We start from the raw sequence: 456,146 nt of genomic DNA, 5'->3' as shown, positions 1-456,146 counted from the left end.
GGCAGCGTGTAGGGCACCGTGCCCTCCGGGCGTTTGTCGAAGTCCACGCTCAAAATCTCCGGGATGATCTCCCCCGCCTTCTGCACCAGCACAGTGTCCCCCACGCGGATGTCCTTCTCGGTGATGAAGTCCTGGTTGTGGAGGGTGGCGTTGGTGACGGTGGTGCCCGCCAGCCGCACCGGGGACAGCACCGCCTTGGGCGTCAGCACGCCGGTGCGGCCCACCTGCACCACGATGTCCTGGACCACGGAGAACTTCTTCTCCGGCGGGTACTTGAAGGCCACCGCCCACTTGGGGAACTTGGCGGTGGAGCCCAGCCGCTCCCGGTCCGCCAGGTGGTCGCTCTTGATGACCGCCCCGTCGATGTCGAAGGGGTAGTCCATCCGCTCCTCGTTGATCCGGTCGATCTCCGCCTGAATCTCCGCCGGGTCGGAGAGGGTCTTGTGGGGGATCACCTTGAAGTGCTGGGAGGCCATGTAGTCCAGGGTCTCCGAGTGGTTCTGGAAGGTCTTGCCCTCCGCCAGCTGGAGGTTGAACACCTGGATATCCAGCTTCCGCTCCGCGCAGATCTTGGGGTCCAGCTGCCGCAGGGACCCGGCGGCGGCGTTCCGGGGATTGGCCATGAGGGGCTTGCCCTCCAGCTCCCGGCGGGCATTGATCTCCGCGAACACCGCCCGGGACATATAGACCTCGCCCCGGACGATGAGCCGGGGCAGCTTCTCCGGCAGCTGCATGGGGATGGCGCGGATGGTCTTGAGGTTCTCCGTCACGTCCTCCCCCACCCGGCCGTCGCCCCGGGTGGCGCCCCGGACGAACACGCCGTCCCGATACTCCAGGGCCACGGACAGGCCGTCCACCTTGGGCTCCACGGAGTAGGCGGCGCCGTCCCCCAGGGCCTCCCGCATCCGATCCAGGAACTCCGAGACCTCCTCTGCGTTGAACACGTCCTGCAGGCTCTCCAGGGGTACCGGGTGCTCGTAGGTCTCAAAGCCCTCCAGGATCTTGTCGCCCACCCGCTGGGTGGGGGAGTCCGGGGTGATCTCCTCCGGGTGCTCCGCCTCCAGCTCCTCCAGGCGCCGGTTCAGCCGGTCGTACTCGTAGTCCGGGATCACCGGCGCGTCCAGAACATAGTACAGATAGCTCTGCTGGTTCAAAAAGTCCCGCAGCTGCTTCATTTCCTCGCGGTAGTCCATAGGGTGTGCTCCCTTCTCAGCTGTTGTTCAGAATGTAGTCTTTCAGATCCTCCTCGTACGTATCCGGATCTGTGGAGAAATAGGTGTAGGTGTCCGGCACCGTGCCCACGATCACCGTCTCCGCCACGATGAAGGAATTGGACACCTTGGTGGCGGTGCGGAACCCCGGCAGCAGAACGCTGACGGAGACATCCACCGTCAGGATGATCTGATGCTTGGTCTGGTTGATGCCGGCGGAGGTGAAGGCGTTGCGGAAGTTCGCCTCCGACGACCCCACGGACTCCATCCGCACGGTGATGCGGGGCCCCCGTCCCGCCAGCAGCGTCGAACCCGTCAGGCTGCCGATGGGGATGGACAGGTCCCCGGTGGGCACCTGGCTGATGCGGGTCAGGACCGTGTCCAGAATCTCCGCCTGCAGGTGGTTGAAGGCCGCCATGTTGCTCTGCACAGCGGTGATGTGGCCCTCCGTGTCCTTCTCAAAGGACACCAGGCCGTCGTACTGCAGCTCGCCCTTCTCGATGGCCTCATACACGGCCTCGCTGACGATGCGGGTAACGGTGTTGGACACCCGGGTGGTGGCCATGCTCTCCAGCAGAGGCCGCATCTGGGTGGCGGCGATGAAGAGCACCGTCAGCGCCAGAGCCATCAGCAGAAACGCCAGGGCCCGCAGCACCCGCCGGCGGTCCATCCGCCGGCGGTAGAAGTAAAATCCGCGCCAGATCATGGCCATCACGCCCCCTTCCCGCCATTGTATGCGGGGGCGGCCTGGCCTTATTTCAGAGCGTTCACCAGATCCTTGAAGACCCGGCCCCGCTCCATGAAGTTGGCGAACCGGTCAAAGGAGGTGCTGGCCGGGGACAGCAGCACCACATCCCCCGGCCGCGCCGTCTCACGGGCCAGCGCCACGGCGGACTGGTAGCTGTCCACCTCCGTGATGGGCAGGCCGGTGAAGTTGGCGGCCTTCTCCACGGCGGCCCGGATCACCCCGGCGGTTGCGCCGCAGAGGATCAGGGCCTTCACATGCTCGTTGATCTCCGGACCGATGGCGTCATAGGAGATGCCCTTGTCCTTGCCCCCGGCGATCAAAAGGACCTTTTCCGGAAAGGACCGGAGCCCGGCGATGGTGCGGCTGGGGCTGGAGGCGATGGAGTCGTTGTACCACCGGACGCCGTCCAGCTCCCGGACCAGCTCGATCCGGTGCTCCACGCCGCCGAAGGTGCGGGCGAAGGCCCGGATGGCCTCGTCTGGGACCATCCCGTCCACGGCGGCGACGGCGGCCATGTAGTTCTCGATGTTGTGGACGCCGGGGAGCTTGATGTCGGCGGTGTCCAGCACCACCCGCTCGCCCTGCGGCCCCCGGCAGACAATGGAGGTGCCCCGGAGGAACACGCCGTCCGCCACCTCCTTCCGGCGGGAGAACCACCGCACCCGGCCCGGGGCCTTTTCGGCGCAGCGGACCGTGGTCTCGTTGTCGGCATTAAAGACGGCAATATCCCGGACTGTCTGGTGTGTAAAGATATTTTCCTTGGCAGCGATATACTCCCCGTAGCTCTTGTGGACGTCCAGGTGGTTGGGAGACAGGTTGGTCATAACGGCGATGCGGGGGCTCCGGTCCATGGTCATCAGCTGGAAGGAGCTGAGCTCCAGCACCGCCAGATCCGTTGGCGCGATGTCCGGCGTGTCGCACAGCAGCGGGCGGCCGATGTTGCCCCCCAGGTGGACGGTGCGCCCGGCGGCCTCCAGGAGCTTTGCGATGATCGTGGTGGTCGTGGTCTTGCCGTCGGACCCGGTGACGGCGATCATCTCGCAGGGGCAGACCTGAAAAAAGACCTCCATCTCGCTGGTGAGGGCGCTGCCCCGCGCCACCGCCGCCGCCAGCTCCGGCACGTCGGGCCGCAGGCCGGGGGTGCGGAAGATCACGTCCGCCGTCAGGTCCTTCAGGTAGTCCTCCCCCAGCTGCAGGCGGCAGCCGTGCTGCTCCAGCTCGTCCCCCAGGGGCCCCAGGGCCTCCCGGGATTTTTTGTCGCAGGCGGTGACGGGAATGCCCCGCTCCAGCAGCAGCCGGATCAGGGGCCGGTTGCTGACGCCGATGCCGATGACGGCCACGGACTTGTTCCGCAGAGAGTCCAGATATTCCTCAAACTTCATGGGTACGCTCCTAACGCCGCGCTGGGCGGCAGAGATTGACAGACAAGGAAATTATACCGCAGATCGGAAAAAAATACAACCACGCCCCTCTCCTTCCCAGACTTTTTCTCCCGGGGCTGCGGGGCCATGAAGCCGGGACCTAACTGCGCTCTGCGGGCCATCCGGTATTTTCAGCGGAAGGCCCTGGCGACTTCCGCCGATGTGGAGGCCGCATTGCGGCCAGGCGTTGACAATCCCGTCGGATTCCGCTAAAATAGACAGGCGAGTAAGACAGACAGTCGCGCGGCCAGGCCGAAAGGCCGGTCGTGAGGAAAGTCCGGGCTCCACAGGGCAAGGATAACGGGTAACGCCCGCCGAAGGCGACTTCAGGAAAAGTGCAACAGAGATATACCGCCGACAGAGTTACTCTGTATCGGTCAGGGAACCAGCGACGGCTGAACGCGATGCCCCGCGGAGCGGGGCGAGGGAAACTTCCCCGAACAGCGCAATCGCTTCCGCGCGGAACGGCGCAGGGGTGTTGTGTGAAGAGGGGCGAAGGGTCCCTCTTCCTAATTGCAATCAGCCCGCCGCAGCGGCCGCTCCCGCGGGGAGCGGCAAGCCACCCTTACCGACAGAGAGTAGCTCTGTCGGTAAGGGTGGAAAGGCGAGGTAAGAGCTCACCCATCGGCTGGAGACTGTCCGATGCTGTAAACTCTATCCGGAGCAACACCGGTATGGGAGCAGGGGGTCCGACCCCCAAGGCTGGCCCGGCCGCTCCCGGGGTGGCTGGAGCGTACCGGCGACGGTACGTCGAGATAGATGACTGTTTGATACAGAACCCGGCTTACAGTCTTGCTCGTACAAGAAGAGGTCCTGGCGAAAGCCAGGGCCTCTTTTTGTACCGATTGATGCCGGTACTGCCGCGCGGTGTACTGGTCGATGCAGCGGAGGACCCGCTCCCGGCTGTGAAAGGCCAGATGCTGGCTCCCTGTCTCCGGGTGGAAGGAGACCCCACCCGCCGCTCTCAGAGGGGGGCGCAGGAGATTCCATAGGCAGCACCTCTCATAGCCCTTCCCACGGGGCCCACATCTGTTCCAAAATCTCCTCCGGCAGGGTGTCCGGCCATGACTCCACAATCTCTCCATCCACATAGTCGTAGACGGTGTACGGCTTCTCCGGCCAGCGGGTGCGGACGGCCACCTCCAGCGCTCCGTCCCCATCCACGTCCAGCGCCTCGGCGTTGATGCAGTCCTCCACTTCCAGGATTGCCCGGGTGTTGATGCCGGTGGGGTCCGGCTCCTCCGGATGATAGGGCCAAAACCGGACGTCACATAAAAACACCAGATTTTCGGACTCTGCGTAGGGGTCCGGGTAATACCCGTCCCGGAGATACTGGACGCTGGTATCGCCGAAGAGAAGCGGCACGCTGCCGGAATCCCCCTCATAGGTGACATCCATGACACCTCCCAGAACGGTGACGCCGGTGTCCTCACAGGCAGACACCGTACCAGTGCGGGTCAGCCGGTTCCATTGAAAGTCCATCTGATAGGAAATGGTATCTCCCCGCTCGTCCCGCAGCGTGAGGGCATCAAAGTCCACATCCTCCCCGCACTTCAGCCGGATCAGGTGTCCACGGTCCTCCACATAGACACAGTTCCTGCCATTCACAGTCTCTTTCAGAACGATGCTGTAATACCCCTCCTCCGTCACCACGATCTGCGTATACGCCACCACGGCTGCAGTTACGGCCAGCAGCACCAGCACCGCCGCCAGCCGCTGCCAGGAGCGCCGCCGCTCCTGCCGCACGCTGTCACGGGAGATATCCAACAAGCTCTGCATGGTCTCCTCCGCTCCTTTCGCCGCCTGCCTCCGGCAGGCCATCAGCTCCTCCACCGTCAGGTCCAGGGCTGCCGCCAGGGGCTCCAGCAGCGTCACATCCGGGTAGCTCAGTCCCCGCTCCCACTTGCTGACGGCCTTGTCCGTCACATGCAGCCGCGCCGCCAGATCCCGCTGGGTCAGGCCCAGATTTTTCCGCTCGCTGCCGATGAAATCGCCCAGCCGCTCCTTGTTCACGTGTATCACCTCGCCCTCAGTCTACCCTATGGGTCCGATTTTGGCAACCGACCAGCGGTAGAGACATCCCGCAGGTACTTCCGGATGTCGCTGTAATCCTTGGGCGCGGCCTGTTCCAGGGCCTGCCGGGAGATCGCCCCATCCCCCTGCCGCCGCGCCGCCGCCTCTTGGTAGCGCCGCTGCTTTTCCTTCCACTTCTCTGTATCCCGCCGAATGGTCTCCGCCAGAAACCGGTAGGCCATGCGGGTCTCCTCCCTCAAGCCCGGGTGCTGCCGCAAAACCTCCTCCGGATCCGTGGGAGCCTTGTCCGCCGCCATGGCATAGCGGTACAGCAGAAGCAGCAGTTCCCCCCGCTGCTCCGCGTCCAGGGCCGCCACACAGGGAAAATTATCGAAATACAGCATAAAACTCTTCTTGTGTTCCTCTGCCAACGAAAAACCACTCCTCTCAAGAAAAGGCGTCCCCTCCCCATCTGATGCACGGCTCTATGCAATCTCCGGGAGGATTTTGTAAAATTCTCCCGCTATGGTAAGGGTCAGCGTAAGGGGAATGGTGATGGTTATGCTTATGGTAAGGGGGACCGGTCAGGCCCGCCTCTCCGGCGTTTTTTGCACAAAAGAAAAGTTTTGTTGAATATTCCAGAGGACGAAAAGAGGACGGGTCTCCCCGTCCTCTCTCTATCCAGCGATGCTCAGTCGTTGTCCCAGTTGTGCCAGACGTTCTGCACGTCGTCGTTGTCCTCCAGCATGTCGATGAGCTTCTCCATGTTCTTCACGTCTCCCTCGCCGGTGAGGGTGATGTAGTTCTGGGGCACCATCTCGATCTCCGCGCTGGCGAAGGCGTAGCCCTTCCCCTCCAGGGCCTTCACCACATCGTTGAAAGCGTCGGGGTCGCAGGTGATCTCCAGGGCGGGACCGTCGGCCTCAAAGTCGGCGGCACCGGCCTCCAGAGCGTCCATCATGACGGTGTCTTCGTCCAGCTCGCCCTCCTCGTTGTCAATGACGATGACGCCCTTCTTGTCAAAGGACCAGCTGACGCAGCCCTGGGCACCCAGGTTGCCGTTGCACTTGTCGAACGCGTGGCGGACCTCCGGCGCGGTGCGCTGGCGGTTGTCGGTCAGGGCCTCCACAATGACGGCCACGCCGCCGGGGCCGTAGCCCTCGTAGGTGACGGCCTCGTAGTTGTCGGTGCTGCCGGAGCCCAGGGCCCGGTCGATGGTGCGCTTGATGTTGTCGTTGGGCATGTTGACGGCCTTGGCCTTGGCGATAACCGTGGCCAGACGGGAGTTGTTGTTGGGGTCGCCGGAGCCGCCGCCCTCTTTCACGGCCACGATGATCTCCTTGGCGATCTTGGTGAAGGCGGCGGAGCGCTTGGCGTCGGCCGCGCCCTTGGTCTTTTGGATATTATGCCATTTGGAATGTCCGGACATGGTACATTACTCTCCTTCTACGTAATACTGGATGACCTCCCGGTGGGAGGCGGATTTGGTGACGGTGAGGCCCGGGAACCGGCCGCGCAGGTACTCTGCCAGCACGGTGCACACCGGATTCTCTGTGGGGAAGTGGCCCGCGTCGATCAGACGGATGCCCTTCCCTGCCGCGTCTAAAAACTGGTGGTAGCTGAGGTCCGAGGTCACGAACACGTCGCACCCTGCGGCGATGGCCGCATCCTCATAGTCGCCGCAGGCGCCGCCGCCCACCGCGACCTTCCGCACCGGGCCGCTGTCCCCGGCGTAGCGGACGCCGTTGGCCTGGAGCGCCCGGCAGACGTGCTTTGCAAATTCCTGTAAAGGCATAGGACTTGCCAGTGTTCCCATCCGGCACAGCCCCTCCGGGTCCCCCAGCGGCCCAGGGTCCTCCAGCCCCAGCGCGGCGGCCAGCGCGTCGTTGACGCCGCCGGGGGCCACATCCAGGTTCGTGTGCATACAGATGGCGGACAGGCCGCTCCTCAGGATTTTCAGCAGCAGGTGCCCCTGGGGCGTGTCCTGCCGGACGGTCTGCACCGGCAGCCATTTGCAGTTCATCACCGGATGGTGGCTGACAATCAGCTGGCAGTTTTCCGCGATGGCCTCGTCCGCCACGGCCTCCGTGATGTCCAGGGCCACCAGGACCCGCCGGACCTCCGCCTCCGGGTCCCCCAGCAGCTGGCCCACGTTGTCCCAGTCCATGGCGCCCTCCTTCGGGGCCAGTCGGAACAGGGCCTGTTCAATTTCCCGGACAGTTGGCATGGCGCCACTCCTCCCTCATTTGCAGAAGCTCCGTGATGACGGCCCTGGCGTAATCGCCCCGTTCCCGGGCCTCTGGCGCCGACGCCCGGTTGGCCCCGGCCGCCGCCGCCTGGAGCTGGATGATCTTCTCGATGATGTAGCGGTCCCCCAGGGGGTCGTAGAGCAGGTCCGCCCCGGCCCACTGCCGGCCCAGCGTGAGATGCATCTCCCCTGCCCCGGCCTCGATCACGGGATAGAGAAAGCCCCGGTCCCGCACCAGCGCCTCCCGCGCTATGGCGTAGCCGTGCTCCGCCAGGAAGCGGCGCAGCGCCTCCGCCCGGCTCTGGGGCTGGAGCAGCAGGGTGTGGCGGCCGTCGGCGGTCCAGGGTGCCCCGGTCAGAATCTGGGCGATGTTCTCGCCCCCCATGCCGGCGATGACGATGGTGTCGCACTCCTCCGGCGCCACGGCGGCCAGACCGTTGCCCAGGCGGAAGGTGATCCGGTCCCCCACACCGTAGCGCCGGCCGGTCTCCTGCGCCCGGTCCAGGGGGCCGCGCCGCAGATCGCTGGCAATGGCAGAGGCCACGCGGCCCTGCAGCGTCAGCCACACGGGCAGATAGGCGTGATCCGTGCCAACATCAGCGAGGTGCGCACCCTGGCGGACCCAGGCGGCGATCTGCCGCAGGCGCGGCGTCAGTTCCAGATGTTTTCCCATGGCGCCCTCCTGTTCCGGCTGTCGGAGGAGGACGCATACGGTCTCCCGTATGCGTCCCGTTCCGGTCATTCCGCTTTCTTGTTGGCTTCCTCGTTCACCAGGGCCAGCAGCTTGTCGCAGTCCACGCCGTGGACCATGCAGGCCTCCTCCACAGTCTCGCCCCGGGAAGAGGGGCAGCCCAGGCAGTGCATGCCGATGGACAGGAAGATGGGCGCGGTCTGAGGCGCCACGTCCAGAATGTCACCGATGATGGTGTCCTTCTTGATCTCGATCATCAGAGGTTCCTCCAATTCTAATCTGAAATTCAGCAGGGGTATTATACTCTAGTTTTCGATGTTTTTCAAGAGAAAATCTTTGAAAAGCCTGGAAATGTGGAGATTCGGCGTCCGCACCGGCACATTTTTCCGGAATGCCTCCCGTTTCCCCGGCGCGGGGCGCGGCGGCCGGCTCCCACGGCAAAAGAAGAAGCGGCGCCCACCGGGCGCCGCCTCTGCAAGAGACCAAAACGGATTGATTCGTTTATCTCTGCTGGTCCCGCATCTTGGCGAAGCACTCGCTGCAGTACACGGGACGGTCAGACTTCGGCTCGAAGGGCACGCGGGCTTCGCCGCCGCAGGCGGCGCAGACAGCGGTGAAATACTCCCGGGGACCGCGGGCCGCGTTCTTGCGGGCGTCACGGCAGGCCTTGCACCGCTGGGGCTCGTTCTGGAAGCCGCGCTCGGCATAGAACTCCTGCTCGCCGGCGGTGAACACGAACTCCTGGCCGCACTCCTTGCAAACTAAGGTCTTGTCTTCGTACATGATGTTACCCTCTCTTTGATAAAGAAAAATATATTGCGTTCAGCTTCCGCTGAGATCGCCGGAAAGAAGCTGCCGTGCCACCTTGCGCCGAATGCGCTGCACGGCGTTGTCCACGGACTTTGGGGGCTTGCCTACCGTCTCGGCAATTTCCCTGCATGAAAGACCGTCTAAATAGTACCCCAAAATCTTTGCTTCAAACTCGGACAACTGTTTCCGGACACCGGATAAGAGGGCAGCGGTATGTTCCCTGTCGATGAGATACGCTTCGGGATCGCGCTGAGTCAGATCGCTGGTACCAGAGGTGTAGGAATTGGCGTCAAAGAAGGGTGTATCCAAGGGGACCGACTGATTGAGAGCCATGTGCTTATCCCGCGCCGCGGCGCGGAGGACGGAATACAGCCGGTTACGAATGCAGATTTCTGCGAAGGTCCGGAAGGATGCCTCCTTGGAGGCGTCATACTCCCGAACGGCTTTGAGGAGGCCCACCATGCCCTCCTGGGTCAGATCCTCGCTGTCGCCGCCCACCAGAAAGAAGGGGCGGGCGCAGGTCCGGACCAGCCGGTTGTACCGCGTCACAAGAGCTTCCTCCGCTTCGCGGCTGCCGCCGGCAACCAGTTGGCACAGCGTTTCATCGCTGCACTGGTCCAGGGGCTGGGGTGTCTTCTCGCTAAATTTGTACATATCGTATTATACCTGTCTATCCAGTGAAATGTCAAGCAATTTGTAAAAAAATCCGAGAAACAGATTTTTATTTTTTTTGCGATTTGATGAAATCTGCCAGCCGGTCCGCCACCGCCTGGGCGATCTGCGTGGTTTTGGCCTCCACCATCACCCGGATCAGGGCCTCCGTGCCGGAGGGGCGCACCAGCACCCGGCCAGCGCCGGCGAGGGCCTCCTCCTCCCGCTTCACGGCCTCCGCCAGCGCGGGGGACGCCATAATGGCCTCCTTCACGCCGCCGCTGTGGGGCACCTCCACGTTCACCAGCACTTGGGGGTAGACGGCGCAGCAGCTGACAAGGGAACTTGCTTTCTCCCCGGACCGGGCCAGCACCTGCAGGAACTGGAGGGCCGTCACTTCACCGTCGCCGGTGGTCTCCACATCGGTGAAGATGGTGTGGCCGGACTGCTCCCCGCCGATGCGGTAGTCCCGCTCCAGCATCTTCTCCAGCACGTTCCGGTCGCCCACATCCGTGCAGAGCAGGTCGATGCCGTTGTTCCGGCAGAACTCGTGGAGGCCCAGGTTGCTCATCACCGTGGCCACCAGGGCGTTGCCGTTGAGCTTTCCCCGGCGCTTCATGTCCAGGGCGCACACCGCCAGGACCTTGTCGCCGTCGATGACGCCGCCGGTCTCGTCCACCAGCAGGCAGCGGTCCGCGTCCCCGTCAAAGGCCACGCCGATGTCATAGCCGCCCCGCACCACGGCGGCGGCCAGGTCCTCCAGGTGGGTGGAGCCGCAGTGGCTGTTGATGTTCACCCCGTCCGGGTCCCGGTGGATGAAGTCCGTCCGGGCCTTGAAGCGGCCGAACAGCTCCGGCGCGGTGGCGCTGGCAGCGCCGTTGGCGCAGTCCGCCAGGATTTTCAGCCCCGCCAGATCGGACTCGATGGTGGAGGCCACGAAGTCGATATAGTCCCGCTTCAGCTGGCGCATACCGTGGTGGCGGCGGCCGATCTCCCCCCGGGTGCGGAGCTTCATGGGCTCCTGGGAGAGGATCTTCTCCTCGATCCGGGCCTCCACGCTGTCGGAGAGCTTGTAGCCCTGTCCGCTGAAGACCTTGATGCCGTTGTGCTCATAGGGGTTGTGACTGGCGGAGATCACGATGCCCGCGTCCGCCTTTTCCTGCACGGTGAGATAGGCCACCGCCGGGGTGGGAATGGTGCCCACCGGCTTCACGTCGCTGCCCACGGAGCAGAGCCCCGCCATCAGGGCGGACTCCAGCATGTCGGAGGAGATGCGGGTGTCCTTGCCGATCACCACGGTGGGGCGGCTGCCCTTGTCCTCCATCAGAACAGTGCCCACGGCCTGCCCCACGCGGAAGGCCATGTCGGCAGTGAGGTTCTCCCCCACCACGCCGCGGATGCCGTCGGTTCCAAATAGTTTGCCCATTGATATTACCTCGTTTGTTTCTTATGATGTGACCGTCCCCATGGGACGGGGATTCAGCCATGCTGATGGCTGGGCGGATGCACCCCCCATTTCTCTTTTGTCGTGCCAAAAGAGAAACGGGCCGTGCACGGTCCAAAGAGAAAAGCGTTGGCGCGCTCCGGTGCAGTGGCCCTCCGCGCGACGGGGGGCGGCGGATCGGTGCAAGCGCCGATTTGGCCCGGCCTTCGGGCACGCTATACTCTTCTGCGATTTCTCCAACTGCCGTCCCGTGGCGGATCGTGCGGAGGTCGTCGGGGTGGTCATCGCATGGAGCTGCTTCTCTTTTCGCTGCCGCTAGCTGTCCCGCGCGGGAGCTGCCGATAAAGGCATCGGCCCCTACGACCGCCAGGGCAGCGCGTAGCGAAGCGGAACGCGCGGAAAGAGGAGCTGGTCAAATGCGTCCTTGCACCCCGTTGACCTCCGCATCCACGCCGCGGGAATCAGCGTTCAAGCCTGTACCGCACCCCGCCGCGCCCGTTGGCCAGTCCTCGCAAACACGCAGGCACCATCTCACGCCAACCCCCGTACAGCAACTTTGCACGCCCGTGCAGAGTTGCGGCCAAAAGCGTTCTTTTCTTTTGGACCGTGCACGGCCCGTTTTCTTTTCGGGCAAGACCGAAAAGAAAATGGGGGGTGCATCCCGCTGGACAAGCCCCTTGCGGGAGCAAAGATTCCCGAGGCCGCCGGACGGCGGCCCTTTACAACTCCCTCCGGTCCGACCGGCCAGCCAGATAATCCAGCGATACGCCGAAATGGTCCGCCAGGGCGATCAACGTGTCCAGGCTGGGCCGGTGCTCGCCGGACTCCAAGTATTGGTAGGGCCGCTCCCCAATCCCGATGGCGGCGGCCACTTGCTTTTGGGTTTCTCCTTGTTCCTTGCGGAGTTCCCGCAATCGCTCGTTTAATTCCATAAATCCCCCTTGACACGCTCTGTAAAGCGTGTTATATTTTTCTCACGCTTTATGAAGCGTGAGAAAGGAGTATTCGCAATGTCTGACTCCAAAAACGGGCCGCACGCCCCTGCAGGAGCGGGTTCCTCTGAACGGCGGGAAACCGCCTCTACATCTCCCTCCGGTCCGACCGGCCGGCTAGATAATCCAGCGACACGCCGAAGTGGTCCGCAATGCCCACGAGATTTTCAAATCCAGGCAGATTGACCCCGGTCTCAAACCGCTGGTACTGCCGATCCGTCACACCGATGGCGTCGGCCACCTGTCTCTGGGTCTCCTTCCGCTCTTTGCGGAGTTCCCGCATTCGCTCTTGCAATGTCATATCGTCACCTCTTGACACGATGTATCCGTTGTATTATACTGCAGCTAAGCACAATGCATCCATTGTATTTTGAAAGGAGCATTCGCAATGTCCGACTTCATGAAATGGCTGTACGCCCACTACATCCGCCCCCAGCTGGACGCTGCCCCACCGGACGACTACGAGATGCCCCTCTCCCTTCTGGAGGGAGAGCTCACCTCTGAGATGGCGGCGGATTACGAAAAGGCCCGGGAATTCACCGCCATCCATGCCTTTCTGCTGGGCCTGCGCACCGGCCGGGGCCTGCCCCTGTGACACCTCAGACGCCCGCCATCCCGGAAAGCTCCGGCAGCCAGGCGCAGAAGGTCTCCAGATACACGCCCCGCAGGGGGTCCTCCCCTGCCTCCGCAGGCGCCGCCAGCGCGCGGGCGATCACTTCCTCCGCGTCCGGCCGGGTCACCAGCTCCGCCAGGGCGCCGTTGCCCGCCAGGGCCGCCCGCTTTCCGAACATCCCCTCCAGGTCGCTGGACACATACATGGAGGCGTTGAACGGATAGTCCAGCGCCGTCTCCAGCAGGGCCTCGGAGGTCATCTGCTCCGCCAGCCCCGCCGGCAGGCGGCAGGCGGCACGGCGGGCGTTGGCGGACAGCTCCACCCACTCCGGCGTGCCGGGCTGGACGGGAAACTGATAGGGCGCCGTCACGGAGCAGGCAGCCCGGCCTGTGACGGCCCAGGCTCCGACGGCCAGCGCCGCCGACAGCATCAGAAATGCGACGCGCTCCGCCAGGGTCCGCTTCATGAAAACCGCCTCCTCACAGCGTCAGCTGGTCCATGTCCGGCGGATCCGCCGTCATGCCGCCGGGGATGGGCTTATGCAGGTGCTGGTATGCCTTCGCCGTCACGCACCGGCCCCGGGGCGTCCGGGTCAGGAAGCCCAGCTGCATCAGGTATGGCTCGTACACGTCCTCCAGGGTCACGGCCTCCTCGCCGATGGTGGCGGCCAGGGTCTCCAGGCCCACAGGACCGCCGCCGTAGTTCTCGATGACGGCCCCCAGCATCCGCCGGTCGATGGGGTCCAGCCCCAGGTGGTCGATCTCCAGCGCGCACAGGGCCTGGTCCGCCACATCCTTGGTGATGACGCCGTCGGCCTTCACCTGGGCGAAGTCCCGGACCCGGCGCAGCATCCGGTTGGCGATCCGGGGCGTGCCCCGGCTGCGGCGGGCGATCTCATAGGCGCCCTCCGGCACGATGTCCACGTTCAAAATGGCGGCGGACCGGGTGATGATCTGAGAGAGCTCCTCCGGCGTGTACAGCTCCAGCCGCAGCGTCACGCCGAACCGGTCCCGCAGGGGCGCGGACAGCTGCCCCGCCCGGGTGGTGGCGCCGATCAGGGTGAACCTGGGCAGGTCCAGCCGGATGGAGTTGGCGCTGGGGCCCTTGCCCACGATGATGTCCAGGGCGTAGTCCTCCATGGCCGGGTACAGGATCTCCTCCACGGACCGGTTCAGCCGGTGGATCTCGTCCACAAAGAGGATGTCCCCCTCGTTGAGGTTCGTCAGCAGCGCCGCCAGATCCCCGGGCTTCTCGATGGCCGGGCCCGAGGTGATGCGGATGCCCGCCCCCATCTCCTGGGCGATGATCCCGGCCAGCGTGGTCTTGCCCAGGCCGGGCGGGCCGTGGAGCAGCACGTGGTCCAGGGCCTCTCCCCGCTTCTGGGCGGCCTGGATGAACACGGCCAGGTTGTCCTTCGCCTTCTCCTGGCCGATATACTCCCGCAGGGTCTTGGGCCGGAGGGACCCCTCCTGGGCGTCCTCCTGCAGGAAGGTCTTGGCCACGATGGGCTCTTCATAGATGTCGTTTCCAAAGTCGATGCTCATGGGTTCACTTCCTCATGTGCTCTGAATGTGCTCCAAAATTCCGGCCGGGGCGGTCAGCCCGCCTGGAACAGATGCACCGCCAGCCAGGCTAGGCCGAACACCGCGCACAGGCACAGGGCGAACACCGCGCCGCTGCGGTTGCGCTGACGCCGCTCTTTTTCCGGCAGGCCGTGGCGCTGCTGGCCCTTATTGAGCAGGGCCGCAAAGCGGGTGCCGAATATCATGGCAAGAAAGGCCATGGCCAGCGCGGCCAGGAGCAGAATCACGGACAGGATCTTCATACTCACTTCACCATCTTTTTCAGGCACTGGCGGATGATCTCCTCCAGAGACAGAGTTTCCACGTCCACGCCCTTCAGCGCCTGGGCCACCTCGGCGCTGGTGTAGCCCAGCACCGCCAGGGCCTGGGCCGCCTCTGTGGCCTTATTTGTAAAGGCCGGGACGCTCACAGCGGCTCCGCCGGAGAAGTCCAGCCCCGTGGCGGCGCTCTCCCGGGCCATCTTGTCCTTCAGCTCCAGGATGATCCGCTGGGCGATCTTCTTGCCCACGCCCGGCGCCGCCGTCAGGCTCTTCTCGTCCCCGGTGACGATGGCCATGGCCAGGGACTCCGGCGTGGCGGCGGAGAGGATAGCCAGCGCCGCCTTGGGCCCCACGCCGCTGACGCCGATCAGCAGCTTGAAGCTGTTCAGCTCGTTGGCCGTGGCGAAGCCGTACAGGCCGAAGGCGTTCTCCCCCACGTCCAGATAGGTGTAGAGCTTCCCCCGCTGGCCCTTTTTCAGCTGGGCCAGGGTGGTGTTGGTGGTCTTGCAGGCGTAGCCCACGCCGCCGCAGTCGATGACCGCCAGATAGGGCAGAATCTCTGCCACGGTGCCGTCCAGATAGTAAAACATGGATAATCACACTTTCTTGGGAGTTCGGAATTCCGGCGTCCGGCGGAGCGGTCCGGTCCCTGACTGTTCAGATGGTCTCCTTGACCCTGCTGTCCTGCAGGGGCAGGCGGGACGTGGCACTCCGGGCATGGCACAGGGCCAGGGCCAGGGCGTCCGCGGCGTCGTCGGGCCGGGGGACGGCTTTCAGGTGCAGCAGGCGGCGGGTCATGTCCATCACCTGGCGCTTTTCCGCCTTGCCGTAGCCCACCACCGCCATCTTCACCTGGGAGGGGGTGTACTCGTGGAGCGGGATCCCGCACTTTTCCGCCGTGTACAGCAGCACGCCGCGGGCGTGGGCCACGGCGATGCCGGTGGTCAGGTTCGTGTTGAAGAACAGCTCCTCGATGGAGATGACATCCGGCTTCAGCTGGCCGATCAGGTCCTCCATATCGGTGCCGATCTGGTACAGCCGCCGGGAGAGCGGCAGCCCCGCCGGGGTGGTGATGGCGCCGTAGGTAAGCATGTTCACTTGTGCCCGCTCCGCCGTGATGAGGCCGAAGCCGATGGTGGCGTAGCCGGGGTCGATGCCCAGGATCCGCATGGCGCTTTCCCTCCAGTATACATACTGTAACAGTATAACAAATTTTCCAGGGAAGCGCAACAGGGAAAACGCGCGGGCTTCTCCCCGGCAGGATCACCCCGGCCGCCGTTCGGCGGGCAAAAAAGCACCCGCCTTGCGGCGGGCGCTCTCTCGTTCGCATGGAAGGCGGGGGATTTGACTCCCCCTCGCCTATTGGATGGGAACCGCCGCATCAACGGCGGCCATCCGGTTGTAGCAGGGGTCCAGATAGGCCGTGTCGCCCGCCAGTCCCGCCAGGGGGAAGTCCTCGGTATACCACCGGTCCTCCCCCACGCGCTCCTGCGCCGTCTCGTCCCAGTAGCCGTAGGAGGAGCCGAACTGCCAGATCTCATAATAGTTCCCGTCCTCGTCCCAGGCCCCTCTGGAGAACACGCTCCCCATGGTCCGGTTCTCCATCAGCGGGGACACCAGGTACACGATCCATCCCTCCGGCAGGCGCTCTGCGCCCTGGAACCAGGTGCCCTCCGGCAGGTTTTCGGCGGTGCCCTCCGCCAGATTCAGCTTCACCGGCGGCGCGTCCTTGTCCTTCCACCGGACGCCGGTGATGTGGAGGGTCAGGTGCTCCCCCTGGCTGAAGAAGGGGCTGTCCAGCCAGAAGGTGCCCATGCCCTCCCCCTCCGGGTCCCCGGATGCGGTGATGCCGCCCAGGCTCTTTTCAAACCGCTCGCCGTGCTCGTTCTCCAGGTACAGGTCCAGGCCCGCCAGCCAGGCGGTGTTGTCCGGGTCCGCCGTCAGGGTCAGCCGCAGATGGGTGGGGTAGATTTCCGCCTCTTGCAGCGTGAAGGTCTGGCCGTCCAGGGCAAAGGTCCGGTTCAGCTCCAGCAGCGTCCCCTGGGCGGTGAAATAGGGGTCGAATTCCAGGTGGAACGTCATCTCCGCCAGATACGCCGGCTGGTCATCGACCGGCTGGTCAAAGTAGCCGTCGCCGGTGTTCTCCGCAGGCGGCCCGCCCCCGTCCTGCTCTGCCGGGTAGACCGACAGGGTCAGATCCAGGATTCCGGGCACGTCCCGGTCCACAAAGTCCCGCTTGATCTCCACCAGCTCCCCCGGCTTCTCCGTCCGGCCGCCGGCGTCTCCCGCGCTGCCGTCGCCGGGGGTGATCCGGCAGTCCGCCCACATGGGCCCCAGGTCCGGGGCATAGTCCAGGGTGTAGAAGATGTTCAGCTGTTTGCGGTCCACGATCACATACTCCACCGTGGCGGTGACGCCGTTCACCGTCTGGGACTGGCCGATGGGCTGGACGTAGTCGTTCTCCACCGCGGCGGAGAGGCTGGGCGACCAGGCCACCGCCTGGGCCAGCTCCCGCAGCACCGGCACTGAGCCGCAGGCCCGCGCGAAGGGCGGGAACAGGTTCACCAGCAGCACAAAGGCGGCGAAGCAGGCCGCCAGGCTCCCCGCCGGGACGCCGAAGAGCCGCAGGCGGCGGTCCCGTTTCCGGCGGCGCAGCGCCCGCTCCACAGCGCCGTCCAGGGCCGCCGGTGTGGTCTCCAGCTCCTGGAGCAGGGCCTGATATTCCTCGTTTCGGGTCATGCGTCTCCCTCCTCTCCCAGTTCCAGGCGCAGCAGCTGCAATGCCCGCCGCTGGCGGGTGGCCGCGGTGCCCTGGGGAATGTTCAATGCCCGGGCGGTCTCCGCCTGGGTGTATCCTGCGAAGTACCGCAGGATCACCACCGCCCGCAATTCCTCCGGCAGGCGGCGGACGGCCTCCTTCAGGGGCAGGGCGTCATAGGCATCCGGACCGGCGCTCTCCGGCAGAGCCTCCTCCCCGGCCAGGCGCCGCCGGCGCCGCAGCTCCCGGTGGCACGCGTTCAGCACGATCCGGGTGAGCCAGGTCTCGAAAAAGTCCGGCTGACGCAGCTGCCGCAAAGCCCGCAGGGCCTGGTATACGCCCTCGTCCACCGCCTCCAGGGCGTCGGCCTCGCTGCCCAGGTACAGGTACGCCGTCCGGTACAGCCGGGCCCGGAGAGCCTCCGCCCGGCGGGCGAATTCGTCGTGATCCATGGCGGTCCTCCTTTCTCTTCTCTTCACCTATTTGAGTCCCAGGCAGCCGGTTTTGTTTGCGGCGGCGGAAAATTTTTTCACAGGCAGGCAGAACGCCGCTGTGCATTTCCGTGGTCTGCCGTGCGTTTGCGCAGAAAAAAGTCCCGGCCAGGGCATGTGCCTGGACGGGACGCCTCTGCCCCTGGCCGCAGTCGGCCGGGGGCCGTCTTTGCCGTGCAAAGGCGAGGGGATCGGCAGAGGCGGGCTCTGCCCGCCGGAGCGTCGGCGGGAGGCGCCGGTGCTCCCCTTGGAATTACGCCCGGGGATGGGCTTTCTGATACACATCCTTCAGCTGGTGCTTCACCACATGGGTGTAGATCTGGGTGGAGGAGATGTCCGCATGGCCCAGCATCTCCTGGATGGACCGCAGGTCCGCGCCGTTTTCCAGCAGGTGGACGGCAAAGGAGTGGCGCAGGGTGTGGGGGGTGATGTCCTTTTCGATCCCCGCCTTCTCCTGATAGTACTTGATGATCTTCCAGAACCCCTGGCGGCTCATGCGCTCGCCGTTCATGTTCACGAACAGGGCCTGCTCGCCGCCGTCGGCGATCAGCTGGGGCCGGATATCCCGCACATAGTCCTGCAGCGCCTTCACGGCCGTGTGGTACAGGGGGATGATCCGCTCCTTGCCCCGGCTGGCACACCGGATGAAGCCCGCGGAGAGATTCAGGTCCTTCAGGTCCAGGGAGATCAGCTCGCTGACCCGGATGCCGGTGGCGTACAGCAGCTCCAGCATGGCATGGTCCCGGTATCCCTTGGCGTCCACGCACCGGGGCTGCTCCAGAAACAGCTCCACCTCTTTGCTGGTGAGGATCTCCGGATACTTCCGCTCTGCCCGGTCCGCGCTGATGCTCTTGGCGGGGTTGGCCTTTACGGCGCCGGCGGAGAGCAGAAAGTTGTAAAACGACTTGACGGAGGCCAGGAACCGGGTCACCGAGGCGGCGGACTTCCCCCGCCCCCGCATCCAGCTCATGTAGTCCTGAATCATCTCTCCGCCGGCCTGCCGCAGCGTGCAGCTCTGGTGCTCCCGCAAATACGCGGAGAACTGGGTCACGTCCCGCAGATAGGAGCAGATGGTGTTCTGGGAGGCGTGACGCTCCTCCGCCAGATAAGTCCCAAAGTCCGCAATGTCGTCTCTTGCCAAGGGTGCTCTCCTCCCTCTCTCTTTCTCTCTACCCCAGGATGCGCTCCAGCATCAGCCGCAGCAGCACCGGGGACAAAAACAGCTCCGCACACACACCCGCCAGCAGCGCCAGACAGCAGGCGCCGAACCGGACCCAGCAGGCCCGGCCGTAGACCACAGGGGCAGTCCGCCGTCCTCTCCCAAAGGACACGGCCGCCAGTCCCGCGGACGTCCCCCAGGAGGCCGCCGCCAGCAGGAAATAGCAGGGCAGGGTCACCATGCACCGCAGGCCGAACACCGCCAGGGCCAGCAGCACGCCGTCCACGCCGAAGGCCGCCGTGAAGCAGCACACGGAAAAGGACAGAAAAAAGCCGTAAGCCGCCGTCACACAGGGCAGCAGCACCACCCCGATGGAGGCGAACCCCAGCAGAAATGCAAACAGCGGATAGCGGAAATAGATCACCAGGGCCGACAGAGCCGTCTGGACAGTGGGCGCTCCCTCGCCCCCCAGGCGGACGTAGTCCTCCAGATACCGCCGCAGCTCGTCCCCCGTGGTGTCCGGCACCCGGCCCGACAGGACCTGTCCCAAAAGGACGCCGGCCAGGAAGAACAGCGCCAGCAGAAGCAGGCGGGGCAGCGTGGGCAGCTGGACCGTGGGCCGCTTCGTCAATGTTCTCGTGTTCAATCCGCCTCACCTCACCGCATCCTATGCGGGGGCAGGCGGATTTATGTAGCGGTTGACGTAAGACCTTGCTTGTTCTAATATAGTTGAATTCGCCGGATTTTGCAAGGAATTTACGGGAATTTTCCGTTTTTTGTGAGTTATGGCAAAATATTATGTAAACAATATTATGTTAACTTTGTAAAATCGGCGTGAGAGATCACCTCCCCCGCCCCGAAAAACGACAATATCTTGTAGACATAAAAGCGGCGGCGCCCCACATTTGCCGCCGCCGTCTCCCCTGCCGCGGGAGACCTCCCGACTGTGGCCGCAGTCTCCGCGGCAGGGCTCAGATCTGTATTTTTGGTGAAATTCACAAGCGGCTCTTTCAGGCCTTGCGGCCCCTGCGGACCGGACGGCGCTTCCGCTTCCTCCGCCGGCCACCCAACAGGCCCGCCAGAAGTCCCCCGCCTGCGCCGCACAGCAGCAGCACGCCCCCGCGGCCCAGCCAGGTGATCTGCTGCCAGCACAGCAGCGCCACAGCCACCACCGCCAGCAGAAAGCCCGCGGCGCTCACCATGGCGCTGGCCAGGCTGCCCCAGGAGGAGCGGCGGACGCTGAGCATGGCCCCGGCGAAGGACGCCAGACAGCACGACGCCGCCACAGCGGGAAAGCTCCCCTCCTCCGGCAGCACCGCCTTCACCACCAGCGCGGACAGCAGCACCGTCAGCAGCAGATAGATCCCCAGAGACAGCGCCGCGCCCTCTACGAACACCAGCCACAGGGCTGTCTGTTTCCGCCCGTTACCCATAAAAATTCCTCCCCTGTCATCGCTCTATCCGAGCTTATGACAAGGGAGGGTGGTTTTATGATGGGTTAGTCCTTCTTTTCCTCTTCAGAGGATGCATCGGTCTCCTCGGCGGGAGCCTCGGGGATCTCCTCGGTCTTCTTGACCTCGTCCTCTTTCTTCTCCTCCTTGGAGGACTTCTCCTCGCCGGAGGACTGGACGCCGGTGGTGGAGACGGCCCACTTGGTCAGCTCCATACGGACCCGGTCGTCGCTGGTCTCGATGACGATGGTGTCCGGCTTGACCATGACGATCTTGCCCACGATGCCGCCGATGGTGGTGATGGTGTCGCCCTTCTTCAGGCTGTCCCGCATCTCCTGGGCCTTTTTCTTCCGCTTGTTCTCCGGGCGGATCAGCATGAAGTAGAACACCGCAATGAGAACAACCAGCATGATGATAGAGGAGGAAGCGCCTTCCATAACAACAAAACTCCTTTTCGTTCCAAAGTCAGAATGACAATATTATAGCAGATATACCAGCTTTTGCAAGGGGGTCATGCGCGTTTTTCCAAATTTCCGCTGTAACGGGCCCGAAAATCCGCGAACGTCCCTTCGTCCAGGGTCCGGCGGATGCGGGCGGCCAGCTCATTGTAGAAGTACAGGTTGTGCAGCACCGCCAGCCGCAGGGCCAGCACCTCATCCGCCTTGAACAGGTGCCGGATGTACGCCCGGGAGAAGCGGCGGCAGGCGGGGCAGCCGCAGCTCTCGCTGATGGGCCGGGGGTCGGTGGCGTACTTCTCGTTGAGGATGTTCACCGTGCCCTCCCAGGTGAAGAGCTTGCCATGGCGGCCGTTGCGGGAGGGCATCACGCAGTCGAAGAAGTCCACGCCCCGGGCCACGCCCTCGATGATGTTGCTGGGAGTGCCCACGCCCATGAGGTACCGGGGCTTGTCCTTGGGCATGTGGGGCTCCACCGCGTCGATGATCTCGTACATCACCTCCGCGGGCTCCCCCACCGCGAGACCCCCGATGGCGTAGCCGTCGCAGTCGATCTTGGCGATCTGCTCCATGTGCCACACCCGCAGGTCCGCAAACGTGGCGCCCTGGTTGATGCCGAAGAGCATCTGCCCCGGGTTCACCGTGTCCGGCAGGGCGTTGAGGCGGTCGTGCTCGACCTTGCACCGCTCCAGCCAGCGGGCGGTGCGCTCACAGCTGGCCTTGGCGTATTCGTAGGTCGCGGGGTTCTCCACGCACTCGTCAAAGGCCATGGCGATGTCGCTGCCCAGGTTGGACTGGATCTGCATGGACTCCTCCGGCCCCATGAAGATCCTGTGCCCGTCGATGTGGGAGGCGAAGGTGACCCCCTCCTCCCGGATCTTCCGCAAAGAGGCCAGGGAGAACACCTGGAACCCGCCGGAGTCCGTCAGGATGGGGCCGTCCCAGTCCATGAACTTGTGGAGCCCCCCCATCTGCCGGACGATATGGTCGCCCGGCCGCAGGTGCAGGTGGTAGGTGTTGCTGAGCTCGATCTGGCAGCCCACCTCCTTCAGATCATGGGCGGAGACGCCGCCCTTGATGGCCCCCTGTGTGCCTACGTTCATGAACACCGGCGTCTGGACCACGCCGCCGTGGGCGCAGGAGAATTCGCCGCGCCGGGCGCGGCCCTCGGTTTTCAGCACTTTGAACATCCAGTGATCTCCTTAATATCGAATCTGTTCCATATTTTGTAGGGCGCATCCCGTTGGACGGGAGGAACCGGCTCCCGCCGGGGATGCCTCACAGCATCTCCTTGATCTCCTCGCAGAAGCTGGCCGCGGACTCCGTGTCCCGCATCACCAGAAAGGCCGTGTCGTCTCCCGCCAGGGACCCCACCATGTAGGCGACGCCCATGTCGTCCAGCGCGGCGCAGGCGGCGCTGGCCAGGCCCGGCATGGTCTTGATGACCACGATGTTCTGTGCGCTGTCGATGCTGGTGATGCTCTCCCGGAAGATGGTCCGCAGCTTCTCCGCGAAGTTCAGCCGGGTCCGGTTGCCGGACACGGCGTACTTGTACACTCCATGGCCCACCGGCTCCTTGATGAGGTGCATCTGCTTGATGTCCCGGGAGATGGTGGCCTGGGTGCTGGTGATCCCCCGCTCCTGGAGACGGACGAGCAGCTGCTCCTGGGTCTCGATATTCTCCTGGCTGATGATCTCCAGGATCATGCTCTGCCGGTCATTTTTCATCTTCAAATCCTCCTGGCAGCATTTTTTGTGCAAAGATCTCACAGAAGCTCCGCTCCGACAGCCGCACCAGCCGCACGGTGTGCTTGGACCGGCGGACCTGGATCTTGTCGTCGGCCTTCAGGGAGAAGGCCCGGCTCTCGTCCACGAACAGATACACCGGCTTGCGGCCGTTGCGCTCCAGCTCGATGGTCAGCGTGTGCTCCGGCGAGAGGACATAGGACGAAAAGCGCATGTTGTGGGTGCAGATGGGACAGACCACCATGGTCTGGGCCACCGGCTCCACCACCGGCCCCCCGGCGGACAGGGAGTAGGCCGTGGACCCGGTGGGCGTGGCCACGATGACGCCGTCTCCGGCGATATCCGCCAGGTGCCGCCCGTCGGAGGAGATCTTCAGATGGATCACATGGGAGATGGGACCCTCCCGGATCACCGCGTCGTTCAGGCCCAGATTCGTGTAGATCTGGCGGCCCTCCCGCTGGACGGTCACGTCCAGCATCATCCGCTGTTCCGTCTGGAAGTCCCAGTCCTTCAGCTTCCGCAGGGCCTCCAGCTCCCCGGCCTCCAGCTCCGCGATGAAGCCCAAGCCCCCCATGTTGATGCCCAGCACCGGAATCTTGTTCAGGGCCACCAGCTTGGCGAGATGCAGGATGGTGCCGTCCCCGCCGAAGGTAATCAGCAGGTCGGCGCTTTTCAGCTCCGCCGTCAGGGGCCGGGTCTTGTAGTCCCCATAGGCCCCGTCCTTCTGGTCCTTGAAAGGGGGACACACCACCGTCTGGAAGCCCATCTGCCGCAGAATGGCGTCTGCCCTGCGGGTGGTCTCCATGCCCCGGTCTCGGTTGGGGTTGGGGCAGAGGATGATCTTTTTCATGGGTTGCCTCCCTCTCCGTGCTCCTTCAGGGTCTGGTGAGACTCGTCCACCAGGGCCTTCAAGTCAAATGTACGCTCCTGCCGGGGACCCTTTTCCAGATATCCCAGGTACTCGATGTTCCCCTCCGGGCCCCGGATGGGGGAATAGGTCAGTCCCAGCACTGTGAAGCCCGCGTCCCCGGCGTGGTCCAGAAAGTGCTCCAGCACCTCCAGGTGGACCGCCGGGTCCCGGACCACACCCTTCTTCCCCACCTTCTCGCGCCCGGCCTCGAACTGGGGTTTCACCAGGCAGGCGGCGTGGCCGCCGTCCTTCAGCAGGCCGTTCAGGGGCGGCAGGATCAGCTTCAGGGAGATGAAGCTCACGTCCACGGAGGCGAAGTCCAGCTCGTCCGGCACCTGCTCGTGGGTGAGATACCGGGCGTTGGTCCGCTCCAGGCACACCACCCTGGGGTCGCTGCGGAGCTTCCAGGCCAGCTGGCCGTAGCCCACGTCCACGGCGTAGACCTTCTCCGCGCCGTTTTGCAGCATACAGTCGGTGAAGCCGCCGGTGGAGGCGCCGATGTCGGCGCAGACGGCGCCGTTCAGGTCGATGGGGAAGGCCGCCATGGCCTTCTCCAGCTTCAGCCCGCCCCGGCTGACGTATGCCAGCGTGCCGCCTCGGACCTCGATCCGGGCATCCTCCGCCACGGCGGTGCCGGGCTTGTCCACCCGCTGGCCGTTCACAAAGACCTCGCCGCTCATGATGACCGCCTGGGCCCGCTGGCGGCTCTCCTGAAGGCCCCGCTCCGTCAGCAGGACGTCCAGCCGTTTTTTTTCACTCATGTACGCGCCTCCTGTACCGCCCGGGCGATGCCCGCGGCGTCGATGCCTGCCTGATGCTCCAGCTGGGGCACGGTTCCCTCCGGCAGGAAGGTCTTGCCCAGGTTGATGAGCACCAGCTTCTCCGGCGCCTGGCCGTGCTGGGCCAGGATGGCCGCCGTCCGCTGGCCCACGCACCCGGCGCCGAAGGCATCCTCCGCCACTGCCAGCAGCTTCTTCCCCGCCAGCCAGGGCGCCAGCGTCTCATACTCCAGGGGGGAGATCTGATTCAGCTTCAGCACCTCGGTCCTGACGCCCTGCCGTTCCAGCAGGTCCGCCGCCGCCAGGGCCTGATTCACCAGCACGCCGTAGGTGAGGAGCGTGACGTCCTCCCCCTCCCGGAGCCGGACCACCGGCGCACCGGACCGGTCCTCCCGGTAATCGCCCTCGCCGCCCCGGGGATACCGGACCGCCACAGGCCCGTCGATCTCAAACAATGCCTGCCGCAGCATCCGCCGCAGTTCCGCAAAGCTGGCGGGGCACAGCACCGTAAACCCGGGGATCTCCGACAGGAACAGCGCGTCGAAGCAGCCGTGGTGAGTCTCGCCGTCGGCCCCCACCAGACCCGCCCGGTCCACCCCCAGCACCACATGGAGCCGCTGGAGGGCCACGTCATGGATCAGCATGTCGTAGCCCCGCTGGAGGAACGAGGAGTACACGGCAAACACCGGGAGCATCCCCTGCTTGGCCAGGCCCGCGGCCATGGCGACGCCATGCCCCTCAGCGATGGCGACATCGAAGAACCGGTCCGGGAACTCTTTGGCAAAGGGGGCCAGGCCGGTGCCGTCCGCCATGGCGGCGGTGATGGCGCAGACGCGCCCGTCCTCCGCGGCGCAGGCGGCCAGCGTCCTGCCGAACACGGCAGAGAAGTCGTCTCCCCCGCTCTTCTTCACAAGGCCCGTCTCCGGATCGAATGGCCCCACGCCGTGGAACTTGTCCGGGTTCTGCTCCGCGAAGGAGTAGCCCCTGCCCTTCACGGTCTTCACGTGGACCACCACCGGGCACTGGAGCTCCCGGGCCCAGGCCAGCACGTGGACCAGCCGGTCCAGGTCGTGGCCGTCGATGGGCCCCAGGTAGGTGAAGCCCATGTCCTCAAACAGGGTGCTGCCGGGCCACAGGGCCTTTTTCAGGGACGTCTTGACCTTGTGGTTGAACCGGTACAGCGGGTTCTCCATGGGGTGCTGTCCGAACAGGCCCCGGTACCACTTCTTGAAATGGTAGTAGGCGGGCTTGGAGCGGATCTGGCTCAGATGGCTGTCCACCGCCCCCACGTTGGGGTTGATGGACATGCCGTTGTCGTTGAGAAGGACGATCAGGGGCTCGCCGGAGGCACCGGCGTTGTTGAGGCCCTCATAGGCCAGTCCCCCGGTCAGGGCGCCGTCCCCGATCAGCGCCAGAACACTGTAATCCAAGTGCTGTAAAGTTCTTGCTCTTGCCATCCCAAGGGCCACGGAGACGGAGTTGGAGGCATGTCCGGCGATGAAGGCGTCGTGTTCGCTCTCCCGGGGCTTGGGGAAGCCGGAGAGGCCGCCGAACTGCCGCAGGGTGTCAAACAGCGCCTGCCGGCCGGTGAGGGCCTTGTGGACGTAGCACTGGTGCCCCACGTCGAACACCAGCCGGTCCTTCGATGTGTCGAAGACCCGGTGGATAGCCACCGTCAGCTCCACCGCTCCCAGGTTGGAGGCCAGATGGCCGCCGGTTTTGGACACATGCTCCACCAGGAACTGCCGCAGCTCCCGGCACAGGGGCTCCAGCTGTTCCCGGTCCAGGGCCTTCACGTCCGCCGGGGTATGGATATTCTCTAAGATCAAATGACCCAGCCTCCTCTCAGCGGTGGAACAGGTGCAGAAACCTTCCCACCCAGTAGACCACGCTGGTGCTTTTGTTCAGGGCCACCGTCTTGCCCAGGGCCTTGCCGCCGATGGTGAGGCCGGACACCAGGGCCGTCACCGCCACGCTCAACAGCACGCTCTCCGGCAGGGCAAAGGCCGTCTGGAGCCGCACCACGATCACGGCGGTGGTGGTCCCGCTGACGATGCCGCAGATGTCCCCCACCACGTCGTTGCAGACGCTGGACACCCGCCCGGCGTTCCGCAGCAGGACCAGCGCCTCCTTGGCGCCGGGCTCCTTGTGGGCGGCCATGGAGTGAAAGGGCCTGGGGTCCGCCGCCGTGACCGCCACGCCGATGATGTCGAACAGGATGCCCAGGCCGATGAACACCGCCAGCACCAGCGCGGCAGCCGCCGCGCCCGCGCCGCTGAGACTGGTCTCCGACGCAAGGCTCAATGCCGCAGACAGGACGATGGCAAGAAAAAAGACCTGCACGGCCCACCGGTAGGGGCCCGGCCTCTCCCGCTCCCGTCCGCGCTTTCGCTTTGGGGTATCGCTCAAAAAAAGTCCCTCCACTTGGGAATGAATTCCAGTTGGCTAAGTCGGCGGCGGCGGAAAAGGTAAATCTTACGGCTTAGGTACGGGTTGGATTTCCCCGCGGCACACCTCTCGTTGCCGATGGAGGCGGTTCCCCCTTCGGTGCCGCGGCACAGTGTCGCCAGCCATGCCACCCGATCGCCACTTAGTCCGCACTGCAATCCCTTTTCAGCCCGGTCAGGACAGCCTAGGTGATTTCCACCCCAGTCGATCCGTCCCTTTAGCCTCTTTTGCAAACCGGGTTTCAGGGGGCGATCAAACGGGCCCTCTGGCCAGAGGGCCCCGCCTGTTGTTCCCCCATCCACCCGCCTCACGCAAGGCAGGCTACGTCTGCACACAGCGTTACGGCCCCGCAGGGCCGATGCACCGCGCTGCAGGTTCATCAGCTGCTTCGTACGCGGCCCGGAATACCACACTGGGAGTACGTCCGCGCACAAGAACAGGTCTCCACGGAAACAGGGTCGTCATCACCATGCCATTGGAAAGCGCCCTGAGTCCGCAAGCGCAGGCAAAGCCAGGCTTCCCCCCAGCACCCACCCGAAACTGGGCGTATCAAGCAGGCACCAGAGGTTTCATCGGTGTGCCCTTCAGAGGATTTTTAGCCCCTCCTTCGGAGACGGATGATCTGACTAGAATACTGCGCCGCCGCTTAGCGCCATACAGTATATCACAAATCTAATAAATATACAACATATTCCGTATATGCGTCCGTAAATTTTTTGTGACCGGCCGGGCTGTCCTCCCGATGCGGACAGTCCCCGGCGCCGGACAGAAAAGAGGCCGCCGTCCGGCGGCCCCGCTCTTCACTTGTTCCGCTCCGCCAGGGAGTCCGCCAGGGCGGCCAGGAAGCCGTCCGTGTCCCAGTCCGCCACCGCGGCCTTGGCCGCCTCCGTATGGGCGCGGACCGCCCGGCCGCAGCCCTCCAGCCCCAGCAGGTCCATGAAGGTGACCTTCCCCTCCTCTTTGTCGGAACCGATGGGCTTGCCGAACTCCGCCGCGTCGCCGCACACGTCCAGCATGTCGTCCCGGATCTGGAAGGCCAGCCCCAGCTCCTGGGCGTACGTTTCGGCGGCGGCCATCAGCCCGCCGCTTCCGCCCGCCGCGGCCACGCCCAGACGGCAGGCCCCGGCGATCATGGCCCCGGTCTTGAGCCGGTGGACCTCCGTCACCTCCGCCTCGGTCTTCGGGGCGTGGAGGGTGTCCAGCACCTGGCCCGCCACCATGCCGTCCGCGCCGGAGACCTCCGCCAGGATGCGGCCGCAGGCGGCCCGGCGGCTCTCGTCCAGCCCCGGCGCCGTCAGGATCAGGCGGTAGGCCTCCGGCTGGAGGGCGTCCCCCGCCAGCACGGCCAGCGTCTCGCCGTAGACCTTGTGGTTGGTGGGCTTGCCCCGGCGCAGGTCGTCGTTGTCCATGCAGGGCAGGTCGTCGTGGATCAGGGAGTAGGTGTGGACCAGCTCCAGGGCGCAGGCCATGGGCAGGGCCGTCTTCCAGTCCGCAAGGCCCGCCAGCCGGGCAAACTCCAGGGCCAGCACCGGCCGGATGCGCTTGCCCCCCGCCAGCAGGCTGTACCGCATGGACTCATACAGGTCCCGCCAGTCCGGCCTCCCGGCAAAGAGGGTCTCCAGATACGACTCCACCGCCGTGCGGTAGGTCTCATACCGGGTCTGAAACACCTGTTCGCTCATCCCTGCTCCTCCTCCCCGAAGGGCAGCTCCACCGGCGCGCCGTCAGGTCCCTTCATCAGCTTGACCACCTTCTGCTCCGCCGCGTCCAGCTCCTGGGAGCAGGCGGCAATCAGCTTCGTCCCCTCCTCAAACAACGCCAGAGAGTCCGCCAGGGGGGCATCCCCCTTCTCCAGTGCCGCCACGATCTCCTCCAGCCGGGCGATCTCCTGCTCGAACGTCTGTTTCTTCGCGCTCATGGCTGTTCCTCCTTCGTATAGGGCTTGTCCACCACGGCGGTGAAGCCGCCCTCTCCCAACGTGACGGACACCCGGCTGCCCGGCGCCGTCTCCCGCCAGCTTTTCAAGATCTTCCCTTGCTCATCCCGGGCCACGGCGTAGCCCCGGCCCAGCACCGCCAGTGGGCTCATGGCGTCCAGCGACGCCGCCAGGGCCGCGAATTTCTGCCGGTGCCGCCCCAGCACCGCGCCGGTCACGTCCCCCAGCCGCTGCTGTAAGTGGTCCAGGTCCAGCCGCTTGTCCTGGACGTAGGCCATTCCGTCCGTCATCACCCGCTTGGCCGCCAGGGCGGTGAGCCGCTGCCGGGCGGTCTCCAGCCGCGCCGTCTCGCTTCTCGCCATCCGCTCCCCTGCGCCCCGGAGCCACCGCAGCAGCTCCACCTGGTCCGGCACGGCGATCTCCGCCGCGTTGGAGGGGGTGGACGCCCGCGCATCCGCCACAAAGTCGGCGATGGTCACGTCCGGCTCGTGGCCCACGGCGGAGATGATGGGCGTCTCACAGTCGTAGATGGCCCGGGCCACCCGCTCGTCGTTGAAGGCCCACAGGTCCTCCATGGACCCGCCGCCCCGGCCGGTGATGATGACGTCCCCGATCTTCCACCTGTCCGCGTACCGGATGGCCCCCACGATCTCCGGCGGGGCCTCGGCCCCCTGGACCCGCACCGGCAGCAGGATCACCCTGGCGATGGGATACCGGCGGCGGAGGATGCGGATCATGTCGTGGACCGCCGCCCCGGCGCCGGAGGTGACGATGGCGATTTTCTCCGGATAGGGCGGCAGGGGCTTTTTGTGGGCAGGGTCAAAGAGGCCCTCCTTCCACAGCTTTTCTTTTAACTGCTGGAAGGCCACCGCCAGGTCCCCCACCCCCTCCGGGATCAGGGAGTCGCAGTAGAGCTGATAGGCCCCGTCCCGGGGGAACACGGTGATGCGGCCGGAGGCCACGGCCTTCATGCCGTTCTCCGGCCGGAACCGGAGGCGGGAGGCCTGTCCCCGGAACATGACGCACCGGAGGGCCCCCTCCTGATCTTTCAGGGTGAAATAGTGGTGGCCGGAGGGGTAGATCTTGTAGTTGGACAACTCTCCCCGGACGGCGACGCCCTGTAAAGCCGGGGCACTGTCCAGCAGGCCCTTCACCAGCTGATTCACCTCTGTGACACCATAGATATGTGGTTCCATACGCGTTTGCTCCTTGGTCCCTGCGGGCAGAAAACGAGGAGCCGGACGGCGGCGTCACGCCCCCGTCCCGCTCCGCAGGACTGCCCTTATTCCGCTGTCTCCCGGCGCACGAAGGTGCCCAGGATGCCGTTGATGAACTTCACCGTCTCCGGCGTCTCATACTTCTTGGCGATCTCCACCGCCTCGTTGATGGAGGCGCCGTGGGGGATGTCCGGCATGTACAAAATCTCATACATGGCCACCCGCATGATGGCGGAGGCCACCAGGGGGATCCGGGCAAAATTCCACCCCTTGGCGTATTTGGCGATATACCCGTCCAGCTCCGGAGCGTGGTCGGCCACGCCCCGCACCAGGCGGCGGATGTAGTCCGCCTGCTTGGCGTTGGGCGTCTCCTGATACAGCGGGTCCTCCTCCGCCAGGGCGGCGAAGGACTCCGGTGTCAAGCGCTCGTCCAGCAGCTCCTCCACCGGCTTGTCGGTGAAGCTCAGCTCGTAGGACAGATGAATGGCGATCTCTCGCGCGGTGTTCCGTACCATAACCTCAACTACGTCCTTTTCTCTCTCATTCCCATCCGGGACTCAGGCCAGCGTCACGCCGCCCACGTGGATGTTGACCGCCTCCACAGAGCAGCCGGTCATGGCCTCCACCGCGCCGATGACGGCCTTTTGGGCATTTTCCGCCACCGTGGGGATGGGGTGGCCGTACTCCACCGTCAGATAGATGTCCAGCACCAGGGCGGCGCCGGTCATGTCGATCTTCACACCCTTGGCGCCCTTCTGGGCGTTCTTCTTGTTGTGGACCAGGTCCGTGACGCTGCCGCCCATGGCAGTCACCATGCCGGACACGCCCTCCACATCCCGGACGGCGCCCACGGCGATGGCGGCAATCACTTCCTCGGAAATGTTGATGCTCCCGTTCTCCTCCGGCAGCGTCATATACTCTTTGCTCTCGCCCATCGTAAGCCTCTCCTCACTGTTTGATCCTTGGTAGAGGCGGGGGTCGCCCGCCGCGTCCCAGAAGAATGGTTCCAGGGTGTTATTTTACCATGTTTCCCGGGAAAATACAACAGCTAATTTGAGGCCATGATCTTGATGCCGCTGGCTGGGTATCCGGTCTCCGTCATGGCGATGTCGGTGATCTTGGCCACGTCCTCGGCCGTCAGCTCGCCGGTGCCGGTGTCCACCACCACGCTGATGCTGTCCTCCCCCATGAAGGCCACGCAGTCGGTATAGCCCTTGGCGGTCACCAGGTTTTCGATCTGGGCCTCCTTCATGGTGTAGCCCGCCAGCACCTGGATGCCCTCCGACGCCTCGTTGGCCACCGCCGCGTCGGCCCCGGACTGGTCCGCCGCCTCCTGCAGCAGGGAGATGGCGTTGTCCCTGGCCTGCTGGCGGGTCAGCCGGGCGGAGGCGAAGTAGTCCCCGCCGGTGTAGACCGCCTCCTCATCCGTCCCGGCCTCGCCGCCGTCCTCCTCACCGCTGACCAGCGTGGCTTCCCCCAGGATCTTGGTGCCGGTCTCCTCCACGGCGTCCGCCGCCTGCTCGCCGGTGTACTTCCAGTTCAGGGCCACTGCTGCGCACACCAGCAGCACCATCGTGGCCACCACGGTATTCCGCTTCCATCTCGCGCTCATGGGCTGTCTCCTCCTCCAAATCATCACTGCGATTTTGCCACGGTGATGCGGTCTGCGGAAAGGCCGGTCAGGGCCGCCACCGCCTCCGTCACCGCCAGCTTCACGTCCGCCCGGTCCCCGCCCTGGCACACCACCAGGGCCCCCCGATAAGTGGGATACACCGTCCGGGTCACCACCGGCGCCTCGGCGCTCCCGTCGTCCACCAGCACGGTCTGGGAGGAACGGGAGTAGTCCTCCGGCGCCGCGGTGGAGCCGCTGTAAGAGAGCTCCGAGTCCTGTGCCAGCTGCCGCTCGCCGTCCGATTCCACGGTCAGCAGCACCTGCACCTCCCCCACGCCCTGGATGCGGCCCAGAATGTCCTCCATCTCCTGCTGGAGCTCCGCCTCCACCAGGGCGGCCGCCTGGGGCGAGGCGCGCTCCGCCGTCTTCCCGTCCCCGCCGGGCCACAGCAGCAGCACGGCTCCCGCCAGCGCCACCAGCGCCACGAATTTGTACTTGTCCCATATCCTTCGCACTCCTTCAGTTTTCTGCTTCCCGCTCATGCCAAACCTGCCTCTCCGCCGGGATGCCCAGTTCCGTCTCCAGCGCCGACGCCAGCGCCTGCGACCAGCTGCCCGTCAGCTCCGCGGACCAGGGCACCGGGATGCCGTTTCCCTCCGTCCGCGTCTCCACCCGGACGGTCACCTCCAGCCCCAGCTCGCCCGCTTTGTCCAATATATATGCTTCTGTCTGCTCCGCTATGATAGAAGCCATGGCCTCGGTCTGTGTGTCGGCCAGCTCCTCCTGCCGTTCCTCCACCGCCGCCTGGTAGTGATCGAAATCCAGCTCCAGATGCTCCAGGTCTGCCCCCAGCACCGGCCGCAGCAGCACCAGCAGCAGGATGAGCCCGCCGGTGAAGCCCGCCGCCTTCCGCACGGTGCCCGGCGGGATCAGGCTCTGGGCCGCCGACAGCAGCACAGACACCAGTACCACAGAGGTCAGCCACGCCCGCACCGCCTCCATCATGGCATCACCGCCCCCACGGAGGCCAGCACGGAGATGAGCAGCAGCAGCGCGCAGCCGCCGGTCATGCCCAGGATCAGGCCGAAGGCGCCTCCCAGCCCGTCGATGAGCTTGCACAGCCCCGGCGCCCCCACCACGGAGGCCAGATACGCCGTCAGCTTGTACAGCAGGTACTGGACCCCCAGCTGCAGGAAAGGATAGGCGCAGGCCGCCAGGATGGCCAGCATCCCGAAGACGCCGATGGTGTTCTTCAGCATCCCGGCCCCGGCCAGCACCGTCTCCGACGCGTCGGCGATGATGCCCCCCACCACCGGCACCACGCCGGAGATGGCGGCCTTTGCCACCTTCACCGTGGCGCTGTCGGCGGAGCCGGAGATGATCCGCACGATGGAGAGGTAGATGGTGAACACCAGCAGCGCCGTGGTGAGGATCCAGGTCACCAGCTTTTTCAGCGCCTCGGCAATGGCCCCCAGCCGGTTTTCCGGCAGGCAGGCCGCCGCCGTCAGCAATCCGATGTACAGGTACACCAGCGGCAGCAGCAGCTGCCGGATCAGCCGCAGCAGCAGATCCACGAAGAACACCGTGGACACCTGCTGCACCGTGGCGGTGGTGACGGCCCCGCTGGCCGCCGTGGCCGCCGCCAGGGTGGGCAGCAGCGCCTGGGAGAAGTCCGCCAGCTCCCCGATGGTCCGGCTGCCCAGCCCCATCAGGGAGTCCAGGCTCCCGGCGGAGGCCAGGGTGATGGACAGCGCCCCCGCCATGGGCAGGAACGCCGCCCCCTTCCCCCCGGTCCCCTGGGCGAAGCCCTCCACCACGCCGCACAGCACCACCACCAGCAGCACCGCCGCCGCGCCCCGGGTCCGCTCCCGGACCACGTCCCCCACCTGGTCCGCCAGCCGGTCTAAAATGTTCCCCACCCCCTGGGCAAAGCCTGTCCCGCCGGAGAGGTCCCCGTCCGTGAGATCCTCCGCCGCCTCCGGGGCGGCCCGCTCCAGCTCCACCGGCAGGTCCGCCGCCGCGGCGGAGGTGGTCAGCGCCAGCACCAGCGCCGTCAAACAGATCCACCATTTCATCCCATCAGCTCCAACAGCATGTCCAGCACCGCCCGCAGCAGCGGCAGGGCCGCCAGCAGGGCGCAGAGGGTCCCCGCCGTCTCCACCACGGAGGCCAGGGCGCTCTCCCCCGCGTCCCGGCAGAGGTTGCCTCCCACCTGCACCACCAGGGCGATGCCGATGGTCTTGTACAGGGGCACAAACAGGTCCGCGGACACGCCGCTGGCCGACCCCAGCTCCCCCAGGAAGGCCAGCAGCTCCTTCACCACGCCCGCCAGGGCCAGGGCCACCACCACGGCGGCCCCCACCGCCAGCAGCAGCGCCGTCTCCGGACTGCCCCGCTTCACCACCAGGGCCAGCAGCGCCCCCACCACGCACAGCCCCGTCACCTGGATGACCTGCTCCATGTCAGAAATCGAACAGGGACTTGATGAGGTCGAACAGGTCGCTGATCTCCCGGACCATCAGCATCAGCACGCACACCAGCCCTGCCAGCACCACCATCAGCCCCTGCTCCTCCCGGCCCGAGCGGATCAGCAGCTGGTTCAGCACCGCCACCAGGATGCCGATGGCGGCGATCTTGAAAATCAAATCCACTTCCATGCGTCTATCCTCAAATCAGTAAAATCACCAGCAGCGCCGCGCTGGAAAGCCACAGCGCCGCGGACCGCTTCTCCGTCTCCTGCCTGTGGTCCCGGGCCGCCGCCAGGTTTTTTTCCAGGATCTTTCCGGCAAGGGTCAATGCTTTACATACGCTCTCCTCATCCCCCTGGAGGGAATCTCCCAGGGCGGTCAGGGCGGTCCGGCTCTCTGGACCGAGGGGCAGCGCCTCCGCGGCGGACCGCCAGCTCTGCCCCAGGGGCGCGCCCCGCGCCAGCGACGCCGCCACCGATGTACAAAAGTCCCGGACAGGTCCCGTCCGGTCCCGGCCCAGGGACCCCAGCAGCCGGGGCAGGCTGGTCCGGCGGAGCCGGATCTCCTCCCCCATGCGGTCCAGCAGGGCGGTCAGGTCCGCCAGCGTGTCCAACTCCCGCCTGCGCTCCGCCGCCGACCGCCGCCAGGCCCAGGTCCCGGCCCCCAGGATACACACCGCGCCCACCAGCTTCACCATGGCAGTTCCTCCACTTCGTATGTCCTTCCGGCCTCATCCCGGCGGATGCGCACCGCCAGCCGGAACACCTTCTCCGCCAGCAGCTGCCGGTACAGCGGCCGCTGGGTCAGCTCTGCGGCATCGGCGGCGTGGATGGTGGCCAGCAGCCCCACGCCGCACCCGGCGGCCTGCATGGCGGCCCGGAGGTCCGCCTCCGCCGTGATCTCGTCCACGGCGATGACCTGGGGGTTCATGGCCCGCAGGGCCATGGGGATGCCCAGGGCCTTGGGGCAGGCGTCCAGCACGTCCGTCCGGGGCCCCACGTCCATCTGGGGCCTCCCCCGGACCATCACTGCCACCTCCCCCCGCTCATCGATAAGGGAGACCCGCAGACCCGGCCTGCCGGTGCCGCCGGAGGAGAGGCACCGCACCAGATCCCGCAGCAGCGTGGTCTTGCCGCCGCCGGGGGGCGACAGCAGCAGGGTGTTCTGATACCGCCCGTCCCGAAACAGCCGGGGCGCCACCGCCTCCCCGATCCCCCTCTGCTCCCGGGCGATGCGGACAGCGGCGGAGGACAGGTCCCGCAGGGCGGTGCTCTCCCCGTCCTTCATCACCGCCGTGCCGCACAGCCCCACCCGGAAGCCGCCCCGCACGGAGAGATACCCCTCCCGCAGGGTCTCCTCCGCCGCATAGCGGGAGTAGTCGGTGGCAAGGTCGCAGAGAGTCTCCAGATCCTCCGGCGTCACGGCGGCCCCCAGGGACCGCTCCCCCTCCGGCAGCAGCACCGCCAGCGGCTGCCCCGCCCGGAGGCGGAACTCCTCCGCCATCTGCCGGACCTCCGGCGGCTGGGCCAGAGCCTGTTCCCGCAGGCGGCCCGGCAGCACCCGGGCCGCCTCCTCATAGCGGCGTTCTTCCTCCTTCACGGGCCGCGCCCCCTTTCGTAACACGCTATACTCTATGAGGGGTTGTCCCCGGATATGACTCCCTCAGCGGAAAAATGGGACAAGCCCGGAAAAATGGAAAGCGTACTTGACATGGTACCGGAAGTGTGCTAAGTTGAAGACGGAAAGCAAACTTTCCATCCGTCAGAAGCGGATGGGGCGTATGAAAGGGGGAATCGCCCTTGAAAAACCGCCTGGAGGCGCTGCGCAAGGCCAGGGGGATCAAGCAGGAGGAGCTGGCGGAGGCGCTGGAGGTGTCCCGCCAGACCATCGGGTCGTTGGAAAACGGGCGGTACAACCCCTCCATCCTGCTGGCCTTCAAGCTGGCCCGGTACTTCGGCACCACCATTGAGGACATTTTCATCTATGAGGAGGATGGCACATGAAGAAGCAGGTCATATTGATGTCCCTGGCAATCGCGGGGCTGCTCTGCTGCATCCCGATGTTCGTCCTGAATGCGCCGGGTGCGCCCGGTCTCTCCGGCGGCGCGGCCTCCCTGCTGGGTATGGCCGGGGCGGTGCTGTTCGGCACCTGCGCCGGGACGTTGCTCCAGCTGAAACGGCTCTCCCGGGACCCGGACTACCGGCAGAGGCAGAAGGCCCAATGCGACGAGCGGAACCAGGCCATCCGGGACCGGGCCGGCTGCATCGCCGGATTTTGGACCGTCGGACTGCTGGTGGTCTCCGGCCTGATTTTCCAGAGCTTTGAACGGTTCGGCATTCCCGACTGGGTGGGCTGGGTGTTCATCGGCATCTATCTGTTTTACACTTTGGCGTTCCTGGGGCTTTACAAATGGCTCCAGCGGAAGATGTGAGGAGGCGCTGTCATGAAGCGGAACACACGCTGGTATCTCTCGGCCGCCGCGGCGGGGGCGCTGCTAGCGGGGGCCGCCCTCTGGGCGGCGCGGACGTTTCCCGCCGCTCCCGCCGCTGTGCCGGGGTTTTTTGGCCTTGCAGGCGGCCTCCTGTTCTTCTGCGCCATGGCGGAGCTGCTGTCCACCCGAGACCTGGACCCCGCCCGGCGGGAGCGGGACCGGGAGGACCACGACGAGCGGGGCGCCATGATCCGGGCCATGGCCAGGGCCCGGGCCGGGGACGTGCTGCTGTGGCTGCTGCTGTTCGGCGCTGCCTACCTGTACTTCTTCGGCGTGCCCAAGTGGGTCAACATCACCCTGCTGGGCCTGGCCTGCGTAAAACTGCTTCTGGACTGGATGTTCACCGTCTGGTACCGCCGTCAGTATTGAAGGAGGGACTCTGTATGAACCGCACACAAAAAAAGCGCCTGTTCCAGGGACTTCTGGCCATGGGCATCGTCCTGCTGGTCCTGTCCCTGCTGCTGGACGGCCGGGTGCCCGATTCCCTGGGCGGGATGCTCTGCGGCATAGGCTCCGGCCTGCTGGCCATGGCGGGGTCCACCCTGCTGAACCTCCGCCACGAGGCGAAGCACCCGGAGATGGCCCGGCAGCACGACATCGAACAAAAAGACGAGCGGAATGTGGCTATCCGGAACCGGGCCAAGGCCGTGTCCGGCGAGGTCCTCCAGTGGAACGTTCTGGCGGCGGCATGGCTCTCCATCGGCCTGGATGCGCCCCTGTGGGTCCCCCTGGCTGCCACCGGTGTCTTCGTAGCCAAATCCGTGCTGGAGCTGTATCTCATGATCCGCTACGAGCGGGAGATGTAAGGGGTGCGCCGGGATGAAAAAGCGCTGGTATCTGCTGTTGATCGCGGCGGGGCTTCTGCTGTGCGCGGTCCCGCTCCAATTCCCCCAGCATCTCCCCAAGCCCGTCTTTGCTCTGCTGGCTGCGGGTGGGTCCGTACTGGTGGGCGGTTCCCTCGGCTCCCTGCTGTGTCGGGTCATTCGGATTCGCGACCCGGTACTCGTTCAGGCTTACAAAGAACAGCACGACGAGCGGAACACCATGATCTGCGAAAAGGCGGCGGCCCGGGCCGCCCGGGTCATGCAGGGCGCGGTCCTGTATTTCGGCGCGGCCTATGCCCGCTTTCTGGAGCTGCCCATGTGGATCACCTGGGGGCTGGTTGGGTTCTGCCTCGCCTGGGGGCTTCTGGAATGGGGCCTCACCCTCTGGTACCGGCACAGGATGTAGCAAAACAGGACCCCGGCAAGCAGCCGGGGTCCTGTTGGTCTGCCGCTCACTTGCAGCAGCTCTTGATGTCGTCGCAGCTCTCCGGCCGCTTGACGGTGTTGGGCGGGAAGAACTCGCCCACCGGGAAGGAGATGTTCCGGAACAGAGCGCAGGGGTCCTCGCAGCCGTCGCCGCAGGCGCACTCCTTGTCGGGCATACAGTAGTCGTAGACGGGCACCAGCAGCTGGGTGTCCCGCTCCAGCCGGACGATGGAGAACTGGCCCAGGGTCACATAGATCCGTCGGCTGTCGTCCCCGCTGGACAGCTCCCCGCCGAAGCAGTCGCCCACGAAGGTGGGGATTTCACACAGGTCGCAGTCGCAGTCCCGCTTGCAGCAGCAGTCCATGATGCGGGCGTCCAGCACGATGGGGTCCACGGCCTCCACCACGGCGATGGGCGTGTTGGACCGCTGCATCATCTGGGGATCCGGCTCTCCGGCCCGCATCTCGGAGGAGAAGATCTTGGCGTTCCCCTCGCTGCCGAACAGGATGGCCCGCTTGTCAAAGACGCACAGGCCCTCCACCGTCACCGGCACCGGGCAGCTGAGATAGGCCTGGAGCGTCACATGGTAGAAGAAGCGCATATCCACGGTGTAGAAGCCCCGGTTGAAGCTGACGGGCTCCACATCCACATAGACGTACAGCAGCTTGGCGCTGCCGCCCTTCACGGACAGGGCGCGGTTGATGATGTCCACACACTGCAGCTTGGGGTAAAACCGCAGGTCCTCGATGCAGTCCTTATCGCGGCAGGAATCAAAAATCTTCCTGGTATGGATGCAAACCGCCTCCCGGATGCCGCAGGAGTCCTCCACGGGACCGGGCATAACTTTCTCGGGCATTGCAATACCTCCTAATAAGTAGCTGGATGAAAGAGAAGCTCTTTCAATCCAGTGTATGCGCCCGGCTCCCATTGGTGCGGCGGCGGGGAAATTCGGACTATACAAACCCGGCGGTCCTGCGGTATAATACAATTGTATCCAATCCCATTCCAAGGAGGTGACGCGGATGCCCGGCTTTATCCATGACAAGCTGGAGATCAAGTTTCTGATTCTGTATATCACCGCCCGGGTGATCGAGCCAATTCCCTTTGATACCGTGTGGGATCTGGCCATGTGCGACGAGGGCGTGGACTATTTCGACTTTGCCGAGTGCCTCTCCGATCTGGTGCGGACTGAGCATCTGACGCTGTCTGCGGACGGGCTGTACGCCATCACCGACAAGGGCCTGCGGAACAGCCGGATCTGCGAGTCCAGCCTCCCCTACTCCGTGCGGCTGCGGTGCGACAAGAACCTGGCGGCCTGCAACCGCCACCTGCGGCGCAAGAGCCAGGTGAAGGCCTCCACGGAGAAGCGGCCCAACGGCACCTACACGGTGCGGCTGGAGCTGTCGGACGACATGGGCAGCGTGATGGACCTGCGGCTGGCCATCCCCCGGGAGGACATGGCCGCCATGCTGACGGAGCGGTTCCAGAAATCCCCGGAGCGGCTGTATGGCGAGATCATGCGGACCCTGATGTCCTCCGAGCCGGAGGACGAGGCCCCGTAAGGAGGGGCGGCGAGGGGGCTCCTTCTCCTGGCCGCCGGGTCCCCGCTCCACGGCCTGTCGGCCCGTTTTGGGAGATAAGGAGGGATTCTCTTGCTTCAGATTGTATGGAACTGGATGCTCGTCGCGGTCTTCCCCCTTCTGGCCGGTCTGCTGTTCCGCTGGCTGCTGCGCCGCTGGCGGCGCGGCTGGCTGCTGACAGCGGGAGCGGCAGCTTTGGCCCTGATCCTTTTCCTCTGGGCCAGCACAATCCCCATCCCCGGCAGTGAAGGGCCGGGACTCCGGGCCATCCAGGCCGCCTGCCTGACCCTGGGCGCCGGGGTTGTGGAGCTGGTCTTGAAGCTAAAACGGCGCTTGTGAATGAAAAACGCCCGTGTCCTTTTGGACACGGGCGTTCCGTTCTATTTCACCACCACATTGGCCTCTCCCAACGTCTCCCGGGCCTCCTGCAGCAGGGCCTCGTGGAGGCTTGCATGGGTGCCGTAGACCTTGCGGGTGTCCGCCATCACCATCTTCACAGCGGCGTTGCCGGGAAACATCTGGAACACCAGCTTCATGTGACGCACGCTGGGGTGGTCCAGGCTGGGGAACTTCAGGTACAGCACCTGATCCGGCGCTTTCGCGGCCTGCCCTTCCGCCGCCGGAGCGCCTGCGGCAGAGAGCGGATACGCGCTGTCGCAGAGGATCTGGGGCGCTTTCTCCTCCCGGACGGAGAGCCGCCCCTTCACCACCACTGCCTGGTTCTCCTTCAGGTACGGCCCGCAGGACTCCAGCACCCGGGCGAAGCACAGCAGCTCGATGGAGGCGGTGTCGTCCTCCACCGTCACATAGGCCATCAGGGAGTTGTTGCGGGTGGTCTTCGTCTTGCTGGAGGTGACGATGCCGCAGATGGTGATCCGCTGGTCGTCGGCGAACCGTGTGGGGCCGCCCTCCTGGGCGAAGTCCCCCAGAATGGAGCCGATAGTGGGCGCCCCCAGCCGCCGCACCGCCTCCCGGTACTGGTCCATGGGGTGGCCGGAGAGATAGAGGCCCGTGGTCTCCTTCTCCATCAGCATCCGTTCCTCGGGGGTGTACTCGTCGATGTCCGGCAAGGGGATTTCCTTCACATTCTTTCTCCCGCCGCTGCCGCCGTCCGCCAGGGAGAAGAAATCCATCTGCCCCTCCAAGTTCTGGCGGCGGCTGTCCGCCACCGCGTCCATGACGGACTCGTACACCTGGATCAGCTGGGACCGCCTGGCCCCCAGGGCATCGAAGGCGCCGGAGCGGATCAGGTTCTCCACCGCCCGCTTGTTGATGTCGCTGCCCGCCATTCGGTCGCAGAAGTCGTAGAGGGACGTGAAGGGCGCCTGCTCCCGCTCCCGCATCACCGCCTGGATAAAGCCCCGGCCGATGTTCTTGATGGCCACCAGCCCGAAGCGGATGCCCCCCTCCTCCACAGTAAAGCGGTCGGCGGAGCGGTTGATGTCCGGCGGCAGCAGGGCGATGCCGCAGTCCCGGCACTCGCTGATGTAGCCCGCCACCTTGTCGGAGTTGTCCAGCACGCTGGTCAGCAGCGCCGCCATGTACTCCCGGGTGTAGTGGCACTTGAACCAGGCGGTCTGATAGGCCACCACCGCGTAGGACACGGCGTGGGCCTTGTTGAACGCGTAGTTGGCAAAGTCGTAGATATCCTGATAGATGGCCTGGGCCGTCTCCTCCGGGATGCCGTTTGCCACGCAGCCCGCAATGTTCCGCTCCGGATCGCCGTGGAGGAATGCCTCCCGCTCCTTCTCGATCTGGGCGGCCTTTTTCTTGGAGATGGCCCGGCGCACCATGTCCGCCTGCCCCAGAGAGTATCCCGCCAGCTGCTGGAAGATCTGGATCACCTGCTCCTGGTAGACGATGCACCCGTAGGTGACGGAGAGGATCGGCTCCAGGGACGGGTGGAGGTACTTGATCTTGCTGGAGTCATGCTTGCAGGCGATGAACCGGGGGATGGAGTCCATGGGGCCGGGGCGGTAGAGCGCGATGATGGCGGTGATGTCCTCGATGTTCTGGGGCCGCAGGCCCACGCACACGCCGGTCATGCCCGCGGACTCCATCTGGAACACGCCGGAGGTCTTGCCGGCAGAGATCATCTCAAAGGTCTCCGGGTCGTCCTCCGGGATGTCCGAGAGCTTGAAGTCCGGCAGGCGCTCCTGGACCATCTTCACCGCGTCATCCAGCACCGTCAGGTTCCGCAGCCCCAGGAAGTCCATCTTCAGGAGGCCCAACTCCTCCAGGGTGGTCATGACGTACTGGCACACCACGGCGTCGTCGTTCTTCGCCAGGGGCACGTACTCGTACACCGGCCGCTTGGTGATGACCACGCCGGCGGCGTGGGTGGAGGCGTGGCGGGGCATCCCCTCCAGGGCCTTGGCGGTGTCGATGAGCTTTTTCACCTGCTCATCGGTCTCGTACTGCTCCCGCAGGGGCTTGGACAGGCGCAGGGCGTCGTCCAGGGTGATGTGGAGGGCGCCGGGCCCGGCGGGCACCTGCTTGGCGATCACGTCCACGTCGGCATAGGGCATGTTCATCACCCGGCCCACGTCCCGGATCACGCCCCGGGCGGCCATGGTGCCGAAGGTGACGATCTGGGCCACGTGGTCATCCCCGTACTTCCGGCGGACGTAGTCCACCACCTCGCCCCGGCGGGTGTCGCCGAAGTCCATGTCGATATCCGGCATGCTGACCCGCTCCGGGTTCAGGAACCGCTCGAAGTACAGGTTGTACTTCATGGGGTCGATGTCCGTGATGTGGAGGCAGTAGCTGACCATGCTGCCCGCGGCGCTGCCCCGGCCGGGACCCACGGGGATGCCTGCGCTTCTGGCATAGCGGACGAAGTCGGAGACGATCAGGAAGTAGTCGGTGAAGCCCATCTTCTCGATCATGTCCTGCTCGTACCGGAGCTGGTCCCGGTACTGGTCGTCCGTTCCATACCGCTCCCGATAGCCCTCGTCGCAGAGCTTTTTCAGATAGGAGAAGCTGTCGTACCCCTCCGGCAGCCGGAATTCCGGCAGGTGGTACTTGCCGAAGGAAAAGTCCAGATTGCACATGTCGGCGATCTTCGACGTGTTCTCCAGCGCGCCCTCGTAGCCCGCGAACAGGGCCGCCATCTCCTCCTCGCTGCGGAGGTAGAAGTTCCGGGGCTCATAGCGCATCCGGTTCTCGTCGTCGATGGTCTTGCCGGTCTGGATGCACAGCAGTACATCGTGGGCCTCCGCGTCCTCCTTCCGGAGGTAGTGCGCGTCGTTGGTGCACACCATAGGCAGCCCCGTCTCCCGGTGGATGCGGAGGATGCCCTGGTTCACGATGGCCTGGTCCCGGATGCCGTGGTCCTGGAGCTCCAGATAGAAACGGTCCGGGCCGAAGATGTGGGAGAGCTCCAGGGCATAGGCCTTGGCGTTCTCGTACTCCCCGTTCCGCAGCCGCCGGGGGATCTCCCCGGCGAGGCAGGCCGACAGGGCGATCAGTCCCCCGCTGTACTGCCGCAGCAGCTCCAGGTCGATCCGGGGCTTGATATAGAAGCCCTCTGTCCAGCCCATGGACACCAGGTAGGACAGGTTCCGGTAGCCCTCCTCGTTCTCGCAGAGCAGCACCAGATGGCGGCTCTCCGCGTCCAGCTCGTGGACCTTGTCGAACCGGGTCCGGCCCTGGGGGGTGACGTACACCTCGCAGCCGATGATAGGCTTGACCCCCTCCGCCTTGCAGGCGCGGTAAAAGTCCACGGCACCGTACATGACGCCGTGGTCCGTGACAGCGCAGGCGGTCTGGCCCATGGCCTTCACGATGCCGGGCAGGTCCCGGATGCGGCAGGCGCCGTCCAATAAGCTGAATTCCGTATGAACGTGGAGATGGACAAAAGACATAGCATGTTCCTTTCCAAAATCGCACGCGCCGTCCTTGCAAAGGGCGGGGTGCTCACTCTGCGGGCTTGACCCGCACGGCCAGCAGAGCTTTCACATCCTCCAGCATCTCCGGTGACGTGATGTCCAGCATGAGCCAGCGGCCCATTTTGGATGCAGCGGACCGATGGTAGACCGCCTGTGTCTCTGCCGTGCAGGTGAGCAGGACCATCTGGGCGGCCTCCTCATCCTTGGGCGCGACAGAAACCATGGCCGTCACAAACCCAGGCCGCAGGTAGACCGTGCAGAGAGACTTGCTGCCCCTGCGGAACTTCACATTCCATCCCGGCTCCAGACCGCACCGGCTGTACTCCAGCCGCGGTCCCGCCCCATAGGCCGCCGCCAGATACGCGCGCAGCTGCGGCCAAAGGGGCGTATGCGCATAGGCGTCGATTTCCTCCAGCGTGGGCCGCGCAGCCTCTGAATACAGCTCTGCCCAGGTCATGCGGGCTCCTCCTGCAGCATCTGCTCCAGGATCTCCACAGCCGTGACGATCATGTTGTCGCAGTGGGCGGTGACTCCCAGCCGCTGGGAGGCCGGGTTCCTCTCTGTGACGCCGGGCCGGGCCCGCAGCAGGTCTCCGCACCGGGTCAGGCCGAACACCTCCTGGAACCGGCGGCGGAACTCCTTGGCCTGGGCGTAGAGGCGCACCTTTCCGGCCCTGTCCTCTCCGTCCGTATGGGGGTGCAGCAGACTCAGCACCAGCACGCCGCCGCTGACGGCGCCGCACAGCTCCTCATGGCTGCCGCCCACGCCGCCGCCGAAGCCGCCCATGGCGGCCATCAGCTGCTCCGGCGCCGTGCCCGTCAGGTCCGCAAAGGCCCCGGCCACAGACTGGGCACAGTTATACCCCTGTTTGTGATATGCATAGGCTGCCGCACAGCGATCCATTGTATATTCCTCCAACTTTTCTTTGATAAATTGTAAAGCGCATTTACTTTACAGCCCTTTTGCCAGCTGGGTGATCTTCCGCAGCCGGTGGTTCAGGCAGGACTTGGTCACCGGCGGGTCAAACTCCTCCGCCAGCTCACTGAGGGTCAGCTCCGGATTCTCCAGCCGCAGGGCCGCCGTCAGCTGGAGCTTGTCCGGCAGCTGGTCCAGGAGGCCCGCCCGCTGGAGCTTCCGGATCGATTCCAGCTGTTCCTGGGCCGCCTCCACCGCCTTGTCCAGATTGGCGCTGTCGCAGTTGAGGCGGCGGTTAACGCTGTTGCGCAGGTCCTTTTCCAGCTTGGCGGACATGACGCTCATGGCGGCCACGGGCGCACCGATCAGCGTCAGGAAGTCCTCGATCTGGTCGCTCTGCTTGAAGTAGGTGATGAAGCTGCCGTTGCGGGCCACGCTCTTGGGGGGATAGCCGCACTCCCGCAGCAGCACCTCCAGCTCCCGGCTCACCTGCAGGTGGGAGGTCGCCAGCTCCAGGTGGTACCGCTTGGCCGGGTCCGTGACGCTGCCCCCGGCGAAGAACACCCCCCGCAGGAAGGACGCCCGGCAGCACTCCTCCTCCAGCAGTCCGAAGTTGATGTGCAGGGCCAGGTTCTGCTCCGGGCTGAAGCCCAGCAGGTCCACGATCCGGCGGAGCTTGCCGCCGTCTGTGATCTGGAACACCAGCTTGCCGCTCTCCCCCTCCTCCGGCAGCCGGTCGAACCGCAGGCCGAAGGCCCGGTGAAACAGCTTGGGAAGCCGGGCAGCCAGAGCGGGGTTCCCGGTGATGATCCGCACCTCGCTTGCGCTGAAGGTGTTGCAGTACAGCAGGATGCCGTAGGCCTCCGCCCGGGCGCAGCACAGCTTCTGCACCGGCAGGCGGCACAGCTCGTTTTTGGCTTCAAAGGAAAAGGACATGGGTGGGTCTCCTCCAACTCTGGGTAATTGTGGGGCTCATTTCTGCTCCTCCATCTGGTAGGAGTCCTCCCGGGGGCGGAATCGGGCACCGGCGATCCGGACGCTCCGCTCCGCATGGAGCAGGATCAGCTCCCGGGCCAGGGCCGCGGAGCTGTGGCGGACAAAGCCGCTCTCCACCGTGGCCACCGGCCGCTCCACGACCTCCACGCCCAGGGCCGCGCAGGCGGACTTGTCGCATCGGATGCGCTCGGCCCCCTCCTCCGCGTACCGGGCGGCCACCGCCTTGGGGATGGGCGAGGAGTTGGTGAGGCACAGGCGGAACAGGCCCTGCGCCGAATGGGCGAAGATGGCGGCGATGTGGTCGGATACGGTGTAGCCCTCCGTCTCCCCCTCCTGGGTCATGACGTTGCAGACATAGACCTTCAGGGCGTCGGACTCCCGGATCGCCTTCACGATGCCATCCACCAGCAGATTGGGGATGATGCTGGTGTACAGGCTGCCGGGCCCCAGGACGATCATATCCGCGTCGGCGATGGCGGAGACCGCCTCCGGCAGGGCCTTGGGCCGGGAGGGGATCAGACGCACCTGGCGGATGCGGCAGTCCTCCTGCTTTTTGCAGTAAAAGATCTTGGACTCCCCCACCACCGTGGCGCCGTTCTCAAATTCCGCCTCCAGCTGCACGTCCGCCGTGGTCACCGGCAGCACCCGTCCGGTGATGGCCAGGACCTGGCTCATGCGGCGCACCGCCGCGTCAAAGGACGGGGAGATGCCGTTCAGCGCCGCCAGAAACAGGTTGCCGAAGCTCTGCCCCGCCAGGCTCCCCTCGGTGAAGCGGTAGTGGAGCAGCTCCCGCATCACCGGCTCCGTGTTTGCCAGGGCCTCCATACAGCTGCGGATGTCCCCCGGCGGAGGCATCCCCAGGTCCTGGCGCAGCATGCCGGAGCCGCCGCCATCATCCGCCACCGTGACGATGGCGGAGATATTCTCCGTATATTGCTTCAGTCCCCGCAGCATGTTGGACAGGCCGTGGCCGCCGCCGATGACGGCCACCTTGGGGCCATGGGCCCGGGGGACGCGGTATTCCTGCTCCCTCACGGCTCAGCCTCCCCGGGTCATGTCCCGGTGGTTCTCCAGCACCTGATAGCCCAGGCCGTGGATGAAGCCCGCCAGGGCATGGGTCACCGCCACGGAGCGGTGGTGCCCCCCCGTGCAGCCCACGGCGATGGTGAGAGAGGTCTTTCCCTCCTCCGCGTACAGGGGCAGGGAGAAGGCCAGCAGGTCCTCCAAACGGCGCATGTAGTCCTGGGTCTGTGGGAAGTGGAACACATAGTCCGCCACCGCCTGGTCCAGCCCCGTCCGGGGACGCAGGTCCTCCATATAGAAGGGATTCGGCATGAACCGCACGTCAAACACCAGATCCGCCTCCAGAGGCAGGCCGTACTTGAAGCCGAAGGAGGTGACGCTCACCGTCATCCCCCCCTTCTCCCCCTCCTGGCCGAAGAGGCGCAGCAGCTCTCCCCGCAGTTGGGCGGTGGAGGTGCGGGAGGTGTCGATAACAAAGTCCGCCCGCTCCTTGACGGGGGCCATCATGGCCCTCTCCTTCTTCACCGCCTCCTCCAGGGAGTCGGTGTCTGCCGCCAGGGGATGGCGGCGGCGGGTCTCCTTGTACCGCTTGATGATGACCTCCGGCGCGGCCTCCAGAAACAGCATCCGGCACTGGGCCTCCATGTCCTTCAGCTTATCCAGCACGTCGAACAGCTCCGTGAAGGAGCTGGCCGTCCGCACGTCGTACACCAGGGCCACCCGGTCGTAGCGGCCGTTGCCCCCGGCGCAGAACTCCGCAAATTTCAGGATCATGGCGGCGGGCATATTGTCCACGATATAAAAGCCCATGTCCTCCAAAAAGGAGGCCGCCTTGCTCTTCCCGGCCCCGGAGAGGCCGGAGATGATGAGGATTTCCATGTCCGCACCGCCCCTTTCTCAGTCGATGATCCGGACCTCCGGCTCCAGCCGGACGCCGGCCTGCGCAAAGACCCGCTCCTGGATCTGGCGGATCAGCTCCTTCACGTCGGCGCAGGTGGCGCCGCCCCGGTTGATGACAAAGCCCGCATGCTTCTCGCTGACCTGGGCGCCGCCCACCGTCAGCCCCTTCAGGCCGCATTGGTCGATCAGCGTCCCGGCGTAATAGCCCTCCGGCCGCTTGAAGGTGCTGCCCGCGCTGGGGAACTCCAGCGGCTGGCTGGCCCTGCGCTTTTCCAGCAGCTCCTTCATCCGGCCCCGGATTGCCGCCGGGTCGCCGGGCGTCAGGCAGAACTCCGCCCGCAGCACCACCGCATCCGGGTGATCCGTCAGAAAGCTGCGGCGGTAGCCGAAGGCCATCTCCGCCCCGGTGAGGGTCCGGATGCCCTCCTCCGGCAGCAGCAGGGTTGCCTCCCGCACCACCTGGGCCATCTCCCCGCCGTAGGCGCCGGCATTCATGCACACCGCGCCGCCCACCGTGCCCGGGATGCCGTGGGCGAATTCCAGGCCCGCCAGCCCCTGCCGGCAGGCGAAATCCGCCACCCGGGCCAGGGAGGCCCCCGCCTCCGCCAGAATGGTCCCCGGTGTCCCGCCGGCCTCCACTCGGCTCAGGCCGGCGGAGGTGTCGATCACCAGCCGGTCCAGCCCCTCGTCCGGGGCCAGCAGGTTGGTTCCGTTGCCCATCACCAGGGGACGGGCGCCGCAGCGGGCGGCCATGTCCAGCAGCAGCACCAGCTGCTCTCCCCGCTCCGGAAAAGCCATGCGCCGGGCCGGCCCCCCGATGCGGAAGGAGGTGTGCCGGTCCATGGGCTCCTCCTTCTCGATCCGCAGGTCCGGCAGATAATCCGCCGCCTGCTGGTCAAATGTGATCCACCAGTCCATTTCTGGACCTCCTCATACTTCAGATTACCCGGCCCAGCAGGGCCGCACCGATGACGCCGGCGTCGTTGCCCAGCTCCGCCCGGAGGATGCGGGTGGCCCGCCCGCCGTGGCGGGAGAAGCACAGCGCCCCGACCCGGCGGCGCAGGGGCTCCAGCAGCAGATGCTCCGGCGCCCCGGCCACACCTCCGCCGAAGGCCACCGCCTCCGGCCGGAGGATGTTGATGAGACTGGCCGTGCCCTCCGCCAGCTCCTCCACATAGGCGCGGCAGACGGCAAGGGCCGTCTCGTCCCCCGCCTCTGCCGCCAGAAAGGGCGTCCGGCCGTCCACGCCGCCGGCCTCTTCTGCCAGACGGCAGAGGGCGCTCTCCGGATGGGCGGCCATGGCCGCTTCCGTCCGGCGAATCAGCGCCGTGGCGGAGGCGTACTGCTCCCAGCAGCCCCTGCGTCCGCAGGGGCAGGGCTCTCCTCCGGCATGGAGCACCATGTGCCCCGCCTCGCTGGAGGATTCGCCGCCCCGCAGGCGGCCGTCCAGAATGATTCCGGCCCCCAGGCCGGTGCCCAGGGTCAGCACCACGAAGTCCCGCAGACCCCGGCCCGCGCCCTGGAAATACTCCCCTACGGCAGCACAGTCCGCGTCGTTGCCCAGCAGCACCGGCAGGTCCAGCCGCCGGCGGAACAAGGCCGCCAGATCCGTCCGCTCCAGGGGGATGTTGGTGGTGTACAGCACCTCTCCGCCGGAGACGGCCCCCGGCAGGCCGATGCCCACGCCCTCCGCGTCCCCGGGCGCCGCTCCGGCGGTGGAGAGCACCTCCGCCGCCAGATCCGCCAGGTCCGCCGCAAAGGTCTCCGCCCCCCGGAAGTCCAGGGGGCGGCGCGCCGCCGCCAGAAGGCGGCCCGTCTCGTCCGTCAGGCCCGCCTTCAGGTTGGTGCCGCCCACGTCGATACCGATGAAGAATCCGCTCATTTCTGTTTCCGGCTGCCCTGCTCCGCCCGCAGGTCCACCCGCTGGGCCAGCTCCTGGGCGGCGTTGAAGCCGTAACGCCGGTGGCGGTTGTTCATGGCCGCCACCTCCACGATGCTGGCCAGGTTCCGGCCCGGCCGCACCGGGATGGTGACGCAGGGGATCTCCACGCCCATGATGTCGATGTGGTGATCCTCAATGCCCAGCCGGTCATAAAACTTCGTCTCGTCCCACTGCTCGAACTGGACCACCAGGTCGATCCGGGATTCCTCCATGATGGCGCTCATACCGAAGAGCTGGCGCACGTCGATGACGCCGATACCCCGCAGCTCGATATAATGGCGGATCACCTCCGGCGCGGTGCCGATCAGCTGGTTGGAGATGCGGCGGATCTCCACCGCGTCATCCGCCACCAGCCGGTGGCCCCGCATGATGAGCTCAATGGCGGACTCGCTCTTGCCGATGCCGGAGTCGCCGGTAATCATCACGCCCTCGCCGGAGATGTCCAGCAGTACGCCGTGGCGGGTGACGCAGGGCGCCAGCACCCGGTTCAGATACTCGATGGTGTGGCTGGTGAACTCCACGGTGGTCTCCTCGGTCCGCAGCAGCGTCCGCTCGTGGACCCGGGCGCTCTCCAGGCACTCCGGGAAGCAGTCCAGCCCCCGGGAGATCACCAGGGCCGGGATGTCGTAAAGAAACAGGTCGTCGAAGCACTTGCGCCGCTGCTCCGTCGTCAACCCCTTGAGATAGGTGATCTCCGCCTTGCCCAGCACCTGGAGGCGGCGGGGGTCAAAGTAGTCGTAGAAGCTATGAAACTGGAGGCCGGGACGGTTCACGTCCGTGATAGTGAGCAGCGCCGTGTCATAGTCGCTGCCCCTGTTCAGCACCTCCAGATTGAAGAGTGTGACCAGCTCCGAGATCTTCAGGCCATGTTCTTGCATCGTGTCCTCCCCTTTTCTTGCGGCGCCCGGGACTGGGACGCCGGTTTTCTCCCAGGCCGGGCCCACGCCCGGCGCGGTGGATGGATCGCCGCACCCGCGCTCCGGTGTGCGGAAGTAACTCTATTATATATGAATCTCACCGCTTGCGCAATACCCAGCTGCCGGTTTCCCGGTCGGGCCCTGTGCCCGCGGCCGAATCCGGCCGGTCTGTCGGAGCGGGGCGGGCTCTTGCCTCCGGCCGCCGGTTGTGTTACCATAGGTGCGGCCGGTGGTATTTCCACAGATGACATGAAAAGGAGCGTGGCGTCCATGCTGAACTGTATTGCCGTGGGGCTTAGGGGATTCCTGGGGTCCGTGTGCCGTTATCTGGCTGGGCAGATTCCACTGGGAAGGGACTGGGGCTTTCCCGTCCGGACGCTTGCCATCAACCTGATCGGCTCCTTTCTCATCGGCGCCGTCACGGCGCTGGCCCTGAAGCGGGCCGCCCCCGACCCCAGGCTGGTGCTCTTCCTGAAGGCAGGGGTGTGCGGGGGCTTCACCACCTTCTCCTCTTTTGCCCTGGAAACCGGAGATCTTCTGCAAAGCGGGCGCACGGCGGCGGCCCTGCTCTATGCGGCGGCAAGCCTGATCCTCGGCGTTGCGGCGGTATTTGCCGGGGAAGCGGCGGTGCGCTGACGCCCCCTTGGCGTACAGTTGAAAAAAGCTTGTGTTTTTTTGAAAATTTTACTTGCATTTTCAAAACTTTTCTGTTATGATACCAGTTGTGCCTGCAGATGGCATGGAAGTACGCAACAGCAAGGAGGTGCAACGGATGGCTAAGTGCGAGTTCTGCGATAAGGGCGTTACGTTCGGCATCAAGGTCTCTCACTCTCATCGGCGTTCCAATCGGATGTGGAAGCCCAATGTGAAGCGTGTGAAGGCAATTGTCGACGGCTCTCCCCGCCATGTGTATGTTTGTACCCGGTGTATGCGTTCCGGCAAGGTCACCAGAGCGGTCTGACATGGACAAACGAAATCCCGAACCACCCGGTTCGGGATTTTTTGCTGTATATTCGCAGTCTCAGAAAGGAGCCGTATGGAACAGCCCATTCTCCCCCTGCGGGACGCGCCCGTCCTGGCGGACGCGGCCGCCGTCTGGTTCAGCCGCCGCTGGGGAATCCCGGCGGAGTCCTACCGGGAGAGCATGGAGCAGTGCCTCCGCCGGAAGGCGCCGGTTCCCCAGTGGTACGTGGTCCGGGACGGCGGGCGCCTGCTGGCCGGGGCCGGCGTCATCGCAAACGACTTCCACGACCGGAAGGACCTGACGCCCAATCTCTGCGCCCTGTTTGTGGAGCCCCCCTGGCGGGGCCGCGGGACCGCCGGGCGCCTGCTGGACTTCATCCGGCGGGACCTGGGCGCCATGGGGATCCCCCGGCTCTACCTGGTGACGGACCACACCGCCTTTTACGAGCGGTACGGCTGGACGTTTCTGACCATGGTCACCGGGGACGACCATCTCCCGGAGCGGATGTATACCGCCCCCACCCTGCCCCCCGCGTCCGGCGCCCGTGTGCCGCCGGACACAATCAGCCCTTGACATTCCAAGGGTTTCAGGGGATAATGTACGTTGTTATTTTTTGTAATTTACCCGATATGGAGGTATTTGCATGGCATTGGATCAGAGCTTTTTCCAGGAGATGGAGGCCCGCATCCCCAAGGGGAAGGTCCGCACCCGGTTCGCCCCCTCTCCCACCGGCTATATGCACGTGGGCAATCTGCGGACGGCCCTGTACACCTGGCTCATCGCCCGGCACGCCGGCGGCACGTTCATCCTGCGGATCGAGGACACCGACCAGGGCCGCCTGGTGGAGGGCGCCACGGACGTAATTTACCGCACCATGGCGGAGTGCGGCCTGACCCATGACGAGGGCCCCGACGTAGGCGGCCCCGTGGGCCCCTATATCCAGTCGGAGCGCCGGGACCTGTATCAGCCCTACGCCCACCTGCTGGTGGAAAAGGGCGCCGCCTACTACTGCTTCTGCGAGAAGGCCGCATCCGAGGAGGACGCCGGTGACTTTGACCGCGCCGACGATCCCTGCCGGGATCTGTCCCCGGAGGAGGCCCGACAGCGTGTGGAGGCCGGCGAGCCCTATGTGATCCGCCAGCGGATCCCCCACGAGGGCACCACCACCTTCCACGACGTGTCCTTCGGCGACATCACCGTGGAGAACAAGACCCTGGACGACCAGGTGCTGCTGAAGCGGGACGGCCTGCCCACCTACAACTTCGCCAATGTGGTGGACGACCACCTGATGGGCATCACCCACGTGGTACGGGGCAGCGAGTACCTCAGCTCCGCCCCCAAGTACAATCTGCTGTACGAGGCCTTCGGCTGGGACATCCCCACCTACGTCCACTGCTCCCCCGTTATGCGGGACCAGCACAACAAGATGTCCAAGCGCCACGGGGACCCCTCCTACGAGGACCTGAAGGCCCAGGGCTATCTGACGGAGGCCATTTTGAACTATGTGGCTCTGCTGGGCTGGGCCCCCAAGGGCGAGCGCAGCGAGCAGGAGATCTTCTCCCTCAGCGAGCTGGTGGAGGCCTTCGATATCGCCGGTATCTCCAAGTCCCCCGCCATTTTTGACATCGACAAGCTCACGTACTTCAACGCCACGTATCTCCGCGCCATGGCGCCGGAGGACTTCGCCAAAGCGGCGGAGCCCTATATCCGTGAGGCCGTGAAGAACCCCGCCATTGATGTGTCCGCCGTGGCCGCCCTGCTCCAGGCCCGCTGTGAGAAGCTGACCGAGATCCCGGAGAAGGTGGATTTCTTCGACCAGCTGCCGGACTACGGCGTGGAGTGCTTCACCAACAAGAAATCCAAGACGAATCCCGAGGTCTCCCAGGCCATGCTGGAGGCCGCCATCCCCGCCCTGGAGGGCATCGGCGACTGGACGGCGGACGCAGTCCACGACACCCTGATCGCCCTGGCGGAACACCTGGGCGTGAAGAACGCCACCCTCATGTGGCCGGTGCGGATCGCCGCGGCCGGCAAGCTGGTGACCCCCGGCGGCGCCGTGGAAATCTGCCACATCCTTGGTAAGGATGAGACCCTGCGCCGCCTGCGGCTGGGCCTGGACAAGCTCCGGGCATGAGGCGGTTTCTGGCGGCCCAGTTCGCCCCGGTGCTCCGGGCCTGGCGGAACGGATATGAGGCCGAGGTCCGGCGCGCCGCCATCGCCTTTTTCCTGCTGGTCTTCCTGGCCTTCGGCGTGTGTCTGGCGGTGCCGGAGCTGCGGCTCGGCTTTTCCGCCTATCTCCAGCACCTGTTCCAGGGCATGGACCTGACGGACGGGGCCGGGAACCTCTCCCCGCTTCTGCTGCTGGCCAACAATCTGCGGGCCTGTGCCGTCACCATGCTCTATGGGCTGATCCCTTTTGTGCGTCTCCCGGCCCTGGCGCTGGGCGTGAACGCGGTGCTGCTGGGCGGCCTTGCCGCCTGCTATGCCGCCACGGACACCACCATGCTGCTGTATGCCGCCAGCCTGCTGCCCCACGGGATTTTCGAGCTGCCCGCCTTGATCCTGGCCTTTTCCATGGGGCTGTACATCTGCGGGCACCTGACCCGCCGCTGCCGCCGCGATCCGGCCGCTCTTCCTCTGGGCGCGTGCCTGGGGCTGGCGGCCCGGCTGCTGGTCTTCCTTCTGCTGCCGCTGCTGATCCTGGCGGCGCTGACGGAGGCCTACGTGACGCCCCTCGCCGCGGGGCTGTTCCTCTGAATCACAATCCACAGAAAGGATGCATTTCCGACTATGAGTAAAACCACCATCCCCTCCGGCTACCGGATGCCCCTCAGCAACAACGAGCTCCAGCGGGCCATCGAGCTGATCCACCAGGAGTTTCAGCACAGCCTTTGTGTGCGCCTGAACCTGCACCGGGTCTCCGCCCCCCTGTTCGTGGACGGCCGCACCGGCCTGAACGATGACCTGAACGGCGTGGAGCGCCCTGTCTCCTTTGACATCCCCGATGTGGGCACCGACGGCCAGGTGGTCCACTCCCTGGCCAAATGGAAGCGCCTGGCCCTGAAGCGGTACGAGTTCCCCGAGGGAACGGGCCTCTACACCAACATGAACGCCATCCGGCGGGACGAGGAGGTGGACAACCTCCACTCCATCTATGTGGACCAGTGGGACTGGGAGAAGCATATCTCTCCCAAAGACCGGAACGTGCTGTACCTGAAGGAGACGGTGCGCGACATCGTGGGCGCCATCTGCGACACCTCCGCTGCCCTGCGCAACGCCTTCCCTGCCCTGACCTTCAAGCCGGACCGGGACGTGTACTTCATCACCACCCAGGAGCTGGAGGACCGCTATCCCGACCTGACGCCCAACGAGCGGGAGGTGGAGATCTGCCGCAAGCATCACACCGTGTTTCTGATGCAGATCGGCAAGACCCTGGCCTCCGGCAAGCGCCATGACGGCCGCGCTCCCGACTACGACGATTGGGAGCTGAACGGCGATATCCTCATGTGGAACCCCATTCTGGAGCGGAGCTTCGAACTGTCCTCCATGGGCATCCGGGTGGACGCCGCGGCTCTGGACCGCCAGCTGACCGCCGCGAACTGCAACCAGCGCCGGGAGCTGCCCTTCCACAAGATGCTGCTGAACGGCCAGCTGCCCCAGTCCATCGGCGGCGGCATTGGCCAGTCCCGGCTGTGCATGCTGCTGATCGGCACCTGCCACATTGGCGAGGTTCAGGTGAGCCTGTGGGATGCTGACACCACGAAAACATGTGAAGATGCTGGTATCACGCTGTTGTAAAGTAAAGTTACCATACAGAAAAGCCGCCCGCCGCAGATCACGGCGGGCGGCTTTTTCCGCCCCTTTCGGGCCTTTGAAACGGAAAATGCCCCCACCGGAACTCCGGCAGGGGTATTTTCTCATCCTCTCAGTGGAGCAGCTCGTCGGCAATGGCGTCCGCCAAGGACTCCAGCCCCCGGCGCTGGGCCTCCTTGACAGAGGACTTCAGCGTCACGGTCCCCTCCATCACCCGCATCTCTTTCATCTCCTCCAGGAGCTTGGTCATCAGCATCCCGGAGCGGGCGGCCCAGGTGCCGTTCTCGATCAGGGCCACGGAACGGCCCCGGAGACCGTGGCAGGCCAGATCCCGCAGGAAGTTCTCCATAGGGGTGTAGATCTCCCCGTTATATGTAGCGGAAGCCAGCACCAGATGGCTGCACCGGAAGGCCTCGCTGACAAGGTAGGACACGTCCGTATGGGACACGTCGTACAGGGCGATGTTCTTTACGCCCCTCTCTGCCAGGCGGGCGGCCAGGATCTCCGCGGCGTTCTCCGTGTGGCCGTAGATGGAGCCGCAGAAGATGGCCACGCCCCGATCTTCGGGGGTGTAGGTGCTCCAGCGCTGGTATTTCTCCAGGAACCACTCCAGATTCTCCCGCCAGATGGGACCGTGGAGGGGACAGATCATCTGGATCTCCATCCCGGCGGCCCGCTTCAGCAGGGACTGGACCTGGGCACCGTACTTGCCCACGATGTTGGTGTAGTAGCGGCGGGCATCGTCCAGCCAATCCCGCTCAAAGTCCACCTGATCGGCAAAGATGTTGCCGTTCAGGGCGCCGAAGGTGCCGAAGGCGTCGGCGGAGAACAGCACCTTGTCGGCGGCGTCATAGGTCACCATCACCTCCGGCCAGTGGACCATGGGGGCCATCAGGAAGGTGAAGGTGTGGCGGCCGGTGCAGAGGGTATCCCCCTCCTTCACCACCACAGCCCGGTTGGAGATATCACAGTCAAAAAACTGGCTGACCATGGGGACAGTCTTGGCGTTGGCCACCACCTGGGCGCCCGGCCAGCGGCGCAGCAGCTCGCCCAGGGTGGCGCAGTGGTCCGGCTCCATGTGATTCACCACCACATAGTCCAGGGGCCGGCCGGCCAGGGCAAACTCCAGGTTCTCGAAGAACCGCTCCCCCACGGCCTTGTCCACCGTGTCCAGCAGGACGGTCTTCTCATCCAGCACCAGATAGGCGTTATAGCTGACGCCCCGGGGAATGGGAAACACATTCTCAAACTTCGCCAGCTGCCGGTCAGAGCCTCCCAGCCAGTACAGGTCCTCGTGGATGTTTGTCACGCAATGCATAGTTGCTTTTCTTCCTTTCTAACGCGTTAAACGCAGCAAAGCGGTGTAGCGTTATTATCCTACACCGCTTTGCGTATTTCGTCAAGCCTCCCGGAACCGCTCCAGCACTTCCGCGTCCCGCTGCCGCTGTTCCTCGATGGACTGCTGCAGCAGCATATCCTTCACCTTCATCAAACGGGTGGTGGTGGCCCGGTCGTTCTCGTCCAGCTTCATGGTGATATACCGGATGGCGTCCTGGGTGTTTGGGATCACCACGTACTCCAGAGCGTTCACCCGGCGGCGGGTCTTTTCGATCTCCTCCGCCATCAACTGGGCGGATTTCTCCACTTCCGCCAGCTTCAGCATCTTCCGGAACACCTTTCCCAGGGCGTCCACGGCCGTGTCCAGCTCGCCGGAGGTGGCCGCGAACCCGTAAGGGTAGATGTCCGCGTCAGACCGGGTCTGCGTCTGGAAATCATACACCGGCACGTTAACCGACATGATATTTTTGGTGGTCTGCGTCAGCTTCACACTCTGCTTGGGGTCCAGCAGCGCCTGTTCCAGCGCCTGGGAACTCATGAGCGCGGAGGCCACGGTGAAGGCGCCGTGGACTGTCATCAGCTCCTCCTCCACCTCCTGCCGCAGAGCGCGGACCTCCCGCACCGTGTCCAGAAACTGCTTCATCAGCTCGTCGCGCTTGTCTTTCAGCAGCTTGTGGCCCCGCTGGGCAGTGCGGAGCTTGCCCTTGAGGCGGGTGAGCTCCATCCGGGTGGGGTTGACCGTGATATTGGGCATCTGTCAATCGCCTTCTTTCCATCCTGGCCTGGGGGCCCGCGGTCAGCGGCCCGGCGCCTCCGCGCCGCAGCAGACGCGCGGCAAATCCTCATCATGGGCCGCAGCCAAGAGAGGGCGGCCGCCAAAATCCCGGGGTCCCCGGAAGGGGCTCACAGCTCCTTCTTGGGCCAGTACTTTTCGATATACTCCGGCTTGATCCGCTTCAGCTCGCTCTTGGGCAGGATACTCAGCAGCTCCCAGCCCAGATCCAGCGTCTCCTGGATGGAACGGTTCTCCTCGTAGCCCTGGTTCACATACCGCTTCTCAAACTCGTCGGCGAATTTGGCGTACAGCAGGTCCGTGGGCGTCAGAGCCGCCTCGCCCAGAATGGACATCAATTCCTTGTTGTCCTTGCCGGTGGAGTAGGCCGCGAACAGCTGGTTCATGGTGCCGGAGTGGTCTTCCCGGGTCTTGCCCTCGCCGATGCCCTTGTCCTTCAGACGGCTCAGAGACGGCAGCACGTCCACCGGCGGGTGGATGCCCTTGCGGTACAGCTCCCGGCTGAGGATGATCTGCCCCTCGGTGATATAACCCGTCAGGTCGGGGATCGGGTGGGTCTTGTCATCCTCCGGCATGGTCAGAATGGGGATCAGCGTGATGGAGCCCTTCTTCCCCAGCTGGCGGCCGGCCCGCTCGTAGATGGTGGCCAGGTTCGTGTACAGATACCCGGGGAAGCCGCGGCGGCCGGGGACCTCCTTCTTGGCGGCGGAGACCTCCCGCAATGCCTCGGCGTAGTTGGTGATGTCAGTCATGATGACCAGCACGTGCATATCCTTCTCAAAGGCCAGATACTCCGCGGCGGTCAGGGCCATCCGGGGGGTGGCGATGCGCTCCACCGCCGGGTCGTTGGCCAGGTTCGAAAACATGACCGTCCGGTCGATGGCGCCGGTGCGCTTGAACTCGCTGACGAAGAACTCCGACTCCTCAAAGGTGATGCCGATGGCGGCGAACACCACGGCAAACTTGGAGGTGTCGTCTCCGATCACCTTGGCCTGCCGGGCGATCTGGGCCGCCAGATTGGCGTGGGGCAGACCGGAGCCGGAGAAGATGGGCAGCTTCTGCCCGCGGACCAGGGTGTTCAGCCCGTCGATGGTGCTGACGCCGGTCTGGATGAACTCGTTGGGGTAGTCCCGGGCCGCCGGGTTCATGGGCAGGCCGTTGATGTCCCGGTACTCCTCCGCCAGGATCTCCGGCCCGCCGTCGATGGGCCGGCCCATGCCGTTGAACACCCGTCCCAGCATATCGGCGGACACGCCCAGCTGCAGCGGATGGCCCAGGAAGCGGACCTTGGCGTCCGCCAGATTGATGCCGGCGGCGGACTCGAACAGCTGCACCACCGCGGTGTCGCCGTTGACCTCCAGCACCTGGCCCCGGCGGACGGAGCCGTCGTGGAGCTCCACCTCCACCAGCTCGTCATAGGTGACGCCGTCCACCATGCGGACGATCATCAGAGGACTAGCGATCTCCTCTACCGTTCTGTATTCCCGGATCATGCGTCCTCTCCTCCTTCCTCCGCAATGGCGGTGATCTCCTGCTCCATCTCCGCGGAGATCTGCTGGTAGACCTGCTGGTACTCCTCAGCCGGCACGCTCTTGGCCCGGCCGATCTTCTCACGGGACGGAACGGCGAAGAGCTTCGCCACCGGCGCGCCCTTGGAGATGGCCTCCCGGCACAGCCGGTCGTACCGCAGGACCATGGCCAGCAGCTTTTCCTGCCGGTCGTAGCTGGAGAAGCTGTCCACATCCGCAAAGGCGTTCTGCTGCAGGAAGTCCTCCCGCACCATCCGCGCCACCTCCAGCGTCAGCTGGTCCGCCGGGGACAGGGCGTCCTTGCCCACCAGCTGGACGATCTCGTTCAGGCTGGCCTCACTCTGGAGGATGCTCATGGCGCTGGCCCGGTCCTCCAGGAACTCCGGTCCCAGGTTCTCGTCAAACCAAGGCTTCAGGGAGTCCAGATACAGGGAGTAGGAGTTCAGCCAGTTGATGGCCGGGAAATGGCGCTTGTAGGCCAGGGACGAATCCAGGGCCCAGAAGACCTTGACAATCCGCATGGTGGCCTGCGCCACGGGCTCGGACAGGTCGCCGCCCGGCGGCGACACGGCGCCCACGGCGGTGAGGCTGCCCCGGCGGTCATCGGAGCCGATGCAGGCCACGCTGCCGGCCCGCTCGTAGAACTGGGCCAGGCGGGAGGCAAGGTACGCGGGGTACCCCTCCTCGCCGGGCATCTCCTCCAGCCGGCCGGACATCTCGCGCAGGGCCTCCGCCCAGCGGGAGGTGGAGTCAGCGATGACCGCCACGTCGTAGCCCATGTCCCGGAAGTACTCCGCGATGGTGATGCCCGTGTAGACCGACGCCTCACGGGCGGCCACGGGCATGTCGGAGGTGTTGGCGATCAGCACCGTCCGCTTCATCAGGGACTCCCCGGTGCGGGGGTCCTTCAGCTCCGGGAACTCCCGGAGCACGTCGGTCATCTCGTTGCCCCGCTCGCCGCAGCCGATGTAGACCACGATGTCCACATCCGCCCACTTGGCCAGCTGGTGCTGCACCACAGTCTTGCCGGAGCCGAAGGGCCCGGGCACGGCGGCGGTGCCGCCCTTGGCAATGGGGAACAGGGTGTCAATGACCCGCTGGCCGGAGCACAGCGGCCGCTTGGGGGGATATTTGTGCTTGTAGGGCCGCCCGATCCGGACCGGCCACTTCTGCACCATGGTCAGGGGCACGTCCTCCCCCTTGTCAGTGCGCAGGGTGGCCACGGTCTCCTCCACGGTGAAGGAGCCGCTCCTGATGTCCGTAATGGTGCCGCTCATGTTGGGAGGCACCATGATCTTGTGGAGCACCACCGGCGTCTCCGGCACGGTGCCAATCACGTCGCCGCCCTCCACCTTTGTGCCGGGGGTGACCACGGCGGTGAAGTCCCACTTCTTCTCCCGGTCCAGGGCGGGGACCTCCACGCCCCGGGTGATGTTGGCACCCACCTTCTCCACGATCTTCTCCAGCGGCCGCTGGATACCGTCATAGATGCCCTCGATCATGCCGGGGCCCAGCTCCACGCTCATGGGAGCGCCGGTGGTGACCACCTCCGCCCCCGGTCCCAGGCCGGAGGTCTCCTCGTACACCTGGATGGAGGCGGAGTCCCCCTTCATCGTCAAAATCTCGCCGATCAGCCGCTGGGGGCCGACGCGGACCACGTCGGACATATTGGCGTCCGCCAGGCCCGTGGCCACCACCAGCGGTCCGGATACCTTCACAATCTTACCGCTCAAACTCGCTCAACCTTCTTTCACACCAGTTTCGCCGGAAGGACCTCCGGCGCGAACCGCCGGAGCCAAGAAATAGTGCCCGGAAAAACCCGCGGTTTTTCCAGTTCTCCCACCGTAAGGCAAAAGAAAAATATTCATCATGTCCGCCGCAGCGTGTATGCGGTGAACAATCCCCGACTCAGCCGCCTGGGGCGGCGTCCACCAGTCCGCGCCCAAGCCGCTGGAAGCGGCGCGGAAATCCCCTTGGGTGCAGACCGGCGCGGGAATTCAGCGCAGGCGGGTTCGCCCGCCGGCACATCTCAGGGAAAACAGCCGAAACGCCGCCAGAGGCGGAAAAGCGGGGCTGTTTCGAGGAAGGCCCCCGGTCGGCAGGTGCGGCAACACCTGCTGACCGGCTTGGCCCGACGGTGTGCACACGAGGCGCGATTGCGGCCCAAACAGGGTCGAAAATCGCAATGCCATAGCGGCGTCAGCCTGTTCTCCTCAGAGGATATCCGCGCCCACCGCTCTCTGAATGGACTGCTGGATGTTGTTCATACCGATGCCGAGAGAGCCCTCCCGGCCGGGGATCAGGATGATGGCGGGCCGCAGCTCGTCCTTATACCGGTCCAGCACGTCCGGCAGGTCCTTTGCCAGCTGCTCCGTCAGATAGATGATGCCGCAGTCGCCGCTCTTTGCCAGCTCCCGGATGGTCTCCCGGGCCTCCTCGGGGGCGGTGACGGGATACGTCTCCAGTCCCAGGGCCCGAAAGCCCATGACGGACTCCCAGCTGCCGATCACGGCGATCCGATACGTTGTGGCCATGGCGCCGCCTCCTTACACATAGCTTGCCCGCAGGCGGGTGCGGATCACCGCCGGGTCGATGCCGGCGGCGCGGCCCATCAGCAGGATCCGCAGGTTCGTGTACTCCGTCTCCCGTGCGGCCAGATAGCTTACCAGAGGGGCCTCGCCGAAAGGCACGGACTGAGCGCCCGCCAGATAGTCCCCCACCGCGTCGTCACAGAGCTTTTCAAACGCCGTCAGGGGGCCGCCCTTCAGGGCCTCTGCCCCTGCCTCCGCGGCGTCGCGGAAACGGGTGGCGCCGTAGAGCTCCCGCAGGCCCGCGGCCCCGCTGGAGGCGGCCTTTGCCACCGCATCCGGAGCGAGGTCTCCCCCCTCCAGCAGCGCGCCCAGGAGGAAGTCCGCCCCCTTTCCCATGCGCAGCGTCCGCACCGCCGTCCGCAGGTTCACTGCGTCAACCTGCACCGCCACATAGCCCCGGAGGAACGCGCTGCCGGTCTCCTCTGCCAGGGCCGCCATATCCCGGTAGCACCACCGGTCCAGCACGATGTCGCTGAGCTGGGGATCTCGGGTGGTGTCCAGCACCTCCCGGGCCTCCACCACGGCCGCGGCCAGCGTCTCCGGCAAGCCATCCAGCTCCCGGGATCGGACCGCCTCTGCCAGTTCGGCGGTGCTTACCCGGCCCATGTCCATCAGCATACGGTCCGGGGCGGTGCCCACAGCCTCCGCCTTCAGCAGGGCCTTCACATTATGATAGTCGTATTTCACTTTGAAGAGATCGATATACCGGGCGTCCGGCGTTCCCTCCGCCAAGTCGGCCAAGGTGGCCTCCCGCACGGCGGACAATGCCGCGTCCATGGCCTCCGGCCGCCGGGGATCCAGCTGGGGATACCCCCACTCCTGCAAGAGCTTCCCCGCGTCCTCGCCGCTTTTGGCATCCAGGATCTGCTCCATCCGCTCCGCCGTCAGAAGCCCTGTCTCCAGGGCCTTCACCCGGGCGGAGATCACCAGGTAATCGGTGTCCTTGATGGTCTTTGCCAAACCGACGCCTCCTTCCTCACGCCTCCGGGAACAGCAGCTTCGCCACCTCGCCGGCGGTCTGCTCCCGCTCCGCGCGCACCAGGGCGTCAAAGGTGCAGTTGACCTCGATGCGCCCATCCTTCAGGATGAAGCCGCCCGAGATGTCGCGGGTCTCCTCCGACACGGCCAGCATGGCCGTGCCCTGCGCGAAGGCGCTGACGCCGGCGGCCACCTTGTTCAGAAGATTGGCTACCACGCCGTCCCCGAGGGGCAGCTCCGGCGCGGCCTCCTTGGCCAGCAGCTCGTTGGCCCGGGCCACAGCCGCCTTGCCGGCGCCCTCCCGATCCTCCGTGGAGAAGACAACCTCCTCCCGTCCGGTGGAGGACGCCCGCACCAGCAGCGCCGCCAGCAGCTCCACATACTGTTCCTGCGGCAGGGAACGGAGCTTTTCCAGCGCCCGCTGGTAAGCCCGTTCCACCATCTCCTGCTTGGCGGTCAGAAGCGTCTTCCGGGCCTCCATCTGGGCGGCGCTGACAAGGCGCTCCTCCCGCTCCGCCGCGGTCCTCTCGCTCTTTGCCAGCAGGTCCCGGTCCTCGGCCTCCGCCTGGGTGCGGAACTTGTCGGCCGCGGCCTCCGCCTGGGCGGCGGCGTCCGCCAGGATGCGGTCGATCTCCGCCTGGGTGTCCGCGCCGATCCGCTGTGTGATCTTGTCGATACCGTTCATACTCTGTCCCCTTTCTCCAGGGTCAGCCGCTGATGTTGATAATCATGAGCATGGAGGCCAGCAGGGACAGGATCGCGTAGAACTCCACCGTGATGCACAGCACCATGCCCTTGGACCAGTCGTCGGGCTTCTTGGCCAGCAGGTTGATGGACCCGGCGGCCACGCGGCCCTGGGCGATGGCAGAGAACAGGCCGCCCAACGCCATGGGCAGGCAGGCCACGAAATACCGCAGCCCCTCCTGCACGGTCATATCAAAGGCGGTGCCGTCCAGCAGCCCCATGCGGAACACCGCGAAAAACCACACCACCAGGCCGTACAGACCCTGGGTGCCGGGGATCACCTGGAGGATCATCACCTTGCCGAACTTGCTGGGATCCTGGCACAGAAGCCCCGTGCCCGCCTCGCCTGCGATGCCGGTGCCTTTGGCCGACCCGATGCCCGAGAGGACCGCTGCCAGACCAGCGCCCAGCAGACCCAATGCCAAACCGCCGAATGCCTCAAAGAACTCCATATCTCGATTCCTCCTCAGTCTTTTTGAATATCCACGTATTTTGTATCCACCGCCAGGGGGCGGAAGGGCTTTCCGCCGTCCTGATAGAAGTTTTTAAAGAACTCCAGGCACTGGAGCCGCAGGTCATGGACGTAGCAGCCCAGCAGATTCAGCGCGAAGTTCAGGGCGTTTCCCGCCATGGAGACGATGAAGAACACCACCACGTTGCCGGGGATGGCGCCCAAGGTGTTGAACACCTGAGCGATGACGCTGCCGGACAGCATCAGGGCCATCAGCCGGGAGTAGGACAGGATGTCCCCGAAATAGCCGGTCACGTGGTTGTACAGGGAGCCGAAGATCCCGGTGATCTTCCCGAATCCCTTTCCGTTGATGACAGGCCCGGCCACCACCAGCACGATGCCCGCATACAGCACCAGGTTCGTCACCCCCAGCACTGCCAGCGCGATTCCGGCGAAGACCACCCACCAGGTGATCTCCTCCCAGAACGCGTCCAGGAACTGTCCGCGCTTCAGTTTCCCTACCACGCTGATCACCATGCCGGTGAGGATCTGGACAAAGCCCAGGCACATGGCGCCCACCAGAATCATCAGCGTGTCGTCCAGCGGCGTGAACAGGGCTGGCAGGGCGAACGTGCTCTCCGGGTGGATCAGCTGGGCCAGCTGGGTGAGGAAATCGCCGAAGAAACCGCCTGTCAGGGCGCCCATCACAAAGGTGCTGATGCCGCACAGGCCCAGCAGGCCGAAGAAGTGCTGCATCGTTCCCTTCGGGCGGTATGTCCGCAGGACAAAGACGGAGGCCAGCATCATCAGCAGTCCGTATCCCATATCCGCCATCATCACGCCGTAGAAGAGGATGAAAAACGGCGCCATGAGGGGGTTGGGGTCCACATTGTCATAGGCAGGCAGGGAGTACATCTCCGTCACCATGTTCAGCGGCCGGGTCAGACAGTTGTTCTTCAGCTTCACCGGCACCTCCGGATACTCCTCCGGCGCGGGATCCGCCGCCTCCCAGGCACAGCCCAGGCGCTCCAGCAGGGCGCTCACGTCCGCCATGCGCTCCGCCGGGGCCCATCCCTCGAAGAAGACAATGGTCCCGTCGGTAAGCAGCCGCTCCGCCGCGCTCTCCCGAGCGGTCTCCGCTGTCAGCCGGTCCGCGTAGGTCCGCAGGGTGTCCCGCTCCCGGGCGCTCTCCGCAATGGCCGCCTCGGCCTCCTCCCGCCTGCGCTGGAGCTCCTCCAGCTGCCGGTCGGTCTGCTTCAGATCCGCTGCCGCCGTGCCGGTGACCCCCGGAAAAGCAGCCGCGCTGAAGCCGTGGGCCCGCAGGACCTCCATTACCGGCTCCTCCGCCGCCCGGTGGCAGAGGAGCAGCAGGTATCGCTGCTGCTTGTCGGCGCTGATCTCCAGCAGCTCCGCAGGCAGCGCCTCCAACTCTAGCCGCAGGGCGCCCACGTCCGTTCCCGCGGGGCAGGTCCCCAGGCGGGAGAGCACGTGCTCCGTTCCCTCCGCCTCCAGCGGCAGGTCCAGATCCTGCCAGGGCAGCAGCCCTGCCCGGCGAGCCTGAAGGCGGGACATCTCGGTCTGGATCCCGGAAAGGGTCCGCAGCCGCTCCCCCACGTCTTGGGTGACGGTTTTGGCCTGCGCCTCCAGTCCACCGCCCAGAAACTCCTTCTCTGTGACGAGCCTGCGCTTGACAAACAGCCCGTCCTTCACCTGTCCGTACCGCCGCATGGCGGCCAGGGCGGTGTTCACCTCCGCCAGGGCGCCTTTGGCCTCCGCCAGGCGGGAGCTCTCCCGCTCCAGCAGGCCGGACCAGTCCTCCCCGGCGGTCTCCGGCTCCCGGATCTCCACACAGCCCAGCCGCTGGAGCTGCCCCAGCAGCTCTTCCCGGCAGGCTGCCATGGCGATCACCCGGAGCCTCTTCATCTTTACAATGGCCATGTCAGTCTTTCACAACCCTTCCGACAATGAGATCGGCAGCCATGTCCAGCCGCTTCTCCGCCTCACGGCGCAGGCGCTCCGCCTCCGCCTGGGCTTCTTGCCCGATCTCGTCTCCTCTGGCCGCAGCTCTTGCCTCCGCCTGACGGAGCAGCTCCCGCCCCCGGTCCGCAGCGGCAGCCCGCGTCTGCTGCAAGAGCGCAAGACCGTCCCGCTGTGCATCGGCGACGATCTGTTTCGCCTTTGCTTCTGCGGAGGCCTTGCGCTCCCGGTTATCCGCCTCCACGCGTGTGATGTTCTCGATGACTTCCAGTGGCATCTTCTTCACCTCTTTCCTGTCATGGGGCTTCTCTATGCGAAATGGATGGCTTCAGGGCCTCCCTGCCGCCGCTTGCCGGCGGCAGGAATACCCGGATGGTCGTCTATAGCGCGTCGTTCCTTTCCAGGGCAGTCTCCCCGTTCGTCTTATCTTAGGCAGCTTCGGGGGCAATTATCCGCGGAGTGCGCCCAAGTCTTTGCGGTCGATCTGCGGGCTCAATCCGGCTTTGACCAATGCATGTTTTTCGACCGGCTCACCATTCGAGCGTTCAGATCCGGCGGTGCTCAACCCCGCGGCTCTTTTTCCTCTTTCTTAGTGCTCCGGTCCAGCAGGGCGGCCAGCTCGTTCAGTTCTGTCCCCGCCTGGTCCATCGCCCGGGGCAGCTGAGACAGGTTGACCTCAACTTTCCGCAGCTCCGCCGTCACATGGGAGGCGGTGGACTCGAAGGAGGACATCAGCGTCACATACTGGGCCCGGAACAGCTCCACCGTGCGGCGCAGCCTGGCGGTGGTGGACGCCTCCAGCTCAGCGGCCCGTTTGTGGGCGTCGCACTCGATGTCCCCCACCCGGTCCCGGAACTGGGCGTAGGCCTCCGCCTCCGGCCGGAGCCGCTCCAGCTCAGCGGCCAGCCGTTCAGCCTCCGGCTTGAATGCCTCCAGCCCCTGCCGGGCTGTGCGCTCCTGCTCCAGCTCGGACTGGGCCTGCTCCCGGAGGGCGGTCTCCGTCTCCAGCCGCGTCTGCAGCTCCCGGACCTGGGTCCGCAGGCTGTCCGCCTCTGTCTGCAGGTCCTCGTTCTCCTTCTGCAGCCTCTCCTGGACGGCGGCGGCCTCCTTGGCAGTCTGCTCAATATAGTGGATCACATCCTGCTTGTCGAATCCGCCGAACGCGACGCTTTTGAATGCGTAGTTCTCCATGGTCCGCTTCTCTCTTTCCCGAATGAAAACTTTAACTCCACTTTAGCACAGAACCCCGGCGTTTACAAGGGTTTGAAAATTAACATAAAAAATCCAAAAAAACTCTTGCATTTTGAAATCAGACATGCTATTATAATAAAGCTGTCCGGCAGGACAGGATGTGCGCCCTTAGCTCAGCTGGATAGAGCGTCTGGCTACGGACCAGAAGGCCGGGGGTTCGAATCCCTCAGGGCGTACCAGCAAGAAGCCTGTGTTCTCTAAGAACACAGGCTTCTCTGTTTTTCTCCGGTCCTTCCCCCGCTTCGTCTCTGCCCATATCACGCCACAGGCCGGTGAAATTTCAGGCTACTTCTACCATTACTATCAGTTCCTCGCTGCTGTCAGGATGCCGCTGACCGTGTTTACCGCCTGGATCTGGGTGTCTTTGGTGACGTGGGCGTAGGTGTCCAGCGTGAATCCGGCGCTGTAATGGCCCATCATTCCAGAGACTGTTTTCACGTTTCCCCCGTTCTGCCGGGCGATACGCCGCTGGATACGGAGCGTTTTTCTCTGGAAGTCAATGCCTGTCCATTTTAATCCCAACAGCTCTCCCCGCCGCAGGCCGGTTGTCCAGGTCCATGTAGCAGCGTTCATACACGCCGCTTTTCCCGGCCTTCTGAAAAAACGCTGTCAGCTGATCCGGTGTCAGGTCCTTCACCTCCTGCGCTCCACCTTTCGCAGTGTGCGCAGCTCTTGGCCGGGGTTGTTCGGATGAGCGACTGTTCCGCCTCTACTTCCATGGCGGGGGACGGCATTTGGCGAAGATTCCGCACTGTTTTGCATACAAGTCTTTTTGCTTTACAGCGGTTCTCTTTGCTTTGAACGTCCTCCTTTTTCAGCAGCTCTTTATAGAGCCACTGTATCTCCAGAGAGGAATTGCCCGGGCTTCCGGCCAGAGTTATCAAAGAATTGACAGCTGCGGAGGCGGATTGTGTCGGGACAGCTTTCCATCTTTCGATTCAGTATATCAGGCCGCAGCTGGAGCGTCTGGACTGCCTCCGCTTTCATATCCGCAAGCAGCAGGAAGCACAGCAAAGCTGACCGGCAGCACAAACACAAGACTATTTTTCGGGAAGGAATTTTTATGAGGCTCCAGGACAACGCCGCCTTTGCGCCGCTGCGCTGCGTTTTGGCCGGATTTTTCAAAAGCATCTCCCATGCGCCGTCCAGATCTGTGTCTGCCTGGGGCTGAGTGCTGTTCCTTGCATCTGGAATTTCCGGATGGCGGAAGCGCAAATGACGGCTTTCAATCTGCGGAGTCTTTCCGTCGGTACAGGGTGAGCGTGTACATCGGAGCCGTTGGCTCGCCCTTCCATCCAGAGCCATCGTGTCGAACCTCCACATATTGTTCCCGTGATTTGGAGAACACTATTTCTAAATTACGCATTTGGAGGATCGTATATGGAGTCATTGTGGGAACAGACGTCCGGACATACAGGGTTTTGTCATCTGGAGCAGGATGCAAAGACCGATGTATTGATTATCGGCGGGGGGATAGCGGGGGTTTTATGTGCATATCTGCTGCACCAGGCCGGAGTCCTCTATCTGCTCTTGGAAGCTGAGACGATCGGCGGCGGGATCACCAAAAACACCACCGCCAAAATCACCTCCCAGCACGGCCTGATCTATGACAAGCTGATCCGTAAATTTGGAGCTGGCCAGGCCAAACAGTACCTTGATGCCAATGAAGCGGCCCTTCAGAAGTACCGGGAGCTGTGCCGCGGCATGGACTGCGACTTTGAAGAAAAGACCGCCTATGTGTACTCTCTGAATGACCGCCGGAAAATCGAACGGGAGCTGGATGCCCTGGAAAAACTGGGGGTTCCTGGGGAATTTACAGACCGCCTCCCCCTCCCCTTCCCTGTGGCCGGAGCAGTTCGATATCCAAACCAGGCCCAGTTTCATCCGCTGAAATGGATCGCCGCGATTTCAAAGAGCCTGCACATCTGCGAGCACACGCCGGTGCGGGAGCTGGTCGGAACAACTGCAATTACGGATTATGGAAAAGTCACGGCAAACAAAATAATTGTAGCCACCCACTTTCCCTTTTTGAATAAGCACGGCAGCTTCTTTGCCAAACTGTATCAGCACCGCTCCTATGTGATTGCCCTGGAAAACGCCCCGAATGTAGACGGCATGTATGTGGACGAGGCCCAGACGGGCATGTCCTTTCGCAACTACAAGAATTTGCTGCTGGTAGGTGGCGGAGACCACCGCACCGGAAAACAGGGCGGGGCCTGGCAGGAACTGCGGGATTTCGCCCAGCGGCACTATCCCAAGGCCGCGGAGACATCCCACTGGGCTACCCAGGACTGCATGTCTCTGGACGGCGTTCCCTATATCGGCCCCTATTCCGCCAGCGCATCCGACCTGTATGTGGCCACCGGTTTCAACAAGTGGGGAATGACCTCCGCCATGGTATCGGCCATGGTCCTGTGCGATCTTGTCCAAGGGAAGCAGAGCCCCTATGCCGAGGTGTTTTCCCCCTCCAGAACGATTCTTCGCCCCCAATTGGTGGTCAATGGCTTCGAGGCCGTGGTCAACCTCCTGACCCCTTCCGCCAAGCGTTGTCCCCATCTCGGCTGCGCGTTGAAATGGAACCCGCAGGAGCACACGTGGGATTGCCCCTGCCACGGCTCCCGTTTTACAGAGGAGGGCAGGTTGATCGACAACCCGGCAACGGGGAATCTGAAAAAATAGTGCCGCCGAATGAAACAGCTCCATCTGTGTTTCCTGTCTGAGACGCAGATGGAGTTTGCATAACAAGCATGATCTTTCCCCCAATCCCTAGTCTGTTGCCCCGGCCGCAGAAGATGCACAGAGTCCTTCCGGAAAAGGCAATCGGCCGATCCGGTCTTGCCGCATGGTTCAGGCCCTGCCTCTCATCCCTCTCCGGCGGAATATGGGCAGCAGTTCCGGCTGGTTTTGGAACCATCTGTATATAGGGAGATAGTATCCGCATTGCTCCCTTTTGAACAGCAATCTATATCCGGTATCCGATATATAGGTGCGCCCCTTCTCCATCAGTACGATTCTTGATCCCCTGTTCCGTTGAAGATGTGGTCCGCCTTCGCGCCGTCATATCCCCTACGCCAGAAATGCCGGTTTCCATATTTATCTCATGTTCGCATGCTTTCATAGATCATCAGACTATTTTTCCCCTTTCAACACCCCATAATCTGTGAAACGCTGTACTTGGGCGGGATACCTTCCAATATGTGAACATGATCTTTGTACGCCTCTCCTCTATAATTTCTGTCCCCTTGTACTCACACAATTTCCTCCTTTGGTTCTTGTAGCAGTTGGCAGACCTCCATTGTTCTACCAAAGGAGGATATTTTTTCGGCATGGCTAAAGCTTTTTGGAACCATCGGTTTTGCCGGTGGTTCTCTTTTTCAAAAAAGCAGCAGGGCGGATTTCTCCGCCCTGCTGTCTTATTCTGATTTGTCTCAGGCCACCTGATTCCAGAAGCGATAAAGGATCACCGCGAACTGGGCGCGGGTGGCTGTTCCAGCGGGGTTCAGCGTCCCTGCGCTGGTGCCGCCCACGATGCCGTTGGCCACGGACCACTGCAGGGGTTCCACTGCGTACCCCGCCACGCTGCCGGCATCCGGATAGGCGCTCAGATCGGCCCGCTGGCCGTTGGCATAATTCCGCAGTTCCGCAAAGCGGTACAGCAGGGCCACCAGCTGCTGCCGGGTCACCGCCGCACCGGGGTTGGTGCCGTCGGAGATGCCGTTGTCCATGGCCCAGGTGCGCGCCTCTGCCATGTTGGCGGGAGACTGTCCGCTGAGCCGCGCCAGGATCATCCACACCTGCTGGCGGGTGATGCTGCCGTTGGGGCTGAACGTCGTGGCCGTGGTGCCGTTGACGTAGCCGTTGTCATAGGCCCAGGCGATCTCATCGTAGGCCCAGAAGGTCTCCGGCACATCGGTAAAGAAGGCGCTCTCTCCGGTGCGGGTGAAGGTGACTTCGATGGTCACCCGGCCGCGGGGCTGTTCAAAGGTATAGGTGCCGTCCCGATTGGCGGTGACGTCGATCTCCCGGCCATTCCGGTCGGTGACGATGACCTCGTCCACCCCATAACCGCTGTCGGGATCCGGGGTGATGGTCACCTTGTCGCCCTCCTCGGGAGTCCGGGGATTCACCTTCACGCTGCCGCCGCTGCCGACATCCAGGATGGGGGCGTAACTGGGATCGCTGTCAGAGCCGCCGGAGCCGGTAGATGGGGCAGAATAATAAACCTCATACCCTCCCGAGATCTGCCGCACATAGTAGTTTGCGGCACATTGGATATTTGCCGCACTGAAAGCATGGCCGTTTGTGTAAATAGAGATGTTCTTGGAGACGGAGACCGTTTCACTGATGTCCTTCAGCAGATACACGGCCGAACCCACGGGCGCGGAGGAGATCGCCTCTGCCAGCGTCTCGTAGTACGTCTCCGTGTTTCCGGACACCACGTAAGCGGTATCAGAGGCTGCGGCTTCCTCCACATTTACCTGGTTCAGATACTTGTTCGCACAGTCGATAAAGGTGGATCCTGTGACCGTGATCGGAGCAACCTGCTCTCCTTCCACAGCGCTGGTATTATTGACGCAGTATCCGCCCTCCTGGCTGCAGTTTTTGAATGTGTTGTCCGCAACTGTGATTGTGGAGGTTTCGGTCACCGCGCCGCTGAACATAATTCCGCTGCCGCTGCCGCTCAGATCAAAGGTGTTCCCCGTAATCGTACACTTGTCGATTGTACCATAGGCCACAGAGATCGCACAGGACTGGTTTGTTCCATCAAAGGTGCAGTCTGTCACCGTGAGCTCTTCGCCTGCAACCAGCATTCCCCAGCTGCGCATGTTCCGGAAGGTGCAATGATCGTATGTCACATCATTTGCATGGGGATTATTGAGCGCCATATAGCACGTTTTGACCTCGATGTCATCGAGTCCCTCCACGCCTTCCAGTCCGGTGAAGGTCGTATTGGTATAGGTGGCGTTGTTCCAACGGTCAAACACCGCAAATCCATTGGTACGGATGGTACAGTCTGTTACAACCAGCTTCCACGCTTCGTCGATATTCTCGCCGGTTTGCGCCCAAGCAGCAACGCCGATCACAGAAGGAGACGCACTGTTGATTTCGTCTGCGGTCCCGGCAACAGGGGCGATCAATTCCGTGTTTTTCAGAGTCAGGGTTCCTTCGGCGGCGCCGTAATGAACAATGGCGCCATAGGGAATTGCAGTGCCGGTCATCCGCTGAACAATGCAGTTTTGGATGGTAAGATTTGTTCCCGTTTCCGTGGTTTTTAATTTGCAGGCACCCTGGTCCTTAGAGTCCTCCTCAGAATAGGTCTGCTGGAACCAGATGCCATCCAGTGTGACGCCATCCGCGGCAACACTGACCGTTCCCGTCAGGATCGTGCCGGCTTCGCCCGCGCCGCTGCCAAGCAGCGTGATCTTCTTGCTGATTGTGAGATCCTCGGCATAGGTCCCGGGTTTGATCTGAACCGTGTCGCCGGAGACGGCCGCGTCAATGGCTCCCTGGATCGTGGTGAACTCCCTGTCGCCTATCTGCGCCACAAAGGTCTTGGCGGGATCTTTCCCCACCACAAAGCTGCCGTTCTCATCCTTGACCGCCACATAGCCGTCCTGGCACAAGGCCTCCGGCACTTCAGCGGAGAAGGTGCCGCCGGAGACGGAAACTACCTCGCCGGCAGTGGGCCATGCTTCTTCCGTCTTATCCGCATTATTGAAGGCGTAGGCCTTGACTGCATCAACACTTTCTGCGGATTGGAAGGTTCCGTCCTCAATGGTGACGGTGCCCAGGTCCTGATAGCCCTCCCGCTCCACAATGGAGATGGCAGCGCCGTCGCCGATGACGCCGTCGCTGTCAGTTTTTTGCGTCGGCTCCCCTGTCACTGTGATGGCCGTCTGCGCTCCCCGTACTGCCAGACTGCCGGCGCACATCTGCACACCCACATACTTGGCGTTGATGATGGAGTTTTCGATGGTCACTGTCCCGGTGCTGGGGAAGTAGATGCCGTTCCCATTGGGCACGTTGAGGGTGCTGTTCTTCAGGGCGATGGCGTTCTTCACATTGGTGCCGTTGGTGACGATGCCGTAGATATCTTCTCCCTTAACGTCGACGGTAACACCTTCCAGGGTGAGGGAACTGTTGCTGTACAGCACTTGAGCTCCATCTGCCTCAGGGCTTGTCCCCATCAGGGTGCCGTTCTGGATGGTGAGGCCGACATTCTCATAATTGACATCTACAATCGCGTCTGAGCCTGTGTAAGTATACGTTCTGCCGGCAAGATTCAGCGTGCCGCTGCGGCTGCCGGAATAGATCTTGTCACTTCCGGTATAATCGTGCAGCAGCGTCACGACGGCATTGTCCCCGGCAGCGCTCACCGCATTGGCATAGCTGCCATAAATGCGGTCGACACCGCCGACGCTCACCCGGAAGCCGCCGTTGGCAATATAGTCTGCCGCAGTTTCACTGTATAGGAGATACGCGCTGCTGTCCAGCTTGACAGCATCCGTGCCGCCCTCCAGAACCTCAAGTGTCACGCCGGCGCCGATTTCGGCGGGCAGCGGAATCGTACTGTTCCCGGATTTCACGCTGACAGGCAGCTTCGCCCGAATGGTGCCGCCCTGCCCGGAAACCGAGTTGATGAGCCGCATAGTGGAGTCCACGCCATCAACCGGCTTACTGCTGTAATTCGTCTTCAATGCCACTGCGCCGTCACTGCTGGTAACTGCCGTGCCGTCAATATCATAGCCATTGAGATCAATGGTCACACCATAATTTACAGTACTGATGCCGGAGGTGAGCACGAGACTTTTCTGCAGCTGGACGGTGCTGCCGGCAGGCGCTGCTTTCGCAGCCGCACTCAACGTCAGGTAGTTGGTTCTGCTCCCATCCCGGGCAATCACGACCGCCTCGGCGGACTCGTCTTTCACTCCAACAGAGAGGGAACCGTCGGGATTTTTCACCACGCCGTAGCCATCCCTGAAGGCGTCGGAACTGTTGACAACCCGCGCCGCCTCGGCGCCGGGGAAGCTGCCGCCGGAAATTTCTGCTGTGGCTGTTTCTGCCAGACTGATTACGTACGAAGAGCCGTCGCCCTGCGTCTGGAAGGTACCGCCGGTGAGCGTGAGATCCGCGCCGGCACCCATGGAAATGGCGGTTCCGCTGCTCTCACTGGTGAATGTTCCTTTCGAAATGGTCAGCTTGCCGGTGTTGGCCCCGCCTGCAAAGTAGTCAGAGCCCACAACCGTGCTCTCGGCGGTAAATGTGCCGCCGGAGATCGTTGCCGTGTTGGCATTATATACGGCATAGCGACTCTCGCCGGGCTGCTTGAAGTTGCCGCCGGTGATGGTCAGCTCTCCGTAATCGTCATTCTTTACTGTGATCTGGCCGCCGGTAAAGGTGCCGCCATTGATGGTCAGCTTGGCTTGCTTCCCGCCCGCGTTGGACTTGGGCTCACCATTGGATCCAGCCTCCGCTGCGGAGCTGTTCTGCCAGCCATTGCCGATCAGGCTGGAATAGAGGCCGGAGTTGCTATCAGAAAACTTCACCGTGACGCCGTCTTTGATGGTCATGGTGCCGAAGTTCTTCAACACATACCAGCTGTTGCTGCCGCTTGCGTCGCTGCCGGTACTTGCCTCCTGAGAGCGGGTATAAGAGCCGCCCTGCAGGGTGATGGCCGCATTGATGTTGTTGTACACCGCACCCCTGCCATGGCTGATGTTATCCACCACGCCGGTCTTCTCCGCGGAGGTATCCACAATGGTAATCCGGGTGCTGTTGTTGAAGATCGTATGACTTTCCTTATTGGTCAGGGTGTGGCCGTTCAGGTCGATTTTGATATACCGGCCTTCCGGGATCACCACGTCTTCAGCCAAGTTCTCATTCAGTGTAATGGTGTACAGCCCTTTGTTGGTGTCTTTGTTATACGCTTGCGTAGCGTCGATGGCCGCACTGACGGAGTCATATTCCGTCGTCCCGCCGTTCTGTTCCATGGTAACGGCGGACTCCTCCAGAAGAATGATCTCCTGAAGCGGCACCTCATTCGGCACAGAGGTGCTGCCATTTTCAGGGATTTCCTCCCCGGTGGGGTCCTGTACACCGTCTTCCGGCGTCTGCGGATCCCTTTCATCCTCTCCGTCACCGGCGGGCAGTTCCGGATCCCCGTCACTGGGCTGAAGGTCCTCTTCTCCCTCCTGCTCTTTCTCCGGATCGTCTGGCTCCTTTTCAGGAGTCGAAGGCTCCTTGATCTGCTCTTCCTGCTGTTCTCCGGATTCTTCCGGAGGTGTGAGTTCCTCTGCAAACACTGCCGTAGGAAGCAACGTCAGTATTAGACAGAGCGCCATCAGAACAGACAGCAACTTTCTCTTCATTTTCTCGTTTCCTCCTTTTATAACTTCTTTATAACCCCTGCGCTTCAGGTTCAGAACGCACAATGACACAGCCGCTTTACAGGCGGCTCCCGCTCCGGAGACCGCCTGTAAACACTGCGAACAGGAAAATCACAGAGCATGTCCCATCACCTCCTCCCAACTGACGATAAGCGGTTCATTTAGCGACCGCTCCTGGAAATGCTCCAGCAGCAGACGAAAGCAGACCGCAGATTCGTCCGCTGTGGATTACTGAGTTTTCTTGGACACCGTATCTGTCTAGCGCGCTGTCCGGGTGTCACGGGTCAGCGTCTGTTCGATCCTTTTCTCTTTAGAATATTTTTATGTCAAAATTTATATTTTGACAATATAAAAGCGAAAATAAATATCTTTACTTACTGTATAGATAATAATATTATACCATCTGGCATTTTGAAACACAAGACCCATCCCGTCTTTTGACACACAAAAAAGAGCCGCAAAAATGAGAAAGATTGCGGCTTTTCTTTTCATACCCATCAGTGCCTGGAAGGCGCTGCTGGCGTGGCACTTTTTCTTTCTCACAGTGCAAACTGTGCAGAGCCAGATGTTTTATATGGTCAAAATATAAATTATGTCCTATAAAATCAATCCCAGCCTGTTTAGTTGCTGTGCGTGCTCCGCACCGGAGGTCGTCAGATAAATGCGTGTGGTTTCGATGGAGCTGTGGCCCAGCACATCGGCCAATCGAACAATATCCTTACAGGCCCGGTAGAAGATCGTGGCAAAGAGATGCCGAAAATTGTGCGGGAATACTTTTCCCGGCTCCACTCCTGCGTATCTGCACAGCTGTTTCATCTCCGCCCAGATCTGACGGCGGCTCAAGCTTCTTCCGCTTCTGGTGAGAAAGATCTCACCAGAAGCGGTTTTGTGTTTTTGCGCGTATTTCAGCAGCTTCCGGCAAAGTTTTTCCGGCAGGAGGATGGTTCGGATTTTCCCTTTTAAAAAGATATCCGTCCGGCCCCGTTTTGCTGCCTCCATGGTGATATACTGCACTTCGGAGACACGGATGCCGGTAGCGCAGATCGTCTCCATAAGCAGCGCCAGCCGCTCCTGTCCTCTGGAACGGGCCGTCTCCATCAGACGTTCGTACTCCGGACGTGTCAGCTCCCGGCCCGCGTCCCGGAACAGCCGGCGCTGGACTCTCAGAAATTTTACCCGGCACCCGTCCCAGCCCAGAAAGTGAAACAGGCCGTTGAGCGCCGCCAGCATGGCATTGACCGTTGCCGGCGCATAGTCCTGCGTAAGCAGATGCTCTTTCCAGGCTGCCGCCGTCTCCTTTGTCACCGGAGAGCCGTCCAGCCAGACGGCGAATGCCCGGATGTGGCGCAGGTAATTCTCGATGGTGCCGGGGCTGCGCTCCTCGGCACGCAGGTGCGCAGCAAAGGCTGTGAGTCGTTCACTGGAAATCGTAAGTTCAGACATTTGCAGACCTCCTCAACAAAAGATCCTCCTTATTTTACCTTGCAGACGGCGGTTTATGTGCCGGGGATATTCTCCCGAGCTCTTCGGAAAAAGCCGAAAAAGCGGGAACATCTACATGATGTTCCCGCTTTTTCCATGTCACAATATCTGTTTTTCTGCCGGAGATGTCTCCCGCCCTCCGCCGTATTGCGGCTGTGCTTTGATCAGCCAGTCCCGGGCTTCCTGCAGCTCCCGCCTTCCCGGCGTGATCTGCAGCTGGTAGTTGACCCGGCCCAGGAGCTGAGCCAGGTAGCGGTCCTCCGGTCCGTCGATCCCGGCTCGCGCCATGTGGCCGGAGATGCCAAATTTTTGGCAGAAATGCAGCTCCTGGCGCAGTGCACGGCGCTCTTCGGACGGGACATTGCACTTTTTGTTGACCACAATACCTGTCACAAGCTGCCGGCGGTCTGCCGGGAGCCATTTTGTCTTTCCGGGATTGAGATAGAACCCCAGCGCCCGCAGCCGGGGCTCCACGCACCGGAGCACCTCATCCCGGGCGAAATCGCCGGAGAACGTCATGTCGTCGCAGTACCTGGTGTAAGCGATCTGCCTCTCCCGGCACCAGGCCCCCACCTCGTTGTCAAAGTCCCGCATAAGGATATTGGTGATGCAGGGGGATGTGGGCGCCCCCTGGGGCAGCCGATCCCACCCGTAGCACAGCATAGCCAGCAGAATACGTAAGTTCTCTGCATAAACCTCAGCTGGAAAGGCAGTTTCCTTCACAGCGGAATACAGGATACTGTCAAAAAAATGACGGATGTCCAGCTTCAAAACACAGGGCTTTCCCACATGGGGCGCAGCATTGCACAGAGTGCTGCCGCCGTATCGATAGGCCATGGCGTAGGGGGACACAGGCATGTGGACCAGCAGCACCCGCAGGATCTGGCGCTGGATGTGCTTCAGCAGCGGGTCCGGGACCGACAGCTCCCGCACACCGCCGGAGGACTTGGGGAGCTGCCTGCGGATGTAATGGCGGTCCAGTGTATTGCTGACGGCATACAGCGTCCCGGCGGGGATCCCCAGATCCCGCACAAGGGAGGAGAGCTCCCGATAGACAATCAAGTGCTCTCCTCCCTTCTCATGCCTGCGGAGCGATACAAATTTGTATGGGGAACCGCGCGGCGGTATCTTCCAGCACATCGCAGGTGTGCTCCAATACCGCAAGCGGGCTCGCCTGCGCGAAGCGCATACGCCAGAATCCAGCCAACCGGCCGCGACTCGCGGCCGGCGCCCGAAAGGGGCTGCAGCTATCACCCCTGTCAGCAGGCATGGTGCGAACTTTATCAGAATTATAGCAGATCGCCCGCCGCTGTCAAGAGGCGGACGGCAGCCACAGCTCACAGCGGAAGACCTCGCCGTCGTAGAGCCGGTCAGCAGCTGCACCTTCACCGGCTGGGACACCGCCTTTTCGATCTCCGCCTGGAGCACACATCCGGCTGCACCTTTACGGGCAATCGGTTCCGTTTCAACTGCACCGATGGCACTCCCGGCCACTCCCTATACAACGAAAATACGTTTGAATACAACGGCATCGCCGTCCTGCTGAAATCGGTTCCCTCAGACCCCGCGCCGGACTTTCAGAACAGTGTGTTCCCCGGCAACGACACCGATATCCGGCTGTCCCCCGGCGGGTGGGCCCACCGTGAGTCCCAGGGCGTCCGCCCCGGCATTTTATCAAAATCACGACTGGTTTTTTATGGAACACTGCCAAACTTTTTATAGGGTTGCATCCGATACTTGACAAAAAATATCCAAATTGGTATTCTCCAATTAACAATACGACGCATAAAAGGAGAACGCGGCATTGGTCATTACCCGGGAGACAGATTACGCCCTGCGCATCCTGCGGGCACTGTTGGATGGAAAACTGCATACCGCGGGACAGATCGCACAGGATGAACTCCTCCCCCAGGCCTTTGCCTATAAAATCCTGAAAAAGCTGGAGAAGGCCGGACTGGTGGAGGTGGTCCGCGGAACGGCGGGCGGCTGCCGGCTGTCGGCGGATTTGACCGGCACCAGCCTCTATGACCTGATGAAGGCCATGGGAGAACGCGGGAATCTGAGCTCCTGCATGGATCCGGCGTATCAATGCCCCTGGCGCAGCTGCCACGGCGGCTGCACCGTGCACTGCAAGCTGGCTGAGATTCAGAACAAGCTGGACGAGGAGCTGCGGGCCCACAGCCTGCAGGAGATTTTGACGGACCCCTGATTTGACAGTTTTTCTTTTGCTTGAAAGTTGATAAATTTTATCAAGATTAAAGAGGAGGTACGACTATGCTGTTTCAGACCACACAGGCACACGAGGAACTCCGCGCCAAAGTCCGTGCGTTTGCGGAGGAGGAGATCAAACCCATCGCGTTCATGCTGGACCAGCAGAACGAGTTCCCGGACGAGGCCATCCGGAAGCTGGGCGAGATGGGCCTCATGGGCATCCCCTTCCCCGCGGAGTACGGCGGCGCCGGGCTGGATGCCCTGAGCTACGCCATCGCCGTGGAGGAGCTGGCCCGGGTGGACGGCGGCGCGGGCGTCATCCTGTCCGCCCATGTCTCCTTAGGCTCCTGGCCCATCTTCGCCTACGGCACCGAGGAGCAGAAGCGCAAGTACCTGGTGCCCCTGGCCAAGGGCGAGAAGATCGGCGCCTTCGGCCTGACGGAGCCCAACGCCGGATCCGACGCCGGCGGCACTGAGACCACCGCCGTCCTGAAGGGCGACCACTATGTCCTCAACGGCGGCAAAATCTTCATTACCAACGCCCCCAAGGCGGACACCTATGTGGTCTTTGCCGTCACCACACCGGATATCGGCACCCGGGGCATCAGCGCCTTCATCGTGGAGAAGGGCTGGAAGGGCTTCTACTTCGGCGACCACTACGACAAAATGGGCATCCGCTCCTCCTCCACTGCCGAGCTGATCTTTGACAATGTGGAAGTGCCCAGGGAGAACCTGCTGGGCAAGGAGGGCGACGGCTTCAAGATCGCCATGTCCACCCTGGACGGCGGCCGCATCGGTATCGCAGCCCAGGCGCTGGGCATCGCCCAGGGGGCCTATGACGCCGCCGTGGCCTACTCCAAGGAGCGCATCCAGTTCGGCAAGCCCATCGGCTTCCAGCAGGCCATCTCCTTTAAGATCGCCGACATGGCCACCAAGCTCCGCTGCGCCCGGTTCCTGGTGTACTCCGCCGCCGAGCTGAAGGAGGCGCACGCCCCCTACGGCATGGAGTCCGCCATGGCCAAGATGTACGCCTCCGACATCGCCCTGGAGGTCACCAACGACGCCCTGCAGATCCACGGCGGCGCCGGGTTCATGAAAGGTATGGAGGTGGAGCGGGCCTACCGGGACGCCAAGATCACCACCATCTACGAGGGCACCAACGAGATCCAGCGGGTGGTCATCGCCTCCCATATCCTGGGCAAGGCCCCCAAGAGTTCCGGCGGTTCCTCCAGCCAGCCCAAGAAGCCCGCGCCCGTCACCGGTGTGCGGAAGAAGGTCATCCTGCGGGACGGCTCCCCCGCCGAGCAGGTGGCCGCCCTGGTGGAGCATTTGAAGAAGGACGGCCACGACTTCACTGTGGGCATCCCCCTGGACACCCCCATCGCCCAGGCGGAGCGGGTGGTCTCTGCCGGCAAGGGCATCGGCGGCAAGAAGAACATGAAGCTCATTGAGGATCTGGCCAAGGCCGCCGGCGCGGCCATCGGCTCCTCCCGTCCGGTGGCGGAGACGCTGAAATACGTGCCCCTGAACCGCTATGTGGGCATGTCCGGTCAGAAGTTCACCGGCAACCTGTACATCGCCTGCGGCATCTCCGGCGCGGTGCAGCACCTGAAGGGTATCAAGGACGCCTCTACCATCGTGGCCATCAACACCAACGCCGGCGCCCCCATCTTCAAAAACTGCGACTATGGCATCGTTGGGGATGTGAACGAGATTCTGCCCCTGCTGACCGCTGCTCTGGACACCGGCGAAAAGCAGCCCGCGCCGCCCATGGTGAAGATGAAGCGGCCCCGTCTCCCCAAGCCGGAGCCCATCGGCAAGCGATACGTCTGCGGCGGCTGCGGCTATGAGTACATCCCCGAGCTGGGCGACCCGGACGGTGACATCGCCCCCGGCACGTTGTTTGAAAAGCTGCCGGAGGACTGGGTCTGCCCGGAGTGCGCGGAGCCCAAGGACCAGTTCATTGAGGCGTAACGGCCTGTCATCTGTGAGTAAAGGAGGATTTCTTCATGCATTGTGTGAGAACTGTTACCGAAAATCTCTATTGGGTCGGCGCCAATGACCACCGTCTGGCTCTGTTTGAGAACATCCACCCCATCCCCAAGGGGGTCAGCTACAACGCCTATCTGCTGCTGGACGAAAAGAGCGTCCTGTTTGACACGGTGGACTGGTCCGCCTGCCGCCAGCTGCTGGAGAACCTCGAATACCTGCTGAACGGAACGCCTCTGGACTATCTGGTCATCAACCACATGGAGCCGGACCACGGCGCCTCCATCGAGGAGATCCTGCTGCGCTATCCCAAGGTCCGGATCATCTCCACGGAGAAGGCCTTCATGCTGATGCGCCAGTTCGGCTTCCATGTGGACGGTCACGAGTGCATCCAGGTCAAGGAGGGCGACACCTATTCCTTCGGCGACCACACCGTCACCTTTGTGGGAGCTCCCATGGTCCACTGGCCCGAGGCCATGGTGACCTTTGATACCACCAACGGCGTCCTCTTCTCCGCCGACGCCTTTGGGTCCTTCATCGCCCTGGACGGCAAGCTGTTTGCCGACGAGGTGAACTTCGACCGGGACTGGATCGACGAGGCCCGCCGGTACCTCACCAACATCGTGGGCAAGTATGGCCCCCACATCCAGCTGCTGCTGGGCAAGGCCGGCGGCATCCTGGACCAGATCCGGTATATCTGCCCCCTTCATGGTCCCGTGTGGCGGAAGGATCTGGGCTACTTCATCGACAAGTACGACAAATGGAGCCGCTATGAGCCGGAAGTCAAGGGCGTGCTGATTGTCTACGCCTCCATGTACGGCAACACCGAGGCAGCCGCCCAGGCGCTGGCCGCCAAGCTTTGCGAACGGGGCATCACCGACGTGGCCCTGTACGACGTGTCCAACACCCATGTGTCCTACCTGATTGCCGAAAGCTTCAAGTACAGCCACATCGTCCTGGCCTCCGTTACCTACAATCTGGGCATCTACCCGGTGATGAAGAGCTATCTGGAGGACATGAAGGCCCTGAACCTCCAGAACCGCACCTTCGCCATCATCGAGAACGGCTCCTGGGCCTGCAAGTCCGGAGACCTGATGCAGGCCTTCATCGACGAGGAACTCAAGAACATGACGGTGCTCAACGAGCGGCTGTCCCTGGCCTCCTCCCTTCAGGCGGACAAGGCCGCAGAGCTGGATCAGCTGGCGGACGCCCTGGTGGAATCCCTGCAGGAGGACCTGGAGAACTGACGCCCCGAGCAGCCGGATAGCTCCGTGCACCGGAGGAAATCCCATAAGAAACGCGCACCGGGCGGAAACGGTCTCCCCCGGTGCGCCTTCGCGCAGAGGAGAGCGGCATATCCATAGGGATATGCCGCTCTTTTTTTCTTTCGGGTCAGCCGGTGGACTCCCCCGAGGCGGGCTTTCGGCACAGGCGGGCCGCCTGCCGCCTCGCTGCTGGGGCAGGGCAGGTGGACCTGGCGGGCACTTCGTCCCGTGCTCCGCGTCCCGCTCCCCACCGCTGCTGTCTGCGACCAGCAGCATATTCGATCCGTTTTTCTCAAAAAGCTGGCCAGATATTTCTTCAGACACCTGGCCCCGGAAATGAACCGCGTCCCATTTTCAAAAATCAAATTATGTATCGTTCTCTTCCCGCATAGCGGCCGTTCTGGGGCTATTATAAAAAATTGAGATTTCCGGAGAAGCCTCAAAAGCTATGGGCATATACCTTTCCGTTACAGCCCGTGAAGCGGGATCAAAGGGAAAATACCGCCCTCGCCGCGCTCAGGAACCGTTTGACAGTAACTGCGGACCCGTGGGCGTGGAGCGGGCCGAAGGGGATGGTGTAGTTCCAGTCCACGGGGAGGGCCTTCAGCCGGGAGTTCACATTTCTGTCGGTTGTCAATGGTCATCATGTCCTTGGAGTTTTCACGCGGGTTGAACACCTGGATGCAGAAGAAGTCAAAGCCCACGAACCGGATCTGGGAATCGTCCTGTCACAGCTCCGGTGCCCACTGGTCAATGGGACCGGTCACGCAGCAGGCGGCCGCTGCTGGAAACGGAGGTCTGTTCCCCACACAGGGGGAAATGAAATTCTCCATGATAAATTCACAATCCTGTGCTATACTTTTTCCCGGTGATTGTTGATGAAACGAATTCTGATCGTGGAGGATGAGCCGGAGCTGCAGGAGCTGCTGTGCGCCTATCTGCAGGACGCGGGCTATGCGGCCGCTGTGGCCGGAGACGGCGCGGCGGCCCTGGACCTGTTCCGCGCCCAGTCTTTTGACCTGGTCCTGCTGGACATCATGCTGCCGAAAATCGACGGTTTCGGGGTCTGCGCGCAGATCCGACGCCAGTCCCAGGTGCCCATTCTGATGCTCACGGCTCTGGACGGAGAGACGCAGCAGCTCCGGGGCTTCGGCCTGAATATCGACGACTACGTGACCAAGCCCTTCTCCATGCCGGTCCTGCTGGAGAAAATCCGGGTGATCCTTCGCCGGAGCGGCGAAGCGGCGGAAAGCCGCCTGCATTACCGGGATCTGGTGGTGGACCTGGACACCAGGGAGGCTGCACTGGACGGCCGTCCCCTGGATCTGACGGCCCGGGAATTCGAGCTGCTGCGCACCTTTCTGGCCGCGCCGGGGCGGGTCTTCACCCGGGAGATGCTGCTCTCCAGGCTGTGGGGCTACGACTTCTTCGGGGATGAACGGGTGGTGGACAGCCACATCAAAAACCTCCGCCACAAGCTGGGGCGGGACTATATTGAAACCGTGAGAGGGGTGGGCTACCGTGCTGCGAAGGAAACTCGCTGAAAGCCTGACGGTGCGTATTTTTCTGCTTACCTTCCTGCTGCTGCTGGGGGCAGGGGGACTCACCTTCGCCCTGATTGCCTGGGCCACCCCCATCACCTACACCGCTGTGATCAGCGACCGGCTCCAGGCCCAGGTAGCCGACCTCACCCAGCAGCTGGCGCAGACCAATCTGGCCGACGCGGGGCCCATCCTGGACGCCTTTGTCCGGGAGAGCGGGGCGGAGGTAGCCCTGACGGCCCCCGGCGGGGCGGAGGCGGACACCGGCTCCCTGTTGGTCCTGCCGGAGGAGGACTGGCAGGTGGCCGTCACCATGTCCGGGGCGGACAACTCGGTCCAGACCTATGAGGCCGACACCTATCAGGTGCAGATTGACCGGGCCGACGGTGTGGTGACCGCCACTCAGACGGGGATCCTCACCACCCAGATCACCTTTGCCGACCAGGAGGGGACCTACCAGCTGCTGGTCTCCCCTCAGCTCCGCTTGGCCAACCAGGCGGTGGAGGCCCTGGGGCGGGTGGCCCCCTGGCTGGCTCTGGCGCTGCTGGCCTTCTCCCTGCTGTGTGCGTTCGGGTACTCCCGGTATATCACCCGGCCCATCGTGCGGCTGAACGGCATCGCTGGCAGGATGGCGGAGCTGGACCTCCAGTGGGTGTGCGGGGAGCGGCGCCGGGACGAGATCGGCCAGTTGGGCCGCAGTCTGGACAAAATGGCCCGGCGGCTGTCTGCCGCCCTCACCGACCTGGAGACCGCCAACCAGGCCCTGCGGGGGGAGGTGGCCCGGGAGCGGGAGCTGGACCGACAGCGGATGGCCTTTTTCTCCGCCGCCTCCCACGAGCTGAAGACGCCCGTCACCATTTTGAAGGGACAGCTGGCCGGGATGCTGGAGGGCGTCGGCGTATATCAGGACCGGGACAAGTACCTGCTCCGCTCTCTCCAGACAACCGGCCGGATGGAGCGCCTGATCGGCGAGATGCTGTCCATCTCCCGCATGGAGTCCGGATCTGCCGCCGTCCGGCAGGAGCCCGTGGACCTGTCCGCCCTGATGGCGCAGCAACTGGCTCTGGACCGGGAGCTGCTGGAGCAGCGGGGCCAGCAGCTGGTGTCCGCACTGACCCCGGGGATTACCGTGCCCGCAGACGCCTCCCTGCTGGGGAAGGCCGTGGGCAACCTGCTCTCCAACGCCTCCCGCTACTCGCCGGAGGGGGCGGAAATCCGGGTTTGGTGCGGCCGGTTGGAGGGCCGCCCCGCCCTGAGTGTGGAGAACACTGGAGCGCGGATCAGCGGAGATGCCCTGCCCCACCTGTTTGAAGCCTTTTACCGGGAGGAGAGTTCCCGGAACCGGAGCACTGGCGGCAGCGGACTGGGGCTCTATCTGGTGAAGATGATCCTGGACCGGCACGGCGCGGTGTGTACCATTGAGAATACGGAGGAAGGGGTAAAAGCGACTGTAAGGTTTTAGTTTTCTGCCCATTCCGGACTTTCTTCCGCAGATGTGACCGTTTCAAGTATACGCTGAGACATCGTACAAGCGGAGAAGCTGCATAGATCAGGCCAAGGAGGTTGCGTATGGCGAAAAAAATCCTGGTTCATGGTTCTGGACACAAGGCGGCAAGCTGGAAGGAAACGGTCTCCTGCATGGATGGCAAAGAGGAGCTGCTGTGTCCGGACCTGTGTGCCCTGCTTGCCGGGAAAACAGCAAGCTATCCGAGCCTCTATGGGGCGTTTGCAGAATACTGTGATCACGTCGGCAGAGCGGTCCATCTGTGCGGTCTTTCACTGGGCGGTATCCTGGCGCTGAACTATGCGCTGGACTTCCCCGAAAAGGTAAAAACGCTGGTCCTGATCGGGACGCCTCATAAAATTCCCAAGGCGGCGTTCGGTATCCAAAACCTGATTTTCCGCTTTCTGCCCAGATCCGTTTTTGACACCATGGCCTTTGATAAAGAGAGCACGTTTGTCTTGGGCAATTCCATGAAGAAGCTGGATTTCAGCGGCAGAGTGCGCGGTATGCGGTGTCCCGTCCTCATCATCTGCGGGGAAAAGGACCGTTCGAATATCCGCTCCGCCCAATACCTGTCGCAGAACATCCCTGGCGCGGAATTACAGCTTATCGAACATACCGGCCATGTTGTGAATGAAGAAAACCCAAAGGCGCTGGCCGAGCGTCTGAACAAATTCTATTCCCTGCATCCCTGACTGCTCCGCCAATCTATATGGAAGAAAACGAGTCCGCCGCAAAACAGAAGTGTTCTGCGGCGGACTTTTTGCAAGATATTTCCCGGTGTCCGCTTCTCCACACAAACCACACATAATCTCCAACTCCCCTCCACACAGCCATGGTATCCTTTCCGTATCCCAAGCAGAAAGGATCCCGATCACATGGAAATCAACATTCAAAACGTCAGCATGACCTACCCCAGCGGAAAACAGGCCCTGCAGAACCTGAGTCTGGAGCTCCGGTCTCCCAGCCTCATCGGCCTGCTGGGGCCAAACGGCGCGGGCAAGTCCACTCTGATGAAGCTGCTGGTGGCCGCCCTGCTCCCCACATCCGGCTCCATTCTGGTGGACGGACAGCCCCTTCTCAAGACGGAGCGGCAGCTGAAGGCCCAGCTGGGCTATCTTCCCCAGGACTTCGGGTTGTTCAACGAGCTCACCGTGGCCCAGTTCCTGGACTATATGGCCGCCCTGAAGGGGCTGCGGGACTCCGGAACAGCCGTCCGCGAGGTGATCCGGACGGTCAATCTGGAGGGGCAGGCCCGCGCCCGCATCCGCAGCCTGTCCGGCGGACAGCGCCAGCGGGTGGGCATCGCCCAGGCCCTGCTGGGCGCCCCTCCCCTCCTGATCCTCGATGAGCCGACGGTGGGGCTGGACCCGGAGGAGCGCATCCACTTCCGCAACCTGTTCTCCCGCACGGCCCAGGACCGGCTGGTACTGCTGTCCACCCACATTATCGAGGACGTGCAGTCGGTGTGTGACCGGCTGGTGGTCATCGACCACGGGCAAATCCTGTTCACCGGCACGCCGGAGCAGTTGATTCAGGCGGCAGAGGGCCATGTGGGCGTGTTCTGGGAACGGGAAGCCGGTCAGGAGCAGGGCCTGCACATCACCGCCCGGGTCAACACCAGCCAGGGCGTCCGATGCCGCGCAGTGGCGGACGCGCTGCCCGCCTATGTCCAGCGGTCGGAACCGTCTCTGGAGGACGCCTACCTCTATCTCATCTCACGGGAGGCGGTACAATGAAGCTCCTGCGTCTGTTCCCCCTGGAGCTGGGACGGCTTCTGCACAGCCGCATGACCTGGCTCATCGTTCTTCTGACCGTCATCTCCCCCGCAGTAGGACTCGTCCTCTACAAGCCGGCCATTGCCAGCACCATGCTCTCCATGTACCTGGCCAATCCGGCCCTGGCCGGAGGGGCGGCGGGCGGTATTCTCTTCGGCCTGCTCACAGTATATGAGCTGGACCGGGCCGGCCGCAGCCGTGTGGAGGTGCTTACCAATGCGGTTGTTTCTCCTCTAGCCGCGGCGCTGGTACGCCTGCCGGCCCTGCTGGCGGCAGCCGGACTGGCGCTGGTCCTCACCATGCTGGTGTGGCTTCCCATCAGCTGTGGGCTGATCGGCTCCGTCTTTGACGGGGGCGACTATGTCCTGGCGTACCTGCTGTTCATGGGACTGGCGCTCCCGCTGTCTATTCTGGCTGCCTCTGCCGCCTATCAATATACCCGGCGGGCGGACCTGTCCCTGGTGCTCTTTGCCGCCTTTGCGGCGTTGAGCCTGACTGTCTGGGCGGACAACTGGCAGCTCTGCTGGCTGAACCCCTGCGTGTGGGCGCTGTCGGACGATTTCTCCAATTTCCGCATCTTTCGGTCCGTAGCCTGGATGCGGCTCACCTGGCTGGCGGCCCTGGCGGGGATCTGGACGGTGTCGTATCTCTGCATCCGGCAGTACGGGAAGGGGCTGCCCGGCTCCCTGGCCCGGAGCGTGCGGCGGGCCCACCGGCCTATCATCGCCCTGTCGCTTCTGGCCTGTTCCGGCTTTGCCTATGCCGCCCAGCCCCTGGTGGACCACAGCAACCCCGACCAGACGGTTATGGACTTCTACCAGGTTCCCTATGCGGAGAATGTGGTCTGCACCAGCCGCAGCGCCCAGGTATTCCCGGACACCACCGCTGGGACGGTCTCCGGCACGGCGGCCTACCGGTTCCGGAACACCTCCGGGCAGGTGTGGACAGCGGCCTTCGGCGTCAATCCGGGCTATACCATCTCCAACGTGCGGGTCAACGGCGCCGAAGTGCCCTTCTCTGTGAGCGACTATCAGGAGTACAACGAGGCCATGCTGGAGGTGGCCCTCCCGTCGGACCGGGAGATCGAACTGACTATGGACTACGGTGGCTTTCCCCGGGAAAACCGGAATGTGTCCATCATGCAGGGCGGCACGGAGATCAGCTCTGAATACCTATGCCTGGAAAATGCCGGATTGTCTCCCCGCCTGATAAACGTGCTGCCGGGGGAAAACGGTTATCCCACCACCATCGAGATCACGCTTCCCGCATCCATGTCGGTCATCCCCTTCGGGGCCAGCAAGGCGGAGGTCGTCGCAGAACAGACAGACGGCACAAAAACCTGGCGCTATGACTCCAACAGCGCCGGCGGCATTCTCTATGCCGGGGACTACATCCGCCAGGATATCCAGGCCGGCGGCATGGACATCGAATTCTACTACGGCCGCAAGCATCAGGCCGTCATGGAGGCCGCCGGGGCGGCGGAGGCCGTGAAGTCGGTGGTGGACTACTGTACAGCGCACTACGGCATGTTGTCCTTCGGCAGCGGCGATACCCTGAAGCTCATTCAGAGCCGGGTGACCGGCGGCGGCTACGCCGCAAACGGCGCCAGTCTGCTGGACGAGGCAGACTTCACCGCCGACAATCTGAGCGATACCGGCAAGGGCGGCGGAGCCGGAGAAGTCATGATCCACGAACTGGTCCATCAGTGGTGGGGCCTTGGAAACATGTTTGATGCGTCGGATGAAAGCAGCCCCTGGTCGGCAGAGGGCCTGACGGTCTACACCACCTACCGTATTGTCAAGGAGCGATACGGCCCATCCTACGCACAGGAGCACTATGTGGACCAGTGGCAGCAGGCGGTGGACAACTATTACCTGAACTTCTATGTCCGCAATCCGGACTATTTGGAGGCGCTGCCCGAAGAGGAGCGGCTGGAGATCTCCAATAGCCTCCGCTATGTGCGGCAGTACTGCGAAATGCCCCTGAAGATTTTGAAAGCGGAGCAACTGGTCGGCGGCGAGGAGGCCATGGACCGGATCCTCCGCGGCCTGTTCAACCGGGAGCTGGATCCCATGTATCCCTATCTGACCTACCAAGACTTTTTAAACGCCTGCGGGCTGACAGAGGAGGACCTGAACCTTGCGTAAAATTTTTCTCTATGAGTGCAAGCGCCTGCTGTGGAACAAATTTTTCGCCGGGCTTGTGCTGGTGCTCCTGTTCTACGGCTGGCAGGTGCTGCGGCGCGTGACCATCCTCGGGGTGTCCCACACCGCCCCCTTTTCCCCCTGGAGCTTCGGGGACTTTCTGAGCCGGATGCTCCCGCTGCTCTGGATCGGGGCGCTGTTTTTCCTGACCTTCTTCACCTCGGAAAAAGCCCGACGGGCAGCAGTGCTCACAGACGCGGCTCCCCTTCTGCCCCGCCGGTACGCCCTGGCCCGGTGCGCCGCCGCTCTGACCGGCACCGCCCTGCTGGCGCTGGCCTGCATCTCAGAAGCCGCCTGCTTCTATGGGATCTATTTCGGCTGGTATGGCTGGAGCGGCCTGGTATTTCCCACGCTGGTCACACTGGTCCCTCCGCTGGTGTTCGCACTGGGCAGCGGCTGGCTGTTGGGAATGCTCCGGCCCTGGCTGCTCTATGTCTGGATGCTGGTTTCTCCCGTCTGTCTGGCGCTCCCCCTGCCGGAATCGCTGGGGCTGTGGAACGGGCGCCTCTTCGCCCAGTATCCCCTGACCCTGGGGACACTGGACCCGGCGTTTACGCTGCCGGCGGCCGTTCTTTTCGTCCAGTTCGTCCTGCTGGCGAGCGGCGTGGTCCTGCTGGCGGTTCGGCCCGAGGGCCAGCGGCAGCACTGAACAGGCCGCCTCCGTCCGCGCCGCATCGGAGAAGGGTGAATTTCCTGTAATGTAATTTTACTTTTCACCAATTAAAGCACAGTAATATTTTCGTTTTGATGGAAACAATTGTCCTCCTCTCCGAATCCGGCCTGTGGGATCAGGCGGCTCCGTATCCGGAAAGTGGAAAACCGTTCCAGGCAGGACGGCATGTGTGCAAAGAGCCCGGCACGCCGCAGTGTGCTCCCCTCTTTCCAAAAAGACAGGCATCCGGAGATTCCGGATGCCTGTCCTTCTGCTTTTGAATCAGCTGCGAGCGGTCACTTCACATCGGGCATGGCCCACTCTTTAACGCCCGCAAAGTACGGGCTCTGCTTACGGCGGCGGAAGTCGTCCGCGTCCTTCTGAGACCAGTCGTACAGGCCCTGCCCCGCCGCCTGCCCGGTCTTGCCGGTGGCCAGGCCGTCCAGCACCAGCTGCTGGAGCTCCCGGGTGCCGCACAGGTCCGGATAGACGTTCTTTGCAATGGCGCTCTCCAGTTCGTATCCCACGGCGTCGAAATACTCCAGCAGGCCGATGGATGCATAGCGCATTCCCACGGCGTACTTCACCGCCCGGTCAATGTCCGCCGCGGTGGTGACTCCCTGCTCAATGAGGTAGATGGACTCCCGGAACAGCGCCTGGGCAAAACGGTTCACCAGGAAGCCGGGCACACTGCGGTTCAGCACCACTACCTGCCGGTGCAGCGTCTCCAGCAGCGCCAGCGTACGGGTCACTGTGTCCTCCGCCGTCTTTTCGTGGCGCACCACCTCCACCAGGGGCAGCATGTGCACCGGCTGGAACGGATGCGCGATCAGAAGACGCTCCGGGTGGGAAACCAGCCCCGCCAGGATCTCTGCGTCGATGGAGGACGTGCAGGAGGCGATCACCACGTTGGGCGCAGCGTTCTGCTCGATGGTCTCATAGACGGCCCGCTTCTCCTCAGTGCCCTCCGCCACTGCCTCGAAGACGAAGGTGTGCTCCTGCAGAGCGGCAGGGTCGTTGGTGATGGTGACCAGGGCCATGGCGGCCTGCTTGTTGCCCTCCGTAGCCAGGCCCTCGGCGATCAGGTCATCCCAGTTCTGCTCGATGGACTTCCGGCACCGCTCCAGCCCCCGCTCCGAGTGTCCGATGACCGTGCAGGGCAGGCCGTTGCCGATGATGAGCGTGGCCTGGCAGGAACCGATGGTGCCCGCTCCATAAACCGCAATTCGTTCCATAGCTGCCTCCTTTTATGATTCCTATGATTCTATTACATCATGGCCCAGCCGTGGGTCAGCCGCAGGGACTGGCCCGTCAGAGCGCCCTGATCCTTGGACAGGAATACCAGCGTGTTGGCTACATCCTCCACCGTGGTGAACACCCCGTCCACGGTATCCCGCAGCATGATGTTCTTCACCACTTCCTCCTCCGTAATGCCCAGGGAAGCCGCCTGCTCGGGGATCTGCTTTTCCACCAGCGGCGTCTTGATGAAGCTGGGGCAGATGGTATAGGTGTAGATGCCGTACTCGGCGCCCTCCCGGGCGATGGCTTTTGCCAGTCCGGCCACGCCGTGCTTGGCGAAGTTGTAGGGCTCTTTCAGCTTGGAGCCCACGAAGGACTGTACGGAGCCGGTGAACACGATCCGGCCGCCCTTGCCGGAGGCCTTCATCCGGCGGTAAGCCGCCCGGGACACCAGGAAGGCGCCGTCGGCGTGAATGGCCATCATCTTCCGCCAGTCCGCGAAGGGATACTCCTCAAAGGGGTGGACGATCTGCACACCGGCATTGGACATGACCAGATCGCAGGAGCCGTAGGTCTCCATCATCTTGTCAAAACCAGCCTCCACCTCCTGCTCATCGGCCACATCCATGTGGACGGCGATGGCGGAGAGGCCCTCTGCTGCCAGTTTGGCAGCCAGTTCCTCCGCAGCGGGCAGATTCACATCCGCCACCACGACGCCGTAGCCCTCCTGCGCCATGCGCTCGGCGCAGGCCTTGCCGATACCGGACGCAGCACCGGTAATCAATGCGGATTTCATAGTCATCATGATTTCCTCCTCAATCATTTATCTTGTATCTTGATCTCGTCCGAAGCGTCAGACGATGCCGATGGTACCCAGAATGATGGCAACGATATTGGCCAGGATGGGAATTGCGCCGGCCACTATGAACATATCGAAGTATCCGCGCTTGTGGGAGATCTTGCAGTAGGACAGATAGGTGACCACCGCGCCGTCATGGGGCATGGTGTTCAGTCCGCCGCAGGCGATGGAGCCAACCCGGTGGAACACCGCCAGAGGAATGCCGGAGGTCTGGGACATCTGAATAAAGTTATCCGCCAGAGCGTCCAGGGCGATCTGGAGACCGCCGGAGGCGGAGCCTGTGGCACCAGCCAGGACATTGATGGCAATGGATTCTGCGATCAGGGGACTGCCGCCGATTCCCAAAACCAGCTCGGACAGGAACGCAAAACCCGGGGTAATCTTCACAACGGAGCCGAAGCCTACCGCTGCCGCGGTGTTCATAATGGCGGACACTGCGCTCTGGCAGCCCTTGTTGCAGGTCTCACCTACATTGGTCAGATACACACTGCCCCGCACCTTTCCCATCAGGAACAGGAACACCAGGGAGAGCAGGATCCCCGCCAGCAGGCACACCACGATGTTCATCTTGAACACATTCAGCAGGATCACAATGACCACAAAGGGGATAAAGCAGCACCAGGCCGGGGGCAGCTTATCGTCCGGCACCTCCTCCGGCATCTCATCCGGTTCGTCATACCCCTCGCCCGCGGCACGGAACTTCTTGGCCCGCCAGCTCAGCCACAGGACAGGACCCACGAACATGATGATGGTGCACACAATCCCGATCACAGGCGCCGCCGTGGCGGTGGTTCCGAAATACTCTGTGGGAATCAGGTTCTGGATCGTCGGCGTGCCGGGCATCGCGCTCATGGCAAAGGTAAAAGCGCCGGTCATAATCGTGGCCGGAATCAGGCGCCGGGTAATGTCAGCCTCCTTGAACAGCCCCAGCACAATGGGATACATGGAGAAAATGATGACGAAGCCTGAGATCCCGCCATAAGCCAGCACACCGCCGCACAGGACGGAGGCAAAGATCGCTTTGTCCCGCCCGACCAGCTTTACAACGGCTTTCGTCAAAGAGACCGCGCCGCCGGAATCCTGCATGATCTGGCCAAAAATCGCGCCCAGCATAAACGCCGGGAACCACTCCTTGACGAAGCCGACCATACCCTCCATGTAGTTCTGCGTATAGGCGGTAAACATGTCCAGCCCGCCGGTGAAGGCCACCAGCAGCGCGCAGACAGGAGCGGCCCAAAGCAGGGATTTTCCACGGAATGCCAAAAAGATCAGCAGCGCAAGGCCGACAATAATGCCAACCAAACTTAACATAAAGGCTTTCTTCCTCCCGCTATCAGAATGTAGATCTGGTCCAGGCTACAACTCTGGACGGATCCGGGGTTCACACAGAAAAGCCGCCGGCCGGCAGTGCTTCCAATGTTTATCATAGCGGAAGAATATATAAATTTCAATAATTTAATTTATCAAAAATTATATAGAATTTTTATTGTAAAATTCCAATTCTATAATATTATTCAAAAAATATTATTATAGAAAATAATAGCTCGCTTCAATACCCGTCTTAAAGGTCATCCGGCGGGAGATGGTGCTTGCAGTAATCCAGAAACAGCGCGCAGGCTTTCGGCATATACTTGTCCTTGTTCCAGGCCAGCACGATGTCCCAGTATTTCATGCTGTCGCTCATGGGCACGCAGCACACATTAGGATCCGGATGCTTGTCCAGCACCGGCTTGGGCAGGATGGAAACCGCATGGTTTTTTGACACCAGCTCCACCATGAAATCCCACTGGGAGCTGAGCAGGGCGAATTTCGGCCGGAAACCGGCCGCATGGCAGGCGTCCACGATCTGTTCGTGGAGAATGAAGTCCTGATTGAAGATGGCGAAAGAGTCATCCCGGAGCTGGGAGACCGTGACGGAGGGCTCCTTCGCCAGCGGGTGGCTCTTGTGAAGCAGCGCCACGTTCCTCTGGGTGGAAAAATGACAGTAAGCAAAGGAGGACAGGCGTTTGGAATTGAGCGTGACGGCGATATCCACCTCGCCGCGCTCGATCCGCTGGTCGATGCGGTAGGCGCCGTCCTCAATCATCTTGATCTCAATATTGGGATACTCCATGGAGAAATTGGGGATCAAGTCGCCGAAAAAGCAGGCGCCGAACAGCGGAGAGAGGCCCAGGGTGAATTTGCCGGAGCTGTTTTTGTTGGTGGTCTTCATATCGTCCAGCGTCTCCTGATACAGGTCCAGGATCTGCTTGGCCTTGGTCCACAGGCGCAGACCCTCGTCGGTCAGGTGCTGCTCCCGGTTGAAGGCGTAAAAGAGCTGAACACCCAGCTCCTCCTCCAGTTTTTTGACCGTGACGGACAGCGTGGGCTGCGACACTGCCAGACTCTCTGCTGCCTTGGAGTAGCTGCCCGCCTGTGCCACCGCCGTAAAATAATACAACTGTTTGATATCCATAGGAACGCCTTTCTGCCCTGTGCTGGTATCGGGGCCCATTTTGTTTCATCATAGCCCAATTTTCCCAAAATGGAAACCCCAAAATGCGGAGCCGCAGTCTTTTTCGGTAACATACCGGGGTGGATCATGGCACCCTTCCGGTTTGAGAAACGGTCCCGGGCACCTACAAGGGCGGCCTTCTATGCTTGATTGGAGGCGGGCGCATGGGCCAGCGGGCCGCAGCGTCCGGGTGCTTCCAACCGGCCCTCCAGGATTTCAGCTCCCTTCCCGGCAGCTCCTGTCGGAAAGGCAGCATCCCCACAGTCTTCCGCCGCTTCCACCCAAGAAAAGCAGCCCCGCGCCGGTCCGGCGCAGGGCTGTCATTCAGACAGGAAACGGAACGCCGGGTCCGGCGGACCTCCTCCCTCACATTTGAAATCCCTGCAGCAGCTTGGCGGTAAACGACCGCGTCAGCTCCCGGACAGAAAGCCGGACATAGCCGACGCCCGCCAGCTCCATAGCCGTACGCTGCTGCTCCGTTACTGCGGTATAGGGGTAAATACCGAACATGAACGGGAAAAAAGCATAGAGGAATCCCTGCACGTCCTCATCCGTCATCCGGGGAAAAAACTTCTCCAGGCAGTGGGTCACGGCCAGCAGGGAGCCGCCATACGCCTTCTTGAACGCCACCAGATTTTCGATCCGACTGTTGGCCTCCATATCATAGTGATTCATGGCCATCAGCTTCAGCAGCCGCTCCCGCCGCTCCAGCGTGCGGGCCAGCTCGTCGGAAAAAGCATCCACGGACAACTTCCGGTGTCCACAGCGCAGGGCGTCCAGATCCTCGATCCATGCCTCGTACTCCCGCTGGAACAGAGCCAGAAAGATCTCCTCTTTTGTCTGGAAATAGTTATAGATCGACGTTCTGGTGAAAGAGGTCTTCTCCCCGATCTCCTTCAGCGTGATCTCCTTGAAGCTCCTGGTCTCATAGAGTACGGCACAGGCATTGACAATCTCCGCTTTCCGCGCGTTCGTCAGCTCTTCTGATCCTCTCGGCATGGCAGTTCCCTCTCTTGTTTCCATGGGTTTCCGGCACGCATTCCGCGCCTATGGTCCCAGTGCTGTTCAAACACATGATACCGGTTTCCCATCGCTGTGTCAAATAGAACACGGGGCGTCCGTCCACAGCTCTCACCCAGCCGGATGTGCCGGGTATTGGGAACGCCTGCTCAAGGCCGGTGTCCTGCGGCCCCGGCGCTTCAGCACCCCGAATTCAGCACGCTTTTGGTCCAGGCGGCCGCATCCATGTGGTTGAGCAGCTTGCCCTTCTTCCAGTTGGCCTGGGGACAGTGGGACTTCAGGCTCCGCTCCGCCTTCTCGATCCCGCTGCCGCCGGAGGTGGCGAAGGGAATCACCGTCTTGCCGGAAAAATCAGATCTCTCCAGGAACGTGTCCACGATACGGGGCTCCACATACCACCAGATGGGGAAGCCGACGAACACGGTGTCGTACTGGTCCAGATCCGCCGCCGGTGCCGCGATGGCGGGGCGGCAGGCTGGATCGTTCATCTCCAGCGTGCTGCGGCTCTTCTGGTCCATCCAGTTCAGGTCCGCAGCGGTATAGGGCTCTGCCGGACAAATCTCATACAGATCCGCTCCAGCGGCCTTTGCCATCTCCTTCGCCGTGCGGGCCGTGACGCCGCTGGCGGAAAAATAGGCGATCAATATCTTGCTCATTGCAGGTTGCTCCTTTCAATGCTTACAGTTCGGTCAGATCATACGCCCGGGAGCCGAAGCCCAATTCCGCTGCGGCCTCGATGGTGTGGATGCCGTTGCGGCTGTTCACCCGCTCCATGAAGTGTTCCCTGCCCGGATCATCGGATTGCATTACCAGGTCGATACAGGCCTGGTCGATGGCCACTGGGTCCAGAGAGGCCAGGATGCCGATGTCCTTCATGCAGGGATCCTCGGCCACGGCGCAGCAGTCGCAGTCCACGGACAGGTTCTTCATCACATTGATGAAGGCAATCTTGCCCCGAAAGTGCTCTATCACGCTGGAGGCAGCATCCGCCATGGCCTCTGGAAAGACCACGGAGCTGGCGTGCTGCTCCCAGGTCTTGAAGCGGTCATCGGTTTTCCCGGCGGAGTGGATCAGCGCCTTCCCCGCCCGGGAGGCGCAGCCGATGGCCAGTTGCTTCAGGGCGCCGCCGTAGCCGCCCATGGGGTGGCCCTTGAAGTGGGCCAGCACCAGCATGGAGTCATAATGCAGGATGTGTTTGCCCACGTGGTTCTCCTTCAGGACCTTGCCATTGGGGATGGGCCACACCACGTCGGGGCCCTCGGCGTCCATCAGGTCCACGTCGAAGTACTTGGTCCAGCCATGCTCCTGCAGCAGCTTCCGGTGGGACTCCGTATGATCCCGGACACCGCCGGCCGCATCACCATAGGCGGTATTGCACTCCACGATGGTGCCGTGGACCTCCTCTACCATGGGACACCAGAATTCCGGACGCAGGAAATTCTGGTTGCCCTTCTCCCCGGAGTGGACCTTCACGGCCACCTTGCCGGGCAGCTCCACGCCCAGGGCACGATACAGCTCCACTACTTTTTCAGGCGTGATCTCCCTTGTGAAATAGACATTCGCTCTCATATTGCAGGTCTCCTTATTGACATAGTGTCAGTATCTGCATTATAGCCGTATTCTGACACGATGTCAATAGATTTTCAACAGAAATTCCGCTCTCCACCCAGGTGATTCCCAGGATAGCCTTCTGTGTGTCATCCGTTTCTTGCATTTAAAAAATTTTTGAATAAAATGTTAACTTTTTTCTGTTTGAGGACAGAAAAATTAACCTGTGTTAATGCAATCTTCCCTGCAATTTTGTATAATTGCGGCGAAAGAAAGGAAGATGCGATGCATATTCAGGATTGTTTGGAGGAGATCCTCCACCTTGAGGATACAGATCTGGCCGCCAGTCTCGCAGATGCCTCAAGGCTTTTTTCCTGCAAAAAGAGGCAGCTTGTCGCCAAGCCGGACGCCTGCTCTGACTGGATCCCGTTTCTGGTCAGCGGAGTCATTCGGGGTTACCTGACGGATGAAAAAGGGCGGGATATCACGGATTGCTTCCTCTACCGGCCTGGAGAGGCCGTGCTGAGTCTCAGCATCTTGACAGCTTCCTTCCCGATCAACTTTGAGGCGGTGACGGACTGTGTGCTCTTGTCCATCCCTACCCAGCTCCTTGCGGAGCAGTTCCAGCAGTCCGCAGAGCTGCAGCAGCTGTATAGTTCTTACCTGCTGGAGAAACTGAAGCTGGAACGGGAGCTGAAGCTCCTTCTCGGCATCAGCTCCGCCATGGAGCGGTACCAGTGGTTTCTCCGCCGCTATCCCGAGCTGGCGGACGTGGTCAGCATCAAGCACATCGCATCCTTTTTATGTATGTCCCCAGTGTCTCTGAGCCGCCTGCGCGGGCAGCTGCGCAAGCGCGGCGAGGAGCCTCCGGTCAAGCAGAGCCGACTCTCAGAAAAGAGCGGGCTCTTTTGATGTCCGCCGCCAGAATATGGGCGGCCCAGCTTGTGGAAGATGTTCTCCCGCGCTCCCCGGCGGAACAGCGGGAGCTTCTTGAATACGGCCCTGCGGCCAACGGAAAGAAGGCGATCCCCGGAACTGAGTGACTTCCCCCTGCACCTGTGTGAAATTAGGAAAGACCAAGGAGAAAGCGAAATGAAAAAGAGATTTTTTGCACTGTTCCTGACCATGGCGCTGCTGCTGCCCGCCGTGCTGCTGTCCGGCTGCGCATCTGCCGACAGCGGCATCATGGACACCGCGAATCTGAACGCCACCGCTGCCGGCGGCGACAGCAGCCTGCCTGTCGTGACCTGGAAGATGGGTTCCGTTTGGGGCGCTGGTAACGTCCACTTCACCGTGGACCAGCGCTTCGCGGAGCTGGTGAGCCAGCTGACCGACGGCCGGTTCATCATTACCAATTACTCCGAGGGCGAACTGTGCTCCGCCAGCCAGCTGTTCGACTTTGTCAGCCAGGGCACCGTGGAGTGCGGCGGCGACTGGGGCGGCTACTGGTCCGGCAAGGACACGGCCTTTGAGCTGCTGTCCACTATCATGGACGACTTCACCGCCCTGGACTACTACACCTGGATCTATGAGGCCGGCGGAATGGACTGCTATAAGGAGATGTACGGCCAGTACAACATGGAGTACTTCCCGCTGGTTACCAACCCCTCCGAGTCCGGCATCCGCTCCGTGTCCCCCATCACCTCCATCGAGGATATGCAGCACATGAAGATCCGCCTGGGCGGCGTCATGGCCGGCAAGGCAGCGCAGAAGCTGGGTATCAACATCACCACCGTGGCCGCCTCCGAGCTGTATGAGTCCCTGCAGCGCGGCGTGATCGACGGCGGCGAGTTCTCCGGCCCCAAGGCCGACGACTCCCTGAAGCTGCAGGAGGTCGCCCCCTACTGGTGCGCCCCCGCCTGGTATCAGTCCGCCGGTGTCAACGGCGTCATGGTGAACAAACAGGCCTGGGAAAGCCTGCCTGAGGCCTATCAGGTGGCCTTTGAGAGCGCCGCCCGCCTCTGCTGCGGTGAGCAGCTCTCCCGTTACATCTACAATGATATGACCGTCACCAATCAGATGATCGAGGATCAGGGCGTCACGGTCACCAGCCTGTCCGACGAGGACATGCAGCTTATCCGCGAAACCTGCATCGAGACCTATAAGGAGGAGTGCGAGATCAACCCCAACTTCAAGATGGTCTATGAGTCCATGCAGGCCTACCGTGAGACTGCCAACAACTACCGCGACTGGACCGGCGACTACGGCTTCGGCTTCAACCGCGGCGAATGAACGCCTCTTCAACAACTGATGAGAGAGTTTATGAAAGAGGTGTGAATTTCTGATGAAAGCCATCAAAGCAATCTACAATGGCATCGACAAGTTCAACGACTTCCTGGGCCGGATCTTCTCCGTCCTGTCGCTGGCAATCCTTGCCGTCATCATGTGCGAGGTCATCCTGCGCCGTATTTTCAACCGGCCGCAGATCTGGACTCAGGACCTGATCGTGATGCTGTTCGCCTGCTATATCATTCTGATCAGCGCGTACGGCCTTCAGAAAAAGGCCTTCGTGGCGGTGGACGTGGTCTACGCCATGTTCCCTGTCCGGGTCCAGCACATCCTGCATATCGTCACATACGCGATCTTCCTGGTCCCCTTCCTGATGGGTCTCGTTCCCGCCAGCTGGACCTTCTTCCTGAACGCGTATACCACCGGTGAGCAGACCTACTCCGTGTGGGCCGCGCCCACCTGGCCGGTGAAGCTCTGCCTGTTCGTGGGGCTGGTGCTGCTCGCCATCCAGGCCGTCTCTGAGATCCTCAAGCATGTGGAGGGACTCGTCACGGCTTCCGCGAACGGAAAGGAGGCGCAGGGATGACTGCGATTTTGGAACAACTGCAGGGGCTGGTTGCAGCCGCTGAGATCCCCGCCGGCACGCTTGGCGTGGCGCTGATCCTCGGCCTGTTCGGCCTGATGGTCGTGGGCCTTGTCCTGGGCCAGGAGCTGGCCTTCGTGCTGGGCGGCGCCGGCGTCATCGTCGGCTGGCTGGCCTGGGGTACCCCCGGCGTCACCATCGCCATGACAAAGATCTACGACCAGATGCAAAGCTACTCCATGGTGGCCATCCCTATGTTCGTGCTGATGGCCAACTTCCTGACCCACTCCAAGGTGGCGGACGGCCTGTTTGAGTCCATCCGTTACCTGCTGGGGCCCCTGAAGGGCGGACTGGGTCTGGCCGTGATCCTGGTTTCCACCGTGTTCGCCGCCACCACCGGCATCGTGGGCGCCTCCGTTGTCACCATGGGCATGCTGTCTCTCCCCGTGCTGCTGCGCAGCGGCTACAAACCCTCCCTGGCCTGCGGCATGGTGTGCGCCGGCGGCTCCCTGGGCATTCTGATCCCGCCCTCCATCATGCTGGTCTCCATGGGCTCTTACGCAGAGGTCTCCGTCGGCAAGATCTTCTTCGCCGCCATGGTCCCCGGTCTGAGCCTGTCCCTGGGATACATCATCTACCTGATGGTGGTCTGCCACATCCATCCCGACTGGGGCCCGGCCATGAGTCCCGAGGAGCTGGCGGAGATGCCCCTGAAGAAGCGCATCACCGGCTCCCTGATCAACCTGATCCCGCCGCTGATTCTGATCTTCGGCGTGCTGGGCTCCATCTTCGGCGGCATCGCCACCCCCACGGAGGCCGCGGGCATCGGCGCCCTGTTCTCCCTGATCCTGGCGATCTTCTACAAGCAGTTCAGCTGGAAGATGCTCTATGAGTCTCTGATCGACACCGCTAAAACCACCGCCATGGTGTTCATCATCCTCTTCGGCGCAGCTGCCTTTACCGGCGTGTTCATGTCTCTGGATGGTGACCAGATCATCGCGGACTGGGTCCTGAGCATGGGTATCGGCAAGTGGGGCGCCTTCGCCATCATGATGGTCATCATGTTCCTTCTGGGCATGTTCATCGACTGGCTGGGCATCGTCATGATCGTGTTCCCCATCTTCTTGCCGATCATGGATACCTTCGGCTTCGACCGGCTGTGGCTGGTGGCCGTCAGCGCCACGTTGCTGCAGACCTGCTTCATGACGCCGCCCTTCGGCTTCGCCCTGTTCTATGTGAAGGGCATCCTGCCTCCGAGCATCAAAATCCAGGAGGTCTACAGGGGCGTTATACCGTTCATTATCATCATCTGTATCGTGACCGCGCTCTGCGCGGTGTTCCCGCCGCTGGTCACCTGGCTGCCCAGCATGCTGGCAAGCTGATCCCCATAAGCGAAGAGGTCCGAAGGACGTACGTCCTTCGGACCTCTTTTCTCTTTTGTCCATTTCCAGCGGACGGCCGGTCTGCCGGAGACGTTACGCCCGGGTCTGAAACACCCGGCTGCGGCGGACCAGCCGCTCCACAAAGGACGTGGCCGGGTGCGCCAGGAGGCGGCTGGGCGCGTCATACTGCTGGATCTGCCCGGCGTCCATCACCAGTGTGCGGGTCCCCAGTTTCAGGGCTTCCGCGATGTCGTGGGTCACAAACAGGACGGTGATGCCGCTCTCCCGGTGGATGCGCAGGAGCTCATCCTGCAGCTGGCCCCGGGTGATCTCGTCCACCGCGCCGAAAGGCTCGTCCATCAGCAGAAGCTCCGGACCGGCGGCCAGCGCCCTGGCGATGCCCACCCGCTGGCGCTGTCCGCCGGAGAGGGCGCGGGGATACCGCCCCGCCAGCGCCGGGTCCAGCCCCACCTGCTTCAGCAGGGCAGCGACTTTTTCTCTGCACTGCTTCCCCTTCCATTCCTCCATGCCGGAGATGGCGGGCACATAGGCAATGTTCTTCTCCACGGTCATGTGGGGAAACAGGCCCACGTTCTGGATGGCGTAGCCGATGCGGCGGCGCAGGGCCACCGGGTCGATTCGGGCCACATCCTGCCCCTGGATCAGGACTCGGCCCGTGTCCGGCGACAGCAGGCCGTTTACCAGCTTCAGCACGGTGGTCTTTCCGCAGCCGGACCGGCCGATGATCGACACAAATGCGCCCGGCTCCACATCCAAAGAGAAGTCCCGCAGAACGGTCTGGGTGCCGAAGGCCTTGGAGACGCCTTCAAAGCGAATGATCGGCTGGGTCATATCACGCCTCCAGCAGGCCCTTCTGGAGCAGGAAGTCCCTGGCCGCATCCCGCTCGTCCCGGCCCTCCACCTCCACCTGGTAGTTGAGCGCGGCCATCTCCCCGTCTGAGAGAATACCGTCCATCTGCATCAGCACCTCCTCCAGACCGGGGAATTTTTCCAATGCGTCCCGGCGGACCACCGTGGAGCAAAAGTAGTTCACCTGCAGATGCTTGTCATCCTCCAGCGTCACCAGGTCTGTGTCCGGATTCGCCAGTTGGGCGTCGGTGGTGAAGGCGTTGGTCACGTCGATATCTCCGCCGGCCAGGGCCTGGTATTTCAGGCCGATGTCGATGTCCACCACATTCCGGAAGTCCAGGCCGTAAGTCTTGCACAGGGTTGGAAAGCCGTCCTCCCGCTCCAGATAGTCCGGGTTTCCGCCGAAGGTCAGCTCACCGGCCGCCCCGGCCAGGTCGCTGGTGGTCTCCAGGCCGTACTGCTCCGCCACATCGCCCCGGACGGCGACGGTGAAGGTGTTGTTGAAGCCGTACTTCCCCACCCAGGTCATGTGGAACTTCTCCTCGTACTCCTGCTGAAGCCGGGTGAACATCTCTGCATCATCCACACCCTCGGCCTGGTGGTCCAGCACCAGTACCCAACCGCTGGAGGTATACTCCGGATAGAGGTCGAACTCTCCGCTCTCCATGGCGGGCTGGATGTTGCTGGTGCCGCCGCCCACGCCCTTAGTGATCTCCACGTCATAGCCGGCCTGCTCAATGAGAAGGCCCAGCATCTCTCCCAGGATGTACTGTTCCGTCATGGGCTTGGTGGCGATCCGGACAGGGTCGCCAGAGCCGGTCTCCCCTCCGGAGGCGGCGCCTCCGCCGCAGCCGGTCAGGGTGCCCAGCATCAGGATGGCTAGGACGGCCGCCTGCAGTCGATTCAGGATGTTCATAAGTTCAGCTTCCTCTCTTTTTGAAATAGCGCTCCAGCGCGCCCAGCGCCAGATCGCAGACAATGGCCAGCAGGGCGATCAGGATGCTGCCCGCCGCCGTCATGGCCGGATCGTAAATGGTGATTCCCCGGTAGACGGCCACGCCCAGGCCACCGGCCCCCACAAAGGAGGCAATGCCAGCCACGGAGATGGTCATGACCACCATGTTCCGCACGCCCGCCAGGATGACTCCGGCGGCCATGGGCAGCTTCACCCGAAACAGCGCCTGTGTCCCCGTACTGCCCATGCCCCTGGCTGCCTCCAGAATATCCGGGTCCAGTGTGGTGAGTCCCACGTAGGTGTTGTGCACCATGGGCATGATGCCGTAAACCGTCAGGGCAATAACGGCAGTCTTGTTGCCGATCCCGCTGAAGGGGATCAGGATGCCCAGCAGGGAGATGGCGGGAATGGTGTACAGCACGTTGCAGACGCCCATCACCGGCGGCGCGATACGGGGATGCTCCGCGATCCAGATGCCTGTCAAAAGACCGATCATGCCGGACATGGCGATGGCGGTCAGAGCCAGGCCGATGTGGGCCTGCAGCAATCCCGCGAACCAGTCTGCCCGCTGGGCGTACAGGCCCAAAATCCCTTGCAGCAGTTCCATGAGCCGCTTACGGGTGCAGGCGGCGCACTGCGTCTGCCGGACAGGCCTCCGCGCAGCGGCCGCACTGGAGGCAGTGCGCCCAGTTGATGACATAGGGCGTTCCGGGAGTGATGCACTTCTGGGGACAGGCTGAGGCACAGGCGCCGCAGCCGATGCATGCATCCTGGATCACAAAGCCGTTGTACTCCTCCGTGTCCCCGCCGTAGGCAAATGTCTCCCGGCTGATGGGATAGTGGAGCAGGTCGAACCACTCGCCATGGCCCGCGTAGATGTGGAAGGCGTCCAGGATATAGCGGCTCTCACCGGGGTAGACCTCGTTCATACCGGGATTCTGCGCAAAGACCTTGTCCACCCAGCTTTTGTCCACGACCCGCAGCTTCCCGGTGAATTTCAGGGACTGGCAGTCTGGACACATGGCTGCCAGGGCGATCTCTCCCGTCTCCACCAGCTGCTTGTAGAAGGGCTTGCCTCTGGAGGTGACAATATACATCCCATCGTCCTCTGCCAGCATCACGTTGATGATCCGGGCCTGGGGATGGCCCTCCGCATCCACCGTGGCGGCGGCTGCGATCTTCACCCGGCGGAACAGGTCCACGTATTTTTTTGCTTTTTCGTTCATGGAGAACACCCTTTCGTTTTCTGATCTGTGCCCCCATGGTAGCGCGGCAGGCGGCTTTCGTAAAGTACGCACAATCTTGTGGCATAGGCACCAACAGGTAACGAATGGGCAGCTGCAAGGTATCGCGGCATTTTGAGACCGGGAAAATTTTTCCCAGGATACGGCTTCACAGGGGCGTCTGCCTTGGCGCTTCAGGAGGCTTTCCCCGCCGCAGGCAAAAAGCCAGCCCCGCGCCTGCTGAGCGCGGGGCTGGCTCTCCTGCAAGATCGCATTTGATGCCGGTGTGTTCAATGCCATCCGGAGGCTGGTGAAGATCTCCGCGGGACCTCCGCCCCGCTCAATATCCGGCCTTGCCGCTGCCGGGCTGGCCGTAGGACCTGAATCGCTCCATGACCTCCGCCATCTGCTCATCCGTCAGGATATTGGGCGTGCCGATGCACATGGTCCGGTACTGCAGCTCCGCGACGTACTCCAGATTACAGGCCAGGCCGTAAGCACTTTTGAGGTCCCTGCCGCAGGCCACCAGGCCGTGGTTGCCCAGCAGAACGGCGTCGCTGCCGCCGCAGGCCTCTATGGCGGCCTCTGCCAGCTCCGCTGTGCCGAAGAGGCGGTACGGCGCGCAGGGGACGGTGGCTGCTCCGGTGTCGCCGATTGCATAGTGGACAGCCCGAAGGGGCTGGCCCAGCACGGCAAAGGTGGTGCAGTACATGGAGTGGGTGTGCACCACGGCCCTGGCGTGGGGCTTGTGGCGATAGAACGCGGTGTGCAGCGCCCACTCGCTGGAGGGCTTGCGGACGCCGTCCACAATGTTGGCCTCCAGGTCCGTGATGACCACGTCCTCCGGCGTGGTGGAGAAATAGTCCATGCCGGAGGGGCTGATGGCCATCAGTCCCTTTTCCGCGTTGCAGACGCTGATATTGCCGCTGGTTCCCGTGCTCAGACGGTCGGTGCTCATTTTCCTGCCGTATTCAACAACCAGCTCTCTTTCCTCCTGCATCAGCATAATTTGCTGCCTCCTGTTTTCATTTTCATTTTTAATTTCTGATATAGCTGCCCGTATGATTCCGGTTTTGCGGACACGCCGGAAAAGGCGGGCGGGGCTTCCGTCCCTTGCCTGATATGCAGCAGAGCACATTTCTCCCGGCGGAGAGGACCTACCCAGATTCCTTCCACACAGCCGGATCGGCCTGCCGGGGGTGCTCTTCGGCATCCGACCCAGCGCCGCAACCGGCATACCGTCCCCCTGCGTTTTCCAATTCTTCCGCCCGGCGGCCCTTTGCCGTCAATAGAACGGCTTGACGTCAGAGTCAAAATAGTTTCCCAGCAGATACGGCACATACACGCCCTTGTCCGTCACCACGCCGGAGATCAGATGCGGCGGCACTACGTCGAAGGAGGGGTAGATGGCCTTCACCCCGGGGAGCGTGTTGGGGATCCCCCGATAAGAGAGGACTTGGGCGGGGTCCCGCATCTCGATGACGATGTCGTCCTTCGTCCGCTTCTCCCGGTCCGGGATGCCGGTGACATAGTAGGGCACCCCGAAACACTTGGCCAGGATGGCGATCTGGAAAGTGCCGATCTTGTTGGCGATATGGCCGTCCCAGGCGATGGAGTCCGCCGCTGAGGTGAAGAGGTCGATGCCCTCCCGCTCCATGGCGTAGGCGATCATATTGTCTGTCAGGACCGTGGTATCGATGCCCATCTGGGCAAAGCAGCTGGACGTGAGCCGGGCCCCCTGTAAATAAGGCCGTGTCTCCGCGCAGTAGGCCCGGAAGGTCTTGTTCTGCCGCCTGGCGGCCCGGATCACTGTGCCGATGATGGTTTCGCCGAAGCACTGGGTCAGGATGGCGCCGCCATTGGGGATCAGATTCGCCAGATAATCCCCCACCACCTGCATGGTGCTGTACCGGCGGTTCAGGGACTCCACGGTGGATGCCACGATGGCCTCCACCGGATCCCGGCCCGCAGCCAGGGTCTCCTTCGCCACATCGGCACAGCGGCAGGTGATCTGGCCGTACCGGTTGGCGGTGGTGGGCCGGGCGTGTGCCAGGTCATAGGCCGCCTGCCGCAGGAACTCCTCCTGCTCCCGTGCGCCCTTGTCCCGGACCTGCCAGGCAGCCAGGGCCATGCCCATGCCCACGGCGGTATAGGGGCCCGCGCTCTGGGTCACCATGTCCGCGATGGCCTGTACCACCTCGTGGTAGTCCGTGCACACCACGAACCGGACCTCTGTGGGATAGACCCGGCGGTCCAGAATGCGGACTTTTCCCTTCTCAAACCACGCCACATGCTCATATTGCAGCAGGAACGGCATATCCCGGTCCATACGTTCCATCTTGCCGCCTCCTTTACGCCAGTATCCCGCGGAAAGCTCTGGTCACAGCGGAGCCATTCAGGCCGCTCTCCCGCTCCCGGATTAGGAAGATACCCATTTTAATCAGGGCCCGCTCCATGGGAATCCGGATGTCCGGGTCTGTGACGGAGGTGACCTCCATGACCTTGGAGTCGCCCACCACCCGTCGGATGATCTCCGTGCCCGCATAGCCGTAGGAGTCGGCCATGACGCCGTCCAGATACGCGCGGCAGAACCCCTCCGCCCGGTACAGGGGGAAGGTCACCAGCTCGTCGTACCTGGCGGTCAGCTTCTCCGCCGTCAGGTCGCACACGCCGCGGATGGTATCCTCCAGCGCCCGGGCAGCCGCCGTGTCCTGCGGCGCGGTAAAACAGCGGTTGGCCCAGGAGAAGAACAGGTTCCCGATGACGTTGCCGATATCATATCCCATGGGACCGTAAAAGGCGAATTCCGGATCAATGACCTTTACGCCCTGTTCGTTGGCAAAGATGGAGCCGGTGTGGAGATCCCCGTGGAGCAGCGCCTGGGCGTTGTTCATGAAGCCGTTTCGGAGCCTGCCCACCTCCCTGTGAAGGGCATCATTTTCATAGAGAAAGGTCCTGACAAAGTCCTCGTTCCCGGGGGTAACGATGTTGCGGCCCTTGTAGTTCCAGTAGGGTTCCGTCAGGACCAGATCCTCCGTGATGTCGCACAGCTCCGGATTGGTGAAGAACTGCACCCGGCGCTTTTTCTCCCGGCGGTCCAGCACCAGATCCGTGGTGGGCAGCAGGGACTGGGCCAGGAAGGTGGAGATGTTCTCCGCCAGATGGCCGTATATCCTGCCCGCCAGCAGCTCCTTGCGGAGGTTCCGATAGGCGGAGATATCCTCCATGGACAGAGCCGCCATGGTCTCGTCATAGTGGTAGACCTCCGGGATGTAATCCGGCGCCAGCCGGGACTCCAGCTGCAGGGCCTGCGCCTCGATCCTGCTCCGATAGATGTCCAGCGGCCGCCCGGAGGAGCGCAGCCGCTTGTCCGCCTGCTTGACGATGACCGAGCGGCCATCCCGCAGAGAGCGGACCCGGAAGACGTAGTTGATGTTGCCGTCGCCGATCTCCGTACAGGTGGTCTCCTCATCCGGGTCGAACCGGTGAAGAACCTCTGCCGCATAGCGCTTGACGTCATCCGGCTTCATGAGGAAAAATTCGCTGAATGCAGACATGGATCAAAGGACTCCCTTCTCATTGCGGACCGAAACGGACAGGCGCGGCTTTTACCCTCTCTTTTCAACCCGGGCAGGATTTCCCGCGTGTTTGAAAATGATGGGTAGACCGGGGCAGCGCCGTTTTGCAGCGGCCAGAGCCTGCCCGGCGGCCAGGGATGATCGGCCCTTCCCCGATTGACCATAGATACTTGTTTCTCTTGCCCCGGCCTGCCGGGATATTCCCCAGGCGTTCTGCCGGACAGGCCAAGGAAGCGTGGCATCTCCCTGTCCGTGGGCGATCAACCAAATCATACCATAAGACAGGGCCATTCTCAACAATATGTCCGGTATAACCGCTTAACTTTCAGGATTTCAACCGCCTCAATCATGCACACAAGCAGCTTGCGGCCGTCCCGCCCCGGCTGTCCGGTCCGGGATGCGATGCCGCGCCATTCCCAGGCGAGGATTCTGCTGACGGGGCCGCCTGCTTCCCTCCGGTGCCAACGCACGCTCCGGCAGCCCGGTTCCGCCTGTCATCATTCTGCCGGAACTCCTCCGGCGGAAGTCCGCCAGGACAGAGATTGCCAGGAGAATCCCCGGCCGTTGTCCGTCCATGCGGCGTGGCGCACAGCCATCCGCGAAACGCGAATCGCCGCATGAACGGCAGAAAAGGCATGGCAGCTTGCCATGCCTTTTCCGGCACCGGGTCCGGGGAACCCCAAAAGCGGCATACGGACCGCATCTCCATTCTCCGGCAGAGAGCGTGCCATATCGTGCTTTGTCTCCTCCGCACACGGCCGCAGGTCAGTGTTTGCGTCCTGCCGCAGTGCCTTTCCGCCGCCAGCGGATGAGCCAGCAAAAGCCGATCAACAGCCCGGCAAAGCCGACGGCCAGAATAACGACCGCCAGAGGACCGGCCCGCTCCGTCAGGCAGAAGGTGACCGTCCCGGTCTGGCTCTCCAGCAGCAGATACTGGCCGTCCAACCGGGCATCCGTCTTGGTCCAGCCATCCTCACTCAGCACCCAGAGGTCGTACCGCTTGCCGGGGTCCGGCAGGCGGCAGTGGACCGTGTAGGCCGCCTGTTCCAGGTCCGGGTCCTCCACCGTCACGGTATAGGCGGTGCCCGCATACTCCGCGCCGCCGTCCGTCCAGGCCACCTCTTCCGTGGTGTGGGAGACCTGTGCCCGGCTGCTGAAGCTGCCGTCCACCAGGATCTCCGGCAGCTCCCCGCCATCCGTCAGGGCGGAGGTGTAGGGGGTATACTCCGCCTCCAGGGTCTGGCTGGCGGTGAGGCAGGTGTAGTCCAGATCCGGCCAGGAGGCAGAGCAGCCCTTTTTCGCCGGAATCTCCGGCAGGGCGTCAATCCCCTCTCCGTACTGGAAGGGGACGACCTCTACCACCACGCCGTCCGCCACAAAGGTCAGCTCCAGCCGGGAGAAGGATTCCGGTACGCCGGGCGTGGTGCACAGGGTGTCAAAATCCACCGGTTCAGCATGGCCGGCGTAGCTGATCCCATCCAGAGCCCCCAGTCGTTCACTGGTAAAGGTGTTGTCGGATACGGCGGCATCGGCGTCCACATCTCCCGCCACGGCGCCCAGATAGGCGGAGCCCTCTTCGATTTCCACCAGCGTATGGCAGTTTTCCAGGGTGGCTCCCAGTCCGGCCACGCCGCCGATATAATCGCCGCCGGAGAGATGACACTTGACCCAGCTGTCCCGGATGGTCCCCCAGGAGGCGCCGGCGATACCGCCTACATAACCGCCGTCCGTGCTGGCGATGTCCCCATAGTTCTCGCAGGCGCTCACCCGCCCCAGGTCCATGAGACCCACCACGCCGCCGGCATAGTCCCGTTTTCCGGTGACGCCGCCCCGGTTCATGCAGGCGCGGACCACGGCCTTCGTCTGATAGCGGAAGTCCAGGGAGCGGTCTCCCTCTTCGATCAGGTCATCCTCGGGGTCGAAGTCGTATTCAATGGCCATGGACCCTACGATGCCGGCCACGTTGATGTCTCCCTCCACGGTCCCTGTGTTCCGGGAATTGGCGACACATCCGGTATCCGGTCCACTGGTCTCCTGGTCCGAGATGTCCTCGAAACGGTCCGACAATTCCTCTCCAGTTTGCTCCAGCAGATCCCGCAGCAGATCCGTGATAACCCGGAACTGGTCTCCGATGGCTTCCAGATCGTCCAATAGTGTATCCGTGGCCGCGGACATGGTCTCCCGCAGGGCGTCGCCGTCCTCCAGCAGACCGGCAAAGACGTCCCCCAGGGCGTCCCCCTGCTCCCGAATGGCACTGTCAATGGGACGGATGGTGATGGTGGGCTCCTCGGCCAGCTCCCAAAAGACGTCGGCCAGGTCCTCGCCGAGACGGGATGCCCGGGAAGCCACTTTCTCCAACGTCCTGCCCGGGTCCCGAAACGCTTCCGCCAGGTCTCCGCCCTGTGCCAGAAGCTTTGCCAGCAGCGCTGCCGCGTCGGTGGCGTGTCCGGCGGCGGCCCGCAGGGCCTGAGCCGCCTCTCCCAGTGCCTGCCATGCGGCCGCCGCGTCCTTCCCGGCCTCTTCCAGCTCGCCGCTGTCCATGTGGGCCGCGACGGCGTTCGCCGCCTGTTCCAGCGCATCCCCCGCCCTGGCCAGTGTATCCGCCAGGGCTTGAGCCGCCTCTCCCAGCGCCGCTTCGTCGCCGCCGTTCCACAGAATGCGGGCGATCTCTGCCAGCGTGTCGGACATGTCCCCGAGGGCGGCTGCCAGGTCCCCGGCGGCAGCCCGAACCTCTTCCATGGCCTCCTGGCTCTGGAGGGCGCTGCCCAGGGCCGCGCCCAGATGCTCCAGCGCCGACAGCAGGCGGGCAACGGCCTCTTTTCCACTGGAGGCCGCCCGGCGGAGGGACTGGACTGCCGCCCGCAGCTCCTGTTCCGCCTGATCTCCCAGCCCTGATGCCGCGCCGACTTCATCCAGCGCATTCCCAAGCTCGTCGGCCAGGTCCTCCACCAGGTCCATCACATCGACGGCGTCATCCAGGATCGGCGCCAGCTGGTCGATGAGCCAGGAGATCCGGGCCGTGAGGCTGTTGAGCTCCTCGATATTCTCATTGGTCCAGTCCGCGGCGGAGTCCGCCAGATCGCCCACTGCCTCCCGGGCCTCGTCCGTCCGGGCGGAGATGGCGTCCATCCGGTCCGACAGAGCGTCGGAAGTGCCCCGCAGATCCTGCTGCGTCTGGTCTAGCAGATCCCCCAGACCGTCCAGGGCATCCAGCAGCTCCCCCATCTGCCCCTGGTCATAGAGCAGCCGCACTTCCGGCTCTAACTGACCGGCGATGCCGCCCACGTCCTTCCGACCCAGAATGTCGCCGGAGTTGGCACAGCCGTCCAGATATCCGGACTGCCGCCCCACGATGCCGCCGATGTTGTAGCCCACGTGGTCATAGCCCACGCTGCCGGAATTGGTGCAGCTCTGGATGATACCAGAGGAATACCCGGCGACGCCGCCGATATCGGTGCATACCGGCACGTTTTCCGCCGCGTTCAGCTGTTCCCGGTTGATGGCGTCCAGATCCAGCTCCGCATCCACCTCCGTGGTGTTGATGCTGCCGCTGTTCCGGCACTGGATAACGGCGCCGTAGTTCTGCCCGGCGATGCCCCCGGCATAATGCTCTCCCGTGACGGCTCCGGAGAAAGTGCAGTTGACGATCTGTCCCGAGCTCTCGTTGATCCCCACAAGACCGCCTATGCTGTCCGCTCCCCGCACCGTCCCGTGGAAGGTGCAGCCGGCAAGAAGGCCCCGGTTGCTGCCGGCAATGCCGCCCAGGGTATTCTTCCGGTCAGAGGGATCGACCCGTCCCTCCACCGACAGATCCCGCACTACGCCGGAGGGCTGTATGTACCGGAACAGTCCCCGGACATTGCCGCTGCCCGTGATGGACAGACCGGAAATGGTGTGGCCCTGCCCCTCAAAGGTCCCCCCAAAGGTGGGGATGGGGGTGAAGTCCGTGCCGGACAGGTCGATATCCGCCTCCAGGCGGACAATTCTCCCCTGGGACCAGCTGTCCAGGGTGCAGTTCTCTGCCAGTTGGACCAGGTCCTCCGCCGTGCGGACGAAAACCGTGTCCCCGCCTTCGGCGGCCAGGGCAGCAGGCGCCGCCAGGGACGCCAGCAGCACCGCCGCCAGAAGGAAGCTCAGGCATTTATGAATCTTCCGTCTCATGGGCGGGCTCCTCCTCTTTCTGATAAGCTCCCGTCTCCAGCATTCCGGAGACGTCCCCGTAAATCACGCCCTGGATCTGGGCATCCACTACGCCGGAAATACGGCCCCGAACCCGGCCGTTGACATAGACGGTGCCATGGGCACTCCTGGCAACCTCCGGCACCTTGAGATCGAACCGGGTCCGCTCCACGATCCCGTCGCCCAGGAACAGGATCTGGGGCAGGATGAACATGACCAGGAACATGGAGATCAGCGTCCCCCGACACAGGCACTCGCCGATGCCCACGATGGCAGGCTCTGTGGTGATTTGGGCGATGAGGAATCCGGCAGAGGACAGGATACTCCCCGAGGTCAGTACCGTGGGGAAGGACAGATTCAGCGCCTGGACGATGGCCTCCCGTCGGGACATCCCCGCCTTCAGCTCATTGTACCAGGAGGAGATCACGATGGCGTAGTCGATATTGGCGCCCATCTGGATGGCTGTCACGATCAGATAGCTCAGGAAGAAAATGGGCTTCTGGGCCATGCCGGGGAAGGAAAAATTGATCCAGATGCTGCCCTGGATCACCAAAATCAGCAGGATCGGCAGTCCCACAGACTGGAAGGTGAACAGCAGCACGATGATGACGAACACCACCGACAGGACACTGATCATGATGTTATCCCGGGCAAAGGAGACGGACAGGTCATAGTCGCTGGTGGAATCCCCCACCAGATAGACGCTGTCCGCGTCGTAGTACCGCTCCGCCTCCCGGTGGATGGTCTGGAGGAAAGCAAAGGTCTCCGCCCCCTCCTCCGGCAGGTTCAGATTGATGAGCATACGGGTGTAGTTTTCCCCCAGCATCTGGACCCGGGCGTTGTCGAGCTGTTCATAGAGATCGTCCAGGTCCGCCTGCTGCTCCTCGTCCAGATCCACATAGCCCTCCTCCGCCTTGTCGTAGGCGAAGAAAAACATATCCATCAGAGGGACCGCATAGTCGTCCAGACCGCCCACGATCCGGCCGTAGGCCTCCTCCTCCGCCGCGTAGGCAGTGTACAGCAGGCAGACGAGCTCGTAGTCCAGGTCTGTCATTTCGGAAAACTGCCGGGGCGTCAGGGCATCGGTGAGGGTGTGTCCGTCCATCACCTCGATATTGGAGATGCCCATGGCGTAGTCCACCTGATCGCAGGCCTCCAGCCGTTCCAGCAGGGCTTTCTCGCTGTCATAGTCTCCCCGGGGCACCAGCAGAGCGATCACGTTCTGGGTGCCGAAGGTGTCGCTGACCCGCTGCTCCGCCACCTGGGACTCGTTCTGCCGCGCAGTCTCGATCTGGGTATAGCCGTACACATAGGGGCACCGGTTGGAGAGGAAAAAGCCCCCCACCAGGGCCACAATGAACAGCGGCACTCCCACATGGCGCAGCTTCAGGACAAATCCGCCCCAGCGGTCGATCCTGGGGATGAAGCTGCGGTGGCGGGTCCTCTCCATCGCCTTGGAAAAGAGCATCAGCAGCCCCGGCATCAGGGTGAACACCGACAGCATACTGAACAGAATGGACTTGATCAGCACGATGCCCATGTCGAAGCCGATCTGAAACTGCATGAACATCATGGCCGCCAGGCCGGAGATGGTGGTGAGGCTGCTGGCGGAGATGGAGGGAATGGCGGCGCTGACCGCCGCAATGCACGCCTCCCGGTCTCCGGCGTGCTCCCGCTCCTCCAGGAAGCGGTGCAGCATGATGATGGCATAGTCGATGGCCAGAGCCAGCTGGAGCACCACCGTCACAGAGTTGGAGACAAAGGAGATCTCTCCGAAGATGAAGTTCGTGCCCAGATTCAGCAGGGCCGCCGCGATAAAGGTCAGCAGCAGCACCGGAATCTCCGCATAGGAGCGGGAAGTCAGCAGCAACACCAGCACGATGATAACCGCCGCTACCGCCAGGATGATCCCCATCTCATCGGCCAGGGAGTCCGCCTGGGAATCCCCCACAGAGCTGTCTATATAAAAGTCATAGGGGGCCAGCAGCTCCCGGATGGCCTCCATGGCGGCCAGGGCGGATTCGTCATCCTCCTCCCCCGCAAAGGTCACGGAGATCAGCGCGTCCGCGCCCTTGAAATACGATGCGATGTCCTCCGGCGTCTCGGCCTCCCCGTCCTCCTCTGCGCCGATGCTGTCTCCCAGGGACGCGGAGGAGACGCCCTCGATCTCCCCGATCTGTTCCGCCAGATCCTCCGCGATGCCCCGCGTCACGTGGGACACCATCACCCGGGCGGTACCGAATGTGGTGAACTCCTCCTCCATCAGGGTCAGCCCCTGGCGGGTCTCTGTGGAGTCCGGCAGGTACTCCGTGATGTCGTTGCAGACGCTGACCCAGTTCCGGGAGAACAGGCAGAACAGCAGCGCACACGCGTACAGGAAAAAGATCAGCTTCCGCTTATCCACGATCACCGTGGCCAGCCGCACAAAAAAGGATGGTTTTTCAGTGTCTTTGCGCACAGTTTCAGCTCCTTCCGGCAATCCCGGTCCCATCACGGCTCAGGGGAGATCCGGCTCCCCTCCCATCGCATCCGGCAGACGTCCGCCGTGGTCACTCCAGTAAGGCGTTCCCCATGGAGCTCCAGCGCCGTCTCGCAGAAAAGGGTGCTGACCGCCGTCCGGATAGCATGGGAGAGGCACAGATGCCCATCCTCCGACCGTACGCCATGGACGGGGTTGCGGCGTCCCATCAGTTCCAGGGATCCTGTGACGGCAGAACCCTCGTATTGGAGGACCAGGCGGCCCTCCCTGGGGCCCATCTGGCTGTACAGCGTGACGTGATACTCTTCCCGCATCTTCCTCCGCTCCTTTCCGCATTTCCTCCAGCATACTGGAAACAGGCCCGGAGATGCAAGGTGCAGACCTTGGGCAGATGTCAGAAATCTGACACTTGCCCCCATTCTGCATAGATGCACTCCTCTGGAAAATGTGTTATACTGGGCTGCAATGGACTGGAGTCTGCCGGTCCATGGAGGTCGATATGAAAAAACGGACATACGAGGCCAGCAATGCGGCCAAGCGGCAGATCTGCACTGTACTCAAGGAGCTGATGACCCAGAAACCCCTGAACAGGATCACCGTGGCGGAGATCATGCGGGGCTGCGGCATGGCGCGCCAGCATTTTTACTACCATTTTGACAATGTCTACGACGCGGTGCGCTGGATCTTTGAGGAGGAGGCGGTGGCGCTGCTCCGGGAACACGAGGGCGTCATGCTGTGGCAGGACGGCCTGCTCCAGCTTTTCCAATACCTGCAGGAGAATCGTGCGTTCTGCCTCTGCGCCCTTCGCTCTATGGGTCGGGACCACCTGAAGCGGTTCTTCCAGACGGATATCCGTACTATTATCCAAAGCACGATCCGTCTGATTGCCGCGGAGCTGGGGTATGAGGCTGGGGAGCAGGAGCTCACCATGCTGACCCAGTTCTATGTGGGCGTGCTGGTAAGTATTGTGGAGGACTGGCTCCTGGGCGAGATCCAGGGCACGCCGGAGGAGCTGAGCCGCTTTGTAGACCAAGTGCTGCGGGACCATGTGCGTGGCGCCGGGCTCCGGCTGTCCCAGGCAGGTCCCGGGGCGGCGCCTCTTCTGGAACCGGACCACTGTGCCGGACCTGTTTCCAAATAAAAAGGCTCCGGGTTCCCAGAGAAACCCGGAGCCTTTTTCCGCTGTTCAACTCTCTGTGGGCAGGTCACTCCTGCGCATCGTGAAGCCAGAGATATCGCTCGTCCTCGTTGCGGGTGGTCTGCAGCCAGGGGTTGCCGTCCAGATGGCGGATCATCCAGCAGGTATACATCTGGAAGCCCGGCGCCACTGCCTGGGGATGCAGGCACCCGCCGGGGATGGCGGAGAAGCTGTTGTCCACGCTCTTGAATACCTGGTCCCCCACAAAACTGGCGCCGAAGCCCTCCGGCCGGTCGAACTTGAAGTAATAGCACTCCGGCTGGGGGTGCCGGTGGGGCAGATAGCCGGACCAGTTCCCCCGGTCGTTCAGCACCTCGCCCAGCACCATATTGGACCAGGGGGCGATATCCTTGTCAAAGATGGTGTTTACCCGGCGCTTGGCCACATTGCCGAACTTGCCCACGCAGGAGTAGACCCAGGGGGCGTCCTCCGGCCGGTACAGCCTGCCGGAGAACGCTGTGTCATTCTTCGTGCACTGGACCAGGATCTCCGCGTCTGTCTGCGCCTCCACGGTGATCTCCTCCCCGGCGCAAGCATGGAGGGCATAGGGGCCGTCAGTGAACACGTCTCTGCGGCTGACCGTCTCCGTCCGGCCCTCCCAGCCGAAGGTCACGGTTCCGGACAGAAGCAGCACCGCGGTCTCCTCGCCCCGGCGGCAAAAGTCTCTCTTCCGGCCGGGTTCCATCCGGTAGACCCGGATGTCCATCAGCATATCGCTGTATGCGTTGTCGTAGGTACAGAGGATTTCCTCGCCCTCCGCGTCAAACTCCGGATAGCCGAATACGTTTTTCATGTGTAATTCCTCCCAAATTCCATCATCCGGCGGGCCCGTTCAGGCGCCCGCGTTTGCTCCCTGCCGCTCCAGCAGGCGGCAGAGCATGGCGGCCAGCTCGCCCCGGGTGGCTGTCCGGTCCCCCTGATAGCTTCCCCGGACCATGCCCAGCGCCTGGGCGATGGCCGCATAGCCCAGGTCTGCCTCCGGGATGGCGGCAGCGTCGCTGTATGTGCAGGTGTAGATGCCCTGAAGCCGGGCGGCTGGGCCATAACCTGCGCAGTCCAGCAGACATTTCACTGCCTGCCCGCGGGTGACGGCCCTGCCTTCATCCCGGGTTCCCCGGGGCAGAATACCCATCCGGTAGGCCATGGAATAGACGGTGTCCCGCGTGCTCTCATCCGCTGTCTCCGGGTCGATACAGTATCCCTCCAGGCTGGCCAACAGGGCCACCAGATCCCACTGGGTCAGCTGTTTGTCCGGCCGGAAGCGGCCCCCGTCATAGCCCACGCCATAGCGGGCCAGCTTCTCCACATCGGCTTTCACCCCGGAGCCCGACAGGTCCGTATAGGTGATGGCGGTATCCCCGGACTCCGGCGCCGCCGGTTTGCCGGTGGCGGCGTCAATGCCCAGATACCGCTCCTCCCGCTCCAGAGCGTAGGTCAGCCGCAGCTCGTAGAAGTGGGTAAGCCCCAGCTCCATCAGCCGGGCTTCCGTCTCGTCACCGCTCTCCAGAGGGCGGGGCACCAGACGGTAGGCCAGGACCGTGTCATAGGTCCCCGCCCAGGCGGCCAGGGCCGCCGTCTCACCCACGATACCGGCGGAGCTGGCGAACGTCACATCCTCATCGTACTGATAATCCAGCCGGTACACGGACCCGTCTCCGCTGTCGATGGCCACGGTATAGCGGTTCTCCGGGAAGGGAATGCCGCCTACCTGCTGGACGTATGTGAAGGTGTAGTACGGACGCCGGTCCTCCGTGTTGTCCCGGCCGTCATAGAGTGTCAGGGCACTCCACCGCCCGCCGCAGAGGGCGGACAGGAACGTCTCCGCTTTGACCTGCGCCTCCGCCTGGGTCAGGGCCGGTGTCTCCCCATCCTCCATTCCGGGTGCGTAGGAGAACACCTCCTGGACCGCGCCGGTGCGGGCATCCACTGTGATGGTGCGGGAACAGCTGTCCTCCTCTCCGGGCCGCACATAGGACAGGACGCAGAGGACCTGATCCTCCTTCCCCTCCTGTTCCGCCAGACGGTAGGCGGCGGAGGACAGGGCGTACTCCGTCAGGCCGTAGACCGGCTCTGCCCGCAGGCTCTGGTCCAGGAACGCGGAGGCCCGGACGCCCTCCATCTGGGCGATGCCCGCCTGCTCCGCCGGGCTGAGGCCGCTGCCCCCGCTCTCCGCAGCCGCGGTGTTGTCGGCACTGCCTCCGGCGCCCCAGCCGCCCATCTGGTCCTCCAGCTCCGTCAGATTCAAAAGCGCTCCTGTGGCGGCGTCTACATAAAAGGTGTCCGTATCCACCGGCAGATACCGGAGCACGGCCGACGTGCCGCCCGCCTCCCGCACGTATTCCAGCTTCAGCTCCAGGGTGTCCGTCAGGAGTTTGGCAGCCCGGTCGCGGCGCACCGCAGCGGCGGCAGAGGGGACGTCTCCCAGGAAGGTGTCCTCCGCCGTGGTCCGGTGGAAAGACCGGACCCGGTTGTCCGCCGCATCCACAGTGATGGAATAGGTCAGCGGCGAGGGCAGGCCGTTCAGCAGGATCACTCCGGAGTAGCGGTAGCTGTCCCCGCCCAGAATATCCATGCCGCGGGGCTCTTCCAGCTTCACGCTCTCCCCCTCCCGCAGGACCTTGTCCAAAAAGTCCCCGGCGGCTCGGGCGGCCGCGGCCTCATCCCCCTGGGGAAAGACCGGGAAATCCCCGCTGTTGGAGGCGGTGTACGGCAGACCCAGATCGTAGCTGATTACGGTCCCGTCATCCAGAGCGGAAATGGACAGTTCCTCCTCCAACTCGGTCGACCAGTACAGATCCCAGGCACCGGTCAGACCGTCCTCATACCAGCTGCCCTGAAATTCGTCATAGGCATCCGTGTCCAGATCCAGGGCCGCCTTTACGGCCTGGGTCACCCTGGCCAGGGCCTCGTCTGTGGTCTCCTCTGCGGCGGACGCCGGCAGCATCAGCCCCAGAGCCGTCACCATAGCCAGCGTCAAAGAAAACAGCTTCTTCATCATTCGTCCCTCCATTGTCGGCAGTTTCCGGAATGGTGATTCCATTCTATCCCAACAGACGGAAAAATTCCAGAGATGCTGCGGATTCTCCTTATTTTTTTAAGTTCCTTGAAAGGCAGAACGGCGGGCCGCACGGAGAATCTCCGCGCGGCCCGCCGTTTGACATGGGCTGCGTCCTGGCCGGGCGATTCGGCCGGACCTGCCTGCATCTGTCCTGGGCCCTCTCTGTCACGCCATGGCGCGGTGGAGGAAGGTCATGATCTGCGCCCGGGTGCAGGTCGTGCCGGGCTCAAAGGTAGTGGAAGTGGTGCCCTGGGTCACTCCGCTCTCCACGGCCCAGGCCACCGCGTCCGCATAGTACGCACCTTCCGCCACGTCCCGGAAGTCATGCGTCCCGGATGCCGCGGGAGAGCCCTCGGCCCGCCACAGCAGCACCGCCGCCTGAGCGCGGGTGCAAACCCGGTCCGGGGCAAAGGCAGTCTTGGTGACGCCGGAGGTGATGCCCTGCTCCACAGCCCACAGAACTGCCTTATAGTAGTAGCTGTCGGGGCTCACATCCGTGAAGGGATTCTCCTTTTCGGACGGCTCAGGAGAGCCGTTTGCCCGCCACAGGAAGGTCACAAGCTGGGCCCGTGTGCATCCGCGGCCCGGGGCGAAGGCCGTTCCGGTGACACCGGAGGCGATCCCCTGCTCCACAGCCCACCGGACCGCATCGTAATAGTACGCGCCGCTGTCCACATCTGTGAAGGGTAGCTCCGTCTGCTCCCCGGAACGGACGAAGGACGCGGACACGGTCACCCCGCCGCCGGGCATGACGAAGGTATAGCGTCCCTCCCCCGCGTTCTGGACCCGGACTGCGCCGTCCTGGCTGTCGGTGACAGTCAGCTTCTTCAGCTCGTATCCGTCATCCGGCGCCGCGGTGATGGTCACCGTCTCACCCTCGTCGGCCCGACCGGCACTCACCTCCAGGGAGCCGCCGGTGACCCGGTCCACAGTAATGAGATGCTCGCCGTCCTCGGACTTCTCAGTCCACCGGGCGTACAGGGTTGTGTTTGCGTCGAAGACGGTATCGGCAGTAACTGCAGTGCCGCCGTCGGCGGCGGTGTACCAGCCCGCGAAGGCGTAGCCGCTCCGCTCCGGCGTGGGAAGCGTCCCCACGGCTGCGCCGCTGGTGGCTGCCATGGCGGCCGCGCCGGCGGCGCCCTCGCCGAGCTCCAGGGTCAGGATGATCGTCCGGTCCGGGTCAATGAAATCCTCCAGCTCTGCAGTGGCAAAGCTGCCGCCGGTGACAGAAATGCTGCCGGAGCCGCTGTTGGCCACCTGACCGGTCACAGTGCCGCCGGAGATGGTGATCTCCGCCGCGGTGTCGTTGACTACGCTGCCCACGGTGCCGCCGTTGATGGCGATGGTTCCGCCAGTGGAGCCGCCCTGCGTCTTGATGTTCTGATAGCTGCCGCTCTCCACGGTCAGGCTGCCGGAGGCATCCTGCCCCTCAAAGACAATGGAATCCCCCTCGGCAATAGCAGCGTTCGCAAAGGTGACGCGGCTGCCCCGGTCGATGTTGACGCCCCACTGGTTTCCGGAGGTGGTCAGGCCGTCCACGGACAGCTCCGTGCCATTGACCACCAGGGCGTACCAGCGGCAGTTGGAGATCTCCACGTTCTCCAGGGTCACCATTCCGGCGTGGTAGATGTTCAGGCCGTGCTTGGCGGCACTGCCGCCGTCAAGGGTCACATCCCGCAGCGTCACCTCGGCGCCATCCTGAAGATTGAGGAGGCTGGGGCCGGTGCCATTGTCGCCGGAGACAGAAAATGTGCCCGCCTTCGCCCGGATGGTATGGCCGCTGCCGTCCAGAGTCAAGTCCTTGGACAGCGTCAGCGCTCCCTGGCCGTTGACCAGGCCGGAGGCGTCCAGCTCCACGTCTCGGAGCAGCCGGATGGTGGCGCCCTCTTCCGCCTGGGCCACCGCCTCCGCCAGGGTGGCATACTGGGTGCCGTCGATATCCGCGGTGTTTTCCGTTTGGACGCCGTCCTCCCCGGCCCCCTCCGTCATGGTCTGGACCTGCCCGGCGGCAGACGCACCAAACATCCCCTCCGCCGCCTGGGCATTGGCCGGCAGCATGGAGGCCAGCAGGCTCAGAGTCAGCAGTCCGGTAACAAGTTCTCGCTTCATGTGTGTAGATTCCTCCCGATTGGTTTGTAGGTATCGGCGCTTTGAAGCGGGCACTCTCCGTCCGGTCCGAAAAGGGGCCTTCCCAGATGTAGAAATTCTGCCAAATCATTGCGGATTCTGTCAAAAAGCCAAGCAGGCAGCGGAAAATCCGGCCTCAAAAGCACGGTTCACATCCTAACACAGCGGGGCAGAGCCACGCAAGGGCTTTCCGGATTTTCCAGATGACTGGAAATACCTGGCACATCAGCCGCATCTATTGGGCCGCAGTGCATCCGGCAAAATATGCTGGAACGATCCGGGCGCCGCGCCAGACATTCCCGGCAGCGCAGAGCCGGCTCCCCAGCTTGGAGGGCTCCGGTGAGCCGGCGGGCGGCAAGGCATGTGAAAGCCCCCGGCGGACCGGAACGTGTCCGGTCCGCCGGGGGCCTGCTCTGCCTGCGAAAGAAGCCGCCGATCAGTCAGTTTCCGGCGGCCTGGGTACCGGCCTGCTCCCGGCGGAAGCGGACCATGCCGGTGCGGTCCAGAGCCACCATCAGGACGGGAATGAACACCAGCTGGAGGATGATGCCGGGAATGGCGTTCACCAGCGCCTCGGTCAGGAAGATCTGCCAGGTGAAAGGCACGCTGGCCACGCCGGTCATCACCACCCGCACCGCAGCCCAGACGATCCGGCCGCCCACCATAGCAGCCAGCAGAGCACGGTACAGGGCCACCACACACTGCCAGCGGGACCGATTGTACAAAAAGCCCGCGATGCCACCGTAAGCCGCCAGCTCAAAGGCCATGGCCACAGCGGCCACCAGCGGCGGCATTCCGAAGAGCGCCATCCGCATCAGCGGGGCCACGAATCCCACCACCGCGCCATACCGCCAGCCGCAGATCAGGCCGCAGAGGAACACGGGCAGGTGCATGGGCAGCAGCATCCCGCCGATCTGGGGGATCTGTCCGGTGAGGAAGGGCAGTACCAGCGCCAGGGCCAGGAACATGGCCGCCAGGACCAGGTTATGGACATTTGTTTTGAAATTGCTGTGTTTCATGGGGTTAAACTCCTTCTCAAAAAGTCTTTTCGCGCCGCCTTCTGGCGCCGCACCAGCCTTCTGGCTTTTTTTACGGAGTCTGCAGGGCTGTGAATACCGGCCTTCTGGCCGGGCGCTTTTCAGGGCTTTCCCCTCATCAGGGGAAAAATTCGGTGGTGTCGATCACCAGCTGGCAGCCCTTCTCCGGGCCGCATTGGCGGATATACCGCTCCTCCAGGGGCATCCACCGGCTCTCATAGGCGGCGAAGTGGGCGCCCTCCCGCCGCTCCAGGCGGCGGCGCTGCTCCTCCGGCGCACAGGTGAGAAACATCCGCAGATCATAGCGGGCCGACAGCAGCGGGTGCTGGGAGTAGCTTCCCTCCACCACAGTGAGGGGCCGGGCCGGAAGCGTTGTCCCCTCCCTCAGCGTGCCGCTCCGGCAGTCATACGGGCGGCAGCGGATCTGCGCTCCGGCCCCTGCCGGCACCAGTACCTCCTGCAGGAAGCGGGCCAGGTCCATATTTCCAGCCGGGATCTGCTCCCAGTTCTCTGCCCGGCGGTCCGGTGGGAGATAATAGTCGTCCATGTGGACCACGTTGCAGGGAAGGAGCCGCCCCATCAGGTCTCCCAGGCCGCTCTTGCCGCTGCCGCAGCGGCCGTCAATGGCCACGACGGCTGGTCTGCCGCTCCGCGCCAGCCGGGCCGCCGCCAGCAGTGCCGGGAAGTACCCGCCGTATGCTGTCCGCAGGACCCGGTAGTGGGGGTCATACGCCTCCCGGTAGGCCGGCGAGTGGTGGACGGGCGGACAGCCCTGACGGCGGTACACCGCCAGCCAGTCCGCCATACCGGGCAGGGGCAGCGCCTCCGCCGCGGTCAGGCATTCCTCCAGGTCCGCCGCCGTCCCGTGGTGCTCCGCCGCCGTCAGAAGCAGCAGATCCGCCAGGAGCGGCGCAGCCAGCGTCCAATCCCCCGTCCCCGACAAATGAACGCGGCACAAACCGTTCCCGATCCGCTCCGGCGGCCGGGCCTCCCGGTCTGCGGGAAGGGCGCTGCACTCCCCCAGCAGCTGCCGGAGGACATCTCCCCGTTCCCCCGCTGCATGGGCTGGACCGAACGTACTCTGATAGGCCAGCTTGGCGCAGTCCTGGGGCTCCATCAGCGGATAGCGGGCCAGGTGCTCCCGCAGGACCGTTTGAAATTCCTCATGCATCTCTTCAGCCCCCCGGCAGCCATGGTATTGCGCATCGGTCATCCGACACGTTTATAGGATAGCACCTGGAGTACACTCAAAGTCAAGAGCAAGCGTGAAAAAATCTGAAATTTTTTCGGATGGTATCCGCACGCGGAGCAGAGTGGGAGTTTGCAGCTGGTTTTGCGCACCCGCCTTTCATCGCGCATGCCGATTCGGGATATGCCCGTTCAAATGCGGAATCCATGCTGTGCAGCCCGCGTTCCACATCCGTTCCCTGTCTGATGCCATGCCGGGGCGCCCGTCCCGCAGTACCTTCTGGGCTGAAAAAGCCTGTGTTCCTTCTGAACACAGGCTTTTCTGCACTCCGGCAAAGCAAGGCAGTACGTCAAGTGGTCACCGCCTCCACAGGAACCCGGAGTACAAAGGGCTGCTCCGGGTCCGTGCAGTCGTTCCCCAGCAGCTCCCGGAGCCCGTCGTCATAGGCCCGACCCCGGGCCAGATTGACGGCTGCCGCCACCGCCGCCCGGGCCTGGTCCTCCGGATTCTGGTCCACCGTCATATAGAGCTTGCCGCTCTCCAGGGCGGCGGCCCCCTCCGCCGTGTGGTCCACGCTGACGATGGGCGCCGCGCCCGGATCCCAGCCGGCGGCCTCCAGCGCCTCGATGACTCCCAGGGCCATTTCATCGTTGTCGCAGATGACGCAGTCAAAGTCCACGCCCTGCTCCAGCAGGGCCGCCATGGCTTGGCGGGCCCGCTCCCGGCTGAAGCCGCAGACCTGGTAATCTGCCGCGGCGATGGGGCAGAAGCCGTCGTCCAGCAGGCTCTGCACGGCGGTGCCGGAGCGGGCATCTGTATTCTCCTGGCCGGGCATCCCCTGGAACAGCAGATAGCGGATATCCGTCCCGTGGTCCGTCTCCCAGAAATACTCCGCCAGGGCGTGCCCCTGGAGGGCGCCGCTCCCGGCCTCGTCCATGCCCACAAACACCATCCGCTCGTTCAGGATCGCCGTCCCCGGCGCCCGGTTCAGCAGCACGACCCCTGCGTCGCCCACGATGTCTGCCACCTTTTCGGAGTCCTCCCCGTCTGCAAGGTTCACCAGCAGGGTCTCCACGCCTTCTGCCAGGGCCTCGTGGACCTGGCGCAGCTGGGTCTCCGGGTCGTTGCCCGCATTATAATACTGCACCGCGTAGCCCTGGGCGGCGGCCTCCGCTTCGATGTCCGCCTTCAGCTCCGACAAAAACGTATCCTCCCTAGACAGCAGCAGGCCCAGAGCCCTCGTCTCCCTGGTCCGGGACTCCACAGCCCCGGCGGCGTCCGCGCCGCAGCCGGTGCCCAGCACTGCCACGGCGGCCAGCAGGGCCACAACTGCGCCGATCTTCTTCCTCCATGTCCGTTTCATCTGGATCTCCTCCCTATTCATCCGTCTTCTGCTTAGGATGCTGGACAAAGTATACAAATATACCTGACGGAATGAAATAGACAAACCTGCGGGGGGAACGGCATGGTTCCCTCCGCAGGTCTTTTTTCCGGACTTTTCTGCGGTCTCACGGCCCGATCCGGAATTTCCGGTACTCCGTGGGCGTGAGGCCGACGTATTTTGAAAAGATGCGTGAGAAGTAGCTGGCGTCCGCGAATCCCACCGCCTCGGAGATGGTCTGGACGCTGTCCTGTGCGTTCACCAGCCGCATCTGAGCCTCCCCGATCCGGCGGCGCAGGACATACTGCTTGAGGCTATATCCCGTCTTCTGCCGGAAGATATGGGACAGATGATAGGGACTCAGATAAAACTGGCGGGCCAGCTGCTCGATGGAGAGGTCCTCCGCATAATGGCGGTCGATGTATCTGGCCACACGGCCGAAGGTGGAGTCCTCCCGGGTGACGAGATCCTCCTTCCGCCCCGCCGCCATCCGCCGGACCAGCTCCAGCGACGCCAGCATCAGGTGCTGGCACAGCTCCTGGAAGCCCGGCTCCCGCTCCGCTGCATACCGGTCCATCAGGCAGAAGAGCTCCTTCAGGTCCGCAAACTGCTCCGGCTGGTGAAACAGGGGGCAGCGGTCCGGGGAAAGCAGGCTGTATGGCGGCAGGTCCGCCAGCGCCAAGTTCCCGATGGCCACGCACAGGGTCTGATACGGCTGGTCTGCCTGGGGGAATTCGTCGTGGAGGGCGCCGCCGCTGCACAGCACCACATCTCCGGCTGCCACCTCGTACCGGCGGAGATCGACGGTGTACCGGCCGCTGCCCTTCAGGATCAGCAGCACCTCCGCCAGGCGCTCGTGGCAGTGCATCAGTGTGGCGTGCTCTCCCTCCGCCCAGTCATAGTGGCAGATGTACGCCGCATAGGGCCGGTCCTGAGGCAGGCGCGCCGCCTCCTGCGGTGTGAACACCACCCGCTGCCGATTCAGTTCCGCCTCTCTCATGCCGCCGTCTCCTCCCCGCTGGAAAGTGCGGAGCATCCGGCCATCCGCCGCTCCCCGCCGTGGGGCCGCAGGAAAGTCCGGTCCCGGCCCTTATGATACCGTTCCCAGCGGGCCGTGTCAAGGGCGGCTCCCGCTCACTCCAGCGCCGCCTTCAGGCGCTCCCACAGCTCCACGGCCTTGAATTTCAGCTGGTAGCCGCCATCCTCCTCCGTCATCAGGCTGACCTGGTCTTCCGTCAGGCCAGCGGCCAGGGCCGTCTCCGGCACGCCCGCGGAGGCAGCGGTGCACAGGGGCGGAAACACCACACACCACCAGTTCTGTCCGACGCCCTCCCCAATCAGAATCCGCAGGGCCAGATACTCCCCGGCTGGAAGAGAGAAGCCGTCATATTCCTTGGTGGGAAAGGCCGTGTCCTCCAGCTCCGCCGTCACGGCGTAGTCATAGCCGTTGGCCCGTACCGTCTCCTCGGCGATGGCCTCCAGTTCCGGCAGGCTCTCCCGCAGGCGAATCTCTGCCTCCGCCCGGTCCGCCGACTGCTCCAGAATCTCCGTGGCTCGCTCCAGCACCGCATCCCGGACCAGGAGCTTCAGTGCCTGGTCCTCCTCCGTATCAGAGTTGGCCAGCACATGGAGCCGCACCACCTTGTCCGCCAGGTCCCGCTGGGTGTTCAGCGCCCAGACGCCGGTCATCAGAAACGCCGCCGCACCCAGCAGCAGGGCCAGTTCCACGATCCGCAGAGTCTTTCGCTCACGCTTTGCAGCTGTTTTCATATCCGTTTTCCGTCCTTTGCTATGTAGCCCCATGGGGCCCGTTTCCCCCATCATGGACGGAAATTCCGGATTTTATTCCATCTTTTCCAATATTTTTACCGGCGCGGCCAGATACGTCTGCCGGTAACGTCCCTCCAGTGCCTCCTTTGCCCGGACCGCCTTCTGCCGGTCATCAAACAGGCCGAACACCGTGGGGCCGGAACCGCTCATGGCCGCGCCCAGAGCACTGTGTCGCAGCAGGGCTTCCTTGATGGAGCGGATCTCCTCCCCTTCCTCCTCCGTCAGCACCCGCTCAAAAACATTTCCAAGGCAGGCGGCCGCGGCGGCCAGATCGCCCCGGGCCAACGCCGCTGCCATGGCCGCCGTATCCGGCCGGGGGCCCAGGTCCGCCCCGTCCAGCCGGGCAAACAGCTCCGGTGTGGGCAGGCCGAAGTCCGGCTTGCACAGTACGATGGCACAGTCCGGCAGAGGCGGCAGGTCCGTCAAGATCTCACCCCGTCCCTCTGCAAGACATGTGCCGCCCCGGACGCAGAAGGGCACATCGCTGCCCACTGCCAGCCCGATCTCCTCCAGCGCCTGCCGCGGCAGATCCGGGGCGTACAGGGTCCGCAGGCACCGCAGCACCGCCGCCACATCCGCACTGCCGCCCCCAAGCCCCGCATAAGCCGGGACCCGCTTGGCAAGGCGTACCTCCAGCCCCGGCACCGGGCGGCCCAGCCTGTGGAAAAAGGCATCCGCCGCCCGCTGCTCCAAAGTGACCTTCCCCGCCGGAAGGGAGATGCCCTCTGTCAGCAGGGAAAAGCCGCCCGCCGCCTCTGCCACCGTCACGGTGTCCCCCAGGGACACGGCCTGCATCACCATCCGCATGTCGTGATAGCCGTCTGTACGCCGCCCCAGAATATCCAGAGTCAGGTTGATCTTGGCCGGGGCCTCCAGCGTCAAAGTCTTCATCGCACCACCTCCCGCGGGCCTCCGCCCGCTGTCTGGGTCCAGTATAGCACATCCCTCCCCAAGTAGAAACAACGAATCGCCCGCAACCGGACGGTTGCGGAAAGTTGGTGGACGCAACCGGAAAAACCTGCTATGCTGAGAGCAGCGGAGCGGGAGGCGGTGCGTCATGGACATGAGCAAGGCGATTCGGGAAGGCCGGGATCGCTTGGGCATGAGCCAGGAGGCTCTGGCGGAGCGGCTGGGCGTGAGCCGGCAGGCGGTATCCAAGTGGGAGATGGGAACCTCTGTTCCCTCTCCGGAAAATCGGCGGGCGCTCTCGGAGATTTTGGGGACAGACCTTCAAGTGGAAAGAGAAACAGCGCCGCCCGTCCCTCTGCGGCGGTGGAAGCGGCTGACGCTGGCGGCAGGGCTCCTCTGCCTGGCGCTGCTGGCGGCGCTGGGCTGGATCCTTTACAGCGCGCATCAGGACGGCTGGCCGCCGCCGGAGGATCCGCAGATTACAGGCGTCTATTTCTATGATGCGGCCGGGCAGGAGATCGCCAAAAGCGACTTCGGCTGGTATCTGTTTCCGCCAGACAGCACCGTGAACGTGGCGGTCACCTTTCAGGACGGCCGGGAGCACACGGTGGATCAGGTGGTTTTGTTTCTGTATCCCACCGGCACCGGAGTGGCCGAGGAGCGGCAGCAGATCGGCGTCCGGCGGATCCGGGACGGCCGGACCTTCGCCCTGTTCCGCTGGCAGATCCCCGCCAGCCTTTATTCTCATTTGGAAGTGCAGCTGGAGTGCGGGGATGGTCAAACAATCTCCGTCTCTCAGTGGAACGTGATCGACCGGGATTCTGCCTTTTGAACGAATGCCCGGCGTCATGTAAAATTTCACAAATCTTCTTTCTTTTTTAACACAATGCGGTGCATTTATACGCAGCACAGAGGGGGTGGAATGAATTGTTTGGGCAATCCCCCCAACAGCACCAGAAAGGAGCATCGTATGCTGGACATCCTGTTTTTGAGCAGAAGCTCATTGCTGTACGCAGTCCTGCTCCTGTCGGCCATCACAATTCTGTCCCTCGCCCTGCCCTGTTTCGCGTATGAAGCTACCCAGAAGTTCCGGAGGCGGAGGAGCCTGTTCTAAAAAGACGCTCTCCCCAAAAGCCGCGGCGGTCCCGCGGCTTTTGCCAGGTTTCAGAAGAAACAGCGCCGCAGGCAAAAGCCTGCGGCGCTGTCTGTATCTGTGGAAACGACTTCTTACTTGATCTTCCGGGCCTCCACATAGTACCGCTTATCCTGGGCGTGGCCCATGGAGAAGGTCTTGCGGGGCAGGACGCCGTCGGCCATGACGGTCTTGAACAGCTGCTCCTTGCCCATAGCCGGGAGCTTGAAGCCGATGTTGCCGGACTTGCTGCCCAACTCGTCCGTCACTTCGTCGCCATGGATGTAGTCCACTTCGCCGCCGTGCTCCTTGAGATAGGCGTCCAGGAAGGTCTGGAGCGTGCCCACCGCCAGCTGCATCCTGGGATTGGGCACCGTGATGGTACCGGTATGCCCTGCATAGGTGTAGGCGATGGTGTGGCCCTCGCCCTCCCCTTCGTGGGCGCCGGGATAGGCGGCCTTCATCGCCTCCAGCACCTGTTCGGGCTCCACGCCGAAGAGGACACGGTGGATCGGCTCGAACTGGAGGGCGTCGTCGTGATTATTCACCACTTCCACCAGAGCATAGCGGGCGGGCAAATCGGCCCACTGGTCCTCCGGCGTGACCTTCTTCAGGTTCTCATAGCACTGCTTGGCTGTTGCCAGAGAGTGGTTGCCGTCGCCCACCGCGAACAGCAGAGGTGCCGCGTCCTTCAGGCCGTACTTTTTCTCCATGGCCTCCGGCGTGCACATAGCCGCCAGGGCGTCCGCCACGGCGTCCATCTGGGCGTCCGTCAGCTTCCAGCCCTTCAGGTGCCCGCCGCCCTGCTGCAGGTCAAAGTCATACAGCTGCTCCATCTCCCCGCTGGCGGCGGTCAGGGGCTCAATAACCGTGCGGTCCGGGTCGTCGATCAGCAGCATCACGTGGGGCAGCTCAACGGGGGCGTCCTGCCGTACCCGTACCCGGGGTGGGATGCGGGAGAGCACCGTCCCCTCCGTGGCCCGGATCAGGGCGCCGGAGCCGGGGGTGAAGTCATACTGGTCCAAATCCACCATGCCGATGAGGCCGTGGCGCACCTTGCCGTCGGACTGCGTGCGCTCAATATAGAACAGGGACCCCGGCAGGGTCTGAAAGACGCCCTCCGCCAGATAGCGGTTCATAGCGCCGTTGATGTCCGCGATATGGGCGTCCACATCCGGGTCGTTCAGCTTGGCCTCCGGCAGGATCAGCCGGAGGGTGGAAGGCGCGTCCCCCACAGTCTCCTCCACCGCCTGCCAATACTCCGGCTGGGAGGTGAACTGGTCGCAGGCCACCACGGCCCACTTGGTCATGTCCGCATCCTTGGGCAGCAGGATATCCGCCGGGTAAAAGCCCAGCTTCTGGAATTTCTCGTTCATGTCGCGTCCCCTTTCTTTCCGGAAAACTCTTACAGCGCCGCCTTGATGGCCGCCAGCAGGTCGTCAAACTCCTCAAAGGCCGGAATCTCCGGGTGGTCGGCTTTGATCTGCTCCGTGCTCTTGAAGAGGAAGCCTGCCTTGCTGGCCTGGATCATCCCCAAATCGTTGAAGCTGTCGCCGCTGGCGATGGTGTCATAGCCGATGGACTGCAGGGCCTTCACCGTGGTGAGCTTGGACTTCTCACAGCGCATCTTGTAGCCGGTGATCTCGCCGTTCTCCGCCACCTCCAGGGAGTTGCAGAAGATGGTGGGCCAGCCCAGCTTTTCCATCAGAGGCTTGGCGAATTCCTCAAAGGTATCGCTCAGAATAATCACCTGGGTGGTGGCCCGCAGCTCGTCCAAAAACGCCTTGGCGCCGGGCAGCGGATCAATCTTGGCGATGGTGTCCTGGATCTCCTTGAGCCCCAGGCCGTGCTCCTTCAAGATGCCCAGCCGCCAGGTCATCAGCTTGTCGTAATCCGGCTCATCCCGGGTGGTGCGCCGCAGCTCCGGAATGCCGCTGGCCTCTGAAAATGCGATCCAGATCTCCGGCACCAGGACGCCCTCCATATCCAAGCATACAATATTCATACTGTCTCCCCTTATCAATCGGTCTGCGCGGCTTCGCCGCGGGCGAGATCGGATCCCGCTGTTTCGATTATACAATCCCTATCTTTCCTTTGCAATGCGATTTGCAAATTTTGTCCAGGCTGGAAATTTTCCCCATCCGCATAGTTCCCGCCCCGTTGGATACACTAACGCCAAATCCCTGCTGGAAGGCATAAAGGAGGTTTTTCGCATGGTGATTGATAAGATCGCATTGGCACTGGCTATCATCGGCGCCCTGAACTGGGGCGGGATCGGCCTGTTCGGCTTTGATACGGTGGCTTTCCTCTGCGGCGGCCAGATGGCCATTCTCTCCCGCATCATCTACGCCCTGGTGGGCCTGGCGGGCCTGTGGTGCATCACGCTGTTGTTCCGCTCCTCCGACGAGGAGACGGGCCACGCCCGCCACACCGCCTGACGGCGGATACAGCGCGCTTTTCAAAATACGGGGAGCCGACCAAAAGGCCGGCTCCCCGTATTTGCGGTTCTCAGTCACCGGAGCAGATCAGCCGCGGTCCTTGTCTCCGCCGTGCTCCCCTTCTTTCAGGTATTTCTGGTCCCTGGCCAGAAGCTCTGCGGAGACGATATCCAGCTGCTCCATCTTCTCATAGTGGTCTGCCAGATTGCTGTCCGCCGCGCTCGCCGGCTGTCCGTCGTGCCGGAATACCAGCTTCAGCAGGATGGGTGTGAGGATCGTGCCGCCCACCACGGTGATGATGACCGGTGCCATCAGGGTCCCGGACAGCACTCCCAGCTCCAGGCCCCGGTTGGCTACGATCAGCGCCACCTCGCCGCGGCAGACCATGCCCACGCCCACCTGCAGGCTCTCCTTGCCAGTGAAATGACAGAGCTTTGCGCCCAGGCCGCAGCCGACGATCTTGGTGGCCACAGAAATCAGCAGCAGGAGAATGGAGAACAGCACCAGGCTGCCGGTCATGCCGTCCACCTTCGCCTTGATGCCCACGCTGGCGAAGAACACCGGCGTCAGCAGCAGGAAGCTCAACGGCTCGAACTTGGATTGGATATAGGAGGACTTGGGGGTGCAGGAGATCACCAGGCCCGCCACATAGGCGCCGGTGATGTCCGCCACGCCGAAGAACTCCTCCGCGCAGTAAGCCATCAGAAGGCACAGCACAAAGGCCAGCACCGGATAGCGGCGCCGCTCCCGGCCGGGCCACAGGGCCATCAGCCAGCAGAAGAACTTGTGGGCGAGGAAGGAGACCACAGCGGAGAACACGAAGAACAGCACGATCTTCAGCAGCACCAGGGCGATGCTGTCCTGTCCGCCGGACAGGCTGCTGACGATGGTCAGGGCAATCAGGCCCAGCACGTCGTCGATCAGAGCCGCCGCCAGAATGGTGTTGCCCACCTTGGTATCCAGCTTGCCGATCTCCTTCAGTGTCTCCACTGTGATGCTGACGGAAGTTGCAGTAAGGATGGTGCCGATGAACACATCCTCCAAAAATCCGCTGGTCTCAATCATGCCGGTCCGGTCAGCGAACATCGCCAGCCCCGTACCCAGGACCAGTGGAACGATCACGCCCAGCAGGGCCACCAGGAAGCCTGCCTTGCCACTGTGCTTCAGCTCCTGGATATCGGTGCCCATGCCGGCAGAGAACATCAGTACGATCACGCCCAACTCGCTGAGCTGGGTGAGGAACTCCGTTTCTGATAGTACGTTCAGCATAGCCGGTCCCAGAATCAGTCCGGCCACCAGCGCGCCAACTACCTGTGGCATCTGGATGCGTTTCGTCAGGATGCCCAGCACCTTGGTGCTCAACAGGATCAGCGCCAGGTCCATGAGATAATGATACGTCATTGCCTCTCACTCGCTTTCTGAGGTCTGAATACTGATTGCCTCCCGTTTTCAGGAGAGCTTTATTGTAAACCTTTGCTCCCGTTTTGCAAGAGCCATTCTGCACAAAAAAGATTCCTGTTTTTGGATATTTTGAAATAAAAAGAAGCTGCTTGACCAACAAGCAGCTTCTTTTTAACAACTTTTTTATGACAATTGAAGTTTCTTCACAAGCCCCTCCTCCGGCGCCACGTTCACGGTACGGCAGGTGGAGTAGATCACCATGCCGGGCCGGGCACCGGCGGGCTTCTTCACGTTCTTCACCGGTGTGTAGTCCACGGGGACGTTGGCACCCTCCCGGGCCTGGGAGAACCAGGCCGCCAGCTTGGCCGCCTCCACGATGGTGTCATCGTCCACCTCACGGCCGCCTGTGCAGAGGATCACGTGGGAACCGTGGATCTTCTGGGTATGGAGCCAGATGTCCCGGTGGTCCGCGCTGCGGGTCAGCTTGTCGTTCTGGCGGTTGTTCCGCCCCACCAGCACCCGGAAGCCGGAGGTGGTGCGGAACTCCAGAGGCTTTGCAGGCCGGTTCTGTTCCTTTTTTCCCTGTCGGCGGAGGAAGCCCGCGTCCCGCAGCTCGCCGCGGATGTCCAAAAAGTCCTGTTCCGTCTCTGCCCGGCTCAACTCCTCCAGCACACTCTCCAGATAGTCCAGGTCCCGGCGGGCAAGGGCCATCTGCTCCGCCAGATACTTCTCCGCCGTCTTGGCCTTGGTGTAGCGCTTGTAGTATTTGGCGGCGTTTTGCTGGGGCGTCAGCAGCGGGTCCAGGGGAATGGCGACAGAGCGGCACTCCGGGTCATAGAAATTCTCCGTCTCCAATCTGGCCGCCCCCCGCTCCATGCGGTAGAGGTTGGCGGTGATCAGGTCGCCGTAGATCCGCAGCTGGTCCCGGTTCTGTGTGGCGGCGTAGTCCTTCTCCTGCATGGCCAGTTTCCGCCGGATGCGGTCCCGTGCCGTGGTGGCAGTCCGCAGCAGGTCCGCCCCCCGCTGACGCACCCGCTCCTGCTGCTCCCGCAGGGCGTAGAAGTCATCCATCAGGGTGGAGAACGTGTCATACCGGACGGTCTCCATAACAGGGCCGTACTGGGCGATGGGGCAGTAGGTGAAATCTGCCATCTTCCCATCTTTTTTCAGGCAGATTGGTGTAAAGTGATTTTCCTGTATATCTCTGATGAGCCCGGACAATTCCTTCCAGAGGCGGTCCTCTCCCACCGCTCCCAGGTCAAAGAGATGGGCATCCGTCTCCCCTGCGGAGCGGAAGGCCAGTTCCCGGGCGATCAGGGGGGAGATGCCGAAGTAGTGGTCCAGCAGAAAGGCGTCCACACTCCGCTCCGGGTTTGCGGCGGAGATCTTCTCTCGGAAGCCGTTCTCCGTCTCCTCCGTCACCGGCAGGCGGCCTACGGAGGCAGGCGGCTCATAATACAGCCCCGGCAGCACCTGCCGGGCAGCAGACATGTCCGCGTCCACCCGACGGAGGCAGTCGATGATCCGGCCCTCCCCATCCAGTAGGATCAGGTTGGACCGGCGGCCCATGGCCTCCAGCACCAGGGTCCGCCGCCCCGGCTGACCGAAGTCGTCAGTAACGTCCAGCTCCAGCCGTACCAGCCGCTCCAGGGGCGGCTGGGTGACCGCAGCCACCCGTCCCCCAACCAGATGCTTGCGCAGCAGCATACAGAACATGGGGGGCTCCGCCGGGTTGTCCCTTGTCAGGGCGGTCAGCTGGATGCGGGGAGTGTTGGCCCCGGCGTTCAGCAGCAGCCGCTTATTCCCCCGCAGCAGCAGGATCACCTGGTCCCGGGCGGGCTGCTGGACCTTATCGATCCGCAGGCCCAGCAGCTCCGGTCGCAGCTCCTCCGCCACCGCCTGCATACAGATTCCATCCAATGGCATGGTCTTACTCCTCCATCATCGCGCGGAAAAGCGCATTGATCCGGTCCCGCCGGCCCTTCAGATACAGCCAGCCCAACAGGGCCTCCAGGGCCGTGGCCTCGCCGTACTGGGCCCGGGTGGCATGGCCGGGTACCGACTTCACGTGAGCGTTCCGCCCGCGGCGGAACACAGCGGCCTCCTCCTCCGTCAAAAGGGGCAGGATCCGCTCCGCCTTCTCCGCCTGGCTCTCCGCCCGCACCAGGGCAATGGTGGCCTGGTGCAGCCCCCTTCCCGTGGCCTTGCCATGGGCACAGAGCCAGGTGCGCACCAGCACCTCGAACACGGCGTCCCCCATGTGGGCCAGGCCGATGGAACTGATAGCGCGCAGTTGGTCGTCGGTGAGATTCGGTTCAAAATAGTTTTCCATAAAGGACTCCTTGGGGAACAGAAATTTTCATACCGGAATATTTTACCACACTTCCCCCGGTTTGTCACCTGGGATGCAATGTTGTCTTTTCCGCAGACGCAGCTGGAACTGCGGCCTTCTCCGCTTCTCTTCCGGCCGTATGGCCGCATGATCGTATATTGAAAAAATACTGGAATCTGTTGTAGGATTTGCCGAAAAAAACGTAGTGTACAAAGTGAAACCGGAAAGGAGGTGGAGCAACCATGGATGAGGAACAGATCATCACACTGTTCTTTGCACGTTCCGAACAGGCTATCGAGGCATTGGACGCGAAATATGGAAAACTATTCCACAGTCTCTCCTATCACATCGTGAATGACAGGCAGGACGCAGATGAGTGCGTCAATGATGCGTACCTGGGGGCATGGAATGCCATTCCCCCGGCAAAACCGGACTCTCTGCTGCCCTATATGGCGCGGATCGTCCGCAACATTTCCCTGAAGTGCTATTGGAAAAAGGGCGCTGCCAAGCGAAACAGTCCTTACACCCTTGCTTTGCAGGAAGTCGAGGAGTGTCTTCCAGACCGAAAGAGCGCCGAGGAAGAGGTGGAGGCAAGGGAGCTCGCCCGCGTCATTGCGTGCTTTTTGGATACGCTGTCCGCAGAGAACCGCGTAATCTTCATGCGGCGCTACTGGTTTTCTGACAGCTGCCGGGACATCGCCGGGCTTGTCGGGCTGAGCGAAAAAAATATCTCCGTCCGGCTGACCCGGATCCGAAGGAAGCTGAAACAATATCTGGCAGAAAGAGAGGCGTTTTTATGAATGCAAAGAAGTTTTCTGATGCTCTGAGTGCGCTCGACGGCAGGTATGTGGAAGAGGCCGCCCGGTACAGGCGAAAGCACGGGCAGTCCTTTTGGGTCCGGTGGGGCGCCGCGGCGGCCTGCCTGTGCCTGCTGGCCGCCGGCGGGGCACTGCTGATTCAGGGCAGAGGGCGCGCTGCCCCGGATCCTCAGCAGGTTCAAATCCCGAATCCCATCCTCACAGTCGCGTCCGCCGCAGAGATGGAAGCATATCTGGACTTCAAGGTCCCTGTGCTGGAGAAAGAGGTGGAGGCGTACTCCGTGTTCATCTCAGATGGGTACCCCACCATGGGACAGGTGGACTATGCGGACGGCTCCCAGTTTCGTATCCAGTATGGGAGTGGAGACATCAGCGGAATCTACGGCGGCACACTGGAGGAGAGCAGAGAGATTGCGGGCGTCAGCGTCGCATACTACCAATACGATAGTATGTCGTATGCCATCTGGGAAGTGAACGGCTTTGCCTGCAGCTATTTGTACACCAATGGCGGTGATGCTGAGGTGGATCTGTTGATCCAGCAGGGGCCATAAGTCCTCCGGGAAATGATACGAGAATGGGGCCGCAACCGGGCGCGGCCCCATTCTTGCGTTTTTTCCCTACCGCAGCAGCGGCAGGCTTCCGGTCAGCCGGTCCACCTGATGCCGGGGGCCCAAAAGGGCCATGCCCAGGTATCGCAGCTCCCCCGGCCCGGTGCGGGCCATTTTTTCGATGAACTCGCCGTAGGTACGGCAGCTCTGGGCCAGATCTGTGAAGTCCACAGCCGCCACATCTGCAAATTCCAGCTCGGCCAGCTGCCGCCGCAGGGTCTGAAAAGTCTCCGGCCTGCCGGAGAGCACCGGCACCGGCGTGCGGATGATCCCGGGGTGAATGGCTCCGGCAGCGTCGGTCACGTCCTCCCCTACCAGTTCCGGCCGCAGCCGGCCCCATGTGATGCCCAGGATGGCCGCTGTGTTGGCAGCGAGGCCCCGGGGCATGGCCTCATCAATCACCAGGACGCATTTGTCCAGTTCCTGTTTCATGGTGTGTTCCCTCTTTCCAATGGAGTTTGCCTTCAGAGAGAAGCAGCCCGATCAGGGTCAGTACCGTACCGGCTCCGGTCATCCAGGTGAAGGGTTCCCGCAGGATCAGCACGGAGGCCGCCACTGTGATCACCGGCACCAGATAGATGTACACGCTGGTTTTCACCGCCCCCAGTGCCTTCACCGCGAAGTTCCAGGTGACGAAGCACAGGGCCGAGGCCCCCAGCCCCAGAAACAGCAGATTCCCCAGGTTCACCGGGGCTGTGAGTCGCGTGAGCTCCAGCCGGACGCCAGAGACCATCAGCGCCGGCAGCATGAATGCCAGCCCGTAGAAAAAGGTTCGCCGCGTGGTCAGGACAGTGGGATGGCCCAGGGCGCTGATCTTCCGGGACAAGAGGGCGTAACAGGCCCACACGAAGGCGGCCAGCAGCGCCAGCAAATCCCCCCGGAGGTCCAGCTCCAGGGCAGAGCCGTTGAAGCTGATAAGGCAGATCCCCGCCATGGCCACCGCAAAGCCTGCGAAAAATGTGGGCCGCAGCCGCTCCTCGCCCCGCATCAGAAAATGGGTCAGCAGGGCGGTGAAGCAGGGAGACACGGAGATGATGACCCCCACGTTGGAGGCCATGGTGTACGTCAGGGCGATGTTCTCCAGCAGGTAGTACAGGCACACGCCGCACAGCCCCGCCAGGGCAAACAATCCCTCCTGCCGCCGTGTGACGCCCTGCAGGCGGCGAGGACAGACTGCCAGCAGCGCCAGAAAGCCCATCATGAACCGGATAAACAAGATCTCCACCGGCTGGAAATCCACCAGCAGCACCTTGGTGGAGATGAAGGTGGTCCCCCAGATCACAATGGTCAGCAGGGCCGCCAGGTGGCCCCGTGCAGGATTCGTCTCCACGGCTGTGTCATCCTCTCTCCCATTCCTGCCGGAACAGCTCCCGGCAGGCCCCCGGCGTCAGGCCGGTGAAGGCAGTGAAATAGTTGGTGAAATGGCTCTGATCGGAAAAGCCTGTCTCCACGGCGGCCTCTGCAGAGGAGACACCCCGTTCCAGCAGGCGCCGTGCCTCGCTGATCCGCACCGCCATCAGATAGCGGTAGGGCGTGACGCCCTTGGCCTTGGCAAAGGCCCGGACCAGGGCGGATTTGCTCAGTCCCGCCTGAAGGCTGAGCTCCTCCAGCGTGATATGCCGGGCATAGTGGCTCCGGATGAACGCACAGGTCCGCTCCACCTCCACCCGGCAGGCAGAAACCGTTTCCACCATCCCGGCGTACCCCGGCAGCAGGAGGCCCCAGGCCAGCAGCAGCGCCTCCTCCCTCCGGAGCTCCGGCTCCTCCCCCAGCACCGCCCGGTGCAGGGCCCGGAGGCGGCCTGCCAGTTCTCCGTCCCGAACCACGGCCACGGAAAAGCCGGGCATTGCCCGGCTGCCCATGATCTCCTCCGCCAGGGCCAGCATGGTGCTGCGTGGGATATTCAGTCCCCGGTAGTCCAGAGCCCCGTCCGCCTGGATGCAGGCATGGCTGTCTCCCGGGTTGAACAGCAGCACGTCTCCCGGGCCGATGACCTGCCGTTGGCGGCCGCAGGTGAGGGTCCGGGTCCCCCGCTCCACCACGCCGATCACATAATGGTCGTGAAAGTGGCTGGGAAAGGGCCTGTCCACCGCCCGGAGGCTGTACGCCTCCAGCCCCAGAGCCTGGTCATATCGGGCGGTCCGCGCCGCTTGTCTCATGGTTCTTCCCTCCTGTCGGCACCAGCCAGCATACCACCTGAGCGGAGCCGCCGTCTTGTAACATATCCGCGTTTTCCCCCGTCAGGCGTAATGGTAACGCCGCCGCATCAGCACCAGCAGCACCACCGAGAGCACCACCCCCAGCAGTTCCGCCGCTGCCACGGACCACCAGACGCCATCCACGCCGAAGAACACCGGCATCACCAGCACCAGTCCACCCCGCAGCAGCAGCGTGCGGGTGAAGGCGATCAGGGCCGACAGGGCGCCGTTGCACAGGGCCGTGAAGAAGGCGGATGCGTAGATATTCAGCCCGCAGAAGAGGTAGCACAGGGCAAAGATCCGGAAGCCGTGGGTGGTCAGCTCCAGCAAGTCCGGAGAGTACCCCACGAAGGCAGCAGACAGGGGCCGGCTTAAGAGCTCCGACGCCGCCACCATCGCCACGGAGGTAGCGGCGATGATGACGCCACTGCGGCGGAAGATGTTCTTCAGCTCATCATAGTTCTCCGCCCCGTAGTGATAGCTGACGATGGGGGCGCTGCCCATGGAGAACCCCAGAAAGGCAGCCACAAACACGAAATCCACGTACATCATCACCGAGTGGGCCGCCACGCCCGGCTCTCCCAGAAGGTCCATCAGCCGGATGTTGTAGAGGATGCCCACCACGGAGGCGGAGATGTTGCTCATCAGCTCCGAGGAGCCGTTGATACAGGCGTGAAGCAGTTCCCGGCCGTAAAAGTTCGTCCGCACCAGCCGCAGGCCCTCTCTTCTGGGAAGCAGGAAGTACACCACCGGGATGACACCGCCCACGCAGTAGCCCAGCACTGTGGCCCATGCGGCACCGGTGACACCCATGCCCAGCAGGGCGATGAACACGTAGTCAAAGGTGATGTTGGTGGCTCCGGCAGCCAGGGAGAGCAGTAACCCCAGCTTGGGTTTCTCCGCCACGGAAAAGAAACTCTGAAAGGCGCTCTGGAGCATGAACACGGCACTGCCGGCCAGCAGGATCCGGCCGTAGGCGATGCAGTCTTCCAGCAGCAGGTCGCTAGCCCCGGCAAAACGCATGATGGGTTCGATGAAGGCGATGGTCACAATGGAGAGCACCACGCCCAGCCCCGCCACGCACCAGATGAAGAGCGTGAAATATCGGGAGGCCAGCTCCGGCTTCCCCTCCCCCAGCGTGCGGGCCACGATGGCGCTGCCGCCGGTGCCCAGCATGAAGCCGAAGGCGCCGATGATCATAGTGATGGGGAAGGCGATATTCACCGCCGACAGGGCCAGGTCCCCCACCAAGTTGGATACGAACAGTCCGTCTACCACGCTGTACAGAGAGGTGAAGATAATCATAACGATGGTCGGCAGTGTGTAACGCAGCAGCCGTCCGTAGGTGAAATGGTCAGAAAGTTTGATCTGCATACATCAGTCTCCTATCGCAGCGGTCTGTAAAAAAGCTTCCGTCTCCGCCCGAAAGGCATCCAGCAGCTTCTGGCTCAATGCCACAAGCGCCGACCGCTCCTCCTCGGTCAGGCGGGCGGCCGCGGCGCTCTCTACGCCGAACACGCGGTCCACAGTGCGGCGGAGGAATGCCTCGCCCGCCTCTGTCAGACAGACCCGCTTGTTTTTCAGATTGCCGTCCGCCGCCTCCAAGCGGAGGACTCCCTCCTCCACCAGCTTTTTCAGGGCGGAATTCACCGTCTGCTTGGGTAGGGACAGCTGCTCGCTCAACTGGGTCTGGGTCAGGGGCGCCTCCTCCGACCGCAGGGTGTACAGCAGCCAGAAGGCGCAGTCCGGCAGGCCGCAGGCCCGGGCCAGACGGTGGTACAGCAGGGTATTCTCATTGTAGATTCGGTCATTGGATTTCCAGAAAGCATCCAGAACTTCCTGTCCCATCGAATCCCTCCCGTCTTATTTTGTCCGATTTCGGACTATTCGATTATACAGAAACCGCTCCTTTTTGTCAAGGGCTCCCCTGCGCGGCGCGTTTCGTCAAAATATCCCTTGTGTTTTTTCCAAAAATCGCATATCTTAAAAAGGCGAGAGGAGGCGTTTTATGGATTCGGACAAGCTGTTGAATCTAGCCACATCGCTGGGCTGCCTGCTGGCAGAGAGCGGCGCGGAAATCTCCCGTGTGGAGGAGTCCGTCTACCGGCTGCTGCAGGCCTACCAAGGCAAGGACGCCCAGGTGTTTGCCATCCCCAGCTGTTTGATTGTCAGTTTGATGGCGGAGGATGGCCGTCCGGTGACCCGGATGCGCCGGATCAGTGCCCACGGCACGGATCTGGAGCTACTGGAGAGCTGCAACGCTTTATGCCGCCAGCTCTGCCGTACCGTACCGCCCCTGGACGAGGCCCGGGCCATGGTGGACCGCCTCCCTGCCTCCTGCCGCCGCCACCGCCCCGCCACGGTGCTGCTGGGCTACGGTATCGCCCCCGCTTTCTTCTGTCCCCTGTTCGGCGGCGGGTTTTGGGACAGCTTGAGCGCCTTCTTCTGCGGTCTGGTGGTGGGCACCTGCCTGCTCTTTGGCGGCAGATGGCTGGGCAGCAACAGCTTTCTGCGGACGCTGGTATGCAGCGGCATCGCCTCCCTGCTGTCTCTTCTGCTGGTGCGGGCGGGCCTGGGGAATAATGTGGACCTGGTGACCATCGGCGTCCTGATGCTGCTGGTGCCCGGCGTGGCCCTGACCAACGCCATGCGGGAGATCGTGGCCGGCGACACCTACTCCGGACTCAGCCGGACGGCGGAGGCTATTCTGATCGCCACGGGTATCGCTCTGGGGGCCGCTGTGGGCCTGGGCATCGGGTATATTCTGTAAAGGGGATCTACTTTTATGGATATCTGGTCTCAATATGTTCTGCCCTGCCTGTGTGCTTTCGCCGGCTGTATCGGATTCACTCTGGTGTTCAATATCCATGGCCCCGGCAAGCTGATTGCCTGCTGTGGCGGCGCTCTGGGATGGCTGGTGTATCTGCTGGCCGGCAAGACCATCCTGGCAGGCTTTTTCGCCGCCATGGCCATCAGTCTGTTCTCAGAAGTCATGGCACGTATCCGCCGCTGCCCCGTCACCGGCTATCAGCTGGTGGCCCTGCTGCCCCTGGTGCCCGGCGGCGGCATCTACTACGCCATGGGCTACTGTCTGGAGGGCGACACAGAGCAATTCCTCAGCGCCCTGCTGGGCACTCTGGGCATGGCGGCCGCCCTGGCGGTTGGGGTCATCCTGGCCTCCTCCCTGTTCCGGGCAGTGTTCCCGCGCCTGGCTCGCGTCCCGAAGCGCATGCCCTCCGGCAGGCAAAACCCATAAATGATTTTTTCAGCAGCCCGGCGGAACACGCCGGGCTGCTTTTCTCCGCCTTGCGCTGTCGGATGGAAGAGATTATAATGGAATCGACTTGATTCGACAGAGGAGGACTTCCATGTACATTGCCGACCTCCACATCCACTCCCGCTTTTCCCGGGCCACCAGTAAGGACGGAGATCTCCCCCACCTGGACTGGTGGGCCCGGCGAAAGGGCATCCGAATGGTGGGCACCGGGGACTTCACCCACCCCGCTTGGCGCGCCGAGCTGCGGGAGCAGCTGGTGCCCGCCGGAGAGGGCGTCTATACCCTGCGCCAGGATTTGCGCCTGCCGGATGTCGCCCCGGGCGAGGCGCCCCGGTTCGTTATCACCGGGGAGATCAGCTGCATCTACAAGCGCCACGGCAGAACCCGGAAAGTCCACAACCTGATCCTGCTGCCCTCTCTGGAGGCGGCGGACGAGCTCTCCGCCCGGCTGGAGGCCATCGGCAACATCCACTCCGACGGACGGCCCATTCTGGGGCTGGACAGTCGGGACCTGCTGGAGCTGACCCTGGACACCTGCCCGGACGCGGAATTCATCCCCGCTCACATCTGGACGCCCCACTTCGCTCTGTTTGGCGCCTTCTCCGGCTTCGATACCATGGAGGAGTGCTTCGGGGATCTGACCGGCCACATCCACGCGGTGGAGACGGGCCTCTCCTCTGATCCGCCCATGAACTGGCGGGTCTCTGCCCTGGACGGACTCACCCTGGTCTCCCACTCCGACGCCCATTCCCCCTCCAAGCTGGGCCGGGAGGCGGATCTTCTGGACACCGGCCTCACCTACCCGGAGCTGGTCCGGGCCATCCGCACCGGAGAGGGATTCCAGGGCACGGTGGAGTTCTTCCCCGAGGAGGGCAAGTACCACCTGGATGGCCACCGGAACTGCGGCGTCTGCCTGACCCCGGCGGAGACAGCGGCGCTGGGCGGCGTCTGCCCCGTTTGCGGGAAGAAACTGACCATCGGCGTGGAGCACCGGGTGGAGGCCCTGGCGGACCGTCCTGCAGGGTTTCGTCCCGAGGGTGCCAAACCCTTTGAGAGTTTGGCGCCCCTGCCGGAGGTGATCGCCGCCTCCACCGGAGTCTCCGCCGCTGGGAAGAATACCCAGGCGCTGTACGAGCAGATGCTCCATGCCCTGGGGCCGGAGTTCTCCATCCTGCGGGAGGTGCCTGTGGAGGATATCGCCCACACGGCCGGCCCCTGCGTGGCGGAGGGCATCCGCCGCCTGCGGGCCGGGCAGGTGGAGCGCCGGGCGGGCTTTGACGGGGAGTACGGCGTCATCTCCCTGCTGACCCCCGGTGAGATCGCCCGGTTCAGCGGGCAGATCTCTCTGTTTGGCCTGGACCTGCCTGTGCGCAAATCCAAGCCCCGCCGGGAGCTGCAGCACGTTTTGGCGCCAGAAGCGGCCCCGGCTGCTCCCCAGCCGGAGGCGCTGAATCCCCCGCAGCTGGAGGCTGTCACCTCCACCGCGCCGGTAACCGCTGTGACGGCGGGCCCCGGCACCGGCAAGACCCGCACCCTGGTGGCCCGGATCGCCTGGCTGGTGGAGGAACGGGGCGTCCGCCCCGGAGAGATTACCGCCGTCACTTTCACCAATCAAGCGGCGGCAGAGATGCGCGCCCGGCTGGAACAGCGTCTGGGCGGCAAGCGGGCGGTGGCGGCCATGACCATCGGCACCTTCCACGCCATCTGTCTGAAACTGCTTGGCGACGTGCGGCTCATCAGTCCCGGCGAGGCCCTGACCATCGCGGAGCAGGTGCTGCGGGAGTCCGGCCGAAAGGGCGGCGGAAAAACGCTGCTCCAGTCTGTCTCCCGGGTGAAAAACGGCGTGTCCCCGGAGGATACCGGTCTGGACGCGGAGCTGTACGACGCCTATCAGGCCCGGCTGCGAGACCTGGGCGCCCTGGACTTCGACGACCTGCTGACCGAAGGACTGAAGCGGGATGTCACCGGTCTGCGGTGCTTCCGCCATGTGCTGGTGGACGAGTTTCAGGATATCAACGATATCCAGTACCAGCTGGTCCGGTCCTGGAGCCGGAGCGGGGAGCTGTTCGTCATCGGCGACCCGGACCAGTCCATCTACGGCTTCCGGGGCGCCGACTGCCGGTGCTTCCAGCGGCTTCAAGAGGAGCATCCTGGTGTAAAGGAAATTCACCTAACAGAAAATTACCGCTCTGCTCCGGCCATTCTGGATACGGCCTTGGCAGTGATCGGTCATAATCCCGGCGGGGGCCGAATACTGACTCCCCACTGCCCCGCCGGTCCTGCCGTGCGACTGGTCCAGGCAGCGGACAGCTTCTCCGAGGCCGTATTCATCGCCAAGGAGATCGGCCGTATGACCGGCGGCGTGGACATGCTGGAGGCCCAGGCCCTGGGCCACGAGCGGACGGTGCGGGCCTTTTCCGATATTGCGGTGCTCTGCCGCACCCACCGGCAGCTGGAGCTGGTGGAGAAATGCCTCCGCCACGACGATATTCCCTGTCTTGTCACCGGGCGGGAGGACTTCCTGGATGACCCGGCGGTTCGGGGGGCGCTGGGCTTCCTCCGTTCCCTGGTGGTGCCAGCAGACAACGCGGCGCTGGAGTCCGCCCTCCGGCTGCTGTGGAACTGCCCGGCAGATCTCATCCAGAAGGCCCAGACGCTCTGCCAAAAGATGGGCACGCTGGACTCGGCGGCCCTGCAGGAGGCGGTCCGGGGCCACGGCATTCTGGAAAACTGGCTGGACCGGACAGAGGTCTGGCTCCCTCTGGTCCAGACGGAAACACCCCGGAAGCTGGTGGAACAGTGGGAGGAACAGTACGGCACCTCTCCGGCCCTGGAACGCCTGCGGAACACGGCGGTATTCCACGAGGACTTCGACAGCCTCTGGGATGCTCTGGTCCTGGGCCAGGAGGCAGACCTCCGGCGGGCATCCGGCAAACACTGGGCCTCCGGCGCAGTGCGCCTGATGACGCTCCACGGTGCCAAGGGTTTGGAATTCCCTGCGGTGTTCCTGGCGGGTCTCTCCGCCGGAGCGATGCCCCTGGAGTCCCCCGGCCGCCCGGCGGATGCGGAAGAGGAGCGGCGGCTCTTCTTTGTGGGCCTCACCCGGGCCCGGGAGGAACTGATCCTCACCGCCGCGCCGGAGTTCTCTCCCTTCCTGCGGGAACTGCCGGAGCCGGTGGTCCGGGAGACCACCGGCCGCCGCCGGGTGGCGGAACAGCTGCGCCTGTTCTGAGCGCTTCCCCTTCTCCCAGTTCATACCAAAAGCCCCGGGCACACGTGTGTGTCCGGGGCTTCTCTCTTTTCCGTTGCCTTCAGCTTCGGTGTGCCCGATCCCTGACAGCGGCCAACAGCGCGTGACGCTCGTTGGGCAGGGAGTCATCCAGCACAGCGTTCAGCAGTTCCCGCAAAGTCTGTCCCACCGCGGGGCCGGAGAGTCCCATGGCCAGCAGGTCCCGCCCGTTCACCGCCAGCTGCCGCAGGGATACGCAGGCGCCCTCCACCAGCAGCTGGTCCAGGATGCATTCCGCCCTGTCGATCTCCCCCTGCAGGAAGCGGTACGCCGGGGCCTGAGCCAGATTGTCCGCTCGCTTCACATCCAGCAGACGCCGCAGGTCCCGCTCCCCCAGTGCCCCCAGTGCCCGAGCCACGCCCGGGCGGGTGCGTGGGATGTTGCGGTCATGCCAAGCCACCAGCTGCACCACCGTCTCCCGGAGAACCGTCTCGGCCCGGAGGCGACCCAGCATGGCCTCCGCCATGCGGGCGCTCTCCGCCGGATGGCCGTAAAAGTGTCCGCAGCCCAGCCCATCCACTGTAAAGCAATTTGGCTTTCCAATATCGTGAAGCAGCATGGTCAGCCGCAGCTCCGGCTCCGGTTTTACTTTCTCCATGGCATGGAGAGTGTGCTCCCACACATCGTAACAATGGTGGCCGTTCCGCTGGTCAAACCCCACCATGGGCAGAATCTCCGGCCAGAAGACGCCAGCCACATCCGGATAGGCCCGCAGGACCTCTGCGGCCCATTTTCCGGACACCAGCTTTTTCAGCTCCGCCCAGATCCGCTCCGGAGCAATGGCTCTCAGCAATTCCCGGTTCCGGTGGATGGCCACCGCTGTATCCGGATGGACAGTGACCCCCAGCTCCGCCGCGAACCGCAGTCCCCGCAGGATGCGGAGGGCATCCTCGCCGAACCGGCGGTCCGGCTCTCCCACACACCGCAGGACCTTCGCCGTCAGGTCTGCCCGGCCGCCCAGAGGGTCGTACAGGGTCCCCTGCAGGTCCGCTGCCATCGCGTTGATGGTGAAGTCCCGGCGCCGCAGATCCTCCTCCAGAGAGTCGGTGAACGTCACGGTCTCCGGCCTCCGGTGGTCCCGATAGGCACCATCCCGCCGGAGTGTAGTGATCTCCACGCCACCCTGCTCCGTCTTTACGGTGACGGTGCCGTGGCGCAGACCAGTTGGGACAGCCCGGCCGGCAAACAGGGCCATAGTCTCCTCCGGCCGGGCGGAAGTGGTCACATCCCAGTCCCCCGGCATCCGGTCCAGCAGGGCATCCCGGACGCAGCCGCCCACGCACCATGCACCATACCCCGCCGCCTCCAGTGTTTTCAGGATCTCCCCTACCGGAGCGGGGATCGTTACCGTTGTCATGTGCCCACCTCCCTTATGTCCATTCTCCTTGCGTATCGCGGATCAGCTCTGCGGGCCGTCCCATCGCCACTCCATAAGAAGTTCCGCTTCCCCAGTCTCGGGATCCACGCCCTCCTCCAGGACACGGAACCCCTCCCGCCGGTAGAAGGCTGCCGCCCGGAGGTTTTTCCGGTAGACCTGCAGGCGCAGCTGCCCGCGGCTGGTCTTCACGTGGTCCAACAGCTGCCGACCCACGCCGCCGGACCGGGCCTCCCTCCGGACGAAGATGCCGGCGATGTAGTCTCCCAGAAGTCCGATGAAGCCTGAAATTTCGGCCCGCGCCTCCGTCTCAAAGACCCAGACCTCCGCCCGGGCCAGCGCAGTCCTGACCTCTGCAAAATGTCCCAGCCAATAGGCTGCTGGGATGAAATCGTGGGCTTCCCGGTTGGCGTCCAACCAGATGGCCGCCACAGCATCCAGGTCGCCCTTCCCCATTCTTCGGATCATGGGCCTCCTCCATTCCTCCTGTACCTCGCGCTGCTCTGATGATACCACACCAAGCGACCCGCCGCAAGGCAGGGGCCACCGGATTCTGCCTTTTGAAGTATGATCGTGATTTCACGGAACAAGGAAATCTTCTGTCATTTGGGTGAAACTATGCCTGGATCTCCGCTCCTTCACAGCCGGTCATGTTTCCACCCGTGGGCAAAAGACGTGGGCAGCTGTTTTCCCCGCGGAACACAGCTGCCCATGTTGTCCAGGCGTGGAAGCAATGCCTTCCGCCCCTCAGGCTGGAATTTCGGGAACTGAATTGCACCCCAAAACAGGCCCGCTCTATGCCTTCTTCCGTGTCAGGAAAATCCCAAGGATTGCTCCTATCAAGAGCATCGGCGCAAACCTGACAAACAGCCATTCAAATGCGTGAAAAGCGACTCCAACAACGGCGGTTTCCGGATCGTGATAATTCCACCCCAGATAAGGACTCCCGCAGTAAATGAAAACTGCGGAAATAATTACGATGGCCGTACACAATCCAATAAGCAGGCAGCGAGCTGTTTTTCGCCGCAGCTCCTTCCCCTGTGCCAGCTGCAAATTTATGATCTCCAGCTTTTCGGAAACCGCTTTCAGGTCATCAGCCTTCGCCGCTGTGACAGGTTCTCCGAGCAGCGTGCTCACAGGTGTTTCAAACGCCTCTGACAGGGAGATCAGCATATCAGCATCCGGAACAGACAATCCCTGCTCCCATTTGGAGATGGTCTGCCGCACCACATTCAGCTTGATCGCAAGTTCCTCCTGCGATAGCCCTTTTGATTTTCTGATGGCTTTGATGTTTTCACATAACATAGGGAATGAACTCCTTTCTGGTTAACGCCATTGTACGAGAAACAGCCTGTTTTCGCAAGCAACGTATATTAACATTTGCGTTCAGACTGTGCAGGCGGCTTTTGGCTTCTTTCTTTTGCGGCAGGCAAGATTTGTTGATTCCTGCGGCACGTATCCAAACCGGCAAATTACGCAAAGCTGCCACAGGTATGCGGCAAATTACCTTCCTCTTACGGCTGCGCTCAGTTTGGTGAAGCCGACGGAATTGGGGCCGCCACCGCTGATCTTGAAACGGGGCCCTGGATTTCTCTGGTTGCATTTTCCGTCTTCTCATACTATAATGAAATATTTGGTAAGGAATTGCAGGTTTTTGGGCAACCTCATGGTATTCCCACAGAATCATCAGCGGCGCGCTGGCAGTGCGCTTCAGATAAGGAGTCTTTTCATGATGAACAATCTCCATCCCATCCGCGACTATATCGTCCCCGGCAAGCGGGCCCATCTGGTGGGCATCGGCGGCGTGTCCATGTGCCCCCTGGCGGAGGTGCTGCGGGGCATGGGCCTCCATGTCCAGGGCTCCGACATGACGGAGAGCGACACGGTCCGCCACCTCCGGTCCTTGGGCATCCCCGTGGCCATCGGCCACAACGCCGAAAACCTGGGGGACTGCGATCTGGTGGTCCGCACCGCTGCCGTCCACGACAGCAACCCGGAGATCGCCGGTGCCGTGGCCCGGGGTATCCCCGTGTACGAGCGGGCCCAGGCCTGGGGTGCCATCATGCAGCGGTATCCCAACGCGCTGTGCGTGGCCGGTACCCACGGCAAAACCACCACCACCTCCATGTGCACCCACATCTTCATGGCGGCGGAGGCGGATCCCACGGTGATGATCGGCGGCACCCTGCCCCTGCTCCACGCCGGCTACCGGGTGGGCCAGGGGGACACCATCATCCTGGAGTCCTGTGAGTACTGCAACAGCTTCCTCAGCTTCTTCCCCACCGTGGCAGTGATTTTGAACGTGGAGGAGGACCACCTGGACTTCTTCAAGGATCTGGCCGACATCCAGCACTCCTTCCGCCGGTTTGCGGAGCTGGTGCCCCCGGCGGGGTCCGTCATCGTCAACGCGGACAACGCCAGCGCCATGGAGGCGGTGGCCGGGCTGGAGCATCCCATCTTCACCTTCGGCCTGGACCATGCCGCCGACTGCACCGCCGCCAATCTGACGGAGGTGGACGGCAGGCCGGTATTCGACGTGATGATCCGCGGCGAGAAATACGCCCGCGTAGAGCTCCACGTCTACGGCCACCACAATGTTCTCAACGCCCTGGCGGCAGCCTCTGCGGCCTGGGCACTGGGCCTGCCGGGCCATGCGGTGGAGACGGGCCTGGCCTCCTTCACCGGCGCCGGCCGCCGATTCGAGCACAAGGGTACCTATCATGGGGCGGAGGTCTACGATGACTACGCCCATCACCCCGACGAGCTCCACGCCCTGTTCACCACCGCCAAGGAAATGGGGTATGAACGGCTGGTGGTGGCCTTCCAGCCCCACACCTACTCTCGCACCGCCAAGCTGTTCGAGCGGTTCGTGGAAGAGCTGAAAATCCCGGACGTGGCCATCCTGGCGGAGATCTTCGCCGCCCGGGAGCAGAACACCTTGGGCATCTCCTCGGCGGACCTGTGCCGCAATATCCCCGGCGCTGTGTACTGTTCCACCCTGGACAAGGCGGCGGCGGCTCTGCGGCAGGCGGCCCGGCCCGGCGACTTGATCCTCACCGTAGGCGCCGGTGACATCTACCGGGCCGGGGAAAAGCTGCTGGCGGGGGTGTGAGCCGTGGAGATCTCAGAGATCCGCACCGCCGCCCCGGCAGAGGGCCGCGCCGCCGTGGAGCTGGAGACCTTTGCCCTGCTGGACCGGCTGCACATCCCCTATGCTTGGGTGGCCCACGAGACCGCCGACACCATCGCCGACTGCGATGTGGTCAGCGAGGTGCTGGGCATCTCCATCTGCAAGAACCTGTTTCTCTGCAACCGGCAGAAGACGGCGTTCTACCTGCTGACCATGCCCGGCGGCAAGCCCTTCCAGACCAAGGTCCTCAGCGCCCAACTGGGCACCACCCGCCTCTCCTTCGCCCCGCCGGAGCTGATGGAGTCCATGCTCCGCTGCACCCCCGGCTCTGCCAGCGTGCTGGGCCTGGCCTATGACACGGAGCGCCGGGTCCGGCTGGTGATGGACCGGGCAGTCCATGACGCGGCCTGGTTCGGCTGCCACCCCTGCAAGAACGACGCCAGCCTCCGCCTGCGGACGGAGGACCTGCTGCATGTCTTTCTCCCCCACACGGGCCACGATGTGACGGTGGTGGACCTGTAACGGCATCTATGGAAAAACGAGGACCGGACCGGTCCTCGTTTTCTGTTTTCCCTCAGTGGGAAGAGGTCAGCTTGATGCCGACAATGCCCGTCAGCAGCAACACGGTGAAAAACATCCGGGCGGCGGTCACCGGCTCCTTGAAGATCAGGATGCCCACCGCCACGGAGCCTACGGCCCCGATGCCGGTCCAGACGGCGTAGGCAGTGCCCAGGGGAAGCGTCTTCATGGCCTGGCTCAGCAAATAGAAGCTGGCCAGCATCCCCGCAATGGTCATCACGGACCAGCCCAGCTTCGTGAAGCCATCGGACAGTTTCAGGAACGAGGACCAGAACACCTCCAGAAGTCCCGCGCATGCCAGAAATACCCATGCCATGCAAATCACTCCTCCTCTGACAGCAAAAAATAAAAGGCGCCCGCGCCCCGCATCTCCAATGGCCTACGGATGCAGGGGCAAACGCCTTTGTCCGCCCGGCGGCGGACCTATATTGATGTTTTATTTTACAGATTTCCCGGGAAATGTCAAGTCCTTTCTACCACAGAGCGGTAAAACCGCTCCCGGTCCTCCCGGAGCATCCGCAGCTCCCCGGTGGAGAGCATCTGCCGGATGCGCTCCGCCAGCCAGACGTCGCCGATGCCCGGCTTCTCCCGGCCCAGAACCTCTCCAATGATGTTGGCGATCTTCGTCTGGCCCTCGGGCAGATGGCGTCGGATCATTTCGTCGTAGAAGTCCTCCCCCACGCTGCGGACCCGGCCGTTCACCACCGCCCGGATCGGGGCGTTCTCCTGCCGGAGCACCTCCCACCGATGGGCCATAGCGCCCAGCATCACCGGCGGCAGCGGCTCCTCCCGGGACAGGAAGCGTCCGAACAGCTCCGGCTCCACCTCGCCCCAACCCAGGTAGGTCTCCACGACGCCGTCCGGCCGCTCCCGCCAGGGCGGCAGGAACACCACGCGGACGTCGGCCTTTGTGTCTTTCAGCAGGCTGGCAGCGTGGAGCAGACCGCAGGCGCCGTATGGCGTATGGTCCACCCAAATACGGACGGCGTCCCTAGAGCCGCAGGACCTCAATCGCTCCGCTGCCTCCAAATTCCGCTGCCAGTCCCGGTCCGTGGTCTCATCATCACCATCACACCACCGGCGCAGCAGGTCCCACCGGTCCGCCCCCAGCGGTTCTCGGATATCCCCCATATCCAGTCCCAGGGACAAGACCAGTACATCACTCGGACTGCCGCCCAGGGGGATGGCCTCCCGTTCCAGGGCCGCCTGCCGCCGCTGGGCCCGCTGGATCTGGTGGATCTCTTCTCCCGCGGGCGCTTTTCCGTCATCGAAGCCGATGACCGTAGTAGATGTCACATTTCCGCCGTCCTCTGTGCGGCTGAGAACGAATCCGAAGCCTTTCCGTCCGCTCCCGCCGCAGCGCTGGGCCACCCGCAGGGCACCGCAGGTTGACATATCAAAACACAGTTCCAGCATGGTCTTGCCTCCTGGATGTCACGGCTGCTGATCTTCTCAGGGATCCAGCAATGTTTTCCCAAAGCCAAAGCCCCATTGATAGGCCCAGCCCAAGGACGTGAGCAGAAGCACCGTCAGCCCGTAGCCGAAGAGGAGCCCCGTCGCCAGCCGCCGGAGATTACCGCTCTCATAGGGCGTACAAAGCTGGAGAAGTCCGTCCGCAATCAACGGAACCAGCAGCACAGCCGCCACTCCCGCCGGGGGATGGACCGCCCACCAGGTTGCCAGCCCCGCCAGGATGCCCGCCAGCTCCCCGGTGCACCGGGCGCAGATGGGAAAGGGCGTTCCGTCCCGAAAATGGAAAGAGCGATCCGGCCGGCAGTGGCATCCGAAGAGAATCGGAAGCCACCGCCAAAGCCAGCGCCGCAGCTTAATAGGCATACACCGCTGCGCTGATGCCCAGAGCCGCCGCCGCAACGTACATCAGTACATAGGCGATCACGCACACCAGGGCGCCGATGCCCGCCGCCTTGGCAGTCCGGGGCTTGGTATCCTTCCATACCAGGAACAAGATCAATCCTGCAATGGGAATACAGCAGCCCAGAAGCCCCCACAGGAAGCCGCCGTTGTCCGCTGCCGGTGGAGGATTATTCGGTCCTCCGTTCTGAGGTGTGCCGCATTTCGGGCAGACCGCCGCATAGTCATCGATCAATGCACCACATTTTCTGCAATAAGCCATCGTTTTTCCCTTCAAGACACAGTTTGCTGCGTTCGCCTCCGCGCTGTCCCAAAGCCGCGTGGCGCCCTCCACCTGAGGGAACCAGGCACCTTGATTATATCGGTCCCCGCACCTGCTGTCAAGGCTAATCCGACAGATTCCAACCAAAAGGGACAAGGCAGGCAGCTTTCGCTGCCCGCCTTGTAAAAAGTCCGGGAGATCTTACTTCTTGCTCAACGCCTCGTCGATGGCCTTAGCCGCGGTCTTGCCGGCGCCCATGGCCAGGATGACGGTGGCAGCACCGGTGACGGCGTCGCCGCCGGCATAGACATTCTCGCGGGAGGTGAGACCGTCCTCGTTCACCACGATGCCGCCCTTCTTGTTGATTTCCAGGCCCTTGGTGGTGGACTTGATCAGGGGGTTGGGGCTGGTGCCCAGGGCCATAATAACGCAGTCCACGTCCACGTCGAACTCACTGCCGGGGACCTCGATGGGACGGCGGCGGCCGGAGGCATCGGGCTCGCCCAGTTCCATCCGGATGCAGCGGATTCCCTTCACATCGTCGTTCTCGTCCGCCAGCACCTCCACCGGGTTGCAGAGAGTCTTGAAGATGATGCCTTCCTCCTCGGCGTGCTCCACCTCTTCACGGCGGGCGGGCAGCTCCTCCATGCCGCGGCGGTACACAACATAGACCTCTGCACCCAGGCGCTTGGCGCACCGGGCGGCGTCCATGGCCACGTTGCCGCCGCCTACGACGGCCACCTTCTTGGGATGGATGAGGGGCGTGTCGGAATCGGGCAGGTATGCCTTCATCAGGTTGATGCGGGTCAGGAACTCGTTGGCGGACAGCACGCCCTTGTAGTTGACGCCGGGGATGTTCATGAACATAGGCAGGCCGGCGCCGGAGCCGATGAACACGGCCTCAAAACCCATCTCATCCATCAGCTCGTCCACGGTGATGGTGCGGCCCACCACGGTGTCGGTCATGATCTTCACGCCGAAGTGTTCCAGCCGGGCCACCTCCTTGGCCACAATGGCCTTGGGCAGACGGAACTCCGGGATGCCGTACACCAGCACGCCGCCAACCTGGTGCAGCGCCTCGAACACGGTGACGTCATACCCCTTCCGGGCCAGATCGCCGGCACAGGTCAGGCCCGCAGGGCCGGAGCCTACCACAGCTACCTTGTGGCCGTTGCTCTCCGGCACGGCGGGAGCGCCGCCCTGATGGCCGTGGGCATTGTGATAGTCCGCCACAAACCGCTCCAGACGGCCGATGCCCACGGGCTCACCCTTGATGCCCCGGATGCACTGGCCCTCGCACTGGTTCTCCTGGGGGCAGACACGGCCGCAGATGGCGGGCAGGCTGTTGGTGGAGGTGATGACGCCGAAGGCCTCGTCAAACTTGCCTTCCGCCACCTTGGCGATGAACTCGGGAATATGTACGTTCACGGGGCAGCCGTTCACGCACTTGGGGTTCTTGCAGTTCAGGCAGCGCTTGGCCTCGTCGATGGCCATTTCCTCAGTATAGCCCAGGGCCACCTCGTCGAAGTTCTTGTTGCGGACATCGGGTTCCTGAGAGGGCATGGGATTCTTCTTCAAAGACATATTGGCCATGATTATTCGGCCTCCTTCTTGAACAGGTTGCAGGTCTCCTCATATTTGTGGGCCTCAAAGTCCCGATACATCTGGTTCCGCTTGACCGCCAGATCCCAGTCCACCTTGTGGCCGTCGAAATCCGGGCCGTCCACGCAGGCGAACTTCATCTCGCCGCCCACGCTCAGGCGGCAGCCGCCGCACATGCCGGTGCCGTCAATCATGATGGGGCTCATGGACACGGTGGTGGGGATGCCGTAGGGCTCCGTGGTCTTGGAAACAAATTTCATCATCACCATGGGTCCGATGGCGAACACCTCATCATACTGGTTGCCAGCGTCAATCAGCTCCTTCAGCGCCTCGGTGACAACGCCCTTCTGGCCATAGGAGCCGTCGTCGGTGCAGACCTTCAGTACGCTGCTTGCGGCCCGGAACTCATCCTCCAGGATCACCAGATCCTTATTCTTGAAGCCGATGACGGCGTGGACCTCGGCCCCACAGTCGTGGAACTTCTTCAGCACGGGATACGCGATGGCGCAGCCGACACCGCCGCCCACCACGCAGACCTTCTTCTTGCCCTCGGTCTCGGTGGCCTTGCCCAGGGGGCCCACAAAGTCCTGGAGGCTGTCGCCCTCTTTCATGTGGCTCAGCTTTTCCGTGGTGGCACCCACGGTTTGGACGATGATGGTGACGGTGCCCTTCTCCGGGTTATAGTCGTTGATCGTTATGGGGATTCGCTCGCCGTTCTCATCCACGCGCAGGATGATGAACTGGCCCGGTTGGGCCTTCTTGGCGACCAGGGGTGCCTCGATCTCATACAGGGTGACGGTGGGACGGAGGGCCTCTTTTCTCACGATACGATACATAGTGTTCCTTCTTTCCCGAATGATCGAATTTTGGTATTTGCGGCGATGTATCCTTCGACACGACACATTGTCTATACTTTAACACAACCCCCGAAAGCAGTCAATCCGTTTTTGCGGGGATTCTGCGAAAAAAATAACAAACTTTCCAGCGCCCCTTCTGGCCGGTCAATCATCCTGTACAAAGGGTGATGCGCCGCCCCTCGGACCGGAGGACGCCCTCCTCCTTCAATCGCTTCAGCTCCCGCATCATGGCGCTGCGGTCCGTGGCGATGTAATCCGCCAGCATACTCAGGGAGAAGGGCAGCTGGAAGGTCCGGCTCCCCTCCTTCTCCGCCAGCTGGTTGAAGTAGCACAGGAGCTTTTCCCGGATGGACCGGCGGGAGAGAACGTCCACCCGCTCGGACAGGGCCTGGGCCTTGTCTGAGATCAGCCGCAGCATATTCTGCACCAGCAGGCTGTGATGGGTGCAGGCCCGCTCACACCGCTTCAGAATATGGGGATAGTCGATGAACACCACGTCGCAGGCCGTGCGGCAGACCACTTCCAAGCTGTCCCGGCCGGAGGTGGAAAACGCCAGGCTCTTGCCGAACACACCGCCGGGGCCCAGCTCCTCCAGCACAGTGGCGACTCCCTCCTCATCGATGCGGATCAGGGATGCCTCCCCCCGCTCCACCACGCCTACGGCGTTGCCAGCCGGGCCGGAGAAGTCGTAGATCACCTCGTCCACCCGATAGCTCCGCTGCACCGCCTGAAAGCAGTCCAGCATCTGCTGGTAATTCTCGTACCCGATGTCCTGAAACAAGGGGCTCTTTTTCAGTTCCTGTGGGGTCAACATCGCGGCCGCTCCCTTCTGTTGCATATATCACATTTTATAATAACAGCCTCTGTCGAAAAAGTAAAGACCGTTCTCCGGCAGATTTCATAGATTATTCACCAATTCCCCAGGCATTTCCTGTATACTTTTTTCAGAAGGCCGGAAAGGCCGAATACGGGCGGGCCCCCGCCCTTAGAAATGAGGCAGCAAAGTGAACATAGCTTATTTTCTGCTCCCGAAGCACAGCGTCGCCTATCTGTACGATGACTGCACCTTCCGTCAGGGACTGGAAAAGATGCGGCACCACGGCTATACCGCCATCCCCGTCATCAGCCGGGATGGGAAATATGTCGGTACAGTCAGTGAGGGGGATTTCCTCTGGCAGCTCCTGTCCAAGGACTGCGAGACCTTGACTGCCTACTCCATGAAGGACATGGAGCGGCTGCAGGTCCGGGACATTCTGCGGGGCAACAGCTATCCTCCCGTCCGGATCACCGTCACCATGGAAGAGCTCCTCCACAGCGCCATGAACCAGAACTTCATCCCTGTGGTGGACGACCTGGGGAACTTCACCGGGATCGTCACCCGAAAAGACATCATCCGCTACTTTGCGGAGCAGAAGGATGCGGCGGAGCCGCTGCCTTTGCGGAAGATCGTATAAACCGACCGGGAGACGGCGGGGCACTGCCCCGCCGCCTTTTTTCTCCCCCGCTTTTATCCCATCATCTCATCCAGGGAGTATTTGCGCACCTGGCCTGGCGGGCCCCCGTCCCGGGTGGCCACTCCCGCCACATAGCCCGGAAAGGTGTCCAGAAAATAGAATCGCTCCCCAGGCTGGAGCGGGGTCTCCGACGCCAGCATGGTCCCCACGCCGGCGCCGCTGCGCTTGGCCCGGGCCTCCCGCCGGACCCAGCTCTGGAAGAAGGCCCGTTCCGTGGTCACATCCGCCAGACGCCGCATGGCCCGCTCGCTCACCGGCCGGATGTGCTCGATATCCACCCCCACCGGCTCCCCGGACAGGGCCACCAGCACCGCGCCGGTGGTGTGGCTCAGATTGAAGTGGACCTCCGGGAAATCCGGGAAGTAGGGCTTGCCCAGAGAGGTGAGCCGGATAGGCGGAAGCTCCCGCCAGCGGTACTGCTCCCACAAGGCATGGCGTAGAATGAGATAGGCGCACAGGGGCTCCCGCCGCTTTTCCGACTGCTTGATCCGCAGCAGCCGCTCCTGCCGCTCCGGGGGCAGCAGGGGCAGCATGGCCTCCGTCTCCCGCTCCGTCAGCGGGCGCTCCAACCGGGCCGCCCAAAGCTCGATGGACATCTCACGCCTCCTCTCCGCCGCTTCGACGCTTTTCTACCATTTTACGCAGGCCGCGGCAGTCTGTAAACCCACTGGGCAAAAACTTTTTGAAAAAATCCAGCAAAAAAAGAGGAAATCCCAAAAGAACGGGGTATATCTAAAATGTCTCGTTTTGGGTACGCCCTCGCTTTCGGGTATGACCCTCGGGAAATCTGGCAACACTCACCGAAAGGAGGAGACCTTGACATGCCCTTTCCCCAGAGCTTTCTGGACGAGCTGATGGCCCGGAGTGACATCGTGGACGTGGTGGGCAGCTATGTGCAGCTGACCCGAAAGGGCGCGAATCTCTTTGGTCTGTGTCCCTTCCACAGTGAGAAGACCGGCTCCTTCTCCGTCTCTCCGGACAAACAGATCTACTACTGCTTCGGCTGCAAGCGGGGCGGCGGCGTTATCAACTTCATCATGGAGGAGGAGAATCTCTCCTTCCCGGATGCGGTGCGCTTTCTGGCCAAACGGGCGGGGATGGAGGTACCGGAGGAGGACGGCGACCGGGAGGCGGGCCGCAGGCGCCAGCGTCTGCTGGACCTGAACCGGGACGCGGCCCGGTTCTACTATCAGATGCTCCAACAGCCGGAGGGGCGGGCGGTGCAGGAATATCTGGACCGGCGGAAAATTCGCAGGGCCACGGCAGTGAACTTCGGTCTGGGAGCCTCTCTGGATGCCTGGGACGCGCTGATCCTGGCCATGACGAAGAAGGGCTATACGAAGTCGGAGCTGCTGGAGGCAGGCCTGGCGGTGCAGAACCGGAACGGCGGCCTGTACGACAAGTTCCGCAACCGGCTCATCTTTCCTGTCATCGATGTGCGGGGAGACGTGGTGGCCTTCGGCGGCCGGGTCCTGGACAAGTCTGAGCCCAAGTACATGAACTCCCAGGAGACACCGGTGTACTCCAAACGGCGGGTTCTGTACGGACTGAATCTGGCCAAGAAATCCAAGCGGTCCAACATCATCCTCTGCGAGGGCAACATCGACGTGGTGACGCTCCACCAAGCGGGATTCGACAACGCAGTGGCCTCCATGGGGACGGCTTTGACAGTGGAGCAGACACGGCTCCTCAGCCGGTTCACGAAGGAGCTGGTGCTGTGCTACGACAATGACAACGCCGGCAAGATCGCCACGGAGCGGGCGCTGGAGATCCTGAACAACTCGGAGTTTTCGGTCAAGGTCCTTCAGCTGCCCCGGCGGCGGACGGAGGATGGCGAACTGGTAAAGCAGGACGCCGACGACTTCATCAAGCTCCAGGGAAAAGACGCCTTCGAGGCGCTGCTGACCGGCAGTGAGAACGGCATCGAGTTCCGCATGGCCCAGGCGGCGGGTAAGTACGACCTCTCCAGTGACGAGGCCCGTGTGGCCTACTGTGAGGAGGTCAGCGCCCTGCTGGCCGCACTTGCCAATCCGGTAGAGCGGGAGATCTACACCACCCGGGCCGCAGAGACCGCCAAGATCACGCCGGAGGCCATGAGGCTGGAGGTCCAGCGGGCCTTCAAACGCCGCCTCTCCCGGGAGAAGCGGCAGGAGCTGCGGCGGGACCTGAACCCGGCGGTCCAGCTCCAGCCCAAGGAGCGGGAGCTGCGATACGACAACATCCGCTCCGCCCGGGCGGAGGAGGGCATCCTGCGGCTGCTGATCCGGGACGAGAGCCTGTTCCCGGAGGAGCCGCCCCTGCGGGAGGAGCAGTTCTCCTCCCCACTGCTGGGCCGTGCCTTTACCACGCTGTGGCAGGCCAAGGCGGCAGGACGCGTCCCCTCCCTGGCGGCCCAGGCGGAGTTCTTCTCCCAGGAGGAGATGAACCATCTCACCGGCGTCTGCCAGCAGCCGGAGTCTCTGCGAAACGGACAACAGGCGCTGGCGGACTACATACGCATCGTACAGACGGAGGCCGAGAAGCGGCTGGGGGGCGGGACTGCCGACCCGCTGCTGGCGGCCACAGAAAAATACAAAGACAAAAAGGGTACTGGAGGAAAGCAGCATGGCAAATGAGTTTGAGTTGAGCCCCAAGGAGCTGAAGAGACAGGCAGACGCGCTCCTGGCGGCCGCAGATGCGGCGGAGAAGGCCGCGGAGAGGGAGCCGGCTGCAAGGTCTGCCAAAAAGTCCACCCGGAAAAAGGGGGAGGAGACGGCCCAGGAGGCCCCCGCCGTCATGACGGACGAGGAGGCCCGGAAGGCCGGCATCCTCCGGCTGGACGACAAGCAGGTGGCTGCGCTGCCCGCAGCCTCCTGGCTGATGAACAACGAAAAACTGCGGGAACTGCTGGCCCGCGGTAAGAAGAAGGGCAAGTTGGACTCCGCAGATCTGATGGACGCGGTGGATGACCTGAATCTGGAGAGCGATCAGATGGATCAGCTCTACGACTCCCTGGAGGCGCTGAACATCGACATCAGCGCCGACGATGCCCTGTTGGCGGACCTGCCGGATGACGAGCCCGCCGCAGAGGAGATCGCCGATGTGGAGGAAGAGGAGCTGGTGGATCCCAACACTCTGGTGAACAGCTTCTCCATCGACGATCCTGTCCGTATGTATCTGAAAGAGATCGGCAAGGTGCCCCTGTTGTCCCCGGATGAGGAGATCGACCTGGCCCAGGCCATGGGCGCGGGCAACGAGGCCGACCGGAAGCTGGCGGAGATCGACCGGCTCCGGAAGGAGGGGCAGGAGATCCCCTACTCCCAGGAGGAGATCTCCGCCTGGAAGTCCGCCCACGCCAAGGGTGAGACCGCCAAGCAGAAGCTGGCGGAGGCCAACCTCCGCCTGGTGGTGTCCATCGCCAAGCGGTACGTGGGCAGGGGCATGCTGTTCCTGGATCTGATCCAGGAGGGCAATCTGGGCCTGATCAAGGCGGTGGAGAAGTTCGACTACACCAAGGGCTACAAGTTCTCCACCTACGCTACCTGGTGGATCCGGCAGGCCATCACCCGGGCCATCGCCGACCAGGCTCGCACCATCCGCATCCCTGTCCACATGGTGGAGACCATCAACAAGGTGATTCGGGTCAGCCGCCAGCTCCTGCAGGAGCTGGGCCATGATCCGTCTCCCAATGAGATCAGCGCGGAGATGGGAATGCCGGTGGAGAAGGTCCGGGAGATCCTGAAAATTGCCCAGGAGCCCGTCTCCCTGGAGACCCCCATCGGTGAGGAGGAGGACTCCCACCTGGGCGACTTCATCCCCGACGAGGGGGCCAGCGAGCCCAGCGAAGCCGCCAGCTTCACCCTGCTGAAGGAGCAGCTGATGGATGTTCTCTCCACTCTCACTCCCCGGGAGGAAAAGGTTCTAAAGCTCCGCTTCGGCATCGAGGACGGCCGCACCCGCACCCTGGAGGAAGTGGGCAAGGAATTCAACGTTACCCGGGAGCGCATCCGCCAGATCGAGGCCAAGGCCCTGCGGAAACTGCGCCACCCCAGCCGCAGCAAAAAGCTGAAGGATTTTCTGAACTGAAAAAACACAGACAGGCGCTGTCCCGCATGGGGCAGCGCCTGTTGTCTCTTCTGATCTCCGTCACGACGGAAAGTCCTGGATCACCGTCAGAAAGTCCCGGCCGTACCGCTCCGCCTTGGCGGAGCCCACGCCGCTGACCGCACGCAGCTCCGTCGTGGTCCGGGGGCGGGAAATCGCCATCTCCCGCAGGGTCTTGTCCGAGAACACCACGTAGGCGGGGACTCCCTGCCGCCGGGCCAACTGGGCCCGCAGGGCCCGGAGGCGGCCGAACAGCTCCGCCGCATCCCCCTCCAGCTCCCCGGCCGCCGCCCGGCGGGCCGGGGCGGACCGGTCCTCCCGCAGCGTCTTCATCTGGAGCGTCGATTCGCCGTACATCACGTCCTCCGCCCGCTCCGTCAGCCGCAGCACCGGATACTGCCCCGGACTCAGCTCCAGCACGCCCTGGTCCAGCAGGAAGCGGATGCGCTCCTGGACCTCCTTCTGGGTCAGCTGACCCAAAGCGCCGTAGGTATCCTCCCGGTCCATGTGGTACTTCCGCACCCGCTCCGTGTCCGCACCGCAGAGGGTCTCCGCGATGACACCCACGCCGAAGTGCTGTCCGGTTTTGGCAATGCAGGCCACGATGGCCTTGGCGTCCCGGCTGACATCCACCTCTTCGAAGTTATGGAGGCAGTTGTAGCAGGCGCTGCAAGTGTCCGGCGCGTGCTCGCCGAAGTAGTGCAGGATATACTGCCGCAAACACCGGCGTGTCCGGCAGTAGCCGGTCATCTGCCGCAGCCGCTGCAGGTCCCGCTCCCGCAGCTGCTCGGCCGTCCGGGGATCCAAGTCCTCCCGGGGCTCGCTGTGGGTGATGAGAAACTCATTAGTCCGCACATCCTGGCCACTGTACAACAGGATGCAGCTGGAGGGCGCCCCGTCCCGGCCCGCCCGGCCCGCCTCCTGGTAGTAGCTCTCCATGTCCTTGGGCATATTGTAGTGGATGACATACCGGACATCGGACTTGTCGATGCCCATGCCGAAGGCGTTGGTGGCCACCATCACCTGCACCCGGTCGTAGAGGAAGTCCTCCTGGTTCCTCTGCCGCTCCTCTGGGGCCAGGCCAGCGTGATACCGGGCGGCGGCTACCCCCCGCTGGCGGAGGAAGTCGCACACCTCCTCCACATTCTTCCGGGTGGCACAGTAGACGATGCCGCACTTGCCGGGGCGGCCCTTCACCAGCTCCAGCAGCGCCGCCCGCTTGTCCGCAGGCTGCTGGACCTCAAAATACAGGTTCTCCCGGTCAAAGCCGGTGGTCAGCTCCAGCGGGTCCTGCAGGTCCAGCAGGCGGTGGATGTCCGCCTTCACGTCCGGCGTGGCGGTGGCGGTGAAGGCTCCCACCGGGGGCCGGTGGGGCAGGCTCTCCACAAAGGCGGGGATGTTCAGGTAGGAGGGCCGGAAATCCTGGCCCCACTGGGAGATGCAGTGGGCCTCGTCCACCGCCACCAGGGAGATGTCTGCCTCCCGCACAAAGGCCTGGAAGCCCTCGGTCTCCAGCCGCTCCGGGGCCACGTAGATGATCTTGTACCGCCCCGCCCTGGCCCGGTCCAGGGCCAGCAGATACTGGCGGAAGGTTAGGGAGCTGTTGAGAAACGCCGCCGGGATGCCCATCTGCACCAGCTGCGTCACCTGGTCCCGCATCAGGGACACCAGAGGCGAGACCACCAGGGTGATCCCCGACAGCAGCAAGGCCGGGATTTGGTAGCAGACGGACTTCCCCGCCCCGGTAGGCATGATGGCCAGCGCATCCCGCCCAGAGAGCAGCGCGTCGATGACCGCCTCCTGGCCGCCCCGGAAGACGTCGTAGCCGTAATAGGTTTTCAGTGCTTCTTCCTTGGTCATAGTCCCGTTCCCTCTGGGGCTGTCTTGCCCCTGTTTTCGCTTCCAGCATTGTAGCACATCTGTTCGCATAAGGCAAGGCCCCGGCGGTATACCGCCGGGGCCCGCATCCTGATCTGATTCAACCCAGCCAGCTGAGAAGCCGCCCCGCCTCCAGCGCCGCCAGGGTTCGGACACCGTCGAAATCCACATAGGGGTTGTAGACTGCCTCCAGCTTATCGTGGTTGGCTTTGGCGTCTTTCAGCGCCGCGGCCCCTTCCTCCCGCAGGAGTGCCGCCATCCGGGTCTGGAACCGCAGCCGGGCCTTGCCCTGAGGTTCCGTCATGGCGTCCAGCCGCACCCGGCGGAAGGGCTTCTGCCCGTACTCCATGCCGGGCCGGGAGGTGACGAAGGCCAGCCCCAGTCCGGGGATCAGCAGGTGCTCGATCCGCCCCGGCTCCTCCGGCGCGCAGCAGACGATGGTGTCCCAGCCGTTATCCGCCGCCGCCCGATGCAGCCGGGCAAGCATCTCCCCTGCCAGCTCCCAGCTGTCCGCCAGCTCATAGACCTTGGGGCACAGGGCGTCCACACTGTCAAACCGCCAGATGTACCCCTTGTGGGTAATACTGCCCAGGAAGCGGCGGGTGGTCTTCCCCGCCTCACCGCCCCGGCGGCGCAGCTCCCGTGAGAGAATGCCCGCCGTCCGGCGGTCCGCCTTCTCCCGGTCGAAGGTCTTCCGCACCGCCGCCACTGCATCCAGCTCCACCTGCCGGGCAGCCTTCAGATGGTGATAGGCCCGGATATATGCGGCCTTGTAGGCCCGGGTATGAGCCTTCACCTCCTCTGCCGCGGCCTTGGCGGCGGTGAGGTCGTAAAACCGCCCCAGGTCCACATACCGGTCCACCGCCGCAGGGTACCGGGGCTCCACCACATGAGGCGACGTACCATCCACCACGGCGCAGCGGAGCTCCGGCAGCACCACGCCGTCCAGGGAATCCGGGTCGCCGGAACACCATAAGTACTCCACCGGTGTGCCGGCCTCCTCCATGCTTCGGCCGATCTCCCGCATGAAGGTGGCCTTGCCCACGCCGGGGCCGCCTTTCAAAACCATCAGGTCATAGGTGTCTTCCAGGTCCACGATCTCCGAAAACAGGTTCTGGAAGCCGTCACCGCTGTTAGCGCCTGCGAAAAAATGGGTAACTTGAGCCATACGCTCCCCTCCAAGTGTTGTTCTTACACTCAGGCTATGCAAAAACAACTTGGCCTGACAGCGGTTTTTCACGGGTCAAAAGCCGGATGGATAAAATTCCCTCTGCCAAACCGGAAAATAGGAGATGCATTTTCTTCCATCATCTGTTATAATGAAGAGTACGAGACTGCGGCGGTGCCGGACAGGCCCGCCTTTCAGATAGGAGCGCCGATATGGACGAGGAGTACAAGCCCATTATCACGGACGAGGAGCGGGCCACCCGGCGGGCCCAGCGGGCGGAGGCCCGCCGAAAGAAGCAGCGGGAAAAGCGGCGGCGGCTGCTTCGCCGTCTGGTGCCCTGCGGGCTGCTGGCCGTTCTGTGTGTAGGCCTGGTGACCGTGGGAGCCCAGCTGATTGAAAAGCCTGCGCCGGAGATGGTTAAGGCCGAACGGCCCTTTCAGGTGACATCCGTCGCCAGCGCCCCTGCGCCGGAGCCCTATGCCAGGGCCGTGTCCGGCCCGGACACGATCCAGCTGGGAGAGGACTTTCCCAGCCGCTGCGCGGTCCTGGTTGACCTGGACACCCGGACGGTCCTGGCGGAGAAAAACGCGGATACTGTGATCTCTCCCGCCTCCATGACGAAGGTCCTGACGGTTCTGGTGGCCGCTGAGCACATCACAGAAGCGGAGCTGGACGACACCTTCACCATGACCATCGACATCACCGACTACTGCTATGTCAACGGGTGCAGCGTGGTGGGGCTGATGGTTGACGAAACGGTCCCGGTGCGTGAGTTGTTCTACGGCACCATCCTCTCCTCCGGTGCGGACGCGGCACTGGGGCTGGCCACTTATGTGGCGGGCTCCCAGGAGGCGTTCGTGGCGCTGATGAACGAAAAGCTGGAGGAGCTTGGCATCGCGGACACCGCCCACTTCACCAACTGCGTGGGACTGTATGACGAGGCCCACAAGTGCACGGTCTCCGACATGGCGGTGATCCTGGAGGCGGCCATGGACAACGACCTGTGCCGGGAGGTGCTGGGTGCCCGGACCTATGAGACTCTCCCCACTGCGGACCACCCGGAGGGGCAGATCCTCTCCAATTGGTTCCTGCGGCGGATCGAGGACAAGGATACCGGCGGCATTGAGGTCACCGGCGCCAAGACCGGCTATGTGGTGGAGTCCGGCAACTGCGCCGCCAGCTGCGGCGAAACAGCGGACGGCAGACGCTATATCTGTGTGACGGCAGACGCTTACAGCTCCTGGCGGGCCATCTATGACCATGTGGCGCTGTACAAAACCTATTGTTCCCCCGCAGATGACACCACAGAGGATGGCGGGGCGGCGGATCCCCTTGTGGAACCGGTGGCCCCCACCATAAAAGACACCACGGAACACGAAAGCGGAGCGTCCCTGTGACGCTCCGCTTTTTTCCGCTCAAAAGCCTCTGTTTTTCAGATCCGCTACCAGGGAGACATAGAACTCCCGGACGTCGAAGCCGGGAATGTTCTCCCGATTCAGATCCACCACATCCCCGTGTGAGATGCCCCGGTGCCCCCTTGGCTCCAGCAGGGTGAACTGATCGCCCCATTTGGCGGAGTCCACCGCCACCAGCCCGTCGTTCAATCCATCAAAGTGCTTGACGATGGGATAGGTCATGTTCAGAGGGAACTTGCCGTGCTGGGCCTTTCTGCAATAGGACATGACGCTCTGGTAAAAGACGCCGGGGGCGTCCGGGGTAGCCGCGTTCCTGGCCTCGCAGGCAGAGGCGGTCAGATCTGTCACCGCCGCCAGGAAGTCCGGGGCCTCATCCCCCAGCCGCTTCAGGGCGGCGTTGTAGGTATCTGCGATCTTCTGCCGAGCCGCTGCAGGGATCTTCTTCAGCAGATATTCGGCAAAGATGCAGCCCCGGTGGGGCGTGTTGATGGTGGTGAGGCTGGCCACACAGGGGGCACATCCAGCGTGGGCGATGGCGGCCCGGCTGTCCAGTCCCCCCTTGGAGTGGGCAATGATGTTCACCTTCTCACAGCCGGTCTCCGCCAGGATCTGCCGGATACGGTCCGCCAGCTCCCGCCCGCTGTCCTCCACCGCGGCGGCGGACTGCTGCTGTCCGTAGTACACTGTTGCGCCGTTGCGCTGGAGCTCCTTGGGAATGCGGCCCCAGTAGTTGACATAGCGGAAGTCCCGGAAGAACACCCCGTGGACCAGAAGGATCGGGTATTTCGTCTTACAGATCTCGCTCTCCGCCCGGGCGGTGTCCAGCTCCCACTTCTCCGTCTCGAACTCCGCCTCGTCGGCGGTGATGCGGATAATCTTCCGCAGATACCAGATGTTGAGAATTGGGATCCACCCGCACAGGGCCGCCAGCACCCGGTGCTTCAGCCCCAGCTGGACGGAGGTGAGATACACCCGGATCATGCCGTTCCAGAAGACGATGGCCTCCAGCAAGACAGCCCAGAGAACGCCAAAAGCCGCACCTGCAACAGCTGTTCCAGCGGCAAGGCTGTTCTCCGGCGTTATCATGGAAATCTGGCACCACAGCCATACCATCTGCACAAAGACTGTGACCGTAGCTGTAATCAAAAACAGGCGCAGCAATTCGCAGCCGCTTTTCAAATACCAGATCCGCTTTGTAGGCGCACCGCTCTTCTCAATGGGCCGCAGATTAAAATAGAGGAACTCCCCCAGAAGCAGTATCGTCGTCAAGAGCCAGCTCACCGGGCCAAACGCATAGATCAGAGAAACCCAGTTGGCTGTGACCGCCATCAGAAAGGCAAGAACCCACCGCCTCACAGATACACCTCATTCTCCTTGGGCTCTGTGAAGTTCTGCTCCAGCATGGCCACGTGGGACAAAAAGGCCGGGTCGTCAAAGTACTTGGCGTGCTTCGTGCACTTGCGGACACACCGCTGGCACTTGATGCAGGTGCCGGGCACCTCCGCCACGTTGGAGGGATTGATGGCCCCCATGGGACACAGGCGGGCGCAGGCGCCGCAGTCGGTACACTTGCCCAAATCCGTCTGGGGCTTGGCCTTCAGGAACTTGACGGGCTGGCCGTCCGTGCCCTTGGGCACGTAGTAGGGCGCCGCCGCATCGCCCGGCACGGCCACCGGAGCAGGGATGTCCGTCAGGTCTTTTACCTTGTCCGCAATGCGGGCCGCGAACTCCCCCATCTGCCGCTTGTCATCCCAGTCCGGGCGGCCGTCCGCCAGCGCGTCCGTAAAGGCGTGGCGGCACGCAAAGGCGCCCCCGGCCACGGTGTGGAAGCCGTCCGCCTCCAGCGCGGCACACAGCTCCGCCAGGGAGTTGTCGTAGGACCGGTTGCCGAAGGTGACCACCCCCACCGCCAGGGCGCCGTTCCCGTGGATCTGCTGCTGGACATAGGGCAGCATCTTGTTGGGCAGCTTTCCCGCATAGGTGGGCATACCGAACACCACCAGGTCTCTCCCCGTAAAAGACAGATCCTCCGCCCGGTCTGACGGGCGTGTGAAGTTCCTCCGCTCCAGAGGGACGCCCAGCTTCTCCGCCAGGGTCTCCGCGATGGTGTTCACCGTCTTGTCTGTGTTGCCTGTGGCGCTCCAGTACGCCGCGCAGATCCGCTTGACTTCCATGATGTCTCCTCTCCTTCCCATTTGTGACAGCGCCCGCCCGGGGATTTTCTCCAGGCGGGTGCTGAACGCTGCTTACAGCGAAAAATCTTCCTCTTTCAGCCGTTCAGTCTCCAGCGCTGCCGGCCGGGGCGGCACCCGCTTCAAGGGGTCGTATTTGAATGCCCGGCAGTGGTGCTCCACCGCCACGATGCCCCGCTTGACGCAGGCCACCTCCCGCTCGTTGATCTGCTGGCCCCGCTGGCAGTAGGCACAGCGGGGATCCATATCCTTCCGAAACAGCATGGTCCTCCCTCTCCTCTTCCTCCGGTCACAGGGTGTACAGCCGAATGGCACCGTCCTCCACCGTGGCCTTCACCTGGGTGATGGGATGCTCGTAGCTGTCGATGATCTTTGTGGCCATGGGGTCCTCCAGCTCCTTCTGGATGGTGCGCCGCAGGTTCCGGGCGCCGTAGGTCAGGGAGTAGGACTTCTTCGTCAAAAGCTCCACCAGTGCGTCGTCGTAGGTGAAGGTGATGCCTTTCTCCTTCAGGGAACCCACCAGTTCGTTCAGCATGATACGTGCGATGCCGTGGAAGTTCTCCTCGCTGAGGCGGTTGAAGGTGATGACTGCGTCCACCCGGTTGATGAACTCCGGCCGCAGGAACTGCTGGAGCGCCTTCATGGCCCGGTCGGCGTCCTGCTCGTTCACGGAGCGGCCGAAGCCCACGGTGCCCTCCTTGGTGGCGCTGCCGGCGTTGGAGGTCATGACGATGATGGTATTCTCAAAGTTCACCTTGCGGCCGTGGGCGTCGGTGATCTCGCCGTCATCCAGGATCTGGAGAAGGATGTTCAGCACATCGGGATGGGCCTTCTCAATCTCGTCGAAGAGGACCACGGCGTAGGGCTTGCGGCGGATCTTCTCTGTCAGCTGGCCCGCCTCGTCATACCCCACGTAGCCCGGAGGGGAGCCCACCAGACGGGAGACGGAGTGCTTCTCCATGAACTCCGACATATCCAGCCGGATCAAGGCATCCGGCGTGTTGAAGAGGTCTGTTGCCAGCTGCTTCACCAGCTCTGTCTTGCCCACGCCGGTGGGCCCCACAAAGATGAAGCTGACAGGCTTGTGCTTGGGGGAGATGCCCACCCGGTTCCGCCGCACCGCGGCGGCTACGGCGGACACGGCCTCGTCCTGGCCGATGATATGGCTCTTGAGCCGCACTTCCAGCTGGCTCAGGCGCTGGAACTCCTGCTCCCGGATCTTGGCCGCCGGGATTTTGGTCCACAGCTCGATAACATGGGCCAGATTCTCCATGGAGAGCTGTGGATCGCCCTTTTCCAGCAGACTGTTCAGCTCTGTGTTCAGCTGGAGTTCCTTGCTCTTCAGCTCCGCCATGCGGGCGTAGTCGCCCTCGGCCTTCTCCTCCTGCTCCTCCAGCATGGTGCGCTCTTTCTCATAGTCGTCCAGCTCCCGCTGAATCTCCATGCGGCGGGAGATATCCGGGTCTTTCAGATTCAGGTCGGAACAGGCCTCGTCGATCAGGTCGATGGCCTTGTCCGGCAGGAACCGGTCGGTGATGTACCGCTCACTGAGCAGCACCGCCTGACGCAGGATCCCCTCAGAGATCTTCACCCCGTGGTACTGCTCATACTTGGGGGCCAGGCCCTGGAGAATCTGCACAGAGTCCTCAATGGAGGGCTCGTTCACCGTCACCGGCTGGAACCGCCGCTCCAGAGCGGTGTCCTTCTCGATGGACTTGCGGTACTCGTTGAAGGTGGTGGCGCCAATCACCTGGATCTCGCCCCGGGAGAGGGCGGGTTTCAGGATGTTGGCGGCGTTCATGCTGCCCTCGGCGTCGCCGGCGCCCACAATGTTGTGAACCTCGTCGATCATCAAAATAATGTTCCCCAGGCGCTTCACCTCGTCGATAAGGCCCTTCATCCGGCTCTCGAACTGGCCCCGGAACTGGGTGCCGGCCACCAGAGCTGTCAGATCCAGCAGGTAGACCTCCTTGTTCCGCAGCTTGAAGGGCACGTCGCCCTTGGAGATCCGCTGGGCCAGCCCCTCCGCGATGGCGGTCTTACCCACACCGGGCTCACCGATCAGGCAGGGGTTGTTCTTCTGGCGGCGGTTCAGGATCTGCACCACCCGCTCGATCTCCTGCTCCCGGCCGATCACCGGGTCCAGCTTTCCCTCCTGGGCCCGCTGCGTCAGGGAGATGCAGTAGTTCTCCAGATATTTGCGCTTGCCGTTCTTAGGGTCCTTGCGCTCCTTTTCCCGGCTTCGGGCACCGCTTTCCTCCTGGCCGCCGCTCTCGCCGCCCTTGGCGGCCTCGCCGGAGAACAGGCGGTTCAGGAAGGGGAAGGTGGCGGTCTTGCCCTCTTCCTCCTCTTCCCCGGCGTCCTCGCCGCCGGGCAGGTCCTCGATATTCTCCACGCCGCTCATGGCCTGGAGCATCTCACTGTTGAGCGTGTCCAGATCCTCGTCGGAAATGCCCATGCGCTTCATCATATCGTCCACCTGGGGCAGGCCCAGCTCCTTGGCGCATTTCAGGCACAGGCCCTCGTTGGTGGTCTTGTCCCCCTCCATTTTGGAGATGAAGACAACGGCCACGTTCTTCTTGCATCTTGAACAAAGTGTCGGCTGCATCGTGTAAATCCCTCCAGAAATCGTGACGCCGGCGGGGCAACGGCCCCGTTCGTCATTGCAGAAGCGACAGCGCGCTCAGGGGCGTGTGTGTCGCAAAAAATCGTAAAATATGGGTGGCTGAGACGGTGTCTGTCTCAAAGGAGACGCCGAAGCGCCGCAGAACCCAGATGGCCAGAAACAGCACCAAGGCCCCCTCGATCAGGCCGATCACGGCGCCGCCCAGGGCGTTGACCAGGTGCAGCCCCGGCAGCTGCAGCACCAAGTCCATAGCCCGGATCAGCAGCTTCAGCAGGATCGTCAGTCCCACGAAGGAGACCAGGAACAGCGCCGCATAGAGAATGGACTGGGCCAGACTCTCCACCACGGCCATGACCAAGGAGACGCCGGTGTCCTGGATCTTCTCCTGCGTCTGGCTGGCCAGGGAGTTCCGCACGTCCTCGTCCAGTCCCATCAGGGCCAGCAGGTCCTCGATGGCGAAGCCCTCGTCCACGTCCTCCTCCGGCATCTGGACCTCCTGGGACTGCCGGGCCATAGCCTCGTCCACCTTCGTCTCGATTTGCTCCCGGATCAGGGGCGTCACCAGACGGGCCGCCGGGGCGGCCAGGGTATTTGCGATGATGGCCGCCCCCACCAGGGCCACGATCACCACCGCCAATCCCGCCAGGGCCCGGAAAAGGCCCCTGTGGGCACCGTAGATGACCGCAGCGATCAAAACCACAGCCATAATCACGTCTATTATAACAGGTGTTGTCATGCTTGCCTACCTTTTTGCTCGTAAACGTTTTGTGAATTCCAAGATCAATGTTTCCCACTCAAGGCAGGAACAGGTGGGCGCTCTCTGCCGCCAGCAGCAGGGCAGAGCCATCCTGGCGCATCAGAACCGACCGGGCGTAGTCCGTGCCCTCCAGCTGAGCATAGATCTCCAGCTCCTCTGTGTAGATCACCACGCTGTCCATATACAGCACCGCCAGATACCGTCCGGCAGCGGAGATGCTGAGGATCTCCTCGTTCACGTCCAGGGCGGCGATCTCCTGCCCGTCCGTGTCCACCGTCACCAACCGGCCCACACCGCCGGACTTGTACCGGTTCAGCAGCAGGGCGGTGAAGCCGTCCCCGTGCAAGTCGTATTCCCGCAGATAGCTGCCGGCATAGGAGTAGGTAGCGCGCACCTCCCCGGCCGGGGACGCGTAGGTCAGGCAGGTGTCGGACACCGTCACCAGCTGGCCGTCCTGCTCTCCGACGGCAGCCACCAGACCGTCGGTCACATCGTAGTCGGCCGCCGGGTCTACATTTCCTGCCGTCTCCAGGCTGTAAAGTACCATGTTGCTGACGAACACGCTGTTCTCCTGGCCTAAGGTCACCACCGCCAGAGTGTTATCGTCATCTGTCACCCGGGCGTCGATGACAAACCGGTCCGACGCGGTGAGTGAAAACACCTCCGTCCCCTGGCTGTTATAAGCGGTGACGCCGCCCTTGTAGCCCGGCAGTTCTGTGGTCACAGCCAGCCAACCGTCTTCATTCAGCCGGGCGGAGAAATAGGGGGCGTCCTCCGGTGCGGTGAGCGTGAGGATCTCGCCCCCCTCGTCCACCACATACAGCTCTGTGCCCCCCACGTCGTAAGCCACAGCCCGGCCGCCGCCCGTCTCCAGGGCAGGGGCGCTCATCCGCACGGATGTGGACCAGATCTCCTCTCCGCCCCGCGCCAGGACCTGCAGCTTTGTGTCGGAGAGCACCACCAGGGAATCCCCCAGGACGGCAAAGCGGTTGCTGTCGGAGGCGTCGTAGTCGTACTGGGCCTCAGCAGTGCTCTCCTCTCCGCTGCCGTAGGAACACAGCCGCCGCAGGGCGTCAAAGCCGGTGCCGTCCCGGTACGCGGCCACGAGCACCACGCCCAGCACCGCCGCCAGCACCAGAAAGAAGATCCCAAAGCGGCGCAGCCGTCCGCCCTTCCGGGGAGCCTCGTCCTCTTCCCCGTCGTTGTCGTTCCAGATGTCGTTCGTCGTATCAGCCATTGAGCCGTTCATCCTCATACCAAAGTCTTGTCAGGTACAGTCCCCCCGGCGGCACCGTGGGACCGGCGGCGGTGCGGTCCCCCCGCTCCAGAATGCCGGGGATGTCCTCCGGGGTGAACTTGCCCTCCGCCGCGTACAGCACGGTGCCGGTGATGGCCCGTACCATGTTATACAAAAAGCCGTTGGCGCAGACCTTCAATTCCAGCAGATCTCCGTTCCGGGTCACGTCACAGTAATAGATGGTGCGGACAGTGGACTTCGTCTCCGTGCCCACGGAACGCACCGCCGCGAAGTCGTGGGTGCCCACGAACATCCCCGCTGCCCGGTTCAGGAATTCCTCGTCCAGGTGCTTGGGATAGAAGTAGGCCCGGTTGACGTAAAATGGGTTCTTGAACCGGGAGTTGTAGATGCGGTAGGTGTACTCCTTCTTGATGCAGGAGCCGATGGCGTTGAAGTCCTCCGCCACCTCGAAGGCCTCCTTCACCGCGATGTCCTCCGGCGTGTGGGTGTTGACGGCGAAGGGGAGCCGGTCCACGGGAATGCGGCTCTCCGTGCGGAAGTTGGCGATGTAGTGCTCCGCGTGGACACCGGCGTCGGTGCGTCCGCAGCCGGTGAGGTGTACCGGGCCGCCGCAGATGTCAGCAATGGCCTTCTCCAGGGTCCCGCAGACGGTGACCGCGTTCTTCTGCACCTGCCACCCGTGGTAGGCGGTGCCGTTGTACATGAGTTTCAGGGCAATGTTGCGCATAAGCTCTCCTTTGGCAGTTCCGCCGCCCGGGGTTCCCGGCGGGAACGCTCTTTTTATCCGGCAGGGCAACTCAGCGGTTGACCGCCGGGTTGTCTGTCCGCCCCAGCAGATAATCCACAGAGCAGTCCAGATAGTCGGCGATGCGAGCAAGGGCAATACAGGACATTTGCTTGCCTTTTGCAAATTCTGATATCGCGTTAATTCCCATGTTCAAATCAGACAGCATATCTTTTGTGCGGATGCCTTTTTCTTTGAGGCGCCATTTAATGCGGTCTGCAATGTCTTGTGTAACATACATAAAATTTGCCCCGCCTTTTGTAAAGCTCTAAAATCACGAAAAAACGTGAAAAGCATCTTGATAATCACGCTATTACATGATAAAATCCGTTTAGCGTATAAATAAGAAATACCATACCACAAAAAGGATATCGGAACAACACATATTAAGGAGGAATCCCCATGACAAGCATTTCGGAAACTCTGTTCGACACCTACGGCGACAGCCTGATGCAAGAGTATGCGCCCTATGATGAGGCGGAAATCCTGGCGGCGCTGGACCGGATGTCCATGCCGCAGGACATGCAGATCCAGGTCTGTGATCTCCTCTCCAGCTGCTATCTCCGCTGGGGCACAGCTGCCTTCGCCATCGGCCTGGGGCTGGGCCTCTCGCTGATGCAGGATTGCTCCGGTCGCCGTCTACGGATCTGACGGACTCCCCTGTGCGGCGCCGCAGTTCATGTATCCGGGGATAAGCCTTCCGGGGCGGCCGGAATCTCCTGCCGTCCTGCGCCTCTTCCGCCAGCGCCCCGTCCCGTTTACGGCCAGACCAGCACCGGGGTGTTGGTGACGGGCCAGCCCGGCGCCAGCCGGTCCTCCTTTACCGTCCAGGTCCGGACAGGGAACTCATATCCCAGGCCCAGGCCGTCCACGCAGAAGAACCGCACCTCCAGCTGGTCCCCGGCGGCGCAGGATACCGTCCCGGTGCCCTCCCAGGTGCCGGATTCCTGGCCGGAGGCGGCCGGGATGGTCTCCTCCAACTGACCGTTCCGGTACAGGCGGAATGTCTGCTCGGAGGCTGCGGCCGCCTTTTCACGCAGCCGGACGGCGGCGGTAATCCGGGCTTCTCCTTCCTGCAGGGCCGCCTCTCCGCTGCGGCTGGACAGCGCCATCGGCAACAATCCGGTGGCACGGCCCTCATAGAGCCGCTCTGTGGCCGTATCGCCGCCGGTCCGGACCGTCACCAGAATCTGGAGTGAGGTGCTGTCCGCAGGCACCGCCGCCTGACCGGAGAAGATTCCATCCCCGGACCGGGTCAGCTCCACCTGGGCCAGACGCTTGCGCTCCGCGCCGCCCTGATAGACATTCAGGGTGGCTTCCGCCGACTGGTCCGGCGTAGTCAGGGTCAGGGACACCCCAAGCTCCACCTGATGGGCCGCGGCGTCCAGCCGAAGGGGCGTCAGCTCATAGCGCTCCAGCAGCGACTCCTCCGGCTGCGGGGCGGTTTGGGCGGCCGCTCGTTCCAGCGCCTCCTCCTGCTCCTGGAGGCGGTTTTGTGTGCTTTTCAAGTCCAGGCGGAGTTCTCCCACCTCCTGTTGGAGCGCGGAATACGCCGTCTGAAGTTCCCCCAGCTGTCCTTGCGTCTCCGCCAGGGCTGCTGCCAGCAAAACCACAGCCGCAGTCAGGGCCCAAAGCCAGATGTTCTGCTTCTTCATAGGACTCTCCCCTCTCTGCCAAAACACAGCCGCTCCGAATCAGGCCATGTCCACTATCCATGATTTCCAGTCATGCGTCCGGACGGATCTCGATGATTACCAGCTCCGGGCGATTGAAAATGCGGGGCAGCCGGACGGCAGACTGTCTCCCCTACATTCCCCCCGGAGAAAATCCTCTTCCGGTGAGGCCGGTCAGCGGTTGACCGCCGGGTTGTCTGTCCGCCCCAGCAGATAGTCCACAGAGCAGTCCAGATAGTCAGCGATGCGTTCCAGCTTTTCCGCTGACGGAATCTGTCCGCCTTTTTCCAGGTCATAGATAAAATTCCGGTTGATCTGTGTCTGCTCCAGCAAATTTTTGACTGAAATTTTCTGCGCTTTGCAGCGGGCCTTAATTCTGGCTGAGGTAGTCAAAACATCCAAAGGACCATTCCCTTTCTTAAAATACAGTTTTTTCTGATCGTTCTGTTGACTTACAGAAATTTCTGTATTATACTGGTTTCATCATTCCGAAATGATACCATAAAAAGCTGTATTCGCAAAGGAGTGTCTCCTATGCCATCCGTTTTTGAGCTTCTGTTCGATACCTACGGCGACCATCTGATGCAGGAGCAGGCGCCCTATGATGAGGCGGAAATCCAGGCGGCGCTGGACCGGATGTCCATGCCGCAGGACATGCAGATCCAGGTCTGTGATCTCCTCTCCAGCCGCTATCTCCGCTGGGGCACGGCTGCCTTTGCCATCGGCCTGCGACTGGGCCTCACCCTGGGCAGCCAGTCCGTGGACCGGCAAATCGTTACGTAAATTGCCGCAGGACGATGATCCCCGCGGTGACGGCCAGCCCCAGCGCCAGGGCCAGATAGTCCCGCCCCTCGTACTGCAGCACATGGAGCTTGGTGCGTCCCTCGCCGCCGTGGTAGCAGCGGCACTCCATGGCCACCGCCAGCTCGTCCGCCCGGCGGAAGGCGCTGATGAACAGCGGCACCAGAATGGGGATCAGGGCCTTGGCCTTCTGGATGATATTCCCGCTCTCAAAGTCCGCGCCCCGGGCCTTCTGAGCGGACATGATCTTGTCTGTCTCCTCAATCAGGGTTGGGATGAACCGCAGGGCGATGGACATAATCATGGCCAGCTCATGGACCGGCACATGGATTTTTTTCAATCCGCCCAGCAGGCGCTCCAGCCCGTCGGTGAGGCTGATGGGGCTGGTGGTGTAGGTCATCAGGAACGTGCCCATGATCAACAGCATGATCCGCAGCACCATGAACACGGCGTTCTGCAGACCCTCCGCGGAGATCCGCAGGAAGCCCAGCTCTGCCAGGATGTGCTCTCCCGGCGTGAAGAACAGGTTCAAAATGCCGGTGAACACGATGATGAACACCACCGGCTTCAGCCCCCGCACCAGGGATTTGATCCCTACTCGGGAGATGCGGACACACACTGCCAGCACCGCCGCCAGAATGCCGTAGGCCAGCAGGCTCTTGGCGCAGAACAGCGCCACGATGTAAAGGACCACCAGCAGGATCTTCGTCCGGGGGTCCAGGCGGTGGGCCACGGTGTCGCCGGGGAAAAACTGGCCCAGGGTGATGTCCTTCAGCATCCCGTCTCCCCCCTTCTCAGCGCCAGCAGCTCCCGCTCCAGGGCCTCCACGGTGTAGACCGCAGGGTCGATGGCGAGGCCCTGCTCCCGCAGGCGCATGGCAATACGGGTCACCTGTGGCACGTCCAGCCCGGCAGAGAGCAGCTCCTCCGCCCGGGCGAACACCTCCGCCGGAGTCCCGCTCATCAGCACGTGAGCGGACTTCAGCACCAGGATTCGGTCTACATTCCGGGCGATCTCGTCCATGCTGTGGCTCACCAGGATGATGGTGCGCTTTTTATTGCGGTGGTAGTCCCGGATGTTGGCCATCAGGTTCTCCCGGCCCGCCGGATCCAGTCCGGCGGTGGGCTCGTCCAGCACCAGCACCTGGGGGTCCATAGCCATGACCCCCGCCAGGGCCACCCGGCGCTTCTGGCCGCCGGAGAGCTCAAAGGGGGACTTGTCCAGCTGATCGTCCCGGATGCCCACCAGGCGGGCGGCCTCCCGGACACAGCGGTCCAGCTCCTCCCCGGTCTTGCCCTGGTTGATGGGGCCGAAGGCGATGTCCTTGTACACCGTCTCCTCAAACAGCTGGTACTCCGGGTACTGGAACACCAGCCCCACCTGGAAGCGGACGTCCCGGATCTTCTTCGGCTCCGCCCAGATGTCCTTCCCATGGAGCAGGATCTGCCCCGACGTAGGCCGCAACAGGCCGTTCAGATGCTGAATCAGGGTGGATTTGCCGGAGCCGGTGTGGCCGATGATCCCTAAGAACTCCCCATCGTACACGTCAAAGCTCATGTCCTCCACCGCGCTGCGCTGGAAGGGCGTGCCCACGCTGTACGTGTGGGTCAGATGTTGTACTTGCAGTATCGGTTCCAATGTTCTCTTCCCTTCCGATTACTTGGAAACGGCGGCCAGGATGGCGTCCGCGCACTCCTCCACCGTCAGGGCGGTGAGGGGCACGTCCAGCCCGTCTTTGCGCAGCCGGTCCAGCAGGTCCACCGTGTCCGGCACCGTCAGTCCCATAGACCGCAGCCGCTCCACCTGTGTGAAGACCTGCCGGGGCGCGCCGTCCATAATGACTTTTCCGTCGTCCATGACCACAACCCGGTCGGCGTCCTCCGCCTCATTCATGTGGTGGGTGATGAGCACCACAGTGATGCCCTTCTCCCGGTTCAGCCTGTGAACGGCGGAGAGCACCTCCCGCCGGCCCACCGGGTCCAGCATAGCGGTGGCCTCATCCAGCACGATGCATTCCAGCTCCATAGCCAGCACGCCGGCAATGGCGATCCGCTGCTTCTGGCCGCCGGAGAGCAGATGGGGCGCGTGGCGGGCGAACTCGCCCATGCCCACCGCCGCCAGGGCGTCGTCCACCCGCTGCCGGATCTCCCTGCTGGAAACCCCCAGGTTCTCCGGGGCGAAGGCCACGTCCTCCTCCACCACGTTGGCCACGATCTGGTTGTCCGGGTTCTGGAACACCATGCCCACCGTCCGGCGGATGGCCAGCAGCAGATGTTCGTCCAGGGTGTCCATTCCCTCCACATACACATGGCCCCCGCAGGGCAGCAGAACACCGTTGAGCGTCTTGGCCAGGGTGGACTTGCCGGATCCGTTGTGGCCCAGCACCACCACGAAGGAGCCCTGCTCAATGGTCAGGTCCACGCCCTTCAGGGCCAGAACCGGCTCCGCTCCCTCGTCCGCCGGGTAGGCGTACTGTAAATTCTCCGTTCGGATGATCTCCGCCATAGCTGTCCTCATTTCGTCAGTCTTGTATTTGCCGGACCCTGAACCGCCGGGTCCAGCCGGGGCTGCCCGGTCCAGCAGGCACCAGCTCCAGAAGCCGCAAAAGGCCCCCAGGGTGTTGAGCCACAGGTCGTCGATGTCAAAGGCCCGGCCCACCAGCAGCTGCCAGCACTCAATGAACCCCGTGACACACAGGCCCGCGGCGAGCGCGCGTTTCCACGTGCACCCCCGCCACAGCAGGGCGGGGAAAAAGCCAAAGGGCAGGAACATGATCAGATTCCCCGCCAGGATGTAACCGTCGCCCAGGGTCCGGAAGGGAACCAGATTGACAGTCCCCGGAGCGAAGAAGGGATTCCCCTCCCCGTTCCAGCCGCAGCCCTGAAGCAGGTCCGCCAGGGCCTGGACGACCCATCGGGGCGTCAGGGTCACCAGGGCCATGCCGCCGCAGAACATCCAGAAGAGGGCCATCCCCGCCTCCCGGACCACCGGACTGGCAAGGCCCGCGGCGGCGAGGTGCCGCCGGCGCCGGGGGCTCAGGCACCCAAAGAGCGCCAGGGCAGGCACCGCCCCCGCTGCCAGCGTCAGCAGGTATGCCGCAGTCCGTCCCACGGCCTCACTCGCTGCACCAGCGGCCTGTGGCACCGCAGGGCAGAGCCAGGCCCGTCTCCGTCACCGGCAGGCCCAGCTCGTCCCAGGTGCACTTGCCGCCGTATTTGGCCCCCACCAACAGATGCAGCAGATACCCCAGCACCGACGGGGCCAGGCCCGTGGTGTAGGAGTTGATGAGCACGAACAGGGGCCGCTCCGACAGCACGCCGGCGCAGAGCTTCACGAAGTCGTAGAGGTTGTCCTCCAGCTTCCACACCTCGCCGCCGGGGCCCCGGCCGTAGCTGGGCGGGTCCATGATGATGGCGTCGTAGGTCTTGCCCCGGCGGATCTCCCGCTCCACAAACTTGCCGCAGTCGTCCACGATCCAGCGGATGGGGGCCTCCCCCAAGCCGGAGAGTCTGGCGTTTTCCCTGGCCCAGGCCACCATGCCCTTGGCCGCGTCCACGTGGCAGACGCTGGCCCCCGCCTTGGCGCAGGCCACCGTGGCCCCGCCGGTGTAGGCGAACAGGTTCAGCACCCGGATGGGCCGCCCGGCGTTCCGGATCTTCTCCATGGCGAAATCCCAGTTCACCGCCTGTTCCGGAAACAGGCCCGTGTGCTTGAAGTTCATGGGCTTCACCTGGAAGGTCAGGTCCCGGTAGCGGATCTTCCAGCTCTCCGGCAGGGTCTTCTTCTCCCAGTGGCCGCCGCCGGACTGGCTGCGGAGATACCGGGCGTTGGCCCGCTTCCAGGCGGGGTTCTTCCGGGGGCTGTCCCAGATGGCCTGGGGGTCCGGCCGCACCAGGTACTGCTCTCCCCAGCGCTCCAGCTTCTCTCCCCCGCCGCAGTCCAGCAGCTCATAGTCCTGCCATTGCTCCGCGATCCACATACCAAAATTCCTCCAGACAAACTCTTATCCATTGTAAATCATGTTATTATACCGCCTTGGGACCGTGTCCGTCAACCGTTTGGGGCGGTTTTATCCCGCCCATGCGCAGAAAAAGAGACCGCCGGGCGGCGGTCTCACAGGGGCTGTGCTTCAATGCACGGCATCCCACAGCTCCCGGGCAAAGGCCCGGGTGCGGGCCTCTTTCTCCGCGTCCATGAAGGGGACGTCATACCCCAGGTGCCGCTCCGCGTGGCTGCCCAGAAAACGGAGCTGGGCGTGCTTGCAGTACCGGCGCATCCCCTCCTCGAACAGGTCGCAGCCCCGCTCCGGGCGGTAGCCGCAGGTCAGCAGCAGAGCCAGGGCTTTCCCCGCCCACAGGGCGGGACCTTTTTCCGCCCCGTAATACTTGTCCATGCCGTACACCAGCCGGTCCAGCAATGCCTTCATGGGCGGCGTGCAGTACCAGGAATAGATGGGCGTGGCCAACACGATCAGATCGCACGCCAGCACCTTGTCAAAGATCGTGGGCACGTCGTCCCGCTGAGCGCAACCGAATGCCGTCCAGTCCCGCTGGCAGGCCCGGCAGGCCGTGCAGGGCCTGATCTCCAGAGCATGGAGCCATACAGTTTCCGTCTCCGCCCCCAGCCCTTCCAGCTCCTGCCGGAAGGGGCCCAGCAGGGCGTTGGTATTGCCCTGTTTTCTGGGACTGCCCATCAGAATGCACACCTTCATCGAATCGCTCCCCCTTCTCTGCCGGCCAATCTTGTTGGTTCCATCATACCTGGAACGGGACGGTCCGTCAAGGAGAGGACGCATGCAGGGCCGGGACAGTATGTCCCGGCCCTGCGGCACTCTGTTCAGTTCTTTTCCAGCAGTGTTTCCAGCCGCTGGAGGATCACTGCCGTCTGGGCCCGGGTGGCGGAGCCGGACGGATTCAGCGTGCCGTCGGACCGGCCCTGGAGCAGTCCGGCAGACACCGCCCAGGCCAGGGCCTCCCGGGCATAGTCCGCCACAGCGGCGCTGTCGGAGAAGCGGCTCAGGTCCGTCCGGCCCGCGGTATCCGCTCCCCTGTATTCCGTGTACCGGAACAGGATGGCCGCCAGCTGCTGGCGGGTGATCCGCCCCTCCGGGCGGAAGGTGCCGTCGTCAAAGCCCCGGACGATTCCCTGCTGTTCCGCCCAGGCCACCGCATCGGCGCAGTAGCTGTCCGCCGCCACATCGGTGAAGGGAGGCGTCCCCGCCCTGGGTCTGCCCTCCAGTCGGTAGAGGATGGCGGCGATCATGCCCCGGTTGGATGCCCGGTCAGGGGAAAAGGTGCTGCCGGTGGTCCCCTGCATCAGCCCCGCCTCATACACATATTGGACCGCCTCTTCATACCACGCGCCGGGGGGTACGTCCCGGAAGGGATTATCCCAGGTGCTGCGGAAAGCCCCGCTGGCGGCAGCGATCAGCTCTCCCCCATCGTCCTGGGAGATCTCCCAGAACCCCACGCCGCCCAGACCCAGAGACCGGGCCAGCTGTGCCTTGGCAGCGAGGGACATGGCATCGTCGTAGGAGACGAAGGTGCGGTTCCCGTAGAGCCAGGGCACCTGCGCCTCTTCATGGCGGAACTGGCGGTAGTCCGTGTTGTCCAGATAGCTCTTCTTCAGCATCTTGTAGCTGACGGATTTGGCTGATGTGTAAGTGCTGTACAGGCCGTTGTTCTGGGCCTTGACCCCCTGGTAGGCATAGCCGTACAAAGGCATCCCCAGGACGATCTTTTCCGCCGGGATACCCTTTTTCAGATAGGCCTGTACGCAATCGGAGATGCTGCTTCTGCTCTGGGGCGAGGTGCCGGAGGGCGCATACAGGGGTGCGTTGAAGTCCGCGTAGGTATCCCAGGTGCCGTGGAGGTCATAGCCCATCACGAAGATGTGGTCCACAATGGCGGCCACCTTCACGGCCTCGATCTGGTTTAAGTACCAGCTCCCGGCGGCGCCGGCGATAGTGAGGGCATAGTCCTTCCCGTCCCGGCGGCCCTGCCGATCCAGCTGCTCCCGCAGCTCCTGAAGCAGCAGAGTGAAGTTCTGCTTGTCCGCCGGGCGGTGGATGGTCCCCGCCGCGCCGCCGGATACCGGGTACTCCCAGTCCAGGTCCACCCCGTCCAGGCCCTGCTCCACCACAAAGTCCACACAGCTGGCAGCGAAGCTCTCCCGCCGGGCCGCCGTGGCGGCCGCGTCGGAGAAGTACTGGGAGTCCGACCACCCGCCCACGGAGATCAGCAGCTTGAGATGCTGGTTCTGCTGGCGCAGCTTCCGCAGGGCGGCCAGGTTCTTTTGGTCATGGGCGGGATTCTCCAGAGCAATGGTGAGGGTATCTGGGTCGATCTGGGCAAAGGCGTAGTTGATCTGAGTCAGATGCTCCGCCGGGATTTGGTCAGGGGTGAAGCCCTGGTAGGCCGCCCATCCGGCGTAGTAGCCCACCGCCTCTCCTCCGGCGGAATATGTACGCTCTTCCGCCTCCGTGGGGGTGCCCAGCAGCAGGGCCGCCATACACAGGACGGCCAGCGCGGCGGCGGTTCGTCTGATGAAATTTCGCAAGGGAAAACGCTCCTTTTTCAGATGATCGTCACCAAAATGCGTGTGTCGTCACGCCCTATTTTACCGGAACGGGCTGCGGGCCTCAAGGCACAAATGCTGGGAGCACGGCCAGAAAACAGCAGCGCGGCAGACCCTCTCGGGTCTGCCGCGCCGGCACTTCCAGTTATGGCTTTGTTTATACGGAGACTGTCTGAGGCTCCGCCGCGCTCTGTGGGGTCTCTGCGGGCGCCGGAGTCTCCCGGGCACTCTGGTCGGCAGTCTTCTCCGCCAGCCGCTCCCGGGCCACTGCCAGCATCAGCTTGATGCGGTTCTCCTGATTCACCCGGGTGGCGCTGGGATCGTAGTCGATGGGGGTGATATTGGCCTGGGGGTACAGCTCCCGGATCTTGTTGATCATCCCCTTGCCGCAGATGTGGTTGGGCAGGCAGCCGAATGGCTGGGCGCAGACGATGTTCTCGTACCCGGCCCGCACCAGCTCGATCATCTCGGCGGTGAGGAGCCAGCCCTCACCCATTTTGTTGCCGGTGGAGATGACGCCGTCCGTCAGTTTCACCAGCTCCTGGAAGGGCAGGGGCGCGTGGAAGCCGTTGTCCTTCAGGACCCGGATCATCACCTTCTCCATGCCCTCGATGTAGTCCAGGATTACGCTTGACACATGCTTTTCCAGGAAGGTGCCGCCATACAGCCGGGCGGTTTCGGAGGGGTTGTAGGCGCAGTACTGCACAAAGCCCATCAGGCCCGGCAGGTTCACCTCGCAGTCCTGGGAGGCCAGGAACTTCTCCAGGTCATTGTTGCCCAGGGGGGAGTATTTCACGTAGATCTCCCCTACCACGCCCACCTTCACCTTGGGTACCCGGTGAACGGGAATGGCGGCGAACTCTGCGGCGATCTTGGGCATGGCGGCCTTGATCTCCCGGCCGGACCAGCCCTTGTCCTCCATGACCCAGCCGCAGATGGTGTCCAGCCACTTCTCCTGCAAAGCGGCCGCGTCCCCCTTGTGGGTCTCATAGGGCTCCGTCTGGGCCTTCAGGGCCACCAGCAGGTCGCCGTAGTAGATGCAGGCCAGGAGCTTGCGCATCAGGGGCAGGGTCATGGGGAAGCCGGAGTCCTTCTCCAATCCGGAGAAGTTCAGGCTCACCACCGGAACCTGGCCGTAGCCTGCCTTCACCAGGGCCTTGCGCAGCAGGTGGATGTAGTTGGAGGCCCGGCAGCCGCCGCCAGTCTGGGTGATAATCAGGGCGGTGTGGTCTAGATCGTACTTCCCGGAGCCCAGGGCGTCCAGGAACTGGCCGATGACCAGCAGGGCGGGATAGCAGGTGTCGTTGTGGACGTATTTCAATCCCAGCTCGCTGACCTGGCTGCCGCAGTTCTCCAGCAGCTCGCAGGTGTAGCCGGCCTGCCGCATGACGGCCGCCAGGATGCGGAACTGCACCGGGGCCATGTTGGGAATCAGGATCTTATGGGTCTTTTTCATTTCAGGGGTGAACTTGGGGTAATTCTGGAATTCCAGCTCCATGTCTCACGCCTCCTTTCTGGCAGTTTCCCGGGCCTCGTCCTGCTCATCCAGGGCAGCGAACAGGCTCCGCAGCCGGATGCGGACAGCGCCCAGGTTGGTGATCTCGTCGATCTTCAGCTGGGTGTACAGCTTGCCGCCCGCCTGCAGGATCTCCCGTGTCTCGTCGGAGGTGATGGCGTCCACGCCGCAGCCGAAGGAGACCAACTGCACCAGGTCCATATCCCGCTGGGTGCAGCAGTAGCGGGCTGCCGCGTAGAGACGGGCGTGGTAGGTCCACTGGTTCAGCACCGTGGTGGGGAATTTCTCCACCCGGTTGGAGATGGAGTCCTCCGTGATGACCGCGGCGCCGGCGCGGGTAATCAGAGTGTCGATGCCGTGGTTGACCTCCGGGTCCACGTGATAGGGCCGGCCTGCCAGCACGATGATCCGGCGGCCCTCTGCCCGGGCCTGGTCGATGATCCGTTCCCCCTCCTTGCGGATGAGGGACATGTGGTGGGCGTACTCGGCGTAGGCGGCGTCGGTTGCCTCCTTCACCTCGCCCTTGGTGATGTCCGGGAAGTAGCTGCGCAGGATGGTGAAGATCTTTTTGGTGAAGTCCTTGGGCCGGTGGAGGCCCACATAGTCATAGATGAACTTGGTCTGCTGGACCTCTGGGCAGTTGCCGGCAATGACCTCCGGATAGTAGGCCACCACAGGGCAGTTGTAGTGGTTGTCCCCCAGCCCCTCATCCAGATTGTAGGTCATGCAGGGGTAGAAGATCGCGTCCAGGCCAAGCTTTGCGAGGAACTGAATATGACCGTGGGCCAACTTGGCGGGGAAGCAGGCGGTGTCGCTGGGGATGGTGCCCTGCCCCTTCAGATACAGGTCCCGGCTGGAGAAGGGGCTGTGGTACACCGCGAAGCCCAGCTTGGTGAAGAAGGTGTGCCAGAAGGGCAGCAGCTCCCACATATTCAGGCACAGGGGCAGCCCGATCTTGCCCCGCCTGCCGGGGACGGGCTTGTAGCCCAGGATCAGCTTGCGCTTGTATTCGTAGAGGTTCCGCTCCCCGGTGTCCGCCTTGCCGGTGACGGGCCGGTCGCAGCGGTTGCCGCTGATGAAGGTGGCCCCGTCGGCGAAGGTGTTGATGGTCAGCTGGCAGTTGTTGCCGCACAGGCCGCACACCCGGCTCTCCGTCTCCTGGCGGAAGTCCGCCAGCTCCTGACGGTTCAAAAGCGTACTGGTCTGATCCGCCCGGGCCTTTCCCCGGCCGAACAGGGCGGCGCCGTAGGCGCCCATGAGGCCAGCGATATTGGGCCGGATAACCTCTACGCCCATCTCCTTCTCAAAAGCCCGCAGCACCGCCTCGTTGTAGAAGGTGCCGCCCTGGACCACGATGTTCCGGCCCAGCTCCTCGGGAGATGAGGCCCGGATGACCTTGTAGATGGCGTTGCGCACCACGGACATGGAGAGGCCGGCAGAGATGTTCTCAATGGTGGCGCCGTCCTTCTGGGCCTGCTTCACGCTGGAGTTCATGAACACAGTGCAGCGGCTGCCCAGGTCCACAGGCCGCTCGGCAAACAGGCCCAGCTGGGCAAACTCTTTCACGTCGTACCCCAGCGCCTGGGCGAAGGTCTGCAGGAAGCTGCCGCAGCCGGAGGAGCATGCCTCGTTCAGGAAGATGTTGCTGATGGCGCCGTCCTCGATCTTGAAGCATTTCATGTCCTGGCCGCCGATGTCAATGATGAAGTCCACATTGGGCAGGAAGTGGCGGGCGGCGGTGAAGTGGGCCACCGTCTCCACCACGCCGTAGTCCGCGTGGAAGGCGTTTTTCGCCAGATCCTCTCCGTAGCCGGTGGTGGTGACGGACGCCACATGGAGGGCCGGATGCTCGTCATAGAGCTCCTGCAGCACCTGCCGGATGAGGGGCACCGGGTTGCCCAGGTTGGGCCGGTAGTCGGAGAAGAGGATGCGGGCGTCCTGGTCGATGACCACCAGCTTCACGGTAGTGGAGCCGGAGTCGACGCCGATGTGCACCGGGGCGGCGTAGTCCGCGCCGAAGGGCACCTGGGGCACCGTGGCCTTGGCGTGCCGGGCCCGGAACGCCTCATACTCCTCACGGCTGCTGAACAGGGGCGGCAGGGAGCGGTAGGTCTCCGCCGCGCCGTGCTTCTGCAGGTCGTCCGCCACCTGGTTCAGGTCGAATTCCTGGTCGGAATAGAAGGCTGCGCCCAGGGCCACGTACAGCAGGCTGTTCTCCGGACAGGTGCCCTGGACCCCCAGGGTGTGGTCAAAGCTCTCCCGCAGGACTCGGGAGAAGGTCAGGGGCCCGCCCAGGTACAGGACGTTGCCCTTGATGGGCCGGCCCTGGGCCAGCCCAGCAATGGTCTGGTTCACCACCGCCTGATAGATGCTGGCGGAAATATCCTCCGCCTTGGCGCCCTGGTTGATGAGGGGCTGCACATCGCTCTTGGCGAACACACCGCAGCGGGAGGCGATGGTGTACGTCTTCTCCGCCCGCTGAGCGGCGGCGTCCATCTCGTCGGCGCTCATTTTCAGCAGCGTCGCCATCTGGTCGATGAAGGCGCCGGTGCCGCCGGCGCAGGAGCCGTTCATCCGCACCTCCATGCCGCCGGTGAGGAACAGGATTTTGGCGTCCTCACCGCCCAGCTCGATGATGCAGTCCGTCCCCGGGGCCAGCTTGTTGGCCGCCACGCGGGTGGCAAACACCTCCTGCACGAATGGGACCTGCACGCTCTCCGCCATGCCCATGCCGGCAGAGCCGGAGATGGCCAGATCCGCTTTTGCGCCGTGCTGATCCGCCACCCGGCGCAGCAGCTCCTCCGACTTTTCCAGAATATGGCTGTAATGCCGCTCGTATGTACTGTATACCAGATTATCCGCATCGTCCAGCACCACGCATTTGATGGTGGTGGATCCTACGTCAAGTCCAACTTTCAACTCTGCTTCCTCCTTCTGGGAAAACGGTTGCGTCAGAGTTTTCAACAGCTAACCGCATGATACCACATTAGTTGACATCATACACTTTTTCCATGGGATGTTCAATCGGCAATATTCTGAAAGACTGTTAATTTTTCGTTAAGAAACTTGGCTGGGAAAGGGGCTTGGCCTTTTCTCTCTTCTATGCTATACTGGTTCCATCTCAGAACCAAAGAGAGGCATTTTCGACATGGAACGCGTTTTGCTGCACACCTGCTGCGCCCCTTGTTCCCTCAGCTGCATCGAACCTCTGCGGAGCGAGGGCATCGAGCCGGTGGCGTTTTGGTACAACCCCAACATCCACCCCTGGAAGGAGTATCAGGCCCGGCGGGACTGCCTGCTGGCGTATGCCCCCACCATCGGTATGGAGGTCCGGGTACAGGAGGACTACGGTCTGAAGGACTTTGTCCGCCATGTGGCGGGAGACATCGACCACCGCTGCGCCTACTGCTACGAACACCGGCTGGAGGGCACGGCGAAGTATGCGGCAGAGCACGGCTTTGCCGCCTTCACCTCCACCCTGCTGGCCAGCACCTATCAGAATCACGAGGCCATCGCCGCCGCAGCGGAGATGTATGCCCGGCAGTACGGGGTGGAATTTCTCTACCGGGACTTCCGGTCAAACTTCCGGGCCGGCAACCAGCGGGCCCGGGAGCTGGGGTTCTATATGCAGAAGTACTGCGGCTGCGTCTTTTCCGAGGCGGACCGCTATCAGAAGCAGATCGACCGGGACCGGGCAAAATTTGACGCGGAGGAGGCGGCCCGACAGGGCTGACGAGCTTCCCTTCGATGCGCAAAAAAGACCTGCACGGCAGCTGCCGCGCAGGTCTTTTTTGCCATTTGAGACGCAGGGATTCAGAATTTGCGAATATCGTCCAGCGACACGATGAACACCGCCGCACCGCCGGCCATGACCTCCATGGGTACCGGCGGCACCGCGGACATCTCCCCGTGGGGCATGGTCACGCTCTGGTACACGGTCTCCTTCCGGTGTCCCGCATACTTCTGCAGGACGTCCAGGGCCTCTTCCAGCCGATCCTCCTCCACGCCGATCATCACCGTGGTGCTCTTTTTCTTCAAAAAGCCGCCGGTGGAGCTCAGCACCGTCACCATGAAGCCGCGCTCATTCAGGTTGCGGATGGTGTTGTCGGAATCACTTCCCTGTAAAACGGCCAGCACCAGCTTGCTCTTTTTCTCCATATTGCTCACCTCCCATGTTCCAACGCGTTGGGCACGTCGTTCCTCCTTATTTTACCTCTCGTGCGAAAAATTGCAAGCGTTCTTTTCCACCCGGCGGCAGACTCATGCCTCCCGGCAGAAGATGGGAACGCCATCCTTCCAGGTCTCCAGTACCCGAATATCCCGGAGCTCCTCCTGCGGCACCGCCAGGGGGTCCCGGTCCAGAATCACCAGATCCGCCTGCTTCCCCGGCGCCAGGGTGCCCTTGTCCGTCTCCTCAAAATACTGGTATGCAGCGTGGACCGTCACCGCCTCCAGGGCCGTCCGGACGTCCACCCGCTCTTCCCGGCCCAGGACGCGGCCCTGCCGGGTCACCCGGTTCACGGCACACCACACCGTCTCCAGCATATCGGGCCGGATCACCGGCGCATCCTGATGGAATGTGAAGGGGATCCCCTTCTCCGCCGCCGAGCCTGCGGGACTGATGGCCTCCGCCCGGCCGGGTCCCAGATTTTCCAGATGGACATCCCCCCAGTGGTACACGTGGGCCACGAAGAAAGAGGGGATCACCCCCAGCCGCCTCACCTCCGGCAGTTGGTCCCTGCCCAGCAGCTGGGCGTGGATCATCACCGGCCGCAGTGCCGCCAGATCCACGCCTTCCCGCGCCGCCGCATCCAGCGCCGCCAGATACTGGGCGCAGGCGGCATCCCCGTTGCAGTGGGCCAGCAGCTGCATTCCATCTGTCCCGGCCCGGCGGACCATGTCCAGCACCTCTGCGTCCGTCAGGGTGCCGTAGCCCCGGTATTCCTGCTCCCCCTGATAGGGCCGCCGCAGCCAAGCGGTACGTCCCTGGGGAGATCCATCCAGAAACATCTTGTACCCGCCCAGCTTGAAGCGCCGGTGATATTGCCGGACACTCTCCGGAAATGCCTGCCGGGCCGCCTCCGCTCCCTCCGGATCTCCGTAGGCAACCACATCCAGCTTCAGGGACCCGTCCGCCAGCAGGGCCTGATACAGGGGTACCAGCTCCCGGCGCAGCAGCCCTTCCTGCACGGTGGTGATTCCGTAGGAGGCGTACAGGTCCTGGGCCTTCCGGTAGGCCGCCAGAAACGACTCCAGCGGCCTCATGGGCACCCGCTTCTGGAACTCCAGAAAGGCGTTTTCCTCCATGTAGCCGGTGAGGGTGCCGTTCTCCCGTCCGATGACGCCTCCGGCGGGGGCAGGCGTCTGCGCAGTGACACCCAGCCGCTCCAGCGCCGCGGTGTTGAACACGCCCATGTGGCCGGACTGGTGGCAGATCACCACCGGGTTGTCCGGCGCCGCCGCATCCAGGCAGAGCCGATCCGGGTGGCGCCGCTCCGAGAGCAGGTTGTGGTCGTACCCCTGTGCCGTTACCCACTGCCCGGCAGGGATGCGCTCCCGCCGGATGTAGTCCCGGATCCGGTCCTGCATGTCCGCCCAGGAGGTGCAGCCCTCCAAAGACACCTGCAGAAACTGGTTGGCCACCGCCGTAAAGTGGCTGTGGGCGTCCAGAAACGCCGGCAGCAGCGTCCTGCCTGCCAGATCCACCCGGCGGACGTCGATTCCCGTCTGGTCCTCCACTGCCGTCCTGCCCCCCACGGCGGCGATCCGGCCGTTGCGCACCAACAGGGCCTGGGCATCAGGGCTGTTCCGCTCCAGAGTGCGGATGGTGCCGTTTTCAAAGAGAATGTCCATGCGATTCCTCCTTTTCTCCCAGTTTACCGCGGCAGGGCGCGTCCCATACCCCGGCGTGAAACTCCAAGTATAGGACAGTATGCCGCGAAAAGGCGTGAGCCCTGCTGCACATGAAGCTGCGGCATATCTGAACGCCTTCCCCGCATCTGTATGGCAAAACAGGCCGCCCTTCCGGACGGCCCGCTGGCTCAGTTCTTCAGGCTGTGGAGGGGCGCCGGGATGCGGCCGCCCCGGGCGATAAAGTCCGCGCTGGACTCCGGGTGCACCGGCATCACCGGGGCGCTGCCCAGGAGGCCGCCCATCTCGATCCGGTCCCCCACGGTCTTGCCGGGGGCGGGCAGCAGCCGGACGGCGGTGGTCTTGTTGTTCACCATGCCGATGGCCGCCTCGTCTGCAATGATGGCGGAGATGGTCTCTGCCGGGGTGTCGCCGGGGACGGCGATCATGTCCAGGCCCACGGAGCAGACGCAGGTCATGGCCTCCAGCTTGTCCAGGCAGAGGGTCCCTGCCTCTGCGGCGGCGATCATGCCCTCGTCCTCGCTGACGGGGATGAAGGCGCCGGAGAGGCCGCCCACAGAGGAGGACGCCATGACGCCGCCCTTCTTCACCGCGTCGTTCAACAGGGCCAGCGCCGCCGTAGTGCCGTGGGTGCCGCAGACCTCCAGGCCCATCTCCTCCAGAATGCGGGCCACGCTGTCTCCGATGGCCGGGGTAGGCGCCAGGGAGAGATCCACGATGCCGAAGGGCGTGTCCAGCCGACGGCTGGCCTCCTGGGCCACCAACTGGCCCATGCGGGTCACCCGGAAAGCGGTCTTCTTCACGGTCTCCGCCACCACGTCAAAGGGCTGGCCCTTCGCCGCTTTCAAAGCAGTACACACCACGCCGGGGCCGGAGACGCCCACGTTGATGACCTTCTCCGCCTCTCCCACGCCGTGGAAAGCGCCGGCCATAAAGGGGTTGTCCTCCACGGCATTGCAGAACACCACCAGCTTGGCGCAGCCCAGGCCATCCCGGTCCGCCGTGGCGGCAGCGGTATCCTTGACGATGCGGCCCATCAGGGCCACCGCGTCCATATTGATGCCCGCCCGGGTGGACCCCACGTTGACGGAGGAACAGACCAGTTCTGTCCGGGCCAGAGCCTCCGGAATGGAGCGGATCAGCTTCTCGTCCGCCTCTGTCATGCCCTTCTGCACCAGGGCGGAGTAGCCGCCGATAAAGTTGACGCCGCAGGTCTGGGCCGCCCGGTCCAGGGCCAGGGCAAAGGGCACGCAGTCCTCCGTCTCGCTGGCCCCGGCCACCAGGGCCATGGGAGTGACGGAAATGCGCTTGTTCACGATGGGGATGCCGAACTCCCGCTCGATGTCCTCGCCGGTCTTGACCAGCTTCTCCGCATACCGGGTGATCTTGTCGTAGATCTTCTCACAGGCCCGCTTCGGGTCCGGATCACAGCAGCTCAGCAGGGAGATGCCCATGGTGATGGTGCGGATGTCCAGGTGCTGCTGGTCGATCATCTCAATGGTAGATAAAATTTCCTTCTGGTTCAGCATAACGTATCTCCCAACGTACAAATTCTCTCTCAAAAGGACTCCGGAAACGGGTAAAAGAGGCTAGGGGAAAACCTCCGGTTTTCCTCAGTTCTTTTACCTCCGGCAAAAGAAGAATATTAAATCATTTTCGGCAGGGCGTGTACCTGCCGAAAATTTCTTGACCCAGCCGCCGGGGACGGCGTCCCCAGTGACCAACGTCTCACTGGGGAGGGGGAATCTAAAGGGTGGGCGCAGCTCCCTCTTGAAGTCAGATGCGATGCATGGCATCAAATATCTCCTCCCGCTGGATGCGGATAGAGATCTCCATCTTCTGCCCCAACTGCTCCAGCAGGTCCCGCAGCTCGCCCACGGAGACCTTGGCCGCTCCCACGTCCACGGCCATGACCATGGTGAAGGAGCCCTGGAGGATCGTCTGGGAGATGTCCAGGATATTGACATTGTGCTCAGCCAGCAGGGCGCAGACGGCGGCGATGATGCCTACCTTATCCTGCCCCACGACGGTGACGATGGCGTTCATAGCGAAGTTCCTCCTCATGGCCGCCCGCCGGCAAGCCCGGCGAGGCGGCATTCTCTTGTATACAGCGTCCGTATTGTACCACAGATGGGCGGGAAAGTAAATCCTCTCTCATCCCAGCGGATTGACGAATGGTCCCCAGCCCGGAGGCGTGAAGGTCAGCAGCATGTACAGCCCCGCCAGAAGCAGAGCCAGGGCTGCCCACAGCCCCGGGTGCTTTCTTCCGTCCGGGCAGAAGGCCGTGCCCGCCGCCAGCAGCACCGCCCAGACCGCCAGGCTCGCCGCGCCGTTTCCCCCGGCGGCCGCCAAGCCCCAGCACGCCGCTGTCATAGCCAGGGGCGTCAGCACCGCTGCCGGCAGATCCTGCAGCAGCGTGCGGCGCTCCCTGCCCAGCCGGCCGGTCAGCACCCAGGCGGCAAGCAGCGGCCAGAAGGCCAGCTTGCTCAACTCCCAGGGGCTGGGACACTGGGGCACGAACGCGGCAGGCAGTCCGCTTTGTGCCGTGCTGTGGAGCAGCAGCAGTGCCAGGCCGCACACCACAGCCCCCAGATACCGCAGGGCAAAACGATTGAAGGGATCTCTCATGGTTCGCCTCACCTCGCTCCACTGTATGCAGCGCGGCGGCGGAGCAGACCGGAAAACAGCACAGGGCGCGCCGGTGGGCGCGCCCTGCTGGGCTGATGCTCCAGGCGGAATCAGATCTCGCCGAAGAACTTGTCGTGGATGGCCCGGACCGCCCGGTTCACGTCCTCCTCATCCAGCAGGACGGAGACTCGGATCTCAGAAGTATTGATCATCTGGATGTTGATGCCCGCCTCATAGAGAGCCTCGAACATCCGGGCGGCCACGCCGCAGTTGCTCATGAGGCCCGCGCCCACGATGGAAACCTTGCCGATGCTCTCATCCGTCTCAATGTGGTCGAACCTCAGGGTCTCTTTATGTTCCTCCAGAATCTGCTTGGATTCCTCCAGGTCCTTCTTGTGGACCGTGAAGGTGATGTCCTTGGTGTCCTCCCGGCCAATGGACTGCAGGATGACATCCACGTTGATGTTGTGCTTGCTCAGCAGGTCAAAGACCTGGAAGGCGACGCCTGGGTTGTGCTGCAGACCGATCAGGGCGACGCGGGCGATGCTGGTGTCCTTGGCGACACCGGCGATATTGGTTTTCTCCACTTTGGTGACCTCCTTGACTTTCGTGCCGGGCTTGCGCTCCAGGCTGGACACGACTTCCAAATTCACTCTGAACTTCTTGGCCAGCTCCACGCTGCGGTTGTGGAGCACCTGGGCCCCCTGCGACGCCAGTTCCAGCATCTCGTCGTAGGTGATCTCATCCAGTTTGCGGGCACTGGGGACGATGCGGGGGTCCGTGGTATACACACCGTCCACATCCGTGTAGATCTGGCACAGATCTGCACGGAAGGCCGCCGCCAGCGCCACGGCGCTGGTGTCGGACCCGCCCCGGCCCAGGGTGGTCACGTCCCCGTTGCGGTCCACGCCCTGGAAGCCGGTGACGATCACGATCCGGTGCTGGTCCAGCTCGGACTGGATACGCTCGGTGTCGATCTTCTTGATCCGGGCGTCGGAGTGGACGGAGGTAGACTGTATCCCCACCTGCCAAGCAGCCAGGGATATGCAGGGCAGGCCCATGGCCTCCAGGGCCATGGCGCACAGGGCCACAGAGATTTGCTCTCCCGTGGAGAGCAGCATATCCATCTCCCGCTTGGAGGCGTGGGGGTTGATCTCCTCCGCCTTGGCAATGAGATCGTCTGTAGTGTCTCCCTGGGCGGAGAGGACCACAATCACGTCGTTCCCCGCCAGATAGGTCTCTGCGATGATGCCGGCTACGTTGCGGATGCGCTTGGCATCTCTCACGCTGGTGCCGCCGAATTTCTGTACGATCAAGCTCATGGCATTTCCTTCTTTAAATCAGAATCAAGTCTCAAATCCCGGTTCCCGCCTGTTCCAGTATACACATCTTCCGGCGGTTTGGGGCTTATCCCAGCACCCGCAGACAGGCCAGGACGCGCAGGCCTTCGGCCTGCTTCCCTGCCTCGGCTCCGCTGATGCAGTCGGTGAGGAAGGCGGTCTCACCGCCGTCCTCGCTGAGGATCTCCACCTGGCCGAAGGCCGCGGCAGCGGCGCTGAGGCTGCCGCCGATGCGGAAGTAGTACCGGCTCCGAAGGGCCTGCGGGTCCTCAAAGCCCGCCGGGTCCGCCTCCCAGCCGATCTCCTCCCGGCGGGGGCTGGACTGAAGCGCCTCCATCACGTCCGCCACGCAGGCGGAGGCCGTGGGCAGCTCCCCGGCCCCCTGGCCGTAGAACATCACTTCCCCGGTGGCGTTTCCCCGGACCACCACCGCGTTGAACACATCGTCCACGCTGGCCAGGGGCTGCTCCTCCGGGATCAGATGGGGTGCCACATAGGCGGTACGGCCGCCGGGCAGGCGCACCGCCCGGCCCAGCAGCTTGACGCGGTAGCCCGCCCGCTGGGCGATCTTCACGTCCCGGAGAGACAGCCGGCTGATCCCCTCCATGGGCACATCCGCCGGGTCCACCTGACAGCCGAAGGCCAGATCCGCCAGGATACAGATCTTCCGCCCGGCGTCGACGCCCTCCACGTCTGCGGTGGGGTCTGCCTCCGCATAGCCCTTCTCCTGCGCCTCTTTCAGGGCGTCTGCAAAGGTGGTGCCGGCCCGGACCATCCGGGTAAGGATATAATTGGTGGTGCCGTTTAGGATGCCGTACACCTCGTCGATCCGGTTGGCAGCCATGCACTGGGTCAGGGGATGCAGCACTGGGATACCGCCGCCCACGCTGGCCTCGAACAAATAGTTCACGCCCCGCTTTTTGGCCAGGGCCAGCAGCTCTGCGCCCTTCTCCGCCACCAGCTGCTTGTTGGCGGTGACCACGTGCTTGCCGGCGTTCAGGGCCCGCTTCGTGTACTCGTAGGCCGCCTCCACGCCGCCGATGGTCTCCACCACCACCCGGATAGCATGGTCCTCCTCGATCTTCGTGAAGTCATCCGTCATCAGCTGACGGTAGGGCCCGTCCTTGAAATGCCGCACCAGAATGGTCTTCACCTGCAGGGGCTCGCCCAGCTTTCGCTCGATCTGCCGGGCGTTTTCCGCCACTACCTTGGCCACGCCGGTGCCCACCGTACCAAGGCCCATAATCGCAATCTGTATCATGCGTCCGTTTCCTCTCTCTTTATCCTGCCAGGACTTCCACCCGTACCACGCCGTCCACGGCGGCCACGTCTGCCATCAGCTTCTCCAGGGTCTCCGCCAGTCCGCTGGTCTCTGCGGAAATCGTCACCGCCGCGCAGCCGTTGGTGGGAATGCTCTGGTTGATGGTGAGGATGTTGGCCCCAGAAGTGGCAAACACGGACAGCACGCTGGAGAGCACGCCGGTGTTGTCCTTGAGCATACAGTAAAAGGTGATGATGTGCTCCGCCTTCATATCGTTGAACGGCTGCACCGCATCCTTGTACTTGTAGAACGCGCTGCGGCTGATCCCCACCTGCTTCGTGGCAGCGCCCACGGTGTCCGCCTCGCCGGTCTGCATCATCCGCTTGGCCTCCGCCACCTTCACGAAGATCTCCGGCAGGGCGTTCGCGGCCACAATGTAATACTTGATCTCTCTCGCCATCTCGTCCGCCTCCTATGGCCATTTGTCTTTACACGCAAAGCATCTTACCATATTTCCGTAGGCAATGCAACCAAATTCGCCGAAATTCTTTTGACGAAAACAGGAAAAGTTCCCCCGGTTTTCTCCCCCTCACCTGAGCAGAATGCCGGATAGAAACAGGCGCCCCGGTTTTCACCGGGGCGCCTGTTTCCTGATCTCAGCCGATTCACTTCTCCGCCTGGAATACGGCCTTCATGCCCTTATAGGTCTCGTAGCAGTCCAGCTTGGACACCGTCTCAAAGGGCGCGTGCATGGACAGGACCGGCACGCCCGCGTCCAGCGTGGTGATGTTCCGGTTGGCCATATACATGGCCACAGTGCCGCCGCCGCCGGCGTCCACCTTGCCCAGCTCTGCGATCTGCCAGATGACCCCCGCCTCGTCAAAGAGGTTGCGGATATAGGCCACCGTCTCCGCGTCCGCGTCGGAGGCACCAGACTTGCCCCGGGCGCCGGTGTACTTGCACAGGCCGATGCCGTAGTTCAGATAGGCGGCGTTGCGCTTCTCATACACGTCGGAGAAGTTAGGGTCGTAGGCCGCCGTCACGTCGGCGCTGAGGCAGAAGGACTTCTCGAAACACACCCGCACAGCCGCGCCCTGGCTCTCGCACAGGTCCTCCATAAATGTGTCGAAAGCGGCGGACTGCATGCCCGTCACACCGTCGGAGCCGATCTCCTCCTTATCCGCCAGAACGCACACCGCCGTCTTGGCAGGGGTCCCCTCCAGATCCAGCAGGGCCCGCAGGGCGGCGTAGGCACACACCCGGTCATCATGGCCGTAGGCGCCGATCATGCTGCGATCCAGGCCGATGTCCGTTGCCTTTACCGCCGGCACCGCCTCCAGCTCCGCGGAGGTGAAGTCATCCTCTGTGATGCCGTACTTTTCGTTCAGCAGCTTCATCACCGCCAGCTTCACACGGCCGGACTCCTCCGCGTCCCCGATCGGCTCGCTGCCCAGCAGCAGGTTCAGGGTCTCAGCGGGGATGGCCTCCGCCAGCGGCTTCTTGTTCTGCTCCGCGCCCAGGTGGGGCAGCAGGTCCGTGATCACCAGCCGGGGATCGTCCGCGCCCCCGCCGATGTTCACCTGTACGCTGGCGCCGTCCCGCAGGGCCACCACGCCGTGGAGCTCCAGGGGAATGGTAACCCACTGGTACTTGCGGATGCCGCCGTAGTAGTGGGTCTTGAAATAGGCCAGTTCCCCGTCCTCATACAGGGGGTTGGGCTTCAGGTCCAGCCGGGGGGAGTCTATGTGGGCGGCAGCGATCTGAACACCCTCTGTCAGCGGCTTCTCCCCGATGTGGGCCAGCAGCACGCTCTTGCCCCGGTTGCAGAGATAGACCTTGTCTCCCGGCTTCACCGCCGCGCCCCGGACATAGGGCCGGTAGCCGGCCTGCTCTGCCAGGCGGACGACCTCTCCTGCGCAGAGCCGCTCGGTCTTGCTAGTGTCCAGAAATGCCTTGTAGTCCGTGCAGTACGATTCCATGGCGCTCCGCTCCGCCGCGTCCATCCGGTCGAAGCCGTTGCGGCGGCAGGAGAGCAGCTGCTCCTTCAGCGCCTTAAATTCCTTGCTTTCCATGTGCTTTTTCCTCCTTGATGGTGTCGATCAGCCGCTGGAAAAACTCCCGGGCCTCCATTTCAAAGGCCGCGGCGGTATCGGCGGCGTTATTCAGCTCACAGTCGCACTTGCCCCGGTAGTACTCGTCCGGCTGCTGGGCGGAGATCCGCAGGCGGGCGTACTGCTCTGTGATGTTGTCCCGGGCCATGATCCGCCGGACCCGCAGCTCCAGGGGCGCGGTGACGGCTATCGTCCGGTCGCACAGCTGGTCCAGCCCGCCCTCCAGCAGGTTGATGGCATCGATGGCGAAGATCTTGCTCTCCGACGCTGCCAAGCGCCGCCGCACCTCCGGCACCAGATGGCGGGCCACAATGCCGTTGAGCTGCTCCAGCCGGTCCTTGTGGGAGAAGACCTCCTGTCCCAGCTTGCGCCGGTCCAGTTGGCCGGCTGCGTCAAACGCGCCGGGGAAGGAGACACCGATCTCATCCCGCAGGGGAGCGCAGGTCTCCAACATCTCATGGTACAGGGCGTCGCAGTCGATGACCTCGCCCCCCAGGGAGCGGATGGCCCGCAGGGCGCTGGACTTGCCCGCGCCGGTGCCGCCGGTGAGGCCCAGCACCACCCGCTCACTGTCCGCCTCCACCACATGGAAGCCGGCGGCCTTTTTCAGCCGGTTGCCGATGGCCAGACCCAATCCCCGGTTGTCCGGGCACTGGGCGAAGATCTCCGTCACATCGCTGGTGTCAAAGGTCCGCAGGGCGTCGAACACCCGCTGGGCCTGGACCAGCTTGTCGCCTACAGGCCCCAGGGTGTGGACCTCCTGCTCCCGGAACAGATCCGCAAACTCCTCGAAGCAGATGACGCCGGAGGTGGGCCCCACCCGCCGCAGGATCTCCTGGGCGGACTTCTCCGGCGCGCCGGTGATGACGGTGACCGGCGCCTTGGGGGCGTAGTGGCGGTACTTCATGCCGGGGGCTTTGGGCTTCTCGCCCTCCGCCAGGGCGCCGTTGACGGCCTTATCCACGTCGATCTTGCCGATGAGCCGCTCCAGGTCCTCCAGGGGCAGTCCGCCGGGACGCAGCAGCCTGGGCGGGTCGCAGGTCAGGTCCAGAATCGTGGACTCCACACCCACCGCACAGGGACCGCCGTCCACCACGCCGCTGATCCGGCCGTCCATATCCTCCAGCACGTCCTGGGCAGTCGTGCAGCTGGGCCGGCCGGAGAGGTTGGCGCTGGGGGCCGCGATGGGGATGCCCGCCTCCCGGATGATCGCCAGCGTCACCGGGTGGTTGGGGCAGCGCACCGCCACCGTGTCCAGCCCGGCGGTGGTCTCGTCCGGGATGATGGGCCGCCGCTTCAGGATCATAGTCAGGGGGCCGGGCCAGAATTTCCGGGCCAGCACATAGGCCAGGGGCGGCACGTCGGCGCAGTAGCGGGGCAGCCACTGGGCGCCGGTCACATGGATGATGAGGGGATTGTCCTGGGGCCGGCCCTTGGCCTCAAAGATCCGCTTCACCGCGGTGCCGTCCAGAGCGTTGGCCCCCAGGCCGTACACCGTCTCCGTGGGGATGCCCACCAGGCCGCCGTCCCGCAGGATCTTGGCCGCTGCGCCGATCTTGTCCTCAATCTCCTTCTGCTGACCCTTGGTGTCCCGCAGGTCAAAATATCGTGTCTGCATATCTCTTCGCCTCTATCTCTCTTCGCCGGAGATCTCCCCGGCCTTATTGCTTACTCTTTCTGCGTCTCCAAAGGGCTCCGCGGCGTCCCGGCAGGCTGCCGGAAGTGCAGCCCCTCCACGGCGCCGCTCTATCCGGGCCGCCGTACAGCTCTGTTTTATGGTTCCCCGCCGCCGTTCTTCAGCTTCTCCGCCTGGTCGGCGGTCACCAGGGCGTCGATGAGCTCATCCAGTTCCCCGTCCAGAACTGCGTCGATCCGGTACAGCGTCAGGCCGATCCGGTGATCCGTCACCCGGCCCTGGGGGAAGTTGTAGGTGCGGATCTTCTCGCTGCGGTCGCCGCTGCCCACCTGACTCTTCCGCTCTCTGGCGATGTCGGCATCCTGCTTTTCCCGCTCGATCTCATACAATCTTGACGCCAGAAGGCGCATGGCCTTGTCCCGGTTCTGGAACTGGCTGCGCTCCTGCTGGCATTCCACTACCAGGCCGGTGGGCCGGTGGATCAGCCGCACGGCGGAGGACGTCTTGTTCACATGCTGGCCACCCGCGCCGCTGGCCCGGTAGACCTGCATCTCGATGTCCGCAGGGTCCAGCTTCACGTCCACCCCTTCCGCCTCCGGCAGCACGGCCACCGTGGCGGCGGAGGTCTGGATGCGGCCATTGGACTCCGTCACCGGCACCCGCTGGACCCGGTGGACGCCGCTCTCGAATTTCAGCCGGGACCAGGCGCCCTCGCCCTCGATAAGGACGCTGCACTCCTTCACGCCCCCCAGCTCCGTCTCGTTCAGCTCCACGGTGTCAGTCCTCCAGCCCCGGGCGGCAGCGTACATGGTGTACATCCGCAGCAGCGACGCGGCGAACAGCGCCGCCTCCTCGCCGCCGGTACCCGCCCGGATCTCCAGGATCACGTTCTTCCGGTCATTGGGATCCTTGGGCAGCAGCAGGAGCTTCAGCTCCTGCCGTAGCCGCTCCATCTCTTCCCGTGCGGCGGTCAGCTCCTCCTGGGCCAACTCCCGCATCTCCGGGTCGGAGAGCAGCTCCTCCGCCGCGGCTCGGTCCGCCTCCGCCTGCCGGTATGCCTGGTACGCCTCTGCCACCGGAGTCAGGTCCTTCAGCTCCCGATTCACAGTCTTCAGCCGCTCCGCGTCGCCATAGACAGACGGGTCTGCCAGCTGGGCTTGCAGGTCCTCATACCGCAGGGCCAGCTCCTTCAGTTTTTCCTGCATGGGGCATCTCCTCTCCCGTTGATTTCAGAAAAGGGTCTGCCGCTACTGCCCCTCCAGAAAGGCCCGGACCTGGCGGAGAAACTCCTCCTGCCAGAATGCCCAGCCCACGTCCCCGCTTCGCAGGGACACCGCCGCCAGATGACCGGCGGGCACACAGAGATCCATCTGGCGATAAACCTCCTGGTACTGGGAGCCGCTGCTGCGGGTCAGCACATAGGCCGCGTTGCGGATCTCCCCGCCCCGGTCTTTCAGAAACGACCGCATGACGGCGCTGGATCGCCCGGCCCACACCGGTGTGCCCAGAATCACCAAGCGGTAGTCCCCCAGGGGACGGGCTGTCTCCAACGGGGCCACGGGGCGGGTGTCTTTGCGCATGGCGTCCAGCCCACAGCGCAGCCAGCCCCGCCAGCCGCTCCGGTCCGCGTTGTCCCGCAGCTCCGCCAGCTCCGCGTCCAGGGCGGCGGCAATCTCCTCCATGGCCTTCTTGGTGTTCCCCGTCCGGGAGTAATAGATACATAAGATATCGCTCATTTGGTTCCTCCGTATCCGCTCAGTCAAACAGAAAGGTCTTTACCATGGCAAAGGCCTCCCGCAGGGTGTAATTGATCTCCAAATGAACCCAGGGCAGCGGCGCTGGGATCCCGGCCACGTCTCCGTAGCCCTCCCGGGCGGCGATCAGCTCCGACCGGGCGATGTGAAAGTCGTTGGTGACAACAGCCACCCGTCCCTCCGCTGGGTCGACCCCCGCCTCTGTCAGCAGTTCCCAGGAAAAGGCGAAGTTCTCCGCCGTGTTGGATGCCCGGTCCTCCAGGATCAGGCGGTCTGCCTCCACACCGTACTCCGTGAGATAGTCATACATACACTGGGCCTCGCTGATCTCCTCGCCGTAGCCGGTGCCGCCGGTGAGCACTGCCGGGATGTCCGGCCACCGCTCCAGATAGTCCACGGCCTTGTCCAGCCGGGTCCGCAGGGACAGGGACGGCTCAGTGCCGTTGACCCCCGCCCCCAGGACGATGACCGCGTCTGCCGGCAGGGGCGTCATGTCGCTGCGCCCCCGGTTAATGATAAAGACCTCCAGCCCCAGCAGCGCAGCCAGTCCCACCGTAAGGCAGCCATAAAAGCCCCGGTGGATCAGCCGCCAGCGGTGATTTCCGGCGGCCAGGCGATCCAGCAGCCAGGAAAGCACCAGGAGCGCCGCCAGCCCCAGCAGCAGAAAGCCGGAAAACCGGATGCCCAGGCTCCGGATCAGCACCAGAAGCAGGCCGAAAACGGCGCAGCCCGCCGCCCCGATCAGCCGGGCCTGTCCTCTTCTGCGGCCCCGGTAGACATCGTACCGGTACAGGGGCCGCTGTTTAGCCCTCTGCCTCTTCACTGAGCTGCTCCCACCTTTCGTACAGGGCGTCCAGCTCCGCCTGGGCGGCGTCCTTCTGCCCCACCAGCTCGTTCAGCTTCTCATAGTCGCAGGCCGCGGCCTCCATATCTGCCTCCAGAGCGGCGATGCGCTCCTCCGCCTTGGCGATGTCCCGCTCACAGATGGTCAGCTGCCGTCGGGCCGCCTGCTGAGCCTTGTTGCCCCGCTGGGGCCGCTCCGCAGCGGGCTTTTCCCGCTCCTTCTCCGGCTTGGGAGCGGCGGCCTTCTCCGCCTCCTCCTGAGCCTTCATCTGCCGGTATTGGGCAAAGCCGCAGGGATAATCCGTGATGGTGCCATCCGTCAGCTCCCAGATCCGGGTGGCGAAGCGGTTGATGAAGTACCGGTCATGGCTGACAAACAGCAGCGTGCCGTCGTAGGCCTCCACCGCCTCCTCGATCCACTCCCGGGAGTCGATGTCCAGATGGTTGGTGGGCTCGTCCAGGATCAGGAAGTTGATCTCGTCATCCATCAGCATGCACAGCCGCAGGCGGCTCTGCTCCCCGCCGGAGAGCACCGACACCGGCTTGAACACGTCCTCGCCCCGGAAGTCGTATGCCGCCAGCCGGTTTCGGGCCGACTGGGCCGAGAGGCCCTTTTTCGCCGCCATCATATTCTCCACCAGGTTCCAGTCTGGGTGGTCGAAGCGGACGATCTGGGGCAGGTATGCCTCCTTCACCTGGGGGCCGGTTTTGATGCGGCCGTCGTCCGGATACAGCTCCCCCACGATCATCTTGATAAGGGTGGACTTTCCGGTGCCGTTGTCGCCGATGAGGGCGATGCGCTCGCCCCCCTCCACCTTCAGGCTGATGCCCTCAAAGAGGTGCTTGTCCCCGTAGGACTTGGACACGTTCCGGATGCCCAGCACCTCGTCCCCGTGGAACTCTGCGGAGGAGAACCGGGCGTCCATCTTCCGCGCCTTGGTGGGTTTGGAGGTGGTCCGCATCCGCTCGATGCGCTTTTCCATGGAGATGGCCCGGCGGTAGGTCTTGTCCATGCCCATGAAAGCCCAGACCCGCAATTGCTCCGCCGCCTTCTCCAACTGTGCGATCTTGGCCTGCTCTTTTTCGTACTGCTTCATCCGCTCCTGGTAGCGGCGTTCCTTCTCCACGGCGTAGAAGCTGTAATTCCCGCTGTAAAACTCCGCTTTCCCGTCCTGGATCTCGATGACCCGGGTGACGGTGCGGTCCAGGAAATACCGGTCGTGGGAGATGGTGACCACCGTGCCGTGGAAAGAGCGAATGTACTCCTCCAGCCACTCGGTAGCGTGGAGGTCCAGGTGGTTGGTGGGCTCGTCCAGCAGCAGGATGTCCGTGTCCTCCAGGATGAGGCGGCCCAGGTTCACCCGGGTCTTTTCCCCGCCGGAGAGGCTGTCGAACAGCTGGGACCGCTGGCTGTCCGGAATGGACAGGCCGTTGGCGATCTTATTCACCGCCACATCTGTGTCATAGCCGCCAAATGCCTCAAACCGCTCGCTTAATGTGCCGTACCGCTTCAAAATGGCAGGGTCGCTCTCCCCGGCGGCCATCCGGGCCTCCAGGGCCCGCATCTCCTCCGCCAGGCTCTCCAGCCGGGCGAAGGCGGAGCGCAGCACATCCTCTACTGTGCAGCCGGCGGGGTAGACGGGGATCTGGGAGATCAGGCCCACCCGCCGGCCCTGGCCCACCACGACGGTGCCCTCGTCGTAGTCCAGCTCGCCGGTCAGTATCTTGAACAGGGTGGTCTTGCCCGCGCCGTTGCGGCCCAGCAGCCCCACCCGCTCCCCCTGGTCCACCTGAAAGGTGAGGCCGTCCAGGACGTTCTTCCCCACCTCAAAGGACTTCACCAGGTTGTTCACTTGAATCTCAATCATACGCTTGTTTCAACTGCTCCACGATCCAGCCAAAGTGCATGGCGTGGGACGCCTTCACCAGCATGGCGGTGTCGGTGCCCAGCTGGTCAGTCAATTCGTGGACGGCCTCCTCCTTGGTGGCAAAATGGGTGACGGAGCCGCCGCTCTGGGCGGCGCCGTCGGCGATCTTCTCCGCCTTGGCGCCGATGGCCACCACCTCGTCGATGCCCAGCATGGCGGCCAGGGCGCCCATGTTGTAGTGGGCCTGGTCCGTCAGGTCCCCCAGTTCCCCCATGTCCCCCAGCACGGCCACCTTCCGGCCGCACTCAGTCTTGGCCAGGATCTCCAGGGCCGCAGTGACGGACTGGGGATTGGCGTTGTAGCAGTCATCCAGCACCAGCCGCCCGTCCCGCAGACGAAGCACCCGCATCCGGGATCCGGCGGGTTCATACGAAGCCGCGCCCCGGGTGATCTCCTCCGTGGAAAGGCCCAGCTCCTCTCCCACCGCCACGGCGATGGCGGCAGAGTAGGCCATGTGCTCTCCCGGCGCAGGGATGGTCAGGTGATAGGTGTCCCGGGGGGACACGACGGTGCAGGTAATTCCCGCCACGCCGTGGTCGGCCATGTCCATCACCCGGACGGCGCAGTGCTCCGACCGTCCGCAGCGGACGGTCCGGAAGGGCAGGTCCAGGGTGTTCAGCAGGGCGTCATCCCCGTTAAGGACCGCCAGTCCCTCCGGCTTCAGGTTCTCAAAAATCTCGCTCTTGGCCTTGAGGATCCCCTCCCGGCTGCCCAGATGCTCGATATGGGCGTCACCGATGTTGGAGATGACGGCGATGTCCGGCCGCACCATCTCCCCCAAATAGCGGATCTCCCCGAAGTGGTTCATCCCGGTCTCGATCACCGCCGCCTGATGCTCCGGCCCCAGGCCCAGCAGGGTCAGGGGCGTGCCGATGTCGTTGTTGAAGTTCTCCGGTGTCTTCAGCACCCGGAGCTTCGCCCCCAGCACCGCCGCCAGCATCTCCTTTGTGGTGGTCTTGCCCACGCTGCCGGTGACCTGGACAAAGGGGATGGCGAACCGGTCCCGGTAGGCGGACGCCAGGGCCCGCAGGGCCAGCCGGGTGTCCGCCACCTGGATATAGAACTTGTCTGGCCGCAGCAGCTCCGGCCTCCGGGCGCACAAGCACCCGGCGGCTCCCGCGTCCAGGGCCCTGTCGATGAAGTCATGGCCGTCGAACCGCTCCCCCACCCAGGGCAGGAACAGGCAGCCGGGGGCAATCTTCCGGCTGTCGGTGCACACAGCGGTGACGGGGGCCGCCCCCTTCCGGGGATTCAGCCAGGTGCCGTCCACAGCGGATATGATCTCAGGAATGGTCATTGGCTGCATGCAGTTCACCCTCTTCTCTTCACGTCGCAGGAGAGCCGCACGATCTCCTCGCAGAGCTGGTTGTAGCTCATGCCCACGGCGGCGGCCTCCTTGGGGACAAAGCTGTTGGGGGTCATGCCCGGCAGGGAGTTGGCCTCCAGCACCCACAGATTTCCGTCTTTGTCCAGAATCATGTCCGTGCGGGAGTAGACCTCCAATCCCAACGCCCGGTGGGTCCGCAGGGCCAGCTCACCGGCGGCCTGCATCACCGCGGGCGGCACATCGGCCGGACAGGTCTCCACCGCCGCGCCGGCCTGGTACTTGGCCACGTAGTCAAATTCCTTTCCGGCGGGCACGGTCTCCACCGCCGGCAGCCAGCGGTCCCCCAGGACCGCCACTGTCAGCTCCCGGCCGTAGATCCGCTCCTCCGCCAGGACCTTGGCGCCGTAGCGCAGCACCTCCTCCAGGGCCCGCTTCAGCTCCGTCCGGTCCTCCGGTAAGTACACCCCCAGGGACGAACCGCCCCCGATGGTCTTGATGACGCAGGGCATAGGCAGCGTCTGGGCCAGGGGCTCCGCCTCATCCAGTCCATAGGACAGCAGCCGCCACTTGGGGGTGGGGATGCCGCACGCGTCCAGAATCTGCTTGGAAACCGCCTTGTCCATGGCGACAGCGGAGGCCAGATGACCCGCGCCGGTGTAGGGCACGCCCAGTAAATCCAGGGCGGCCTGGATGCGGCCGTCCTCCCCGTCCATACCGTGGAGGCCCAGGAACACCAGGTCCGCCTTCTGGCAGATGTCCAGCACGTGGGGGCCGATGTGGCTGGGGCCCTGATCCTTCCGGCCGCGCTTCACCGTCTCCAGGTCCGGCGCCTCCACCTCGATCTTCGCGTCGGGGCACAGGCCGTCGGGCGCGTCAAACAGGGTCTCCAGGTCCGCCGGGACCTCCTCCAGCCCCAGGAACAGATCCACCAGGATGGCCCGATGGCCGTTTTCCCGCAGGGCGCGGCACACGCCGGTGCCCGTCACCAGGGAGACCGCCCGCTCTGTGGAGATTCCCCCCGCCAATACAACGATCTTCATGCTCGTTTCCAGTCCCTTCTATCTTGACTGCTCTCCGATGGGTAGTCATAATCATCCTATTTTAATGTTCCATAGTTTAGCACAAACCGCCCCCAAATACAACTGTTAAAACGCCGCAGGCCCTCCGAAAAAGCACGGGCGCTTTTTCGGAGGGCTGTTTGTTCTGCTGGAAATTTCCGGCTCAGAGGAGCCAGTCGAAGAGGCCGGCCGGTTCTCCCTCCAGCAGGGTGCCGGCGGCGGAGAGCATCTGGGCCGCGTCCGCCCGGGTGACGGTCTCTCCCATGGCGGCGCTGCCGAAGCTGCCCGCGGCGAGGACGCTGACCGCCTCCATGTTCCCCACGGCCTGGGCTGCCCAGGAGGGCACTGCCTCCCGGTCTGCGTACCAGCTGGCCAGATCCACATCCTCCACCGCCAGGACGCGGTTGAGCACGGTAGCCGCCTCATTGAAGGTGATGGGCTCATCTCCCTGGAAGGCCACGCCCTCCGCTGTGGAGACGCCCTGAATGATGCCGTCCGCGACGCCGGCCGCGGCGTAGGCCTTGGCCCAGGTGGGGATGGCCGCGTCATCACAGAAGCCGGTCATGGTAACGGCGGTGGGTTCGTCCCCGGCGGTCTCCATTACCAGGGCCAGAAACTCGCTGCGGGAGACGGGCTTATCCGGCTCAAAGTAGTACTGGTCTCCGATCTTGGCACCGGTGAAAATCCCCGCCTCCGCCAGGTCCTGCGCGGCCACCGCGGCGGTGCTGTCCGCCGTGTCCGCATAGGTGACGCCAGACTTGGCCTTCTCAATGGTGACGCTCACCGTAGCGGGTTGAGACACGCGTCCGGCGCTGTCGGTGGCGGTATAGGTGAAGCTGTCGCTTCCGGTGGAATCCCCCTCTGGGGTATAGGTGAAGCTGGCGCCGTCAATCTGGACGGTGCCCTTTTTGGGCTCTTTCTCCACGGTGAAGGTCAGGTCCTCTCCCTCGCCGCCCGCGGCCAGAAACTGGGCGTGATAGGGAATGCCCCGGTAGGTGCGGATCTCCAGCGCCTGGGCCGTGGGGCTCCCCTCTGCCGGCTGGGCCTTCTCCTTGCCGCCGAACAGGGCGGCGGCGTTGACGGACAGGGTCAGGACTACCGCCAGGCACAGGGCGGCGGCGCGTTTCATCAGTTGGGTCTTCAAGGCGATCATACCTCCTGTATTGAATTGGGTGCACCGCTAGTTTCTTCCCGCCCGCCGGAAATATGCAGAAAAACACGGCCGGAGCGCACTCCGGCCGTGTTTGGGAGCTCCTTCCGCTCACCCCAGGGGCCTGCCCGGACGGCGGACCACAGGGGATCGCTTTTTGATGCCGGACACCACGCCCATGGCGGCATACAGCGTCAACAGCGAGGACCCGCCGTAGCTGAAGAACGGCAGGGTCAGACCGATCACGGGCATCACAAACAGGCACATACCGATGTTCACCACAGTCTGGAAGATCAGCATGGCCGCCACACCCACACAGACATAGCAGTGGAAGGGCGTCTCAGCCCGGCGGGCTACCAGCAGCACCCGGATGATGATGGCCGCCAGCAGGGCGATCACAACAAGACAGCCGATCATCCCCAGCTCCTCCCCGCAGACACAGAAGATGAAGTCCGTGTGCCGGGCCGGCAGGGACCCCTCCCCCGCCTGAGTCTGGGTGCCCTGCATGTATCCCTGGCCGAAGAGGCCGCCGGAGCCCAGGGCCAGCAGGCCCCGGGTCTGCTGCCAGCCTGCTCCCAGGGTATCATAGGAGTGGTCAAACAGGACCCGGAAACGGTTGATCATATAGTCCGGCATCAGGCCCAGAGCCACCGAGGCGGCAATGGCTGCCCCGCTGCCGGCGAACAGCAGGACGAACCACCGCAGAGCGAAGCCTGCCACAAAGGCCATGCACAGAAAGATGAAGAAAAATGTCAGGCCGTTGCCCATATCCCCGGAAATCCCCACGTACCACCCCATCAGGGCGATGGTGTGCCCCGCCACCATCAGGGCGGAGGGGAAGGATTTCAGATCCCGCTTCACCTCCCGCAGCCACTCCAACTGCTTGGCCAGCAGCAGGGTGAAGGTGATCTTCACCACCTCCGCCGGGCCGATGCTGAAGGGGAGAAAGGGAAATTTCAGCCATGCGGTGTTGCCCGTGTTGTCCGAGACGCCAAAAGGTGTCAGCAGCAGGGCGATGAACACGACGTTGAAGGCCACAAGCCACTTCCACCGTCGCATCAGCCGCTCCAGGTCCAACATGGACATGAAGATATAGGCGCAGATGCCCAGCACCATGGCCGCCCCCTGGACGCCCACATATCGCACGATGCCGCCGATGTTCAGATACCGGGTGGCGCTGGCGATCAGCGCCATGCCGTACAGGGTGGCGGCGCAGCAGAGCCCCAGCAGCACCAGGTCGGCCTGCTGGATGAAGTCTGCCAGAATGGCTTTCAGTCGGTTCCACATGGGCGTTTCCATTTCCTCCGGCGCAGAATTTGACGAATGCAGTATACCACAAATGAAAAGATGTGTAAACGCCGCAAATTTGTTTTTACAGACTGTTCAAAATATGGTATACTGAATCGGATTTGGAAATATCACTGGAAAGGAGCGCTGCTTCGTGGAGTATATTTCCCACAGCGAGGCGGAGACGGAGGCCTTTGGTGAACGGTTGGCCGCCGCTCTCTCTCCCGGCGCCGTGGTGGCCTACCGGGGCGGTCTGGGCATGGGCAAGACCGCCTTTACCCGTGGCCTTGCCCGTGGCCTGGGATGCCGAGGTCGGGTCACCAGCCCCACCTTCACTATCGTCAACGAATATGAGGGCCCTACCCCTCTGTTCCACTTCGATATGTACCGGCTGAACGGGTCTGAGGACCTGTTCGACATCGGCTGGGAGGACTATCTCTCCCGGGGCGGCGTCTGCGCCGTGGAGTGGAGCGAGCAGGTGGCGGACGCCCTGCCGGAGGGCACGGTCTATGTGACCCTCACCCGCCATCCGGAGCACGACGGCTGGCGGAGCATCACCGTGGAAGGAGGTGCTGCACAATGAGGATCTTGGCACTGGAAACCTCCGCCAAGGCGGTCTCCGCCGCCGTGACGGAGGATGGGAAAGTCCTCTGCTCCGGCTATCAGGACACCGGCCTCACCCACAGCCGCACCCTGATGCCCATTGTGGAGGCCATGCTGAAAAACACCGGCCTGACCGTTCAGGACTGCGACGCCGTCGCTGTGGCGGCAGGCCCGGGGTCCTTCACCGGCATCCGCATCGGCGTCTCGGCTGCCAAGGGACTGGCCTTTGCCGCGGACAAGCCCTGCGCGGCCGTCTCCACCCTGGAGGCCATGGCCCGGAACGTGGCCCACATGGACGCCCTGGTGGTCTGCGCCATGGACGCCCGGCGTAGCCAGATCTACAACGCCCTCTTCACCTCCGAACATGGCCGCCTGACCCGCCGGACGCCGGATCGCGCCATCGGCCTTGCGGAGCTGGCGGAGGAGCTGCGGAGCGAGCCACTGCCCCTGGTGATCGTGGGGGACGGCGCCGTCCTCTGTGAGAAGGCGCTGACAGAGTCGGGACTGCCCTGCCGCCTGGCACCGCCCCAACTGGTGATGCAGAACGCCATGTCCGTGGCCCTGTGCGCCGAGGACCTGGCCCGGGCGGGAAAGCTGGTCTCCGCCCAGGAATTGCTTCCGGTCTATCTCCGCCCTCCCCAGGCCCAGCGTCTGCGGCAGCCGCCCCAGATCTGAGGGAACGGTTTAGATCGTAGGGAACGGTTTACATCAAGGATATCAGAGAAAAGGAGTTTATAAGTATGAGCGGCAAAGTGCATGTGATGGACCACCCCCTGGTGGCCCACAAGCTGACCATCCTACGGGACAAGGACACCAGCGTCAAGGATTTCCGGGAGATCGTCTCCGAGATCGGGATGCTGATCACCTATGAGGCCACCCGGGATCTGCCCCTGACCACCAAGGAGGTGGAGACCCCCATCTGCAGGACCATCGCCCCCACCCTGAAAGGCAAGAAGTTCGCTGTGGTGCCCATCCTCCGGGCGGGCCTGGGGCTGGTGGACGGTGTGCTGCGGATGGTGCCCTCCGCCCGTGTGGGCCACATCGGCATGTTCCGGGATGAGGAGACGCTGGAGCCCCATGTCTACTTCTGCAAGATGCCCAAGGACATTGCGGAGCGGGACATCATGATCGTGGATCCCATGCTGGCCACCGGCGGCAGCGCCGAGGCCGCCATCACCGAGATGAAGAAGCGGGGCTGCAAAAACATCAAGCTGATGGTTCTGCTGGCCGCGCCGGAGGGTGTGGAGCGCATCCAGAAGGCCCACCCGGACGTGGACATCTACTGCGGCGCCGTGGATGACCATCTGAACGAGCACGGCTATATTGTCCCCGGTCTGGGCGATGCCGGTGACCGGATCTTCGGGACAAAATAAGGCGCTCTCCCTTTACGTGTGTGATGCACGGCAGGCCGGTCCCGTCCGGCGGAAAGGAGCATACCATGGCCCCAGAGCAGACGAACGCCAAACGGCACGGCCCCAACCGGGCCACGACGGTGATCTGTCTGGTACTGATTCTCGCTGCCGCACTGGTCATTGCCCGCATGGTGAAATTCCGGTCACAGGTGGACGTGACACTCCCGGCGGTCCTGTGGGAGGATGGCGAGGCCACGGCCGTGAACACCACTCTGCATTTCCACGGGGAGATGGTGAAGCAGTGGGGGCAGGATGACAGCTTCAGCGGCTATCTGGAACTGGAGGAACAGCCCTTCACCTCTGAGGAAGCCAGCAAGGTCTGGCTGACCATGGCCCATGAGGGCGGCGGCCTCAACCGGGGCCTGCTCGAATACGGAAAGTTCCCCGCCCACACGTTTTTCGGGGAACTGTACACAGACCGGGAATATACGCAGTTCTTCCTGTTCCCCTTTGAGCGGGTCCCCGGCGAGGACGACGGAACGTCAACCTACGTAGCCGGCTCCTCCGTCTATGTCGCTCCGGCAGCATCTCTGGACGAGGCAAAAGCTCTGCTGGAGTCGTACGGCTTGATGGAGTCGCACGGCCTTCCGATACCGGATGAAAGCCCGCAATAAACAGCGCCAGTGTTCCAATTGCACAGATTCCAAAAGCAGCCCGGCGGATATTCCGCCGGGCTGCTTTCGTTTTCAGTCAGATTTTTCGCCACTGCGTCACAGCACATACAGATATACCGCCAGATAGTGGAAGAAAGACCCCGCCAGAATCAACAGGTGGAACAGTTCGTGGAAGGTCCACTCTGCAGAGATGTTTGGCTTCTTGACGGCGTAGAACACCGCTCCCACCGAGTAGCAGATCCCGCCCAGAGCCACCAGCGTCAGGCAGGGCTGGCCCAGAGCGGTGAAGTCCTTTGCCACAAACACCACAGACCATCCCATGATGAGATATACTGCCGTGGACAGCATCCGTGGTGCGTTGATCCACAGCATCTTCGCCAGCACCCCCGCCAGGGCCACGCCCCAGAGGATCAGGCAGAATTGTGTTCCCCTGGGCTGGGGCAGCAGCACCACGCAGAAGGGCGTGTAGCTGCCGGCAATCAGCACATAGATCATACTGTGGTCCATTTTCCGCAGCACCCGCTTCACTCCGCCGCTGGCGGCAGTGCCGGGATAGTAGTGATAGATGGCGCTGGCGGCATACAGTGCCGCCATAGACAGACAGAAGCACAGGGCCGCCGCCACCGCCGGTATGGCCGCATCCGTCCAGACGCCCCGAAGCAGATACAGCAGACCGCCCCCCAGGGCGGCCACCGCGCCGAGCGCATGGGTTTCACAGCTGATGGGGTCCTGGGCCTTTGCAAACAGTTTGCGCATGGAATGGTCTCTCCTTCTTGAAATCCGGCATCATGCCGTCCGCATCATATAATATAGTTTTCGATATTATATTAAGCGATTTCGTTTTTTATTTCAAGTAGTTTTTGTAAATTTTCTGTTTCTATTCCATTCTATGCAAAAAAAGCGGACGCCGAAGCGTCCGCTTTCAAAGCCCTGCCGTTTTTATTTCAGTTCCAGTATTCGGTCTTTTCCTTCAGGTCGATGTCCGCGGCCCGGAACACGGGGTTCTTGCCGGCCCTGCGCTGCTCGGTATAGTTCCGCAGGGCTGCCGCCGCCGGACGGGAGAGGACCGCGATCACCGGAATGTTGATGAGCACCATGACGCCCATCAGCACGTCAGACAGGTTCCACACCAGATCCAGCGTGAGGCCGGCGCCCAGGAAAATCAGTCCCATGGCAATCAGGCGGAACACCACCATGAACCGCTTGGAGGGCACGTGCCCCAGCAGATACGCCAGGGCATTGTCCACATAGTAGAGGTTTCCGATCAGAGTTGTGAAGGCAAAGAGCACCATGGCCACGGTGATGAAAACGGGACCCAGGGTGCCGAAGGAGGCGGCCAGGGCCGACTGCACATAGGGGGCGCCCTGCAGCTCCACTGCGGGCTCCACACCGGAGCACAGCAGCATGAAGGCGGTGGCGGAGCAGATCACCAGCGTGTCCAGGAAGACAGACAGCATCTGGACCAGCCCCTGCTTCACCGGATGGCTGACATTGGCAGAGGCGGCAGCGTTGGGGGCGGAGCCCACGCCGGCCTCGTTGGAAAAGAGGCCCCGCTTCACGCCCTGCATCACGGCAGAGCCGGTGAAGCCGGCGAAGATGGCTTGGAAATCGAACGCCTCGGAGAAGATCCGTCCGAACACCTGGGGAATCAGCCCCACGTTCATGACGATGACCACCAGGGCCACCAGCACGTACAGTCCGCCCATGATGGGCACCAGAGTGGAGGCGAAGGCGATGATCCGCTTGCCGCCGCCCATGACGCAGTACCCGGTCAGCAGCGCCACGATGCCGCCGATGATCCAGGGCGTCCACTCCGGGGAATAAAAGCTGTATCCGGAGAAGGTGGACTGGAGGTTGTAGGAGCAGAGCATGTTGAAGCCGCCGGCGTAGGTGGCGATGAGGCTCAGGGCAAACAGCACCGCCAGGGGACGGCTGTGGAGGGCCGCCTCAATATAATAGGCAGGGCCGCCGTAACTCTCGCCGGTCTCCGGGTTCCGGCGCTTGTAAATCTGCGCCAGCGTGGATTCGGTAAAGGCCGTGGCGCCGCCCAGCAGGGCGATGAGCCACATCCAGAACACGGCGCCGTAGCCGCCCATGCAGATGGCCACGGACACGCCGATAATGTTGCCCGTACCTACCCGGGAGGCGGTGGACACCATCAGCGCCTGGAAGGAGGACACGCTTCCCTCCTTCTCCGGCCGCTCCACCACCACGCGGATGGCCTCCCGCAGCAGCCGCAGCTGCGGGAACCGGTTCCGAATGGTGAAAAACAGTCCGGCGGCCACCAGCAGAATCACCAGCAGGTAGGTATACATCCAGTTGCTCAAATCCGCAATGATCTCTCCCAGCATGTGTGCATCTCTCTCCTTTTTAATGTTGGGGAATGGTCGGGAAATCGTTTCAATCAGCCCGAATAGAATATCAGAGCTTTTGTGCCCTTGTCAATGGAAAATCCCAAGATTTTGCAGTATTCTACGGAAAAACCGGCAAACCGCCGGCCCCGCAGTCTCTATTCCGCCGGATAGCCGCAGAGATCGCCGGGATCAGTCAGTTCAGCGTCCGGCACAAAGTCAACCGTCAGCGTGCCGTCCTTCTCCGTTTCATAAGTGATGTGCAGGAGTGCTCCGGATTCCAGCCAGGAAAGGTCCCTCACTGCCGTGGCCCGGTCATCCAGCTCCCGGATGGTCCAGGACCTGCTCCATGTTCCGCTCTCCGGGTCACAGCGTATGACGCTGAATTCTGCAGGGTCCTCCGTCAGGGAAGCAGCCCGCATCCCGTCGCCTGACCAGATCCGATAGCGGGCGGTATTTTCCGCCAGCCGGTCATCTGTCATCGCCTCCGCCGCGGGTACCAGGAAGGATCCGGAGCCGGAGGGCAGCAGAAACGCCTTCTCACTGTCGTACTGTTCTGTGCTCTCCCAGTCTGCGCCGTTGGAGAGGTATACGTCCGTGCCGTCCGTCACGATGTAGGAAAATCGTTTCTCCGTGATCTCTCCGCCGGTCCGCATCCGCCAGAGAAAGCCGCGGCCGTCATAGATGACGTCGATCAGCATGGGCCAGCTCTCATAGTAGTTCTGAAGGGTCCGCAGCTGGCAGGGGATGCCCAGGGAGACCTTCTCCAAAAATATCTCCGCCGCATCCGCATTCTCCGTTCCCGCCTCGGTAAACACCACGGCACCGCCGGCGGAGAGCTCCGCCGGGTCGCCGTACTCCGGCACCTCCTCCATGGGGCCGAAGCCGTAAGGCGTCTCTGCGGAGATGACCGCCCCCTTTGTCAGGGTGAACTCCGCCGCGGCCGTATATTCTCCGATCTCTTTGATGACGCGGAACGTACTGCCGCCGGAGAAGTCGTAGTCAAACAGGGACAGGATGCACGGAAACGCCTGCTTTTCACCGGACGGCAGGGTATACAGCATGGCATCCCATCCGGCGTTCTCAGCCAGGGGCACCTGGGTCCAGCTGCCGTCCGCCTCCCGCACATCCAGCCAATAGGGCGCCCCATACTCCAGAGATTCCCCTTCCCCCTCATAGGACAGGATGCACCACACCGTCTCCACCGACGGGTCGTAAGTCTCCCACTCCGTGGTCAGGGCGGTCCGGGGCGGGTCATCTGTTTCGTATACCGTTGTCACCGCAATGTCGCCGGAATCGCCGCATCCCGTCAGCAGCGCAAAAGCCAGCAGGCAAATCCAAAGCCGTTTCATTCTGACGCCTCCTCTTTCTCTGATTCCATCGCTTTCTTTATTTCATTTCATGTAGACGGACCCGGTTGGGAATAAGTTCCGCCGCTTTCCGGCAAACTACACAAAATCCATCTGAAAATTTTTGAGCTTCCCTGCTTGCATTTTAGGCTGCTGTCCGGTAAAATACAAGTACAAGGGAAGAATGATAGCTGCAACGAAGTGCTGCGCGCACGGGCTGACACCTATCATTCCGGTCTTTTGGTAGGTGTTTCAAACCGACAGCGGTTTGAAGCGCCTTTTCTTTTTATCAGATATGCAAAAGACGGACAAAAGGAGGTCATTTTTATGATTTTACTGGCAAACGGCAAGGTCATCACCCGGGATCCGGAGGGCATCGGCTACCTGCCGGACGGCGGCGTGGTCACCGATGGCGGCAAGATCGTGGAGGTCGGCACCACCGCGGATCTGAAGGCCAAGTACCCCCAGGCGGAATTTGTGGACGCTCGTGGCGGCGTCATCATGCCGGGCCTTATCAATGCCCACACCCACATCTACTCCGCCCTGGCCCGGGGCCTCTCCATCGATGGGTACAACCCCACCAGCTTCTATGAGGTGCTGGACGGCCAGTGGTGGTACATTGACCGGAATCTGGACCTGGAGGCCACCAAGGCCAGCGCCCAGGCCCTGGTGATCGACTCCATCAAGCAGGGCGTCACCACCATTTTCGACCATCACGCCAGCTTCTGTGAGGTCCCCGGCTCCCTGATGCGGATCGCCGAGGTGACGAGGGAATTCGGGATGCGGGCGTGCCTGTGCTATGAGGTCAGCGACCGGGACGGGGAGGAGAAATCCCTTCAGTCCGTGCAGGAGAACAAGGACTTCATCGACTACTGCGAGCAGAACCCCTCCGATATGCTGAAGGCCATGTTCGGCGGACATGCCCTGTTCACCATCTCCGACAAGACCTTTGACCGGATGGCGGCGGCCAACAGCGGCCGGGTGGGCTATCACATCCACGTGTCCGAGGGCATGAACGACGTGTACGACTCCCTCCAGAACTACGGCCGCCGGCCCGTCCAGCGGCTCCAGGACCACGGCATCCTGGGACCCAAGACCATCCTGGGCCACTGCATCCATGTGAACACGGCGGAAATGGATATCATCAAGGCCACGGACACCATGTGCGTCAACAACCCGGAGAGCAACATGGGCAACGCCGTGGGTATCTCTCCGGTGCTGCAGCTCTACAAGAAGGGCATTCTGATCGGTCTGGGTACCGACGCCTACACCAACGACATGCTGGAGTCCATCAAGGTGGCCCTGTGCTCCCAGCGGCACAACGCCTGTATGCCCAACGTGGGCTGGTGCGAGGTGACGGACATGCTGTTCCGCAACAACGCCAAGATGGCGGAGCGCACCGGCTTCCCCACTCTGGGCGTGCTGAAGCCCGGCGCGGCGGCGGACGTGATCGTCATGGACTACAAGCCCTTCACACCGTTCTCTGATGCCAACATCGACGGACACATGCTCTTCGGCATGACGGGGCGGCAGTGCCAGACCACCATGATTAACGGCAGAATCCTGATGAAGGACCGGGTCCTGACGGAGATCGACGAGGAGGCCGTGAATGCCCACATTCTGGAGAGCAGCAAGCGTCTGTGGGGCCGGCTGAACCACAAGGAGTATTGATGACCGGCCGATGTGCCCCTGCGGAAGCAGTGCGCATTCGTATTTCAGGAGTTATTCTGAGGAGGAAAAACTATGTCTGAGTTAATGACCCCCATTCCCTTTCGGGAATTGATGACCTGGATCACCACCGAATACCGCCGGGACGGCGCCGTGTTCGGCGTCCACAAGCCCTACAAGGCCGGCATGAAGAAGCTCCCCATCTTCGGGGAGACCATCGAGACTCCGTTCGGCCCCGCCGCCGGCCCCAACACCCAGCTGGCCCAGAACATCATTGCCGGCTATTTCGCCGGCGCCCGGTTCTTCGAGCTGAAGACCGTCCAGAAGATGGACGGCGCGGATCTGGCCGCCTGCATCAACCGCCCCTGCATCCTGGCGGAGGATGAGTGCTACAACTGCGAGTGGTCCACGGAGCTGTATGTCCAGCAGGCCTTTGAGGAGTATGTGAAGGCCTGGTGCGCCCTGAAGATCATGGCAAAGGTCTATGGTCTGGGCGATCCCAACGGATTCGTGTTCAACATGTCCGTGGGCTATGACCTGGCAGGCATCCAGGGTGAGAAGATCGACACCTTCCTGAACGGCATGGTGGACGCCTCCAAGACGCCCATCTTCCAGGAGTGCATCGCTGTTTTGAAGGAGTTCTTCCCGGGAGAAAGCGATTATATCGACACGATCACTCCCCATGTGTCCGGATCCGTGACGGTGTCCACCCTCCACGGCTGCCCGCCGGACGAGATCGAGCGGATCGCCAGCTACCTGCTGGAGAAGAAGCACCTGCACACCTTCGTCAAGTGCAATCCCACCATCCTGGGGTACGAGACCGCCCGGTCCATTCTGGACTCCATGGGCTATGACTATATCGCCTTCGACGATCACCACTTCAAGGAGGACCTGCAGTACGCCGACGCGGTGCCCATGTTCCACCGCCTCCAGGCCCTGGCAGACAAGGAGGGGCTGGAATTCGGCCTGAAGCTCTCCAACACCTTCCCTGTGGACGTGAAGGCCGGGGAACTGCCCAGCGAGGAGATGTACATGGCGGGCAAGTCCCTCTTCCCCCTGACCACCACCATGGCCGCCATGATGGCCAAGGAGTTTGGCGGGAAGCTGCGCCTCTCTTATGCCGGCGGTGCCGACGCCTTCAACATCGACAAGCTGTTCGCCTGCGGTATCTGGCCCATCACCATGGCCACCACCGAGCTGAAGCCCGGCGGCTACCAGCGGTTCACCCAGATCGGAGACAAGCTGGACGCTCTGGACTTCAAGCCCTTCACCGGCGTGGACGTGGTCGGCATCGAGGCCCTCTCTCTGGCGGCCCGGTCCGACAAGTACCATGTGAAAGCCATCAAGCCCCTGCCCCGCCGCAAGCTGTATGACAAGGTGCCCCTGCTGGACTGCTTCACCGCTCCCTGCAAGGGCGGCTGCCCCATCCACCAGGACATTCCGGAGTATATCGAGCTGTGCCGGAAGGGCGCGTACGCCTCCGCCCTGCGGCTCATCACCGAGAAGAACCCCCTGCCTTTCATCACGGGCACCATCTGCGCCCACAACTGCATGACCAAGTGTATGCGGAATTATTACGACGAGCCCGTGAACATCCGCGCCACCAAGCTGGTGGCGGCCGAAAAGGGCTATGACGCCTACATGTCCAAGATCACGCCTCCCGCGCCGGTGACGGACGGCCGGAAGGTGGCCGTCATCGGCGGCGGTCCCACCGGCATGTCCGCGGCGTACTTCGTGGGCCGGGCGGGCATCCCCGTGACGCTGTTTGAAAAAGCGGACCGCCTGGGCGGCATCGTCCGGCAGGTGATCCCCGCCTTCCGCATCAGCGACGAGGCTATCGACAAGGACGTGGCTCTGATGGAGAAGATGGGCGTGGAGGTAAAGCTGAACACCGAGGCCCCCTCTGTGGCAGAGCTGAAGGCACAGGGCTATACCCACATCTTCTTCGCCGTAGGCGCCTGGAAGGCCGGACGGCTGGACATCCCCGGCAACGTGGTGCCGGTCATCGGCTGGCTGCGCGACATGAAGGCGGGTAAGGACGTCTCCCTGGGCCATGTGGCCGTGGTGGGCGGCGGCAACACCGCCATGGACGCCGCCCGGGCCGCTCTGCGGGCCGGGGCCAAATCCTCTACCCTGGTGTACCGCCGGACGAAGAAGTATATGCCCGCCGATGCGGAGGAGCTGGAGATGGCCATTGCCGACGGCGTGGAGTTCCTGGAGCTGGTAGCCCCTGTGGAGCAGAAGGACGGCAAGCTGATTTGTGAGAAGATGAAGCTGGGCGACCCGGACGACAAGGGCCGCCGCAAGCCCGTCCCCACCGGCGAAATGGTGGAGATCCCCTGCGACACCGTGGTCTCCGCCGTGGGCGAGAAGGTTGAGAGCGAGGTTTTCACCCGGAACGGCATCACCGTGGACGAGAAGGGCATCCCCGCCTTCAAGACCAATCTCGAGGGCGTCTACGCCGGCGGCGACGCCATGCGCGGGCCCGCCACCGTGGTGGAGGGCATTGCCGACGCCCAGTATTTCGCCAATGCCGTCATCGGCGAGGCCCACAAGTTTGCCATCCCCGCCAAGGCCGTAGCCACCCGGGAGGAGGCCGTCGCCAAGAAGGGCGTCCTCTGCGAGAGCGCCAAGTGCGAGGGCAACCGGTGCCTGACCTGCAACGTGGTGTGCCAGGTCTGCGCCGACGTGTGCCCCAACCGGGCCAATGTGGTCATCGAGCTGCCGGACGGCCGCCAGCAGATCCTCCATGTGGACCGGATGTGCAACGAGTGCGGCAACTGCGCCGTGTTCTGCCCCTACGACTCCGCCCCCTACCGGGAGAAGTTCACCCTGTTCCTGACCCGGGAGGGCTTTGACGAGAGTGTAAACAATCAGGGCTTCCTGCCTCTGGGCGGGAAGAAGGTGCTGGTGCGCCTGGACAGCAAGGTGTTCGAGGCAGATCTGGACGCCAAGAACGACCTGCCCGCCGACATCGAGGTGTTCATCTGGACGGTGCTGACCAAGTACGCCTATCTGATGGGATAACCGAACAGACACAAAGGCAGGAGGCCGGGAGACCGGCCTCCTGTTTTTGTGTTTAGTGCTTTCCCCTGCCGGACCGCCTCCAGGTTATGGCTGCAGCGCAGATGAAATACACCCCAATATGGAGCACCAGCGCCACCAGGCCAAAGCCCGCCTCCGCCGTCAGCAGGAGAAGGACTCCCTGTGCGACGGTGTATAGCAGGGCAATGATCCGTTCCTGCCGCCTGCGGGTCTCGTCCGGCTCCCCGCCCAGCCGCCAAAACTGCCGCACCGTGCACCAGACCGCCGCCGCCAGGAAAAGGGCCAGCACAGGCAGGTCTCTCAGCTTGCCCAGCTGGACATACCAGGCGGTCTGACCGACGCCGTACAGCCCTACCGCCACGCCCGCGGCGTACCAGGAGGAAAACTGGGAGGCCGTCTGTTCCCGTCGCCGGATAGGCGGCTGGGCCAGCAGCCAGAGCCCCGCCAGGGCCACCGCCGCCCAAAGGGCAAAGAGCCACTCTACGCCGTGAGCTTTCAGAAAACCAGCCAGGCCGGTGTAGATGCGGACCCACTCCACCCCCGCCGGAGCCTCGGAAACCACGACAGGAAAGACGGCGCTCAGAATCCCCATGGTCACCATACCCAAAGAACCCGCGCCGGTGACGATGCCGCCGGCGATATACCAGGGCCAGTCTCTGTGAACAGAGGGCCTTTCCGTTCCCTGCAGGAACTCCGCCGCCGAAAGCCGATCCTCCCCATCCTGTTCCTCATCCAGCAGCCATTCCACGTCCACGCTGAACAGCCGGGCGCAGGGCAGCAGTTTCGCCGCGTCCGGCAGGGCCGCCCCCTGTTCCCAGCGGCTCACCGCCTGACGGGAGACGCCCAGCTGTTCCGCCAGGGCCTCCTGGCTCAGCCCCTCCCGCTTCCGCAGCCCGGTCAGCTTCTCTCCAAAGGTCATGAGTCTTCCTCCTCCAGTCTCTTTCGCTGGTCCCATCATACCAAGCGCCGCCGGGAAAGTCCACCACAGCCACCTGACACCGCCGCAACCAAACGCAACATTCCCGCCAAAACAAATGTAATGTTTTTTCTCTTTGCAGCAATTCCGCCCTCTGCCGGGTATTCCTTACAGAAGGATGTGATCACATGCCCGATACCGCCGAAGCCGTGGCGCAATACGGCTCCGCAGTCTACCGGCTGGCCTACGCCATGACCCGCTCCCGCAGCGACGCCGACGACGTGTTTCAGGAGGTTTTTCTCCGGCTCCACCGGTCCGCTCCGGATTTTGCGAATGAGGAACACCGACGTGCGTGGCTCCTACGGGTGACGGCCAACTGCGCAAGGAGCCTGCTGGCCTCCCCCTGGCGGATGCGGACCCTCCCGCTGGAGGATGTCTATTCCTACCAAGACTCCGTGGAATCCGCTGTGGACGAGGCTCTGGCCCATCTCCCCGGCAAATACCGGGCCGTCATCCACCTGTTCTACTATGAGGGCTATCAGACGGAGGAGATCGCCCGGATTCTGGGCCGGTCTCCCTCCACCGTCCGGGCACAGCTGACCCGGGCCCGGCAGAAGCTGCGGACATTGCTGAAGGAGGATATATGAACTTTTCCAAAACCTACCGCCGGATGAACGAGCCTGTCGGCCCGTCGCCGGACCTGATCCGCAAGACTCTCTCCCACCCTGACCGACACCGCCTCCCCCTGCGCCGGCTGGCGGCGGCCGCTGCCGTGGCGGCAGTGCTGCTGGCTACCCCAGCCCTGGCGGTCCGGTCGGAGACGGGATATGCGGTTTTATACCGGATTGCCCCCGCCGTAGCCCAGTTCTTCCAGCCGATACAGGAAGCCTGCACGGACAGCGGCATCACCATGGAGGTAGCGGCCGTCCGGGTGGAGGGAGACACTGCCCAGGCGTACATCGTCCTCTCCGGCGGTCCTGTGGACGCCACCACAGACCTGTTTGACAGTTGGTCCTTCCACCTGCCCTTTGACCAGACCGGCCGCTGTGAGCGGGTGGCCTGGGACGAGGCCACCGGGACAGTCACTTTTCTCTGCACTGTGAAAACCATGGACGGCTCCCCCATTCCCACCGGCGGCAAGATGACCTTCTCCGTCCGGCAGCTGCTGACAGGCAAGAAGGCGATGGAGGGCGTGACGGTGGACCTGAAGCTGACGAACTATGCCCAAGAGGCGGAGACCGCCCTCACCTGGGGGGCTGATCCCCCTGCCGCAGGGGTGAGGGAGCCGGAGGTGACCTATTACTCTGCCACCGGTGGAAGCGGCGATCTGGCTTCCGTAATGCTGCAACCCGGTGAAGTCCTGGCGGAGCCCGCGGAGGGCCTGCCCATCACAGCCGCCGGTTACGCAGACGGCCTCTTCCACATCCAGCTGTGCCGGGGAGACGCCTCCAGGACGGACAACCACGCGTTTTTGTGGATGGAAGATGCCGACGGCAGGGAATTCCATTGTACCGGTATCTCTTATTTTACAGGTGAGACGGCTGGCGGCCGGACGGATTATATGGACTTTCTCTTTGCCGTCCCGCCGGAGGAGCTGGCAGGATGCACCCTCCACGGCAACTTCTATACCGCCGCCACCCTGACGGAGGGCCTCTGGCAAGTGACTTTTCCCCTGGAGAATACAGATTGATCCTTTCAGCGCGCCCGGTGAATGTCGGGCGCGCCTTTTTCTCTTGCCATTTTCAGGAATCATGCTATGATAGAGTCAGAAAACACGGGAGGTTCACACTATGTTGGATATGCTGGAATTTCTGCGGGATGAAGGCGTCAGCGCCGACATCACTGCGGAGATCGAAAAATTTCGGGACGCCTATCCGGAGGAGGACGAGACCCTGCGGCGCCGGGTCCCCGATCCCCGGTATCTCTATTATGGAAAGGACATCTGGGAGGAGGCCATCACCGCCATCCTCTGCGGAGAGAACCTGTTGCTGGTAGGCCCCAAGGCCACTGGCAAGAATGTGCTGGCGGAAAACCTGGCCACCGTGTTCGGCCGCCCCAGCTGGAACGTGTCCTTCTACATCAACACAGACGCCGCCACCCTGCTGGGCACGGACACCTTTGAAAACGGCGCCGTACAGCTGCGGAAGGGCCCCATCTACCAGTGTGCGGAGACCGGCGGCTTCGGCGTGTTGGATGAGATCAACATGGCCAAGAACGAGTCTTTGGCGGTGCTCCACGCCACGCTGGACTTCCGCCGCTCCATCGACATGCCTGGCTATGAACGCATTCCCCTTCACGACGCCACCCGCTTCATCGCCACCATGAACTACGGCTACGCCGGCACCCGGGAGCTGAATGAGGCTCTGGCCTCCCGGTTCGTGGTGATCGACATGCCCGCCATCACCACCGAGGGGCTCATCAAGCTCCTGAAGCGGGAGTTCCCCTCTCTGAAAGGCGTGTATGCCGAGCAGTTCGCCGGATTGTTCCAGGACATTCAGAAGAAATGCGACGGCGGAGAGCTTTCTACCAAGCCTCTGGACCTGCGGGGCCTGCTGGCCGCCGTGCGACTGATGCGCACCGGGCTGGAGGGCAACCGGGCGCTGGATCTGGGCCTTGTCAACAAGTCCTTTGATGACTTTGAGCGGCAGCTGGTGCGGGACGTGATCCGCACCCGCCTGCCGGAGACGCTCCGCCGTGAGGATGTGTTTGACTGATGGAGATCCTGGACAGTGAGAAGCGGCGGGCCCGGAACCTGATCTGGAACGCCGCTGCGGATTACTCCTTTGAGCCAGACTTCAAGGCATACGACGAGGATGGCCGTGCAGACCTGTATTGGAACAGCATCATCGGCGCCGTGCGGAAGAATTACGGAGCAGAGACCATAGAAGGGCTGTTTGAATCCCTCCACGGCTGCTCCAAGGAACAGCTCTTTGAGCAGCTGCTGTGGCTGGGGCTGGAAAACGCCGTCTACCAGCGGGAGGCTCCCCGCCGGCCGGCGCTGCCCTCCCTGCGGCGGAGCTATGCCCGCCGGGCCGTGGCTCTGGACCAGCGGGCAGATCCCGGCGACCTGCTGGCCACGCTGGAAAACGCCCACTTCTGCCGGGCCCTGGGGCAGAGCGAACCGCCCCTGCTGCCCAGGGACCGGGAAATGCTGGATGCCCTGGAGTTCCCCGGAGACCTGGACGGCCCTGCCATTGCGGAGCGGGCCCTGGCATTCCTCCACACCTATTTCCATTTCACCCCCGGCGAGACCCAGGCCCAGGAGTCGGAGGAGCGGAAACGGCGCCGCCCCCTCTTCGCCTTCCGCCGCCGGTCCGAGGCGGACCTGCTGCCCGCCGTGCGGGCCTTTGGCCACGGGTTCGGGGAGCATCTGGTGAAGGGCCAGGGCGGCGGAGCCAACGCAGAGCCGGTCCAGCGCCGCCTGACGGACTACAACCTGGCCCAGACGGAGGCCGCCCTGCGAAAATACATGCGGGGCTACTTCGGCGCCCCCCTATACGACCAGTCGCAGCTGGAGAGCCTGGAGCGGGAGCTCTGCGTGGACGAGCACCAGGGCTGCCACCTGTACTACGCCACCGGAGACGACACTCATGAAAAGCTCAAGGGCTATGTGGCCGCCCAGCGGCGCAACGCCCTGCGACAGATGGAGCTGAACCGGGCCGCCTACGAAGCCGACGCCACCCGCCACCGCACCAGCATCCGCCGCCTCACCGCCCGCATCCGCAACGCCATGCTGGCTTATCTCCAGCCCACCCCTGTCCGTGCCGCCTCCGGCGCGCTGGATGCCGGCCGCATCTGGCGGGGCGTGTACTTGGACGACAACAAGGTGTTCACCCGTATTCTCCAGTCGGATCCCGGCGACCTGTCGGTGGACATTCTTCTGGATGCCTCCAGCTCCCAGATCGACCGGCAGGCGGTGGTGGCCGCCCAAGGCTATATGATTGCCGAAAGCCTTACCCGCTGCCACATTCCGGTGCGAGTATCCTCCTTCTGCTCCCTCAGCGGATACACCGTGGTGACCCGCTATCGGGACTACTATGAGACGGGCAAAAACGACCGCATCTTCAATTACTTCACCACCGGCTGCAACCGGGACGGCCTGGCCATCCGGGCCTTGGCCAAGGGACTGGAGGACTCCCCCAGCGAACACAAGCTGGTAATCCTCCTCTCCGACGTGAAACCCAACGACGTGATCCAGATGAACCACAGCGGAAGCTTTGTGGAATACGCCGCGGACAACGGCATCCAGAACACCGCCATGGAGATCCGGTCCCTGACCTACAAGGGCATCAACGTCATGTGCGTTTTCACCGGGAATGACGACGACCTGCACGCCGCCCACACCGTCTATGGCCGGAACTTCGCCCGCATCCGTTCCCTGGACCAGTTCGCCGACACGGTGGGTTCCCTCATCCAAAACCAAATCCGCAGTCTGTAAAGCACGCCGCCCTTTCGGGCGGCGTGCTTTACATTCATTCTTGGGCGGCGCTCAGTTCCGGGAGCACTTCTCCGCGTCGATGGCTAGCACCAGCATCAGTACGCACAGCGCGCTGCCCGGGTCCGCCACGTCGATCACGTAAGTGTCCGTCCAGTGGAGCAGCTCCTTGTGGATGGACGCCACCTGCGCCCCGCAGGCCTCCGTCACCCGGTAATCCCACTCCAGGAAGTCGCCCTCCACACGCCAGCCGTTGCAGTCGATGTCAAATTTCGGCGTGAAAAATGTGAATTCCTTTTGGATGCAGCCCACATACTGATCCTGGACGTACAATTCAAATTTGGGCAGAAAGGTCAGCACCTGCTCCCGCACAGTGCCGATGTGGTCTCCCGCCGCATTCAAAATGTGGAGGCAGTGTCCCCAGGCCAGCTTTCCCTCCACAGTGTAGACGGTGTTCCCCGCCTCGTCGTAGATGTCATAGCTGTCAAACCAGGAGAACAGCCGCTGTCTGAACAATAATCTCATAGAACCTCCTTCTGCAGTGCCGCCGGCTGATATTCCCGGAACCGCTTTGCTGTCCGGTAGAGATAGACCAGCTTCACGATCCCCACCACCAACAGGCCGATGGCGTCCGCCAGTATCGCCAGAAGACCCAGAATTGCCGAAATCAATGCCAGGAAGATGCATCCAAACAACCCCAGCAGCAGGCCGATCCACCATTTCCAAAGCAGCCGCCACTTCCCCGCCAGCTCCGGGTCAAGCTCCTCCAAAACCTCTGCATGGGCATAAAACTCCTGATATGCGGCACAGAGCTCCAGCACCATGACCGGCAGGGAGAGCAGCCACCACAGCCAGTTCCCCTCCGGAATTGCCGGAAGCAGCAGCACACCGCTGATGATGCCGCCAGCCAAATAGCACAGGGCCGCCGTGCGGTACCGGCCTGCCGCCTCCCGCAGCTGCCACAAAAGGACACCATAGGCCAGGGAAATCAGAAATGCCAGCACATTTCCAACGACTCCGGCAGTTGGAAACGCTCCCGCCACAGTATCCATGGTCAGAATGTTGCTGAAAACACTGGGAATCACCAGCCAGAACAGCAGCCACAGCCACTTGGCCAGCACAGGGGCATTCCGGTCCAGCCGCGCCCGGCGCTCCCGCTCTGCCTCCACGGCCCACAGCCGGTTCTGGGGCATATCTCTTCGCCGCAGGGCACAGCCGGTAGAAAAGGTGCAGGTCACACATGCCGTATGCCCCTTCTCCCGGCAGCAGTCCGCAATGGGACAGCCGCCGGAAAACCGGCGCCCCGGCCCATCCTGACAGCCGGGACAGTCCAGCTGCTCTTTCCAGGTACATGCGTCGCACATTCGCCCGCAGATGCCCTCCATCGCCAGTGCCTCCCTTTGTTTTTTTGAGATTATATCATAATCCGCCTTTCCGATGGGTAACAAATCTATGACATTTTTCTCCAAGACGTCCCTGCCAACAAATTTTTCCGCCAGAAAAACCGCATATTCTCCCGTCCCGGAGTCAAACTATGCTCGCGATACCCAGTAACCCACACGCAACAAATGTATGATGAAAAGGAGATTCAATTATGTCTAGCAAGAATAGCAATAAGATCAACGTTCCCGAGGCCCGTGCGGCTATGGATAAGTTCAAGATGGAGGCTGCCGCCGAGGTGGGCGTCAACCTGAAGGAAGGCTACAACGGTGACCTGTCCTCTCGTGAGGCCGGCTCCGTCGGCGGCCAGATGGTCAAGAAGATGATCGAGTCCTACGAGAAGAACCTGTAACTTCCCACTGGACACAGTGAAGCGGCCCGGCAATCGCCGGGCCGCTTTCTCATGTTCCTGTGTTGTCTCCCCAGAAACCGCTCCACCAATCGCCGCCGGCGTCTCCAAAGCCGCCGCTGGGATCGTTGGGATCCGGCTCCGTAGGCTGGTCTCCGCCGCCGGAATCGCCGCCGGAGGGGTCCTCTGTCGGCGTATCCGGATCTATGGGCACATCAGGGTCGTTGGGATCAGGCGGCTGCCAGTTGGGATCGCTGGGATCCAGCCCCCCATTCGGGTCATCGGGGTCCGTAACTGCAGCCGACGTGTGGACGGGACATCCGCCGGGGCTGGTCTCCGTGGGGGCCACTGCCTTTTCCAGGGTGCTGATGAGATAGGCGTCGTCGGAGGCAGTGATGCTCTCGCCGTAATCCTCCCGCACATAGTCCAGATAGCCCTTCTGCACGATGGACTCCGCCGGGCAGAACTCACCGGCCAAGCAGTTACCCTCGGTGCAGATGTCCACCATCTTGTGGAGCGTGCACTCCGTCGTGGGCTCCGTGCCCACAGCCACCTCATAGGATACCGTCCGGTCCCCTCTGGAATCGGCGCGGCAGGCATCCGTCGCCAGCATACCGCTGTCCGCGCAGACACTGACCGTTGTCAGGCCGCTGCTGGGACGGTTGAAGGACTTGTCCGGCAGATCCGCATGGACCTTCTCCATCACCTGCCGCCACAGGGAGGCCGCCGGGTTCACGGAGTAGCTGATCCGCTCGTTGTTCTTGTAGCCCACCCAGACCGCCGCGCAGTAATACGGCGTGTAGCCTGTGAAATAACGGTCATAGTTGTCGTTGGTGGTGCCGGTTTTTCCTGCAATGTGCATCCCGCTGAATCGAGCGCCGCCGCCGGTGCCGCCGGACTCATTCACCGCCCGGCGCAGCATGTCCGTCATCAGATAGGCGGTGGTCTCCTTCATGGCCACCCGCTGCTCCGTCTCCTTTTCCAGCACCACGGTGGAGTTGTCGTTGGCCAGAACCTTTACGTAGGTCTTGGGCTCATTGTACACACCGCTGTTGGCGAAAGCAGCGTAGGCCGCCGCCATCTCCACCGTGCTGAGGCCGTAAGTCAGGCCGCCCAGCCCCAGCGGGCTGACGTTCATATCCTCCGGTGCCAGACTCAGCCCCAGATTTTCGGTGGCGAATTGGTAGGCCGCCGTGACCCCAACCTTTTCCAGTGTCTGCACCGCGATGGTGTTGATGGATGCCTTGACACCGTTGCGCACGGATGTCCAGCCCGTGTAGGTGTTGGGCGAGTTCTTGGGCCATGGATTCCCATTCAGCAGGCGGACCGGGTAGTTGTCAAAGGTGGTTGCCGGGGAGACTGCCCCCGCATCCAGCGCCGGGGCATAAGCCGTCAGCGGCTTGATGGAGGAACCCGGCTGCTGGATATCCGTTGCATAGTTCCACAGCAGGTTTCCGGACTTGGGTCCCATATCGCCCACCATGGCCACGATGTTGCCGGTGGAGGGCTCGATAATGGTAATGCCGGAGTGGATCAGCTGTCCGCTGGCGGAGGTGAGGTTGTTCAGACTCCCCCGGTCCTCGTAGACAGACTCCGCAATCTCCTGAATCTTCGGGTCCAGCGTGGTGTAGATGTTGTAGCCGCTGTTGTAGATCCGGTTCAGGGCCTCTTTTTCGGTGATGCCGTACAGGTCCGCCAGATCCGCGGAGACATCCCGCAGCACCTGGTCCACGAACCAGGAGTTGACATTGGCGCCGCCGGTAGCCTCCGTGACAATGTCCTGAGCGGAAGTGGTGCCGTCCGTGAAATGCAGCTCCTCCGCCTTGGCGGCCTCGGCCTCCTCCTCTGTCAGATAGGTGAGCCCGGTGACGCCCACATCGTCATTGCCGCCGGCCATCCGGGTCAGGATCATCTCCTGGCGCTCCTTGTTCAGCTCCCGGGGCGTGACGGTGCTGCCGTCCTCCCGGGTGATGGTGATGGTGGACATGGGACCATACAGGGAGGGGTTGTTGGTGATGGCGATGAGGCAGGCGCATTCCGCCGGATCCAGCTCCGACACATCCTTGCCGAAGTAGAACTCCGACGCGGTCTGGACGCCGTAGCAGCCCTGTCCCAGATAGATGGTGTTCAGGTACATCTCCAGGATCTCCTGCTTGGTGTAGTTCTTCTCGAACTCCAGGGCCCGGAAAATCTCCCGCACCTTGCGGTTGATGGTGTTGCCGTCGTCGCCGGTCATGTTCTTCAGCACCTGCTGCGTCAGGGTGGAGCCGCCGAAGGTGGCCCGGCTGCCGGTGAAGAAGTTCAGCGTGGCGGAGGCGGTTCGGGTCCAGTCCACGCCGTTGTGCTCAAAGAATCGGTGGTCCTCAATGGCTACGGCCGCCTGCCACAGCGCGTCCGGGATCTGTTCATAGTCCACCCAGATGCGGTTTTCCGTGCCGTAGACGGTCTGGTATTCCACCCAATCTCCGGTGTCCCTGTCCTGGTAATAGATGATGGAGCTGAGATTCATGGTGTAGTCGTCGGCGTTGACCTCCAGCGTAGGGGCCAGTGTGGTCCGGACGTACATCATAAAAAGCCCGGCAAGCATCGCCACTGTGCAGATGCCCACCAGCAGGACCGTCCCCAGGATGAAGACGACCTTGTGTCCCGTTCGTTTGGTGCTTTTCTGCTGTCTGGGTTCCCGGCGGGGGATCATCTCATGGGATCCCTCCCGTCTTCTGCGTTCCAATGCAGAGCACCTCCTTCTTTTGAATTTGAATTTTCTGCAAAAGCAGTCTGCCGCGCCGCCTGTCTGCGGCCGCAGAGGCTCAGAGTCCTCCATAATATGTTCTATTGTACCATCCCATGTCAATATCGAAAATGTCGTATTTTACCGAAAAAAAGTTTCTTATCCGCATGGTTTTTCTGCTTTTGGGCAGGATAAATCCATCCCCAGCGCCCCAGTTTCCCACATTTCCAAAAGTTCACCCCCTTGCAATCTTCTGGAAAGTCAGTTACAATACCCCTAGAGTACAGACAGAAGGAGGACGCCCCATGGCGGATGAGTACGGCCCCACTTTCATCACAGTCACAGACGAGGACGGCCGCGAGATCGTGCTGGAGTTTGTGGACGCGCTGGAATACAACGGCCAGCAGTACCAGGCTTTCTTCCCTGCGGAGACAGAGGGAGAGGATGAGGATCCGGACAATGGACTGGTGATCCTGAAGGTCCTCCACGAGGACGGGGAGGATCTGCTGTCCACGCTGGATTCCGACGAGGAACTGGACGCGGTCTATGACCTGTTCATGGAGTCCCTGTTCGACGAGGACGGAGAGTCCTGACACTCCATACAAAAATTTCTCTCCGGGTCCGCTGGTTTCCTCTTGCATCCCGGGCCGGGATGTGATACGGTGAATATGTGCCCTGCGGGGTTTGTGATAGGTCTTTTTTTAACCCACATTTCGTTATACGGGATGCCGGATCAGCGCGTGGTTCGCAGGCCTCCCGGCTGCTGTCTGCGGCTGGAAGTTGGAAGTGGTAAAGCGCGTTGGAGGCAACCCACCTGGCCGTGAAGGTGCAGGTTATAACGGGCCTACACGGCTCTCGCGGGGCACGTTTTCTGAAGGGGCGGTCTGGCCGCTCCGCTTTTTTTTGCGGATCAGCCAAAAAATCCCCTGTTTTTGCCGATCCTGCCGGATCGCGGCGGGGATTCCGCAAATTTCTCTTGCAGAATCCGGCCATATCCAGTATAATATCAAAGTGCGTAATTTCCGGTTTCTTGCAAACCTTGCACCTGAATACTTGAGAGGACTGAAACACACATGAGCGCATCAAGAGAAAAAAAGACCCGCCAGGACCTGTCCGGCTCCGGCTGGAACGATCCCAAGACCGCCCGGGAGGCCAAGCAACGCCAGAAGGAGCACAGCACCAACCTTCTGTATGGCACCATCGGAGTGGTATTCCTGGTAATCGCCATTGCCGCCGTCATCTGGAAGTCCAACATCATTCCCAAGACGGCTACGGCGGCCACCGTCAACGGTGAGAAGTACACCGCCGCTGAGGTCAACTTCTATTTTGAGAACTACTATCAGAACTTTGTCAACGGCAATTACAGCATTCTGAGCATGATCGGGCTGGACACCGGCACGTCCTTGAAGGACCAGACCATCTCCTCCAGCGCCGTCATGTTCGTCACCGACGCCACCGAGGGCGAGACTTGGTACGACTACTTCGCGGACAAGGCCCTGGAGCAGTTGGCCGGCGTCCAGGCCATGAATGCCGCTGCAGAGGCCGAGGGCTTCACCTGGAACGACGAGATGCAGGCCGACCTGGACGACACCATGGAGTCCCTTGCCTCCGCTGCCAGCACGTACGGCTATACGGAAAAGCAGTATCTGGGTCTCATCTACGGCAGCACCATGACCCGCAGCATCTATGAGGAGCAGACCCGGCGCAGCCTGCTGGCCACCGCCTATCTCCAGTCCTATCAGGACAGTCTGACCTACTCCACCGACGAGCTGGAGGCCGCCTATCAGGAGGACCGGACCGCCTACGATCTGGTGGACTGTGCGTATGTCCGCGTCAACGGCGCCGCAGCTGATACAGATGAAGAGGGCAACTCCATCGAGGTCACCGACGAGATGAAGGCGGAGGCCATGGCCGCTGCCAAGACCACCGCAGATGCCATCTACGCCGCCTACAAGGCGGGCACCTCTCTGGAGGATGCAGCCGCAGAGTATGAGTCCACCGCCACCTATGCCTCTTCTGACAGCTTCTCGTACAGCTCCTCTGTTCTGGGTGAATGGCTGTATGACGATGCCCGGCAGGCCGGCGACTCCGCCGTGCTGGAGGACAGCGACAGCAGCAACTACTATGTGGTGGTCTTTAACGGCCGCTCCCGCAACGAATACAACACGGTGAACGTGCGCCACATCCTGATCCAGCCGGAGGCCTCCGAGCTCTCCGAGGATGACGAGGGCTATGAGGACGATGTGGCCGCCAAGGACGCCGAGGCCGCGCAGAAGGCCCAGGACATCCTGGACGAGTGGAAGGCCGGCGACGCCACCGAGGACTCCTTTGCCGCGCTGGCCAATGAGTACTCCCAGGATCCCGGGTCCAACACCACCGGCGGCCTGTATGAGCAGGTCTATCAGGGCCAGATGGTGACGGAGTTCAACGACTGGTGCTTCGATCCCGCCCGCCAGACCGGCGACACCGGCATCATTCACAACGAGAGCACCGGCTACCACGTCATGTACTTCGTGGGCTATGACCAGCCCTACTGGGAGATCCAGGTGTCCGCAGATCTGGTCAATGACGCCGTGGATACGTTCTACGAGGAGAAGACCGAGGGCTATACTGCGGAGCAGTCCTCCTTCGGCATGAGCTTTGTGGGTTGATTCCCATTCACAACACAAGACGTCCGGCTTTGAAATTTCAAAGCCGGACGTTTTCCACCTGTTTGCAACAAGGAGGTCCGTTATGGAACATCCCTTTCTCCGCAACGAGATGCTGTGGGGCCCGGAGGCCCAGGCCCGGCTTGCTCGGGCCCACGTGCTGCTGCTGGGGCTGGGCGGCGTGGGCAGCTACGCCGCCGAATGCTTGGCCCGGTCCGGAGTCGGCGAGCTGACCCTGGTGGACAGCGACACCATTGCCCTCACCAACCTGAACCGCCAGCTGGAGGCCCTCCACTCCACCCTGGGTCAGCCCAAGGCGGAGGCGGTGGCCGCCCGTCTGCGGGACATCAATCCGGATGCAGAGCTCCATCCTGTCCACGGTCTCTATGACGCCGCTCATCGGGACTGCTTCTTCCCGGAGGGCTGCCGGTACGATTACATCGTGGACGCCATCGATCTGGTGTCCTGCAAGCTGGATCTGGCAGAGACTGCCCTGAAGCTGAACATCCCCCTGATCGCGGCCCTGGGCACAGGCAACAAGCTGGATCCCACCCTCCTCCAGGTAACGGACATCTCCAAGACCTATGGCTGCCCCCTGGCCCGGGTGATGCGCAAGGAACTCCGGACCAGAGGCATTCACCATCTGAAGGTGGTGTTCAGCCCGGAGAAGCCCGTCTCTCCCGCCCAGCCGGAGGCGCCGCCCCCCGGCCGCCGCAGTGTGCCCGCCAGCAATCCCTGGGTTCCCGCCACAGCCGGTCTGCTGCTAGGCAGTGCTGTTGTGCGGGACCTGATTGCCCAGGTCTCTCTGCCCTGATAAAAAGCAGCGGCCCGCAGTTTGCGGGCCGCTGCTTTATGGAAAGCGTTCCTTATACCGCATCTGTCTTCTCCACAGAAACCGCCACAGGCACCGGATCCTCGCTCCCAAGCTCTCCGGTATAGGTAACTGTGACGCTGTCCCCCTCTTCAAGACGCCCCTGATCCACATCCTCGCCAAAGTCGAAAACCTGATAAGTCCCATCGTCAGTAAGCAGAACCAGGAAATCCCCCATACAGTTCACCACACCATTGACCGTTGCGCTGTCCTCTTCCTTCCCGTCGTTGCCGGCGTCCGTCTTTTCAGAGCCGCAGGCCGCCAGCGTCAGCAGTATCAGCGCCGCCAGGATTCCTGTGAGCAATCCTCTCATGTATGTTCCATCCTTTTCCTTGTGATTTTGTACAGCGGAGCCACTGCGGACAGGCACGCCTGTCCGCACCGCCTGTACATCCATATAGATAGGTCCGGCCGCCAAAAGGTTGCCGGCATCCGGCGGCTTCTTTGAAAACATTCTGTGAACAGACCGCTGTCCAGTGCGTTGACTTTTACCGCCGCCCATGTTATGCTGAAAAAAATTGATGCTTACCCAGTGGGCAGGGCGGTGCTCTGCCGCTGGGACTTTTTATCACGGCGGGCGGTGCGCCCGCCGGAGGAGGGATCCGTATGACGGCCGATCAGGAGTCCCGCAGCCCGCTGGAAACCGAGCCGGTTCAAAAGCTGATCGTCCGCTACGCCATCCCCACGGCCCTGACGCTGATGGTCAACTGCCTCTACAACATCGTGGACCAGATCTTTGTGGGCCAGGGCGTGGGGATCACCGCCATGGCGGCCATCAACGTGGCGTTCCCGGTGGTCATTCTGGTGAATGCCGTGGCCCTGCTGCTGGGAGACGGCAGCGCCGCCAACATCAGCCTGTGCCTCGGCCGCCGCCAGCAGCAAGAGGCGGATGACACCATCGGTCACGCCGCCACCCTGATTGCCGCCAGCGGTCTCTGTGCGGCCATCGTCAGCTGGTGCTTCGCCCCCCAGATTGCCCGGCTCTTCGGCGCTACGGACACTGCCTGGCCGGAGGCTGCAGCCTATCTCCGGACCATTGCCTGGGGCCTGCCCTTCCAGCTGATCTGCCCGGCCTTCACCGCCATCATTCGGGCGGACGGCCACCCCCGGTACAGCATGGGCTGCATGATTACCGGTGCCGTCCTCAACCTGATTCTAGACCCCGTCTTCATCTTCCCTCTGGGCATGGGCGTGGTGGGGGCCGGCATTGCCACAGTCATCGGCCAGGTGGCGGCCGGGGTGCTGTTTCTGGCCTACCTGCCCCGGCTGCACACAGTCCGGCTCCGGCGCCAGGCGCTGCGCCCCACCATTAGGCTCACCGGGCGGATTCTGGCCCTGGGGGTTCCCAGCCTGCTGACCCAGATCCTCACTGCCCTGGTACAGATCACCCTGAACAACCTGCTGCGGGTTCACGGAGCGGCCAGCGTGTACGGCAGCGACATCGCTCTCTCTGTCTACGGAATGATGATGAAGGTCTATCAGATTGCCCACTCCATGTTTGTGGGCGTCTCCTCCGCCGTACAGCCTATCAACGGTTACAACTTCGGGGCGAAGCATTTTCTTCGGGTGCGGCAGACCTTCCGCACGGCCGCCGCCATCGCCCTGGTAATTTCGGGGGTGTGGTTCCTCGTGTTCCAGCTGTTTCCCCGGCAGATCGGGATGCTGTTCGTCTCTGACAGCCCCCTCTACCTGGACTGTGCCCAGCACTGCTTCCGGCTGTATATGGCCGCCTTCTTCCTGTACGGCCTGCATCTGGCCACCGCCTCTTTCTTTCAAGGGATCGGCCGGCCGGTACCCTCCCTTGCCATTCCCCTGGCCCGGCAGGGCGTGTTTCTGATTCCCCTGGCTATTCTGCTGTCCGGCCGGTTCGGCCTGGATGGTGCCCTGCTGGCCGCCCCCATTTCCGACATGCTGACCTTCCTCCTGAGCTTGCTGCTGGTCCGGCGGGAGTTTGCCGTCTGGCGGCAGAGGGACTGGATAGAAACGTGAAAGTGACAAAAACGCCCCGCCTGCTTTTGGCGGGGCGCTCTTTGCAAGTCTCACTTAATTCAACGGAATTTCTGCATCGCCAAAGCGGATAGCAACGATATCCGTCACATCCAGCGGCACCGGCCAGTCAAAGCTGACATACCATCCGCCGTCCTCCATTCTGCTTCCACCGCCGCCACGGTTCTCTACTTCGGTCCCGTCGGCCAGGATCACGGTTGCGTGGAGCCGGTCCATCAGTCCGTCGCAGTAGAAGGAGGCACCTGTTGCGGTAATTTGGAGGTTCGTTAGCGTTGCAACAGCCGGGTGAGATTTTCCCCCTGTACCCTCTAAGGCGCCGCCATCTTTGCCGGTAGCCTGATCCCAGACCATGTGATTCGACAGCACTTGAACTCTGTCGATGGTGATGGTAGGAGACAGGCTCTCTGCCGCCAAAGGAATCGAGAAAGACCACTCTCCTTCACACAAGGCCTCATCCTCTGCCCCGCCGGTACGGCGGCGGATCAGGTCGTTCAGATCGATCTCCAGCGCGTAATCTCCTCTGTTCAGCTGGTTACCAGTGGAGATGGTGGCGGAGAACTCCAGCAGCATCCGGGCTGCGCCCTCCCGGGTGATCCCGATACTGTCCAGGCCGTACCCAGCCCCACCATGCTGGCCCCCACTGGGGTCAGGGACGATCTCCGCACGCATCCTGTCAAAGGAATACTGGGCATCTCGGTCAAAGTCCCAGCCCGTCACGTCCAGCAATGCCCAGATCTGACTGCTGCCCACGGTGATACTGTCCACAGTGACGGTCACGTCCCCGCTGGTAACGCTCTCCCCCACTTTTCGGGTCAGGCCGTCGATCACCAGGGATTGGGATTCCGTCATCGAGCTGCCGGTCTCCTCCTCCCACTTCTGCTCAAACCACCACCAGAGGGTGGGACTGGCCACTGCCAGGACCGTGCCCGCCAGCGCCAGCGCCAACGCTGCGGCAATCAGCCCTGCCTTGGAAATATGGTGTCTAAACGCTGCCTTCTCCTGTTTCGGCACATTGGCTACCTCCTTTCGCAGCTGCTCGGAGGCATGGATCTGCTCAAATGTCTCCCGATAGATGTTCTGCATGGCTCACTCCTCCCTCAGCTGTGCTTTCAGTTTCTCTCTGGCCCGGGCAAGCCGGGTCCGAACGGTGGAGGGCCCCAGGCCCAGCAGCTCCCCCACCTCCGCCGCTGTGTACCCTTCATAATAATAGAGATACAGCGGCAAGCGGTACTTGGCCGGCAGGGCCATGACCTCTGCATAGAGATTCTGGTGCTCCGGCGTATTGAACACCGGCTCCCGGCAGTCGTCCAGAGGCACCATCCGCCGTCTCCAGGGCGACCGCAGGGCATCCTTGCAGGCATTCACCGTCACCCGTACCAGCCAATGACGCAGCTGGTTATCATCGGGAAACGCCTGCCCGAAGTCTTTCCTGCTCCGCCTTTACCTGAGTGTATTTGACGGGATTATCCTCCCGGATATTGTATCGCGGCATCTTCCAATATCCTCCTTGCTCAAATATTCATTCTTCATCACAATCGATACGAACGAGCGCATACGGGTCCTTCAAGTCATCTCTGTCCAGCAGATGAAGCCGCTTCATGCGAATGGCTAGGGCAACCCATTGCTTCTGCCACAGCGGCAAAAGCCTCATATTCCTTGGTTGCAAAGATTCTATTCAAAAGACGAAGCCGTTCCCCGAGTCCCGCTGTACGCATTTGATCCATTAACAGCTCCCTGGGCATTGAGAAGCTTCTGTTGGTGTGTTCTACCGGAAAAAGGAAGCTGCTCAAAAATTCGGTAATGGGAAAATTGCCCTCACGACTCGTCTGACTCTGGAAGTTCAAGGTCTGACCTACGACAACATCGAACCATTCAATACATTCATCGCCCAAGCCGGTCTTTATACTGGCGGCACGGGTTCCCGCGTCCGTCCCATCGTGGCCTGCAAAGGCACTGTGTGTATCCATGGCCTGATCGACACTCAAGAACTAGCGCGTGAACTGCACGAAACATTCTACAAGGGCTGGTATGATGTCAAACTTCCCCACAAGTTCAAAATCGGCATCGGCGGCTGCCCAAACAACTGTATTAAGCCAGGTTTGAATGATTTCGGCATTATGGGCCAGCGGGTACCTGCCTATAATCCCGATGACTGCAATGGCTGCAAGAAGTGCTCCGTCGTAGAGGTCTGCCCCATGAAAAATGCCCATCTGGACGAGGATGGCATCATGCAAATCGATTGGGATACCTGCAACAACTGCGGTAAGTGTGTGGATGCCTGTAATTTTGATTGTGTGACAGAAGCAAAAGCAGGATATAAAATTATGGTCGGTGGTATTTGGGGTAAGCGTCAGCGCCTTGGTACCGTGATTGATGAAATCTACACCAAGGAGCAGGTCTTTGAGATGATAGAACGAGCGCTTCTGCTGTATCGGGAGCAAGGCAAGACCGGAGAGCGGTTCGGTGTATTCATTAGAAAGAGCGGGCCCCCAGCTGGGTGTGAAGCGCCTGATAGGAATCCTGTTGTGTATACTATTGATGGTACGCAGGCGTAAATCCATATCTCTTGCCGGTTCTATAATATTGGCCTGCATTGGGTGGGCTTCTAGCTCACGCAATCGGACAGATTCTTCTGCTTTCTGAAATAAGTGAAAAATGCAGAACCTGCGATATTGACTCTATAAATATTTAGTCAGTATGCGAAACAGGCAGAGCATGGTTCCCTCTATATGCCAATGGTCCCCTGGGTTCTCATTGCTGTGACGCTTACTGTCTTTCTTGTGCAAATACAGAGGCGCGCACCAGACCGGGAAGAGTGGCTTTCAATGCGATGCAAGCAAAGTCGGTGCTGCTGATATCATCTAAATTCTTGAAGATCCAGAGATACCTTCAACATAGGCCTGAGAACGAATAAAGCACGCCTGGCTGGCGTGCTTTACCCGGCAATTATATTTTAGTAGCATCAAATAGAAATGTAAGTCTCCATACTTTACGGCCACCCACATAGGAAACAAAAGGATGCTGTCACGTCGGCGATCTTTCGCAGCGTCACTGCTTCAAATCCCTCATCCTGAATCGGATGGGCTTGCAGCCTGCAAGCCCAAAAACCTTTTGTATGTCTTACTAACAGATAGCCACAGGACTGATGACACCTTGCAGTAAAGAGCCAAGGCGAAGAAAACTCTCCGCCTCGGCTCTTTGCTGTCCGGATTTACTTGTCCAATTCAGAAAAATTGCATACACATCACATCCGCTGGCACCCGTTGCCATCTGACAACTATCCCCTTATCTGTGCTTGCCGAGATACGCCTCTTTGATCTTCTCATTGGCCAGCAGCTCCGCGCCGGTGCCGGACATGGTGATGTTCCCCGTCTCCAGCACATAGGCCAGGTCCGCGATCTTCAAGGCCATGTTGGCGTTCTGTTCGATCAGCAGTACCGTCACGCCCTGGCGGTTGATCTCCCGGATGATGGAGAAGATGTCCTGCACCACCAGCGGCGCCAGGCCCAGGGACGGCTCATCCAGCATCATCAGCTTCGGCCGTGACATCAGGGCCCGGCCCACCGCCAGCATCTGCTGTTCGCCGCCGGAGAGGGTGCCGGCGGACTGCCAGTTCCGTTCCTCCAGCCGGGGGAACAGCTCATAGACCCATTTCAGGTCCTTTTCGATCTCCGCTTTGTCCTTGCGGAGGTAGGCTCCCAGCTTCAGGTTCTCCAGCACCGTCAGGTCCGCAAACACCCGCCGCCCCTCCGGGCTCATGGCGATGCCCGCGGAGATGATCTTGTCGATGGGCTTGCCCAGCAGCTCCTCCCCGTTCCACTGGATGGAGCCGGACTCCGCCTTCACCAGGCCGGAGATGGTCCGCAGGGTGGTGGACTTGCCCGCGCCGTTGGCGCCGATCAGGGTGACGATCTTGCCGTCCGGCACCTCCAGGTCGATGCCCCGGAGAGCCTGGATGCCGCCGTAGGACACCCGCAGCTGTTGGATTTTAAGCATCTTCCGCCACCCCCAGGTACGCGTCGATGACGCGCTGATTGTTCTGGATCTCCGCCGGTGTGCCGTCGGCAATCAGCTTGCCGAAGTCCAGCACATAGATCCGGTCGGAGATGTCCATGACCAGGTCCATGTGGTGCTCGATCAGAAACACCGTCAGGCCGAACTTCGTGCGGATCTCCCCGATGAAGGCCGTCAACTCGTCGGTCTCCTGGGGGTTCATGCCCGCAGCCGGTTCGTCCAGCAGCAGCAGCTGCGGATCCGTGGCCAGGGCCCGGGCGATCTCCAGCCGCCGCTGCTTGCCGTAGGGCAGGGAGTTCGCCTTCTCCCCGGAAACGTCGCTGAGGTTCACCTCCGCCAGCAGCTCTTCCACCCGCTGGCGCTGCCGCGCCTCCTCCTGCCGGTTCAGATGGAAGGTCGCAGTGAGGAGGTTGCACGTCGCACGGCAGTGCATGGCCGTCAGCACGTTGTCGAACACCGTCTGGTCCTTCCACAGACGGATATTCTGGAAGGTCCGGGCCATGCCCATCCGGGTGATCTTGTCCGGGGTGGGGGCCAGGGCGTGGGTGTACTCCCCGGCGTGCTCGCCCTTGTAGAGCTTGCGCATCTTGCCCTGGGGGTAGTTTTCCACGATCTTCTCCCCCCGGTACCACACCGCGCCGTTGGTGGGCTGGTACACGCCGGTGATGACGTTGAAGGCCGTAGTCTTGCCCGCGCCGTTGGGGCCGATCAGGGAGACGATCTCCCCCTCGCCTACCTCCAGATTCATGTTGTTCACGGCGATGACGCCGCCGAACTGCATGGTGATATTCTCCAAGCGAAGGATCTTCTCACTCATTTCGCCGCCTCCTTCTTTTTCGATCTTCCGGAGAGGCGGGCCCGCAGGCTCCGGGCCACATCAGAGAGCTCCCGGTCCCCCATGAGGCCACGGCGGAAGAACAGCACCACGATCATGATGATGATGGAGAACACCACCATCCGGAAGCCGGTCCGCAGGAAGGGCACCTTGAAGGCGCCGATATACGTCTCTGTGTCCAGGAATCGCAGCCACCACTCGCTGGCCGCCACGTACAGGAACGAGGCGATGCAGCTGCCGGAGATGGACCCGATGCCGCCGATCACCACGATCAGCAGGATCTCGTAGGTCATGGAGGTGGTGAAGGTCTTGGCTTGGGCCTGGTTGGCGAACATGGCGAACAGGCCGCCGCCCACGCCGGCGAAGAAGGAGCTGATGCAGAAGGCCATCCGCTTGTGCTTGGCCAGGTTGATGCCCATGGCCTCGGCGGCCACCTCATCCTCCCGGATGGCCTTGAAGGCCCGGCCATAGGTGGAGTTGATCAGCAGCACCATGATCCCGATGCACACTGCTACCAGCAGGAAGGGCACAAAGGTGGAAAGGCGCAGCACCACCTCCCCATCGGCGTTCTCGATGTTGAAGCTGGAGAAGGTGGGAAAGCTCTTCAGCGCGTTGGCGCCGTTGGTGACGGGGCCCAGCCGGTCCCACTGGAAGATGGCCCGGATGATCTCCGCAAAGCCCAGGGTGGCGATGGCCAGGTAGTCGCTCTTCAGCCGCAGCACCGGCAGGCCGATAAGCCAGGCGATCACCGCCGCCACACAGCCCGCCAGGATCAGCGCCGCCAGCACACCCAGGATCAGACCCAGGGCGCCGCCGCCGAACAGCTCCGGCAGGGAGAAATTCACCGCCGAGCCGCCGTAGAGGTAGTAGACACCCTCCCGGTCGGCAGAGGGAATGGTCAGAATGGCGTAGGTGTAGGCGCCCAGCAACATGAAGCCCGCCTGCCCCAGGGAGAACAGGCCCGTAAAGCCGTTCAGCAGGTTCAGGGAGGCCGCCACCAGCGCGTACACAGCTCCCTTCTTCAGCACGGTGAACAGCATACTGGTGGGCTGCATGGTGTTCTCCAGCACAATCACCAGGACCAGCAGGGCCGCCACGCAGCCCAGGGCGATCCACGCGCCCCGTTTGCTCTTTTTTTCTTGCAGCATCGTGACGCCCCCTTTACACTTTGTCGGTGGACTTCTCACCGAACAGGCCGGTGGGCTTCACCACCAGGATGATGATGAGCAGCGCGAAGGTGAACGCGTCGGAAAACACACTCCAGTTGGAGCTCTTGATCACCGTCTCGCTGAGACCGATGAGGAATGCCCCCACCACGGCCCCGGGAATGGAGCCGATGCCGCCGAACACTGCCGCCACGAAGGCCCGCAGGCCCGGCAGGGAGCCGGACAGCGGCACGATGGAGGGATAGTTGGTGAAGTACAGCGCAGACCCCACCGCCGCCAGGAAGGAACCGATGACAAAGGTGAAGCTGATGATGTTGTTGATCTTGATACCCATCAGCTGCGCGGTCTCAAAATCCCGGGAGGCGGCCCGCATGGCCATGCCGATCTTGGTGTGGTTGATGAGCTGGGTCAGCACCACTACCAGCGCCACCACCAGGAATGGCGTAATCACCGTCACCATTTTGGTGGAGGTGCCGGCAATGGTGATCTGACTGGACAGGCCGGGCAGGCTGGGGTACATCTGCGGCAGTCCGCCGGTGATATAGGTGGCCAGATTCTGCAGCAGATAGCTGACGCCGATGGCGGAGATCATGACGCTCATCCGGGGCGCGCTGCGCAGCGGCTTGTAGGCTGCCCGTTCGATGACATAGCCCAGCAGCACCGTCAGCAGGATCATCAGCGGCAGCGCCACGCCGATGGGCAGGCTTGCGCTGAGATAGACCATGATCAATCCCGCCGCCATGAACACGTCGCCGTGGGCGAAGTTGATCAGGCGCAGGATGCCGTAAACCATGGTGTATCCGATGGCGATCAGGGCGTACTGCCCGCCCAGCGAGATGCCGGAGAGCAGGATGGAAATTCCGTATTTCACAGGGATACCCCCTTTTCTTTCAGAGTTGGCGAGCGGGAAGGACCGTCTCCAAAAGGGCCGGGCTGCGGCCCCTTTCGAGGCGGTCCCATCTCGCGCAAGAACAAGCCGCCTGGCGGGGGATACCCCGCCAGGCTGGCCGGATGGCAGGCTTATTCCACAGTCTGGACCGTCTCCAGCGTCCAGGCGTTGTTGGCGGTGTCTGCGGTCTTGATATAGGCGGTGTCCCGGATGGCGTCGCCCTGCTCGTCAAAGGCGATGGAGCCGGACACGCCGGTGTAGGTCACGTCAGGCAGCGCGGCCTTCACGGCGGCCTTGTCGGTAGAGCCGGCGGCCTTCAGGGCCTCCAGCGCCACATAGTAGGCGTCATAGCCCATGGCAGTGACAGCGGCGATGGTATCGTTGCCGCCGTTGTTGGTCATGGCGGTGGAATCCTCGCTCAGCCAGGCCTTAAAGCCCTCGTCAAACTCTGGAGAGCCACCCTCCTGGTAGAAGGTGGACACGTACAGCTGCACGTCGCTGCCTGCGGCCGCTTCCAGCACCATATTGCTGTCCAGGGTATCGCCACCGAGGATGGGGATTTCAATTCCCAGAGAAGCAGCCAACTTCACGATCTGAGTAGAATATGTAATGGAAACCGGGCAGAAAATCACATCTGCGTCCTCATTTACGGCCTTATTAAGATATGTGGTGAAGTCGGATGTATTGGTCGGGAAGGAATCCTTTTCCACGGTGCCGTCAAATGCCTGCTCAAAATAATTAATCAGGCCCTGGTCGTACTCGTTGCCCAGCTCACCCAGGCAGTAAGCTTTTTTCGCAGAGAATTTCTCCTGTGCGAAATTTGCCAACACCGTTCCCTGGAACGGATCCAGGAAGCAGATCCGGAAGTAATACCCGTTCCCTGCCGTAATCTGGGGATTGGTGCATCCGACGCCAATGGCGGGGACACCCGCCTCGCCAAAGACGGGGCCGCCAGCCAGAGACACGGTGGAGCCGTAGGAACCCAATACCACAGATACATCCTTGCTCACCAACTCCGCAGCGGCAGTGGGCGCCTTGGCGGGGTCGGAGCCGTTGTCCGCATAAACCAGCTCCACGGTATAGGTGGTGCCGCCGATATCCACAGTGGGGGTCTCCTTATTGGCATACTGCATGCCCAGCATCTCCTGCTTGCCGCCGGCGCCATTGTCGCCAGTGGCCGGCTCAAAAATTCCAATCCTCACCACATTTTCCCCGGATTCACCTCCTCCACTGTTGCAGGCGGCCAACCCTAAAGCTGTAGCCAATGTCAGGACCAGCGCAAAGACTCTCTTCATACTTCTTTTCCTCCCCAAAAAAATTCAAGAACGGCAGCGCCGATTCTAAACAGGAACAAAGCCCCCCCACCTATTTCTGCATTTCTGAAAAGGTATTCATTAAAGTTCCCTGGCAATAGTCACCAAGTCTAAATACATATTTCCGGGTGTGCTGGAAGCCGACGCACCGATGCAGTGGTGCACCTGCCCTCCCTGCGTTCTGGTCTGCATCCAAAGCACCTTATCGCTCCAGTGTGCCCTGGCCAGCGGATGATCTGCCGGAAGCCGTTCCGGTCCGGCAGTCAGTTTCAGGCTGCCATCCGGATTCTGGACAGCCCGGCCAACCATGCACCAAACCTCGCCCCTGGACTTCGCGTCTATCATATCTGCCTGTGTCAGGCCGCAGATACCTTGGATCGCCACATCCGCAAGCGTATATGCCTGGTCCCAATAGGTATTGGCCTGGATAACTGTTTTCATGGCCGTATCCCATCCATCGAGATCCATGGAGGGATCTGGCTCCAAAAATCCGCCTGCCTTCGCCCCCTGCACAGCCATATCAAAGGACTGTCCCTGCCCCATCGCATCAAAAACGTACATACAAGACGCGTTGAAAATCCCGCCGAACTCCAGCAGCTCTCCACAACGTCCCAACAGTTTACCCATCTCCAGAGTAGGCAGTCCTGCGCTGGCCGCTGTTCCATAGCGAATTTGGAGCCCCTGTTGTGCCGCCAAGGAAAACAGTTCTTTCCAATGAAGGGCAAGCGGCGCTTTATTTGCGGTCACCACATGCATTCCCCGTTCCAAAGCCCTTCGGATGTTAGAAGTCCCCGGCTCCCCAGTGGGCAGATATGGCGGCAATCCATCTAAATAGACATCCGCGCTGCACTGCTCGATCATCTCCAATGCCGTAAGGCCCTGAATACCCAAGCCGGGGATATCTGCCAAAGTTCCCCTGTTTTTGGCTTCCGATAACGTCACACTGGAAATTCCATTCGGTGCAATCACTCCACCTCTACTGTCCACTGCGCCAACAATTCGAAAATGGAGCCCGTATACATTCTCCATCCTCTCCCGTTCGCTAGTCAGAAGATCGACCATCGGCCTGGCAGCATTTCCCATTCCGCCAATGAGTATGCGAATTTCTTTCATAGCTGTTTCCCCCACTCTTTTCAATCTCAAATCTATTATAATCCTTGGTCTCTTGAGTGATGCAACACATTCTATTTTCTATTCAAGCAACATAATTCATACCGTTCATTCCATCACGCGCTATTCCCGTGCACGGGAATAGCGCGCTATTTTTATTGCTATCATAGAGAAAACACCATTTAAGGTATTACTCATTGATAGCAGGTAGAGAGATGAAGGACGAATATTCACAAATTATTGTCAAACGGATTTTGGAGCTATGTAGGCAACGTGACTTCACAATATATCAGTTGTCTGCCATGAGTGGTATCAGCTACTCAACACTTGATAATCTCATAAATCACAAGACATTCAATCCAAAAATAAAGACGCTTCACAAGATCGCATCTGCATTCAGTCTTACGTTATCTGAATTTTTTGACTATCCAGAACTGGAAGAATTTTCATTTGAAGATACGCATAGTGATTAAGTGAGCAGCCTGTACAGGTGCTGGCGTTCATATATTTTTGTTAGCATTGTATTATAATATCCGGTAAATGTCAACCTAATTTGACTAATATTTACATATCTTCACATCATATAACAACTATGCTGGAGGATTACAATGCATACAGGGTGACCGTATGTCGGCAGATGGAGTTTTTGATTTTGGATTAAGGTTACGTCGTCTTCGGAAAGATCGCGGGATGTCGCGTGCATCTTTGGCAAAACGGCTCGACGTGAGCAAAGAAACTGTATATCGTTATGAAGACAATTTGCAGGATCCCGCACTAAACCGTATGAAGAGGAACAACGGACTACGCTCAACGAGTTTATACGGGTGTTTGTTCATAACTGATTCAGGTGTTTAAGGAAGAGAATGATGGGCCGGCGTTCCATCGAATGGAACGCCGCTTTTAATAATTTACAGTGGATATTGAAACACAGAAGATAGATCCTCACTTTACCTTCTTGTCCCCCTCCCCTTCGCCTGTGACTTTTCCTCCACTATTTTCTCATACCTGTCTACCTGTTTTTTGTATTTGATGCTTACGTTCAGGCATCTCAACGCACCGCATCCAACCATGCCTTCAGCTCTATCAAGTTCGGAACAAAGCCTTCCAGTCGTTTTTTTCCTGATAAAATGGTAGGCACCATGTGAATACCCAGCAAATCCCGGGACAGGCGGGATTGCCGGCGGACGGTCTCTGTATAAGTCCCTGCCACCAAGGCTGCGCGGAAGTCCTGCCCTGACAGACCGCAGTTCTCTGCCAGTTCCGTCAGCACAGACAAATCTCCAATATCCCGCTCATCTACAAAATAGGCTTGAAACACCGCTTTATAGAAGGACTCTCCTCTGTCCCGTTCCCCAGCAAAGCACCAGCCCTGGAAAGCCAGGTCCGTGTATGGCCGGGGAATCACCCGGGGCGGCAGACACATCTCTACCCCCTGAGCCTGACAGACGGGCCCCAGGGTCTCAGCGTATCGTACTCGTCGGACGGGATCGTTCCATACGTCTATCCGGGGCGCTGGCGGTTCTGTCAATTGGTAGGGCACATGGATAATCTCCAGCTGTTCCCCCAGCCGGTCCAGAAGTGTCTCCAGCCAGTAACAGTAGGGACAGACGAAATCAGAAACGATAATCAGCTTCAGTGCCATGTCTCTCCCTCCTCTCAAAATTGCGGAAAGCCGGTTTGCTTCAGTCCCGGTTCAATACCAGATCCGCCGTGATTTCTGTCACTGCGACCATCTCCTGAACAGAAGTGTATCCCCTGACAGGAGCGGCGACAGTGCATGGCGGAGGGCATCACGATGCCCGTGATACCATTGGCTACCGGCAATCTGTTATCGCTACCGCCGAAGGTGGTGACCGTCCAGGTCTCATACCCCCTGGCCCGGCAGGCCCGGAAGTACCGCTGGTGGGAGCCGCTGCGAATCTCCTCTCGGATCTGGCCCCGGTCCAGGACGATATTGGTGGCTGCAATGGCGCTGGCGCCCGCCTCCGGTGAAAAGCCCGCATAGGAGGCCCGGCCCAAAATCTCCGCCGCGTCGTCCTCTTCCACCATCAGGCCCAGGGCGCAGAGGCGGCTGGTCAGCCATCTGCCGTTCCCCGTAGGAGGGGCTGTCGTCGTCCACCTGGGTCGCAAAGGTCTCCTCCAGGCGGTCCGGCTGAATGCGCACAGCCGTATCCTCCCCCGCCCTCACAGATATTTTCGGATTAGTGCCGGCGTCACCGCCGCGCCAAAGCAGCCCACCGCCGTGGTGGACTTACCCGCGAAGATGTTCCCCAGCCGCACACAGCGGTCCAGGGGCTCCTCCGTCAGCAAGCCGTAAATGATGCCGGTGAGGAAGTTGTCTCCGGCGCCGGTAGTATCCACCGCCCGGAATTCATCGATGGCCGATACATAGCGGATGGAACCGTCGTGCCAGTATGCGCAGCCACCCTTGCCCAGCGTCACCACCGGGTGAGGCGTGTAGCCCGCCAGAAAGCGGACAGCTTCCTCCAGGTCATCTGTGCCGGCCAGCTTCCGTGCCTCCTTGTCATTGGGTGTGTAGACATCGATATAGGGCAGGAACGCCTTGATGCCGTCAATGGACAGGTCATCGCTCCAGCCGCTGTCGTAGACTACCTTCACTCCCTCCTCATGAAGGCGGCGGGTCACCTCCGGCTGCCCCACCGGGGCAAACACCACCTTGGCGTCCCGCAGGAAGCCATAGACGGTCTCCGGATCCAAAATGCTCTCATAGACGCCCTCATTGTGGGCCAGAAATCCCCGGTCGTGTTCCCAAGAGAACACGCTGGTCACTACCACCGGGTCCGGGTTGTCCTGGGCGAACTCGTCGTAGCTGGAGAAGCCCCGCTGGTCCAGCAGGCGGCGGCACAGGTTGCTCACATCGTCCTGCCCCAGAAACGTCCCCAGCCGGACCCGGAAGCCCAGTTGCTCCAGCACGATGGGGCAGACGATGGGGCCTCCCCCCAACTGCATGGTGAATCGCTTTGCAAAGACCTCCTCCCCGGGCTGGGGCATCCGGTCAAAGCCTTGGAAGATCAAGTCCAGATTCATTTGTGCAAAGGTCTTGAAATCGTACATACACTCTCTCCGATCCGTCTTTAAGGCGTCTCGTTCATGTGGATAAATTCCGCGTATTTGTCAAAGAAGATATCCGTCAACGTCTCCGCCAGCTCGAAGTCGTTCACCAGCGGATGCAGGGCCAGGCCTTTGACGGCCGCATCCCGGTCATCTTCCAAGATGGCCTGGATGGTGCACCGCTCAAAGTACTTCAGCCGCTTGATCTGCTGAAGCTGAAACTCGTCGATGGCACCAATGCGGACGGGATGGGCGCCGTCGGAGCGGATATCGCAGGTGATCTCCACCACATCGTCATCCCGCAGACCGTCGATGGCCCCGTTGTTTGGAACGGACAGCACCATCCGGCAGTTCTCCCCATCGGTGATGGCCCGGATGAACCGCAAGGCCACCGCTGCGTAGCCGCCCTCATCCGGGGCGGTGAGGAACTCCTCCACCGTGGGCGGATTCCACACCTTTTCCCGGCAGGCTCCGCTCTCCACAGAGAAATAGGCGTTTTCCCGCTTGCCGTAGGCGGTCATATACAGGCTGAACGCCTGCTCGAAATCCCGGGGCAGCTCCAGTCGGGCCAGCTGTTCCTCCAGCTCGCGGTTGATGAGGTAGATCATCTCTCCCCGGGGATGATCCGCCTTCTGGATCATGGACAGAGACTTCACCCGCCGGTAGTAGAAGTACAGATACTCGTTGAGCATGCAGTCTCCGCTGATCCGGGCCATCTCCCGGGTAAAGAGCCGCATCTCCGAATGCTCATAGGTCCGGGGATTGTCCAGCAGCTCCCGCTGCACGTCCCGGCCGTTGACTTTGGCATTGCGGAACCAGGACAGGTGGTTCAGGCCGTAGCACTCGATATCCAGCGTGCCGTAGGGGATCTCCAGAATCTCCTCCAGCTGCTTGATGAAGCCGCTGGGGGCGTCGCAGATTCCGTACACGTTGTCGAACCCTTTGGACCGCAGGGCTTGGGTGATGATCCCGCTGGGATTGGTAAAGTTGAAAATCAGATGGCCGGGGTTGGCCACCTCCCGGGCCAGGGTGCAGTAGTACACCAGGGTGGGCACGGACCGGATGGCCATGGCGAAGCCTCCGGCACCCGTGGTCTCCTGTCCCAGTACGCCGTGGGCCAGGCAGGTCTGCTCATCAAACAGCCGCCCGGCGTCCTCGCCGGCCCGGATGGTGGTGATGATGTAGTCCACTCCCGTCAGGGCGGCCCGGGCGTCGGAGGTGACCTCAAAGGTCAGGTCCGGGTCCAGCCGACGAGCCAGCTCCCGGGAGATCTCCCCGTAAGTCTTCAGCTTCTGCTGGTCGTTGTCAAGCAGGACAATGTGGTCCACCCGGATGTCCCGGGTGCTCTTCACGAGAGATTTGGTCAAAAACGCGGAGCGGGCACCGGCCCCGCCGATCACACACAGTTTCACGAATAGTCCTCTCTTCTGCCGTTACCGGAATTTGCCGATCTCCGCCTTCAGATAGTCGATGGTGTCGGAGATCATCTGGCGGTTCTCTCCCGCGGGGATGCGGTCATACAGGGTGTCGGCATATTCCAGCACCATGTCCACGTTGATCTTCTTGTCCATCCGGCGGATGAACTTGTGGTAGTTGTTGAAATAGATGTCCCGCAGGGTCTTCTCCGGCAGGTCCAGGCCCACGCAGTTCTCCTCAAAGGCAACGAAGGGCTCGTCAGTCTCCATCACCCGGCGCAGGCAGGTGACGGTCTCCCTCCAGTGGTCGGAGAAGGTGTCCGTGCCGAAGAGGATCTTGTGGGAGTACTCCGAGAAGAAGCTGCGCCAGTACTCCCGGTCCTTGGCAAAGTTCTCAAACATCTCCCATCCCGGAGTGATGTCAAAGAACAGGTTGGGATAGCGGTCCAGCATCTCGCAGCACAGGCCCGGCTGGTCGGAGATGAAGAAGAAGTGCGGGATGCACAGGTTCAGATTCGGATGCTTGCGCAGGAAGCCGAAAGTCTCCTCATCGATCTCGAACTTGTGGGGGAAAGTTCCGTCGCCGTAGAAGAAGTTCTTCTCCACCGCCCACTGGGGCAGCCGATCCCGATACCAGAACTCGATGGGGTCGTTGATGTGATACAGGATAGGGAATTGGGTCCGCTGGGCGTAGTCGAACATTTTGTCGTAGTTGGGGGCGTCCAGCCGCAGATTTTGCCGACGGCGCACGCCGGGCTTGCCATCCAGCATCTTGATACCGTCGAAGCCCGCTTGGTCGAACCACTGGATCTGCCGCAACAGGTCATCCGCGTCCGGCACCACGTCCCCATTGTAGTGGAAGGAACCGAACGCCTGGCAGCGGCCGCCCTCCTTCAGCTTCATCAGGGCGCACAGCAGATTCTGGGCCAGAGCGAAGGGACTGTCGATGACCGTACAGGCCAGGAACGTCCAGTTGGTATATCCGCACTCATCCACCATGGCGATGCACTCGTCGATGTCCTTGGGGTCGAACAGGTGGATGTGGACATCATTGATCGGGTACCGGTAAAACATACGCTCACTTCCCTTTCTTTTTTCGCAGTTTGTCTCAGCCTTTGATGCCGCTGTGGGCAATGCCCTGTACAAACTGCCGCTGGAAAATCACAAACAGTACGATCAGAGGCAGCACAGCGATGACGCCGCCGGCCATGACCTGCTCATAATACGTCGTATGTTCGCCGATCAGCATGGCAAGGCCCGCTGCCAGCGTCATCTTGTCCGCCTGGGAGTTGTTGATCAGGGGCCACATCAGGTCCTTCCAGGTGTTCAGCATGCCCAGGATGGCCAGCGTGGTCAGCCCCGGCTTCACTAGGGGCAGCAGCACATTCCAGTAGGTCCGGAAGTAGCTGCACCCGTCGATGCGGGCCGCCTCGTCCAGCTCCCGCGGCAAAGTGGAGAAAAACTGCCGCATCAGGAACACGCCGAAGATATTGAACAGTCCCGGCAGCACCAGGCCCACCAGGGTGTTGGTCAGGCCCAGATTCACCATCAGCTTGAAGCGGGGGATGATGAAGATCTGACCGGGCACCATCATCAGTGCCAGCATCCCCATAAAGAGGACGTTCTTGCCCGGGAAATTCAGCCGGTCAAAGGCATAGGCGCAGATCGTGACGATCAGGATCTGGCCCACGATCATCATGATCGTCACCAGAATGGTGTTCAGATACAGCTGGGGAAAATTCAGCTTATCGGAGACGATGCTGAAATTCACCCATTGGGGAATCTCTGGCAGGAACTTCATGGGGATCTGAATGGTCTCCTCGTACGTCTTGATGGATGTGAGAAACATCCAGACGAAGGGGCCAAAGGCCAGGAACGACGCAAAGATCAGCACCACATGAGTGGTGAAGCGCGAAAGCCTGCTCTCGTCGTTCAGGCGGTCTCTTTTCTGTTTCATATGGCTGCCTCCCCCGCTCACTCGCCAGATCTGACCCAGTACTTCTTGCCGACCATCTGGATCATGGTGATCACCATGATGATGGCAGCCAGCACCACGGAGATGGCCGCCCCGTATCCCCGCATGCTGCTCTTATTGAAGGCGCACTCGTAGAAGTACGTCACCAGACTCATGCTGTAGGTGTACGACAGCGTCTGCCGGTCCACCATCAGGTAGATGAAATCGAAGATCTGCAGAATGCCGATCGTCACCATGATGACGGAGAAAAAGATCATGGGGGTCAGCATGGGCAGAGTGATCTTAAAAAACACCTGACGGCTGCTGGCGCCGTCCAGACGGGCAGCCTCATAATAGGAGCTGTCAATGCCCTGCATAGCTGCCAGCATGATGATAACATAGTAGCTGACCATGGACCAGACCACCACCAGGATGATTGCCCATCGAACATATTTTACATCACCCAGCCAAGAGATCCGGGAAAAGCCCAGCTTCTCCAAGATCCAGTTGAAGATGCCGTACTGATAGTTGAGAATCCACCGCCACAAGATACCGATCGCTGCCGGGATGGTAATTGCCGGGATAAACAGCAGAGTCCGGTAGATCGTGCGGCCCCGGATCTTCTTGTTGATCTGATGGGCCAGAAAGATGGAGAAGATGATGACCAGCGGCACGCCCACCACGGCATAGAACACCGTGTTCTGCAGCGCCAGCCAGAAGGTGTCGTCCTTCAGCAGGTCCTGATAGTTCTTCAGGCCGATGAAGGTCCCCTCCCCGAAGGTCCCCATCTTCCGAAAGCTGTAGAGGATATTCTGAATGAAGGGAATGATACTGAACAGCAGCAGTCCCGCAAACATGGGCAGGATGAAGATGTACGCAGTGCACATCTCCGCGCGTCTGAGCCTGCCGAAATGCCGTGCCTGATTTTTCATGGGCGTTCCTCCTGTTTCCCCGTATCGTCTCTCGGGAGGCCCTGGGCGCAAAACCGCGTTCTGAATCGGAGCGCGCTTTTGGGCCCACGGACTCCCCCTGTCCGCGGCGGCCCCGGAGGGGGCCGCCGCAAGACGGAAGGTCACGTTTTCGCCGGGTCGTCTCTGTCTCTGCCGGGCTCAGCCAAAGACCTCGTCCAGAATGGCCTGTGCCTCCGCAACCCCCTCATCCATAGCCTCGTCCACAGTCTTCACCTGACCGAATGCCTCCTGCATGGCGTCATCCACGATGGTGGTCCAGTCAAAATTGCCGTTGGAGGGATAGGCAAAGCCGTTGGCGGATGCGTCCATAAATACCTGCGCGTTGATATTTTTAAAGTTGGCCACATACCCCTCCTGTGCGGACAGGTACGCCGGGATGTCGATGCCCTCTTCCGCCTCGTGGCTCATGGCCTCTTCGCCGGTGATGTACTTCATCAACTCCCAGGCGGCTTCCTTGTTCTCGCAGTTGGCAGACATAACATAGCCCAGACCGCCCATGTTGGTCTTGTTGTCCACAGCCATGGAGGGCATCTGGATCAGCTGGACATTGCCGTCTGCCGCCAGAGAGCTGTCCTCCAGCACGCCGGACTTCCAGGAGCCGATGAAGACGATGGCCGCCTGGCCGGAGATGAAGAGGTCGGTGCCCTTGGTCTCCGTCAGCACGGAGTAGGGAGCCATCTGCTCATCGTTCATCAGGTCCACTACCTGTTGGATGGCGTCCTTGGACTCCGGCAGGGCGATGCCGCATGTCTTGCCGTCATCGCTGAGGTAGTTGCCGCCGTTCTGATACAGGAAGTTCATCCAGGACGGCTGGGCGTCCAGCTCCATGACGATGGGGTACTCGCTGCCTCCGGCGGCCGCGATGGCGTCCCGCAGCTGGGTGGCGATGTCCCGCATGTCATCCCAGGTCCAGCCCTCCTGGGGCAGCTCCACACCGTAGCGGTCAAACAGCTCGGTGTTCAGGGCCACCGCCACAGCATCCAGCCCCTTGGGCAGGGCGTACTGCTGGCCGTTCACATTGTAGGCGTTCACACGCCCTTCGGCATAGACGCTCATATCAAAGCTCTCGCCCTCAATGTAGCTGTCCAGAGGCTCCAGAACCCCGGCGTCCACATATTTCTGGACGTAGGTGTTCATCCAGAACACATCCGGGGCCTCATTGGTCTCCAGAGAGGCATCCAGCTTGGTCCAGTAGGTGTCCCAGGGGATCTGCTCGATGTTGACTTTGATCTCTCCCTCGTGAGCAGCGTTAAAAGCGTCCACATTTTCCTGGATCACCGGCAGCTGGGCCTCATCCCACAGGGACAGGGTCAGGCTGACGGGACCGTCGGAGCTTTCGCCGCTGCCGCCGCAACCGGTGAGAGCTGTTGCGGAAAGGAGCAGCGTCAGTGCCAGGAGCAATGCTGTAATCTTCTTTTTCATACCGATTCTCCTTTTGTTGATTCGTTTCCTTAAACACCCCATTCCGAGGGATCAAACAGATTTTGGCACCGGATCGCTGAGCCGGCGGCAGCTCTGCCGCTCCACAATGGAGTGAGGCAGCAGAATCTCCGAGTGGATCGACTTCGGCGGCTGGCGGAACAACTCTAGAGATTTCTCGATGAACACATCGATGGGTTGATGGATGGTGGTCAGCGCCGGACGGATCCGGGTTGCGATGGTCAGGTCGTCATAGCCCAGGACCGATATATCCTCAGGCACCCGCAGCCCCGCGTCGTACAGGGCCGCCATGACGCCCACCGCCAGCTCATCGCTGAAGGCGAATGCCGCGGTGAATTGCTTTTTCTCCCGCAGGGCTGTGGCCATGGCTTGGTAGCCGGCCTCGAAGGTGACGCCGCCCCGGAGTACCAGGGACTCCGGGAATTCCAGTCCCCGCTCCTCCATCGCCTTGCGGCTGCCGGTGATCCGCTGGAACCCAGCGCCGATCTTCTGCTCGTCGTCCGAGAGGAAGAGAATCTCCCGGTGGCCCAGATCCAGCAGGTAATTGGTACCCTCATAGGCGGCGGCGATGTCATTTACATGGACTCGGTCGGACTGGTGGTCCAGGGCCACGCCGCCGCACATCACCGTCCGCAGGCCGCAGCTTTGGAGATACTGCAGGATGCCGCTGTCGATCTCCTCCTCAAAGTAGATCACGCCAACGGGATGCATCCGGCTCACGAAGTTCCGCACTGTCTCCGGCGACTGGGGGTTATAGCGCAGCAGCATGAAGGTGTATTCGCTCTGCGGCTCCTGCTCCAGCAGCTCCGCCAAGGTGCGCCCGTAGAAGTCAAACCGCAGATGGGTTAGCAGGATCAGGATGATCTGCTTGCGGGGCCGCCGGACCACCGGACTTCCGCCCAAGGAGAACAGGGCGCTCTCCACCTTGCTGGCAATCTCAGAGCTGACGTCCTCAGATCCGTTAATATAGCGAGAGACGGAGGCCGGTGACACACCGGCTTCCTCCGCGATTTTCCGGACGGTGATCTTCATAGAGCCCTTCCTCACATTTTATTTCTGAAACAAATTTTTTTGCTAGTACTATCCTGTGATTGGTTTTGTTTTTTATCTGTTTTTTTCCTGTAAAAAGATTATAACTTTTCCTCAAAAGCCTGTCAATATTACGAATCTCCCAGTTTTTTATCTCCGTTTCCGAAATATATTTCTGAAACATTTTTGGTTTATTCCATGTTCAACCGATTTCCTCAAAAAAGCAGTCCACTGTTATCGAAAATTTTACGCAAATTTTATCTGTGCAGTTTTCCGTGCTTTTTTTCAAGATCAGCCTCTCTCTTGACATTTATTTTTCTTTCTGCAATACTTGCAGATGATAAATCAATTCTGAGGGGACTTCTCCCAAAGGGAGGAAACATTTTGAAACAAATCACATACAGTCAGCCGGATCAGTCACCGCTTTTCCGCCCCATCTTACGCTTTTCAATCCCCCTGATGCTCACCGGCCTCTTGCAGCTGGCCTATAACACGGCGGATTCCGTAGTGGTAGGCCGCTATGCCGGCAGCACTTCTCTGGCAGCAGTAGGGGCCACTACCTCTATTATCTTTTTGCTGGTGACGCTGTTCAACGGCGTATCCATCGGCACCAACTATCTCACCGCCCGGTACTACGGTGCCGGGGATCAGGAGGCCATCTCCCAGACGGTCCACTGCTCCGCCGTCCTCAGCGTGATCCTGGGGCTGATGGCCGGTGTCGTGGGGATTCTTTTCTCCACACCGCTGCTGGAGCTGGCCGGGGCTCCAATGGATGTGCTGCCGCTCTCCTCTCTTTATTTGAAGATCTACTTTCTTGGCATCCCCGCCCTGGTAGCCTATAACTTCGGCAGTGCCATCCTGCGGGCAGTGGGGGACACATTGTATCCCCTAATCTTCATGATCGTTTCCGGTGCGATGAACGTGGGACTGAACCTGCTATTCGTTATTGTCTTTCATCTGGGTGTGGCAGGTGTGGCTATCGCCACCTCCGTCTCTCAGCTGCTCTCCGCCGTTCTGGTGATCATCCGGCTGTGCACGATCAATTCCATATGCCGTCTGGACCTGCGGAAGATCCGCCTCTACCCCGACAAAGCCGCGCTCATGTTGAAGATCGGCCTCTCCGCCGGCATCCAGGGCATCATCTTCTCCATCGCCAACGTGATGATCCAGTCTGCCGTAAACTCTTTCGGCTCCGCCGTCATCGCAGGGAACTCCGCCGCCTCCGGGCTGGAGAACTTTATCCACACCGCCCAGAACACCTTCTATCAGGCTACTATCACCTTCACCAGCCAGAGCCTGGGGGCCAAACGGCCTCGGCAGGCGGTCCAGGTCTTTTGGATCTGCATGGGACTGACGGTGGGCCTGGGTCTGGTGATGTGCGTGCTGCTGCGGCTCTTCCAGCCCCAGCTGCTGGGCATCTACGTCAAGCCCGCGGATGACGCCTATGAGGCCGTGATGGCCGCCGGTGTGACCCGGGTCCTGGCTATCAGTCAGTTCCAGTGGATAGGCGGCATGATGGAAACCGCCTGCGGCTCCATCCGCGGCTTGGGCAAAACCATCAACCCCACCGTCACCACACTGATCGGTGCCTGTGGACTGCGGGTCATCTGGCTGTATACCATCTTCAAAGCTGTGGGGACCATCGAGAGCCTGTACTGGTCCTATCCCGTCTCCTGGACGCTAACCTTGGTCATCCACATCGTTTTCCTGCTGATCTACAAGCGCCAGCTGGAAGCCCTACAGAAAGGAGAAAACGCCTGTGCGCCACCTGTTTGATCTGGACTCCCCTGTGATGTCCGCCCTGTCCACCCTGCTGGACTTCTTCGTCCTCAGCATCCTCACTCTGCTCTGCTCCCTGCCAGTGGTCACCGCCGGGGCCTCCTGGTGCGCGCTATATAGCTCCATGGTAGACATGGTGGCCGGTGCCCCGATGCATATCCGGGGGTACTTTTCCCACTTCCGGCAGCTCTTCAAGCCCGCCACGAAATGTTGGGTGGCCATCCTGGCTTTGGCGTATCTGTTCTATCTGGACTTCCAGGCCATCGGCAGTCTGCCCCCTTCTGTCCAGCTCTTCTTCTGGGGAGGCGTGCTGTTTCTGGTGTTCTGCCTGCTGATGGCCTTGGCCTTCCTGCCGCCGGTAATCAACGCCAATCCCTCCCTTCGCTTCCTGCAGCTGTGGAAGGCGGCCCTAGTCCAAGGCATTGGGCGGCTGCCCCGGTCTCTGGCAATTTTGGCAGTGCTGGTCATCCCTGCTGTAGTGCTGTTCTTCTCTCCCCGGTGGTTCTGGCTGCTGATTTTCGTGTGGTCTTTCTTGTGGCCAGCAGCAGCGGGCTACCTGTGGGCCCGACTTACGGTTCGGCTATTCGGGCCTCTGGTCAATTGATCAATAAAGGCCGACGGTTGACCTTCTCCAAAACGCTGAAGCCCGCAAGTCTATGCCAAAATGGCGTAGGCCGCACCCCTATTTCTATTCATTCGTTTTTTGAGCAAGGTGACATTCCCACCTCTTTACCATGCAGGAAGAGAATCGCTGTTGCACCCTTGGCAGCCGCTATCTTCACAAGGAAATAGATGACGTATCTTTTATGCGGCCAGGGAGAGTGTCACTTCGGAACTGCTGGCTGATACTATTTGGACACTGCCGAAGGAAGAATATAACAGAATCCCCCTGTATACGAAGATCCAACATCGAGTCTTATTCTGACGGCCTGTTTCGAGCGGAGGCTGTCATTCTCAAGCATTTCCGATCCCGTGTAGAACGGGCGTATCCCAGTTCATCTCAGGTACAATCCGGTGCTAGGGTGCTGATTCTAGTGAATCGGGGATACTTCGCATTGGAGGAGCACATCGGCATAGCTGCATCGGCAACATAGCAGCTGCCGGAAATAGTCTGTGACATACGACAGGAGGGATTTCATTGAAGATTATTTGTGCGAAAGACTACAGTGACTTGAGTCGCAAGGCCGCCAACATCATCTCCGCCCAAGTTATTCTGAAGCCGGAGAGTGTGCTGGGCCTGGCTACGGGTTCCTCACCGCTGGGGGTCTACCGCCAGTTGATTCTCTGGTACGAAAAAGGAGATCTGGACTTTGCGGAGGCAACCTCGGTGAATCTGGACGAGTACCGGGGGCTGTCGGCAAACAATACGCAGAGCTATCACTACTTCATGCATAAGAACTTCTTCGACTACATCAATATTGCTCCCGACCATATCCATATTCCCGATGGCATGGCTGCGGATCCGGATGCGGAGTGCCGCCGGTACGACCGTCTGATTGCGGATTTGGGCGGTATCGACCTGCAGCTTCTGGGGATTGGCCGTAATGCCCATATCGGTTTCAACGAACCGGACGATCACTTCTCCAAATACACTCACCAGGTTGACCTGACGGAAAGCACCATCGCCGCGAACACCCGCTTCTTCGAGCGGGAGGAGGACGTTCCCCGGCAAGCCATCTCCATGGGGATGCAAGCCATTACCCAAGCCAGAAAGATCCTTCTGATCGCCAGCGGTGCCGATAAGGCCGACGCCATTTACGCCAGCTGTTTTGGACCGGTGACTCCCGGAATACCAGCTTCCATTCTCCAGCTCCATCAGGATGTTACGGTCATTGCCGACAAAGACGCCCTCTCCAAATGCCCGCAGCAAGCTTGGGCGCAGAAAGCCCCGAGCAAAGAAATCCACACTGGGTTTCTTTTCAGATAAGCAGCAAGGTATTTCTCCAAATTGTCTGTCCCTGTCCACCAGCTTCAGCTCTGCTTGTTATCTTCGAACCCTAGTGATTGCCCCAATCCCGATGTTCTTTGCAAGCAGACTCATTGTAGCCATTATGACCGCTATCCTCACAAGGTGTTCGCTATGTGTTCCAAGAGCAGGTCAACACCTATCTGACCACCGGTCCAGTGAAAGGCCGGACACTCTCACGGCACAGACACACCACTCCAGCCTGTACTGTCTCCATTTTTCCGCCACTGCTTTGGAGGCGGCGAGACCAGAGGCGTATGGAATACAACTCTTCCCAAAAGAGAAAGCCGGGTTCTCCCTTTCGTGAGAGCCCGGCTTCAGATTCTTTAGATTGAGAAAGACTCAGAATTCCAAGTTCTTGCCGTCGTTGCCGAACAGGTGACACGTACTGCCGCTGAATGAGAAGTCAATCTCCTTACCAATGGTGAAAGCATCGGAATAGTTGCCGTTAATATCTGTGGTAGGGACAATGATGACCATATCTCGACCGTTCACATTGGCGTGCAGGTGGATCTCACTGCCCATCATCTCAAATACATCCATCCGGGCCTTGACAGAGCCGGACTCACACTGCAGGGAGATATGCTGCGGACGAACGCCTAGTGTGACATGCTGCCCCGCCACGCCCTTAGCAGCCAAACGTTGTTGCTTGTTCTCGGACAGCTCTACAGTCATGCCATCCAAAACGACAGCATAATGGCCGTCCCTTCCAACCAACTCCGCATCAAAGAAATTCATCTGCGGCGTACCGATGAAGCCAGCCACGAACAGATTGGCAGGATGGTCAAAAACCTCCTGAGGCGTACCGATCTGTTGGATGAAGCCATCCTTCATGATAACAATCCGGTCCCCCAGAGTCATAGCCTCTGTTTGATCATGGGTGACATAGAGGAAGGTAGTATTGATCTTCTGGCGCAGTTTGATAATCTCTGCGCGCATCTGATTACGCAGCTTGGCGTCCAAGTTGCTGAGAGGCTCGTCCATCAGCAGGATCTTGGGTTCCCGTACGATAGCGCGGCCAATCGCCACACGCTGCCGCTGCCCACCGGATAAAGCTTTTGGCTTGCGGTCCAGGTACTGCGTAATGTCTAGGATCTCCGCCGCCTCACGCACAGCTTTGTCAATCTCGCTCTTAGGGCGCTTGCGCAGCTTCAGTGGGAACGCCATATTTTCATACACTGTCATATGGGGATAGAGCGCGTAGTTCTGGAACACCATAGCGATGTCCCGGTCTTTAGGGGCTACATCGTTCATCAACTTCCCATCAATGTACAGTTCTCCGCTGGAGATCTCCTCCAGCCCCGCCACCATTCGCAGAGTGGTCGACTTGCCGCAACCAGAGGGGCCGACCAACACGATGAACTCCTTGTCCGCCACATCCAAGTTAAATTCCTGAACAGCCACAACCCCCTCATTGGTCACCTGGAGCTGGGTCTTTTTCTCCTCGCCGCTCTCGTGCTTCTTTTTGGACTTCTTGTGATCGTTCGTTGCGGGATAGATCTTCTTCACATTTACCAAAGACAGTCCTGCCATCTTTTCCGGCTCTGACCGCTCCGCCTCCGCGGATGCGTTCTCACGCGGTACCGCAATGGGCGCCGCGCTTTACAACAGGTCTCCACACTGCCGCACCGTGAGCCGTACCGGTATGTATTTCCTCCTTTTTGGCACCCGCACAGCTGAGAGATGGAGAGCATATGCAGGCTTTTCAATTTTGTTGGGAACTCCAACACCAATAGTTTACGTGTTTTTTTGCCGTCAAGGAAGATCGCAATATCAACAATTTTCCCCTTGAATTTTTGTTTAATATAAGCATTTGATTTTTCATGATCTCTCAATTCATGTGCTCACTCCTCATGGCAGATGATCCATTCCCATCCGGACAGCCTTGAACTGTAGGCGCTACCTTGTTATGACGGCCCCAAGTCTTCAATCCTTTGCTGCACTCCGCATTATCTTTGAAATCAGAGCGGATATGTCCGTGTTTCCGTCTCGAAGCACCTTTATTCTTGAGCCAGGTTGACACCGCAAAATGACGGGAACTCCGAGAAAAAGAAAGCCGCCGAAATCAGCCGGGCCTAAGCTCCTTTGATCATCCGGCGCCTTCTATTGGCAGAGCTATTGATAACTTCTCCACCTTTCACTGCGATAGAAATATCTGCCCCGGCAGGATAGCACAAGCCGCCCAGACAATATCCGTGGACCGCGCAGATCAAAAGGACCCGCAGGTCATACAATGCCTGTGCCCCGTCGTAATAAGTCTCCTGCGTACTAGTTATGTCCTTATCCAGAATACTCTGATAAAATAATTTTATATCTACTCCCACACCGAAAGTCTTCAGTACAGAATGAAGAACAACATACCCAAAGATCGTCCTCGTAGTTGATATAATCACAAATTCGTATGCATTCCAGAACTGGATGACTCCTATCTTTACGCTGATTTGCATTTTAGCAGGCTTCAAAATTGCAAAGCTTGACCCCAATAAAGGCATTACATTGGAGGGGTAGCCTTCTGTATATGCTACAAGTCACCGGACCGCGTCTTTCGATGCGACCTGGTGACTACAATGTGCCCTCAACGCTCTGTCAGTCCACTGCCATAGTCAATTGGGATAGAATCTTGCACCTTTAAGGAAACTGAGAGGGCGATCACCTCAAAGCCCTCCGGTAGTTGGACAGGCGCCATCTGTTGGCGTCCAAGATCCGCCGCGCCTTCCGCCCCGTCTCCCTGCCGCTGCCGCTGTCGATGACGCAGATATCATTGCCCCTCAACTGCGCCATGCCGAGTTGAGGATGGCGCTAGGAGCCATAGGCTGTTTCCCGTCATTCAGCACAGACAGGCTCTCTCGGCCGCCGTGGTAGAGCTGAACAAATATCCTAGCGCCGTGACAGTGGACCCGCTCCGTACTACGTATATGTTTACGGGTGGCGATACAGAGCTGATTTGGATTGCAGGCGCCGCTGGTTTCATCCATCCGAGTAAATTCCGTGAAAATCAGGCCGCAACCGCCTCTTGCTCGATCCTCATAGAATCGGATCAGTTCCAGCGATACCTCGCCGTCCCAGGACGCCAATCCGTTTCCCATAGCCGTCATTGCGACACGGTTGCGGATCTCTACTCCACCGATACATCCCTTTTCGAATAATTTCTGACAGCGCATTTCCTATGGTTCACTCCTTATCAAATTTTCCCCGGAACCGGTTTTGAGATAAGGCATGGTTTTGGCTCCTTCTGCACTCCTGCACGTCCGCTTCCCTTGGTTCTTTTTCTAAATCCGCCAGGATACCATTGATGAAATACTCCCCGCCAGATACCTGAATGAGTCCTTCAAGTCACGATACGCACTGGAGGCGGGGTAATATCCAATCGGGCGGGTGGTGAGTCGTATCTTTACGCCTTCCGAACAGGTCCCTCTGGTAAAAATATTAAAAGACCGCTATATGAGATCCTGATCGAACATACAGGGTTTCCTACATGTGATATTGATTCCCAGAATTTTTCGGATGTGGTCTTCCCGCCCCCCCATTTCACAGCTCGGGCAATCAAAGTTCCCACTACGTTCATTTCGTGTATAGGGCCGTACTTCTTAATTTCTAAAGCAGAATATGAGGGTTATATCCCCTTAAAAAGCAAGTTTATAATCCCCACACTGTATAAATACAGAGGTGAAGCAAATGATTATCTTTCATCGCCTGTGGGCTACTATGGAAAGCCGCGGTATTTCTATGTATCAGCTTAGAGAAAAATGCGGGATTGACAGCAAAACGATCCGCAGACTTAGAGCAAATGAAAATATTGAAACAAAAACTTTGGATAAGTTGTGTTCTGCTCTTCATTGCAATTTGGATGATATTGCTGAATACAAGGAATCCTAAACTGTTTTTGAGCATATAGTCACAAATCCTTTTGCAGTCCCTGCAGGCCAGCGTGCTACCAGAGCCATCAAAATAAATACCTGAGAAAGTATCGAAAGTAATCCGGTATATTTTAAAGCAGACAATGCTGAGTATCTCACAAGAAGTCTGGACCTTACTGTGGAAGTAAGAGAATTTTACGCCAAAAAAGAGTTCGCGCCATACATCACAAAAATTAGAAGAAGGAGAATAGTAACGCCATTCTCCTTCTTTGTTTTAGGCTTCAAAGCACAGGAAATATGGAGCCTATGATCCGAGTTATCAAGGAATATTTTAGATGTCAGATGGAGGGGCCCGCAGCCAAGAGAGCCCCTCCGGAACCATGTGTTGCTTCAACTCGCCGCCAGAAATCCCCAATTATTTTTCTGGTATTTCCACCGGGATCAGTCGATGTTCCAGTACATCCACCAACCCCATATCCGTCAATCCAAGTTCCGGCACTGTGGGAAGCGAGATAAAGCTCAAAGTCATGAAAGGGGCACTCCCGCGGCATCCCAGACTTCGGGCCGCAGCATTTAGCCCGTCCAATTCCCTCATAACCGTGCCAGCATCCTGCTCACTCATCAATCCGCCGATGGGTAAGCGCATTTTTGCCATCACCTCGCCGTTACGGACCACACAGAGTCCGCCCTGCATTTCCTGAATCACCTTAACACTCTGTGCCATATCCAGCTCATTGACACCTACTACCACGATGTTATGGTGATCGTGGGACATGGAGTAGGCCATAGCCCCCTCCCGGAGGCCAAAGCCCCGTACAAATCCCACTCCCACACCGCCAGTTTTTCCGTAGCGCTCTACAATGGCCAGCTTTAAAATATCATGTACCGGATCTGCCAGTATTTCCCCATTAACGCAGGGCAACGTTGCGATTAGCCGTTTATTGATAATCTGCCGGTCAATCAGATCTATAACTGTAACTTGCGTCTGGGGACGATCCGTTCGAGCGGGGACCCGAAAGCTCTTTTCCGTAATCAGCTGTTTCAGCTTTACTGTATTTTTCAACCATTCAGGATATTCCCCAACTTCACATGTCTGGATCAGCTTGCAATCTTTCGCTACCAGGCGCCCCTCAAAATACACCTGGCTAGGCTTCATTTCCCGCAGATCCTCCACCAAAAGAATATCCGCTAGGCGGCCCGGCGTAATAGATCCGATCTCATCTTCCAGCCGGAAATGCCGGGCGGCGTTGAGCGTAGCCAGCTTCACTGCGTCTATCTCTCCCACACCCAATTCCATGGCCCGGGCAACATTATAGTTAATGTGGCCCTCCCGTTGGATCTCTCCAGCATGCTTATCATCTGTACAGAACATCAGATTGTCCAGAGGCAGCTTCTCTCTCAGTACACCGCCGATGAGGGCATCCAAATTGCGTTCGGTGCTGCCCTCCCGAACCAACACACTCATACCCACCCGTAGGCGTTGGAGAAGTTCCTCCTCGGTAACGCACTCGTGGTCATCAGAGATCCCAGCAGAAGCATATACATTGAGTTCCTGCCCCAGGCGACCGATGGCATGACCGTTTACGATTTTTCTCCGCGCCAAGGTATCCGCAATCTTTTCGATGTATTCGTCTTTCACCAGCAGGATTTTAGAGGGATCCAGCTCGCCCAGACTGATGGATTCCTGCCAGTCCATAATAGCGCGTACCTCTTCGGCCCCCATATAGGCTCCGTTAGTCTCTAGGCCCGGCGCTGTAGGTACTCGTGAGGAAACTTCAATAAGCATCCGGTATGGCAGGCGGGAAATAGAATCCAGCATAGCCTTCAATCCATCCGCTCCTGCAACGTTTGCAATCTCCATAAGATCCGCGCACAGTGTAGTAGTCCCTTGAGGCACCACCACTGAAGCCAGAGCTTCTGGTGAAAGCATAGTTGACTCGAAATGCATGTGAGTATCGATGAGCCCCGGCACCGCGAACTGTCCGCAACACTCCACTACTTCCTGGGCCTCCAGATTTGCTTCTGGTGAAATGGAGATAATCCGGCCGTTTTTGATATAGATATCTGTGTTATAAATCTCCGATGAATATACATTCACCAGTCGAACATTCTGTAATTTCAAATCACAAGGGTGCTTCCCAAGCCCCGTCTCAATGGTATCTTTAATTTCTTCAAAAGTGCGCATGGCTTTTTCCTTTCGTTGGATTTCCATTGCGTTAGCCCCAGCCTCCCCGATAGCTCATCATAATCTTTCGTGATAACTCCGGGAAGAGACTTGGTCCCTAGATATTTTATAGCATCTGCCTAGCGTCTTTCAGCAAGGGAAGAAAGAAGTGAATTCTTGGGGATAAGGCCAGTTATGGGTGACAGCAGAGCCTCCTTGATCCCATAAATAGTGATGCTAATGTTTTCCCAGCAGATAATACTCATGGTGCTCAGGCTACAGTGGAATACAGTGTACAGGTCCAGAAGGAATCCCAATCACTGGTGCGGCACATGCGCTGCCAGTATGCGCTCCGCATGGCCCGCAAAAAGTGTTTCTGTGATTTCGATGTTTTCTTACTCTGCCAAGATGTCTCCCCAATGGCGTGTCACTAGTTACCACAACCTGTTCACTATTTTACACAGGTAGACAGAGATATAATTAGGAATTATTCCCACCATTTTACTTTGCATTGACACCGACTACCCGCTCAACGGCGTTAAGAATATTTTCATAACCGGTGCAGCGGCACAGATGACCGGAGATTAACTTACGCAATTCGTCCCGGGTATACTTCTTTCCGGAATTGACGATTTCCACTGCGGTAAGAATGAATCCCGGAGTACAAAAACCACACTGTACTGCAGCTTCGTCCACGAACGCCTGCTGTACAGGGTGCAAGCAACCGTTTTTTGCCCGCAGCCCCTCTACTGTGATAATTTCTCGTCCATCTGCCCACAAGGTCAAATAGATGCAGCTATTAGTTGCCTTTCCGTCCAGAAGAACCGTGCATGCGCCGCACTCCCCAACCCCACAACCTTTTTTGACACTGGTGAGTCCAAGGCGCTGGCGTAATGTGTCCGTCAGGCACTCATCCTCACGGACAGCCAGCTCCACTGGTGTTCCGTTGACTATCATGTGGATCACTTTCATTCAAAATTCCTCCTGCTTGTTTGACCGCCCCTTCCACAGCTCTCTGGCTCAATTCCCGAATCAACTGCATCCGTAGCTCTCGAGATGCCCTCCAGCTATCTCTTGGGAACAATTCCCGCCCTACTGCATCTCCAAGCAGGCGCAGTGTATGTCGGTCCACAGGCAGTCCTTTCACCAGAGCTTCCACTGCCGGACAGCGCATGGGAACTGGCGCCGCCACACCAAAAGCGATCCGCACTTCCCGAAAGGTCTTTTTCCCCGCATCTAGCTCCACATACGCCGCGCAACCCAAAGTGGAAATCTCCAGGGCATTGCGCTTTCCATACTTGATGTAATAGCTGCCGCATCCCGGCCGGATTATAGGAATCCGCACCGCCGTCAGCAGTTCCCTTTTTCGGTCCAAGGCCGTGCGTCCGGGACCAGTATAAAACGCACCGATATCCAGTTGCCGCTTGGTTTGGCTGATATCGGTGAGTTCCAGCCTAGCATTGAGTACCAGCAGCGGCGGCGCACTGTCAGCACTGACTGCGCCATTACAGATATTCCCTCCCAGCGTAGCCACAGTGCGAATCTGGGGGCTCCCCACCTGGTCAGCCGCCTGCCACAAGCAAAAGGCGTGCTCCCGAATCACTCCAGTTTCATGGAGTTGGTCAAAGCAGGTACCCGGCCCTACCACCAGTTCTTCCTTCTCCCGGCGCACACCCTGAAGCTGCGGCAGGCGGTGAATACTCAGCAGAGAGCAGTCTTTCCACTTCCGCTCCCGAACCTTGATTAAAACATCCGTTCCGCCGGAGATAACAATGGCATCCGGATGTTCTGCCAGAAGTGAGAGTGCCTCTCCCAGGTCCTTTGGCTGATAAACTTGTCGAATATCATACATAGCGTATACCTCCCGCTTATGTCTCCGCTATATGCTCGCACGACAGTGGTTGTATCAGTCCAGCTTGTATAAAGGCGTGGATCAGCCGCTCCGGTGTCAGGGGCAGCTCATAGACGGCCACGCCCGTGGCATGGAGCACAGCGTTCCGGATAGCCGGTGCCTGTGGGATCATGGGCGGCTCTCCCAATGCTTTGTTCCCAAAGGGGGCGGAGGGCTCATAGGTCTCCACAAACTCCACATCAATCTGTGGGATGTCCATGGCTGTCGGGATTTTATAGTCCAACAGGTTGTCGTTTCGCATCTTACCAGTCTCGGGGTCAAAAAGCATCTGCTCCGTCAAAGCATATCCAATCCCCATAGCCACACCACCGTGAACCTGAGCTCTAGCAAGCGCCGGATTGAGAATCTGGCCGCTGTCGTGAATCGCTATCACGCGGTTGATTTTAATCTTGCCGATAGGAACATCCACCTCTAAATCAACAAAGCTTGCACCGAAGGCAAATGCGTTATGACGCATGGTGTAGGTGGATTCCGCCGTCAGATGTTCGCTGTTTATCTTTGTGCTGTTGGTGTACTGCATTCGGACTGCCACATCCCTCACCGTCCCCAGGACTGCGCCATCACGGCCTGTAATCCGTCCGCCATCAAGGGCAAGATCTTTGGAATCTGCTTCGTACAAACAGGCAGCCCTGTTCAGGATTTTCTTCCGAAGTATCTCTGCTGTCTGCTTCACCGCACTGCCGGAGACATAAGTCTGGCGAGAAGCGTATGCCCCCGCATCATGGGGAGAAACATCCGTATCCTGGCAGGAGACTACATACACGTTCTCTTCCGGAATTGTGGTAATCTCCGAGGCGATTTGGGCAAATACAGTATCGGAGCCCTGTCCCAGCTCCGTAGCACAGACCTGTATCTGTAGGCTGCCGTCATCATTGAGCAGCATCCGACAGGAAGCTGTCTCCAATTGTATGGGATAGACCCCAGTCTTATAGGCAAACACTGCCATGCCCAATCCTTTCTTGAGATTGGACGATGTATGGTTGAACGCATCATACGCCTGACGCTTCGCTTGCCAGTCCACCAACTCACACCCACGGTCGATGCACCGTTCCAGACCGTTGCTGGCACAGAGAAACCGGTCAAAGGGATCCAAGAAATGCAGGCCCATCATATTCTTTTTTCGAAATTCCACAGGATCCAAATGATACCTCAGTGCCAGATCATCCATCTGGCACTCCATCGCAAAGGCCACCTGTGGAATCCCATAGCCCCGCATAGCTCCCGCCGAGGGCATATTGGTATAGACCGTAGCGGACTCTCCCACCTGCTTGCCCAAAGCAGGATAAAGCTGGAAATAGTTAGTCACCGCATAGGCGGCCACAGCGTGGCCGTTAGAACCGTACGCGCCGCTGTATGCATTCAGGCGAATGCCCTTCTGCGTGATTCGTCCCGTATCATCCACACAGGCCGCCGCCCAGATGTCCATGGCATGACGAGTCCGGCTATTGACAAATGTCTCCTCCCGGCTCATCACAAAGGCCACGCACCGTCCTCCCAGCCGTAAGGTGAATAAAGCCGCCAGCGGCTCATAGAACATATCCTGCTTATTGCCGAATGCTCCGCCCACATAGGGCTTGACCACACGAATCCGGCCTGTGGGGATACCCAGAGCATCGGAAATATGTTTGCGTAGGGTGTGGGGTGCCTGATTGGGCGACACCACTACAATTTTCCGCCCGCTCATATAGGCAAAGCAACAGATGTTTTCAATATGGCAATGTTGCTGGGCCGGTACATGAAATTTTGTTCCTCGTAAATCGACATAGCCGCCGATACATGGATCCATGGAGAACGTTCCCTGATAAAACCGGACATTTTGGCTCTCATCAATGATAAAATCCATGCGCCCCCCCTGATTATCCGGGGATTTTTCATGCAGAGGAATCCCACTGATCACAGCAGCCTCCGGTGTCAGCAGCGGCGGCAGTTCTTCGTACTCTACCCGGATAGCCTCCAGTGCCTTCTGAGCCGCCAGATCGCTTTCTGCTACCACTGCGGCAATCTCATCTCCATAGTAGCGCACTCGTTTGGTCAGTATTCGCTTGTTGGCCACATCGGTATGTGCGGGATCCAGGGAAAGCGGATGTCCACAGGTCGCATACTCCCAGTCCGGCACATCAAAACAAGTTAAAATATCCACTACGCCCGGGATCTTCCACGCCTCGTCCACATCAATAGCGCGTACTGTTCCATTTGCAATGGTGCTGTGAAGAGTCTTTCCCACCAGTGCATTAATAGGAATAAGATCCTCTGTATACTTTGCCGCGCCGGTCACCTTATCCACAGCGTCTAGACGCGGAATGCTATTTTTGATCCCCATGTGCTTTTCTCCAATTCTAGGGCAAAGGACTCCCTCCCACAATCGGATTGGAAGCCCCTGCCCGTTTTTCGGAAACTTGATTGAAATGTACTCCCGATGAATCGTCCTGCCGGGCCTCAGTTAAAAAAGATTTCCAAAAGCAGATACAGTAGGAACACGCCTGTCAGTATCCAAGTGGAAATCGGGAGCTTTCTAGCATTGCCAGCAAAGACCTGTCCGCCAGTGTAAGCCAGCAGTCCGAAGAGGATACCATAGGCGATATTGAAGGTAAACGCCATAAAAGCCACGCAGATGAATACCGGGAAAGCAGTCTTGGTATCACTCAAGTCCACATGCATCAGCGGCTCAATCATAAAGATACCCACCATAACCAGTGCCGGGGCGGTGGCAATACTGGGGATCATCAAAAACAGCGGGGTGAAGAGCAGCGACAGCAGAAAGAACACCCCTGTGGTAATGGCAGTAAGACCTGTTCTTCCGCCCTCAGCAATACCTGTGGTACTCTCTGCACCAAACACCGTGACGGTCTGGGTGCCGAACACAGCTCCTACTGCAGCCCCTGCTGCAGACACAAACAGAGCTTTGCCCGCGCCGGGCAGTTCACCCTTTTCGTTGACAAAACCAGCCTTGATTCCCACACCTACCAGCACGCCGATACTGTCGAACATATCCACAAACAAAAAACTAAAAATGGCAAAGAGAACACCAATGATAGCCGCCACACCGCCCCCAAACAGGCCATCAAATGTCAGTTGTCCAAAGGTAGGTGCTAGCGCCTCAATGGGGTTTTCCAAAGAGACCAGACCCTGCCATTGGGTATAGGTAGCACCTGTAGCCGGGTTTTCAAAAAGCATACCTGCAAAGGTAATAGCCAATATCCCTATGAGGATGGCGCCTTTGACCCTCATAATAACCAGTCCCGCTGTCAGGAGAATCCCCAATAGAGCCAGAATGACACCGGGATCCTGCAAATTGCCCAGGCACAGCAAATTATCAGGGTCATAGGCTATGATACCAGAATTATGCAGCCCCGAGAATGCAATGAAAAAGCCGATAGCCGCAGAAATAGCCTGCTTAACGCACTCTGGAATGCCGTTAACAATGCGCTCCTGTACACCTGCAACGCTGAGGATACTGAAGGTAACACCTTCCACAAACACACAGGCCAGGGCATTTTGCCATGACAGCCCCAGCGTACCGCAGACTGTGTAGGCAAAATATGCGTTGAGTCCCATGGCAGGCGCTAAGGCAAAAGGAAAATTAGTCAAAAGGCCCATTGCGATGCAGGCGATAGCTGCCGAGATAGCCGTCGCCCATAGTACCGCCTTGGAATCCATTCCTGTTGAGGACAGAATCGCCGGATTTACCGCCAAAATATAGGTACAGGTCAAGAACGTAGTCAATCCAGCAATGATCTCAGTTCTCACATTGGTGTGGTTTTCCTTGAGATGGAATCTCTTTTCCAGAAAAGAACCGCTGTTTACAAGCTGTGTTTCTTTTGCCATTTTAGCACCCCCATTTTTGTAGTATCTATTTGTAATACAAATAGATATACATTTATAGTATCAAAGCGGCACCACCAAATCAATGCACTTTTGCGAAAAAAAAGAGAGCCGATTTTCTCGAACTCTCACAAAACTCTGGGGTATTTATATTTTTTTTCGCAGAATTGTGTGCTTGAAGATGCCGTTTGCGTAATACTCCTGAGAATACAAAATGGGTTGACCCACAAAATTGTATCCCAGTTCATCGATGTACAAAAGCGGAGAGCCCTGTGGGATCTGAAACACATCGGCCCGCTCTGCATCCGCAGCCACAGCACTAATTTCAGATAGGTCCATATAAATCTCTGTGCCGCAATATTGTTCCACAAACTCAAATACAGGACTGTCCAAAAGCGAAAGGTCATATTCTTTTGCGACGATACTCCGACGCGCAATGTGGTCTACGCAATAGATTGCTGGCGCACCATCAGCTGTAATTAGGCGGACACTGATTACTACATCCTCCCCCGCTTTAATTCCAAGCTTCTGCGCTGTACGAACATCTGCTTTCCCCATCGCATTACGGACAAATGCCACACCAGGTATATAGCCAGCGGAGCGAATCATATCCAGAAATTCCTCTTCCAGATCCAACCGCACCTTCACATCCAACACATGCTGATTGATAATAGTACCAATCCCATGCTTACGGCTGATAAATCCCTCCCGTTCCAGTGTAGAAAGGCAGTCCCTCACCATGGTCCGGCTGATGCCAAAGTGCTTTGCGATATCTGGTTCCGAGGGAAGACGGTCTGCCCGAGAATATATGCCGGACTTGATCTCTTGGAAAATCTCCTTCGTATATTTCTCCGACAACTGCTGAGGTTTGCTCATTTTGAAAGGTATCCTTTCTGTTTTCTTCACTAAGAACACCTCTCTTTCCTTCCTCTCTCGGAACACACTCGTTTAGAACCGATAAAGCTCCCCAAGAATATGCTGTTGAGGTTGGTGTTTATCATCAAGGTGTCTGTTATATTAGCAATTTTTGTATTTTTCAGTATATCACGAAAAACTCTGCTTCGCAACTTCATTTTGGGAACATGCAAATTGTGTAAAGATATCATGAAATTTTTATAGATAAAGTCTACCATTATCGGATTGATGCCTTCATTTGCATCAAAATAACGGAGTCTTTGGAAGAAAATCTTAGGGTAGGTAACCCTCTGCGTCCTAGAAGTTTTCCCAAGTTTATATTTTTTGATGAGATAGGCCAAAATGTCGCTGCCTCATTAGCTGCATTCTCCGGGAGCCAACTCCAGAAAAGGAAAACCTATTGGGACACAAGTGTTTCAGTGGGATTGCACAATTTTTGCAGTATTTGCAGGCAAGACTCGGAGGCATTGCGATGCAATGCCTCCGGGCCTTTTTACAAATAGTTGTTAAATAGCAGTCAGCAGATTATTCCTTTATACTCTCTGCTAACCCTTTTGCCGTATCCATATAGTCCTGTGCTTCTTCTTCAAAAGGACTCATTCTTCATCGGCTATGCAAACCAGTTCGCCGCACGCTTTAATGTGTTGCACTTTATTCCTGAATGCTGTCTTTTCCCGCTGAGATGGGCGAGCCCTTGCGCTCATTCCTCAAATGTGGTATCATGAAAAAATTTTGAGGAAGGGTGTGATTTGGATGGAACTGTGCAAGAGGGACGAGACTCAAGCAGAAAAGGTCTGCATGGATGTTTTACCGGAGAGCAAGGCCTCTATATCTATGATAACGGAACTGCTGGCCGAAATGCGATTGGACAGATTTGTCTGCTTCCTGAAATAAGTGCCGTTTTAAATCAGTCAGATGCTGTATGTATACCTTTGACGGCTGCCGCGTCAAGCATTCTTTCCATTTCTATATATTGTTAAATTAAGGCCGTCACAGAAATAGTCAAAAATACTCCAAAGAAATAGCGGAGCGTTTGCCATAAAGCGAAAGAAGATTAACCCCAATCGGATTCCAATCAGTCCTAAGAATTATGATCTGGAGAAAATCAGGGAGCAGGAGCTTGTTAAGATCCGGGAGCTGACTGGTGTCTCTTTATCGCTCCAGTGACCCTCCTCTGTGATTCATACCGAGGGAGATTTGACGCATTTTATCCGCACGATAACCACAATTGCTGTCTCTGCGGCATTTGCAACCATCGCAGAGCCAATGATTCGGAAAAGAATTCTTTCTTCGGAGGAACTCCGAATTGTGCTTCAACGGGCGGCTATGAATGAAGAGATCGCGGACGGCGAGATTTCTGTTCAAGACATTCAACAGATATTATTAAATGAATACAGCCTCAAAGTCATAAATGTTAGTGGGCAATGCTCTCTAGGGGGAGTGGAAAATGCAAAACCGACAATGTGGAATCTACAAATGTATATAAAAGTTATAGGATTATCGCAGAGTTCTGCATGAATTTAACCCAAAAGCTCCCCATGCCTTCCAAGGGCATGGGGAGCTTTTGGGTTAAATTCCACGTCCATTGGACAGGGAATTTCTCTCCAGTATTGTGTCTCTCCCTTCAATTCTTGCCGCATTCTCCCTCAAATTTTGACAGGATGGTGTGAAGAGATTTTATTTTGATTTGTTTCGGAAAACGGCTTGAGTACCCATATCTTCTGTTTCAGGGCACAAAAAAGGGCCCAAGGTAACGTAAATTACCTCAGGCCCAATTTCATCATCGGGTCAATATTCCAGGGAGAATCTGCCTAGGATAAAAGGCAGAAGCCCAAGTATGGAAGTTCGATTACTTCAGCTCGACCTTGGCGCCAGCCTCTTCCAGCTGAGCCTTCAGAGCCTCGGCGTCCTCCTTGGAAGCACCCTCCTTCAGGGTCTTGGGAGCGCCCTCGACAGTAGCCTTGGCCTCGGCCAGGCCCTGGCCGGTGATCTCGCGGACAACCTTAATGACCTTGATCTTGGCAGCGGCGTCGAAGCCGGTCAGGACCACGTCGAAGGAGGTCTTCTCCTCAGCGGCGGGAGCGGCAGCGCCGGCAGCGGGAGCAGCCATAGCGGCGGCGGACACGCCGAACTCCTCCTCCAGAGCGTGCACCAGCTCGCTCAGCTCCAGAACGGTCAGGCCCTTGATCTCTTCGATCATAGCGGTAACTTTCTCAGACATTGTAATAGCCTCCTAATTGTAAAATTTAAAAGTAAGAACTTGCCGCCTCAATTACTCAGCGGCGGGGGCAGCTTCCTCGGCAGCGACAGCCACGGGCTCGCCGCCCTTTTCGGCGATCTGCTTCAGGACCACAGCCAGACCGGTAATGGGAGCCAGCATAGTACCCAGGAACTGGGCGCGCAGAACGGGCAGAGCGGGGATGGAAGCCAGAGACTGGATGGTCTCCAGAGAGACGGGCTTGCCGTCCATAAAGCCGCCCTTGATCTCGAACTTGTCGTTCAGCTTCTTGGCATAGTCGCTCATGACGCGGGCGGGAGCGACTACATCCTCCTCACACAGAGCCAGAGACGTGGTGCCGTTGAGCAGATCGTCCAGCTCGTTCAGGCCGGTGTTGTTGAAGGCAAAGCGGAGCAGGGTGTTCTTGACAACGGCGTAATCGACGCCGTTCTCCCGGCACTCTCTGCGCAGCGCGGTGTCCTCCTCAACGGTGATGCCCTTGTAATCCACGAGCACGCCGGCGGAAGCTTTCTGGATCTTCTCAGTCAGCTCGGCCACGATGGCCTGCTTTTCAGATAAGACCTTTGCGTTAGGCATTCTAGTGTTCACCTCCAGGAAAATTGTCGGTGCGTTCAAAAAAAGGAACCGTCCCTGTGCGCAAAGACACAGGGACGGATAGCAAATCAAGTTTGCCGCCCTCGGCAGGATTTATGGCTCATGCCACCTGCTGTCTTTGGAACGCATCTGGTATTATATTTAATTCTCGACGATTTGTCAAGAACTAAATAACAGATTTCCCCAGATCCCACAGGACCGGGAAAAATGCCCGGAAAAACCTCCGGTTTTTTCCGGTTCTTCCGCCTGCAGCGGAAGACGAAAACCGAATCATTTTGCCGCAACATGTGTGCGGCGAAAATTCATCGTCCCGCGCACCGGGGTGCGCACGCCAGTGACCACGTCGGGCCCCAACAAAAGCCCAGCTTTTGTCGGAAAAGGAAAAACAAACGGAGCAGTATCCGGTTTCACCACAGGCAGAAACGGATGAAGCGCAGTTTGTTTTGACGCGGCGATGGGGTGTTCGGAGGAGAGCCAGCTCCCCTCCGAACAGCCTCAGATCATCTTCGCCGTGTTCATCTTCACGCCGGGGCCCATGGTGGACGCGGCTACACAGCTGCGAATATACTGGCCCTTGGCGGAGGCAGGCTTCGCCTTCACGATGGCGCCCATCAGCGCGTTATAGTTCTCAGTCAGCTTCTCGGGGCCGAAGGACACCTTGCCGATGGGGCAGTGGATGATGTTGGTCTTGTCCAGGCGGTACTCGATCTTACCGGCCTTGACCTCCTGCACGGCCTTGGCCACGTCGGGGGTGACGGTGCCGGCCTTGGGGGAGGGCATCAGGCCCTTGGGGCCCAGGACCTTACCGAGGCGGCCCACCAGGCCCATCATGTCGGGGCTGGCAACAACCACGTCGAAGTCGAACCAGTTTTCCTTCTGGATCTTCTCCACCATATCCATCTCGCCCACGTAATCCGCGCCGGCCTCCCGGGCAGCGTCGGCCTTGTCGCCCTTGGCGAACACCAGGACCCGGACGGTCTTGCCGGTGCCGTGGGGCAGCACGATGGCGCCGCGGACCTGCTGGTCAGCGTGACGGGAGTCCACGCCCAGCTTCACATGGAGCTCAACGGTCTCGTCAAACTTGGCGCTGGCAGTCTTGCAGATCAGCGCCATGCCGTCAGCAGCGTCGTACAGCATGGTCTTGTCGATCTGCTTGGCACTTTCCTTATATTTCTTGCCTCTAAACAATGTTACTTCCTCCTCATAGTGGTTCTTCGGAAATGAATCCTCCCACTGTATGGTGCGGCCCCACGGGCCGCTCGCTGTTTGAAACGGTCTGTGAAAGCCGGGCTCAGTCGCCGACGACGACGCCCATGGACCGGCAGGTGCCGGCGATCATGCTCATGGCGGACTCCAGGCTGGCTGCATTCAGGTCCTTCATCTTGATCTCAGCAATCTTCTGGATGGAGGCCTTGGAGATGGTGGCCACCTTGGTCTTGTTGGGCACGCCGGAGCCGGACTCGATGTTGCACTCCTTCTTGATCAGGACGGCCGCGGGGGGCGTCTTGGTGATGAAGGAGAAGGAGCGGTCAGCATACACAGTGATGACCACGGGGATAATCATGCCCATGTCGTTCTTGGTACGCTCGTTGAACTCCTTGGTGAAGGCGGCGATGTTCACGCCGTGCTGGCCCAGAGCGGGACCAACGGGGGGCGCGGGAGTTGCCTTGCCTGCGGGGATCTGCAGTTTCACATAACCAGTAATCTTCTGTGCCACGGAGTAGCACCTCCTAAATCTATGAATGTGGTGGCGGCACGGGGCCGTCTTTGGCGGGGCAGTTCAGCCCCTCCCACTTTTCCGCCGGAATGTCCGGCGGGCCAGCGCCCTCGGGCGCCCGGCAGATATTCGATCAGTCCTGGACCTCGACCTGGTCCAGCTCCAGCTCCACCGGAGTCTCGCGGCCGAACATGGAGACCATCACGCTGACCCGATTCTTCTCGGGCTCGATCTCCTCCACCACGCCGGTAAAGCTGGCCAGTGGGCCGTCCACGATCTTCACATGATCGCCCACATTGTATCTGACCACGATCTCATGCTTTTCCATGCCCATGGCCAGAACCTCCTCCTCCGTGAGGGGGATGGCTTTGTTGGCGGAGCCCACGAAGCCGGTGACGCCGCGGACGTTCCGCACCAGATGCCAGGTATCGTCAGTCATGACCATCTTGATCAGCACGTAGCCGGGGAATACCTTCCGCTCCACTTCTTTGGTGGCGCCGGAGTCCGTGACCTCTGTCACCGTCTCCATGGGGACCTCGATCCGCAGGATCATGTCCTCCATTCCGCGGCCTGTGACGAACTTTTCAATGCTGGTCTTAACGGCGTTCTCGTAGCCGGAATAGGTATGCACCACATACCACTTCGCGCTCTCTGACATGTTTCTACCTCAATCAGGCGAACAGGCTGAGGATCATCTGGACAGCGGTGACCATGACAAAGTCAAAGATCCAGATGCACACGCCGATGGCCAAGGAGCACAGCAGCACGGTGCCGGTGTTTTTCATCACGGTCTTCCGGTCAGGCCAGACGACCTTCTTCAGTTCGCTTTTCATTTCGCGGAACCACTGACCGCGGCTTCTTTTCTTCTTGACTTCTTCTGCCATAACGTTTACACGCCCTTTCTCATCATTCGTGACCGTTTACTTAGTCTCGGTATGGAGCGTGTGCTTCTTGCAGAAGGGGCAGTACTTGTTGAGTTCCAGCTTGTCCGGAGTGTTCTTCTTGTTCTTCATGGTGTTGTAGTTTCTCTGCTTGCACTCGTTGCATCTCAAAGTGACCTTCACGCGCATCTAACGGCACCTCCTTATTATTGGGGCTCTCTCTCCGGCGGACCGGGAGAGTCCCGATTGCCTCCCTGCAGCTTGGCGGGCAGACCTCCATGGCTGAAAAGCGAAAAAAGCGCATGAAAAGAAAACCCTTTTTCACAGGTAAGAATGATTGTAACACAGGTCAAGGCGCTGGTCAACCTCTTTTTGAAAAAAATGTCAGGTTTTTTCCGCCTTGCGCGGCCTGCCCCGATGTGGTATCCTGTGGGCAGGCAAAACGCGCCATACCGGCGTTTATTCTTCCCTGGAAAGGAGACCACCATGCGCATCATGGCCATCGACTACGGCGACGCCCACACCGGCATCGCCATCTCCGACCCCACCGGCCTGCTGGCCGGCTTCACCACCGTCATCAACGCCTACCGCCCGGACCGGGTGACGGAACAGATCGCACTTCTGGCAAAGGAGCACAGGGTGGAACGGCTGGTGCTGGGGCATCCCATCAACATGGACGGCACCCGCGGGCCCCGCTCGGAAAAGGCCCAGGCCATGCGGCAGCTGCTGGAGGAGACCACCGGCCTGCCGGTGGTCCTGTGGGACGAGCGGCGCACCACCATCGACGCTCACCAGATCCTGATGAGCAGCGGCAAGAACGCCAAGAAGCGGAAAAAGGTAGTGGACGCTGTGGCGGCATCGCTGATTCTAGAGGGCTACCTCACCTATTTAAAAACGCACCCGGAGGGATAATGGCAAGCGGTCCCGGACGTACCAGCGTCCGGGACCGCTTGCACATGTCCCTCATTCCGCCGCCTCTTCCGCACAGGCGGGTACAAGCGCCGCGGAGGGCACCAGCAGCCGGAACAGCCGCCGCACCAGCGGACCGCAGAAAAAGATCTGCCAGAAAAACGCCATGGGAAAATTGCAGACCACCGTCTGGAGCCAGGAGGGCACCAACTCGATCCCCGGCTGCTGGAAGATCACCGTAGCCCATAGGCTCATGGCCGGACACATGACGCACACCGTCATGGCGGACCGGGCCAGAACGGCGGTAAAGGGCCACTCCCGGGGCACTGCCAGCCGTGCCGCCAGGCGGGCGGCCAGGGGTTCTCCGACAACTGTGCTGGTCAGGAAGCACAGCGCAAACATCAGCGGCAGCTCCCGCAGGGCGTTCAGGATCCCGGCGTTTGTAAGACCGCCGTTCCGCAGGCCTGTGTTGTACATCTCCATGGCCAGCACCATGAAAAAGGACATCAGCAGACCGAAGATCACTTTCTGTACAGTTGTTTTTGGCATGATGATCGAAACACTCCTTGTCCTGAGCAGAAAAAGAGGGCGCAGCCTATCGCTCCATAGACTACGCCCAGCGGACTTATTTCTATCTCAGTATTTGTTTTTCCACGATGGGATTTCCATTTTATGATAGCATCTCACGGCAGTCCGCATAATAGGCACCTCTGGAGAAAATTCTCCCTGCAAACACCGGGAGATTCCGGCAGGTTGTACAAGTCTGCCCCCGTGCCGCTTCACCCGGCTGAAGCAGCTCAGCGCTTCAGCTTCAGGAGCTTCTGGATCAGTTCGTCCCGCCGGCGGCTGAATTTGTTAAGCAGGTACGCGCCCCTTGCCACAAAAAACAGCGCGGCCAGAAGTCCCGGCTCCTGAAAGCCCAACCGGGCGAACAGGGGAACGCTGAGGGCCGCCACCGCTGCCAGGGCCACCGCCATCACAGCGCCCACCCGCAGCAGAAGTCCGGCGGTGGAGACGGACTGGAAATACTGCTCCCAACGCTCTCCCTCTATATGCCCTAGCTTGTGGGCCAGCCAGAAGATACCCAGCAGCAGCGCCACAAATAACAGTCCGGCGGCCACCGTCAGCACCTGGCACAGCACTGCGTAGCCCAGCAGTCTGGTGAACGACATCCCGGCAGACCAGGCCCGGTGGAAATAGAGTCCCAGCAGCGCCGCCGCTCCGGCGCAGGTCAGCAGGCCCCACACCAAATAGATCCTCTCCTGGTCCTGTCTGAATCGCCAGAAGCCCTTCACGCCCCCCCAGACGAGCGTCAGGGACAGCAGCGCCATCCAGGCCGGATCATCCTGGAGCAGGCAGACGGCGGAGAGCAGCTGGCTCACCAGCACCACCGCGTTTCCCGCCCGGAGTCCGGCGGCCGCCTCCACCTCCCTGTCCCGCTCATCCCGGACCAGATGCAGGTCCCGCACCTGTTTCAAATCTTCGCTTCGATCCATACGTTCTCCTTTTCCAGAGGGCCGGCGGCCTCACATCCGTTTTTCATAGTAGACTTCAGCCCCCTGTAGGGGGGCGGCAAAAGCCCCGATGGTCACAGCGTCCAGCGTGATGGTCACCGCCAGAGCTGCCGGGATCCGGCTGATTCCATAGACCACCAGGGCCGCAAGACTCACGATCCAGCAGCCGTTAGCCACAATCCGGTAGGCCAGCCAGGCGCTTTTCCGGCTGACGGCCTGGTCCCGCTCATCCACCCGCGGGAGCCTGGACTCCCGGGACAGAGACCACCACAGATCGAAGCCGCCAGCGGCCAGCAGGAGCACCAGGGCGATCAGCCATTTCGTCTGGAATCCCGTCACCGCCAGGACCACGCCGCAAGCCACCGCCAGAGCCAGACTGAGGATCCCGGCAGCAAAATTCCGCTTATTATAAATGCGCATCTCATTTTCACCCCTTGAACTCATAGTAGAAATCGCTGGCGATCCGGGTGATCCAGCCCACGATAAACAGCACCATGCAGGGAACAGCCGTCTGGATGTAGACTTCCTGTTCACCTGACCGCCACCAACCGATGAAGCACCCGGCCAGTATGACGAAGTTCAGGCAAAACAGCACCCGGAACGTGAGGGCCCGGCTGCGGTACGTGTTGTACCGGGTGCGCTCGTCCCGGTCCTCGTCCCGGTCCTGCCGGGCCTTCTCCCGGTCCAGGCTCCGGAGAATGCCGCTGATTCCGCTGAGGACCATGAACGTTGTCAGCACGGCGTCCTTCAGGTCGAACCGCTCCCAGCCCACGAACAAACAGGTGCCCGGCAGGGCCAGGCCCAGCAGCAGAGCTCCCACGCCGGCCCAAAATTTCTTTTTGTAATAAATTCTCATTGCACAGTTTCCTCCTTACGCTTCGCCGGAACCGCCGTTGCACCGGTACAGAAGGTCACAAGTCCCGCCGTCACCACCACCGCGGCCACCGCAGCCAGACCAATCCGCTGCCGGTCCGCCAGACAGATGTACAAGATCAGCCCCACGCCCAGCATCAGTTCCAGAATTCCGCAGGCCATACGGCCCTTATGTCCATTCCTCATTTTCCCGGTCCTCCTGTTCCTTGTTCTCCGCCAGGCAGTACAGGTCCTCCACCGTGGTGCGGAACACCAGCGCCAGTCGGTACGCCAGCAGCAGGGACGGGTTGTACTGCCCCTTCTCCAGGGAGATGATGGTGCGGGAGGACACGTGGACCAGATCCGCCAGCTGCTGCTGGGTCATGCCTGCCTCGGTCCGGAGCTCCCGTACACGGTTTTTCATGGTCTCTCTCCCCTTTCCATAAATGTGAAGGTCCCTTCTCGTGAAGCGTCTTTCACATGAAGGATACTTCATATTATACACAGGCTTCCACACTTGTCAAGTCCCTGCTCCGGTTTTCTTTCCGAATGCAAAACACGGACGGAGCCGCAGCTCCGTCCGTGTTATTTCTGCTCCCAGAGATAGGGCTCAAACAGCCGCCCCAGCCGCTTCACCGCCTGGTTGGCGCCGCCGCGGATCACCACGTCTCCGCAGCCCTCCTGCGTCGTCAGCACCACGCTCCGCTCCATGCCCAGATCCTGCTTCAGCCGCTCCAGCATGGCCTCACGTGAGGCGGATCGCTCATAGATCTTCAGGTAGCTGTATCCGGGATACTCCGCCGCAGGGTAGAACCGCACCTTCACCTGTTCCAACAGGCCCGCCTCCCCCAGTGCGTCATACAGCGCCTGCATCCGCTCCGTCAGATCAATGCCCATGAGGTACACAATGGGGCAATCCTTGTAGTAGCTTCTGCTCACATAATTCCGGTAGGGGGATGTCCGCAGCTTCTCAAAGATCGCCCGCTCCGTCTCGTGGTGGAATTCCCCGTAGTAGATCATCAGGTTATCATCCAGTACACCGTTGAGAAAGCAGTGAATGCCCTGGGCCCGGAACACCGCCTCGCACCGCAGGGCCAGCTCCCTGGGCAGGACGCAGGCATGGAGATACCGCTTCTTCTCCATGTCGTACAGCGCCGCGCCGTCCATGACGATGACGGGCAGGCGGAGCCGCAGGTCCCGGGTGGCCTCCCGCACAGAGGCGGGTGTGCGCATGGTGGACAGGGTGAACTGCATCCCGTCGTCCAGCATCCGGTTCAGGCTCACCCGGCTGTACGGTGTCAGCGTCCCCTGCTCCGTCAGCAGCAAGCCGTCCAGGCCGGAGACGAACAGCACGTCCCGCCGCTTCCGGCGGGGCAGCTGGAAGGCGTTGACGGCGATGCCCACCGCGATGCCCACCAGCGTCTCCGACGCCCGGTACCAGGCGAAGATCCAGGGGCTGGCGTCCGTCACATGGGTGACGGTGATGCTGAGGAACACGATGCCTGAGAGGGCCGCCGCATTGGAGGACTTCAGCACCACGGCGATCCACAGGTTGGGCACGGTCACCGCAGCGATGACGATGTAGCCCACCAAAGTCCCCTGGATATCCAGGGCCATCTCCAGCAGCAGCGTGGCGATGCCGAACACAGAGCCGATGGCTGTGCCCACAATCCGCTGGATGGCCATGCGCTTCGTATCTTCCGCATAGGGCTGAACGCACAGCAGCGCCGCGATGGAGGAATAGATGCGCATATCCTCCCGGTCCACGGCCATGGACACCAGCAGGCAGATCAGCACTGCCGCCGCGGTTTTGACCATCCGCATTCCGATGGGCGGTACGGTGTGGTCCGTCATAAACGACCTCCTCTCTATATCAGGGCTGATCCTGCACGGCCTCCTCCGGCGGCTCGTCCAGCTGCCAGGGACCGTGGATCAGATGCTGAAAACTGTGCATGGCGACCGCGAAATAGAATCCGTCCACAATCCACTCGTCCGTGACGAAGCAGCCGTCCACCTACCTCCGCCGGGCCACCGTGCCGTCCCACTGGTACTCAAACGCCTGCCGCTTCCGGCCGAAAGACCAGAATACCGGCACATTGCCGAAATCGTACAGGCGATGGAAAATGGGCGGAATCCCCAGCGATGCCATAAATGTGATGTACAACGACCCGTGGAAGTGCGAGAGATGGGTGATGGATCCGGGCAGGCAGCCGAAGTAGTCGCTGACCTGCAGGGCCCACACCAAGAATTTCAGCAGCAGACCCGGCGCCAGATGGAACGCGCCGGCCAGCGCACCGAAGGAGGTGTCCTCCAAGACGTTCTTCACCTCCTGGACTTTGGCATTGAACCGCTGATAGACCACGTCCGCCGTGTCCGATGGGTCGAACCGGAGCTTGATGACCGTGTCCGGGGACATCTCCTTTTTGACGGTCATGTTCACCTCGATCTCCCGGTCCCGGGCACAGGTCCGTTCGCACATAGACCGCCAGCCGCACGTGCAGCAGGCCGAAGTGCTCCATCCCCGCCGCCCGCTTCTGTGTGATATCCTGTTCTGCTCGGGCGATCTCCACTGCGTCCCGGATATAGTTTTGGGCGATGTTCCGGGTCTTCATCAGATAGGGCGACACAGCGAAGATGCAGAACAGGCTCCGAAGCAGGTGGCCGTCGTCCCGGTCCCCAAAGCGGCGGACGTACTCCCCCCTCCGCCGGATACCGGCGCCGCATAGCCAGCGAACAGTACGGCAGTACCTCCATACAGCACAAGGCGCTGGCCTCCGGCAGCCAGTCATGGACAGGCCAGCCCACTTTCTGCCGGTCCTCCACCACGATGTGGTACAGCATAGGCAGGCTGAACAGAAACCACAGCGGCACCTGGAGGGCACCCGGCCGGTGACGGCGGCGGTGCAGCGCACTGCCGCCGGCGCGTTGACGTGCGGAAGTCAATAGACCACATGCTTCGTTTTCATCGTGCCTTTATTCTACCATTCTTCCAGGATTTTGCAAGCGTATGCGGAAAAAGGCGCGCCGCGAGTCAGCGGCGCGCCCGGTCTCTCTTCACTTCAGTCTTTTACAGTACCGTCTGCATGGAACACCGGCAGCTTTTCCAGAAATTTGATGTCACTGCGCTCTGCGGCCTCACCCTCCGCCAGGACGGCCACCCGGCCGGTGACGGTGCCGCCCGCCAGGGCCACCAGCTGTTCCATGGCGTGAAGGGAACCGCCGGTGGAGATCACATCGTCCATCAGCAGGATCCGCTTGCCCCGGATCAGCTCCGCATCGTCCCGGCCCAGATACAGCCGCTGGGTTCCCGCGGTGGTGATGGAGGTGTCTTCCACGTGGATAGGATCCGGCATATATGCCTTAGGACCCTTTCGTGCGATGAAATACTTCTTCGCACCGGACTGGCGGGCCATCTCATGAATCAGGGGGATGCTCTTGGCCTCCGCCGTCAGCATGTAGTCATAGTCCTCCGCCGGGACCAGCTTCAAAAGCTCCCGGGCGCAGGCCACAGTCAGCTCCGCATCGCCGAACACGATAAACGCGCCGATGTACAGGTCATCCGTCACTTTGCAGATGGGCAGGTCCCGGCGCAGGCCCGCCACGGTCATGGGATACGTCATATCAGGTGCCTCCTCTTTCTCATTCCCTCAGGTGGATGGTGCCCGGGAGGCACCGTACATTATTATATAATCTGCGCGGGAAAAGTCAAGAAGGCTCTGTGCCGCCTGCTGACCGGGCCCAGCAGGCCCTTCCCGGAGGAACGCCCCGCTTCCTCTCCGTATCCGCTACGGTAGTCCCTCTCTTTATGAAAGCTGCTTTCACCTATATCATCGGAAAACGGGAGAGGATCGTTGCGCGGATCAGAAAATTTTTCGAGAAAAAGGGCCGGCGGTCTCCCGCCGGCCCCTTGCCGCTTATTCCACAGTGATGCCTTTTTCTGCAAAGGCCACCAGCAGGCGGTCCATGTCGGAAGGGATGGAGATGGGTTCTCCCGCGGCCTTAATGGCGTTGGCCACGTCCTTGAGGCCGTTGCCGGTGACCACACTGACCACCGTGTCATCCTTGCCGATGACGCCCTGCTCGCAGAGCTTCTTCACGCCGGCGGCGCCAGTGACGCCGGCGGGCTCTCCGAACACGCCGCAGGTCCGGCCCAGCAGCTGCTGGGCGGCCATGATCTCCTGGTCGGAGACATTCACCACGATGCCGTCCGACTCCCGGATCGCCGTCAGGGCCTTGTCCGCATTCCGGGGCACGCCCACGGCGATGGAGTCCGCCAGGGTGTTCTCCTCCATGGGCTCCCAGGGCTTGTTCTCCGCAATGGCCCGGTTGATGGGGCAGCAGCCCTCCGCCTGGGCGGAGATCAGCCGGGGCAGGCGGTCAATGAAGCCAATGGCATACAGGTCTTTCAGGCCCTTCCAGAGGCCGGCGATGGTGCAGCCGTCGCCGACGCTGATGGCGATATAGTCCGGCACCTGCCAGGAGAGCTGCTCCATGATCTCCAGGGCCACGGTCTTCTTGCCCTCGGAGAGGTAGGGGTTGATGGCGGCGTTGCGGTTGTACCAGCCCCAGCGGTCAATGGCTTGCTTGGACAGTTCAAAGGTCTCCTCATAGCTGCCCTGGACGGAGATGACCGTGGCGCCAAAGGTCATCAGCTGGGCCACCTTGCCCTTGGGAGCCCGGGAGGGGACGAAGATGTAGGTCTTGAGGCCTGCCGCTGCGGCGTTGCCCGCGAGAGAGCTGGCGGCATTGCCGGTGGAGGAGCAGGCGATCACCTTCGCCCCCGCCTCCCGGGCCTTGGCCACCGCCATGGCGCTGGCCCGGTCCTTCAGACTGGCGGTGGGGTTCTGGCCGTCGTCCTTTACCCACAGGCGCTTCAGGCCCAGCTGCTCCGCCAGGCGGGGCTCCTCGTACAGGGGACTCCAGCCCACCCGCAGGGGGGTGTTGGGCGTGTCCTCCTCCACAGGCAGCAGCTCCCGGTAGCGCCACATGGTATGGTCCTGTCGGGCCGCCAGCTTTTCCTTCGTCAGCCGGGTCCTGATGTAGTCATAATCGTAGACGATGTCCAGAATGCCGCCGCATTCGCAGTTGGTCAGATCCGGCACAGCGTCGTAGGTCTTGCCGCACTTGACGCATTTGCCGTACAAAACGTGTTTCATAGCGTTACTCCTCTTTTGACGTTTCCTCCTCCAGAAGATTCTCAAGAGCCACCCGGGTAGCTTCGATCACAAAGGCGGAAAACGTACATTCTGTTCCACGAATCGCCTCCTCTACCGCGTCAATAACGCTGTTGGGGAAACGAATCGTTTTGTTCGTTGTTGATTCTGGTTTAGGAATTTTGAATTTCCGCATAGCACACCTCGCCATATTTTTATATGACGAATCGTATTGCGTTATGCGCACGTTTATAATATTGCATATTGCATTACAATTTATAGTGCAATATAATACATATTATGGAGGTGGCGGATATGGAACGCGAAAATTTCCCCCAATATTATACGATTTTGTTCAACGGCATCGCCGACGCTCTGAAGGCCCTGGACCAGCAGGAGACCAGCCGGGCCTGGGATATTCTAGTCCGCATTCAGCAGGAGGCTGAGGATGCCTATATCCGCGCGGAGGAGACATAAATAAGCAGGGCGGGGCGGTTGCCCCGCCCTGCGGCGTTTTACAGGTCTTTCAGCAGCCCGGTGGCCTCGTTGAAAGCGTTGATCAGTTCGTCCAGGTCCTTGGCCTGCGCGTGGACGGTGTCCCAGGTGCCCTCCGTGTCGTACCACAGAGCGTTCAGCTCCTCCACGGTCTTGCCCTGCTGCTCCACCCAGGTGTAATACTTCAGGTTGTGGACCCGCTTGCGGTCCGCATAGGTCAGCTCCTGCATGTTGTCCAGCTTCAGCCCCAGCATGTGGAGTGCATGGTCCATGGCCGCCTCATGGGCATTGTAGGCGCCATACTGGTCGTTCAGCTCCTGGATGCGGCTGCCGTACATGACGGCGGAGTCGGTGAGGACGGTGCCCACCACATCCCGCTCGGTGAACTCATAGTATTTCGCCATCTTGATGCAGCACAGCACGTTGGCGATGCCGGAGATGCCCAGCCAGGTGAGCTTCTCGATCAGCTCGTCGTCCAGGTGCAGCTCGTTCTTCAAATACGCCTGGCCCTCAGGGGTGTTGAACAGGCGCAGCAGCCGCTGGCTGTCCTCATCGTCGATGTCGATGACCATGTCGGTGTTCTTCACGTTGTGGATCCAGGGGATGTGCTTATCGCCGATGCCCTCGATCCGGTGGCCGCCGAAGCCGTTTTCTAGAATGGTAGGGCACTGGAGGGCCTCGCCCACCGCCAGCTTCAGATGGGGATACTTTTCCTTCAGCAGATCACCGGCGCTCATGGTACCGGCGGAGCCGGAGGTGAAAGCCGCGCCGGCGAACCGGTCACCGGGGCGCTTGATGGCCTCGTACACATCCGCCAGGGCGTTGCCGGTGACATTGTAGTGCCACAGGGGGTTGCCCATCTCCTCGAACTGGTTGAAGATCATGTACTGGGGATCCTGCTTCAGCTCGTTGGTCTTGTCGAAGATCTCCTTCACGTTGGACTCGCAACCGGGGGTGGCGATGACCTCGGCGCCGATCTCATGGAGCCAGTCAAACCGCTCCTGGCTCATCTCCGCCGGCAGGATGGCCACGCCCTGGGCGCCCAGCAGCCGGGAGTTGAAGGCGCCGCCGCGGCAGTAGTTGCCGGTGGAGGGCCACACGGCCTTGTGCCTGTTCACGTCGAACTGGCCGGTCACCAGACGGGGGGCCAGGCAGCCGAAGGAGGCGCCCACCTTGTGGCAGCCGGTGGGGAACCACTTGCCCACCATGGCCACGATCCGGCAGGGGACGCCGGTGAGCGCCGGGGGCAGCTCGATGTAGTTGGGCACCGCCTGGAACATTCCGCCGCTCTCCTTGGCCTCATTCTTCCAGGTGATGCGGAACAGGTTCAGGGGATCCACATCCCAGAGGCCCACGGTCTTCAGCCGCTCCCGGATCTTCTCCGGGATGGTCTCCGGGTGCTGCATCTGGGCGATGGTGGGGATGATGATGCGATTTTCCTTCGCCTTGCGGAGATTGTGCTCCAGGCCCGTCTTGTTGATGGTCAGATCAATCATACTTACTTGCCCTCCTGTTGTTTTGTGTCGATATAGGAATACAAAGTGTACTTGGAGATGCCGAAATACTTGGCGATCTTGTCGCCGGACTTGGTCACCAAAAACGCGCCGTTCTGATTCAGGAAGCGGATGGCCCGCACCTTGTCCTCCTTGTTCATCAGGGCCACGGGCTTGCCCACCAGGGACACCGACTGCTGGATCAGCTCCTCCAGCAGATCATTGACGTTGACGATTTTCTCCGGTTCCTCCTGCTGGGGTTCGCCGGTGGAGATCAGATCGTGGACCGCGCTCTCCACCATCAGCAGCTTGGAGATGTCGTAGTTGATGGCCAGAATGGCGGAGACCTTGCCCTTGCTGTTACGGATATAGACTGTGGAGGATTTGAGGATCTTGCCGTCCGGCGTCCGGGTCAGGTAGGCCAAATGGTCCCGAGGCGCCGGGTCATTGGTGGTCAGCTGCTCCACCACGACATAGGAGGCCCCGTCCCCCACCTTGCGGCCTGTGACATGGCCGTTGACAATATAGACAATGGGGTGTTCCGCATTCTGCGCGGACAAATCGTGAATCACAACCTCACAGTTTGGCCCGAACTGGGCCGCCAAGGCATCTGCAATCTGCTTGAGCATCTCCAGCCGGTTGCTCTCCAAGGGGATCACCTTCTCACTTTCCAGAGCGATATTCATATCTGCATCATACCAGCATCCAGCCGAGATTGCAATGTTTTAGCAAATATTTTTTTAGGTCTGCGAAAAAAGTGTTTGATCTCCGCCGGTCCCAAAAATCAGGCGGCATCCACGTCGTTTGCGGATGCCGCCTGATGCTCTGTCCACAGCTTTCTGCGCTTGGAAGCGGCCTGTCAACGCCCAAGCGCCGCCTGACAGTCAATCCTTCCCGACATACTCAAGGGGCTGGGAGACCGGCTTGGTCTTGCTGATGTATTTGCTCTCATAATCCCGGTAAATCCTCATGAACACACCGGACAGGGCCAGCAGTGCGATGGCGTTGGGGATGCACCAGAAGCCCGAGACTATATCCACAATGGTCCAAATCACCTGGGGCGTCTTCCCCAGAGCCAGGAAACCGGGAACCAGCCACAGGATGCGGATGGCGTACTTGAACACCTTGGACTGCTTTCCCTTGGGAAACAAATAGAAGAACGCGGATTCATAATTGATCTCCCACCCCACCATAGTGGAGAATGCGAACAACGCCAGAGGAATGGTGACCAGGAGCTTGCCGACCGTGCTGCCGTACGCTGTGGAAAAGGCGGCCATGGTCAGCGCCTCCGCCTCCAGGCCGGACTGCCAGATTTCAGGGCCCGCGCAGAGAATTCCGAGGGCTGTCATCGTGCATACCACCAGCGTATCCACGAATACCTCAAAGCAGCCGTACATCCCCTCCTTAAAGGGGTGATCGGTGATGGCGGTCGCATGGGTGATGGGCGATGAGCCGCAGCCCGCTTCGTTGGAGAAGGTCCCGCGGGCGGCGCCCTGCCGCAGCGCCAGCGCAACTGTGGAGCCCGCCAAACCGCCCACAGCGGGCATGGGTGCAAACGCATAGCGGAAAATCGCCGCAAAGGCGGCGGGCACATGTTCCAGATTTATGATGATCACGCCCAGCACTCCCACCACATAGATGAGGCACATGGCGGGGGTCAGCTTCTCGCAGAAGCCGCCGATGGACTTGACGCCGCCCAGCAGAACCACGCCGCAGATGACGGCCGCCGCCACGGTGGTAATCCATGCGGGAATTCCCAGGCTGTTCTGCACAGCGGTGGACATGGTATAGGGCTGGGCGAACGCAGCGGTTCCCAGGCCGCCCAAAATGATAGTGACAGAGAAAATGACGGCCAGGGGTTTCCACTTTCTGCCCATTCCCCGCTCAATGTAGTACATGGGGCCGCCATAATAAACGCCGTCCTCTCCCTTGACACGGTAGTACTGGCCCAGCGTAACCTCAACGCATTTCGTCAGCATTCCCAGCAGGGCGACGACCCACATCCAGAACACGGCGCCGGGGCCGCCCACCACCATGGCGGTGGCCACGCCTGCGATGTTCGCCGTTCCTACGCAGCCGGCCAGCGCGGAGCTCACCGCCTGCAGCGGCGTCAGCGTTCCTTCCTTCCCTTTTGCGCCACCGCCTTTTTTAAACATCTCGCCGGCAGTATTCTTTAAAATATAGCCGAACTTGCGAAACTGGAAAAATTTTGTCTTACATCCAAACAGCAGCCCAACGGCGGCCAGGAGGATCAGGACTGGAGCACCCCACAGAAAGCTGGAGATTGATTTCAAGATCTGTTCCATACGGTCCATTCTCCTTATCAATAAGAATCAGATTTGCTCCAACGCTATAACCATTCCTTCTAGATTCGTGATTATTTGTGATTTCTCGTCCGCGCTCTACCGCGTCAACTCCCGAAGGATGCTGGCAAAGCCTCTGCACGCCTTCGTCAGCTGCTCAATTTCAATGTATTCATCCCGCACATGGGCCAGGCTCTCCAAAGAGGGGCCGTAGCCGATGCAGGGAATCCCGGCCTCGCCACAGAAGTGGCTGCCGTTTGTGCAGAAAGAGAAGTGAGAGATCGGCGCCTCGATTCCCGCTTTCTTCAGACCGGCCAGCGCCTTCTGCACATATTCATTGTCCTCATCAATGAGCCACGCCGGGAAATACCGCTTCGCGGCGATGGCCTCCCCGGTCCAGCAGACCTCCTTCCCCTCTGCCAGATAGGTCCGCGCCTTCAAGCCGGGGATCTTTTCCCTGGCGCGGGCGATTGCCTCCTCCACCTGGCCGAGAATCACGGCCTCGTTCTCCCCTGTCAGGGTCCGCCGGTCGAAGGTGGCCCGGCAGAGGGCCGGGACCACCGAGGCGCCCGGATATGGGGACGAGATGATGTCTGTCAGCTCCAGAATTCCTTTTCCCAGAATGGGGTGCTCGTTGGGGATGATCCGGCGGATCTCCTCGATCACCGCCATCATGTGGTAGACCGCATTAACGCCCTTGTCCGGATTCGAGGAATGGCAGCTCACCCCCTCTGTTTCCACAACCACCTCCGCGCGCCCTCTCTGGCCGATCTTGACAGTGGTGGACGTCGCTTCGCCAATGATGACAAAGTCCGGCTTCGCCAGCCGGGTAATCTCCCGGGAGGAGACCCCCTCAAAACACTCCTCATGAACGGTGCAGGACACGCAAATCTCTCCGGCAAAGTCGCGGCCGCTGTCCTCGGCAAAGTGGGCAACCGCAGAGATCATGGCCGTCACGCTGCCCTTCATATCCGATGTGCCCCGGCCGTAAATCCGCCCCTGGTCGATTTCGCCGCCAAAGGGGTCGTGGGTCCACTCGTCGGCGTCGATCACATCCACATTGTCAATGTGGCCATCCAGAAGGATGGTCTTTCCCGGCCGGCAGCCCCGCATCCGGCCCAGTACGCTGCCGTGCCTGTCGATGAGCACCTCGTCGAAACCATACTCTTCCATCTTGCGCTTCATCAGCTGGGCCACTTCCCGTTCCTGCCCGGAGGGACTGGGGATTCGAACAGCCTGTTGGCAAAACGCAATCAGCCGCTGGTCTCTGTCCATGTCTCTGCTCCTTTCTCAACCTCTGTCATACTTTATATGCAATATGTAATATATCGCATATTCATTATGAACCGCACTCTTGTGGAAGTCAACGAAAGCCCGGCCTCTCCAAAGGATTTCTACGGAACGTACCAGAGGCCGGATACAATTTTATGGAATTCGCCTAGAAAACGTTGAGAGGACCCGGATTCTCTCCGCGTCCTCTCTCTTGCTCTCCCTTCCCATCTTTACTTTGTCAGAACATCCTGTCCGGATTCCCCGCCGACTCCATGGATCATGCCCGCAACATCCCGCAGGCTGTTTTCCATGGAGCAGAGCCAGTGGCTCCGCATCAGCTCCTTCGCGCGGGCGCTGTCCCGGGCCTGGATGGTCTGAAGGATTTCCCCATGCTGGGAAACGGAAATCTTTCGCAGCCGGTCACAGTGGAAATAATGGTATTTGATCCGCTGGATATGGAGGATCATGGTGTGGGAAAATTCCTCCACATACTCGTTGTGTGCCCCACGGACAATCGCGTCATGGAAGAGGCTGTCCTGCGTGATCGCATCGGTGCCGTCATTACGGCCGCAGGCATCCACAAAGGCGGCGTGAATCCGCTCCAGCTGCTCCAGTTCCCGGTCCGTGAGGCTGCCGCAGGCCAGCTCTGCCGCCAGACCCTGCAGCTCCGCCAGCGTTCGGTAGCATTTTTCAATATCCGCAGGGTCAATATCCGCCACCACCGTAGCCCGGCCCGGCACCACATAGACGAGCTTCTGTCCCTCCAGGATCTGAATGGCCTCCCGCACCGGGGTCCGGCTGACATTGAATCGCTTCGCAAGCTCGGAATCAACGATCTTTTCTCCCGGCTTCAGCACACCCGTGATGATCCAGCTGCATACCACTTGATAAATGCTGCTCTTTGCGGAAACTCTCCGCAGGTTTTCCACGTTTTCCGGTATCGGCATAAGCTCTCCCCATCCCAAATCTGCTGTTCTTTTTACTCTACCATTATATATCACAAGCCCTTTGGTTTTGCAATCATTTCGGCCGGACGGCGCATTCCGCACCGGAGATTCAAAAAAATTTTTAGGTTTTCTCATTTTTTGTTTGACATCCTGTTTTCTTATGCTATGATAGGGATAGGTAAGCCAATCCGTGATGTGGAAATGACGGGATTCCAAACATTGATATGGAGGTCAGCGATATGGATTTTGAAGCGATCAAAGCGGCGGCCCAAGGCTATCAGGCCGACATGACCCGGTTCCTGCGAGAGATGATCTCTCACCCCAGCGAGAGCTGTGAGGAGAAGGAGGTTGTCCACTGCATCAAGGCGGAGATGGAGAAGCTGGGCTATGACAAGGTGGAGATCGACGGCCTGGGCAACGTCATCGGCTGGATGGGCGACGGCGACAAGATCATCGCCTTCGACTCCCACATCGACACCGTGGGCATCGGCAACATCAACAACTGGGAGGCCGACCCCTATCAGGGCTATGAGGACGACGCCGTCATCTTCGGCCGGGGCGGCAGCGATCAGGAGGGCGGCATGGCCTCCGCCGTGTACGGCGCCAAGATCATGAAGGATCTGGGCCTGATCCCCGCCGGCTACAAGATCATGGTGGTGGGTTCCGTCCAGGAAGAGGACTGCGACGGCATGTGCTGGCAGTACATCGTCAACAAGGACTTCCAGGGCCAGGAGGACGCCCGCAGCAAGATCGAGTTCGTGGTGTCTACCGAACCCACCGACGGCGGCATCTACCGGGGCCACCGGGGCCGCATGGAGATCCGGGTGGACGTCAAGGGTGTCAGCTGCCACGGCAGCGCGCCGGAGCGGGGCGACAACGCCATCTACAAGATGGCCGACATCCTCCAGGATGTCCGGGCCCTGAACGAGAGCGGCGACGGCCCCTCCAACCGGGTGAAGGGCCTGGTGAAGATGCTGAATCCGGAATTCAATCCGGAGCACTACGAGGACGCCCAGTTCCTGGGCCGGGGCACCTGCACCGTCAGCCAGATCTTCTACACCTCTCCCTCCCGCTGCGCTGTGGCGGACAGCTGCGCCATCTCCATCGACCGGCGCATGACCGCCGGCGAGACCTGGGACTCCTGCCTGGAGGAGATCCGGCAGCTGCCCGCCGTCCAGAAGTACGGAGACGATGTGAAGGTCAGCATGTACATGTATGACCGGCCCGCCTGGACCGGCGAGGTCTATGAGACGGAGTGCTTCTTCCCCACCTGGATCAACAAGGAGAGCGCCGCCCATGTCCAGGCGCTGGTGGACGCTCACCATGCCCTGTGGGGCGACAAGCGCATCGGCCATGCCGACGCGGACCAGAAGCGGGACGCCATGCACCTGCGGGAGGGCCGTCCCCTCACCGACAAGTGGACCTTCTCCACCAACTGCGTGTCCATCCAGGGCCGATATGGCATCCCCTGCGTGGGCTTTGGCCCCGGCGCCGAGTCCCAGGCTCATGCCCCCAATGAGATCACCTGGAAGCAGGATCTGGTGACCTGTGCCGCCCTGTACGCCGCAGTACCCGGCCTGTACAAGCCCGAGAACAAGACCGCTGACGTCACCGAGTTCCGGCAGAGCCTCACGGATAACGATATCCGGTGAGCTTCGAAGGGGGGCTGGGTCAAGGCATTTTCGCCACGTACACGCCGCGGCGAAAATGATTCGATTTGCTTGATTTGCCGGAGGCAAATCAACTGGGAAAAACCTGGGTTTTTCCCTAGACCCTTTTCCTGGTTTTTCCTTTCGCTGCGGCGGAGCCGCCATACATCTACAATTTCACATATTACAAGGAGTGCTGAATATGTCCAAGACCATCGAGCTGGCCAAGCATCTGGAAAAGCTGCACATCAACAACATGTACAAGTCCGACTTCTACTGGACCTGGGACAAGACCGACGAGGAGCTGGAGGCCATCTTCACCGTGGCCGACGCCCTGCGGGACCTGCGGGAGCGGAACAAGTCCACCCGGATCTTTGACTCCGGCCTGGGCATCTCCATCTTCCGGGACAACTCCACCCGCACCCGGTTCTCCTTCGCCTCCGCCTGCAACCTGCTGGGTCTGACCGTCCAGGACCTGGACGAGAAGAAGAGCCAGATCGCCCACGGCGAGACCGTCCGCGAGACCGCCAACATGGTCTCCTTCATGGCCGACGTCATCGGTATCCGGGACGACATGTTCATCGGCGAGGGCCACAAGTACCAGAAGACCTTCATGGATGCCGTGAAGGAGGGCTACCGGGACGGCATTCTGGAACAGCAGCCCACCCTGGTGAACCTGCAGTGCGACGTGGACCACCCCACCCAGTGCATGGCGGACATGCTGCACATCATCCATGAGTTCGGCGGTGTGGAGAACCTGAAGGGCAAGAAGATTGCCATGACCTGGGCTTACTCCCCCAGCTACGGCAAGCCCCTGTCCGTGCCCCAGGGCGTCATCGGCCTGATGACCCGGTTCGGCATGGACGTGGTGCTGGCCCATCCCGAGGGCTATGACGTGATGCCCGAGGTGGAGGAGATCGCCAAAAAGAACGCGGCGGCCACCGGCGGCTCCTACAAGAAGGTCTCCACCATGGAGGATGCCTTCGACGGCGCCGACATCGTCTATCCCAAGAGCTGGGCGCCCTTTGCCGCCATGGAACAGCGGACCAAGCTGTATCAGGCCGGTGACCAGGCGGGTATCGACGCTCTGGAGAAGCAGCTGCTGGCCCAGAACGCCCAGCACAAGGACTGGACCTGCTCCGAAGAGATGATGAAGCGGACGAAGAACGGCAAGGCCCTGTACCTGCACTGCCTGCCCGCCGATATCACCGGCCTCAGCTGCCCGGAGGGCGAGGTGGACAACTCCGTGTTCGACCGATACCTGGTGCCCCTGTACAAGGAGGCCAGCTATAAGCCCTACATCATCGCGGCCATGATCCTGATGAGCAAAGTGAAGGACCCGGTCTCCGCGCTGATGGCCCTGGACCAGGGCAGCAAGCGGAAGCTGTTCTGATCGTTCTAAAAATTTCAAGTTTTGGCGGGAATAGCGTGGGCATTCCCGCCAAAACTATCTGATAGGTTCGACCACTATCATTTGTGAAGAAGGGATACACCAACTATGGGCAAACGTATCGTTATCGCCTTGGGCGGCAACGCCCTGGGCAACAACCTGCCGGAGCAGATGGTCGCTGTGAAGCACACCGCCAAGGCCATCGTGGACCTGATTCAGGAGGGCCATCAGGTGGTGGTGGCCCACGGCAACGGCCCCCAGGTAGGCATGATCAACATCGCCATGACCACTCTCTCCCGGGAGGATCACAGCCATCCCATCGCCCCCATGTCCGTCTGCACTGCCATGAGCCAGGGGTATATCGGCTATGACCTGCAGAACTCCCTGCGGGAGGAACTGCTGAACCGCGGCATCCAAAAGCCCGTGGCCACCGTCCTCACCCAGGTGGAGGTAGACCCGGCGGATCCGGCTTTCCAGAATCCCTCCAAGCCCATCGGTACCTTTATGACTGAGGAGGAGGCGGAGGAGATGCGCCGCCGGGGCAACTGCGTCATGGAGGACGCAGGCCGGGGCTGGCGCCGCTGCGTGGCCTCTCCCAAGCCCAAAGCCATTGTGGAGATCGAGACCATCCGTACGCTGATGGAGGCGGGCCAGGTAGTCATTGGCTGCGGCGGAGGCGGTATCCCCGTCTACCGGACGGAGGGCAACCACCTGAAGGGCGCAGGCGCCGTCATCGACAAGGATTTCGCCTCCGAACTGCTGGCGGAGAGCCTGGACGCGGACGCCCTCATCATCCTCACCGCCGTGGAGAAGGTGGCCATCAACTTCGGCAAGCCGGATCAGAAGTGGCTGGATCACCTGACGCCGGAGGAGGCCCGGCAGTACGAGGCGGAAGGCCAGTTCGCCCCCGGCTCCATGCTGCCCAAGGTCCAGGCTGCCGTGAAGTTCGCCGCGTCCAAGCCCGGCCGCACAGCCCTCATCACCCTGCTGGAGAAGGCCAAGGACGGCATCGCCGGAAAAACCGGCACCGCCGTCTCCATGTAAGATCCAAAAAAGGTCAATCTGTCAATTTTCTACAAGGAGAGCGAAAAAAACGCTCTCCTTGTTTGTCTTTTTCGTCTTATTATTGTGCGCACTGCCAAAGGTCGACCTATTTAGGTCGGTATTTTTTTGGTCTATCCGCCTAAAAAAAGTAAAAATCCGGTTGAATTTTTCCGTTTGACCCTGTATGATGGCAATAGAGAGGGGAAACACCCCGCTTTGTCCCTTGCAGTGATCCACCCAATTTTATTTTAAGGAGGAAAGTAGAATGAAGAAGTTCCTTGCACTGCTGCTGACGCTGGTCATGGCGCTCAGCCTGGCGGCCTGCGGCGGCTCCGACGAGGAGAGCACCGGCAGCCCCGCCGAAGACCCCGCCGCCAATGAGGAATCCAGCGGCAGCGCCGCGGATGTCAAGATCGGTTTGATCTGCGTCCACGACATCAACTCCGGTTATGACGCGGCCCATATCGAGGGCCTGACTGCCGCCTGTGAAGAGTTAGGTATTGATGCCAATTCTCAGGTTATTTTCCGCTACAACATCGCGGAGGATGAAAACTGCTATGACGCCGCCGTGGATCTGGCGGAAGAGGGCTGCAATATCATCTTCTCTGACTCCTATGGCCACCAGAGCTACATGCTGGATGCCGCCGAGGATTATCCCGACGTTACCTTCGTCTCCTGCACCGGCGACATGGCCGCCACCTCCGGTCTGGACAACTACAAGAACCTGTTCCCCTATACATATGAGTCCCGCTACGTCTCCGGCGTGGTGGCCGGCATGAAGCTGAAAGAGCTGATGGACGCCGGCACCGTCACCGATCCCAAGGTGGGCTATGTGGGTGCCTATCCCTATGCCGAGGTGGTTTGTGGCTACACCGCTTTCCTGCTGGGCATCCAGACCCAGGTTCCCGAGGCCTACATGGAGGTCCAGTACACCAACTCCTGGTATGATCCCGTGGCTGAGGGCGAGGCCGCCAATGCCTTGATGGCCCGCGGCTGCGTCATCATCGGCCAGCACGCCGACTCCACCGGTGCCCCCTCCGCCGTCCAGGCGCAGAAGGATGCCGGCTCTGTGGTCTACTCTGTGGGCTACAACATTGATATGCTGGAAGTGGCGCCCACCGCCGCTCTGACCTCTTCCCAGAACAACTGGTCCGTCCTGTACCGGGACACCCTGGAGAAGTTCATCGCCGGCGAGGAAGTGCCCGTGGACTATGCCGTGGGCATCAGTGAGGACGCTGTGATGATCTCCAAGCTGGGGCCTGAGTGCGCCGAGGGCACCCAGGAGGCCGTGGACGCCGCTTGGTCCAGCATCAAGGACGGCAGCCTGAAGGTGTTCGACACCTCCAAGTTCACCTGCCAGCCCGCTGCCGACGGGTCCTATCAGGTGGACGCCGACGGTCATGTGACATCTGCGTTCGGTCTGGACAGCGACGGCGACTTTGTCAACGACACCGGCGAGGCCATCGTGGACGGCGCCTTCCAGGAGTCCGTGCTGCGCTCCGCTCCGTACTTCTCCCTGCGGATCGACGGCATCACTGAGCTGAACAACAACTAAATATCCAACGAAAGGGGCTGCCCTTTGGCAGCCCCTTTCTCTCAAATCGCTCCATCCCCTCCGCGGCATCGGCCGCCGGGGTCTTTTTTCCCTTTTCTTTTCCCTCCGGAGGCCCGCGCCGCAGGCATGTGCCTGCGGCCATGGCGCGGAACCGACACTAAAAGAAAGGATGATCTGTTTGGAACATACCACTGCCATTGAACTGCGGCACATCACAAAGCGGTTCGGCAAGGTGGTTGCCAACGACGATATCTCCCTGGAGATCAGGCGGGGCGAAATCCTCTCCCTGCTGGGGGAGAACGGCAGCGGCAAGACCACGCTGATGAATATGCTGGCCGGCATCTACTTCCCGGACGAAGGGAAGATCCTGGTGAACGGCGAGCCCACCACCATTGCCTCCCCCAAGGACGCCTTTGCCTGCGGCATCGGCATGATCCACCAGCACTTCAAGCTGGTGGACGTGTTCTCCGCAGCGGAAAACATCGTCCTGGGGCTGGACGGAGAGCGCAAGCTGGATCTGAAGGCCGCCTCCGCCAAAATCCTGGAGATCAGTGAGAAATATGGTTTTTCCATTGATCCCAACAAGAAGATCTACGACATGTCCGTGTCGGAGAAGCAGACGGTGGAGATCATCAAGGTCCTCTACCGGGGCGCAGACATCCTGATCCTGGATGAGCCCACCGCCGTGCTGACCCCCCAGGAGACGGACCGGCTCTTCGATGTCATGCGGAATATGAAGGCAGACGGCAAGGCCCTGGTCATCATCACCCACAAGCTCCACGAGGTCATGGACGTGTCCGACCGGGTGGCGGTGCTCCGCAAGGGCCGCTATATCGGGGACGTGGCCACCTGCGACACTTCTCCCCAGAAGCTGACGGACATGATGGTGGGCCATGCGGTAACGCTGAACATCGACCGTCCCCTGGTGGAGGACCGCAACCTGCGGCTGGAGGTGAAGGATCTGACGGTCCTGACTCCCGACAGCATCAAGGCTCTGGACCATGTCTCCTTCGACGCCTACGGCGGGGAGATTCTGGGCATTGCCGGCATCTCCGGCAGCGGCCAGAAGGAACTGCTGGAGGCCATCGCCGGCCTGCGGGTTACCCAGCCCGGGTCCCACGTCATCTATCATCCCCCCGCCCCCGACGAACCCATCGCCGGTCAGCATGTGCCGGTGGACAAGGGCGGTGAGGAGCTGCTGGGCAAGAATCCCCGGCAGATCCACGACATCGGCGTGTCCATGGCCTTTGTGCCGGAGGACCGGCTAGGCATGGGACTGGTGGGTTCCATGGGCATGGCGGACAACATGATGCTCAAGACCTACCGTTCCGGCCGGGGACCCCTGCTGGACCGCAAGCCGCCCCGCCAGCTGGCGGAGCGGGTGAAGGAGGAACTGGATGTGCTGACCCCCAGCATCAACACGCCGGTCCGCCGGCTCTCCGGCGGCAACGTGCAGAAGGTGCTGGTGGGACGTGAGATCGCCCAGAATCCCTCGGTGTTGATGACCGCCTACGCGGTGCGGGGCCTGGACATCAACACCTCCTACACCATCTACAACCTGCTGACGGCGCAGAAGCTGAAAGGCGTGGCCGTCATCTATGTGGGCGAGGACCTGGACGTGCTGCTGGAGCTGTGCGACCGGATCCTGGTGCTCTGCGGCGGCCAGGTCAGCGGTATTGTGGACGGCCGCACCACCACCAAAGAGGAAGTGGGCCTGCTGATGACCCGCTTTGTAAAGGAGGCGAAGGAGGCATGACACAGGGTAAGACCCACAGGGAGCCTCTGCTCCGCATCGCCAAGCGGGACGGCATCGCCCGCCCCAAGGCATGGGCCATCCGGATCATCGCGGTGCTGCTGTCCCTGGTCGTGAGCGGCATCTTCATCTTCGCCGTCACCAAGCTGAACCCCTTCCAGGTGTACGAGGGCATCTTCGACGGCGCCTTCGGCACCCCCCGGCGCAGCTGGGTTACTGTCCGGGACGCCATGATGCTGCTGTGCATCGGCGTGGGGCTGGCCCCCGCCTTCAAGATGCGCTTCTGGAACATCGGCGCCGAGGGTCAGATCCTCATCGGCGGCATCGTCACCGCCGGGTTTATGCGGGCCTTCGGCGGCGATATCTCCACCCCCCTGCTGCTGGTCATCATGGCGGTGGTCAGCCTGCTGGCTGGTGCGGCGTGGGGTATGGTGCCCGCCACCTTCAAGGCTGTGTGGAACACCAATGAAACGCTGTTCACCCTGATGATGAACTACGTGGCCATCCAGCTCACCAGCTACTTTGTGGCCCTGTGGGAAAATCCCGTGGGCTCCAATACCGTGGGCGTTATCAACCAGCGAACCAAGGACGGCTGGTTCCCGGAGCTGTTCGGCCAGGAATACGGCCTGAACGTTGTCCTGGTGCTGCTGCTGACGGTGGGGATGTTCCTGTACCTGAAATATTCCAAGCAGGGATATGAGATCTCCGTGGTGGGCGACAGTGAGAACACCGCCCGGTACGCCGGCATCAACGTGAAGAAGGTCACCATCCGCACCATGGCTATCTCCGGCGCCATCTGCGGTCTGGCAGGCTTCATCGCCGTGGCCGGCGCCAGCCACACCATCTCCACCTCCACCGCCGGCGGACGTGGCTTCACCGCCATCATCGTGGCCTGGCTGGCTCAGTTCAACACCTTTGTGATGATCCTGATCTCCTTCCTGCTGGTGTTTCTGCAGAAGGGCGCCATTCAGATCGCCTCCCAGTTCAACCTGAATGACTACGCCTCCAATATCATTACGGGCATCATCCTGTTCTTCATTCTGGGCAGCGAATTCTTCATCAACTACCGCATCATCCTGCGGGGCGGAAAGGAGGGGGCCAAATGAGCGTCGACCAAATTGTTCAGCTGATTCAGTCTGCTATCCAGTTCGGCACCGTCATTCTGTTCGGCGCCATGGGCGAGATCCTGACAGAGAAATCCGGCAACCTGAACCTGGGCGTCCCCGGGATCATGTATCTGGGCGGTATTGCGGGACTGGCGGCCTCCTTCTTCTATGAGTTCAACAATCCCGATCCCTCCGGTTTCGTGTGTCTGGTGATCTCTCTACTGGCGGCGTTCGCCGCCTCCGCCCTGGGCGGTCTGCTGTACAGTTTCCTGACCATCACCCTCCGGGCCAACCAGAACGTCACCGGCCTGACGCTGACCATCTTCGGCGGCGGCGTGGCCAACTTCTTCGGCGGCACCCTGAACTCCATGGCCGGCGGCGTGGGCCAGATCTCCGTAGCCGCCACCAGCGCCGTGTACCGGGCCACCATCCCCGGCCTGTCGGACCTGGGGCTTCCCGGGCGGCTGCTGTTCAGCTATGGCTTCATGGTATATCTGGCCATTGTGCTGGCCGTGGTGCTGCAGCTGTTCCTCAACCGCACCCGGCCGGGCCTGAACCTGCGGTCCGTGGGTGAGAATCCTGCCACGGCCGATGCGGCGGGCATCAACGTCTCCCGCAACAAGTACCTGGCCACCTGCGTGGGCGCCGGTATCTCCGGTCTCGGCGGCCTGTACTACACCATGGACTACATCAAGGGCACTTGGGCCAACGACGGCACCATCGAGTCCCTGGGCTGGCTGGCCGTGGCGCTGGTGATCTTCGCCACCTGGCGGACAGTCAACGCTATCTGGGGCTCCTACCTGTTCGGCCTGCTGTTCTGGGTGTACCTCATCATCCCCGGCCTGGGCCGGCGGGACACGTACCTCTTCAACATGCTGCCGTATCTCGTGACCATCGCGGTGCTGATTTTTGTCTCCCTGCGGAACAAGAAGGAGAATCAGCCCCCCGCCAGCCTGGGTCTGGCGTATTTCCGGGAGGAACGGTAGCTTCTCCCCATACAAATCAAGAGCGCCGCGGCCAAAAGCCGCGGCGCTCTTTTCGTCTGTTCACTTCTCCGCCTGGTGGTTCCGGGCTGCGGTGAGGATATTGCGCATCAGCATGGCCCGGGTCATGGGCCCCACGCCGCCGGGCACCGGAGTGATGTAGGATGCCTTGGGTTCTACCGCGGCGAAGTCTACATCGCCGCAGAGCCTGCCCTCGCTGTTCCGGTTCATGGCCACGTCGATGACCACGGCCCCTTCCTTCACCATATCCGGCGTGACAAGACCCACCCGGCCCACAGCGGACACCAGGATGTCCGCCTCCCGGGTGATGGCCGCCAGTCCCGGCGTCTTGGAGTGGCAGACCGTCACGGTGCCGTCCTGCTGGAGCAGCAGCATGGCCATAGGCTTGCCCACGATGTTGCTGCGGCCCAGCACCACGCACCGCCTGCCCCGGACGGGGATGCCGTATTCCCGCAGCATCTCCATGACGCCGGCAGGGGTGCATGGCAGAAACACCGGATCACCGATCATCAGGCGGCCCACGTTATAGGGGTGGAAGCAATCCACGTCCTTGTCCCGGGCGATGGCGTTCAGCACCGCCTCCTCGTCCAGATGCCCGGGCAAAGGAAGCTGGCACAGGATGCCGTCCACCTGCGGGTCGCGGTTGAGCTCCTGGATCAGGTCCAGCAGCGTCTCCTGTGTGGTGTCCTCCGGCAGGGCGTGCTCAAAGCTCAAAAAACCGCACTCGGCGCAGTCCTTTTCCTTCCCGGTCACATAGACCCGGGAGGCGGGGTCATTCCCCACCAGGATCACCGCAAGGCCCGGCCGCCGGTACAGGGACTTCGCTACCTCTGCCGTCTGCGCCTTGACCTTGGCCGCCAGCGCCTTGCCGTCAATGCGTGTTGCCATCAGTCTCTCCCCCTTCCCCGTTTTGGGTCTCCGGCGGCTGGGGGAGCTCCGGCTCCTCCTGTCCGGCAGGGACACTCTCTCCCGCTTCCGCCGTGGAAATATCCGCCTCTGCCGTCCCCTCGGCGGCTTCCGCCGCCACCTGATTCACCAGCAACTCATCCCGCGAGTGCTTTTTGATCTTGATGTTGTAGAACAGCATCACCGCGGCGGTGACTGCCAGAAGCAGACTCAGCGCCTGAGACACCCGGATGGGCTGCCCCAGGAACGTCCAGTTAAAGAGATACAGGCTGTCCGTCCGCAGCCCCTCGATCCAGAACCGGCCCAGGCCGTACCACAGGAAGTAGAACCAGGTGTTCTCCCCATCGAACCGGCGGGCTTTGGAGACCACGAGCAGGATCAGCAGAAGCCCGATCAGATTCCACAGGCTCTCATAGAAAAACGTGGGATGGACCTCGATATACTCCGTGGCGCTGGTCCACAGGCGCATCCGCCAGGGCAGCGTGGTCTCGGCGCCGAAGGCCTCCCGATTGATGAAGTTGGCCCAGCGGCCGATGCACTGGCCCAGCAGCAGGCCCATCACCGCCAGGTCCGTCATGGCGCCCATCTTGATCTTCTTGTGCCGGGTGTAGAAAAATGCCACGATGGCCCCGGCAATCACCGCGCCGTAGATGGCTAGGCCGCCGTCCCAGACCGCCACCATCTCGCCCCAGTTTAAGCTGCCATCGGCGTTGCGGTAGAGGTCCAGATAGAAGATCACATAGTAAAGGCGGGCGCCGATGATGCAGCTGGGCACCGCCCACAGCACCATATCCAGCACATTGTCCTCTGTCAGGCCGTAGCGCTTGGCCTGCTTCATGCACAGCACCAGGCCCGCCAGCAGGCCGATGGCCAAAATGATGCCGTACCAGTAGATCCCATGGCCGATATGGACGGCGATAGGGTCGGGATTGAAGGACCAGTCCCCGAACAGGCCGGGAAAGCTGATGGGCATATCCTGTAATGCTCTCAAATGGGGTTCCCCCTCTTTCTCTGTCTTGGATTCAGTTCTCCCTGGGCACGATCTCGCTGAGCACAGCCCGCTCCGCGGTCAGATTGCGGCGCAGGAAGGCGGCCACGTCCTCTTTGGTGATGGAGTCGAACACCTGGGGGAAGCGGAAGGGATCATAGCCGTGGAAATACCCCTCCGTCAGGGTCACGGCGATGTTCTCAAAGGAGTTCAGCCCCCGGAGGTTGGAGCCGAAGGACGCCCGGCGCACCCGCTGGTAATAGTCCTCGTCGATGCCCTCCGCTGCCAGACGCTCCGCCTCCCTCTGGATCTCAGCGGCAGCCCGGCGGGCGTCCTTGCTGTCGCCGCCGGCATAGAGGTATGCCACGCCCGGCATCATCTCAAAGGCGCCGCCGAAGCTGGTGTTGATGACCCCCTCCTCATAGAGCCGCTGGTACAGGGGGCTGGAATCCCCCAGCAGGATGTCGCAGGCCATGTCTCCCAGAACGGCGGTACGGAGGTAGTCCTCCCCGTCCGCCGCCGGGGCGCACTTGTAGGCCGTCAGGAACTGAGGGGCAGAGACCTCCATGGCCATGCGGGTCTCCTTTGCCGCCACCTGGGCGGGTTCCTGGCCGTAGTCCCGGGGGATCACAGGCCCGCCCTCCCGGGGTAGGATCCGCCGGGCCAGGTCCGCCACATGGACCGGATCCACGTTGCCCACCACTGTCAAAATCATGTTGGAGGGGGTGTAGAATGCCTTGTGGCAGTCGTACAGCGTCTCCGCTGTGATGTGGGAGATACTCTCCACCGTCCCGGCGATAGAGGTCCGGGCAGTGCTCTTCTGGTACAGGGCCTGCATCATCCGGGTGTAGAGCTGCCAGTCGGGGTTGTCCTCGATCATGCGGATCTCCTGGCCGATGATGCCCTGCTCCTTGGCCACGCTCTCCTCCGTGAAATAGGGGATAGAGACGAAGGACAGCAGGATCTCCAGATTCTCCTCAAAGTGCTCCGTGGAGTCGAAGTAGTAGCCGGTCATGGCGTTGGAGGTGAAGGCATTGGGCTCCGCGCCGTTTTTCGCCAGCTCCTGGAGGGCGTTACCCTCCTTGGTGTCGAACATCTTGTGCTCCAGGTAGTGGGCAATGCCCGCCGGTGTGTCCAGCCACTTACCGTCCAGACAGAAGCGGGTGTCCATCCCGCCGTACCGGGTGGCAAAGAAGGCGTACTTCTTGGCGTGCTCCGGCTTGGGGACCACGCAGACCTGCAATCCGTTGGGCAGCACCTCCCGGTAGACGGACTCGCCGATCCGCTCGTAAAACGTCTGCTTCATTCCGCAGTCTCCTTTCCCTTCAGGAAGTACACCGTATCCAGAGAGACGGTCTGCATGGCGTCAAAGATGCGTTCCGCCGTCACGTGCCGCACCTGCTCCGCCAGCAGCTCCGGCGTGTCCTCCTGTCCGGTGGCCGCCTGGCCCAGGTAGAAGTTCTCCAGCTTCCCCTGGGAATCTCCCATGGAGGCGTAGGCATTCAGCAGCGTACTGCGGGCGCCCTCCAGCTCCCAGTCCTCCAGGCGGCCAGCCTGCACGGCGGCCAGCTGGGCCATGATCTCGTCATAGGCCTTCTGGTAGTTCTGGAACTCAATGCCGGAGGAGACGGTGATGAGCCGCTTCTGCCGGTGGTAGGCGGACGAGGCGTAGTAGCACAGGGACAGCTTCTCCCGCACGTTCAAAAACAGCTTGGAGTTGCTGCTGCCGCCAAACAGGGTATTGCCCATCAGCGCGGCGGCGTAGTCGTCGCTGCCGCAGGCAAAGCCCATACCCAGCTTGCCCTGAGTCACGTCCATGGCCTCCTCCACCCGCTTCACCTCGGTCCGGGCCGGATGGGGCGTGGACGGAGCGATGTCCCGGATCCCATCCCTGGGCAGCGTGGCGAAAGCTGCGGCCAACGCCTCCCGTACCCGCTCCAGGGATGCGCTGCCGCAGTAGAACAGCTCCAGCCTGGCGGTGGCAAGCAGCTCTCCGTACAGGGCGTGGAGCTTTGGCATCTGCAGCTTCTCCGCACCCGCCTCGTCGCCCAGGCGGCTGATGCCGTAGGGCTCCCCGTCGCACATCTCCCGCAGCAATCGGGCGTAGGCATACTCCCGCTTGTCATTCACCTGGCTGCGGATGGCGTCGATCAGGTTGGTCTTCTCCCCCTCAAAATAAGCGGTCACAAAGCGGCCCCGCTCGGTCACGGGATCGCACAGCAGCTCTCCCAACAGCTCCGCCACCGGCTCTAGCAGCTGTTCCCCTCCGGGGATGTAGCTGTCGTCGATAAAGCTGGCCACGAAGCCTACGCACTGATTCTCGCCCTGCTTGCGGACGGTGTAGTCCACAGAGGCACCGTACAGCCGGTCCAGCCGGGCGGACAACGCCCCCAGGTCGGGATAGCGCACCGTGCCCCGGCGCAGGATGGCCGGCAGCAGCGCATAAGCGGAGGCAGTCTCCTGCTGCAGCGGGGTGACGAACTGGGCGGAGAGCAGGCTGGTCTTGAACTTTCTGGCCGGCAGATAGGTGAGATACACCCCGTCGGCCAGTTGGATTCTGGTTCTTTCCAAGGTCTCAACTCCTCTTCTGTGGAATACAACATGGGATTATTATAGTATATCTCTTCCCATAATTCAAATTCTTTCTTGCCGACTTATGCGGTATCTGGTAAAATCAGTCTCAACAAGAGGAAAAGGTGGGATCTTCATGACCACGCCCGGCTTTGGCGGCATGGGGCTTTTAGACTCCTTTATGTTCGGCGGCGGATTCGAAATTTTGTTCTTTCTGATCTTCGCCCTGGTGCTCTGTCTCTTCATTGTGATGATCGTCCGGGGTGTCAGCCAGTGGCACCGGAACAACAACTCCCCCCGGTTGACGGTGGAGGCCACTGTGGTGGCCAAGCGGATCGATGTCTCCCACCATCACCACGGAGGCGAGACCCATCACATGACCACCTCCACCCAGTACTATGTCACCTTTCAGGTGGAGAGCGGTGACCGGATGGAGTTCTCCGTCAGTGGCCGGGAGTATGGTCTCCTGGTGGAAGGGGACACGGGCCGCCTGACCTTTCAGGGCACCCGCTATCTGGGCTTCACACAGCCGTGATGCAGAAAATCAGACAGCTGCTCCGATGGGGAGCAGCTGTCTTTCTCATTGCGGCGGCAGGTCCGGCCCCGCCAGAACCCGCAGGAAATTGCCCCGGGCGATCATTTCCAGCTCCTGCCGGTTCATCCCCAGCTTTTCCAGCCAGTAGAAGAGGTTCCGGATGTGGGCGGCGCTTTCCAGGCCCTCTGCCCCCTCGTTTCCAGGGCCCATAAACTCGCAGAAGTCGAAGCCGCAGCCCACATGCTCCACCCCCATGACCTCCGCCATGTGGACGGCATGGAGGGCCAGGGTCCTGGCGGTCTGCTGCCGGGGCTCGGCGTGGACAAAGCCGTGGAAGGCGTTCAGCCCCACCACGCCGCCGGTGTCCCGGATGCGGCGCAGCTGGTCGTCGGACAGGTTCCGGCGCACATCGCACAGGGCACGGCAGTTGGAGTGGGATGCGATCACCGGCCCGGCGGCCAGGTCCATCACGTCCCAGAAGCCGCCGTCGTTCAGATGGGACACGTCCACCACCATCCCCAGTTCTCCCATCCGGCGCACCGCCCGGCGTCCCGCCTCCGTCAGACCCGCCTGAGGATCGCCTCCGGCTCCGGCGGCCAGGGCATTGGTCTCGTTCCAGGTGAGCATCCCCAGCCGGGCACCCTGGCCGTAGTACCAGTCCACGCCGGCGGGGTTCCCGCCGATGGCCGCCATGCCCTCCACCGCCAGGAAGGCGTAGATTTGGCCCGCTGCCCGGGCAGCCTCTGCCTCCGCTGCGGTGTGGACCGGGCGGATTTGCGGACATTCCGCCAGGTCTGCCCGGGCACAGGCAAATATCTGATGGGTGCGGCCCAAATTGGATGCAGGATCCTTCCAGGCGGTGTCCTTCCAGAACGTCTCCTGGGGCCCGCTGGCCCAGACGGCCAGCACCAGCCCCTCCACGCCGCCCCGCCGCAGCCGGTCCAGATGGTGGTGCTCCAGCACCCGCCGCTCCCCCAGCAGGCGCCGCCGGGTCACATCGTACAGCAGATCCGAATGCGCGTCGAATACCATAAACTCCCTCCGTTCTGTTCAGTCCCTCTCAGTCTATGCCGCAAACGCGGATTTGGCAAGCCGTTCCGGTCTGCCGGAGGGGAATTTTTTCCGGATTTCTTTCGTTTTTCCCCTTGACTTTTCCGGCAAAATCCTGTAAACTATTTCTCGTTGTAAAGGAATACAGCTTTACAGAAATGAGGGAGTTCATGAAAAATCAGACATACCGCATGACCATGCTCTTCGATTTTTACGGCGAACTCCTCACCGAGCGGCAGAAGGAATTCTTTGACCTCTATTACAATGAGGACCTGTCTCTGGCTGAGATCGCGGAAAACGCCGGCATCTCCCGCCAGGGCGTCCGGGACGTGATCGTCCGGGCGGAGGGCGTCATGCAGGAGGTGGAGGACAAGACCGGCCTGATCCGGCGCTTCGAGCAGATGCGGGGCCATTTGCAGGCCATCGAGGATGCAGCCGCCGAGCTGAAGACCATCAACTACCGCCAGTATGAGGACCCCCGTCTGACTGAGCTGGCGGAATTGATTCACGCGGAAGCCACCGCTTTGAAGGAATGATCGCATGGCATTTGAAGGGCTCACCGAAAAACTGAACGCAACATTCAAGAAGCTGCGGGGCAAGGGCCGCCTGACAGAGAACGACGTCCGGGAGGCCATGCGGGAAGTCCGTCTGGCCCTGCTGGAGGCCGACGTAGGCTATAAGGTGGTCAAGGACTTCGTGGCTACCGTGACAGAGCGGGCTGTGGGGTCCGACGTGTTGGACAGCCTCACGCCCGCCCAGCAGGTCATCAAGATCGTCAACGAAGAGCTGACAAAGCTCATGGGCGGCGGCACCGCCCGGCTCTCCATGGCCAACAGCGGTCCCACCGTTGTGATGATGGTGGGCCTGCAGGGCGCCGGCAAGACCACCACCACCGCCAAGCTGGCGGGGCTGATGCGCCGCCAGCTTGGCAAGCGGCCCCTGCTGGCCGCCTGCGACGTGTACCGTCCCGCCGCCATCGAGCAATTGAAGGTGGTGGGTGGCCAGCTGGACCTGCCGGTATTCGAGCAGGGTCAAGGTGACCCGGTGCAGATTGCAGAGAATGCAATCCGCCATGCCCGGGACCACGGCAGTGATATGGTCTTCCTGGACACCGCCGGCCGGCTCCATGTGGATGAGTCCCTGATGGATGAGCTGAAGCGGATGAAGGCTGCCGTCCATCCCAATGAGATCCTGCTGGTGGTGGATGCCATGACCGGCCAGGATGCGGTGAACGCCGCCACTGCCTTTGACGAGGCGCTGGGCATCGACGGCGTGGTGCTGACCAAGCTGGACGGCGACGCCCGCGGCGGCGCTGCCCTCTCTATTCGGGCCTCCACCGGCAAGCCCATCAAGTTCGTGGGCACCGGCGAGAAGCTGGATATGATCGAGCCCTTCCATCCGGACCGGATGGCATCCCGCATTTTGGGTATGGGCGATATGCTGTCCTTCATCGAAAAGGCCCAGCAGACCTACGACGAAAATCAGGCCGCCAAGCTGGAGGAAAAGCTCCGGAAAAACCGCCTGACGCTGCAGGATTACTACGAACAACTCCAGCAGCTGCGGAATATGGGTGACCTGAGCCAGATCGCCAGCATGATGCCCGGTGCTCTGGGCCGCCAGATGGCCGGTGCCACCATCGATGACAAGGCCCTGGCCCACACGGAGGCCATCATCCTCTCCATGACCCCGCTGGAGCGGGAGAATCCCCAGATCCTGAACGCCAGCCGGAAAAAGCGCATCGCTGCCGGCTGCGGCCTGGAGGTGGTGGATGTGAACCGGCTGCTGAAGCAGTTCGATATGATGCAGCAGCTGACCAAGCAGATGACCCGGGGACGGCTTTCCAAAATGGGAGGCGGCGGCCTGGGCAGCCGGATGCACGGCTTTGGTCGCAAGAAGCGGCTGAAATAAAGTGGATATAAGTGCTATGCATTTATAGATAAAAAATTTCGAGTTTACTGTTGGAGGTAACAAATTATGGTGAAAATCAGACTGCGCCGCCTTGGCGCCAAGAAGGCTCCTTTCTACCGCGTTGTGGTAGCGGACTCCCGTTTCCCCCGGGACGGCCGCTTCATCGAGGAGATCGGCACTTACAACCCCTGCGTCTCCCCTGCTGAGATCAAGATCGACACGGAGCGCGCCCAGGCCTGGATCAAGTCCGGCGCCCAGCCCACCGACACCGTCAGAGCTCTGCTGAAAAAAGTAGAAGTCCTCTGATCCGGAGGATCGGGCATGAAAGAGTTGCTGCTCTACATCGCCAGAAACCTTGTGGATGATCCGGAGGCCGTCTCTGTCACTGAGGTGGAGGGTCCCCAGGAGCTGACGCTGGAGCTGCGCGTCGCCCCCGACGACATGGGAAAGGTCATCGGCCGGCAGGGCCGCATCGCCAAGGAGATCCGGACTGTCATCCGGTCCTATGCCCAGCGCACCGGCCAGAAGGTTTCCGTAGATATTGTAGATTGAACCGATCATCCGGCGGGCCGCTTCCGCCAGATCCGAAAGGAGGAGGCCAGGCCTCCTCCTTTTTCGATCATTTCGCTGCCGCTGTCCGGGCTGCGGCCCCGCCGCTTCGGCCAGCCCGTTCCACTGCTTACTTGTACTACACCGCAAGCGTCAGGTGACGCTGCCTGTGGGATTGGAGGCTTTTGGTGTCCACAGAAAAAAAGAAAAAATTCATCATTGATGTGACCTATCTAGCGCTGATTCTGGTGCTGAGTTATCTGTTGCTGCAGTATGCGCTGCCGCTACTGCTGCCGTTCGTCTTGGCGTTTCTGATCGCCTATGTTCTGCGCCGCCCCATCCGCTTCCTCTCCCGGGTGCTCCACGCGCCCAAGGGGTTGGTGGCGGTACTGCTGGTGGTCCTCACATACGGCACCATCGGCCTGCTGCTGGCGCTGGCGGGAATCCGGATCACGGCCACTATCACATCTGTGGTGCAGCAGATTCCCTCGCTCTATTCCGCCTATATTCTCCCGGAGCTCACTGACTTTTTCGCCTGGCTGGAGGAGCTGCTGGCCAAGCTGGACCCCTCCCTCATGTCCGCGTTGCAGGAGCTGCAGTCCCAGCTGCTCAATATGCTGTGGCAGTTGGTCTCCAGTCTCTCCGTCGTATTGGTGGGCGGTGTGTCCATGGCCACCTCTTTCGCCACCTCCCTGCCCGGCTTCCTGATCCGGCTGCTGCTGATGGTGATTTCCACATTCTTCATCGCCGTCGACTACCAGAAGATCGTGCGGTTTTGCCTGGGCTGCCTCCAGGGGAGCACCCGGAATCTGGTACTCCAGGTCAAGGCGTATGTGGTGGGAACGCTGTTCGTCTGCATCCGCTCCTACGCCCTCATCATGTCCATCACCTTTGTGGAACTATCCGTCGGTCTGACCCTCATCGGCGTGAACCGTGCGATTCTGGTGGCGCTGCTGATCGCTATTTTCGACATTCTCCCCGTTCTGGGCACCGGAGGTATCATGATCCCCTGGGTCATTCTCTCCGCGCTGGGCGGAGATCTTCCCCACGCCTTCGCACTGCTGGTTCTGTACGTCATCATCACCGTCATCCGCAACATCATCGAGCCCCGGATCGTGGGGGCACAGATCGGCCTGCATCCTGTGCTGACACTGATGAGCATGTTTGTGGGCAACCACCTGTTTGGCATCGTGGGCCTGTTCGGCCTGCCCATCCTGCTGTCCCTGCTGCGCTATCTCAACGACAACGGGACCATCTCTCTGTTCCCCGCCTCCGCCCTGGGAAGGGCGGACACAGAAACAAGCCAATAAACGTTGTCAGGCAGGAGGGTACGGGGCCCGCCTGCCTCCTGTCCGGGTCGGAGACGGCCCGGCGTGCCATCACTTCCCAAAGGAGCGCTCCTATGAGATTGGAAACCATCAAAATCGGCCGCATCGTCAACGCCCACGGCATCCGGGGCGAGGTGCGGGTACAGCCGGACGGCCAGGACCCTGCCTTCCTGACCCAGTTCCAGACGTTCTATTTGGACGGGGCCCCCGTCACCCCCACCGCCAACCACGTCCACAAGTCCCTGGTGCTGATGAAGTTCCCCGGCGTGGATGATATGAACGCGGCCCTGGCCCTGAAGGGTAAGAACCTGTATATCCGCCGGGCAGACGCCAAGCTGCCGGAGGGCGCCTGCTTTGATGCGGAGCTGCTGGGCATGACCGTCTGTGACGCCGCCACCGGCGAGACGCTGGGCGAGATCACCCGGGTGGACTCCTATCCCGCTCACAAGGTCTACACGGTCAGGGGAGCGCGGGAGTATCTGATCCCCGCCGTGCCGGATGTGTTTATCAAATCGGTGGACCTGGACGCCAACCGGATGGAGGTCCAGGTTTGGGAAGGGATGGCCACGGATGAGAATTGACATCATGACGCTGTTCCCAGACTCAGTGGACGCCATGCTGAACGTGAGCATCCTGGGCCGGGCCCAGCAGCGAGGCTATATCTCCATCCAGAGCCACCAGATCCGCCAATACACCACCAACAGGCAGATGCAGGTGGACGACTATCCCTACGGCGGCGGCCGGGGCGCTGTCATGCAGGCAGATCCCCTGTACCGCTGCTGGAGCCACATCGTGGAGACCTACGGCCCCGGACGGACGATCTTCCTCTCCCCCTGCGGCCGCACCTTCACCCAGGAAGTTGCCAAGGAGCTGAAAGCGCGATATGACCACTTGATCCTGGTCTGCGGCCACTATGAGGGTGTGGACCAGCGGTTCCTGGACGAGTGTGTGGACGAGGAGATCAGCATGGGGGACTTCGTCCTCACCGGTGGAGAGATCCCCGCCATGGCGGTGGCGGACGCGGTGTGCCGCATGGTGCCCGGCGTTCTGCCGGATGCGGAGTGCTTTGAGGAGGAATCCCACTGGAACGGGCTGCTGGAATATCCCCAATACTCCCGCCCGGCTGAATGGCACGGTCGAGCAGTGCCGGAGATCCTGCTCTCCGGTGACCACGGTAAGGTGGCTGCCTGGCGGAAAAAGCAGAGCTACAAGCGCACTATGGAACGGCGGCCGGACCTGTTCGCCAAATTCGATAAATCCCAACTCACCACCAAGGCAGACAAAAAGATCCTGGCGGAGGCTGAGGCGGAGTTTGTCGCAGAGCATCCGGATTGTGCCGCCGAGCGCGCAGAGTCCTGAACTGCCGGTATCCCCCATAGGTGTTCAAACAGAACAGAGCCGCACGGGCTTTGCCCGTGCGGCTCTTGGCTTTTATTCGCTTACTTCGCAGCCTTGGCGGCCTTGATGGCCTCGATCAGCATGGGGGTGACCTTGAACAGGTCGCCGCAGATGCCGTAGTCGGCAATCTCGAAGATGGGCGCAGTGTCGTTCTTGTTCACCGCGATGATGCACTCGGAGTCCTGCATACCGGCCTTGTGCTGGATGGCGCCGGAGATGCCCAGGGCGATGTACACCTTCGGATGCACCGTCTTGCCGGTCTGGCCCACCTGATGGTCGGCAGACAGCCAGCCGGAGTCGATGGTGGCACGGGAGCCGCCCACGACGCCGCCCAGGACGTCCGCCAGCTCCTCAGCCAGCTTGATGCCGCCCTCGACATCCTTGCTGATGCCGCGGCCCACAGACACGATGTAGTCCGCGCCGATCAGGTCCACCAGCTTCTTGGCGGCCTTCACGACCTCCACAACCTCGGTGTTCAGGTCGCTCTCGCTCAGCTGGAAACTGGGCTTCACGATCTCGCACGCATCCGCCTTGGCCTGGTCGAAGACGTTCTTCTTCATCACGCCGGGGCGCACCGTCGCCATGCAGGGACGGAACCGCGGGCAGATGATGGTGGCCATCAGGTGGCCGCCGAAGGCCGGACGGGTCATCTTCAGGTTCCGGTCCTCCATATCCCACTTCTGGCTGTCCACGTCCAGGGTGCTGGACTCACGCAGGAACTGGATGTAGTTCGCCACATCCACGTCCAGGTGGGTGCAGTCCGCGCACAGTCCAGTGTGCAGACGGGCCGCGCAGCGGGGCCCCAGGTCACGGCCGATGTTGGTGGCGCCGATCAGGAACGCCTCGGGCTTCAGCTCCTCGATCACGTCGCAGATCACCTTGGCATAGGCATCGGTGTTGTAGACGGCCAGCAGGGGGCTCTCGCACACCAGCACCTTGTCGGCGCCGTAGCCGCCCAGCTCCTTGGCAGCGGACTCGATGCCCTCGCCTCCCAGCAGCAGGCCGCACAGGTTCACACCCAGCTCGTCGGCCAAGTCGCGGCCCTTGGAGATCAGCTCAAAGTCGGTGGGCATCAGTTTGCCCTCGCGCTGCTCGCAGAAGACCCACACATCCTTGAAAGCAGCGATATCGGCGCTGTTGAAATTAGACATATTCGTTTATCCCCTTTCTCAGATGATGTGCTTCTTCGCCAGAATGTCGGCCAGCTTCTCGCAGGTCGCCTTGTCGGCGCCCTCCAGCATCATGCCGGCGCCCTTCTGGGGCGGGGTGAAGCTCTTGAAGATGTTGGTGGGAGAGCCCTTCAGGCCGATGGTGGTGGCGTCGATCAGGGGATCGTCCTTCAGCGCCTCATAGTCGTAGGTGGTCATGGGCTTGCCGTAAGCCTCGAACACACCGCCCACGCTCATATAGCGGGGCTCGTTCAGCTCCTTGATGCAGGTGATCAGGCAGGGAGTCTTGACCTTGATGGTCATGTAGCCGTCCTCCAGCATCCGCTTGACGGTGATGGTGTCGCCGTCCTTCTGGATGTCGGCGGCGTAGGTCACCTGGGGCAGATGCAGCTTCTCGGCAATCTGGGGACCCACCTGGGCAGTGTCGCCATCGATGGCCTGCCGGCCGCACATGACGATGTCGTCAGCCTCTACGCCGATCTTGTTGATGGCCGCAGCCAGGATCTGAGAGGTGGCGTATGTATCGGAACCGCCGAACTCGCGGGCGGACACCAGCACGGCCTCGTCAGCGCCCATAGCCAGCGCCTCGCGGAGCATACCGGCAGCGGGAGGCGGACCCATGGTCACCACAACAACCTTGCAGCCGGTGGCGTCCTTGATCTTCAGGGCCGCCTCCAGGGCGTTCATATCGTCGGGGTTGGTGATGGTCTGCATGGACGCACGGTTCAGGGTGCCGTCCGGATTCACCGCCACCTTACCGGAGGTGTCGGGAACCTGCTTGATGGAAACAATGATTTTCATGTTAACCTTTACCTCCTATCTTACTTCACGCCCAGGCGGCTGGAAATAACCATCCGCTGGACCTCGCTGGTACCCTCGTAGATCTCGGTGATCTTGGCGTCGCGCATCATGCGCTCCACGGGATACTCGCGGGTGTAGCCGTAGCCGCCGAACAGCTGGACGGCGCGGCGCGTGACATCGGAGGCAGCCTCAGCGGCGAACAGCTTCGCCATGGAGGCGTCCATGGAATAGTCCTCGTGATTCTGCTTCTTCATGGCAGCAGCGTACACCAGGTACTGAGCAGCCTGCATCCGGGTGTGCATGTCGGCCAGCTGGAACTGAGTGTTCTGGAACTGGCTCAGGCGCTTGCCGAACTGGACACGCTCCTGCGTGTACTTGACAGCCTCGTTGACAGCGCCCTCGCCCAGGCCCAGGGCCTGCGCGGCGATGCCGATCCGGCCGCCGTCCAGGGTCTGCATGGCGATCTTGAAGCCCTTGCCCTCTTTGCCCAGCAGATTCTCCTTGGGAACGATGCAGTCCTCAAAGATCAGGTCGCAGGTGGAGGAGCCGCGGATGCCCATCTTCTTCTCGTGCTTGCCGGTGGAGAAGCCGGGGAAGTCCTTCTCCACGATGAAGGCAGAGATGCCGTGGTTGCCCTTGGACTTGTCAGTCATGGCGAACACCACGAAGGTATCGGCCACGTTGCCGTTGGTGATGAAGCACTTGGAACCGTTGAGGACGTAGTGGTCGCCCTCCAGCACCGCCAGGGTCTGCTGGCCGGAGGCGTCTGTGCCGGCGTTGGGCTCGGTCAGGCCGAAGGCACCGATCTTCTTGCCGGAGAGCAGGTCGGGCAGATACTTCCGCTTCTGCTCCTCGGTGCCGTGCTCAAAGATGGGGGCGCAGCACAGGGAAGTGTGGGCAGAAACGATAACAGCAGTGGTGCCGCAGACCTTGGCCAGCTCCTCCACGCACATGGCGTAGGACAGAACGTCGCCGCCGGCGCCGCCGTACTCCTTGGGGAAGTAAATACCCATCATCCCCAGCTTGGCCATCTTCTCGACGGTCTCCATGGGGAACCGCTCCTCTTCGTCGATCTCCTCAGCCAGAGGCTTCACTTCGTTCTCGGCGAATTCACGGTACATCTTCCGGAGCATCTGCTGCTCGTTTGTCAGATGAAAATCCATATACCATTAACTCCTTTTCTTGTTGGTGCTGACTTCAATTACTTGGAATAATCATAGAAGCCCTTGCCGGTCTTCTTGCCCAGCAGGCCGCCGCGAACCATCTTGCGCAGCAGCAGCGCGGGACGGTACTTGGAGTCGCCGGTCTCATTGTACAGGGTCTCCATAATGGCCAGGCACACGTCCAGGCCGATGAAGTCGCCCAGAGCCAGGGGGCCCATGGGATGGTTGGCGCCCAGCTGCATGGCCTTGTCGATGTCGGCCACGGAGGCGACGCCGGTCTCTACCAGGCCGATGGCCTCATTTATCATGGGGATCAGGATCTTGTTGACCACGAAACCGGGGGCCTCAGCCACTTCGACGGGCTCCTTGCCGATCTCCTGGGACAGCTTATAGACGAAATCGAAGGTCTCCTGGGTGGTGTTGGCGCCGCGGATGATCTCCACCAGCTTCATGCTGGGCACGGGATTGAAGAAGTGCATACCGATGACGGGGTGCTTCAGACCGTTGCCCATCTCGGTGATAGACAGAGAAGAGGTGTTGGAGGCGAAGATGGCCTCGGGCTTGCACAGGCCGTCCAGCTCATTCAGCAGCTCCTTCTTGGTAGCCATGTCTTCCTTGACGCACTCGATGATGAGATCCGCGTCGGCGCAGGCGGACTTCTCCTCCACCAGCACGTTGGCCAGCAGGGCGTCCACAGCCTCCTGGGTCATCTTGCCCTTCTCCACCCGCTTCTGCAGGGAAGCAGCCAGCTTATCCTTGTGCTTCTGCGCGGAAGCGACGGAGCTGGCATACATCAGGGCGGTGTGGCCCTTTGCCGCGAAAACCTGCGCAATGCCGCTGCCCATGGTACCTGCGCCAAAAACTGCAACCTTCATGATTTTTCCTCCTGTTATTTTTGAATAAATTGTTTGGTTTCCTTGTTTCATGCCTTTCGGCACTCCAGGGGGCCGGGCTGTGCCGCCCCTCCGGGAGAACACAGAGTCATTCCGATATTGCCAATTTACTCACAAACTTTATTATAGGGTGACTGGCGGCATTTATCAAGTATAATTTGTGCAGTTTGCGAAAAATTTCACGTTTTTTACACTTCATACAAATTGTTCGTTAAACTTTATACAATTTTGTTAATGCATTCACAAGGCCCTTCGTTCCAGTTGTATCTGCCGGAAATCTCACAGCCTCTCGGCCGCCTCGCACCGGAGCCAAAATGCCAGGATCTCCTCCTTAGCCGCCTCCGCCCGGGAAAGAATGGCAGGGTGCCCACCGGATGCAAACAAGCGCACGGCGGCATGGGGCATCTGCGCCGCCATCGCCTTGTATTCCTCTTCCAAATCCTGTCTGCACATGGGGTCCTCCCGGCTCCCCATCAGGAGCACTGGCGGCCGCATCTGCTCCAGCGGGCCGCAGAACAGCGGCCGTCCGGAGGCGGCGCATCGCAACAGGGCATCCGTGTCCCGGTCCACCACCGCCTCCCAGTCCGGTCCCTGGCACCATGCATAAAATTCCCGGGCTGCCTTGTCTCTTTTGGCGCGGTCCCGCTCTGCTGTCAAATCCCGCGCAAACCCCGGGTGAAGGCTCCGCCCGTCAAAGCTGTCCGCCACTACGGCGCCTACTGCGCCGGGTGCCAGCAGGGCCGCGTTCATGGCGGCCCAGGCGCCGCCGCTGGTTCCCAGCAGACAGGGCCTCTCATAGCCCGCCGCCCGGATCAGGGCCAGGGCCTGCCGAGCCTCTTCCTGCCACAGGTCCGCCGGAAACGACTCCACCCGGTCGGAGCGCCCGTTTCCCAGAAAGTCCAGCAGCACACACCGGAAATGAGGCGTATAGAGTGGAAGCAACGGCTCAAACAGCCGGGATGAGGCGGTATTGCCATGGAGAAAGATCAGGACCGGGCCCTCGCCCGCCTCCTGATAAAACATGCTTCTGCCGCAGTAGGGCACCTTGGGCACATCGCTCCCCCCTCCCATTTGGGCTATCATATCATCTCTTTGCTTTCCGCGCAAGCAGGAAATCCACGCCGCCATTTACAGCGCCGGGTCTGTATGGTACAATAGCATTCTGAATGTACGGAGGACTCCCCGGCGGGGTCTTCCTGAAATCGGATCGGGAACCGACCCAGGAGGATGTTGACACATGCGGATGCGAAAGAAAAAGAATCTGATCCCCCGGATGGAGCGCTGCGGCGACCGCCTGATCCGGGAGCCCTACTCCATGCCGGGCAAGTGGCGGGAGCTGATGCCCCAGGCCCGGGAGCTGCGGCTGGAGCTGGGCTGCGGCAAAGGCCGCTTCACCGCCGGCACAGCGGCGGCGGAGCCGGACGTGCTGTTCATCGCTGTGGAGCGGGTGCCGGATGCCATGGTCATGGCCATGGAGCGGTGTGCGGCCCAGGGGCTCACCAACGTGTTCTTCATCGACGCCAATGCTGACCAGCTGCCCCTGTTCTTTGCCCCGGGAGAGGCGGACCGGATCTATATCAATTTCTGCGATCCCTGGCCCAGCAACCGCCACGCCAAGCGCCGCCTGACCCACGGCAACTTCCTGCGGCTGTACCGCCAGGTGCTGAAGATGGGCGGGCAGATCCACTTCAAGACGGACAATCAGGACCTCTTCACCTTCTCCGTGGAGGAGCTGCCTCTGTTCGGCTTTGAGCTGTCCGAGGTCACCCGGGACCTCCATGCGAATGGCCCGGTGGGCGTCATGACGGACTACGAGGCCAAGTTCCATGAGCAGGGGCTGCCCATCTGCCGGTGTGTGGCCACCATGGTTCCCTGGGAGGAACCCTTCCCCACCGACATTCGGCGGGTGAAGAACCGCTGGCTGGACGTTTTTGCCGACGGCGTGTCCGACGCGGAGTTGGGGAGGCATGTGCTGTCGGATGGGAATTACCTGTGGCATCTCTTCTCCTGGAACCTGGTGCCCTGCCTGTCCGGCGACGCGGCCCGGCAGGCTCTGTCGGAGGCATCCGGTGAGAAATACCTCTTTTATTATGAAGAGCCGCCGGAGGGTGAGCCTCTGGTGCGGCCGGTGACGGCGGAGGAGCTGGTTACCCTGCCCGCAGATGCACGCGCCATTCCCGGAGCGGACTGGTACGTGGTAGACAAGGATTTCACCTGGACGTTTGCGCAGCCCCATGAGGCGGACCGCGGGCCGTACTTCTGCCGGAAAGCCTGACCGAAGGGGCACAACGGGGATTGCCTCCCCTCCGTCCTGGATATACAAAAAGCAGCGCTCTCCCATTTGGGAGGGCGCTGCTCACATAGTCTGGAAAGGGATCTTACGCCTTCTTGGCGATCTCGGTCAGCTGGGTGAAGGCGGCGGCGTCGTTGACAGCCATCTCCGCCAGCATCTTCCGGTTGATCTCAATGCCAGCGACCTTCAGGCCGTGCATGAAGGTGGAGTAGTTCATGCCGTTCATCTTGCAGGCGGCGGAGATGCGGGTGATCCACAGGGAGCGGAAATCACGCTTCTTCAGCCGGCGGCCGGTGTAGGCATAGCTCAGGGACTTCATCACGGCCTGGTTGGCCACACGGAAGTGCTTAGACTTGGAGCCCCAGTAGCCCTTCGCCATCTTCAGGATCTTATTTCTTCTCTTGCGCGTCATCATCGCGCCCTTGACTCTAGCCATTTCAAAAACCTCCTATTTGAACGTCTCGTGTCTTACTTGTAGGGGATCATCTTGCGGATGGCATCCACATTGGTGGTATCCGCATAGCCGCCGGCACGCAGACGACGAGTGCGCTTGGTATCCTTCTTGGTCAGGATATGGCTCTTGTAGGCCTTGGCGCGCTTGACCTTTCCGGTCTTGGTCAGATTAAATCTCTTCTTTGCACCACTGTGGGTCTTCAGCTTCGGCATAATGGTTGCTCCTTCCGTATCGTTGAAATCAGATTACTTGCCGGATTTGGGGGAGAGGAAGATGGACATCATCCGGCCCTCCAGCTTGGCGGGCTTATCCAGATTGGCGGTTTCGGCGCATTGTGCGGCAAACCGGTCCAGCAGGTCCCTACCGATGTCGGTATGGGCCATCTCCCGGCCGCGGAATCGGACCGAGACCTTGACGCGGTTGCCGTCGGCGATGAACTTCTGCGCGTTTTTGAGCTTCGTATTGAAATCCCCGATGTCGATGCCCGGAGACATCCGAATCTCTTTGATCTCCACCACGTGCTGGTTTTTTCTGGCCTCTTTTTCCCGCTTGCTCTGCTCGAACCGGAACTTGCCGTAGTTCATCAGCTTGCACACGGGGGGAACGGCCTGCGGCGAGATCTTGACCAGGTCCAGGCCCTGCTCGTCGGCGATCTTCAAAGCTTCCGCAGGGGGCATGATGCCGAGCTGCTCGCCCTCGGAACCGATCAGGCGAATCTCCTTGTCTCTGATCTCCTCGTTCAGTTCATGCACTACTTTACTAATGGTCGAAGCACCTCCATCTCAGAATCACAAAACGCGGATACCATGCAGGCATCCGCGCAACAACAAACCACCGCCCGGTGGTCTGATTACAGCAGTGTAAACCTCTTTGCCAAATCGCTGGAGGTGAGGCGGATGCAGTCAGCCTTCTTTGTTTTGCTGGATTAGTATAGCACCCTTTTGTCCTTTTGTCAATCCATTTTTTCCTCCGGTGACAAGGTTTTTTCCAGCCTCCGCGTATAATTTCCGCAGCTGGCGGTGAGACTATGCCATGTACTCAAGCAGGCGAAAGGAGGTGTCCTGATGAGCAACCGCGACAACCAGAACAAGCGCGATGCCGGCCAGACTCAGCAGAAGGAGAACCGTGAGAACAGCCAGCAGAACCAGAACAAGGCCCAGAAGGAAAACCGCAAGTAACTCCCCTGGAATCGCCATACGGCGGGGCAGACGCCCCGCCGTATTTCTTTTGGAGAGAAGGGCTTACCGCCGGATGAACTGGAGGTTCACATCCACGTTGCCGCCGATACCGGCCACAGAGCACTTGCTGGAATACTGCCAGTAGTCCATGTGATAGTACAGGGTGGGGTACAGAAGCTCGGAGCTCTCGCTCTTGTACTCGGGGTACCAGGAGAGATACGGCTCCAGAGCGCCCTGGTCATATTTGATGTAGCTGACATACTGTCCGGCGTAGACCATGGCGTCGTAGCCGGCCTCTTCGATGCGCTCGCAGAACGCCACTGCGCAGGCGGTGGCCATCTCCGGCGTGGTGCCGTAGACCCGGTAGGTGCTGTCGTGCATCTCCCAGTCGTAGGCCACGGGGCCGTCGATCTCGTGGCCCTCCAGCAGGCTGATGACAAAGTCCGCCTCCTCGATGGCCTCCTCCACGGTGATGGCCTGGGCGAAGAAGTAGACGCCGGTCTCGATGCCCGCCGCCATGGCCCCGTCAATATTCTGGGCGTAGAAAGCATCCTCCATGATGCTGCCGGAGCCGTAGCCCCGCAGGCCGATCCGCACCATGGCGAACTCCACGCCGTCGGCCTTGGCGGCCTCCCAGTCGATGGTGTTGTTGGCGCTGGCCCGGTTCTGATAGGCGGACACGTCGATGCCGAAGCGGGTCCGGTAGTCGTCACCGGTATAGATCAGGCGGTCCGGACGGTCCGGGTCCCACATGAAATCTCCCTGGGAGAAGCGGTTCCGCTCCACCCCGGCGTAGATGGGGATCTGTTGGTTGCTGTATGTCAGATACTCCCCTGTGGTCTCCGAGGGCGTGTACACGTCGCCGGGCTGGATGGCCGGCGGCTGCTCCGGCTCCTCCGGCCGCTGGGAGAGGTCCGTGACCACGGCGCTGCCGAAGTTCCGTACCGCGCCCTGGATGGTCACGTTCTCCAGGGTCACCGTCCCGGTGACGCCGGGGGCCAGAATCAGATCCCCCGTGATGGTCATGTCCTGGAGGCAGGCCCCCTCCGCCGCGTTGACCATCACCGTGCCCTCCACGTCCTGGGTGTAGGTGGTGCTGGTCTGGATCAGCACCTCGATCATGTTGTCCAGGATCGTCACGATCTCCGCCCGGGTGATGGCGTCCGTGGGACGGAAGTACCCGTCGGAGGAATCCGTGATGTAGCCCAGGGCGGACATCTCCGCCAGATACGGCTTCGCGTAATCCGCCACCTGGTCCGCATCCAGGTAATAGACCGTCGCGCTCTCCCCCGAGATGTTGAAGGCCCGTGCGATCATGGTCACCGCCTGCTGGCGGGTGATGGTGTCCCCGGCCAGGGCCTGCCCGTTGTTGCCCAGGTAAACGCCGGAGGCGTGGAGCTTCAGGATGGCATCCTCCCAGTAGTTCCCGCTCAGATCAGAGAACGTCCCGGCGGGCGAGGTGCTTTGGAATTTCAGGAAGCGGTCCAGAATGCCCGCAAAGGCGCCCCGGGTGATGGAGTTGTCCGGCCGGAATGTGCCGTCCTCATAGCCGTTGATGATGCTGTACTCCTCACTCCATTTCGTGATGGCGGTCTCCGCCCAGTGGCCCGTCGTATCGGTAAAGGCCGCCCGGGCCGGCAGTACCAGAGACCCCACTGTCACTGCCAGCACCAGCAGCGCCGCAAACACCCGTTTTTTTCCCATGATCCGCTTCCTTTCCTGTTTTTTCGACATACCGTGTCCCAAAAAAGTCCCACCGCAGTGCGGAGGGACGCTATAATTGGTTTACATATTATCACAGCCGCTTCTCCCTGTCAATCTCCCGCAGGCAGAAAACGGGCTTTGCAAATTTTTCCGGAAGGTGAATAATCAGGGCAAGCTGGTCCGTGTTATGGGTGAAAGGAGCTGAGGACCCTGACTTCGTTTGGTACCGACGAATCCATCCGCCGCACGGTGGCTGCGTATAGCCCCATGCTGCTGCGGATCGCCATGACTCGCCTGTCCTCTCCCGCCGACGCGGAAGACGTGGTGCAGGAGGTCTTTTTGAAGCTGCTGACCACCCGGCCGCACTTCCGGGACCTGGAGCACGAAAAGGCGTGGCTGATCCGCACCACGCTCCACCGGGCCTGCGACGTGGCCCGGGCGGCGGAGCGGCGGAATCTCCCCCTGGAGACCGCGGAGGTCCTTCCAGGCGGAGAGATGCCGGAGCCCTCCCCCATCCTTTCCGCCGTGCAGGCCCTGCCGGCAAAGTACAGCGCTGTCATCCACCTCTATTATTATGAGGGCTATTCCATCAAGGAGATTTCCAAGCTGCTGCAAATCCCCCTCCCTACCGTGGGGACCCGACTCTCCCGGGGGCGGGAGCGGCTGCGCCAACTTTTAAAGGAGGATGTGGAATGAATCGCCAGAACTACCGCGCCGCATTTGACGCCGTGGACTTCTCCCCGGACTTCGAGGAGCGGACTCTTCAAAAGCTGGCAGCCATGCGGCACGCATCTGAAAAGGAGCAGAACAAGATGTCCATGAATCGCACGAAAAAAATTACCCTGCTGGCTGCGGCGGCCGTGGCCCTCCTGGCCGTGACTGTGTCCGCCGCCGTGCTGTGGCTGACCCCCGCCCAGGTTGCGGAGGAACTGAACGATCCAATGTTGGCGGAGGCCTTCCAGAGCGAAGCCGCCGTGATCCTCAATGAGACCCAGACCGTTGGGGACTACACCGTCACCCTGATGGGGATGGTCAGCGGCGCCAACATCTCCCAGTGGTGCGCCGATGTCCAGGAAAGCCGCACCTATGCCGTGGTGTCCGTGGTCCGGACGGACGGCACACCCCTGACAGAGGAGAACTATGACGTGGTCCCCTGCGGGGCCTTCACTGTTACGCCCCTGGTGTCCGGCTATGATCCCCGGGCCGTCAACGTGTTCACCCTGAACGGTGCCTGCTCCTCCTTTCTGCGGGACGGCCGGGCCTATTATGTACTGGACACGCAGAGCCTGGAGATATTTTCGGATCACACGGTATATCTCGCGCTGTATGAGGGATTCGCCGCCCCCTCCTATGAGCGTTTCTCCCTGGCAGAAGACGGCACAGTGGATCTGCGGGACAATGTGACGGGCTGCATGTTCACCCTGCCGCTGGACACACATACAGCCGATCCGGACGCTGCCCGGGCCTTTGTGGAGAGTACCGGTATCCCATGGGAGCCTATGACGGATGCGCAGCTGGCGGTGCAGGAGGCGCATGAGGACCTGGAAGTGGAGAAATCCGCGGACGGGGTGGGGAACCAGACCTTCCTGATTCAGGAGGCCAACTGACGAATTGCATACAGCAAGGGCGGAGAGGGAGCCCCTCTCCGCCCTTGTCTTTTCTGGTCAAGCTGTTTGTGTTTGCGGGGGCCGCGGGACCGGAACCACCGCGTCCCGCAAAATGGACTCTGAGCGGAAGGCCGACAGCGCCAACCCGATCAGGGCGCAGTCCACCATGCTGTGGAGATTTCCCGTCACCAGAGGGATCTGGGCGCTGAACAGCACAAAGCCCAGATTCAGCGCCGCCGCAAAGGCCGACTGCACCGCCAGCGTCAGGACAACGGCCAGTGCCAGCAGCTTTCCGCTCTGGCTTTGCTGGCAGGCACATCGCCGCAGCATCCACAGCAGCAGGACAGCCAAAACTGCCAGCAGGAGCAGATAGGGCAACCACCCCAGTTTGTAGACCATGGTGGTGGGCAGAAAATCGTGGTTCCACTCCGGCAGCATCATCTCCGGGAGCAGTTCCCTGCCCCAGACCGTTTGCGGCTGGATTGAGAGGTCTCCTCCCTTCCCCATCAGGCGGGATGCCCCAAGTATCCGGCGAGCCATTACAGCCTGATACCCCGCCCCCTGTGGGTCTATCTCCGGGTGCAGGAGAATCTGAATCCGCGCTGCATTATAGCCCGCCACAAACAGAAGCCACAGCACCGCTCCAGTCATCACAGCGGCCAGTCCGCCCACCGCCGCCAGTCCCTGCCGCCGGGGCACGGTGAACCAGTCCATCTGGATAGCGAGCAACAGCAGAAAGCAGCCAATAACCATCACCTGAATCATCCCCTGAATAAAGGGCGCACACATACAGACCACCGTCAAAGGGATGCCGCCCGCCACGGCAGCCAGCAGGCCCCGCCAGCCCTTTCCCCGGCAGGCATACAGCCACAGTGCGTAGACTGCCGGATAGAACAGCACCACATACCGGGTGAAATAGGATGCGTTGTTGACAGTCGGGGAGAGATGCAGAGACAGCACTCCAACGGCCACCGCACCGATGTACACCCACTTGGCCCAGCGCAGCAGCCGGGAGACGTCCAGGAAGTAGGCTCCGACCAGCACAGCAGCCCCGGTCACCACTGACAGAGCACAGCGCAGCGGATCCAGATCCTCATCCCAGGGTGCTCCCGCTCGGGTGAGGGCGTACCGCAACCAGCCGCCCACCAGCAGCAGCGCCAGGGTCAGGCCCAGCATCCCCCACTGGGGCCTGGGCCGGTGGAGGCGGTCCAGGTCCGCGCCCACGGCCACCGGGTCCCCCATATCCTCCACTGCCAAGCGCTCCGCCTCTTCCGGCGGATGGCCTTCGGCCAGAAATTCCTCCTGCTGGTCCTCCAGATGAGTTTCCAGCTCCCGGGCCGCCACAGTCCGGGCCCGCTTCCAGCGGATTTGTGCCTCCACCGCGTCCAGATAGCCCCGGACGCTCTCAGGTCCCGGCACAGCAGGCACCTCCCCCCAGCACACGGCCCACGGCATCGGCATAGGTGTGCCACGCCGTCTCCTTCTCCCGCAGGGCGGCCTCCCCCGCCTTTGTCAGATGGTAGTACCGCCGGGGCTTACCGGCAGCGGCCTCCCGCTCGTAGGCGGTGACCAGCCCTTTTTCCTCCAGGCTGTGGAGGAGGGGGTACAGGGTCCCCGCTTTCAGGTGGAACACGTCCTCCGACCGCTGCCGCAGCTCGCTGGTCATCTGGTAGCCGTACTTGTCCCCGTCCTCCAGCAGCTTCAGGACCAACAGGGCCATGCTGCCGCTGACCAGACTCTTATCGGCCTCCATAGACTTCCTCCTTATATAGATATTCTATATATTTTGACAGCGCCATTATATATCGATTTCCTATATAAGTCAAGTAAAAAAACCGCCCGGACCAGATGGTCCGGGCGGCAATTCGTTATTCCACAGTCACACTCTTGGCGAGGTTCCGGGGCTTGTCGATGTCACAGCCCCGCTGGAGCGCCACATAGTAGGCGAACAGCTGCAGGGGCACCACGCCCAGAGAGGGCTGGAGCATGGGATGGGTTACCGGCACAGAGACAGTGGCGTCGGCAGTCTTCTCCATCTTTTCCCGGAAGTCCTCGGTGGTCAGGGCCAGCACCTCGGCCCCCCGGGCCTTCACCTCCACCACGTTGCTCATGGCTTTGTCAAAGAGAGGCGCGTAGGTTCCCAGGGCCACCACCAGGGTCCCCGGCTCGATCAGGGAGATGGTGCCGTGTTTCAGCTCGCCGGAGGCGTAGGCCTCCGAATGGATATAGCTGATCTCTTTCAGCTTCAGGGAACCCTCCAGGCCCATGGCGTAGTCCAGGTTCCGGCCGATGAAGAAGATGGAGTCGTGGTTGAAGTACCGGGAGGCGTAATACTGGATGTCCTCCGTGTGGGAGAGGAACTGGCGCATCTTCTCCGGCAGCAGCTGCATCTCGGAGAGAATGGTGTCATACTCGCTCTGTTCCACCGTACCCAGCAGGTCCGCCAGATAGAGGCCCACCAGATCCATCAGCACCAGCTGGGTGGTGTATGCCTTGGTGGTGGCCACGGCGATCTCCGGCCCGGCCCAAGTGTACAGCACGTCATCCGCCTCTCGGGCGATGGAGCTGCCCACCACATTGACGATGGCCAGGGTCCGGCCGCCCCGGCGCTTGGCCTCCCGCATGGCGGCCATAGTGTCCAGGGTTTCTCCAGACTGGCTGATGACGATGACCAGAGTCTTTTCGTCCACCAGAGGATCACAGTACCGGAACTCGGAGGCCAGCACCACCTCCACCGGGCGGCGCAGCAGCTTTTCCCAGCTGTACTTGCTCACCACGCCCACATGGTAGCTGGAGCCGCAGGCGATGACGTAAATCCGGGAGAGGTCGCGGACGTACTCCGCCGTCAGATGCAGATCGTCCAGCACCACACGGCCGTCCCGGATGCGGGGGGAGATGGTCTTGCGGACCGCCTCCGGCTGCTCCATGATCTCCTTGGCCATGAAGTGGGCGTAGCCGCCCTTCTCCGCTGCGGACACATCCCAGTCCACCAGACTGTGGGTCTTCTCCACCGGCAGCAGCTCGTCGTCAAACACGTCCACGCTGTCGGCGGTGAGGACAGCGATCTCCCCATCGTCCATGTACACCACGTCCCGGGTGTACTTGATGACAGCCGTCACGTCGGAGGCGATGAAGTTGCCGTTCTGACCGTAGCCGATGATGAGGGGGCTGTCCTTCCGGGCGGCAATGAGGGCGTTGGGGTAATCCGCACAGATGATGCCGAAGGCGTAGGACCCCTCGATCCGCCGCAGGCAGCGGCCCACAGCCTCCAGCATGTTGTGGCATTCGTTGTAGTGGAACTCCAGCAGCTGTGCCACCACCTCCGTGTCCGTGTCGGAGGTGAAGTGGACGCCCTGGCGCATGAGGTGCTCCTTGATTTCCAGATAGTTTTCGATGATGCCGTTGTGGACGAGGGCGATCCGCCCGTTCTCGCTGACGTGGGGATGGGCGTTGATGTCATTGGGCTCCCCGTGGGTGGCCCAGCGGGTATGCCCGATGCCCAGGTTCCCCTCCAGGTCCGCGCCGCCGTGGATCAGGTCGGATAAGACCTGAAGCCGCCCCTTGGTCTTGCGCACCTGGAGTCCCGCCGTCTCGGACCGCACCGCCACGCCGGCGGAGTCATACCCCCGGTACTCCATCCGCTCCAGGCCGTCCAGCAGAATGGGGGCCGCGGGCTCGTTTCCTACAAATCCGATGATTCCGCACATATTCGATAATCCTCCTGAAGATTCTGTAATGAATGGTCAAAAGGACAAACACGCAGTCATTTGTCACTTTCTTCACGGTCACAGCCCCCCTTGTTTTGCGGTTGCCCGCATATTTGCCGGCTGTGTACGCGCCCGTGGGCACGGAAGGGCATCCGCCGAATCCTTCGATACTCCCTTCCCCTCGTCGTCCCGCCGCTGGCGGCGGGCGCTGGCGCTGTGATGGGCCGCGGCCCATAAACTCCTTTCACATCTGCGATTTTTCTTTTTTTGATTTTGATGCGGTCACTATAATATGCGCCTGATAAGCCCATCTTAAATAGGTCTGTTAAGACGATTCAGCACATATTGACCGTTGACTGGCTCTACATCTCTCAAAAATGATACTCCATGATATGTTCCCCCTTGCTATCGTATTTCCCGTTAAACCGGAAACCAATCTGTTGATAAAGCTTGATTGCATGGGGATTATTCTCATACACGCTAAGATATACCGTGCCGCTCTGATACTCTGTATGCAATCTGTCAAGAAGCGAAAGCACCGCCTGTTTTCCATATCCTTTTCCCTGATATCTTTTATCAATGAGCAGCCGATCCAGCCATAGCTGTCCCGGAGCCGGCTCTGGAAAATAGCCGTACATAGCAAAACCAATCAGCGTGTCGCTGTCATAAATACCAACAGGCCGCCACAGCTCCAATTCATCTGCCTCCCGCAAGCACTCGCTTACACTCTCAATAAAACCAGCCTGCTCAGAAAAGACAGTCAAGCCCTCAACTTCCCTGCGGTTTTCGGCGTTTACCGATTTGAAATGTAATTGTTTGTGAACACTTGAATCCATCATTATTTTTTCTTATTAATTCTCAAAACTGTTGCTGTATAACTCTATATTTTCTTTCCATGCTTTACAAGAATCTCCCCCTCCTGGGGGAGCCTTATCCCGGATAAAAATCCCGTTCCGGCAGATACTAGCGGAACGGAGGGATTTTCGCCATGATAACCGCCTTTGTCCGAACGATCATTCTCTATTTCCTTATTGTGGTCGGGATGCGCCTGATGGGCAAGCGCCAGATCGGCGAGTTGGAGCCCAGCGAGCTGGTGCTGACCATGATGATCTCCGACCTGGCCGCCGTGCCCATGCAGGACTTCGGCATTCCGCTGCTCTCTGGCCTGCTGCCGATCCTGACGCTGCTGGCCCTGTCACTGCTGCTGAGTCAGCTGTCTCTCCGCAGCCTGCGGCTGCGGGCGCTGATCTGCGGGACGCCCACGGTCCTGATCCGGGGCGGCAAGCTGCAGCAGGACGCCATGCGGAAGAACCGCTTTACCATCGATGAGCTGATGGAGGAACTGCGGGAGCAGGGCGTCACCCGCATCGAGGACGTGAAGTACGCCGTGCTGGAAAACTCCGGCCAGCTGACCGTCTTTCCCTGGACAGCCCAGCAGCCGCCCACGGCGGAACAACTGGGACTGGGGCTGGAGGATGATGTGACACTGCCCATGGTCATCATCAACGACGGGCGGGTCATCCACCGCAATCTGACCGCCTGCGGCCGGGACGAGAACTGGCTGCGCAAGCAGCTGTCCCGGGAAAAAGCCTCCTCTCCCCGCGAGATCTTCCTCCTGACCCTGGACGAACAGGGGCAGGTATTCTGCGTCCGAAAGGAGCGAGAGTCATGAGGGCGTATGGAATATCCGTCGGCATCCTGGCAGCCATCCTGGTCTTTTCCCTGTGGAACAGCTCCTACATGACCGCCAGCACCGTCCGCTGGCGGGAGCAGCTGCAGCAGGCGGACGCCCAAGCCCAGTCAGAGGCCTGGACCGAGGCCGTGGATACGCTGGCAGGCAGCTATGACGACTGGTCGGAAAGCCAGACCTACCTCCACATCGTGGCGCGGCATGATACGGTGGACGACGCGGAGGCCATGTACCGCCGGGCCCTGGCCTTCGCCGCCACCCGGGAGCTGACGGAGTTCCGGGCGGAGATCTCGGACCTGCGGGATCAGCTCCGGCTCCTGGCGGAGACGGAGCGGCTGGATATCAAGAACGTCCTCTGACGGCCTTCACCGGTTGTCGGCCAGGAGCTTGTTCAGCTCTGTCATAAAGGTGTCGATATCCTTGAATTGGCGGTAGACGGAGGCAAACCGGACATAGGCCACCTGGTCCACGTTTCGCAGCCGTTCCATCACTTTTTCGCCGATGGCCTCTGTGCTGATCTCCCGCTCCATGGAGTTCTGCAGATCCTGCTCGATCTCCTCGGCGATCTTTTCCAGCTCCGCCAAGGGCACCGGCCGCTTTTCGCAGGCGCGGATCATGCCGCCCAGCACCTTCCGCCGGTCAAAACTCTGGCGGCTGCCGTCCTTCTTCACCACCACCATAGGCAGGCTCTCCACCGTCTCATAGGTGGTAAATCGCTTGCCGCAGGAAAGGCACTCCCGCCGGCGGCGGATGCTGCTGTTTTCGTCCGCGGGCCGGGAATCAATGACCTTGCTCTCACTGTAACCGCAATAGGGACACTTCATACTGGACCTCCAAACGCTCCGCCGGCGCCCGGCCGGCAGGTCTTCCCGTGTCTGAGGCCGGGCGGAGAGCCCCTCCGCCACGGCCGTCTTGGGGTTATTATATCATACCCCCGGGAAATGTGGAACACATCATTTGGAATTTTCTGAAAATGTCTCTGTCCGCCGGACGGCTCAGAACACCGGTCGCTCCTCCCCGTTGAAGGCAAAGATGGCGTAGCTCCGGCCATGGATACGGCGGATATGGGCAAAGCAGAACAAGGCGGTCAGCGGAAAGGGGCGGCCCACGTCATAGGGCACCGCCAGCTCTCGCCGCCCCTGCTCCTCCCGGACAAGGACGCCCGGCACAAGGTGCAGCTGCTCCCGAAGCCATGGGGAACGGAGACGCACTGCCGAGCGCTCCAGCGGCGTCCAATCCTCCGGCTCCGGCGGATGGGCAGGGCGGATCTCCCCCTGCCGCAGCTTTCCTAGAGGGGCTGTCAGCCGGGCGGAAAACCGCCGCCGGATTGTGGCCCGGTCCCCACAGGGCTCCAGAACGCCCAGCCGCAGCTCTCCCCGGTCGCCCACCGCCCAGGCGCACCAGAGGCCCTCTCCCGGCAGGCGGCACCGGGCCTCAAACCAGGTGTACAGCGCCTCCTGCTCCGTGATGAGCTCCCCCACAGAGAAACAGCCCTGCATCAGTGGAAACTTGTCCATCGCTCTGCCCCCTCTCCAAACGGCCCCGCCTGGCACAACCTATGCCCAGGCGGGGCCGTTTATGCGGAGATCAGGCGACGGTGTAGCTGCCCCGGACCAGCAGCTTGGTGGTGCCGGCCGTGGCGCGGACGCCCCGGCCCTCAATGGTCATCATGTACAGGTGGTTCTGGACCAGCGCACTGCCGTTGTTCAGCGCTGTGGCTGCGGTCTCGTCAATGAGACCGGGGCTGGAGGGAGAAACGCACACAGCCGTTCCCACTCGCAGCATTACCTCACAGCCGATGTCCCCAGTGAGGACTTGTCCGCTGGTGAGGGTCACCACAGTGAAGTTGGACGCGGCACCGGCTCCGCTGCCTGCCGAAATGCCCAACTGGGCATTCCGGGCGGCGATCTTCTGGTCCACCCGCTCCATGATGGAGTCCATGAACGTCTCGTTCAGGTAGCTCAGGGTCACCAGCGGGTCGTCGGAGGATCCGGCCTCCGCCGCCGCGGTAATCGTCACGTTCAAGGCGCCGCAGAGCACCAGCAATGCCAGCAGCCGCAGATACCATCTGTTCTTTTTCATGCGCTTATGTACCTCCGTATTGATTGTCGGATCTGAAAAATCGGTACCCCTGAAAAGGGCGGAACGCCCTTTTCAGGAGGACCCTTCGATCAAACCACGCATTTCCGGGCGGCCAGGAGACGGCTTCCGCCGCAGCGCCCGGCCTGTGTATTGCCGAAGAAACGGATCTCTCAAACCATCTGGTCGTGGGGCAGTCCGAAGCTGACCGCGATGGCCAGATCGACCTTCTCCATCACATTCTCCTCCACATGGCCCATCTTTTCCCGCAGGCGCTTTTTGTCCAGGGTGCGCACCTGCTCCAGCAGGACCACCGAATCCCGGCTCAGGCCGCAGCTGTGGTCCACGGGAAGGTCGATATGTGTCGGCAGCTTGGCCTTCCCGGTCTGGGAAGTGATGGCCGCCGCGATCACAGTGGGACTGTACCGGTTGCCGGTGTCGTTCTGAATGATCAGAACCGGCCGGACACCACCCTGCTCACTGCCCACCACCGGGGAGAGATCGGCATAGTAAATATCGCCGCGCTTGACACTCGTATCCACAAAGTTCACACTCCGCCGAAAGAAGTACCCATCACCGAAGGCCCTTCGGTGAGGCCACTTTCATTCTCCCACGCAGGTACGGAATTTATACTTTGCCAATGCCGCAAAATTCCGGCGTCCTCGCCCCGCACTATCCTATGCCCGGAACAAGGCGTGTGTGTATGGATTTGTGTCCGCGCTTCCCTGCGCTCACAGCAGCCGCAGGCTCCGCTCCACGATTTTACCGCCTTCGATATATACCCGCGGCACCCGCTTGCTCACCGCACAGGTCAGGCCCCACCGCGCGTTGCGCGGCGGGGACCCCGATCTCATTTTGGTCGGCCAGGCAAAGCCCGCTCTCCCCAAGGTTTTGCCGCACGCGGCAAAACGCTTGGACGCCGCGCTGCGGCGGCTCGCTTCCCTGCGCTCACAGCAGCCGCAGGCTCCGCTCCACGATTTTACCGCCTTCGATATACACCCGCGGCACCCGCTTGCTCACCGCGCAGGTCAGCTCATAGGGGATGGTGTTCAGAATGGCCGCCAGGTCATCCACCCGCTGGCGGCGGCCGAAGATCTCCACCTCGTCCCCGACCTTGACGTCGGGCAGGTCTGTCAGATCGATCATGGACATGTCCATACAGATCCGGCCCCGCTGAGGGGCTGGGCCCTGGGCTGTCACCACCGACATCCGGTTGGAGAGGCCCCGGAAGAAACCGTCCGCATAGCCGATGGGCAACACCCCGATCCGGGTCCTTCCCTGGGTGCGGAACGTCCGACCGTAGCTGACGTCCGTGCCCGGGTCAAAGGTCTTGATGGTGGAGACGCTGGACTTCAGGCTCATCACCGGCCGCAGGTCCAGCCGCTGCGCATCGGCGCCCACGCCGTACAGGGCGATGCCCGGCCGCACCATGTCGAGATACATCTCCGGATAGCGGGCCAGAGCGCCGCTGTTGGCGCAGTGGCGGATGGCAAAGGTTCTGCCCCCTGCAGCCAATGCATCCAGCACACGGGTGAACACGTCGAACTGCGCTCTCGTATAGGCCTCACTGTCTCTGTCGTCCTCGTCGGAGACGGCGAAGTGGGTGAAGATGCCTTCCGCCTCCAGTCCCGGCAGGGCGCAGGCGGCGGCGATGGATTCCACGCCTGTGTCAAAGTGCCCCTCCCGCACCAGGAAACCCAGCCGGGACATGCCGGTGTCCACCTTGATGTGGACCTTCAGTGTGCCGCCGCTCTCCACGGCTGCGGCGCTGTACGCCTCCGCCTTGGCCAGGGCGGACACCGCCTGGGTGATGCCGTACTCGATCAGCTGGGGCACCATGGCCGGGGGCGTGTGGCCCAGGATCAGAATGGGCGCCTGAATGCCGGCCCGGCGGAGTTCTTTCGCCTCGTCCAAGCTGGACACCGCCAGATAGTCCGCCCCCAGCTGCTCCAGCTTGCGGGACACCTGAATGGCCCCGTGGCCGTAGGCGTCCGCCTTCACCACACCCAAATACTTCACGTTGGGCCCGATCTTTCTGCGGGCCTGCTGATAGTTGTGGGCCAGGGCGTCCAGGTCGATCTCCGCCCAGGTCCGTCTCAGAATCGGTTCCTCCATGTGTCGGTCACCTTCTCCGTCAGTCTATGGAAGCGGCGGGAGGAACCCTCCCGCCGAAGTCATTCCTGGTTTTCTATTGTATCATAAAAGGAAAAGCTCGTAAAGTCTGCCGTCAAAATGATTTCCCCATCCACGGCGATCTCCCCTCGGAGGGGCGTACCGTCCTCCTGCCGCAGCCAGAGGGTGGAGAGGATCTTCCCATTCTGCTCTCCGGTCTGGTCCACCGTCAGACGGAAGCAGGACGTCTCCTGCCAGTCCTCCTCGCTCTCCTCCAGCAGCCACCCGTCCCGCAGGGCGCTCATCAGCTGGGGCAGGCAGGCCATGGGGCTCACCTCCTGGCTGCTGAGGTTCCCGGCGTTCAGGCACTGGTCCTCGTACACCAGTTCCACTTCCCCGTCGGAGAGCACTGCCTTCACGCCCGCGATGGTCTCCGGTGCCAGGACCTCCACAGTGGTCTCCCCCTCCGGCACGTAGTCGCACTGGAGCGTGGCCTCCCAGGCCGCGCCGTCCTGCGTGCAGGAGACCTCCGCCTCCATGACGCAGCCCGCCATGTTCCGATAGGGCATCCGGGCATCCGCCGCATCCCCCGCCTCTCCGCCTGTGCCGCCGCAGGCCGTCAGCAGCAGGCACAGGGTCATCATTGGTATGCAAGCCCATCTGCGCACCGCAAAAACCTCCGTCTTTTATAGGATCTCCCCGATGGCCGCCGGCAGTGACGACACCACGTCCTCCGGCGTCATACCATAGGGCGTCAGGCGCTCCGCCGCCAAGTCCCCGGCCCGGCCGTGGAGCCACACGCCGACCGCCGCCGCCCGAACGGCAGTCGCCCCCTGGGCCAGCAGGGCGGCGACAATCCCCGTCAGCACGTCGCCGCTGCCGCCCTTGGCCAGGCCGGAATTTCCGGTGGTGTTCACCAGCACGTTCCCCGCCGGGGCGGCGGTGAGGGTCCGGTGGCCCTTCAGCACCAGGACACAGCCATGGGCCGCTCCAAAGGCCCGGGCGGCCCCCAGCCGGTTGCTGCCGGTGAGGTCGCCGCCGATGCGGGTGAACTCCCCGTCGTGGGGCGTCAGCACCGTGATCCGGTCTCGCCGGGCGTCCAGTACATCTATATGTCCCCCCAGGGCGTTTATGCCGTCGGCGTCCAGCACCATCGGCTGCTGGATCTTCTGCAGCAGATCCAGCACCAGCTCCGTGACGCCATCTCCCCGGCCCAGTCCAGGGCCCAGAGCCACTGCGTCACAGCCGGCAGCCCGCTCCAGGATTTCCTCTTTCGCCTTGGGAGAGAGCCTCCCATGTTTGTCCGGCAGAGGGAATGGCATGGCAGACACGCACTTGGCCGCCTCCACCGGCCAGATGGTCTCCGGCACCCCCAGGGACACCAGCCCGCACCCGGTCCGCACCGCCGCCGCGGCAGTGAGATAAGGCGCACCGGTATAGCCCACTGCGCCGCCGACGATCAGCACCTTGCCGAAGGTTCCCTTGTGGCCGTCCGCCCTCCGGGGCGGCAGGGCCGCACGGGCAAAGTCCCGCTCCACCGTCTGGGCCCGGCAGACAAGGCCCCGGACCAGATCCGCCGGGATGCCGATGTCCCGGACCTCCACGTTCCCGGAGAGGGCGGCCCCCTCCCCCACTGCCTGACCGATCTTGGGCAGTGTGAAGGTGACAGTGCGATCCGCCCGAACCGCACGGCCCAGCACGGCGCCGGTGTCCGCCGACACGCCGCTGGCAATGTCCGCCGCCACCACGGCGGCCCTGCTCTCATTCATCCAGTCCACCGCCGCGGCAAAGGGCGTGCCTGCCCCGATGGGCCGGGAGAGGCCCACGCCGAAGAGGGCGTCGATCACCACGTCGCACCCCAACACCCAGGCCCGCTGGCTTTCGTCCGCCGGGTCGAACCGCTCCAGCTCCACACCGCACTCGCTGAGACGGCGGGTCTCCTCCAGGGCGTCCGGCGTCAGCTTCTCATAGTCCCCTACCAGGAACGCCCGGACCTTCAGCCCCTTCAAAAACAGCAGCCGGGCTGCGGCGATTCCATCGCCGCAGTTGTTGCCCGCGCCGCACAAGGCCGCCCCCCGACATTTCCCCGGCCGCTTGGGCAGCAGCGCCAGCGCCGCCTCTGCCACGCCTGCCGCCGCCCGCTCCATCAGGTCGATGGAGGGAATGCCCCGCTCTTCAATGGCCTGCCGGTCCAGCTCCTTCATCTGCTCCGCCGTCGTCAGCTTCATGGCCGTAACCTCCTGTGTTCCTCATGGTTTTCTGGTGCCTATTATAGGAATTCCCGCTCCGGATTGCAATCATTTGTAACCAGATCGTCATGAATTTTCCGGTGGAATGTGATATGATGCTTCAAAAAGGAACGAAAGGAGGCGCTGCCCATGAGGCGTTTTGGGGCGCTTCTTCTCCTGACCATCACGCTGCTCGCCGGCTGCGGCGGGCGGGAATCTCCGGTTTCGCCCGATGAGGCCCCGGAGACCGCTCTGACGGAACAGGACGTTATCAATATGTATACCGCCGCGTCGGCGGTATACGACTGGTTTGATCTGACCACCCTGCCCCTGGACATGGAGGACGCCCGCACAGAGGGAGACCTGACCTACTACCGGGTGGATGCGGAGAATCTCTCCCTGCCCGTTTCTACCGTGGCAGAGCTCACGGACAGTGCGCTTCCCTGGCAGCCGCAGCCGGTCACGATCACGTCCCTGGCAGACCTGCGGGAGACGGCGGAGTCCTACTTCTCCCCGGAGATTGTGGACAACCTCTTCGCCCTGTCCCCGGATCACTACAAGGACTTCGACGGCGTTCTCTACGCCACCGACGGGGGCCGAGGGAGCAACCTGTACCTGCTGGACAAGACCGTGGCGGCGGAGCAGGTGGATGCGGACCACTGGACGGTGACGGTCACCTTCTACGCCGACAGCTGGGCCTTTGAGAAACCCAGTACCACCGTCGGCTACTCCCAGGCGGTGCTGGATCTGGAACACACGGCGGACGGCTGGAAATTCACTTCCTTTGTTCCCTCCGACGGGCTGGACCTGGAGGCGGAGACGGTGTTCCAGTTCACCTATGATATTGATACCTTCATGCGTGATGACGCCGGTAACCTCGACACCTGGTCCGACCTGAAGCTGGCCTGCTGGCTGCTCCACGCGGACGGAGCTTATTCCGAAGGTGCCACCGACTATTTAACCAGGCGGTTCCTGGAGGACCCGGACACCTGGTTCGATGCGTTGTCCGTCTTCCCGGACAGCCCCTGGGAGCACGCCGACATTGTGGTGGCCGCCCCGGTGAACGACACCTACGCCTGGTATGGTCAGGAGGAGCAGGACCGGCTGACAGAGATCCTGGACACCTACCAGCCGGAAAACGACGCCCAGCAGGCCCTGCTGGACGCCCTGAAGGAGGCCCGGCCCCAGGCCATCGAGCGGGCAACGGAAAACGCCACCGCCTCCTTCTGTCTGGTGACGGAGGGGCAGTTCCTCTCCCTGGGGCGCAAAGAGGGCGGATACCCCTGGGACTATGAGGGTCTCCCGGAGACGCCCCAGTCCGCCGGGACGGGGGACAACGGGGAATCGCTCTTCACGTTTTCCTTTGGAGGCGTGGATGTGGCGTATCTGGATGCGGATGGAACCGACAATATCTACCGCATGACCACCACGGTGCCGGGGCCGCGGACCCTGGGAGGCATCCAGGTGGGGGACTCGGAGGACGATGTAAAAGCCGTCTACACCGGTGCGGTGCAGATGGAGGCGGTGGGCGAGGACCAGTTCGGCGCCGACTACGCCCTGATCCACGAGCCCGGCGGCCTGTCCTACTGCAAGCACATCTCCTTTTTCATCACGGACGGCGAGGTGTCCGCCATCCAGGTGGAGGACCTGGTGGACGGCCGGCTCTTGAGCTGAAAATTTCCGCCCCGATCCGCTGAATTTCGGCGAATCGGGGCTTGCATTTGTCCCGTTTCTGTGCTATAAGTGTTAATTGTTATCAGCGATGAACGGGAAAATAACCGTGATACGCCGCCGAGAGAGGTCTGGCCACCGGCTGCAAGCCAGACTGCGGACGCCCGGTTTGGTTCGCCCGGGAGCCGCCGTGGAGACACGGCCGGTCCGCCCTCCGTTACCGGGGCCACGAGTGCGCGCCGCTTTTGGCGCGAATCCGGGTGGTACCGCGGAAGGATTCGCCTTTCGTCCCAGGGATGGGACGAGAGGCGTTTTTTGTTATCACAAAGATAGGAGATATGAGATAGAAGATAGGAGTTTTGGTATCCGGCAAAGCCGGATGATCCCAATAGAGCCGCACAGCGGCCGCCCCAGTTCCTATCTCCGATCTCCACGCTCCTAACTCAAAAAAGGAGTCTGACGTATGAAGGAACAACTGGAAGCCATTCGCGCCGGCGCGCTGGCAGCCATCGGCGCCGCCGGGAACACCGGAGAGCTGGAGGCCCTCCGGGTCCAGTACCTGGGCAAAAAGGGAGAACTGACCGCCGTTCTGAAGCAGATGGGCAAGCTCTCCGCCGAGGAGCGGCCCGTCATGGGCCAGCTGGCCAACGCCGTCCGGGCAGATGTGGAGTCCGCCATCGAGCAGCAGTCCGCCGTCCTGGCGGAAAAGGCCCTGGAGGAGCGGCTGGAGGCCGAGGCGCTGGACATCACCGTCCCCGGCAAGGCCCACAAGCTGGGCCACAAGCACCCCATGTACACCGCGCTGGATGAGATCAAGGAGATCTTCATCTCCATGGGCTTCACGGTCCTGGACGGCCCGGAGGTGGAGCTGGCCACCTATAACTTCGACAAGCTGAACGCCGGCGAGGGCCACCCCTCCCGGGACTGGAGCGACACCTTCTACTTTGACGAGGACAGCCGGGTGATGCTCCGCTCCCAGACCAGCCCCATGCAGGTCCGGGCCATGGAGACCATGGAGCTGCCCATCCGCATCATCGCCCCCGGCCGGGTGTACCGGAAAGATGAGGTGGACGCCACCCACTCCCCCATGTTCCATCAGGTGGAGGGCATGGTCATCGACAAGGGCGTCACCATGGCGGATCTGAAGGGCACCCTGAACACGGTGGTGGAGATGCTGTACGGCAAGGGCACCAAAACCCGGTTCCGCCCCCATCACTTCCCCTTCACGGAACCCTCCTGCGAGATGGATGTCCAGTGCCACAAGTGCGGCGGCGTGGGCTGCCCCACCTGTAAGGGCGAGGGCTGGATCGAGCTGCTGGGCGCCGGCATGATCCACCCCAAGGTGCTGAAGATGTCCGGCATCGACCCGGAGGTATACTCCGGCTGGGCCTTCGGCATCGGCCTGGAGCGCACCGCCATGCGGCGGTTCAAGATCGCCGACCTGCGGCTGATCTTTGAGAACGACGTGCGATTCCTGGAACAGTTCTAGTTCTTAAAGAGGGGATCCCGTCCCCCCTTTAGATTCCCCCTCACCAGTGACATCGGTCACTGGTGAACGCCGCCCAAGGCGGCTGAGTCAGGGAATTTTCGGCAGGCACGTGTCCTTCCGAAAATGACTGGATATTTTTTCACGCCGGCGGCGTGAAACTCTGCGAGGCTTTTGCGGGGCACTCCCGCATTCCGATATAAAGGAGTTATAGAAGATATGTTACTGAGCAGAAAGTGGCTGGACGAGTTTGTGCACGTCGACGCCAACGATAAAGACTTTGCCGAGGCCATGACCCTCTCCGGCTCCAAGGTGGAGACCACCGAGGACCGGGGAGCCGAGATCTCCAATATCGTGGTGGGCACCATCCTCACCATGGAGCGCCACCCGGATTCCGACCACATGTGGATCTGCCAGCTGGATGTGGGCCAGAGCGCGCCCATCCAGATTGTCACCGGCGCCTGGAACATCCACCCCGGCGATATGGTACCCGTGGCCCTGGACCACTCCACCCTCCCCGGCGGCAAGAAGATCGAGAAGGGCAAGCTGCGGGGCGTGGAGTCCAACGGCATGATGTGCGGCCTCTATGAGCTGGGTCTGGATGAGCGGGACTTCCCCTACGCCGCTATCGTCCCCGCCGCCATCCTGAACGACTACCACCCCCTGGACAAGGACAAGCCCTCCATCCCCGCCGACATCCAGCCCGGTGACAAGGTGTTCGGGCCGGTGGTGTGCGCCAAGATCCTGGAGTGCGCCAGCCAGCCGGACTACACCTTCCACACCTGTCTGGACCTGGGCGGCTCCACCGCTGTGCCGGACACCATCTGCCCCAACCTCCACGAGGGGGACCTGGTGGCCTACAACACCAAGACAGGCGCCATCTGCACCCTGGAGGATCTCCACGCCGACCAGAAGGAGTTCCCCCACTGCATCCCCGACGGCATCTTCGTCCTCCACGAGGAAGGGATCCAGAACGGCGATGACATCAAGCCCATTATCGGCGCGGATGACCATGTGGTGGAGTTCGAGATCACCCCCAACCGCCCCGACTGCCTCAGCGTCATCGGTCTGGCCCGGGAGGTGGCCGCCACCTACCAGCAGCCCCTGACTCTCCACGAACCGGAGGTACAGGGCGGCGCCGACGGCGTGCTGACGGACCTGCTGGACATCGAGACCCCTGCCGCGGATCTGGTGCCCCGGTACACCGCCCGGATGGTGCGGAACGTGAAGATCGCCCCCTCCCCCAAGTGGATGCGGGAGCGGCTGCGGAGCATGGGCGTCCGTCCCATCAACAACATCGTGGACATCACCAACTATGTGATGCTGGAGTACGGCCAGCCCATGCACGCCTTTGACTACCGCTATGTGAAGGGCGGCCACATCATCGTCCGCCGGGCCGAGGAGGGCGAGGAACTGACCACCCTGGACGGCAACGTGCGCAAGCTCACCGCCAACCACCTGGTCATCGCCGACGAGCACCGGGCCGTGGGCCTGGCGGGCATCATGGGCGGATTGAACTCCGAGATCGTGGCGGACACCACCGACGTGGTGTTCGAGTCCGCCTGCTTCGACGGCACCTGCATCCGCAAGGGCGCTCTGTCCCTGGGGATGCGGACCGAGGCCTCCGCCAAGTTCGAGAAGGGTCTGGATCCCCTGAATACCCTGCCCGCCGTCCAGCGGGCCTGCGAGCTGGTGGAGCTGCTGGGCGCCGGAGAGGTAGTGGACGGCGTCATCGACATCCTCAACTACGTGCCCCAGCCCCACACCATCCGCATGGACCCGGAGCGGGTGAACGCGCTGCTGGGCACCGACATCCCCGCAGCGGAGCAGTACCGGTATCTGGCCCGGGTGGACATCCGCACAGCGGACGACAGCTGCCCCGGCGGCCCTGCCGACGTGACCATCCCCTCCTGGCGGGGCGACGTGGAGGGCATCGCCGATCTGGCGGAGGAAGTGGCCCGGTTCTACGGCTACAACAACATCCCCACCACCCTGATGCGGGGCCAGACCACCCTGGGCGGCTATGGCGCCGCCGAGATCCTGGAGCGCCGGGTGTCCAGCGTGTGCCGGGCCTTCGGGTACGATGAGATCATCACATACTCCTTCATCTCCCCGACCCAGTACGACAAGATCCGCTGGCCGGAAGATTACCAGCGGCGGAACTCCTTCAAGATCCTGAACCCCCTGGGGGAGGATACCTCCATCATGCGGACCACCACCCTGCCCTCCATGCTGGAGATCCTGACCCGGAACTACAACTACCGCAATCAGGACGTGAAGCTCTATGAGGTGGGCCGGACGTACCTGCCCGGCGGCGAGGACGGCTTGGCCATCGAGTCCAAGACACTGACCCTGGGCGCCTACGGCGGCGACATGGACTTCTACGCTATGAAGGGCGCCATTGAGGCGATCCTCCAGGAACTGCGGGTGAAGGATGTGACCTTCCGCATCGGCAGCGGCCTGCCGGAGGAGCTCTCCTACCACCCCGGCCGCTTTGCCGAGGTGTGGAGCGGCAGCGACTGCCTGGGCTGGTTCGGCCAGATCCATCCCCTGGTGGCCAAGAACTATGGCGTAGACGCGGAATTCTACTGCGCAGAGCTGGCCATGGACGAGCTGGAGAATGCCAAGGGGGCCGACCCGGAATATGTCCCCCTGCCCAAGTTCCCCGCCGTCACCCGGGACATCGCCGTGGTGTGCGACAGGGCCGTCACCGTGGGAGCGCTGGAGGACTGCATCCGCCGGGGCGCCAAGGGGCTGCTGAAGGATGTGTCCCTGTTCGACATCTACACCGGCTCCGGCATCCCGGAGGGCAAGAAGAGCGTGGCCTTCAACCTGACGCTCCGCTCCGACGACCGCAGCCTCACCGCTCAGGAGGCCGATGAGGATGTGAAGAGCATCCTGGAGACGCTGAAGGCAGAGCTGAACGCCGTCCTGCGGTAATATGCGGCCGCCTGCGGACTGCACAGCGGGCTTGTGTGCCGTCGCGTCCAGGTGCTATTGCGCAGACAGAAACCTTGAGCCGGGCGGATGCGTTCCGCCCGGCTCAAATCCAATCCCCCAGCAGCGCCGATGCAGACGCCGCTCCCGGAGGCGCTGTGAGGCGGGCCGAAGGCCGTTCTGCTGCACTGGACCCCCCTGTTCTTTCGGTCCAGCGCCCTCCCAGCGATTACGGGGCGTATTTTTTCAAATTTCATGCGGAAAACGCTTTACAGTTTTTCAAAAAACGAGTATACTAGTTTTGTATTATGAAGTGGTGCTCCCTTCGGGAAAGGTGGTGTCTGTATGGACGATTTTACCAGGAAATTCAATATTGCCACGGAGAAGGACGCAGAGATCCATCAGATTCTCTCGACCGTCTATCGGGCATTGGAGGAAAAGGGCTATAACCCCATCAACCAGATCGTGGGTTATATTCTCTCCGAGGACCCCACCTACATCACCAATCACAACAATGCCCGGACCCTGATCCGCAAGATCGACCGGGACGAGCTGCTGCAGGTGCTGGTCCGCAGATATTTGGGGCAGTAACCGTTTTCCTTCTGCATTCCCCCGCAGAGAGGGCATCCGTGCGAATGGCGCGGCGACCTTCCCTGCGGGATTTTTTTGCGTCCAGGGGCCGAAGGCAGGTCTCTTCCCAGGAATTGGCTGTAATTTCTTGTGACCAAACGTTGACAAAGCGGATAAAATCTGTTACAATTCGGTTACAACTTTTGAAGGAGTGTTTCCATGGCAGAGAGCAAGTCCAAGAAGGCAGAAGGTTTGACATACAAGGGCCATCCCCTTCGCCGGGTGGACAATCTGATCTACTACGGCACGATGGCTGAGAAATATATCATCATGATGCAGATCCTCAACACCAAGAAGGAGCAGGACATGGAGGTGGCCACCAAGGTCTCCATCCAGCTGCAGCTGACGGACCCGGAGCTGAAGTCCCGGGACCGTGTGGTCAAGAAGAGCGAGAAGGACAGCCTCTACGCGGCGATGGACATCGCCACCGTCTGGCTGGATCGTGCTCTTGCTGGCAAGCTGTAAGAAACAGGACCTTTTCCCCGCGCTACAAAAGACTGACGAAAGGAACGTACACCTATGACGCACTTCGCAGGCAGAGCAGGCAAGGTCCTGTTCCTCTCCGTTCTCACCGCAATGCTGCTGGCGGCCACCGCCCTGGCAGCGGACATCGCCACCGGCGCCGGCTGCACCACAGGTTCTTCCCTGCGGCTGCGGGCCGAGCCCTCTACCTCCGCCTCCGTGGTCACCACGCTGGACAAGAGTGTGGCGGTGGCGATCTTGGATGACTCCGTGGACGGCTGGTACAAGATCGCCTACAACGGCAGCACCGGCTATGTGTCTGCTGACTACCTGAACGTAGATCAGGACAATATCTTCACTACATACGGCCGCGTCAATTCCGACGGCGTGAACGTCCGCTCCGACGCCTCTACCGACAGCTCTGTGCTGGCCACCATTGAGGAGGACGCCATCGTCACGGTCAACGGCTTGGTGGACGGCTGGTACGACGTCACCTGTGAGTACGGCACCGAGGGTTACATCCGCAGCGACTTCCTGGACCTGACGGAGTCTTCCTCCTCCAACAGCGACATCGCGGCCACCGCCAAGCAGTACCTGGGCACGGGTTATGTGTACGGCGGCGCCTCTCCCCGCGGCTTTGACTGCTCCGGCTTCACCATGTACGTGTACAGCCAGCACGGCTACTCCCTGCCCCACTCCGCCACCAGCCAGTGGCAGAGTGGCCTGGGCACCCGGGTATACTCTATCTCCGAGCTGCAGCCCGGCGATCTGGTGTTCTTCAACGATCCCAGCCGCAACGCCAGCAAGGCATGTTCCCATGCCGGTATCTACACGGGAGATGGGCAGTTCATCCACTCCTCCTCTTCCCGCAGCGGCGGCGTCATCGTCAGCAGCCTGACCAGCGGGTACTACAATACCTATTTTGTGGGCGGTATCCACGTGTAAGTTTTAAGAGTAAATATCCAACCGGGCGGCACAGTTGTGTGCCGCCCGGTTTTTGTGTGGATTAGAATTTCTCCGCGGCCCGCTCCAGTGCCGTGAGGTCACCCCGGCGGAGCAGGGGCAGCAGCAGCTGGAGCTTCTCCCGTGGCCAGTCCCACCACCGGAGCCGCTCCAGACGGTGGATGGTCTCCGGTGTGAACCGCTTCCGGATGGGCTTCGCCGGTACGCCGCCTACGATGGTGTAGGGCTCCACGTCCCCAGCCACCACCGCCCGGGCGGCCACGATGGCGCCGTCACCGATCCGCACGCCGGAGAGGATGACGGCCTCATAGCCGATCCAGACATCGCTGCCGATGACAATGTCCCCCCGGTTGTCCCAGGCCTCCGTGATCTCCGAGACGGACGTGTCCCACGCCTCGTAGAAGATGGGAAAGGGATAGGTGGACAGGGACTTCAGCGTGTGGTTGGCGCTGGTGAACAGGAATTTCGCGCCGCAGGCGATGGAGCAGAATTTTCCGATCACCAGCCGGTCGCCGTTGATGGGGTAGTGATAGAGCACATTGTTGCGCGCGAATTCCGTGGGGTCCCGGAGGAAATCGTTGTAGATCGTGTAATCCCCCACAGAAATATTGGGGTCTGACACCACTGCATTCAGATAGACGGTCTCCCGGTCGCCTGTGCGGGGATAGATGGTATTCGCCGGAATCTGCATGAGGAAATTCTCCTTTCAAATTTGATTCATGCGATCCCGGCCACCACAATGCAGCGCCTCACCTGCCGCTCTCTCCTTTCCTGATTCAGTACTCTGTTTTCTCCCCGCCGCAGAGGGCGGCCAGCTCCCGATCCAGATTCTCATAGAACCGGGCGATGTGGATGCCGTCCACCAAAGCATGGTTGGCCAGCAGCGTCATAGGCAACAGAGTCCGGCCCCCCTGTCGGTGCCAGCGGCCCCAGGTGATGCGGGGATTGCTGTCCGCCGGCGTTGGGGTTGGCTGGGTCAGGGCCGTGTAGGACAGCCACGGGACACAGGAGACAAAGAACAGGCTCTCCCCGTCCTCTCCGTCCTCCAGGGTGGGCGCCGCCTTCACCCGCTCCTGCTCCGCCGCCGCGTAGGGCAGGAACTCCCGGAAGGGCCGGTCCACCTCCAGGCTGCAGTAGCAGTAAGTCCCGTCCGGCAGAGCCACCGTATGGGAGGAGGGGCAGCGGTCGTACTCCACCACCTGATCGCCCCGGATGCGCCGCCGCAGCTCCGGCACGCCGTTGGCCGCTCGGACCGCAGCGTACAGCACCGCCAGAAAGAAGCTCGTTCCACTCTCCCGGCACCAGACTGCCAGCTCCGTCACATCCACCTGCACCGTCACCCCCACATAGGGGTTGGACAGGGTCTGAAAATACGCAAATTGGTCCCGCCGGGACTCCCGGGACATGTCCACCGTCCGCCAATTCATAGGTGCTCCTCCTCATTTTGATCTTTGGAGGTATGATAACACACTCCAAAGCATTTTGCACCATTTTCCGTTTTGAAAAATTTCCTCTTGCCAAGTTCTTCCGGTTGTGCTATGATTCACACTTGTGTGAAAAGTATGATTTCAAGGAGGTAGCTCCATGCCTGGAGGCAAACACATGCTGGGCATGTCCAAAAACCGGGTCTTTGGCACTGCCAAAGTGGGCGACCGGGGACAGATCGTCATCCCGCAGGAGGCCCGCCGGTTCTTTGGCATCTCTCCCGGAGACACCCTGCTGATTTTGGGCAATGAGGTCAGCGGCCTGGTGGTGACAAAGCCCCAGGTCCTCAGCGACCTGGCAGATGAAATTTTGGGAACAACGGAGGAAGACCATGGAAATTGTGACCATGTATGAACAGCTCGGCGTCAGCCGGGCGGTCTATGAATACGGCGAGGCGGTGCTCCGGGACTTGCGGCCCCGGTTCGACGTCATTGATCAGACGGCAGAGTACAACCAAGGCAAGGTCCTGGCCGCCATGCAGAAAAACCGGGTAAACGCCACCCACTTTGCCGCCACCACCGGCTACGGCTACAACGATGACGGCCGGGACAACCTGGAGCGAGTGTACGCCGATGTGTTCCACACGGAGGCGGCTCTGGTCCGTCCCCAGATCACCTGCGGCACCCATGCCCTGGCAGTGGCCCTCTCCGCCAACCTGCTGCCGGGGGACGAGTTGCTGTCCCCGGTGGGAGCCCCCTATGACACCCTGGAGGAGGTCATCGGCATCCGGGAGAGCAAATGCTCCCTGAAGGAGTATGGCGTCACCTATGCCCAGGCGGACCTGAAGCCCGACGGAACCTTCGACTACGACGCCATCCGGGAGAAGATCAACGGCCGCACCAAGCTCATCACCATCCAGCGGTCTAAGGGGTACGCCACCCGCCCCTCCTTCTCGGTCCGGCAGATCGGGGAACTGATCGCCTTCTGCAAGGGGATCAAGCCGGACGTGAAAATCATGGTGGACAACTGCTACGGCGAGTTCGTGGAGACCATCGAGCCCTCGGATCTGGGGGCCGACATGGTGGTGGGCAGCCTCATCAAGAACCCCGGCGGAGGACTTGCCCCCATCGGCGGCTACATCTGCGGCACCAAGGAGTGTGTGGACCGGTGTGCCTACCGGCTCTCCGCCCCGGGACTGGGCCAAGAGGTGGGTGCCAACCTGGGTCTGATGCCCGCCCTCTACCAGGGGCTGTTCCTGTCCCCCACGGTGGTGTCCGGCGCTTTGAAGGGCGCTGTCTTTGCCGCCAACATCTATGAGAAGCTGGGCTTCGCCTGCGTCCCCAACGCCACGGAGAGCCGCCATGACATCATCCAGGCGGTGACCCTGGGCAGTGCCGAGGCCATGGTGGCCTTCTGCAAGGGGATCCAGGCCGCCGCCCCGGTAGACAGCTACGTGACCCCGGAGCCCTGGGCCATGCCGGGCTATGACTCCGACGTCATCATGGCCGCCGGCGCTTTTGTCCAGGGCAGTTCCATCGAGCTCTCCGCCGACGGGCCCATCCGCCCCCCTTACGCCGTCTACTTCCAGGGCGGCCTCACTTGGTACCACGCCAAGTTGGGAATCCTCATGTCCCTCCAGAAGCTGGTGGAGGCGGGTCTGGTAACTCTGCCGGAAAGTAAATAACGCTTTGAATACAGTGATTTAGGAGAAAAACGTAATATGTGGTTTTGGCTCTCTCTGATCGCGCTGCTCTGCTGGAGCGGCTCCGACCTCTTTTCCAAAATCGGCTGCCGCGATGCCCGGGACAAGTACAGCCACCTGAAAATGGTGATGGCCGTGGGCGTTGTCATGGGCCTTCACGCGGCCTACGAGGTCTTTGTGGGCGGTACGGTCATCAATCTGGACATCATCCTGACATACCTGCCCGTCTCGATCCTGTACATTCTCTCTATGGCCATGGGCTATGTGGGCCTGCGGTACATTGAGCTGTCCATCTCCTCCCCTATCTGCAACTCCTCCGGCGCCCTGGTAGCTGTGCTGGCTATCCTCTTTGACGGCATCGCCGGATACTCCCCCCTGGCCCTGTTCGCCGTGGCGCTGGTGTGTGTGGGCGCCGTGGGCCTGGGTGTGGTGGAGGCCCGGGAGGATGACGAACTGCGCATCGAGCGGCAGAAGGCAAGCAACTACAAGTACACCAAGAGCTTCATGGCCCTGGCCATGCCTGCGGCTTACTGCGTGCTGGACGCTGCCGGCACCTTTGCCGACAGCCGGGTGCTGGAGATCATCAGCCGCACCGTGGAGGACTACGAGGCCAGCGCCAACGTGGCCTATGAGCTGACGTTCCTGCTGGCCGCCGTGGTGTGCTTCGTCTATGTGGTGCTCATCAAGCGGGACCGGCTGGTGCCGAAGATGGAGGCCCCCAAGTATCTGGGCGCCGTCTGCGAGACCGCCGGACAGTTCGCCTACATCTACGCCATCGCGGACACGGAGCATCTGGCCATGTCCGCGCCCATCATCGCCTCCTACTGCGCGGCCTCCGTGCTGTGGAGCCGGATCTTCCTGAAGGAGAAGCTCTCCTGGAAGCACTACGCCATGATCGCGCTGATCGTGGCGGGCATTGCCATCATGGGCGTGTTCGATCTGTAATGAAAAAGTCCCCCCTGTGCCGGAACACAGAGGGGACTTTTTTCATGTTTCAGGCCCTGCCGTTCTCCTGGATCCGCCGGTCCAGCCGGGCCATGAAGTAGGCCAGCAAAAAGCCGCCGATGCAGCAGACCGCCGACAGCACAATCTCCCACGCGCCCACATAACTGGTGGGGATGATAACCAATGTGGAGGCCAGCACGATGCCGAAGATCCCGTGGAAAGCGATGGAGTAGTGCTTCCGGAAGAACCAGCTCACCAGCCTTGCCAGCAGCAGGATTGTCAGCACCATCCCCGGCAGGCAGGCGGAGAGCACCAGGAAGTCCAGCCGGGCCAGCCCTTCCAGCATGGGCTGGTACAGCCCCAGGGCCATCATTACCGAGGAGGAGGTCAGCCCTGGAATCACCAGACTCATGCCCCAAAGGGCGCCGCAGAAGTTGTACCACCAGAAATTGGGTTCCACGGTGACGCAAATCACTTTTCCTACGTAAAACAGGCTGAAGAAGATGGCGCCGGCGCACACCGCCATGCTGACCCAAGAGCCGATGCTGCGTCCCTCCTTCCCCGCCTCCCGGAAGAGAGATGGGACCGTGCCCACGATCAGGCCGATGAACAGCCAGGTAGTGACGGTGCTGGACACGTCGATGGCCGCGGCGATGCCCTTGGCAAAGCCCAGAAAGCCGATGGCGCACCCCAGCCCGATGGGCAGAAACCACCGCCAGTATTTGGGGATGGCCTCCCGGGGATGGGTCAGCACCTCCATAAAGGGACGGTAGATGTCGAACACCACCGCCAGCACCCCGCCGGAAACCCCCGGCAGGATGGCGCCGGCCCCGATCAGGACGCCGCACAGCAGGTCCCGCAGCCAGCGTATGCCAAAATTCCGATCCCGCTTCCGCCTCAACGCCGTTCCTCCATCCTCCTGGGTCTTGTGGATTTTATGATAGCAGTTTTGCCCAGCAGTTGCAATCCGATACTGCCTCTTCTCTTGAAAAAATTCCCGGTTTCGACAGCGCCCGACGCCGCTTTGTGGAAACTCACAGAACCACATGTCTTTTGCCTGGATTTCTATGCAGGTTTCCCTGTTGACTTTTCCGGTGTTATCAGATAAACTATGAGACAGTTATTGAATAACCTGATAGCAAAAGACGATGAAGAGAAGAGTACCCAGGCAGATACAGCGCAGAGAGCCTCGTGTGGTGAGAAGAGGTCTGGAAGGGCTTGGAGAACATGGTCTCGGAGTTGCGTGGCCGACCGCCGTCCCGGCATAGGTCACGACGTGGGCGCACGTCACAGCGCAGGAGTGTGTTTGCACTCCCCAAGGCCGCTTTCGTGAGGAAGCGTGCGAATCAAGGTGGTACCACGGCGAATTCCGTCGTCCTTGAGACTTTTGTCTCAAGGACTTTTTTATTGCCAGAATTCACCGGAAAGGAGCGTTATCCCGTGTCTATCATTCAAATTCAGCACCTGTACAAGACCTTTGGAACGGGTGAAAACGCCGTCCATGCCCTGGAGGACATCAGCCTGGACATCCAGAAGGGGGAGATCTTCGGAATTATCGGTCTCTCCGGCGCCGGCAAGAGCACCCTGGTGCGGTGCATGAACCTGCTGGAGCGTCCCACCTCCGGCACCGTGATCGTGGACGGGAAGGATATGACGGCCCTTAGCGAAAAAGAGCTGCGGCTGGCCCGTCGGAACGTCACTATGATCTTCCAAAGCTTCAACCTGCTAATGCAGCGGACGGTGCTGAAAAACGTCTGCTTCCCCATGGAGCTCAGCGGTACCCCCGCTGCCCAGGCCAGAAAGCGGGCCCTGGAGCTGCTGGACCTGGTGGGCCTGCGGGAGAAAGCGGATGCCTATCCCTCCCAGCTCTCCGGCGGACAGAAGCAGCGGGTGGCCATCGCCAGGGCCCTGGCCACGGACCCCAAGGTCCTGCTGTGTGACGAAGCCACCTCCGCCTTGGATCCCACCACCACCGCCTCCATCCTGGCCTTGCTGAAGGACCTGAACGAGAAGCTTGGGGTCACCGTGGTGGTCATCACCCACCAGATGAGCGTCATCGAGGAGATCTGCTCCCGGGTGGCGATCCTGGACGGCGGCGTGGTGGCTGAACAGGGCAAGGTGGAGGACATCTTCTCCAATCCCCATACGGATGCGGCCCGGCGGCTGGTGTACCCCGGTGGCGTCAGCCTGGAACAGTATCCGGCAGGTACTCACGCCGTCCGCGTGGCCTTCAACGGCGGTACGGCGTATCAGCCCCTGATCGCGTCTCTCGCCATCGACCTGGGGGTGAAGGTCAATATTCTGGGTGCCGACACCCGCAACATCGAGGGCAGAGCCTTCGGCACCATGCTGCTTGGGCTGCCGGACGACCCCAATGAGGCCGCCAAAGCCCTCAGCTATATCCGGGCGCAGCCCAATGTCTCTGCGGAGGAGGTGGAATACCATGTTTGAGTCTATTGCAGCCTTCTGGGCCGAATACGGTAATGTGTTGACAGATGGTGTCTGGGATACCCTGGTAATGGTGGTGATCTCCACCGCATTCGCCTATCTGATCGGCCTCCCTCTGGGGGTGGCCCTGATCCTGACCCAGCCCCACGGCATCCGGCCCCACCGGGGCGTCTACCGGGTGCTGGACTGGATCGTCAACATCGGCCGGTCCGTCCCCTTCATCATTCTGATGGTGGCCATTATGCCCTTCACCCGGATGGTGGTGGGCACCACCATCGGCGTCAAAGGCGCCATCGTACCTCTGGTGGTGTCCGCCGCCCCCTTCATCGCCCGGATGGTGGAGACCTCCCTGAACGAGGTAGACGCCGGTGTGGTCGAGGCCGCCCAGTCCATGGGCGCCTCCACCCTCCAGATCGTCTGGAAGGTGTACCTGCCGGAGGCGAAGCCCTCTTTGATCCTGGGGGGCGCCATCTCCCTGGTGACGATTCTGGCCTATACCGCCATCGCTGGCACCGTGGGCGCCGGCGGCCTGGGCGACATCGCCGTCCGGTACGGCCATCAGCGGGGCATCACCTCCGTTATGTGGGTGACGGTGGTGTTCCTGATTATCCTGGTGCAGGTGGTCCAGCTGATTTTCAACTGGCTGTCCCGGCGCATCGATAAGCGGCTGGACCAGCCGTCCGGCGCCAAAAAATCCGGCCCCCTCGATCTCCTGGCCCGCTTTGCCCATACCAAGTGACCCCCGGCGTTTTCATCGTTTGTCTCTTGAAAATCCGGCAAGCGTTTGAAATACATCATAAACGATATTTTATTGGAGGAACGAAACATGAAAAAGAAGCTGCTGGCCCTGCTGCTGGGCCTGACCCTGTGCCTGTCCCTGGCCGCCTGCGGCAGCGATGCCGCTGAGACCGTCACCCTGACGGTGGCCGCCTCTCCCACCCCCCACGCCGAGATTCTGAACCAGTGCGTGCCCATCCTGGCGGAGCAGGGCATCGAGCTGGTGGTCAACGAGTACAGCGACTACGTGGTGCCCAACACCGCCGTGGAGGACGGCGACGAGGACGCCAACTACTTCCAGCACCTGCCCTATCTGGAGGAGTTCAACGAGACCCGCGGCACCCATCTGGTGAGCGTGGCCGGCGTCCACATCGAGCCCATGGGCATCTATGCGGGCCGGGTCTCCTCCCTGGAGGATCTGCCCGACGGCGCCGTCATTGCCGTTCCCAACGATGCCACCAATGAGGGCCGCGCCCTCCTGCTGCTGGAGGCCCAGGGCCTGATTACCCTGGACGACAGCTCCAACCTGACCGCCACTCCCAACAACATTGTGGACAATCCCAAGAATCTGGAGTTCCAGGAGCTGGAGGCCGCCACCATCCCCAGCGTGCTTGCGGACGTGGATCTGGCCGTCATCAACTCCAACTACGCCCTGGGCGCCGGCCTGAACCCCACCACAGACGCTCTGGCCATCGAGTCCAGCGACTCCCCCTATGTCAACGTACTGGTGGTGAAGGAGGGCAATGAGAACAACGAGGCTATTCAGGCCCTGGTGGATGCTCTCCACTCCGACACCATCCGGGACTACATCACCGAGACCTTCGACGGCGCCGTAGTACCTGCCTTCTAAGATCATTTCCTTTCAATTCAGCTGTGCCGGAGAGGCTTTGTCTCTCCGGCACAGCTTTTTGAGAATTTCCAATGTTAAAATCGTGTAAAATTTTTCGTGGAAACCAGTAGCATTTCCAGACGCTCCGTGCTAGAATATGGCTTGCGTCATACAGCGCAAATTCTGGGACATATACGAGGTTTTCTGACATGGCAGGCAAGCAGCAGACTCATTATGAGATCGATATGTGCAACGGCCCTATTCTCTCCAAGATGCTGCGGTTCTCCATCCCGCTAATGTGCTCCAGCGTACTGCAGCTACTGTTCAACGCGGCGGATATCGTGGTGGTGGGCCGCTGGGCCGGGGATAACTCCCTGGCGGCAGTGGGGTCCAACACCGCGCTGATCGGCCTGCTGACCAACCTGTTTGTGGGCCTGGCCGTGGGTGCCAATACCCTGGCGGCCAAATACTACGGCGCCCGAGATAGAGACGCGCTCCACCGGGTAGTCCACACCTCCATCCTGCTGAGCATCATCAGCGGCCTGGTGTTGACAGTGGTGGGCGTCTTCGGTGCCCGGACCATCCTGATCTGGATGCAGACCCCGGAGAACGTGTTGGATCTGGCCACGCTGTATCTGCGGATCTACTTCCTGGGCATGACGGCCACCATGGTCTACAACTTCGGCGCCGCCCTGCTGCGGGCGGAGGGCGATACCCAGCGGCCGCTGTACTTCCTCTCCCTGGCGGGAGTCGTCAACATCGTGCTGAATCTCTTCTTCGTCATCGTCTGCAAGCTGGACGTGGCAGGTGTGGCCATCGCCACCGTGATCTCCCAGTGCATCTCCGCCTCCCTGGTGCTCCGCTGCATGGTGAAGGATACCGGCCCGCTGCACCTGGATCTCAAGAAAATGCGGCTCCACCCCCAGGCCATGCGGCAGATCCTCCGCATCGGCCTGCCCGCCGGATTCCAGGGGATTCTCTTCTCCCTGTCCAACGTGGTGATCCAGTCCTCCGTCAATACCTTCGGTGAGGTCATCATGGCCGGCAACTCCGCTGCGGCCAACATTGAGCAGTTCGTATACGTGTCTATGAACGCCATGTATCAGGCCACCATTTCCTTCACCAGCCAGAACTACGGCGCCGGTAACTACCACCGCATCCGCAAGATCATGATCCGCGCCCAGGGCTGCGTGCTGGTGGTGGGGCTGGTGCTGGGCAACGCCGCCACGCTGGCAGGTCGGGTACTGCTGTCCATCTACACCACCAGTCCCCCGGTCATTGAGGCCGGATTGGTGCGGATGGGCATCGTCTGCACCACCTATGCCCTCTGCGGCATGATGGACGTGATGGTGGGCGGCCTGCGCGGCATCGGCTACTCCATCATGCCCATGCTGGTGTCCCTGGTGGGCGCCTGCGGCCTGCGGCTGCTGTGGATCGCCACCATTTTTCAGCTGCCCCAGTTCCACACCATCCAGACGATCTACTGGTCCTATCCCATCAGCTGGGCTATTACCTTCGGCGTCCACGTGATCTGTTTCCTGTGGGCCATGAAAAAGGTCAAGCGCCAGCTGCTGCCGGAGGGCGCGCCCGCGCCGGTGGAAGTGCCCCCCACTTTGGAAGAGGAGACCGTTTCGGAATAAGAAAAAAGCGGCGGGAATCCGATGGATTCCCGCCGCTTTTCCTTTTACAGCCCTAGCCGCTGCTTGACGGCCAGCACCGCGCAGGCCACCAGGAAGATGGTCAGCGCCAGCTGTCCCCACAGCAGATTGTAGGAGATATTCTCCTTGTCCTTGCGCCGCCCCTCCAGCACGGAGAGGGAGTTGAAAATTCCCACCACGCCGAAGGCAACGGCCACCAAGTCCGCCGGCAGCTCCAGCCCCATCGCCAGCAGGGCCAGGTACAGCACGAATCCCAACCCCGTGGCGATAGCTCCGTTGTTCATCTGTTTCTTGGTCTGAAACAGCAGACCCTTTCTCTTGTCGTTCATCTTGCTCCCGCTTTCGTATCAATATCCGTTGACGATGACATCCAGAACCTTGGCGGCCACGCCGCCCGCCACAGAGGACCCGCCGCCGCCGTTCTCCACCAGCACCACAAAGGCGTAAGGCGTCTCCTCCCCCCGGAGGAAGCCGGCGAACCAGGCGTGGGGCGTCTGGCCCTCCCCCACCTCAGCGGTGCCGGACTTGGCGCAGATGTCCATATTGGGAAAGCGGCTGGCGCCGTAAGTCTGGGTCACGTTGTTGGCCATCAGGTCCGCCAGCGCAGCCGCCGTATCGGCAGAAATCAGCGTGCCGGTCCTGGTGGTGAAGTGTGGCAGGGACGGCAGACCCAGGGCGCTCTCGGTCCGGAGGATCAGATACGGCTCCGCCGCCTTGCCGCCGTTTGCGATGGCGCCCATGTAGATCATCAGCGCCGCCGGGTTCACCTGGTCGTGGTACTGCCCCACGCCGGCCCAGCCCAGCTGACCGTCGGTGATGTTGTCAAAGTCAAAGGAGCCCTTTGCCGTAGGCAGGCCGCTGATGGAATAGCTGCCGGTCAGGCCCGCCTGCTCCGTGTACTTCTCCAGAGTGCCCGGCCCCAGCTCCTGGGCGATCTGGGCGAAGGCCACGTTGCAGCTGTTGGCGAAGGCGGAGGCGATGTCCTGCTCCCCGTGGGTGCCGGAGCAGATGATGGTCTCGTCCCCCATCTGGACGCTGCCGGAGCAGGTCCAGGTCCGATCCGCCAGGTCTGGGATATCCTCCAGAGCCGCCGCCAGGGTCACGGTCTTGTACACGGATCCCGGCGTGAAAGTAGAGGACAGAAAACGGTTCAGATAGGCGCCCTTGTACCGGTCGTTGGTGGTGATGTCCTCCGGCACGTTCAGGGGGTCGTAGCTGGGGGCTGAGACCATACACAGAATCTCTCCGGTTTCGTAGTTGTAGACCGCCACGGTGCCCGACTTGCCGCCAAGCGCCTCATAGGCGGTATAGTTATACCGGGCGTCAATGGTCAGATACAGGTCGTTCCCCCGCTGGGCGCCGAAGGCGCCGTTCAGCAGGCTGTACCCGGTCAGCTTGTCGGCAAAGGCGTTCAGGGCCCCGGTGCCGATATTGCCCTGCAGGTCCCCCACCGCATGGAGAGTGGCCTTGCGGACGGTGGCATTGTCGTAATAGGTGCGCTGTCCGTCCACCACCTCGGAGAGCACGTCCCCGTCCCGGTCCAGCACCGTGCCGCTGGCAAGCTGGCCGCTGCTGTTGTACAGGTGGCGGTTGAAGGCGGAGGACGCCCAGCTGCCGCCGTCCAGGAAGTATTTCACCAGGAAGAATCCCAGGCCCGCCGCCAGCAGCAGCGCCAGCGCCAGACAGATAAAGGCTCGCCGCTCAATTTTCTTCATGGCGTTCCTCCTTTTCCGTGCCGAAGGGGTCCCCTATCGGCTCCGCCCGCCGGCGGGCCGCCTGGGTCAGGCGCCGCTGGTGCTTGCGGGCGATGGCAAAGCTGGCGTTCTCCCGGGTATCTGTGGCCTTCAGATAGGCTAGGAGCCCCCACGCGGACATCATAGCGGAGCCGCCGTTGGAGACAAAGGGGAACGTGACGCCGGTGAGGGGCAGCAGGTCCACGGAACCGAACACGTTCAGGCAGGTCTGAAACACCAGCAGGGACGATGCCGCGCAGGCTGCGATGGTGTAAAAGCTGGACCTCCCCACCCGGCAGGCCCGTGCGGCGAAAAACGCCAACGTGATGATGGCGCCCACTGCCAGCACGGCGATCAGCAGCCCCCACTCCTCGCACAGCATACCGAACACCAGGTCTGTGTCCGCCGCCGCCACGTTATGGAGCCAGCCGTTGCCGGCCCCCATACCCAAAAGGCCCCCGGAGGCGGCGGCGGACATGGTGCGGGTCTGCTGGTAGCCGGTGGTGGAGGCGGCCTCCCAAGCGTGGCCCCAGGAGGCGAAGCGGCTGAGGATATAGGGCTTGAACTTCAAAATGATGCCCGCTCCGAACACAGCGCCGCCGCAGATCAAAGACAGTGTGGCGAAATCCCCGGACCGCATATAGGCGATCACCAGGAAGGTGACGAAGAAAATGGCCGCGGTGCCGAAGTCGCTCATCAGGCCCAGCAGGCCGATACACACGCCTGTCAACACGATGAAGAGGGTCAGGTTCCGCTTATGGAACAGCCGCTCCAGTGTGGCGGCGCCGGCGAAGATATAGCAGATCTTGGCGATCTCCGACGGCTGGAAGGACATGCCGCCGATGGAGATCCAGTTGACGGCGCCGTATTTGGAGTTGCCGATCACCAGGGTGATGCCCAGCAGGCCGATGGCGGCGGCCGCCATGAGCCAGCGGTTCTTCTGCACCCGGCTGAGGTCCCGCAGGAACAGTCCCAGCACCAAAAACAGCGCCAGCCCCAGCAAAATAGCCAGGAACTGCTTGAACAGACTGCTCTGGGCACTGGAGGCAGTGATGGACAGTGACAGCGTGGAGAGGAAGAAGGCGATGGTCTCCATCTCAAAGCCCACGCAGCGAGTGGCCCGCAGGGCCGCGTAATAGAGCCACATCAGCACCGTCAGCCCCAGGAAGGCCAGGGGGATGGCGATGGTGGCCTCAGTCCCGGCGGCCACGAGCAGCTGCAGACAGGCCAGCACCTGAAACACCGTCAGCCACAGGAAAGACGGCCAGATGGCGGCGGGGCGCTCCGCCCGGCGCTTCGCCTCCTGCTCCTCCCGCTCCGCCACGGTCTGAGGCAGGAAGATCAACGGCACGCCCCCTAAAGTGATGGTATCCCCCAGCTTCACGGGAACGGAGGACGCCACCTTCTCCCCATTCACCGCCGTGCCGCCCTTGGACCCCAGGTCGTACAGCGTCCAGTTCTCATCTTCGCCCCGGCAGAGGGCGGCATGCTGCCGGGAGATGCTGGGATAGTTCAGATAGATGTCCGCCGTCTTGCTCCGGCCCAGGATGTTCTCCCAGTGGGTCAGGGGCAGGGACGTGCCGTTTGGCAGGCTCAGCTGGCCCCAGTTCTCCGGCGTGTGGGGAATCCGCAGCAGAGAGCGGACCGCCCGGTACAGGATCAGCACGGCCAGAGCCGGAAACAGAAAGCGCACAAAGGCCATATACCACTCCCCCGCCAGCGGATGTGCCGCCAGCAGGGCCGTCAGGTTGTCCAGCAGCCCCTGCAGAATCTCCATGGGTCCGCCTCCTCTCTTGAAACACAATTGCATAGTTTGTTATTATAGCATTTTCTCCGGGAAATGTACAGCCCTGCCTTCACCGGCATCTTTCCACTGGGGCGGCGCTGCAGGCGGGATTTGTGCAGGTTTTCCAGAAGTGTCAGCGTTTTTTCGGAGTTTCTCACGGGGAATTTCCCTTTTACTCTTGACCTCTGTTGAAAAATCCTTTAAAATATAACATTGTCTGCAAGACCTTCAACGCGGTTTTTGGAGACCATTTTTTCACGGATTTTCCATTTTACTCTGAAAGGCCGATCGATATGAAACATCCCTATAAGACGCGGGAGGGCGGCGCCACGGTGACGATCTTTGTCCCTTACGACTGCAAGAACCACTGCCCCTTCTGCATCAATAAAGGCGAGTATGCGGATATGACAGGTTTTTCCCTGGAGAAGATCTGCCGGAGCATCGAGCGGATGGACGCCATCACGCCCGACTGCGACTTCGTCTTCACCGGGGGTGAGCCCTTCGCCAACCTGGAGTCCCTCCAGGTGATGCTGGACAAAATCCCCACTACCCACAAGGTATATATCAACACCACCCTTCCCGTCTCCGAGCACCAGTCCGAGGCGGACATTCTGGCATTTGCGGAGCGGAACAGACACAAGATCACCTGCATCAACGTCTCCCGCCACATGCAGCACTATGTGGTGGAATCCAACGACGGCCTGCTTTCCAAGCTGCCGGTGCCCTTCCGGGTGAACTGCGTGCTGTACAAGAACTATCCCGCCGAGCAGCTGGTGCCCTATATGGAGCGGTTCCGCAAGCTCCCGGGCGCCTCCATTCAGTTCCGGTTCGACTACACCGCCACCACACCGGAGAACCTCTATGAGGAGGAGGGGGACAAAATCCTCCAGGATCTGAAGAAGGTGGCCCGGTACACGGGACTGGACGGCTGCCGGATGCGCTGCGGCTTCCATTTCGACTACAAGGGAATGGAGCTGACATACCACAAGACGCTGCCTTACTCCACCATCGTGGAGACGGACCCGGTGAGCGGCGTCACCTACGACATCCTCTACGACATCCTCATCAAGCAGAACGGCGACATCCACTCCGACTGGGACGGCACGCCCCTGGATGTGGACGCCTATGAAAAGGTCGTGTTTGAGCCCTACGATCTGCGGTGGCTGGCTCGGATCGCGTAAGCAACAGGGGCGGCGGAGCATTCCGCCGCCCTGTTTTGATGAACAGGAGGAATGATTGATGAAACCCATTCAAACAGCCGGCGTCATCGGCCTGGGTTCCCTTGGCGTCCTGTACGCCACGCTCTTCACACGGGCGCTCGGCAAGGAGCAGGTCCCCGTTCTGGCAGACGGCGCACGGATCGCCCGCTACCGGAAGCAGGGCTTTTGGTACAACGACGCACCCTGCGACTTCAATTACACCGATGCCGCCGCTCGCACAGAGCCGGTGGACCTACTGCTGTTCGCCGTCAAGTTCGGCGGTCTGCAGAACGCCATCGAGACCTGCCGCCACCTGGTGGGACCGGACACGCTCCTGATCTCGGTCCTCAATGGCATCTCCAGCGAGGAGATCCTGGGAGATGCCTTTGGTCCGGAGCATGTGGTCTGGTGCGTGGCGGAGCGGATGGCCGCCAAGAAGGAGGGCAACCGCGTCGTCTGCGACCCCATTGGGGAACTGGCAGTAGGCGTCCCCGCCGGGGAGGACACCAGCCGCCTCCAGCGGCTCACCGCGTTTTTTGACAGCATCGGCTTCCCCTATGTCGTACCGGCGGACATCCGCACCCACATGTGGAGCAAGCTGCTGTGCAACACCGGCTGCAACCAGGCCGCCCTGGTGTTCCAGTGCGATTACGGCCCGCTGCAGGTGCCCGGAAAGCCCCGGGACACCATGATCGGCGCCATGCGGGAGGTGGCCGCCGTGGCCAATGCAGAGGGTGTCCCGCTCTCTGAGAAGGACGTGGCCGCATGGGTGGACATCATTGACCACCTGCCCTCCAACGGTGAGACCTCTATGCGGCAGGACGGCAAAAACCACCGAAAGAGCGAAGTGGAGCTGTTTGCAGGCATCATTCGCCGGCTGGCCGCCAAACACGGCATTTCCGTCCCTGTCAACGACTGGCTGTACCAGCAGATCCAGGAGATGGAGCGGAACTACTGAGCCTGTCCAGCAAAGGGACAAGTGCAGGTCTTCTGTCCTGCACTCCAATGATTCCGTCCCGCTGCCTGCGGACAGGCACGCTGGAAAGCCCCGGCACGAAGGTGCCGGGGCATCTTTTATTTCCGTATCAGCCCCAGCCGGTTCAGCCGGTGGGAGCGCCGCAGGTACCAGATTCCGCACAGGAAAATCTGCACCACCGTGGAGGCAGGGGTGGCCAGCCCCAGATGGAACAGAGAGCTGTCCGCCGCCCGGCTCACCAGCAGCGCCACCGGCAGCCGGACCCCCAGGGCCCCGACCATTCCTTGCGCCATGACGAACAGCGTCTGCCCGCAGCCGTTGAAAAAGCCCACAAAGCAGAACAGGAAGCTGGTAAGCAGGCAGTCAATGGCGTAGGCCTTGAGATACTCCCAGGCGGCGGCGATCACCGCCGGGTCGTCCGCGAAAATACCCGCCAGCACATCTCCGTGAAAGAATGCCGCCCAGCCCATGAGGAGGCCCGCCATCAGGGAGGACAGCACGCCGTACAGCAGCGCCCGCCGGGCCCTGGTCTCCAGCCCGGCGCCGATGTTCTGCGCCACGAAGGCGGACATGGACTGCATATAGGCAGAGGGCACCAGCATGACGAAGGCGCACAGCTTCTCCGCCACGCCCACCCCGGCGGAGGGAATGGTGCCCATAGAATTGGCGATGGCGATGATCACCAGGAAGGTGATATTCACCAGCAGGTCCTGAAGCGCCACCGGGCTGCCCAATTTCAGAATCCGTCCAATGATGGCACCGTCGAACCGGATGTCCTGCCGCCGGAGTATGAAGGCCAAGTGCTTTCCACGGATCAGCAGCAGGGACAGCGCCACGCTCATTGCCTGGGCAAAGACTGTGGCGATGGCTGCGCCAGCCACATTCAGGCCGAAGCCCCCCACCAACAGCAGGTCGCCGCCGATATTCAGAATACAGGCAATCAGCACAGTGATCAGCGATACCCGGGAGTCTCCGATCCCCCGGAAGATACTGCCCAAAAGGTTGTAGGCCACAATGAACACCGCGCCGCCGGAGCAGATCCGCACATATTCCACCGTGCCGTCAAAGGCATCCGCCGGGGCGTGCATGAGCATTGCCAGCTGAGGTGCCGCCAGCTCCAGCGCCACTGTGGCAGCCACTGCCACCACCAGAAACAGGCAGATGCCGCTGCCCACAGCCGCCCCCGCCTCCTCCGGCCTGTCCTCACCGATCTTCTGTCCCAGCAGGACCGTGATGCCCATAGCCAGACCTGTGATGACGATGGTCACGGTCTGCATGATCTGGCTGCCGGTGGAGACGGCCGAGATGTCCGCCGCAGTGCCGAATTTGCCCACCACCTGCAGGTCCACTGCGCCGTACATGGCCTGCAGCAGCAAAGCCAGCAGCACCGGCAGGGCGAATTTCAGCAGGGTCGACAGGATCGGCCCCCGTGTAAAGGTCTGTTCTGTTTCCATGATGTCCCTCCTCAACTCCGGAAAGGCGCGAAAAAAAAGCCGGACAAGAAACCGGGCGCCCCCCAGCATCTTATCCGGCTTTGTGACTGCGGCCACAAGCCCTCCGATGAACAGCCAATACTTTACCATGCCACCGCGGGGGTTGTCAAGCCCCGTTTTTCCGCCTGCGCAGAGGTTTTACCCCCGCTTTACCATTTCAAGGTGGCAGGCCGTTGGGAAAAAGACTACACTGACAGCAGAGTCCTGCCCCGGCCGTGTCCGGGCGGAGAATATCCGAGATCGGAGGAATGTCCCATGCTGCCCTGCCAAACCGGCTGTCCGTCCTACCGGGAGGGCTGCCACAAGACCTGCCCTCAGTGGCGGCTGTTTCAGGAGAAGCAGCGCGCCCAGCGCCAGGCCAAGAAACAGTATCTCCAATTTTACAACGCTCTCTGTGCCCAAGTGGTCCGCCAGTGCAGGGCCATCGAGTACCGCCGCATAGCCTGGTGAGGGCCAGCCCGCGCCCGGTGTCTCAGTCCTTTCCGTGCATCCTGCCGGGGACGGCGACTGGGCAAGGCTCACTGCGCCTCTTCACGGCCTCATAATAATCCACACAGTCCTCCGCGTCCCTGTACTCGATCATGTTGCACTCCAGCGCCGGAAGCGGCGGGATCAGCAGCGACAGCCAGGCTGTACGCCGCCCGCTCTGATCCGTACAGAGAATCAGCTGTTCGCGCATCTCCGTGTGAAAATACCTGACAAGAACTCTGCCCGGCTCCGCTTTCTGCTTCCCTGCCTTTTCCGCGGCGTCCCGCCGGATGGCCTCCAGCAGCTTCAGGGTCTCCCCGACCTCCTCGGAGATGGAGTCCGCCCCTCTGCCCTCGATCTCAGCCGCATCTTTCATATAGGCGGTTCCGGGCTGCGCCAGCAGGTATTCCACTGTCCCGCCCCTGGCCACGCAGTCGGTCAGGATGCGTCTGTATGCATGGGTGAACCCATAGCCGGACAATGCCAGAAGCTGGATCGCCCGTGCCTCTGCCAGCTGCTTTTTCAGTGCTCGGCTGTGCTCTCCCGGGGCATAGACCCGCTTGATCCCGTTATTCCGGTGGTCGATCCGGATCTGCAGCCGTGTCACAAGCGCGGACAGGAAGGCCACGGTGATCACGCTGGAGATCACCGCCGACAGGATCGTTCCCGCCAGCCACTGCATCCCATCATCCATCTGCCTCTCTCCTCTCTGTCTCTTCGGAGCTGTTGTCCTGCTGTCCTCACGCCATGCTGCAGTCCACCGCCACCTTGATGACACCGTCCCGCCGGTGCTCGAACAGGTCATAGGCCGCCGCGATATCCCGCAGAGGGACAGTGTGGGTAATGAGGGGCGTGGTGTCCAGCTTTCCCGCCGCGATCAGGTCCAGAATCTCCTGGCTGTCACAGCCGTCCACGCCGCCGGTTTTGAAGGTGAGATTCTTCCCGTACATCTCCGGCAGGGGCAGGAGCTGGGGCCTATCGTAAAGCGCCACCACCGTCACCACCGCATTGGGGCGGGCGCACTGCCAGGCCAGGCGGAAGGTCTCCTCCGCCCCGGCTACCTCCAGCACCCGGTCCGCGCCGCCGTGGTCGCTGTGGGCCTGTGTGAAGGCCAGCACCTCCTCCGGCCCCACCGTCAGCACCTGGGGATAGTGCTCCCGGACAAACCGGAGACGCGCCGGGTCCTTTTCGCAGACGATGACCTGCTTAGGTGCTTTCAGCAGCACGCACAACAGAGTGCAGATGCCTGTGGGGCCCGCTCCTAGGATCAGCACCGTGTCCTCCCGCCCGATCTCCGCGATGCGGGCCGCCCAGAAGCCGGTGGCCAGGATGTCGCCGGCAAACAGTGCCTGCCGGTCCGTAACGCTCTCCGGGATTTTCGTCAGACCCTGGTCCGCGTAGGGCACCCGGACGTATTCCGCCTGTCCCCCGTCGATCCGGCAGCCCAGGGCCCAGCCGCCGCTGGGATCCGTACAGTTGTTGACATACCCGTGGCGGCAGAAGAAGCACTCGCCGCAGAACGTCTCCACATTCACGCTCACCCGGTCGCCGGGGCGGACCGTCCGGACGCCGGGACCCACCGATTCCACCACACCTACCATCTCATGGCCCACGGTGATACCGGGCACCGCCCGGGGCACGGAGCCGTGCTTGATGTGCAGGTCGCTGGTGCAGATGCTGGACAGCGTCACCCGGACCAGCGCGTCTCCAGGTTCCCGCAGCACAGGCTTCGGCTTGTCCGTCAGCCGGAAGGTTCCTTTTTCCAAATAGGTATAAGCCAGCATACCATCTCTCCTCTCTGACTCCTATGATACGGCGGAAGCACGCCCCTGTCAAAGGCTTCTCCGCCGTTTCCCATAAAAAAGCCGGGGCTGCGACATCCGCTGCAGCCCCGGCGCTCTTCTTTTCAGATCACAGATTCTCCCGCAGCGTCTCCAGATTCTGCTCCATCAGGGACACGTAAGTGGCCCCCGCCTCCAGTTCGTTCGTGGATACATTGTGGCAGGTGTGGAACAGGGCCGTCTTGACGCCCGCGGCCTCCGCAATGCTGTCCGCCACCAGATGATTGGAGAACTCAATGTACCAGACCGTGGGGATCCCCTCTTCCCGCACCTTGTCCGTCAGGAAGGCGATGGTGGCTGCCGAGGGCTCTGTCTGGGTGCTGCACCCGGGGAAGGCAGCGTAGTAGTCGATGTCGAATTCCTCCGCGAAGTACCGCAGGGGAAATCGGTCCCCGAACACCATGGTCCGGTCCTCCACTCCGGCGAAGAAGTCCGCGAATTCCCGGTCCAGGGCCTCGATCCGGGTGGCGTAGCCCTCCGTGTTGGCGGCGTAAGTCCCGGCATTGGCCGGGTCCAGCTCCGCCAGCCTGTCCCCCACCGCCCGGGTGATGGCGGCGGCATTTTTCGGGGATGTCCACACGTGCTCATCGTAGCCCACCACTTCTCCCAGGCCGGGCCCCTCCGCATGGTCGTGGTCATGGCCCTCGTGGTCTTCCATGCCCTCCACTGTCTCCTCCTCCAGCAGGTCCACACAGTCCACCATCCGCAGGGCCTCGCCCTGCATGTCCACGGACTCCAGAATCGTCTCCACCCAGGCGTCGGATTCGCCGCCCAGATAGAGGAACAGATCGCACTCCTGCACTGCCAGAATGTCCGCCGGGGTGGGCTCGTAGGAATGGCTCTCTGCTCCCGGCGGCAGCAGAAGCCGCACCTCTGCCAGCTCTCCCCCGGCGGCCCGGGCGAAATCATAGGCGGGGAATACCGTAGCCACCACTGTCAGCCGCTCTTCCCTCTCATGCTCCGCCGGAGCCTGTCCGCAGGCGGTCAACAGAAGCACCATCGCCAGCGCGGCACACAACCGAATACGTTTTTCCACAGTCTGATCTCCTTTGAAAATGAGAATTGTTTTCAGATTATGCAGTATAGCACACCTCGTCCTCAAATGCAAGGTCCGGTTTGCGAGTCCCATGCAGCGGATTAGTCTTGGCAAACTTGCAAAACTCTGGTAAAGTTAAGAAAACGCTAAGATTTCAGAGGAGGCGCACCATGAGAAAGGCACTGGAGTTTCCCCGAATCGACGAAGGCAAGCTGGACGCGGTGGAGGCCCTGATTGCAGCCATTGCAGACAAAGAACCCGGTACCGCCGGCGCGGAGCTGGAGGACCTGGCCGCTCTCACGGGCAAAGTCCACACTGATGTGGAATTTGCGGAATACTGGAGCTGGACGGACCTGGACACATTGGCACGGCTCACACTGACGCCGGAACCGCCCTGTATCCCCGACCTGTCCCGGGAGGAACTGGTAGAGCTTGTGGAAATCATCCAGCACTGCTCTGTCACCGGCCGGGAATGGGCGATGCGCTACTACACGGCGCTGCTGCGCCGCTCCCTCTCCCTGCCCAATGTCATGGACTTTGTGGCCTCCGGTGAAGATGTAGAGGTCATTGCAGAAAAGCTGCTCCAGGCGGCCCGGTAAGCGGCTTTCAAATACATCCCGCGGCTCCCGGCGCCCACGACGGTGCCGGGAGCCGCTTTTCACCTGTGCTGCGGCTGCCCAGCCTGTCAGCCATACTGGAGTATGCTACTTCCAGCGAGCAAAGCGCCGAAAAAAAGGACTCTTTTTTGTGCAAAAAGGCAGGAATACAGAACAGAGTCCCCAGCTATTTGCGCACTTATAACAAAAAGAAGCCGCTGGCATTCACAGATTTCTATACTGTCTAATTTGTTATAGAATTGACATTCCTCGCAGAAAAGGACTATACTATACATGCTGACAAGCACTCAAAACGGCAAATTTCGAGACGGCCCCCGCTTGGGGGCCAAACCGAACGAGGAGGATCAAGCATGAAAGACATTGTAGAGATCCGATGGCACGGCCGGGGCGGCCAGGGCGCCAAAACGGCGTCGCTGCTGCTGGCGGACGCGGCGTTCAACACGGGCAAGTATGTCCAGGGCTTCCCGGAGTACGGTCCCGAGCGCATGGGCGCGCCCATCACCGCCTACAACCGGATCAGCTCCGAGCGGAGCACCGTCCATTCCAACATCTACTTCCCGGACTATGTGGTGGTCGTGGATGAGACCCTGCTGTCCGCCGTGGACGTGACCGCCGGATTGAAGAAGGAAGGCGCCATCGTCATCAACTCCAGCAAGTCCCCCGCGGAGCTGCGGCCCCTGCTGAAGGGCTACGAGGGCCGGGTCTGCACCATCGACGCCGGTAAGATCAGCGAGGAGGAGCTGGGCAAGAACTTCCCCAACACCCCCATGCTGGCCGCCATCGTGAGGGTGTCCGGCGTCATCGGGGAGGAGGAGTTCATCAAGGATATGGAGGGCTCCTTCAAGCACAAGTTCGCCAGCAAGCCCCAGGTCATCGAGGGCAATATGCGGGCGCTGAAGAGATCTCTGGAGGAGGTGCAGGTAGGATGAGCCATCTGGCGAAGGATATGACCCCGGACGTGACCTGGAAGGACATCACCCCGGGCTGCAACATTTATGAGGGCGGCACGTCCAGCGTGGTGGAGACCGGCGACTGGCGGACCATGAAGCCCGTGATCGACTGGGACAAGTGCCGGCAGTGCCTGCTGTGCGCGCCGGTGTGCCCGGATATGTCCATCCCGGTGAACGGCGAGGGCAAGCGGGAGGACTTCGACTACTTCTTCTGCAAGGGCTGCGGCATCTGCGCCAACACCTGCCCCTTCGGGGCCATCACTATGGTCAAGGACGAGAAATAAGGAGGGGAAGGAACAATGGGAATCAGAGAAAGACTTTCCGGCAATGAGGCGGTCGCCTATGCCATGAAGCAGATCAACCCGGATGTGATGGGCGCGTATCCCATCACGCCGTCCACGGAGATCCCCCAGTACTTCTCTACATACGTGGACAACGGGGAAGTGGACACGCTGTTCATCGCGGTGGAGAGCGAGCACAGCGCCATGTCTACCTGCATCGGCGCGGAGGCTGCTGGCTGCCGTGCCATTTCCGCCACCTCCTCCTGCGGCCTGTGCTACATGACGGAGATGCTGTACGTGGCGGCCTCCGACCGGCTGCCCATCACGCTGGCCGTCTCCTGCCGCGCCCTGTCCGGCCCCATCAACATCAACAACGACCACTCCGACGCCATGGGCGTGCGGGATGCCGGCTGGCTGATGCTGTTTGCGGAGACGAACCAGGAGGCCTACGACAACTACCTGCAGGCCATGCGGATCGCGGAGGCGGTGAGCCTGCCCATCATGGTGTGCCAGGACGGCTTCATCACCTCCCACGCCATCGAGAACATCGAGCTGGTGGAGACAGAGAAGGTCAAGGAGTTCGTGGGTGAGTACAAGCCCGCCCACGCGCTGCTGAAGCCCGGCGAGCCCATGGCCGTGGGCGCCTACGCCACGCCCGTGTACTACATGGAGGCCAAGCGGCAGCAGGCCCAGGCCATGATGGACGCCAAGGACGTGATCCGCAAGGTGGGCAAGGAATTCGGCGAGATGACCGGCCGGACCTACGGCCTGATCGAGACCTATATGATGGACGACGCTGAGGAGGCCATCGTCATCATCGGCTCCTCCGCCGGCACCGCCAAGGAGGCCATCAACGAGCTGCGGGCCCAGGGCAAGAAGGTGGGCCAGATCAAGGTCCGCTCCTTCCGTCCCTTCCCCAGTGAGGATATCTGCGAAGCCCTGAAGAACGTGAAGGCCTTCGCCGTGATGGACAAGGACGACAGCTTCAACGCCCACTGCGGCCCCATGTTCGCGGAGGTCACGGCCAGCCTGTACGCGGCGGGCATCAGCGGCCCCAAGGGCATCAACTACATCTACGGCCTGGGCGGCCGCGACGTGCGGGTGGAGAGCATTCAGCACGTGTTCGCGGAGCTGGAGAAGATCGCGGCCACCGGCGAGGTGGGCGAGACCTATCGCTACCTGGACGTCCGGGAATAAGGAGGGAAAACAGTCATGGCATATAGTCTGAAAGAAAACCTGATGAAAGAGGACCGCCTGTCCGGCGGCCACAGAATGTGCGCGGGCTGCGGCTCTCCCATCGCGGTGCGGACGGTGCTGCGTGCCCTGAACCCGGAGGACAAGGCGGTGGTGTGCTCCGCCACCAGCTGCCTGGAGGTCTCCACCTTCATGTACCCCTACACGGCGTGGAAGGACAGCTTCATCCACAACGCCTTTGAAAATGCGGCGGCCACGATCTCCGGCGTGGAGACGGCATACCGGGCGATGAAGAAGCGGGGCAAGCTGGATGATACGTACAAGTTCATCGCCTTCGGCGGCGACGGCGGCACCTACGACATCGGCTTCCAGAGCCTGTCCGGCGCCATGGAGCGCGGCCACGACATGGTGTATGTCTGCTACGACAACGAGGCGTACATGAACACCGGCATCCAGCGTTCCTCCTCCACCCCCCACTTTGCCGACACCACCACCACGCCTCAGGGCACGGTGATCCCCGGCAAGATGCAGCAGAAGAAGAACCTGACGAAGATCATGGTGGCCCACGGCATCCCCTATGTGGCCCAGACCACGTTCATCGGAAACTTCAAGGACATCACGGAGAAGGCCCACAAGGCCATCTACACCCCCGGCGCGGCGTTCTTGAACGTGATGGCGCCCTGCCCCCGCGGCTGGCGGTATCCCAGCGAGAAGCTGATGGAGGTCACCAAGATGGCGGTGGAGACCTGCGTGTGGCCGCTGTACGAGGTGGTTGAGGGCAAATACATCCTCAGCTACAAGCCCAAGAACAAGCTGCCGGTGGAGGAGTACCTGAAGATGCAGGGCCGCTTTGCCCACATGTTCAAGCCCGGCAACGAGTGGATGATCGAAGAGGTCCAGAAGGAAGTGGACAAAAACTGGGAGGAGCTCCTCAAGCTCTGCGAGCTGTAAGCAGTCCTTCCGCACTCTCCATATCAGTACGAAGGGGTTGGCCTTTGGGCCAACCCTTTTGCTGTTTTTGGCATGATTTTTGGAGGGTTTTGCCCGCTACTCCGGAATTGACAGGCATCCTCCGGGGGGTATAATAGAATCAATGATTTTCAGGAGGATCGGATGCTATGGAAAATACTGTTTTAGAAAAATTTCACCAGGGCCGCCAGAGCCTGGGAACCTTCTCCGCCATCGGCAGCCCCCTGGCGGTGGAGAGCCTGCGTTATACCGGACTGGACTATGTGATCGTGGACACGGAGCACTCCCCCGCCGGGATCGAATCCGCTGCGGCCCAGATCGCCGCCGCCCAGGGCGCAGGCCTGACGGCCCTGGCCCGGGCCAATGAGATCTCCCGCACGGCAGTGCTGCGGCTGCTGGACGTGGGTGCCCAGGGTGTGGTGGTCCCCTGCGTGGAGACCGTGGAGGAAGTCCGGGAGCTGGTCCGGTATGCCAAGTTCGCGCCTCTGGGGAACCGGGGCTTCTGCCCCACCCGGGACGGCGGCTGGGGCCACGCCGCCCATGCGGTCTCCATTTCCGGCTATATGGAGACCAGCAACCGGGAGACGCTGCTGCTGCCCCAGTGCGAAACTGTGGGCTGCCTGGAGCACATTGAGGAGATCACCGCTATGGACGGTGTAGACGGCATCTTTGTGGGGCCCTTTGACCTGTCCATTGCCCTGGGCCACCCCGGCGAGTTCAACGCACCGGTGGTCCATGACGCCATCCTGCGGGTCCAGGCGGCCTGCAAGCGCAGCGGCAAGCTCTCCATCATCTTTACCGGCAGTGCGGCAGCCAGCCGCCAGCGGTTTGCCGAGGGCTTTGACAGCGTTACCTTGGGCATGGACTCCCTGTTCTATGTAGAGATGTACAAAAATCTGGTAGCGGACGTTTGGGGCAAGTAAGTCCCCGACGCAAAGAAACCCGGCGCGGATTTCCGCGCCGGGTCCCTTTTTATTCCGTCTCTTCCGGCTTCTGTTCCGCTGCGAACTCTCCCAGGCCAAAGTCCTTTTCCACACTGGCAGTATCCCGCTCCAGCATGGTCTCCATTACCCGGATGTCGCTGTCCACATCCATGGCGTCGGCCTTGTACAGCTCGTCCAGCTGGTGCTCAAAGCCCTTGATAATCAGGTCCATGGTGGACTCGATCCGGGCTTTGGCCTGGCGGAGGTTCTCCCCCTCCACCCCGGCAGCCTCAAACTCCGCGTAGGAGTCCAACAGCTTCTGGGTAGTAGGCAGGTAGTAGTTCAGGAAGGTATCGATCCGGTCTCGCTTCTTCGGGTCCTCCTCCACCGCCCGGAAGATCTTGGCGGTGATGGTCTCCAGCCGGTCGATCTTGGCAGAGAGTCCCGGGTCCGCGATGGCGTCGTTGGCCCGGCGGATCCTCCGCAGGATTCCGGAGCAGCCCTCCTCCGTCTCCTTGGGGGGCGGCGCCGCGGCCGCCTCCTCCTGCCGGCGCTTCTGTTTCAGGTCCGCGTCCGCCTGGCCGCTGCGGAAGAGATACCCCAGCTCCATGTTCAGATACGCCTCATCCCCGAAGTAGCCTTTATCGATCATCTTCTGCAGGTCCTTCTCCACCCGGTCCCTGGAATAGCCCAGGGTGCGGCACAGCTGTTCCACTGCCATAGCCTCGTAATTCCCAACCACGGCCAGATACTTGTTGTACCGCTTCAGACTGCGGCCGATGGAGACCCCGCTGCAGAACATAGCCCCACCGGCAGCAGCAATGGCTAAGGCCCACAGCAGCTCTTCGATATACCAAGGCTCCACGCCGCCCAGCCAAATCATCATCTCGATGGTGGACCAGCAGGCCGCCAGGCCGCAGACCGCCAGCACCGCGCCAATGATCTTCAGCCACTTGGCGTTAGACTTCTTCACCGCCGGGGACTTCATGGCGCTGCGCACGGCCTTTTTGGTCCTGCCGGCAGTCCCGGCGGATGCGGCGGCCGCCGGCTCCGGCGCCGCCGTCTGCAGCGGGGGCGGGGCCTGCCTCCGCTTCTGCCCGTCGTTTCCGAAGAGTTTGACCAGCAGCATCACCAGGGCGATGGGCCACAGGCCGACGGCGAAGAGGATTACGATGGCTATCCAAGCGCCAACGCCTTCCTGCTTCTGTTTCTTTCCGGCCACGGCACTCAGTCCTCCTTCTGCTTCAGTTTCCGCTTGTTGCCCTGGTCATCCACCACATAGGTGTGGTCCAGCTGGCTCTTCAGGTTCCCCAGCACGGAGTCGATGTACTCCCGCCGCAATGCCGCCTGCTCCATCCGCTCCCACTCCGTCAGGCCCTCCGGTGTCTTGGCCTTCCGGGCCAGCTCGTTGATGCGGTCGATCTGCTTTTGCTCCATGTTTCGCTCCTCCTGTCAGGTCTCAGGCCGCTGGCGCTCGAATACCAGGTCGATGCTCTCGATAAAGCCGTAAGGCCGGCGCTGGCTTTTGGGGATGCATCCCACATATCGCCAGCCATCCGCCGCCCGGCGGACGATGACCTCCCGATGAGCAGCGGTCTCCCGCAAGTAAAACCCGTAGACCTCGCCGCAGGATACCTCTTCAAACTCGTATTCCAGCACGCTGCACCCTCCTCTCTCAAATATATCGCTTCACCACAATGGCGGTGCGGCCCTTTTTCGTGACGCCGCCCACCGCCGCCAACTGAAATTTTCCAAATCCCCGGGCGGAGACCGTGTCCCCCTCTGTAAGCAGCTTGTCCGCCTTCGTACAGGGCCGCCAGTTCACCTGGACGTGGCCGGAAGAGATCATATCCACCGCCTTCCCTCTCGCCATCCGAAAACCGGTGGAACACACCGCATCCAGCCGCAGGGAACTGACCGTGTCCCGCACCTCCTCGCACCGCACCTCCGGGATGTGGAGGTGGGCGGCGGGGATCTCCGTCACCGTCAGCTTCGCCCGGCCGGCGCTGTTCCAGCTGGAGAGCAGGAAATCCGCCACCGTGTCCAGCACGATCAGGTCCGCACTCTCCGGGGACACCAGAATGTCCCCTACCTTCTCCCGGACGATGCCCATACCCATGAGGCTGCCCAGGATGTCCCGGTGGTTCAGCCGGTCGTCCGGCCGGAAGGCCGCCCGCAGACATCGGAGCGGGGGCTCCGCCGTCTCCGGCTCCATCCAGTCCGGCAGGAAAAGCAGGATGTTCCGCTCCGCTCCCTGGTAGCCTCCCTGACGGAGCCAAGCGGTCTCCGGGATGCCCGCAAGACGCAGCAGGTCCCCGGCCATCATCTGCTGCTGTGGGGAGAGAAAGTCCGTACAGGCGGGAATATTGCGCTCCTCCGCCTGGGCAGCCCGGTCCAGGACCTTGGCCAGCAGCAGCCGGTCCTCCCCCTCGGCCCCGCAGCGGTCCAGCAACTTACTCTTTTCCATGGCCGATCAGCTCCTGCGTCCGCACCAGCTCCGCATAAGCGCCATTTTTCGCCATCAGCTGGTCGTGGCTGCCCAGCTCCGTGATGCGGCCGTCCTCAATGACGGCGATCCGGTCCGCATTGCGGACGGTGGAAAGCCGGTGGGCAATGATGATGGTGGTGCGGCCGTGGGCCAGCTTCTCAAAGGTCTCCTGGAGCTTGGCCTCCGTCACGCTGTCCAGGGCGGAGGTGGCCTCGTCCAGAATCAGCACCGGCGGGTCCTTCAGGAAGATCCGGGCGATGGAGATGCGCTGCTTCTGTCCGCCGGAGAGCAGGGTGCCCCGTTCCCCCACATAGGTGTTGAACCCCTCCGGCAGGGCCACGATGTCGTCATAGATCTCCGCCAGCTTCGCCGCCCGGGCCACCTCCTCCTCCGAGGCGCCGGGCTTGCCGTAGCGGATGTTCTCCAGAATGCTGGCGGCGAAGAGGAATACATCCTGCTGCACCACGCCCACATTCTGCCGCAGGGACTCCTGGGTCACCTGCCGGACGTCGTGGCCGTCGATGCGGACCGCGCCGTCCGTCACATCGTAGAACCGGGGGATCAGCTGGCACAGAGTAGATTTACCACCGCCGGAGGGCCCCACCACGGCGATGGTCTCGCCGGGGCGAATGTGGAGGTCCACGTCGTGGAGCACCGCCATGTCATCCTGATAGGCGAAGGACACATGGTCCACGTCGATGCGCCCCTCCACCCGGGAAAGAGTGGTGGCATCGGGGGCATCCTGCATGGCAGGCTCCTCCCGCATCAGCTCCACAAACCGGGCAAAGCCGGCGGTGCCGTTGGCAAACAGCTCCGCAAAGGTGGAGAGCTTGCGCACCGGGTTCACGAAGGTCGTGATATACAGGCTGAAGGTGATGAGGTCCACCGTGTCCATCCGGCCCTGCATGATGAGGAAGCCGCCCACGGAGATCACCGCCACGGAGAGGATGCACAGGAAGAACTCCATCACCGCGTTGAACCGGCCCATGGCCCGGTGGAACGCCCGCTTGGAGGTCTTGAAGCTGTCGTTGGACACGTCGAACTTCTCCAGCTCCGCCTCCTCATTGGCAAAGGCCTTGGCGGTCTTGATGCCCGAGAGGCCCGACTCGATGTCGGCGTTGATGGTGGCCGTCCGCTGCTTCACCTTGATCGAGGCGTCCTGCATGGACTTGCGGCACTTCCACACCACCAGGAAGAACACAGGGATGATGCAGGCGATCACCAGAGCCAGCTGCCACTGGATGGTGAACATGATGGCCAGCGCGCCCACAATGGTAACGCCGGAGATGAAGATGTCCTCCGGTCCGTGGTGGGCCAGCTCCGTGATGTCGAACAGGTCCGCCGTCAGGCGGCTCATCAGCTGTCCGGTGCGGTTGCGGTCGTAGTAGTCGAAGCTCAGCTCCTGCATGTGGCGGAACAGGTCCCGGCGGATGTCCGCCTCCACCAGGATGCCGAAGGTGTGGCCGTAATAGCAGATGATATAGGTGAACACGGACCGCAGGATGTATGCGCAGAACACCACCGCCATCACGGCGAAGAAGGTCCGGTAGGCGCTCTCAGGCAGCAGCTGGTACATGCACCACCGGGAGACGTAGGGAAACGCCAGATCGATCACGGCGATCATCAGGGCGCAGCACATATCCAGGAAAAACAGCTTCCGGTGGGGCTTGAAGTAGGACAGGAAGATCCGCAGGGCGGAGCTCTCCTGAAACTGTCGGGTCGTCATGGTACTCTCCTTTTTCTTTATCAATTCATATCTAAAAAATGATAGCACACTTTTCCCCCGCGCGCAATGAAATATCCCCGAATGTCATCCAACATCCGGGGATATCGCCATGTTGTTTTTTCAGGAATTGGACAAATACTCGCCCATCATATAGCCGGTGGTGGTTACGCCGCCGGAGGCCACAAAGCTGATCTGATACCAGCCGTTCCCGGCGCTCTGCACCACCCGGACGGAGTCGCCGTTGGAGAGGGTCGCCAGAATCTCACTGCTGGTGTTGGCCTGCGCGCGGACCCGCACGCCGTTCCCGGCGTTGACCACCACCGCGGTCCCCGCTGTCAGCGTGCTGCCGGACGCGGTGCTGCCGCCGCTGGCAGACGTAGATGTGCCGGTGCTGCCGCCCCGGACCCGCACCAGGCAGGTGCCCTTGCCGGAGCCGTCCGTCACCGTCAGGGTGGCCTGTCCGGAGGAGATGGCCGTCACCCGGCCGGTGGAATCCACGGAGGCAATGCCGTCATCGCTGCTGCTCCAGGTATAAGTGCCGCTGCCGCCGGAGACAGTCAGGGGAATGGGCTCATCTCCCACGGACATGGTGAACTCCGTCCGGGGGGAACCCAGGTAGGCGATGGTCAGTGTCTCCGGCAGGGTGGAGGGATCCGTCTGGGCGGGTGTGGTGGTGCCGCCGTCATTCGGGTCTTCCATCTCGCCGGTGCCGCCGCTCTCCGGCATGGTCACGCCGTCTCCCCCCTCCGGGTCCGCCGTATCAGGGTCCGGCGGCTGGGGCGTCACATCCTCTGTGGAAGTGTCCTGGGTCTCCTCTCCGCCGGAGAGGCGCTGGGCGATCCGGTCGCCGAAGAGCAGGTAGACCAGCAGCGCCGCCATAATGACGATCAGCACAATCAGAATGGGACTCAGCAGATTGGGCTGGCGGCCGCGGGCGGCCGTCCGTTTGCCGCCCCGTCCGGGGGCGGTCCTGCGGATCTGTGCACCGCTCTGCAGCGCCTCTTCCTCCTCGCAGAAGGGGCAGCTCTTGTATGTATCGGAATACTTTTCCCCGCAGATGGGGCAGCGTTTCATGGCCATGGGTCATCCTCCCGCGTAACAGCTTTTCATAATTTACATAATATCGGCTTTTCCCAGTGCCGTCAAGACCGGAAGCGTCGATTCCCTGGGAAATTTACGCTTTTTCCGCGGTTCCGCTTGCTTTTGGGGAGCGCCTCTTCTATAATGGACGCAAAAGAACGCGGTTTTGTTTCACAGAACTGGGAGATTTTAGGGGGAATCGGGAACATGAACACCATCCTGATCGGGATTGCGGGAGGCACCGGCTCCGGAAAGACCACTCTGACCCGGCATTTGAAGGAACACTTCGGCAAAGACGTGACCGTCATCGGCCATGACAGCTATTACAAGCGCCAGGTGGGCAGGACCTATGAGGAGCGGGCCAAGGTGAACTATGACCACCCCAACGCCTTTGACACGGACCTGCTGATCCGCCACCTGCAGGAGCTGAAGGCCGGACGCTCCATCCAGTGCCCCGTCTACTCCTTTGTGGAGCACAACCGCACCGACCAAACCGTGGAGATCCAGCCCGCCAAGGTCATCATTGTGGAGGGCATTCTGATCTTCCAGAACCCCACTCTGCGGGATATGTTCGACATCAAGATCTTTGTGGAGACGGACGCGGACGAGCGGATCCTCCGCCGGGCCCTGCGGGATGTGGAGGAGCGGGGCCGGACGCTCCAGTCCGTGGTCTCCCAGTATCTCACCACTGTGAAGCCCATGCATGAGCAGTATGTGGAGCCCTCCCGGAAGTACGCGGACATCGTGGTGCTGGAGGGCGGCCACAACCTGGTGGCCCTGGACATGATCATGCAGCGGATCCAGCACCACATCGATGGGAAGTGACGGCCCGCCGCCAGATGGGCACAAGCCGCCCGCCGGGATTCTCCGGCGGGCGGCTTGTGCGTATTACAGCGGACACCAGATCACCGGCACACCATGGTCCTCCAGCAGCGCGGCCAGATCGTCCAGATTCAAAAACGTGGTAGCGGTGTTCTCCAGCGGATGGACGCCCACGGTCCGGCCCCGCAAAGACGCATCCAACACCACGGTGACCGTGCCGGCAGGCGCCCGGAGGGCCCCCAGCGGCGTCACCTGTCCCGGCAGCAGGCCCAGAAGCCGCTCCAGGTCTGCGGCGTCCGCAAATCTCAGAGGACGGCTGTCCAGTGTCCGGCGCAGGGCCTTCAGGTCTGCCGTCCGGCCGCCGTCTATGGCCACCAGATAGTACCGCCGCTTCTTGTCGTCCCGCAGGAAGAGGTTTTTCAAGATCCGCTCCTCCCCCGGCAGACAGAGTGCGTGGAGCTCCTCCATGCTCCATACCGCCGGGTGTGCCGTCTCCTCATAGGGGATATTCCGCGCCCGCAACAGGGCATACAGGTCCTGGCGGTCTATCCTCATACCCCCGCGAAGCGGAACACCACGCCCACCACGGCAGAGGCGGCGATGAACACGATGGGATGGAGATTCTTCGTGGGTTTCACCCAATTGGTCAGTGCCAGCAGCACCGCCGCCAGGATCAGGCCCGGCCAGCTGATGAGGCCCGCCAGGCCGCCGTCCCCCAGCTGGAACTGGTTGAACAGTCCCGTCTCCGGCGACGCCACCACGATGTTGGTGAGCACCTCAAGTACCACGGACACGCAGGCCGCGCCGATCAGGCCCGTAGAGGCAGGCCGCAGTCCGTAGAAGGCCCGGTCCACATATCGGTTCTCCCGGAAGTTCCGCAGCAGGGCGGCAATAATCAGGATCACGATGATGGAGGGCGTCACCTCTCCCAATGTGGCGATCACCGCGCCGGGGACACCGGCAACGGTGAAGCCCACATAGGTGGCCATGTTGATGCCGATGGGGCCGGGGGTGGACTCGGACACCGCCAGCATGTTCATGAGCTGAGCCTGGGTGAACCAGCCGGTGGCCTCCCCGATGTCGTGAAGAAAGGGCAGCGTGGCCATACCGCCGCCGATGGCAAAGAGTCCGGTCTTGAAAAACTCCCAGAACAGGCGCAGATAGATCATGCCCCCTTCACCTCCCAGTTCTTCAGCAGGATACCCAGCACTGCGGCCGCGAGGATGAACCACACCGGGGACACATCCATCACCGCGCTGCCCACCAGCACTGCCAGGAAAATCGCTGCCGTGGGCTTATCCACCACGGACTTCTTCAGCAGCTTCACCGTAGCGTTGAAAATTAGGACGCACACGCACACCTGAATGCCCGCAAAGGCGTTCTGGACCCAGGCCAGGTCCGCGAAGTTGTTGATGAGCCCCGCCAGGATGGAGATAATGACCAGAGACGGGAACACCACCCCCAGGGTGGCCACAATGCCCCCGGCGATGCCCTTGTATTTCTGGCCGATGAACGTGGCCGTGTTGACAGCGATGATCCCCGGCGTGCACTGCCCGATGGCATAGTAGTCCGTCAGTTCCTCCTCTGTGGCCCAGTGCTTGTTCTCCACCACTTCCCGCTGGAGAATCGGCAGCATCGCCATGCCGCCGCCGAAGGTCATGACCCCCATCTTCGCGAAGGTCCAAAACAATGTCCAAAGCTCTTTCAACCCTATCTCCCCCTGTCTCTCACTCTGTATATCCGTACAGGCCCCGGACGGACACCTCGCCGGACCGCACGGTCTTCACCGCGCCGTCCGGCCTCCGCACCACCAGGCCGAATTCCTCATCGATGTCCAATGCCTCCGCCGTCTCGCCGCCTCCGTCCGGGCGCAGCAGCCGCACGGTCCGGCCCAGATTCACGCACCGCCGCCGGTACTCGGCCAGATAAGGACCAGTCTCTCCTGCCGCCAGGGCTGCGCAGAGGCGGTCCACCTCCCGGATGATCTCCGCCGCCAGGGCGGGCCTGGACACAGCGTGGCCCAGGGCCTGGACCAGGGAGGTGGCGATCTCCCGCACCTCGGGCGTGAAATCCTCCGGCCGCTGGGAGACATTGATTCCGATGCCCAGCACCAGCTCCTGCACGCGGGCCGTCTCCCCCTCCAGGGAGAGCTCGGTCAAAATACCGCAGAGCTTTTTCCCATCCAGCACCGGATCGTTGGGCCATTTCAGGCCGGGGCTGACGCCGCACAGCCGCTCTACGGCCCGACACACCGCTACTCCAGCCATGGCCGTCACCGGCGACAGCCGCTCCGGCGGCAGATCCGGCCGCAGCAGAGCCGTCAGGTAGATCCCCTGGCCGCCGGGGGACTGAAAGCTCCGGCCCAGTCGGCCCCGGCCAGCCGTCTGGCGGTCCGCCACCACCACAGTGCCGTCCGCTGCGCCCTCCGCTGCCAGCTGTCTGGCCCGGAGATTGGTGGAGTCCACCTCTGCCAGACACACCAAGGTCCGGCCCACCCGGGCCGTCTCCCCCAGAAAGCGGCGGATCTCCGGCTCCGTCAGCACGTCCGGCGCATCCAGCAGACGGTAGCCCCGGCCGGTGCGGGCCTCCACAGTGTAGCCCTCCCTCCGCAGCGCATCCACCGCCTTCCAGATGGCCGCGCGGCTCAGTCCCAGCCGGTGGCTGATCTCCTCGCCGGAGACGAACGCCCCCTCCTGTTCCCGCAGCAGGGCCAGGACATCCTGTCGGCTCATGTTTCTCTCTCCTCTCCCATATTCATGGCTTCGAGTCTACCACGTTTTCCCCTGGTTGTAAACCGTGCCGGGGAGGAAAAGAACGGCGCCGCCCCGTTCTCCGGGCGCTGCGCCGTCCGTGGCTGTCTGGCCTGTTTAGATGGGGTCCGCCAACTCCGCCACCCGGGACTCTCCGTACACCGGAATGCCCTGGGCACGCAGCAGCTCCGCCGTGACACCCTCTCCCGCCGTCAGCACGCCGGTAAAGGTGCCGTCGTAGACCATCCCGCTGCCGCAGGAGGGACTCCGCTCTTTCAGCAGCGCCGCCTCGCATCCCAGCAGGCGGCAGAGACGCAAGGCCTCTTCCGCGCCCCGGCGGTATTGGGCGGTGACATCGCCACCGTCCCGGGTCATCACCCGGTCTCCCCGCCGCTCCGCCGGCGGACGGGGTGTGGGCAGACCCCCCAGCTGCTCCGGACAGACGGGGACCAGGATGTGCCGCTCCGCCAGATCAGAGATCCAGGGCTGGAGCTTGGAGACCCCGTCGTACCGACAGCGGGCCCCCAGCAGACAGGCAGAGATTAGGATCCGCATCTTCTCACCGCCCGTTCATGGCCTGGTGCTCCCGCAGCAGCTCCTGATAGAGCTTCACAGCGGTCCAGGTCCGGTTGTGGGGCGTCAGCACCGCCTTCAGGCAGTCCCGCCCGATCCCCGCCTGACGCAGCGCCGGCAGAAGGCAGTCCACCTGGTCCTCCAGGCCGCACAGCACCACCATCCGCCCACCCAGAGGGCCGCCGTTGAACGGCAGTACCGTGCCGGGGTCATCATCCAGCCCCGCCAGCACCGCCAGGGGCTTGTTGTAGTCCTGCCGGGCCACCGGCACCACCTCCGCCCCGAAGGGCCCGGCGGCGGCCGCGGCAGCCAGAATGGTGGGCAGCTCCTCAAAGCCGAACAGCAGCAGTTTTCTGCTCATGAACATTCCTCATTTCTTCATGTTGCACGGGGCCGTCCCGGTCAGACGGTCTCCGCCGGACCAGCCCAGCGGCGGGCGTAGTCCCAGATATCCAGCATCCGCCCCTCCCGGCAGAAAGCCCTGTGGTGGACGGCGGTGCGGACAAAGCCCAGCCGCTCCAGAATTCGGACGCTGGCGGTATTCTCTGCCACCGTGTCTGCCAGCACCAGGGCCGGTGCCAGCCGTTCCAGGCGCCGCAGTGCCTCCGCCGCAGCCGCAAGTCCCAAGCCCCGGCCCCAGCAGGCGGGAAGCAGCTGGTAGAACAGCCCATAGATCCCGGCGGCCGTATCCACCGGCGGGCAGCCGGCCAGTCCCCGGAATGCCGTCCCCTCCCGGAGGGCAAAGACCGTGGAGAACGGCAACCCCCGCTGGCAGTCCAGCAGGTGTTCCAGCCGGTCTGCCGCCCCCGCCTCCGTGCAGGGGGCAGCAATATTGGTCCATCGGATCACCGCCGGGTCGGCCCACAGAACCGCCGCCTCTGGGAGATCGTCCCAGGACAGCGGCTCCAGTGTCAGAGCGGGTATCATACAATCCGCCTCCCATTCAGCACCGCCCGGTCCAGCCGGTCTCCCTGGTATTGGAGCTTCAGGGAGAAGAAGGGGACGTTCTCCTCCAGCAGGCGGAGGAAAATTTTGTCCCCCTCCCACATGGGAAGGCCCCGCAGCTCCGCTTTTTTAATCCAGGCCAGCTCTCCCTCATCGCAGGGGTGGGGCGTGCCGGTCCAGCCAGTGGCGGTGAAGAGGTGCATATACTCGGTGGGTGCCTCATCGGACACAAAGGTCACCAGGCCCCGGTAGCGGTAGTCCGTCAGCGTCAGGCCCGTCTCCTCCCAGGTCTCCCGGAGGATGCAGTCCTCGGGGCTCTCCCCATCTTCGAATTTGCCGCCCACGCCGATCCATTTGTCATGGTTCAGATCGCCCTTCTTTTTCACCCGGTGGAGCATCAGGTAAGCGTCGCCCCGCTCCAGATAGCAGAGGGTGGAATTGATCATCTGCCATCCCCCCTTCCGTGATCCTTGAAATGGTGTTATCCTATTATAGTTCATTGCCATGGAAAAAGAAAGCCTGGTTTTTTTCGTGAACCCCCTTGACCTTGCCGCAGCGTCAACTGTTATACTCCCAATCGACAGGAGGGATCCCTATGGAATACACCGTCAAGGCGCTGGCCGATCTGGCCGGCGTCACGCCCAGGACTCTGCGCTGGTATGATCGGATTGGACTGCTGAAACCTCTGCGGACCACGGAGGCCGGATACCGCCTCTACGGCCCAGCGCAACTGGATCGCCTGCAGGACATCCTGTTCTACCGGGAACTGGGACTGGACCTGGCCTCGATCCGGACCATTCTGGACGACCCGGCCTTTGACCGCCAGGCGGCGCTGCAGAGCCACCTGGCAGAGCTGGAGGCCCGTCGGGCCCGACTGGACGATCTGATCCTGACTGTCCAGCGAACGATTAACGACATCAAGGGAGGAACGAAGATGACCGATCAGGAGAAATTTGAAGCCTTCAAGCGCCGCACGGTAGAGGCCAATGAGACCGCCTTCGGGCAGGAGATCCGGGAGAAATACGGAGATGAGGAGATGGACCGGGCCAACGCCTGCGTCCTGGCGCTGACCCAGGAGGAGTATGCCCAGTGGAAGTCCCTGGGGGGTGAGATCCACACCGCTCTCGTCACAGCCGTGAAAGCAGGGGCGGACCCCGCCGGGCCGGAGGGCCAGCGGATTGCGGCGCTCCATCGGCGGTGGCTGTCCTACTCCTGGGAGTCCTACACGCCCCAGGCCCATGTGGGCCTTGCAGAGCTGTATGTGTCCGATCCCCGGTTCACCGCCTACTATGACCGGGAAGTCCCCGGCTGCGCCGCCTTTCTGCGGGATGCCGTCCGGACCTACACCGGCGCGTAAGGAAACAGGGCCGCCCCATAAGGGGCGGCCCTGCCGCTTTGATTTGGAGTGGATTTACTTCTTGCCCATGCTGCGGATGGCTTTTAAGACCTGAATGACCACCATGGAGCCGAAGGCCAGCCCCACAATGCAGCCCACCAGTCCGATAGACAGCTCCGCCACCTGGAACAGCGGCTCCAGCGGTGGGATCAGCAGCACCGCCGCCAGCAGCAGCGCGCCGACGGCGAAGGCGCCCAGCAGGAACTTGTTGTTCCAGAAGGCCCGGGTGAAGAGCACCGGACGGCCGGACTTGCAGTTGAAGCCGTGGAACAGGCGGCTCAGGCATAGGGTGGCAAAGGCCATGGTGCTGGCCACGGCAGCGCCGCCGCTGGCCAGGCCGATGTGGAAGGCAATGATGGTGGCCAGGGCGATCACCAGGCCCTCCGTGCCCACGCTCAACAGGAAGGGCTTTGTCAGGATACCCTCACTGCGGGGACGGGGCTTTTCCTGCATCACCGCGTCACTGTGGGGCTCCAGGCCTAGGGCGATGGCGGGCAGGGAGTCCGTCAGGAGATTGATGAACAGCAGGTGTACCGCTGCAAAGGGCACCGGCAGCCCCGCGAGAGAGGCATACAGTACCGTCAGAATGCCTGCTGTGTTGCCGGAGAGCAGGAACTGGATGGCCTTCTTGATGTTGGTATAAACATTCCGGCCGTTCTTGACGGCCTGGACGATGGTGGCGAAGTTGTCATCCGTCAGCACCATACCGGCAGCGTCCTTGGCCACCTCGGTGCCGGTGATGCCCATGGCCACGCCGATGTCCGCCTGCTTCAGGGCCGGGGCGTCGTTGACGCCGTCGCCGGTCATGGCCACCAGATTGCCCCGCTCCTGCCAGGCCCGGACGATGCGGATCTTGTGCTCCGGGGACACCCGGGCATACACGCTGACCCTGGGTACGAACTCCCGCAGTTCCTCATCGCTCATGGACTCAATAACGGCACCCTCCACGGCCTCGGTGCCGGGGGTGAGGATGCCGATCTCCTTGGCGATGGCGGAGGCGGTGACCTTGTGGTCGCCGGTAATCATGATGGGCCGGATACCGGCGGCGATGCACTCACCGACGGCCGCCTTGGACTCCTCCCGGGGCGGGTCCATCATGGCGATGAGGCCCAGGAACTGGAGGTCGTTCTCATCCTCCAGGCCGATGGCGGGGGCGGTCAGCATCCGCTTGCCGAAGGCCAGCACCCGCAGGCCCTGCTGGGACAGCTCCTCGTTCATCCGCTCGATCTCCGCCTTCTCCTCCGGAGAGAGGCGAGTGCGGCCCAGCATCACGTCCACGGCCCCCTTGGTCAGCATGGTCAGGCCGTCCGGCAACTGGTGGACTGTGCTCATCAGCTTCCGGTCGGAGTCAAAGGGCAGCTCCGCCAGACGGGGATACTTGCCCCGCGCCTCCGCCTCGTCGAAGCCGTAGCTCTCGCCCAGGCGCACCAGGGCGGTCTCTGTGGGGTCTCCCACCTCTCCGGATTCGTTCACCGTGGCGTCGCTGCATAACAGGGCGGCACGCAGCAGCTCCCGCTGTTCCGGGCGAGAGAAGTCCGCCCCGTCCGCCGGGATGATCTGGCCCCCGGTGCAGAGCTTCTTCACAGTCATCTTGTTCTGAGTCAGGGTACCGGTCTTGTCGGAGCAGATGACGGACACGCTGCCCAGGCCCTCCACCGCCTGGAGCTTGCGGATGATGGCGTGCTCCCTGGCCATCTTCTGGGTGCCGAAGGACAGTACGATGGTGACGATGGAGCTGAGGGCCTCCGGAATGGCGGCCACTGCCAGGGCCACGGCAAAGAGGAAGGCGTTCATCACATTCTCGCCCCGCAGGAACACACTGACGGCAAAGAGGAGGGCGCAGATGACCAAAATGCCGATGGAGAGCTTGCGGCCGAACTGGTCCAGGCTCACCTGAAGAGGGGTCTTTTTCTCCTCCGTGCTCTTCAGCAGGGCGGCGATCCTGCCCATCTCTGTGTGCATACCGGTGGATGTCACCAGGAACCGGGCCCGGCCGTAGGTGACGAAGCAGCCGGAGAACACCATGTTCTTGCGGTCTCCCAGCGGCACGTCGCCGTCGATGTCCGCCAAGTCCTTCTCTACCGGCAGGCTTTCGCCGGTGAGGGCGCTCTCCGCGCACTTCAGGCTGGCGCACTCCAGCAACCGGCCGTCGGCGCAGATGGAGTCGCCGGCCTCCAGCACCACCACGTCGCCCACGGTGACCTCCCGGCCGGGGAGCTGGACCACCTGACCGTCCCGCACCACCTTGGCGGTGGGGGCGGACATCTGCTTCAAGCTGTCCAGGGACGCGGTGGCCTTCACCGTCTGCACCGTGCCCAATATGGCGTTCATGGTGATGACCGCCAGGATGACCGCCATGCTCTCCACATCCCCCAGGATGGCGGAGACGACGGCGGCTAAGATCAGAATGATTACCAGAAAGTCCGCGAACTGCTCCAGAAAAATCCGCAGGACGCTCTTCCTCCCGCCCTCCTGCAGCTCATTGGGGCCATAATGCTCCAGGCGGCGGGCGGCCTCCGCGCCAGTCAGGCCCTCCGGGGTGCTGCTCAACTCCTGAAACAGCTCTTCCCGGCTCTTCTGCCAGATAGTCTTTTCCGTTTTCATAAAACTCCTTCTTTCCGGCAAGACGCAAAAAAGACGAGACTTTTGCGTCAATGCCTCTGCATTGATACAAAAGTCTCGCCGTTTCAACCCGAAGCGGGGCCGAAGCCCGTACTGACGCCGTTGGGTACACAATCAAATGTGCCAGCTACTCCCTTTTGGTACTGAAGGCACTATACTCCATTTTCCCCACATTGTCAATCCCTAATCTTCCACTATTTTCATTTTTTCCGCCGGTCAAACAGCCAGCCGATGCCCATGACCGCGGCGTACACCACCAGATAGTACAGCACGGTCACTCCATACCCGGCAAAGGCGGCATACACCATAAAAGCACAGGCGCACAGGGCCAGAGCCGGCATGACGAACCGCCGGAAAGGGTTCAGGTCCGTGCTCTTCCGCATGAATTGAATGAACATGGGCACATACATGCCGTACAGGGTGATGATCGGCAGCTCCGAGGAGTCGAAGCTGAAGGCGCCGAACCAGGGTCCGCCCACATTGGCGCCATAGAAGTACACCAACCACAGTGCGGAGAGGCCCAGGCTAACCAGGGCGGAGTTGCCCGCCATATTGGTCACCGGGTCCACCTGGCGGAACAGCTCCGGCATCGGTCCTTCGTTCCGGACCGCCAGAGCGTACATCCCCCGACAGCAGGAGAGCGTTAAGCCGTTCAGGGTCCCCAGGCAGGAGATGACGATCAGCACGAACACCACTGTGCCCGCCGTCTCCCCGAACACCCGCTGGAAGGCCATCTTGGCCGCTGCCTCGCCGCTGGCCATCAGCTCCTCCGTCGTCACTGCGCCGGTGAGACCGATGTAGTAGAGAATATAGGTGAGCACCACGATAAAAGAGCCCACCACCAGGGCTCGGGGCAGGGTCCGCTTGGCATCCCGCAGCTCCGCGTTGATGGAGGTAGCCAAGATCCACCCCTCATAGGCGAAAGCTACCGCCACGGTAGAGGCCATCAGCCCCTCGCCGGTGGAGATGGCGCCGGTACTCATGGTGGCGAAGTTCTCCGCCATGCGGCCGTTCATCATGCCCACCGCCGCGCCGCAGGCGGCCATCAGCGCCAGGGGGATCATCTTGATAACAGTGGTGGACACCTGGAACCTGCCTGCCAGCCTGGGTGCCAGGGCGTTGAGCACGTGGTCCAGGCACAGCATCGCCCCGGCGATGGTCATGCAGGCGCCGCCGGTGATGTCCCAGCCCAGCAGTACACAGAAGTACCGGGCGGAGATCCAGGCCAGGGCGGACACCAGGCAGGGCGTGTACAGCACTGCCATGAACCAGCCCACGTAGTAGGCGTACCGCCGCCCCACGGTGGCCTCGGCGTAGTCCACCAGGCCGCTGACCTTTTCATACCGGGTGGCCATGGTGGCGAACACATAGGAGCAAATAATCATGATGGCGCCCACGATTCCCCACGCCAGGATCCCCAGAGGCATGTTGCCCTTGGTGGCCTGGAGCACCTTTTCCGCCTTGAAAAACACACCGGAGCCAATGACGATTCCCACTACCATGCAGATGGCCGTGGGCAGGCCGTACCGCTTTTCCATGGCTCTCCCCTTTCTCTATTTAAAGCTTTCCTGTGGCATCCCTTTAAAGGGCAGTAGAAGAAGGATACCACAACTCTGCACAAATTGCAATCTATTTTCTGCGCTTTTCGACAGCAGTATGCAAAAAAAACGCCCCCATTCCGGGGCGTGTTTCTTTGGTCATGCTGTGATCTTTTTTGTAAGCGCCGAGCTGCTTGCTCTCCCATTACTTGGAACACAATGTCCCGCATCCGGTCCCGGGTGTCGCATCCCCCAGCCGCTTGGCGCGGCCGGGGGCCCTGCATCTCACTGGTGCGGGCAGGCAGAGCCCGCCCGCGCCAAGGTCCCTGCTCCGCCGGAACGCTTGAATGCCGGACGCTCGGCACCCACGCTGCACTCACTCTCCCATCACTTGGAACACAATGTCCCGCACCCGGTCCCGGGTGTCGCACTCGATGAGGGTCAGGTTCTGCCAGGGCCCTACGGTGATTTTGCCGTTCACAAAAGGCACCGTGATGAAGGGGGACAGCAGCGCCGCCTTGATGTGGGAGGATCCATTGTCGTCATGCCAGGTCTCATGATGCCAGTAAGGCACCACCCGCCCCTTCTCATCCAGATAGGGGGAGAACACATCCAGCGCCGCCTTCAGGTCGTGGTTCACAATGCCCGGCTCGAACTCCAGGGTCGTCAGGCCCGCCACGCCGCCGGTGGTGAAGCCGGTGACCGTCCCGGCAGAGATGCCGTGCTGCCGGCATGCCTCCTCCACTGCGTGCTGAAAGTCCTCCGTCACGTCGATCATGCCCATGTGGGCCTTGGTGTGGTATGTCTTTTTCTCCGTGTAAACTGCCATCTTCCATGCCTCCTCTGTTTTTTGCATTGTAACACAGTTCCGCCCATGTTACAATGGGAGAAGAGCATTCCCCGCCCTCCGGCGGGAGAGAGGAGGCAGCCGCCCATGGAGTGCGGAATCGTCACCGTGGACCTCCACGGCAGGAACACCTATCAGGCCAAGGTCACGGTGGATGCCCTGCTCCGCCGGGCCGGGGCCGGGACGTACCGGCTCCGCCTGATCCATGGCTGTCATCAGGGCACGGCCCTGCGGGACTTTCTCCAGGTGGAATACGGGCACCACCCGCAGGTGAAGCGCCTGCTCCGCTCCCCCGACGGGGGCGCCACAGATCTGGTGCTGCGGGAAATGACGGAATGATTGAGGAGGTGCGCCTATGCGCATTGCGCTGATCCAGATGCCGGTGCTTCCAGACAAAGTGAAAAATATCCAGACCGCCTGCGGCAAAATCCGGGAGGCGGCCAAGAATGGAGCGGACTTCGCCGTGCTGCCGGAGATGTTCTGCTGCCCCTACGACAACAGCTGCTTCGGCGCCTACGGCGAACCGGAGGGCGGCGAGGCCCAGACGGCCCTGTCCCACCTGGCAGCGGAGCTGGGGCTCTACCTCGTGGGCGGGACTGTGCCGGAGCTGTCGGAGGGCCGGATCTACAACACCAGCTACGTCTACGGCCCCGACGGCCGCCAGCTGGCCAAGCACCGGAAGGCCCACCTGTTTGATATCGACGTCCAGGGGGGACAGCGGTTCCGGGAGTCGGACACCCTCTCCCCGGGAAATGCCATCACCACCTTCGAGACGGCCTTCGGCACCATGGGGCTGTGCGTCTGCTTCGACCTGCGGTTCGAGGAGCTGGCCCGGTGCATGTGCCTGCGGGGGGCAAAGGTGATCTTCGTGCCGGCGGCCTTCAACATGACTACCGGCCCCGCCCACTGGGAACTTCTCTTCCGCCAGCGGGCAGTGGACAACCAGTGCTTCACCGTGGGGGTCTCCCCCGCCCGGGACGAACAGGGCTCCTACGTGGCCTACGGCAACTCCATCGCCGTGGATCCCTGGGGCGCCGTGCTCTGCCGGGCCGGGGCGGAGGAGACAACCCTGTACGCGGACCTGGACGTGGAACGGCTGGAGGCGGTACGGGCCCAGCTGCCCATCCTCTCCGCCCGGCGGACGGATCTGTATGAGGTGCGGGAGAAGTGAGCGGCACAGTCTTCGGCGCATTCTATGACGTGGTCCGGCGGATCCCCGCCGGAAGTGTGTCCACCTACGGCCAGGTGGCGCGGCTGGCCGGGATGCCACGGAGCGCCCGGCTGGTGGGATATGCCATGGCGTCCTGTCAGGACCCAACCGTGCCCTGCCACCGGGTGGTGGACCGCTTCGGCGGCACCAAGGCGGCCTTCGACACCTTTGCCCCCGGCACCCAGCGGGCCCTGCTGGAGGCGGAGGGTGTGGCCTTTCGCCTGGACGGCACGGTGGATCTGGAACAGTGCCTCTGGACACCGGAATCATAAAAACATGAGGAGAGCGGCTTTTGCCGCTCTCCTCTGCTCGTTTCTCACAGCTTCCGGCTGTTGTATGCCTCAATGCCGTGGGCCAGGACCTCCATGGCCCGCCGCAGATCCGCCTGCTTCAGGATATAAGCCAGCCGGACCTCGTCCCGGCCCTTGCCGGGGGTGCCGTAGAAGCCCTCGCCGGGTGCGAACATGACGGTCTCCCCGTTGTCCTGGAACTCCTCCAGCAGCCAGGTCTGGAACTTGTCGGTGTCATCCACCGGCAGCTTGGCCATGAGGTAGAAAGCGCCCTTGGGGCACTCGCACACCACGCCGGGGATCTGAGATAGGCCCTCCATGCAGGTATCCCGCCGCCTGTGGTACTCCTCCCGCACGGCGGAGAAGTAGTCGGAGCCTACGCCGTACAGGGCGGCAGCGCCCAGCTGGTCCAGCGTGGCCGCGCACAGGCGTCCCTGGCAGATCTTCAGGGCCTGGGCCATCAGTTCCCGGTTCCGGGACACCAGGATGCCCACCCGGGCGCCGCAGGCGGAGAACCGCTTGGAGATGGAGTCCACCACCACCACGTTCTCGGCCGCATCGTCAAACTGGGCCATGGAGGCCAGAGGCTCGCCGCCGTAGACGAACTCCCGGTACACCTCGTCGCTGATAAGGAACAGGCCGTGCTCTTTGGCGATGTCCGCTATCAGGCGCATCTCCTCCGGGGAGAGGACCACGCCGGTGGGGTTGCCGGGGTTGGTCACCAGGATGGCCCGTGTGTGCTCGTTGATCAGGGGCTCGATTCGCGCCCGGTCGGCGTAGCGGTAGCCCTCCTCCGGAGTTGTGGGGATAGGCCGGATCACGCCGCCGGTGACACTGACAAAGGTGTTGTAATTGGGATAGAAGGGCTCCGGGATCAGGATCTCGTCTCCCTCGTCCAGAATGCAGGTCAGGGCCATCTGCAGCGCCTCGCTGCCGCCGGCGGTGGCGTAGATGTCCGATTGCTCCAGGTGGATGCCCAGGTTGGCGTAGTAGCCCTGCACCGCCGTCAGAAACTCGGACACGCCGGGGGCCGCCGCGTAGGCCAGTACCGGGTCCTGGAAATTCTTCACCGCGTCAAAGAAGGCCTTGGGCGTCTCAATGTCCGGCTGGCCGATATTCAGATGATAGATCTTGCGGCCCTTGGCCTCTGCCGCCAGCTCATAGGGCAGAAACTTCCGCATGGGAGAGAGCTCACACCGCTGAATCTTGCTGGAAAATTTCATAAAAAAGACCTCCTTGGTCGGATTTTGTAATCTCATTTACGGCGGCCGGCAATAAAAAACGCCCCTGACATCTCTGTCAGGGGCGAACATTCCATTCCGCGGTACCACCCTGATCTGCCTCCAAATGGGAGGCATCTCATGTCATCCGGTAACGGGGATGGGCCGTTCCGCTCCTCGCGGACTGCTCCAGAGTGGCTGCCGTGCGGCGTGGGCTGGGGGCTTGCACCGTCTCCCCCTCGCTTCTAAGCCGGTTTCGCAGGGCTGGCTCTGTCATCGCGTTTATGATAGTCCCATTATACGTCTTTGCGGGGATTTGTCAAGCAGAGGTTTTCAGAAATCTCCGCTGAAGGCCTGCATCCGTCAGGTCTCCTCTTCCGTCGGGAAGGGAGGCTCGTCCGCCTCCGGGGCGGGCGCGCCGCCCATCTGCATCTCCTGCCACTGGGCACGGGTGATCAGCAGCTGCCTGGGCTTGGAGCCCTCGAAGGGCCCCACGATGCCCCGTTCCTCCATCTGGTCCACCAGGCGGGCGGCCCGGGAGTAGCCCAGCTTCAGCCGGCGCTGGAGCATGGAGACAGAGGCCTGCCCGGTCTCCAGCACCACCTCCACGGCGGCGGGGAGCAGCTCGTCCCCCTCGTCCTCTCCGGCCTCCGGCGCCGCGGCCGCGGCGCCCTTGCCGCCTTTCTCCTTCTCCTGCATGGACTCCTCGATCTTGGCCATGACCTCATCGGAGTAATGCGCCTCACCGGACTGCTTCACGAACTCCACCACCCGTTCGATCTCCTCCGGGGAGATGAAGCAGCCCTGGACGCGGGTGGGCTTGCCCTGGCCCAGGGGAGCGTAGAGCATATCGCCCTTGCCCACCAGCTTCTCCGCGCCGGTGTTGTCCAGGATGATTCTGGACTCCAGAGAGGATGCCACAGCAAAGGCGATGCGGCTGGGAATGTTGGCCTTCATGAGGCCGGTGATCACATCTGCGGAGGGCCGCTGGGTGGCGATCACCAGATGGACGCCGGCGGCGCGGCCCATCTGGGCCACCCGGCAGATGGACTCCTCCACCTCCTTAGCAGCCACCAACATCAGGTCGGCCAACTCATCAATGACCACCACCACGCTGGGCAGCGTCTCCAGGTCCTCACTGGCCCGGGCCAGGCGGTTGAACTCCTCCAGCTTCTTCACGCCATGCTCAGAGAAGGTCTTGTACCGCTTCATCATCTCGAACACCGCCCACTGGAGGGCACCAGCGGCCTTTTTGGGATCCGTCACCACCGGGATCAGCAGGTGGGGAATGCCGTTGTAGGGGGCCAGCTCCACCATCTTGGGATCCACCATGATAAAGCGGACCTCATCCGGGGTGGACTTGTACAGCAGCGACACAATCAGGGAGTTGGTGCACACGGACTTGCCGGATCCGGTGGTGCCGGCGATCAGCACGTGGGGCAGACGCTCGATATCCCCCACGATGTTCCGGCCGCCGATATCCCTTCCCAGGGCGAAAGCCACTTTGGACTTGTGCTCTGTGAACTCCCGGGACTCGATCACGTCCCGGATCAGCACCGGCGTCACCTGCTTGTTGGGCACCTCGATGCCCACCACGGAGATCTTGTCCGGAATGGGGGCGATCCGCACGCCGGAGGCCCCCAGGGCCAGGGCGATATCATCCGACAGGTTGGTGATCTTGCTGAGCTTCACGCCCTGGTCCAGCACGAACTCATATCGGGTGACGGAGGGGCCGTGGACCACGTCTCCGGCAGTGGCGTCCACACCGAAGCTGGTGAGGGTCTCCGCCAGGCGGCGGGAGTTGTTCCGCAGCTCTGCGCCGGTCTCGGCATAGTTTTCCTCCCGGCTCTCCTGCAGCAGGGTAATGGGGGGGAACTGATAGGTGTCCGCATCCTCCGTCAGCTTCTGCTCAATCTCCGCGGTCACCGCTGCCGTAGCGGCGGCTACCTCCTGGGCCACGGCCCTCTTCCCCGCCGCCGGGGCAGGCGGGGCGGCAGGCGCTGCGGGGGCGGGCTCCGGAACGGATACCTCTTCCGCCACAGGCGCCGGGGTGGGAGCGGCCTTGGCGCGGGCCGGAGACGGCGCAGGTTCCAGCGCCGCCTGCTCCGCCTCCTTGTCGGAGAGCACCTGGTCCGGCGTCTTCATCTTGTCGGACTTATGCCGGAAGAAGCCGGTAAACCGGCCGGACTCTTCCTCCGGCTGTGCGGACGGCTCCTCGCCGTCCAGGGGAATGTCGATGGCGGGCCTGCTCTGGCGCTCTCCCCGCCGCCGGGGCGGCTCCGCAGGAGCGATGTGGACGGCGGGCGTAGGCTCCGGCTCCTCCTCGTACTCCGGCCGGTTCCGTACCATCTCCAGAACGGCGGAGGGCGTCACATGCAGGGCCGCCAGCAGCAGAACCGCCAGCAGCAAGCCGAAGAGGAAGAGAGACACCACCTTGGAGACCGCCAGCACCGCCGCCTCCGCCAGCAGGCCGGAAACGGCGCCGCCCGCCTTCAGGGCAAGGCCCGCCGTCCAGAGATTCTTCAAAACGCCCCAGCCGTTCAGCGCATAGTCTCCCCCTGCGAAAATGGTGTGGAACAGCGCTCCTGCCAGCAGCGGCAGCAGCAGGGCGCAGGTGGTCCGCAGGGTGACCGGGCGGCCCCGGTGCAGCAGCAGGATCCCTCCTGCCAGCAGCATGGCAGGGCCGGCCAGCCAGTAGCCGTAGCCGAACAGTCCCTTCAGGAGCTTGGCCAGCAGGTCGATGAGGATCGCCTGCACGCCGCAGTAGCTCACCAGCACACACAGCGCCAGCACCAGCAGTATCACGCCCCCCACCTCCCGGCGGATGGGACGCTTCTGAGGCTGCTTACCCTTGGCCGTGCGTGAGCCGGAGCGGCTGCCGCTCTTTTTCGTTGTCGTCTTCTTCTGCGTTGAGGATGCCATGCTTCTCTCCTTCGAGGTTCCAATCTCCTTTGTTTACCGTCAATGCAGCGCAACGGAGATGCGCCGCAAAATCTTCGGTTTTCCAGAGGCCCTTTCCTGAGCGGCCTGGCCGAACCTGCCCGTTCCAGGGTCTGGCTCCGCCGGACGCCTGATGCCGCTTCCGCCGCGGACGTGCTCTGCGCACCAAAGGCAAGTTACTTCAGCACAAGTGTCAGCGCCAGCACGATCAGGCCCACTGCCCAGCAGTAATACGCGAACCAGCCGAACTTGCCTTTATCGGCGATCATCTTCAGCAGGCGGATACAGATATAGCCCACCACGGCGGCCACCGCCACTCCCACCAGATACACGGGAATGTCCGATACGATGATGGAATTCTCCTGAATGGCGTCCTTCAAGGTCAGGATGTTGGCCCCCAGGACGGCAGGGATGGACAGCAGGAAGGAAAAGCGCACCGCAAACTTCCGGTCAAAGCCCACAAAGCAGCCGGCGGTGATAGTGGTGCCGGAGCGGGAGATGCCGGGGCAGGTGGCGATGGCCTGGGCAATGCCCACCAGCAGCACATCCAGCAGCTTGGCGCTCCGCTCCGTCTTGCGGCCTTTTTTTACCCGGTCGCTGGCGAACAGCAGAAAGCCCGTCACGATCAGAGCCCCCGCCACGAAATAGATATTGCCGGACAGGCCCTCCACCAGATCCTTCACCGGCAGCACCACAAACAGGGGCAGCGTGCCCACGATAATCAGCAGGATCATCCGCCGTGCCGGCGGGATGGGGTTGGGTGTGGTGCCGCGAACCAGATCGCGGACGCCGTCGATCAGCTCCACGATCATGTCCCGGATGTCCTGCCAGTAGGCCGCGAACACTGCCACCAGGGTTCCCAGGTGCAGCAGCACGTCAAAAAAGTCCGGCGTCGCCGGAACGCCCGCCTGGCCCAGGAAGTGCTCCGCAATGGCCAGATGGCCGGAACTGGAGATGGGCAGGAACTCCGCCAGGCCCTGGATCAGGCCCAGCAGGATGGATGACAGCAAAGACAATGGATTCAATCCCCCAGTCATTTAAAATCGCACATACATGCTTGAGTATATCACGGCCAGGCTGAAAATTCCAGTCATATTTCCGCATAGCCCGGAGAAAAGCAAAAAACAGACCGGCCGTTCAGGACCGGTCTGCTCATTTGTATGCAGCGGCCGAAGGCGGTTCACGTCTCCTCCAGCGTCTCCAGCGCGGCCTTGGCCGCCGCCTGTTCGGCCTCTTTCTTGCTGTGGCCGGAACCGGCGCCGATGGGCAGTCCGTTGAGCTGCACCTCCGCCTGGAAGGTCTTGTCGTGGTCCGGCCCCGCCTCGCCGGTCATGTGGTAGGTGAGCACCTGATCCGCCTGGCGCTGGACCAGTTCCTGCAGAGCCGTCTTGTAGTCCCGGCGGCGCTCCTCCACTACCTCTTCCTTCTCTGCGTCCAGCAGGCAGCGGTGGATCAGGGCGGAGGCCGCCTCGATCCCCCCGTCCAGGTACACAGCGGCAAACACCGCCTCCGTGGCGTCTGCCAGGATGGAGATCCGCTCCCGGCCACCGCCAGCCTCCTCGCCCCGGCCCAGCTTCAGATACTGGCCCAGGCCCAGCTTCTGCGCCACTTCATACAGGCTCTGCTCACACACCAGGGCCGCCCGGATGCGGGTCAGGTCCCCCTCCGGAAGGTCCGGGTGCTGGCAGAAGAGAAACTCCGCTGTCACAAAGCCCAGCACGGAGTCCCCCAGGAACTCCAGCCGCTCATTGCTGCGCAGCCCACCGGCCCGGTGCTCGTTGGCGTAGGAGCTGTGGTTCAGCGCCTCCTCGAGAAGAGCCTGGTTGCGGAAGGTGTAATTCAGTTTTTTCTCCAGATCCCGCATATCGTCCACTCCCAAAAGGAAGCCCCGCTCTGCGCGGGGCGTTCCTGCAAGTTATCCGTTCAGCTTGCCTGCCACGTAATTCACCGCGTCGCCCACGGTCTTGATGGCCTTGACCTCGTCCTCCGCCGTCTGTCCCAGCTCGAACTCCTCCTCCATGGCCATCACCAACTCCACCAGGTCCACAGAGTCGGCGCCCAGGTCGTCTTCAAAGGAGGTCTCCAGCGTCACCTCGTCCAGCTCCATACCAAACTGCTCGGACACCAAATCCTTCATGGTCTGAAAAATTTCCTCATTCGACATGTCGTTCACCCCTCAAGGAAAAATGGTTCTGTGCCTTGCTGGGGTAATCATACGGCAATCTCTACGGCGGTGTCAATAGGAAATCAATTTTTTTCCATGCCGGGCTGGACCCGCATGTGTTCGATGTTGGCCTGAATGTCCGCGATGAAACCGCTTTCCGCATACTCCTTGGCCCGCAGCACCGCATTTTCGATGGCCCTGGCGTTGGAACCGCCATGGGCCTTGATCACCGGCTTTTGGATCCCCAGGAAGGGTGTGCCGCCCACCTCGCTGGGATCCAGCAGCTTTTTCATCTGCCCCAGATCCCCTTTCACCAGACCGGCGGCCAGCTTGGTCTTGGTGCTGGAGAGGAACATCTCCTTCAGGGACTTGAGCAGGAACTTGCCTACGCCCTCCATGGTTTTCAGCATCACATTGCCGGTGAAGCCGTCGGTAACGATCACATCGGCGGTGCCCATCATGGCCTCGTTGGCCTCCACATTGCCGATGAAGTGGATGCGGCCGGCCTCCCCAGCCTCTTTCAGCAGGGCGTAGGTCTCATGGCGCAGGGTGTCGCCCTTCTCCTCCTCCGCACCGATGTTCAGAAGGCCCACCCGGGGCTTTTCGATGCCCATGACCCGCTGGGCGTAGTAGCTGCCCAGGTACGCAAACTGGAGCAGGTACTCCGGCGTGCACTCGGCGTTGGCGCCGCAGTCGCAGAGGACCGCCCGTCCCCCGGCGGTGGGAATCTGGGGCCCCATGGCGGCCCGGCGGATGCCCCGAATGCGCTTGACCACCAGCGTGGCCCCGGAGAGCAGCGCCCCGGTGGACCCGGCGGAGACAAAGGCGTCTCCCGCGCCGTCCTTCAGCAGGTTCAATCCCACGGTCAGGGAGGAGTCTGGCTTCTGCTTGAAGGCCATGGCGGGGTCATCCGCGATCTCCACCACCTCTTTGGCGTCCTTGATCTCCACCCCTGCGGGCAGACTCTTCTGGCCGCAGGCCTCCACGGCCTTCAGCACCTCCGCCGTCCGGCCCACCAGAATGATCTCCACCCCATGGTTCCGGTTGGCGTCCAGCGCACCCCGGACGATTTCCAGCGGCGCGTTGTCTCCGCCCATTGCGTCTACGATGATCTTCATGCTTCCCGCACCTCCTGCTTGATTTGGTCGATGATGGCCAGTGAACGGGCCGACAGCTCCGCGTTCTTATTCCGCTTCCCCTTCACCCGATGGTCCAGGGGCGGCATGATGCCGAAGTTGATATTCATGGGCTGGAACATCGTGACGGAGGGATTGGACACATACAGCCCCAGAGCGCCGATGGCGGTCTCCCGGGGGAAATCGACGGGCGGCCTGCCGGTCAGGCGCCGGGCGGTCTCCACCCCCACCAGAAAGCCGGAGGCGGCGGACTCCACATATCCCTCCACGCCGGTCATCTGGCCGGCAAAGGAGAGCCGGGGCTCCGCTTTCAGCCGGTAGTACCGGTCCAGCAGCCGGGGAGAGTTCAAAAAGGTATTCCGGTGCATGACGCCGTAGCGCAAAAACTCCGCGTCGTGAAGGGCGGGGATCATGGAAAACACCCGCCGCTGCTCCGGGAATTTCAGGTGGGTCTGGAAGCCCACCAGGTTGTACACCGTGCCGTCGGCGTTGTCCCGCCGCAGCTGCACCACGGAGTAGGGCTCCTTTCCCGTGCGGGGATCCTTCAGCCCCCGGGGCTTCAGGGGGCCGTAGCAGAGGGTATCGTGGCCCCGGCGGGCCATGACCTCCACGGGCATACAGCCCTCAAATACCATCTTGTCCTCAAAGCCGTGGACCGGGGCCTCCTGGGCCGTGGTCAGCTCCTTCCAGAACGCGTCGTACTCCTCCTCGGTCATGGGGCAGTTGACATAGTCCGCCGTTCCCCGGTCATACCGGGAGCCGAACCAGGCCTTGTCCATGTCCACGCTCTCAGCGGTGACCAGGGGGGCCGCCGCGTCGTAGAAGTGGAGGGCGGTGTCCGCCCCCAACAGGGACTGGAGCCGCTCCGCCAGGGCGTCGGAGGTCAGGGGGCCGGAGGCGATGACCACCTCCCCCTCCGGGATCTCGGTCACCTCGCCGGGCACCACGGTGATATTGGGGTGGCTGCGGATCTGCTCCGTCACCATGCGGGCGAAGCCGTGGCGGTCCACCGCCAATGCGCCGCCGGCCTCCACCCGGGTGGCGTCGGCGCACTGGAGGATCAGGGAGCCCAGCCGCCGCAGCTCCTCTTTCAAAAGGCCCACAGCGTTTTCCAGCTGGTCGCTCCGCAGGGAGTTGGAGCAGCACAGCTCCGCGAAGTATTCCGTCTCATGGGCGGGGGTCTTTTTTTCCGGCTTCATCTCCCGGAGGGTGACGTCGATACCCCGCTGGGCCAGCTGCCAGGCAGCCTCCGAGCCGGCCAGGCCGGCGCCGATAACTGTTACATTCATAGTTTGGATCCTTTATCTATCGTTGGTTGATGGTGCGTCCCATGGGACGGGGAATCTGGCTCCCGCCAAGGGGCCGTTTCCACGGGGGATGCGCCCCCCATTCTCTTTTTGGTCTTGCTCAAAAAGAGAATGCGCCGCGCCCGGTGTAAGAGAAAAAGGCGCTTTGGCCGCAACTTTGCACGTGCGTGCAAAGTTGCTGTACGGGGGTCGGCGTGAGATGGTGCCTGCGGGGTTGCGAGGGCTTCCCGACGGGCGCGGCGGAGTACGGTGCAGACTTGAACACTGACTCCCGCGGCGCGGTTCCGACAAAAATCGGGGTGCAAGGACGCATTTGACGAGATTCTCTTTCCGCGCGTTCCGCTTCGCTACGCGCTGCCCCGGCGGTCGTGGGAGCTTGCACCAGCTCCCGTCAACCGCCAAGCCAGCGGCAGCGAAAAGAGAAGCACCTCAATGCGATGACCACCCCGACGATCTCCGCACCATCCGCCACGGGACGGCAGTTACAAACTTGCAGAAGGGAAAAGCGTGCCCGAAGGCAGGCCAAAATCGGCGCTTGCACCGATCCGCCGACCCCCGTCGCGCGGAGGCGCGAACGCGCCGGAGCGCGTCTAAGCGGTCTTTTCTTTTGGACCGTGCACGGCCCGTTTTCTTTTCCACAAGAGGGAAAAGAAAATGGGGGGTGCATCCCGCTGGACCAGCCCCCTGCGGGAGCAGAAGTCCCCGTGGCCGCCGGACGGCGGCCCGTATCACCTTAGCTCCTCTGGTCGCTGCGTCCTAGCAGATAGTCGGTAGTAACGCCGAAGTAGTCCGCCATTTTCATCAATCCCGGCACATCCGGATAATGCCCGCCGCCCTCATAATTTTGGTATTGGCGAGCACTGATTTCAAAAACAGCAGCCATCTGTGTCTGTGTCTTGCCAGACTCCTTGCGCAGTTGTCTGACCCGTTGTGCAAAATTTTCCATGCCCCACCCCTTGACTTGCAGCTTAATTTCGTGTATATTGTAAATACGAAATTAAACTACGATTTTGGAGATGATTCATCATGACTGACCCTCTGGACATTCTCTTCGAGAACCTCCTGGAGCACCTGGACGAAAACCTCCCCGGCACCTGCTGGCCGCTCTACCAGCGGGAGAGCCGCCTGGAGAATGCTCTGCTGGCCTCCCTGACCCCGGAGCAGATCGAACTGCTGGAGTCCTATCAGGCCGCCGCCTGGCGCTGCACGGAGCAGGAGGAGCGCTTCCTCTTCCGCTCCGGCTTCCGCCTGGCCCGGGAGCTGTCACTCCTTCCCGGCGGGCTTCTTCGCCTTTGACGCGACCGTCTTTTTGGCCGCGGTCTTTCTGGTGGATGTGGTCTTGGCCGCCGCTTTGGAGGCCGTCTCCTTCTTGGCCGCAGGCTTCTTTGCGGCAGTCTTGGCGGCTGCCGGTTTCTTGGCGGCTGCCGGTTTCTTGGCGGCTGCCGGTTTCTTGGCGGCGCTCTTTTTCGCGGCGGTCTTGGCGGTGTCCGCCTTCTTCGCTGCGGTTGTCCGCCTGGCGGGCTTCTTCTCCGCTGTCTCCTCCGCCGCAGCGGCAGGCTCCGCGCCCTCGGCGCTGTCCGCGGCCTTCTTCCTGGGATAGCCCCGCTTCTCCTCCGGCAGGAAGTTGCTGCATTCCGGATTGATGCAGAAGGGCTTCTTGAATCCCCGGCCCGCCTTCTTGAACATGGTGTGGCCGCAGACCGGGCAGTCGTCCTTCACCGGCACGTCCCAGGTCATGAAGTCGCACTTCGCCGTCTCGTCCTTGCTGTTCACATGCTCACAGCAGTAGTAGGTATACTGCTTGCCGGTCTTCTTGCTGTTGCCGGTGCGCTTCATCAGCCGCCCGCCGCACTTGGGGCAGCGGCCCGGCATCTCCACCACCAGCGGCATGGTGAACGTGCACTCGGGGTAGCCGGGACAGGCCAGGAAGCGGCCGAACCGGCCGGACTTTACCACCAGATTCCGCCCGCACTCCGGGCAGATCTCCTCGCTGACCTCGTCGGGCACCTTGATGCGGGTGCCGTCCAGAGCCTTTTCGGCGTTCTCCAGGTCCTGCTCAAAGTCCCCGTAGAACTCCCGCAGCACGTCCTTCCAGGCGGTCTTTCCCTCCTCCACGGAGTCCAGCCGCTGTTCCATATTGGCGGTGAATTTCAGATCCGCGATGTCGGAGAACCGCTCTTTCATCAGGGCGGTCACCACACGGCCCAGGTTGGTGATGCGGAGGTACTTGCCCTCCTTCACCACGTACTCCCGGTCCAGGATGGTGGACACAGTGGGAGCGTAAGTGGAGGGGCGGCCGATGCCCTGCTCCTCCATGGCCCGGATCAGCGTGGCGTCTGTATAGTGGGCCGGGGGCTGGGTGAAGTGCTGCTCCCGGTCAAAGTCCTTCAGGGTCAGAGGTTCGCCCTCCCGCAGGGCGGGCAGGGGGGATTCCTTCTCCTCTTTCTCCTCGTCCTTGCCCTCCTCATACACGGCGGTGTAGCCGGAGAATTTCAGGCTGGAGGAGCTGGCCCGGAAGCTGTGTCCCGCCGCCTCGACCTCCACGGCCACGCTGTCGTACACGGCGTTGGCCATCTGGCTGGCCAGAAAGCGGCTCCACACCAAGCGGTAGAGGCGGTACTGCTCGCCGGTCAGGTCCTTTTTCAGCTGCTCCGGCGTCCAGTTGACGTTGCTGGGGCGGATGGCCTCGTGGGCGTCCTGGGCGCCCGCCTTGGCCTTGTAGCGGTGGGTCTGGGCGTAATGTTCGCCGTAGCGGCCCGTAATGAAGGTCTTGGCGGAGGCCAGGGCCTCCTCACTGATCCGCAGGGAGTCGGTACGCATATAGGTGATGAGGCCCACGGTGCCCTCGCCCTCGATATCCACGCCCTCGTACAGCTGCTGGGCGATGGCCATGGTCCGCCGGGGCGTCATGGAGAGCTTGCGGGACGCCTCCTGCTGCATGGTGGAGGTGGTGAAGGGCGGAGAGGGGCTGCGCTGCTTGTCTGTGCGCTTCACGGTCTTGACGGTGAAGGGGGCGTGCTCCGTCTCATGGACCACAGCATCCACGTCCTCCGCCGACTTCAGCTCCGCCTTCTTGCCGTCCTTCCCGTGGTAGCGGGCGGCGAAGGGGAGCTTTTTCGCGTCGTCGCCGAACAGGTTGGCATCCAGGGTCCAGTACTCCTCAGGTTTGAACTCCTCGATCTCCCGGTCCCGGTCGTCCACCATGCGGGTGGCCACGGACTGGACCCGCCCGGCGGAGAGGCCCCGGCGGATCTTCTTCCACAGCAGGGGGCTCAGCTCATAGCCCACGATCCGGTCCAGGATGCGGCGGGCCTGCTGGGCGTCCACCAGCTTCTGGTCGATGTCCCGGGGCTCCCGGATGCTCTCCTGCACCACGTTCTTGGTAATCTCATTAAAGGTGACCCGCCGGGTCTTCTCGTCCGGCAGGTTCAGCAGCTGCTTCAGGTGCCAGGAGATGGCCTCTCCCTCCCGGTCCGGGTCGGTGGCAAGGTAGACCATCTCCGCACTCTTGGCGGACTTCTTCAGGTCGGCGATGATGTCCTCCTTGCCCTTGATGGGCTTGTAGACCGGCTCGAAGTCGTGCTCCAGGTCCACGCCCAGGGTACTCTTGGGCAGGTCCCGCAGATGGCCCATGCAGGCCTTCACCTCAAACTCCTTGCCCAGGTATTTTCCGATGGTTTTGGCCTTCGCGGGAGACTCCACGATGACCAGGCTGTGTTTTGCCATAGTTACCTCCAAGCGCCCAGGATCGGGCGCGTGTTTATTCCGTCAAATTCACCGCGCGGGCGTACCGCTTCCCGCTGTGCTGTGTCACCAGATGCTCGATCTCCAGCACGGTCAGGGCCGACAGCACCCGCCGAGTGGGGATGCCCGTCAGCTCGATCAGGTCGTCTGCCAGCATGGGCTCCTCCGTCAGCGTCCGGAGCAGGCAGATCTGGTCGTCGGTCAGACTCAGATTATTGTGGGACAGGCTCACCGACGGAGCCACCGGCTTGGGCTCCGTCTTCTGCCGGGCCTGATAGCCTAGCACAGGGGGCGCGTCCTGCGTCCCCTCCCGGCGCAGCTTGTCCGGGAACCGGGCCTCGTATTCCCGCAGGATGTCCCAGGCGTCGGACGCCAGCCCGGCGCCGTCGCGGATCAGGCGGTTGCAGCCCACGCTGGCCGGAGCATCAATGGGTCCGGGGACAGCGAACACGTCCCGCCCCTGCTCCAGGGCGGTGCCCGCCGTGATGAGCGCACCGCTGCGCTCCGGCGCCTCCACCACCAGGGCTGCCAGAGAGAGGCCGGATAGGATGCGGTTGCGCACCGGGAAATGCCGTCCATCCGGCGGCGTGCCCGGTGGGTACTCGCTGACCAGCGCGCCAGCCGCCGCAACATCCTCATATAGGTATTGATTTTCCGGTGGGTAAATCACATCCGTGCCGTTGCCCAGCACCGCCGCCACCGTGCCGCCGGCCCGCAGGGCGCCCCGCAGCGCCGCGGAGTCGATGCCTCGGGCCAAGCCGCTGACCACCACGGCTCCGCCGGCGGCCAAGCCATGGCCCAGCTTCTCCGCACAGGAGACGCCGTAGGGCGTGCAGTCCCTGGTGCCCACCACAGCCACCGCCGCCTCATCGTCAAAAGCCGGCAGGCGGCCCCGGACATACAGCAGACAGGGCGGGTCGTAAATATTCCGCAGCCGGTTGGGATACCCCGCGTCCTGGAGGGTGAGGATGTTCACATTCAGCCGCTGGCAGTCCGCCAAAATCCGGTCCGCAGCGGCGCAGTCCTTGTTCTCCAGCAGGATCGCCTGCTCCCGGGTGATGTCCTCGGTCAGCAGCACCTCCTCCGCCTCCGCGTAGTACACGTCCTCCGGCGTGGGGAAATGCTGCAGCAGCGCCAGCCGGGTCTGGTTCGTCAGCCCCGGCAGCTCCGTCAGCCACAGCCAGTATTTCAGCGCGGACATGGACTTCCCTCCTCAGTCGTCTCTCGCCGCCTCCCACAGCAGCACGGCCGCCGCAGCAGCAGCGTTCAGGGACTCGCAGTGACCGCTCATCGGGATCCTCACCGTCAGGTCACAAGCCGCCAGCGCGTCCGCCGAGAGGCCCTTCCCCTCGCTGCCAACGGCCACGGCGCAGTGAGAGAAGTCCGCCCGCCGCACGTCCACCGTATCGCTCCGAAGGGCCGCGCCATACAAGGGCAGGCCGCTCTTCGTCAGCAGCGCCCGCAGCTCTTCCAGCCCGCAGGTCCACACCGGGCAGCGGAACACCGCACCCATGGAGGCCCGAACGGTCTTGGGATTGTACAGGTCCGCGCAGGCGTTCACCAAAAACAATCCGTCGGCGTGAAAGGCGTCCGCCGTCCGGAGGATCGTCCCCACATTCCCCGGATCCTGAACCCCGTCCAGGACCACGTACCGGCGGCCGGTCAACTGTTCCGGAAGCGTCCGGCCCGGCAGGCCGCACACGGAGAGGACGCCCTGGGGCGTCTGTGCGGGAGAGATGGATTTCATCAAATCCCCGGGTACCTGGACGCGGCGGACAGTATCGGGCAGGGCAGGCAGGGCGGCGGGGTCCGTGCAGACCACTGTCCGCAGGCCCGCTCTCCACAGCAAAGCCTCCTCCAGCAACTTGGGGCTGTCGCAAAGGAACTCCCCGCAGTCCCGGCGATAAGAAACGGAGGACGCCAGCTTGCGGAGATGGGTGCACAGCGGATTGGTCCGGCTGGTGATGATCTCCATAGGGCGCGCCTCCTTTTCCGGTCATTCTGCTCCCCGTGCGTCCATCCGTTCCAGGTGCTGTCCGGAGACGGGGATGCGCTCTATGCCCGGTGGGACATAGAGCGCGAAAGGTCCCATTCGGCAGCCCTTGGCCGCCGCAGTCCATGGAATTTCATGGAAACCGCTGTGGGGATTTATACAAAAGCAAGTATAGCATAAGCTCTTCTGTGATTCAAGTCAACGATTTTTTTCACAGCACCCTGGAATTTCATACCTTATAAATAAAAAAACACCGGCCACTGCAGCCCGGCCGTTACAGATTCAACAGCCCGGAGCCCAGGTGGGAGCTCCGGATCCGGCCTTCTCCGGAAGGGTGCCGCCTTCGTGCTCTCCCATTTATCGCCTCCGGAATCTCTCTCCTCCCCCTGCGGCGCAGGTGCCTCTGCTTCTCAAGTCCGCTGTTCGACCGCCCCGGTGCCGTACACATTCCGCTCTAAATCCAGAGCCGGTGCGCATATTCGGAGAGGATTCCGTTTTTCTGCCGGCGGTTTTTGCCTTGACAGCAGACGGAGGAGTACGCCGGCCAGCGGCGTACTCCCCCTCTTTCCGCCGGGGCAAAGGCCCCGCCGGGTCAACTTCTCCATTTGCAGCTCTCCGCAAATCTGGCCTTAGCCGGACGTTTGCCAGCACAGGCTCTCCGGCCGGATGCGCTCATTCCAGCGGCTTCATCGTGGGGAAGAGAATGACTTCCCGAATGGTGTCGGAGTTGGTCAGCAGCATGACGCAGCGGTCGATGCCGATTCCAAGGCCGCCGGTGGGGGGCAGGCCGTACTCCAGGGCGTTGATATAGTCCTCGTCCATCATGCCAGCCTCGCTGTCGCCCTTGGCCCGCAGCTCCACCTGCTTCTGGAACCGCTGCTTCTGGTCGATAGGGTCATTCAGCTCGGAGAAGGCGTTGCCCATCTCGCTGCGGCAGATGAACAGCTCGAACCGCTCCGTCAGCCGGGGATCCTGCGGGGAACGCTTGGCCAGAGGGCTCACATCCACTGGGTGCATAGTGATGAAGGTGGGCTGTACCAGCTTCTCCTCCACCTTCTGATCGAAGGTCTCATACAGGGCATTGCCCCAGGTGGGGTCCGCCGTCTCCGGCAGCTCCACGCCGATGGCCTTGGCAGCGGCCACCGCCTCCTCATCAGATGAGATAGCCATGAAGTCGATGCCGGTGTACTGTTTCACGGCCTCATGCATGGTCAGCCGGGGCCAGCCGGGGGTCAGGTCGATCTGCTCGCCCTGCCACTCCACCTGATAGGTGCCCAGGATCTTCTGGGCGGCAGAGGACAGCAGGTCCTCAAACAGATCCATCATGCCGTTGAAGTCCGTGTAGGCCTGATACAGCTCCACAGTGGTAAACTCCGGGTTGTGCTTGGGGTCCATACCCTCGTTGCGGAAGATGCGGCCGATCTCATACACCCGGTCCAGGCCGCCCACAATCAGCCGCTTCAGGGGCAGCTCTGTGGCGATACGCATATACATATCGATGTCCAGAGTGTTGTGGTGGGTGATGAAGGGCCGGGCAGTGGCGCCGCCGGAAATGGTGTTCAGCACCGGCGTCTCTACCTCCATATAGCCCCGTTCATCCAGGAAGTCCCGGACGTGCTTGATGAACTTGGACCGGATGACGAAGTTTCGCTTCACCTCCGGGTTCACGATCAAATCCACATACCGCTGGCGGTACCGGAGCTCCAGATCTGTCAGGCCGTGGAACTTCTCCGGCAGGGGCAGCAGCGCCTTGCTCAACAGCGTGATGTTCTTGGCCCGGACACTCATCTCGCCCCGCTGGGTGCGGAACACCTCACCCTCGACGCCCACGATGTCACCGATGTCGAACTTCTTGAACTTCTTATAGACCGCCTCATCCATCTCGTCCTGGCGGGCGTACAGCTGGATGCGGCCGTCCCGGTCCTGCAGGTCACAGAAGCTGACCTTGCCCATGCCCCGCTTGCTCATCAGGCGGCCGGCCACCTTCACGGCCCTGCCCTCCATCTGGTCAAAGTGCTCCTTGATCTGTGCAGAGGTGGCGTCCCAGTCGAACCGGGTCTGCTGGAAGGGATCCTCGCCTGCGGCCTGAAGGGCCGCCAGCTTCTCCCGCCGGACGCGGCGCTGCTCACTCAGCTCCTGCTCCGGCTGCTGGGTTGTCTTCTGTTCAGACATGTCCGCTCTCCTTTACCGCTCGATCTTCTGCACCGTGTAGACGATGGCGCCGCTGGGGGCCTCCACCGTAACGGTGTCCCCCTCCTTGGCTCCGACCAGGGCCTTGCCGAAGGGAGACTCCTCGGAAATGATGCCGTTCATGGGGTCGGACTCCTGAGAGCCCACGATGCGGTAGGCGGGCATGGTGTTGCCGTTCTTGTCCGCCACCGTCACCTTGCAGCCGATGGTCACCACGTTGGTGGGGGCGTTGCTCTCGTCCACGATCACCACGTGCTGCAGGATCTCCTCCAGCTCTGCGATGCGGGAATACAGCTTGCCCTGCTCGTTCTTTGCCTCGTCGTACTCGCTGTTCTCGCTCAAATCGCCGAAGCCCCGGGCCACCTTGATCTGCTCCGCCACCTCGTCAGACCGGGTGGTCTTCAAATAGTTCAGCTCTTCCTGCAGTTCCTGGGCGCGGGCCGCGCTCATCTTGTACTCTCTTTCCATGTGGACCGTATCTCTCCTATCCTTTGGCAGGGCGGCCGATGCGGCCGCCCCTGCACATAATGATGCTATATTATCATAGAGTAGTATTATAGTGTGTGGATTTGAGAATGTCAAGCGATGCCGCCTGCGGTTTTGCAAAATTCTCTGCGGTGTCAGCTCTCCGCCGTGCCCACGGTGATCTGCCCCGGCCGCAGGACGCCGCTCTCCACCAGTACGGCCAGCAGCTGAGGGCGGCAGAGGCCCGGGGGCATCTGGCCCTCCAGCACCGGCGGCAGCAGCAGCGGCGGCAGAGGCGCCGCCTCATCATACAGCCGCAGCACTGCCGGGTCCCGCCGTCGCAGGTCCGTCCGGGCCGCGAACAGCACCAGCACATCCGCCTCTTCCATCTGCTGCCGGGTGGGGGACAGCAGCAGGGAAACGCCGTACTCCCGCCGCAGCTGATTGGCCAGGGTGTCGCCGCCGTAGGGCACATCCAGCAGCACGTAACGGTTTCCCAGCGCCAGCTCCGTCACGGTCCGCACCAGCTCGCCGGAGAGCTGGTCTCCCGCCACCGCCAGCCGTGCGCTGCCGCCGGAGAGGTTCCGCCCTGCCATGACCGCCCGTGCCAGATCCGCCGCCAGCGCCCGCCGCAGAGGCAGCGTGGACACCGGCGCCACACCGACCTTCTCCAGCTGTTCCCCATAGGCAAACGCCTCCGGCACCACCAGACGGGTGACACCGGCCTTCCGCAGCCGCTTGGCGGCCGTCAGCACCCGCCGCCGCACCAGGGCCTCCGGTGTCCGGGGGCCCCTGGCCACCGACGCCCAGGCCACCCGCAGGTGGAGCAGGGCCCGCGTCTCCAGAACCACGCTCTTTTGCCGGACGCCGCCCGCAGGGGGCGTCCAAGTCATCATACCGATCATAAAATCACTCCCGCCCCATCCTACGGGGCGGGAGCGGTGTTTATGCACTTTTTGAAAGGGTATAGCCGGTGAGATATCCCATCTTGGGCTCTGCGCCGTCGTTCAGTGGATTCACCCGGACGCCGTTCTCCGTCACCTCAAAGTGCAGGTGCGGTCCGGTGGAGTTGCCGGTGGAGCCGGTGATGCCGATCACGTCTCCCTGGTTCACATACTGGCCCACAGACACCTTCCGGCTGGACATGTGGGCATACAGTGTGGTATTGCCGCTGCCGTGGGAGATGACCACATAGTTGCCGTAGGAGCTGCTGTACTGGGACACGATGACCGTGCCGGACTTGGCTGCGTAGATGGAGCTGGTGTAACCCACCCGGCCGATGTCCGTACCCTTGTGGTTGGTGGAGCCGATACCGCCGGGAGAGTTCCGTCCGCCCATGGTGGAGGTGATGTACCGGCTGTTCACCGGCCAGATGTAGCCGCCTGGATTGGACTCTGTGGACTGGCCGTTGGCGGCCTGCTGGGCCACCAGCTGGTCGCTGAGGCGCTGGGCCTCCGCCCACAGGGCGTCCTGCTCCGCCTCCAGATCTGCCAGTGCGGCCTCCGTCTCGTTCTCGTTGGCGGACAGCTGCTGGATGACGGCGTTGGCCTGGCTGCGCTGGGTGTTCAGCTCATTCTCCTTGCTGACCAGCTCCGCCTTGGCGGCCTCGGTCTCAGCCTTGCTGCTCTCCAGCGTGGCCTTCTTCTCCTCGATCTCCGCCTGAAGGGCCTTGAGGTCGTCGATGACGCCCTGGTCGTACTTCATGATCTCGTTGATGGCGTCCAGCCGGCCCAACAGGTCGGTAAAGCTGCTGGCCCGGAACAGCACCGCCCAGTAGCTGACCTCGTCCTGCTTCTCCATCTCTCGGACCCGGCTGCAGAACAGCTCGTACTGGGCCGCCTCTTTTTCCTCAGCCTCTACCAGCTCCGCCTCCGTCTGGGTGATGAGGGCGGCATACCGGTCGATCTGGGCCTGCGTATTGGCGATCTGTGCCTCCGTATTGGCGATCTGCTGGTCCAGCAGCTCTTTCCGGGCCACAGCCTGGCTCTTGTCGTCCGCCAGGGCATCCAGCTTGGCCTGGAGCTCCTTTTTCTCCGCGTCCAGGCCGTTGGCCTCATCCTTCAATTCATTCACGTCCGCCCAGGTGACGGCCGCCGCCGGAGCCAGATTGGCGCCGGTGATAGCCAAGGCCAGCGCCGCTGCGAACACGGCGCGGAAGATGCGGTGGAATCGCCTGCCAGCTTTCTTCATGCCCGTCACCTCACACCTGCAAAAATTTCCGGATGGCGGAGAGGCTGCCTCCCACGCCGATCACAATGCCCGCCAGAGCGAACACCGCCGCCACTGGCGCCCAGAGCTCCGAGAAGGGCATCACCTGGATCAGCTGCAGCGTGTCGTTGCTGTCCACACCCCGGGCCACTGCCGCATACAGCGCCCACTGGAGGAAGAAGGCGATCACCGCGCCCAGCAGGCCCAGCATGAAGCCCTCATACACAAAGGGCCAGCGGATGAAGCCGTTGGTGGCGCCCACCATCCGCATGATGGCGATCTCCTCCCGCCGGTCAAAGGTGGTGAGCTTGATGGTGTTGGAGATGATGAACACCGACACTACGAACAAGATGGCGATCAGTGCCACGCATACCACCGTGGCTACGTTCCGCACAGTGACAAAACCGCCGGCGATCTCCTCGTAGTGGCTGACATCGGAGATGCCGGTGAGGGCCTGCACCGCCTCCACGGTCTCGCTCTGCGCCTCCAGATCCACCAGCTTGATGGCGTAGCGGTCCTCCAGAATCTCCGGGTCCAGGTCCTGGAACAGCTCCTCATCCGGGTACTGGGCCTTGAAGTCCTCCATGGCCTCATCCCTGGAAATGAAGGTGACGGAGGCCACATTGGGAATGGCCTCCAGCCGGGACTTGAGGGCCCGGGCCTGGGTCTCGGTGTAGCTGTCATCCACATAGGCCAGGATCTCATTCTCCTGTTCCAGGGTGGTCAGCAGCTCATTGGCGTTTACCGCCACCAGGGTAAAGGTACCCATAATCAGCAGGCAGGCCACCGTGATGCCGATGGCGGCAAAGGACATGAAGCCGTGGCTGAACATATTGCTCAGTCCCTCGTGGAAAAAATAGCTGAAATCGTGACGTTTAGCCATGGATATGCCCCCCCACATAGCCGCCCACGCTGTCGTTGACGACATGGCCGGAATCGATGGTGACCACCCGCTTGCCGAAGCGGTCCACCAGGTCCTTCTCGTGGGTCACCACCACCACGGTGGTGCCCAGCTCGTTGATCTTCACCAGCAGGCTCATCAGCTCCAGGGACCGCTCCGGGTCCAGGTTTCCGGTGGGCTCGTCGGCGATGATGGTGTTGGGGTTGTTCACCAGGGCCCGGGCAATGGCTACCCGCTGCTGCTCGCCGCCGGAGAGCTCCGTGGGATAGCTGTCCGCCTTTTTCCCCAGGCCCACCAGCTCCAGCACATAGGGGATGCGCTTGCGGATCTCCTTGGGGCTGGCGCCCACTGCCCGCATGACAAAGGCCAGGTTGTCATAGACAGTCTTCTTCTCGATCAGCCGGAAATCCTGAAAAATCACTCCCAGAGTGCGGCGCATCAGGGGGATCTGCTTTTCTGAGATGTTGCTGACGGAAAAACCGTTGATCATAATGCGTCCGGCGCAGGGTTCCACCTCGCCGGTCAGCAGCTTGATGATGGTGGACTTGCCGGACCCCGAAGGGCCCACCAGAAACACGAATTCCCCGTCCTCGATCGTCAGGGTAATGCCCTTGATGGCCCGGGTGCCGTTGTCGTACTCCATCTCCACGTCTTTTAATCGAATCATGTCTGTACCTCGTGTTCCCTATTTTATACACGCCGGGCGCGGCCGAAAGGTTCCCCGCCAGTCGACATAATGTAAGAGCTTTTTTCATTATATCTGGTTTTCCGCCGCAATGCAACCGCCTTTTTCAAATCTTCCGATTCCGTTTTCCTCCCCGGCGGTCCGTCTCCGCCGGGCGCGAAAAAACCCGGCCGGAATTCCGGCCGGGGCGCTTGTGTGATCCATCCAGGCTCAGGAGTCGATGCCCCGGGAGGTCAGATATTTCTTGACCATCAGAGCCACCTTGAAGGTAATGGCGTCGTCGAACTCCCGCAGGTCCAGGCCCGTCAGCTTCTTGATCTTCTCCAGCCGGTACACCAGAGTGTTCCGGTGGACGAACAGCTTCCGGGCGGTCTCGGACACGTTCAGGTTGTTCTCAAAGAACTTGTGGATGGTGAAGAGCGTCTCCTTGTCCAGTGCGTCGATGGGGTTCTTTTTGAACACCTCCTGGAGGAACATCTCGCACAGGGTGGTGGGCAGCTGATAAATCAACCGGCCGATGCCCAAATTCTCATAGTTGATGACGTACTTCTCCGTGTCAAAGACCTTGCCCACCTCAATGGCGATCTGTGCCTCCTTATAGCTCTTGGCCAAGTCCCGCAGGTGGGTGGCCACGGTGCCGATGCCCACCACCACCGTGGGCTCCCCGCCGGCACGGAGGGCCTCCTCAATAGAGGAGGCGATCTTGTTCAGCTCCTTGATGCCGGAGCCCTCCGGCATCTGGCGGATGAGGACCACGTCGCCCTCGCCGATGCTGAGGACGAAATCGTTTTGCCGGTCCGGGAACAGGGACTGGATCACGTCCGTGGGGACAGACTCCCCCTTCTTCAGGGTGCGGACCACGAATACGCCCCGGGGCACGTCCGCCGTGACCCGCAGCTCCTTGGCCCGCACATAGATATCCCCCAGCATGATGTTATCGGAGATGATGTCCTTGATGAAGGACCCCCGGTCATGTTTCTCCTCGTAGTAGGATTTGGCTGCATTCAGCGCCACCGTGGCCATGGCGCAAACGGTCTTGCTGATCTCGTTGTCGCCAAAGGCGAAGGCTGCATAGTCAAACTGGGTTCCCCAGCCGTTCAGGGCCTTGAATGTCTTTCCCTCCGACGTGACGATGGCGCCGCCGGCAGCATTGATGGCAGGCACATGCTCCGCCCACCGCTGGCCGATCATCGCCAGTTCGCTGCAGGCGATGACGATGCCCTCACCGTCAATGACGCCAACCGTCCGGTCCGTATTTTCCTTCAGCTGCAGCACCACATTTTGAAAAATTCTTCCAGACATGGTCGTCCTCCTCCTCTAAAATCACACGTGGGGGCGTTGTGCAAATTGTCAATGGATATATTATATCGTTGAATTTGTCAAAATGCAAGATATATTTTCTTTTTTCAACAAAAAAACGGCTTCTTTTTTGGGCAAGATTTGAATTTTCTGATGTGGCCGTTAGAAATTTCGCAGGCTCTCTACCTCATCCTCCGTCAAATATCGGTATGTGCCCGGTTCCAGGGCCGGATCTAGTGGCAAATTGCCCATGCGGACCCGCTTCAGATAGAGGACCGGCTTTCCCCGAGCCGCCAGCATCCGCTTCACCTGATGAAACTTCCCCTCCCGCAGGGTGACCAGCCCCTCGCTGCCCTCCGGCCCGGCGGAGAGGATCTCCAGCCCCGCCGGCAGGCATTCCAGGCCGCCTCCCAGGGTCATGCCTGCCGCAAATGCCCTGCAGTCCTCCTCCGTCAGACAGCCGGCAGTGCGGGCATAGTAGACCTTGTCCACATGATGCTTGGGAGAGAGGATGTCGTGGGCCAGTCCTCCTTCGTTGGTCAGCAGCAGCAATCCCTCCGTATCCTTGTCCAGCCGCCCCACTGGAAACAGTCCCCGCCGCCGGAGCTCCGGCGGCAGCAAGTCCAGCACTGTGGCCCCCCGGCCGTCCTCCGTGGCGGAGAGGACCCCCGCAGGCTTATGAAGCATGATCCAGGTGTAGCGGCGGCAGTGCAGCACGGTCCCGTCCACCATAATCTCCACTGCTTCCGGCACCACCTTGTCCTCCGGAGACCGGGCAGGCACACCGTCCACCAGCACCCGGCCCTGGCGGACCAGGAGCCTCACTTCCCGCCGGGAGTATGTCCCCTCCCCGGCGATGATCTTGTCCAGACGCGCTTTCTCCATGCCGGCCTCCTCCTTGCTGACCTCTGCCTCTTTTTACCGCTTCTCTTCCGACGGCTTGTTCTGCTTCATCTTATCATAAATCCGGAAAAAAATGAATAGGAAGATGCAGGAGGGATCGATATGCTGATTTGGACCGCGCGGGTTTCCAAGAAGACAAAGGCCGTTGTGGCTGTGATCCTGGCCGGCATCCTGGCGGCCGCCGTCCTGCTGCTGGTGGGCCGCTCCGGTGGCGGTCAGGACGCGGCAGCTTGGCAGCTGACCGGCAATGCCGACCGCATCGCCTATCTGGAGTCCATGGGCTGGCAGGTGGAGGAGGAACCGGTGGAGACGCTGCAGTTTCTGCTGCCGGAGAAACTGGAGGAGCCCTACCTCACCTACAACGAGCTGCAGGATTCCCAGGGCTTCGACCTTTCTGCGTGCTGCGGCAAGCAAGTGGCCCGGTACACCTACACCGTCACCAACTATCCCGGACGGCCGGAGGGTGTCCAGGCCAACCTCTACGTCTGCGAGGGGCAGCCGGTGGCCGGGGATATCCTCTGCGCCGGGGCAGACGGATTCCAGGACACACTGGTCTATCCGGAGCAGGACTGAGCCCGTTCGGAATGGCCTGCGGGCAAAAAAAGAACTGCCGCATTGCGGCAGTTCTTTTTCTTGGCTGAAAAATCAGGCCTCGGCGATCTCGGTAACAGCGCCGGAACCCACAGTGCGGCCACCCTCACGGATAGCGAAACGCAGGCCCTTCTCAATGGCGATGGGGGTAATCAGCTCCACGCTCATCTCGACGTTATCGCCGGGCATGCACATCTCAGTGCCCTCGGGCAGGGTGATGACGCCGGTCACGTCGGTGGTGCGGAAGTAGAACTGAGGACGATAGTTGTTGAAGAAGGGGGTGTGACGGCCGCCCTCGTCCTTGGTCAGGACGTAAACCTGGCCCTTGAACTTGGTGTGGGGATGAATGGAACCGGGCTTCGCCAGAACCTGGCCGCGCTCGATGCCGTTGCGGTCCACGCCACGCAGCAGGGCGCCGATGTTGTCGCCGGCCTCAGCGTAGTCCAGCAGCTTGTGGAACATCTCGATGCCGGTGACGACGGTCTTCTTCTTCTCGTCGGTCAGGCCAACAATCTCGACTTCCTCGCTCAGCTTCAGGACACCACGCTCCACACGGCCGGTAGCCACGGTGCCGCGGCCGGAGATGGTGAACACGTCCTCGACGGGCATCAGGAAAGGCATATCCTCCTTGCGGTCGGGGGTGGGGATATAGTCGTCAACAGCATCCATCAGCTCCTTGATGCAGGCATACTCGGGAGCGGCGGGATCGCTGGACTCGGAAATCAGAGCGTTCAGAGCGGAACCCTTGATGATGGGGATGTCGTCGCCGGGGAACTCATACTTGGAGAGCAGCTCACGGACCTCCATCTCCACCAGCTCCAGCAGCTCGGGGTCGTCGACCTGATCGCACTTGTTCAGGAACACGACGATGGCGGGCACGCCCACCTGACGGGCCAGCAGGATGTGCTCACGAGTCTGAGCCATGGGGCCGTCGGAAGCGGCGATAACCAGGATAGCACCGTCCATCTGGGCAGCGCCGGTAATCATGTTCTTGATATAGTCGGCGTGGCCCGGGCAGTCCACGTGGGCATAGTGACGCTTCTCGGTCTCATACTCCACGTGAGCGGTGTTGATGGTAATGCCGCGCTCCTTCTCCTCGGGGGCCTTGTCGATGGAGTCATAAGCCTCGAACTGAGCCTTGCCCTGCAGAGACAGCCACTTGGTAATGGCGGCAGTCAGCGTGGTCTTGCCATGGTCGACGTGACCAATGGTGCCGATGTTAACATGGGGCTTGGTTCTTTCAAATTTCTGCTTAGCCATTTGAAAATCCTCCTGTCAATTTTCAAAATCTGTTGGGTGCAATGCGGTTTTTCTCAGCATTGCTTATTTTACCGTATAATGGAGGGAAAATCAATCCCTTTTTCCTTACGCCTGGGGCTTATTGCGGGTCTCCACGATCTTATCCCGGATATTCTTCGGGATCTCCACGTAGTGGCTGGGCTCCATGGTGTACTGGCCGCGGCCCTGGGTGCGGGAGCGCAGATCGGTGGCATAGCCGAACATCTCGGCCAGGGGCACGTAGGCGTCGATCTGCTGGGCGCCGGGACGGGCCTCCAGCTGGATGATCTGGCCGCGGCGGCTGTTCAGGTCGCCGATGACATCGCCCATATACTCATCGGGCACGATGACACTGACCTTCATGATGGGCTCCAGCAGCGTGGGATCGGCCTTGCGGCAGGCCTCCTTGAAGGCCATGGAGCCAGCGATCTTGAACGCCATTTCAGAGGAGTCCACCTCATGATAGGAGCCGTCGTACAGGGTGACCTTCACATCCACCACGGGGAAGCCGGCCACCACGCCGGCGTTCATGGCGCCCTGGATACCGGCGTCGACAGCCGGGATATACTCCTTGGGAACGGCGCCGCCCACGATGGCGTTGACAAACTCGTAGCCCTTGCCGGACTCGTTGGGCTCCACGTGGATCTTGACATGGCCGTACTGGCCCTTGCCGCCGGACTGACGGGCATACTTGGTGTCCTGGTCCACGGCCTTCTTGATGGTCTCCTTGTAGGCGACCTGAGGTGCGCCCACGTTGGCCTCCACCTTGAACTCGCGCAGCAGGCGGTCCACGATGATCTCCAGGTGCAGCTCGCCCATGCCGGCGATGATGGTCTGGCCGGTCTCCTCATCCGTGTAGGTCTTGAAGGTGGGATCCTCCTCGGCCAGCTTGATGAGGCCCATGGTCATCTTCTCCTGGCCGGCCTTGGTCTTGGGCTCGATGGCCACGCGGATGACGGGCTCGGGGAACTCCATGGACTCCAGGATGATGGGTGCCTTTTCATCGCACAGGGTGTCGCCGGTGGTGGTGTTCTTCAGACCCACGGCAGCCTCGATATCGCCGGAGAAGACCTCCTCGATATCCTCCCGGTGGTTGGCGTGCATCTGCAGAATCCGGCCGATACGCTCCTTGACGTTCTTGGTGCTGTTCAGCACGGAGGAACCGGTGGTCAGATGGCCGGAATAGACGCGGAAGAAGCTCAGGCGGCCCACATAGGGGTCGGTCATGATCTTGAACGCCAGGGCGGAGAAGGGGGCGTTGTCGTCCGCAGGACGCTCGTCCTCCTCGTCAGTCTTGGGGTTCACGCCCTTGATGGGCGGAATGTCCAGGGGAGAGGGCATATAGTCCACGATGGCATCCAGCAGCTTCTGCACGCCCTTGTTGCGGTAAGACGTGCCGCAGGTGACGGGCACCATCTCATTGGCGATCGTGGCCTTGCGGATGGCCGCACGGATCTTGGCCGTGGGAACTTCCTCGCCAGCCAGATATGCCTCCATGATAGACTCGTCCACCATGGACACGGCGTCCATCAGCTTCTCCCGGTACTCGTTTGCCAGGTCCACCATGTCCGCGGGGATGGGCTCCACGCGCATATCCTTGCCCAGATCGTCATAGTAGATGTCCGCGTCCATCTCGATCAGGTCGATGATGCCTTTAAAGGTATCCTCGCTGCCGATGGGGAGCTGGATGGGCACGGCATTGCACTTCAGGCGCTCCTCAATCATGCGGAGCACGTTGTAGAAGTCGGCGCCCATGATGTCCATCTTGTTGACATAGATCATCCGGGGGACCTTGTAGTTATCGGCCTGGCGCCACACAGTCTCAGACTGGGGCTCCACGCCGCCCTTGGCGCACAGCACGGTGACAGAGCCGTCCAGCACGCGCAGGGAGCGCTCCACCTCCACGGTGAAGTCCACGTGGCCCGGAGTGTCGATGATGTTAATCCGGGTGGGCTTGAACTGGTTCTTGGAACCGGACCAGTAGCAGGTGGTGGCGGCGGACGTGATGGTGATGCCGCGCTCCTGCTCCTGGGCCATCCAGTCCATGGTGGCGGTGCCATCATGGGTCTCACCGATCTTATAGTTCACGCCGGTGTAGAACAGGATACGCTCGGTAGTCGTCGTCTTGCCTGCATCGATGTGAGCCATAATGCCGATATTACGGGTATTTTCAAGAGGTGTTTTTCTCGGCATACTGTTTCTCCTAACTTACCAGCGGAAATGGGCGAACGCCTTGTTGGCCTCGGCTGCCTTGTGGACTTCCTCGCGCTTCTTCACGGCGCTGCCGGTGTTGTTGGCGGCGTCCATGAGTTCGCCGGCCAGGCGCTCAGCCATGGTGCGCTCGCTGCGGGAACGGGCGTAGGCCGTCAGCCAGCGCAGACCCAGGGTCGTGCGGCGGGCGGGACGGACCTCCATGGGGACCTGATAGGTGGCGCCGCCCACACGGCGGGCCTTGACTTCCAGGCTGGGCATGATATTCTCCATGGCCTGGTTGAACACTTCGATGGGGTCTTTCTCGGTCTTCTCCTTGATCTGGTCGAAGGCACCGTAGACCACCTTCTGGGCCACGCCCTTCTTGCCATCCAGCATGACACTATTGATCAGCCGGGTGACCAGGACGGAGCCGTAAACGGGATCCGGCAGGATCTCTCTCTTGGGAACATTACCTCTTCTGGGCACTATGCTTCCCTCCTTCATAATAATTCTATGATCTCATAGGTACTCAAAAGGCGTATTGCAGCCTTCCGTGGATGCCTGCCAAAGAGGTCGTCCCGGCGGCCCGGAGGCCGCCATCTATATAAACCTATTCGGCAAAGCTCTCAGTTCGCAGACTTACTTCTGCTTGGGCCGCTTGGCACCGTATTTGGAACGAGCCTGCATACGGCCGGAGACGCCCTGGGTATCCAGCGTACCGCGGATGATGTGGTAACGGACACCGGGGAGATCCTTGACACGGCCACCGCGGATCATCACGACGGAGTGCTCCTGCAGGGAGTGGCCCACGCCGGGAATGTAAGCGGTGACTTCGTAGCCGTTGGTCAGACGCACACGGGCGATCTTACGCAGGGCGGAGTTGGGCTTCTTGGGGGTCGCGGTTCTCACGGCGGTGCACACGCCTCTCTTCTGGGGAGAAGGCAGATCGGTGGTCTTGTTCTTCAGGGTGTTCAGACCAAACTGCAGAGCGGGAGAAGTGGACTTGTAGGTAGCCTGTTCTCTTCCTTTACGGACCAGCTGGTTAAAAGTAGGCATTCGGTGTATTTCTCCTTTCTTTCATAATTTCGCTGCCGTGTAACCACGACAGCCCTTATTTTTTACGGAACGCGGTGAAGCTATTCCGAAAAAAACCATTTCTTTATGCGGAGAGGACGGCCACCACGGACGCGCCCACGCTGATCCGGCACGCCTGGCCCAGCTGGGACAGTGTGTAGTCCGTCTCTACGGGGATGCCGGCCTCCGCACAGCTGGCGGCCACCGGCTCGGTGATGGCGGGATCGGCGTCACAGGCGAGATAGACCCGCTTGGCCCGGCCTTCCCGGATCGCCTTGCGGGACTGCTTCACGCCGATGACCTTCTCCTGGGAAGCAAGCTCCGAGATCACGGGAAATTCCTCCTGAAACGCATGGCAAAATCCGCAGAATCCTAATATCCGCGCATTTTTGGATTATACCATGGGGAAACATATCCGTCAAGACATTTTTCGGTAAAAATTTTCCATGGTCCGCAGACTTTTGGACGTTTTCCCCATCTCCCGGGCGTGCCGGATACCTGGAGACATCTTAGGAGAACTTCTCCCTGTTTCCGGGCCGTTTCTGGCCGCCGTCCGGATACGGCGCAGTGCGCCTGGGAACAAGGGAGCTTTGATATTTTAAATAAAGGGGGGCGTTGGTCATCCGCTTCTCAGCAGAACCGTTTCAGCCCCGGGCTGCGGGGCGTCTCCTTCACCCCGCCTCCCGATGCCCGGCATCTGAAAAGAGAGCCTGACCGCAAGCGGTCAGGCTCTCTCCCGGTCTTGTGTCTGCGGGATGTCCGGCGAATCACAGCTCTGCGGGAATGGGCTCCGGGGCGGCCTCAACAGGCGCCGGACCGGGAACCAACTCCTCAGCAAAGGTGTGGTAGGCCGTCAGGCCCGTGCCGGCAGGGATCAGCTTGCCGATGATGACATTCTCCTTCAGGCCCACCAGATGGTCGGCCTTGCCCTTGATGGCGGCCTCCGTCAGGACCTTGGTGGTCTCCTGGAAGGAGGCGGCGGACAGGAAGGAGTCCGTGGCGAGAGATGCCTTCGTGATGCCCATCAGCAGCTGGGTGCCTACGGCGTGGCGCAGAGGCTCGCCGTTCTCCTGCCGCTCACCGGCGGCGTTGCGGCGGTCGATCTCCTCGTTGGCGTCGTCCAGCTCCAGGACGTCCACCATAGAGCCGTCCAGCAGCTTGGTGTCGCCGGCGTCCTCCAGACGGACCTTGCGCATCATCTGGCGGACGATGATCTCGATATGCTTATCGTTGATATCCACGCCCTGCTGGCGGTACACCCGCAGGACCTCCTGGATCAGGTAGTTGTACACGGCGTCAGCGCCGCGAATGCGCAGCACCTCGTGGGGATTCAACGCACCGTAGGTCAGCTGGTGGCCGGCCTCGATCACGTCGCCGTCCTTCACCAGCAGGCCGGTGTGAGGCACCGCGTAGGTGCGGGTGTCCCCGTCAGGTGCGGTGATGACGATGTTCACCAGGCTGCCCTTGCTGGTCTCTTCGAACTTGACCGTGCCGCCGATCTCTGCCAGAGTAGCCATCCGCTTGGGCTTACGGGCCTCAAACAGTTCCTCGACACGGGGAAGACCCTGGGTGATGTCGCCGCCGGCCAGACCGCCGGTGTGGAAGGTACGCATGGTCAGCTGGGTGCCGGGTTCGCCGATGGACTGGGCGGCAATGATGCCGACCGCCTCGCCCGGACCCACAGGCTGCTGGGTGGCCAGGTTCATGCCGTAGCACTTGGCGCACACGCCGCTGTGGGCCTTGCAGGTCAGCACGGTACGGATCATGACGGTGGGGTGCTCGTCAACCGCCGGGTCGAAGGTGCAGCGGTCGCCGTCGCGGTAGTTGGCCTGGACCCACTTGTGGGTCTCCAGGATCTTGGCGTCGTTCTCGTCCATCATCTTGGTGCTGGACAGCAGCACCTCGCCGGTATCGGCGTCCACCACATCGCCCACCAGGAAACGGCCCCGGAGCCGGTCGGAGAACTTCTCGATCACCTGGCCGTTCTCGCTGATCTCGGAGACCTTGATACCGTGGGTCACGTGGCAGTCCTCCTCCCGGATGATGACATCCTGGGAGACGTCCACCATGCGGCGGGTCAGGTAACCGGAGTCTGCGGTACGCAGAGCCGTGTCGGCCAGGCCCTTCCGGGCGCCTCTGGAGGAGATGAAGTACTCCAGGGCGGTCAGGCCCTCGCGGTAGTTCGCCTTGATGGGGATCTCGATGGTGCGGCCGGCGGTGTTGGCGATCAGGCCACGCATACCAGCCAGCTGGCGGATCTGCTTCATAGAACCGCGGGCGCCGGAGTCCGCCATCATGAAAATGGGGTTATAGCGGTCCAGGTTCTTCTGCAGGGCGTCAGAGACATCGTTGGTGGTCTTCTCCCACACTTGCACCACCTGCTTGTAGCGCTCGTGCTCGGTCATGAAGCCCATCTTGTACTGGTTCTCAATGTCCAGCACCTTCTGCTCGGAGGCCGCCACCAGCTCGTACTTCTTGGGGGGCACGGTCATATCCGCGATGGAGACCGTGATGGCCGCCAGGGTGGAGTGCTTGTAGCCGGTGGCCTTGATGGCGTCCAGCACCTCAGCGGCCACGGTGAAGCCGTGCTTGTTGATGGTGCGGTCTACGATCTGGCCCAGCTGCTTCTTGCCGCAGGTGAAGGTCACCTCATAGTCGCAGACGTGGGCGGGATCGGTCCGGTCCACAAAGCCCAGGTCCTGAGGGATGTTCTGGTTGAAGATGATACGGCCGGGGGTGGACTCTACCACAGCGGTGTGGCTGACGCCGTCCACGGTCATGGTGCGGCGCACGCCGATGGGGCAGTGGGGCCCAATCACATGGTCGTTGTAGGCCATGAGGGCCTCTTCCTCGCTGGCGTAGAAGTGGAGAGGGCGGTAGGCGGCCTTCTTCTGCCCCTTCTCCAGGGCGTCGTTGGCGGCCACAAAGTCATCTGCGTCCACGATGGAGTGAGCGGTGAGGTTGGTGTCGCCGGCGTCCTCGCACCAGATGGTCTCGGCGCCCTTCTCCGCCTTGCCCATGCGGTCCATAGTCAGGTAGTAGGAGCCCAGCACCATGTCCTGGGTGGGCACGGTGACGGGGCCGCCGTCCTGGGGACGCAGCAGGTTGTTGGCGGAGAGCATCAGGATGCGGGCCTCGGCCTGGGCCTCGGCGGACAGGGGCACGTGAATGGCCATCTGGTCGCCGTCGAAGTCCGCGTTGAAGGCGGTGCAGTTCAGGGGGTGCAGCTTCAAGGCCCGGCCGTCCACCAGCACCGGCTCGAAGGCCTGGATGCCCAGGCGGTGCAGCGTCGGAGCGCGGTTCAGCATGACGGGGTGGTCCTTGATGATGACATCCAGAGCGTCCCACACCTCGGTGACGCCCTTGTCCACCATCTTCTTGGCGGACTTGATGTTGTTGGCAGTGCCGTCCTCCACCAGCTTTTTCATGATGAAGGGGCGGAACAGCTCCACGGCCATCTCCTTGGGCACGCCGCACTGATAGATCTTCAGCTCGGGGCCGACCACGATAACGGAACGGCCGGAGTAGTCCACGCGCTTGCCCAGCAGGTTCTGGCGGAACCGCCCCTGCTTGCCCTTCAGCAGGTCGCTGAGGGACTTCAGCGCCCGGTTGTTGGCGCCGGTGACGGCGCGGCCCCGGCGGCCGTTGTCGATCAGGGCGTCCACAGCCTCCTGGAGCATCCGCTTCTCATTGCGGACGATGATATCCGGGGCGTTCAGCTGGATCAGCCGCTTCAGGCGGTTGTTCCGGTTGATGACCCGGCGGTACAGGTCGTTCAGGTCGGACGTGGCGAACCGGCCGCCGTCCAGCTGCACCATGGGGCGCAGCTCCGGCGGGATAACAGGCAGCACGTCGATGACCATCCACTCCGGCTTGTTGCCGGACAGGCGGAAGGCGTCCACCACTTCCAGCCGCTTGACGATCCGGGCCTTCTTCTGGCCGGAGGCATCCTTCAGCTCTGCGTGGAGCTGGGCGGAGAGGGCCTCCAGGTCCACGTCCTGGAGCAGCTTCTTCACGGCTTCGGCGCCCATGCCGGCCTGGAAGTCGTCCTCATACTTCTCACGGTAATCCCGGTACTCCTTCTCGGAGAGGATCTGATTCTTGGTCAGCGGAGTCTCACCAGGGTCGGTGACGATATAGTTGGCGAAATACAGCACCTTTTCCAGGATCCGGGGGCTGATGTCCAGCAGCAGACCCATCCGGGAGGGGATACCCTTGAAATACCAGATGTGGGAGACGGGGGTGGCCAGCTCGATGTGGCCCATGCGCTCCCGGCGGACCTTGGCCCGGGTGACTTCGACGCCGCAGCGGTCGCAGATCTTGCCCTTGTAGCGGATCTTCTTGTACTTGCCGCAGTGGCACTCCCAGTCCTTGGTGGGTCCGAAGATGCGCTCGCAGAACAGGCCGTCCCGCTCCGGCTTCAGGGTGCGGTAGTTGATGGTCTCCGGCTTTTTCACCTCGCCATAGGACCAGGCGCGGATCTGCTCCGGAGAGGCCATGCCGATCTTAATCGCGTCAAAGGCAATGTTGTTGCCAGTGTTGTTGTCGATCATCTTGCGATTTCCTCCTTACATGATCCAGAATTGTTGAGTTGACGAACAATACGATCCTGGATCATTCGTCGTCGAAGTCCACGTCGATGTCCGCGCCGGCATCCTCCGGGGCGTCCTCGATGTCAAAGCCGGAATCCTGGAACTCCGCCTCTTCGGAGAAGGCGCGGTGCCGGTCGTCGTCGGCGTCCATCCGGGCCAGGTTGAAGGTGTCCATAGCGTCCTCGTCTTCCTTCAGTTCGATGACGTTGCCGTCCTTGTCCAGCACCTGAATGTCCAGGCACAGGGACTGCAGCTCCTTCACCAGCACCTTGAAGGACTCCGGCACACCGGGCTGGGGCACGTTGTGGCCCTTGACGATGGCCTCGTAGGTCCGGACGCGGCCGGTGACGTCGTCAGACTTCACCGTCAGGATCTCCTGCAGGGTATAGGCCGCGCCATAGGCCTCCAGGGCCCAGACTTCCATTTCGCCGAAGCGCTGGCCGCCGAACTGGGCCTTGCCGCCCAGCGGCTGCTGAGTAACCAGGGAGTACGGGCCGGTGGAGCGGGCGTGGATCTTGTCGTCCACCAGATGGTGCAGTTTCAGGAAGTACACGTAGCCCACGGTGACCTTGTTGTCGAAGGGCTCACCGGTGCGGCCATCGTACAGCACGCTCTTGCCCTCAGGATCCAGGCCCGCCTGCTGCAGCAGCTCCTGAATGTCGCTGTAAGACGCGCCGTCGAAGATGGGGGTGGCCACCTTCCAGCCCAGCTTCTGGGCGGCGTAGCCCAGATGGACCTCCAGCACCTGGCCGATGTTCATACGGCTGGGCACGCCCAGGGGGTTCAGCACGATGTCCAGCGGCGTGCCGTCGGGCAGGAAGGGCATATCCTCCTGCGGCAGGACCCGGGACACGACACCCTTGTTGCCGTGGCGGCCTGCCATCTTGTCGCCCACCTGGATCTTCCGGCGCTGGGCGATATACACCCGCACTACCATGTTCACGCCGGGCCCCAGCTCGTCGCCGTTCTCCCGGGTGAAGACCTTGGCGTCCACGATGATGCCGCTCTCGCCGTGGGGGACCTTCAGAGAGGTGTCCCGGACCTCCCGGGCCTTCTCACCGAAGATGGCCCGCAGCAGCCGCTCCTCGGCGGTGAGGTCGGTCTCGCCCTTGGGCGTGACCTTGCCCACCAGGATGTCGCCGGAACGGACCTCTGCGCCGATGCGGATGATGCCGTTCTCGTCCAGATCCTTCAGGGCGTCCTCGCCCACATTGGGGATGTCTCTTGTGATCTCCTCCGGGCCCAGCTTGGTGTCCCGGGCGTCGATCTCGTACTCTTCGATGTGGATGGAGGTATACAGGTCCTCCCGCACCAGACGCTCGTTCAGCAGCACGGCGTCCTCGTAGTTGTAGCCCTCCCAGGTCATGAAGCCAACCAGGATGTTCTGGCCCAGGGCGATCTCGCCCTGCTCAGTGGCGGGGCCGTCCGCCAGGACGGTGGGATCCACGGTCTGGCCGTTCTCGTCGGTGCCCCAGCCGTGAACCCGCTCGCCCACCTCCACGATGGGCCGCTGGTTGATGCAGGTGCCGTGGTTGGACCGGAGGAACTTGGTCAGCTTGTAGTCCTTGACCTCGCCGCTGTCGTACTTGACGGTGATGTGGCGGGCGTCCACAGAGGTCACCACGCCGTCGCCCTCCGCCAGGACAGCGATCTCAGAGTCGATGCAGATCTTGTGCTCCATGCCGGTGCCCACAATGGGCGCGTGGGGACGCAGCAGAGGCACGGCCTGACGCTGCATGTTGGCGCCCATCAGGGCGCGGTTGGCGTCGTCGTTGGGCAGGAAGGGGATCATGGCCGTCGCGATGGAGACCATCATCCGGGGGGACACATCGATGTAGTCCACCCGCTCCTTGTCCACCTCCACGATCTCGTCCCGGTGCCGGGCCGTGATACGGGCGTTGATGAGGCAGCCGTTCTCGTCCAGAGGCTCAGCAGCCTGGCCGACGATGTAGTTGTCCTCCTCGTCGGCGGTCATATAGACAATCTCGTCGGAGACGTGGAAGGTCTCCTTGTCCACCGCCCGGTAGGGCGCCTCAATAAAGCCGTACTCATTGATCCGGGCATAGGTGGCGAGATAAGAGATCAGGCCGATGTTGGGACCTTCAGGGGTCTCGATGGGGCACATGCGGCCGTAATGGCTGTAATGGACGTCGCGGACCTCCATGCTGGCACGCTCGCGGGAGAGGCCGCCGGGGCCCAGGGCGGAAAGACGCCGCTTGTGGGTCAGCTCCGCCAGGGGGTTGGTCTGATCCATGAACTGGCTCAGGGGGCTGGAGCCGAAGAACTCCTTGATGGCGGCAGTGACGGGGCGGATGTTGATGAGGCTCTGGGGGGTGACCACATCCAGGTCCTGGATGGTCATGCGCTCCCGGATTACCCGCTCCATCCGGGAAAAGCCGATGCGGAACTGGTTCTGCAGCAGCTCGCCCACGCAGCGCAGGCGGCGGTTGCCCAGGTGGTCGATGTCATCCTTCACGGAGATGCCCCGGGCCAGGCCGTTCATATAGTTGATGGAGGTGAGGATATCATCAATGATGATATGCTTGGGCACCAGATCGGCCCGGTGCAGGCGGATCTGGTCCTTCAGCTCCTCGCCGCTGTACTGGCCCAGCAGCTCCTGCAGCACGTCGAAGCGCACCCGCTCCTTGATACCGCACTCGGCCAGGGGATCGAAGTCCACATAATGGCTCAGGTCGCACATCTTATTGGACATGACCCGCAGGGGCGCTCCCTCCACGTCGATGGTGACCTCTCCCACGCCGACCGTATCCAGCAGGCGGGCATCGTCCTTGGTCAGCAGATGGCCCTCATCAAACAGGAGCTCACCGGTGGCAGGATCTGCCACGGGATAGACCAGCTTGTAGCCGGGGATGCGCTGCCACAGGGACAGCTTCTTGTTGAACTTGTACCGGCCCACGGTGGACAGGTCGTAGCGCCGGGGGTCGAAGAACAGGTTGTGGATCAGGGTCTCGCTGGCCTCCACCGTGGGGGGCTCGCCGGGACGCAGGCGCCGGTAGATCTCCAGCATGGCGTCCTCGTAGTTCTTGCAGGGGTCCTTCTCCAGGGTGGTGACGATGCGGGGATCGTCGCCGAACTGGTCCAGGATCTCCTGGTCCGTCTTCAGGCCCAGGGCCCGGATCAGGCAGGTGATGGGGAGCTTGCGGTTCTTGTCGATGCGGACCCAGAAGACCTCGTTGGCGTCGGTCTCATACTCCAGCCAGGCGCCCCGGTTGGGGATGACAGTGGAGGTGAGGATGGGCAGGTCGGTCTTGATGTCCGTCTCCTTGCCGTAGTACACACCGGGGGACCGGACGATCTGGGAAACCACGACGCGCTCGGCGCCGTTGATAACAAAGGTGCCGGAGTGGGTCATCAGCGGGAAGTCGCCCATGAAGATCTCCTGCTCCTTGATCTCCTCGGTCTCCTTGTTCCGAAGGCGGACCTTCACCTTCAGCGGCGCGGCGTAGGTGGCATCCCGGGCCTTGCACTCCTCCACGTCGTACTTGGGCGCCTCATCCATCTTGTAGTCGATGAAGGTCAGCTCCAGGTTGCCCTGATAGTCCGTGATCGCGCCCACGTCGTTGAACACCTCCCGGAGGCCGGTGTCCAAAAACTCCTGGTAAGACTTCTTCTGGATCTCCAGAAGGTTGGGCATGGGCATGACTTCCTCGTGCCTGGCGAAGTTCTTACGAAGGGTCTTTCCGTAGTACTTGTCTTTGGCCATCTTCTCATTCACCTTTCTTCTGTGCGCCCCGCCCTGTCCTGCCGGGCGCGTGGTTTTTCGGGTGGCGCGGCCAGGAATGATACGCACGGTATCGTTGTTAAAATTCCTGCATCCCGCTCTTGCATTGTTCTGGGAAATATGCTATCGTTATCTCAACGATAAAAAATGGCGGAATATCCTCTGCCATCATATAAGCGTCTTATTTTACCATGGTTTTTTTCCTCTGTCAAGGGGAATTTCGTTGCGGTTGGGGATTTCTTCCAGCCGTTTTTTGTTGCCCTGTGGCGGAAAAAACGCAGAAAAGGGCCCCATCCATCTGGATGGGGTCCTTTTTATGCTCTGGATTACTCGTAGAGCTCTTCGTCGGCGTAGTCGTCGTACTCGGAGCCGAATTTCCGGGCCAGCCGCTTCTTCATACCGCTGTATCCCACGCTGAGGTCATGCCAGCCGCCGATCAGCAGGCAGATAACCGCTGCGAATGCCAGGCTGGCGCCGATGATCTTCAAGACCATGCTTGCCGTTTTGTTCATAATACTCCTCCTGTTTCGGTTCTCTGGCAGTGACCGCCCTGATTTGTGATTTATCATACACCCTCAAACTGTGTTTGACAACTGTTTTATTCTTCAGTCCTTGCGGAATGATCTCTTTTGAGATATTTATGTTGGCTCCTTCTCACCAGTCTCTTCTTCAGGCAGCGTCCTCCGCCAGGCGGCAAACTTTTTCTGTTCCTCCGGGTCCAGAATCCATTTTTGCAGGATCATCATGCGGGAGAGCGGCGCAAGAAAGCTGCCATGCATCGCACAGTTTTTGACAATATAGTCTCGAATATACGCATCCTCTTCCAGCCGGGTCAGCCGCAGCGCGGCAAATCGCTCCTCCACAAGGTTCTGGTCCACTCCCAGAATCTCCGCCGCCTTTTTCATATCCCTCCGAAGCACCATGGAATAGTTCTCATGCGTCCGCTTATACCGGACCCACGCGAAAAAGAGCTTCGCGTCCGTCGTATCCGGAGATTCCGCGTGACATTGCGGACACAGCAGAAAATAATTCTCGGGTTTATCCTCTCCATTCAGGGACTTTTCCAAAATATGGGACCGCTGTAAAAGTGTGTCTCCATTCCAAAGTCCGCTGAGTGTCCGATGTGTCCCCTGTTGATACGGCGGCATCTGACAAGCCCAGCAAAAAATCTCATCAGGAAATTCTGTTATGGAAAGTGCGTCGTCCTCCTTCGTGCACGCGGACACCGGCTTGATTTCAAATTTTTTCGTGATGGCTTTGTCTTTCCAGTAGTCATAAATCCGGAATTTTGAAACTGCCATTTTGGTCAACTCCTCTCCAGCAGCACCACGCTCTCAACATGCCGTGTGGCGGGAAACATGTCCACTGCACAGGCCCGGACGGCCCGGTAACCCAGCTCTCCGAACCGCTTCACGTCCCGGCCCAGCGTGGCGGGGTCGCAGGAGACATACACCACCCGCTCCGGCCCCATGGCCGCGATGGAGCCGATCACCTCCGGCGCCAGCCCTTTCCGGGGCGGGTCCACGGTGATGACGTCCGGCCGCAGGCCCTCCGCCTCCAGCCGTGCGGCTGTCTCAGCCGCGTCGCCGCAGAAGAATTCCGCGTTTTCAATGTGGTTCCGGGCGGCGTTCTCTTTGGCGTCCCGGATGGCCGCCGGCACGATCTCCGCGCCGATGACCCGTCCGGCCCGCTTCGCCAGGCACAGTGTAATGGTGCCGATGCCGCAGTACAGGTCCAGCACCGTCTCCCGCCCCGTCAGGCCGGCATAATCCAGGGCCTTGCCGTACAACGCTTCCGCCTGATCCCGGTTCACCTGGTAGAAGGACGGCACCGACAGCTTGAACTCCAGGCCGCAGAGGGTGTCCATCAGATAGTCCCGCCCCCAGAGGGTGCGGTACTTCTCCCCCAGGATCACGTTGCCCCGCTTCGTGTTGCTGTTCACCAGCACCCCCGCGGTGTGGGGCACGGTGGCGCAGACATAGGCGGCCAGCTCCGGCTCCCGGGGGGCCTGCCTGCCGTTGATTACCACACAGCAAAGGCTCTCGCCCTTCCGATTCACCCGGACGTACACGTGGCGCACCAGTCCCTTTCCGGTGGCCTCGTCGTAGGCGGGGACCTTGTAGCGCCGCATCCACTCCCCCACCGCCGCGGCGGTTTTGTCCGCCGCCTCGGGCTGGATCAAGCACCGCTTCACCGGCACCACCTGATGGGACCGGGCCCGGTAGAAACCGATGGCGCCGTCCGCGCCCACGGGGTACTGGCTCTTGTTGCGGTAGTGGAGGGGGTTCTTTGCCCCCAGGATCTCCTCCACCCGGATGTCTGCGCCCCCCAGGCGGGTCAGGGCGTCCTGGACCCGCTGGCGCTTGGCCCACAGCTCCTCGGGGTACGTCAGGTGCTGGAAGTCGCACCCGCCGCACCGGCCGTAATCGGGGCACTCGGGCTGGGCCCGGTCGGGAGAGGGCTTGTGGATCTTCACGATCTCCCCTGCGGCGGCGGTCTTCATCACCTTGGTGATTTTCAGGTCGATGGTCTCCCCCCGGACGGCCTGAGGGACGAACACCACGGCGCCGTCCAGGCGGACGATGCCCAGGCCCTCGCTGGAGTAGGATTCCACCGTGCCGGTGTAGATGCGGTTTTCATGAAGTCGATCCATAGATACCTCCGGGGGGTGCGTCCCATTGGACGCAGGGATTCAGCCATGGCGATGGCTAGGCAGATGCGCCCCCCATTCTCTTTTTGGTCTTACCCAAAAAGAGAACGCGCCGCGCCCGGTGTAAGAGAAAAAGGCGCTTTGGCCGCAACTTTGCACGTGCGTGCAAAGTTGCTGTACGGGGGTCGGCATGAGATGGTGCCTGCGGGTCTGCGATGGCTCCCCGACGGGCGCGGCGGGGTGCGGTACAGGCTTGATGGCGGATTCCCGCGGCGCGGGTGCGTCTTGGGTCGGGGTGCAAGGACGCATTTGACCAGCTCCTCTTTCCGCGCGTTCCGCTTCGCTACGCGCTACCCGGGTGGTCGTAGGGGTTTATGCTTTCGGGCGGATGCCCACATCCGCCCGTTGCACCAGTTCCCGCGCGGGACGGCCAGCGGCAGCGAAAAGAGAAGCAGAGACAATGCGATAACCACCCCGACGACCTCCGCACCATCCGCCACGGGACGGCAGTCCCAGAAATTGCAGAAGATGATAGCGTGCCCGAAGGCAGGCCAAAATCGGCGCTTGCACCGATCCGCCGACCCCCGTCGCGCGGAGGCGCGAACGCGCCGGAGCGCGTCTAAGCGGTCTTTTCTTTTGGACCGTGCACGGCCCGTTTCTCTTTTGGCAAGACCGAAAGGGGCCCCCGCCGCGCCCCGCGCGGTGGGGAGAGGAGGAGCAAGGGAGCAGGCGCAGTTTTCGCCGCAGGCGGAAACGGAGCTGAGCGGACTTTGCGACGACGACAATGGGGGGTGCATCCCGCTGGACCAGCCCCCTGCGGGAGCAGAATCCCCCGTGGCCGCCGGACGGCGGCCCATCCCATGTTACCCCCGCACGTCGCTCCGCCCCAGCAGATAATCTGTGGTCACGTCGAAGTAATCCGCCAGGGCCACCAGTCCCTCGTAATCCGGCCGGCGAGAGCCGCCCTCATAGTTCTGGTAAGACCTCAGCTTGATACCGAGGAAATCGGCCATCTTTGACTGGGTCACTTTCTTTTCTCTCCGCAGTTCGCGCAGTCTCTCCGCAAATTTTATCATAAAAACTCTCAAACCCCTTGACACGCACAATATGGGTGTATATAATGATATGTACAAAATGGGTGCTATGGTGATCGCTATGTCGGATGCAATGGAAATTTTATATGCCTATGCCAAGGAGGAGCTCCTCCCCTCCTATCTCCCCTCCCCGGAGTACCGGGAAGTCTCCCGCCTGACCGCCCGCCTGTCCCTGCGGCTCCGGGACCTGCTTCCGGACGACGACTGGAACACCGTCGAAAAATACGAGGATGCGGCGGCGCAGCTCCACAGCATGGAGCTGGAGGCCGCGTTCCAGGCCGCCTTCTCTCTGGCAAGGGAGCTGCCTTAGCTCTCCCACTTCTCCAGCAGCTGCCGCAGCTGGTCCGCGAACCGGGCCAGGGACTTGTTGTCCCGCCCGCGGCTGCGCTTGATGCTCTCCATAAGCATGTTGCCCACGGCCACCAGCCGCTCGTAGGCCGCGCTGGCCCGCATACCGCCGGTGGTCCTGGCCTTCCGCTCAGGCAGGTAGCCGGGCTCGGTCACCTTGTCGGCGATCAGGTCGTACACCTCCGTGTACTGGGGCGCGTGGGCGGTGAAGCCCAGGCCCTGGATGGTCTTGGCGAAGAAGGGCGCCACCTCCCGGTCCCCGTGGACCACGAACACGTGCTGGGGCTTGGGGGCCTGGATGGCCTGGATCCAGGAGAGCAGGTGGTTCCGGTCCGCGTGGGAGGAGAGACCCTGGAAGTTCACGATCTGCGCATGGACGGCGATCTCCTCGCCGAAGAGCTTCACGCTCTTCACACCCTCCAGCAGGGCGCGGCCCAGGGTGCCCTCCCCCTGGTAGCCCACGAACACCACGGTGCACTCCGGCCGCCAGAGGTTGTGCTTCAGGTGGTGGCGGATGCGGCCCGCGTCGCACATGCCGGAGGCGGAGATGATGACCTTGGGGGTGGGGTCCATGTTCAGCATTTTGGACTCCTCGCTGGTCTCCGTCATGCGCAGGTTGGTGAAGTTGAACATGTGGGTGCCGTCCTGCACCAGCTCCAGCGCCGCCTCATCCAGATAGCCCCGCAGGTCGCCGGTGAAGATGGTGGTGGCCTTCTTGGCCAGGGGGGAGTCGATGTACACGGGGAAGTCCGGGTCGCTCTTCACCATCCCCTTGTCCTTGATCTCCCGGATGAAGTACAGTAGCTCCTGGGTGCGGCCCACGGCGAAGGAGGGGATCACCACGTTGCCGCCCTTGGCGATGGTCTCGTCGATGATCTTCGCCAGATCGTCGGTGTAGCTCCACACCTCCGTGTGGTTGCGGTCGCCGTAGGTGGACTCCATCACCACGTAGTCCGCGCCGGTGAGGTAGGTGGGGTCCCGGATGATGGGCTGGTCCACATTGCCGATGTCGCCGGAAAAGACGATCTGTTTGGTGATGCCGCCCTCCGTGGCGGTGACGAGGATGGAGGCGGAGCCCAGCAGATGGCCCGCGTCCACGAACTCCACCCGGACGCCCTCGCACAGGTCCAGGGGCTGGTTGTACTCGCAGGTGGTCATGTACTGGCTCACCCGCTGGGCGTCCTCGATGGTGTAAAGGGGCTCCACCCGGGGGGCGCCGGACCGCTCCGCCTTGCGGTTCTTCCACTCCGCGTCGGACTCCTGGATGTGGGCGGAGTCCTGGAGCATGATGTCCATGAGATCCGCCGTCAGCCGGGTGGCGACGATCCGGCCCTGGAAGCCCTGCTTCACCAGCATGGGGATCCGGCCGGTGTGGTCGATGTGGGCGTGGGTCACCAGGACGAAGTCGATGTCGTTCGCGGCAAAGGGAAAAGCGTCGTTGGACACCTCGTCCCGCCCCTGCTGCAATCCGCAGTCCACCAGGATGCGCCTGCCGTTGACCTCCAGACAGTGGCAGCTGCCGGTGACGCACTGGTCGGCGCCGTAAAAGCTGAGCTTCATGGGGGAACCTCCTTTTTTGCTCCTCCCCGCCGCGGCGGCGGGTGGGGCTTTTTTGTCAGTTTAACACAAAGGAGCGGGCGGGGCAAGGGGCGGCGGGGATTCCGGCGGATTTTGTAACCACTTTTGCCTTGCTTTCCCCCGCGCGGACCGGTATGCTGGGATAAAAGGAGGTGGCCGGGATGGCAGAGCGGAAGACGCTGCTGATCCCCTCCCTGCTGGACGATTGGTTCCCCCTGCTGCAGTACGCCTTTACGTCGGAGGAATGGGAGCCGGTGCTGCTGACGGAGGACGATCCCCATCTGGCGGAGCTGGGGCTGAAATATTTCCACAATGAGCTGTGCTATCCGGTGTTCCTGGTGGCGGGGCAGGTGCTGTCCGCCCTGCGGTCCGGGCGGTACGACCCGGCCCGGTGCGGGGTGCTGTTCGGCCAGGCGGGGGACGAGTGCCGGGGCTCCTGCGGCATCCGCCTGCTGCGGCGGGTGCTGGACCGGCTGGGCTACGGCCGGGTGGAGACCCTGAGTCTCAATGTCCGGGGCATCGACCGGGGCACCGGGCTGCCCATCACCGCCGCCATGGTCCGCCGCTGTCTGGCCGCTGCCGTGTGGGGGGACACGCTGGCCCTGCTGCGGAACCAGACCCGGCCATACGAGGCAGTCCCCGGCACGGCGGAGGCACTCTGGCGCCGCTGGACGGAGGACCTGGGACAGGATCTGGCGGGGAATCGAGGACTCACCCGCCGGGAGATCCTGCGCCGCTGCCGGGAGATGGCGGCCGAATTCCGGGCGGTGGAGCGGGTGCCCCGTGAAGTCCAGAAGGTGGCTATCGTGGGGGAGATCTACACGAAATACTGCCACCTGGGCAACTGGAATTTGGAGCGGTATCTGGCGGCGGAGCACTGCGAGATCGGCGTGGGCGGCATCACCTGGTACGCCCTGTACTACATGGACGGCCACGCCCTGAAAGGCTCCGCCCCTGCCCGGCGGGTGTATCGGCTGCTGGCGTCGTACCTGGCGGAGATCCAGCGGGATATGCTGTCGATTTTGAATCAGGCGGGCTATCATGCCCTGCCGCCGCTGCCGGAGCTGAAGCGGCAGGCGGAGGGGTATGCTCCCCTGCGGGTGACGGTGGCGGATGGGTGGCTGATCGCTGCCGAGGCCGTGGGCTGGGCCCGGCTGGGATACCGAAAAATTCTCTGCGTCCAGCCCTTCGCCTGCCTGCCGGGCCACATCTTCGGCAAGGGGCAGTACGCCGCCCTCCAGCGCAAGCTGCCGGGCGCCCGGCTGGTAAGCGTGGACTACGACGCCTCCACCGGCGAGGGCACGGTCCTCAGCCGCATCCGGATGCTGCTGGACGAGGAGCTGGATCCGGAGCTCCTATGACTGGGCAATCGATTGCCCGGTCGGGAAGCGTTTGTTTCTTTTCGCTGATTTCCCCGCCGCGTCCTGTCGAAAAATCATGGCTTCTGCCGGACATGGGCCGCTATTTATGAACTTTTTTTACAAAAGTTGTTTTTTCTTTGCATTCCACCTGCGATTGTGGTATGCTATTTCTGCTTTTTCGTGGGGACTGCCCCACCTTTTATAAATAATATGGATCAACGGGCCTTTCTCCAGCGCTCCGCCATTCCGGCGGGCCGGAGGGACCGGCCCGGAAAGGAAGTATCACAATCATGGGTCTGATGAAAAAGATTTTTGGCGATTACAGCTCCCGGGAGCTGAAATCCATCTACCCCATCGTGGACAAGATCGAGTCCATGGCCGACGAATACAAGGCCATGAGCGACGAGGCCCTGCGGGCCAAGACCACGGAGTTCAAGGAGCGCCTGCAGAATGGCGAGACCCTGGACGATATCCTGCCGGAGGCTTTTGCCACCGTGCGGGAGGCCGCGGACCGGGTGCTGGGCATGCGGCCCTACCGGGTGCAGCTGGTGGGCGGCATCGTGCTGCACCAGGGCCGGATCGCCGAGATGAAGACCGGCGAGGGCAAGACCCTGGTAGCCACTCTGCCCGCCTATCTGAACGCCCTGACCGGCCGGGGCGTCCACATCGTCACGGTGAACGACTACCTGGCCAAGCGCGACAGTGAGTGGATGGGCAAGGTCCACCGCTTCCTGGGCCTGAAGGTGGGCCTGATCGTCCACGGCCTGACCACCAAGGAGCGGCAGGCCGCTTACGCCGCGGACATCACCTATGGCACCAACAACGAGATGGGCTTCGACTATCTGCGGGACAACATGTGCATCTACTCCACGGAGCTGGTGCAGCGGGGTCATGCCTTCGCCATCGTGGACGAGGTGGACTCCATCCTGATCGACGAGGCCCGGACACCCCTCATCATCTCCGGCCAGGGGGAGAAGTCCACCCAGCTCTATGACATGGCAGAGATGTTCGTCTCCCGCCTGAAGAAGCAGGCGGTCGTCCAGGTGGACAACAAGGAGGAAGAGGATCCCGCCGAGGCGGACGCGGACTACATCGTGGATGAGAAGGCCAAGACCGCCATGCTCACCGCCCGGGGCATCGCCAAGGCGGAGGAGTTCTTCCACGTGGAGAATCTGTCCGACCCGGAGAACGCTACCCTCTCCCACCACATCAACCAGGCCATCAAGGCCCACGGCGTGATGAAGCGGGACATCGACTATGTGGTGAAGGACGGCGAGGTTATCATCGTGGACGAGTTCACCGGCCGTCTGATGTTCGGCCGGCGCTACTCCAACGGCCTGCACCAGGCCATCGAGGCTAAGGAGCACGTCACCGTGGCCAGCGAGAACAAGACCTTGGCCACCATCACCTTCCAGAACTACTTCCGCCTGTACGACAAGCTGTCCGGCATGACCGGCACCGCCATGACGGAGCAGGAGGAGTTCGGCACCATCTACGAGCTGGACATTGTGGAGATCCCCACCAACCGGCCCAACCAGCGCCACGACCACCACGACGTGGTGTACAAGACCGAGGCAGGCAAGTACCGAGCGGTCATCCAGCAGATCAAGGACTGCCACGCCAAGGGCCAGCCCGTGCTGGTGGGTACCGTGTCCATTGAGAAGAACGAGCTGCTCAGCGGCCTGCTGGCCCGGGAGGGCATCCAGCACAACCTGCTGAACGCCAAGAACCATGAGAAGGAAGCGGAGATCGTGGCCCAGGCGGGCAAGTTCGGCGCCGTCACCGTGGCCACCAACATGGCCGGCCGCGGCACCGATATCATGCTGGGCGGCAACGCCGAGTACCTGGCCCGGGCAGACCTGGTGAAGGCCGGCTACTCCGATGAGGTCATTGCCGACGCCACCGGCTACGCCGAAACAGACAACGAGGAGATTCTGGCCGCCCGGAAGCTGTTTGCCGAGAAGATGGCCCAGCACAAGGCGGTGATCGCGGAGGAGGCGGAGAAGGTCCGCGCCGCCGGCGGCCTCTTCATCATCGGCACAGAGCGCCACGAATCCCGCCGGATCGACAACCAGCTCCGCGGCCGCGCCGGCCGCCAGGGCGACCCCGGCGAGACCCGGTTCTATATCTCCCTGGAGGACGACCTGATGCGCCTCTTCGGCGGCGAGCGGATCCAGAACATGATGGAGAAGTTCGACCTGGACGAGGACACCCCCATCGAGAACAAGATGCTGACCAAGGCCATCGAGAACGCCCAGACCACCGTGGAGTCCCGGAACTTCCAGTCCCGCAAGTCCGTGCTGGAGTACGACGACGTCATGAACAAGCAGCGGGAGATCATCTACCAGCAGCGCCGGGAGGTTCTGGACGGCAAGGACCTGAAGGACACCATCCTGTCCATGACCCGCAACGCCATCGCCGACCACGTGGCTATGGCCTTCGGCGAGGCCCAGGCCCTGGACGCCGCCGGCTGCCGGGAGATGCTGCGCGGCCTGGAGGGGCTGTACTTCCCCAAGGATACCTTCCAGTTCACGGAGGACGACGCCGCCGACAAGACCCAGCAGGACTTCACCGACCTCTTCCTGGAGGCCGCAGAAAAGACCTACGAGGCCAAGGAGGCGGAGATCGGTACGCCCCTCATGCGGGAGCTGGAGCGGGTCATCATGCTGCGCGTGGTGGACGAGTACTGGATGGACCACATCGACGCCATGGACGACCTGAAGCAGGGCATCCGCCTGCGGGCCTATGCCAACACCGACCCGGTCATCGCCTACAAGCAGGAGTCCCTGACCATGTTCGAAGAGATGGTCTCCGCCATCCAGACCGAGACGGTCCGCCGCATGTTCTCCGTCCGGCTGAAGAAGGACGAGGAGGTCAAGCGGGAGCGGGTGGCCAAGGGCATGGTGGAAAACGTGGGCGGCGACGGCACCGCCCCCAAGAAGCAGCCTGTCAAGGTCAACAAGATCGGCCGCAACGACCCCTGCCCCTGCGGCAGCGGCCTGAAGTGGAAGAAGTGCACCTGCAAGGAGTACCACGACAACTGATTTCGAGGGGGAGCAGGCTCCCCCTCGACCTCCCCCACCACCAGTCTGCGGACTGGTGAACGCGCCCAAGGCGCTTAGGTCAAAGTATTTTCGCCACGTACACGCCGCGGCGAAAATGATTGGAATTTCTTGATCTGCCTTCGGCAGATCAACTGGGGAAACCCGGATGGGTTTCCCCTAGCCCCTTTCCTTTTGGGAGCATCTCCTCACTCTCCACTCTATCTTTTATCCTTTGTCTTTTCATTTTTATCTCTTCCGCTCCCTGTTCTCTCCTGCCGGAGGGCAGGGGGCGGTCTTTTCACAGAAGGGAGCTGCTTCCGTGGGTGAAAATCAGGAGAGCATCCGCCTGCTGCACACGATTCGAAATATGCTGATCGGCATAGGTCTGATGGTATCTGCTCTGGGGCTGCTGGCCTTTGGATACCTATTCGCCGAAGGCACCAACCTTTTTACAGCCCTGTTCCTCGTCAGCGCCCTGCTGTTTCTGACTGGTACCATCTGGTGGTGGGGTTCCCGCCGCCTTGCGGACCCGGTGAACGATCCCCAGGAACGCTCCTGACGTCCCTTTTCATGCTCAATCAAAGGAGGCCGCCATGTCATTTGTCACCCATGAACAACAGAGTCTGGTCTGGCTCGCCTCTCCCCTGCTGGGCGGGGTGCGCCACGGATTCTCCACCCGGCGGGGCGGGGTGTCTCCGGCGCCGTGGGATACCCTGAACCTGGGCCCCGGACGCGGGGACGCGCCGGAGAACGTGGAGGAGAACTACCGCCGCTTTTTCGCCGCCCTGGATATGGACTCGGCGTACCCCGTCCTCTCCCGGCAGGTCCATCGGGATGATGTGCGGCTCTGCACCGCCGCCGACGCCGGGAAGGGTCTGATCCGGGACCGGGACTACGACGCCGACGCCCTCATCACCGCTGAAAAAGGACTGCCCCTGGTGGTGTTCTCCGCCGACTGCGGCATCCTTCTGCTCCATGACCCGGACGCCGGGTGCGTGGGAGCGGTCCACGCCGGATGGCGGGGCTGTGCCGCTGGAATCGTGGAGAAGACCGTCCGGGAGATGGTCCGCCTGCTGGGCGCCAGACCGGAACGCATCCTGGCTGCCGTGGGGCCCTGCATTGGGAAATGCTGCTTTGAGACCGACGGCGACGTACCGGAGGCCATGCGGGCCTCTGCCCTGGGGCCGGAGGCGGAGCCGTATCTGGAGCGTCGAGGGCCCAAATACCATGTAGATTTGGCGGGTCTGAACCGTCAGTGGCTGCTCCACGCCGGTGTCGCGCCGGAGCATATCGACATCTGCGGCCTGTGTACCGCCTGCCGCCCCGACCTCTTCTGGTCCCACCGGAAGATGGGCGAGGCCCGGGGCGCACAGGTGGCCGTGATCTGCCTTTGAAACACTCTTTGCCGGAGGGCCTGTGCCATGACCAAGACCAAGCGCATCCAGATCCTGTGCCTGCTGGGGGCAGTGACCCTGCTGCTGTCCGGCTGCTGGACGGAAGCCCCCGTGGAGTCCGCCAACGGCCTGCTGGGGGACCAGGAGCCCGCCGACCAGCAGGAGGAGGTGATCCTCCCTGCGGCGTTCACCCTTCCCTATGACCCGGACCAGACGCTGGACCCGGTGACCTGTGCCGACGGTATGCAGCAGGTGGCGGGCTCCCTCATCTACGAGGGACTCTTCCGCCTGGACCGCCAGCTGGAACCCCAGCCGTGGCTGTGCCAGAGCTACACCTATGACGCCGCCTCCCTCACCTACACGTTCACCCTCCGCAGCGGCGTCACCTTTTCCGACGGGTCCCCCCTGACGGCGGCGGACGCGGCGGCCACCCTGCGGCGGGCCAAGAGTTCCCAGCGGTACAGCGCCCGGCTGGCCCATGTGGCCGCTGTCTCCGCCGGGGACGGGGTGGTAATCGTAACCCTGTCCCGCCCGGACTCCAGCCTCCCGGCCCTGCTGGACATCCCCATCGTCAAGTCCGGAACCGAGGAAAGCCTCACCCCTGTGGGCACCGGCCCCTACTATTTCACCACCGATGAAGCGGGTGCCTGTCTGGCGTCCCACAGCGGCTGGTGGCGGGGAGAGTCCCGCCCCGCGGAGCGGATCGCCCTCTCCGCCGCCAGGGACCGGGAGGCCATACTGTACCAGTTCTCCTCCCACGAGGTGCAGTTGATTACTGCCGACCTGATCGGCACGGAGCCCATCACCGCCACCGGCAACATCAGCTATGAGGATGCGGATACCACAGTGCTTCAGTTCCTGGGCTTCAACACCGCCCGCGCCCCCTTTCAGGACAGCGCCGCCCGCCGGGCCCTGGGCCTGGGCATCAACCGGGAGACGCTGGTGAGCGCCGTGCTGTCCGGACACGCCCGGGCGGCCCAGTTCCCGGTCTCCCCTGTCTCCCCGCTCTACCCGGCGGAGCTGGAGTCCCTATACTCCTATGACGATTTCGCCGCAGCGATGGAGGCAGCGGGACTGAACACCGGCCGGACCCGCACAGTGACCCTGCTGGTGAATCAGGAGAACACTTTCAAGGCCTCCGCTGCGGAGCATATCGCCCAGGCCCTGTCGGATTTCGACCTTCAGATCCAAGTGGAGGCCCTGCCCTGGGAGGAGTATGCCGCCGCCCTGGCCGCCGGGAACTTCGACCTGTACTATGGCGAAGTGCGGCTGCCTGCGAATTGGGACCTTTCCGCCCTGGTGGGCACCGGCGGCAGTCTGAACTACGGCGGCTGGGCGGATCCCCAGACGGAGCAGCTCCTGGCCGCCTGCGCCGCAGCGGAGGACCGGGCCGCAGCTCTGTCGGACCTGTGTGCCTATCTTCAGCAGCAAGCGCCTATTCTGCCCTTGTGCTTTAAGTCCTCCTCCGTCCTGTACCAGACCGGGGCCGTATCCGGCCTGACCCCTACGGCGGCAGAGCCCTTCTACGATCTGCCCTCCTGCCAGATCCACCTGCGGCAGCCGTAAATCCGCGCTGTCTCCACGCGCCGCGCCCGGACCGGGATTCCCGGTCCGGGCGCGTTTTGTGTTTCCTTCCCGCCGGGGGAAACGCGGTCCCAGCTGCACGGCAGCGGGCATCCTAAGTCATGGGATAACTGCTGCCAATGGAAGATTTCCCCGGAAGGGCCGTTCCAGAGCAGCCTGCGGGCAACGGCCCTTTTCGTCCGGCGTGGTCAGGGGACCGGGCATCCGGGGCCTGCGGGGCAATCGCTGTCCTGCAAGATGGTGTGCTGACGATCTTCATAACCGCTGATGTGTCGGTCATATTCTTTTGCCAAAAGAAATGCCCCCGCCATTGAGTGGGATATGTCTCGTTGCGTGTATCAAACAAGGCGCTGTGGGATGGTGGGCCAAAGTACCTTTGTTTGATGGCGGGCGCGCAGTCAGCTTTGTCGGAGCTGTCAACGCATTCCTCCATTTTTTGTCGATTTCGCCAAAGCTCCTGGGGACGGCGGAACGATTTTAGGCGGTCCCACAAATTTTCCGTCTGTGGGGATTCCGGGCCCCCAAGTGTCTTGACAACACCGCCTTAAAGTTCGTATAATAATAGCACTGAGAGCAAAGGCGCCCTTTGGCGGTATCCTTTGCTCTTTTTTCTTTTTAAAATTTTTCGCGGAGGGGCGCTCCGCGTCCATACACGGTCACCATCGGAAAGGAGTCAGGCTCATGCGTCACTACACCAAGGAGGACATCATCCGGCTGGTCCGGGAGGAGGATGCCCAGTTCATCCGTATGCAGTTCACAGACATTTTCGGCCAGCTGAAAAACGTAGCCATCACCGCCTCTCAGATCGGGCGGGCGCTGGACAACCAGATTATGATGGATGGCAGCTCCATCGCGGGATTCGTCCGCATTGAAGAATCAGACCAGTATCTCTGGCCGGACCTGGACACCTTTGCCATCCTGCCCTGGCGGCCCCAGTACGGCAAGGTGGCCCGGCTGATCTGCGACGTCCACAACCCCGATGGTACCGCCTTCGCCGGTGATCCCCGAGGTGTGCTGAAGCGGGTGCTCCGCCGTGCCGACGCCCTGGGCTTCACCTGCAATGTGGGAGCGGAACTGGAGTTCTTCCTGTTCCAGACCGATGAAGACGGTCAGCCCACCATCCGGACTTCCGACGAGGCCAGCTATTTTGACCTGGGCCCTCTGGACCATGGGGAGGGGACCCGCCGGGAGATCTGCCTGAATCTGGAGCAGATGGGCGTGGCGGTGGAGGCCAGCCACCACGAGGTGGCAGCCGGCCAGCACGAGATCGACCTCCAGTACACCGACGCCCTGCGGGCTGCGGACAACATCATGACCTTCAAGCTGGCGGTGAAGACCCTGGCCCAGAAGAACGGCCTCCACGCCACCTTCATGCCCAAGCCCGTCAGCGGCGCCGCCGGCAGCGGCATGCACGTAAATATGTCCCTGTTTCGGGATGGGAAAAATGCCTTCTATGACGAGGCGGATCCCCGGCACCTGTCCCCGCTGGCCTATCAGTTCATCGCGGGACTGCTGGGACACGTACGGGGATGCTGTGCCGTCACCAATCCACTGGTGAACAGCTACAAGCGGCTGGTGCCCGGCTACGAAGCCCCCTGCCATCTGGCCTGGTCCACCGGCAACCGCTCCGCCTTGGTCCGCATTCCAACACCGCGGGGAAACAGCACCCGGGTGGAGCTGCGGAGCCCTGATCCCGCCTGCAACCCCTATCTGGCCCTGGCGGCGTGCCTTGCCGCGGGACTGGACGGGATCGAGCAGCAGATGACGCCCCCCGCCCCCCTCACCGGCAACCTTTACGAGGTGGGAGACGCCTCCGGCATCCAGCGGCTCCCCGGCTCTCTGGAGGAGGCCGTCCGGGCCCTGGAGGCAGACAGCGTCATTACGGACGCGCTAGGTGCCCACGTGACGGAGCAGTATCTGGCCGGAAAGCGTCGGGAGTGCCGGTCGTACGCCGCCCAGGTGTCCCAGTGGGAGCTGGAACAGTATCTAGTGGCGTACTGACCTGCCGGCCCTTCTGACAGGGCCGCAGAGAGAGGAGGGGGGCAAATTCCATGGACAGGATCATATTGGCGTTTGCCTCTGAGAAAGCCCACGCCCAGATCACCCGCATTCTGGGCTCCGGCGGCCTCGCGCCGTCCATCTCCTGCTTCAGCGGCGCGGAAACCATCCGAGCCGCCCGGAAGCTGGGCGGAGCCGTCGTCATCTGCGGTTTCCGGCTGCGGGACATGACTGCGGAGATGCTGGCCGTGGACCTCACGGGCATCGCCCCGGTGCTGGTCATCTCCTCTCCCGGGAATCTGGAGCTGTGCGGGGACAGGAACCTCATCAAGTTGGCCGTCCCCTCCTCCCGGGCGGAGTTCTTCGCCTCGCTGGATCTGGCCCAGGGAGTCCTTGCAGGCGGCGCCCCGGCTCCCCGGCTTCATATCCAGCGAAGTGCCGAGGAGGAGCGGCTGATCTGCCGGGCCAAGGCGGTGCTGATGGAGGTAAACCTCATGAGCGAGGCGGAGGCCCACCGCTTTCTGCAGAAGTACAGCATGGACACGGGGCTGCGGCTTGCAGAGACCGCCCGGCTGATCCTGGAGCGGTACACAACAGGCTGAAGCCTGACGATGAAACGACAAGGGAGGCAGTCCCAATGAGTGGACCAGCGCAGAACATACACAATATCTATGATCCCCTGTGGGAGCACGACGCCTGCGGCATCGGCGCCGTGGTGAATTTGAAGGGCACGCCGTCCCACGCCACAGTGGACAGTGCCCTGAAGATCGTGGAAAAGCTGGAGCACCGGGCAGGTAAAGACGCCGCCGGCGAGACCGGTGACGGCGTGGGGCTGATGATTCAGGTGCCACACAAGCTGATGGTGAAGGCGGCCTCCGCCGAGGGCATCGCCCTGGGCGGCCCCCGGGATTATGGCGTGGGCATGTTCTTCTTCCCCGCAGACGCGCTGAAGCGGGCCCAGGCCCAGAAGATGCTGGAGATCATCGCGTCCAAGGAGGGGCTGGACTTCCTGGGCTGGCGGGATGTGCCCACCCATCCGGAGGTGCTGGGCCGGAAGGCCCTGGACTGTATGCCCTGCATCTGCCAGTGCTTTGTGGCCCGGCCTGTAGACTGCGCCCGTGGCCTGGACTTTGACCGGAAGCTGTATGTGGTCCGCCGGGAGTTCGAGCAATCCAATGTGAACACCTACATTTGCTCCTTCTCCAGCCGGACCATCGTGTACAAGGGCATGTTCCTGGTGGGGCAGCTGCGGAAGTTCTACACGGACCTGACGGAGCCGGATTGTGAGAGCGCCATCGCCCTGGTCCACTCCCGGTTCTCCACCAACACCACCCCCAGCTGGGAGCGGGCCCATCCCAACCGCTACATCCTCCATAACGGTGAAATCAACACCATCCGGGGCAACGTGGACCGGATGCTGGCCAGGGAGGAGACTATGCACTCGGCCGTACTGGAGGCGGACATGGACAAGATCCTGCCGGTGGTAGACCAGAGCGGCTCCGACTCCGCCATGCTGGACAACACCCTGGAATTTCTGATGATGAACGGCATCCCACTGCCCCAGGCGGTGATGATGTGCATCCCGGAACCCTGGGCCAACGACCGGAAAATGAGCCGGGAGAAACGGGACTTCTACCACTACTATGCCACCATGATGGAGCCCTGGGACGGCCCGGCGGCCATCGTGTTCTCTGATGGGGACACGGTGGGCGCGGTGCTGGACCGGAACGGCCTGCGCCCCTGCCGGTGGTATCTCACTACCGACAAGCAGCTGATTCTCTCCTCCGAGGTGGGGGTGCTGGACATCCCACCGGAGAAGATCGTGAAGAAGTCCCGGCTCCAGCCGGGGCGGATGCTGCTGGCAGACCTGACTGCCGGTCGACTGGTGGACGACGCCGAGGTCAAGGAGCGGTACGCCCGCCAGCAGCCCTACGGCGAGTGGCTCGATGCCCACTTGGTATACCTGCGGGATCTTCCCATCCCCAACCGGCGTGTGGAGCGGTCCTCCCAGGAGCGGCGGGACCGGCTGTACAAGGCCTTCGGCTACACCTATGAGGAGGTGAAGGACGCTATCCTCCCCATGGCCCGGGATGGGGCGGAGCCCACCTCCGCCATGGGCGTGGACACACCGCTGGCGGTGCTGTCGGAAAAGCACCAGCCCCTGTTCAGCTACTTCAAGCAGCTCTTCGCCCAGGTGACCAACCCGCCCATGGACGCCATCCGCGAGGAGATCGTCACCGACACCACGGTGTATGTGGGCTCCGGCGGCAATCTGCTGGAGGAAAGAGCGGAGAACTGCACAGTCCTCCAGATCCACAACCCCATCCTCACCTCCGTGGATCTGATGAAGATCCGCTACATGGACCGGCCCGGCTTCCATGTGGAGACCATCTCCCTGCTGTACTACAAGGGCTCTCCCTTGGCCAATGCCCTGGACCGGCTGTTCGTCAACGTGGACCGGGCCTACAAGAATGGCACCAACATCCTGATCCTGTCAGACCGTGGGGTGGACGAGAACCATGTAGCCATCCCCTCTCTGCTGGCGGTGTCCGCCCTGGAGCAGTATCTGGTGCGGACGAAAAAGCGCACCGCAGTCTCCATGATCCTGGAGAGCGCCGAGCCCCGGGACGTCCACCACTTCGCCACCCTCCTGGGCTACGGCGCCCAGGCCATCAACCCCTATCTGGCCCAGGAGTGCGTAGAGGAGCTGGTGACCCTGGGGATGCTGGATAAGGATCCCACTGCGGCCGTCAACGACTACAACAGCGCCATCCTCCACGGCATCGTGAAGATCGCCTCCAAAATGGGCATCTCCACCATCCAGTCCTACCAGTCCGCCCAGATCTTCGAGTGCCTGGGCATCAACCGGGACGTGGTGGACAAGTACTTCACCAACACAGTCAGCCGGGTGGAGGGTATCGGCCTGGCGGAGATCGAGGAGGGCGTGGAGTGGAACCACAGCCAGGCCTTCGATCCCCTGGGCCTGGGCTACGACTCCACGCTGGACTCCACCGGCATCCACAAGCTGCGGTCCGGCCCGGACAAGGAGGACCACATGTACAACCCCCGGACCATCCTGCTGCTGCAGAAGGCCGTCCGGGAGGGCAGCTACGAGACCTTCAAGGAGTATTCCGCCCTGGTGGACGAGCCTGCCAAGCCCCATACCCTGCGGGGGCTGCTGGACTTCCAGTTCGATGAGAGCGGCGGCATCTCCATCGACGAGGTGGAGTCTGTGGCGTCCATTGTCAAGCGATTCAAAACCGGCGCCATGAGCTACGGCTCCATCTCCCAGGAGGCCCACGAGTGCCTGGCCATCGCCATGAACCGCATCGGCGGCAAGTCCAACTCCGGCGAGGGCGGCGAGGACGCGGCGCGCCTGCGCGATGAGCGGTGCTCCGCCATCAAGCAGGTAGCCTCCGGCCGGTTCGGCGTTACCAGCGCCTACCTCACCAGCGCCCAGGAGATCCAGATCAAGATGGCTCAGGGTGCCAAGCCCGGCGAGGGCGGCCATCTGCCCGGGAAAAAGGTCTATCCCTGGATTGCCAGGACCCGGTGCTCCCCCCCCGGCGTGACACTGATCTCTCCGCCGCCTCACCACGACATCTACTCTATCGAGGACCTGGCCCAGCTGATCTATGACCTGAAAAACGCCAACCGCCGGGCCCGGATCAGCGTGAAGCTGGTCAGCGAGGCGGGGGTTGGCACCATCGCCGCCGGCGTGGCCAAGGCCGGTGCCCAGGTGGTGCTGATCTCCGGCCATGACGGCGGCACCGGCGCCGCGCCCCGCAGCTCCATCCACGGGGCGGGCCTGCCCTGGGAGCTGGGCGTGGCGGAGGCCCACCAAGCCCTGATCGCCAACGGTCTGCGGAGCCAGGTGGCCCTGGAGGCCGACGGCAAGCTGATGACCGGGCGGGATGTGGCCATCGCCTGTATGCTGGGGGCGGAGGAATTCGGCTTTGCCACCGCGCCCCTGGTGGCCCTAGGCTGCTGCATGATGCGGGTGTGCAACCTGGACACCTGCCCGGCGGGCATTGCCACCCAGAATCCCCAGCTCCGGTCCCGCTTCTCCGGCAAGCCGGAGTACGTGGTGAACTTCATGGAATTCGTGGCCCAGGAGCTGCGGGAGTATATGGCGGCCCTGGGCATCCGCACCGTGGATGAACTGGTGGGCCGCAGTGACCTACTGCGGGTCCGGGAGAAGCTGGTGACCCACCGGGCGGAGACCCTGGACCTCCGCAGCCTGCTGGAAAATCCCTGGAGCGGCGGGCCGTCCCACTTCAATCCCGGAGATGTTTACGACTTCCATCTGGAGCGGACCCTGGATGAGAGCGTGTTGCTGGCCAAACTGGGCAAGACGCTGAAGGGGAAGCGGACCGGCCGGTTGGAGCTCACCGTCTCCTCCACGGACCGGGCCTTCGGCACGCTGTTCGGCGCCGAGATCACCCGGCAGTGCGGGGACTCCCTGCCGGACGACAGCTATGTCATCACCTGCCATGGCGGCGGAGGCCAGTCCTTCGGCGCCTTCATCCCCAAAGGACTGACCCTGGAGCTGGAGGGCGACTGCAACGATGGGCTGGGCAAGGGCCTCTCCGGCGGCAAGCTGGTACTCTATCCACCCAAGGACAGCACCTTCGACCCCGGCGAGAATATCATCGTGGGCAACGTGGCTCTGTACGGCGCCACCTCCGGCCAGGCGTTCATCAACGGGATGGCCGGCGAGCGGTTCTGCGTCCGCAACTCCGGCGCCATCGCCGTGGTGGAGGGCGTGGGGGACCATGGCTGCGAGTACATGACCGGCGGCCGCTGCGTGATTCTTGGCCCCACGGGAAAGAACTTCGCAGCCGGGATGTCCGGCGGCATCGCCTATGTGCTGGACGAAAAGCACGACCTCTATATGCGCCTCAACAAGGACCAGGTGATGACGGACACCCTGACGGAGCCTCACGACATCGCCGAGCTCCGCTCCCTCATTGAGGCCCATGTGGCCGCCACCGGCTCCCCCCGGGGGAAGAAGATCCTGGCGGCCTTCCACTCCTACGTCCCCTGCTTCAAGAAGGTCATGCCCCGGGACTACGACCGGATGCTCCGGTCCATCGCCCAGTACGAGGAGAAAGGCATGACCCGTCAGCAGGCGGAGATCGAGGCGTTCTACGCCAATACCAGAGCTTGAGAGGAGGCTGGACGACATGGGAAAACCCACCGGCTTTTTGGAATATACCCGCCGGGAGGATGGCCGCCGGCCCGCGGCGGAGCGGGTCCGGGACTGGGAGGAGTTCCACCTTCCCCTGCCGGAGGAGATCCGGCGCCAGCAGGGCGCCCGGTGCATGAACTGCGGCGTCCCCTTCTGCCAGGCGGGGATGATATATGAGGGAAAGGCCTTTGGCTGTCCCCTGCACAACCTGATCCCCGAGTGGAACGACATGATCCTCTCCGGCAACTGGGGCCACGCCCTCAGCCGGCTGCTGAAGGCCAACAGCTTTCCGGAGTTCACCGGCCGTGTGTGCCCCGCCCCTTGCGAAAACGCCTGCATCTGCGGCATCTATGGGGACCCCATTACGGTCCGGGACAATGAGTTGAGCATCATCGAAGCGGCCTTTGGCGCCGGGAAGCTCCGCCCACGCCGGCCGCCCCAGTGGTCGGGGAAGAAGGTCTGCGTGGTAGGCTCGGGCCCGGCGGGCCTGGCGGCAGCGGACCAGCTGAACCGCCGGGGCCACATGGTCACCGTCATCGAGCGGGCGGAGCATCCCGGCGGTCTGCTGATGTACGGCATCCCCAATATGAAGCTGCCAAAATCTGTGGTCCGGCGGCGCATCGACCTGATGACCGAGGAGGGCGTCACCTTCGTCTGCGGTGTGGACGCCTCAGAGGGTGCCGTGGCAAAGCGGCTGCTGGCGGAGTACGACGCGGTGATCCTCTGCTGCGGGGCCGGAGCGCCCCGGCCCTTGGGACTGGACACCACCGGCATCTCCGGCGTATGCTACGGCACCGAGTACCTGAAGGCTGCTGTGGAGCGGGCTCAGTTCGGCAAGGCGGAGGCGGCGGTTCCCTCCGCCTCCGGGCTGGATGTGGTTATCATCGGCACTGGCGATACCGCCAGCGACTGTGTGGCCACCGCCCTGCGGCAAGGCTGCCGCTCCGTGACCCAGCTGGTGCGCCGTCCCCGGACGGATTACCTGGACGCTGCGGGAAGCCTGCCGCTGGATTACGCCCACGAAGAGGCGCTGGCCGTTACGGGCCAGGATCCCCGGCGGTTCGGCGTCCAGGTCCAGAGCCTGGTGGCGGGGGAAAGCGGTTCCCTGACCGGTGTGGTCACCACGGAGGGGGATACCCTGCCCTGCCAGCTGTTGATCGGCGCCACCGGCTTTGCCGGGTGTGAGCGGGGCGTGTGCGAGGCCTTCGGTGTGGAGGCAGACAGGACGGTCCGCACAGCGCCGGGGAGCTATGCTGCCAATGCGGACAAGGTGTTCGCCGCTGGCGATATGCGCCGGGGCCAATCCCTGGTGGTGTGGGCCATCGCCGAAGGGCGCTCCGCCGCTGCGGAGGTGGACCGGTATCTGACCGGCTACACGAATCTGGTACGCTCCATCGGGTAGATGGGACATCCCCCTGACACAAGGATGGAGAAATTTCAGGAAATTTTCAGCTGGGTTTTGGGATATTCCCACATTGACAGCGGATATCCCCAGTGGTAATCTTTAGACCATAATTTTAACATCAGCAAAGGCGTTGATGGAGAAAAGTACCGCGGATGTTCCGGGCCAGTGAGCGGGGGATGGTGAGAACCCCGTACCAAAGAGTCCGCGGGAAGAACACTCCGTAGCTGTGATCTGAACGCGGGAGACCGCCAGTAAGTGAAACGAGTCGTGACCGTTACCTCACGCGGGCTTGTTGGAGCCTAGTCAAAGAGGTCCCCGATCAGGGGGCAAGTCAGGTGGCACCGCGGATCGCAGCTATTCGTCCTGAAATTTCAGGACGGAGCTGCGATCTTTTTTATTTCGGAGGTGCTTCTATCTATGTGCGCAATTATGGGTTTTTCCAAAAAGACCTACACCAAGGAGGAACTGCTGCCCTTCTTCGACCGGACCCGGTCCCGGGGACCGGACATGTCTCAGATCCTCGAGACGCCGTCCGGCTGGCTGTGCTTTCACCGGCTGGCCATCATGGGCCTGACGGAGGCGGGGATGCAGCCCTTTGAGCTGGACGGGGACTATGTGGTCTGCAACGGCGAGATCTACGGCTTCCGCCCCCTGAAGCGGCAGCTGACGGAAAAAGGCTACTCCTTCCGCAGCGGCAGCGACTGTGAGATCCTGCTTCCTCTGTACCGGGAGTACGGCCTGGAGATGTTCGCCAAGCTGGACGCGGAGTTCGCCCTCATCATCTACGATTCCAAGCGGGATGAGCTCATCGCAGCCCGGGATCCCATCGGCATTCGGCCCCTGTACTACGGCTATGACCGCTCCGGCGCCATCGTCTTTGCCAGCGAACCGAAAAACCTAGTGGGGTTATGTAAGGGGATCCGCCCCTTCCCGCCGGGACACTATTACGCGGACGGAAAATTTGTCCGCTATGCGGATCTCACCACCGTCACGCAGTACTCCCCCGATGACTTGGAGACCGTCTGCCGCAACATCCGCAACAAGCTGATCGCGGCGGTGGATAAACGGCTGGACGCGGACGCTCCCCTGGGCTTCCTGCTCTCCGGCGGGCTGGACTCCTCTCTGGTATGCGCCATCAGCTCCGTAATTCTGGGGAAGAAGATCCGTACCTTCGCCATCGGCATGGACACGGATGCCATCGACCTGAAGTACGCCCGGGAGGCGGCGGAGTTCATCGGCGCCGATCACACGGAGGTCTATATGACCCGGGAGGAGGTTCTGGCGGCCCTGCCCGTCGTCATCGCCGCCCTGGGCACCTGGGACATCACCACCATCCGGGCCAGCATGGGCATGTATCTCTGCTGCAAGGCCATCCACGAAAAGACGGACATCCGGGTGCTGCTGACCGGCGAGATCAGCGATGAGCTGTTCGGCTACAAGTACACAGACTTTGCCCCCAGCGCCGGAGTCTTCCAGCAGGAGTCCAAAAAGCGGGTGGATGAGCTGCACATGTACGATGTGCTGCGGGCGGACCGGTGCATCTCCGTCAACTCTCTGGAGGCCCGGGTCCCCTTCGGCGACCTGGACTTCGTGCAATACGTCATGGCGGTGGATCCGGCGCTGAAAATGAACACCTATGGCATGGGCAAGTACCTGCTGCGCCACGCGTTTGAAAAGGACCGCCTGCTGCCGGACAGCATCCTCTGGCGGCAGAAGGCCGCCTTCTCCGACGCAGTGGGCCACTCCATGGTGGACGACCTGAAGGCTTACGCGGAGGAGAAGTACACGGATTCTGAGTTTGAGACCCGACGCAAACAGTATGACTACTGTCCACCCTTCACCAAGGAGAGCCTGCTGTACCGGGAGATCTTTGAGCAGTGTTACCCCGGCCAGGCCCGGATGATCCGGGACTTCTGGATGCCCAACCGGTCCTGGGAGGGCTGCGACGTGGACGATCCCTCCGCCCGGGTCCTCTCCAACTACGGTCAGAGCGGAATGTGAGAAAGCTCTCCGCATTCCTTTTTGATACAGAACGAATTTGAGACAGGAGGTTTTGTGTGATGTGTGAGACGAAGAAATTGCCGGAGCTGTTTGGGAGTCTGGTATTTAACGAAGGCACTATGAAGGAGCGTCTCTCCTCGGCGTCTTACAGCGCCTGGAAGAAGTGCGTGACGGAGGGGACGCCCCTGGACCTCTCCACCGCCAATGAGATCGCTGAGGCCATGAAGCAGTGGGCCGTGGAAAAAGGCGCCACCCATTTCACCCACTGGTTCCAGCCCATGACCGGCGTCACGGCGGAGAAGCACGACAGCTTCATCGCCCCTGTGGGCGGCGGAAAGATCATGATGGAATTCTCCGGCAAGGAGCTGATCCGGGGTGAACCGGATGCCTCCTCCTTCCCCTCCGGCGGTCTGCGGGCCACCTTTGAGGCCCGGGGCTACACCGCCTGGGATCCCACCTCCTTTGCCTTCATCAAGGAGGGCAGCCTGTGCATCCCCACCGTCTTCTGCTCCTACTCCGGCGAAGCCCTGGACAAGAAGACGCCTCTTCTGCGGTCCATGGACGAGGTCAGCCGCCAGGCGGTCCGCATCCTCCGGCTCTTCGGCGACACAGAGACGAAGCGGGTCACTGCCCAGGTAGGGCCGGAGCAGGAGTATTTTCTGATTGACAAGGCCCTCTATGAGAAGCGGGAGGACTTGCGAATGTGCGGCCGGACCCTGTTCGGCGCAAAGCCCCCCAGGGGGCAGGAGCTGGAGGACCATTACTTCGGTGCCATCCGCCCCAGAGTGGCCGCGTATATGAAGGATCTGGATGAGACGCTCTGGGCTCTCGGCGTCCTGTCTAAGACCAAGCACAACGAGGTAGCCCCTGCTCAGCATGAGATGGCGCCGGTGTTCTCCGATGCCAACTCCGCCTGCGACCAGAACCAGCTGGCCATGGAAATGATGAAGAAGGTGGCCGACCGCCACGGACTGGTGTGCCTGCTCCATGAGAAGCCCTTCGCGGGCGTCAACGGCTCCGGCAAGCATGACAACTGGTCCCTCTCCACCGACACGGGCAAGAACCTGTTCAAGCCCGGCTCCACCCCCCGGCAGAATGCCCAGTTCCTGCTGTTTTTGGCGGCCTTCGTCAAAGGTGTGGACGACTACCAGGACTTTCTCCGGGCCACGGTGGCCTTCCCCGGCAACGACCACCGGTTGGGCGCCCAGGAGGCACCGCCCGCCGTGCTCTCCATCTTCCTGGGAGACGAGCTCTCCGCTGTGGTGGACTCCATCATCAACGACACGGATTTCCAGAGCACCGGCAAGCGGACGCTGAAGATCGACGTGGACTCCCTGCCCGCTATCCCCCAGGATAACACGGATCGGAACCGCACCTCCCCCATGGCCTTTACCGGCAACAAGTTCGAGTTCCGGATGCTGGGCTCCTCCCAGTCCATCTCCGGTCCAAACATCACCCTGAACACCATCATGGCCGAGGAACTGGAACAGTTTGCGGACGAGCTGGAGGTATCCCGGGACTTCCAGGCCGACCTGGAGAAGCTGATCCGCCGGGTATTCACCGAGCATCAGCGGATCATCTTCAACGGCAACGGCTATGACGAGGCCTGGCTGGAGGAGGCCGGGAAGCGTGGCCTCTCCAACCTGACCTCCACCGCTGATGCTCTGCCCATGTACACCGCTCCCAAAAACGTGGATCTGTTTGTCAAGCACGGCATCTACACCAAGGAGGAGATCGAGGCCCGGGCGGAGATCCACATTGAGAACTACTCTACGGTCATCTGTATCGAGGCACGGACCATGACGGACATGATCCGCCGCCAAATCCTACCCGCCGTCTCCGCCTTTGCCGGGGACCTGTGCAGCCGGGCCGGTACCAAAAAGGACCTGGGTGCCTGCTGCCAGTATGAGGTCAGCACTGCCTGCCAGATCGGCAGCTTGACGGATGCCCTGATGGCCGCCTCCGACAAGCTGGAGACGGACCTGTCTGCAATTCCCGCGGACGCTGCGGAAGCTATGCGATACAGCCATGATGTGTTGATCCCCGATATGGATACCGCCCGGCGGGCTGCCGATCAGCTGGAGACCCTCACCAGCTCTGACCGCTGGCCTTTCCCCACCTACTCCGACCTGTTGTTCTCCGTCTGATCCGCAGCACAGTATTCGGCCCGGGGGCGGGAATTGCGGCGGCCTCCCCGGGTCGGCTGCCGGTGGCGGGGTGAATGTCGCCCTCCAGAAGTCTGGCCCATGTCTGGCCCCGGCCTTGGGCACCAGGGCCCCCTGGCGGCACGGGGCAGTATTTGTCATCAGAGGCGGGCAACAACCGGCCCGGGCCTTTTATGCGTACATCGGGTTCTGAATGGAAAAGCCCACCCGGCACCGGAAGCAGAACTGCCGGACCCGGACATCCAGCCCGATGTGGAGCCAATAGGCCCCTGCCCCTGTTCCTACCGTAGGCAGGCCCCCTTGTATTCCGGGAGTTCATTGCCGCGGCGGAGGCCAATCAAGAGACACAGCGACTTTTCAATTCTGAACCTGCCATTTCATGCACGGCACAGCCCTGTCCACCCAAATTGGTGGACAGGGCTGTGCTTTGGGATAACCAATCGTTTATAGCAGCACCGCGCAGTCTGTGTCCGGCCCCTTGTTGGCAAAGTGATGTCGTGACCATCTCCAGAGAGGAACGCCTTCGGAGTCGCTCTGCCAAATCGGGCGGGCACTCCAATACCCCCTTATGGAGAGGACTCAGTGCCAACACCTGGGCCAGAATGTTGCCGAAGACATCGAAGCGGCTCTCAGCATCCTTTTCCACCTCGCTGATCTCCTTGACCGGCTGCTTCATGCGCTTGGCTATCTCTTCTTCGATGTCCCGGACATAATACTGAATGGACAGCAGGTCCGCCGCCTCGCGGGCAACGGCCCTGCCAGACTGCAGAACCGTCGCTCAGCGGAGGGCTACTTCGTTCTGGCTTCCACCTGGTATGACTTCCTGCGGGACAACAAGAACGTGCTGGAGGACTTCATGTGGCACGCCGACGAGGCGGAGACCTCCATGGCGCTGTCCCTGTACGGCGACCTGGTCCACATGGACCTGGCCATCGACGGCGGCGGCACGCCCCTGGTGGACCCCAAGTGGAAGATGGCTCCCGGCGAGGCCTCTCACCGCTGGCAGTTCTACGGCGCTGAGGGCACCTTCGCGCTGCTGGAGAAGGACGACCTGGATTACGGCGTCATCGGCAACCCCACCAAGGCCACCAAGGAGAAGGGCGACAAGCTGCTGGTGGAGGCCGTTGTGGAGGGCTACAGTGAGCTGATCAAGGAGCTGCTGGAGACCCATCCTGTGGGCAAGAACCCCCTGGGCTTCCGCAATCCCCTGGGCTACAACGGCTTCAACGGCGGCGCCTATCCCACCTTCGACAAGGACCACGACGAGAAGGGCCGACCCACCTACTACAAGAAGTAACTCCAGTATTCAGAACAGGCAGAAAGACTTTCCGTTTTCTGCCTGCTCTGGCTTTCCGAAGATGCCAGATTTCAGGTGTGCTCAGCAGACTCCCCGCTCTTCTCTCAGCGCGATGTATGATGACCGGGGTGTGTTTGACGCCTATCTGTTTTTAGATGCAAGCCCTGATATTGTTATGGTAGATCCCTGCATGATCTGCCCTCCTCCCGCAAGATTTTAGGTCGCAGGAATGGGTGACGCAATGGTGACATGGTTTGAAACCGGGGCTTGCCTGCACTCGAGAAGCAACAGCCGCGTCGGGGGGCCTCCGGCCATCGCGGATATATGGTTGGCCACCCTCTGCCGGAGAACGGCTATGCGGCAACATTCGCAGGAGAACGCAAGATCTGCACATCTGCCACGGACAACATCATTGAGGTCAGCACCCATCCATCCGGCGTCGGTTTTGAGCGCGGCATTCTAGCGGTGACTCACAGCATCCGGAAATGCTATGCCCTTATTCCTGAGCTGCACAGAATTCTCCACGGCAAGCTGATTCCCTTCTGCACGATTGTTCAGTCGGTACCCAAAAACGCACCGAAAGCAGAAATTGCAGATGCGCTCTTGACTGCAGATACGGCAGGAAGCATTTTTAAGAACAGATAACCCCCAGACTGCTCTCCTTGTTTTTCTGCAGGAAGACGATCAATAATCATCGAACACACAATATCGCTAGGTGCCTATTGCGAAAAAACCGCTCCGCGCGGTACTGCGGCTTTTCCCTGCGCAGCTAATCAAGGTTATATTCAACAATTTGTAGCTGGGCAAATTTATTCCATATTGGCATCATAACGTTGAATGGTTTTTCCTTCTGAATAGACACATGTGTGGTTCTTTTCAAGCTGCGGGTTGGACAGCGCAATTTACTTCCATAAGCAGCTCAATGTTCTCTCTGGTATGACACCGCGGGAATACCGTGCCAATCACTCCACGCAAGTATGCGGTCCTTTGATAGGGCCGGCAGTATGACAACAGTTCATACAGTCCCTTCATCGTGTTTTGGCCGCCTTTTTACTTGGTTGTACCATGGGGCCCCGTATAAACTTTATTTTTATCCTCTTTAACCGCTCTCAATAGTATCCATCTCACAGCAAAGGAAGCCTGCCCCTTTCGGGACAGGCTTCCTCCTTCTCACAGAGCCTCCAGTTTCTGCGCATACGCCTCCCAGTTGATTTGTCGGCTCTTAAAAACTTGGAACCCCAATTTCCCCATCACGCCGGATAGGCCAGACAGGCAGCAGAAACAACCGCTCTTACGTTTCTCATCAGCCGGAATGCCCTGTACCTGCGGTAAAGACCGCTGCCGGGACGCCTCTGCCTCATGAACGCCGGGGCTGTCTCTTTCGCCTTTGTCACACTGTCGGATGGGACATCCCCCGCAGCTCCAATTTGTCAGTGGGCCGTTTTTCATAGCCGCAGACAAGGACCGCCGAAAATTTTTAATTTTCGGCGGTCCTTGGTGCGCCCAGCTGCATTCGAGGCAATGGTCTGCAAAGTTGGAGTTCTCAGTCCGTCAAAGAGAAACTCATTGGAGCACAAGGGGTTCCGTGGAGTTGCACAAATTTCGGCACATTGAGGAGAAGTACCCGGAACCGTTGCACCGCAACAGCTCCGGGTTATTTACAAATAGGTGTCAAACAGTCGTCCAGGCAATTTTTTTCAATCTCGACTCATTTATGCCCATGGAATCCAGTATTTCAAGTGCCGCAAAATGCATCACACATCACATGAAGAATAAAACGATCTTTTCACTGAAATTGGAATGCATCCGCTGTTACTCCACCTTTAGCATCCGGTACCCTACTCCAATGTGCGTCTGAATATATTGCGGAGAATCCGGATCCCGTTCCAACTTCTTGCGCAGGGTGGCCATATAGACCCGGAGAGATGCCACATCGTTTTCCCAACTCCTGCCCCAGATCTGCTGGGCGATGAAGGTGTGCGTCAACACTTTGCCCACATTCTTGCACAGCAGGCATAGCAGCTTGTACTCACTGGGCGTCAGATGCAGTTCCTCTTCGCCCAGAAACGCGCACCCCGCAGCATAATCCACCTTCAGCCTGCCGTTGGTGAATACAGCGCCTTCGTTCACCACTCCGGCCTGCAGGGTAGCCAGCCTGCGCTGGGTTACCCGCAGACGGGCCAACAGTTCCTCCACGGAGAACGGCTTGGTCAGATAGTCATCTGCCCCGGCATCCAGCGCCTCAATCTTATCCGTGTCCTCGCTGCGGGCGCTAATCACAATAATCGGCAGATTCGACCAGGTGCGGACACGGTGAATCACCTCTACGCCATCCAGATCCGGCAGTCCCAAATCCAACAGCATGATGTCCGGATTGTGCGAACTGGCTTCCAGAATAGCGGATTCCCCGTTGGCCGCAGAGAGAAAACGGTAATCGTGCGCCCGCAGAGTCGTTGTGATCAGACTGCGGACAGGCGCATCGTCCTCCACGACCAAAATCAAGGGTTTATTCATGCAATTCAACCTCCTCAATTGGTATGGTAAACGTAAAAACTGTCCCATGGGGCGCGTGGTCAGCCACCGTGATCTCCCCGCCATGGGCCGTGATGATAGACTTGCACAGCGCCAGCCCCAGCCCCATGCTGCGACGGCTGTCGGCAATCCGGTTCGAGGCGCTGTAGAACATGTCAAAAACGCGGGGTTTTGCCGAGTCAGGAATGCCCGGGCCGTTGTCAGCAACCGACAGTGCGGCGAACCGCCCCTGCCGCTCCCAGCTAATCTCAATGTCAGAGCCAGGCGGCGTGTACTTGATCGCATTGTCCACGATATTGATGATGACCTGCACGATCAAATGCGCGTCCATCTGCGCCAGCAGGTACTCGTCGCCGCTCTGGATATGCAGATGGTGCTCCGCGCTTCTGCGGTTGATGTGCCGCAGCGCCTCAGCCACCACTTCACCTATCAGCTCTGTGGACAGGTGCAGATTCATCTGCCCTCCCTCCAGGCGGCTGACGGATAATAGATTCTCCACCAGATTGATGAGCCACATGGCGTCGTCATAAATATCCACATACATCTGATGCTTGGTCTTTGCGTCAAACATATCTCCGTTGGAGAGAAGGTTGCTGGCATTTCCGGAGATGGAGGTGAGCGGTGTGCGCAGGTCGTGGGAAATCGAGCGGAGCAGATTGGCCCGCAGCTGCTCGTTCTTGGCCAGGACCGCAGCCGCCTCTTTCTCCTCCAGGTTTTTCTGGTTTTCCATAGCGAGGGCGCACTCCCCCAGGATCGAGAGGAGCAGTCCGCCTTCAAAGGAATCCATCTCCTCGCCAGAGGCCGCGACGCCTATGACCCCATATACCTGTTCTGCGGTCCGGACGGCCAGATATGTGCAGCACGCATCCGAAAACGTCTCCGTCCCGGCGCCCGCCCGCTTGTTGTTGGTCAGAACCCACTGGGCCGCCTGATGCTCCGATGCGGCGGAGTATTTGCTTTCGGAAAACGCATCATCAACCGGAAAGATCTTCGGCGCGTCCAGCTGTCCCTGATCTGACCGATAGGTGACAATATCGCGCTGAAAAATCTTCAGCAGCTGCCGTGCGGTGACAGAAAGGATCTCGTCCTGGGTTCCGGCCTTCTGCAATTCCTGATTCGTTTCAAACAAAAGCTTGGTCCGCCATGCCAGCTGGGCTGAGTGCTTCGCCAGAGATTTCAGCTTGGCGGCCAGAGAGCCTGTAAGAAGGGATGCCAGAAACATGACCAAAAATGTGACCATATAGTCGCTGGCGTAGATATGCAGTGAAAATCTTGGCTCCGTAAAAAAGAAGTTAAACGCCAAGACGCCCACAACCGAGTTCAGAAAGCTGCAAACCGCGCTCTTTGTGAAGATAGAGGTCAGCATCACCCCCAGGATATAGACTGTGATGATATTGGCCTCGCTCAAGCCCAGATAATAGAAGATAAGGCCCACCAGCGTAGACAGCACCAGGAGCAGAGTGCTTTTCAGCAAATCCAGGAGGGGGACCGCGGGTGCATACAGCTCTTTTTTGTAATGGGAGGCAAACCGCCTTGCTGTTCCAGTGTCAGGAATGATGTGGATGTCCAGTTCCGGTGTGAGCTCAACCAGCCGTTCCGTCAGCGAGGGCTTCCAAAACAGGATGCGGTTGGAAGTCTCTCCACGGCCCAGCACAATCTTGGTCACGCCGGACAGCCTGGAAAATTCGGCGATCTGGTAGGCCACGTCATCGCCATATACCGTCTCGACGGATGCACCCAGTTGTTGAGCCAAACGCAGATTGGCCCTCAGACGGTTCCGATCCGGCTGCGGTATGGACTGAAAATTTTTTGTCTCAACAAACAGCGCCGTAAAGCCGCAGCGGAACGCGTCGGCCATCCGGGCAGCCGTTCGGATGACACGTTCATTGGAAGGTGCTGCGGAAAGGCAGACCAGGACATGCTCCCGGGTCCGGTACCTCTCTCCGCCCCGGCTCTTTTGTGTATCCAGAGCCGTCCGGTCCGCGCAGCGGCGAAGGGCAAGCTCCCGAAGCGCGCTCAATTTGGGCTGTGAATATTCAGACAGCAGATCCGTCCGGTCCTGCCGGATCAGGCGTTCCCGCAGGTCTTCCGGTTCACAGTCCACGAATTCCACGCGCGCGGCCTGATCGAACACCCTGTCCGGAATCCGCTCCTCGGCCGGAGCGCCCAAAATTTCGGAAACGGTGTCCTGAATACTCTCAATGTGCTGTACATCCAGCGTCGTATAGATATCAATCCCTGCCTGCAGCAGTTCTTCAATATCCTGGCAGCGTTTTCTGTGGCGGGAGCCGCCCGCGTTTTCATGAGAGAGCTCGTCGATCAAGAGAAGCCTTGGGCCGCGCTTCAGACAGGCATCCACGTCAAGCTCATAAACGGTCTTCCCCGCCTCCGAAAACGCTTTGAGCGGCAGCGTCTCAAAGCCATCCGCCAAGATCTGCGTCTGCGGCCATTGGCTGCAGGAGAGCAGGCCGACGGCAACATCCTCTCCAGCCCGCACGGCGCGGCCGGCAGCCTCCAGCATCCGGTAGGTCTTTCCCGTGCCGGAGAAATAACCGGCAAAAATCGTAAGGGATCCTTTCCGCCTCCGCTCTCCCCGTCCGACCTGCGCAGAAGTCTCCATATTACCGCCTCCCTTCAAACGGCTCTATTATAGCACGTTTCTACGGTTTCTGTTCACAAATTCTCTGAACAAATTCCGCAGCCAGGGAAGCAGATGTATTCTGTTTCAGCAATATCCTTTGCCGCCGCACGCTTGTGTCGATAGATGACAAGGTCGTGCAATCCTCCACCGCCCGGAAAGAAACCGGCGAAAACAGAAAGTCTCTGCTTTCAAACGCCGCTCCGCCCCCTGTCTCACCGGGGAGAATCGCAACGTCCACATTGCCTGTGCTGAGACATCCCAAAACCTCCGCTTCTCTTCCGAAGGACAGCTCACACCACAAGTCCGGGTGCTGCTCCTTAAGCGCCGACACAGTTTTAAAAACAGGCTGCATCACACAGGGGTCCGATGCCGCGATCTTCAAGCACTCGGCATGCTGCCGCCCCTCCTGCTCTGCCCGCGCCGCATTCAGAAACCTGTCAACCCTTCCCATCATCCAGAAACCGACCAGCGCAAACACGAGAAGGCCGCCAAGCAAAATCATATACTCCATCCCAACCTGTCCTTTCCATGCCTGGAGCCGCAGCCGCTAGATGTGGAAGCATTTTTGAACGTTCTGGTTTGTTCCCAAAACCAGCATGGTGCTGTTGGCCGGGAGACAGGTCTCCGGCGTAATGACCGTCATGGCGAAGTGTCCGTTCTGCTTGATGGCCAGTATGCTCACATGATGCCGTTTCCTGACATCCAGCTGGCCGATGGTCTTGCCGACCCAGTTATCCGGAACCTGAATCTCAAAGATGGCATGATCGTCCCCCAGCGCGATATAGTCCGAAATATTATCCGAGCTGTATCGGATGGCGGTCCAGACCGCGATCTGCCGCTCTGGGTAGACGACCTCGTCCGCCCCGTTTCGCAGCAGGAATTTGGCCTGAATGTCCCGTGCGGCCCGGGCCACCACCTTTTTCGCCCCCGCCTCCTTCAGCAGGGAAGCCGTCTCCAGAGAACTCTGGAAATTATCGCCGATAGCGACGATACATACATCAAAGTTTCGCACCCCCAAAGAGGCCAAAAATTCCTCGTTTGTGCTGTCTCCGATCTGGGCGCTGGTCACATAGGGCAAAATCCGGTTGACTTTTTCCTCGTCCTGATCCACCGCCATCACCTGATGGTTCAATTCGTGGAGCTTCATGGCCACATGGCGGCCGAAGCGGCCTAAACCGATCAGCAAAATTGTCTTCATGTATTTCATCCTCTTTATTTACAGATTCACCCTACCGTAATCCGCTCCTGCGGCAGTCGGGCGCTGGAATTCTGGGTGCTGGAAAGGGCAGCGAATATCAGCGTCAGCCCCCCTACCCGTCCAAAGAACATCAGGCCGATCAAAATCAGGCGTGAGACCGTATGCAGCTGCGGCGTCAGTCCCAAGGACAGGCCCACAGTTCCGATGGCCGAAGCCGTTTCAAACAGGCTGTCCAGAATAGGCTGCCCCTCCATTCGGCTGATTACCAGTCCTCCGGCCAGAAACAGCCCCAGATACATCGCAAAAATTGTCGCCGCTTGGGAGATGGTCTCTTTGGAGATCCGGCGGTTAAAGAAATGCGGATACTCATTGCGCCGAAAAACCGCCAGCGCGTTCGCCAGAAGAACCGCCAGCGTTGTCGTTTTCATGCCGCCCGCAGTGGAGCCTGGCGAACCACCTATGAGCATCAGCATGGTGATAATCGTCTGCCCGCTTTCGCTCATAGCGGTCAAATCCGCCGTATTAAAACCCGCAGTTCGGGGCGTGACCGCCTGGAAAAAGGATAAGAGGAGTCGCTTCCCCACAGGCTCCCGCGCAAACTCGAACAGGAAGAAATAGATGCCGGGAAGCAGAATCAGACTGCCGGTGACCACCAGAATCACCTTGCTCTGCATCCGGTATCTGGTTATGTGCAGGCGGTTCGTACGGATGTCATCCCAAGTCAAGAATCCAATGCCGCCGATGATAATTAGCAGCGGGATCGCAACGGAGACCACCGGGTTGTCCGCGTAATCCACAAGAGACGAAAAGGGCTCCTTGATCCCCATCAAGTCGAATCCCGCATTGCAAAAGGCGGAAATAGAGTGAAACAGGGCATACCAAAGTCCCTTTATCAAGCCGAATTCCTGCCAGAAAACGGGGAACAGCGCGGCAGCCCCCAACAGCTCTACCACCAAGGCAGTTTTCAGGATAAAACCTGTCAGGCGCACGACCCCGCCCACATTCGGCGCAGCGATGGCCTCCTGCATCGTGCTGCGCTGCATCAGGCCGATCCGGCGCCCGGAGAGGATACCGAAAGCACCGGCCACGGTTACCACCCCAAGGCCCCCGATCTGGATAAGCAATACGATGATGAACTGTCCGAAATTCGACCAGTAAGTAGCAGTGTCGTGAACAACCAGGCCTGTCACGCATACCGCCGACGTGGCAGTAAACAGAGCATCCGAAAACGGCGTGACAACACCTTCTTTTGTGGCAACCGGAAGCATCAGCAGGAAGCTCCCCAGCAGAATCACCAAGAGAAATCCGAATATGATGATCCGAAACGGAGACGACCAGCTTTTATGAAAAGGCCGCTGCGTAAGCCCCACCCCTTAATATGTCTTTATGGAGTCTTAATCACATTATCCACTTTTCGTCTTAAAGGGGCATTAATTTTTAAGGGCTCGTATTAAAATTGTATTAAGGCCCTCTTCACAGGTACCCAAACGCCAAGGCCAGCGGCAGTACAAGAACGGTGGAGCAAATACATACCGCCGACAGCGTCACCAGAGGCATCCCGATAAAAATCAATAGAAATCCAAGGATCTTGTGTTGAAGCAGGAAATGCTCCACGAGCCCATCACACATGCGCTCAAAATGCAGGAGCCTCGTTTTCCAGGTCATCATAATCATCCCTTCC

At 61.9% G+C, this 456,146-nt stretch carries 434 protein-coding genes, 1 tRNA gene, 2 other RNA genes, 4 pseudogenes and 3 other annotated features (1 of these 444 cut by a window edge); of the genes and pseudogenes, 136 read left to right on the top strand and 305 right to left on the bottom strand.

Features of this window, described 5'->3' with window-relative positions; all coding sequences use genetic code 11:
- The 3 genes in view from ligA to murD are tightly spaced (at most 47 nt apart) and all read right to left on the bottom strand, a layout consistent with a single transcriptional unit that may run on beyond the window.
- Positions 1-1,193, bottom strand: the 5' portion of a protein-coding gene (gene ligA / locus DN611_RS06885; RefSeq protein ID WP_119310952.1) for an NAD-dependent DNA ligase LigA. The gene continues 853 nt to the left of window position 1, outside the view; 1,193 of the gene's 2,046 nt are visible here — the first part of the coding sequence; it begins with the start codon at positions 1,191-1,193; its stop codon lies beyond the left edge, outside the window.
- Positions 1,194-1,209: 16 nt separating this feature from the next.
- On the bottom strand, positions 1,210-1,917 hold the full coding sequence (gene yunB, locus DN611_RS06880) for a sporulation protein YunB (RefSeq protein WP_036628743.1): 708 nt from the start codon (positions 1,915-1,917) through the stop codon (positions 1,210-1,212).
- Between the two features lie 47 nt (positions 1,918-1,964).
- Positions 1,965-3,341: a UDP-N-acetylmuramoyl-L-alanine--D-glutamate ligase gene (murD, locus tag DN611_RS06875; protein ID WP_119310951.1), complete on the bottom strand. Its 1,377-nt coding sequence runs from the start codon at positions 3,339-3,341 to the stop codon at positions 1,965-1,967.
- Between the two features lie 262 nt (positions 3,342-3,603).
- Here murD and rnpB point away from each other — a divergent pair.
- Positions 3,604-4,183, top strand: an RNA gene (rnpB, locus tag DN611_RS06870) — RNase P RNA component class A.
- Positions 4,184-4,382: 199 nt separating this feature from the next.
- On the opposite strand, the gene DN611_RS16855 is transcribed toward rnpB, so the two are convergent.
- The 11 genes from DN611_RS16855 to DN611_RS06815 all read right to left on the bottom strand — a co-directional run bounded on the left by DN611_RS16855 (position 4,383) and on the right by DN611_RS06815 (position 12,530).
- A complete protein-coding gene (locus tag DN611_RS16855) occupies positions 4,383-5,393 on the bottom strand; it encodes a helix-turn-helix domain-containing protein (RefSeq protein ID WP_136891740.1) in 1,011 nt (336 codons plus the stop codon).
- Positions 5,394-5,419: 26 nt separating this feature from the next.
- A complete protein-coding gene (locus DN611_RS06860) occupies positions 5,420-5,797 on the bottom strand; it encodes a DUF6291 domain-containing protein (RefSeq protein ID WP_145985069.1) in 378 nt (125 codons plus the stop codon).
- 287 nt (positions 5,798-6,084) lie between these two features.
- Complete coding sequence (locus tag DN611_RS06855) at positions 6,085-6,822, bottom strand: YebC/PmpR family DNA-binding transcriptional regulator (protein ID WP_021750709.1); 738 nt, start codon at positions 6,820-6,822, stop codon at positions 6,085-6,087.
- Positions 6,823-6,828: 6 nt separating this feature from the next.
- On the bottom strand, positions 6,829-7,620 hold the full coding sequence (locus DN611_RS06850; RefSeq protein WP_119310950.1) for a Nif3-like dinuclear metal center hexameric protein: 792 nt from the start codon (positions 7,618-7,620) through the stop codon (positions 6,829-6,831).
- Positions 7,598-8,314 (bottom strand): class I SAM-dependent methyltransferase, encoded by a 717-nt coding sequence (locus tag DN611_RS06845; RefSeq protein ID WP_119310949.1) that lies wholly within the window; start codon positions 8,312-8,314, stop codon positions 7,598-7,600. Before DN611_RS06845 ends, DN611_RS06850 begins: the two co-directional genes overlap by 23 nt.
- A 65-nt stretch (positions 8,315-8,379) precedes the next feature.
- Complete coding sequence (locus DN611_RS06840) at positions 8,380-8,589, bottom strand: DUF1858 domain-containing protein (protein WP_021750706.1); 210 nt, start codon at positions 8,587-8,589, stop codon at positions 8,380-8,382.
- A gap of 244 nt (positions 8,590-8,833) precedes the next feature.
- A complete protein-coding gene (locus DN611_RS06835) occupies positions 8,834-9,115 on the bottom strand; it encodes a zinc-ribbon domain containing protein (protein WP_021750705.1) in 282 nt (93 codons plus the stop codon).
- Between the two features lie 39 nt (positions 9,116-9,154).
- Positions 9,155-9,796 carry a sigma-70 family RNA polymerase sigma factor gene (locus tag DN611_RS06830; protein ID WP_021750704.1) on the bottom strand — a complete coding sequence of 214 codons (642 nt, stop codon included), beginning with the start codon at positions 9,794-9,796 and terminating at the stop codon, positions 9,155-9,157.
- A gap of 67 nt (positions 9,797-9,863) precedes the next feature.
- Positions 9,864-11,219, bottom strand: a complete 1,356-nt coding sequence (gene glmM, locus DN611_RS06825) for a phosphoglucosamine mutase (RefSeq protein ID WP_021750703.1) — start codon at positions 11,217-11,219, stop codon at positions 9,864-9,866.
- A 737-nt stretch (positions 11,220-11,956) separates the two neighbouring features.
- The gene (locus DN611_RS06820) at positions 11,957-12,169 is read right to left on the bottom strand and encodes a helix-turn-helix domain-containing protein (protein WP_021750702.1); all 213 of its coding nucleotides are present in this window, start codon (positions 12,167-12,169) and stop codon (positions 11,957-11,959) included.
- Between the two features lie 148 nt (positions 12,170-12,317).
- A complete protein-coding gene (locus DN611_RS06815) occupies positions 12,318-12,530 on the bottom strand; it encodes a helix-turn-helix domain-containing protein (RefSeq protein ID WP_021750700.1) in 213 nt (70 codons plus the stop codon).
- A gap of 87 nt (positions 12,531-12,617) precedes the next feature.
- Between DN611_RS06815 and DN611_RS06810 the strand changes: the two genes are divergently transcribed.
- On the top strand, positions 12,618-12,824 hold the full coding sequence (locus tag DN611_RS06810; RefSeq protein ID WP_021750699.1) for a hypothetical protein: 207 nt from the start codon (positions 12,618-12,620) through the stop codon (positions 12,822-12,824).
- A gap of 4 nt (positions 12,825-12,828) precedes the next feature.
- Here the strand turns inward: DN611_RS06810 and DN611_RS06805 are convergent, their stop codons facing one another.
- The 30 genes from DN611_RS06805 to DN611_RS06660 form a co-directional block, all read right to left on the bottom strand.
- On the bottom strand, positions 12,829-13,308 hold the full coding sequence (locus tag DN611_RS06805; protein ID WP_119310948.1) for a hypothetical protein: 480 nt from the start codon (positions 13,306-13,308) through the stop codon (positions 12,829-12,831).
- A gap of 13 nt (positions 13,309-13,321) precedes the next feature.
- The gene (ruvB, locus tag DN611_RS06800) at positions 13,322-14,386 is read right to left on the bottom strand and encodes a Holliday junction branch migration DNA helicase RuvB (RefSeq protein ID WP_021750696.1); all 1,065 of its coding nucleotides are present in this window, start codon (positions 14,384-14,386) and stop codon (positions 13,322-13,324) included.
- A 53-nt stretch (positions 14,387-14,439) separates the two neighbouring features.
- Positions 14,440-14,667, bottom strand: a complete 228-nt coding sequence (locus DN611_RS06795) for a hypothetical protein (RefSeq protein ID WP_021750695.1) — start codon at positions 14,665-14,667, stop codon at positions 14,440-14,442.
- Positions 14,668-14,669: 2 nt separating this feature from the next.
- Complete coding sequence (gene ruvA, locus DN611_RS06790) at positions 14,670-15,275, bottom strand: Holliday junction branch migration protein RuvA (RefSeq protein ID WP_021750694.1); 606 nt, start codon at positions 15,273-15,275, stop codon at positions 14,670-14,672.
- A 67-nt stretch (positions 15,276-15,342) separates the two neighbouring features.
- A complete protein-coding gene (gene ruvC / locus DN611_RS06785) occupies positions 15,343-15,855 on the bottom strand; it encodes a crossover junction endodeoxyribonuclease RuvC (protein ID WP_021750693.1) in 513 nt (170 codons plus the stop codon).
- Between the two features lie 189 nt (positions 15,856-16,044).
- Positions 16,045-17,424 carry a DUF4179 domain-containing protein gene (locus DN611_RS06780; RefSeq protein WP_119310947.1) on the bottom strand — a complete coding sequence of 460 codons (1,380 nt, stop codon included), beginning with the start codon at positions 17,422-17,424 and terminating at the stop codon, positions 16,045-16,047.
- A complete protein-coding gene (locus tag DN611_RS06775; protein WP_021750306.1) occupies positions 17,421-17,894 on the bottom strand; it encodes a sigma-70 family RNA polymerase sigma factor in 474 nt (157 codons plus the stop codon). Before DN611_RS06775 ends, DN611_RS06780 begins: the two co-directional genes overlap by 4 nt.
- Before the next feature lie 292 nt (positions 17,895-18,186).
- Complete coding sequence (gene xerD / locus DN611_RS06770) at positions 18,187-19,074, bottom strand: site-specific tyrosine recombinase XerD (protein ID WP_025545581.1); 888 nt, start codon at positions 19,072-19,074, stop codon at positions 18,187-18,189.
- A gap of 28 nt (positions 19,075-19,102) precedes the next feature.
- Entirely contained in the window at positions 19,103-19,738 is a 636-nt protein-coding gene (locus DN611_RS06765) for a hypothetical protein (RefSeq protein ID WP_051320057.1), read from the bottom strand.
- A 364-nt stretch (positions 19,739-20,102) separates the two neighbouring features.
- Positions 20,103-20,525, bottom strand: coding sequence for a DUF3792 family protein (locus DN611_RS06760; protein ID WP_021752115.1), 423 nt, complete (start codon positions 20,523-20,525; stop codon positions 20,103-20,105).
- A 65-nt stretch (positions 20,526-20,590) separates the two neighbouring features.
- Positions 20,591-20,980 (bottom strand): preprotein translocase subunit YajC, encoded by a 390-nt coding sequence (gene yajC, locus DN611_RS06755; RefSeq protein ID WP_021748962.1) that lies wholly within the window; start codon positions 20,978-20,980, stop codon positions 20,591-20,593.
- Between the two features lie 74 nt (positions 20,981-21,054).
- On the bottom strand, positions 21,055-22,188 hold the full coding sequence (gene tgt, locus DN611_RS06750; RefSeq protein WP_119310946.1) for a tRNA guanosine(34) transglycosylase Tgt: 1,134 nt from the start codon (positions 22,186-22,188) through the stop codon (positions 21,055-21,057).
- A gap of 88 nt (positions 22,189-22,276) precedes the next feature.
- Positions 22,277-22,726, bottom strand: a complete 450-nt coding sequence (gene argR, locus DN611_RS06745) for an arginine repressor (RefSeq protein ID WP_021748960.1) — start codon at positions 22,724-22,726, stop codon at positions 22,277-22,279.
- Positions 22,716-23,594 carry an NAD(+)/NADH kinase gene (locus DN611_RS06740; RefSeq protein WP_021748959.1) on the bottom strand — a complete coding sequence of 293 codons (879 nt, stop codon included), beginning with the start codon at positions 23,592-23,594 and terminating at the stop codon, positions 22,716-22,718. Before DN611_RS06740 ends, argR begins: the two co-directional genes overlap by 11 nt.
- The gene (locus tag DN611_RS06735; protein WP_025545287.1) at positions 23,591-24,415 is read right to left on the bottom strand and encodes a TlyA family RNA methyltransferase; all 825 of its coding nucleotides are present in this window, start codon (positions 24,413-24,415) and stop codon (positions 23,591-23,593) included. The genes DN611_RS06740 and DN611_RS06735 overlap by 4 nt, the downstream gene beginning before the upstream one ends.
- On the bottom strand, positions 24,412-26,262 hold the full coding sequence (dxs, locus tag DN611_RS06730) for a 1-deoxy-D-xylulose-5-phosphate synthase (RefSeq protein WP_021748957.1): 1,851 nt from the start codon (positions 26,260-26,262) through the stop codon (positions 24,412-24,414). The genes DN611_RS06735 and dxs overlap by 4 nt, the downstream gene beginning before the upstream one ends.
- Before the next feature lie 16 nt (positions 26,263-26,278).
- A complete protein-coding gene (locus DN611_RS06725) occupies positions 26,279-26,842 on the bottom strand; it encodes a hypothetical protein (protein WP_025545655.1) in 564 nt (187 codons plus the stop codon).
- Between the two features lie 839 nt (positions 26,843-27,681).
- Positions 27,682-28,563 carry a polyprenyl synthetase family protein gene (locus DN611_RS06720; RefSeq protein WP_119310945.1) on the bottom strand — a complete coding sequence of 294 codons (882 nt, stop codon included), beginning with the start codon at positions 28,561-28,563 and terminating at the stop codon, positions 27,682-27,684.
- Positions 28,560-28,799 carry an exodeoxyribonuclease VII small subunit gene (gene xseB, locus DN611_RS06715; RefSeq protein ID WP_021749003.1) on the bottom strand — a complete coding sequence of 80 codons (240 nt, stop codon included), beginning with the start codon at positions 28,797-28,799 and terminating at the stop codon, positions 28,560-28,562. Before xseB ends, DN611_RS06720 begins: the two co-directional genes overlap by 4 nt.
- Positions 28,796-30,013, bottom strand: a complete 1,218-nt coding sequence (xseA, locus tag DN611_RS06710; protein ID WP_119310944.1) for an exodeoxyribonuclease VII large subunit — start codon at positions 30,011-30,013, stop codon at positions 28,796-28,798. Before xseA ends, xseB begins: the two co-directional genes overlap by 4 nt.
- Positions 30,014-30,099: 86 nt before the next feature.
- Positions 30,100-30,549, bottom strand: coding sequence for a transcription antitermination factor NusB (gene nusB, locus DN611_RS06705; RefSeq protein ID WP_021749005.1), 450 nt, complete (start codon positions 30,547-30,549; stop codon positions 30,100-30,102).
- Between the two features lie 42 nt (positions 30,550-30,591).
- Positions 30,592-30,969 carry an Asp23/Gls24 family envelope stress response protein gene (locus DN611_RS06700; RefSeq protein ID WP_021749006.1) on the bottom strand — a complete coding sequence of 126 codons (378 nt, stop codon included), beginning with the start codon at positions 30,967-30,969 and terminating at the stop codon, positions 30,592-30,594.
- Positions 30,970-31,082: 113 nt separating this feature from the next.
- Positions 31,083-31,646: a SpoIIIAH-like family protein gene (locus DN611_RS06695; protein WP_119310943.1), complete on the bottom strand. Its 564-nt coding sequence runs from the start codon at positions 31,644-31,646 to the stop codon at positions 31,083-31,085.
- Positions 31,647-31,669: 23 nt separating this feature from the next.
- Complete coding sequence (locus DN611_RS06690) at positions 31,670-32,161, bottom strand: stage III sporulation protein AG (protein WP_145985068.1); 492 nt, start codon at positions 32,159-32,161, stop codon at positions 31,670-31,672.
- Between the two features lie 4 nt (positions 32,162-32,165).
- Positions 32,166-32,651 carry a stage III sporulation protein AF gene (locus DN611_RS16665; RefSeq protein ID WP_021749009.1) on the bottom strand — a complete coding sequence of 162 codons (486 nt, stop codon included), beginning with the start codon at positions 32,649-32,651 and terminating at the stop codon, positions 32,166-32,168.
- Positions 32,648-33,721, bottom strand: a complete 1,074-nt coding sequence (locus DN611_RS06680; RefSeq protein ID WP_119310941.1) for a stage III sporulation protein AE — start codon at positions 33,719-33,721, stop codon at positions 32,648-32,650. The genes DN611_RS16665 and DN611_RS06680 overlap by 4 nt, the downstream gene beginning before the upstream one ends.
- Positions 33,718-34,107 (bottom strand): SpoIIIAC/SpoIIIAD family protein, encoded by a 390-nt coding sequence (locus DN611_RS06675; protein ID WP_021750249.1) that lies wholly within the window; start codon positions 34,105-34,107, stop codon positions 33,718-33,720. Before DN611_RS06675 ends, DN611_RS06680 begins: the two co-directional genes overlap by 4 nt.
- A gap of 1 nt (position 34,108) precedes the next feature.
- Positions 34,109-34,303, bottom strand: a complete 195-nt coding sequence (gene spoIIIAC, locus DN611_RS06670; RefSeq protein ID WP_021750248.1) for a stage III sporulation protein AC — start codon at positions 34,301-34,303, stop codon at positions 34,109-34,111.
- 10 nt (positions 34,304-34,313) lie between these two features.
- Positions 34,314-34,811, bottom strand: coding sequence for a stage III sporulation protein AB (locus tag DN611_RS06665; protein WP_021750247.1), 498 nt, complete (start codon positions 34,809-34,811; stop codon positions 34,314-34,316).
- Complete coding sequence (locus DN611_RS06660) at positions 34,805-35,713, bottom strand: ATPase, T2SS/T4P/T4SS family (RefSeq protein WP_021751893.1); 909 nt, start codon at positions 35,711-35,713, stop codon at positions 34,805-34,807. Before DN611_RS06660 ends, DN611_RS06665 begins: the two co-directional genes overlap by 7 nt.
- A 200-nt stretch (positions 35,714-35,913) precedes the next feature.
- Here DN611_RS06660 and DN611_RS06655 point away from each other — a divergent pair, with 200 nt between their 5' ends.
- Genes DN611_RS06655 through DN611_RS06635 form a run of 5 tightly spaced genes read left to right on the top strand, consistent with a single transcriptional unit; the run spans position 35,914 to position 37,835 of the window.
- Positions 35,914-36,117 carry a helix-turn-helix transcriptional regulator gene (locus tag DN611_RS06655; protein WP_025545063.1) on the top strand — a complete coding sequence of 68 codons (204 nt, stop codon included), beginning with the start codon at positions 35,914-35,916 and terminating at the stop codon, positions 36,115-36,117.
- Entirely contained in the window at positions 36,114-36,545 is a 432-nt protein-coding gene (locus DN611_RS06650) for a hypothetical protein (RefSeq protein ID WP_025545064.1), read from the top strand. The genes DN611_RS06655 and DN611_RS06650 overlap by 4 nt, the downstream gene beginning before the upstream one ends.
- Before the next feature lie 12 nt (positions 36,546-36,557).
- On the top strand, positions 36,558-36,974 hold the full coding sequence (locus tag DN611_RS06645) for a hypothetical protein (protein ID WP_119310940.1): 417 nt from the start codon (positions 36,558-36,560) through the stop codon (positions 36,972-36,974).
- 14 nt (positions 36,975-36,988) lie between these two features.
- On the top strand, positions 36,989-37,411 hold the full coding sequence (locus DN611_RS06640) for a hypothetical protein (protein WP_119310939.1): 423 nt from the start codon (positions 36,989-36,991) through the stop codon (positions 37,409-37,411).
- A 13-nt stretch (positions 37,412-37,424) separates the two neighbouring features.
- Positions 37,425-37,835 (top strand): hypothetical protein, encoded by a 411-nt coding sequence (locus tag DN611_RS06635; protein WP_021751895.1) that lies wholly within the window; start codon positions 37,425-37,427, stop codon positions 37,833-37,835.
- 46 nt (positions 37,836-37,881) lie between these two features.
- Here DN611_RS06635 and DN611_RS06630 read toward each other — a convergent pair whose 3' ends face one another.
- On the bottom strand, positions 37,882-38,712 hold the full coding sequence (locus DN611_RS06630) for a hypothetical protein (RefSeq protein ID WP_021750239.1): 831 nt from the start codon (positions 38,710-38,712) through the stop codon (positions 37,882-37,884).
- Positions 38,713-38,878: 166 nt separating this feature from the next.
- Here DN611_RS06630 and DN611_RS06625 point away from each other — a divergent pair, with 166 nt between their 5' ends.
- On the top strand, positions 38,879-39,418 hold the full coding sequence (locus DN611_RS06625) for a DUF4364 family protein (RefSeq protein WP_119310938.1): 540 nt from the start codon (positions 38,879-38,881) through the stop codon (positions 39,416-39,418).
- Between the two features lie 90 nt (positions 39,419-39,508).
- Complete coding sequence (locus DN611_RS06620) at positions 39,509-39,775, top strand: hypothetical protein (protein WP_119310937.1); 267 nt, start codon at positions 39,509-39,511, stop codon at positions 39,773-39,775.
- A 41-nt stretch (positions 39,776-39,816) separates the two neighbouring features.
- On the opposite strand, the gene DN611_RS06615 is transcribed toward DN611_RS06620, so the two are convergent.
- The 9 genes from DN611_RS06615 to hprK are packed head-to-tail and all read right to left on the bottom strand — an operon-like array spanning position 39,817 to position 49,980.
- Complete coding sequence (locus tag DN611_RS06615) at positions 39,817-43,302, bottom strand: DNA polymerase III subunit alpha (RefSeq protein WP_119310936.1); 3,486 nt, start codon at positions 43,300-43,302, stop codon at positions 39,817-39,819.
- Positions 43,303-43,354: 52 nt separating this feature from the next.
- Positions 43,355-43,783, bottom strand: coding sequence for a DUF3788 domain-containing protein (locus tag DN611_RS06610; RefSeq protein WP_021750234.1), 429 nt, complete (start codon positions 43,781-43,783; stop codon positions 43,355-43,357).
- Positions 43,780-44,229: a C-GCAxxG-C-C family protein gene (locus tag DN611_RS06605; RefSeq protein ID WP_021750233.1), complete on the bottom strand. Its 450-nt coding sequence runs from the start codon at positions 44,227-44,229 to the stop codon at positions 43,780-43,782. The genes DN611_RS06610 and DN611_RS06605 overlap by 4 nt, the downstream gene beginning before the upstream one ends.
- A gap of 48 nt (positions 44,230-44,277) precedes the next feature.
- Positions 44,278-45,177: a DNA-binding protein WhiA gene (gene whiA, locus DN611_RS06600; protein WP_119310935.1), complete on the bottom strand. Its 900-nt coding sequence runs from the start codon at positions 45,175-45,177 to the stop codon at positions 44,278-44,280.
- Between the two features lie 36 nt (positions 45,178-45,213).
- On the bottom strand, positions 45,214-46,272 hold the full coding sequence (locus tag DN611_RS06595; protein WP_119310934.1) for a gluconeogenesis factor YvcK family protein: 1,059 nt from the start codon (positions 46,270-46,272) through the stop codon (positions 45,214-45,216).
- Positions 46,273-46,275: 3 nt separating this feature from the next.
- Positions 46,276-47,139 (bottom strand): RNase adapter RapZ, encoded by an 864-nt coding sequence (rapZ, locus tag DN611_RS06590; protein ID WP_021750230.1) that lies wholly within the window; start codon positions 47,137-47,139, stop codon positions 46,276-46,278.
- An 18-nt stretch (positions 47,140-47,157) separates the two neighbouring features.
- On the bottom strand, positions 47,158-48,078 hold the full coding sequence (murB, locus tag DN611_RS06585; protein ID WP_119310933.1) for a UDP-N-acetylmuramate dehydrogenase: 921 nt from the start codon (positions 48,076-48,078) through the stop codon (positions 47,158-47,160).
- A 19-nt stretch (positions 48,079-48,097) separates the two neighbouring features.
- Complete coding sequence (locus DN611_RS06580; protein WP_119310932.1) at positions 48,098-49,042, bottom strand: ROK family protein; 945 nt, start codon at positions 49,040-49,042, stop codon at positions 48,098-48,100.
- A complete protein-coding gene (gene hprK / locus DN611_RS06575; protein WP_119310931.1) occupies positions 49,039-49,980 on the bottom strand; it encodes an HPr(Ser) kinase/phosphatase in 942 nt (313 codons plus the stop codon). Before hprK ends, DN611_RS06580 begins: the two co-directional genes overlap by 4 nt.
- Before the next feature lie 309 nt (positions 49,981-50,289).
- Here hprK and crcB point away from each other — a divergent pair, with 309 nt between their 5' ends.
- The 6 genes from crcB to asnA all read left to right on the top strand — a co-directional run bounded on the left by crcB (position 50,290) and on the right by asnA (position 54,781).
- Positions 50,290-50,655, top strand: coding sequence for a fluoride efflux transporter CrcB (crcB, locus tag DN611_RS06570; RefSeq protein WP_119310930.1), 366 nt, complete (start codon positions 50,290-50,292; stop codon positions 50,653-50,655).
- A 136-nt stretch (positions 50,656-50,791) separates the two neighbouring features.
- Positions 50,792-50,980: a 50S ribosomal protein L28 gene (rpmB, locus tag DN611_RS06565; protein ID WP_021752119.1), complete on the top strand. Its 189-nt coding sequence runs from the start codon at positions 50,792-50,794 to the stop codon at positions 50,978-50,980.
- Between the two features lie 75 nt (positions 50,981-51,055).
- Positions 51,056-51,556: a GNAT family N-acetyltransferase gene (locus tag DN611_RS06560; RefSeq protein ID WP_119310929.1), complete on the top strand. Its 501-nt coding sequence runs from the start codon at positions 51,056-51,058 to the stop codon at positions 51,554-51,556.
- Between the two features lie 70 nt (positions 51,557-51,626).
- On the top strand, positions 51,627-53,117 hold the full coding sequence (gltX, locus tag DN611_RS06555) for a glutamate--tRNA ligase (protein ID WP_119310928.1): 1,491 nt from the start codon (positions 51,627-51,629) through the stop codon (positions 53,115-53,117).
- On the top strand, positions 53,114-53,740 hold the full coding sequence (locus DN611_RS06550; protein WP_021751469.1) for a stage II sporulation protein M: 627 nt from the start codon (positions 53,114-53,116) through the stop codon (positions 53,738-53,740). The genes gltX and DN611_RS06550 overlap by 4 nt, the downstream gene beginning before the upstream one ends.
- A 33-nt stretch (positions 53,741-53,773) precedes the next feature.
- Positions 53,774-54,781, top strand: coding sequence for an aspartate--ammonia ligase (gene asnA, locus DN611_RS06545; RefSeq protein ID WP_119310927.1), 1,008 nt, complete (start codon positions 53,774-53,776; stop codon positions 54,779-54,781).
- A 127-nt stretch (positions 54,782-54,908) separates the two neighbouring features.
- Here the strand turns inward: asnA and DN611_RS06540 are convergent, their stop codons facing one another.
- From DN611_RS06540 to DN611_RS06490, 11 genes are all read right to left on the bottom strand, one after another.
- Entirely contained in the window at positions 54,909-56,114 is a 1,206-nt protein-coding gene (locus DN611_RS06540; RefSeq protein WP_025545248.1) for an FprA family A-type flavoprotein, read from the bottom strand.
- An 81-nt stretch (positions 56,115-56,195) separates the two neighbouring features.
- Complete coding sequence (locus tag DN611_RS06535) at positions 56,196-56,888, bottom strand: V-type ATP synthase subunit D (RefSeq protein WP_021751472.1); 693 nt, start codon at positions 56,886-56,888, stop codon at positions 56,196-56,198.
- A 149-nt stretch (positions 56,889-57,037) separates the two neighbouring features.
- Positions 57,038-58,420, bottom strand: coding sequence for a V-type ATP synthase subunit B (locus DN611_RS06530; protein ID WP_021751473.1), 1,383 nt, complete (start codon positions 58,418-58,420; stop codon positions 57,038-57,040).
- The gene (locus DN611_RS06525; protein ID WP_021751474.1) at positions 58,417-60,189 is read right to left on the bottom strand and encodes a V-type ATP synthase subunit A; all 1,773 of its coding nucleotides are present in this window, start codon (positions 60,187-60,189) and stop codon (positions 58,417-58,419) included. The genes DN611_RS06530 and DN611_RS06525 overlap by 4 nt, the downstream gene beginning before the upstream one ends.
- A 480-nt stretch (positions 60,190-60,669) precedes the next feature.
- Positions 60,670-60,990: a V-type ATP synthase subunit F gene (locus tag DN611_RS06520; RefSeq protein WP_021751476.1), complete on the bottom strand. Its 321-nt coding sequence runs from the start codon at positions 60,988-60,990 to the stop codon at positions 60,670-60,672.
- Positions 60,991-61,002: 12 nt separating this feature from the next.
- On the bottom strand, positions 61,003-62,007 hold the full coding sequence (locus DN611_RS06515) for a V-type ATPase subunit (RefSeq protein WP_119310926.1): 1,005 nt from the start codon (positions 62,005-62,007) through the stop codon (positions 61,003-61,005).
- 16 nt (positions 62,008-62,023) lie between these two features.
- Positions 62,024-62,710 carry a V-type ATP synthase subunit E gene (locus DN611_RS06510; protein ID WP_119310925.1) on the bottom strand — a complete coding sequence of 229 codons (687 nt, stop codon included), beginning with the start codon at positions 62,708-62,710 and terminating at the stop codon, positions 62,024-62,026.
- Between the two features lie 22 nt (positions 62,711-62,732).
- Entirely contained in the window at positions 62,733-63,221 is a 489-nt protein-coding gene (locus tag DN611_RS06505; protein ID WP_021751479.1) for a V-type ATP synthase subunit K, read from the bottom strand.
- 14 nt (positions 63,222-63,235) lie between these two features.
- A complete protein-coding gene (locus DN611_RS06500; protein WP_119310924.1) occupies positions 63,236-65,158 on the bottom strand; it encodes a V-type ATP synthase subunit I in 1,923 nt (640 codons plus the stop codon).
- A 1-nt stretch (position 65,159) separates the two neighbouring features.
- On the bottom strand, positions 65,160-65,474 hold the full coding sequence (locus tag DN611_RS06495; protein WP_021751481.1) for a hypothetical protein: 315 nt from the start codon (positions 65,472-65,474) through the stop codon (positions 65,160-65,162).
- Between the two features lie 284 nt (positions 65,475-65,758).
- Entirely contained in the window at positions 65,759-66,388 is a 630-nt protein-coding gene (locus DN611_RS06490) for a hypothetical protein (RefSeq protein ID WP_025544356.1), read from the bottom strand.
- 162 nt (positions 66,389-66,550) lie between these two features.
- Here DN611_RS06490 and DN611_RS06485 point away from each other — a divergent pair.
- Positions 66,551-66,627 (top strand) — tRNA-Arg (locus DN611_RS06485).
- A 124-nt stretch (positions 66,628-66,751) separates the two neighbouring features.
- Here the strand turns inward: DN611_RS06485 and DN611_RS06480 are convergent.
- Positions 66,752-67,021, bottom strand: a complete 270-nt coding sequence (locus tag DN611_RS06480; protein ID WP_119310923.1) for a tyrosine-type recombinase/integrase — start codon at positions 67,019-67,021, stop codon at positions 66,752-66,754.
- Positions 67,022-67,828: 807 nt separating this feature from the next.
- Here DN611_RS06480 and DN611_RS06470 point away from each other — a divergent pair.
- A complete protein-coding gene (locus DN611_RS06470; RefSeq protein WP_119310921.1) occupies positions 67,829-69,127 on the top strand; it encodes an FAD-dependent oxidoreductase in 1,299 nt (432 codons plus the stop codon).
- A gap of 380 nt (positions 69,128-69,507) precedes the next feature.
- Here the strand turns inward: DN611_RS06470 and tnpA are convergent.
- From tnpA to DN611_RS06450, 4 genes and pseudogenes are all read right to left on the bottom strand, one after another.
- Positions 69,508-69,710: pseudogene (gene tnpA, locus DN611_RS17280) on the bottom strand (IS200/IS605 family transposase); the annotation flags it as partial.
- A gap of 166 nt (positions 69,711-69,876) precedes the next feature.
- Entirely contained in the window at positions 69,877-74,817 is a 4,941-nt protein-coding gene (locus tag DN611_RS06460) for an S-layer homology domain-containing protein (RefSeq protein WP_119310920.1), read from the bottom strand.
- Positions 74,818-75,432: 615 nt separating this feature from the next.
- The gene (locus tag DN611_RS06455) at positions 75,433-76,278 is read right to left on the bottom strand and encodes a tyrosine-type recombinase/integrase (protein WP_021748806.1); all 846 of its coding nucleotides are present in this window, start codon (positions 76,276-76,278) and stop codon (positions 75,433-75,435) included.
- A gap of 138 nt (positions 76,279-76,416) precedes the next feature.
- On the bottom strand, positions 76,417-77,379 hold the full coding sequence (locus DN611_RS06450) for a reverse transcriptase family protein (protein ID WP_119310919.1): 963 nt from the start codon (positions 77,377-77,379) through the stop codon (positions 76,417-76,419).
- 742 nt (positions 77,380-78,121) lie between these two features.
- Between DN611_RS06450 and DN611_RS06445 the strand changes: the two genes are divergently transcribed.
- From DN611_RS06445 to DN611_RS06435, 3 genes are all read left to right on the top strand, one after another.
- Entirely contained in the window at positions 78,122-78,526 is a 405-nt protein-coding gene (locus DN611_RS06445) for an RrF2 family transcriptional regulator (RefSeq protein ID WP_021748810.1), read from the top strand.
- A gap of 65 nt (positions 78,527-78,591) precedes the next feature.
- Positions 78,592-80,502 carry an acyl-CoA dehydrogenase family protein gene (locus tag DN611_RS06440; protein WP_021748811.1) on the top strand — a complete coding sequence of 637 codons (1,911 nt, stop codon included), beginning with the start codon at positions 78,592-78,594 and terminating at the stop codon, positions 80,500-80,502.
- A 35-nt stretch (positions 80,503-80,537) separates the two neighbouring features.
- Positions 80,538-81,764 carry an FprA family A-type flavoprotein gene (locus tag DN611_RS06435; RefSeq protein ID WP_021748812.1) on the top strand — a complete coding sequence of 409 codons (1,227 nt, stop codon included), beginning with the start codon at positions 80,538-80,540 and terminating at the stop codon, positions 81,762-81,764.
- A 505-nt stretch (positions 81,765-82,269) separates the two neighbouring features.
- Here DN611_RS06435 and DN611_RS16660 read toward each other — a convergent pair.
- On the bottom strand, positions 82,270-82,419 hold the full coding sequence (locus tag DN611_RS16660; protein WP_158629839.1) for a hypothetical protein: 150 nt from the start codon (positions 82,417-82,419) through the stop codon (positions 82,270-82,272).
- A gap of 241 nt (positions 82,420-82,660) precedes the next feature.
- Between DN611_RS16660 and DN611_RS06430 the strand changes: the two genes are divergently transcribed.
- From DN611_RS06430 to DN611_RS06405, 6 genes are all read left to right on the top strand, one after another.
- Positions 82,661-83,326 (top strand): response regulator transcription factor, encoded by a 666-nt coding sequence (locus DN611_RS06430; protein WP_119310918.1) that lies wholly within the window; start codon positions 82,661-82,663, stop codon positions 83,324-83,326.
- A complete protein-coding gene (locus DN611_RS06425; RefSeq protein WP_119310917.1) occupies positions 83,304-84,785 on the top strand; it encodes a sensor histidine kinase in 1,482 nt (493 codons plus the stop codon). The genes DN611_RS06430 and DN611_RS06425 overlap by 23 nt, the downstream gene beginning before the upstream one ends.
- Before the next feature lie 107 nt (positions 84,786-84,892).
- Positions 84,893-85,522 carry an alpha/beta fold hydrolase gene (locus tag DN611_RS06420; protein WP_119310916.1) on the top strand — a complete coding sequence of 210 codons (630 nt, stop codon included), beginning with the start codon at positions 84,893-84,895 and terminating at the stop codon, positions 85,520-85,522.
- A 183-nt stretch (positions 85,523-85,705) separates the two neighbouring features.
- On the top strand, positions 85,706-86,566 hold the full coding sequence (locus tag DN611_RS06415) for an ABC transporter ATP-binding protein (RefSeq protein ID WP_021748819.1): 861 nt from the start codon (positions 85,706-85,708) through the stop codon (positions 86,564-86,566).
- A complete protein-coding gene (locus DN611_RS06410; RefSeq protein WP_119310915.1) occupies positions 86,563-88,752 on the top strand; it encodes a hypothetical protein in 2,190 nt (729 codons plus the stop codon). The genes DN611_RS06415 and DN611_RS06410 overlap by 4 nt, the downstream gene beginning before the upstream one ends.
- Positions 88,745-89,458, top strand: coding sequence for a hypothetical protein (locus DN611_RS06405; protein ID WP_119310914.1), 714 nt, complete (start codon positions 88,745-88,747; stop codon positions 89,456-89,458). Before DN611_RS06410 ends, DN611_RS06405 begins: the two co-directional genes overlap by 8 nt.
- A gap of 299 nt (positions 89,459-89,757) precedes the next feature.
- Here the strand turns inward: DN611_RS06405 and DN611_RS06400 are convergent, their stop codons facing one another.
- The 7 genes from DN611_RS06400 to DN611_RS06370 all read right to left on the bottom strand — a co-directional run bounded on the left by DN611_RS06400 (position 89,758) and on the right by DN611_RS06370 (position 96,642).
- Positions 89,758-90,696, bottom strand: a complete 939-nt coding sequence (locus tag DN611_RS06400) for a 3-hydroxyacyl-CoA dehydrogenase family protein (protein WP_021748823.1) — start codon at positions 90,694-90,696, stop codon at positions 89,758-89,760.
- Between the two features lie 32 nt (positions 90,697-90,728).
- Positions 90,729-91,505 (bottom strand): 3-hydroxybutyrate dehydrogenase, encoded by a 777-nt coding sequence (locus DN611_RS06395; protein ID WP_036627612.1) that lies wholly within the window; start codon positions 91,503-91,505, stop codon positions 90,729-90,731.
- 48 nt (positions 91,506-91,553) lie between these two features.
- Complete coding sequence (locus tag DN611_RS06390) at positions 91,554-92,870, bottom strand: GntP family permease (RefSeq protein ID WP_021748825.1); 1,317 nt, start codon at positions 92,868-92,870, stop codon at positions 91,554-91,556.
- Between the two features lie 250 nt (positions 92,871-93,120).
- Positions 93,121-94,014: a LysR family transcriptional regulator gene (locus DN611_RS06385; RefSeq protein WP_025544428.1), complete on the bottom strand. Its 894-nt coding sequence runs from the start codon at positions 94,012-94,014 to the stop codon at positions 93,121-93,123.
- Between the two features lie 405 nt (positions 94,015-94,419).
- Positions 94,420-95,052 carry a TetR/AcrR family transcriptional regulator gene (locus DN611_RS06380; RefSeq protein WP_119310913.1) on the bottom strand — a complete coding sequence of 211 codons (633 nt, stop codon included), beginning with the start codon at positions 95,050-95,052 and terminating at the stop codon, positions 94,420-94,422.
- 200 nt (positions 95,053-95,252) lie between these two features.
- Positions 95,253-95,729 carry a flavodoxin gene (locus DN611_RS06375; protein ID WP_021748829.1) on the bottom strand — a complete coding sequence of 159 codons (477 nt, stop codon included), beginning with the start codon at positions 95,727-95,729 and terminating at the stop codon, positions 95,253-95,255.
- A gap of 22 nt (positions 95,730-95,751) precedes the next feature.
- A complete protein-coding gene (locus tag DN611_RS06370; RefSeq protein ID WP_119310912.1) occupies positions 95,752-96,642 on the bottom strand; it encodes a DUF362 domain-containing protein in 891 nt (296 codons plus the stop codon).
- Between the two features lie 264 nt (positions 96,643-96,906).
- Between DN611_RS06370 and DN611_RS06365 the strand changes: the two genes are divergently transcribed.
- The 4 genes from DN611_RS06365 (at position 96,907) to DN611_RS06350 (ending at position 100,815) form a co-directional block, all read left to right on the top strand.
- Complete coding sequence (locus DN611_RS06365) at positions 96,907-97,533, top strand: Crp/Fnr family transcriptional regulator (protein ID WP_021748832.1); 627 nt, start codon at positions 96,907-96,909, stop codon at positions 97,531-97,533.
- Between the two features lie 180 nt (positions 97,534-97,713).
- Positions 97,714-98,853 (top strand): TRAP transporter substrate-binding protein, encoded by a 1,140-nt coding sequence (locus DN611_RS06360; protein WP_021748834.1) that lies wholly within the window; start codon positions 97,714-97,716, stop codon positions 98,851-98,853.
- Positions 98,854-98,905: 52 nt separating this feature from the next.
- Complete coding sequence (locus tag DN611_RS06355; protein WP_021748835.1) at positions 98,906-99,436, top strand: TRAP transporter small permease subunit; 531 nt, start codon at positions 98,906-98,908, stop codon at positions 99,434-99,436.
- On the top strand, positions 99,433-100,815 hold the full coding sequence (locus tag DN611_RS06350; protein ID WP_197714238.1) for a TRAP transporter large permease: 1,383 nt from the start codon (positions 99,433-99,435) through the stop codon (positions 100,813-100,815). The genes DN611_RS06355 and DN611_RS06350 overlap by 4 nt, the downstream gene beginning before the upstream one ends.
- A 93-nt stretch (positions 100,816-100,908) precedes the next feature.
- Here the strand turns inward: DN611_RS06350 and DN611_RS06345 are convergent, their stop codons facing one another.
- The 10 genes from DN611_RS06345 to DN611_RS06300 all read right to left on the bottom strand — a co-directional run bounded on the left by DN611_RS06345 (position 100,909) and on the right by DN611_RS06300 (position 114,413).
- A complete protein-coding gene (locus tag DN611_RS06345) occupies positions 100,909-101,667 on the bottom strand; it encodes an ATP-binding cassette domain-containing protein (RefSeq protein WP_119310910.1) in 759 nt (252 codons plus the stop codon).
- 1 nt (position 101,668) lies between these two features.
- Positions 101,669-102,601 carry a glycine betaine ABC transporter substrate-binding protein gene (locus tag DN611_RS06340; RefSeq protein ID WP_119310909.1) on the bottom strand — a complete coding sequence of 311 codons (933 nt, stop codon included), beginning with the start codon at positions 102,599-102,601 and terminating at the stop codon, positions 101,669-101,671.
- 4 nt (positions 102,602-102,605) lie between these two features.
- The gene (locus DN611_RS06335) at positions 102,606-103,247 is read right to left on the bottom strand and encodes an ABC transporter permease (RefSeq protein ID WP_119310908.1); all 642 of its coding nucleotides are present in this window, start codon (positions 103,245-103,247) and stop codon (positions 102,606-102,608) included.
- A gap of 7 nt (positions 103,248-103,254) precedes the next feature.
- The gene (locus DN611_RS06330; RefSeq protein ID WP_021748840.1) at positions 103,255-103,866 is read right to left on the bottom strand and encodes a 4Fe-4S binding protein; all 612 of its coding nucleotides are present in this window, start codon (positions 103,864-103,866) and stop codon (positions 103,255-103,257) included.
- Positions 103,867-104,203: 337 nt separating this feature from the next.
- Positions 104,204-104,869, bottom strand: coding sequence for a class II aldolase/adducin family protein (locus DN611_RS06325; RefSeq protein WP_025544432.1), 666 nt, complete (start codon positions 104,867-104,869; stop codon positions 104,204-104,206).
- A gap of 279 nt (positions 104,870-105,148) precedes the next feature.
- A complete protein-coding gene (locus DN611_RS06320) occupies positions 105,149-106,201 on the bottom strand; it encodes an S-methyl-5-thioribose-1-phosphate isomerase (RefSeq protein WP_119310907.1) in 1,053 nt (350 codons plus the stop codon).
- Positions 106,202-106,214: 13 nt separating this feature from the next.
- Complete coding sequence (gene mtnK, locus DN611_RS06315) at positions 106,215-107,420, bottom strand: S-methyl-5-thioribose kinase (RefSeq protein ID WP_025544433.1); 1,206 nt, start codon at positions 107,418-107,420, stop codon at positions 106,215-106,217.
- 786 nt (positions 107,421-108,206) lie between these two features.
- A complete protein-coding gene (locus DN611_RS06310; protein ID WP_119310906.1) occupies positions 108,207-111,602 on the bottom strand; it encodes a GLUG motif-containing protein in 3,396 nt (1,131 codons plus the stop codon).
- Positions 111,583-114,078: an efflux RND transporter permease subunit gene (locus tag DN611_RS06305; RefSeq protein ID WP_276895962.1), complete on the bottom strand. Its 2,496-nt coding sequence runs from the start codon at positions 114,076-114,078 to the stop codon at positions 111,583-111,585. The genes DN611_RS06310 and DN611_RS06305 overlap by 20 nt, the downstream gene beginning before the upstream one ends.
- A 32-nt stretch (positions 114,079-114,110) precedes the next feature.
- On the bottom strand, positions 114,111-114,413 hold the full coding sequence (locus tag DN611_RS06300) for a hypothetical protein (protein ID WP_119310904.1): 303 nt from the start codon (positions 114,411-114,413) through the stop codon (positions 114,111-114,113).
- Between the two features lie 185 nt (positions 114,414-114,598).
- Between DN611_RS06300 and DN611_RS06295 the strand changes: the two genes are divergently transcribed.
- The gene (locus DN611_RS06295) at positions 114,599-115,240 is read left to right on the top strand and encodes a TetR/AcrR family transcriptional regulator (protein ID WP_160117414.1); all 642 of its coding nucleotides are present in this window, start codon (positions 114,599-114,601) and stop codon (positions 115,238-115,240) included.
- 64 nt (positions 115,241-115,304) lie between these two features.
- Here DN611_RS06295 and DN611_RS06290 read toward each other — a convergent pair whose 3' ends face one another.
- From DN611_RS06290 to ispE, 9 genes are all read right to left on the bottom strand, one after another.
- Positions 115,305-116,090 (bottom strand): 5-deoxy-glucuronate isomerase, encoded by a 786-nt coding sequence (locus DN611_RS06290; RefSeq protein ID WP_119310902.1) that lies wholly within the window; start codon positions 116,088-116,090, stop codon positions 115,305-115,307.
- Between the two features lie 39 nt (positions 116,091-116,129).
- A complete protein-coding gene (locus DN611_RS06285; RefSeq protein WP_160117413.1) occupies positions 116,130-118,295 on the bottom strand; it encodes an S-layer homology domain-containing protein in 2,166 nt (721 codons plus the stop codon).
- A gap of 225 nt (positions 118,296-118,520) precedes the next feature.
- Complete coding sequence (locus tag DN611_RS06280) at positions 118,521-120,464, bottom strand: S-layer homology domain-containing protein (RefSeq protein WP_119310900.1); 1,944 nt, start codon at positions 120,462-120,464, stop codon at positions 118,521-118,523.
- Positions 120,465-120,922: 458 nt separating this feature from the next.
- Positions 120,923-121,501 (bottom strand): ECF transporter S component, encoded by a 579-nt coding sequence (locus tag DN611_RS06275; RefSeq protein WP_021749481.1) that lies wholly within the window; start codon positions 121,499-121,501, stop codon positions 120,923-120,925.
- A 136-nt stretch (positions 121,502-121,637) separates the two neighbouring features.
- A complete protein-coding gene (locus DN611_RS16955; RefSeq protein WP_256264474.1) occupies positions 121,638-122,690 on the bottom strand; it encodes a uridine kinase family protein in 1,053 nt (350 codons plus the stop codon).
- Positions 122,691-123,057: 367 nt separating this feature from the next.
- Positions 123,058-124,071, bottom strand: coding sequence for a substrate-binding domain-containing protein (locus DN611_RS06265; RefSeq protein ID WP_160117412.1), 1,014 nt, complete (start codon positions 124,069-124,071; stop codon positions 123,058-123,060).
- A 145-nt stretch (positions 124,072-124,216) separates the two neighbouring features.
- Complete coding sequence (locus tag DN611_RS06260) at positions 124,217-125,089, bottom strand: helix-turn-helix transcriptional regulator (RefSeq protein WP_025545721.1); 873 nt, start codon at positions 125,087-125,089, stop codon at positions 124,217-124,219.
- A 134-nt stretch (positions 125,090-125,223) separates the two neighbouring features.
- Entirely contained in the window at positions 125,224-125,859 is a 636-nt protein-coding gene (gene spoIIR / locus DN611_RS06255; RefSeq protein WP_119310898.1) for a stage II sporulation protein R, read from the bottom strand.
- A 72-nt stretch (positions 125,860-125,931) separates the two neighbouring features.
- The gene (gene ispE, locus DN611_RS06250) at positions 125,932-126,810 is read right to left on the bottom strand and encodes a 4-(cytidine 5'-diphospho)-2-C-methyl-D-erythritol kinase (RefSeq protein WP_119310897.1); all 879 of its coding nucleotides are present in this window, start codon (positions 126,808-126,810) and stop codon (positions 125,932-125,934) included.
- Between the two features lie 166 nt (positions 126,811-126,976).
- Between ispE and DN611_RS06245 the strand changes: the two genes are divergently transcribed.
- Positions 126,977-127,660, top strand: a complete 684-nt coding sequence (locus DN611_RS06245) for a helix-turn-helix transcriptional regulator (RefSeq protein ID WP_197714237.1) — start codon at positions 126,977-126,979, stop codon at positions 127,658-127,660.
- A gap of 395 nt (positions 127,661-128,055) precedes the next feature.
- On the opposite strand, the gene DN611_RS06240 is transcribed toward DN611_RS06245, so the two are convergent.
- Positions 128,056-129,336 (bottom strand): DUF1015 domain-containing protein, encoded by a 1,281-nt coding sequence (locus tag DN611_RS06240; protein WP_021749471.1) that lies wholly within the window; start codon positions 129,334-129,336, stop codon positions 128,056-128,058.
- A 29-nt stretch (positions 129,337-129,365) separates the two neighbouring features.
- Entirely contained in the window at positions 129,366-129,965 is a 600-nt protein-coding gene (gene thrH / locus DN611_RS06235) for a bifunctional phosphoserine phosphatase/homoserine phosphotransferase ThrH (RefSeq protein WP_021749470.1), read from the bottom strand.
- 208 nt (positions 129,966-130,173) lie between these two features.
- On the opposite strand from thrH, the gene DN611_RS06230 reads away from it, so the two are divergent.
- Positions 130,174-130,398: a DUF378 domain-containing protein gene (locus DN611_RS06230; protein WP_036630419.1), complete on the top strand. Its 225-nt coding sequence runs from the start codon at positions 130,174-130,176 to the stop codon at positions 130,396-130,398.
- A gap of 87 nt (positions 130,399-130,485) precedes the next feature.
- Here DN611_RS06230 and DN611_RS06225 read toward each other — a convergent pair whose 3' ends face one another.
- From DN611_RS06225 to DN611_RS06215, 3 genes are all read right to left on the bottom strand, one after another.
- The gene (locus DN611_RS06225; RefSeq protein WP_119310896.1) at positions 130,486-131,799 is read right to left on the bottom strand and encodes a cation:proton antiporter; all 1,314 of its coding nucleotides are present in this window, start codon (positions 131,797-131,799) and stop codon (positions 130,486-130,488) included.
- A gap of 183 nt (positions 131,800-131,982) precedes the next feature.
- Positions 131,983-133,725, bottom strand: a complete 1,743-nt coding sequence (locus DN611_RS06220; RefSeq protein ID WP_119310895.1) for an Rqc2 family fibronectin-binding protein — start codon at positions 133,723-133,725, stop codon at positions 131,983-131,985.
- Between the two features lie 4 nt (positions 133,726-133,729).
- On the bottom strand, positions 133,730-134,131 hold the full coding sequence (locus tag DN611_RS06215; protein WP_025545004.1) for a Mini-ribonuclease 3: 402 nt from the start codon (positions 134,129-134,131) through the stop codon (positions 133,730-133,732).
- Between the two features lie 242 nt (positions 134,132-134,373).
- Between DN611_RS06215 and DN611_RS06210 the strand changes: the two genes are divergently transcribed.
- Positions 134,374-134,931, top strand: a complete 558-nt coding sequence (locus DN611_RS06210) for an RNA polymerase sigma factor (protein WP_021749465.1) — start codon at positions 134,374-134,376, stop codon at positions 134,929-134,931.
- Positions 134,928-135,500, top strand: coding sequence for a hypothetical protein (locus DN611_RS06205; RefSeq protein ID WP_119310894.1), 573 nt, complete (start codon positions 134,928-134,930; stop codon positions 135,498-135,500). The genes DN611_RS06210 and DN611_RS06205 overlap by 4 nt, the downstream gene beginning before the upstream one ends.
- 66 nt (positions 135,501-135,566) lie before the next feature.
- On the opposite strand, the gene DN611_RS06200 is transcribed toward DN611_RS06205, so the two are convergent.
- The 5 genes from DN611_RS06200 to DN611_RS06180 all read right to left on the bottom strand — a co-directional run bounded on the left by DN611_RS06200 (position 135,567) and on the right by DN611_RS06180 (position 139,603).
- A complete protein-coding gene (locus tag DN611_RS06200) occupies positions 135,567-135,989 on the bottom strand; it encodes a DUF2000 domain-containing protein (protein ID WP_021749463.1) in 423 nt (140 codons plus the stop codon).
- Positions 135,952-136,887, bottom strand: a complete 936-nt coding sequence (locus DN611_RS06195) for a DMT family transporter (RefSeq protein WP_021749462.1) — start codon at positions 136,885-136,887, stop codon at positions 135,952-135,954. The genes DN611_RS06200 and DN611_RS06195 overlap by 38 nt, the downstream gene beginning before the upstream one ends.
- Before the next feature lie 7 nt (positions 136,888-136,894).
- Entirely contained in the window at positions 136,895-137,716 is an 822-nt protein-coding gene (locus DN611_RS06190; RefSeq protein WP_119310893.1) for an AraC family transcriptional regulator, read from the bottom strand.
- A gap of 81 nt (positions 137,717-137,797) precedes the next feature.
- Complete coding sequence (locus DN611_RS06185; protein ID WP_021749460.1) at positions 137,798-139,129, bottom strand: MATE family efflux transporter; 1,332 nt, start codon at positions 139,127-139,129, stop codon at positions 137,798-137,800.
- 3 nt (positions 139,130-139,132) lie between these two features.
- Positions 139,133-139,603, bottom strand: coding sequence for a MarR family winged helix-turn-helix transcriptional regulator (locus DN611_RS06180; RefSeq protein WP_025545150.1), 471 nt, complete (start codon positions 139,601-139,603; stop codon positions 139,133-139,135).
- A gap of 160 nt (positions 139,604-139,763) precedes the next feature.
- Between DN611_RS06180 and DN611_RS06175 the strand changes: the two genes are divergently transcribed.
- The 3 genes from DN611_RS06175 (at position 139,764) to DN611_RS06165 (ending at position 144,264) form a co-directional block, all read left to right on the top strand.
- Positions 139,764-140,525 carry a threonine/serine exporter family protein gene (locus DN611_RS06175; RefSeq protein ID WP_021749457.1) on the top strand — a complete coding sequence of 254 codons (762 nt, stop codon included), beginning with the start codon at positions 139,764-139,766 and terminating at the stop codon, positions 140,523-140,525.
- A 15-nt stretch (positions 140,526-140,540) separates the two neighbouring features.
- Positions 140,541-141,011, top strand: a complete 471-nt coding sequence (locus DN611_RS06170) for a threonine/serine exporter family protein (protein WP_119310892.1) — start codon at positions 140,541-140,543, stop codon at positions 141,009-141,011.
- Positions 141,012-141,123: 112 nt separating this feature from the next.
- The gene (locus DN611_RS06165; protein ID WP_119310891.1) at positions 141,124-144,264 is read left to right on the top strand and encodes a UvrD-helicase domain-containing protein; all 3,141 of its coding nucleotides are present in this window, start codon (positions 141,124-141,126) and stop codon (positions 144,262-144,264) included.
- Between the two features lie 79 nt (positions 144,265-144,343).
- On the opposite strand, the gene DN611_RS06160 is transcribed toward DN611_RS06165, so the two are convergent.
- The 3 genes from DN611_RS06160 to DN611_RS06150 form a co-directional block, all read right to left on the bottom strand.
- Entirely contained in the window at positions 144,344-145,678 is a 1,335-nt protein-coding gene (locus DN611_RS06160) for a CCA tRNA nucleotidyltransferase (protein ID WP_119310890.1), read from the bottom strand.
- Positions 145,679-145,720: 42 nt separating this feature from the next.
- Positions 145,721-146,164 carry a GNAT family N-acetyltransferase gene (locus DN611_RS06155; protein WP_021749453.1) on the bottom strand — a complete coding sequence of 148 codons (444 nt, stop codon included), beginning with the start codon at positions 146,162-146,164 and terminating at the stop codon, positions 145,721-145,723.
- A 327-nt stretch (positions 146,165-146,491) separates the two neighbouring features.
- Positions 146,492-147,001 (bottom strand): helix-turn-helix domain-containing protein, encoded by a 510-nt coding sequence (locus tag DN611_RS06150; protein WP_021749451.1) that lies wholly within the window; start codon positions 146,999-147,001, stop codon positions 146,492-146,494.
- A gap of 424 nt (positions 147,002-147,425) precedes the next feature.
- Here DN611_RS06150 and murC point away from each other — a divergent pair, with 424 nt between their 5' ends.
- Together murC and DN611_RS06140 are read left to right on the top strand one after the other, a co-directional pair.
- Positions 147,426-148,808: a UDP-N-acetylmuramate--L-alanine ligase gene (murC, locus tag DN611_RS06145; RefSeq protein ID WP_036630415.1), complete on the top strand. Its 1,383-nt coding sequence runs from the start codon at positions 147,426-147,428 to the stop codon at positions 148,806-148,808.
- A gap of 3 nt (positions 148,809-148,811) precedes the next feature.
- Complete coding sequence (locus tag DN611_RS06140; RefSeq protein ID WP_021749448.1) at positions 148,812-149,348, top strand: prolyl-tRNA synthetase associated domain-containing protein; 537 nt, start codon at positions 148,812-148,814, stop codon at positions 149,346-149,348.
- Positions 149,349-149,400: 52 nt separating this feature from the next.
- Here DN611_RS06140 and DN611_RS06135 read toward each other — a convergent pair whose 3' ends face one another.
- The 7 genes from DN611_RS06135 to DN611_RS06105 form a co-directional block, all read right to left on the bottom strand.
- Complete coding sequence (locus DN611_RS06135; protein WP_021749447.1) at positions 149,401-149,721, bottom strand: DMT family transporter; 321 nt, start codon at positions 149,719-149,721, stop codon at positions 149,401-149,403.
- Positions 149,722-149,867: 146 nt separating this feature from the next.
- Complete coding sequence (locus DN611_RS06130) at positions 149,868-150,821, bottom strand: DUF3658 domain-containing protein (protein ID WP_119310889.1); 954 nt, start codon at positions 150,819-150,821, stop codon at positions 149,868-149,870.
- 36 nt (positions 150,822-150,857) lie between these two features.
- Positions 150,858-151,241: a DUF2085 domain-containing protein gene (locus DN611_RS06125; protein WP_021749445.1), complete on the bottom strand. Its 384-nt coding sequence runs from the start codon at positions 151,239-151,241 to the stop codon at positions 150,858-150,860.
- Positions 151,231-151,539: a zinc-ribbon domain-containing protein gene (locus tag DN611_RS06120; RefSeq protein WP_119310888.1), complete on the bottom strand. Its 309-nt coding sequence runs from the start codon at positions 151,537-151,539 to the stop codon at positions 151,231-151,233. Before DN611_RS06120 ends, DN611_RS06125 begins: the two co-directional genes overlap by 11 nt.
- Before the next feature lie 201 nt (positions 151,540-151,740).
- Entirely contained in the window at positions 151,741-153,132 is a 1,392-nt protein-coding gene (gltA, locus tag DN611_RS06115; RefSeq protein WP_119310887.1) for an NADPH-dependent glutamate synthase, read from the bottom strand.
- Between the two features lie 2 nt (positions 153,133-153,134).
- Positions 153,135-153,977, bottom strand: a complete 843-nt coding sequence (locus DN611_RS06110) for a sulfide/dihydroorotate dehydrogenase-like FAD/NAD-binding protein (RefSeq protein WP_021749442.1) — start codon at positions 153,975-153,977, stop codon at positions 153,135-153,137.
- A 169-nt stretch (positions 153,978-154,146) separates the two neighbouring features.
- Positions 154,147-154,812, bottom strand: a complete 666-nt coding sequence (locus DN611_RS06105; protein ID WP_025545017.1) for a Crp/Fnr family transcriptional regulator — start codon at positions 154,810-154,812, stop codon at positions 154,147-154,149.
- Positions 154,813-155,002: 190 nt separating this feature from the next.
- On the opposite strand from DN611_RS06105, the gene DN611_RS06100 reads away from it, so the two are divergent.
- A complete protein-coding gene (locus DN611_RS06100) occupies positions 155,003-155,452 on the top strand; it encodes a CBS domain-containing protein (RefSeq protein ID WP_021749439.1) in 450 nt (149 codons plus the stop codon).
- A gap of 53 nt (positions 155,453-155,505) precedes the next feature.
- On the opposite strand, the gene DN611_RS06095 is transcribed toward DN611_RS06100, so the two are convergent.
- Positions 155,506-156,108 (bottom strand): 4'-phosphopantetheinyl transferase family protein, encoded by a 603-nt coding sequence (locus tag DN611_RS06095; protein ID WP_119310886.1) that lies wholly within the window; start codon positions 156,106-156,108, stop codon positions 155,506-155,508.
- A 225-nt stretch (positions 156,109-156,333) separates the two neighbouring features.
- On the opposite strand from DN611_RS06095, the gene dnaG reads away from it, so the two are divergent.
- Positions 156,334-158,127 carry a DNA primase gene (gene dnaG, locus DN611_RS06090; protein ID WP_119310885.1) on the top strand — a complete coding sequence of 598 codons (1,794 nt, stop codon included), beginning with the start codon at positions 156,334-156,336 and terminating at the stop codon, positions 158,125-158,127.
- Positions 158,128-158,371: 244 nt separating this feature from the next.
- Complete coding sequence (rpoD, locus tag DN611_RS06085; protein ID WP_442950797.1) at positions 158,372-159,577, top strand: RNA polymerase sigma factor RpoD; 1,206 nt, start codon at positions 158,372-158,374, stop codon at positions 159,575-159,577.
- A 60-nt stretch (positions 159,578-159,637) separates the two neighbouring features.
- Here rpoD and recQ read toward each other — a convergent pair whose 3' ends face one another.
- Positions 159,638-161,455 (bottom strand): DNA helicase RecQ, encoded by a 1,818-nt coding sequence (recQ, locus tag DN611_RS06080; RefSeq protein WP_119310883.1) that lies wholly within the window; start codon positions 161,453-161,455, stop codon positions 159,638-159,640.
- Positions 161,456-161,573: 118 nt separating this feature from the next.
- Positions 161,574-162,641: a hypothetical protein gene (locus DN611_RS06075; protein WP_119310882.1), complete on the bottom strand. Its 1,068-nt coding sequence runs from the start codon at positions 162,639-162,641 to the stop codon at positions 161,574-161,576.
- 212 nt (positions 162,642-162,853) lie between these two features.
- On the opposite strand from DN611_RS06075, the gene DN611_RS06070 reads away from it, so the two are divergent.
- Entirely contained in the window at positions 162,854-164,038 is a 1,185-nt protein-coding gene (locus DN611_RS06070) for a D-alanyl-D-alanine carboxypeptidase family protein (protein WP_119310881.1), read from the top strand.
- An 18-nt stretch (positions 164,039-164,056) separates the two neighbouring features.
- On the opposite strand, the gene DN611_RS06065 is transcribed toward DN611_RS06070, so the two are convergent.
- From DN611_RS06065 to DN611_RS06030, 8 genes are all read right to left on the bottom strand, one after another.
- The gene (locus DN611_RS06065) at positions 164,057-165,412 is read right to left on the bottom strand and encodes an esterase/lipase family protein (RefSeq protein WP_025545558.1); all 1,356 of its coding nucleotides are present in this window, start codon (positions 165,410-165,412) and stop codon (positions 164,057-164,059) included.
- Positions 165,409-166,230 (bottom strand): EFR1 family ferrodoxin, encoded by an 822-nt coding sequence (locus DN611_RS06060; protein ID WP_119310880.1) that lies wholly within the window; start codon positions 166,228-166,230, stop codon positions 165,409-165,411. The genes DN611_RS06065 and DN611_RS06060 overlap by 4 nt, the downstream gene beginning before the upstream one ends.
- Before the next feature lie 72 nt (positions 166,231-166,302).
- Positions 166,303-166,512, bottom strand: a complete 210-nt coding sequence (locus tag DN611_RS06055; RefSeq protein ID WP_021749426.1) for a hypothetical protein — start codon at positions 166,510-166,512, stop codon at positions 166,303-166,305.
- A 25-nt stretch (positions 166,513-166,537) separates the two neighbouring features.
- The gene (locus DN611_RS06050) at positions 166,538-168,856 is read right to left on the bottom strand and encodes an ATP-dependent Clp protease ATP-binding subunit (RefSeq protein WP_119310879.1); all 2,319 of its coding nucleotides are present in this window, start codon (positions 168,854-168,856) and stop codon (positions 166,538-166,540) included.
- A gap of 52 nt (positions 168,857-168,908) precedes the next feature.
- A complete protein-coding gene (locus tag DN611_RS06045) occupies positions 168,909-169,610 on the bottom strand; it encodes a CvpA family protein (RefSeq protein ID WP_136891709.1) in 702 nt (233 codons plus the stop codon).
- A gap of 58 nt (positions 169,611-169,668) precedes the next feature.
- Entirely contained in the window at positions 169,669-170,868 is a 1,200-nt protein-coding gene (locus tag DN611_RS06040; RefSeq protein WP_021749423.1) for a DUF5711 family protein, read from the bottom strand.
- A complete protein-coding gene (truA, locus tag DN611_RS06035; RefSeq protein WP_119310877.1) occupies positions 170,861-171,616 on the bottom strand; it encodes a tRNA pseudouridine(38-40) synthase TruA in 756 nt (251 codons plus the stop codon). The genes DN611_RS06040 and truA overlap by 8 nt, the downstream gene beginning before the upstream one ends.
- Positions 171,617-171,686: 70 nt before the next feature.
- Positions 171,687-171,914 carry a helix-turn-helix domain-containing protein gene (locus DN611_RS06030; protein ID WP_021749421.1) on the bottom strand — a complete coding sequence of 76 codons (228 nt, stop codon included), beginning with the start codon at positions 171,912-171,914 and terminating at the stop codon, positions 171,687-171,689.
- Between the two features lie 161 nt (positions 171,915-172,075).
- On the opposite strand from DN611_RS06030, the gene DN611_RS06025 reads away from it, so the two are divergent.
- Positions 172,076-172,324 carry a hypothetical protein gene (locus DN611_RS06025; protein ID WP_025544875.1) on the top strand — a complete coding sequence of 83 codons (249 nt, stop codon included), beginning with the start codon at positions 172,076-172,078 and terminating at the stop codon, positions 172,322-172,324.
- Between the two features lie 107 nt (positions 172,325-172,431).
- On the opposite strand, the gene DN611_RS06020 is transcribed toward DN611_RS06025, so the two are convergent.
- Together DN611_RS06020 and DN611_RS06015 are read right to left on the bottom strand one after the other, a co-directional pair.
- Positions 172,432-173,328: a L,D-transpeptidase gene (locus DN611_RS06020; RefSeq protein WP_021749419.1), complete on the bottom strand. Its 897-nt coding sequence runs from the start codon at positions 173,326-173,328 to the stop codon at positions 172,432-172,434.
- Between the two features lie 192 nt (positions 173,329-173,520).
- Entirely contained in the window at positions 173,521-173,739 is a 219-nt protein-coding gene (locus tag DN611_RS06015; protein ID WP_256264511.1) for a helix-turn-helix domain-containing protein, read from the bottom strand.
- A 141-nt stretch (positions 173,740-173,880) separates the two neighbouring features.
- Between DN611_RS06015 and DN611_RS06010 the strand changes: the two genes are divergently transcribed.
- Entirely contained in the window at positions 173,881-174,129 is a 249-nt protein-coding gene (locus tag DN611_RS06010; protein ID WP_119310876.1) for a hypothetical protein, read from the top strand.
- On the opposite strand, the gene DN611_RS06005 is transcribed toward DN611_RS06010, so the two are convergent.
- From DN611_RS06005 to DN611_RS05970, 9 genes and pseudogenes are all read right to left on the bottom strand, one after another.
- Positions 174,122-174,925, bottom strand: coding sequence for an energy-coupling factor transporter transmembrane component T family protein (locus DN611_RS06005; RefSeq protein WP_021749416.1), 804 nt, complete (start codon positions 174,923-174,925; stop codon positions 174,122-174,124). The two genes, DN611_RS06010 and DN611_RS06005, sit on opposite strands and share 8 nt — an antisense overlap.
- Positions 174,919-175,785 (bottom strand): energy-coupling factor transporter ATPase, encoded by an 867-nt coding sequence (locus tag DN611_RS06000; RefSeq protein ID WP_021749415.1) that lies wholly within the window; start codon positions 175,783-175,785, stop codon positions 174,919-174,921. The genes DN611_RS06005 and DN611_RS06000 overlap by 7 nt, the downstream gene beginning before the upstream one ends.
- An 18-nt stretch (positions 175,786-175,803) precedes the next feature.
- Entirely contained in the window at positions 175,804-176,652 is an 849-nt protein-coding gene (locus tag DN611_RS16950; protein ID WP_256264510.1) for an energy-coupling factor transporter ATPase, read from the bottom strand.
- 84 nt (positions 176,653-176,736) lie between these two features.
- Positions 176,737-177,087, bottom strand: a pseudogene (locus tag DN611_RS16945) (VanZ family protein); the annotation flags it as partial.
- Positions 177,088-177,262: 175 nt separating this feature from the next.
- The gene (locus tag DN611_RS05990) at positions 177,263-178,126 is read right to left on the bottom strand and encodes a class I SAM-dependent methyltransferase (RefSeq protein ID WP_021749412.1); all 864 of its coding nucleotides are present in this window, start codon (positions 178,124-178,126) and stop codon (positions 177,263-177,265) included.
- Between the two features lie 150 nt (positions 178,127-178,276).
- Complete coding sequence (locus DN611_RS05985; RefSeq protein WP_119310874.1) at positions 178,277-178,858, bottom strand: flavodoxin family protein; 582 nt, start codon at positions 178,856-178,858, stop codon at positions 178,277-178,279.
- 125 nt (positions 178,859-178,983) lie between these two features.
- Positions 178,984-180,705 (bottom strand): glycosyl hydrolase family 18 protein, encoded by a 1,722-nt coding sequence (locus tag DN611_RS05980; RefSeq protein ID WP_119310873.1) that lies wholly within the window; start codon positions 180,703-180,705, stop codon positions 178,984-178,986.
- 175 nt (positions 180,706-180,880) lie between these two features.
- Entirely contained in the window at positions 180,881-182,221 is a 1,341-nt protein-coding gene (locus DN611_RS05975; RefSeq protein ID WP_394802912.1) for a 2-hydroxyglutaryl-CoA dehydratase, read from the bottom strand.
- A gap of 3 nt (positions 182,222-182,224) precedes the next feature.
- On the bottom strand, positions 182,225-185,158 hold the full coding sequence (locus DN611_RS05970; protein WP_051319934.1) for an acyl-CoA dehydratase activase: 2,934 nt from the start codon (positions 185,156-185,158) through the stop codon (positions 182,225-182,227).
- Positions 185,159-185,387: 229 nt separating this feature from the next.
- Here DN611_RS05970 and DN611_RS05965 point away from each other — a divergent pair, with 229 nt between their 5' ends.
- A complete protein-coding gene (locus DN611_RS05965) occupies positions 185,388-185,972 on the top strand; it encodes an epoxyqueuosine reductase QueH (protein WP_119310872.1) in 585 nt (194 codons plus the stop codon).
- 80 nt (positions 185,973-186,052) lie between these two features.
- Here DN611_RS05965 and DN611_RS05960 read toward each other — a convergent pair whose 3' ends face one another.
- From DN611_RS05960 to DN611_RS05875, 18 genes are all read right to left on the bottom strand, one after another.
- The gene (locus DN611_RS05960; protein WP_021749406.1) at positions 186,053-186,397 is read right to left on the bottom strand and encodes a cyclic-di-AMP receptor; all 345 of its coding nucleotides are present in this window, start codon (positions 186,395-186,397) and stop codon (positions 186,053-186,055) included.
- A 102-nt stretch (positions 186,398-186,499) separates the two neighbouring features.
- Entirely contained in the window at positions 186,500-188,092 is a 1,593-nt protein-coding gene (locus DN611_RS05955) for an amidohydrolase (RefSeq protein ID WP_119310871.1), read from the bottom strand.
- Positions 188,093-188,280: 188 nt separating this feature from the next.
- Positions 188,281-189,639, bottom strand: a complete 1,359-nt coding sequence (locus DN611_RS05950; protein WP_119310870.1) for a PFL family protein — start codon at positions 189,637-189,639, stop codon at positions 188,281-188,283.
- A 247-nt stretch (positions 189,640-189,886) separates the two neighbouring features.
- Positions 189,887-190,156, bottom strand: a complete 270-nt coding sequence (locus DN611_RS05945; RefSeq protein WP_025544749.1) for an ACT domain-containing protein — start codon at positions 190,154-190,156, stop codon at positions 189,887-189,889.
- Between the two features lie 108 nt (positions 190,157-190,264).
- A complete protein-coding gene (locus DN611_RS05940) occupies positions 190,265-190,738 on the bottom strand; it encodes a hypothetical protein (protein ID WP_119310869.1) in 474 nt (157 codons plus the stop codon).
- 110 nt (positions 190,739-190,848) lie between these two features.
- Positions 190,849-192,060: an aspartate kinase gene (locus DN611_RS05935; protein ID WP_021747792.1), complete on the bottom strand. Its 1,212-nt coding sequence runs from the start codon at positions 192,058-192,060 to the stop codon at positions 190,849-190,851.
- Positions 192,061-192,145: 85 nt separating this feature from the next.
- The gene (locus tag DN611_RS05930; RefSeq protein ID WP_025545204.1) at positions 192,146-193,339 is read right to left on the bottom strand and encodes a homoserine dehydrogenase; all 1,194 of its coding nucleotides are present in this window, start codon (positions 193,337-193,339) and stop codon (positions 192,146-192,148) included.
- Positions 193,340-193,358: 19 nt separating this feature from the next.
- On the bottom strand, positions 193,359-193,799 hold the full coding sequence (locus tag DN611_RS05925) for an ACT domain-containing protein (protein WP_021747794.1): 441 nt from the start codon (positions 193,797-193,799) through the stop codon (positions 193,359-193,361).
- A 205-nt stretch (positions 193,800-194,004) separates the two neighbouring features.
- Entirely contained in the window at positions 194,005-195,411 is a 1,407-nt protein-coding gene (locus DN611_RS05920) for an aminopeptidase (protein WP_119310868.1), read from the bottom strand.
- A complete protein-coding gene (locus tag DN611_RS05915; RefSeq protein WP_119310867.1) occupies positions 195,392-197,068 on the bottom strand; it encodes an L-threonylcarbamoyladenylate synthase in 1,677 nt (558 codons plus the stop codon). The genes DN611_RS05920 and DN611_RS05915 overlap by 20 nt, the downstream gene beginning before the upstream one ends.
- A 155-nt stretch (positions 197,069-197,223) precedes the next feature.
- On the bottom strand, positions 197,224-198,291 hold the full coding sequence (gene prfA / locus DN611_RS05910) for a peptide chain release factor 1 (RefSeq protein WP_119310866.1): 1,068 nt from the start codon (positions 198,289-198,291) through the stop codon (positions 197,224-197,226).
- A 42-nt stretch (positions 198,292-198,333) separates the two neighbouring features.
- Entirely contained in the window at positions 198,334-198,822 is a 489-nt protein-coding gene (locus DN611_RS05905) for a flavodoxin family protein (RefSeq protein WP_021747798.1), read from the bottom strand.
- 19 nt (positions 198,823-198,841) lie between these two features.
- On the bottom strand, positions 198,842-199,663 hold the full coding sequence (locus tag DN611_RS05900; protein ID WP_119310865.1) for a YdcF family protein: 822 nt from the start codon (positions 199,661-199,663) through the stop codon (positions 198,842-198,844).
- A complete protein-coding gene (gene abc-f / locus DN611_RS05895) occupies positions 199,644-201,551 on the bottom strand; it encodes a ribosomal protection-like ABC-F family protein (RefSeq protein ID WP_119310864.1) in 1,908 nt (635 codons plus the stop codon). Before abc-f ends, DN611_RS05900 begins: the two co-directional genes overlap by 20 nt.
- Positions 201,544-202,917 (bottom strand): UDP-N-acetylmuramoyl-tripeptide--D-alanyl-D-alanine ligase, encoded by a 1,374-nt coding sequence (locus DN611_RS05890; RefSeq protein ID WP_119310863.1) that lies wholly within the window; start codon positions 202,915-202,917, stop codon positions 201,544-201,546. Before DN611_RS05890 ends, abc-f begins: the two co-directional genes overlap by 8 nt.
- A gap of 5 nt (positions 202,918-202,922) precedes the next feature.
- Positions 202,923-203,978, bottom strand: coding sequence for a D-alanine--D-alanine ligase family protein (locus DN611_RS05885; protein ID WP_119310862.1), 1,056 nt, complete (start codon positions 203,976-203,978; stop codon positions 202,923-202,925).
- A 181-nt stretch (positions 203,979-204,159) separates the two neighbouring features.
- Positions 204,160-205,140: an Ig-like domain-containing protein gene (locus DN611_RS05880; RefSeq protein ID WP_119311894.1), complete on the bottom strand. Its 981-nt coding sequence runs from the start codon at positions 205,138-205,140 to the stop codon at positions 204,160-204,162.
- 117 nt (positions 205,141-205,257) lie between these two features.
- Complete coding sequence (locus tag DN611_RS05875; RefSeq protein WP_119310861.1) at positions 205,258-206,433, bottom strand: FtsW/RodA/SpoVE family cell cycle protein; 1,176 nt, start codon at positions 206,431-206,433, stop codon at positions 205,258-205,260.
- A 154-nt stretch (positions 206,434-206,587) separates the two neighbouring features.
- Between DN611_RS05875 and tsaE the strand changes: the two genes are divergently transcribed.
- From tsaE to DN611_RS05855, 4 genes are all read left to right on the top strand, one after another.
- Positions 206,588-207,016 (top strand): tRNA (adenosine(37)-N6)-threonylcarbamoyltransferase complex ATPase subunit type 1 TsaE, encoded by a 429-nt coding sequence (gene tsaE, locus DN611_RS05870; protein ID WP_021747806.1) that lies wholly within the window; start codon positions 206,588-206,590, stop codon positions 207,014-207,016.
- Entirely contained in the window at positions 207,013-207,711 is a 699-nt protein-coding gene (gene tsaB, locus DN611_RS05865; protein WP_021747807.1) for a tRNA (adenosine(37)-N6)-threonylcarbamoyltransferase complex dimerization subunit type 1 TsaB, read from the top strand. The genes tsaE and tsaB overlap by 4 nt, the downstream gene beginning before the upstream one ends.
- A 65-nt stretch (positions 207,712-207,776) precedes the next feature.
- Entirely contained in the window at positions 207,777-208,409 is a 633-nt protein-coding gene (gene upp, locus DN611_RS05860) for a uracil phosphoribosyltransferase (RefSeq protein ID WP_021747808.1), read from the top strand.
- Positions 208,410-208,474: 65 nt separating this feature from the next.
- On the top strand, positions 208,475-209,062 hold the full coding sequence (locus tag DN611_RS05855; RefSeq protein ID WP_036629516.1) for a hypothetical protein: 588 nt from the start codon (positions 208,475-208,477) through the stop codon (positions 209,060-209,062).
- Positions 209,063-209,158: 96 nt separating this feature from the next.
- Here the strand turns inward: DN611_RS05855 and trhA are convergent, their stop codons facing one another.
- The 3 genes from trhA to DN611_RS05840 form a co-directional block, all read right to left on the bottom strand.
- Positions 209,159-209,818, bottom strand: coding sequence for a PAQR family membrane homeostasis protein TrhA (gene trhA, locus DN611_RS05850; RefSeq protein ID WP_021747810.1), 660 nt, complete (start codon positions 209,816-209,818; stop codon positions 209,159-209,161).
- Between the two features lie 188 nt (positions 209,819-210,006).
- The gene (locus DN611_RS05845; protein ID WP_021747812.1) at positions 210,007-211,413 is read right to left on the bottom strand and encodes an alanine/glycine:cation symporter family protein; all 1,407 of its coding nucleotides are present in this window, start codon (positions 211,411-211,413) and stop codon (positions 210,007-210,009) included.
- A gap of 158 nt (positions 211,414-211,571) precedes the next feature.
- Entirely contained in the window at positions 211,572-212,765 is a 1,194-nt protein-coding gene (locus DN611_RS05840; RefSeq protein ID WP_119310860.1) for an immunoglobulin-like domain-containing protein, read from the bottom strand.
- Positions 212,766-213,089: 324 nt separating this feature from the next.
- Between DN611_RS05840 and ssnA the strand changes: the two genes are divergently transcribed.
- On the top strand, positions 213,090-214,433 hold the full coding sequence (gene ssnA / locus DN611_RS05835; RefSeq protein ID WP_021747815.1) for a putative aminohydrolase SsnA: 1,344 nt from the start codon (positions 213,090-213,092) through the stop codon (positions 214,431-214,433).
- Positions 214,434-214,505: 72 nt separating this feature from the next.
- Complete coding sequence (gene ygfK / locus DN611_RS05830; protein WP_119310859.1) at positions 214,506-217,457, top strand: putative selenate reductase subunit YgfK; 2,952 nt, start codon at positions 214,506-214,508, stop codon at positions 217,455-217,457.
- A 52-nt stretch (positions 217,458-217,509) separates the two neighbouring features.
- Here ygfK and DN611_RS05825 read toward each other — a convergent pair whose 3' ends face one another.
- The gene (locus DN611_RS05825; protein WP_158629831.1) at positions 217,510-218,394 is read right to left on the bottom strand and encodes a helix-turn-helix domain-containing protein; all 885 of its coding nucleotides are present in this window, start codon (positions 218,392-218,394) and stop codon (positions 217,510-217,512) included.
- Positions 218,395-218,579: 185 nt separating this feature from the next.
- Here DN611_RS05825 and DN611_RS05820 point away from each other — a divergent pair, with 185 nt between their 5' ends.
- The 4 genes from DN611_RS05820 (at position 218,580) to DN611_RS05805 (ending at position 222,829) form a co-directional block, all read left to right on the top strand.
- Positions 218,580-219,038, top strand: a complete 459-nt coding sequence (locus DN611_RS05820; RefSeq protein ID WP_119310857.1) for an RNA polymerase sigma factor — start codon at positions 218,580-218,582, stop codon at positions 219,036-219,038.
- A complete protein-coding gene (locus tag DN611_RS05815) occupies positions 219,035-220,081 on the top strand; it encodes a DUF4179 domain-containing protein (RefSeq protein WP_119310856.1) in 1,047 nt (348 codons plus the stop codon). Before DN611_RS05820 ends, DN611_RS05815 begins: the two co-directional genes overlap by 4 nt.
- Before the next feature lie 100 nt (positions 220,082-220,181).
- Positions 220,182-221,105: an AAA family ATPase gene (locus tag DN611_RS05810; protein WP_021747821.1), complete on the top strand. Its 924-nt coding sequence runs from the start codon at positions 220,182-220,184 to the stop codon at positions 221,103-221,105.
- A complete protein-coding gene (locus DN611_RS05805) occupies positions 221,105-222,829 on the top strand; it encodes a hypothetical protein (RefSeq protein WP_119310855.1) in 1,725 nt (574 codons plus the stop codon). The genes DN611_RS05810 and DN611_RS05805 overlap by 1 nt, the downstream gene beginning before the upstream one ends.
- Positions 222,830-222,880: 51 nt before the next feature.
- Here DN611_RS05805 and DN611_RS05800 read toward each other — a convergent pair whose 3' ends face one another.
- Entirely contained in the window at positions 222,881-223,351 is a 471-nt protein-coding gene (locus DN611_RS05800) for an LURP-one-related/scramblase family protein (RefSeq protein WP_021747823.1), read from the bottom strand.
- Positions 223,348-224,211: a DUF3795 domain-containing protein gene (locus DN611_RS05795; protein WP_119310854.1), complete on the bottom strand. Its 864-nt coding sequence runs from the start codon at positions 224,209-224,211 to the stop codon at positions 223,348-223,350. Before DN611_RS05795 ends, DN611_RS05800 begins: the two co-directional genes overlap by 4 nt.
- 209 nt (positions 224,212-224,420) lie before the next feature.
- Here DN611_RS05795 and DN611_RS05790 point away from each other — a divergent pair, with 209 nt between their 5' ends.
- Positions 224,421-224,618, top strand: a complete 198-nt coding sequence (locus DN611_RS05790; RefSeq protein WP_021747825.1) for an alpha/beta-type small acid-soluble spore protein — start codon at positions 224,421-224,423, stop codon at positions 224,616-224,618.
- A 49-nt stretch (positions 224,619-224,667) separates the two neighbouring features.
- On the opposite strand, the gene DN611_RS05785 is transcribed toward DN611_RS05790, so the two are convergent.
- A complete protein-coding gene (locus DN611_RS05785) occupies positions 224,668-227,343 on the bottom strand; it encodes a transglycosylase domain-containing protein (protein WP_160117411.1) in 2,676 nt (891 codons plus the stop codon).
- A 305-nt stretch (positions 227,344-227,648) separates the two neighbouring features.
- Here DN611_RS05785 and DN611_RS05780 point away from each other — a divergent pair, with 305 nt between their 5' ends.
- From DN611_RS05780 to DN611_RS05765, 4 genes are all read left to right on the top strand, one after another.
- Complete coding sequence (locus DN611_RS05780; RefSeq protein ID WP_025544603.1) at positions 227,649-227,936, top strand: DUF1292 domain-containing protein; 288 nt, start codon at positions 227,649-227,651, stop codon at positions 227,934-227,936.
- A 76-nt stretch (positions 227,937-228,012) separates the two neighbouring features.
- A non-coding RNA gene (ssrS, locus tag DN611_RS05775) (6S RNA) lies at positions 228,013-228,211 on the top strand.
- A gap of 205 nt (positions 228,212-228,416) precedes the next feature.
- Positions 228,417-229,994, top strand: coding sequence for a peptidylprolyl isomerase (locus DN611_RS05770; RefSeq protein ID WP_119310852.1), 1,578 nt, complete (start codon positions 228,417-228,419; stop codon positions 229,992-229,994).
- A gap of 82 nt (positions 229,995-230,076) precedes the next feature.
- Positions 230,077-230,805: a tRNA threonylcarbamoyladenosine dehydratase gene (locus DN611_RS05765; protein WP_119310851.1), complete on the top strand. Its 729-nt coding sequence runs from the start codon at positions 230,077-230,079 to the stop codon at positions 230,803-230,805.
- A 52-nt stretch (positions 230,806-230,857) separates the two neighbouring features.
- Here DN611_RS05765 and DN611_RS05760 read toward each other — a convergent pair whose 3' ends face one another.
- Positions 230,858-231,175 carry a hypothetical protein gene (locus DN611_RS05760; RefSeq protein WP_119311893.1) on the bottom strand — a complete coding sequence of 106 codons (318 nt, stop codon included), beginning with the start codon at positions 231,173-231,175 and terminating at the stop codon, positions 230,858-230,860.
- A gap of 293 nt (positions 231,176-231,468) precedes the next feature.
- Between DN611_RS05760 and DN611_RS05755 the strand changes: the two genes are divergently transcribed.
- Positions 231,469-232,851, top strand: coding sequence for an MATE family efflux transporter (locus DN611_RS05755; RefSeq protein ID WP_119310850.1), 1,383 nt, complete (start codon positions 231,469-231,471; stop codon positions 232,849-232,851).
- Positions 232,852-232,905: 54 nt separating this feature from the next.
- On the opposite strand, the gene DN611_RS05750 is transcribed toward DN611_RS05755, so the two are convergent.
- Positions 232,906-233,952: a DUF4179 domain-containing protein gene (locus DN611_RS05750; protein ID WP_119310849.1), complete on the bottom strand. Its 1,047-nt coding sequence runs from the start codon at positions 233,950-233,952 to the stop codon at positions 232,906-232,908.
- 3 nt (positions 233,953-233,955) lie between these two features.
- A pseudogene (locus DN611_RS05745) lies at positions 233,956-234,267 on the bottom strand (sigma-70 family RNA polymerase sigma factor); the annotation flags it as partial.
- 362 nt (positions 234,268-234,629) lie between these two features.
- On the opposite strand from DN611_RS05745, the gene DN611_RS05740 reads away from it, so the two are divergent.
- Complete coding sequence (locus tag DN611_RS05740) at positions 234,630-235,424, top strand: 4Fe-4S dicluster domain-containing protein (RefSeq protein WP_025544613.1); 795 nt, start codon at positions 234,630-234,632, stop codon at positions 235,422-235,424.
- Positions 235,425-236,154: 730 nt separating this feature from the next.
- Here DN611_RS05740 and DN611_RS05735 read toward each other — a convergent pair.
- From DN611_RS05735 to DN611_RS05710, 6 genes are all read right to left on the bottom strand, one after another.
- Complete coding sequence (locus tag DN611_RS05735) at positions 236,155-236,865, bottom strand: ABC transporter ATP-binding protein (protein ID WP_021750258.1); 711 nt, start codon at positions 236,863-236,865, stop codon at positions 236,155-236,157.
- The gene (locus tag DN611_RS05730; protein WP_119310847.1) at positions 236,858-237,700 is read right to left on the bottom strand and encodes an ABC transporter ATP-binding protein; all 843 of its coding nucleotides are present in this window, start codon (positions 237,698-237,700) and stop codon (positions 236,858-236,860) included. Before DN611_RS05730 ends, DN611_RS05735 begins: the two co-directional genes overlap by 8 nt.
- Complete coding sequence (locus DN611_RS05725) at positions 237,697-238,866, bottom strand: branched-chain amino acid ABC transporter permease (RefSeq protein ID WP_119310846.1); 1,170 nt, start codon at positions 238,864-238,866, stop codon at positions 237,697-237,699. The genes DN611_RS05730 and DN611_RS05725 overlap by 4 nt, the downstream gene beginning before the upstream one ends.
- A gap of 13 nt (positions 238,867-238,879) precedes the next feature.
- Positions 238,880-239,761 (bottom strand): branched-chain amino acid ABC transporter permease, encoded by an 882-nt coding sequence (locus tag DN611_RS05720; RefSeq protein ID WP_442950796.1) that lies wholly within the window; start codon positions 239,759-239,761, stop codon positions 238,880-238,882.
- A 143-nt stretch (positions 239,762-239,904) separates the two neighbouring features.
- Positions 239,905-241,068 (bottom strand): ABC transporter substrate-binding protein, encoded by a 1,164-nt coding sequence (locus DN611_RS05715; protein WP_119310844.1) that lies wholly within the window; start codon positions 241,066-241,068, stop codon positions 239,905-239,907.
- A 99-nt stretch (positions 241,069-241,167) separates the two neighbouring features.
- Positions 241,168-242,199, bottom strand: coding sequence for a hypothetical protein (locus tag DN611_RS05710; protein WP_119310843.1), 1,032 nt, complete (start codon positions 242,197-242,199; stop codon positions 241,168-241,170).
- 212 nt (positions 242,200-242,411) lie between these two features.
- Between DN611_RS05710 and DN611_RS05705 the strand changes: the two genes are divergently transcribed.
- Positions 242,412-242,669, top strand: coding sequence for a helix-turn-helix domain-containing protein (locus DN611_RS05705; protein WP_025544623.1), 258 nt, complete (start codon positions 242,412-242,414; stop codon positions 242,667-242,669).
- Positions 242,670-242,823: 154 nt separating this feature from the next.
- Entirely contained in the window at positions 242,824-243,051 is a 228-nt protein-coding gene (locus DN611_RS17275; protein ID WP_081692158.1) for a helix-turn-helix domain-containing protein, read from the top strand.
- Between the two features lie 193 nt (positions 243,052-243,244).
- Here the strand turns inward: DN611_RS17275 and DN611_RS05695 are convergent, their stop codons facing one another.
- From DN611_RS05695 to DN611_RS05655, 9 genes are all read right to left on the bottom strand, one after another.
- The gene (locus DN611_RS05695; protein ID WP_119310842.1) at positions 243,245-243,838 is read right to left on the bottom strand and encodes a DsbA family oxidoreductase; all 594 of its coding nucleotides are present in this window, start codon (positions 243,836-243,838) and stop codon (positions 243,245-243,247) included.
- A gap of 14 nt (positions 243,839-243,852) precedes the next feature.
- A complete protein-coding gene (locus DN611_RS16940) occupies positions 243,853-244,326 on the bottom strand; it encodes a hypothetical protein (RefSeq protein ID WP_249390723.1) in 474 nt (157 codons plus the stop codon).
- 54 nt (positions 244,327-244,380) lie between these two features.
- Positions 244,381-245,271: a carbohydrate kinase family protein gene (locus DN611_RS05685; protein WP_119310841.1), complete on the bottom strand. Its 891-nt coding sequence runs from the start codon at positions 245,269-245,271 to the stop codon at positions 244,381-244,383.
- Between the two features lie 20 nt (positions 245,272-245,291).
- On the bottom strand, positions 245,292-246,680 hold the full coding sequence (locus tag DN611_RS05680) for a family 4 glycosyl hydrolase (RefSeq protein WP_119310840.1): 1,389 nt from the start codon (positions 246,678-246,680) through the stop codon (positions 245,292-245,294).
- A gap of 21 nt (positions 246,681-246,701) precedes the next feature.
- Positions 246,702-247,757, bottom strand: coding sequence for an amidohydrolase family protein (locus tag DN611_RS05675; protein WP_119310839.1), 1,056 nt, complete (start codon positions 247,755-247,757; stop codon positions 246,702-246,704).
- 34 nt (positions 247,758-247,791) lie between these two features.
- Entirely contained in the window at positions 247,792-248,640 is an 849-nt protein-coding gene (locus DN611_RS05670; protein WP_025544629.1) for a carbohydrate ABC transporter permease, read from the bottom strand.
- Positions 248,641-248,657: 17 nt separating this feature from the next.
- Positions 248,658-249,569 (bottom strand): carbohydrate ABC transporter permease, encoded by a 912-nt coding sequence (locus DN611_RS05665; protein WP_025544631.1) that lies wholly within the window; start codon positions 249,567-249,569, stop codon positions 248,658-248,660.
- 177 nt (positions 249,570-249,746) lie between these two features.
- Positions 249,747-251,030, bottom strand: coding sequence for an ABC transporter substrate-binding protein (locus tag DN611_RS05660; protein WP_158629828.1), 1,284 nt, complete (start codon positions 251,028-251,030; stop codon positions 249,747-249,749).
- A 51-nt stretch (positions 251,031-251,081) separates the two neighbouring features.
- On the bottom strand, positions 251,082-252,080 hold the full coding sequence (locus tag DN611_RS05655; protein WP_025544633.1) for a LacI family DNA-binding transcriptional regulator: 999 nt from the start codon (positions 252,078-252,080) through the stop codon (positions 251,082-251,084).
- 381 nt (positions 252,081-252,461) lie between these two features.
- Between DN611_RS05655 and DN611_RS05650 the strand changes: the two genes are divergently transcribed.
- The 3 genes from DN611_RS05650 (at position 252,462) to nagB (ending at position 255,783) form a co-directional block, all read left to right on the top strand.
- On the top strand, positions 252,462-253,853 hold the full coding sequence (locus DN611_RS05650) for an MATE family efflux transporter (protein ID WP_025544635.1): 1,392 nt from the start codon (positions 252,462-252,464) through the stop codon (positions 253,851-253,853).
- Positions 253,837-254,460 carry a DUF624 domain-containing protein gene (locus DN611_RS05645; RefSeq protein WP_119310837.1) on the top strand — a complete coding sequence of 208 codons (624 nt, stop codon included), beginning with the start codon at positions 253,837-253,839 and terminating at the stop codon, positions 254,458-254,460. Before DN611_RS05650 ends, DN611_RS05645 begins: the two co-directional genes overlap by 17 nt.
- A gap of 534 nt (positions 254,461-254,994) precedes the next feature.
- Complete coding sequence (gene nagB, locus DN611_RS05640) at positions 254,995-255,783, top strand: glucosamine-6-phosphate deaminase (RefSeq protein ID WP_025544637.1); 789 nt, start codon at positions 254,995-254,997, stop codon at positions 255,781-255,783.
- A 381-nt stretch (positions 255,784-256,164) separates the two neighbouring features.
- Here the strand turns inward: nagB and DN611_RS05635 are convergent, their stop codons facing one another.
- The 3 genes from DN611_RS05635 to DN611_RS17265 form a co-directional block, all read right to left on the bottom strand.
- Positions 256,165-257,355, bottom strand: a complete 1,191-nt coding sequence (locus tag DN611_RS05635) for an ABC transporter ATP-binding protein (RefSeq protein ID WP_119310836.1) — start codon at positions 257,353-257,355, stop codon at positions 256,165-256,167.
- A 542-nt stretch (positions 257,356-257,897) separates the two neighbouring features.
- Positions 257,898-258,269, bottom strand: coding sequence for an enoyl-CoA hydratase-related protein (locus DN611_RS17270; RefSeq protein WP_160117410.1), 372 nt, complete (start codon positions 258,267-258,269; stop codon positions 257,898-257,900).
- A gap of 321 nt (positions 258,270-258,590) precedes the next feature.
- A complete protein-coding gene (locus DN611_RS17265) occupies positions 258,591-258,983 on the bottom strand; it encodes an oxidoreductase (RefSeq protein ID WP_025543850.1) in 393 nt (130 codons plus the stop codon).
- A 514-nt stretch (positions 258,984-259,497) separates the two neighbouring features.
- Between DN611_RS17265 and DN611_RS05620 the strand changes: the two genes are divergently transcribed.
- Positions 259,498-259,698, top strand: a complete 201-nt coding sequence (locus DN611_RS05620) for a helix-turn-helix domain-containing protein (RefSeq protein WP_081692058.1) — start codon at positions 259,498-259,500, stop codon at positions 259,696-259,698.
- Positions 259,699-260,094: 396 nt separating this feature from the next.
- Here DN611_RS05620 and ade read toward each other — a convergent pair whose 3' ends face one another.
- The 6 genes from ade to DN611_RS05590 all read right to left on the bottom strand — a co-directional run bounded on the left by ade (position 260,095) and on the right by DN611_RS05590 (position 268,492).
- Positions 260,095-261,891, bottom strand: a complete 1,797-nt coding sequence (ade, locus tag DN611_RS05615; RefSeq protein WP_333635542.1) for an adenine deaminase — start codon at positions 261,889-261,891, stop codon at positions 260,095-260,097.
- Positions 261,892-262,344: 453 nt separating this feature from the next.
- Positions 262,345-262,815 carry a xanthine dehydrogenase subunit XdhC gene (xdhC, locus tag DN611_RS05610; RefSeq protein ID WP_025543849.1) on the bottom strand — a complete coding sequence of 157 codons (471 nt, stop codon included), beginning with the start codon at positions 262,813-262,815 and terminating at the stop codon, positions 262,345-262,347.
- Complete coding sequence (xdhB, locus tag DN611_RS05605; protein WP_025543848.1) at positions 262,760-263,695, bottom strand: xanthine dehydrogenase subunit XdhB; 936 nt, start codon at positions 263,693-263,695, stop codon at positions 262,760-262,762. Before xdhB ends, xdhC begins: the two co-directional genes overlap by 56 nt.
- A gap of 16 nt (positions 263,696-263,711) precedes the next feature.
- Entirely contained in the window at positions 263,712-266,075 is a 2,364-nt protein-coding gene (gene xdhA / locus DN611_RS05600; RefSeq protein WP_119310835.1) for a xanthine dehydrogenase subunit XdhA, read from the bottom strand.
- Positions 266,076-266,191: 116 nt separating this feature from the next.
- Positions 266,192-267,580 carry an NCS2 family permease gene (locus tag DN611_RS05595; protein ID WP_249390721.1) on the bottom strand — a complete coding sequence of 463 codons (1,389 nt, stop codon included), beginning with the start codon at positions 267,578-267,580 and terminating at the stop codon, positions 266,192-266,194.
- A 144-nt stretch (positions 267,581-267,724) separates the two neighbouring features.
- Complete coding sequence (locus DN611_RS05590; protein ID WP_249390720.1) at positions 267,725-268,492, bottom strand: GntR family transcriptional regulator; 768 nt, start codon at positions 268,490-268,492, stop codon at positions 267,725-267,727.
- 1,176 nt (positions 268,493-269,668) lie between these two features.
- On the opposite strand from DN611_RS05590, the gene DN611_RS16655 reads away from it, so the two are divergent.
- Positions 269,669-270,010 carry a hypothetical protein gene (locus DN611_RS16655; protein ID WP_158629827.1) on the top strand — a complete coding sequence of 114 codons (342 nt, stop codon included), beginning with the start codon at positions 269,669-269,671 and terminating at the stop codon, positions 270,008-270,010.
- Between the two features lie 331 nt (positions 270,011-270,341).
- On the opposite strand, the gene rplL is transcribed toward DN611_RS16655, so the two are convergent.
- The 7 genes from rplL to rpmG all read right to left on the bottom strand — a co-directional run bounded on the left by rplL (position 270,342) and on the right by rpmG (position 274,112).
- Positions 270,342-270,713, bottom strand: a complete 372-nt coding sequence (rplL, locus tag DN611_RS05580; protein WP_021747848.1) for a 50S ribosomal protein L7/L12 — start codon at positions 270,711-270,713, stop codon at positions 270,342-270,344.
- A 51-nt stretch (positions 270,714-270,764) separates the two neighbouring features.
- On the bottom strand, positions 270,765-271,307 hold the full coding sequence (gene rplJ / locus DN611_RS05575; RefSeq protein ID WP_021747849.1) for a 50S ribosomal protein L10: 543 nt from the start codon (positions 271,305-271,307) through the stop codon (positions 270,765-270,767).
- Between the two features lie 33 nt (positions 271,308-271,340).
- Positions 271,341-271,465: a sequence feature (ribosomal protein L10 leader region), on the bottom strand.
- Between the two features lie 355 nt (positions 271,466-271,820).
- Positions 271,821-272,513, bottom strand: coding sequence for a 50S ribosomal protein L1 (gene rplA, locus DN611_RS05570; protein ID WP_021747851.1), 693 nt, complete (start codon positions 272,511-272,513; stop codon positions 271,821-271,823).
- A 103-nt stretch (positions 272,514-272,616) separates the two neighbouring features.
- Positions 272,617-273,042, bottom strand: coding sequence for a 50S ribosomal protein L11 (gene rplK, locus DN611_RS05565; protein ID WP_021747852.1), 426 nt, complete (start codon positions 273,040-273,042; stop codon positions 272,617-272,619).
- Positions 273,043-273,175: 133 nt separating this feature from the next.
- Entirely contained in the window at positions 273,176-273,700 is a 525-nt protein-coding gene (gene nusG / locus DN611_RS05560) for a transcription termination/antitermination protein NusG (RefSeq protein WP_021747853.1), read from the bottom strand.
- 13 nt (positions 273,701-273,713) lie between these two features.
- The gene (gene secE / locus DN611_RS05555) at positions 273,714-273,926 is read right to left on the bottom strand and encodes a preprotein translocase subunit SecE (protein WP_021747854.1); all 213 of its coding nucleotides are present in this window, start codon (positions 273,924-273,926) and stop codon (positions 273,714-273,716) included.
- A 36-nt stretch (positions 273,927-273,962) separates the two neighbouring features.
- Positions 273,963-274,112, bottom strand: a complete 150-nt coding sequence (gene rpmG, locus DN611_RS05550) for a 50S ribosomal protein L33 (RefSeq protein WP_021747855.1) — start codon at positions 274,110-274,112, stop codon at positions 273,963-273,965.
- 297 nt (positions 274,113-274,409) lie between these two features.
- On the opposite strand from rpmG, the gene ruvX reads away from it, so the two are divergent.
- Positions 274,410-274,835 (top strand): Holliday junction resolvase RuvX, encoded by a 426-nt coding sequence (gene ruvX, locus DN611_RS05545; RefSeq protein ID WP_119310834.1) that lies wholly within the window; start codon positions 274,410-274,412, stop codon positions 274,833-274,835.
- 51 nt (positions 274,836-274,886) lie between these two features.
- Here ruvX and DN611_RS05540 read toward each other — a convergent pair whose 3' ends face one another.
- From DN611_RS05540 to DN611_RS05490, 12 genes are all read right to left on the bottom strand, one after another.
- On the bottom strand, positions 274,887-275,381 hold the full coding sequence (locus DN611_RS05540) for a DUF2798 domain-containing protein (protein ID WP_119310833.1): 495 nt from the start codon (positions 275,379-275,381) through the stop codon (positions 274,887-274,889).
- Between the two features lie 248 nt (positions 275,382-275,629).
- Complete coding sequence (locus tag DN611_RS05535; protein WP_136891657.1) at positions 275,630-276,328, bottom strand: hypothetical protein; 699 nt, start codon at positions 276,326-276,328, stop codon at positions 275,630-275,632.
- A gap of 30 nt (positions 276,329-276,358) precedes the next feature.
- On the bottom strand, positions 276,359-276,766 hold the full coding sequence (locus DN611_RS05530; protein WP_119310831.1) for a hypothetical protein: 408 nt from the start codon (positions 276,764-276,766) through the stop codon (positions 276,359-276,361).
- A 7-nt stretch (positions 276,767-276,773) separates the two neighbouring features.
- Positions 276,774-277,202 (bottom strand): hypothetical protein, encoded by a 429-nt coding sequence (locus DN611_RS05525; RefSeq protein WP_021747861.1) that lies wholly within the window; start codon positions 277,200-277,202, stop codon positions 276,774-276,776.
- The gene (locus DN611_RS05520; RefSeq protein ID WP_136891655.1) at positions 277,199-277,405 is read right to left on the bottom strand and encodes a hypothetical protein; all 207 of its coding nucleotides are present in this window, start codon (positions 277,403-277,405) and stop codon (positions 277,199-277,201) included. Before DN611_RS05520 ends, DN611_RS05525 begins: the two co-directional genes overlap by 4 nt.
- Positions 277,389-277,622: a helix-turn-helix transcriptional regulator gene (locus DN611_RS05515; RefSeq protein WP_025543840.1), complete on the bottom strand. Its 234-nt coding sequence runs from the start codon at positions 277,620-277,622 to the stop codon at positions 277,389-277,391. Before DN611_RS05515 ends, DN611_RS05520 begins: the two co-directional genes overlap by 17 nt.
- A gap of 161 nt (positions 277,623-277,783) precedes the next feature.
- On the bottom strand, positions 277,784-279,052 hold the full coding sequence (locus DN611_RS05510; RefSeq protein WP_025543839.1) for an HAD hydrolase family protein: 1,269 nt from the start codon (positions 279,050-279,052) through the stop codon (positions 277,784-277,786).
- Positions 279,053-279,071: 19 nt separating this feature from the next.
- Positions 279,072-279,212 carry a hypothetical protein gene (locus DN611_RS16650; RefSeq protein WP_160117409.1) on the bottom strand — a complete coding sequence of 47 codons (141 nt, stop codon included), beginning with the start codon at positions 279,210-279,212 and terminating at the stop codon, positions 279,072-279,074.
- Positions 279,213-279,677, bottom strand: coding sequence for a hypothetical protein (locus DN611_RS05505; protein ID WP_119310829.1), 465 nt, complete (start codon positions 279,675-279,677; stop codon positions 279,213-279,215).
- A 580-nt stretch (positions 279,678-280,257) separates the two neighbouring features.
- Positions 280,258-280,818 (bottom strand): phosphoribosyltransferase family protein, encoded by a 561-nt coding sequence (locus tag DN611_RS05500; protein ID WP_021747868.1) that lies wholly within the window; start codon positions 280,816-280,818, stop codon positions 280,258-280,260.
- 294 nt (positions 280,819-281,112) lie between these two features.
- The gene (locus DN611_RS05495; RefSeq protein ID WP_119310828.1) at positions 281,113-282,354 is read right to left on the bottom strand and encodes a threonine synthase; all 1,242 of its coding nucleotides are present in this window, start codon (positions 282,352-282,354) and stop codon (positions 281,113-281,115) included.
- A 4-nt stretch (positions 282,355-282,358) separates the two neighbouring features.
- A complete protein-coding gene (locus DN611_RS05490; protein WP_021752180.1) occupies positions 282,359-282,547 on the bottom strand; it encodes a YlcI/YnfO family protein in 189 nt (62 codons plus the stop codon).
- Positions 282,548-282,666: 119 nt separating this feature from the next.
- On the opposite strand from DN611_RS05490, the gene DN611_RS16645 reads away from it, so the two are divergent.
- Positions 282,667-282,828 carry a hypothetical protein gene (locus DN611_RS16645; protein WP_155979266.1) on the top strand — a complete coding sequence of 54 codons (162 nt, stop codon included), beginning with the start codon at positions 282,667-282,669 and terminating at the stop codon, positions 282,826-282,828.
- A gap of 38 nt (positions 282,829-282,866) precedes the next feature.
- On the opposite strand, the gene DN611_RS05485 is transcribed toward DN611_RS16645, so the two are convergent.
- The 5 genes from DN611_RS05485 to DN611_RS05465 form a co-directional block, all read right to left on the bottom strand.
- Entirely contained in the window at positions 282,867-284,342 is a 1,476-nt protein-coding gene (locus DN611_RS05485) for a pyridoxal-phosphate dependent enzyme (RefSeq protein WP_119310827.1), read from the bottom strand.
- A 2-nt stretch (positions 284,343-284,344) separates the two neighbouring features.
- Positions 284,345-285,025 (bottom strand): helix-turn-helix transcriptional regulator, encoded by a 681-nt coding sequence (locus DN611_RS05480; protein WP_021747874.1) that lies wholly within the window; start codon positions 285,023-285,025, stop codon positions 284,345-284,347.
- A gap of 198 nt (positions 285,026-285,223) precedes the next feature.
- The gene (locus DN611_RS05475) at positions 285,224-286,645 is read right to left on the bottom strand and encodes an alanine/glycine:cation symporter family protein (protein WP_025543835.1); all 1,422 of its coding nucleotides are present in this window, start codon (positions 286,643-286,645) and stop codon (positions 285,224-285,226) included.
- Between the two features lie 96 nt (positions 286,646-286,741).
- On the bottom strand, positions 286,742-287,917 hold the full coding sequence (locus DN611_RS05470; protein ID WP_119310826.1) for a YgeY family selenium metabolism-linked hydrolase: 1,176 nt from the start codon (positions 287,915-287,917) through the stop codon (positions 286,742-286,744).
- 227 nt (positions 287,918-288,144) lie between these two features.
- Positions 288,145-288,861: a GntR family transcriptional regulator gene (locus DN611_RS05465; RefSeq protein WP_025543833.1), complete on the bottom strand. Its 717-nt coding sequence runs from the start codon at positions 288,859-288,861 to the stop codon at positions 288,145-288,147.
- Positions 288,862-289,100: 239 nt separating this feature from the next.
- Between DN611_RS05465 and DN611_RS05460 the strand changes: the two genes are divergently transcribed.
- From DN611_RS05460 to DN611_RS05430, 7 genes are all read left to right on the top strand, one after another.
- Positions 289,101-290,513, top strand: coding sequence for a YgeY family selenium metabolism-linked hydrolase (locus DN611_RS05460; RefSeq protein ID WP_036629531.1), 1,413 nt, complete (start codon positions 289,101-289,103; stop codon positions 290,511-290,513).
- Between the two features lie 199 nt (positions 290,514-290,712).
- The gene (gene ygeW / locus DN611_RS05455) at positions 290,713-291,903 is read left to right on the top strand and encodes a knotted carbamoyltransferase YgeW (RefSeq protein ID WP_119310825.1); all 1,191 of its coding nucleotides are present in this window, start codon (positions 290,713-290,715) and stop codon (positions 291,901-291,903) included.
- Positions 291,904-292,008: 105 nt separating this feature from the next.
- Positions 292,009-292,944: a carbamate kinase gene (gene arcC, locus DN611_RS05450; RefSeq protein ID WP_021747881.1), complete on the top strand. Its 936-nt coding sequence runs from the start codon at positions 292,009-292,011 to the stop codon at positions 292,942-292,944.
- Between the two features lie 265 nt (positions 292,945-293,209).
- Complete coding sequence (locus DN611_RS05445) at positions 293,210-294,499, top strand: BMP family ABC transporter substrate-binding protein (protein WP_119310824.1); 1,290 nt, start codon at positions 293,210-293,212, stop codon at positions 294,497-294,499.
- Between the two features lie 178 nt (positions 294,500-294,677).
- Positions 294,678-296,255 carry an ABC transporter ATP-binding protein gene (locus DN611_RS05440; protein WP_333637354.1) on the top strand — a complete coding sequence of 526 codons (1,578 nt, stop codon included), beginning with the start codon at positions 294,678-294,680 and terminating at the stop codon, positions 296,253-296,255.
- Positions 296,252-297,358: an ABC transporter permease gene (locus tag DN611_RS05435; protein WP_119310822.1), complete on the top strand. Its 1,107-nt coding sequence runs from the start codon at positions 296,252-296,254 to the stop codon at positions 297,356-297,358. The genes DN611_RS05440 and DN611_RS05435 overlap by 4 nt, the downstream gene beginning before the upstream one ends.
- Positions 297,355-298,344 carry an ABC transporter permease gene (locus DN611_RS05430; RefSeq protein ID WP_021747887.1) on the top strand — a complete coding sequence of 330 codons (990 nt, stop codon included), beginning with the start codon at positions 297,355-297,357 and terminating at the stop codon, positions 298,342-298,344. The genes DN611_RS05435 and DN611_RS05430 overlap by 4 nt, the downstream gene beginning before the upstream one ends.
- Positions 298,345-298,404: 60 nt before the next feature.
- Here DN611_RS05430 and folD read toward each other — a convergent pair whose 3' ends face one another.
- The 4 genes from folD to yfmF are packed head-to-tail and all read right to left on the bottom strand — an operon-like array spanning position 298,405 to position 302,827.
- Complete coding sequence (gene folD, locus DN611_RS05425) at positions 298,405-299,250, bottom strand: bifunctional methylenetetrahydrofolate dehydrogenase/methenyltetrahydrofolate cyclohydrolase FolD (protein ID WP_119310821.1); 846 nt, start codon at positions 299,248-299,250, stop codon at positions 298,405-298,407.
- The gene (lgt, locus tag DN611_RS05420) at positions 299,234-300,259 is read right to left on the bottom strand and encodes a prolipoprotein diacylglyceryl transferase (RefSeq protein WP_119310820.1); all 1,026 of its coding nucleotides are present in this window, start codon (positions 300,257-300,259) and stop codon (positions 299,234-299,236) included. Before lgt ends, folD begins: the two co-directional genes overlap by 17 nt.
- A gap of 31 nt (positions 300,260-300,290) precedes the next feature.
- Entirely contained in the window at positions 300,291-301,562 is a 1,272-nt protein-coding gene (gene yfmH / locus DN611_RS05415; RefSeq protein WP_119310819.1) for an EF-P 5-aminopentanol modification-associated protein YfmH, read from the bottom strand.
- Positions 301,559-302,827, bottom strand: coding sequence for an EF-P 5-aminopentanol modification-associated protein YfmF (gene yfmF, locus DN611_RS05410; protein ID WP_021749083.1), 1,269 nt, complete (start codon positions 302,825-302,827; stop codon positions 301,559-301,561). The genes yfmH and yfmF overlap by 4 nt, the downstream gene beginning before the upstream one ends.
- A 181-nt stretch (positions 302,828-303,008) precedes the next feature.
- Between yfmF and DN611_RS05405 the strand changes: the two genes are divergently transcribed.
- A complete protein-coding gene (locus tag DN611_RS05405; RefSeq protein WP_431834326.1) occupies positions 303,009-303,362 on the top strand; it encodes a DUF2500 domain-containing protein in 354 nt (117 codons plus the stop codon).
- Between the two features lie 45 nt (positions 303,363-303,407).
- On the opposite strand, the gene DN611_RS05400 is transcribed toward DN611_RS05405, so the two are convergent.
- Entirely contained in the window at positions 303,408-304,394 is a 987-nt protein-coding gene (locus tag DN611_RS05400; RefSeq protein ID WP_119310818.1) for a dipeptidase, read from the bottom strand.
- A 188-nt stretch (positions 304,395-304,582) separates the two neighbouring features.
- Between DN611_RS05400 and ylxM the strand changes: the two genes are divergently transcribed.
- From ylxM to trmD, 7 genes are all read left to right on the top strand, one after another.
- Positions 304,583-304,948 (top strand): YlxM family DNA-binding protein, encoded by a 366-nt coding sequence (gene ylxM / locus DN611_RS05395; RefSeq protein WP_036630187.1) that lies wholly within the window; start codon positions 304,583-304,585, stop codon positions 304,946-304,948.
- A 4-nt stretch (positions 304,949-304,952) separates the two neighbouring features.
- Entirely contained in the window at positions 304,953-306,320 is a 1,368-nt protein-coding gene (gene ffh, locus DN611_RS05390; RefSeq protein ID WP_021749088.1) for a signal recognition particle protein, read from the top strand.
- Between the two features lie 63 nt (positions 306,321-306,383).
- Positions 306,384-306,626 (top strand): 30S ribosomal protein S16, encoded by a 243-nt coding sequence (rpsP, locus tag DN611_RS05385; RefSeq protein ID WP_025543830.1) that lies wholly within the window; start codon positions 306,384-306,386, stop codon positions 306,624-306,626.
- 15 nt (positions 306,627-306,641) lie between these two features.
- Complete coding sequence (locus DN611_RS05380; protein WP_021749090.1) at positions 306,642-306,872, top strand: KH domain-containing protein; 231 nt, start codon at positions 306,642-306,644, stop codon at positions 306,870-306,872.
- A 185-nt stretch (positions 306,873-307,057) separates the two neighbouring features.
- The gene (gene ytvI, locus DN611_RS05375; protein WP_119310817.1) at positions 307,058-308,179 is read left to right on the top strand and encodes a sporulation integral membrane protein YtvI; all 1,122 of its coding nucleotides are present in this window, start codon (positions 307,058-307,060) and stop codon (positions 308,177-308,179) included.
- A gap of 92 nt (positions 308,180-308,271) precedes the next feature.
- Positions 308,272-308,778, top strand: a complete 507-nt coding sequence (gene rimM, locus DN611_RS05370; RefSeq protein WP_021749093.1) for a ribosome maturation factor RimM — start codon at positions 308,272-308,274, stop codon at positions 308,776-308,778.
- A complete protein-coding gene (trmD, locus tag DN611_RS05365) occupies positions 308,768-309,556 on the top strand; it encodes a tRNA (guanosine(37)-N1)-methyltransferase TrmD (protein WP_119310816.1) in 789 nt (262 codons plus the stop codon). The genes rimM and trmD overlap by 11 nt, the downstream gene beginning before the upstream one ends.
- A gap of 80 nt (positions 309,557-309,636) precedes the next feature.
- Here the strand turns inward: trmD and acrA are convergent, their stop codons facing one another.
- The 5 genes from acrA to DN611_RS05340 all read right to left on the bottom strand — a co-directional run bounded on the left by acrA (position 309,637) and on the right by DN611_RS05340 (position 314,674).
- Positions 309,637-310,746, bottom strand: a complete 1,110-nt coding sequence (acrA, locus tag DN611_RS05360) for an acryloyl-CoA reductase electron transfer subunit beta (RefSeq protein WP_119310815.1) — start codon at positions 310,744-310,746, stop codon at positions 309,637-309,639.
- A gap of 18 nt (positions 310,747-310,764) precedes the next feature.
- On the bottom strand, positions 310,765-311,565 hold the full coding sequence (acrB, locus tag DN611_RS05355; protein ID WP_119310814.1) for an acryloyl-CoA reductase electron transfer subunit gamma: 801 nt from the start codon (positions 311,563-311,565) through the stop codon (positions 310,765-310,767).
- A 20-nt stretch (positions 311,566-311,585) separates the two neighbouring features.
- On the bottom strand, positions 311,586-312,728 hold the full coding sequence (locus DN611_RS05350; RefSeq protein WP_021751625.1) for an acyl-CoA dehydrogenase: 1,143 nt from the start codon (positions 312,726-312,728) through the stop codon (positions 311,586-311,588).
- 38 nt (positions 312,729-312,766) lie between these two features.
- On the bottom strand, positions 312,767-313,606 hold the full coding sequence (locus DN611_RS05345) for a 3-hydroxyacyl-CoA dehydrogenase family protein (RefSeq protein WP_429835899.1): 840 nt from the start codon (positions 313,604-313,606) through the stop codon (positions 312,767-312,769).
- Between the two features lie 294 nt (positions 313,607-313,900).
- Positions 313,901-314,674, bottom strand: coding sequence for an alpha/beta fold hydrolase (locus DN611_RS05340; protein ID WP_333635546.1), 774 nt, complete (start codon positions 314,672-314,674; stop codon positions 313,901-313,903).
- A 184-nt stretch (positions 314,675-314,858) separates the two neighbouring features.
- Here DN611_RS05340 and trmB point away from each other — a divergent pair, with 184 nt between their 5' ends.
- Positions 314,859-315,896 (top strand): tRNA (guanosine(46)-N7)-methyltransferase TrmB, encoded by a 1,038-nt coding sequence (gene trmB, locus DN611_RS05335; protein ID WP_119310813.1) that lies wholly within the window; start codon positions 314,859-314,861, stop codon positions 315,894-315,896.
- A 103-nt stretch (positions 315,897-315,999) separates the two neighbouring features.
- Here trmB and rplT read toward each other — a convergent pair whose 3' ends face one another.
- The 4 genes from rplT to DN611_RS05315 form a co-directional block, all read right to left on the bottom strand.
- Positions 316,000-316,350, bottom strand: a complete 351-nt coding sequence (gene rplT, locus DN611_RS05330; RefSeq protein ID WP_021750187.1) for a 50S ribosomal protein L20 — start codon at positions 316,348-316,350, stop codon at positions 316,000-316,002.
- 32 nt (positions 316,351-316,382) lie between these two features.
- A complete protein-coding gene (gene rpmI, locus DN611_RS05325; protein WP_021750186.1) occupies positions 316,383-316,580 on the bottom strand; it encodes a 50S ribosomal protein L35 in 198 nt (65 codons plus the stop codon).
- Between the two features lie 33 nt (positions 316,581-316,613).
- A complete protein-coding gene (gene infC / locus DN611_RS05320) occupies positions 316,614-317,120 on the bottom strand; it encodes a translation initiation factor IF-3 (protein WP_021750185.1) in 507 nt (168 codons plus the stop codon).
- Between the two features lie 489 nt (positions 317,121-317,609).
- Positions 317,610-319,250: an S-layer homology domain-containing protein gene (locus DN611_RS05315; protein ID WP_119310812.1), complete on the bottom strand. Its 1,641-nt coding sequence runs from the start codon at positions 319,248-319,250 to the stop codon at positions 317,610-317,612.
- Positions 319,251-319,499: 249 nt separating this feature from the next.
- Here DN611_RS05315 and DN611_RS05310 point away from each other — a divergent pair, with 249 nt between their 5' ends.
- Both DN611_RS05310 and DN611_RS05305 read left to right on the top strand, forming a co-directional pair.
- Positions 319,500-319,946, top strand: coding sequence for an RNA polymerase sigma factor (locus DN611_RS05310; RefSeq protein ID WP_273482328.1), 447 nt, complete (start codon positions 319,500-319,502; stop codon positions 319,944-319,946).
- Positions 319,943-320,857, top strand: a complete 915-nt coding sequence (locus tag DN611_RS05305; protein ID WP_021748704.1) for a hypothetical protein — start codon at positions 319,943-319,945, stop codon at positions 320,855-320,857. The genes DN611_RS05310 and DN611_RS05305 overlap by 4 nt, the downstream gene beginning before the upstream one ends.
- Positions 320,858-320,914: 57 nt before the next feature.
- On the opposite strand, the gene DN611_RS05300 is transcribed toward DN611_RS05305, so the two are convergent.
- From DN611_RS05300 to DN611_RS05285, 4 genes are all read right to left on the bottom strand, one after another.
- On the bottom strand, positions 320,915-322,276 hold the full coding sequence (locus tag DN611_RS05300; RefSeq protein ID WP_119310811.1) for a permease prefix domain 1-containing protein: 1,362 nt from the start codon (positions 322,274-322,276) through the stop codon (positions 320,915-320,917).
- On the bottom strand, positions 322,263-322,610 hold the full coding sequence (locus tag DN611_RS05295) for a PadR family transcriptional regulator (protein ID WP_021748702.1): 348 nt from the start codon (positions 322,608-322,610) through the stop codon (positions 322,263-322,265). The genes DN611_RS05300 and DN611_RS05295 overlap by 14 nt, the downstream gene beginning before the upstream one ends.
- Before the next feature lie 115 nt (positions 322,611-322,725).
- A complete protein-coding gene (glmS, locus tag DN611_RS05290) occupies positions 322,726-324,564 on the bottom strand; it encodes a glutamine--fructose-6-phosphate transaminase (isomerizing) (RefSeq protein ID WP_119310810.1) in 1,839 nt (612 codons plus the stop codon).
- A gap of 371 nt (positions 324,565-324,935) precedes the next feature.
- Positions 324,936-325,403, bottom strand: a complete 468-nt coding sequence (locus DN611_RS05285; protein ID WP_021748700.1) for a GNAT family N-acetyltransferase — start codon at positions 325,401-325,403, stop codon at positions 324,936-324,938.
- 149 nt (positions 325,404-325,552) lie between these two features.
- Between DN611_RS05285 and DN611_RS05280 the strand changes: the two genes are divergently transcribed.
- Positions 325,553-326,236: a DUF421 domain-containing protein gene (locus tag DN611_RS05280; RefSeq protein ID WP_021748699.1), complete on the top strand. Its 684-nt coding sequence runs from the start codon at positions 325,553-325,555 to the stop codon at positions 326,234-326,236.
- Positions 326,233-326,613 (top strand): DUF4363 family protein, encoded by a 381-nt coding sequence (locus DN611_RS05275; RefSeq protein ID WP_021748698.1) that lies wholly within the window; start codon positions 326,233-326,235, stop codon positions 326,611-326,613. Before DN611_RS05280 ends, DN611_RS05275 begins: the two co-directional genes overlap by 4 nt.
- Before the next feature lie 6 nt (positions 326,614-326,619).
- On the opposite strand, the gene nrdR is transcribed toward DN611_RS05275, so the two are convergent.
- The 7 genes from nrdR to DN611_RS05240 all read right to left on the bottom strand — a co-directional run bounded on the left by nrdR (position 326,620) and on the right by DN611_RS05240 (position 332,673).
- A complete protein-coding gene (nrdR, locus tag DN611_RS05270; RefSeq protein ID WP_021748697.1) occupies positions 326,620-327,078 on the bottom strand; it encodes a transcriptional regulator NrdR in 459 nt (152 codons plus the stop codon).
- Between the two features lie 171 nt (positions 327,079-327,249).
- A complete protein-coding gene (locus DN611_RS05265; RefSeq protein WP_119310809.1) occupies positions 327,250-327,771 on the bottom strand; it encodes a hypothetical protein in 522 nt (173 codons plus the stop codon).
- Positions 327,772-327,841: 70 nt separating this feature from the next.
- Complete coding sequence (locus tag DN611_RS05260; protein WP_119310808.1) at positions 327,842-328,336, bottom strand: hypothetical protein; 495 nt, start codon at positions 328,334-328,336, stop codon at positions 327,842-327,844.
- 170 nt (positions 328,337-328,506) lie between these two features.
- Positions 328,507-328,875, bottom strand: a complete 369-nt coding sequence (locus tag DN611_RS05255) for a type II toxin-antitoxin system PemK/MazF family toxin (RefSeq protein WP_025544461.1) — start codon at positions 328,873-328,875, stop codon at positions 328,507-328,509.
- A gap of 406 nt (positions 328,876-329,281) precedes the next feature.
- Entirely contained in the window at positions 329,282-330,448 is a 1,167-nt protein-coding gene (alr, locus tag DN611_RS05250) for an alanine racemase (protein ID WP_119310807.1), read from the bottom strand.
- A gap of 59 nt (positions 330,449-330,507) precedes the next feature.
- Positions 330,508-331,113 carry a hypothetical protein gene (locus DN611_RS05245; protein ID WP_119310806.1) on the bottom strand — a complete coding sequence of 202 codons (606 nt, stop codon included), beginning with the start codon at positions 331,111-331,113 and terminating at the stop codon, positions 330,508-330,510.
- A gap of 18 nt (positions 331,114-331,131) precedes the next feature.
- Positions 331,132-332,673: an NAD(P)H-hydrate dehydratase gene (locus DN611_RS05240; RefSeq protein WP_119310805.1), complete on the bottom strand. Its 1,542-nt coding sequence runs from the start codon at positions 332,671-332,673 to the stop codon at positions 331,132-331,134.
- A 150-nt stretch (positions 332,674-332,823) separates the two neighbouring features.
- Between DN611_RS05240 and DN611_RS05235 the strand changes: the two genes are divergently transcribed.
- The 6 genes from DN611_RS05235 (at position 332,824) to DN611_RS05210 (ending at position 340,804) form a co-directional block, all read left to right on the top strand.
- The gene (locus DN611_RS05235; protein ID WP_119310804.1) at positions 332,824-334,347 is read left to right on the top strand and encodes a hypothetical protein; all 1,524 of its coding nucleotides are present in this window, start codon (positions 332,824-332,826) and stop codon (positions 334,345-334,347) included.
- 460 nt (positions 334,348-334,807) lie between these two features.
- Entirely contained in the window at positions 334,808-335,833 is a 1,026-nt protein-coding gene (pheS, locus tag DN611_RS05230; RefSeq protein WP_021747627.1) for a phenylalanine--tRNA ligase subunit alpha, read from the top strand.
- Between the two features lie 216 nt (positions 335,834-336,049).
- Positions 336,050-338,770, top strand: coding sequence for a phenylalanine--tRNA ligase subunit beta (gene pheT, locus DN611_RS05225; protein ID WP_119310803.1), 2,721 nt, complete (start codon positions 336,050-336,052; stop codon positions 338,768-338,770).
- 342 nt (positions 338,771-339,112) lie between these two features.
- Positions 339,113-339,358: an IreB family regulatory phosphoprotein gene (locus DN611_RS05220; protein ID WP_021747624.1), complete on the top strand. Its 246-nt coding sequence runs from the start codon at positions 339,113-339,115 to the stop codon at positions 339,356-339,358.
- A gap of 198 nt (positions 339,359-339,556) precedes the next feature.
- On the top strand, positions 339,557-339,862 hold the full coding sequence (locus DN611_RS05215; RefSeq protein WP_021747623.1) for a hypothetical protein: 306 nt from the start codon (positions 339,557-339,559) through the stop codon (positions 339,860-339,862).
- Positions 339,863-339,916: 54 nt separating this feature from the next.
- Positions 339,917-340,804, top strand: a complete 888-nt coding sequence (locus DN611_RS05210; protein WP_119310802.1) for a C40 family peptidase — start codon at positions 339,917-339,919, stop codon at positions 340,802-340,804.
- A 61-nt stretch (positions 340,805-340,865) separates the two neighbouring features.
- Here DN611_RS05210 and DN611_RS05205 read toward each other — a convergent pair whose 3' ends face one another.
- Both DN611_RS05205 and DN611_RS05200 read right to left on the bottom strand, forming a co-directional pair.
- Positions 340,866-341,513 (bottom strand): CatB-related O-acetyltransferase, encoded by a 648-nt coding sequence (locus DN611_RS05205; protein WP_021747621.1) that lies wholly within the window; start codon positions 341,511-341,513, stop codon positions 340,866-340,868.
- An 85-nt stretch (positions 341,514-341,598) separates the two neighbouring features.
- Positions 341,599-342,249: a CatA-like O-acetyltransferase gene (locus DN611_RS05200; RefSeq protein ID WP_119310801.1), complete on the bottom strand. Its 651-nt coding sequence runs from the start codon at positions 342,247-342,249 to the stop codon at positions 341,599-341,601.
- Between the two features lie 157 nt (positions 342,250-342,406).
- Between DN611_RS05200 and DN611_RS05195 the strand changes: the two genes are divergently transcribed.
- Genes DN611_RS05195 through DN611_RS05185 form a run of 3 tightly spaced genes read left to right on the top strand, consistent with a single transcriptional unit; the run spans position 342,407 to position 344,894 of the window.
- Positions 342,407-342,661 (top strand): AbrB/MazE/SpoVT family DNA-binding domain-containing protein, encoded by a 255-nt coding sequence (locus DN611_RS05195; RefSeq protein WP_249390717.1) that lies wholly within the window; start codon positions 342,407-342,409, stop codon positions 342,659-342,661.
- Complete coding sequence (locus tag DN611_RS05190) at positions 342,639-343,931, top strand: methionine gamma-lyase family protein (RefSeq protein ID WP_025544177.1); 1,293 nt, start codon at positions 342,639-342,641, stop codon at positions 343,929-343,931. The genes DN611_RS05195 and DN611_RS05190 overlap by 23 nt, the downstream gene beginning before the upstream one ends.
- A gap of 36 nt (positions 343,932-343,967) precedes the next feature.
- Complete coding sequence (locus DN611_RS05185) at positions 343,968-344,894, top strand: EamA family transporter (RefSeq protein ID WP_119310800.1); 927 nt, start codon at positions 343,968-343,970, stop codon at positions 344,892-344,894.
- A gap of 49 nt (positions 344,895-344,943) precedes the next feature.
- Here the strand turns inward: DN611_RS05185 and DN611_RS05180 are convergent, their stop codons facing one another.
- Positions 344,944-345,795, bottom strand: a complete 852-nt coding sequence (locus tag DN611_RS05180; RefSeq protein WP_036629893.1) for a DUF368 domain-containing protein — start codon at positions 345,793-345,795, stop codon at positions 344,944-344,946.
- Between the two features lie 238 nt (positions 345,796-346,033).
- Positions 346,034-346,277: a binding site (T-box leader), on the top strand.
- A 63-nt stretch (positions 346,278-346,340) separates the two neighbouring features.
- Between DN611_RS05180 and DN611_RS05175 the strand changes: the two genes are divergently transcribed.
- From DN611_RS05175 to DN611_RS05160, 4 genes are all read left to right on the top strand, one after another.
- The gene (locus DN611_RS05175) at positions 346,341-347,345 is read left to right on the top strand and encodes a methionine ABC transporter ATP-binding protein (protein WP_036629898.1); all 1,005 of its coding nucleotides are present in this window, start codon (positions 346,341-346,343) and stop codon (positions 347,343-347,345) included.
- Entirely contained in the window at positions 347,338-348,081 is a 744-nt protein-coding gene (locus tag DN611_RS05170) for a methionine ABC transporter permease (protein ID WP_021748569.1), read from the top strand. The genes DN611_RS05175 and DN611_RS05170 overlap by 8 nt, the downstream gene beginning before the upstream one ends.
- A gap of 87 nt (positions 348,082-348,168) precedes the next feature.
- Complete coding sequence (locus DN611_RS05165) at positions 348,169-348,969, top strand: MetQ/NlpA family ABC transporter substrate-binding protein (RefSeq protein WP_119310799.1); 801 nt, start codon at positions 348,169-348,171, stop codon at positions 348,967-348,969.
- Between the two features lie 188 nt (positions 348,970-349,157).
- Positions 349,158-350,588, top strand: coding sequence for an MATE family efflux transporter (locus DN611_RS05160; protein ID WP_119310798.1), 1,431 nt, complete (start codon positions 349,158-349,160; stop codon positions 350,586-350,588).
- Between the two features lie 44 nt (positions 350,589-350,632).
- Here the strand turns inward: DN611_RS05160 and DN611_RS05155 are convergent, their stop codons facing one another.
- Genes DN611_RS05155 through DN611_RS05145 form a run of 3 tightly spaced genes read right to left on the bottom strand, consistent with a single transcriptional unit; the run spans position 350,633 to position 354,116 of the window.
- Positions 350,633-350,935, bottom strand: coding sequence for a hypothetical protein (locus tag DN611_RS05155; protein WP_025544175.1), 303 nt, complete (start codon positions 350,933-350,935; stop codon positions 350,633-350,635).
- An 18-nt stretch (positions 350,936-350,953) separates the two neighbouring features.
- Positions 350,954-352,321: a penicillin-binding transpeptidase domain-containing protein gene (locus DN611_RS05150; RefSeq protein WP_119310797.1), complete on the bottom strand. Its 1,368-nt coding sequence runs from the start codon at positions 352,319-352,321 to the stop codon at positions 350,954-350,956.
- On the bottom strand, positions 352,308-354,116 hold the full coding sequence (locus DN611_RS05145) for an FtsW/RodA/SpoVE family cell cycle protein (protein ID WP_119310796.1): 1,809 nt from the start codon (positions 354,114-354,116) through the stop codon (positions 352,308-352,310). The genes DN611_RS05150 and DN611_RS05145 overlap by 14 nt, the downstream gene beginning before the upstream one ends.
- A gap of 302 nt (positions 354,117-354,418) precedes the next feature.
- Between DN611_RS05145 and DN611_RS05140 the strand changes: the two genes are divergently transcribed.
- Positions 354,419-355,306, top strand: coding sequence for a 4Fe-4S cluster-binding domain-containing protein (locus DN611_RS05140; RefSeq protein ID WP_025544173.1), 888 nt, complete (start codon positions 354,419-354,421; stop codon positions 355,304-355,306).
- A 58-nt stretch (positions 355,307-355,364) separates the two neighbouring features.
- Positions 355,365-356,282: a ketopantoate reductase family protein gene (locus tag DN611_RS05135; RefSeq protein ID WP_119310795.1), complete on the top strand. Its 918-nt coding sequence runs from the start codon at positions 355,365-355,367 to the stop codon at positions 356,280-356,282.
- 116 nt (positions 356,283-356,398) lie between these two features.
- Here the strand turns inward: DN611_RS05135 and DN611_RS05130 are convergent, their stop codons facing one another.
- On the bottom strand, positions 356,399-357,754 hold the full coding sequence (locus DN611_RS05130; protein WP_119311890.1) for an MATE family efflux transporter: 1,356 nt from the start codon (positions 357,752-357,754) through the stop codon (positions 356,399-356,401).
- Between the two features lie 294 nt (positions 357,755-358,048).
- Here DN611_RS05130 and DN611_RS05125 point away from each other — a divergent pair, with 294 nt between their 5' ends.
- Positions 358,049-358,243 (top strand): hypothetical protein, encoded by a 195-nt coding sequence (locus DN611_RS05125; protein ID WP_021748579.1) that lies wholly within the window; start codon positions 358,049-358,051, stop codon positions 358,241-358,243.
- Positions 358,244-358,265: 22 nt separating this feature from the next.
- Here the strand turns inward: DN611_RS05125 and DN611_RS05120 are convergent, their stop codons facing one another.
- From DN611_RS05120 to DN611_RS05110, 3 genes are all read right to left on the bottom strand, one after another.
- Entirely contained in the window at positions 358,266-358,955 is a 690-nt protein-coding gene (locus DN611_RS05120) for a hypothetical protein (protein ID WP_119310794.1), read from the bottom strand.
- A gap of 46 nt (positions 358,956-359,001) precedes the next feature.
- Positions 359,002-360,045, bottom strand: coding sequence for an alcohol dehydrogenase (locus tag DN611_RS05115; protein WP_119310793.1), 1,044 nt, complete (start codon positions 360,043-360,045; stop codon positions 359,002-359,004).
- Positions 360,046-360,172: 127 nt separating this feature from the next.
- On the bottom strand, positions 360,173-361,138 hold the full coding sequence (locus tag DN611_RS05110) for a metal ABC transporter substrate-binding protein (protein ID WP_287966982.1): 966 nt from the start codon (positions 361,136-361,138) through the stop codon (positions 360,173-360,175).
- Between the two features lie 170 nt (positions 361,139-361,308).
- Here DN611_RS05110 and DN611_RS05105 point away from each other — a divergent pair, with 170 nt between their 5' ends.
- From DN611_RS05105 to DN611_RS05075, 6 genes are all read left to right on the top strand, one after another.
- Positions 361,309-361,737, top strand: coding sequence for a hypothetical protein (locus tag DN611_RS05105; RefSeq protein WP_025544166.1), 429 nt, complete (start codon positions 361,309-361,311; stop codon positions 361,735-361,737).
- Positions 361,738-362,105: 368 nt separating this feature from the next.
- On the top strand, positions 362,106-362,684 hold the full coding sequence (locus DN611_RS05095) for a 2-oxoacid:acceptor oxidoreductase family protein (protein WP_021748585.1): 579 nt from the start codon (positions 362,106-362,108) through the stop codon (positions 362,682-362,684).
- Complete coding sequence (locus DN611_RS05090) at positions 362,681-362,989, top strand: 4Fe-4S binding protein (RefSeq protein WP_021748586.1); 309 nt, start codon at positions 362,681-362,683, stop codon at positions 362,987-362,989. Before DN611_RS05095 ends, DN611_RS05090 begins: the two co-directional genes overlap by 4 nt.
- Before the next feature lie 15 nt (positions 362,990-363,004).
- Entirely contained in the window at positions 363,005-364,183 is a 1,179-nt protein-coding gene (porA, locus tag DN611_RS05085; protein WP_021748587.1) for a pyruvate flavodoxin/ferredoxin oxidoreductase thiamine diP-binding domain protein, read from the top strand.
- 15 nt (positions 364,184-364,198) lie between these two features.
- Complete coding sequence (locus DN611_RS05080; protein WP_021748588.1) at positions 364,199-365,131, top strand: thiamine pyrophosphate-dependent enzyme; 933 nt, start codon at positions 364,199-364,201, stop codon at positions 365,129-365,131.
- 167 nt (positions 365,132-365,298) lie between these two features.
- On the top strand, positions 365,299-366,072 hold the full coding sequence (locus DN611_RS05075; protein WP_119310792.1) for an HpcH/HpaI aldolase family protein: 774 nt from the start codon (positions 365,299-365,301) through the stop codon (positions 366,070-366,072).
- 49 nt (positions 366,073-366,121) lie between these two features.
- On the opposite strand, the gene DN611_RS05070 is transcribed toward DN611_RS05075, so the two are convergent.
- The 6 genes from DN611_RS05070 to DN611_RS05045 all read right to left on the bottom strand — a co-directional run bounded on the left by DN611_RS05070 (position 366,122) and on the right by DN611_RS05045 (position 371,366).
- On the bottom strand, positions 366,122-367,294 hold the full coding sequence (locus tag DN611_RS05070; RefSeq protein ID WP_119310791.1) for a 5-bromo-4-chloroindolyl phosphate hydrolysis family protein: 1,173 nt from the start codon (positions 367,292-367,294) through the stop codon (positions 366,122-366,124).
- 5 nt (positions 367,295-367,299) lie between these two features.
- The gene (locus tag DN611_RS05065; RefSeq protein WP_025545125.1) at positions 367,300-367,509 is read right to left on the bottom strand and encodes a DUF896 domain-containing protein; all 210 of its coding nucleotides are present in this window, start codon (positions 367,507-367,509) and stop codon (positions 367,300-367,302) included.
- A gap of 15 nt (positions 367,510-367,524) precedes the next feature.
- Positions 367,525-367,731, bottom strand: coding sequence for a DUF4177 domain-containing protein (locus tag DN611_RS05060; RefSeq protein WP_021748592.1), 207 nt, complete (start codon positions 367,729-367,731; stop codon positions 367,525-367,527).
- Between the two features lie 16 nt (positions 367,732-367,747).
- Positions 367,748-368,539: a YlmH family RNA-binding protein gene (locus tag DN611_RS05055; protein WP_119310790.1), complete on the bottom strand. Its 792-nt coding sequence runs from the start codon at positions 368,537-368,539 to the stop codon at positions 367,748-367,750.
- A complete protein-coding gene (locus DN611_RS05050; RefSeq protein WP_036629895.1) occupies positions 368,526-370,286 on the bottom strand; it encodes an ABC transporter ATP-binding protein in 1,761 nt (586 codons plus the stop codon). Before DN611_RS05050 ends, DN611_RS05055 begins: the two co-directional genes overlap by 14 nt.
- A 120-nt stretch (positions 370,287-370,406) precedes the next feature.
- Positions 370,407-371,366 carry an SH3 domain-containing protein gene (locus DN611_RS05045; protein WP_160117408.1) on the bottom strand — a complete coding sequence of 320 codons (960 nt, stop codon included), beginning with the start codon at positions 371,364-371,366 and terminating at the stop codon, positions 370,407-370,409.
- A gap of 207 nt (positions 371,367-371,573) precedes the next feature.
- Between DN611_RS05045 and udk the strand changes: the two genes are divergently transcribed.
- Positions 371,574-372,191 (top strand): uridine kinase, encoded by a 618-nt coding sequence (udk, locus tag DN611_RS05040; protein ID WP_025545130.1) that lies wholly within the window; start codon positions 371,574-371,576, stop codon positions 372,189-372,191.
- Positions 372,192-372,254: 63 nt separating this feature from the next.
- Here the strand turns inward: udk and DN611_RS05035 are convergent, their stop codons facing one another.
- The 8 genes from DN611_RS05035 to DN611_RS05000 all read right to left on the bottom strand — a co-directional run bounded on the left by DN611_RS05035 (position 372,255) and on the right by DN611_RS05000 (position 376,902).
- Positions 372,255-372,743 carry a YbaK/EbsC family protein gene (locus DN611_RS05035; RefSeq protein WP_021747362.1) on the bottom strand — a complete coding sequence of 163 codons (489 nt, stop codon included), beginning with the start codon at positions 372,741-372,743 and terminating at the stop codon, positions 372,255-372,257.
- Positions 372,740-373,357, bottom strand: coding sequence for a chromate transporter (locus DN611_RS05030; RefSeq protein ID WP_021747363.1), 618 nt, complete (start codon positions 373,355-373,357; stop codon positions 372,740-372,742). Before DN611_RS05030 ends, DN611_RS05035 begins: the two co-directional genes overlap by 4 nt.
- Entirely contained in the window at positions 373,354-373,896 is a 543-nt protein-coding gene (locus tag DN611_RS05025) for a chromate transporter (protein ID WP_021747364.1), read from the bottom strand. The genes DN611_RS05030 and DN611_RS05025 overlap by 4 nt, the downstream gene beginning before the upstream one ends.
- Positions 373,897-373,915: 19 nt before the next feature.
- A complete protein-coding gene (locus DN611_RS05020; RefSeq protein WP_021747365.1) occupies positions 373,916-374,920 on the bottom strand; it encodes a biotin--[acetyl-CoA-carboxylase] ligase in 1,005 nt (334 codons plus the stop codon).
- Between the two features lie 135 nt (positions 374,921-375,055).
- Positions 375,056-375,493, bottom strand: coding sequence for a DUF523 domain-containing protein (locus DN611_RS05015; protein ID WP_025545878.1), 438 nt, complete (start codon positions 375,491-375,493; stop codon positions 375,056-375,058).
- A 4-nt stretch (positions 375,494-375,497) separates the two neighbouring features.
- Positions 375,498-375,872, bottom strand: coding sequence for a DUF3783 domain-containing protein (locus DN611_RS05010; protein WP_158629824.1), 375 nt, complete (start codon positions 375,870-375,872; stop codon positions 375,498-375,500).
- Between the two features lie 41 nt (positions 375,873-375,913).
- Positions 375,914-376,438: a GNAT family N-acetyltransferase gene (locus DN611_RS05005; protein WP_021747368.1), complete on the bottom strand. Its 525-nt coding sequence runs from the start codon at positions 376,436-376,438 to the stop codon at positions 375,914-375,916.
- Positions 376,435-376,902: an NUDIX hydrolase gene (locus DN611_RS05000; RefSeq protein ID WP_025545201.1), complete on the bottom strand. Its 468-nt coding sequence runs from the start codon at positions 376,900-376,902 to the stop codon at positions 376,435-376,437. The genes DN611_RS05005 and DN611_RS05000 overlap by 4 nt, the downstream gene beginning before the upstream one ends.
- A gap of 149 nt (positions 376,903-377,051) precedes the next feature.
- Here DN611_RS05000 and DN611_RS04995 point away from each other — a divergent pair, with 149 nt between their 5' ends.
- Positions 377,052-377,813, top strand: coding sequence for a MerR family transcriptional regulator (locus DN611_RS04995; protein ID WP_021747370.1), 762 nt, complete (start codon positions 377,052-377,054; stop codon positions 377,811-377,813).
- Between the two features lie 54 nt (positions 377,814-377,867).
- On the opposite strand, the gene DN611_RS04990 is transcribed toward DN611_RS04995, so the two are convergent.
- From DN611_RS04990 to DN611_RS04980, 3 genes are all read right to left on the bottom strand, one after another.
- Positions 377,868-380,456 (bottom strand): cation-translocating P-type ATPase, encoded by a 2,589-nt coding sequence (locus DN611_RS04990; protein WP_119310788.1) that lies wholly within the window; start codon positions 380,454-380,456, stop codon positions 377,868-377,870.
- A 218-nt stretch (positions 380,457-380,674) separates the two neighbouring features.
- Positions 380,675-382,012 (bottom strand): APC family permease, encoded by a 1,338-nt coding sequence (locus tag DN611_RS04985; RefSeq protein WP_119310787.1) that lies wholly within the window; start codon positions 382,010-382,012, stop codon positions 380,675-380,677.
- Positions 382,013-382,388: 376 nt separating this feature from the next.
- Positions 382,389-382,841 carry a YjbQ family protein gene (locus tag DN611_RS04980; RefSeq protein ID WP_025545446.1) on the bottom strand — a complete coding sequence of 151 codons (453 nt, stop codon included), beginning with the start codon at positions 382,839-382,841 and terminating at the stop codon, positions 382,389-382,391.
- A gap of 105 nt (positions 382,842-382,946) precedes the next feature.
- Here DN611_RS04980 and DN611_RS04975 point away from each other — a divergent pair, with 105 nt between their 5' ends.
- From DN611_RS04975 to DN611_RS04965, 3 genes are read left to right on the top strand one after another with little or no spacing between them, the layout of a single operon-like run.
- Positions 382,947-383,198 (top strand): hypothetical protein, encoded by a 252-nt coding sequence (locus tag DN611_RS04975; RefSeq protein ID WP_025545444.1) that lies wholly within the window; start codon positions 382,947-382,949, stop codon positions 383,196-383,198.
- A 16-nt stretch (positions 383,199-383,214) separates the two neighbouring features.
- A complete protein-coding gene (locus DN611_RS04970; protein WP_119310786.1) occupies positions 383,215-384,030 on the top strand; it encodes a carbon-nitrogen hydrolase family protein in 816 nt (271 codons plus the stop codon).
- Positions 384,027-384,341, top strand: coding sequence for an MGMT family protein (locus tag DN611_RS04965; protein ID WP_021747376.1), 315 nt, complete (start codon positions 384,027-384,029; stop codon positions 384,339-384,341). The genes DN611_RS04970 and DN611_RS04965 overlap by 4 nt, the downstream gene beginning before the upstream one ends.
- 44 nt (positions 384,342-384,385) lie before the next feature.
- Here the strand turns inward: DN611_RS04965 and DN611_RS04960 are convergent, their stop codons facing one another.
- The 8 genes from DN611_RS04960 to DN611_RS04925 form a co-directional block, all read right to left on the bottom strand.
- Entirely contained in the window at positions 384,386-385,582 is a 1,197-nt protein-coding gene (locus tag DN611_RS04960) for a pyridoxal phosphate-dependent aminotransferase (protein WP_119310785.1), read from the bottom strand.
- A 360-nt stretch (positions 385,583-385,942) separates the two neighbouring features.
- Positions 385,943-388,501: a DNA translocase FtsK gene (locus DN611_RS04955; protein ID WP_119310784.1), complete on the bottom strand. Its 2,559-nt coding sequence runs from the start codon at positions 388,499-388,501 to the stop codon at positions 385,943-385,945.
- 194 nt (positions 388,502-388,695) lie between these two features.
- Positions 388,696-389,535, bottom strand: coding sequence for an undecaprenyl-diphosphate phosphatase (locus DN611_RS04950; RefSeq protein WP_036631136.1), 840 nt, complete (start codon positions 389,533-389,535; stop codon positions 388,696-388,698).
- Between the two features lie 164 nt (positions 389,536-389,699).
- Positions 389,700-390,383 (bottom strand): ribonuclease III, encoded by a 684-nt coding sequence (gene rnc, locus DN611_RS04945; protein ID WP_021750890.1) that lies wholly within the window; start codon positions 390,381-390,383, stop codon positions 389,700-389,702.
- 51 nt (positions 390,384-390,434) lie between these two features.
- On the bottom strand, positions 390,435-390,683 hold the full coding sequence (gene acpP / locus DN611_RS04940) for an acyl carrier protein (RefSeq protein WP_021750891.1): 249 nt from the start codon (positions 390,681-390,683) through the stop codon (positions 390,435-390,437).
- Between the two features lie 83 nt (positions 390,684-390,766).
- A complete protein-coding gene (plsX, locus tag DN611_RS04935; protein WP_021750892.1) occupies positions 390,767-391,801 on the bottom strand; it encodes a phosphate acyltransferase PlsX in 1,035 nt (344 codons plus the stop codon).
- The gene (gene trmFO / locus DN611_RS04930) at positions 391,798-393,108 is read right to left on the bottom strand and encodes a methylenetetrahydrofolate--tRNA-(uracil(54)-C(5))-methyltransferase (FADH(2)-oxidizing) TrmFO (RefSeq protein WP_119310783.1); all 1,311 of its coding nucleotides are present in this window, start codon (positions 393,106-393,108) and stop codon (positions 391,798-391,800) included. Before trmFO ends, plsX begins: the two co-directional genes overlap by 4 nt.
- A 751-nt stretch (positions 393,109-393,859) precedes the next feature.
- Positions 393,860-394,072 (bottom strand): helix-turn-helix domain-containing protein, encoded by a 213-nt coding sequence (locus DN611_RS04925; protein WP_021750751.1) that lies wholly within the window; start codon positions 394,070-394,072, stop codon positions 393,860-393,862.
- A gap of 80 nt (positions 394,073-394,152) precedes the next feature.
- Between DN611_RS04925 and DN611_RS04920 the strand changes: the two genes are divergently transcribed.
- Positions 394,153-394,422: a hypothetical protein gene (locus tag DN611_RS04920; protein ID WP_021750752.1), complete on the top strand. Its 270-nt coding sequence runs from the start codon at positions 394,153-394,155 to the stop codon at positions 394,420-394,422.
- Here the strand turns inward: DN611_RS04920 and topA are convergent.
- The 11 genes from topA to DN611_RS04865 all read right to left on the bottom strand — a co-directional run bounded on the left by topA (position 394,390) and on the right by DN611_RS04865 (position 407,496).
- Complete coding sequence (gene topA, locus DN611_RS04915) at positions 394,390-396,852, bottom strand: type I DNA topoisomerase (RefSeq protein ID WP_119310782.1); 2,463 nt, start codon at positions 396,850-396,852, stop codon at positions 394,390-394,392. The two genes, DN611_RS04920 and topA, sit on opposite strands and share 33 nt — an antisense overlap.
- Positions 396,853-396,886: 34 nt before the next feature.
- Positions 396,887-398,071 carry a DNA-processing protein DprA gene (dprA, locus tag DN611_RS04910; protein ID WP_119310781.1) on the bottom strand — a complete coding sequence of 395 codons (1,185 nt, stop codon included), beginning with the start codon at positions 398,069-398,071 and terminating at the stop codon, positions 396,887-396,889.
- 12 nt (positions 398,072-398,083) lie between these two features.
- A complete protein-coding gene (locus DN611_RS04905; protein ID WP_025545358.1) occupies positions 398,084-398,845 on the bottom strand; it encodes a TrmH family RNA methyltransferase in 762 nt (253 codons plus the stop codon).
- Between the two features lie 690 nt (positions 398,846-399,535).
- Positions 399,536-401,035: a lysine--tRNA ligase gene (gene lysS / locus DN611_RS04900; protein ID WP_025545356.1), complete on the bottom strand. Its 1,500-nt coding sequence runs from the start codon at positions 401,033-401,035 to the stop codon at positions 399,536-399,538.
- Between the two features lie 12 nt (positions 401,036-401,047).
- Complete coding sequence (gene greA, locus DN611_RS04895) at positions 401,048-401,521, bottom strand: transcription elongation factor GreA (protein ID WP_021750729.1); 474 nt, start codon at positions 401,519-401,521, stop codon at positions 401,048-401,050.
- A gap of 152 nt (positions 401,522-401,673) precedes the next feature.
- On the bottom strand, positions 401,674-402,423 hold the full coding sequence (locus DN611_RS04890) for a hypothetical protein (protein ID WP_119310780.1): 750 nt from the start codon (positions 402,421-402,423) through the stop codon (positions 401,674-401,676).
- Between the two features lie 40 nt (positions 402,424-402,463).
- Entirely contained in the window at positions 402,464-403,708 is a 1,245-nt protein-coding gene (locus DN611_RS04885; RefSeq protein ID WP_119310779.1) for a murein hydrolase activator EnvC family protein, read from the bottom strand.
- Positions 403,709-403,718: 10 nt separating this feature from the next.
- Positions 403,719-404,609: a permease-like cell division protein FtsX gene (ftsX, locus tag DN611_RS04880; protein ID WP_021750732.1), complete on the bottom strand. Its 891-nt coding sequence runs from the start codon at positions 404,607-404,609 to the stop codon at positions 403,719-403,721.
- The gene (gene ftsE / locus DN611_RS04875; RefSeq protein ID WP_021750733.1) at positions 404,602-405,294 is read right to left on the bottom strand and encodes a cell division ATP-binding protein FtsE; all 693 of its coding nucleotides are present in this window, start codon (positions 405,292-405,294) and stop codon (positions 404,602-404,604) included. Before ftsE ends, ftsX begins: the two co-directional genes overlap by 8 nt.
- Before the next feature lie 228 nt (positions 405,295-405,522).
- Entirely contained in the window at positions 405,523-406,614 is a 1,092-nt protein-coding gene (locus tag DN611_RS04870) for a PucR family transcriptional regulator (RefSeq protein WP_021750734.1), read from the bottom strand.
- 159 nt (positions 406,615-406,773) lie between these two features.
- Positions 406,774-407,496: a pseudouridine synthase gene (locus DN611_RS04865; protein WP_021750735.1), complete on the bottom strand. Its 723-nt coding sequence runs from the start codon at positions 407,494-407,496 to the stop codon at positions 406,774-406,776.
- A gap of 120 nt (positions 407,497-407,616) precedes the next feature.
- On the opposite strand from DN611_RS04865, the gene DN611_RS04860 reads away from it, so the two are divergent.
- A complete protein-coding gene (locus DN611_RS04860; RefSeq protein WP_021750736.1) occupies positions 407,617-408,087 on the top strand; it encodes a DUF4830 domain-containing protein in 471 nt (156 codons plus the stop codon).
- Positions 408,088-408,159: 72 nt separating this feature from the next.
- Here the strand turns inward: DN611_RS04860 and tuf are convergent, their stop codons facing one another.
- The 12 genes and pseudogenes from tuf to DN611_RS04805 form a co-directional block, all read right to left on the bottom strand.
- Entirely contained in the window at positions 408,160-409,365 is a 1,206-nt protein-coding gene (tuf, locus tag DN611_RS04855) for an elongation factor Tu (RefSeq protein WP_119310778.1), read from the bottom strand.
- A gap of 105 nt (positions 409,366-409,470) precedes the next feature.
- Positions 409,471-411,576, bottom strand: coding sequence for an elongation factor G (fusA, locus tag DN611_RS04850; RefSeq protein ID WP_036631090.1), 2,106 nt, complete (start codon positions 411,574-411,576; stop codon positions 409,471-409,473).
- Positions 411,577-411,591: 15 nt separating this feature from the next.
- Positions 411,592-412,062, bottom strand: a complete 471-nt coding sequence (rpsG, locus tag DN611_RS04845; RefSeq protein WP_036631091.1) for a 30S ribosomal protein S7 — start codon at positions 412,060-412,062, stop codon at positions 411,592-411,594.
- A 153-nt stretch (positions 412,063-412,215) separates the two neighbouring features.
- Positions 412,216-412,632, bottom strand: a complete 417-nt coding sequence (rpsL, locus tag DN611_RS04840; protein ID WP_021750740.1) for a 30S ribosomal protein S12 — start codon at positions 412,630-412,632, stop codon at positions 412,216-412,218.
- A 103-nt stretch (positions 412,633-412,735) separates the two neighbouring features.
- Positions 412,736-412,981: a ribosomal L7Ae/L30e/S12e/Gadd45 family protein gene (locus DN611_RS04835; protein ID WP_025544826.1), complete on the bottom strand. Its 246-nt coding sequence runs from the start codon at positions 412,979-412,981 to the stop codon at positions 412,736-412,738.
- A 436-nt stretch (positions 412,982-413,417) separates the two neighbouring features.
- Positions 413,418-417,203 (bottom strand): DNA-directed RNA polymerase subunit beta', encoded by a 3,786-nt coding sequence (rpoC, locus tag DN611_RS04830; RefSeq protein ID WP_021750742.1) that lies wholly within the window; start codon positions 417,201-417,203, stop codon positions 413,418-413,420.
- Between the two features lie 61 nt (positions 417,204-417,264).
- On the bottom strand, positions 417,265-420,966 hold the full coding sequence (gene rpoB, locus DN611_RS04825; RefSeq protein ID WP_021750743.1) for a DNA-directed RNA polymerase subunit beta: 3,702 nt from the start codon (positions 420,964-420,966) through the stop codon (positions 417,265-417,267).
- A gap of 344 nt (positions 420,967-421,310) precedes the next feature.
- On the bottom strand, positions 421,311-421,496 hold the full coding sequence (locus DN611_RS04820; RefSeq protein WP_021750746.1) for a hypothetical protein: 186 nt from the start codon (positions 421,494-421,496) through the stop codon (positions 421,311-421,313).
- Positions 421,497-421,622: 126 nt separating this feature from the next.
- On the bottom strand, positions 421,623-421,907 hold the full coding sequence (locus DN611_RS16430) for a hypothetical protein (protein WP_136891624.1): 285 nt from the start codon (positions 421,905-421,907) through the stop codon (positions 421,623-421,625).
- 87 nt (positions 421,908-421,994) lie between these two features.
- Positions 421,995-422,132, bottom strand: a pseudogene (locus DN611_RS17260) (hypothetical protein); the annotation flags it as partial.
- A 158-nt stretch (positions 422,133-422,290) separates the two neighbouring features.
- On the bottom strand, positions 422,291-423,637 hold the full coding sequence (rlmD, locus tag DN611_RS04810) for a 23S rRNA (uracil(1939)-C(5))-methyltransferase RlmD (RefSeq protein ID WP_119310776.1): 1,347 nt from the start codon (positions 423,635-423,637) through the stop codon (positions 422,291-422,293).
- 860 nt (positions 423,638-424,497) lie between these two features.
- Positions 424,498-424,710, bottom strand: a complete 213-nt coding sequence (locus tag DN611_RS04805; protein ID WP_021750755.1) for a helix-turn-helix domain-containing protein — start codon at positions 424,708-424,710, stop codon at positions 424,498-424,500.
- A gap of 49 nt (positions 424,711-424,759) precedes the next feature.
- Between DN611_RS04805 and DN611_RS04800 the strand changes: the two genes are divergently transcribed.
- Positions 424,760-425,038, top strand: a complete 279-nt coding sequence (locus DN611_RS04800) for a DUF6809 family protein (RefSeq protein WP_119310775.1) — start codon at positions 424,760-424,762, stop codon at positions 425,036-425,038.
- On the opposite strand, the gene DN611_RS04795 is transcribed toward DN611_RS04800, so the two are convergent.
- Entirely contained in the window at positions 425,035-426,636 is a 1,602-nt protein-coding gene (locus DN611_RS04795) for an MBL fold metallo-hydrolase RNA specificity domain-containing protein (RefSeq protein ID WP_025545630.1), read from the bottom strand. The genes DN611_RS04800 and DN611_RS04795 overlap by 4 nt on opposite strands.
- Positions 426,637-426,815: 179 nt before the next feature.
- On the opposite strand from DN611_RS04795, the gene DN611_RS04790 reads away from it, so the two are divergent.
- The 13 genes from DN611_RS04790 to DN611_RS04730 all read left to right on the top strand — a co-directional run bounded on the left by DN611_RS04790 (position 426,816) and on the right by DN611_RS04730 (position 448,739).
- Positions 426,816-428,015: a hypothetical protein gene (locus DN611_RS04790; protein WP_021750759.1), complete on the top strand. Its 1,200-nt coding sequence runs from the start codon at positions 426,816-426,818 to the stop codon at positions 428,013-428,015.
- A gap of 287 nt (positions 428,016-428,302) precedes the next feature.
- Positions 428,303-431,059, top strand: a complete 2,757-nt coding sequence (gene secA, locus DN611_RS04785; protein ID WP_174233010.1) for a preprotein translocase subunit SecA — start codon at positions 428,303-428,305, stop codon at positions 431,057-431,059.
- Between the two features lie 319 nt (positions 431,060-431,378).
- Positions 431,379-431,618 carry a hypothetical protein gene (locus DN611_RS04780; protein WP_119310774.1) on the top strand — a complete coding sequence of 80 codons (240 nt, stop codon included), beginning with the start codon at positions 431,379-431,381 and terminating at the stop codon, positions 431,616-431,618.
- Positions 431,619-431,652: 34 nt separating this feature from the next.
- Positions 431,653-432,453, top strand: coding sequence for a peptidoglycan editing factor PgeF (gene pgeF / locus DN611_RS04775; RefSeq protein WP_119310773.1), 801 nt, complete (start codon positions 431,653-431,655; stop codon positions 432,451-432,453).
- Between the two features lie 27 nt (positions 432,454-432,480).
- Positions 432,481-434,019 carry an ABC transporter substrate-binding protein gene (locus DN611_RS04770; protein ID WP_119310772.1) on the top strand — a complete coding sequence of 513 codons (1,539 nt, stop codon included), beginning with the start codon at positions 432,481-432,483 and terminating at the stop codon, positions 434,017-434,019.
- Between the two features lie 699 nt (positions 434,020-434,718).
- The gene (gene glnA, locus DN611_RS04765; protein ID WP_021750770.1) at positions 434,719-436,038 is read left to right on the top strand and encodes a type I glutamate--ammonia ligase; all 1,320 of its coding nucleotides are present in this window, start codon (positions 434,719-434,721) and stop codon (positions 436,036-436,038) included.
- Positions 436,039-436,088: 50 nt separating this feature from the next.
- A complete protein-coding gene (locus tag DN611_RS04760) occupies positions 436,089-436,637 on the top strand; it encodes an ANTAR domain-containing response regulator (protein WP_021750771.1) in 549 nt (182 codons plus the stop codon).
- A gap of 35 nt (positions 436,638-436,672) precedes the next feature.
- On the top strand, positions 436,673-441,205 hold the full coding sequence (gene gltB, locus DN611_RS04755) for a glutamate synthase large subunit (RefSeq protein WP_119310771.1): 4,533 nt from the start codon (positions 436,673-436,675) through the stop codon (positions 441,203-441,205).
- Between the two features lie 16 nt (positions 441,206-441,221).
- On the top strand, positions 441,222-442,628 hold the full coding sequence (locus DN611_RS04750) for a glutamate synthase subunit beta (protein ID WP_119310770.1): 1,407 nt from the start codon (positions 441,222-441,224) through the stop codon (positions 442,626-442,628).
- Between the two features lie 124 nt (positions 442,629-442,752).
- Positions 442,753-443,000: a binding site (T-box leader), on the top strand.
- Between the two features lie 48 nt (positions 443,001-443,048).
- On the top strand, positions 443,049-444,632 hold the full coding sequence (gene asnB, locus DN611_RS04745; protein WP_119310769.1) for an asparagine synthase B: 1,584 nt from the start codon (positions 443,049-443,051) through the stop codon (positions 444,630-444,632).
- 59 nt (positions 444,633-444,691) lie between these two features.
- Positions 444,692-446,779, top strand: coding sequence for a glutamine synthetase III family protein (locus DN611_RS04740; protein WP_119310768.1), 2,088 nt, complete (start codon positions 444,692-444,694; stop codon positions 446,777-446,779).
- A 586-nt stretch (positions 446,780-447,365) separates the two neighbouring features.
- Entirely contained in the window at positions 447,366-448,094 is a 729-nt protein-coding gene (locus tag DN611_RS04735; protein ID WP_256264427.1) for a creatininase family protein, read from the top strand.
- 267 nt (positions 448,095-448,361) lie between these two features.
- Positions 448,362-448,739 (top strand): hypothetical protein, encoded by a 378-nt coding sequence (locus DN611_RS04730; RefSeq protein WP_136891619.1) that lies wholly within the window; start codon positions 448,362-448,364, stop codon positions 448,737-448,739.
- Between the two features lie 1,167 nt (positions 448,740-449,906).
- Here the strand turns inward: DN611_RS04730 and DN611_RS04725 are convergent.
- The 6 genes from DN611_RS04725 to DN611_RS04700 form a co-directional block, all read right to left on the bottom strand.
- Positions 449,907-450,608: a response regulator gene (locus tag DN611_RS04725; RefSeq protein ID WP_021750429.1), complete on the bottom strand. Its 702-nt coding sequence runs from the start codon at positions 450,606-450,608 to the stop codon at positions 449,907-449,909.
- On the bottom strand, positions 450,601-453,246 hold the full coding sequence (locus DN611_RS04720; RefSeq protein WP_025543701.1) for a sensor histidine kinase: 2,646 nt from the start codon (positions 453,244-453,246) through the stop codon (positions 450,601-450,603). The genes DN611_RS04725 and DN611_RS04720 overlap by 8 nt, the downstream gene beginning before the upstream one ends.
- Positions 453,247-453,286: 40 nt before the next feature.
- On the bottom strand, positions 453,287-453,778 hold the full coding sequence (locus DN611_RS04715) for a LysR family transcriptional regulator (protein ID WP_119310766.1): 492 nt from the start codon (positions 453,776-453,778) through the stop codon (positions 453,287-453,289).
- Between the two features lie 36 nt (positions 453,779-453,814).
- Positions 453,815-454,465, bottom strand: a complete 651-nt coding sequence (locus DN611_RS04710; RefSeq protein WP_025543703.1) for a potassium channel family protein — start codon at positions 454,463-454,465, stop codon at positions 453,815-453,817.
- A gap of 26 nt (positions 454,466-454,491) precedes the next feature.
- Positions 454,492-455,835, bottom strand: a complete 1,344-nt coding sequence (locus DN611_RS04705) for a potassium transporter TrkG (protein ID WP_119310765.1) — start codon at positions 455,833-455,835, stop codon at positions 454,492-454,494.
- 103 nt (positions 455,836-455,938) lie between these two features.
- The gene (locus tag DN611_RS04700; RefSeq protein WP_025543705.1) at positions 455,939-456,133 is read right to left on the bottom strand and encodes a hypothetical protein; all 195 of its coding nucleotides are present in this window, start codon (positions 456,131-456,133) and stop codon (positions 455,939-455,941) included.
- Positions 456,134-456,146 lie beyond the last annotated feature (13 nt).

The organism is Oscillibacter sp. PEA192 (genome assembly GCF_003574015.1).
GTDB classification, from domain to species: Bacteria; Bacillota; Clostridia; order Oscillospirales; family Oscillospiraceae; genus Oscillibacter; species Oscillibacter welbionis.
The sequence above is the reverse complement of the archived record's forward strand: the minus strand, read 5'-3'. Positions and strand labels throughout refer to the sequence as shown.

What these genes read in the sequence shown, in the direction of transcription:
- rlmD (WP_119310776.1), bottom strand. Translation starts at nt 423,637, where the DNA reads ATGGATCGACTTCATGAAAACCGCATCTACACCGGCACGGTGGAATCC.
- DN611_RS06560 (WP_119310929.1), top strand. Translation starts at nt 51,056, where the DNA reads ATGGAACAGCCCATTCTCCCCCTGCGGGACGCGCCCGTCCTGGCGGAC.
- DN611_RS17265 (WP_025543850.1), bottom strand. Translation starts at nt 258,983, where the DNA reads ATGCGCTGTCAGAAATTATTCGAAAAGGGATGTATCGGTGGAGTAGAG.
- DN611_RS06345 (WP_119310910.1), bottom strand. Translation starts at nt 101,667, where the DNA reads ATGACCCAGCCGATCATTCGCTTTGAAGGCGTCTCCAAGGCCTTCGGC.
- DN611_RS06430 (WP_119310918.1), top strand. Translation starts at nt 82,661, where the DNA reads ATGAAACGAATTCTGATCGTGGAGGATGAGCCGGAGCTGCAGGAGCTG.
- DN611_RS06030 (WP_021749421.1), bottom strand. Translation starts at nt 171,914, where the DNA reads ATGTATGTTACACAAGACATTGCAGACCGCATTAAATGGCGCCTCAAA.
- DN611_RS06815 (WP_021750700.1), bottom strand. Translation starts at nt 12,530, where the DNA reads ATGACATTGCAAGAGCGAATGCGGGAACTCCGCAAAGAGCGGAAGGAG.
- DN611_RS06370 (WP_119310912.1), bottom strand. Translation starts at nt 96,642, where the DNA reads ATGAGAGCGAATGTCTATTTCACAAGGGAGATCACGCCTGAAAAAGTA.
- DN611_RS06340 (WP_119310909.1), bottom strand. Translation starts at nt 102,601, where the DNA reads ATGAACATCCTGAATCGACTGCAGGCGGCCGTCCTAGCCATCCTGATG.
- DN611_RS06385 (WP_025544428.1), bottom strand. Translation starts at nt 94,014, where the DNA reads ATGGATATCAAACAGTTGTATTATTTTACGGCGGTGGCACAGGCGGGC.
- DN611_RS05810 (WP_021747821.1), top strand. Translation starts at nt 220,182, where the DNA reads ATGTTGGATATGCTGGAATTTCTGCGGGATGAAGGCGTCAGCGCCGAC.
- DN611_RS05475 (WP_025543835.1), bottom strand. Translation starts at nt 286,645, where the DNA reads ATGGAACAGATCTTGAAATCAATCTCCAGCTTTCTGTGGGGTGCTCCA.
- glnA (WP_021750770.1), top strand. Translation starts at nt 434,719, where the DNA reads ATGCGTCACTACACCAAGGAGGACATCATCCGGCTGGTCCGGGAGGAG.
- DN611_RS05195 (WP_249390717.1), top strand. Translation starts at nt 342,407, where the DNA reads ATGCCTGGAGGCAAACACATGCTGGGCATGTCCAAAAACCGGGTCTTT.
- DN611_RS06180 (WP_025545150.1), bottom strand. Translation starts at nt 139,603, where the DNA reads ATGGGACAGGAAGTTCTGGATGCTTTCTGGAAATCCAATGACCGAATC.
- DN611_RS04865 (WP_021750735.1), bottom strand. Translation starts at nt 407,496, where the DNA reads ATGGAGAAAGCGCGTCTGGACAAGATCATCGCCGGGGAGGGGACATAC.
- DN611_RS06220 (WP_119310895.1), bottom strand. Translation starts at nt 133,725, where the DNA reads ATGCCATTGGATGGAATCTGTATGCAGGCGGTGGCGGAGGAGCTGCGA.
- DN611_RS06210 (WP_021749465.1), top strand. Translation starts at nt 134,374, where the DNA reads ATGGATGAGGAACAGATCATCACACTGTTCTTTGCACGTTCCGAACAG.
- alr (WP_119310807.1), bottom strand. Translation starts at nt 330,448, where the DNA reads ATGGAGGAACCGATTCTGAGACGGACCTGGGCGGAGATCGACCTGGAC.
- DN611_RS06155 (WP_021749453.1), bottom strand. Translation starts at nt 146,164, where the DNA reads ATGATCCGAAGAATGGGGAAGGGCGACCTGGATGCTGTGGCGGCCATC.
- DN611_RS06780 (WP_119310947.1), bottom strand. Translation starts at nt 17,424, where the DNA reads ATGACCCGAAACGAGGAATATCAGGCCCTGCTCCAGGAGCTGGAGACC.
- DN611_RS04805 (WP_021750755.1), bottom strand. Translation starts at nt 424,710, where the DNA reads ATGATAAAATTTGCGGAGAGACTGCGCGAACTGCGGAGAGAAAAGAAA.
- arcC (WP_021747881.1), top strand. Translation starts at nt 292,009, where the DNA reads ATGGGCAAACGTATCGTTATCGCCTTGGGCGGCAACGCCCTGGGCAAC.
- ruvX (WP_119310834.1), top strand. Translation starts at nt 274,410, where the DNA reads ATGCGCATCATGGCCATCGACTACGGCGACGCCCACACCGGCATCGCC.
- DN611_RS06840 (WP_021750706.1), bottom strand. Translation starts at nt 8,589, where the DNA reads ATGATCGAGATCAAGAAGGACACCATCATCGGTGACATTCTGGACGTG.
- DN611_RS06605 (WP_021750233.1), bottom strand. Translation starts at nt 44,229, where the DNA reads ATGGATCGCTGTGCGGCAGCCTATGCATATCACAAACAGGGGTATAAC.
- DN611_RS06165 (WP_119310891.1), top strand. Translation starts at nt 141,124, where the DNA reads ATGTACATTGCCGACCTCCACATCCACTCCCGCTTTTCCCGGGCCACC.
- DN611_RS04960 (WP_119310785.1), bottom strand. Translation starts at nt 385,582, where the DNA reads ATGAAATTTTCCAGCAAGATTCAGCGGTGTGAGCTCTCTCCCATGCGG.
- DN611_RS05945 (WP_025544749.1), bottom strand. Translation starts at nt 190,156, where the DNA reads ATGAACGCCATCGTCACCGTCGTGGGGCAGGATAAGGTAGGCATCATC.
- DN611_RS06440 (WP_021748811.1), top strand. Translation starts at nt 78,592, where the DNA reads ATGCTGTTTCAGACCACACAGGCACACGAGGAACTCCGCGCCAAAGTC.
- spoIIR (WP_119310898.1), bottom strand. Translation starts at nt 125,859, where the DNA reads ATGAAAACAGCTGCAAAGCGTGAGCGAAAGACTCTGCGGATCGTGGAA.
- ylxM (WP_036630187.1), top strand. Translation starts at nt 304,583, where the DNA reads ATGAAAAATCAGACATACCGCATGACCATGCTCTTCGATTTTTACGGC.
- DN611_RS05105 (WP_025544166.1), top strand. Translation starts at nt 361,309, where the DNA reads ATGAGAAAGGCACTGGAGTTTCCCCGAATCGACGAAGGCAAGCTGGAC.
- DN611_RS04870 (WP_021750734.1), bottom strand. Translation starts at nt 406,614, where the DNA reads ATGTCTGGAAGAATTTTTCAAAATGTGGTGCTGCAGCTGAAGGAAAAT.
- secE (WP_021747854.1), bottom strand. Translation starts at nt 273,926, where the DNA reads ATGGCAGAAGAAGTCAAGAAGAAAAGAAGCCGCGGTCAGTGGTTCCGC.
- DN611_RS05540 (WP_119310833.1), bottom strand. Translation starts at nt 275,381, where the DNA reads ATGCCAAAAACAACTGTACAGAAAGTGATCTTCGGTCTGCTGATGTCC.
- DN611_RS06420 (WP_119310916.1), top strand. Translation starts at nt 84,893, where the DNA reads ATGGCGAAAAAAATCCTGGTTCATGGTTCTGGACACAAGGCGGCAAGC.
- DN611_RS05500 (WP_021747868.1), bottom strand. Translation starts at nt 280,818, where the DNA reads ATGACGTATCCCATGACCGTGGCGGGCCTGCGCCGGGACCTGCCCATC.
- murC (WP_036630415.1), top strand. Translation starts at nt 147,426, where the DNA reads ATGATGAACAATCTCCATCCCATCCGCGACTATATCGTCCCCGGCAAG.
- DN611_RS05825 (WP_158629831.1), bottom strand. Translation starts at nt 218,394, where the DNA reads ATGACCTTTGGAGAGAAGCTGACCGGGCTGCGGAAGCGGGAGGGGCTG.
- ruvC (WP_021750693.1), bottom strand. Translation starts at nt 15,855, where the DNA reads ATGCGGATCCTGGGCATCGACCCCGGCTACGCCACCATCGGCTTCGGC.
- DN611_RS05205 (WP_021747621.1), bottom strand. Translation starts at nt 341,513, where the DNA reads ATGCAGATTCCGGCGAATACCATCTATCCCCGCACAGGCGACCGGGAG.
- DN611_RS05675 (WP_119310839.1), bottom strand. Translation starts at nt 247,757, where the DNA reads ATGTTTTACCGGTACCCGATCAATGATGTCCACATCCACCTGTTCGAC.
- DN611_RS05760 (WP_119311893.1), bottom strand. Translation starts at nt 231,175, where the DNA reads ATGAGAGGATTGCTCACAGGAATCCTGGCGGCGCTGATACTGCTGACG.
- DN611_RS06070 (WP_119310881.1), top strand. Translation starts at nt 162,854, where the DNA reads ATGGACGAGGAGTACAAGCCCATTATCACGGACGAGGAGCGGGCCACC.
- whiA (WP_119310935.1), bottom strand. Translation starts at nt 45,177, where the DNA reads ATGTCCTTTTCCTTTGAAGCCAAAAACGAGCTGTGCCGCCTGCCGGTG.
- DN611_RS05490 (WP_021752180.1), bottom strand. Translation starts at nt 282,547, where the DNA reads ATGCGGAAATTCAAAATTCCTAAACCAGAATCAACAACGAACAAAACG.
- DN611_RS06280 (WP_119310900.1), bottom strand. Translation starts at nt 120,464, where the DNA reads ATGAAGCGAGAACTTGTTACCGGACTGCTGACTCTGAGCCTGCTGGCC.
- DN611_RS06735 (WP_025545287.1), bottom strand. Translation starts at nt 24,415, where the DNA reads ATGAGTGAAAAAAAACGGCTGGACGTCCTGCTGACGGAGCGGGGCCTT.
- glmM (WP_021750703.1), bottom strand. Translation starts at nt 11,219, where the DNA reads ATGGGCAAACTATTTGGAACCGACGGCATCCGCGGCGTGGTGGGGGAG.
- DN611_RS06395 (WP_036627612.1), bottom strand. Translation starts at nt 91,505, where the DNA reads ATGATGACTATGAAATCCGCATTGATTACCGGTGCTGCGTCCGGTATC.
- DN611_RS05730 (WP_119310847.1), bottom strand. Translation starts at nt 237,700, where the DNA reads ATGAGTGAGAAGATCCTTCGCTTGGAGAATATCACCATGCAGTTCGGC.
- DN611_RS16950 (WP_256264510.1), bottom strand. Translation starts at nt 176,652, where the DNA reads ATGGCGGAGATCATCCGAACGGAGAATTTACAGTACGCCTACCCGGCG.
- DN611_RS06720 (WP_119310945.1), bottom strand. Translation starts at nt 28,563, where the DNA reads ATGAGCGAACAGGTGTTTCAGACCCGGTATGAGACCTACCGCACGGCG.
- DN611_RS06520 (WP_021751476.1), bottom strand. Translation starts at nt 60,990, where the DNA reads ATGGCCACAACGTATCGGATCGCCGTGATCGGCAGCTGGGAGTCCGTC.
- DN611_RS06295 (WP_160117414.1), top strand. Translation starts at nt 114,599, where the DNA reads ATGAAAAAACGGACATACGAGGCCAGCAATGCGGCCAAGCGGCAGATC.
- DN611_RS05595 (WP_249390721.1), bottom strand. Translation starts at nt 267,580, where the DNA reads ATGGCAAAAGAAACACAGCTTGTAAACAGCGGTTCTTTTCTGGAAAAG.
- DN611_RS06200 (WP_021749463.1), bottom strand. Translation starts at nt 135,989, where the DNA reads ATGAAACAGGAACTGGACAAATGCGTCCTGGTGATTGATGAGGCCATG.
- DN611_RS05535 (WP_136891657.1), bottom strand. Translation starts at nt 276,328, where the DNA reads ATGGATCGAAGCGAAGATTTGAAACAGGTGCGGGACCTGCATCTGGTC.
- DN611_RS05520 (WP_136891655.1), bottom strand. Translation starts at nt 277,405, where the DNA reads ATGAGGAATGGACATAAGGGCCGTATGGCCTGCGGAATTCTGGAACTG.
- asnB (WP_119310769.1), top strand. Translation starts at nt 443,049, where the DNA reads ATGTGCGCAATTATGGGTTTTTCCAAAAAGACCTACACCAAGGAGGAA.
- DN611_RS05505 (WP_119310829.1), bottom strand. Translation starts at nt 279,677, where the DNA reads ATGTGCGAACGGACCTGTGCCCGGGACCGGGAGATCGAGGTGAACATG.
- DN611_RS05695 (WP_119310842.1), bottom strand. Translation starts at nt 243,838, where the DNA reads ATGGCACTGAAGCTGATTATCGTTTCTGATTTCGTCTGTCCCTACTGT.
- DN611_RS06410 (WP_119310915.1), top strand. Translation starts at nt 86,563, where the DNA reads ATGAAGCTCCTGCGTCTGTTCCCCCTGGAGCTGGGACGGCTTCTGCAC.
- DN611_RS05890 (WP_119310863.1), bottom strand. Translation starts at nt 202,917, where the DNA reads ATGCAGCCAATGACCATTCCTGAGATCATATCCGCTGTGGACGGCACC.
- ruvB (WP_021750696.1), bottom strand. Translation starts at nt 14,386, where the DNA reads ATGAGCATCGACTTTGGAAACGACATCTATGAAGAGCCCATCGTGGCC.
- DN611_RS06025 (WP_025544875.1), top strand. Translation starts at nt 172,076, where the DNA reads ATGACAAGCATTTCGGAAACTCTGTTCGACACCTACGGCGACAGCCTG.
- DN611_RS05155 (WP_025544175.1), bottom strand. Translation starts at nt 350,935, where the DNA reads ATGAACGACAAGAGAAAGGGTCTGCTGTTTCAGACCAAGAAACAGATG.
- DN611_RS06700 (WP_021749006.1), bottom strand. Translation starts at nt 30,969, where the DNA reads ATGGGCGAGAGCAAAGAGTATATGACGCTGCCGGAGGAGAACGGGAGC.
- DN611_RS05020 (WP_021747365.1), bottom strand. Translation starts at nt 374,920, where the DNA reads ATGAGCCGACAGGATGTCCTGGCCCTGCTGCGGGAACAGGAGGGGGCG.
- DN611_RS05885 (WP_119310862.1), bottom strand. Translation starts at nt 203,978, where the DNA reads ATGAAGATCGTTGTATTGGCGGGGGGAATCTCCACAGAGCGGGCGGTC.
- yfmH (WP_119310819.1), bottom strand. Translation starts at nt 301,562, where the DNA reads ATGAAGCAGACGTTTTACGAGCGGATCGGCGAGTCCGTCTACCGGGAG.
- DN611_RS06795 (WP_021750695.1), bottom strand. Translation starts at nt 14,667, where the DNA reads ATGAAGATCCTGTCCGTGATTCTGCTCCTGGCCGCGCTGGCCATGGCC.
- DN611_RS04795 (WP_025545630.1), bottom strand. Translation starts at nt 426,636, where the DNA reads ATGAAGCTCAGCTTTTACGGCGCCGACCAGTGCGTCACCGGCAGCTGC.
- DN611_RS06665 (WP_021750247.1), bottom strand. Translation starts at nt 34,811, where the DNA reads ATGGTGAAGCTGGTGGGCGCGGTGTGTATCCTGGGGGCCGGGACCTGG.
- DN611_RS05260 (WP_119310808.1), bottom strand. Translation starts at nt 328,336, where the DNA reads ATGAAAAAGAACAGATGGTATCTGCGGCTGCTGGCATTGCTGGTGCTC.
- yajC (WP_021748962.1), bottom strand. Translation starts at nt 20,980, where the DNA reads ATGGAAGGCGCTTCCTCCTCTATCATCATGCTGGTTGTTCTCATTGCG.
- DN611_RS05925 (WP_021747794.1), bottom strand. Translation starts at nt 193,799, where the DNA reads ATGGCGAGAGAGATCAAGTATTACATTGTGGCCGCGAACGCCCTGCCG.
- DN611_RS05400 (WP_119310818.1), bottom strand. Translation starts at nt 304,394, where the DNA reads ATGGTATTCGACGCGCATTCGGATCTGCTGTACGATGTGACCCGGCGG.
- DN611_RS06455 (WP_021748806.1), bottom strand. Translation starts at nt 76,278, where the DNA reads ATGTCTGAACTTACGATTTCCAGTGAACGACTCACAGCCTTTGCTGCG.
- DN611_RS05755 (WP_119310850.1), top strand. Translation starts at nt 231,469, where the DNA reads ATGACGGCCGATCAGGAGTCCCGCAGCCCGCTGGAAACCGAGCCGGTT.
- DN611_RS06225 (WP_119310896.1), bottom strand. Translation starts at nt 131,799, where the DNA reads ATGACGTATCATTATCTCATGGACCTGGCGCTGATCCTGTTGAGCACC.
- DN611_RS06490 (WP_025544356.1), bottom strand. Translation starts at nt 66,388, where the DNA reads ATGGAGAACTACGCATTCAAAAGCGTCGCGTTCGGCGGATTCGACAAG.
- DN611_RS05165 (WP_119310799.1), top strand. Translation starts at nt 348,169, where the DNA reads ATGAAAAAGAAGCTGCTGGCCCTGCTGCTGGGCCTGACCCTGTGCCTG.
- DN611_RS06390 (WP_021748825.1), bottom strand. Translation starts at nt 92,870, where the DNA reads ATGTTAAGTTTGGTTGGCATTATTGTCGGCCTTGCGCTGCTGATCTTT.
- mtnK (WP_025544433.1), bottom strand. Translation starts at nt 107,420, where the DNA reads ATGTCTGCATTCAGCGAATTTTTCCTCATGAAGCCGGATGACGTCAAG.
- DN611_RS06045 (WP_136891709.1), bottom strand. Translation starts at nt 169,610, where the DNA reads ATGACAACACCTGTTATAATAGACGTGATTATGGCTGTGGTTTTGATC.
- DN611_RS16665 (WP_021749009.1), bottom strand. Translation starts at nt 32,651, where the DNA reads ATGATGGAGGCGGTGCGGGCGTGGCTGACCTCTGTGGTACTGGTGTCT.
- DN611_RS05190 (WP_025544177.1), top strand. Translation starts at nt 342,639, where the DNA reads ATGGAAATTGTGACCATGTATGAACAGCTCGGCGTCAGCCGGGCGGTC.
- DN611_RS06240 (WP_021749471.1), bottom strand. Translation starts at nt 129,336, where the DNA reads ATGAACGAGAAATTCCAGAAGCTGGGCTTTTACCCGGCGGATATCCTG.
- trmB (WP_119310813.1), top strand. Translation starts at nt 314,859, where the DNA reads ATGCGGATGCGAAAGAAAAAGAATCTGATCCCCCGGATGGAGCGCTGC.
- DN611_RS05130 (WP_119311890.1), bottom strand. Translation starts at nt 357,754, where the DNA reads ATGGAAACAGAACAGACCTTTACACGGGGGCCGATCCTGTCGACCCTG.
- DN611_RS05815 (WP_119310856.1), top strand. Translation starts at nt 219,035, where the DNA reads ATGAACTTTTCCAAAACCTACCGCCGGATGAACGAGCCTGTCGGCCCG.
- ffh (WP_021749088.1), top strand. Translation starts at nt 304,953, where the DNA reads ATGGCATTTGAAGGGCTCACCGAAAAACTGAACGCAACATTCAAGAAG.
- DN611_RS05430 (WP_021747887.1), top strand. Translation starts at nt 297,355, where the DNA reads ATGAGCGTCGACCAAATTGTTCAGCTGATTCAGTCTGCTATCCAGTTC.
- lysS (WP_025545356.1), bottom strand. Translation starts at nt 401,035, where the DNA reads ATGTCTGAACAGAAGACAACCCAGCAGCCGGAGCAGGAGCTGAGTGAG.
- DN611_RS04995 (WP_021747370.1), top strand. Translation starts at nt 377,052, where the DNA reads ATGGAATACACCGTCAAGGCGCTGGCCGATCTGGCCGGCGTCACGCCC.
- DN611_RS05685 (WP_119310841.1), bottom strand. Translation starts at nt 245,271, where the DNA reads ATGTACGATTTCAAGACCTTTGCACAAATGAATCTGGACTTGATCTTC.
- DN611_RS05460 (WP_036629531.1), top strand. Translation starts at nt 289,101, where the DNA reads ATGGATTTTGAAGCGATCAAAGCGGCGGCCCAAGGCTATCAGGCCGAC.
- DN611_RS06360 (WP_021748834.1), top strand. Translation starts at nt 97,714, where the DNA reads ATGAAAAAGAGATTTTTTGCACTGTTCCTGACCATGGCGCTGCTGCTG.
- DN611_RS06310 (WP_119310906.1), bottom strand. Translation starts at nt 111,602, where the DNA reads ATGAGACGGAAGATTCATAAATGCCTGAGCTTCCTTCTGGCGGCGGTG.
- xdhC (WP_025543849.1), bottom strand. Translation starts at nt 262,815, where the DNA reads ATGAAAGTGATCCACATGATAGTCAACGGAACACCAGTGGAGCTGGCT.
- DN611_RS06550 (WP_021751469.1), top strand. Translation starts at nt 53,114, where the DNA reads ATGAGGCGGTTTCTGGCGGCCCAGTTCGCCCCGGTGCTCCGGGCCTGG.
- DN611_RS05135 (WP_119310795.1), top strand. Translation starts at nt 355,365, where the DNA reads ATGAAACCCATTCAAACAGCCGGCGTCATCGGCCTGGGTTCCCTTGGC.
- DN611_RS06285 (WP_160117413.1), bottom strand. Translation starts at nt 118,295, where the DNA reads ATGATGAAGAAGCTGTTTTCTTTGACGCTGGCTATGGTGACGGCTCTG.
- DN611_RS06740 (WP_021748959.1), bottom strand. Translation starts at nt 23,594, where the DNA reads ATGAAAAAGATCATCCTCTGCCCCAACCCCAACCGAGACCGGGGCATG.
- DN611_RS06835 (WP_021750705.1), bottom strand. Translation starts at nt 9,115, where the DNA reads ATGTACGAAGACAAGACCTTAGTTTGCAAGGAGTGCGGCCAGGAGTTC.
- DN611_RS06540 (WP_025545248.1), bottom strand. Translation starts at nt 56,114, where the DNA reads ATGCATTGCGTGACAAACATCCACGAGGACCTGTACTGGCTGGGAGGC.
- DN611_RS04760 (WP_021750771.1), top strand. Translation starts at nt 436,089, where the DNA reads ATGGACAGGATCATATTGGCGTTTGCCTCTGAGAAAGCCCACGCCCAG.
- DN611_RS05620 (WP_081692058.1), top strand. Translation starts at nt 259,498, where the DNA reads ATGATTATCTTTCATCGCCTGTGGGCTACTATGGAAAGCCGCGGTATT.
- DN611_RS05265 (WP_119310809.1), bottom strand. Translation starts at nt 327,771, where the DNA reads ATGGACAAGTTTCCACTGATGCAGGGCTGTTTCTCTGTGGGGGAGCTC.
- DN611_RS06300 (WP_119310904.1), bottom strand. Translation starts at nt 114,413, where the DNA reads ATGCGGGAAGAGTATCACGTCACGCTGTACAGCCAGATGGGCCCCAGG.
- DN611_RS05350 (WP_021751625.1), bottom strand. Translation starts at nt 312,728, where the DNA reads ATGGATTTTCATCTGACAAACGAGCAGCAGATGCTCCGGAAGATGTAC.
- acrB (WP_119310814.1), bottom strand. Translation starts at nt 311,565, where the DNA reads ATGAAAATCATTGTTTCCATCAAGCAGGTTCCCGACACCTCCGGTAAG.
- DN611_RS05875 (WP_119310861.1), bottom strand. Translation starts at nt 206,433, where the DNA reads ATGTGGAACCGACTGAAAGCCATTCTGGCAGACTTCATCCAGCAGGCC.
- DN611_RS05210 (WP_119310802.1), top strand. Translation starts at nt 339,917, where the DNA reads ATGACGCACTTCGCAGGCAGAGCAGGCAAGGTCCTGTTCCTCTCCGTT.
- spoIIIAC (WP_021750248.1), bottom strand. Translation starts at nt 34,303, where the DNA reads ATGGAAGTGGATTTGATTTTCAAGATCGCCGCCATCGGCATCCTGGTG.
- DN611_RS04735 (WP_256264427.1), top strand. Translation starts at nt 447,366, where the DNA reads ATGGAGAGGACTCAGTGCCAACACCTGGGCCAGAATGTTGCCGAAGAC.
- DN611_RS06855 (WP_021750709.1), bottom strand. Translation starts at nt 6,822, where the DNA reads ATGTCCGGACATTCCAAATGGCATAATATCCAAAAGACCAAGGGCGCG.
- DN611_RS05470 (WP_119310826.1), bottom strand. Translation starts at nt 287,917, where the DNA reads ATGGACAGAGACCAGCGGCTGATTGCGTTTTGCCAACAGGCTGTTCGA.
- DN611_RS06120 (WP_119310888.1), bottom strand. Translation starts at nt 151,539, where the DNA reads ATGGCTTATTGCAGAAAATGTGGTGCATTGATCGATGACTATGCGGCG.
- trmD (WP_119310816.1), top strand. Translation starts at nt 308,768, where the DNA reads ATGAGAATTGACATCATGACGCTGTTCCCAGACTCAGTGGACGCCATG.
- DN611_RS04985 (WP_119310787.1), bottom strand. Translation starts at nt 382,012, where the DNA reads ATGGAAAAGCGGTACGGCCTGCCCACGGCCATCTGCATGGTAGTGGGA.
- DN611_RS06845 (WP_119310949.1), bottom strand. Translation starts at nt 8,314, where the DNA reads ATGGGAAAACATCTGGAACTGACGCCGCGCCTGCGGCAGATCGCCGCC.
- DN611_RS05845 (WP_021747812.1), bottom strand. Translation starts at nt 211,413, where the DNA reads ATGCTGGGAGAGATCATTGCGGATTTGAGCAACTGGATGTATACCTAC.
- DN611_RS06130 (WP_119310889.1), bottom strand. Translation starts at nt 150,821, where the DNA reads ATGCTGGAACTGTGTTTTGATATGTCAACCTGCGGTGCCCTGCGGGTG.
- DN611_RS04890 (WP_119310780.1), bottom strand. Translation starts at nt 402,423, where the DNA reads ATGATCGGTATGATGACTTGGACGCCCCCTGCGGGCGGCGTCCGGCAA.
- DN611_RS06075 (WP_119310882.1), bottom strand. Translation starts at nt 162,641, where the DNA reads ATGGCTCAAGTTACCCATTTTTTCGCAGGCGCTAACAGCGGTGACGGC.
- DN611_RS17275 (WP_081692158.1), top strand. Translation starts at nt 242,824, where the DNA reads ATGTCGGCAGATGGAGTTTTTGATTTTGGATTAAGGTTACGTCGTCTT.
- DN611_RS05750 (WP_119310849.1), bottom strand. Translation starts at nt 233,952, where the DNA reads ATGCAGAACATCTATCGGGAGACATTTGAGCAGATCCATGCCTCCGAG.
- DN611_RS05090 (WP_021748586.1), top strand. Translation starts at nt 362,681, where the DNA reads ATGAGCCATCTGGCGAAGGATATGACCCCGGACGTGACCTGGAAGGAC.
- DN611_RS06695 (WP_119310943.1), bottom strand. Translation starts at nt 31,646, where the DNA reads ATGAGCGCGAGATGGAAGCGGAATACCGTGGTGGCCACGATGGTGCTG.
- DN611_RS05805 (WP_119310855.1), top strand. Translation starts at nt 221,105, where the DNA reads ATGGAGATCCTGGACAGTGAGAAGCGGCGGGCCCGGAACCTGATCTGG.
- DN611_RS06055 (WP_021749426.1), bottom strand. Translation starts at nt 166,512, where the DNA reads ATGCTGTTTCGGAAGGATATGGATCCCCGCTGTGCCTACTGCCAGCGG.
- DN611_RS05405 (WP_431834326.1), top strand. Translation starts at nt 303,009, where the DNA reads ATGTTCGGCGGCGGATTCGAAATTTTGTTCTTTCTGATCTTCGCCCTG.
- DN611_RS05005 (WP_021747368.1), bottom strand. Translation starts at nt 376,438, where the DNA reads ATGATACCCGCTCTGACACTGGAGCCGCTGTCCTGGGACGATCTCCCA.
- DN611_RS05000 (WP_025545201.1), bottom strand. Translation starts at nt 376,902, where the DNA reads ATGATCAATTCCACCCTCTGCTATCTGGAGCGGGGCGACGCTTACCTG.
- DN611_RS06245 (WP_197714237.1), top strand. Translation starts at nt 126,977, where the DNA reads ATGGACATGAGCAAGGCGATTCGGGAAGGCCGGGATCGCTTGGGCATG.
- DN611_RS05170 (WP_021748569.1), top strand. Translation starts at nt 347,338, where the DNA reads ATGTTTGAGTCTATTGCAGCCTTCTGGGCCGAATACGGTAATGTGTTG.
- DN611_RS06850 (WP_119310950.1), bottom strand. Translation starts at nt 7,620, where the DNA reads ATGCCAACTGTCCGGGAAATTGAACAGGCCCTGTTCCGACTGGCCCCG.
- DN611_RS06095 (WP_119310886.1), bottom strand. Translation starts at nt 156,108, where the DNA reads ATGTCCATCGAGCTTTGGGCGGCCCGGTTGGAGCGCCCGCTGACGGAG.
- DN611_RS05990 (WP_021749412.1), bottom strand. Translation starts at nt 178,126, where the DNA reads ATGTGGATCGCGGAGCAATGGCAGGACTATGAGCTGCTGGACTGCGGC.
- porA (WP_021748587.1), top strand. Translation starts at nt 363,005, where the DNA reads ATGGGAATCAGAGAAAGACTTTCCGGCAATGAGGCGGTCGCCTATGCC.
- DN611_RS05915 (WP_119310867.1), bottom strand. Translation starts at nt 197,068, where the DNA reads ATGCAGACACGATATTTTGACCTGCGGGACACCAAGGGTCAGCAGAAG.
- DN611_RS05715 (WP_119310844.1), bottom strand. Translation starts at nt 241,068, where the DNA reads ATGAAGAGAGTCTTTGCGCTGGTCCTGACATTGGCTACAGCTTTAGGG.
- DN611_RS05285 (WP_021748700.1), bottom strand. Translation starts at nt 325,403, where the DNA reads ATGATGGATTCAAGTGTTCACAAACAATTACATTTCAAATCGGTAAAC.
- trmFO (WP_119310783.1), bottom strand. Translation starts at nt 393,108, where the DNA reads ATGAATGTAACAGTTATCGGCGCCGGCCTGGCCGGCTCGGAGGCTGCC.
- DN611_RS04920 (WP_021750752.1), top strand. Translation starts at nt 394,153, where the DNA reads ATGACTGACCCTCTGGACATTCTCTTCGAGAACCTCCTGGAGCACCTG.
- DN611_RS05235 (WP_119310804.1), top strand. Translation starts at nt 332,824, where the DNA reads ATGAGGCGTTTTGGGGCGCTTCTTCTCCTGACCATCACGCTGCTCGCC.
- DN611_RS05145 (WP_119310796.1), bottom strand. Translation starts at nt 354,116, where the DNA reads ATGGAGATTCTGCAGGGGCTGCTGGACAACCTGACGGCCCTGCTGGCG.
- DN611_RS05115 (WP_119310793.1), bottom strand. Translation starts at nt 360,045, where the DNA reads ATGCTGGCTTATACCTATTTGGAAAAAGGAACCTTCCGGCTGACGGAC.
- DN611_RS06645 (WP_119310940.1), top strand. Translation starts at nt 36,558, where the DNA reads ATGAAGCGGAACACACGCTGGTATCTCTCGGCCGCCGCGGCGGGGGCG.
- DN611_RS04740 (WP_119310768.1), top strand. Translation starts at nt 444,692, where the DNA reads ATGTGTGAGACGAAGAAATTGCCGGAGCTGTTTGGGAGTCTGGTATTT.
- DN611_RS06860 (WP_145985069.1), bottom strand. Translation starts at nt 5,797, where the DNA reads ATGCTGTATTTCGATAATTTTCCCTGTGTGGCGGCCCTGGACGCGGAG.
- DN611_RS05220 (WP_021747624.1), top strand. Translation starts at nt 339,113, where the DNA reads ATGGACGATTTTACCAGGAAATTCAATATTGCCACGGAGAAGGACGCA.
- DN611_RS05530 (WP_119310831.1), bottom strand. Translation starts at nt 276,766, where the DNA reads ATGCGCATTTATAATAAGCGGAATTTTGCTGCCGGGATCCTCAGTCTG.
- trhA (WP_021747810.1), bottom strand. Translation starts at nt 209,818, where the DNA reads ATGCGCAAACTGTTTGCAAAGGCCCAGGACCCCATCAGCTGTGAAACC.
- DN611_RS04800 (WP_119310775.1), top strand. Translation starts at nt 424,760, where the DNA reads ATGTACAAAATGGGTGCTATGGTGATCGCTATGTCGGATGCAATGGAA.
- DN611_RS06760 (WP_021752115.1), bottom strand. Translation starts at nt 20,525, where the DNA reads ATGGGTAACGGGCGGAAACAGACAGCCCTGTGGCTGGTGTTCGTAGAG.
- DN611_RS06125 (WP_021749445.1), bottom strand. Translation starts at nt 151,241, where the DNA reads ATGCCTATTAAGCTGCGGCGCTGGCTTTGGCGGTGGCTTCCGATTCTC.
- xdhA (WP_119310835.1), bottom strand. Translation starts at nt 266,075, where the DNA reads ATGGGGATCAAAAATAGCATTCCGCGTCTAGACGCTGTGGATAAGGTG.
- DN611_RS06500 (WP_119310924.1), bottom strand. Translation starts at nt 65,158, where the DNA reads ATGGCCATTGTAAAGATGAAGAGGCTCCGGGTGATCGCCATGGCAGCC.
- asnA (WP_119310927.1), top strand. Translation starts at nt 53,774, where the DNA reads ATGAGTAAAACCACCATCCCCTCCGGCTACCGGATGCCCCTCAGCAAC.
- DN611_RS05960 (WP_021749406.1), bottom strand. Translation starts at nt 186,397, where the DNA reads ATGGAGAAAAAGAGCAAGCTGGTGCTGGCCGTTTTACAGGGAAGTGAT.
- DN611_RS06190 (WP_119310893.1), bottom strand. Translation starts at nt 137,716, where the DNA reads ATGAGACAAGCGGCGCGGACCGCCCGATATGACCAGGCTCTGGGGCTG.
- DN611_RS05665 (WP_025544631.1), bottom strand. Translation starts at nt 249,569, where the DNA reads ATGAAAAATCAGGCACGGCATTTCGGCAGGCTCAGACGCGCGGAGATG.
- acrA (WP_119310815.1), bottom strand. Translation starts at nt 310,746, where the DNA reads ATGTCTAATTTCAACAGCGCCGATATCGCTGCTTTCAAGGATGTGTGG.
- DN611_RS06170 (WP_119310892.1), top strand. Translation starts at nt 140,541, where the DNA reads ATGGATATCTGGTCTCAATATGTTCTGCCCTGCCTGTGTGCTTTCGCC.
- DN611_RS05525 (WP_021747861.1), bottom strand. Translation starts at nt 277,202, where the DNA reads ATGAGAATTTATTACAAAAAGAAATTTTGGGCCGGCGTGGGAGCTCTG.
- rnc (WP_021750890.1), bottom strand. Translation starts at nt 390,383, where the DNA reads ATGCGGGATCTGGAGAAAAAACTGAATTACACCTTCCGCAACCAGGCT.
- DN611_RS16430 (WP_136891624.1), bottom strand. Translation starts at nt 421,907, where the DNA reads ATGGTGCTTCGGAGGGATATGAAAAAGGCGGCGGAGATTCTGGGAGTG.
- DN611_RS06105 (WP_025545017.1), bottom strand. Translation starts at nt 154,812, where the DNA reads ATGTTGACCCCACAGGAACTGAAAAAGAGCCCCTTGTTTCAGGACATC.
- yunB (WP_036628743.1), bottom strand. Translation starts at nt 1,917, where the DNA reads ATGATCTGGCGCGGATTTTACTTCTACCGCCGGCGGATGGACCGCCGG.
- DN611_RS05275 (WP_021748698.1), top strand. Translation starts at nt 326,233, where the DNA reads ATGAGGGCGTATGGAATATCCGTCGGCATCCTGGCAGCCATCCTGGTC.
- DN611_RS06820 (WP_021750702.1), bottom strand. Translation starts at nt 12,169, where the DNA reads ATGGAATTAAACGAGCGATTGCGGGAACTCCGCAAGGAACAAGGAGAA.
- ftsE (WP_021750733.1), bottom strand. Translation starts at nt 405,294, where the DNA reads ATGATTCGATTAAAAGACGTGGAGATGGAGTACGACAACGGCACCCGG.
- DN611_RS05710 (WP_119310843.1), bottom strand. Translation starts at nt 242,199, where the DNA reads ATGAAAGAAATTCGCATACTCATTGGCGGAATGGGAAATGCTGCCAGG.
- DN611_RS05930 (WP_025545204.1), bottom strand. Translation starts at nt 193,339, where the DNA reads ATGATACAGATTGCGATTATGGGCCTTGGTACGGTGGGCACCGGCGTG.
- DN611_RS05940 (WP_119310869.1), bottom strand. Translation starts at nt 190,738, where the DNA reads ATGAGAGATCCCTTCAATCGTTTTGCCCTGCGGTATCTGGGGGCTGTG.
- DN611_RS06625 (WP_119310938.1), top strand. Translation starts at nt 38,879, where the DNA reads ATGCCCGGCTTTATCCATGACAAGCTGGAGATCAAGTTTCTGATTCTG.
- DN611_RS06230 (WP_036630419.1), top strand. Translation starts at nt 130,174, where the DNA reads ATGGTGATTGATAAGATCGCATTGGCACTGGCTATCATCGGCGCCCTG.
- tgt (WP_119310946.1), bottom strand. Translation starts at nt 22,188, where the DNA reads ATGTTCAAAGTGCTGAAAACCGAGGGCCGCGCCCGGCGCGGCGAATTC.
- DN611_RS06205 (WP_119310894.1), top strand. Translation starts at nt 134,928, where the DNA reads ATGAATGCAAAGAAGTTTTCTGATGCTCTGAGTGCGCTCGACGGCAGG.
- DN611_RS06810 (WP_021750699.1), top strand. Translation starts at nt 12,618, where the DNA reads ATGTCCGACTTCATGAAATGGCTGTACGCCCACTACATCCGCCCCCAG.
- udk (WP_025545130.1), top strand. Translation starts at nt 371,574, where the DNA reads ATGAACACCATCCTGATCGGGATTGCGGGAGGCACCGGCTCCGGAAAG.
- DN611_RS06805 (WP_119310948.1), bottom strand. Translation starts at nt 13,308, where the DNA reads ATGAAGCGGACCCTGGCGGAGCGCGTCGCATTTCTGATGCTGTCGGCG.
- DN611_RS05185 (WP_119310800.1), top strand. Translation starts at nt 343,968, where the DNA reads ATGTGGTTTTGGCTCTCTCTGATCGCGCTGCTCTGCTGGAGCGGCTCC.
- fusA (WP_036631090.1), bottom strand. Translation starts at nt 411,576, where the DNA reads ATGCCGAGAAAAACACCTCTTGAAAATACCCGTAATATCGGCATTATG.
- DN611_RS06470 (WP_119310921.1), top strand. Translation starts at nt 67,829, where the DNA reads ATGGAGTCATTGTGGGAACAGACGTCCGGACATACAGGGTTTTGTCAT.
- DN611_RS05985 (WP_119310874.1), bottom strand. Translation starts at nt 178,858, where the DNA reads ATGAAGGTGTGCATTCTGATGGGCAGTCCCAGAAAACAGGGCAATACC.
- DN611_RS04790 (WP_021750759.1), top strand. Translation starts at nt 426,816, where the DNA reads ATGGCAGAGCGGAAGACGCTGCTGATCCCCTCCCTGCTGGACGATTGG.
- DN611_RS06290 (WP_119310902.1), bottom strand. Translation starts at nt 116,090, where the DNA reads ATGAAAAACGTATTCGGCTATCCGGAGTTTGACGCGGAGGGCGAGGAA.
- DN611_RS06775 (WP_021750306.1), bottom strand. Translation starts at nt 17,894, where the DNA reads ATGGATCACGACGAATTCGCCCGCCGGGCGGAGGCTCTCCGGGCCCGG.
- DN611_RS06480 (WP_119310923.1), bottom strand. Translation starts at nt 67,021, where the DNA reads ATGAACGCTGCTACATGGACCTGGACAACCGGCCTGCGGCGGGGAGAG.
- DN611_RS06630 (WP_021750239.1), bottom strand. Translation starts at nt 38,712, where the DNA reads ATGCCCGAGAAAGTTATGCCCGGTCCCGTGGAGGACTCCTGCGGCATC.
- DN611_RS04955 (WP_119310784.1), bottom strand. Translation starts at nt 388,501, where the DNA reads ATGGCATCCTCAACGCAGAAGAAGACGACAACGAAAAAGAGCGGCAGC.
- DN611_RS05920 (WP_119310868.1), bottom strand. Translation starts at nt 195,411, where the DNA reads ATGGAAAGCAAGGAATTTAAGGCGCTGAAGGAGCAGCTGCTCTCCTGC.
- nusB (WP_021749005.1), bottom strand. Translation starts at nt 30,549, where the DNA reads ATGGTACGGAACACCGCGCGAGAGATCGCCATTCATCTGTCCTACGAG.
- DN611_RS05055 (WP_119310790.1), bottom strand. Translation starts at nt 368,539, where the DNA reads ATGGAAAAGAGTAAGTTGCTGGACCGCTGCGGGGCCGAGGGGGAGGAC.
- upp (WP_021747808.1), top strand. Translation starts at nt 207,777, where the DNA reads ATGAGCGGCAAAGTGCATGTGATGGACCACCCCCTGGTGGCCCACAAG.
- pheT (WP_119310803.1), top strand. Translation starts at nt 336,050, where the DNA reads ATGTTACTGAGCAGAAAGTGGCTGGACGAGTTTGTGCACGTCGACGCC.
- tuf (WP_119310778.1), bottom strand. Translation starts at nt 409,365, where the DNA reads ATGGCTAAGCAGAAATTTGAAAGAACCAAGCCCCATGTTAACATCGGC.
- DN611_RS06110 (WP_021749442.1), bottom strand. Translation starts at nt 153,977, where the DNA reads ATGTATCGTATCGTGAGAAAAGAGGCCCTCCGTCCCACCGTCACCCTG.
- tsaB (WP_021747807.1), top strand. Translation starts at nt 207,013, where the DNA reads ATGAGGATCTTGGCACTGGAAACCTCCGCCAAGGCGGTCTCCGCCGCC.
- DN611_RS06460 (WP_119310920.1), bottom strand. Translation starts at nt 74,817, where the DNA reads ATGAAGAGAAAGTTGCTGTCTGTTCTGATGGCGCTCTGTCTAATACTG.
- dprA (WP_119310781.1), bottom strand. Translation starts at nt 398,071, where the DNA reads ATGTCCGCGCTGAAATACTGGCTGTGGCTGACGGAGCTGCCGGGGCTG.
- DN611_RS04710 (WP_025543703.1), bottom strand. Translation starts at nt 454,465, where the DNA reads ATGAAGACAATTTTGCTGATCGGTTTAGGCCGCTTCGGCCGCCATGTG.
- pheS (WP_021747627.1), top strand. Translation starts at nt 334,808, where the DNA reads ATGAAGGAACAACTGGAAGCCATTCGCGCCGGCGCGCTGGCAGCCATC.
- DN611_RS05905 (WP_021747798.1), bottom strand. Translation starts at nt 198,822, where the DNA reads ATGAGCGATATCTTATGTATCTATTACTCCCGGACGGGGAACACCAAG.
- DN611_RS05140 (WP_025544173.1), top strand. Translation starts at nt 354,419, where the DNA reads ATGAAACATCCCTATAAGACGCGGGAGGGCGGCGCCACGGTGACGATC.
- rpoC (WP_021750742.1), bottom strand. Translation starts at nt 417,203, where the DNA reads ATGATCGACAACAACACTGGCAACAACATTGCCTTTGACGCGATTAAG.
- rpsL (WP_021750740.1), bottom strand. Translation starts at nt 412,632, where the DNA reads ATGCCTACTTTTAACCAGCTGGTCCGTAAAGGAAGAGAACAGGCTACC.
- rpmB (WP_021752119.1), top strand. Translation starts at nt 50,792, where the DNA reads ATGGCTAAGTGCGAGTTCTGCGATAAGGGCGTTACGTTCGGCATCAAG.
- ispE (WP_119310897.1), bottom strand. Translation starts at nt 126,810, where the DNA reads ATGAAGACTTTGACGCTGGAGGCCCCGGCCAAGATCAACCTGACTCTG.
- prfA (WP_119310866.1), bottom strand. Translation starts at nt 198,291, where the DNA reads ATGCAGGAAAAACTGAAGGAGCTGGCCCTGCGGTATGAGGACCTGCAA.
- DN611_RS06380 (WP_119310913.1), bottom strand. Translation starts at nt 95,052, where the DNA reads ATGCCGAGAGGATCAGAAGAGCTGACGAACGCGCGGAAAGCGGAGATT.
- nusG (WP_021747853.1), bottom strand. Translation starts at nt 273,700, where the DNA reads ATGTCAGAGAGCGCGAAGTGGTATGTGGTGCATACCTATTCCGGCTAC.
- DN611_RS05240 (WP_119310805.1), bottom strand. Translation starts at nt 332,673, where the DNA reads ATGAAGCTGACGACGGCGGAGCAGATGAAGGAGCTGGACCGGCAGGCC.
- xseA (WP_119310944.1), bottom strand. Translation starts at nt 30,013, where the DNA reads ATGGAACCACATATCTATGGTGTCACAGAGGTGAATCAGCTGGTGAAG.
- rpoD (WP_442950797.1), top strand. Translation starts at nt 158,372, where the DNA reads ATGAACAACGAAAAACTGCGGGAACTGCTGGCCCGCGGTAAGAAGAAG.
- topA (WP_119310782.1), bottom strand. Translation starts at nt 396,852, where the DNA reads ATGGCAAAACACAGCCTGGTCATCGTGGAGTCTCCCGCGAAGGCCAAA.
- DN611_RS05820 (WP_119310857.1), top strand. Translation starts at nt 218,580, where the DNA reads ATGCCCGATACCGCCGAAGCCGTGGCGCAATACGGCTCCGCAGTCTAC.
- DN611_RS05080 (WP_021748588.1), top strand. Translation starts at nt 364,199, where the DNA reads ATGGCATATAGTCTGAAAGAAAACCTGATGAAAGAGGACCGCCTGTCC.
- DN611_RS05795 (WP_119310854.1), bottom strand. Translation starts at nt 224,211, where the DNA reads ATGGAGGGCATCTGCGGGCGAATGTGCGACGCATGTACCTGGAAAGAG.
- DN611_RS05125 (WP_021748579.1), top strand. Translation starts at nt 358,049, where the DNA reads ATGCTGCCCTGCCAAACCGGCTGTCCGTCCTACCGGGAGGGCTGCCAC.
- DN611_RS17270 (WP_160117410.1), bottom strand. Translation starts at nt 258,269, where the DNA reads ATGCAAATCAGCGTAAAGATAGGAGTCATCCAGTTCTGGAATGCATAC.
- DN611_RS06415 (WP_021748819.1), top strand. Translation starts at nt 85,706, where the DNA reads ATGGAAATCAACATTCAAAACGTCAGCATGACCTACCCCAGCGGAAAA.
- DN611_RS04975 (WP_025545444.1), top strand. Translation starts at nt 382,947, where the DNA reads ATGGAGTGCGGAATCGTCACCGTGGACCTCCACGGCAGGAACACCTAT.
- DN611_RS04750 (WP_119310770.1), top strand. Translation starts at nt 441,222, where the DNA reads ATGGGAAAACCCACCGGCTTTTTGGAATATACCCGCCGGGAGGATGGC.
- rpmG (WP_021747855.1), bottom strand. Translation starts at nt 274,112, where the DNA reads ATGCGCGTGAAGGTCACTTTGAGATGCAACGAGTGCAAGCAGAGAAAC.
- murB (WP_119310933.1), bottom strand. Translation starts at nt 48,078, where the DNA reads ATGGACTGGTGGATCACATTTGACCAGCAGGCGGCGGATTATCTGCCG.
- DN611_RS06040 (WP_021749423.1), bottom strand. Translation starts at nt 170,868, where the DNA reads ATGGCTGATACGACGAACGACATCTGGAACGACAACGACGGGGAAGAG.
- DN611_RS06185 (WP_021749460.1), bottom strand. Translation starts at nt 139,129, where the DNA reads ATGCAGATCAAACTTTCTGACCATTTCACCTACGGACGGCTGCTGCGT.
- thrH (WP_021749470.1), bottom strand. Translation starts at nt 129,965, where the DNA reads ATGAATATTGTATGCTTGGATATGGAGGGCGTCCTGGTGCCGGAGATC.
- DN611_RS05315 (WP_119310812.1), bottom strand. Translation starts at nt 319,250, where the DNA reads ATGGGAAAAAAACGGGTGTTTGCGGCGCTGCTGGTGCTGGCAGTGACA.
- DN611_RS05295 (WP_021748702.1), bottom strand. Translation starts at nt 322,610, where the DNA reads ATGGAGGCCGATAAGAGTCTGGTCAGCGGCAGCATGGCCCTGTTGGTC.
- DN611_RS06265 (WP_160117412.1), bottom strand. Translation starts at nt 124,071, where the DNA reads ATGAAACGGACATGGAGGAAGAAGATCGGCGCAGTTGTGGCCCTGCTG.
- dnaG (WP_119310885.1), top strand. Translation starts at nt 156,334, where the DNA reads ATGCCCTTTCCCCAGAGCTTTCTGGACGAGCTGATGGCCCGGAGTGAC.
- DN611_RS06135 (WP_021749447.1), bottom strand. Translation starts at nt 149,721, where the DNA reads ATGGCATGGGTATTTCTGGCATGCGCGGGACTTCTGGAGGTGTTCTGG.
- argR (WP_021748960.1), bottom strand. Translation starts at nt 22,726, where the DNA reads ATGAAAAATGACCGGCAGAGCATGATCCTGGAGATCATCAGCCAGGAG.
- DN611_RS05480 (WP_021747874.1), bottom strand. Translation starts at nt 285,025, where the DNA reads ATGAATATCGCTCTGGAAAGTGAGAAGGTGATCCCCTTGGAGAGCAAC.
- DN611_RS05950 (WP_119310870.1), bottom strand. Translation starts at nt 189,639, where the DNA reads ATGCTGAACCAGAAGGAAATTTTATCTACCATTGAGATGATCGACCAG.
- DN611_RS05050 (WP_036629895.1), bottom strand. Translation starts at nt 370,286, where the DNA reads ATGACGACCCGACAGTTTCAGGAGAGCTCCGCCCTGCGGATCTTCCTG.
- DN611_RS05030 (WP_021747363.1), bottom strand. Translation starts at nt 373,357, where the DNA reads ATGATCTATCTGCGCCTGTTCTGGGAGTTTTTCAAGACCGGACTCTTT.
- DN611_RS05635 (WP_119310836.1), bottom strand. Translation starts at nt 257,355, where the DNA reads ATGGCAGGACTGTCTTTGGTAAATGTGAAGAAGATCTATCCCGCAACG.
- DN611_RS05015 (WP_025545878.1), bottom strand. Translation starts at nt 375,493, where the DNA reads ATGCGGATCCTAATCTCTGCCTGTCTGCTGGGGGCCCGCTGTCGGTAC.
- DN611_RS05975 (WP_394802912.1), bottom strand. Translation starts at nt 182,221, where the DNA reads ATGGAGCTGGAATTCCAGAATTACCCCAAGTTCACCCCTGAAATGAAA.
- DN611_RS04860 (WP_021750736.1), top strand. Translation starts at nt 407,617, where the DNA reads ATGCTGATTTGGACCGCGCGGGTTTCCAAGAAGACAAAGGCCGTTGTG.
- crcB (WP_119310930.1), top strand. Translation starts at nt 50,290, where the DNA reads ATGCTGAACTGTATTGCCGTGGGGCTTAGGGGATTCCTGGGGTCCGTG.
- DN611_RS05065 (WP_025545125.1), bottom strand. Translation starts at nt 367,509, where the DNA reads ATGGAGCAAAAGCAGATCGACCGCATCAACGAGCTGGCCCGGAAGGCC.
- DN611_RS05800 (WP_021747823.1), bottom strand. Translation starts at nt 223,351, where the DNA reads ATGAGATTATTGTTCAGACAGCGGCTGTTCTCCTGGTTTGACAGCTAT.
- DN611_RS05380 (WP_021749090.1), top strand. Translation starts at nt 306,642, where the DNA reads ATGAAAGAGTTGCTGCTCTACATCGCCAGAAACCTTGTGGATGATCCG.
- DN611_RS05120 (WP_119310794.1), bottom strand. Translation starts at nt 358,955, where the DNA reads ATGGATGATGGGATGCAGTGGCTGGCGGGAACGATCCTGTCGGCGGTG.
- DN611_RS05510 (WP_025543839.1), bottom strand. Translation starts at nt 279,052, where the DNA reads ATGACGGACCACACCGTACCGCCCATCGGAATGCGGATGGTCAAAACC.
- DN611_RS04720 (WP_025543701.1), bottom strand. Translation starts at nt 453,246, where the DNA reads ATGGAGACTTCTGCGCAGGTCGGACGGGGAGAGCGGAGGCGGAAAGGA.
- DN611_RS16645 (WP_155979266.1), top strand. Translation starts at nt 282,667, where the DNA reads ATGGAACGCGAAAATTTCCCCCAATATTATACGATTTTGTTCAACGGC.
- DN611_RS05215 (WP_021747623.1), top strand. Translation starts at nt 339,557, where the DNA reads ATGGCAGAGAGCAAGTCCAAGAAGGCAGAAGGTTTGACATACAAGGGC.
- DN611_RS05010 (WP_158629824.1), bottom strand. Translation starts at nt 375,872, where the DNA reads ATGAGCAGAAAACTGCTGCTGTTCGGCTTTGAGGAGCTGCCCACCATT.
- DN611_RS05735 (WP_021750258.1), bottom strand. Translation starts at nt 236,865, where the DNA reads ATGCTTAAAATCCAACAGCTGCGGGTGTCCTACGGCGGCATCCAGGCT.
- xdhB (WP_025543848.1), bottom strand. Translation starts at nt 263,695, where the DNA reads ATGTATGATATTCGACAAGTTTATCAGCCAAAGGACCTGGGAGAGGCA.
- DN611_RS05200 (WP_119310801.1), bottom strand. Translation starts at nt 342,249, where the DNA reads ATGAATTGGCGGACGGTGGACATGTCCCGGGAGTCCCGGCGGGACCAA.
- DN611_RS06830 (WP_021750704.1), bottom strand. Translation starts at nt 9,796, where the DNA reads ATGTACAAATTTAGCGAGAAGACACCCCAGCCCCTGGACCAGTGCAGC.
- DN611_RS05485 (WP_119310827.1), bottom strand. Translation starts at nt 284,342, where the DNA reads ATGATTGATCTGACCATCAACAAGACGGGCCTGGAGCACAATCTCCGC.
- DN611_RS06635 (WP_021751895.1), top strand. Translation starts at nt 37,425, where the DNA reads ATGAAAAAGCGCTGGTATCTGCTGTTGATCGCGGCGGGGCTTCTGCTG.
- xseB (WP_021749003.1), bottom strand. Translation starts at nt 28,799, where the DNA reads ATGAGCGCGAAGAAACAGACGTTCGAGCAGGAGATCGCCCGGCTGGAG.
- DN611_RS06005 (WP_021749416.1), bottom strand. Translation starts at nt 174,925, where the DNA reads ATGCTGAAGGACATCACCCTGGGCCAGTTTTTCCCCGGCGACACCGTG.
- recQ (WP_119310883.1), bottom strand. Translation starts at nt 161,455, where the DNA reads ATGACCAAGGAAGAAGCACTGAAAACCTATTACGGCTACGACGTCTTC.
- DN611_RS05765 (WP_119310851.1), top strand. Translation starts at nt 230,077, where the DNA reads ATGGAACATCCCTTTCTCCGCAACGAGATGCTGTGGGGCCCGGAGGCC.
- DN611_RS05965 (WP_119310872.1), top strand. Translation starts at nt 185,388, where the DNA reads ATGGAACGCGTTTTGCTGCACACCTGCTGCGCCCCTTGTTCCCTCAGC.
- rpoB (WP_021750743.1), bottom strand. Translation starts at nt 420,966, where the DNA reads ATGGCCAAAGACAAGTACTACGGAAAGACCCTTCGTAAGAACTTCGCC.
- DN611_RS04925 (WP_021750751.1), bottom strand. Translation starts at nt 394,072, where the DNA reads ATGGAAAATTTTGCACAACGGGTCAGACAACTGCGCAAGGAGTCTGGC.
- rpmI (WP_021750186.1), bottom strand. Translation starts at nt 316,580, where the DNA reads ATGCCGAAGCTGAAGACCCACAGTGGTGCAAAGAAGAGATTTAATCTG.
- glmS (WP_119310810.1), bottom strand. Translation starts at nt 324,564, where the DNA reads ATGTGCGGAATCATCGGATTTGTAGGAAACGAGCCCGCGGCCCCCATT.
- DN611_RS06610 (WP_021750234.1), bottom strand. Translation starts at nt 43,783, where the DNA reads ATGACCTGGGCAGAGCTGTATTCAGAGGCTGCGCGGCCCACGCTGGAG.
- DN611_RS06175 (WP_021749457.1), top strand. Translation starts at nt 139,764, where the DNA reads ATGGATTCGGACAAGCTGTTGAATCTAGCCACATCGCTGGGCTGCCTG.
- DN611_RS05075 (WP_119310792.1), top strand. Translation starts at nt 365,299, where the DNA reads ATGGAAAATACTGTTTTAGAAAAATTTCACCAGGGCCGCCAGAGCCTG.
- DN611_RS05705 (WP_025544623.1), top strand. Translation starts at nt 242,412, where the DNA reads ATGAAGGACGAATATTCACAAATTATTGTCAAACGGATTTTGGAGCTA.
- plsX (WP_021750892.1), bottom strand. Translation starts at nt 391,801, where the DNA reads ATGAAGATCATCGTAGACGCAATGGGCGGAGACAACGCGCCGCTGGAA.
- DN611_RS05660 (WP_158629828.1), bottom strand. Translation starts at nt 251,030, where the DNA reads ATGAAAAAGAAGATTACAGCATTGCTCCTGGCACTGACGCTGCTCCTT.
- DN611_RS05725 (WP_119310846.1), bottom strand. Translation starts at nt 238,866, where the DNA reads ATGCTGCAAGAAAAAAAGAGCAAACGGGGCGCGTGGATCGCCCTGGGC.
- ygfK (WP_119310859.1), top strand. Translation starts at nt 214,506, where the DNA reads ATGTCTGAGTTAATGACCCCCATTCCCTTTCGGGAATTGATGACCTGG.
- DN611_RS06350 (WP_197714238.1), top strand. Translation starts at nt 99,433, where the DNA reads ATGACTGCGATTTTGGAACAACTGCAGGGGCTGGTTGCAGCCGCTGAG.
- DN611_RS06365 (WP_021748832.1), top strand. Translation starts at nt 96,907, where the DNA reads ATGCATATTCAGGATTGTTTGGAGGAGATCCTCCACCTTGAGGATACA.
- DN611_RS05495 (WP_119310828.1), bottom strand. Translation starts at nt 282,354, where the DNA reads ATGAAACACGTTTTGTACGGCAAATGCGTCAAGTGCGGCAAGACCTAC.
- DN611_RS06335 (WP_119310908.1), bottom strand. Translation starts at nt 103,247, where the DNA reads ATGGAACTGCTGCAAGGGATTTTGGGCCTGTACGCCCAGCGGGCAGAC.
- ade (WP_333635542.1), bottom strand. Translation starts at nt 261,891, where the DNA reads ATGGAAATCCAACGAAAGGAAAAAGCCATGCGCACTTTTGAAGAAATT.
- DN611_RS05095 (WP_021748585.1), top strand. Translation starts at nt 362,106, where the DNA reads ATGAAAGACATTGTAGAGATCCGATGGCACGGCCGGGGCGGCCAGGGC.
- DN611_RS05280 (WP_021748699.1), top strand. Translation starts at nt 325,553, where the DNA reads ATGATAACCGCCTTTGTCCGAACGATCATTCTCTATTTCCTTATTGTG.
- greA (WP_021750729.1), bottom strand. Translation starts at nt 401,521, where the DNA reads ATGGAAAGAGAGTACAAGATGAGCGCGGCCCGCGCCCAGGAACTGCAG.
- acpP (WP_021750891.1), bottom strand. Translation starts at nt 390,683, where the DNA reads ATGTCGAATGAGGAAATTTTTCAGACCATGAAGGATTTGGTGTCCGAG.
- DN611_RS05780 (WP_025544603.1), top strand. Translation starts at nt 227,649, where the DNA reads ATGGCGGATGAGTACGGCCCCACTTTCATCACAGTCACAGACGAGGAC.
- DN611_RS05160 (WP_119310798.1), top strand. Translation starts at nt 349,158, where the DNA reads ATGGCAGGCAAGCAGCAGACTCATTATGAGATCGATATGTGCAACGGC.
- DN611_RS05670 (WP_025544629.1), bottom strand. Translation starts at nt 248,640, where the DNA reads ATGAAACAGAAAAGAGACCGCCTGAACGACGAGAGCAGGCTTTCGCGC.
- ruvA (WP_021750694.1), bottom strand. Translation starts at nt 15,275, where the DNA reads ATGTTTTACTATCTGGACGGCACCGTGGCAGAGATTCTGCCCTATCTG.
- DN611_RS06650 (WP_025545064.1), top strand. Translation starts at nt 36,114, where the DNA reads ATGAAGAAGCAGGTCATATTGATGTCCCTGGCAATCGCGGGGCTGCTC.
- DN611_RS04700 (WP_025543705.1), bottom strand. Translation starts at nt 456,133, where the DNA reads ATGATGACCTGGAAAACGAGGCTCCTGCATTTTGAGCGCATGTGTGAT.
- DN611_RS06530 (WP_021751473.1), bottom strand. Translation starts at nt 58,420, where the DNA reads ATGATCCGGGAATACAGAACGGTAGAGGAGATCGCTAGTCCTCTGATG.
- DN611_RS06010 (WP_119310876.1), top strand. Translation starts at nt 173,881, where the DNA reads ATGCCATCCGTTTTTGAGCTTCTGTTCGATACCTACGGCGACCATCTG.
- DN611_RS06505 (WP_021751479.1), bottom strand. Translation starts at nt 63,221, where the DNA reads ATGGAGTTCTTTGAGGCATTCGGCGGTTTGGCATTGGGTCTGCTGGGC.
- DN611_RS05655 (WP_025544633.1), bottom strand. Translation starts at nt 252,080, where the DNA reads ATGAAGATCACCGTCCGGAAAATCGCGGAGGAAGCCGGTGTGTCACCG.
- DN611_RS05045 (WP_160117408.1), bottom strand. Translation starts at nt 371,366, where the DNA reads ATGGCCATGAAACGCTGCCCCATCTGCGGGGAAAAGTATTCCGATACA.
- DN611_RS06510 (WP_119310925.1), bottom strand. Translation starts at nt 62,710, where the DNA reads ATGAACGGTATCGACAAGATCACACAGCGGATCGGCGCGGACACCCAG.
- rapZ (WP_021750230.1), bottom strand. Translation starts at nt 47,139, where the DNA reads ATGGAAATCCTCATCATCTCCGGCCTCTCCGGGGCCGGGAAGAGCAAG.
- DN611_RS05515 (WP_025543840.1), bottom strand. Translation starts at nt 277,622, where the DNA reads ATGAAAAACCGTGTACGGGAGCTCCGGACCGAGGCAGGCATGACCCAG.
- DN611_RS04715 (WP_119310766.1), bottom strand. Translation starts at nt 453,778, where the DNA reads ATGGAGTATATGATTTTGCTTGGCGGCCTTCTCGTGTTTGCGCTGGTC.
- DN611_RS06020 (WP_021749419.1), bottom strand. Translation starts at nt 173,328, where the DNA reads ATGAAGAAGCAGAACATCTGGCTTTGGGCCCTGACTGCGGCTGTGGTT.
- DN611_RS05150 (WP_119310797.1), bottom strand. Translation starts at nt 352,321, where the DNA reads ATGAAGAAAATTGAGCGGCGAGCCTTTATCTGTCTGGCGCTGGCGCTG.
- DN611_RS04905 (WP_025545358.1), bottom strand. Translation starts at nt 398,845, where the DNA reads ATGGAGATCATCACCAGCCGGACCAATCCGCTGTGCACCCATCTCCGC.
- DN611_RS04990 (WP_119310788.1), bottom strand. Translation starts at nt 380,456, where the DNA reads ATGAAAACGGAAAAGACTATCTGGCAGAAGAGCCGGGAAGAGCTGTTT.
- DN611_RS06060 (WP_119310880.1), bottom strand. Translation starts at nt 166,230, where the DNA reads ATGGAAGTCAAGCGGATCTGCGCGGCGTACTGGAGCGCCACAGGCAAC.
- rplT (WP_021750187.1), bottom strand. Translation starts at nt 316,350, where the DNA reads ATGGCTAGAGTCAAGGGCGCGATGATGACGCGCAAGAGAAGAAATAAG.
- DN611_RS06355 (WP_021748835.1), top strand. Translation starts at nt 98,906, where the DNA reads ATGAAAGCCATCAAAGCAATCTACAATGGCATCGACAAGTTCAACGAC.
- DN611_RS06495 (WP_021751481.1), bottom strand. Translation starts at nt 65,474, where the DNA reads ATGCCACTGGAAGTCATCGAGAACATCACACGCGTGGAGGCGGATAAC.
- DN611_RS05035 (WP_021747362.1), bottom strand. Translation starts at nt 372,743, where the DNA reads ATGAGGATAGACCGCCAGGACCTGTATGCCCTGTTGCGGGCGCGGAAT.
- DN611_RS04980 (WP_025545446.1), bottom strand. Translation starts at nt 382,841, where the DNA reads ATGGCAGTTTACACGGAGAAAAAGACATACCACACCAAGGCCCACATG.
- gltA (WP_119310887.1), bottom strand. Translation starts at nt 153,132, where the DNA reads ATGGCCAATATGTCTTTGAAGAAGAATCCCATGCCCTCTCAGGAACCC.
- DN611_RS06275 (WP_021749481.1), bottom strand. Translation starts at nt 121,501, where the DNA reads ATGAAACACAGCAATTTCAAAACAAATGTCCATAACCTGGTCCTGGCG.
- DN611_RS06050 (WP_119310879.1), bottom strand. Translation starts at nt 168,856, where the DNA reads ATGCAGCCGACACTTTGTTCAAGATGCAAGAAGAACGTGGCCGTTGTC.
- DN611_RS05445 (WP_119310824.1), top strand. Translation starts at nt 293,210, where the DNA reads ATGAAGAAGTTCCTTGCACTGCTGCTGACGCTGGTCATGGCGCTCAGC.
- DN611_RS06400 (WP_021748823.1), bottom strand. Translation starts at nt 90,696, where the DNA reads ATGGAACGAATTGCGGTTTATGGAGCGGGCACCATCGGTTCCTGCCAG.
- DN611_RS06375 (WP_021748829.1), bottom strand. Translation starts at nt 95,729, where the DNA reads ATGAGCAAGATATTGATCGCCTATTTTTCCGCCAGCGGCGTCACGGCC.
- truA (WP_119310877.1), bottom strand. Translation starts at nt 171,616, where the DNA reads ATGCGCAACATTGCCCTGAAACTCATGTACAACGGCACCGCCTACCAC.
- DN611_RS06330 (WP_021748840.1), bottom strand. Translation starts at nt 103,866, where the DNA reads ATGAACGAAAAAGCAAAAAAATACGTGGACCTGTTCCGCCGGGTGAAG.
- folD (WP_119310821.1), bottom strand. Translation starts at nt 299,250, where the DNA reads ATGGCAACACGCATTGACGGCAAGGCGCTGGCGGCCAAGGTCAAGGCG.
- DN611_RS06215 (WP_025545004.1), bottom strand. Translation starts at nt 134,131, where the DNA reads ATGGAAAACTATTTTGAACCGAATCTCACCGACGACCAACTGCGCGCT.
- DN611_RS06680 (WP_119310941.1), bottom strand. Translation starts at nt 33,721, where the DNA reads ATGAAATGGTGGATCTGTTTGACGGCGCTGGTGCTGGCGCTGACCACC.
- DN611_RS06260 (WP_025545721.1), bottom strand. Translation starts at nt 125,089, where the DNA reads ATGAGAGAGGCGGAACTGAATCGGCAGCGGGTGGTGTTCACACCGCAG.
- DN611_RS06320 (WP_119310907.1), bottom strand. Translation starts at nt 106,201, where the DNA reads ATGGAACGTATGGACCGGGATATGCCGTTCCTGCTGCAATATGAGCAT.
- DN611_RS04820 (WP_021750746.1), bottom strand. Translation starts at nt 421,496, where the DNA reads ATGAACAAAACGGCAAGCATGGTCTTGAAGATCATCGGCGCCAGCCTG.
- rplJ (WP_021747849.1), bottom strand. Translation starts at nt 271,307, where the DNA reads ATGCCTAACGCAAAGGTCTTATCTGAAAAGCAGGCCATCGTGGCCGAG.
- DN611_RS04725 (WP_021750429.1), bottom strand. Translation starts at nt 450,608, where the DNA reads ATGAATAAACCCTTGATTTTGGTCGTGGAGGACGATGCGCCTGTCCGC.
- DN611_RS06435 (WP_021748812.1), top strand. Translation starts at nt 80,538, where the DNA reads ATGCATTGTGTGAGAACTGTTACCGAAAATCTCTATTGGGTCGGCGCC.
- murD (WP_119310951.1), bottom strand. Translation starts at nt 3,341, where the DNA reads ATGAAGTTTGAGGAATATCTGGACTCTCTGCGGAACAAGTCCGTGGCC.
- DN611_RS05955 (WP_119310871.1), bottom strand. Translation starts at nt 188,092, where the DNA reads ATGGACATTCTCTTTGAAAACGGCACCATCCGCACTCTGGAGCGGAAC.
- DN611_RS06580 (WP_119310932.1), bottom strand. Translation starts at nt 49,042, where the DNA reads ATGAGCGGATTCTTCATCGGTATCGACGTGGGCGGCACCAACCTGAAG.
- DN611_RS16955 (WP_256264474.1), bottom strand. Translation starts at nt 122,690, where the DNA reads ATGCATGAGGAATTTCAAACGGTCCTGCGGGAGCACCTGGCCCGCTAT.
- DN611_RS05435 (WP_119310822.1), top strand. Translation starts at nt 296,252, where the DNA reads ATGACACAGGGTAAGACCCACAGGGAGCCTCTGCTCCGCATCGCCAAG.
- DN611_RS06325 (WP_025544432.1), bottom strand. Translation starts at nt 104,869, where the DNA reads ATGCTGATGCAGGAGGAAAGAGAGCTGGTTGTTGAATACGGCAGGAAA.
- DN611_RS04885 (WP_119310779.1), bottom strand. Translation starts at nt 403,708, where the DNA reads ATGAAGAAAGCTGGCAGGCGATTCCACCGCATCTTCCGCGCCGTGTTC.
- pgeF (WP_119310773.1), top strand. Translation starts at nt 431,653, where the DNA reads ATGTCATTTGTCACCCATGAACAACAGAGTCTGGTCTGGCTCGCCTCT.
- DN611_RS05935 (WP_021747792.1), bottom strand. Translation starts at nt 192,060, where the DNA reads ATGAGCTTGATCGTACAGAAATTCGGCGGCACCAGCGTGAGAGATGCC.
- DN611_RS04970 (WP_119310786.1), top strand. Translation starts at nt 383,215, where the DNA reads ATGCGCATTGCGCTGATCCAGATGCCGGTGCTTCCAGACAAAGTGAAA.
- DN611_RS05790 (WP_021747825.1), top strand. Translation starts at nt 224,421, where the DNA reads ATGTCTAGCAAGAATAGCAATAAGATCAACGTTCCCGAGGCCCGTGCG.
- nrdR (WP_021748697.1), bottom strand. Translation starts at nt 327,078, where the DNA reads ATGAAGTGTCCCTATTGCGGTTACAGTGAGAGCAAGGTCATTGATTCC.
- DN611_RS05770 (WP_119310852.1), top strand. Translation starts at nt 228,417, where the DNA reads ATGAGCGCATCAAGAGAAAAAAAGACCCGCCAGGACCTGTCCGGCTCC.
- DN611_RS06615 (WP_119310936.1), bottom strand. Translation starts at nt 43,302, where the DNA reads ATGTCTTTTGTCCATCTCCACGTTCATACGGAATTCAGCTTATTGGAC.
- DN611_RS05855 (WP_036629516.1), top strand. Translation starts at nt 208,475, where the DNA reads ATGGCCCCAGAGCAGACGAACGCCAAACGGCACGGCCCCAACCGGGCC.
- DN611_RS06150 (WP_021749451.1), bottom strand. Translation starts at nt 147,001, where the DNA reads ATGTTATGTGAAAACATCAAAGCCATCAGAAAATCAAAAGGGCTATCG.
- DN611_RS05305 (WP_021748704.1), top strand. Translation starts at nt 319,943, where the DNA reads ATGAATCGCCAGAACTACCGCGCCGCATTTGACGCCGTGGACTTCTCC.
- DN611_RS06640 (WP_119310939.1), top strand. Translation starts at nt 36,989, where the DNA reads ATGAACCGCACACAAAAAAAGCGCCTGTTCCAGGGACTTCTGGCCATG.
- DN611_RS06675 (WP_021750249.1), bottom strand. Translation starts at nt 34,107, where the DNA reads ATGGAGCAGGTCATCCAGGTGACGGGGCTGTGCGTGGTGGGGGCGCTG.
- abc-f (WP_119310864.1), bottom strand. Translation starts at nt 201,551, where the DNA reads ATGATTGAGATTCAAGTGAACAACCTGGTGAAGTCCTTTGAGGTGGGG.
- gltX (WP_119310928.1), top strand. Translation starts at nt 51,627, where the DNA reads ATGGCATTGGATCAGAGCTTTTTCCAGGAGATGGAGGCCCGCATCCCC.
- ssnA (WP_021747815.1), top strand. Translation starts at nt 213,090, where the DNA reads ATGATTTTACTGGCAAACGGCAAGGTCATCACCCGGGATCCGGAGGGC.
- DN611_RS05465 (WP_025543833.1), bottom strand. Translation starts at nt 288,861, where the DNA reads ATGCCGATACCGGAAAACGTGGAAAACCTGCGGAGAGTTTCCGCAAAG.
- ygeW (WP_119310825.1), top strand. Translation starts at nt 290,713, where the DNA reads ATGTCCAAGACCATCGAGCTGGCCAAGCATCTGGAAAAGCTGCACATC.
- rimM (WP_021749093.1), top strand. Translation starts at nt 308,272, where the DNA reads ATGAGATTGGAAACCATCAAAATCGGCCGCATCGTCAACGCCCACGGC.
- hprK (WP_119310931.1), bottom strand. Translation starts at nt 49,980, where the DNA reads ATGCAAGAACATGGCCTGAAGATCTCGGAGCTGGTCACACTCTTCAAT.
- DN611_RS04770 (WP_119310772.1), top strand. Translation starts at nt 432,481, where the DNA reads ATGACCAAGACCAAGCGCATCCAGATCCTGTGCCTGCTGGGGGCAGTG.
- rplL (WP_021747848.1), bottom strand. Translation starts at nt 270,713, where the DNA reads ATGTCTGAGAAAGTTACCGCTATGATCGAAGAGATCAAGGGCCTGACC.
- DN611_RS06160 (WP_119310890.1), bottom strand. Translation starts at nt 145,678, where the DNA reads ATGACAACGGTAACGATCCCCGCTCCGGTAGGGGAGATCCTGAAAACA.
- ftsX (WP_021750732.1), bottom strand. Translation starts at nt 404,609, where the DNA reads ATGGCTAAACGTCACGATTTCAGCTATTTTTTCCACGAGGGACTGAGC.
- gltB (WP_119310771.1), top strand. Translation starts at nt 436,673, where the DNA reads ATGAGTGGACCAGCGCAGAACATACACAATATCTATGATCCCCTGTGG.
- DN611_RS06535 (WP_021751472.1), bottom strand. Translation starts at nt 56,888, where the DNA reads ATGCCCAATATCACGGTCAACCCCACCCGGATGGAGCTCACCCGCCTC.
- DN611_RS05840 (WP_119310860.1), bottom strand. Translation starts at nt 212,765, where the DNA reads ATGAAACGGCTTTGGATTTGCCTGCTGGCTTTTGCGCTGCTGACGGGA.